Below are 461373 nucleotides of genomic sequence, written 5' to 3'. Positions count from 1 at the left end.
ACTTCGAGGTCCACCGCCTGGAGCAACGCGAAGGCAGACCTTCGATCGTCGCCGTCAAGAAGGGCACCGGCGGCGGCAGGTCGCTGATGCTCAACGGCCACCTCGACACCGTCGGCCTCGCGAGCTACGACGGCGACCCGCTCAAGCCGGAAGTCAACGACGGCAAGATGTACGGCCGCGGCACGTTCGACATGAAGGGCGGCATCGCGGCGATGATGGTCGCCGCCGCCAGAGCCACCGAACGCCCGCTCAAAGGCGATGTCATCGTCGCGTGCGTGGCCGACGAAGAACATGGCAGCACAGGCACCGAAGAGGTCCTGACCAGGTTCACCGCCGACGCCGCCATCGTCACCGAACCCAGCCACCTCGAAGTCACCTTGGCGCACAAAGGTTTCGTGTGGTTCGAACTCGACGTCGAAGGCAAGGCCGCCCACGGTTCACGACCGGAGCTCGGCGTCGACGCCATCGCGAAGGCCGGCCACTTCCTGGTGGCACTGGACCAACTGAGCCCGAAGACCGAACATCCGATGCTCGGCAGGGGCACCATCCACGCGTCGCTGATCAGCGGCGGCGAGGAAGCCTCCACCTACCCGTCGAGCTGCAGGATCACGATCGAACGCCGCACAGTGCCCGGCGAAACCCCTGACCTGGTCGAAGCTGAACTGACCGAGATCCTCGACCTCCTCACCGACACCGTCCCGGACTTCACGGCGACGCTCACCAGAACCCTTGCCAGGGAACCATTCGAGGCCGATCAGAACGCCGACATCGTCCGCACGCTCATCGCCAACTTGGGTGTACCGCCGATCATCCGCGCGGAACCGTTCTGGACCGACTGCGCCCTGCTCGACCAGGCCGGCATCCCCTGTCTGCTGTTCGGCGTCGACGGCGCCGGAGCCCACGCCGCCACCGAGTACGTCGACCTGGCCTCGCTCGACCGCCTCACCGAGATCCTCACGAACACGATCACCGAGTTCTGCCGCTAGATTCGGGACAATGCCACGCAAGGAACGTCCGCTCGACGCGGGCGACTCAGCGGTGCTCACGTTCGCGCGCGAGCTCAGATCGTTGCGGGAGAAGGCGGGCAGGCCCACCTACCGCGAGCTGAGCTCCGTCACGCACTACTCGGAGGCGGCGCTGTCGCAGGCCGCCGCCGGGCGCAAGCTGCCGACGCTGCAAGTCACGCTCGCCTACGTGCGCGCGTGCGGCGGCTCGGAGGAGGAGTGGGAACGCCGCTGGTACGACACGGCCGCCGACGAACCGCAGCCAGAACCCGACGCGGCGTCGCCGTACGTGGGCCTCGCCGCGTTCCAGCAGGACGACGCCGATCGGTTCTTCGGCCGCGCGAAGCTGATCACCCAGCTCGAGAACCTGGTCGAGAAGCACCGCGTCGTCCTCGTCGTCGGGGCTTCGGGTGCCGGCAAGTCGTCGCTGCTCAGGGCTGGCCTCCTGGCACGGCTCGGTGACCGCGCGGTCCTTCTCAAACCCCTCGACGAAGTCCCGGACGCCACCGACGCGGTGCTCGTCGTCGACCAGTTCGAGGAGATCTTCACGCTCTGCCAGGACCGCGAGGCCCGGAGGCGGTTCGTGGAAAGGATCACCGCGCACAAAGTGGTGCTGGGCGTGCGAGCGGACTTCTACGGCCACTGCACGGACTTCCCCGCCCTGGTCAACGCCATGGGCACCGCACAGCTCACCGTCGGCCCCATGACCACCGACGAGCTGAGAGCCGCCATCATCCAGCCCGCGCGTACAACCGGACACGCCGTCGAGACCGCGCTGGTGTCCGAACTCGTCGCGCACTGCGCCGAGCACGCGGGCGCGCTGCCGTTGCTCTCGCACGCCCTGCTGGAGACCTGGCACCGGCGCAAGGGCAACACCCTGACGCTGCAAGGCTTCCGCGCCGCCGGAGGGTTCGAGGGCGCGCTGACCCGCACGGCCGAGTCCGTCTACGCCAACCTGACCCACCAACAACAAGAGGTCGTGCGCGAGCTGTTCATCCGGCTCACCGCGGTCGGCGACAACACCGAGGACACCAAACGCCGCATCCACCGCACCGAGATCGACGAACCGGAAGCCGCACTCGTCCTCGAAGCCCTGACCACGCACCGGCTCGTCACGGTCGACCAGGACCGGATCGAGATCACCCACGAGGCGTTGATCCGCTGCTGGCCGCGGCTGAAGGAGTGGCTGGCGGCCGACCGCGACGGCCTGCGCGCCCACCGCGACCTGGTCGAGTCCGCCGCCGTCTGGGAGTCGCTCGACCGCGACGCCGGCTCACTCCTGCGCGGCGCCCGGCTCGCGTCGTTCCGCTCGTGGCTCACCGACCCGCCGCACCCGCTGAGCACCCGCGAACGCGCTTTCCTGACCGCGAGCCTCACCGCGGAGTCCGCCGAGCTCGCGTCGAATCGCCGGAGCCGCCGAAGACTCCAGGTGTTCGTCGCTCTGCTCGGCGTGCTCCTCCTCGCGACCACCGCGGTCAGCATCGCCGCACTTCGGGCCAGTTCCGAGGCGACCAACCAGCGCAACACCGCCCTCTCGCAGAAGGTCGCCCAGGACGTCAAACGCCTCCGCGCCACCGACCCCGCGATGGCCGCCCAACTCGCGCTCGCCGCCTACAAACTCTCGCCCACAACAGACGCCCGTAGCGCGCTCCTCAGCTCGTTCACGCCCTCCTACGCGACACGCCTGGCCCACCACCACGACCACGTCAACGCCGTCGCGTACTCACCGCAACGCAAGCTGCTCGCCACCTCCGGCAAGGACCGGCGCGTCCAACTGGTCGACGTCTCCGACCCGCACCACCCGCGCGAGACGTTCACCCTCACCACCCACACCGACAACATCACGCACGTCGCGTTCAACCCTGACGGCACGATGCTCGCCACGGCCGGATGGGACCGCACGGCCCGTCTCTGGGACACCACCAGCGGCCACGCCATCGCGGTGATCAACCACGCCGACCAGGTCAACGCCGTGGCGTTCAGCGGCAAGATCCTCGCCACCGCGAGCACCGACAAGACCGTGCGGCTGTGGGACCTCACCAACCCACGTGAACCACGCCGCATCGCCGAGTTCGCCCACTCCGACAAGGTCATCTCGATCGCGTTCAGCCCGACCGAACCGCTGCTCGTCGCCGGTGCGTGGGACGGCAACACCCGCGTGTGGCACCTCGACGGCACCTACCGCGACCTGCCCGGCAAAGGCCCTGTGCACGCCGTCGCGTTCAGCCCGGACGGCCGCAAGATCGCCGCGAGCAGCGACAAAGCAATCCAGCTCTGGCCCACCGGCGGCGGCGAACCGCGGATCCTGGCCGGCCACACCGACGTCGTGCGCGGCCTGGCGTTCAGCCCGGACGGCCGCCTGGCCAGCACCAGCGTCGACCGCACCGTCCGCGTCTGGGACCAGGGCGACCCGCTCGTGCTGTCCGGCCACACCGCCGCGGTCGTCGGCGCGGCGTTCGTCGGCACCGCCCTGGCCACCGCGAGCGACGACAACACGGCAAGGCTCTGGGAGCTGCCCGGCGACCTCGTCCAGGCCCACAGCGACTCGGTGTACTCAGTGGCGACCAACGGCGCGTTGACGGCAACGGGCAGCTACGACCGCACGGTCAAACTCTGGCAGGACGGCCGCCTGAAAGCCGTCCTCACCGGCCCTCAGGACGCCGTGAACACCGTCCGGTTCTCGCCGGACGGCAAGACGCTGTTCGCCGCCGGCGCCGACCACCGCGTCCACCGCTGGACGATCGACGGGACACCTATCCCGGCTCTCGAAGGCCACACCGACGCGGTCAACACCCTGGCCGTCAGCCCCGACGGCACGCTCCTCGCGACCGGCAGCACCGACCGCACCATCGTCGTGTGGGACGCGCGGACCGGCACGTCGCTGGCCACCCTCCACGGCCACGCCGACTCGGTCGAGTCACTCGCCTTCAGCCCCGACAGCCGCCTCCTCGCCAGCGGATCGAGCGACTTCAGCGTCCGGATCTGGGACGTCGCGAGCCGCAGCGTCGTCACGCACCTCTCGAACCAGGGCCACGCGGTGAAGTCGGTGGCGTTCAGCCCGGACGGCACGAACCTCGCCGCCGGAGGCACCGACTTCACCGTCCGCGTCTGGCACCTCCCCACCGGCACCCCCACCGAGCTCACCGGCCACACCGACACCGTGCACGCGGTCGCGTTCTCCCCCGACGGCAGAACGCTCGCGAGCGCGAGTGCCGACCACGACGTGCGGCTGTGGCGCCTCGACGGCCCGCTCGCCACCCTGTCCGGCCACACCGAACGGGTCTACGCGCTGGCGTTCTCCCCCGACGGAACGCTGCTCAGCGCGGGCGGCGACCGCACGGTCCGGCGGTGGGAGACCGATGCCGCACACGCCACCCACCGCGTGTGCGCCACGGCCTCCCCGCCGCTGACGGTCCAGGACTGGGACCGCCACCTCCCCGACGTCGGCTTCACCCCCGTGTGCCCCTAGGACGACCTGGGCAGACCCACCTCTTCGCATCTCATGCCGACCTGTCTAGCCGCCGGGGATTGGTCACGTTCGAGGTCAGCGCGTTGAACAACAAATCTTGAACATCGGTAGGGTCACGCCGGGTGAAGAGCTGTCAGGTCTACGCCAGGCGCGGCGACCTCTTCGTCGTCCCCCAGGCCAGGACGGCGGACGGCTTCTGGATCTCGTGGCCGCCGTTCGCCAAGGTCCCGCAGGACTCACCCGACGTCGGTGCGCTCGTTCTCGCCGCACTGGACGCGACCGCGCACGACGTCCCGACGCCGAACTTCCGCACCGAGCCGATGCCGATCACGCCGGTGCTCGCCCTCGCGGGGGTGAAGTCGTGGGCGACCTTCGTCAAGGGCGCCGAACTCGTCGCGGTCGATCTCGACGACGGCCGGCTGTCGCTCTCGCCGATGGTGAACGGGGGCAGCCGCGAGGGGTTCAGCTACCCCGCCGCCGAACGGGTCGTGCGCACCACGGAGGTCGACGCCGACACGATCGGGCAGCTGCTCAAGGACCTGTGGACAGCTTCCGCTTGAAGTCCGGGCACTCCACCAACGGCTCGTGCGTGCACGTCGAGGCGTGGTCGAGGCTGTCGCGCATGCGCACCAACCGCGCGATGTCCTCGTTCAGCACGGCGACCTTCTCCGCCATCTTCGCGCGCAACGCGGTGTCGCCCGGCGTCGCGACCAGGAACCCGCTGATCTCCGCGATCGAGAAGCCGGCCCGCCGCGCGCAGTTGATCAGCTCCAGCCGTTCCAGCACCTCGGGGTCGTAGGTGCGGCGCAGGCCGTTGCGGCCGCTCGGCGTGAGCAGCCCCTTCTTCTCGTAGAACCGCAGAGCTGAGGGCGCGAGGCCCGTTTTCTCAGCGACTTCGGCGATGTCCAGCACGCCGACCAGGCTAATCACGATCTTGACAATCCTCGAACAAATCCCGAACCCCGCCCGGTTGCGGGTCCGGCAACGTACCGCCCCGAACGTTTCCTTGAGAGGGGTAGAGCATGAAACTGAGACGGGTGGTCTTAGGTCTGTCGATCGCCGCCACGCTGCTGGCGAGCGGCGTCCCGGCGTCGGCGGCCCTACCGGCACGTCTCTCCGTATCGGGCGCGAACGTCGTCGACCCGAACGGAAACCCGATCGTGCTGCGGGGGTACAACTGGGGCCATTGGGGGACGCTCCAGCCGCAGGACCCCGGCGCCCACGTGGCGGCGGGCGCCAACTCGGTGCGGATCCCGTTGCGCTGGTGGGGTGAGTGGAAGGACGACGTCGACAGCCGCGACGAGAACCCGGACAACGCCAGCCACATCAAGCAAGGGCATCTCGACGAGCTCACGCGCACCATCGAGCAGGCGAGCGCGGCGGGCTTGTGGATCACGCTGTTCGTCGACTCGGACTACGGCCAGGGCGCGGGCGGCAGGCCCGACAACTTCTGGACCAACCCCGTGATGAAGCAGCAGTTCAAAGAGGTCTGGCAGTTCCTCGTCAAGAAGTACAAGACCATGCCCTACATGGGCGCGTTCGAGATCCTGCCCGAGCCGAAGCCGGTCGGGCAGAGCGACGCCAAGGTGAGGCAGTTCTACGACGAGATGACCCTGGCGATCCGCGAGATCGACCGCCGCACGCCGGTCGTGGTGGGGCCCAACAACAACTACGCCTGCAGCAGTCTCGAGGGCGCCTACACCACGATCGACACGAAGGTCATCTACACCTGCAACTACTTCATCTTCGAGAACCCGCTGAACCGGATCGGCACGATCACCAAGTTCCGCCAGGACCACAACGTGCCGGTGTGGATCAACCAGGTCGGCATCGAGGGCTGCAACGACGACACGGAAGCCTTGGGGAAGGCTGACCAGGTTCTCGACGCCTTCAAGAAGAACAGCATCGGCTGGGCGTGGTGGACCTACCGGCTCAACGGCACCAACCCGTGCACGCACGGCATCTACTACCTCGACCCGAGCGCGCCGGGCGGCTGGAAGCTCAAGAAGAACTGGCGGAACTTGGTGAACGGCTACCTCGCCGCATGACCGGTTCCTCCACGTAACGCCAGCTGAGCGCCGCCGCCACGACCGTGAGCACCGCCGCGATCGGTCCGGCGGCGGCGCCCAGCTCCGGGCGCAGCCACAGCGTCAGCGGGTAGTTCCACAGGTAGGCGCCGTAGGAGAGCACGCCCAGCGCCACCAGCGGACGCACCGGTGTCGCCACCTGCTCCCACTTCGACCAGACCAGCAGCAGCACCGCCGTGCAGCCCGCGATCGCAGGGCCCGCGACCAGGTAGGTCAACGGATGTCCGCGCAACGGGACCACCGACAGCACGGCCAGACCCGTCAACGCGACCGGCACAGTCCACCGAGGCGCGCTCGTCAGCTTCAGCCTGGTCGCCGCACCGATCACGAAGCACACGAACCACGACGTCGGCAGCGCGTAGGCGTTGTCGGCGTTCGGCCACAACCAGATCAACGTCGCCGTGCACGCCGCGAGCGCCGCCAGTGCGGTGACGGCCAGCGCCGCACCCGTCCTGCCACGCACCCACGCGAAGGCCAGCAAAGCGGGCCACAGCAGGTAGAACTGCTCCTCGGTGGCGAGCGTCCAGCTGTGGAACGCCGCCGGGCTGACTCCGCCGATCGGCAGGTTGCCCGTGAACGTCACCAGCACGAGCGCCGTCCTGAGCAGCTTGTCCCGCTCCCCCAACGGGTCGAACACGAGCGTGACCACGGCGAAGATCACCGTCAACGCCAGCAACGCGGGCAACAACCGTCGTACCCGGCGCAGGTAGAACCGCTTGAAGTCGACCCGTCCCCTGGCCTGCAGCTCCCGGCTCAGCACACCGGTGATCAGGTAGCCGCTCAACGTGAAGAACACGACCACGCCGACCACACCGGCGCCGGGAAACACGTCGGGGAACGCGTGGCGCAGCATCACCAGCAGAATGGCGATGCCGCGCAGCACGTCCAGTCCGGCGATGCGCTTCACCGCATCGCTCCCCGCACCAGCTTGTCGAGAAGGTCCGAATAGGACAGTCCCACCGTCGCGAACATCTTGGGCACCTGCGACTCCGCGGTCATGCCCGGCATGGTGTTGACCTCGTTGAGCACCAGGCCATCGGCAGTCAGGAAGAAGTCGACCCGCGCCAGCCCACGACACCCCAGGGCTTCGTAGACCCGCAGTGCCGCGTCTTCGAGACCCTTCAGCTCCGTGTCGTCCAACGGCGCCGGGATGACGAACTTCGCGCTGCCGTCGTACTTCACGGTCGTGTCGAACAAGCCCGGCACCTGGATCTCCAGCGGCGGTCCGGTCCGGCGGCCCTCGTCCGGGTCGTCGAGCACCGCGATGTCGATCTCCCGGCCGGTCAGCACCTCCTCGACCAGCACCCGGTCGTCGAGCTCCAACGCCTGCCGGACAGCGGGTTCGAGATCCTCCTCGCGTTCGACGAGCTGCACGCCGAAGCTCGACCCCGCCGCCACCGGCTTCACCACGACGGGGCCGGTGAAGTCCACAGTGGACGCGTCGGTGACCAGCCGCGCCCGAGCGGTGCGCACTCCGACCGCTTCCGCGACCAGCTTGGTGGCCCACTTGTCCATCGCCAACGCACCGGCCCGCAACGGCGAACCCACATAGGGCACACCGGCGAGCTCGCACAGTCCGGCCAACGTGCCGTCCTCGCCCAGCGGCCCGTGGACCAGCGGCAACACGACGTCGCAGCTCGCGATCACGTCCAGAGCGGCCGCGAGACTGCCGGCCGCCAGCGTGTCGAGCACCTGGCCGTCCGTCCCGTGCCACCGGCCGTCACGCCCGATCGTGAGCGACACGGCCTCGTACTTCGCCGGGTCGAGCGCGGACCGCACCGACGCCGCCGACGCGACCGACACGTCGTGCTCGCAGTTCTGCCCGCCACCGATCACGGCGACCCTGATGGTCCTCAACGCACAATCCTCCGCACCCTCGCCCCAATGCCGGTCACAGCGCCCCGAACGCCCCTCAACCCACTGCCCTCCGCACCCTCGCCCCAATGCCGGTCACGATCTCGTGCGGGATGGTTCCCGCCCAGGCAGCCCAGTCCCCCACCGTCGGCTCGCCCTCGTCCCCCGGTCCGAACACCACAGCCTCGTCACCCGGCGTCACCGGGTCGTCCCCCACGTCGACCACGGCCTGGTCCATCGAGATCACCCCGACGACCGGCCTGCGACGTCCGTTCAAGAACACCTCCGCGCGGCCGGAAGCCGCGCGCGGCACCCCGTCCGCGTACCCGACCGGCAGCAGCGCCAACGTGGTCGCGCGCTCAGTCACGTGCGAATGGCCGTACCCCACACCAGTTCCCGCGTCGACCCGGCGAACCTGGACCACCGGCGCGGTGAACCGCAACGCGGAACGCAGCCGGGTGGTGCCGGACGGGTCGATCCCCACCAGACCGGCGCCGATCCGGATCATGTCCAGATGGCTGCCGGGGTCCGTCAGCGCCGCGCTCGTCGCGGCCAAATGCCTCACCGCCGGCCGCAGTCCGGCCTGGCGAGCCATTTCCACGCCCTGGACGAGCGCCCGCCGGCCCGGACCGTTGGCACCCGGTGTGTCCGCACACGGCAGATGTCCCATCACTCCGACGACCGAGACCTTCCCGGCCAGTTCCGCACGCCGGGCCGCGGACATCAGCGCCAGCCACGTGGCCGGCGCGGCGCCGTCGCGGGCCATGCCGGTGTCCAGCTGCAGGTGCACGCGAACCGGAACGGCGGCCTGTTCGATCACCGCGAGGTGGTGCAGGCTCGGCACGGTCAGGTCGATCCCGTACCGCGCCGCCGCGTGCACGTCGACGTCGACCGGGTTGAGCCAGCTGAGGATCGGAACGTCCACACCGGACTCCCGCGCCGCGACCGCCTCGGCCAGCGACGTGACACCGACCCACGTCGCACCCGACGCGACGGCCGTGCGCGCGACGTCTCCGAGGCCGTGCCCGAACCCGTCCGCCTTGACCACGGCCATGACCTCGCCGCGAGCCAGCTCCACGAACCGCCGGGTGTTGGCGGCGACCGCACTGGGATCGACCGACAGCCGCGGCTCGGCCGAGGCGTGGCGGATGCTCGTCACGAGCGCGCCCACGCAGGCACCTCCACCGGTCCGTAGAGGGCGTGGTCGGCGCCGGTCATCAGGGCCCAGTACCGGTCGCCGTACGACCAGTGCCACCACTCGGTCGGGTAGTTCACCAGTCCGGCGCCGCTCAGCGCGTCAGCCAGGATCGTCCGGTTGCGCCGCGCCTCCTCGTCGACCTCGGCGCTGAAGAAGCACGCGCCGCCGCTCTGCTCGGGCGTCGCGTCGATCTTCGTGCCCATCCACAGCTCGTCGCCCCAGTCGTCGACCAGCGTGAGGTCCACCGCCGCCCCCGCGACGTGCGGCGCGACGGCCAGCGGCGCCACGAACCGGCTCGAGAGGCGGTTCAGCTCGACCTCGTCGGCCGACGGGTGGAGCTCGCGCAGCTCGTCGGTGTACCGCTCGATGATCGCGTTCTGGTCGGCGATGCTGCGGTGCCCCTCGACCACCCGCAGGTCCACACCGGACGGAAGCGCGTTGCGCGCGTCGACGAGCCTGAGCGCCAGCCCTTGCCTGACCAGCACGTCAGGCGCGAATATCAGTGGTACCAACGGATCTTCGTTGTCGAGCACGCGCACGGCGCGCACGACCGGATCAGCCAGCAGGATGGTCATGAGGCCAACCTAGGAACGCGCCGCGTTCCCGGACTCCTCCTGAAGGTCACCCCCGCACGCCGAACGGCCGGTTCGAGAGCGCGAACATCAGCCGTTCGGCCGAGGGCTTGACTTGAACCGCGCTTCAAGTCGCACGCTGGCCGGCATGAAGATCCACCACCTGAACTGCGGTTCCGTGCGCCAGATCGACCCCACCTACGAAGGTCTGCCGTCCGCCGCGGCCGTGAACCACTGCCTGCTGATCGAGACCGCCCGAAGTGGACTCGTGCTGGTCGAAACAGGACTCGGCCTCGACGACGTCCGCCACCCGTCCGACACTCTCGGCGCGGCCTGGGTCGACATGGCCCAGCCAGTGCTGGACGAGTCCGAAACCGCTCTGCGCCAGGTGGAACGGCTCGGCTATTCGGTTTCCGACGTGCGGCACGTCCTCGTCACGCACCTCGACGTCGACCACTGCGGCGGCCTGCCGGATTTCCCTCACGCCACGGTCCACGTACTGGATGCGGAACTGAGGGCCGCGGTGGCTGAGGCGCCGAGCTTCCGCTACCGCCCAGCGCATTGGGCGCACGGTCCACAGTGGCGCACCTACGAGTCCACAGGAGAGGCGTGGTTCGGCTTCGAGGCGATCCAGCCCGTCGGTCTCCCCGAGGAGTTCAAGCTCGTCCCGATGGGTGGCCACACCGCCGGCCACACAGGCGTCGCGGTGCACGACGGCACCCGTTGGCTCCTGCACTGCGGTGACGCCTACTACTACCACCGCGAACTGGACGCCGACCCCGAACCGCACCCGGTGCTCGACATCGTGCAGACCCGTTCCGAGGTCGACCACGGCGAACGCGTCAACACCCAGGCCCGGTTGCGGATCCTCGCCCAGCAGCACACCGGCGAGGTCACCCTCTTCAGCGCACACGACCCGTGGGAATTCGGCAGACTGGCGTCGTGACCTTCTTGAGGAAGTGCTGACGTGCACGCCGCCGGCCTGGTGCTGCACCCGCAACGCGACTCCGCCGACGCCGTCGCCGCCGTGCTCGGCTGGGCGACCAACCGCGGTGTCGAGATCCTCGGCATCAAAGACGAGATCCAGCGACTCCGCTGCGAGGCCACCCCGGTCTCCGCGGAGGAGCTGGGCCGCCGCGCCGACCTGCTCGTGAGCCTCGGCGGCGACGGCACGATGCTGCGCGCCATGCGCATGGCCGACGGCGAGCACGCCCCGGTGCTGGGCGTCAACCTGGGCAAACTCGGCTTCCTCGCGGAGGTCGACGTGCCGGACCTGCCCGCGGCCCTGAGCGCGATCGACGCCCACGACTTCACCGTCGAACCCCGGCTGGCGGTGGACGCGGAGTTCAGTGGCGGCAAGGTGACTGCGTTCAACGACATCGCCGTGGTCCGCGTGCCGGGCGACGGCAGCGCCCGCGTCGCCGTCCGCGTGGCCGGTCAGCCGTTCGTCAGCTACGCGGCGGACGCGGTCATCGTCGCGACCCCGACCGGCTCGACGGCCTACAGCTTCAGCGCCGGTGGCCCGATCACCAGCCCGTCGGTGGAGGCTTTGCTGGTCACGCCCGCCGCACCGCACTCCGCGTACAGCCGCGGCGTGGTGCTGTCGGTGCACGACGAGGTGGAGCTCGACCTGCTGCCGTCGAGCGGCAGGCTCGCGGTCGAGGTCGACGGCATCGTGGCGGGCTACGTCCAGCCGGGCGAGCGGGTGTCGTTGCGCGCCAGGCCCGGCGCCGCGCGGGTGGTGCGGCTCGGGATGACGACGTTCTACCAGCGGGCCCGCCGCAAGCTGCAGCTCACGGACTCGGCGGAGCTGACGTGATCCTTCGCGAGTGGACCGTCGACGACGCGGCCTGGTACGCCGAGGCCACCAAGGACGCCGAAGTCCAGCGCTACACCGCCGATCCGCCCACGCTCACCGCCGACCAGGTCGCTCAGGCGATCGAAGCCCGGCGGGACCACCCGTCCGCCACGTCGTTCTGCATCGAGGACGCCGGTGAGCGCTGCGGCAACGTGGCGGTCGACGTCGAGGACGGCATCGGTCACGTGTCCTATCTGGTCGCGGCGCCCGCGCGCGGGAAAGGGTTGGCCACCAAGGCACTCACGTCGTTCGTGGCGTGGATCTTCGCTCACCACGACGTCACCGAGCTGAGGTTGTGGGCGCACCGCGACAACATCGGTTCGCGCAAGGTCGCCGAGCGCGCCGGGTTCGTCCGCGATCCCGCACGCGACGCGGACCGGGAGATCAAGGGATCGATCTGGCCAACTGTCGCTTATCGGCACTCTGGCTGAAGAGGACATCTCGACCTAGGCTGCACCGGCGCTCGGCGAGCGCCGGGCTGAATGGGGGCACCGAGAATGTCTGAGTTGAACAGACGCAGCATGTTCGCGTTGGGGGCGGGCATCGCGGCGATGGGTGCGGCGGGCACCGGGGTCGCGTCCGCCGGCACCGACCACGAAGCGGACCTGCCTGGCTTCAAGCACAACTACGCCCAGGTCAACGGGGTGCGCCTGCACTACGTTTCCGGTGGGCGCGGCGAGCCTCTGGTGCTGCTGCCGGGCTGGCCGCAGACGTGGTGGGAGTACCACAAGATCATGCCCGCGCTGGCCACGAAGTTCCGCGTGATCGTGGTGGACCTGCGCGGCATGGGCGGGTCGTCGAAACCTTTGGCCGGCTACGACAAGAAGACGATGGCGGCCGACGTCCACGAGCTCGTGCGCAAGCTCGGGTACTCGAGCGTCAACATCGCCGGGCACGACATCGGCAGCCAGGTCGCGTTCAGCTTCGCGGCCAACTTCCCTTCCGCCACCCGCAAGGTGGCGCTGATGGACGTGCTGCACCCCGACGAGGGCTACTACCAGATCCCGCTGCTGCCGCCGCCCGGCGGTTTCAGCCTGTGGTGGTTCGCGTTCAACCAGGTGCAGACGCTGCCGGAACAGTTGCTCACCGGGCGGTTCCGCTACCTGCTCGACTACCTCTTCTCGAACACCGCGGCCAACCCGGCCGCGATCGACGAGCGCTCGCGCCAGATCTACGCGCGGGCCTACAACTCGCCGGACGCGATCAGGGCGGGCAACGGCTGGTACCAGTCGTTCCACCAGGACATCGCCGACGGCAAGACCTACGCGAAGCTGACGCCGCCGGTGCTGGGGCTCGCGTCCATGTTCTCGTACCAGGACATGGTGGCGGCGCTGCCGAAGGTCGCGGTCGACGGCAAGGCCGTCATGGTCGAGGGTTCCGGGCACTGGCTCTCGGAGGAACAGCCTGACGCCGTCGCTCGTGAGCTCGCGCAGTTCTTCGGCTAGGAGAGGCCGGATCGCGCGTCGCGGTGGCGGCGCGCGATCAGCCGAACGGCGGGCGGTTGCGGAAGCACTCCACGTGCAGGGTGCTGCCGCGGAGCACGCCAGTCTCGATCGACGCGGGAAAGTCGCTTTCATCCTCGTAGAGCAGATGGCCGAAGTAGAACGTGCACGCCGCGCTCGCCTCGCGTTCAAGAGCCCGGAACCTCTTGCCCTGCACCGACCAGCCGCGGTTGAGCGGGCGGTGCTGGGGAAAGATGTTCGGCCCGAACTCACCTCCCGAGAGGTGCGGGATCAGATGTCCCCGATCGGTGGGAGTGCCATCGGGTGATGGCGGCAGCGGAAACCCGCGTTGGTAGGAGACGTCTCGCGAGGCGATGTCGTGAGGTGTGACCGCCCACGCGGCCACGGTGCGTTCCGCCCGGCTGCTGTCGGCCCCGGCGGTGTCGTAGAGGTAGGTGGCCGTCTGCATCGTGAACTCCACCAGGCAGGAGTCTGCCCACTCGCGCCGGTAGTGGTCGGCCGCCGCGTCCAGGAGGGCCTGGCCGACCAGATCGGGTGTCAGCGGTCTTGGGAGGTCGTGCACCAAATCCGCGTAGGCGAGCGACAGCGTCGTCACCGTTCTGTTCTACCCCGCGGCGGCGCGTGCCGGTGATCACCTGCATCATCTGCGCATGCGCAGCTCACTGTTCAACCACCAGGAACGGTCCGTCGAGCCCGGCAGTTTCCAGCTGCAGAACGACCGCATGCTGAAGGTGGACCTCACCGGCAGCGGCGGGCACTTCTTCGCCAAGCAGGGGTCGATGGTCGCCTACCAGGGCGATGTCGACTTCGCCTACGAGGGCGCCGGCGGCATCGGCAAGCTGTTCAAGAAGGCCTTCACCGGCGAAGGCATGTCGCTGATGAAGGTGTCGGGCAGCGGCGACGTGTTCCTCGCCCAGGACGCCGACGAGATCTTCGTGCTCTACCTCGAGGACGAGGGCGTCACCGTCAACGGCAAGAACGTGCTCGCCTTCGACAGCACGCTCAAGTGGGACATCAACCGCACCGAAGGCGCGTCGATGCTCAGCGGCGGCCTGTTCAACACCACGTTCACGGGTACGGGTGCGCTGGCCGTCACGGCTTACGGGACGCCGGTCGTGCTGAACGTCGACGTGCCGACGTTCGTCGACATGCAGTCCGCCGTGCTGTGGTCCACCTCCTTGAAGTCCTCGATCCGCAAGACGGCCAAGCTCGGTGCCGTCATCGGGCGTGGTTCCGGTGAGGCGTACCAGCTCGCGCTGACGGGTCAGGGCATCGTCGTCGTGCAGGCGTCGGAAGGGCACCCGATCCCGACTGCCCAGTGACGCCTGGGGATCGTCTCAGCGCGCGGTCGCACACCGCCTCGCGTCGTGGTGCGCGGCCATCCGCACCGGGGCGTTGACCACGCCGAAGCCGCGGTAGTCCCCGATCCGTTGCACCACCTCGAAGAACACCCGAGCACCGGCCAGCTCGGTGTAGAAGTGCAGGAACTCTCCGTGCTCGTCGCGGTCGTAGAGCACGGAGAGTTCGCGCAACGCCCTGATCCGTTCGGCGGGCAGGCCGGTGCGAGCGGCGAGGTCGTCGTAGTAGTTGGCGGGGATCTCCAGCACCCGCGCGCCCAACGACCGCAACGCCTGCGCACTGGCCACCGCGTCCGTGCACGAGAAGGCGATGTGCTGCGGTTCCCGCACGGCGGGCGCCCACTCGCCGCGGCGCACCAGGGCGGAGTCCAGCGACAACCGGATGCCTCCGCTGACACCTCGGCCGCGCACCAGGCCGTGCGGTGCCGCGAACTCCGTCGTGGCACCCGGTTCGAGGCCGAGCACCGACCGGTAGAAGAGGGTGGCCTCGTCGAAGTTGTCGAACGGCTGGGTCAGGGAGACGTGGTCGATGCCGGTGAGGCCGGCCGACGGCGCCGCCTCGCCGGTCGGGGTGAAGTCGGTGATCCAGTCGTCGCCGGAGCAGAAGAAGATCTGGGTTCCGTCCGGTGCGGCGATCGCGGTCAGCGGTGCCTCACCCGGACCGGCTGTGCGCGACAACGCGGGAGCGAGCAGGCTCTGCGCACGCAGCCCGGCCGCAGCGGGGTCCGACACCGTGATGCCGAACGCGCCGATGGTGCCGGGTTCGCCCGACCCGTTCACCAGCACCCGCGCCTCGCCCTGGGTCCACAGCTCCACCGGCTTCGACCGGTGCACGCCCGCCCTCGTGAACCCCAGCGAGGCCAGGCCGGACTCGCCGACCATTTCGGCGAACGCGTAGCCCGTCGGGGCGGGCGCGGCCGGAACGTCCAGCAGTCCCAAGGAGTCCTTCAACGCCAGCAGTGACCGCATCGCGTCCACCGCGGCCCGCTGCGGGTCGGACTGGCGGAAGACGTCGTTGAACACCTCCAGCGACAGCGGTCCGGAGTAGCCGGCGGCGAGGACGTGACCGGTGAACGCGGTCAGGTCGAAGTCGCCCTGGCCGGGGAAGAGCCGGTGGTGGCGGCTCCACTGCAGCACGTCCATCGGCAACGTCGGCGCGTCCGCCAGCTGCAGGAAGAAGATCTTCTCGCCGGGGATCGCGCGGATCGCCCGCGGATCGTCCCCTTTGGACAGGATGTGGAAGCTGTCGAGGCACACGCCGAGCGACGGGTGCGCGGCGCGGCGCACGATCCGCCACGCGTGCTCGTACCCGTTGACGTATCGACCCCAGGCCAGGGCCTCGTAGGCGATCCGCAGGCCGCGTTCGGCCGCCCGCGAGGCGAGCAGGTGCAGCTGCTCGGCCGCGAGATCGTCGTCGTCGATGGCGTCGGGTGACACCGAGGAGCACACGAGGATCGTGTCGACGCCCAGGTCGGCCATGACGTCGAACTTGCGTTCGGCGCGGCGCAGGTTGGCGGCGAGCACGTCCGGCGGCACGGCCTCGAAGTCGCGGAACGGCTGGTAGAGGTCGATGCTCAGGCCGAGGTCGGCGCACCGCTTGCGGATCTCGGCGGGTCCGGGACGTGCGGCGAGCAGGTCGTTCTCGAACAGCTCGACGCCGTCGAAGCCCGCGTTCGCCGCCGCGGTGAGCTTGTCCTCGAGCGTGCCGGACAGGCAGACGGTGGCGATGCCGGTGCGCGGGTCAGGCCGCATGGGCGGGTTCCCCTTCCATCTCCTCGAAGTGGGCGAGCATCCGCGCCGCGTCGGGCTGGACGCCGGTGAACAGCCGCATGGACTCGGCGGCCTGCAGGACGACCATGCCGCCGCCGTGCAGCACGCGGCAGCCCCGCGCCCGTGCCGCGGCCAGCAGCGCCGTTTCCAGGGGCCGGTAGACGATGTCGGCGACCCAGAGATCCTCACGCAGCAACGACTCGTCGATCGGCAGCCCCGGATGCGCGGCCATGCCGGTGGGGGTCGCGTGGACCAGACCGTCGGCCGTGCGGACGGCGCTCGGCTCGCACGTTCCAGCCCGCTCCGCACCGAACCGGCGCCGCAAAGCCTCCACCAGCGCTGCGGCGCGGGCCGGGTCGACGTCGTGGACACCGAGCCGCGCGGTGCCGAGCGACAGCAGTGCGTGACCCACGGCCGCGCCCGCGCCACCCGCACCCAGCAGGACGACCTCCTCCATCGCGACGTCCGGCAGGCCGCGGCTCAGGCTGTGGGCGAACCCGGTCGCGTCGGTGTTGTGCCCGATCGCCTTGCCGTTCCTCAGGACCACGGTGTTGACGGCGCCCAGCGCGGCCGCCTCGGGGTCGAGCTCGTCCAGGTGCGGCAGGATCGCCTGCTTGGCGGGATGGGTGATGTTCAGGCCGTCGAACCCCGCGGTCCGCGCCGCCGCCAGCACCTCACCCGGTGGCAGGCGGAGAACGTCGAGGTCGAGCAGGCGGTAGACGTAGCGCAGCCCGAGCCGGTCCGCCTCGCGTTCGTGCAGCGCCGGGCTCAGCGACGGACCGATGCCGGATCCGACGAGCCCGATCAGGTAGCTGGACACTCGGCCTCCGTAATGTACGAACTAGTGAGTTCACCGTAGCGCACGCACCCGGCCGCAGGAAGTACTCCACTAGAGTTGACTGGTCAGCCGTTGATCGAAGGGGTACCTGGTGGCCGCACCGTCGTCGTCCGAGGCCGAGCGCCAGCGGGACAAGGACCGCACCCGCGCGGACATCCTGGACGTGGCCACCCGGGAGTTCGCCGACAAGGGCTACACCGGCGCGCGCGTGGACGAGATCGCCGAGCGCACCAGCACCACGAAGCGGATGATCTACTACTACTTCGGCGGCAAGGAGCAGCTCTACATCGCCGTGCTGGAACGCGCCTACTCCGCGATCCGCGCGCTGGAGGCCTCGGTCGACGTCGAGCACCTCGACCCCGAGGTCGCGATCCGCAGGCTCGCCGAGGTCACCTTCGACCACCACGAGGCGAACCCGGACTTCATCCGGCTGGTCAGCATCGAGAACATCCACCACGCCAAGCACATCGCGCGCTCCGAGATCCTGGCCGGCCTCGCGAACCCCGCGCTCGACGGACTCACCCGCGCGCTCGACCGCGGCCGCGAGTCCGGACGCTTCCGCGCTGACGTGGACGCACTCGACATCCACCAGGTGATCAGCTCGTTCTGCGTGTTCAGGCTCGCGAACCGGCACACGTTCGCCGCGATCTTCGGACGGGACATGCTCGACCCGGCGCGACGCGAACACCACCGGCGCATGCTGAGCGACCTGGTGATCGACTACTTGACGAGCTAGAAACCAACCCTTGACACGACGGGGTCGCGTGTCCGAGCGTTAATTAACTAACTAGAACGTACATCGGAGTACGCCGTGACCACATCGATGGCCCGCAAGACCGCGCTGGCGGCCTGGATCGGCAGCGCCCTGGAGTACTACGACTTCTTCATCTACGGCACGGCCGCGGCACTGGTGTTCAACAAGGTCTTCTTCCCCGCGACCTCACCCGCGACCGGAACCCTGCTCGCGCTCGCCACGTTCGGCGTGGGCTACCTCGCCCGCCCGGTCGGCGCCTTCGTGCTCGGGCACGTCGGCGACCGCTTCGGACGCAAGAAAGTCCTGGTGTTCACGCTGTTGCTGATGGGCGTGACGACGTTCGCCGTGGGCTGCCTGCCGACCTACGCCTCGGTCGGTGTCCTCGCGCCGGTGCTGCTCGTCGTTCTCCGCCTGCTGCAAGGACTTTCCGCGTCGGGCGAGCAGGCAGGCGCGAACTCGATGTCGCTGGAACACGCGCCGGAAGATCGGCGCGGCTACTTCACCAGCTTCACCCTGAGCGGCACCCAGGCAGGGCAGATCCTGGCGACCGCGATCTTCCTGCCCGTCGCCGCACTCCCCCAGGACGACCTGCTGTCGTGGGGCTGGCGGGTGCCGTTCTGGTGCAGCGCGCTCGTGGTCGTCGTCGGTCTCGTCATCCGGCGCAAGATCGACGAGACGGCCGAGTTCAAGCGCACGAAGGTGGCCAAGCTCCCGGTCGCCGTGCTGTTCCGCTCCCACTGGCGGGACGTCCTGCGGGTCGTCGTCGCGGCCACCATCGCGTCGGTCAGCACCATCTTCACCGTCTACGCGCTGAGCTACGCGGTCAACACCATCGGCCTGCCGCGCACGTCGATGCTGTGGGTGGGTGTGCTCGCGAACGTGGTCGCGCTCGCCGCGATCCCGTTGCTGGCAGGGCTTTCCGACCGGATCGGTCGCAAGCCCGTGTTCATCGCCGGCTGCGTCGGGTGCGCGATCCTGATCTTCCCGTACCTGTGGTCGATCTCGATCGGCTCGCTCCCGCTGGTGTTCGTGTTCGGCATCCTGATGTTCGGGGTCGTCTACTCCGGGATCAACGGGATCTGGCCGTCGCTGTACGGCGAGATGTTCAGCACGGAGGTCCGGTTGTCCGGCATGGCGATCGGCACCCAGTTCGGGTTCGCGATCGCGGGCCTCGCGCCCAGCGTGGTGTCCGCGATCGGCTCCGGCCGGGACGGCTGGGTGGGCGTCGCGATCTTCACCGCCGCGGTGTGCGCGCTGAGCGCGGCGGCGATCGCGACCGGGCGCGAGACGTTCCGGCGCCCGACCGCGGAACTCGGGCTTCCAGCAAGGGAAACGCGGGTTCCCGCCACGGTTCAGGCCTGACGCCTCGGGATGAACGCCGCGACCACGCACGCGAGCAGCGCGGTCGCGGCACCCAGGGCCATGATGAGCTTGAAGCTGAACGGGATCGTCGCCTGCGTGAGCACGACACCCGCCACCGCGCTGGAGGTCGACGTGCCGATCGCGCGCATCAACGTGTTGAGGCTGTTGGCCGCAGCGGTTTCCGACGTCGGCACGGACGACATGATCAGAGCCGGCATCGCGCCATAGGCCAGGCCGATGCCCGCGCCGATCACCGCCGACACCACGACCAGGTGCCACACCGCGGTCATCAGGAAAATGCCCGCGCCATAACCCAAAGCGACGACGACCGTGCCCAGCATCAGCGTGACGCGAGGTCCGCGCGCCGTCGTGATCCGCGCGGACACCGGCGCCGTCGCCATCATCACCAGCCCGGACGGCACCAGCACGAGGCCCGTCACGAGCAACGACTGCCCGAGGCCGTGGCCGGTCGACGCCGGCAGCTGCAGGATCTGCGGCAGCACCAACGACTGCGCGAACATCGAGAACGCGAACACCGCTGAGGCGATGTTGGTCAGCAGCACCTGACGACGGGCCGTGGTGCGCAGGTCGACGAGCGGCTCGCGCGACCGCAGCTCCCACCAGCCCCACACCGCGAGCACCACCGCCGCCCCGCCGAACAGACCCGTGGTCGTCCCGGCACTCCACGTCGACGCCTTGGACACGCCGAGCAGCAGACACACCAATGCGACGGAAAGCCCGACGGCGCCGAGGAAGTCGAACCGGCCACCGCTGCGAACAGGCGACTCGGGCACCACGACCAGCACCGCGACGAGGACGATCACACCTGCCGCCGCCGACGTCCAGAACAGGTTGTGCCAGTCGCTCTGCTCGGCCAGGAACGCCGCCGCGGGCAGACCCAGCGCGCCGCCGACGCCCAGCGAAGCGCTCATCAGCGCCGTTGCCGAGGCGAGGCGTTCGACCGGCAGTTCGTCGCGCATGATGCTGATGCCGAGCGGGATCACGCCGACCGCCAGCCCCTGGATCACGCGGCCGACGATCATCGGCACCAGCGAGTAGCTGAGCGCGGCGACCACCGAGCCGCCGATCAGCATCATCAGGCTGACGAGCAGCATGCGGCGCTTGCCGTACATGTCGCCGAGCCTGCCCACGACGGGTGTCGCGACCGCGCTGGCCAGCAGCGTCGAGGTGATCACCCACGTCGTGTCGCCCGGTGACGAGCCCAGGAGCTGCGGAAATCTCGGCAGGAGCGGGATCACCAGCGTCTGCATCAGCGACACGACGATGCCGCCCATCGCGAGCACGGCCACGACCACGTTCGGGCGCGTCGCCGGACGCGTCTCTTCTAGGAGCACGTGCCCCAGTCTAAGTCAGTCAGTTGACTTAAATGAACCCTGTCGGCATGGTGGAAAAGGAGACACCCACCACCACGAAGGAAGTCTTCGATGTCCGAAGTAGACGATCTGCCGCGTTTCCCCTTCGAGTCGGACGCGGCTCTCGAACCCCCTGCCGAGTGGGCTGAGCTGCGGTCGAAATGCCCAGTGGCACACGTGAAACTCGCGAGCGGAGACCAGGCCGCGCTGCTCACCAGGCACGCGGACGTGAAGCAGATCCTGTCCGACCCGCGCTTCACCAGGCCGACTCCGCACGACGACGCCGCCCGCATCGCCGACAGCGAGGACGGCGGCATCTTCAACAGCGAGATGGCCGAGGTGATCCCGCAGTCCGGCGAGGCGCACCTGACGTGGCGGCGCGGCATCGGCAAGTGGTTCACGGCCAAGCGGATGAACGCGCTGCGGCCGGGGATCGCCGCGATGGCCGAGCAGCTGATCGACGAGATGGTGCTCAAGGGCGCGCCCGCGGATCTCAAGGCGTCCCTCGGTTTTCCGCTGCCCGTCTGGGTCATCTGCGACATGCTCGGCGTGCCGGACCACGACCGCGACCAGTTCTCGCACTGGTCGGACACGATGCTCAGCATGACCCGCTTCAGCGAGGCCGAGATGAAGGCGGCCGAGCAGGAGTTCGGCCGGTACATGGCGGGACACGTCGCGGCCAAGCGGGAGAACCCGGGCGAGGACCTGCTCAGCGCGCTGGTCACCGACCCGGAGCCGATGTCCGACCGGACGCTGATCGCCACCGGCATCGGGTTGCTGATCGCGGGCCACGAGACGACCGCGAACATGATCACGAAGATGGTCGCGATGCTGCTGGAGGACCGCAGCCGCTGGGAAGCACTCCTGGCCGACCCGTCGCTGGTGCGCACCGCAGTGGAGGAAGCGCTCCGGCTGGACGCCAACGCGGGTGTCGGCATGGCGCGCTATCTGACCGAGGACGTGGAGATCGGCGGCACGCTCCTGCCGCGCGGCACCACCGCGATGTGCAGCATGGCGGCGGCGAACCGGGACGAGGAGACGTTCGAGAACGCGTCCTCGATGGACCTGCGTCGCAGCCCCAACCAGCACCTCGCTTTCGGCGCCGGAGCCCACGCCTGCCTGGGTCAGCCACTCGCCAGGACCGAGCTCCAGGTGGTGCTCGAAGTGCTGTTGAGCAAGCTCCCGTCGCTGGACCTGGCGGTTCCGGTGCAAGATCTACGCCGGGTCGAGGGGCTCGTCGTGGGCGGGCTCGTGGAACTACCGGTGCGATGGTGAGCTGAATGAACAAGGTCGACGACAACCCGTCACGGGCGGAGCGGGCGCACGCCACCCGTGAGCTGATTCTCACCGCGGCCGAGCGCCTGTTCGCCGAGCACGGGGTGTTGGCCGTCTCGAACCGGCAGGTCAGCGAGGCCGCCGGGCAGGGCAACAACACGGCCGTCGGCTACCACTTCGGCACCAAGGCTGACCTCGTGCGCGCCATCGCCCGCAAGCACCTGGCGCAGATCGAGGAGATCCGCCAGCGCCTGGTCGCGGCCGTCGAGGATCCCGGAGACGTCCGGTCCTGGCTCTCGTGCCTGGTCCGGCCGGTCACCGAACACCTCGCGAACGCCACCAGCCCTACCTGGTTCGCCCGCTTCGGGGCCCAGGTCATGACCGACCCGACGCTGCGCTCAATCATCGTCGAGGAGACGCAGTCGTCGCCGTCGCTCGTGCGGATCCTCGCGGGTATGAACGCGTGCCTGCCCGACCTCCCCGACGAGGTGCGCGCCGAACGGCACGACATGGCACGGCAGCTGCTCGTGCACATGATCGCCGAACGCGAGCGCGCCCTCGCCGACCACACCCCGACTCCCCGCGCCAGCTGGCACGACGCCGCGACCGGCCTCGTCGACGCTCTCGTCGGCCTCTGGCTGGCGCCGGTCACCTCTGAGAAGGACTCTCGAACGTGAAGATCACCGTTGACCAGGACAAGTGCTGCGGCGCCGGAACGTGCGTGCTGCTCGCCCCTGACGTGTTCGACCAGCGCGACGAGGACGGCATCGTCGTGCTGCTGGACGAAGCGCCGTCCGAGGAACTGCACTCGCTGGTTCGCGAGGCCGCGAGTGTGTGTCCGGCCTCCGCCATCGAGGTCAGCGAATGACCGTGATCGTCGGCGCGTCCGCTGCCGGGCTTGCCTGTGCCGAGGCGTTGCGCCGCAAGGGTTACACCGGTCCGTTGACCCTTGTCGGTGCTGAGTCGCATCTGCCGTACGACCGGCCGCCACTGTCCAAACAGGTCCTGTCCGGCGACTGGGAGCCCGCGAGGGCTCGGCTCCGGTCGGCAGAGGCGTTGTCCGCGCTGGACGCCACGCTCGTGCTCGGCGATCCGGCCGTGCACCTCGACGTGCCGGAGCGGGCCGTGCACACCGCGTCCGGACGGATCTTGAAGGCCGACAACATCGTGCTGGCGACGGGTCTTCGCCCGCTCACCCTGGCCGGTCAGCCCACACTGCGCACTGTCGACGACGCGCTGACGTTGCGGAAGCGCTTGCTGGGTTGTACGAACGCGGTCGTGGTCGGTGACGGCGTGCTCGGTGCGGAAATCGCGGCCACGGCTCGTCGGATGGGCGTGGCGGTGACTCTGGCGGGTCCGCAGTCCGCACCGATGGCTCTGCAACTCGGGCCGCGCGTGGCTTCGGAACTCGCCTCGCTGCACGCGGCGCAGGGCGTCTCGTTGCGGCTCGGCGCGGCGGTGACCGAGGTGTCCGAGGACGGTGTGCTGCTGGAGACCGGCGAGGTGCTGCCCGCGGACGTGGTCGTGGTGGCGTTCGGCTCCGCGCCGGCCACGGACTGGTTGCAGGACAGCGGACTCACGCTCGGCAACGGCATCGTGTGCGACTCGCGGCTGCGGGCCGCCGAGGGCATCTACGCGTGCGGCGACGTGGCCCGCTGGCACCACGAGACGCTGGGACGCATGGTGCGCCTGGAGAACCGCACCAACGCGACCGAGCAGGGCATCGCCGTCGCCGCGAACATCCTGGGCGCGGACGAGGCGTTCCTGCCGGTTCCGTACTTCTGGACCGACCAGTTCTCGGCGAAGATCCACGTCCACGGGTTCGTCTCGCCGGACGCGACCGTGGTGGAGGGCAGCGCGTCCGAGGGACGATTCGTCGTTCGCTACCACCGCGACGGCGCCGTCACCGGCGTGCTCGGCTGGAACATGCCCAAGCAGGCGCGTCAGCACCGCGCCGAGATCAGTCTTCGTTGTCCCGCAGGCGTCGCAGCATCAACGCCAGGTGCAGCCTGAACCGTCCGGACGCCGAGTCGAGCTCGAACCCGAGCATCGACTCGGCCCTGGCGAGCCGCACCGTCAGCGTGCTGTGGTGCCGGTGCAACGCGGCCGCGGCCTGGCGCACGGAGCCGGTCGCGCACAACGCCTCCAGCGCGGTGATCAGGTCGGCATCGGCCTTGTCCAGCGCCTTCACATCGGGCAGCGCGGCGATGTCCGACGTGTCGAGCTGCTCGGCGAGCAGCGCCAGGCTGCCCAGTTTCTCCCACCGCACAACGGGTTCACCGTCCGATGTGTACCGCAGTGCGGTACGCGCAGCCTGCCACGACCTGGCCGCGTCGATCGCGGGTAGCAACGGCCCCACGCCCATCCGTCCGGCTGTTTCCGGAACATCGGTGGCGAGCACCGCGCGCACGTTCCCCAGCTGCACGGACCGTCCCGCGACCTCGCCGGTGGCCGCCAGGACCCGCATCGGCGCCGTGGCAGCGATGCCGAGCAGATGAAGCGCCCGGGAACGTTCCGCGGTGCCAACGCGTTCGGAGAGCACCAGCTCGATCAGCGCCGGATCGCCCAGCTCGGGCAACGGCACGCTGGAGTGGTCCAGCAACACGGCCGCGGCGATCGCGAACCGTTCCAGCAGCATGTCGTCGAGCGGCGCGGGCTTCCCGTCGCGCGCCACCCACACCTCGACCCCGCCCTCGAGCGCCCGCACGACGGCCTTCGCGGGTACCGGTCCAGCCGTGACGGCACCACCGGCGTCGGCCCGCAACGCCAGCCCCTGCCCCGGCGCGTGCAGCCCGACCGGGCATCCGGCGAGCTCGGACGTGCTGCGCACCAGAGCGTCGAGGCCCGCGCGCTCGGTGATCAGGCGATCGAAGAACCCGATCACCCGCACCGCGTTCTCGGCGTCGGCGTCCAGCCCGGACAACCTCAGCAGCAGGCCTCTCATCCCGTCACCATAGCCCTGGAAACGGACCCGCCACCTGGCGTGCCCGGTGCCCTGATCGCCCGCCACGTGTCGGCTGCCGAGCCGGCCACCCCGAGCCGAGGATCTGAGTTCATGAGCTACGCCATCGACCCCGAACTCCTCCCCTGGCTCGACATGCTGCCGGGAGTGACACTGCTGGACTACGACGCCCTAGTGGCCGCGCGCGCTCAGCGGTCCCAGCTGAGCGAACTCATGCCCGCCTACGAGCCGACGAACCCGATCGAGGTGCGCGACACCTCGGTACCCGGTCCGTCCGACGCCCCCGACGTGCCGGTGCGCATCTACGCCCCCGCCGGACTCACGAACACCGTGCCGGGCCTGGTCTACATCCACGGCGGCGGATTCGTCCTCGGCGACCTGGACATGTTCCACCCGCACGTGCTGCGGCTGGTCGACGAGCTCGGCGTGGTGGTCGTGTCGGTGGACTACCGGCTCGCGCCCGAGCACCCGTTCCCGGCTCCGGTCGAGGACTGCTACGCCGTCCTGAAGTGGGTGGCGGCCAAGGCGGACGAGCTCGGCATCGACCCCGCGCGCATCGGTGTCGGCGGCGAGAGCGCGGGTGGCGGGCTCACCGCGGGCACGGTCCTGCTGGCGCGCGACCGTCAGGGGCCGGAGATCTGCTTCCAGTACCTCGGCATCCCCGAGCTCGACGACCGCCTCGACACGGACTCGATGCGGGACTACGTCGACACCCCGCTGTGGAACCGCCCCAACGCGATCTACAGCTGGGCCAGCTACCTCGGCGCCGAACCGGCCGGCGACGTCTCGCCGTACGCGGCACCTGCCCGCGCCACGGACCTCTCCGGCCTGCCGCCCGCGTTCGTGACGACGTGCCAGTACGACCCGCTGAGGGACGAGGGCATCGAGTACGCCCGCCGGCTCGCACACGCGGGCGTGCCGACCGAGCTCCGCCTCTACCCCGCCACGTTCCACGGTTCCGCGTTCGTCGAGAGCGCTGCCATCACGCGCAGGATGTTCGCCGACGAGGTGGACGCGTTGCGGCGCGGGTTGCGGATCACCGGCTGACAACCCGCCGCGTCGAATCGTCGAACACCTCTGTCCGTACGGTTTCGGGACCGTTACAGTCGAGTTCTGGGAGCGCTCCCAGAACTCGACTTCGGTGCGGAACGTACTGCGCGCCCAGGCGTCCCGCACCGATCCCACGACCGGCGAAGCGCCGGCCGGCACCGCGTCCCCGGTACAGCGGCGTGCCGGGGACGCGCTCTCACGGCCGCTCCATACGATGACCGGCATGACGGAGATCGACCGGCAGCGACGACCTGGCCCGCGCATCGAGGAGGTCGCGCGACTGGCCGGGGTGTCCAAGTCGACGGTCTCCCGGGTGATCAACGGCGAGCAGTACGTGAGCGCGAAGGCCCGCTCCGCCGTGCAGGACGTGATCGCGCGCCTGCGGTACAGCCCGAACCACGCCGCGCGCTCGCTGGCGGGCAGCAGGGCCAACGCCATCGCGCTCGTCGTCTCCGAACACGGCAGCCACGTGCTCGGCGACCCGTTCCTCGCCGGAGTGCTGCGCGGGGTGCACGCGGAGCTCACCGGGCGGCACATGCAGCTGTTGCTGATGCTCAGCCGCCCGGAGGATCACGACGACCTCGTCAGCTACCTCTCGGGCGGGCACGTCGAGGGTGCGCTGCTGATCAGCCTGCACGGGGACGACCCGTTGCCGGCCAGGCTGCACGAAGCCGGGCTGCCCGTGGTCGTGGGCGGGCGGCCGCTGAGCAACGCGACAGTCCCGTTCGTCGACTCGGACAACTTCACCGGTGGCCTGGACGCCGCACGCCACCTGGTGTCGTTGGGGCGCAACAAGATCGCCACCATCGCCGGGCCGAAGGACATGGCGGCCGGACTCGACCGGCTGGGCGGCTGGCGGCGAGGTCTCGGCGAGGCGAAGCTGGCCGCGAACCTCGTGGCGGAGGCCGACTTCACGCCGGAGAGCGGCGCCCGCGCGATGACCGAGCTGCTCGACCGCGCGCCCGACCTCGACGGCGTCTTCGTGGCCGCGGACATCATCGCTCTCGGCGCCCTGCAGGTGCTGCACGCCCGCGGCAGGCGGGTGCCGCAGGACGTGGCGGTCGTCGGGTTCGACGACTCGCTGCTCGCCTCGACGGCCACTCCCCCGCTCACGACGGTCCGGCAGGACGTCGAACAGCTCGGTCGCACGATGACCTGGCGGCTGCTGGGCGAGCTCGCGGGCGAGGACGGCCTGCCGCCGTCGTTGCTGCTGCCGACTTCCTTGGTGCGCAGGGCAAGCGCCTAGCCGTACCAGCGCTGTGCGTGCCGGATGAAGTACGCACTGTTAACCCGCACGTCACGCGTCCGGGAACGCTCCCAGTTTGTCCCAACTGTGACCTGACCCCAGAACGACGAGGTCACACCACTCGCGCACCCCGAAACCGCCTGCTCCCGCCCGGAGTGTGGCTTGACACACATTCGAAGCCAGGGCGACACTCCACCGCATCTGGGAGCGCTCCCAGACCCCGCCCGCCGAGACCGAGGGAGTTCTCCCGTGCGCCACCGCAGTTGGGTCAGCGTGCTTCTCCTGTTGACCGCCGCCACCGCCTGTTCGTCCGGTGGAGCGGCGCAGGACGGCAAGACCGAGCTGACCATCGCGACGTTCAACGAGTTCGGGTACGAGGACCTGCTCAAGGAGTACGAGGCAGCGCACCCGGACGTGAAGCTCACCCAGCGCAAGACGGGGCAGGCCGAGCCGCACCACAAGAACCTCTTCACGAAGATGGCCGCGGGCTCCGGGCTCGCCGACATCGAGGCGATCGAGGAGGGCTACCTCAGCCAGGTCATGTCGAAGTCGAGCCAGTTCAACGATCTCAAGGAGATCGGGCCGCAGGTCGACGGCCGGTGGCTGCCGTGGAAGTACGACGCGGTGGTCAAGGACGGCAAGATCATCGGCTACGGCACGGACATCGGCCCGCTCGCCATGTGCTACCGCAAGGACCTCTTCGACAAGGCAGGCCTGCCGTCGGACCCCGAGGGCGTGAAGGCGTTGTTCGCCACCTGGGACAGCTACTTCGCCACCGGTGACCAGTTCATCGCGAAGTCCGGCGGGGTCGCGTGGTTCGACAGTGCCGCCCAAGTCTTCAACGCCATGCACAACCAGCACGAGGTCGGCTACTTCGACAAGTCCGACAAGCTCGTCGTCGAGACCAACCCGGCGATCAAGAGCGACTGGACGGCCGTCACCGGCGCTGTCGCGAAGGGACAGTCGGCGAAGCTGGCCGCGTGGAGCAAGGAGTGGGAGGCCGGGTTCAAGACCGACGCCTTCGCCACGAAGACCTGCCCGTCCTGGATGCTCGGCGTGATCGAGAAGCAGGCAGGCCCGGAGAACAAGGGCAAGTGGGCGGTCGCCGACGCGTTCCCGAACGGTGGCGGCAACTGGGGTGGTTCCTACCTGACCGTGCCGAAGCAGGGCAAGAACGCCAAGAAGGCCGCGGAGGTCGCCGCCTGGCTGACCGCGCCGGAGCAGCAGATCAAGGCGTTCAAGGCGAAGGGCACGTTCCCGAGCCAGGTCGCCGCGCTCACCGACCCGGCCCTGCTGGACTCGACGAACGCGTACTTCGGTGACATCAAGGCCGGCGCGCTGTTCGCCGAACGGGCCAAGAAGGTCGCGCGGGCGCAGTACAAGGGCCCGACCGACGGGCAGATCCAGGACACCGTGTTCAGCCCGGCGCTGCTGTCGGTCGAGCAGGGCAAGAACACCGACGAGGCCTGGAAGACCGCGATCGCGGAGACGCAGAAGGTAGCCAAGTGACGGCCGTGCTCACCCGGCCGGACCGCGGGCGGGTGGAGGAGGACCCCCGCCCGCGGTACCGTCTGTCCTCTCTGGACACGAAGGTCTCTCCGTACCTGTTCGTCGCGCCGTTCTTCGTGCTCTTCGCCGCGGTCGGGCTGTTCCCGTTGCTGTACACCGCGTACGTGTCGCTGTTCGACTGGGAGCTGGGCGCGGACGAGCGCACGTTCATCGGCCTGGACAACTACTCGACGTTGTTCACCGACGGCCAGTTCTGGAACGCGTTGTTCAACACCTTCAGCATCTTCCTGCTCTCGAGCGTCCCGCAGGTGATCGTCGCGGTGCTGCTCGCCGCGTTGCTCGCCGCGAACCTGCGGGGGCGCACGGCGTGGCGGATGGGTGTGCTGCTGCCCTACGTCGCCTCGCTGGTGGCGTTGGCGATCATCTTCGGCTCCCTGTTCGGGCCGCAGTACGGGCTCGTCAACGACGTGCTGACGACCATCGGCCTGCCTCGGATCGACTGGCAGGCCAACACGTTCGGCAGCCACGTCGCCATCGCCTCGATGGTGAACTGGCGGTGGACCGGCTACAACGCGTTGATCGTGCTGGCCGCGATGCTGGCGATCCCGCGCGAGGTGACCGAGGCCGCCGTGGTCGACGGCGCCGGACCGGTCCGGCGGTTCTTCAGCATCACGCTGCCGATGCTCAAGCCCACGATCGTGTTCGTGATCGTCACGTCGACGATCGGCGGGTTGCAGATCTTCACCGAGCCGAAGCTGTTCGAGCCGGCCGGCGGCAGCGGTGGCGGCGCGGAGCACCAGTACCAGACGGTCGTGCTCTACCTGTACCAGTCGGCGTTCCAGCACTTCGACCTCGGCTACGCGTCCGCGATCGCGTGGACGCTGTTCATGATCATCATCGCGGTCGCGGGGCTGAACTTCTGGCTCACGAGGAGGGCCGTGCGATGAGACGTCCGTCCTTTGTGGTCTACGGAGTGCTGGCCGCGTTCATCCTCGGCTCGGCTTTCCCGCTGTACTACTCGTACCTGGTCGCCAGCCGGGGCAACGAGCTGCTGACCGGAGACTTCACGCTGGTTCCCGGCGGGAACTTCCTCTCCAACGCGGCGCGCGTGTTCGACACGATCCCGTTCTGGAAGGCGCTGGGCAACAGCGTGCTCGTGTCCGGCACCGTGACGCTGTCGGTCGTGCTGCTGTCCGCACTGGCCGGGTTCGCGTTCGCCAAGCTGCGGTTCCGGGGCAGCGGCGTGCTGTTCCTGTTCGTGGTGGCGACACTCGCCGTGCCGACCCAGCTCGGGATCATCCCGCTGTACATGGCGATGGCCGAGTTCGGCTGGGCCGGCGAGCTCGAGGCCGTGATCGTGCCGAACCTCGTCACCGCCTTCGGAGTGTTCTGGATGCGGCAGTACCTGGTCGACGCCATCCCCGACGAGCTGGTCGAGGCGGCGCGCATGGACGGCTGCAGCCTCTGGCGGACGTTCTGGCACGTCGCACTGCCGGCCGCCCGCCCAGCCGCCGCGATGCTCGGCGTGTTCACGTTCATGCAGTCCTGGAACGACTTCCTGTGGCCGCTGATCGTGCTGAACGCCGACAACCCGACGATCCAGGTCGCACTGGAGAAGCTGCAGAGCGGCTACTACGTCGACTACTCGCTCGTGCTCGCCGGAACGACTCTCGCGACGATTCCGGTTCTCCTCGTCTTTCTCGTGCTCGGACGGCAGATCGTCGCGGGCGTCATGCAGGGTGCGGTCAAGGGGTGAAAATGGAGAACATTGTTTTCCCGCAGGGTTTTCTGTGGGGTGCGGCCACGGCCGCGTTCCAGGTGGAGGGTGCGACCGGCGTGGACGGCCGCACCGACTCCATCTGGGACGCGTTCTGCCGCGTGCCCGGCAAGGTGGTCGGCGGCGACACCGGCGAACCCGGCGCCGACCACTACCGGCGCTTCGAGCAGGACGTCGCGCTGATGAAGGAGCTCGGGCTCAAGGCGTACCGGTTCTCGATCGCCTGGCCGCGCGTGCGGCCGGACGGCGGCAAGGTGAACCAGGCGGGTCTCGACTTCTACCGCCGGCTCGTGGACACGTTGCTGGCGCATGACATCGTGCCCTGGCCGACGCTCTACCACTGGGACCTGCCGCAGAAGCTCGAGGAGGCGGGTGGCTGGACCGAACGCGACACCGCGTTCCGGTTCGCCGACTACGCCACCGCCACCGTCGAGGCCCTCGGCGACCGGGTCGGCACCTGGACGACGTTGAACGAGCCGTGGTGCTCGGCGTTCCTCGGGTACGCGGCGGGCATTCACGCGCCGGGACGCACCGAGCCGGCCGCTGCCGCCGCCGCGGTGCACCACCTGCTGCTCGCACACGGTCTCGCCAACGATGTCATCCGCTCCGCCGCGCCGGACGCCAAGGTCGGCATCACGCTCAACATGTACCCGATCATCCCGGTCGACCCCGGCAACCCGGCCGACCTGGACGTCGCGCGCAGGCTCGACGGCCTGCAGCAGCGGATCTTCCTGGACCCGTTGCTGCGCGGTGAGTACCCCGCCGACATCCTCGCCGACCTGGAGCCGTTCGGGTTCGGCGAGCACATCGTCGAGGGCGACCTCGGGGTCATCTCGGCGCCGATGGACATGCTGGGCGTCAACTACTACACCGAGCACTACGTCAGCTCCTCCCCCAACGGCAGCGAAGCCGCACCGTCGCCGTGGATCGGTGTCCAGCACGCGTCGTTCCCGCGACGTGACGCCCCGCGCACCGACATGGACTGGGAGGTCAGGCCGGACGGGCTCACCGCGGTGCTGCTGCGGCTGCACCACGACTACCCGCGGATTCCGCTCTACATCACGGAGAACGGCGCCGCGTTCCGCGACGACTTCTCCGGCAGCGGTGCGATCGACGACGTGGACCGCACCGGCTACATCGCCTCCCACCTGCGCGCCGCGCACACGGCGATCAGGGCGGGAGTCGATCTGCGCGGTTACTTCTGCTGGTCGCTGCTGGACAACTTCGAGTGGGCGGAGGGGTACGCGAAGCGGTTCGGCATCGTCCACGTGGACTACGCCACGCAGATCCGCACTCCCAAGATGAGTGCGAGGTGGTTCAGCAGGGTGGCGCGTGACAACGCGCTGGTCGCCGTCTCATGACGGACGGCAGGAGCCGGCACCCCGGCCCCCGCATCGAGGAGGTCGCGCGGGTGGCCGGGGTGTCGAAGTCCACCGTCTCCAGGGTGATCAACGGCGAGAAGTACGTCAGCGAACGATCGCGCCAGGCGGTGCACCGCGCGATCGCGTTGCTCGGGTACAGCCCGAACCACGCCGCCCGCACCCTCGCGGGCAGCAAGGCCAACGCGATCGCGCTCGTGATCTCCGAGCAGGGCAGCAGGGTGCTCGCCGACCCGTTCTTCGCCGGAGTCCTGCGCGGGGTGCACGCCGAGCTCGCCGGGCAGCACGTCCAGCTCCTGCTGATGATGAACCAGCCGGCGGACGGCCAGGACCAGGTCGCCTACCTCACCGGCGGCCACGTCGACGGCGCGCTCGTGGTGAGCCTGCACGGCGAGGACCCGTTGCCCCGCACGCTGCACGAGACGGGGCTGCCCATCGTGGTGGGCGGCCGTCCGCTCGCGGGCGGCGCCGTCCCGTTCGTCGACTCGGACAACTTCACCGGCGCGCTGGAGGCGGTGCGCCTGCTGGTCTCGCTCGACCGGCGCAAGATCGCCACGATCGCCGGCCCGCGGGACATGGCCGTCGGCATGGACCGGCTCAGCGGCTGGCGATGTGGGCTCGCGGAGCACGGCAGGTCCGTGGATCTGGTGGTGCACAGCGACTTCACCCCGGAGTCCGGCGCCGGGGCGATGGAGGAGCTGTTGCGCAGGGCACCCGATCTCGACGCCGTGTTCGTGGCGGCGGACATCATGGCGTTGGGAGCCCTGCGCGTTCTGCAGGCACGCGGTTACCGGATCCCTCACGACGTGGCGGTCGTCGGGTTCGACGACTCGGTGCTCGCGTCGACCGCCGTGCCTCCGCTCACCACCGTGCGGCAGGACCTGGAGCAGTTCGGCCGCACGCTGACGTGGCGGCTGCTCGCCGAGCTCGCGGGTGAGGAGAAGCTGCCGGCGTCCGTGCTGCTGCCGACATCGTTGGTGCGCCGGGTGAGTGCTTGACCGTCAAGGTCGTTGCACGAACACGCGCACGTCCCGTTCCTTCAGCTCGACCGGCCCGCCCGCCGCGATCTCCGTGCCGTCCAGCAGGTCGGTGAGCGCGACCGGGGCCTCGGCCTCGGCACGGCTCCCGCTCCAATTGTGCACCACGTGGACGCGGCGTCCGTCCGGTGCCGTGCCGGTCGACGCGGTGACGGTGGCGGGCAGGTTCCGCCACCCCGACGTCGGCGCGGGTACCAGCCACGCGGCAAGTGCGGCGGCGAGGTCGCGGCCCGGCACCGTGCCGACGCAGGTGACGCGGCCGAGCCCGTGGCGCCGGGTGGTGACCGCGGGCCAGCGGCCGAAATGGTGGTGGTCGTACTCCGCGAGCACGTCCGCGTCGACAACGGTGTACCCCTCGGCCCACCTGGTGGCGACGGCGTTGTCCGGCAGGACGAGCGGACTGTCTTCCGGTACGCGCACCCGCAGGTCCTGGGAGAGGTTGCTGAACTCGTCGTAGTGGACGCCCGCCGCTTCGACGAGCCGTGCGGGCGCTCGTTCCGGACGCACCCTCGCCTCCTGGTCGGCGTACGCGGTGCGGGGCCCGATGACCAGGTGACCGCCCGCGTGCGCGTACTCCGCGAGCCAGTCGGCCGTCGCGTCGTCGACGAGGTAGAACGCGGGCACGATCAGCACCCCGATCTCGTTCAGGTCGCGGAGCTTGCGGGCGTGCACGACGCGCACCTGCAGCCCGGCCTCGAAGGCACCGCGGTAGAAGGCGTCGAAGATCCGCTGGTACGCACCGGCGTCCGGTTGACCGTCCGAAGTGGACAACGGCGGGTACTTCTCCATGTACCACTTGCTCGGCGCCGAGTAGACCATCGCGACGTCGGCGTCCGGCACGATCCCGGCGACCGCGGCACCCGCCTCGGCGAACTCCGCGCCCAGCCGGGAGAGTTCGGCGTACGCGCGACCCGGCTGTCCGCTGTGCGGCAGCACGCCACCCCAGTAGGTCTCCGCGCCGAAGTGCAGCGTGTGCCAGTGCCAGTACTCGACCATCCGGGCGCCGCGCGCGACCAGCGCCCACGCCGCCTGCCGCCACTGGCCGTCGTACGCGGGGCGGTTGTCCCACGGCGCTCCGATGTTTCCCGCGTTGGTCTCGGTGACCAGGAACGGTTCCTGGCGCGAGGAGTAGATCCGGTCGGCACCGCGGTGGAACGCCCACACGCCCCTGGTCTTCCAGCCCTGCTCCAGGTCGTCCGGATCGGGCAGGGTGAGCGCGTCCTGCATGTCGTAGTACGGGTTGCCCGCGGTGACGTCGACGTGGTCGGTCAGCTCGTCGTCGTCCAGCGCGACGTGCGGGTAGTGCAGGCAGGTCGTGACGAACTGCTCCGGCCGCGCGTACTCGCGGACGATGTTCGCCTGCCACGCCACGAACTCGGTCGTCTGCCTCGCCTGGAACGCCCGCCACGCGACGTCGTACTGCGGCTGCGCGTTGCCCTCCGGCGTCCACAGGTCCGCCCACGTCGACAGCCGGTGCGACCAGTACACCAGCCCCCACGCGCGGTTGAGGTTCTCGACGTCGCCGTACGTGGCGCGCAAGTGGTCGACGAATCGCTGGAACACGCCGTGGTTGTGCATCAGGTGCACGCCCGGCTCGTTGTCGACCTGGAAGCCGATCACCGAGCGGTGGCCAGCGTACCGGTCGACGATCTTGCGCGTGACCCGCTCGGCGTGGAAGCGGAAGGCGGGGTGGGTGAAGTCGACCTCCTGGCGCGCGCCCCACCCGACCGGGCGGCCATCCGCCCGCACAGCCGCGATCTCCGGGTACTGCCGCGCGAGCCACGGCGGCACCGCGTACGTCGGTGTGCCCAAAACGACCGAGATCCCGCGTGCGTGCGCGCCGTCGAGCACCGGCTGGAGCCAGTCGAGGTCGAACCGGCCGTTCTCCGGCTCCCACGTCGACCACACCGACTCGCCGACCCGGATCACGGTGAAACCCGCCTCCGCCATCAGGTCCAGGTCGGTGGTTTCGCTGTGCTCACCAAGGTCATCGGATGTCTGCCCGGCGCCGCAACGTGATCCGCGCTGTTCGAGTCGAATCGACTGTCGAATGTGGACGTCAGCTCACGGCCGACCGCTGCGGGACCGTCGCGGCGTCGGCCGGGGTCTCCCTGGTGACGTACTGCGGCACCGGCGCGCCGTCGTCGCCGGTGTCGCGCACCAGGCCGTAGCGGATCCCCTTGCCGCTTATGTCCTTGGTGACGTCGTCCCACGTCTTCGGGGTGGCGGTGATGTTGTAGTCCGCGCCGCGCTCGTTGTTGTAGAGCGTGACCTCGCCGTCGAGGTAGAAGAACTCGTTCTGCCACATCTGCTGCGCTCCCTGCGGCAGCACGACGTAGCCGGCCGCCGGGCCGCTCGAACCCGGCACCGGCTGCCCCATCCACGTGTAGTTCGCGGGCGCGCCTTCGTGCGAGTCGTCCATGCGGTGGCCGCCGCCGGACGCGACGTGGAACAGCTTGCCCTTCAGGCCGACCCACGTCGGCATGACCATCCCACCCGGACGGTTGAACCAGGCGATCTCATACCGCACCATGACGTAGCCCTGGCCGCGCAGCACCACGTGGTTGCCGCGGCGCATCATCACGTAGTCGCCGCCGATCCAGCCCTTCTGCGGGGTGTCGTACTGCCCGCCGGCCGCCTTGACCCCGCTGGCCGGGCGCACCGGCAGTTTCCCCGGCGGAGTGGACCTGTCGGGAGCGGCGTCCGCGACGTCGACCACGCTGCCGTACTTCGGCCCCACCGGCACGGCAACCGTGGAAGTCGTCTTGGGCGGCGTTGTTGTCGTGGTGGTCGCGGACGACGGGGTTTCCGTCGTCGGTGCGACGGTCGTGGTGGTCGTGGTGGGCGTGAACTCCGCGGTCTGTGCGGCCGGTTGCGGTGGGGCGTCCGGGATCGAGGCGTACACGACCGTGCCCGCCGTGACGGCGGCGACGGCGGCGAGAGCGGCGGCGACCGGTTTGGAGAGCAGGCCCTTCCACCACCGGGCCACACCGGAACCGCCGAGCAACTCGGGCAGCAGCGCTACCGGCACCGGCACCAACGCGAGGCCGGCGAGCAGCCGTTCCGCGGGCACCTGGTCCTGCCACACGACCTCGCAGCGCGCGCACGACCTCGTGTGCTGAGCGATCCTCTTGCGCCACAACGCGGACGGCTCGCCGCGCCACGGACCCACCACGGTGGCGAGATCAGGACAACGCGGCTCCATCCGCAACACGCGCACCACTGCCCGCGCCGCCGAGAGAGTCGCCTTGGCCCGTTGGACGCGCACGGCGGCGTGCTGGGTCGTGATGCCCATCGCCGCTGCCAGCTCTGCCCTGGTCAGCTCGCCGGACGCCTCCAGCCACCACAACGAGAGCAGCTCGCGGTCGTCCGCGTCGACCCACCGGGTGGCCTCCGCGACCTCGCGCCGCTGACCCGACAGCTCGAGCCGCAGCAACGTCAGGTCGACGAAGTCGGCGCCGGGATCCGCGACGTCCACGTCCAGGGCGTCGGCGACCCGGACCGTCTGGCGGCCGCGGTCGCGCACCTGCCGCATCGTGATCGCCACGACCCACGACCGGAAGCTCTCGGGGTCACGCAGCGAGACGAGCCCGTGCACGACCCGCAGCATCGTCTCCTGCACGACGTCGTCCACGTCGCCGTGCCCGGCCAGCGCCCGTCCGACGACGTTGTAGACGAGCGGCAGGTAACCGGCGACCAGCTCGTCCAACGCCCGCTGGTCACCCGCCTGCGCCGCTCGCACCGTCGCGGCACCTGGTTGTCCGTCGTTCAACGCGGTTCACTCCTCGCCCGTCATCCTGCCTCTGCACAGGAGACGGGGTTCCGTCGGGCCGATAACAGAAATCGCCCGCGCGTCGTCGAATTCGACGACGTTCGATCACCTGCTCCGAACGCCGTCTTGCCCCGCCGAGGACGACCCCTGATTCTGGGAGCGCTCCCAGTTCATGAGCTCAAAGGAGAGCGGATGAAGCGGCGGCACAAGGTTTTCGGCGCGCTGCTCGCGGCGGTGACAGCCACGAGCACGATCGTCGCCATCGCCACGGCGGCCGGCACCGGCAGCGGGTACCTGCACACCAGCGGGAACAAGATCGTGGACAGCACCGGGGCGACGGTCCGGCTGACCGGCCTCAACTGGTTCGGCATGGAGACCGACAACAAGACCTTCCACGGCCTGTGGGCCAGTCGCACGTGGCGCCAGCAGCTCGACCAGATGGCGCTGCTGGGCTACAACACCCTGCGCGTCCCGTACTCCAACGACGCTCTCAAACCCGACGCCAGAGCCACCGGGATCAACGACTACACGAACCCGGACCTCGTGGGCCTGTCGCCGTTGCAGATCCTCGACAAGGTGATCGGTTACGCGGGCCAGAAGGGGATGCGCGTCATCCTCGACCGGCACCGGCCGACGAGCGCCGGCCAGACCGCACTCTGGTACACGGCGGGTGTCCCGGAGAGCACCTGGATCAACGACTGGAAGATGCTCGCCCAGCGCTACGCGGGCAACACCACGGTCATCGGCGCCGACCTGCACAACGAGCCGCACGCGGAGGGCACCAACCCGGCCGCGACCGGGTCCTGCTGGGGCTGCGGCGACACCGCCCGCGACTGGCGGCTGGCCGCCGAGCGCGCGGGCAACGCGATCCTCGGCGTGCAACCGAACTGGCTGATCTTCGTCGAGGGCGTGAGCTGCCCGAGCGGCGGGCTGTCGAACGTCTGGGACGGCGACCCGTCCAACGACGAGGACTGCGGCTGGTGGGGCGGGAACCTGTCGAAGGCGGGCCAGTTCCCGGTGCGGCTGTCCGTGCCGGGGCGGCTGGTGTACTCACCGCACGAGTACGCCACCTCGGTCTACAACCAGCCGTGGTTCAGCGCGCCCGACTACCCGGCGAACATGCCGGGGATCTGGGACAAGTACTGGGGTTACCTCTCCAAGCAGAACATCGCGCCGCTGATGATGGGCGAGTTCGGCACCACGCTCGCCAACCCCGTCGACAAGGTGTGGCTGGAGAAGCTCATGGCCTACACCGGAACCGGGGTCAACGGCATCTCGTTCACCTACTGGTCCTGGAACCCCAACTCCGGTGACACGGGCGGCATCGTCGGCGACGACTGGACCACGGTCAACCAGGCGAAGCAGAACATCCTGCAGCCCTACCTCATCCCGCCCGCGGGCGGTGGTCCCGGCCCGACCACGACCACCACCGGTTCGAACGCGTGCAGGTCGGCCTGGAAGCTGGACAACTCCTGGCAGGGCGGCTTCCAGGGCTCGCTCACGGTCACCAACACCGGTTCGAGCGCTGCCAACCCGTGGACCGTCTCGTTCGTCCTGCCCAGCGGGGTCACCCTCTCCAACGGCTGGAACGGGACGTTCAGCCAGACCGGCACCACGGTGTCCGTGACGGCGCCGCCGCACAGCCCGTCGCTGGGAGCTGGAACGGCGGTGTCGCTCGGCTTCACCGCCAACGGCTCCGCGAGCACCCCCTCGGCGGTCGCGCTCAACCAGGCGGTCTGCGCCACCTGACAGCCTCGGCCGCGGTGCTGTGCGGGCACCGCGGCCGGGGTGTTCGGTCACTCGTGGTTGAGCGCCCCTGACCGGAACACCGCCAGCTCGGACTCCGCGAACCCGGCGGCCCGCACCACGTGGGCCAGCTCCGCCTCGACCCCCGGCAGGCCGGCGACTCTCGGGTCGAGCTCGACCCGTCCGACGTCGCCGAGGTCACGCACCCGCAGGTCCCTGCTGGCCAGGCCCGCTGCGGCGAGCCACGCCCGCACTGCCACCTCGGCGCGTTCGACCCTGGCCAGACGGGCGGGGGTGATCGTCAGCCCGTACCGCACTCGGCTCGCCAGGCAGGGCTGCGCCGGTTTGTCCCAGGTGGACAGTCCCCAGTGGAGGCTCACGGCGCGCACGTCGGACTTGGTCATCTTCAAGTCCCGCAACGGGGTGTGCACGCCGATCTCGTCGCCTGCCCGGATGCCCGGCCGGAACGGATCCCGCGCGTCGTCCGCGTTCGTCCCGGTGGCGACCGCCGTCAGACCGTTGTCGCGCGCGACTTCCCTGATCGCGTCCAGCACCGTCGACTTGCAGAAGTAGCACCGGTCGCGGCCGTTGGCGGCGTAACCGGGGTTGTCCAGTTCGCGGGTTCCGGGCACGAGGTGGCGCACCTTCAGGCTTCTCGCGAACTCCGCCGCGTCCGCCAGTTCTTTCGCCGCGAGACTCGCCGAGCCGGCGGTGACCGCGAGAACCTCGTCCGGCCCGGTGGCGCGGACGGCGGCGGCCAGGACCAGTGCCGAGTCCGCGCCGCCGGAGAACGCGACCGCGAGCGGCCCGATCTCGGCGAGCCGGGCGACGAGGCGTTCGGCGGTCATGGTTGCTCCCCCGCCATCTTCAGCACGGTGCGCAACGGCAACCCCGTCTGTCTGGCCACTTCCGCAGCGTCGTCGAACTCCGGCTTGCCGTGGTGCGGGCCGTGTTTGCGCCGCACCTCCATGCCGTGGACGTGCACTGTGTCGGTGACGCGTGTTATCGCCGAGCGACGGACGGTGCTCCGCCGCACGCCCAGGGTCCCGGTCTCGGCGAACATGATCTTCTCGAGCGCGTCGGCGGTCTCGGGTGTCGCGAGTGTGTGCAGGACGTGCGCGGGCCTGCCCTTCTTCATCACGGCCGAGGTGACCCAGCTGTCGAGGGCACCCCGGTCGAGCAGCAGGCTCACGACGTAACCGAGGACCTCGCCGGTGACGTCGTCGAGGTTCGTCTCCAGCACCACCAGGTCTCTCCCTTCCTCCGTCACCTCACCGAGCCGCACGACGGCGACGTTGGGCCTGTCCCGCAGAACCCTGGTGCCCGCGCCGTACCCGGTGGCCTCCAGCCGCATCGTCGGCGGCGGGTCGAAGTTCGCGTCCAGCGCGCGGAGCAACGCGGCGGCCGTCGGCGTAACGGTCTCGCCTTTCAGCGTGGTGCCGGTGACCCGCGCGCCCGCCAGCAACCTCGCGGTCGCCGGTGCCGGGCAGGGCAGGACGCCGTGGGCGGTGTCGACCGTGCCGGTCCCGAGCGGCAACGGTTCACAGTGGACGGTGCGAACCCCGAGCGCGTGCACCGCCGCCGCCACCCCGACGACGTCGACGAGGGTGTCGTGACCGCCGAGCTCGTGCAGGTGCACCTCGGCGGGTTCCTCGCCGTGCAGCCGGCCTTCGACCTCGGCGATCGCTTTCAGTGCCCTGACCGCGACGTCCGCGACTGCCCGGTCGTGAACCCGGCTCGCCATCGCGATCAGCTCGCCCGCCTTGCGACTGGTCGCGTCGTCGGACACCTCGACCTCGGCCTTGCTGCTGTTCAGACCGTGGGTGAGGTGCCGCGTGACGGTGAGCTCCCAGCCGGTGAGCCCGGTGTCGGCGACCGCCGCGCGAACGACGTCCAGCGGCGCGCCGGCGTCGACGAGCGCGGCCAGCAGCATGTCGCCCGCCAGCCCGGTGAACGGCGAGATGACGAGGACCCGGCTCACGTCCGGCTCCGGTTCGCGACCTGAGCCAGCCGGAACGCCGCCATCGCCGCGCCGAAGCCGGAGTCGATGTTCACCACCGTGATCCCGGCCGCGCACGAGGCGTGCATCGCCAGCAACGCGGTGACGCCCTCCAGTCCCGCCCCGTACCCGGTGGAGGTCGGCACGGCCACGAGCGGGCACGCGACCAGACCGCCGATCGCACTCGCCAGCGCTCCTTCCATGCCCGCGACCACGATGACGGTGTCCGCCGCCCGCAGCCGGTCCTGCTCGGCGAGGAGGCGGTGGAGCCCGGCCACGCCCACGTCGGTGACGGTGGTGACGCGGAGCCCGATCGCGGAGGCGATGGCGGCGGCTTCCGCGGCCACGGGGAGGTCCGCGGTGCCGGCGGCGGCGACCACGACGCTGAATTTCGTGGGTGGGGCGGGGCGCCAGACGAGCAAGTGGGCAGCGGGGTCGTAGGTGCCAGGTGCGGCGACATCGGTGGCGGGTGAGAGGAGCGCGGGGTCGTAGCTGCCAGGCGCAGGCATGCGGACGTCGGTGGCAGCGTCGCCGACGGGTGAAGGGAGCGCGGAGCCGTTGGTGCCAGGCGCAGGCATGCGGATATCGGTGGCAGCGGTGGTGGCGGCGTCTCCCACGCCGGGAAGAAGCGCAGGGTCGTAGGTGCCGCGTGCGGGCATGCGGCTGTCGGTGGCGGCGTCGGCCACGCGGGGACGAGGCCCTGGCGCCACCGGCACCTCGCCGACACATCCGCTGGCAACCGGCACCTCGCAGGTTCCCGCGCCAACCGCGGCCAGCACCTCGGCCGCCACGTCCTCGCACACGCGGGTCGCGAGCACCGGGCCGTCGTTGTGCCGCAACAAGGTCGCCGCGATCGACGCGATCTGGTCGGCGGTCTTGCCGGTGCCGTAGATGACCTCGGGCAGTCCCTGGCGCGCCTCGCGGCTCACGTCGACCCTGGCGAAACCCAGGTCCACTGCTCCCGGCCCGATCACGCCGTGACCCGCCACGCCACCACCCACCGCGAACCCGGTCATGCCGCCCCTCCCCAGGCACCCACCGCGGCCAGCTCACGCCCGATCTCCACCAGAAGCTCCGGCGCCTGCCCGATCGCCGCGCCGAGTCCGCCCGCGCGCTCCAGCAGTGACCACGTCGCCACGGCCCCAACCTCGCGCAACTGTGCGGCGGACAGCCTGATGTCGCCCGCCACCACCGCGATCGGCACGCCCAGGCGCCGGGCCAGCGCGGCCACGCCGACCGGGGCCTTGCCGCGCAGGCTCTGCTCGTCGAACCTGCCCTCGCCGACGACCACGAGCGAAGCCGAGCGGAGCGCGTTCTCGACGCCGATCTCGCTCAGCACGAACTCGGCGCCGGAGACCCGCTCGGCGCCGAGGACCGCGAGGGCGGCGAAGCCCGTGCCGCCTGCCGCGCCCGCGCCGGGGGCAGCGCTCAGGTCGCGGCCCAGCGCGCGGGCCACCACCGAGGCGAACTGGCGCAGGCCGCGCTCCAACACCTCGACGTCGCGCGGCGAGGCGCCCTTCTGCGGGGCGAACACCTCTGCGGCGCCATCAGGGCCGGTGAGCGGGTTGTCCACATCGGACACAAGGGTCACGTGAGCCATGCGCAGGCGGAAGTCCAGGGAGGAGAGGTCCACGAAAGCCGCGCTGGTCAGGGCGGCGCCGCCCGGACCGATCGGGGTGCCGCGGAAGTCGGTGACGCGCGCGCCCAGGGCGCTGAGCATGCCCGCCCCGCCGTCGGTCGTGGCGCTGCCGCCCACGGCCAGCACGATGTCGAGGCAGCCGTGGTCCAGCGCCGCGAGGATCAGCTCGCCGGTGCCTCGGGTGTCGGTGAGCAGTGGCGTCCGCAGGTCCGGCAGCAGGTCGAGGCCGCTGGCCTGGGCCATCTCGATCACGGCACGGGTGCCGCGCACCGCGAAGGACGCCCGCACCGGACGTCCAGTCGGTCCGGTCACCTCCACCGGCACAGAGCGGTACCCCGTCAACGCGGCGAGGGTGCCCTCGCCGCCGTCGGCCACCGGCATCGCCACCGCGTCACCACCCGCGGCGGTGACACCGGCGACGACGGACGAGCACGCCTCGGCCGCGGTCAGGCAGCCGCGGAACTTGTCCAGGCAGACGAGGATCATCGGACCGCCCCCGCGAGGTACGGAATCGTCTGCGGGCCTTCGGGCAGCACGCACAGCCGGGCGTCGGGCCCGGCCGCCGCCAGTGCCTCGGCGACCGCGAGAGAGACGTCGGTCGTCTGCGTGAGGTGCGCGGTGGCCAGGTCCGCGTCGCTCAGGTACGAGGTGTGCATGACCACCCGGCAGGAAGCCTGGATGCGCGCCTGGATCTGCACCTGCCACTGGTCCGGCACGGTGTCCGAGCGCGCGGAGATCTCGGCGAACAGGGCCGCGGGCGAGGAAGCGGAGGCGAGCACCTCGCGGTACGAGCCGTGGTCCGGGAAACCGTCGCGGCACTCGGCCGCGCACACGATCGTGCCGCCCGGCCTGACCACCTCGAAAGCCGCCGACATGCCCTTCACCGCCTGGTAGAGGTTCTGGTCCAGCGGATAACCGGAGTTGGTCGTCACCACCACGTCGAACAGCCGAGGCACCGGCCGCATCGCTACCGAACGGGCCGTGTCCACCGCGGACGCGTGCATCGCGAGCAGGTCGCCACCGAACGCGGCCACGACCTCCTTGTCCTGATTGAGGACCACGTCGAACCCGAACGTCACGCCGGTGCCGGCCGCGATGGCGCGCACGTCGTCGTGCACCGGGTTGCCCTCAACCACTCCCCACGTCGCCCGCGGGTGCCCGATCCGCTGCGCGTCGTGCAGCACCAGCACGGTTTCCAGCGCGGCCAGGCCCGGCGCGACGAGCTTCGGGCCGCCGGAGAACCCCGCGAAGAAGTGCGGTTCCACGAATCCGGTGGTGATCCGCACGTCCGCGTCGACCCACTCGCTGTTGAGCCACACCGGAACGCCGGCGCCGAACGTACCCACCCAGGTCAACGAGGCGCGGTCACGGGCGTCGTGGTTCACGATCCGCACCGAGTCCACCACCGAGTCGCCGAACATCGCGCGCAGCTCGGCCTCGGTGTTGCCGCGGTGCGTGCCGGTCGCGACCAGCACCACGACGTCCGAGAGGTCCACGATCCCGTCGAGCTCCTCCAGGATCGCCGGGATCATCAGGTGCCGAGGCTGCGGACGGGTGATGTCGCAGGCGGAGATCGCCACGGTCTGGCCGCGGCGCACCCGGTCGCGCAACGGCGGACCGGCGACCGGAGAACGCAGGGCGGCACGCAGGATCTCGCGCGGCGACGACGAAGCCTCGTGGTGCCGCGGCGTCACGACCGTCGTCACCGCGGGGTCGAAGCGCAGATCCAGACCTGTCTCACCGTAGGCGAGGCGAACCGTCTCCATCAGCCCGCCGCCAACCGGTACGCGCGCTCGGCCGTACCGCCGAAGACGAGCTCCCGCTCTGCCGCCGACAGACCGAGGACCAGCTGCTCCGCCGTGCGCAGAACCTCCGAGTACGGCGCGGCGAGCAGGCACACGGGCCAGTCCGTGCCGACCATCAGCCGATCAGGACCGAACGCCTCCAGCGCGACGTCCACGTACGGCTGCAGGTCGCCGACCGTCCACTCCGGACCAGCCTCAGTGACCAGGCCGGACAGCTTGGCCACGACGTTCGGTTCCGCTGCCAGCGCGGCGAGATGAGTCGCCCACGGCTCGATCCGCCGACCGGCGACGTCCGGTTTGGACAGATGGTCCAGCACGAACACCATGTCCGGCACCGCGCGCACCGCCACGAGCGCCGCCGGCAGCTGGTGCGGCCGGGTGAGCAGGTCGTAGGCGAGCCCGGCGTCGCGCACCGCGCGCAGCCCGGCCAGCACGTCGGGGCGCATCAGCCAGTCCGGGTCGGGCTCCGGCTCGACCAGGTGCCGCACACCCACCAGCCGGTCGCCTCCCGGCCCCGACCGCAGCCGGTCCAGCTGCTCGGCGACGTCGGGCGCGGTGAGGTCGACCCACCCCACGACTCCGGCGACGAGGTCGGACTTGCCTGCCAGCGCGAGGAAGTCCGCCGTCTCCTCGACGGAGTTCAGCACCTGCACGAGCACGGTCGCGTCCACTCCGGACGGTCCGGTCACCGCGCTCAGATCCGCGAGGCCGAAGGAGCGGCGGATCACGTCAAGCCCGTCGAGCCACTCCTGCGGCCGGGCGTCCAGGTCCCACAGGTGGTGGTGGGCATCGATCCGGCGCACGTCAGGCCTGCCCGATCCGCTGGCGCTGCGAGCCCAGGCGGTCGACGGCGACCTCGACCACGTCGCCCGCGCGCAGGTAGCCGAAGTCGTTGACGCCGAGCGCCACCCCGGCCGGAGTGCCCGTGTTCACCACGTCGCCGGGCTCCAGGACCATGAACTGGCTGAGGTACCAGATCACGTGGTGCACGCCGAACAGCATGTTCTTGGTGTTGCCGTCCTGGCGCGGCTCACCGTTCACGCTCAGCTTCAGGCCGAGCGCCTGGGGATCACCCACCTCGTCGGCGGTGACCAGCCACGGGCCCAACGGGTTGAACGTCTCGCACGACTTGCCCTTGGTCCACTGACCACCGCGCTCGATCTGGAACTCGCGCTCGCTGACGTCGTTCGAGATCGCGTAGCCCGCGATCACCCCCGCCGCGTCGGCAGGGCTCTCCAGGTACCGCGCCGTCGCGCCCAGCACGACGGCCAGCTCGACCTCGTAGTCGGTCTTCACACTCCGCCGCGGCACCAGCACGGTGTCGTTCGGGCCGACGATCGTGTTGGTGTTCTTCATGAACACCACGGGCTCGCTCGGCGGCTCTGCGGACGTCTCCGCCGCGTGGTCGGAGTAGTTGAGCCCGATGCACACCAGCGCACCGGGACGCGCGACCGGCGCGCCGATCCGCACCCCGGTGACGTCCAGCTCCGGCAGACCGGTCAGAGCGTCGCGCACTCGTGCCACCCCGCCGCCCGCCAGGAAGTCACCGTCGATCTCCCGGGTCACCGGCCGCAGGTCGCGGGCCTGTCCGGAGTCGTCCAGCACGGCGGGAATCTCAGCGCCGGGATCGCCCACACGCAGCAGTCGCATCGCAGTTCCTCAAGGTCGAAGTGGTCACGGGGTCGGCACGTCGAGGCCGAGCAGTCCTTCAGAGCGCAGGTCCGCCCACAGGTCAGCGGGAGGAGGCGAGGCGAGCGCGGCGACGTTCGCGTGGATCTCGCTCTCGGCACGGGCCCCGATCAGCGCACCGGTCACCGCCGGGTGCCCGAAGGGGAACCACAGCGCGACAGCCGGCAACGTCGTGCCGTGCCGGGCGCAGACGGCGGCGATCCGCCGGGCGCGATCGACCACGGCAGCCGGAGCGGTCGCGTAGTCGTAGGTGGCGTCAGCCGGTACGTCCTGGCGGGCCAGCAGACCGGAGTTGAACAACCCGGCGGCCAGCACGTCCACCCCGCGCTCGGCGCACAACGGCAGAAGTTCCGCCAGGGCGGGCTGTTCCAGCAACGTGTAGCGGCCGGCCAGCAGCACGACGTCCACATCGGACTCCCGCACGAACCGGGCGAGCATCTGCCACTGGTTCATACCGGCCCCGATCGCGCCGATCACGCCCTGCTCGCGCAGCTCCACCAGCGCCGGGATCGCCTCTCCCGCAGCCTGTTCCCAGTGGTCGTCGGGGTCGTGCACGTAGACCACGTCGACCCGGTCGAGCCCGAGGCGTTCGAGCGACGACTCCAGGCTCCGCCGCACGCCGTCCGCGCTGAAGTCCCACTCCCGCCGCAGGGTCGCCGGCACGGCGAAGCCCTCGGGGTCGAGTCCCGTCGCGTCCGGATCGGGCACCAGCAGGCGGCCGACCTTGGTGGACAACACGAACTCGTCGCGCGGACGATCCCGCAACGCCTCGCCGAGCCGCCGTTCGGCCAGGCCCAACCCGTAGTGCGGGGCGGTGTCGAAGATCCGGACACCGCTCTCCCACGCCGCGTCCACCACCGCACGGGCCTCGCGGTCGGTCACCTCGGTGTACAGGCTGCCCAGCGGGGAGGTGCCCAGTCCCAGCCGGCCCGCGGTGTCAGCCACGGGGACGCAGCCTCAGCGCGTCCATGCCGCCGTCGACGGCGAGCACGGTTCCGGTGGTGGAGCCCGACAACGGGCTCGCGAGGTACGCGATCGCGTTGGCGATCTCCTCGGCGCTGACCAGCCGGCCGTGCGGCTGCCTCGCCTCCAGCGCCGCCAGTTCGGCCGCCGGATCCGATGCCGAGTCGAGCAGCCTGCGCACCCACGGCGTGTCCGCGGTGCCGGGCGCGACCGCGTTCACCCTGATGCCCTCACGGATGTGGTCGGCGGCGAGCGCGCGCGTCAACGCGTGCACCGCACCCTTGCTCGCCGAGTACACCGCCCGCTGTGGCAGACCCGCCGTGCCCGCGATCGAGCCGGTGTTCACGATGGCTGCGGCCCCGGACGAACGCAGGTGCGGCAGCGCGGCACGAGCGACCCTGGCCATCCCGATCACGTTGACGTCGAACACTTTCCGCCACTCGTCGTCGGTCGCTGCGGCCACGTCGCCCTGGGCGCCGACACCCGCGTTGTTCACGACGACGTCGAGACCGCCGAAGTGCTCGACCACCGCTGCCACGGCGTCGCGAACGCTCTGGTCGTCCGTGACATCCGCCTTCACGAACAACATGCCCTCCGGCAGCCCGTCCGCCGCCAGGTCGAGCACCGCGACCCGCGCGCCGCGGCCGGCCAGCACCTCGGCCGTGCTCCGCCCGATGCCGGATCCACCACCGGTGACCAGCGCCACCAGCCCGTCGAAATCACCCACTGCCAACAACTCCGTTCAAGGTTCGATGATCATCTGGACAGGCGGCCGGGGTCGCCGGCATCGCTGCGCCGCACCAGCCAGGCCTCGGTGATGTGGGCGAACATGGCCTCGGAGGCGCCCACCGGGTCGTGTGCCGCGATCCGCTCGTAGATGCGGCGGTGCCCCTGGTTCGAGGCCGCGCACAAGTCGCGGTCGGTCCGGCCCGTGTACCGGGCGGTGTGGCCGACCTGGGTCTCCAGCGCTCGCACCACGCCTCGCGCGATGCGGTTGCCGGACGCCCTCATGATCGTGTCGTGGAAGGCGTGGTCCTGCTGGCGGTACCTCTCGGGGTCGCCCACCAGCTGGTCCATGAGCTCCACGAGCGCGCCCAGCGCCGCGACGGTCTCCTCGCCGGCCGTGCGCGCGGCCATCTCCGCCATGTCCGACTCGAGCATCCGGCGCGTGACCACCAGGTCGTCGAGGACGCCCAGCGTCTCGTCGTCGGCGATGACGGCCCCGAGGACCACGTCGTCGAGCATGTTCCAGCTCGACGACGGCGTGACCTGCGTGCCCGCGCCCTGGCGCACCTGCACCAAGCCTTTCTCCTGCAGCACTTTCACCGCCTCGCGGATCACCGTCCTGCTCACCGAGAACGTCTCGCACAGCACCGGTTCGGGCGGCAGCGACGTCCCGGACGGGTGATCGCCGCGCACGATCCGTTCCACGAGCTCGGTCGTGACCGCCGTGGCCAGGTTCGCCGGCCTGCGCGCCCAGGCCGGCGCGAGCAGAGTTGGCCGGCGACTTGTCTCCGTCATGGCGTCGAGCGTAGCCAACGAAGGGCGTTGACGTAATACGTCATACGAATTACGTTCAGCACACTTCGTCGGGCCCTACGACGCCCGGCCACCATCTCGAGAAGTGAGCAGAGATGAACAAGCGGACACTGTGGTCTGCCGCCCTGGTGGTAGGGCTGGCTGTCACGGCATCAGCGTGCGGAAGCGCCGCGGGACCGGGCTCGTCCTCCGGAGGCTCCGGCGACAAGCTGGTCGTCTGGGACTGGAAGTCGGGCGACGCGAAGGCCGCGAACTACCTGGCCAAGGCCAAGGCCGACTTCGCGAAGAAGCACCCCGGCGTGAACATCGAGTTCGTCGCCCAGCCGTACGACCAGTTCTACACACTGCTCGGCACGGCCATCCAGTCCGGCAAGGGCCCCGACGTCATCATGTTCAACGGTGGCGGCAAGATCCGCGACCGCTCCGACGCGCTCGCCCCGCTGGACGAGTACGTCGGAGAGGACAAGCAGCGCCTGGCGGGCTGGGAGGCGTTCAGCAAGGAGGGCAAGGTCTACGCCGAGCCCGTGACCCTGCAGGGCCACCCGATCTACTACAACAAGGACCTGTACCAGAAGGCCGGCCTCAACCCCGACTCCCCGCCGAAGACCTGGGACGAGTTCACCAAGAACTGCGGTGTCGTCACCGAGAAGACCGGCGCGAAGTGCTTCGCGCTGGGCAACAAGGAGGGCATCGGCATCCAGTTCTGGTTGTCCGCCATGGGTTCCGCGATCCTGACGCCGCAGGAGTACGACGACTGGATCAACGGCAAGCGCGACTGGAACTCCGCGAACGTCAAGAAGATCTTCGAGCTGTGGAAGCAGGCCGGTGACACCGGGCTCAACAGCGACGGCGCCAACTCGACCGCGATGTTCAACGACGCGTTCGGGATCTTCAACTCCGCCAAGGCCGCCAACGTCATCGGCCTGATGTCCGACGTCGGCCACTGGAAGGACTTCTCCGAGTTCCTCACGCCGGAGAAGGTCGGCGTCATGCCGGCACCGGTCGTGAACTCCGCGGCGAAGCCGAGCCTGCCGTACGACGGCGGCATCGGGTACGCCGTCGCCAAGTGGACGAAGGACCCGAAGCTCGCCGCGGACCTGGTGCGCTCGCTGACGTCGACGGACGCCCTCAAGTCGTTCTACGAGGACGGCGGCGCCATCGTCTCCGACACCACGGTCGACGTCTCGAAGGGCGGCCCCTCGGTCAAGACCATCCAGACCGAGGTCAAGTCCGGCAAGCCCGCCCTGCACGTCGCGCTGCCGTCCAAGACGGTCGACCTGATGGGCCGGCTGTCCCAGGAACTGCTCAGCGGCTCGACCACCGTGGACGACGTGGTCACGCAGCTCGCCGCATCGGACAAGAACGGCTGATCGACGTGGCCGCACCCTCTCCGTCTCTCGCGGGCTCGGCCACGGCCGGGCCCGCCAGGGCGGCGGCGACCCTCTCCCGGCGTGACCGCGCCGGGCGACGGGCCGAGCGCCTCGCGCCGCTGGTCCTGCTCGCCCCCGCCCTGCTGATCATCGTCGGGCTGCGGCTGTGGCCGCTCGTGCTCGGCGTCAACTTCTCCTTCACCGGCGACGGCGACCGCAACGGCATGGCGGTCGGCTTCGAGAACTACACGACGCTGTTCGCCGATCCCCTGTTCCAGACGGCGTTGCGCAACGTCGGCCTGCTCGTGCTGCTGTTGCCGGTCGCGGTGGCGATCCCGGGCCTGCTCGCCACGTTCATCTTCCTGAAGGTGCCGGGGCACAAGCTCTACCGGGGCGTCTACTTCTTCCCCGCCGTGCTCTCCCCCGTGATCGTCGGCGCGATCTTCAACCTGCTGCTGGCGTTCGACGGTCCGCTCAACAAGGTTCTCGGCGGGCTCGGCCTCGGTCCGGTGGACTGGCTCGGCGACCCCGGCGTGGCGATCTTCGCGGTCGTCGGGGTGCACGTCTGGGCCACGTTCGGCATGGCACTGGTCGTGTTCCTGGCCGGGTTCGCGACGCTGGACTCCTCGTTGCTCGACGCCGCGAAGGTCGACGGCGCGTCGTTCGCGCAGACCGTCCGGCACGTGATCGTCCCGAGTCTCTCGCGCACGATCCAGTTCGTCTTCGTCACCACCATGATCGGCATGCTGACGTCGATGTTCGGCCTGGTCTACGTGATGACGACCGGCGGTCCGGCGGGCTCGACCTACCTGCCGGAGTACTACATCTGGATCCAGCAGGGCCAGCTGAACCAGCCGGCGCTCGCGTCCGCGGCCTCGACCGTGCTGTTCCTGATCATGCTCGTCGTGGGACTCGCCCAGATCGGCATCCTGCGCCGCGCCGCGGGCAAGGAGGACTGATGTCATCAGGCACCCGGCTGACGAGGTGGGTCGTCGCCGTCCCGATGGCCGCGCTCGCGCTGGCCACGATCTACCCGCTGGTGTTCACCGCGAACGTGGCGATGAAGACCCGCCGCGAGTACGTGCTCGACCGGTTCTCCCTGGCCGACTCGTTCAGCTTCGACAACATCGTCAAGGCGTGGACGAGCGTCGGGATGTCCCGCTACTTCTTCAACTCGGTGATCGTGGTGGCGTGCTCGGTGGCGCTGCTGCTGTTGCTCGGGTCGATGGCGGGCTTCGCGTTGGCACGACTGACCTTCCGCGGGTCGTCCGCGCTCTTCCTGGGCATCCTCGCCGCGTTGTTCGTGCCGTTCCAGGTGATCATGGTGCCGCTGGCGCGGATCATGGCGGACGTCGGCCTGATGGACACCTACCCCGGTCTGATCCTCGCGTACGTGGCCCAGTTCCTGCCGTTCACGATCTTCCTGCTGACGAGCTACTACTCGACCGTGCCGCCGGACATCGTCGACGCCGCGCGCATCGACGGGAACACGGTGTACGGGGTCTACTGGCGGATCATGATCCCGATCGGTGCTCCTGCACTGCTGTCGGTCGGTGTGCTGAACGCGTTGTTCTGCTGGAACGACGTGCTCATCTCGTTGCTGATGATGCCCTCCGCCGAACACCGCACGCTGATGGTCGGCGTGACGTCGTTGCGCGGCCAGTACTCCGACGACATCCCGACGTTCGCGTCCGGCGTGCTGATCGCCGCGATCCCCGTCCTGGTCGTCTACCTCTTCCTGCAACGCCAGATCGCCGACGGTGTCACCGCCGGGTCCACGAAGGGCTGACATGCGCATCACTGGTCTGCGGACCCTCACCACCGTCCACGACTGGGGCCGCCCGGTGGGAGATGCCAACGGCGTCTACTCCGACGGCCGCGTCCGGGTTCCGATAGTCGTCGTCGAGACCGACACCGGCATCACCGGCGTCGGTCTCGGACCGCACGTGGAGATCGAGAGCGTCTTCAGCGCCATCGAGGGCGAGGACCCGCGCTCGGTCACCGCCCTCTACGACCGGATGCTGCGCCGGACGTTCAAGGCGGGCCACCAGGGTTCGGTGTTCGGCACCATCGGCGCCCTCGACACCGCGCTCTGGGACATCAAGGCGCAGGCGGCGGGAGAGCCGTTGTGGCGGTTGCTCGGCGGCCGCGACCGCCGCGTCCCCGCCTACGCCTCGGCGCTCGACATCGCTCTGGACGACGACGAGTTCGTTGCGGCGTACCAGGAGTACGCCGATCTCGGGCTGCGCGCGGCGAAGGTCAAGGGCGGTCTCGACGTCGAGCAGGACCGGTACCGCCTGACGCTGGTCCGCGACGTGCTGGCCAAGGCCGGCCGCGGTGTCCGGCCGAGCCTGATGCTCGACGTCAACGAGACCTGGACGCGCAAGCAGGCCGTGCGGCACGTCGGCGAGATCGAACGGACCCTCGACCTGACGTGGATCGAGGAACCGGTCCGCCGCTGGGACGTGGAGGGCCACGCCGCGGTGGGCCGTGGCATCCGCGCCTCGGTCGCCACCGGCGAGAACCTCACCGGACTGGAACAACACCGCGCTCTCATCGCGGCGGGCGCCGTCGACGTCGTGCAGACGGCGGGAGTCTGGGGCATCACGCACTTCCTGCGGGTGGCCACTCTCGCGCACGCCCACGACCTACCCGTCAGCCCCATCGGCACCACGCCGGTCGGACTGCTGCACGCCGCCACGTCGTTGCCCAACCACCTGGTGAGCGAACTGCAGGACCTGCGGCCACCGCTGGGCGTCTCGGTCGACTACCACATCGAGGACGGCGCCTATGTGCTCGGTGACAAGCCAGGTCTGGGGCTGTGCGTCGACGAGAAGGCGATCGCCGCGGCCGGCGACCTGATCCCGGAACCGACGTACGGCGGCTCGCACATCCGGCCCGAGAACGCCGGGCGTCGCCTGCACTCGGTCGAGACCGGCACAGCTCTTCGCGTCTAGGAGGCCACAATGGACAGTCCACAACGGCGCTACGGCATGATGATCCGGCTGCGCCCGGAGAAGCGCGAGGAGTACCTGCGGCTGCACTCCGCGGTCTGGCCCGGCGTCGAGAAGGCGATGTACGACGCCAACATCCGCAACTTCACCATCTTCCTGCACGACGACCTGCTGATCGGCTACTACGAGTACGTCGGCGAGGACCACGACGCCGACCAGGCCCGCATCGCCGCCGACCCCGAGACGCAGCGCTGGTGGGCTCTCACCGATCCCTGCCAGGAGTCGCTGGTAGAACGCGAGGGCGGCAACTGGTGGTCGCCCCTGCAGGAGGTCTGGCACCAGGCCGAGCCGGCCTGATCCGCACGCGAAAAGGCGCGGCACCCACACGGGTGCCGCGCCCTTTCGTTGTCAGCTCACCCTGATGATCTGCCACTGCTGGCTGTTCGCGCCCGTGTCCGTGACCTGGACGACCGCGGTACCCGCGCTCGTCGACGACCCGGACGGGGCCAGCACCTTGCCGCTGTTGACGTTCTTCAGCTTGGTGTAGCCGCCACCGGCGTCCACCAGCTGCCAGCGCTGGTTGTTGCCGTTGTTGTCGGCCCACTGCACGACCGGCGCGTTCTCGGCGGTGGAGAACCCGTTGACGTCGATCAGCTTGCCGCTCTTCTGGCTGGAGATCTCGAACGCGCCGCCCGTCACGGCCTCGAACTTCCAGTTCTGGTTGTCCGCGCCGCCGTAGCCCCACTGGATGATGCTCGCGCCGTCCGTGGTGGACGCGCCGTTGACGTCGACGGCCAGCCCGCTGTTCCGGTTGATGATCTTGTAGAAGGCGCCCTGTGCTGGGAAGGCCACGCTGGCGAAGGCGTCCACCGCGCAGACGGTGCCGGTGGCGGCCGCGTTCTTCGTGCCCTTGCACACGACCTTGATCGTGTGCGACCCGAGAGGCAGGTCCGTCTTGCTGAACAGCACGACCTGCTTCGTCACCGAGGACGCGTAGGCGTCGATGTCGGACTGCACAAGCGTGTTGTCGATGTAGACGTCGACCTTGCCCATGTTGGGCTGCGTCATGCTGACGTACTGGATGCCGGTGCCGGAGAAGGTGTACTGGGCGGAGTTGTTCGCCTGGGCCGTGTAGCTCTCCGAGCCCTGGTAGTCCTGGGCGTCGGTCCAGTTGTTCCAGGTGCCCGTGTAGGTCACCTGGGAGTCCTTGTCGTCGACGTAGGACGACGTCTGCGGCCTGCGGACGAGCGACGCCGACTCCGCGGACCGGTTGCCCTGGCCGTCCAGGACGTAGAGCTTGTAGTCGCCCGCCGCCGCCGGGATCGCGATGGAGGTGGCGGTGCCGCTCGCACTGGTCATCGTGGCACCGGCGGTGAAGCTCGTCGTGCCCGAAGGTGCCAGCCAGATCGTCTTCGACGCGTCACCGGGGGTCCTGATCGGAATCGACGACCCGCTGGTGGTGCTGAAGGTGCTCGCGGGCAGGATCCGGTCCGGAGTGGACGCGCCGTTGCCGGGCAGGATGTCCCGGTACGCCGCTTCGAGACCGGAGTTCGCCGTGATCTGGTACGCCGCCGCGGGCCACACGTTGTCCGAGTAGACCTGCACGTCCTGGATGGTGCTGTTCGGGACGTTCTTGTCGGCGATCTTGTTGAGGGTGCCGTACGTGTTCGTGATGTTCACGTCGTGCTGGCGTCCCCAGGTGCCCGAGTTGATCGAGTACGCCACGAACGGCGACACGTTCAGCACGTTGTCCGAGTAGTTGATGAACGCCGAGCCCTCGTCCGGGTGCAGGCCGTACTTGTGCCCGCCCGGCACGCCCTGCAGGTAGTTGTTGCTGATCGTCGTCGTGGGCTGGGCGCCCAGCGTGTAGATGGGCGCCGAGTCGCCGAGGCTCAGCATCGTGTCGACGATCTGGTTGTAGCTGACGTTGTTGTTCTTCGCGGTGGCGGTCGGCGAACCCGGCACGATGGAACCCGAGGAACCGTCGAAGTTCCACCAGCCCCAGCCGAGCGTGACGCCGTTCCACGGCGCCTTCTCGATCAGGTTGTGCTGCACGGTCAGCGTGTCGGTGAAGTACGCCGAGATCGCGCTGCTGCCGTTGAAGAGCACCGCGCTGTCGTAGAGGTAGTTGTTCTTGATCTCGATGTTCTTGACGGGACCCTCGACCGCCGTCGGGTACTTCTCCTTGTTGGTGCTCGTGTAGTCACCCATGTAGATGTGCTGCGGGTGGCCCACGTCGATGGCCGAGCCGCCGATGTCGTTGGTGACGTTGCCGGTCAGCTTCGTGTCCGACACGTCGTTCGGCAGGCTGATGCCGTCCGAACCTGTGTGCTGCACCTTGTTGCGTTCCAGCACGATGTTGTCGGCGTTCTCGATCTGCACGGCACCCGGCGGCAGCACGACGTTGCGGTAGAAGTACTCGTGGAAGTTCTTCTTCCCGTAGGCGAGGTCGCCGCCGTTGCCCTGCTGCGACTGCTTGAACGCCGAACCGGCCACGTCGAACAGGTTCCAGTCCGAGTGCTGGATCGTGAGTCCGCTGAAGGTCAGGTTGCGGACGTGGTTCGACGTCGACGTACCGGCGACCTTGAGCAACGTGGAGACGTTGTTCGGTGCCCAGACCGACGCGGTGGCCATGTTCTCGGTGTCGGACTTGTAGTAGTAGAGCTGCTGGTTGGTGCGGTCGAAGAAGAACTCGCCCGGCGTGTCCAGGAACTCGTAGGCGTTCATGACCTTGTGGCTGCCGTCGACCTGGAAGTTGCCGTTGAACGCACCCGCCGCGATGGCCGCACCGGGCTGCTGGAGCAGCGCGACCCGGTTGCCGCCGTCCGTGGTGACCTGCCGGACGCCCACGACCGCCGTGGTCCAGGTCGTCGCGGTCTCGATCTCCAGGTCGCTCTGGTTCTGCGCGATGGCGGGCAGATCGGACTGGCTGTACTTCACGCCGTCGCACTGCGTACCGGACTCCCACGCCCAGTCGGCCTGGCCCGCGGTGATGGTGTAGGTGCCGTAGCAGCCCGCGGAGTTGATCGTCTTCGACGCCATGACCGCGCGCTTGTCGTTGACGTAGAGCGCGCGCAGCTTGTTGGCGCGGGTGAGCGGGGCCTTCCAGATGTTGCCGCTCTGCTGCGTCCACCCGGTCACCTGGACGCCGCCGTTGAGAACCGGGGTCTCACCGGGGTACGCGGAGTAGAGCACCCGGTTCCCGTTCGTGCCCGAGTCGCTCGGCGTGAAGTCGATCGTGCTCGTCACCGGGTAGTTCCCGCCGCGCAGGTACACCTGGATGTCGCCGGTCATGTTCGAGTTGACCGTGCGGACGACGTCTCGCGCGCGTTGGACGGTCTTGAAAGGTGCCGAGATCGTCCCGGCGTTGGTGTCGTTGCCTGAGGGCGACACGTAGTAGGTCGCCTGGACGGCGGCGGCGGCCGATTGCGTGGAACCGGCGAGGAAAAGAGCGAACAGTCCTAAGGCGAGCACCGCGGACAGGGCTCGCCTGACACTAAAGAACGAAGCCACACTGGTTCCCTTCGCGAATCACCGTTGATCAGCAGTCGTCACCGCAGGCGCCATCGCCGGGCGCACTCCGTGGAATCTGAGGCGTCCGGTCCGACGGACTGCGTGAACTGAGCAGGAAACATATGACGTCTCACGTATGACGTCAACGGTTGACCGCGCGGTAACAAATCCGGGGGGCCGTCGTGCGATCGGCCTCGCACTGTGACGCACGCCACTGCTCGGTGAGAACCTGATCGTCGATCTCCACGTCTTCCCGTGTGTGAGAGCGATCCGGGGTGAGCCGGCCGACCTGGACGAGGAACAACTCGTCCGCCGCGTCGCACGGGGTGACCGCCGCGCGTTCGAGGAGCTGTACCGCCGCACCTCGCCGTGGCTGACCGTCCGGCTGCGCAGGCGGTGCTCGGACGACCAGGTCGTCGCCGAGGTGCTGCAGGAGACCTACCTCGCGGTGTGGCGGGCGGCGGACGCGTTCGCCGGGGCGGCCGTCGGCGGCAGCGCGGTCGGCTGGCTGTGGTCCATCGCCGCCCGCCGCCTGGTCGACGCGTTCCGCAGGCGCGCGCACCACGCCCAGCCACCCGCCGCCTTGTCCGAGCAGAGCGTCCGCGCCGCCGAGGACGAGGTGCTCGACGTGGTGGTCGGGGACGAGGTGGGTGACGCGTTGCGCCTGCTCGCTCCCGAGCTGCGGCAGGTGTTGCAGGCGATGGTGCTCGACGGGTTGTCGGTGCGGGAGACGTCGGTGCTGCTCGGGGTGCCGGAGGGCACCGTCAAGACCCGTGCGAGGCGGGCTCGGATCGCGATGCGGGAGGCCCTGTCATGACTATCCGGAGTCAGAGGTCGATGAAGGGAACCTTCATCGACGTGGCCGGGACTGTGCGGGAGGCCCTGTCATGACCACCCATCACCCGGACGATTTGCTGCTGCAGCGTTACGCGCGAGGCGACGACATCGAGGCTGACGCACTGTGGGCCGTCGAGTCGCACCTCGAGACCTGCGCCCCGTGCCGCGGCCGCCTCGCCCCAGACCCGATCGCCGCCCAGGCGTGGACCGACCTGAAGCCACTGCTCGACCGCACCCCGCAGATGCCGCCCGCGCGGTCGTGGCTGCGGCGCGTCAGCCACTGGGTTTCCCCCGTGGCCGGGCCGTGGCTCGCGATGATCGTCCTCGTCACCGCCACCGCCGTGGCGCTGGACCAGCTCGGCGCGGTGGCACGCGGGCAGATCTCGTTGGTGCTGCTGGTCGCGCCGGTGCTGCCGGTGGTCGGGGTCGCCGTTTCCTGGGGCCGCGCAATGGATCCGGCATACGAGCTCACCGCTGCTACCCCACGTGCGGGGCTGCCGCTGGTGTTCCGCCGCACCGCCGCCGTACTGGCCGTGGTCGTACCGGCGCTGCTGGTGGCGAGCGCGCTGACCGGAGCGTCGCTGACGGGCTGGCTCCTGCCGTGCCTCGCGTTCACCACGGCCACGCTCGCACTCGGCGGGCTGGTCGGCGTCCCCCGTGCCGCGCTCACGCTGATCGCCGCGTGGGCCGCCGGGATCGTCGTGCCGACGATCGCGCTCAGCCGCACGTCCGTCGCATTCCACGAAGCCGCCACTCCGGTGTGGGCGGGTGTGCTGGCACTGGGGCTGATCGTGATCAGCCTGCACCGGCTCGCCTTCACGCGGCTGAACCGATGACCGAACTTTTCAACGCAGCCAAGGAGATCAGCATGCGCGCGGTGGGAGCCGAGGAGGTCACGCCGACCTCGTTCCCCTGGGAGATCGAGGCCGACGGCCTGAGGGTGCGGGTGGGCGGAAGGCGTGGCCGCGACGCGGTGAACGGGCTGACGCTAAGGCTGGGCAGAGGGGTGCACGGGCTGCTCGGCCCGAACGGCGCCGGCAAGACCACGTTGATCAGGACGCTGGCCACGGTGCAGAAGCCGAGCGCGGGCTCGTTGTCGTTGCTCGGCACCTCGCCACAGAAAACGGGACTGCGGGCGTTGCGCCGGAAGCTGGGTTACCTGCCGCAGAACTTCGGTTTCTACAAGCGGTTCACCGTGCGCGAGTTCGTCGAGTACCTGGCGTGGCTCAAGGAGATGCCGCCGGAGTCCGTTCCGGACGCGGTGCAGCGCGCCATTGAGCGCGTGGGTCTGGCCGATCGCGCCGACGACAGGCTGAAGACGTTGTCCGGCGGCATGATCCGCCGCGTGGGCATCGCGCAGGCCATCGTCAACGACCCGGAGATCCTGCTGCTGGACGAACCGACGGTGGGCCTCGATCCCGCGCAACGGCTGCGGTTCCGCGAGCTCGTGGCCGAACTGGGACAGCAGGCGTGCGTGCTGATCTCCACGCACCTCGTCGAGGACGTCGCGGCGGCGTGCACCGACGTGGTGCTCGTCGCGGAGGGATCCCTGGTGTTCCAGGGAACTCCCGCGGATCTCGAAGCAGCGGGAACAACGGACCACGTCGGTGACAGCCCGATCGAGCGCGGCTACACGGCCCTGCTCAACAAGCGCGGGGGTGGCTGGTGACGGGGTTGCGCATCGAGCTGCGGCGGTCGTCCGCGCTCTGGGCCGGGCTGCTCGTGATCGCGGCAGGCACGGCCATGCTGATGGTGCTCACGGGCGACGGCTCCAGGTGGGCGGGCAACTCGACGTCGGCGGTGCTGGAGCTGCGCAAGCCGCTCACGTACGTGTGGGCGCTCGTGGTCGGTCTGGCTGTCCTGCAAGGAATGCGGGACAGCAGGGCCGGGGTGGGCGAGCTGTTCGCCACCACGTCCCGCCGTGGCTGGGTCCGGCTGGGCGCGCTGGCGGCGGCGGTCGGGGGTGCGACGGCGGTGGGCACCCTGCTGCTGTGCGCGGGCGTGGTCGTGCGGGTCGCGATCGGCGGCGGGTTCGTGTCGGCCGGGTTCGTCCCGCTCGCGCTCACCGTGGTGCTGGCGTTCGGGGCCGGCGCCGTGCTGGGGCTCGCCGTGGGACGCCTGCTGCCGCACCCGTTGGTCGCACCGGTGGCGTTGGTGGCGACGTTCACGCTGGCGACGATCGCCTACCAGGCGCAGGACGTGTGGTCTCCGGACGGCCGCATACCCCCGATGGCGTTGCTGGTGCCCGCGTTCGACCCGCCGCCCTCGGACCTGGTGACCACCTCCACGTCGGTCGACCTCGGCCAGATCGTGTGGTTCGCCGGGCTCGCGATCACGGCACTGCTGCTGTTCGTGGCACGGTCGCTCCCCGGACGTCTGGGAGCCCTGGTTCCCGCCGGGCTCGCGATGGCGCTGGCCGTCTCGATCCTGCCGGCCAAGCTCTCCGACGTGCTGGTGACCGACTCGATCGGCGGCGCGATGGTGTGCGACGGCCCGGTGTGCGTGAGCCGGGTGCACGAGCCGAGCCTGGCCGTGGCGGCCGACGTCGGCAGGGACGTGCTGACGAAGCTGTCGGTGCTGCCCAGCCCTCCGACCAAGATCCGGGAGGACACCTCGGCGATGGCCCACTTCGCCACGGCACCGCCCAGCGGCGACGTCATCCGGCTGGACTCGCAGCAGAGCCCGTCCGCGCTCTCGCTGGCACCGGAGCAGCTGCGGCGGGAGATGCTCGCCGGAGCGGGCGTTTCCTCGTGCACCGGGCCGAACACCGTCAACAGCTTCGAGACCAGGGTGCGTCACCTGACCGCCGCCTACTTCACCGGCGAACTGGCCCCGCTCGCTTCCGCACCGGACCTGTGGGGCTACCCGCAGCCGCGTGCGGCTCTCGAGGAGGACTGGCGGCTGTTCCGCGCGCAGCCCGCCCCGGAACAGCTGAACCGGGTCGTGAAGGCGAGGGAGATGTTGCTGGCGTGCCAGGACTCCGAACGGGTTCGCGACGTCCTGGTGGCGCCATGAGGCCCGTCGCGTTGTACGCGCGGTCCCGCGGTGTGCCCGCCGCCCTCGCGATGCTGCCGGTAGTAGTTCTTCTCGCCTGGTCGGTGATGCACTCGCCGTGGACCGCGTTGAGCGCCTCGCTGACGTCGCTGGCGGCGGTGCTGGTGATCACCGTCGGACTCGCCGGCCAGGACCCGGAGCTCGACCGGTCGACCGCGCTGCCGTGGCCCGCCTGGCGGTTCTGGCACCTCGTGCTCGCGGGTGTGCTGGCGGCGATCCCGGTGCTGCTGGTGCAGGAGCTCGGCACGCGGAGCTTCGGCTTCGAGTTCGTCGTGCGCGACACGGCGGGCATGGTCGGGCTGGCGGGACTCGCGGCGGCGGTGATCGGGGCGAGGTTCGCTCCCGTGGCGCCGTTGGTGTGGTGGGCCGTCAGCGCGATGATGCCGCCCGGCGACTCGGTGCCGGCCCGGATGATCGCGTGGCCCACGCAGCCTCCCGACGACGCGGCGGCGATGTGGACGGCAGGGGTGCTGTTCCTCAGCGGCGTCACCGCCTACGTGGTGCGCGGCGGGCGCCGGTAGTCCCCTGACAACAGCAGAACAACCGCCGTACAACAGCGCGGCGGTACCTCTTCGGTCAACGCAGACCACAACCGAGGAGGACCTCGTGAAAGCCAAGCTGGTGAAGGTGCTGATCGGGTTGCTCGCGATCGGGACGCTCGTCGTGCCGGCCGCGAGCGCCACGCCGTACTACCGCGACGTCTACGTGCGCGACAACGCGGGCGACGTGGGCAACGAGCCCAGCACCGGCAGCATCTACTTCAGCCCGGACATCAAGGTGTGCTGGACTCCGGTGCCCTGCGCCGTGTCGCAGAACCCCAGAGTCGGCTTGACGAACTACGTGTTCGTCACGCTGCGCCGCAAGCTCGGCGCCCAGGGCAACGTGGACGGCTACCTGAACCTGTACCACAGCAACATCGGCGGCGGGACCTCGTGGCCCGGTGGCTGGACGTACATCGGCAACGCGGGCACGAGCGTTCCGGTGGGCGGCACCACGGTCATGATCACCTGGCCCGGCTGGAACGTACCCGGTCCCGGTCACTTCTGCCTGCTCGCGCGATGGCTGTCCCCCGCCGACCCGATGACGTTCGCGGAAGGCGTCAACACGCAGCTCAACGCCCAGCGGAACAACAACATCGCGTGGCGCAACGTCGACTCCGTGCGGGTGTTCCCGCGCCGCCCGATCAGCGTGCCCTACACCATCGGCAACCCGAACCCCTTCGACGACAGGCAGAGCCTGATCCTCGAGCAGCCCGAACGGCAGTTCGCGGGCACGGTGACGATCGACCTCGGTCGTGAGCTCGCGGAACGGTGGCGGGCGGCCGGGCAGAAGGGTGTCGGCCTCAAGCAGGTCGGCGAGACGCAGTTCCAGATCGTCGAGCCGAAGTTCGCCCGCCTCGACGGGCTGGCGCTCAAGGCGGAGGAACGCGTCGAGATCGGGCTGACGTTCGAGACCGACGTCGAAGCACCGCCGGCGGTGCTGCAGGTGCACCAGGTCGACGCGCAGGGCGGGGACCTCGGCGGCGCGGAGTACCGGATCAACGAGAAGGAGTGAGTATCAGCTTCGGCGGGTCCGTCTCCGCCAAGCGGAGACGGACCCGCCGAAGGGGTGGTCAATGAAGACGATCATGGTTTTGTTACTGCTGTTGCTGGGAATCGTGCCCGCGCACGGAGCACCGGACTGCAACCCTCCGGACTGCCCGGTCGTCGTGGACGCCCTCGACGGGCCGGTGCACGAGAGCGTCGGCAACTACGCCGCGGTGGTGAAGCTGCGCAACGGTGCGGCGAAGCAGGACGTCCAGGTGTCGTACAAGTTCGTCGACGGCACGGCGAAACAGGGTGAGGACTACCGGGCGCAGAGCGGAGCGGTCGTGATCAAGGCGGGCCAGGACCACGCCGCGATTCCGTACACCGTGCTGCGGATCGGCAAGGAGCAGAAGCAGTTCACCCTGCACCTCACCGAGGTGAAGCCCGGCCAGATCGGCAAGCGCGTGGCGGTGTTCACGATCGCCGGCAGGAGCTGAACAGCGCGAGGGCCGCGGCCCAGTGCCGCGCCGCCTCGGTCCACCGTCCGCACCGGCCCTCCAGGTCGGCGAAGGTGCGGTGGACCGAGGCCTCCTCGAACTCGTCCGGTGCCTGGGCGCGTGCCAGGAGCCCGGCCGTGAGGTGGTCGCGGGCGGCTGTGAGGTCGCCGCCCGCGAGCTCGGCCTCACCGAGGTGGTGCAACGCCGACGCCTCCCGATGCCGATCTCCCAGCGCGCGGCACACCGCGAGCGCGCCGGCGAGATGTTCCCTCGCCGCCAACGAATCTCCGAGCGCGAGCTGCGTGACACCGAGGTGGCTCAACGCGTCCGCCTCGAACCGGTCGTCGCCGATCTCCCGGCTGATGCGCAGTGCGTCGCCGAAGAACTCCAGCGCCGGGACGCGGTCGGCCAGCTGGTGGAAGGCGTTGCCCAGCGACATCAGCGTCGCCGCCTCCAGCCGCCGGTTTCCCTTGGCGCGGAACGTGTCCAGCGCCGCGAACAGCGGTGAGGCCGCCAGGTCCGGCCGCCCCATCCGCACGTAGGTGTAGCCGAGGTTGCGGCGCGCCAGTGCCACACCCTCCTCGTCCCCCGCGGCCCGGTGCACGTGCATCGCAGCCTGGTAGGACTCCAGGGCCAGGTCGAACTCGCGCAGCTCGGAGTGCGCGTTGCCGATGTTGTTGTGCAACCGCGCCTCCCCGCGCAGATCCCCAGCCTCCCGCACGAGCGTGAGCGCTCGTCGTTGCACCACCATGGCTTCGGAGATGCGCGAGGTCATCTGCAACGCGATGCCGAGGCCGCGCAACATCTCGGCCTCGGCGCGCCGGTCGCCGAGCGCACGGGCGGCCTCGACCGCGTGCTCGCACTGCTCGACGCGGGCAGCCCAGTTGCCGCGCGCCTCGAAGTAGCTCGTCAACAGGTAGGCCAGCTGCCAGGTCGCCTGGTGCAGGCCGGAGCTCGCCGCCAGCCGGATCACGTGCAGCAGGTTGTCGCGCTCGGCGTCCAGGTGGGTCAGCACCTCGGCGCGGTTCGCCGCGAACGGCAGGTCGTCGCTGAACGGGCGGGTCACCAGGTCGTGCCGGGGGTTGAGCACGTTGTTGGCCGCGTGGGCGATCGTGAGGTACCGGTCGAGCAGGCGCTCCACCCCGTCGCCGAGGTCGCCGCTCTGCCTCGCGAACAACCGGATCAGGTCGTGCAACGCGTACCGGCCGGCGCCCACCTCGCTGACGAGGTGCGACGCGACGAGCTCGTCGAAGCCCGGCCCGAGCGCGTCGGCGAGGTCGGCGGGGAAGCTCGCGCCGGGATGCTCGCCGAGCACGCGGAACAGGCGTGCCGCCGGTGCGCTCAACGTGCGGTGCGCGCTGGCGAACACGGTGCGGACCGTGCGGTCGTCCCCGTCCACCGCCAGCACGTCCAACGGGTCGTTGCGGGTCAGCTCTCGTACGAGGTCGGCGACCCGCCTGCCCGGCCGCACCGCGAGCCGCGCGGCCGCGATGCGCAGCGCGAGCGGCAACCGTCCACAGTGGAGGACCAGCGCCGAGGCCGCGCCGACCTCCGCCCGCACTCGCGGCGCGCCGAGGATGTCCGCCAGCAGGTCGTGCGCCTCCGGCTCGCTCAGAAGCCCGAGACGCACGGTCCGGACGGCGTGGTGCGTGCCGAGCGCCGAGAGCGTGTCGCGACTCGTGATCAGCAGCAGGTTCCCCTGGTCGCCGGGCACGAGCGGCAGCACGTCCCGCGCGCGGCGGACGTCGTCGAGCACGATCAGCACCCGCTTGCCGTGCAGCAACGTGCGGTACAGCGGGGCCGGATCGGCGGGGATCCGGTCCGCCGGGACGCCGAGGCCGTGCAGCACCTCGGCCAGCGCCTGGTCCGGGGTGAGCCGGCGCAGGTCGAGGAAGATCTGCCCGTCCGGGAAGCGGTCGGCGACGCGATGCGCCCACTCGACGGCGAACGTGGTCTTGCCGACCCCGGCGACACCGGACACCACGACGATCGACGGGAGGTCGGCGAGAGCGGAGAACTCGGCGGCACGGCCGGTGAAGTGACCGGCGCGGGCGGGCAGCTGGGCCGGTCTCGCGGCGGGTTTCGGGCTGTGCAGTGCGGGATCACGACGGAGGATCGCGGTGTGCAGGGTGACGAGCTCAGGGCCGGGGTCCGCGCCGAGCTCGTCGGCGAGCCGGGTTCTCAGCCGCCGGAACAGTTCCAGGGCCTCGGCCTGCCGCCCGTCGAGGTGCAACGCCCGCATCAGCAGGCCGACGAGCCGTTCCCTGGTCGGGTGGCTCGCCACCAGCCGCTCCAGCTCGCCGATCGCGTCCTCGCGATCGAGCCGCTCGGCCCAGTGCCCCTCCAGCGCGGCGATCCGCTGCTCCCGCAACCGATCGATCTCCGCGCGCCCCCACCCGAACAGCTCGGTGCCCGTCAGCGGCTCACCCCGCCACAGACCGAGGTCCTTGGTCCGCGCGAACCGCTCGGCGTCGACCGCCGCGTCCAGCTGGTAGCCACCCGGCTTGGTCACGAGCGCGCCGGGCATGCCGCACTCGGCGAGCGCCTGCCGCACCCGCGCGACATAGCTGTGCAACGACCGCACAGCGGTGCGCGGCGGATCGTCGCCCCACAACACGTCCACGAGCAGGTCGACCGGAACCGGCGTGCCCACCCGCAGCGCGAGCACCGCCACGACGCCGCGTTGCCGGGCGCCGATCAGCTCGGCCCGGCCGAACGGGCCGCACACCTCCACCGGCCCCAGGATCCGGACCTCGCCACGTGGTCCCCCCACGATTCGTACGTTAGCTCCCAATTTCCGTTGCGGCAGCGGCGATCCGGACGAACCACGCAGTTGCCGGTTCGTGGACGCGTCCGATGACATCGGCCGGATCCCGCAGCGGACGTTCCGCCGAACGGACCTTGTCGGTGGCGACGCGATCACCCTACGGTCATCTGGGAGCGCTCCCAGACATTCCCGTCGACGAGGACGGAGAACCTCAAGACATGAGATCGCGACCCCCACGACTGCTCGCCGCCGCCCTGCTCGCGGCGACCGCTTTCACGGCGGTGGGCACCGCAGAGGCTGCGGACTACGAGCGCGTGCTCAACGGAAAGTTCGACAGCGGTTCCGCCGATCCGTGGTGGAGCAGCGCCGGCGTGACCAACCGCGTGACCGGCGGTGAGCTGTGCGCGGCGGTCACCGGCGGCACCACCAACCCCTGGGACGCGCTGATCGGCCAGAACGGCGTCCCCTTCGAGAGCGGGCAGTCCTACACGTTCTCGTTCGACGCCCACGCCGCCTCCGCGCAGTCCGTCACTGCGGCCGCGGGTGAGAGCGTCAGCCCGTACCGCGGGATCGCGAGCAAGCAGTTCGCGCTCACCACGACCACGCAGCGCTTCACGTTCACCTTCACGTCCACTTTGGACTTCCCAGACGCGGGCAACGGCCAGGTCGCGTTCCAGCTCGGCGGCCAGGCGGCCGACAACACGATCTGCGTGGACAACGTGTCACTGGTCGGCGGCGTCAAACCACCTGGCGGCGTGAATCCCAACCCCACCAAGAAGGTCCAGGTCGACCAGGTCGCGTACGTGCCGGGCCTGCCCAAGCGCGCCACGCTCGTCTCCACCGCCACGACGCCCCAGACGTGGACTCTGAAGAACTCCGCGGGCACAACCGTTTCTTCTGGCCAGACCACGCCGAAGGGCGCGGACGCCACGTCCGGCGACTCGGTGCACCTGATCGACTTCTCGTCGTTCGACACGGCGGGCACCGGGTACACGCTGTCCGTCGGCGCGGACAGCAGCTTCCCGTTCGACATCTCCGCCGACCCGGTCAAGAAGCTGCGCTACGACTCGCTGGCGTTCTTCTACCACCAGCGCAGCGGCACGCCGATCGACGCGCAGTACGTCGGCACGACCTATGCGCGCCCGGCCGGTCACGTCAACGTCGCGCCCAACCAGGGCGACAACAACGTGCCGTGCCGCGCGGACCTCGCGTGCGGCTACACGCTCGACGTGCGCGGCGGCTGGTACGACGCGGGCGACCACGGCAAGTACGTCGTCAACGGCGGCATCGCGGCCTGGCAGCTGCTGAACTCCTACGAGCGGGCCTCGCGCATCGGTGACGCTTCCGCGTACCGCGACGGCTCGATGGCCATCCCGGAGAAGGCCAACGGCGTGCCGGACCTGCTCGACGAGGCGCGCTGGGAGGTCGACTTCCTGCTCAAGATGCAGGCACCGGACGGGATGGCGCACCACAAGATGCACGACGCGGCCTGGACCGCGCTGCCCACCCGTCCGGAACTGGACGACCAGCCGCGTCGACTGTCCGCGACGAGCACCGCGGCGACGCTGAACCTGGCCGCGGTGGCCGCGCAGGCTGCCCGTCTGTGGCGAAGCATCGATCCGGCGTACTCCGCGAAACTCCTTGCGGCGGCGCGAAAGGCGTACACGGCGGCCAAGGCGAACCCGGCCAAGCTCGCCGACCCCAACGACAACGTCGGCGGCGGCGCGTACGACGACAAGACCGTGAGCGACGAGTTCTACTGGGCCGCCTCGGAGCTGTACGCGACCACTGGCGACAGCGCGTACCGCACCGACGTGACGGGCTCCCAGCACTACAAGGCGGCCAGTCTGAGCCGGGCCGGTTTCCACTGGGGCGGAACGGCTCCGCTGGGCGACATCACGCTCGCCCTGGCACCGAACGGACTGCCCGCCGCGGACCTCACGGCGATCAAGGCCAAGTTCGCCACGGTCGCGGACCAGCACCTGACGGCCATGGCGCAGATGGGCTACGCGACCCCGTACGACAACAGCACCGACGGCTACGTCTGGGGATCGAACTCCGGCGTGCTGAACAACGCCCAGGTGCTCGCGCTGGCCCACGACTTCACCGGCGCGGCGAAGTACCGCGACGGTGTTTTCGAGGCGCTGCACTACCTCCTCGGCCGCAACCCGCTGAGCACCTCGTACGTGGCGGGCTACGGCGACCAGGCCGTGCAGAACGTGCACCACCGGTTCTGGGCCAAGCAGAACGACCCGACGCTGCCGATCGCGCCGCCCGGGTCGATCTCCGGCGGCCCGAACAGCGCGCTGCAGGACCCGGTCGTCCAGCGGCTGCTCGTCGGCTGCCCGCAGCAGAAGTGCTGGGTGGACGACATCGGCGCGTACTCGGTGAACGAGGTGGCGGTCAACTGGAACTCCGCGCTCGCCTGGGTGTCGGGCTGGGCGGCGGAGAAGGCCGGCGGCAAGCCCACCCCGGGGTCGGACTGCCAGGTTCGGTACGACGCGAGCAAGTGGCAGGACGGTCTGTCGGCCCAGCTGTCGCTCACCAACACCGGCACGACCGCGTGGACGGCGTGGAAGCTCGCGTTCTCGTTCCCCGGCAACCAGAAGGTCACCGCGGGCTGGTCGGCGAACTGGAGCCAGGCGGGCCGTGACGTGACCGCGACGAACATGTCGTGGAACGGCCAGGTGGACCCCGGCAAGTCCGTCCACATCGGATTCAACGCCTCCGGCGGCGGCGCTGACCCGAACGCCTTCACCGTCAACGGCAAGGCCTGCAAGCTCGCCTGACCGGTGCCGCCGGGGGACGGCGGGCTCCCCCGTCCCCCGGCGGTTTCATTCCGAGGTGAACCCACCCCGGACCGTGAAGGTGCCCGACCGCACGACGTACGCGTCGGCACGGGCGTCCCGCTTGCCCACCGCGTGGTTGTACTGGCCCGCGAAGGCGTGCACGCCTTCCGGCACGGTGCGGCCCGGCTTGAGCTCCCACCGGTAGACGACCGCGCCGTCGACCTCCTGCACGGTGACCGTGAAGTCGTCGCCGGCCATGGTCTGCCACTGGCCGGTGGTCCGCACCTCGCCCGTCTGGACGACGCGCAGTTCCACGCTGAGCGAGGAGAGCGGCACGGTGGTCTTGAGCTCCAGCCTGCTCTGCGCCCAGTTGGGGTGGGTCTGCAGATCGATGAGCCCGACCGACGACAGCGGACCGTCTGACACCGGTTTGCCGGTGAGCGGGGCGGGATCCGTGGCGGGCGGCGGACTGCTGGTGGACGACCGCTCCGGTTGCGTCTGGCCCTGTGCGGGAGGCTCGACGGGGGCGGTGGTGGTGGAGGCGGACGGTGTGGAGGTCGCGCTCGGCGGTCCGGCCGTCGGGATCGTCCCGGGGTCCGGGGGTGGTGCGGTGTGCACGATCGCGGCCACGGCGAGGCCGGCGGTGGCCAGGGCGCCGGAGACGGCCAGACCGGCGAACGTCGCTCGGGTCCAGGACCTCGCGATGCCGGACCTCTGAACAGACGCCGCTCTGGTGCTCACAACACCAGTACCCGCGGCCATCTCCATGCCGCGGTGCACCCGTGCCAGCATCCGGTCGCGATCCGGCCGGTACGCCTCGGCCGCCCCGCGCAGCCGCCTGCTGATCTCGTCGTTCACCGAATCCCCCTCCCCGCCACGACGTTCCCGGCCTCGCTCGTGCCGAGAACCCGTTCCAGCTCCGCCATCCCCTTGGAGGTCTGGCTCTTCACCGCGCCCACCGAGATGCCCAGCGCGAGCGCGGTGTCCTTTTCGGACAGGTCGAACGCGTGCCGCAGGATCACGCAGGCCCGCTTGCGGAACGGCAACCGGTCCAGCGCCGCCCGCACGTCCACCACGGCGGCGGTGTCCGGCCCGTGTGTCTGCTGTGGACGCTGCGAGAGGAACTGCGCGATCCGCCGGCGCTCACGTGTTGCGCCGCGGATTCGTTCCCGCGCGAGGTTCGCCACGACGCCGCGGGCGTACGCGAGCGGGTGCTCCGCCGCGCGCAGCCTGTCCCAGCGCTGCCACAACGCGACCAGGGCGTCCGCCGCGAGGTCGTCGGCGGCGTCCGCCTCCCCGGTCAGCAACCAGGCGAAGCGGGCCAGTTCGGCGTGGTGGCGCTCGAAGAAGTCGTGGAACTCCGCCGATCTGTGGTCGACGAGCATGTCTGTCGGTTGCCCTCTCCCTGCTCTGTGGCTTTCGGTGGACCGGGCGGCCGCGGCCCGGGGCATGGGCCGCGGCCGCCCGGTGATCAGGACGGTTCGCCGATCAGCACGCCGCGACCGTTCGAACCGGCGTAGACGCGGCCGTACACGTCCGGGTCGCCGGTGACGGTGCCGCCGATGAAGCCGCCGAACTGGTGCTGGTCGTCGTTGACCCGCGTCCACGCCGTGCCGCCGTCGGTGGACCGGAAGACGCCGGAGACGCCGTTCACCGTGCCGATGAGGTACAGCGCCTGGTAACGGGCACCGGGAGCGGCCTTGCCGAAGCCGATGCCGTCGGCGCGCTGCACACCGGTGAGCTTCGTGAAGCTCGCGCCGCCGTCGGTGGAGTGCCGGAGCCCGTCGTGGGACGTGAGCCACAGGTCTCCCGCGACGCCGGGAATCGCACGGACACGTCCGTCGGTGAGTCCCTTGGCACGTGCGGTGAACGTCCTACCGCCGTCGGTGCTGGCGAACAAGGTTCCCCGGCTCAGCGCATAGAACGTTCCGGCGGCACCACGGTCGGCCACCACCGCGGTGCCGGACGGCAGACCGGAGGACGCCTTCCAGGTCTTGCCCTGGTCGGTGGAGACGTGCGGCAGCTGCCCGGCGGCCGTCCACACGATCGTGCCGCCGTCGGCAGAGACCACCGCGATGCCGCCGCTCGCCCCGCTCACCGGCGTGCCGGCGAAGGGCTTCCAGCTGACACCACCGTCGGACGAGTAGGCGCCGGGCGCTTCGCCGTTGTGGCCGACGCGCACCACCACGTTCGGCTTGAGCTGGGCGAAGTCGATCCAGCTGGTGCTGGAGATCCGCGGGCCGGACATCGCGTCCGACGGCAGCGCGTTCACGTCCTCGTGGCGGAAGCCGCCGACGTCACCCATGGCGCTGAGCAGCTTGCCACCGGGCGGCACCACCAGCTCGGAGATCGCGGTCTCCTCCAGTCCCTTGACCGGGATCGACCAGTGCGTGGCAGCGCCCTTGTCCGCGGCCGTCACGTCCTTGCTCGCCCACAGACCCGAACCGGTGCCGTAGATGACGTGACCGGAGTCGAAGGGGTCGATCGCCATCGCGCCCATCCAGTGGCCGATTCCCTTGCCCACGTAAGGAGAACCGGACGCGTCCCGCACCGACGTGGCCCCGAGCGCCTTCCAGCTGCCGCCGCCGTCGGTGGAGCGGAACAGCTCGTCCGACGGCCACCAGCGGTCCAGCGTCGTGACCATGACCGTGCCGGGGCGCTGCGGGTCCACCGCGAGACCCGCGAAGCCGAAACCGTTGCCCGGCATCGGGGAGATGTCCTTCCACGCCCCGCTGGAAGGCGTGTACTTCCACACCGAACCGGCCTTCACGCCGTTCGGGCCGGGCACGTCCGTGTAGGTCAGGTACAGCGAACCGTCACCGGACATCGCGCCGTGGTGCGGCAACTGGCCCGTGGGCTGACCCGACACCGCCTGCCAGGTGCTGCCGCCGTCGGTGGAGCGGTACAGCGACGCGGACCTGTCGGCTACACCGACGTAGATCGTCCTGTTGGGTCCGAAGGTCACGAACGACAGGCCGACACCGCTGCTCGCACCGTCCTTGACGGGGAAGCTCGAGACCTGGCTCCACGTCACGCCGTAGTCGGTGCTGCGCCACAGCCCGTTCTTGCGGGTGCCCAGGTACAACGTCCTGTGGTCGGTGGGGTCGATCACGAGCTTCTCGCCCATGGACCGGCCGTCCTCGTTGCTGCCGAGCTTGAACGGCAGGTCGGTGCGCTGGAACGTCCTGCCCTGGTCGGTCGAGCGCAGGAGCGAGCCGTTGCCCGCCCACTCGTTGGTGTAGGTGCCGGCCGCGAGGTACACGCGGTCCGGGTCGACGGGGTCGGTCGCGATGCTCTCGATGCCCAGCAGGTTCCAGTCCCAGGTCCAGTCGGTCAGCGGAGTCCACTGACTCCCCTTGGCGTCCCAGCGATACGCGCCGCCCATGTCGGTACGCGCGTACAACACGTCCTTGCGGCTGGTGTTGAACACGAACCCGGTGACGAAGCCTCCGCCGCCGATCTGCGCGTTGCGCCAGGAGTACTTGCCGGACGCGGTGGGCACCGAGGGTGTGGACGGTGCCGCGGACGTGGTCGGCGAGGGCCTCGTCGCGGCGGCCACGACCGGGGCGGACGGCACCGCCGGCCTGTCCTCCTTGGCGATCTTCCACTGCTGGTCGGCGCCGCCGCGGTCGTCGGTCTGGACGACGCCCTGGCCGTCGGCGCCGTCACCGGCGCACAGGACCTTGCCGTTGCTGCGCGAGACGATCTTCACCGCGCCGTCGCCGACGTCCGCGAGCTTCCACTGCTGGTGCTCGGCTCCGGTGTCGGACTGCTGTTCGACGTTGGTCTGCGCGGCCGACGCCCTGGGCACGCCGAGAACCTTCTTGCTGTTGTTGTTGACCAGCTGGTAGTAGCCGCCGTCGACCGGCTTCAGCCGCCACTGCTGGCTCGCGGCGTCGGCGACGGGCTTCTCCTGCTGGATCCGGACGCCGTCCGCGCTGTCGGCTCCCGCCACGTCCAGGGCGTTGCCGCTGCGCACCGAGACGAACCGGTAGTAGGCGGCGGCGTCGACCGCCACCGGCTCCGAGTCGTTCAACACCACCCCGAGGCAGGAGCCGACGAGGGCCGACGTGCCCACAGCAGCGGCGATCACCGTCCCGCGCCTGCGCCCCCGCGGCACCACGCCACCGCGCCGGCCCGCGGTGGACTCGGTCTTGCTCATAGCAGCACTCCTCAGGTCTGTCCTGCGATCTGCCCCCTGGTTGCCGCCGCCGCCGGAAAGGTTGCCGCCGCCGCGCAGAATATTTCCAGACCCTGTGAGCGCTAACAGGGATTACCTGGCGTTATCCAGCTGTCACTTGACGCCTTAATTGTTAGCGATAACACTCGCCACCTACGGCACTGTTGCCGGTCGGTGACATCGAGGAGAACCAATGAGGCTTGTCCAGATCGCGGCCGCCACCGCGCTCGCCGTCACCCTCTCCGCGTGTGGTTCCGCGGAGAAGACGGTCGACCAGCAGACCGGGTCGAGCGAGGGCGCACTGGTCGGCGTGACCATGCCCACCCGCTCGTCCGAGCGTTGGATCCACGACGGCGACAACATCAAGAAGGCCCTCGAGGGCAAGGGCTACAAGGTCGACCTCCAGTACGCGGAGAACGACATCCCCACCCAGGCCAACCAGATCGAGAACCAGATCACCAAGGGCGCCAAGCTGCTGATCGTGGCGTCGATCGACGGCACCGCGATCACCTCGCAGCTGCAGCAGGCCGCCGACGCCAAGATCCCGGTCATCGCCTACGACCGGCTCATCCGCAAGAGCCCGAACGTCGACTACTACGCCACGTTCGACAACTTCAAGGTCGGTGTGGAGCAGGCGAACTCGCTGCTCGCCGGGCTGAAGACCAAGGGCGACGGCCCGTTCAACGTCGAGCTCTTCGCGGGCTCGCCGGACGACAACAACGCGACGTTCTTCTTCAACGGCGCGATGTCCGTGCTCCAGCCGCTGATCGACCAGGGCAAGCTCGTGGTGAAGTCCGGCCAGAAGGACTTCAAGACCGTCGCGATCCTGCGCTGGGACCCGGCGACCGCGCAGAAGCGGATGGAGGACCTGCTCACCTCGACCTACGGCGGCGCCAAGGTCGACGGCGTGCTCTCCCCGTACGACGGCCTGTCGATCGGCATCCTGTCGGCGCTCAAGAGCAGCGGCTACGGCACGCCCGCCCAGGCCTACCCGATCGTGACCGGCCAGGACGCCGAGGTCGCGTCGGTGAAGTCGATCATCGCCGGTGAGCAGTACTCCACGATCCACAAGGACACCCGCCAGCTCGCCGACGTCACGGTGAAGATGGCCGACGCGGTGCTCAAGGGCGGCAAGCCCGAGGTCAACAACACCAAGGACTACGACAACGGCGTCAAGGTCGTGCCGTCGTTCCTGCTGCAGCCGGTGCCCGTCGACAAGGCGAACTACCAGAAGGAACTGATCGACTCCGGCTACTACACCGCCGACCAGCTCAGGTAACGAACAATGTCCGACGACATCCTGGTGATGCGCGACATCACCAAGAGGTTCGCGGGTGTCACCGCGCTGCACGAGGTCTCGCTGACCGTGCGGCGCGGTGAGATCCACGCGATCTGCGGCGAGAACGGCGCGGGCAAGTCCACGCTGATGAAGGTGCTGTCCGGCGTGCGCCCGCACGGCACGTACGAGGGCGAGATCCTCTTCGAGGGCGAGCCGTGCGCGTTCCACGGGGTGCGCGACAGCGAGCGCCGCGGCATCGTGATCATCCACCAGGAGCTCGCGCTGTGCGGGCAGCTCTCCGTCGCGGAGAACCTGTTCCTGGGCAACGAAAGAGCGCGGCGCGGGTTCATCGACTGGAACCGCACCAACCACGAGGCACAGGCGTTGCTGGACCGCGTGGGGCTCCGGGAGAACCCCACGACCCCGGTCAACGACCTGGGCGTCGGCAAGCAGCAGCTCGTCGAGATCGCCAAGGCACTGTCCAAAGAGGTCAGCCTGCTGATCCTCGACGAGCCGACGGCCGCGTTGAACGACGACGACTCGCAGCACCTGCTCGACCTGCTCGACGGGCTGCGCGACGAGGGCATCACCTCGGTGATCATCTCCCACAAGCTGGGCGAGGTCACCAGGATCGCCGACACCGTCACCGTGCTGCGGGACGGCAGGACGATCGAGACGTTGCCCGCTGCTGGTCTCAGTGAGGAACGGATCATCGCCGGCATGGTCGGCCGCGATCTCGAACACCGTTTCCCGCCGCGCACACCGGACATCGGCGACGAGATCCTGCGCATCGAGGAGTGGACGGTGCACAGCCCCGCCCAGCCGGACCGCAAGGTCGTCGACAACGCCACGCTGTCGCTCAAGCGCGGGGAGATCGTCGGTCTCGCCGGGCTGATGGGCGCGGGCCGCACCGAACTCGCGATGAGCGTGTTCGGCCGTTCGTACGGCACGAGCGTCTCCGGCCGGGTGCTCAAGAACGGCGTCGTGATCAACACCCGAACCGTGCAGGACGCGATCCGCCACGGGCTCGCGTACGTCAGCGAGGACCGCAAGCGGTACGGCCTCAACCTGATCGAGGGCGTGCAGCGCAACGTCTCCGCGGCCTCGCTGGGCAAGCTAGCGAAGCGCGGCTGGGTGAACGAGAACGAGGAGTACTCGGTCGCGGAACGGTTCCGGCGCTCGATGGGCATCCGGACGCCTGCCGTCTCGACACAGGTCGGCACGTTGTCCGGCGGCAACCAGCAGAAGGTCGTGCTGGCCAAGTGGATGTTCACCGATCCGGACGTGCTGATCCTCGACGAGCCCACCCGCGGCATCGACGTCGGCGCGAAGTACGAGATCTACTCGATCATCAACGACCTGGCCGCGCAGGGCAGGGCCGTGCTGGTGATCTCGTCGGAGCTCCCGGAGCTGCTGGGGCTCTGCGACCGGATCTACGCGTTGTCCGAGGGGCGGATCACCGGCGAGGTGGACCGCGACGAGGCGACGCAGGAACGACTTATGCAGTACATGACGCGAGGACAGAGCTGATGACCACGAAGACCGCGCCCGCACCGGCCGCCGCACCGCCGGAAGCACCCCGCCGGATCTCGATCAACCTGCGGCAGTCCGGCATCTACGTCGCGTTCGCACTCATCGTCGTGCTCTTCGCGTTCCTCACCGACGGCGCTCTGCTGCAGCCGCAGAACATCTCCAACATCATCGTCCAGAACTCGTACGTGCTGATCCTGGCGATCGGCATGATCCTGGTGATCATCGGCGGCCACATCGACCTGAGCGTCGGCTCGACCGTGGCGCTCACCGGTGCGATCTGCGCGGTGCTGACCGTCCAATGGGGACTGCCGTGGCCGGTCGCGGTGCTGCTGACCCTGTTGTCGGGCGCGCTCATCGGCGCGGCACAGGGGTACTGGATCGCGTACTTCGGCATCCCGGCGTTCATCGTGACGCTGGCGGGCATGCTGGTGTTCCGCGCGCTGACCCTGACCACGCTGGGCAACCAGGGCATCGGGCCGTTCCCGGACGAGATCCGGTCGCTGTCCAACGGCTTCACCGGCGGATATCTCGGCAACATCGGCCTCGGCCCGCTCGGCGGCGCCGACCTGGTCAGCCTGCTCGCCGGTCTCGCGTTCGTCGCCGGGTTCGCGCTCTCGCAGTGGCGCAAGCGCGCGGCCCGGCTCGGCTACGGCCAGACCGTCGACCCGATGCCGGTGTTCGTGCTGAAGATCGCCGGTGTGGCCGTCGTCGTTATGGCGGTCGTCGTGCAGCTCGCCCGCTTCCGCAACCTGCCGTGGGTGCTCGTGCTGCTCGCGGCGCTGGCGCTCGGCTACTCGTTGATGGCCAACAACTCCGTGTTCGGCCGGCACATCTACTCGATCGGCGGCAACCTGCAGGCCGCCACGCTGTCCGGCGTGAAGGTCAAGGCCGTCACGTTCTGGGTGTTCGTCAACATGGGCGCGCTGGCCGCGCTCGCCGGCGTGATCTTCGCCGGACGGCTCAACCAGGCCGGTCCCACCGCGGGCACGGCGTTCGAGCTCGACGCCATCGCGGCGGCGTTCATCGGCGGTGCCGCGGTCCAGGGTGGTGTCGGCAAGGTCGTCGGCGCCATCACCGGCGGCCTGATCATGGGCGTGATCAACAACGGCATGTCGTTGATCGGCGCTCCCAGTGAGCGCGTGATGCTCGTGAAGGGTCTCGTCCTGCTCGCGGCGGTCGCCTACGACGTCTGGACCAAGCGCCGCGCCTGAGAGTTCCGCTAAGCACAATCCGGAAGGCAGACAACAACGATGTTGTTATCCCTGCGCCATTTCGGCGTTGTCGTGGCCGTGACGGCCGCGTTGGTCCCCGTCCCCCAGGCCAACGCGGCCGAGTCACCCGTGCGCGTCGCGGCGAACGCGGTGTCCGTGCCGAACATCGACGACGTCCGCGGCAACCTGACCTTGCCCACCACCGGCCTCGACAACACGACGATCACGTGGACCTCGTCCAACGGCAAGGTGATCACCCCGACCGGTGAGGTGAGCCGTCCGCCGACGGGCAGCAAGCCCGCGAAGGTCGTGCTGACGGCGAAGGTGAGCAACGGCAGGCAGAGCACGTCCCGCGCGCTCACCGCGACCGTTGCCCCGCTGCCGGCCAAGGAACCGTTGGCGGGCTACGGCTTCTTCTACTTCACCGGCGAGGGCAGCCCCAACGGCGAGCAGATCTACGCCGCCGCCAGCAACGGTAACAACCCGTTGAACTTCACCGAGCTCAACAACGGCCAACCGATCCTGAAGTCGAGCCTCGGTGAGCTCGGCGTGCGCGACCCGTTCATCCTGCGCTCCCCCGAGGGCGACAAGTTCTACCTGCTGGCCACGGATCTGAAGATCAACGGCGGCAACGGCTGGGACGCGGCGCAGCGCACCGGCAGCCGGTCGATCATGATCTGGGAGTCGACGGACCTGCGGAGCTGGTCGCGGCAGCGCAGTGTCCAGGTGTCACCGCCGACCGCGGGCAACACGTGGGCTCCGGAAGCGCACTGGGACGCCAAGCGCGGCACGTACGTCGTCTACTGGGCCTCGAAGCTGTACGCGGAGAACGACCCGAACCACACCGGCAACACCTACAACCGCATGATGTACGCGACCACGCGTGACTTCGTGACGTTCAGCCCGGCGAAGGTGTGGATCGACCCCGGCTACTCCGTGATCGACTCGACCGTCATCGAGCACAACGGCACCTTCTACCGGTACACCAAGGACGAGCGGAACAACACGTCGACCACGCCGTGCAGCAAGTTCATCACAGCGGAGAAGTCGACCGATCTGCTGAACCCGAAGTACGACTTCGTGGCGGAGTGCATCGGCAAGGCGACCTCGACCAGTCCCGGACTAAGCGCCGGTGAGGGCCCGACGGGCTTCAAGTCCAACACCGAGAACAAGTGGTACCTGTTCATCGACGAGTTCGGCGGCCGCGGCTACGTGCCGTTCGAGACCACCGACCTCGCGTCCGGCAAGTGGACCATGAGCACGGGTTACCGCCTGCCCACCTCGCCGCGCCACGGCACGGTTCTCTCGGTGACGCAGGCCGAACTGACCCGCCTCACCGCTCCCCCGGCACCGGTCAAGGCGGACAGCAAGGGCCTCGTCGCGCACTGGCCGCTCAACGGTTCCGCGAACGACGCGACCGGTCACGGCTACGACGGCGCTGTGGCGGGCAACGCGACGTGGTCCGAGGGTTCCCTGCAGCTCAAGGGCGGGCACGTCCAGCTGCCCAACAACATGCTGACCGGCGCCTCCGCGGCCACGATCTCCGCGGACGTGCTGGTCGACCCGGCCCAGCAGACGCCGTACTTCCTCTACGGTTTCGGCAACACCGGGACGAACGGCGTCGGCAACGGCTACCTGTTCGCCACCGGCGACACCTACCGCGGCGCGATCGCCACCGGCAACTGGACGACCGAGCAGGGCGTGAACTCCGGCCGTGCCTTGCCGCGCGGTGTCTGGAAGAACGTGACGCTGACCGTCGGCAACGGCGTGGAGGTGCTCTACCTCGACGGTGTGGAGGTGGCCCGCAACACCGGCGTCACCATCAAACCGTCGGACATCGGCGGCGGTATCACCGCGGCCAACTACCTCGGCCGCTCGGTCTACGCGGCGGACCGGACGTTCCTGGGCAGGATGAAGGACGTCCGCCTCTACAACCGCGCGCTCTCCGGCAACGAGGTAGCGGCGCTGCCGTTCAACGGCACCCTGATCCGATCGGTCGCGCACAGCTCGCTCAAGGCCCCCGCGGTCATCGAGCCCGGCAGTGTCGTGCTGCCCGTGGCACCGGGCACCGACCTGCGGCGCGTCAAGCTCGACTTCGGCCTCGCACCCGGCGCCTCCATCACGCCGAACGGCACGGCGGACCTCCGCAAGCCGCGCAAGTTCGTCGTGAGATCGGGCAGCGAGAGTCGCGAGTGGACGGTCGAGGCCCACGAGCTGCGCAGCCCCGTGCTGCCGGGTCTCAACGCCGACCCGAACATCGTGGCGTTCGGCGACACCTACTACATGTACGCGACCACGGACGGGTTCGACGGCTGGAGCGGCACGAAGTTCTCCGCCTGGTCGTCCAAGAACCTCGTCGACTGGAAGAACGAGGGCGTCATCCTCGACCTCGGCCCGGACGTCAGCTGGGCGGACAGCCGGGCGTGGGCACCGACGATCACCGAGCGGAACGGCAAGTACTACTTCTACTTCTGCGCCGACGCCAAGATCGGCGTCGCGGTGAGCAACTCCCCCACCGGCCCGTTCGTGGATTCCGGCAAGCCGCTGATCGCCCGCAACCCCAGCGGTGGCGGACAGGCGATCGACCCGGCGGTGTTCGTCGACCGCTCGGGGCAGCCGTACCTGTACTGGGGCAACGGTGAGGCGTACGTCGTGCCGTTGAACGCCGACATGATCTCCTACGACGCAGCCAAGATCACGCGCATCAACGGCCTCGCGGACTTCCGCGAGGGTCTGTTCATGGTCGAGCGGCAGGGCACCTACTACCTGAGCTGGTCGGTCGACGACACCCGCAGCGAGGACTACCGGGTGGCCTACGCGACGGCCCCCAGCCCGACCGGGCCGTTCACCAACCGCGGCCTGATCCTGAGCAAGGACGCGAAGCTCGGCGTCAAGGGCACCGGCCACAGCTCGATGCTCCAGGTGCCCGGCACCGACGACTGGTACCTCGCCTACCACCGCTTCGCCATCCCCGGCGGGGACGGCACGCACCGCGAGACCACGATCGACAAGCTGAAGTTCACCCGCGACGGCACGATCGCACCGGTCGTACCGACGTTGGAAAGCGTTGCCCCGCAGAGGATCCGGCCGAAGCACTGCCGGTTCGAGTTCAACTAGGAGTTCGATGTCCCAGCGTGTACCCGAGCTCGGCCGTGAGCTCTTCGGCCGGCTCGGTGACACGGACGTGCACCGGTACGTCCTGGCGTGGCCCGGTGGGATCACCGTGCGGATCCTCGACCTCGGCGGCGTGATCCAGTCGCTGGAGGCACCGGACCGCAACGGCGTCCGCGCCAACGTGGTGCTCGGCTTCTCCTCGCTCGACGAGTACGTCGCGAACAACCGGCCCGGCGCCGCCAGGGTGTTCCTCGGCGCGGTGATCGGCCGGTACGCCAACCGCATCGCGGACGGCACCTTCGCCCTGGACGGCGTCGTGCACCGGCTGCCTCGCAACAACGGCCCGAACACCCTGCACGGCGGCCCCGCCGGGTTCGACACGCGCGTGTGGTCCGCGACCGAACTGCACGAGCCCGACAGCATCGGGCTGCGGCTGGAGCTGGTGAGCCCAGCTGGTGACGGCGGCTTCCCCGGCACGGTGACCGCCCAGGTCACCTACCGTCTCGACACCCACAACCGGCTGAGCATCACCTACCACGCGACCACGGACGCGCCGACCGTGCTCAACCTGACCAACCACACCTACTGGAACCTGGCCGGCGAGGGCAGCGGTGACGTCCTGCGTCACTCGCTCATGATCAACGCGAGCCGGTACTGCCGCGTCAACTCCGCCCTGATCCCGCTGGGCGATCCGGTGCCGGTCGACTCGACACCGTTCGACTTCCGCCTGCCGACCACGATCGGCGCACGCATCAACCACCCTCACGCCCAGCTGCGGATCGCGGGCGGCTACGACCACAACTGGGTGCTGGACGAGGCGGGCCCGTTCGCCGCGCAGGCCTGCGACGCGACGTCCGGGCGGTTGCTGACCATGCACACCACCGAGCCCGGCCTGCAGTTCTACTCCGGCAACTTCCTCACCGAGGACCTGGTCGGCACCGGCGGACGCCCGTACCACCGGGGTGCGGGCTTCGCGCTGGAGGCACAGCACTTCCCGAACTCGCCGAACCGCCCCGACTTCCCCAGCACCGTGCTGCGGCCGGGCCAGGTCTACCACCAGGAGACGGTCTACCGTCTGTCCACAACGGACTGACCTGGCTTTAACATGTGAAAGGCGCTGCGACACAAGGATTCTCGTCGATTCGAAAGTTAATTCGACTCGGCGTGAACCTCCCGGTGGGCTGTCTCGTTCAAGGTGGTTGATCGAGCTTCGCTCACGAAAGGGGCCCTGTCGTGACAGCCGTGTTCCAGGAATCCGCCCTGCGCGATCTCCCTCCCGCCGATCGCGCGCTGTTCCAGTCGTTCGGCGCCGGACCGACCAGGACTCCCCCGTTCCACCACGTCCACCACGCGTTCGAGGCGCAGGCCGCCCGACGTCCGCGCGGGATCGCCGTCGAGCACCTCGGCCGGTCGCTGACCTACGCGGAGCTCGACGCCAGGGCTGATCTGCTGGCGGAACTGCTCACGCGACAAGGCGTGCGCCCCGGTGATCACGTGGGACTGTTCCTCACCCGGTCCGTCTCCATGGTCGTGGGCATCCTCGCGGTGCTCAAGGCAGGAGCCGCCTACGTGCCGCAGGACGTGCGCATCACGCCGACGGCACACCTGCGGCACATCGTGCGCATCGCGAGCATCGACGTGGTGCTCACGACGACGGCGGACGCGGCGGCACTGCCGGACCACCTCGCCACGATCATCACGATCGACACCCTGCCCGACGCCGGACCGGTTCGCCGTACCATCGTCACCGAGCCGGAACCGGACATCGCGGTCGTCATCTTCACCTCCGGCACGACCGGACGGCCCAACGGCGTGCGCGTCTCCCACACCAACCTGTGCAACGTCCTGCTCACCGCACCCGGACACCTCGGCATCACCGCGGGAACCAGGGTGTCGCAGCTGCTCAACATCGCCTTCGACATGGCGGTGTGGGAGATTCTCGGCACCCTCGCGAACGGCGGCACGCTGGTGATCCGCGGCGACTCGCTCGACCAGGCGGCAAGCACGGTGGACGTCGTCATCGCCACGCCCAGCGTCCTCGCCTCCCTCGATCCCGATACGTGCCAACGGGTGCACACCGTCGCGGTCGCCGGTGAACGCTGCCCTCAAGCCCTGGCCGACAGGTGGTCGCGGCACGCCACCTTCCACAACGCCTGCGGTCCCACCGAAGTCACCATCGTCAACACGGTCCAGCGCTACGACCCGAACCTCGGGCTGCTCACCATCGGCAGGCCGGTGCCGAACACGACGGTGTACGTGCTGGACGAGAACCTCCGGCCGTGCCGCATCGGCGAGGTGGGCGAGATGTGGGCCGGCGGGAACTGCGTGACCGAGGGCTACCTGGGCGACGACGAGCTGACCGCGCAACGGTACCTGCCCGATCCGTTCCTGGGCGGCAACCACGTGATGTTCCGGACCCGCGACCTCGGCAGCTGGACGGGCGACGGCCAGCTGCGGCACCACGGCCGCACCGACGACCAGGTGAAGGTGCGCGGGTTTCGGGTCGAGCTCGACGCCGTGACGTCGGCCCTGGAAAGAGCCACGGACTGCGGACACGCGACGACCCTGGTGCACAACGGGAAGCTCGTCGGGTTCATCAGCCCGGCCACCGCGACACCCGAGCAGGCGAGGCGCGCGGTCGAGCAGCGGCTGCCGTACTACTGCGTGCCCACGTTGATCGTTCCCGTCGACACGCTGCCGACCACGGAGCGCGGCAAGGTCGACCGCCGCGCGCTGGTGTCGCGTTTGGACGGTCCTCAGCAGGAAACCGTGGCATGACGATCGACACCGCCGAGCTCGCTGACCGGTCGCTGCGCACGCTCCTGCGCCGTCGCCCGTTCACCCACCACAACCGGCTGGCCGCGGCCGTCGTGCTCGCGAACCTCGTCGCAGCCCTGGCTCTCGACTGGCAGGCAAGCACGCTGGTGGTCGTCAACCTCACCCTGGCCGCTCTGATCCGCCAGCAGCTCGTGATCAACCTGCTGTTCCGGCTCGCCACCAGCGCTCCGACGCACTGGCCGTTGCGGGTCCGGTGGACGCTGGGCAAGGTCTACCACTTCGGCGGGCTGCACGTCGGCGCCGCGATCAGCGCCACCGCGTGGTTCTCGGTGGTCGCCGTGACCACGCCGGGACCGCTGACCTGGACGATCCTCGCCCTGCTCGGCGCGATGATCGTGCTCGCGCTGCCGCGTCTCCGTGCTCGCCACCACGACCTGTTCGAGCGCTCGCACCGGTTCGGCGGCTGGACGGTGCTGGCGCTGTTCGCGGTGCAGTCGGCGGTGACGGACCCGGTGCTGCTCTGGCCGCTCGCCCTCGTGGCGGTCAGCGTCGCACTGCCGTGGCTGCGGTTGCGGCGGGTGCCGGTGCAGATCGTCAGCCCGTCGCCGCACGTGGCGCTCGTGTCGTTCGACCACGGCGTCACGCCGTTCGCCGGGTCGTCCACCGCGGTGAGCCGGAACCCGTTGCTGGAGTGGCATTCCTTCGCCAACGTCCCCGCGCCGGGACGCAGCGGGTTCCGGCTCACCATCTCCCGCGCGGGCGACTGGACGGCGAGGCTCATCGCCGACCAGCCGAGCCACGTGTGGGTCAAGGGCATCCCGACCGCGGGCGTCGGCAACATCGACAAGCTGTTCACCAGGGTGGTGTGGGTCGCGACCGGCAGCGGCATCGGCCCGTGCCTGCCGCATCTGCTCGCGCGGACCGCCCCTGCCGTGCTGGTGTGGTCGACCCGGGACCCGCGCCGCACCTACGGCGACGCGCTGGTCGACGAGATCCTGCACGTGCAGCCCGACGCCGTCGTGTGGGACACCACCACGTCCGGCAAACCCGACCTGGTCGCCCTCGCGTACGACGCCTGCCGTCGTTTCGACGCGGAAGCGGTCATCTGCATCTCCAACAAGCCGACCACCTGGCAGATCGTCGAAGAGCTTGAATGCAGGGGAATTCCAGCCTACGGCGCGATCTGGGACTCGTGAGGAGACCACTGTGGACTACCAGAACCTCGTGCTCGACGACCACGACGGCGTGCTGACGGTGACCGTGAACCGGCCGCGGGCCCGCAACGCGCTGTCCCAGGCCACACTCACAGAACTGCGCCACCTCCTGACGAACCTCTCCGCGCGAGCGGTGCTGCTCACCGGGTCGGAGGGGCCCGCGTTCATCGCGGGGGCCGACATTCGCGAGATGGCCGCCATGACGCCGGAGGAGGGTGAGGCGTTCGGCGCGCTGGGTCAGGAGGTGACCCGGTTGCTCGAGGAACTGCCCGTCCCCGTCATCGCCTGCGTGGACGGGTACGCGCTCGGCGGCGGCTGTGAGATGGCGCTGGCGTGCGACTTCGTCTACGCCACCGGCAAAGCGGTGTTCGGGCAGCCGGAGGTGCTGCTGGGGCTCATCCCCGGTTTCGGCGGCTGCGTCCGGCTGTTCCGGCGCGTCGGTGTGGCACGGGCCCGCGAGATGATCTACTCGGGCCGCCGGGTGGATGCCGGGGAGGCGCACCGCATCGGGCTGGTGAACCGGGTGTTCGACACGCGCGAGGAGATGGTCGCGGCCGCCCGGCTCATGCTCGCCGACATCGCCGCCAACTCGCCCGCCGCGGTGGCCGCGTGCAAGTCGGTGATCAACTCGGTGCAGGGCCTGCCCGTCGGCACCGGTCTTCAGGTCGAGCTCGACGCGTTCCGGAACGCGTTCACCACCGCCGACATGCGCGAGGGCACCACGGCGTTCCTGGCCAAGCGCACCCCGGTGTTCCGCCCGTGAAGCGAGGTCTGCTGCTGCGCGCCCTGCACGACGGTCACGCCGCCGCGCTCTGGCGCTACGCCGTCCACCTCACCGGCGACGAACAACTCGCGGAAGACGTGGTCCAGGAAGCACTTCTGCGTGCCTGGCGGCATCCGGACATCCTGGAGCAGGGCACCTCGGCGTCGAAGGCGTGGCTCTACGCCGTGGCGCGCAACTTCGCCATCGACGAACGCCGCAGCGCCAGAGCCCGGTGGGAGATCGAGTTCGCCCGGCTGCCGGAACCCGCGCGGACCGACCGCACCGACCGGATCCTCGACGCCCGGCTCATCGCGGACGCGCTGTCCCAGCTCAAACCCGAGCACCGCGTGGTGATCGCGCGGGCCTACTACTGCGGCGAGACGATCGCCGAGCTCGCCGCAGCGCTGGACGTGCCGCAGGGCACCGTGAAGTCGCGGCTGCACTACGGGCTGCGCGCGCTTCGGCTCGCGTTGCAGGAGAACGGGATCACCGGGCCGTGACGGATCCGTTCCGCGAGTGGGACGTCGCGTACCTGATGGGTTCGCTGTCGCCGGAGGACCGGCGGGCCTACGAACGTCACCTGGAGGTCTGTCCGCCGTGCGAACACGCGGTCCGCCAGCTCGCGGGCATGACGGGAATCCTGTCGCGCGTGCCGAAGGACTGGGCGCTCGGCACCCTGCCGGACGTGCCATCTCCGCGCGTGCGCGTCCTGGTCGTGGCCGTCGTCGTGCTGACCGGGGTGGTGGTGCTACTGCTGCTCACGCACTGCACGTGGTGACACGCCCAGCTCGCGGCGGCAGACCTTGTTGAACGCCTGCAGGTCCGGGATGCCGACGGTGGCGGCGACGGCCGTGACCGACAGGGTCGAGGCGGTGAGCAGGTGACGAGCCCGGTCCATCCGGCGGCGTCGCAGGTAGGCGACCACCGTGGTGCCGGTGCGAGCGCGGAACAACCGCGTGAGGTGGTTGTGGGACACCCCGGCCACCTTCGCGATCTCCGCGACGGACAACGGCGTGGCCAGGTGCGCCTCTATGTGCGCCGCGGCCACGGTGAACGGATCCGCTGTGGCACCGGCCGGGGGCGCGTCGGTCAGCTGCCACAGCACGGTCCACAGCTGTGCCGCTGCTCGTGCCGGTGCCGCGGCGAGCGCACCGCGCATCAGCCGGGTGATCAGCGTCCTGTTCGGACTGACGTCCTGCATCACCGGCACCTGGTGCGGTTCCCCGCTGAGCTTCAGGTGCGCGTAGAGGTGTTCGGACCTGCCGCGGTACCGGAAGAGCACCTCGGTGTCCGGCGGGACCAGGCTGGCGTGACCCGGCGCGATGCGGTGCTCGGTGCCTTCGATTTCGAGCGTGCCCTCGTACCCGTAGAGGTGCAGCTGCCACAGGTCCGGCAACCGGAAGACGTCGTCCAGCCTCGTGACGCCGTGCACACCGACACCGACGGCCGCCACCACCGGCGCCTCGCCCAACGGCAGCTCGACCTGACGCACGGTGAAAAACTACCAGTAGTGGGTGATTTCAGCCCATGCCGCACAACGATCACGGCTTTACGTTCAGGTGCATGCGAACCAGCACTCTGCTCAGTTCGGTGCAGCTGGCCAGTTTCGTCGCACACGGGTATCTGCGCCTGGACGCGGTCGTACCCGACGAGATGAACCGGGAAGCACTCGAACTGCTCCCCCTGGGAATCCCCGGCGTGCCGTACGGAACTCCGGTCGCCGACGCCTACCCCGAGGGGTCCTTCCCCCGGCGGCTCGTCGAGCTGCCCGAGGTCGCCGGCGCACTGCGCGGCCTCGTCGGGCCGGATCCCGAGATCGACCACCACGCGGTGCACATCCGGGAACCCCGCGAAGGCCATGCCCAGCACCTGCACGGGGACGCGATCATCGACGTGCGGCCGGACGCGTTCGACGTCCAGCTGATGTACTACCCGCAGGAGGTCACCCCGGACATGGGCGGCACGCTGGTCGTGCCGGGCAGCCACCTGCGCCGCACCAACGAGACCGACACCGGCCGCTACCAGAACCTGAGCGGCCAGACCCGCCTGGTCTGCCCGGCGGGCACGGTCCTGTTGCTGCACCACGGCATCTGGCACGGCGGCCGGCGCAACGACAGCGACCGCCACCGGTACATGTTCAAGATCCGCTTCAACCCGACCGTCCCGCAGGTGCGGTTGTGGGACACCGCGGACCTGGACTCTTCCGACGTCACGACCGAACTGAGCCGGTCCTTCCCCTGGTACGAGTGGGCCACCGGCCGTCTGGAGATCCACAACCGGGTGCGGCTCTGGCGTGCCCTGACCGGCGACGACTCGTTCGACGTCGAGCACTGGGTCACCCGCGTCACCAACCGTCCAGGGCAGAGGAGCCACGCGTGAGCCTCCGGCAACAAGTTCTGGTGCTGTACCTGGCCAGCTCCGCGCTCGACTCCCCCGTCGTCGGCTGGTCCCGCTACGACGGCACCGGCGAGTCCCAGCCCACCACGGGTGACTCGGACTCCCCGCCCTACCCGGACGGGGTCGCCGCGCTGCGCGACGGTTGGCGCCTCATCCAGGCCGCCCAGCTGCTTCCTCCCCATCCGGGGGACGAGTACGGCACCTCCTTCCTAAAGCACGAGTTCTTCTTCGAGCAGCTCAGCTGATCTCGAAGCGGGACACCGCGACCGAGCCGCCGAGCGCCTGCGTGGCGTGGTTGAAGATGCCGAACCGGTAGCCCATGAAGAACTGCCACTCGTTCTTCAACGTGAAGCCGGTGCCGAGCGGGGTGAAGCTCACTCCGTCGGTGCTGTAGGAGAACCGGGCCTGCCTGCCGCTGCCAGGACGGATGTCGGCGTTGGCGCGCAACCAGATCCGGTTGCCGCTGAGGTTCGACGACGCTACTTCCGTGCCGGTGCCGGTGGTGTTCCAGTTGCCGTCCATGGTGAGTCCGTTGACCATGACGACCCGGTTGCGGCCGTTGTCGCGTTTGATCCCGATCCAGGCCGACGAGTCGCGCAGCATCGCGAGACCGCTGCGGTCACCGTCCCGCATCGAGCTCACGTCGAGCGCGACGGTGGCCGTGGAGGACGGGCCCTGGATTCGGTGCGTCAGGGTGTTGCGGGCGTTGTACAGGTCGTTGGTGACGGTCGCGGTGGAGAGCCGCAACCCGTTGTTGACGCTGTACTTCGTCGTGTCCGGGTTGTGGTTCCACTCCCACTGCGGGCCGAGCTTGGTGCCGTCGAAGGTGTCCACGCCGGTCATGGGTTTGACCTGGCGCGGCGGGGCGGGCAGGTTCGGCGCCGGGTAGTTCACGCCCCAGCCGCCGTTGACGGTCGTGACGCGCGGCCAGCCGTCCGAGGTCCACGTGATCGGGGCGAGCACCGGTACGCGGCCGCCGGGATAGGCGTCGACGAAGGCCATGTAGTACCAGTCGCCGTTCTGCGTCTGCACCATCCCGCCCTGGTGCGGCACTCCGCCGCCCTGGATCGGGCCGGGCATGTTCAGCAGCACCTGCTGCACGGTGTACGGGCCGAACGGGCTCGACGACCTGAGCACGTACTGGCCGTTCGCCGGCCTGGTCAGCCAGATGTAGTAGTAGCCGCCGCGCTTGTAGAACCTCGCCCCCTCCAGGGTGCCGATGTTCTGCGGTGTCTGGAACACCTGCTGCGACCGCACCTCGGACCTGCCGTCCGCCGACAGCTGCGCGACGCTGATCTGGGTGTTGCCGTACGCGACGTACATCGTGTCGTTGTCGTCGATCAGCATGCCCGCGTCGTAGTAGCACTTGTTGATGGTGGACAGCTTCGACCACTGACCGTCCACCGCGGTGGCGGTGTAGAGGTGCGTCTGGGCGAAGTCGACGCAACCGCCCCAGTAGTAGGTTTTGTTGCTCTTGCGGTAGTTCAGGAACGAGGCCCAGATGCCGCGCACGTAGCCACGGCCGCCGTTGAGGTCGTACTTGGCGCCGAAGTCCAGGCGTGGCACGGAATGCCCGGCGTACTCCCAGTTCACCAGGTCGTACGAGCGCAGGACGGGTGCGCCCGGCGAGTAGTGCATGGTGGACGCCGAGTAGTAGTACGCGTTGTCCACGCGGATGATGTCGCCGTCCGCGAAGTCCTGCCACACCACCGGGTTCGTGACCGGTGCCGCCCCTGCCGCCGTGCTCGCCCCCAGGAGGACGAGCACGGCCAACATCGCGAGGATCCTCATCGTCAGCAGGCCGAGTTGGTCTGGGTGAGCAGGCCGAGCCGCCAGGGCAGCTTGTTGTAGTCGCCACCCGAGTTGGGGTTCATGCCCTGGTAGAGGAAGCGGAGCTGGCAGGGGTTGATCTCCATGGTCTGGTCGACGCCGGTGCGGATCATCTCGCCGTGGCTGAAGTCGCGCGACCACGCACCACCCGGGAACGTCACGTTGTTGCTCCTGGCGAACGGGTTCGACTCCTCCGCAGCGAGCGCGGTCCACGGGCCGGTGATCGCCGGGGCGGTCCAGGTGCGGAACCACCGCCGGCCGTCGGATCCGATGGCCTCGTGCACCAGCAGCCACTGGTTCTTGCCGGCGACCTTGTAGACGTTGGACGCCTCGAACAACCTGTTGCGGTTCGAGTCCTGCATCGCGATCACGGTGTTGGTGAAGCCGTTGGGGAACTGGCCCGTCGTCGTCTCGGACCGGTACAGGTGGCCGTTGTCGTCGGACGAGAACAGGTAGCACTTCGCGGTGTCGCACACCATCCAGAAGTCGACCCAGTAGCCGTTGCCGATGTTGTCGCGGATGATCTGCGGCATCCCGTTGGCGTAGAAGTTCTTCGGCGCGGACCAGGACGACGGGTTGGAGATGTCCGTCGTCGTGGAGTACGACGCGTTCGATCCCGTTTGGTACACCAGGTACCAGAGGCGTTGGGGCGCGAAGTAGAACACGTGCGGCGCTGCCTTGTAACCGCCCCCGACGGGGGTGCGGTCCAGGTAGTAGTGCGGTGCCGCGGCTGCCTGCGACCAGTCGGTGAAGCTCGTGTACATGATGTTGTAGCCGGTGGTGAACACCGAGGCGAACACGTGGTACTTGCCGTTGTAGTAGACGACGCTGGGGTCCTTGACCGAGTAGACGGTCGGGTGCGCGCTGTCCGGCTTCGGGCTGATCAACGTGCCGCTGGAGGACCAGCGGAAGCTCGACGGCAGGTTTCCGGCCGGGGTCCCCGTGGTGGTCGTGGTGGTGGTCGTGGTCGTCGGGCCGACATCGCCGGTGCACAGAGTGCCGTTGAGGGTGAACGACGTGGGGTTCGGGTTCGTACCGCTGGACGAACCGTTGAAACCGAACTCGACCTTGCCCCCGGTGGGGATGGCCGCGTTGTAGGAGACGTTGCGCGCGGTCACCTGGGCACCCGACTGGCTCACCTGGGAGTTCCACGCCTGCGTCACCTGCTGGCCGGCGCCGAAGCTCCACGTCAGGGTCCAGCCGTCGACCGCGTCACCGAGGTTGGTGATCGCCACGTTCGCGGTGAACCCACCGTCCCATTGCGACGGTGCGGAGTAGGTCACCGAGCACCCCGGTGCGGCCGCGGCGGGAGGCACCGTCACGGCGGCGAGTGCGGACACCGCGGCCAGGGGCACCGCGGCGAGGGCCGTGAGCCGGGCCCCGCGGGAGTGGAACAACCGTGCGAAGAACATGATCACCCTTCGTCGTCGGAGGGAGCGGGGGCCGCCGGAGCCACGGCCCGGAACCAGACCGCGGCCATCTTGCGGTAGCCGGAAGCGTTGGGGTGGATGCCGTCGGGCAGGTCGGACACGGGCACGGCCGGGTACATGTCCACCACGTGCACCCGTTTGCCCGCCGCCGCTTTCGCCCTCAGCAACGGGATGATCGCGGCGTTGTAGTTGCGGACGGTGCCGTCGGCGAACCGGATCGGAATGATCGTCGCGACGAACACCTCCGCGCCCGGCGCCTGCGCGGTGATCTTGTCCACCAACGCGGAGAGCCGTCGCGGCGCCCCGGCCGGGTCGCTGCCGTACATGTCGTTGGTGCCGATGTGCAGCAGGATCGTGCGCGGGTTGTAGGTGCGCAGCCAGCCGACGACCTTCGCGTCGACCTGCGCGATCGTCCAGCCGGGGTGGCCCTCGTGGTCGCGGTCCGGCATGACACCGGGACCGTCCGCCAGCGAGCCGACGAAGTCGACGTCGCGCCCGGCGGCCCGCAGCTTCGCACCGAGGTCGAGGCGATAGCCGCCGATCGAACCGCCCTGGGTGATCGAGTCGCCGAGCGGCATCACGCGCGCCGGATCCACAGTGGAGGGTTGCAGGGACTGTTCGGCGACGGCGGGCGGTGCCACCAGCAGGACGGCGATCACGGCTCCGCACAGCGCTTTGAGCGGGCTTGACATGAATTCAACGTAACGAGACCGTCACACCCGGTCAAAGCTAAAGTTGTGAGCGCTCACCTTTAGCTGAAAGCGTTCGACAGCATCGAAGAATCATTCGACAGGGCGGCACAGTGTTAGCGTGCACTAGAGGCGTGGCGGGGCCACCGACCCGCCCTCGCGCACCGGCATCGACACCCGGCGGATCGACGGCGCCCGACCACCGCGCCCACGTCGTTCGACCATCTCCACCAGCGCCGTCACCGCCTGGGCGCCGAGCTCGTAGTGCGGCAGCGCGACCGTGGTCAGCCGGGGACGCAGCCACGAGGCGAGCGGGTGGTCGCCGAAACCGATCACCGAGACGTCGTCCGGCACCGAGAACCCCGCCTCGCCGAGTGCCTGGTACGCCCCGAACGCCAGCCGGTCGCTGAAGCACACCAACGCCTTCGGCCGGTGGTGACGCAGCAGCGCGGTGGTGGCGGCGAACCCGTGCTCCGGCGTCCACAAAGGACACCGGTGCGCGCTCACCACCTCGACGCCCTCCTCCAGGAACACCTCGCGCAGGCCGAGCAGGCGCTCGGCGGCCGCGATGCTGCCGGGCGGCACGTCGTGCACACCGGGCCCCGCGCCGATCAGGTGCACGCCCCGATCATGTCCCGCGCCGACCAGCATCGCGGCCGCCGAGCGGCCAGCCTGCACCTCGTCGGGCAGCAGGGACGGGACCGCACACCGCGTCAGGGGCACGGCGTTGAGCAGCACCGCCGGCCCGTCGTGCAGGCCGTCCGGCACGGCGACCACGCTCGTGTTCACGGCGGCGAACACGACGCCGTCGACCCGCTGGTCCTGCATCGCGTCGACCAGCGCCCGTTCGACCACCGGATCGCCGCCGGACTCCCCCACGAACACCATGAACCCGTGCCGGTGCGCGGCGTCCACCGCGCCCTTCACCATCTCGCCGGCCAAGCCCGACGACGCGACGGTGTCGGACACGAACCCGAGCGTCTGCGAACGCCCGGCGCGGATCGCGGCCCGCCGATAGCCCAGCTGCTGCGCGGTCGAGCGCACCCTGCGCTCCGCGGCCTCCGAGATGCGCAGCTCGCGCGCACGCCCGGTCAGCACCAGCGATGCCGTCGTGACCGACACCCCGCTCGCGGCCGCGACGTCGGCCAGTGTCACGCGCGTTCGTCCCACGGCAGATCCGCCTCCCGCGTCGTTACGGGTGTCCCTCGTCGTCGTACCGGCTGGCGGAGTCCCGGCGGAAGGACTCGCCCGCCCCCTACCGCGTCAGGCGATCGGGATCCCCCGCCTCGCCGCGGCGCACCAGCCACGCCTCCGTGATGTGTGTGAACATGGCGTCCGCCGCACCGGCCGCGTCCCCGGCCGCGATGCGCTCGTAGATGCGGCGGTGCCCCTTGTTCGACGCCACGCACAGGTCGCGCCCGGTCTTGCCGAGGTACCCGGCGGAGGCGACGACCTGGTTCTCCAGCGACCGCACGACGCCGCGGGCGATGCGGTTCCCGGACGCCTGCATGATCGTGTCGTGGAAGAGGCGGTCCTGCTCCACGTAGGCGAGGGTGTCGTCGACGAGCTCGTCCATCCGGTCCACCAGCGCGAGCAGCCTCGCCACCGCGTCCTCGCCGGCCGTGCGGGCGGCGACCTGCGCCATGTCCGACTCCAGCAACCGCCTGGTCACCACGACGTCGTCGAGGATCGCGAGGCTCTCGTCCTCGGCGATCGTGGCGGCGAGCACCAGCTCGTCGAGCATGTTCCACTGCGTGCGCGGGGTGACCGTGGTGCCCGATCCCTGCCGGACCAGGATCAGCCCCTTCTCCTGCAGCACCTTCACGGACTCGCGGATCACCGTCCGGCTCACCGAGAAGGTCTCGCACAGCACCGGTTCCGGGGGCAGCGTCACCCCGGCGGCGTAGTCGCCGCGCACGATCCGCTGCACCAGCTCGGTGGTGACCGCCACGGCCAGGCTGGGAGGTCTCCTCGTCCACTCCGGGGTCACGGGCGTGTCCAGCTCCGGACGTGTTGCCGACATGGTGCCTCCGTTGCAGCGCTGCACGGTTCGCAGGTTGGCCCAGTATACGTAACACCATTGACGTCACACGTCATACGAGTTACGTTCCGACGAGGCTTGCTCAAGCCCTCCATCACCTCCGCTCGACGTCCACTCAGGACCTGAGGAGGTCCCTTGTCCAGTTTCGCGTTCTCTTTGGCGCGCAAGAACTCTCTCGTCGCGACCGCGGTCGTGGTCGCCGCACTCGTCACGGCTCCCGACGCCTCCGCGGCCACCACGACCCTGTACGCCTCCCCGAACGGCGCCGGCACCGCCTGCTCGGCCGCCGCCCCCTGCGCGCTTCCCGCCGCACAAACCGCGGTGCGGGCGCTCAACGGCACGATGTCCGGTGACATCGTCGTGGAGCTGGCCGACGGCGTGTACCGGCTCTCCCAGCCGTTGCGCTTCACCGGCGCCGACTCCGGCAACCACGGCTACCGCGTGCTGTGGCAGGCCGCGGCCGGTGCGAAACCGGCCATCAGCGGCGCCAGGGCGGTCACCGGCTGGTCGGTCGCCGACTCCGGCAAGAACATCTGGCGCGCGAACGTCGGCACCGGCGTCGAAAGCCGTCAGCTCTACGTCGACGGCGCGATCGCCACCCGTGCACGCACCCAGGTCAACCGGAGCGACTTCACGTTCACCGACACGGGAATGCGTTTCTCGAACAGTTCCTTGAACTACCTGAACAACCTGGCGAACCAGAACCGCGTCGAGGTCGAGAGCGTCAACTCGTTCACCGACCGCTACTCACCGGTGCAGAGCATCGCCGGGAACTTCCTGACGATGCAGCAACCCGCCTGGAACAACAACACCTTCGGCTACGACACGCTCAACAACCCGTTCCGCGCGGGTCCGCTCTACCTCGCGAACGCCTACGAGTTCCTCGACTCGCCCGGTGAGTGGTACGTGAACCCGTCGACCGGCGTGCTGTACTACATCCCGCGCGCCGGGCAGAACATGAGCGACGTCAGCGTCGAACTCCCCGTGCTGCAGTCACTTGTCGGCGTCGGGGGCACCTACGACGCGCCCGCGCGCAACATCACGTTCGGCGGGATCACCTTCACCGGCACGTCGTGGCTCGGCCCCAGCAGCAACCAGGGTTTCGCGGACCAGCAGACCGGCGCCTACATCGCGGGCAACTGGAACTGGCCCGCGGACCGGCTGAACTCGTGCAAGAGCGGCTGCAAGCTGTTCGAGGCGGTGCGGCCGCACTGGTCCCAGATGCCTGCCGCCGTTCAGGTCTCGGCGGCTTCGGGCATCACCTTCACCGACTCGAAGTTCCTCAACCTCGGGCAGACCGCGATCGGCATCGGCAACGACGCCAACGCGCACGCCGGCGGTGTCGGGCTGGGCGCGTCCGGCATCACGGTCACCCGGTCGGAGATCGCCCGCAGCTCAGCCGGCGGCATCGTGGTCGGCGGCGTGCGCGCCGACGCCCACCACCCGAGCGACCAGCGCATGGTCAACCGCGACATCACGGTGAGCTACAACAGGATCCACGACCTCGGCGTCGAGTACCGCGGCATCGTGTCGGTGCTCAACACCTACGTCACGAACGCGACTGTGGCGCACAACGAGGTCTACAACCTGCCGTACTCCGCCATTTCCCTCGGCTACGGCTGGGGTTCCAACGACGCGGGCGGCAGCAACCACTACGCGGGCCGCGGCCTGTACGACTACCAGCCGCGGTATTCGACGCCCACGACGGCGTCCGGCAACAAGCTGCTCAACAACTACGTGCACGACGTGATGCAACAAATGACCGACGGCGGTTGCATCTACACGTTGGGCTGGAACCCGAACGCGGAGATCAGCGGCAACTACTGCCTGCGCACCAACGGTTTCTTCGGGCTCTACTTCGACGAGGGCTCGAAGTACTACCGCGCCACCGGAAACGTCTTCTCCGCCACCGGAACGTGGGCCACCGCGAACTACGGCGGCGGCGAGAACATGGGCAACTGGACCGTCACCGGCAACTGGTCGACCAACGGCAGCAGCAACGTCATCAACGGCGACCGGGGCAACGTCGTGAACAACAACACCGTCGTCTCCGGCGGGAACTGGCCAGCCGGAGCCCAGGCGGTGATGGCGAACGCCGGACCGGGCGGCAGCGCTCCCGGCGGCCGCGAGAACGTCACGATCGTCGGCGGCTCCGGTCGTTGCGTCGACGTCGCCAACACGAACAACAACACCCAGGCACGGCTGTGGGACTGCGGTACGAGCCGTCGTTGGAACTACACCTCCAGCAAGCAGATCACCTTGCAGGGCAAGTGCCTCGACGCGTCGGGGCAGGGCACGAGCAACGGCACCGCGGCGATCCTCTGGGACTGCCACGGTGGCCTGAACCAGCAGTGGAACGTCAACACCGACGGCAGCATCACGGGCGCGCAGTCCGGACTGTGCCTCGACGCCAGCGGCAACGGGACCGCGAACGGCACGCTGATCCAGCTCTGGTCCTGTCACGGCGGGACGAACCAGCAGTGGGCTCTGCGGAGCTGAACGCGCGGCGGTTCCCCCGTCCCTGGCCGGGGCGGGGGAACCGTTTCCCTGCGGTGGAGATGGTCAGGAGCAGGCGGTGCCGTTCAGCGTCGCCGCCGAGAACGGCGGTGTGGAGCCGTTGTAGTTGGCGTTGAAGCCGATGGTCGTCGTGCCGCCCGCCGGGATCGAGCCGTTGTAGGACGCGTTGGTCACCCGGACCACGTCCCCGGTGTCGGTCCAGGTGCCGTTCCAGCCGTTCGTGACGGTCACGCCGGGCGCGGAGAACGTGAACGTCCAGCCGTTGATCGCGGAGCCGCGGTTCTCGATCACGATCTCCGCGTTGTACCCGCCCTGCCACTGGCTGATCAGCCGCTGGCTCGCCCGGCACCCGCTGCCGGGGTTGTTGCTCGTCGTGGTCGTGGTCGTTGTGGTGGTGGGACCGGGACCTGCCGCCATCGCCAGCTCGTAGGCGCGCTGCGGCACGAACTGACCGGCCGGCCCGATGCACCCATCCGACTCGCCGGGCAGCTTGACCCACAGGAAGGCGGCGATCTTCGAGTCACCCGTGTTCACCGTGCTGGGCGTGCCGATCGCCCGTCCCGGCGGGTCGCACCACTCGCTGCCCGCCGGCCCGTTGCCGTTGCGGCTGGTGTCCACCACGGCCTGCAGGCGACCGTCGCCGACGGAGCTCAGCACCGCCTTGGCGAAGTTCACCTCGTCGGAGGTCGAGCGGTAGTTCGACACGTTGGTCGAGATGCCGTCGGCGCTGTTCGAGATGTCCGCGCCCCGCAGGCGGTTCGCGGCCTCGGCCGGGGCGAGCCACGCCGAGTGCCCGATGTCGAAGTAGACCTTGGCCTGGCCGGACCCGGACTTGAGCTTCTTGCCCGCGTAGGCGATCGACGCCTTGGTCTGGTTCTGCTGGTCCGCGTTCTGGCAGTTGGTCATCAACGGCAGCACGTCCGGTTCGAGCACGATCGTCGCCGGACGGCCCGCCAGGCCCGCGGCTACCTCGTCCACCCACGCCCGGTACGCCTGGTGCGACGGTGCCCCGCCCCCGCTGGCACCACCGCAGTCGCGGTTGGGGATGTTGTAGACCACCAGGATCGGGACCTTGCCCGCCGACGCGGCCGCGCCGACGAACGAGCTGACCTCGGAGCGGACGGCCGAGGTGTTGGTGGTCGTGTACCACCGCGCCTGCGGCACCGAGGCGATCCGGTCGCGGATCACCGATGCCCGCGAGTCACCGGGGTTCGCGGCCACCCATCTCGCGCTGGAGCTCGACGGGTCGACGTAGAAGGCCGACTCCGCGGCGCTGACGGTCGTGGCGCTCAGCGCCGCGACGACGGCCCCTGCGACGAGCACGCCGGCGGCCGCGCAGGCACCGGTGCGGGCAGGATCGATTGCTCTCATTCAGGTCCTCACAGCGTCGTTGCTGGTCATGAGAGCGCTCCCACCAGCAGCACCACGGAATCGCCACCGGAGAAGCGCGGTTGATCGTGCGCCAATGTAGTCACGAAAACGCAGCTCGGTCAACGCTAAAAAGTGTTAGCGCTAACTTTAGCAACGTCGATCCGTCGAATGATGAAAACGGTTTGTTCGACACATTCGATGTGCAGACTGGGAGCGCTCCCTGTTCTTTGTAGGCCGTTCAGCTCAAAACCGCGCACGCCTTCTTGTGAGCGTGAACACGAAGCTGCGACACTCGGCCGCGGCGCACTCCCCACCTCGTGGGGAAAGGTCCTGCCCGTCACGCCCGGCATTCCCGGGCGAGTTTCGAAAGTTGTGGAAAATGAAACTGACATCGAGGTCAGTGTCACTCGTCCCGATCGTTTCGACAGTCGCCACCGTGGCACTCGGCGCGAGTTTGCTGCTCGCCGCCAACGCCAACGCGGCCACCACTCTCGGCGCCGCCGCAGCGCAGTCCGGCCGTTACTTCGGCACCGCCGTCGCGGCGGGCAAACTCGGCGACCAGACCTACGTGAACATCCTGAACGCGGAGTTCAACATGGTCACCGCCGAGAACGAGATGAAGTGGGACGCCACCGAACCCAACCGCGGCCAGTTCACCTACTCGAACGGTGACCGCATCCTGAACCAGGCCATCGGCAACGGAAAACGGGTGCGCGGCCACGCGTTGCTGTGGCACCAGCAGCAACCCGGCTGGGCCCAGGGCCTCGGCGGCTCGGACCTGCGGCAGGCCGCTCTCAACCACGTCACCCAGGTCGCCACCCACTACAAGGGCAAGATCTACGCCTGGGACGTCGTCAACGAGGCGTTCGCGGACGGCGGCAGCGGTGGACGGCGCGACTCCAACCTGCAGCGCACCGGCAACGACTGGATCGAGGCGGCGTTCCGCGCGGCCCGTGCGGCCGATCCCGCCGCGAAGCTCTGCTACAACGACTACAACACCGACGGCATCAACGCGAAGTCCACCGGCATCTACAACATGGTGCGCGACTTCAAGTCCCGCGGTGTGCCGATCGACTGCGTCGGGCTCCAGTCGCACCTGTCCAACAACGCGCCGTCGGACTACCAGGCGAACATCCAGCGCTTCGCCGACCTCGGTGTCGACGTGCAGATCACCGAGCTCGACATCTCCGGCAGCAACCAGGCCAACGCCTACGGTGCCGTGACGAGGGCGTGCATGGCCGTCCCGCGCTGCACCGGCATCACCACGTGGGGAATCCGCGACACCGACTCGTGGCGCACCGGAGAGAACCCGTTGCTGTTCACCGGTTCCGGTGCCAAGAAGCCTGCCTACACGGCTGTGCTGGACGCGCTGAACGCCGGTGGCCCCGGCCCGACGACGACCACGACCACCACCACGACGACGACCAACAACCCCGGGCCCGGTGGCTGCACCGCATCGGTGTCGCTGAACGAGTGGAACGGCGGGTTCGTCGCGAACATCAAGGTCACCGCCGGGTCGTCCGCGCTGACCGGCTGGCGGGTCGCGACCACCCTGTCGAACGGCACCGTCACCAACGCGTGGAGTGCGGGCCGCAGCGGCAACAGCGGAGCGATCACGTGGTCCAACGTGGACTACAACGGCTCGGTGCCGGCCGGCGGTTCCACCGAGTTCGGCTTCCAGGGCACCGGGAGCGCCTCCGGGCTCACCCCGACCTGCTCCGCGAGCTGACCTGCGACCGCGGGACGGCTCTTGCGCGGAGCCGTCCCGTCCCTGGGGAGACGACCATGGCCAAGAGACAGCTCTGGACTCGAATCGCACTGGCAGCAGTCCTGATCCTCGCGGTGACCGCACCGGCGCGGGCGGACAACCCGATCGTGCAACACATCTACACCGCCGACCCGGCACCGCTCGTCCACAACGGACGGGTCTACCTCTACACCGGGCACGACGAGGACGGCTCGACCTGGTTCACCATGAAGGAGTGGCGGGTCTGGTCGTCGTCCGACATGGTGAACTGGACCGACCACGGCTCGCCGATGAGCCTCGCGACGTTCAGCTGGGCCAAGCAGGACGCGTGGGCAGGGCAAGCCGTCGAACGCAACGGCAAGTTCTACTGGTACGTCCCGGTCGTCACAAAAGCCACCGGACGTCCGGCCATCGGTGTCGGTGTCTCCGACAGCCCCACCGGCCCGTTCCGCGACGCCCTCGGCCGTCCTCTGGTGGAGAACGGCGAGATCGACCCGACCGTGATGATCGACAGCACCGGTCAGGCCTACCTGTACTGGGGCAACCCGAACCTGTCGTACGTCCGCCTCAACACCGACATGACCTCGTACTCCGGTGGCATCACCCGCATTCCGCTGACCACGGCCGGGTTCGGCACCCGCACCGGTGATCCGAACAGGCCGACGCTGTACGAGGAAGGACCCTGGGTCTACCAGCGCAACGGCCTGTACTACAACGTCTTCGCGGCCAAGTGCTGCTCGGAGTTCATCGCCTACTCGACAGCGCCCGGCCCCACCGGGCCGTGGACCTACCGCGGCACCGTGATGCCCACCCAGGGCAGCAGTTTCACCAACCACCCCGGCATCGTCGACTTCAAGGGCGGCTCGTACTTCTTCTACCACAACGGCGCGCTGCCCGGCGGTGGTGGCTTCACGCGGTCAGTCGCCGTCGAGAAGTTCAGCTACCGGTCCGACGGCACGATTCCCCAGCTCACCATGTCGACCTCCGGACCACCTGCGGCCGACACGCTAAACCCCTATGTGCGTCAGGAAGCCGAGACCATCGCGTGGGGCAGCGGCATCGAGACCGAGGCGTCCAGCGAAGGCGGGATGAACGTCGGCTTCATCAACAACGGCGACTACATCAAGGTCAAGAACGTCGCTTTCGGTTCCGGTGCAACGACGTTCACGACTCGCGTCGCCTCGACCGTCGCCGGGAGTTCTGTCGAGGTGCGCGCGGACAGCGTCTCCGGTCCGCTCGCCGGCCGTTGCACCGTGCCCAACACCGGTGGCTGGCAGACCTGGACCACCGTGTCGTGCGCGGTGAACGGGCCGACCGGCACCCGCGATCTCTACCTGAGGTTCAACGGTGGCAACGGTTATCTGCTCAACATCAACTGGTGGCAGTTCGGAGGTGCCGGGTCATGAACATCCGCTGCGGCCGGGACGGGTTCACCGTCGTCGCCTTCATCGCGGGCGTGTTGCTGCTGATCGCGGCCGTCGCGCTGGCGTTCGTACCGCAACCGGCGCAGGCCGCGTCACTGACGCGCGTCACGAACTTCGGCACCAACCCCACGAACCTCAACATGTACGTCTACGTGCCCGACCGGGTCGCGGCCCGTCCGGCGATGCTCGTGATGGTGCACTACTGCACCGGCTCGGCGGGCGCCGTCCACAACGGCAACGGACGCGACTACGTCACCGCCGCGGACCGCCACGGGTACGTGATCGTCTACCCGGAGGCGACCAGGGACGGGCACTGCTTCGACGTGTCCACCGCGAACGCGTTGCGGCGCAACGGAGGCAGCGACTCGACCGGCATCATGTCGATGGTCTCCTACGCGCGCCAACGCTACAACGTGGACCCGGCGCGCATCGTCGTCGCGGGCTTCTCGTCCGGCGCGATGATGACCAACGTGCTGGCCGCCGAGTACCCGGACGTGTTCAGCGCGGGGTCGGCGTTCTCCGGTGTGCCCGCCGGCTGCTTCGCGACGACCAACGGCTCGTTGTGGAACAGCCAGTGCTCCGGCGGGAACCTGCTGAAGTCGCCGCAGCAGTGGGGAGATCAGGCGAGAGCCATGTACCCGGGCTACACCGGCCGCTACCCGCGGATGCAGCTGTGGCACGGCACGACCGACACCACGCTGGCGTATCCGAACTTCGGTGAGGAGCTCGACCAGTGGACGAACCTGCACGCGGTCAGCAGGACCCCGTCGTCCACCGACCAGCCGAAGCCGAACTGGACCCGCACGCGGTACGGCACGGGCGTCGAGGGGATCAGCATCCAAGGCGTCGGGCATGACCTGCCGATGTCCGGGATGCTCGCCTACTCGATCGCTTTCCTCGGCCTGGACAGCAATCCGCCCACGACCACGACAACAACGCCGCCGCCTTCTGACAGTTGCAAGGTCTCCGCGTCGGTCAACGCGTGGAACACCGGCCTGACCGAGACGATCACCATCACCTCGACCACCGCCGTGAACGGCTGGCAGCTGCGGTTCACGCTGCCCGGCGGGCAGACGATCACCAGCGGCTGGAGCGCGACCTACTCCCCCGGCTCCGGCCAGGTGACCGCGCGCAACGCCGACTACAACGCGCAAATACCGCCGAACGGCTCGGTGTCGATCGGCTTCCAGGCAACGCACACCGGTGACAGCGCACCAGCCGGCGAGTTCACGCTCAACGACGTGCGCTGCGCCGTGAGCTGACGACCGAAGGGACAACGATGTTCCAGCAACGGATCGCGATCGCACTGGCCGCGGCCAGTGCCGTGGTCTTCCTGGGCGCGGCGGGAATCGCGCTCGGCGGCCCCGCCGCCGCCGCGGGAACAGCGGGGTGCGGCAAGGCACCCGCGCTGACGAGCGGCCAGCACACGATCAGCAGCGGCGGCCAGAACCGTTCGTACATCCTGCGGCTGCCCCCGAACTACGACAGCAACCGCCAGTACCGGCTGTTCGTCGGCCTGCACTGGCGCGGCGGCACCGCGAACGACGTCGACTCCGGCGGCTCCGACGGCTACAACTGGTCCTACTACGGCCTGCGGCGGCTGTCGGACCAGGCGAACAACGGCACGATCTTCGTGGCACCGCAGGGAAACGGCAACGGCTGGGCCAACCCCGGCGGGCAGGACCTCACGTTCATCGACGACCTGGTCCGCTTGCTGGACAACGGGTTGTGCGTCGACACGACCCAGCGCTTCGCCGGTGGCTTCAGCTACGGCGGCGGCATGTCGTACTCGATCGCCTGCTCGCGGGCCGGTGTGTTCCGCGCGGTCGTCGTCTACTCCGGCGCGGAGCTCAGCGGGTGCAACGGCGGCAACCAGCCCATCGCGTACCTGGGCATCCACGGTGTCAGCGACAACGTGCTCGGCATCGGCCTTGGCCGCGGGCTGCGCGACAGGTTCGTGCGCAACAACGGGTGCACAGCCCAGAACGCGCCGGAACCGCGGGCAGGCAGCCGGACGCACATCGTCACCAGCTACAGCGGTTGCCGGGCGGGTTACCCGGTCGTGTGGGCGGCGTTCGACGGCGGCCACACCCCAGGTCCGATCGACTCGGGTGGCGACGGCTGGCGGACCTGGACGTCCGGCGAGGCGTGGAAGTTCATCACCGGACTCGGGGGCGGCGGCGGTCCCACGAGCACGACGACCACTACAACCACAACTCCTCCTGGTGCGGCCGACTGCAAGGTCGGCGACGCGATCAACGCGTGGAACACCGGCCTGACGTCGACCCTCACCATCACGAACACCGGCACGGCACCGATCAACGGCTGGTCGCTGGTCTTCACCTTGCCCGGCGGGCAGGCCATCACGTCCGGCTGGAGCGCCACCTACTCCCCCGCGTCCGGGCAGGTGACCGCTCGGAACGTCTCCTACAACGCCGACATCGCGCCCGGTGCGTCGATCAGCGTCGGCTTCCAGGCCTCCCACACCGGTGACAGCTCGGCACCGGCCTCGTTCGCCCTCAACGGAAAGACGTGCTCATGAGGACACAGTTGTGGGCACTGATCGCCGCGCTGATCCTGTGCGGCAGCGGTGTGGCGGTGGCTGATCAGGGAGCGCTCGCGGCCTCTCCCGGTTGCGGCAAGAACCCCACGCTGCGCAACGGCAACCAGACGATCCAGAGCGGCGGCAAGAACCGGTCGTTCATCCTGAGCATCCCCGACAACTACAGCAACACCCGCCAGTACCGGCTGATCTTCGGCTTCCACTGGTGGGGCGGCACCGCGGACCAGGTCGCGGGCGGCGGCAGCGACGGCGACGTCTACGCCCATTACGGCCTGCGGCGGCTCGCGAACAACTCGGCGATCTTCGTCGCGCCGCAGGGCATCGGCAACGGCTGGGCCAACTCGGGCGGCGAGGACGTCCGGTTCGTCGACGACATGATGAGCCGGATCGAGAACGACCTCTGCGTCGACACCGGACAGCGCTTCTCCCTCGGCTTCAGCTACGGCGGCGCGATGAGCATCTCGCTCGCCTGCGCCCGCCCGACGATGTTCCGCGCCATCGCCGCGATCGCGTCCCCCGGCGAGATCAGCGGATGCGCCGGCGGCACGACACCCGTCGCCTACATGGGCATCCACGGCATCAACGACAACATCGGCTCCGGCCGCGGCCAACGCGACCGCTGGGTCCGCAACAACGGCTGCACCCCGCAGAACGCCCCTGAACCCCGTGCGGGCAGCCAGACGCACATCACCACGACGTACTCGGGCTGCCGCTACCCGGTGGTCTGGGCACCGTTCGACGGCGGCCATCAACAGGGACCTGTCGACGGGTGCGGCGGCTGCGAGAGCGGTGCGCGCAGCTGGGTGAAGACCGAGGTGTGGAAGTTCTTCACCGGCGACACTCCCACCCCCAGCGCGTTCCGGTTGCGCGGTGAGGCTTCCGGCCGTTGTCTCGACGTCACCGGCGCGGGCACGGCCAACGGCACCCAGATGATCACCTGGGACTGCCACTCCGGCTCCAACCAGCAGTTCACCCAGAACGGACAGGCGCTGCAGGTCTCCGGCAAGTGCCTGGACGGATCCGGCACGCAGGCGCGGCTCTGGGACTGCACGGGCGGCGACAACCAGAAGTGGAACCTGGGCACGACCATCACCCACGTCCAAACCGGACTCTGCCTGACCGCCGGTGCGAACAACGGCGCGGCCGCCACCCTGTCGACCTGTCAGACCTCGGCGAACCAGCGCTGGGCGAAGGCCTGACGCACCACTAGGGCCGGAGCGCGTTCGCGAGCACCGCGATCGCGTCCGGCCCGGTCCGGCAGCACCCGCCGACGAGCCGTGCGCCGCGGTCGACCCACTCCCGCGCCCGCTCGGCGAACCCGGTGCCGTCGCCGCTCCACGCGCGGTTGCCCGCGTCCCACGTCTCGCCGCTGTTCGGGTAGACCACGACCGGCAGCCCGGTCACCCGGCTCGCCACCTCGACCGCGGCCGACACGTCCTCGGGCGCACAGCAGTTCACGCCCACCGCGATCACCTCGCGGATCCCCTTCACGGCGGCGAACGCCTCGTCGAGCGGCTGGCCGGCGCAGGTCCGGTCGCCCCTGATGCTGTAGGAGAGCCAGGTCGGCACACCGCTGCCGCGCACCACCTCCAGCACGGCCTCGGCCTCGTCGACGTCCGGAATGGTCTCCACGGCGAGCACGTCCGGCCCCGCCGCGCACAGGGCTTCGACGCGCGGCCGGTGGAACTCCACCAGCTGCGGCACCGAGAGTCCGTAGCGCCCGCGGTACTCCGACCCGTCCGCGAGCATCGCCCCGTACGGCCCGACCGACGCCGCGACCCAGCGCTGTCCGTCCACATCGGACGCGGCCGAGCGGGCCAGCGCCACGCTCGTCTGCAGCAGGCGGACCGTCTCGGAGGCGCTGACGCCGCGGCGGGCGAACCCCTCGAAGCTCACCTGGTAGCTCGCGGTGATGGCGACCTCGGCGCCCGCGCGGTAGTAGGCGAGGTGCGCGGCACGCACGGCGTCCGGGTCGGTGAGCAGCAGCCGGGCCGGCCACAGTTCATCAGAGAGGTCGTGCCCGGCGAGTTCCAGTGCCGTCGACATCCCGCCGTCGAGCACGATCACGTCGCGAGCCAAGGAGTCCGCCAGCGTCACACCTCGATTCTAAGGCGAGGGGTGTGTGACCGCTCTCCGCCGAGACGCGTCACACACCCCTCGAGGACGGTCGCCGGAAACGTCATTCGTGCGGGCCGCATTACCGCACGAAGCGACCGCCCAGCCTTGCTCAGCCGGACGCGCGGTGCGCCGGCTCCGGCGTGCTCGCGCGCCGGGAGAGCTTGGGGGGCAACAGCATCAGCGGCGGCGGTTGCTTGCCGTCGAGCTTCGCCACCAGGAGGTCCACCGCGTGCCGGCCGAGCTCTTCCGCCGGCAGCCGCACGGAGGTGAGCGGCGGCGACATCTGCTCGGCCAGCTCGTCCGGGCAGATCGCCACCACGGCGACGTCACCGGGCACCTGCCGCCCGGCTGCCCGCAGGCACGCGGTGACCCGGCCGAGCACCGCCTCGTTGTGCACGACCAGCGCTGTCATCGACGGGTGTGCGCGGATCAGCGCCTTCACCGCCCTGAGCACCGAGTCGTGGTCGTCCTCGACGGACAGCGCCGTCGAGGTCACGCCGCGGCGCATCGCCGCCGCGCTGAAGCCGTTCATCGTCCGGTGGGCGAAACCCGTGTTGCGGCGGTAGATCGCGCTCGGCGCGCCGAGGAAGCCGATGGAGCGGTGTCCCAGGTCGGCGAGGTGGTCGACGCACCTCGCTCCCGCCGCCTCGAAGTCGAGGTCCACGCAGGTGAGGCCGCGCGCCGCCGCCGGATGTCCGATGAGGACGGACGGGGTGGACAGCTGCCGCAGCAACGGCACCCTGTCGTCGTCCATCTCCACGTCCATCACCAGGAAACCGTCCACCTGGGCGGTGTTCGCCGCCCTGAGCAGCCCGGCCGCGCCGTCGTCCGCCGTCATCAGCAGCAGGTCCATGTCGTAGCGGCGCGCGGTCGTGACCGCCGCGGTGACGAACCGCATCACCGCGGGCAGGTGCACCCCCGCCCGCAGCGGCAGGACCAGCCCGATCACGTTCGCCCTGCTGGTCGCGAGAGACCGGACCGACGAGTGCGGCTGGTAGCCCAGCGCCCTGATGCTCTCGCGCACCCTCGACTTCGTGTCCGCGGAGATCGACCGCTTGCCCGTGAGTACGTAGGAGACAGTGCTCGGGGCGACGCCCGCGTGCCGCGCGACGTCCGCGATGGTGACCACACCGACCTCCGTTCACACGTTCACTCGTGCCCGAGCGTCCCGCCACAATAGGGATCACTCTTCGGTGACAGCAAGACGCATGTTCGCGTTAACACTTCGCGAACCAGGTGGTCCAGACGAATCACTCAGTATTTAATGTTGCCCTTGTGGGCACGCTCACAAACATCTGCGCAGGTTCGTGACTTCGACAACGTTGGCGTCGATCCAGTCGCGGTCGACCCGTGCGCAGGTGCCGGGCGTGACGGGTCTCTCCTCGACACCGTTGACCAGCATTCGCGCGCCTGCCGCCCAGGACGGGATGCGCACGCGCAGGTCGATCCGGCCGGAACCGGTGATCGTGAGTCTCGTCCCCGGAACAGCGTCCTGGCGCACCACGAGACCGCGTCCGGCCCAGGTGAGCACGGACGGGACGAACAGGTTGACGTACAACGTGCTCCCGGTGCGGGTGTAGACGCTGTCACCGAGCCCGGCACCGGCCTCCAGCACAGCACCGTGGCAGCAGCTGAACTCCTCGACGCGCTCCGGACGGTGGTGCAGGGCGTACTCGTAGAAGTCGAAGTAACGAGTCCGGCCTCGGTCGGCGCGGAAGACCCGCACGGGCCGCCGCAGCAGGTCGTGGGTGTCGCACCAGTCGGCGGAGGCGCGGGCCACGTCAGGAGCGAAGTACCGCGAGGTGGTGAGGTGCGCCGGGTCGCCGGTGAGCCGGTGGAGGTCCGCGAGCACCTCGTTCATCCCGCCGGACCGGGTGGCGACCGCGTCCCGGCGCTGGGCGCGGGACAGCCTGCCGAGCCGCCAGCCCAGCCATGCCGCCATCCTGTTGAGCACGGTCAGCGCCTGCGCGTTGCCCACGAGGACATGCGCGTCGAACAACCCCGCCATGATCTTGTGCAATGCGCGGTACGGCTCACCGGCCGGTTGACGCGCCTCGGCCTCACCCAGGACGCCTTCCGGGAACGCCGACAGGTACCCCGTGCTGTACCCGGCGAACCTGGCCCTGTCCTGGCACAGCGCCAGTTGCTGGACCAGGTAGTTCACCCGGAGCGAGCACGCAGGGTCGCCGGTGGCCGCGAACGCCCGCGCCCACGCGGAGAGCACCTGCCCGACGAAGTGACCGCGCAGCGCGGAGCCGGGCGCCTCGCACCCTCCACAAGGGACGACCTCCGACGGCAGGCCGGCGTTGCGGCGGAACGAGTGCAGCAGGCGGTCGGGGTCGAGCGACCTCAGGTAGGCGTGCGTGCGGGCGGCGTAGTCCTGCCACGGTCCCGGCAACAGCGACACCGCGCCGATCCGCGGGCGGAGTGAGGTGTCCGGCAAGGTGCACCACCTTTCACGGGAGGAGGGGCTCCCGCGCGGGCGAAAACCGCGCGGGAGCCGATTCAGGTGGTCTCAGAGCGCCGGGTAGGCGTTGCGCATGAGCTCCTGGAACTGCGCGGAGAACCACTTGCCGGACAACGGCGCGTCCCCGAGCGCACCGGACATGCTGTTGCCGTTGCGGACGTTCCCGGGGTACGTCGGGTCGCACATCCGGTCGAAGCCCTTGCCCTCGTTGTTCGGGATCTCCTTGCTCGCGCCGTCGGACTCGCCCGGCGGCTTCATCCACACGTACGCGTCGACGCCCGCCGCGGGAGCCGCCTTCGGCCGTTCACCGAGCCCCGCCCCTGACTGGTTGCACCAGTTGCCGAGGTGGATGCGCCGGTCCAGCCTGCCGCCGTTGACGTAAGTGTCCACAGTGGTCTTGGCGCCGGGGCCGGACGGACGCGCGCTGCCACCCCAGCCGTTACGGCTGGTGTCGATCAGCATGCCGACGTTCGCGTCGAAACCGGCCTGCACGGCCCGCTGCCGGAACGCCTGCGCGTAGGACAGCTCGTCGACGTAACGGTTCCAGTCCACCCACTTCGACTGACGCACGGAGGTGCCGTTCACCGAGTCGTCGATCGTGAAGTACGGCTCCTTCAACGCGCCGTAGTTCGCGGTGTTGGCGATGAAGCCGACCACGTTCGCCTTGGTGCTGCCGGACGCGTTGGCCGCCTGGAACAGCAGCTCGGCCGTCGCGCCGAAGTTGTCGTCCCAGCCGATCCAGCCGTGGTGACCGATGTCCAGGTAGTTGTAGACGTTGGACACCGCGCCGAGCTTCGCGAGCGCGTAGCCGACACCGGTGACGTAGTTGCCGTTGGCCTTCATCACGTCGCACTGCGGGACGGCGGTCGGGCGCGGCGTCACGTTGGTGACCAGGTTCGGCAGGGAGTCGATCTCCACCGTGGTCACGATCCGCAGGTCCTTGTACGCGGGCTTGGCGAAGATCGCCGCGATCGGGTCGACGTACTCCGCCTTGTAGCGGTCGATCTCGGTCGCCTTGAGCTCACCGTTCGACGCGAGCGCCGAGCAGTCGCGTCCGGGCAGGTTGTAGATCACGAACTGGATCACGAGCGGTGAACCCGCCGCCTGGCGCACCGCCTCGGTCAGATGTCCTTCGATGCCACGGGAGTCCGCGGTGCCGTTGATCGCCGCGATGCGGTCGATCCACACGCCGGTGGGCTGGTTCGCGACCCTGCTGCCACCGGGTTCGGCCGCCGCCTTGGCCGACCAGTCCGGGTTGACGTACATCTTCGCGCCCGCGTACGGGTTGTCGACGCGCGTGCCGGGGTTCGGAGGGTTACCGGTCGTGGTGGTGGTGGTGGTCGTCGTGGTGGTGCTCGTCGGCGGTTGCTGGCCGGTGCACAGCGTGCCGTTCAACGTGAACGACGACGGGTTCGCGTCGCCGCTGCCCGCGTTGCTGCCGTTGAAGCCGATGTCGACGGACGCCCCGGTCGCGAGCGATCCGTTCCACGACATGTTCGTCGCGGTCACGTTCGCGCCCGACTGCGTCCAGTTCGCGCTCCACCCCTGCGCGACGCGCTGGCTGCCGGGGAACGTGAACTTGAGCGTCCAGCCCGAGATGGCGTCACCCAGGTTGGTGATCTTCACCGCCGCGCCGAACCCGCCGCCGCCCCAGGGGTTGGCCGTGTAGTCGACGCGGCAGCCCGGTGCGGCACCCGCGGGCGCGTTCATCGCCACCCCGAGCGTCGCCACGACGGTGGCGACCACGACTCCCGCCGCGGCCCACCGCCTCTGTCCGTTGAGCCTCATTGCTCCGGATCTCCTGTCTGTCAATGATGTTTGATCTCAACGAGTGAGCACGCGGTGGGCGTGCACTCGAGTCGTTTCAGCCCCAGGTGCTCCATTCCGGTCGAACCGGTGAGCGCGAACCCGTCGCCGAACACGAGGTCCGGATCGCCCCGGACCTCGCCCCGGGCCAGCGCTTCCCGCCAGGCCTGCTCCAGACCCGGCCTCAGCACCAGCAGGCCCAGCCGTTCGTAGGGCGGTTTGACGCAGGTGCCCCACTCCGCGACGAACGGCCCGTAGACCTCGGAGCGCACCGGACCGGCGAACGCGGCGAAGTCCTCGTTCTTGCGCACGTCGGTGCACTCACCGGTGAGCTGGTTCAGCCAGGCGGCGATCCCGTCGACGCCTCTGGCAGGGTCCGGGGCCGGTTCGGCGCGCGCGACGACGATGGCGAGCGCGACCGAACCGGCCACGAAGAGGGCGAGGAGGGCCCTCATCACGGGATGGCGCAAGAAACACCGTTGAGCGCGAAGGACACCGGGTCCGTCACCGCGCCGGACGTCGCCACGTTGAACCCGAACTCCACCGTGCCGCCGGCGGAGATGTCGGCGTTCCAGGACGCGCCCTTGGCCGTCGCCTTCCCGCTCGCCACGGTGATCGTGGACGACCATGCCGACGAAACCGTTTGCCCGCTGGGGAAGTCCCAGACGAGCTGCCACGCGCGCACGGCCTCGACACTCGCGATCTTCACGTTGGCCGTGAAGCCGCCGTTCCAGGTGCTCGGCTTGGTGTAGGTCACCGTGCAGGCCCCGGCTCCGGCACCGGTGCGCACCGCGACCGCCGCCGACGACGTCGAGACGTTGCCCGCCGTGTCGACCGCGACCACGCGGAAGCTGTAGTCGGTGTTGGCCGTCAGTCCTCGCACCGTGGCCGAGTTCGTGGTGGACGTGGCCACCACCTGGTCACCGCGCAGCACGCGGTACTCCGACACGCCGAAGTTGTCCGACGAGGCCGTCCAGTCGAGCCGCACGGAGCTGCCGGTGATCGACGACGCGACCGGCGTGCCCGGAGCGGTCGGCGGCTGGGTGTCCGGCACACCACCGCCGAACACCACGTCCGAACAGCTGTAGAAGGCCTCCGGGCTGTCCGAGCGCTGCCACAGCGAGTAGATGATGTGGCGCCCGGACTTGTTGGGCAGCTTGGCCTGCCAGCTGTACTCGCCGTTGCCGAGGGGCGGGTTGGTGATCTTGTCGAACGGCACGGACTCGAGGTCCGACCACTTCAGCGGTTTCGTGACGTCGAAACCGTCCTTGGTGACGTACTGCTCCCACGTGCCGGGGTGCGGTGCCCAGGCGTTGTACCGCAACGTGACCGTGGCGTTCGCGGTCAGCTGCGTGACCGGCCAGTCGCCGCGGGCCTGGTTGTAGGCGTCGTACTTCGTGGTGGGGCCGCACAGATGGCCGTCGGGGATGATCTCGCGGTGCCGTCCGGCGGCGTTGCTGATCAGGTTGCCGTACCAGTCCCACAACGGTTGCTTGCCGCCCTGCGCGACCGCGGCGACGCACGCCGGGTTGGTGGGCTGCAGATCGCCGCCACCGCTGCCGGCGCGGCCGTCCTGGTAGCAGAGGTAGGTGCGGCTGCCCGGCCAGACCATCGAACCGTGCGCGAGCGCGGTTCCGCCCGACTGCACGAGAACAGCGCCGGTGGTGACAGCGACGAGCAAGAGCGCGATGCGTTTCCTCAACTCGAATCTCCTCACCCGTAGATCTCGGCGTGCAGGGAGAAGGCCGTGGCGATCTCCGCCTGGGCCCAGAAGCGGTGGTAGGTGAACGTCGGCGCCGGTCCACCGTCCAGATAGGACTGGACCTTGGGCCACTGCGGGTCGTTGCGGAACATCGACCGCATGGACAGGAACGTCGAGCCCTGCCCGATCTGGTCGCCGTTCGGCATCTTCCCGGTCCACCCCGACGGCACGTACGGGCCTTCAGCCGTCGTGGCGTTGTAGGCGTCGTCGAACCGGTTGTAGTCCGTCCGCGTCTCCGGCGTCGCGATGCCGACGCTGTCCTGGTGGGCCAGCAGGCCGGTCAGCAGCGCCTCACCCGTGGTCTTCGCCGAGGCGTTGCCGGAGCGAGCCGCGTAGTTCAGCAGCACCTTGGCGAACGACGCGGCGACACCGACGTCCTGGTTGCGGTTGAGCACGCGCACCCGCAGGTTGGCGTTGGCTCCGGGGTTGGTGGCGTTCCACGTGTCCGGCGCGCCCGACCACTCCAGGTCCGCGGGGATCTGGAAGTTCGTGCCGGTGGTGGTGTTCGCGATCGCCCACGGCACCCACTTGTCGAGCAGCTTCTTGGCCCGCGCGTCCCCGGTCAGCCGGTACAGCGCCGCCGTCCGCTCGATCCCCCACACCTGGAAGCCGAACCACCTGTTCGACGGCGGGTCGCGCCACACCGGGTGGGCGTCGTAGTACATGCCGTAGAACGTCGGCGTGCCCGCGGGAGGCGAGGCGTACTGGCCCTCCCAGCTGTTCGTGACACCACCGGCCAGGCCGCCGTCCGCGGACTGCAGCCACTGCAGCATCTCCAGCTGCCGGTCGAGGCTCTTGGACCAGTCCTGCTGTCCGGTGGCGGACAACGGCTTCAAGGCGGCCACGTTCGACAACGCGTACGCCGCCAACGGGTTCTGGTAACCCTGGTGCGAGGCTCCGTCACCGATGCGCCACGCCCAGCCCGCGGACGTGTCGTACGCGCCGCCCCAGGCGTAGTACCAGGACATCAGGTAGTGCGCGCTGCTCTTGCCCGTGCCGCCGGGACACGACGACGGGCTCGTGCAGCTGCCGATGCGCTTGAAGTACTTGTCGAACATGGCGTACCGCAGGTAGTCGCCCATCTTCGCGGCCTTGGCGACCTCGGGTGCGATCTGCGCTCCCTTGCCCTGTGCGGTCGCCCAGTTCTGCGCGAGCAGTGCCACCTGCACCGCGCGGGCGTCCGCGTCCGGCGCGTTAGTGTACTTCCACTGCTTGGCGTAGGAGGCGTCCTTGGTGAACAGGTCCAGGTAACCGTTGGGGCCACCGTGTTTGAAGGTGTCGCAGGACGGCTGCGGGATGGTCTCCCACACCGACTCCGACGAGCCGCGCTGGTAGGTGTTGATGTACGCCGGTGCCGTGGTGCCGTCGCCGCAGCGGCCGAAGCCGTAGGTGTTGTCGACGTCGAGCAGCCAGTGCATGCCGTAGACGTCCGAGTTGCCGTACGCGGACTTCAGCTCGCCCGCGATCGGGTCCTGGCCGACCGGGGTCGCGCTGTCGAGCACCGCCGGATACCGGTCCATCCGCGGGTGCTCCGGCGCGTAGGTCGCCGGCTTCGAGGCGTTGTACGAGTCGTTGGTCGGCTGGTCGGCCTTCGCCGGGATGATGAACTTCTCCATCGACGCCCAGGCCGACTTGAACGGTGCCCAGTCACCGGTGACGCGGCCGTAGCTCGCTTCCAGCCACAGGTAGTAGCTGAACGCCTCTGACGTCGTCTGGTGGCCGTGGTCCGGCGCTTCCACCATCAACGTCTCGATCGAGTGGTACGGCACCAGCAGGTCGCCGAACTTGCGGAAGTAGCCGCTGGCCGGGTCCTTGATCTTGTTGTACTGATCGAGGAACGCCTTGTTGAAGTCCGAAGTGGACGGATCGATCTCCTTGACCGTCACGCTCGCCGGGCTGTGCCCCGTCGCCGACGCGGTGAAGGTGGCCGTCGCGAGCGTGCCGCCGTTGTTCGCCGACGTCACCGTCACGGTCTGCTTGGCCGTGCTGGTGAACGTGAGCGTGGCCGGAGCCGCCGTCAGGTCCGCGCTGCCGCTGCGGGCGATCGTGACGGTGACCGGCTGGCTCGGCGCCGTGGCCAGGGAGACGTCGAACGTGCCCGTCTGCCCCTGCTTGACCGAGAGCGTGCTGGGCGTGGCCAGCACGGCCGGGCCTGCCAGCACCTTGACCGCGGCGGGTGCCGAGGTCGTGGTGGCGCCGAGGTTGTCGGTCGCCCGCGCGGTGATGCTGTGATCACCTGCGGGCGCACTCGTCCACGTGCCCGTGTACGGCGCGCTGGTGTCCGTCGCGATCAGCTGGTCGCCCGCGTAGAAGTCGACCTTCGCGACCGTGCCGTCGGAGTCCGAAGCCGTTGCCGCCAGCGGGATCTGCGCGGGCAGGGTGTAGGTGCTGCCACTCGTCGGAGCGGTCAGCGTCGTGGCCGGCGCCTTGTTGGGGCCGGTGCACGCGACGCCGTTCACCGCGAAGTCCGTCGGGGGCCGATTCGCAGACCCCTTGCTGCCGTTGAAGCCGACCTGCGCGGTGCCACCCGACGGGAGCGTGCGCGCCCAGTCCGGGTTGGTCACGCTCACAACCGCGCCGCTCTGGGTGAAGGTTCCGTTCCAGCCCTGGGTGACGCGTTGCCCGTCCGGGAACGTCCAGGTCAGCTTCCAGCCGTCCAGCGCGTCGCCGTCGTTGCGGATCGACACGGCCGCGCCGAATCCGGTGTTCCACTCGTTGGTGATCGAATAGGTGACGGTGCAGGCGACCGCGGCGGGCGCCGCAACTGCCGGCACCCCTCCGATCACCATCACCGCCGCAACCGCCACTGCCGTTGTTCGTCGAGTCATGCCGCCGCCCTCTCGACAACTGGGAGCGCTCCCAGAGTTCACGGCACTGTAACGTGGGCCACATCGGCCAAGTCGACGCCGGCGCAATCGACGCTCCACCGGAGAGTTGTTCGCGGTAGCCCTTTCGACGCAAGAGTCGTTCGTCTGCCGGTTCCTCTTGCTGCTCTCTTCGAGTGGAATTCTGGGAGCGGTCCCAGATCGAGGGTGGGGGCGCACCCGCCACAAGTGACGCCCCCGGTCTCGTCAGCCGCGACCCGCGCCGGCTCCGGCCGTGACCACGCTCTTCACGCTGCTCGCGCCGTCCAGCGGGTACGAGTAGGGCAGGCTCTTCACCGAACCGCCCTGGTCACCCGTTCCCGAGTTGACGAAGTGGTTGTTGCGCGCGAGGAGCGCGCCACCGGGCGAGCTGCCCTCGCCGCGGTGGAACGGGTCCTTCGTGTTCTCGAAGTAGTTGCCCTCGACCAGAACACCGGCCTCGACAGTCGATGCGACGCCGTAGTCCGTCACGCCGCCGTAATAGTTGTTGTAGACGTGCACCGGGTTGCCGAACCGCACCCGCGGGTGCCGCTGCTGCGTGCCGGCGAACCAGTTGTGGTGGTAGGTGACCCGCAGTTTGCCCCGGTCCTCCGAGCCGTTGCCGTCGCTGTGCCCGAGCAGCATCGTCTTGTTGTGACTGGTGAACTTGTTCCAGGACACCGTGACGTAGTCGGACGCTCGCTTGATGTCGACGGCACCGTCGTAGCCGTGGGTGAAGCTGTTGTGATCGATCCACACGCGGGTGGAGTACTGCACGTTGATCGCGTCGTCGCCCCAGTCGCGGAAGCTGAGGTTGCGCACGATCACGTTGGACGCGTTGGTGATGTTCAGGCCCTGACCGGTGATCGTCGCACCGGAGCCGACACCCTCGACGGTCTTGTTCGAGGCGACCTTCGTCATGCTCGGCAGCGAGATCGTGCCGGACACCCGCACCACCGACGCGCCGGACTTCTGCACGGCCGCGGCGAACGCGGCTGCCGTGGTGACGGTGACCGGAGCGGCGGCGCCGCCGCCGGTCGTACCACCGCCCTGGGTGGCCCAGCCGACCAGCCCGAACGGCGCGGCGCCGGCTTGCGGAACGGTGAGCGCACTGAAGAAGAGTGCTGCGACACAAACAATCTTTGCGTGTTTTGGAATCATTCCACGCTCCCATGAGTGCGCGGCGGTAGATCCCACACAACCACGCAGCAGAATTTCCGTCAACCAATTCGAAAGCGTTCGACTCGAACCATCGAAAATGGTTGACAGAAAACATCACCGCCCTACCATCGAAATACCGCCGCGCATCCCCTGCAAGCGGAGCGCACATGAAGAAACTGGCAACAACGGTGTTGGCAGCGGCATTCGCCGCACTTCTGGCACCTCAGGCACAGGCAGCGGGCAGCACCTTTCCGACCCCGACCGGACCCAAGCCGGTCGGCGCCACCATCAAGGTTCCCGCAGGCACCTACGACGGTGGCCTGAAGCGGTTCTACGGCACCGGCAACCTCGGTTCCGGCGGCCAGAACGAGAACCAGGACCCGATCTTCCAGCTGGCCGACGGCGCGACGCTCAAGAACGTCGTGCTCGGCGCCCCGGCGGCGGACGGCGTCCACTGCCTCGGCACCTGCACGCTCACCAACGTGTGGTGGGAGGACGTCGGCGAGGACGCGGCTACGTTCAAGGGCACGTCGCCGGCGCAGACCATGACCATCAACGGTGGTGGCGCGCGAAAGGCAGCGGACAAGGTCTTCCAGCACAACGGGCCGGGCACGATGATCATCCGCAACTTCCAGGTGGACGACTTCGGCAAGCTCTACCGGTCCTGCGGCAACTGCGGGACGCAGCACAAGCGGAACGTCGTACTGGAGAACGTCACCGCGTTCTCCCCCGGCAAGGCGCTGGTGGGCATCAACACCAACTACGGCGACACCGCGCGGTTCTCGAAGATCACGATCGTCGGCGACACCAAGAAGAAGATCGCGATCTGCGACAAGTACCAGGGCGTCACGAGCGGTGAGCCGAAGAAAATCGGCACAGGCCCGGACAGCACCCACTGCCTCTACAAGTCGTCCGACATCGCCTACCGCTAGTTTTCCACGATGAAGGGAACCTTCATCCACCTCACGTGGATGAAGGTTCCCTTCATCTTTCACCAGGCTTCGAGGGTGTGGGATTCGATGTGGTCGAAATTCCAGTCGTCACCGATTCCGGGTGTCGTGGGCAGTGTGACGACGCCGTTCTCGTCGAGCGGATCGGCAATGGAGTTCCGATGCGGCGGTGTGCGGTCGAAGTCGACGTGCGGGTGCAGCAAGCCGCGTTCGTACCACCGCCCCGCGTCGGTCGCCCCGAGCACGGTGAGGCTGCCGGATCCGTTGCCGTGGATCTCGCAGTCCATGTTGAACGACTCGGCGAGGTGCACGGCCTTGAGCACCGGTGTGATGCCGCCACTGCCCGCCGGACCCGCGCGCAGGACGTCGCACGCTCCCGCGGTGATCCACTCGGCGCGGGTCAGGTGCTTGCCCCACGCCACCTCCGGCCCGATCACCGGGATCGCCAGCTGGTCGGCGAGCCACCGGTAGGAGCTGATCGACGCCTCCTCCATCGGCTCCTCGAACCAGTAGAAGTCCAGCTCCTCCAACACCTTGCCGAGCCGGAGCGCCTCCGTGCGCGAGTACCAGTGGCTGGCGTCGAGCATCAGCGCGATCTCCGGGCCCACCGCCTCCCGGACCGACTGGCACGCCGCGATGTCGCGGGCGATGCTCGGCGCACCGGGCACCGGCGGCATCCAGGTGTGCAGCTTGATCGCCCGATACCCCACCGACACCAGGTGTTTCGCGAAGTCCGCGTAGTCGCCCGGGGTCGCGAGACCGTCGGTGTCGCCGCACATCGTGCTGGCGTAGGCGGGAATCCGGTCGCGGGCACCACCGGCGAGCTTCCACGCGGGCAGCTCCACCTTGCGTGCCACCAGATCCCACAGCGCCATGTCGACGAACCCGAGCGCGCGGTCGGTGAACCCGCCGTGCGATCCCCGTTGCCGTCGCGCGAGCAGACGCCACAACCGCTCGCGGTCCCACGGATCCTGCCCCAGCAGCACCGGCCGCACGTGCCCGTCGAGCACGGCGGGGCGCAGCTGGTCCGGTTGCACCTGGCAGTAGCCCGTCACGCCGTCGGTGTCGACGACCTCCAGCAACGCCTCGGTCACCTCGTGCTCCGGTGCCGGATGCCGGTGCCCCTCCGCGTCGACGGACGTGGCCGCGGTGGTCCTGAACGTCCGCACCACCACCCGTTCGATCACTTCCGCTTCTCCCATTCCTGCTGGGCGGTCGTGAGCTTCGCCGCGAGCTGGTCGAGGAACTCCTGCGCGGGCAGCTGGCCGAGCAGCACCTTCTGGTACAACGGCTCGGTGTCGGTCTTGGTGATCGACGAGTACTCGGGCAGGTAGACCGGCGCGGGCACGAGCACGGTCGCGGGGTCCTCCAGCACGCCGAGTGCCATCTTCACCGCCGGGTTCTGCTGGATCCACCCGGCGCCTCGCACGTCGGTGTTGGCCGGGATCTGGCCGACCTTCTCGTTCCAGTAGCCGTTGCTCTCCGCCGAGGTCAGGAACTCGACGAACTTCCACGCCGCGTCGGTGTGCTTGCCACCCTTGAACACCGCGAAGCCGTCGGTCGGGTTCGGCACCACGGTCCGCTTGCCGGACGGGCCCTTCGGCAACGGCATCGCGCTGACCTTGTCCGGCCCGAGCGCCTTCATCACGTCGCCGGTCGAGCCGAGGTTGTGGTGCATCATCGCCACCGTGCCGCCGGTGAACTGCGCGACCATCTGCGTGTAGTTGTTGTTGACGTCGGCTTCGGGCGTGGCCTTCTTGTACAGCTCGGCGACCTTGCGCACGAGCTCGGCGTTGCGCGGGTCGGACACGGTGCTCTTGCCGCCGTCGTAGAACTTCTCGACACCGGAGTAGGAATAGGCCTCGGACAGCAGCTGGAAGATCGACCCGGCGCCGCCGCGGAGCGTGAAGCCGTACTGGTTGTCCGCCGGCTTGGTCAGCCGGGCGGCGGCTTTCACCAGATCGTCCCAGGTGGACGGTTCCGCGATGCCGTTCTCCCTGAACCTGTCCGACCGGTACCAGATGACGTCGAGGTTGCCCGACGCCGGCACGGCGTAGAGCTTGCCGTCCGGCGAGGTCTGGCGCACGGTCTCGAGCAGCCCTGGCAGCAGCTTCCCCTTGAGCGGGCCGCTGTCCAGCCGGTCGTCGGCCGGTTCGAGCGCGTCCTGCCCGACGAGGTGGGCGAGGTAGGAGGTCGTGACGCCACCGACGTCCGGGGTCGACCCACCGGCGATGGCGGTGTCGTACTTCTGCTGCACCGACGAGCTCGGGATGCCGACGTACTCGATCTTGACACCGGGGTTCACCGCCTCGAACCGCTTGATCAGCTCCTGGTAGATCGGTGTGCGGCCGGGGCCGCCGTTGTTGTCCCAGAACGTGATCGTCGTCGGACCGTCCTGCCCCGCGGAGCAGGCGCTCAGCACGAGCGCCAGAGCGACCAGCAGTCTGTTCATGTCTCCCTCATCCCTTGACGGCGCCCGCGCTCAGTCCCTGCACGAGGAACCGCTGCACCACGGCGAAAACCAGCACGACCGGCACCGCGGCGACGACTCCGCCCGCCGCGAGCGCCCCGAAGTCGGTGTTGAACTCCCCCAGCGCGTAGCTCAGCCCGACCGGGAGGGTGAACTTGTCCTGCTTGCTCGCGAACATCAGCGCGAAGAGGAAGTTGTTCCAGGCCCCGATGAACGCGAACGACCCCACGGCCACCAGCGCGGGCCGCAACTGGGGCAACGTCACCGCGAAGAACGCCCGCAGCCGGGTGCAGCCGTCGACCATCGCGGCCTCTTCGAGCTCGACTGGCACGTTGCGCACGAACCCGCTCATCAGGATCAGCGCGAGCGGCAGCTGGAAGGCGGTGTCCGCGATGACCAGGCCGGTGAGGCTGTTCAGCAGCCCGGCGTTCTTGAAGATCACGAACAACGGGATCAGCAGCATCGCGCCGGGGATGAACTGCGTGCACAGCAACGCCAGCAGGAACACCCGCTGGCCGCGGAACTTGAAGCGCGCCAGCGCGTAGCCGCCCATCAGCGCGAACACCGTGACGACGACGAGCGTGCCGAGCGCGATGATCAGGCTGTTCTGGAAGAACAACCCGAAGCCGATGCCGTTCCACACGGTGTCGAAGTGCTCGAACGTGATCGGCCACGGCACGAGCGCGGTCTCCCCCGCCGGCCGCAACGCGAAGACGAGCATCCAGTAGAACGGGATGAGCGTGAACAACAGGTAGAGCGCCAACGGCAGGTGCAGTCGGAAGAACCGCGATGGATCACGGTGTTTCCTTCGGCGCAGCGGCGCTGGTGGTGGCATCACAGGGGTTTCCGGGCGGGTGAGCGTCTGGGTCATGCCCGGCTCCCGAACTTGGACAGCCTCAGATAGAGGATCGAGAAGAACAGCAGGATCGCGAAGCCGGCCATCGTGAGCGCCGAGCCGTAGCCGAAGTCGTGCGAGTCGACGGCCTTGCGCGCCACGTAGAGCGGCAGCGTGGTGGTCTGGTTCGCCGGTCCGCCACCCGTGAGCGTGTAGATCAGGTCGACGTTGTTGAACTCCCACACCGCGCGCAGCAACGTCGACAGCACGATCGCGTCGCGCAGGTGGGGCAGCGTGACGCTCACGAACCGGCGCCACCGGCCCGCGCCGTCGACGGACGCGGCCTCGTACAGGTCGTTCGGGATGGTCTGCAGGTCGGCGAGCAGCAGGATCGCGAAGAACGGAACTCCGCGCCACAGCTCGGTGACGACGGTCGCCGGGAACACCGTCGCCGGGTCGCCCAGCACCGACGTGCCGGGATCACCGATGCCCCACTGCGCGAGCTGCTGGAAGACACCCGTGGACGGGTTGTAGAGCAGGATCCAGATGCCCGTGGTGAGCACGCCGGACACCGCCCACGGCGAGAACACCAGCGACCGTGCCACCGCACGACCGACGAACGTCTCGTTCACGATCAACGCCAGGCAGAGTCCCAGCACCAGCTGCAGGCCGACCTCGACGACCACCCACTTGGCGCTGAACGCGAGGCTCTGCCAGAACAGCTCGTCCTCGAACAGCATGCGCCGGAAGTTCTCGAGGCCGACGAACCCGTTCTTCCACGGCTGGGTGATGGTGTGCTGTCGCAGGCTGAACCAGCCGACGCTGGTGATCGGGTAGACCAGGAAGACCGCCATCAGCACCAGCGTCGGGGCGATCAGGGCGTAGGGCGCCCACGTGCGGGTCCTCACGCGGGGTTCCACCCGCTCAGGTAGGTGTCCTTCGTGTACTGCCTCGCCTGCTCGTCGGCGAGCTGCGGCCGGTCGGTGCCCCTGCCCGCGCCGGGTCCGGTGTTGCGGTACTCCGCGAACCTGGCTTCCCTCCAGGGGAACCCGGACATGTCGGTCCACGGCACCGACTTGATCGCGGCGGGCAGCTCGGTGTCGCGGATGACGACCTGCGCGATCGCGTCCAGGTCACCGCCGGGATGCCATGGCCTGCCGAGGAAGTACGTGCCCGCGGGCGCGTCGCTGCGGATCCGCGAGTGCACGATCAGGAAGCCGTAGGGGTTCGCGCGCCGGGTGCTCGCCGCGGTCACGTAGCCGTTCGGATCGCCGCCGCGGTTCAACGCAGTGATGGTGGCGCGGTCGAACACGGCTGTCGCACGGCCGAAGACGAAGTCGACGTCGCCGGTGATCGCGCAGTCGCGGTAGTACTGACGGGCTCGCGTGGTCACGTTCGGGCTGTCGGCGTACAGCGTGTCCTGGTGGCCTGCGAAGTGCACGCGGTCGAAGAACATCCGGTCGCCGGTGGCCTTCACCGCGACGGCCTGGGTGTTCGTGATCTCCGGGTGCTTGCTGCGGTCGAACGAGTTGCGGAACGTGAGGTCGCGGGCCTTGAAGTCGTCCGCGGCGATGGTCACGGTGGCACTGCCGGACGTGCCGTAAGTGGTGCCGTCGGGTTTCTTGGTGCCGTTGGCGTTGTCGTAGTCGATCACGACGTCCTGCGCGCGTCCGGTGGCGCCGCGCAGGGTGAGCCCCTTCTTGCTCGCCGGGATCTTGATCACCTCGCGGTAGACGCCCTTCGGCAAGGTGATCACGCCACCGGCGGGTGCCGCGTCGATCGCGGACTGCACGGTCGCGAACCCCTGGCCCACGACGAGGTGACGGCCCGCCGGTTGCGCACCCGCCCGCAGGTGACGGATCCGGTGTGCGGGTTCCAGGCCGCGGTTCAGCGTCGGCGTCCAGCCCGCGTCGGTGCCGAGCCGCTTCGCCGGGTTCGCGGCGTTGTAGGCGTCGACCAGACTCACCGGCCTGCCGTCGACCAGGTTGCCGGTGTCCGTGATCGCCGTGCCGCCCCAGTTGTAGACGATCTTCTCGGGGACGATGCCGCGGATGAAGTTGTTCTGCGCGTGGATCTGGGACTTCACGCCGACGCCCCAGCTGTACACCTGCGCACCCTCGTAGAGGTTGTCGTAGACGTGCACCTGTCCGAACCGGACTCGTGGAGCACGTTCGGCGACGTTGCGGAACACGTTGTGGTGCACCGACACCCGCAGCTTGCCTGGGTCGGTCGTGGAGGAGTTCGACGAGCCGATCAGCATGGTCTTGCCGTGCTCAGTGAAGGCGTTGCGCGACACCGTGACGAGGTCGGCGGCCGAGGTGATGTCGAGCTGGCCGTCGTGCACCTGGTAGGGCCGTCCGAAGTAGAGCGGCTGGGTGCTGTCGACGTTCGGTTCGTCGGTGAACGTGTTGTGGTCGACCCACACGTGCTCGGATTTCTGCACCGAGATCGAGTCGTAGAGCGAGTTCCAGTTTCCGGGAGACGCATTCGGGCTGTTGTCGGTCGGATCCCACTGCGGGAAGCAGTCGTGGGTGTCGCGGAAGGTCAAATTGCGCACGATCACGTTGTGCGCGCCGTGAATTCGCAGGCTCCCGCCGGTGATTCCGGCACCGGGGCCGGCGCCGATGATCGTCGTGTCGCTGGGGACGTTCAGCGCGACGGCGGCCTCCTGCCGCTTCGCCGACGTGGCCCGCGCGTTCTCCAGCGGTCCCTCGGGTTCACGCTGCCAGCCCCAGACCGCCGGGTCGTAGGCGGCGAGGTAGCCCGCCAGGGTGTAGCCATCGGTCGCGTAGTCCTCGCAGTGCGCCGTGTTCGCGTCGATCACGCCGCTGACCTTGATGATCCGCGGCGCCGGAGAGGCCAGTGCCGCGACGAGTTCGGCTCGCGTGCGCACCACGTGCACCCGGCCCGCCGCACCGCCGGTCGTGCCTGGCCCGCTGGATGCCCACCCGTCTCCGGGTGGCAGCACCTCACGAGCCGGGTCGTGGCCGGCGTGCGCGGACACCGTTCCCGTTAAAGCGCACGCCAAAGCGAGCGTGCCGACGAAAAGACGCATGACGGAATACCCTTCGGAAAGGATTCACATTCTTGAACACCGTCCACGATCGTGAACCGAGTATTGCGAATGCGTCAGCCACACGTCAATCAAATGAATTCGTTCGACAATTCGCCGCGCTCTTCGACCATTCTTCGAGTCGAAAGCCGTCGAATTGGTTCACTCGGCTGAACAGGCCTCGCCGTTGAGCGAGAACGAGCCCGGCACGGAGTTCCCGCCGCGCACGGAGCCGTTGAAGCCGATCGACACCGAGCCGCCTGCCGGGATCTGCGCGTTGTAGTTCGCGTTGGCGGCGTTGACGGATCCGCCGGACTGGCTGTGCACCGCGTTCCACATGCCGTCGATCCGCTGCCCGTCCGCGAAGCTCCAGCGCAGGGTCCAGCCGTTGATCGTCCTGCCGCTGGTGTTCCGCAGGGTCACGCTCGCCTGGAAGCCTCCCGGCCACTGGTTGGTGATGCGGTAGGCGACCGCGCAGATCCGTGCGGCAGGCCGCGGCACCGTGGTCGTCGGAGGCACCGGACGCGGCGGCACGGTCGTCGTGGGGCCGGGCTGAGGTGGCTGGCCGGGCGCCGGAGGTTGCCCTGGCGCGGGCTGACCCGGTGCCGGAGGTTGGCCGGGCGCCGGCGGCTGCCCCTGCGCAGGAGGCTGCCCTGCCAGGGGTGGGTTCGCCGTCCGCGTGGAGCCGGGTGGAACGAGGTCCAGGCCGTCGCAGGGCGGCCCCCACAGTCCCCTGTCGGCAGCGGCGGCCTCGGACTCGGCGGCCAGGAGCGGGCCGCCGTCAACGCCCTGGGCGCGCAGGTAACCGCGCTCCACCGCCAGCAACGCGTAGTCCTTGCCGCCCTCGAGCTCCAGGCCCACGTCGCCGCCGGGAAGGATGGTCACCTTGACGGTGCTGGCGAGCAGCGTCGTCCTGGCGAACTCCAGCGAGCTCGCGGCCCAGCACTCGGCGGGCTCGGCGAGCCGGGAGACGCGCACCGTGGTGCCGTCGGCCAGTTCGACCGTCCTGGGGTCGAACACGTCCCGCACGAACTGCGGCGTGGACGACCCCTCCTGGTTGACCAGCGAGGGCGGTTTGAACGGCCCTCTGGTGGTCGGCGCCGGTACCGACGGCTCGCCGGAGCACGCTCCGGCTCCGGTTGCGAGGACCAAGAACACGACCAACCGCTTACGCGCCACCACTACCCCTATTGTCGTTTAATCATCAACAACACTAGGGGTATGTCGGCGCGGCTCAATCGACCGTTCGGAGTGGACGTTCTGAGCGAAACGGGTGCCGGAACAGCTTGGTACACACCAATTCCGGCACCGCTCGCCTCAGTGCAGGCCCAGCGCCAGCCGGTGGTAGGCCTGGTTCCAGCGCAGCCGGTCGAGGAACGACGCGGGCGTCGTCTCGGCGTCGATCAGCACCAGCTCCGTGGCCACCATCTGCGCGAAGTCCCGCAACGTCTCCGCGCCGACCGCCTGGGTCATCACCGTGTGGTGGGGACCGCCCGCCGTCAGCCAGCACTCCGCCGACGTCGAGAGCGACGGCGCGGGCTGCCACACCGCCCGCGCGACCGGCAGCTCCGGCAGCGGCTCGTCCGGCGGCACGACCGTGACCTCGTTGGCCACCAAGCGGAACCGGTCGCCCATGTCCGCGAGACCGATCACCACGGCGGGACCGGTGGCCGCGTCGAACACCAGTCGAACGGGGTCCTCCCGGTCGCCGATGCCGAGCGGGTGGATCTCGCACGACGGCTGCTCGGAGGCGATCGTCGGGCAGACCTCCAGCATGTGCGCGCCGAGGATCTTCGGCTCGCCCGGTCCGAAGTGGTAGGTGTAGTCCTCCATGAACGACGTGCCACGACCGGTGCCCGTGCCCATCGCCTTCACGGCGGCGAGCAACGTCGAGGTCTTCCAGTCGCCCTCCCCGCCGAAGCCGTAGCCGTCCGCCATGAGCCGCTGCACCGCGAGACCCGGCAGCTGCCGCAGGCCACCGAGGTCCTGGAAGTTCGTGGTGAACGCGCCGAACCCGCCGTCGTCCAGAAAGGACCGCAACCCGATCTCGATGCGGGCGGCGTAGCGCAACGAGTCGTGCCGCTCTCCCCCGCGCGCCAGCTCCGGCGCGAGGCGGTAGGCCTCGGCGTAGTCCGTCACGAGCAGATCGATGTCCGCGTCGGGCACAGCGTCCACGACGGCGACGAGATCGTTGACGCCGTAGGTGTTCACGCTGACGCCGAACCGCAGCTCGGCCTCGACCTTGTCCCCCTCGGTCACCGCGACGTCGCGCATGTTGTCGCCGAACCGGGCCAGCTTGAGCGACCGCAGGTGCGCCGTGCCCGCCGCGGCACGGGCCCAGCCGTCGATCCGCTCGGCCACCAGCGGATCGCTCGCGTGCCCGGCCACCGTCTTGCGGGCCACCCCGATCCTGGTCTGCACGTAGGCGAACTCGCGGTCGCCGTGCGCGGCCTGGTTGAGGTTCATGAAGTCCATGTCGATGGTGGACCACGGCAACGCCTCGTTGAGCTGCGTGTGCAGGTGCAGCAACGGCTTGCGCAGCAGGTCCAGCCCGGTGATCCACATCTTCGCCGGCGAGAACGTGTGCATCCACGCGATCACGCCGACGCACGACGGGTCGTTGTTCGCTTCCTGCATGATCGCGCGGATCGCGGCGGAGTCGGTGAGCACCGGCTTCCACACGATCTCCGCGCTGATCCGGCCGGTGTCGCTGAGCATCCGCTGGATCTGCTGGGACTGCGCGGCGACCTGGTCGAGCGTCTCGGGGCCGTAGAGGTGCTGGCTGCCGGTGAGGAACCAGATCTGGGGCTTGTCCGGCATGTGCTCTCCTTCTGGGCTCACTGGCCGTAGACGTTCTGGTAGCGCTCGTAAAGCCGGTCGACGTCGTGCTGGTCGATGGCGGAGGCCTTGCCGAGCTGGAGTGCGAAGTGGACGGTGCGGGCGACGTCCTCGAGCATCACGGCGGACTTCACCGCGGCCTTGGCGGACGGACCGACCGTGAACGGGCCGTGGTTGCGCATCAGGACGGCTTTCGACCTGCTGCTCTTCAGCGTCTCCACGATGCCCTGGCCGATCGAGTCGTCACCGATCAACGCGAACGGCCCGACCGGGATCTCCCCGCCGAACTCGTCCGCGATCATCGTCAGCACGCACGGGATCGGTTCACCGCGCGCCGCCCACGCTGTGGCGTAAGGAGAATGCGTGTGCACAACACCGTTCACCTCAGGCATGTGCCGGTACACGTAGGCATGAGCGGCCGTGTCCGACGACGGCGCGTACTCACCTTCGACGAGGTTGCCGTGCAGGTCGGTCACCACCATCGCCTCGGGCCCGAGCTCGTCGTACGACACCCCGGACGGCTTGATGACCATCAGCTCGTGGCCGGGCACCCGCGCGGAGACGTTGCCCGCGGTCCAGATGACCAGCTCGTACTTCGTCAGCTCGCGGTGCAGCTCGGCGACCGTGCGGCGCAGCTCTGCCGTGGCGGACATCAGCTCTTCCCCTCCAGCGCGGCGCGGCGGTACCCGCGCAGGCGGTGCATGACATCGTTGGCACCGCGACCGAAGTAGTCGTGCAGTTCCAGGTAGTCGACGAACAACCGCTCGTACGCCTCGACGTTCTCGGCGATGGGCGTGAAGACGTTGCGGCGCACCGAACCCATCGCCTGTGCCGCCTTGCGGATGTCCTCGAACGCGCCCGCGGCCACCGCGGCGTGCATCGCGGAACCCAGCGCGGGTCCTTGCTGCGACCCGATCACCGACAGCGGCAGGTTCACGACGTCCGCGTAGATCTGCATCAGCAGCTCGTTCTTCACCAGGCCGCCGGCGATCACCAGCTCGGTCACCGGCACGCCCGCGTCGGTGAAGGTGTCGATGATGACCCTCGTGCCGAAAGCCGTGGCCTCCAGCAGAGCGCGGTACACGTCCTCTGCCTTCGTGGCGAGCGTCTGGCCGACCACGACCCCCGACAGCTCGTGGTCGACCAGGACGGACCTGTTGCCGCTGTGCCAGTCCAGCGCGATGAGCCCGTGCTCGCCTACTCGTTGTGTGGCCGCAAGTTCGGTGAGCAGCTCGTGAACCGTGACGCCCTTTTGTTCCGCTTGCTCGTGGTACGCGGGCGGCACCTGGTTGTTGACGAACCACGCGAAGATGTCGCCGACACCGCTCTGCCCGGCCTCGTACCCCCACAGCCCCGGCACGATGCCGCCGTCGACGACGCCGCACATGCCCGGCACCTCGCGCAGCACGGACCCGCTCATCACGTGGCAGGTCGAGGTGCCCATGATCGCGACCATCTGACCTGGCTCGACGGCCTGCGCGGCCGGTGCGGTGACGTGGGCGTCGACGTTGCCCACCGCGACCGCGATGCCCTCCTGGAGTCCTGTCCACTCAGCGGCTTCGGGGGTCAGCGTGCCCGCCTTGTCGCCCAGTGCGGACAACGGGTGGTCGAGCTTGTCGTTGACGAAGTTCTCGAACCCGGGGTTGAGCTCGGCGAGGAAGTTGTCGCTCGGATACTGCCCGTCCTGGTGGATGCCCTTGTACCCGGCCGTGCAGGCGTTGCGCGTGTAGGTGCCGGTGAGCTGCCAGATGATCCAGTCCGCGGCCTCGACCCAGTGGTCCATCGCTTCGTAGACCTCGGGCGCTTCCTCCAGCACCTGCAGCCCCTTGGCGAACTCCCACTCCGAGGAGATGAGCCCGCCGTAGCGCGCGATCCACGACTCCTTGCGGCGATGCGCGAGCTCGTTGATCCGGTCGGCCTGCGGCTGGGCGGCGTGGTGGCGCCAGAGCTTCACGTAGGCGTGCGGGTTGTCCGCGAACTCGGGCAGATCGCACAACGGCGTGCCGTCCGCGGTGACCGGAACCATGGTGCAGGCGGTGAAGTCCGTGCCGATCCCGATGACCTGGGAGGGCGAGATCCCGGCCGCCTCGACTGCCTGCGGGACGGCGGCCCGCAGGACGTCGAGGTAGTCGGCCGGGACCTGCAGCGCCCACTCCGGCCGCAGCGGCACGCCGGTACTGGGCAGAACCTGGTCCACCACACCGTGGCGGTACTCGTGCACAGCGGTGCCCAACTCCGCACCATCGCGCACGCGCACGACCACGGCGCGGCCGGACAGCGTGCCGAAGTCGACACCCACCACACACGCGTCGCGGTCGATCGTCATGTCAGTCACGAGCTGAGTGTTATCGCTAACATTGTGGGAGTCAAGATGTGCCCAATACATCGTGATTCCTCAGTTAGCGCAAGGGACATCACTGAACGTGAACGAACGTGAACGCACGACAAATCACCCGCGCCGGGGTGTGGCGCGGGCAGCGTTTGCGAGCCTGCGACGTTTCGCTGGCGCCCAGGGGTGGCGCGGGGCTGGACTGTCGCGTGAGATCACCGGCGGGTCAGGGGCGGCACCCCTCACGCAGGCGGGGCCGGACCGTCGCGCGACAGCACCGGCAGGTCAGGCCCCACCCCTCACGCGGGCGAAGCCGGACTGTCACGCCGACACCACCGCCAGGTCAGGCCGCGCCGCTCACGCGGGCGGCGCCACGCTGTCCCGCGACACCAGCATCGGCGCCACCGTCCGCCGCGGCCGAGCACTCTCCCCGTCGCTGACCTGCTCCAGCAGCAACCCGAGCGTCTCCCGCGCCACCGCCCCGAAATCCGGCCGCACGGTGGTGAGCGGCGGGATGAAGTACGCCGCCTCGGGCACGTCGTCGAACCCCACGACGCTCACGTCGTGCGGCACCCGCCGGCCGCGCTCGCTCAGCGCCCGCAACAAGCCGAGGGCGAGGTGGTCGTTGGAGCAGAACACGGCCGTCACCTCGGGCATCCGGGAGAGCATCTGCCCCGCCCGGTACCCGGAGGCCGCGCTCCAGTCCGCCGTCACCACCGGCGGCACCTCGGCACCGACAGCCTCCAGCGCCTTGCGCCAGCCTTCGACTCGGCCCGCCGCGTCGAACCAGTCGGCGGGGCCGGACACGTGCCACACCGTCTGGTGGCCCGCCTCAAGCAGGTGCGAGGTGGCGTCGAACGCGCCCGCCGCCTGATCGACTGTCACGAGAGGCGTGGGCCGCGAAGGGTCGCCGTCCACCGTCACCAGCGGCACTCCGGCGGGCACGTCCGCCAGTGCGTCGGCGGCCGACGAGTTCGGCGCTATCACCACGATGCCCGCTACGCGCTGGTCGCGGTGGCGTTCGACCGCCGCGGCGATCGACTCGCGGTCTAGTTCCTTCACCCGGCCTACGCTGACCGCGAAGCCGGCCTCGCCCGCCGCCTCCTCGAAGGCGGACAGCAGGGAGGCCGGGCCGTAGAGCGTCGAGTTCTGCGCCACCACGCCGATCAGCTGCGTCCTGCCGGTGACCAGTGCGCGCGCCGCCCGGTTCGGCCGGTAGCCCAGTTCCTTGATGGCGGCCCGCACGCGCAGGCGGGTCTGCTCGCGGACGTTCGGGTGGTCGTTGAGCACGCGCGAGACCGTCTGGTGGGACACCCCGGCGAGTCGGGCGACATCGGTCATCGCGGGGTCACGCGTGGTCTTCTGGTCCACGAACGGTCTCCGATCCTTGGTCTAGACCGATGATGTTAGCGATAACACCCTTCGGCCTTGGTACTGCGAGCCCATTGTGACCGCTATTTGAGCCGGAACGTCGCACGTCGGCGCGCGTCGCGGTCATTTCCCGGTTCACCGGTCACCAGTCTGCCCCGGTCGTGGATGAGATAGGAATTTGCTCCAACATTCAACGAAATCGCCCCACCATCGGCCAGCCCGGGCACCCGGCGGAACGAAGCCGCACGTCCGAAGGCATCCGAGTCCTCGAACGGGTCGATCCGCACTTCGCCGTCCACCCGCACGTACCGGTCCGGAAAGTTCACCGACTGCAACGAAACCGTGCCGGAACCGAGAAATCCCGGTACGAACCGGAACTGCGAGTCCGCCAGTTCCCGCACGTTGCCGTCGACCCGCAACCGGTACTCGTAATGCCGCACGAACAGCCCATCCGTCGTGGACAGCCGCACAACAGGTCCACCACGACCGACCGGAACGCCGAACGAAGGCGTCCCGTCGTCGTTCCAACCAAGCCGTTGCACGCGCGTGTGCCGGTTCGGGTCGAACAGCGGGTCGCCGTTGATGTCCCGGTAGTCCCGCGCGTGGTAGACCAGCACGTCCTGGTCTCCGACCGTCGTGAACGAGTTGTGCCCCGGCCCGTACTGCGAGGTCGGCACACAGGTGGAGAACACCGGCTGCGGCGACTTGGTCCACGACCGCGCGTCGAGCAGGTTCGCGTTCTCATCGGCGGTGAGCAGGCCCATGCAGTAGCGGGCGTCGGTCGCGCTGGCGGAGAACGTCACGAACACCCGGCCGTTGCGGATCAGCACCGCCGGCCCCTCGTTCACCCGGAACCCCTGCACCTCCCACGCCAACGTCGGCGTCGCGATCCGCACCGGCGCGGTCTTCAACGCCAGCGGGGACGCCATCTCGGCGATGTAGAGGTTGGTGCCGGACCCGACCGCCGGATCGTTCTGCGCCCACAGGAAGTACCGCTTCCCGCGATGCGCGAACGTCGTCGCGTCCAGGGTGAACGTGTCCAGGTGCGTGACGATCTGCCCGCGCAGCACCCAGCCGCTCTCCCGCGGATCCGCCGCCGAGGACTCCAAGACATAGGTGCGGATGCGGAACGGCTCGTCCTTGTCCCCCGCGGCGAAGTAGACGTACCACTTGCCGTCGATCCGGTGCAGCTCCGGCGCCCAGATGTAGCCACCCATGCGCCCCGACGCGGGACGACGCCAGATCGTCCGTTCCCTCGCCGCCGACAGACCGTCCAGAGTGGACGCTCCGCGAACCACGATCCGGTCGTACTCCGGCACCGAACCGGTCAGGTAGTACATGCCGTCGGTCGGCGGCGTGATGAACGGGTCGGCGCGCTGCTCGACCAGCGGGCTGCGGGTCGGCAGGTCGGCGACGGGTTCGGCGGCGGACACAGCGGACGAAGCGGTGAACGTGCCGACGGCGAGGGCACCACCGGCGCCCAGCAGCAGGGATCTGCGGTCGATCACTTGCGGCTCCTGTCCTTGACGCGGAAGACCGTGACGGAGTTCGGCGGGAACGTGTGACTGAACGACTTGCGCACGCTCATCTGCGTCGTGCGCGGTTTGATCGGCTGGGCGAACTCGGTGTTCACGTCGTCCGGACGCCCCTGCAGCACGGTGACCCGAGCGGTCGACGCCACCGGCATGCCCAGGTCGATCGACGTGCGGGCGGCGTTGTCCTGGGCGTTGACGACCTTGACGATCAGCTCACCGGTCGCGAGATCACGAGTCACGACCTGACGGAACGGCTCGGCGACCTGATCGGTGAACTCGCCCCACTTCTGACCGTCGAGGAACAGCGCCACGTGCCGTCCGCGCACCTCGACCCGCACGTCGTACACCCGGCCGGTCTCGATCCGAGTGCCGTTGGTGAGCACGGTGTTCTTGGCACCACCGGAGGCCTTCTCCACGGCGGACTGCGTGTTGTTCCAGCCGCCGAGGTTCCACCAGTAGTAGTTGCCGGTGTCCTGCACGCCGAACGCGACCAGGAAACCCTCGCGCCCGGACTGTTTGGTGGCCTTCACCTGCAGTGTGTAGTCGCTCCAGTCCCGCGAACCAGCCGTGACGAGCGTGTCCTCGGCGGCCGCGTCGGACTGGACGTAGGCGCCGTTCACCACGTTCCACGCACCACGACCTGACTTCGCCCACTTCGCGTCGGTGCCGGAGAAGTCGTCGCTGAACAACGTCTGCCCTGCGGCGGAAGTGACGCTCACGTCGTCGTAGGAAGCAGCGGTCGCCCAGGTGGAGAGGCCGATCGCGCCGGTGATGGGCGTGGACGACGTCGCGGAGGCGGTGCTCGGCACGACCTGGTCACCGACGTTGTTCATGAACAGCTTCTGGACCTCGTAGCTCGCCGAGCCCCACGACGCGTGGTTGTTGAACCAGATCATGTCCGGCTTCCACTGCACGTAGTCCTCATTGGACAGCAGCGGCGCGTACGAGGCGAGCTTCACGACGTCGGCGTTGCGTTCCAGGCCGGTCATGTACGCGGCTTCACTCAAAGCGTTGAAGTACTTGTTGTCCAGCGAGGCGTACTCGCCGAGAAACACCTTCGGGCCGTTGCGGTCGTAGGAGTCGTAACGGTTGTTGTTCTCCAGGAACCACGACGGGCTGTTGTAGTAGTGCTCGTCGACCATCTTCACGCCGGCCTGCTTGTTGAGCTGCCACAACCGGTCGAACGTGCCACCGGTGTCGTCGGGACCGGAGTTGCTGATCACCGTGATGTCCGGGTACCTGGCGTTGATCGCCTTGCGGAACTCGGTGAACCGGGCGAAGAACTCGTCCGGCAGGTTCTCCTCGTTGCCGACGGAGAGGTGCGTGAGCTTGAACGGCTTGGGGTGCCCCATCTCCGCGCGCTTGCGTCCCCACACCGAGTCGGCGGGCCCGTTGGCGAACTCGATCAGGTCGAGCGTGTCCTGGACGTGCCGCTGCAGCAACGCCGGGTCGTTCGTGGCGCGGTTCTGGCCGCAGCCGGTGACCAGCGCGGGAACGACGGGCAGCGGCATCGCGCCGACGTCCTCGGCGAACTGGAAGTACTCGTAGTAGCCGAGCCCGTAGGACTGGTTGTAGCCCCAGAAGTTCCAGTTCGTGGCGCGCTGCTCGACCGGGCCGATCGTGTCCTTCCACTGGTACGAACGGCGGCGCTCGTACCCCGGCGCGTCGTAGCCGTAGTGGCTGCCGGTGTTGACCAGGCAGCCGCCGGGGAACCGCACGAAACCGGGCTTCAGCGCGGCGATCTTCTCGGCGAGGTCGCGGCGCAACCCGTGACCCTTGAACGTGTCGCGGGGCATCAGCGACACCATGTCGAGGCTCAGCGTCCCGCTACCGGCGGCGGTGACCAGCAACCGGCCGGTGGTCGTCGACTTCCGAGCGCGGATCGTGCCGGCGTACCGGGCCCAGCCACCACGAACCTCGACCTTCACCTGGTCGCCGAGCGGTGTTCCGGCGGGATCGGTGATCGCGGCGGTGAGCTGCGCCGGCTGGTCCGTGCGCGCCCAGACGGAGAAGTCGTAGCGCTGGCCCTCCTGCACGGCGATGCCCGAGTTGTAGCCGGAGTTGATGACACCGGCGGGCAGTCCGAGCTTCAGGTAACGGCGGTTGCGCTCGTTCATCCGGCCGCTGTCGTCGGCCACGTCCACGGCGCCGCTCTGCGGTGCCCACGAGGTGAAGCTCGTGTAGGAGGCGTTGTCCGCCTTGTCGTACTCGAACGAGCGGTTCTGCACCAGTTCGGCGTACAGGCCGCCGTCGGCCGCCCGGTTGATGTCCTCGAAGAACACCCCGTACATGGTGTCGTCGATCGAAGCGCCCTTCTTCGTGGCGTCGACCTTGATCGTGTAGTCGGTCTCCGCGGCCGCTCCGGAACCAGGAACAGCGACCAGCAGACTCGACGCGAGCGCGGCGCACAGCAGCACGTGCTTGCGGGACACGGGAGTACCTCCCCAGCTCCTAAGTGAGCGTTAACATAGGGCTGCGAACTCGTTACAAGCAAGGGCTTGACGCAGCAGTTGTGAACGCTCACTCTTGCCACCTGACACACCGCGGACACGCGGTCGAGCTCCGCGACACCGTCGTCACACCGGAGGAATCCCAGTGCTGAAGAAGATCACGACAGTCGCCAGCGTGGTCCTGCTGAGCGCGCTCACAGCGTGCGGTTCGGGAAGCGGTGGCGGCACCGGCTCGTCCAGCGACACCATCACGATGGGCTTCGCCCAGGTGGGCGCCGAGAGCGGCTGGCGCACCGCGAACACCAAGTCGGTCCAGGAGGAGGCCAAGGCCGCCGGGATCGACCTGAAGTTCTCCGACGCGCAGCAGAAGCAGGAGAACCAGATCAAGGCGATCCGGTCCTACATCCAGCAGAAGGTCCAGGTGATCGCGTTCAGCCCGGTCGTCGAGACCGGCTGGGACACCGTCCTGCTGGAGGCCAAGCGCGCCAACATCCCGGTGATCCTCACCGACCGCGCGATCGACTCGGACGACACGTCGCTGTACAAGACGTTCCTCGGCTCGGACTTCGTCGAGGAGGGCCGCAAGGCCGGTGACTGGATGGTCGCCAACGCCACCGGCCCGACGAACGTCGTCGAGCTGCAGGGCACCACCGGCGCGGCACCCGCGATCGACCGCAAGAAGGGCTTCGAGGAGAAGATCGCCGCGAAGCCGGACATCAAGATCGTCGCCTCGCAGACCGGTGACTTCACCCGCTCCGGCGGCAAGCAGGTCATGGAGGCGTTCCTGAAGTCCCAGCCGAAGATCGACGTGGTGTACGCGCACAACGACGACATGGGCCTGGGCGCGATCGAGGCGATCAAGGCCGCCGGCAAGGTGCCCGGCAAGGACATCAAGATCATCACCGTCGACGCGGTGAAGGACGGCATGACGGCGCTCGCGAACGGCGAGATCAACTACATCGTCGAGTGCAACCCGTTGCTGGGCAAGCAGTTGATGGAGCTCGCCAAGAAGGTCGTCAAGGGCGAGGAGGTGCCGGCGCGGGTCGTCACCGTGGAGGGCACGTTCACGCAGGAGCAGGCCAAGGCCGCACTGCCCACCCGCCAGTACTGACCCACCAAGACTGCGGGGCCCGTCATCTCGCCCAAGTGGTGACGGGTCCCGCACCCCACAGACCCGCGGGGCCCGTCACCGACTGCGCATCCGGTGACGGGTCCCGCGGCCCCGGCTACGAAGGCTGCCGCCATGACCGAGTCACCGCCGCCCGTCGTCGAGATGCGAGGCATCAGCCTCGCGTTTCCCGGCGTGAAGGCGTTGCAGGACGTCGACTTCCGGCTGTTCCCCGGCGAAGTGCACGCTCTGATGGGCGAGAACGGCGCCGGTAAGTCCACGCTGATCAAGACGCTGACCGGAGTGCACCGCCCCGACGGCGGGCAGGTCGTGCTGGCCGGCGCCGACGTCGCGTTCGGCTCCCCCGGCGAGGCTCAGCACGCCGGCATCAGCACGGTGTACCAGGAGGTCAACCTCTGCGCGAACCTCACGGTCGCGGAGAACATCCTGCTGGGCCGCGAACCTCGCCGGTTCGGCGGCATCGACTTCCCGGCCATGCGCAAGCGAGCGGCCGAGATCCTCGCGCGCATCGGTGTGCACATCGACCCCGCCTCGAGCCTCGCGGCGCATCCGATCGCGGTGCAGCAGCTGGTCGCGATCGCCCGTGCCATCGCGATCGACTGCCGGGTGCTCGTGCTCGACGAACCGACGTCCAGTTTGGACGCCGGGGAGGTCGCGGAGCTGTTCCGGATCATGCGGGTGCTGCGCGACGAGGGCGTGGCGATCCTGTTCGTGTCGCACTTCCTCGACCAGGTCTACGAGATCGCCGACCGGATGACGGTGCTGCGCAACGGAACTCTCGTCGGCGAGCACCTCACGAAGGACCTCGACCGGCGCGGCCTCATCGCGGCGATGATCGGCCGCGAGCTCGGTGCGCTGGAAGCGATCGAGGACGCCAGCGAACGTCGCAGCGTGTCCGGCCCGGTGCTGGTGCGTGCGGAGGGTTTGGGTCGGCGTGGCGCCATCGCGCCGTTCGACCTCGACATCAGCGCGGGCGAGGTGGTCGGCTTGGCCGGGCTCCTCGGCTCCGGCCGCACGGAACTGGCGCGGCTGCTGTTCGGCGCGGACAAGGCGACCGAGGGCCGGCTGCTCGTGGACAGCGCACCGCTGCACCTGCGCGGGCCTCGTTCCGCGATCGCGGCCGGGATCGCGTTCTGCTCGGAGGACCGCAAGGGCGAGGGACTGGTCGCGGACCTCAGCATCCGCGACAACCTCGTGCTCGCGATGCAGGCCGCCCGCGGGTGGAGCCGTCCGGTGCCGCGCAAGGTCAAGGACCAGCTCGTCGAGAAGTACCTGACGGCGCTGGACATCCGGCCCGCGAACCCGGACGCGCTGGTGCGCACGTTGTCCGGCGGCAACCAGCAGAAGGTGCTGCTGGCGCGCTGGCTCGTCACCGAACCGCGGCTGCTGATCCTGGACGAGCCGACGCGCGGCATCGACATCGGCGCGAAGGCCCAGATCCAGCAGCTCGTCACCTCGCTGGCCGCCGAAGGCACCGCGGTGCTGTTCATCTCGGCGGAGATGGAGGAGGTCGTGCGCATCGCCGACCGGATCGTGGTGTTGCGCGACCGGCACAAGATCGCCGAACTGCCCGGCGGCTCCAGCATCGACGAGGTCGTCGAGCTGATCGCGGGCGAGCACCTGTCCGAGGAGGTGGCGTCGTGAAGAACCGCTTGCTGTGGCCACTTCTCGCGCTGGTCGCGTTGCTGTTGCTCAACCTCGTCGTCACGCCGTCGTTCTTCTCGTTGCGCATCCAGGACGGCCACCTCTACGGCGGCTTGGTCGACGTCCTCAAGAACGGCGCGCCGACCCTGCTCATCGCGCTCGGCATGACGCTCGTCATCGCCACCCGCGGCATCGACCTGTCCGTCGGGGCGGTCGCGGCCATCGCGGGCGCGGTCACGTGCGTCCACATCGGAACGTCCGGCGACGCGGGCACGGCGTTCGCGGGCATGGCGATCGCGCTCGTGTTCTGCGCGCTTCTGGGGCTGTGGAACGGTTTCCTGGTGGCAGGTCTGGGCATTCAGCCCATCATCGCCACCCTGGTGCTGATGACCGCGGGCCGCGGCATCGCCATGCTGGTCACCGAGGGCCAGATCATCACCGTCAACAACGACCCGTACCGCGAGGTCGGCGCCGGGTTCCTCGTCCTGCCGATCTCGATCCTGATCAGCCTGGCGATTCTCGGCCTGGTCGCACTCGTCACCAGGAAGACCGCTCTGGGCATGCTGATCGAGGCCGTCGGTGTGAACCCGGAGGCCTCGCGGCTCGCCGGCGTCCGTTCGCGGACGATCATCTGGACCGTCTACGTGTTCGCCGCGGTGTGCGCGGGCATCGCGGGCCTGATGATCAGCTCCAACGTCAGCGCGGCCGACGCCAACAACGCCGGCCTGTGGATCGAGATGGACGCGATCCTGGCCGTCGTCATCGGCGGAACGTCGTTGGCGGGCGGGCGGTACTCGCTCACCGGCACGCTGCTCGGCGCGCTGATCATCCAGACGCTCACCACGACCGTCTACACGATCGGCGTGGCACCCGAGGTCACGCTGGTGTTCAAGGCCGTCGTCGTCATCACCGTCTGCCTCGTCCAGGCGCCCAAGGCACGCGCGGCGCTCAGCTTCCGGAAGGTGGCCACGACATGACCACTCTCACCACGAGGGTGCCGTCCCGGTTCCTGCCGGTGCTCGCGACCGCGGTGCTGTTCGTGCTCACGTTCGGCGCGGGCTCGGTCGCCTACGACGGTTTCGCGTCCGGGCAGGTGGTCGCGAACCTGTTCATCGACAACGCGTTCCTGATCGTGCTCGCCGCCGGCATGACGTTCGTGATCCTCAGCGGCGGCATCGACCTGTCCGTCGGCTCGGTCGTCGCACTGTCCACCATGGTCACCGCGGTCGGCCTGCGCGCGGGCTGGCCGGTGCCGCTGGTCGTGCTGGCGGTGCTGCTGATCGGCTCGACCCTGGGTCTGCTGATGGGCCTGGTGATCCACAAGTTCGACATCCAGCCGTTCATCGTGACGCTCGCGGGCATGTTCCTCGCCCGCGGCCTGTGCTTCCTGATCAGCGTGGAGTCGGTGTCCATCAAGGACCCCACGTTCCGCGACATCGCCACCGCGGTCATCGAGCTGCCCGGCGGCGTCACGCTCACCTACAACGTCGTGATCGCGCTGCTGGTGGTCGGCGCCGCGCTGTACGTGCTGCACCGCACCCGGTTCGGCCGCACGGTCTACGCGGTCGGCGGCAACGAGTCGTCCGCGTTGCTGATGGGACTGCCGACCGCACGGGCCAAGGTCGGCGTCTACGTCATCAGCGGCTTCTGCTCGGCGCTGGCCGGCCTGCTGTTCAGCCTCTACATGCTGTCCGGCTACGGCCTGCACGCCGTCGGCATGGAGCTCGACGCCATCGCGGCCGTCGTCATCGGCGGAACCTTGCTGGCGGGCGGCGTCGGCTACGTGCTCGGCGGGCTGGTGGGTGTGCTGGTGCTGGGCACGATCCAGACCCTGATCTCGTTCCAGGGCACGCTCAGCTCGTGGTGGACGAAAATCGTGATCGGCGCACTGCTGCTGGTGTTCATCGCGGTGCAGCGGACTATGGTGCGCCGGTGAGACGCTTCCGGCCCCTTGCACTCGTCGTGGCCGCGGTGCTGCTGGCGGTCGTCGGCCTCGTCCAGTGGCGCGACCAGCCGGGCATCGCGGGCACGCCCGTGGCCGCGACCGGGGCGAGCACTCCCCCGCCGGTCAGCCTGGGCGAGGCCACGTCGGTGCCGACCACCACGTCGTCGATCCCCGCGACCACCACGACCACGCCGGCGACCACGAAGCCGCCGGCCGCCACCTCGCTCGCCGGGAAGATCAAACCCGGCGAGCCCCACCGCGGGGTCGCGACGTTCTACGACTCCGACGGCAGCGGCGCGTGCTCGTACGACCGCAGCCCGGACCCGCTGACCGCCGCGATGAACTGGTCGGACTACGAGGACTCCGCCGCCTGCGGTGCCTACGTGCTGGTGCAGGCAGGCGGCAAGTCGCTGACGGTGCGCATCACCAACCTGTGCCCGGCGCCGTGCCGGGTCGGGCAGCTGGACCTCAGCGCGGAGGCGTTCGCCCAGCTGGCGCCGCCGGTCCAGGGCGAGATCCCGATCACCTGGACGCTGGTGAGTCCCGCGTTGTCGAAGACCATCTCGATCCGCTACAAGTCCGGCTCCAGCCAGTACTGGTGCGGGATCCAGGTCATCGACCACCGCAACCCCGTGGCACGGCTCGAGGTCCAGGGGCGGCAGCTCAAGCGCGCCGACTACAACTACTTCCTCTCCGAGGACGGCGCGGGCTGCGGCAAGCCGATCACGATCACCGACATCTACGGCGAACGCCTGGAAGTGCCCGCGCTGCAGGTCAAGGCCGATGTCGTCCAGCCGACGACCCTGCAGTTCGCCCAGCGCTGAGGAATGGCCGCGGCGCGCTGGACGTTGATCGTGCACATGGCAGACGAGAGCGTGGAGCTCAGCCCCACCGAGTGGGTGCAGAACCAGACGAAGAAGATCCTGGAGACCGGGACCACCGAGGGCATCAAGGTCCTCGGCAAGCCGATCGTGCTGCTGACCGTGCGCGGCGCCAAGAGCGGCAAGCTGCGCTACACCCCCGTGATGCGCGTCGAGCACGACGGCAGCTACGCGGTGGTGGCGTCCAAGGGCGGCGCGCCCGAGCACCCCACCTGGTACCACAACATCAAGGCGCATCCGGAGATCGTGCTGCAGGACGCGACGGTGACGAAGGACTACGTGGCCCGCGAGGTCGACGGCGACGAACGCTCCCAGTGGTGGGAACGCGCCGTCGCCGCCTACCCGTCCTACGCCGAGTACCAGACGAAGACCGACCGGCAGATCCCCGTCTTCGTGCTCGACCCGGTCAGCTGATCCTGATCGGCGCGGCCACGCTCGGCGTACCGGCGTTGTCCAGCGCGAACAGCAGGTAGTTGCCAGGAGGGGCGATCCCGGCGTCGGACGGGATCGCTGCCCGGTACGACGTCGGCGAGGCCGTCGTCGCGGACAACGGGACGCGACGCTGGTCGTTGTCGACCGAGTGCGTCACGGCGCTGAGCCGCATCAACGCGAACCCCTTCACCGCCCGGTCGGTACCGATGGTGATCGTGGAGCCATATCCCGCAGTCGACGGCGCCGAGGTGATCGCCGGACGGGCCTTGCGCGTGCCGTCCGGGTTCAGCAGGTAGGGCGGCACGAGGATCTGCCCGTCCGGGTGGTTGGTGGCGCACTTGCCGCACAGCCCGCCGCCGCCGGAGAACACCGTGCCGTCTGGCAGCAGGTTCGCCACGCTGTGGTAGTTGCGGGGCGCCGCCATCGGGGCGAGTTTGGTGAACCGGCCGGTCGCCGGGTTCCACAGTTCCGGCTCCAGCACCGAGTTCTGGTCGCTGAAGAGCACCGCGCGGGTCTGCCCGCCGACCACCACGACCGTGCCGTCCGGCAGCACGACGCTGTTCTGGAGTGCGCGCGCCGCGGCCATGTCCGCGACTCTGCGGACGGTGGGCGTGTTTCCGGTGATGTCCACTGTGTACGCGGCTGCACTCGCATCGGAGTCGTCGTACGCCGGCGCGCCGCCGACCGTGAGGATCTTGCCGATGTCGTACATGACGGCGTTGCCGTTCATCGCGTCGTTGCCGCGGGTGCCCGCGTCGGTGACCTTGCCCCGACCCGCGGTGTCGATCCAGTGCATCGTCGCGCTGGGACCCGCGTGGAACACCCTGCCGCCGCTGCCCGCGAAGAGCCACGCGTGGTTGTCCGCGCGGTAGACACCGGCCGGGTCCGCGGTGAAGAACGGGTTCGGCCGCACGTCCGGCAGCGCCGCCAGCGGTTGTCCTTCGGCGAGAACACTTCGCCGGACTTGTTGCCGCGCCCGCCCGACCACGAACCGCCGACGGTGAACACCTCGCCGGTCGAGAGCGTCGTCTGGCCCTGATAACCCCGGCTGATGGTCATGTCCGGCGCGCCGCTCCACGTGTCCGTGCGCGGGTCGTACAGGCTGGCCTTCTTCGCGTTGCTGCCACCGGTGACCAGGATGCGGCCGTCAGCGAGCATCGACGTGCCGGGGCAGAACATGTCGTGCCCGGTGTTCTCGACCTTGCGTCCGGTGACCTGGCCGGTGGTCAGGTCCATGATCGCGGTCTGGGTGTAGCCGTTGGCGCCGCCGAAACCTGTTGCCGCGTAAGCAGACCACGTGAGCAGCCGGTTTCCGGGCAGCACCGCCGAGGCAGCAGGCACGATCGGGAAGCCCAGCGTCGGCCCCCACTTCCCGACGACGCTCGGATCGCCCTGCGACGGTGGCCGCGGTCCGGGGTCGCCGAGCAGGTCGATCTCCGCCGCGCTCGCCCACGGTCCGCGCCCGCCCGCCTCTGACAACGCCGTAAGCCTTATGTAGCGCGCTGTGCTCGCCTCGAACGAGATCGTCTTGGCCGCGACGTCGTCGGCGAGCGTGCCCGTCACGACCGGTTCGCCCCAGTTCCCGTCCAGGCTCAGGCGGATCTCGTACCGGCCGATCCGCCCGTTCCCGCGATCGGCCCGGGGCGTGTACACCAGCCCGGACACGCGCTGGGCGGTTCCCATGTCGATGGTCAGCCACTGCGGCAACGACGTGGCGGTGCGCCACCGGCTGTGCCAGATGGTCGCGGGGTTGCCGTCCAGCACGTTCGCCGTCTCACCGCCCGAGTCCTCGCTGCTCGACGAGGCGACCCAGCCGTTCCTGGGCAGCTTCTCCGCCGCGGGGATCATCGCGGCGGCGGCGATCTCCTGGTGGTGATGGGATTCCTCCGGGTGCTCGCCCGAGAGGTGGGGTGAGATCGCCGCGACCACGGCCAGAACCAGTGCGAGGTGGGTCGGTCTTACCAGTGTTCTTCGCTTCATTCCCTGCTTTTCTTGCTCATCACCAGGCGATCGGTAGCCCGGAGAGGTAGGCGCCGAGCTTCCCGGCGATCAGCCGGTGGTCTCGCGCGGAGAAGTGCCAGTCGCAGCCGAGCCGGTCGAGCGCCGGATCGCTGTAGTTCCAGTAGCGGACGCGGTCCTTGCGCTCCTGCACGATCTGGCGAACCGCGTCGGCGAACGTCCCGGAGGCGTCGGGTGTGCTCACGACGATCGTGGTGCTCCACCCGTACCGGGTGCGGAGCTTGTCGAGGAATCCGTGGTACGCGGACTTGTACGCGCTGACCAGGCTGTTCTGGTCCGGCCACTGCTCGCCGGGATGCAACGCCGTGGAGAAGTCGTTGGTGCCCAAGCCGACCACGACGACCTGCGGCCTCCACGTGCCGGGGTTCTGCCACACGTCGCCGTCGACGTTCAGCAGCGCGCGGTCGTAGTAGGTGCGGTAGCTGGTGCCGGGTTCGCCGCCGTTGTAGTTGCGGACCATGCCGCGGCCGGAGAAGGCGTTGACCTGGTAGTCGGCGTTCAGCGCGCGGGCAGTGAGGGCGCCGAAGCTGACGTCGGTGTTGGTGTTGCGGGCGACGCCGCCGTTCGCGGAGCAGTCGCGGGTGGTGGAGAGGTTGCCGTAGCCCGCGGTCAGGGAGTCGCCGATGAGCTCGATCTGCCTGGGGCGTGCGGAGGGCCGCGCGAGGATCGCCCCGCCGTTCGCGGCGACGAACCCGCCGAACTTCCCCGCCGCCCAAGGGCTTTCGGTCCGCTTGATGAGCCGGACGCGGTGCTCTTTGTTGCTCAGGTTGCCGGCCCAGTAAGTGGTCTTGCCCGGCATCACCAGCGTGGCGACCGTCGTGCCGTCGATCTGCACGTCGTAGTCGTTCGCCGAGTCGTCGAGCACGATCCCGACCCCGGTGCCGCGGAACCTGCCTTCGAAGTACACGCCGGGCCAGGTGAACTGGCCGGACGCGGTGACCCTGCCCGCGGTGTGCGCCTGGGCGAGCGGGTTCGCCGCCAGTCCCACTCCGCTGGTCGTGACCAACACCGTCAACGCGGCGACGAGCGCCGACTTGAACCGCTTCACCGTTACCTCCGCAGGACGTCGGTTGGAGCGTCCACTGTGGACGATTGATGGATCGCTCCGGGAACTGTTCCGAGACCAGACCAAGGCAGTGGTTGAATGTTCCACTACCTTAGTCTGATCTTGGCCGCGCTCAATCAGCCGTTCGGACCGATCAGGTCGTGCCGGTGACCGTGCTGCCGGACTTGGTGACGTAGTAGGTCACCTTGGCCCCGCTCCAGTAGTGGAACGTCAGGATCACCCGTGCGTTGTCCCGCACGGCCGCGAAAAACTCGGGCTTCAGCCTGGTACGGCCGTCGGTGTAGTTCGGCGTGAACGTGTAGTCGAACTCCTTGAAGGAAGTCCAGTCCTGCGGGCCGGCGTTGCTGCCGTCGTCGTACTTCGCCTCCATCGTGGCGAGCTGGTCGCCGCGGAACGCCGTGGGGACGTCGAACGACGCCGTGGTCCCGGTGGCGGCGGACAGGATCGGTGTGTCGTAAGTGATGACGTAGAGCTTCCACGGCACGCCCTGGGAGAAGCGGGCTGTCAGCACCGCGTTCGTGCCGTAGGCCCGCGAACCGCTCAGCCTGGTCAGCGCCGCCGCGGTCAGGGTGAGCTGGTCGCCCGAGATCGTGTAGTCGTTGCCGCGCACGAGTTTCGTCGTGCCGTGGTAGAGGTCGGTGAACGAGGTGCCGTTGAGGTTGAGCGCGATCGTCCTGGCCGTGATGGCGCTGGATCGGGCGCTGAACACCTGGTCGGTGTAGGCGGTGCCGGACCTGGTCGTCCAGCTGGACTTCAGCTGCGCGTAGAGCTCCGGTTCGCTCCACTGGAACGAGGTGCGGCCGAGGTGCTGGCCGTTGTCCCACAACATGGTGGTGACCTTCTTGGCGCGGGCCTGGTAGCCGAAGTACTCGAAGAACTTCAGCTTCTCGCCCTGCTCGATCGTGCCGGTGTGCCGGTCGAAGCCGAGCAGGCCGTACTCACCGATGATCACCGGGATGCCCCGCGCGACGAAGCTGGTGGACACGCGGTCGAACGTGTCGGTGACGTCCTTCTGCGCTGTGGCGTCGAACCTGGTGCCGCCCGCGATGTTCACGCTGAACGGCCAATAGCCGTAGTAGTGCACGGTGGCGATCAGGTTCGGGTCGTTGAAGCCGCGGATCTGCTCCACCAGCGGGTCGACGTACGTCTGCTCGGACGAGGTGTGCAGGGTCGGCAGGACCAGCAGCCGCGTGGCGTTGTTGCCTCCCGAGCGGCGCACGACGTCGCGGAACGCCGCGTTCAGCTCGCTGTTGAGCGCGATCTCCTGCGGTTTGCCGGTGCTGCCGGTGAACTGCGGCTCGTTCCAGCTCTCGAACGTGAGCTTCTGCCCGAACTCCGCGAAGGCGCTCGTCAGCTGCGTCCAGACCTTGGTGAACCGGCTCAGCACCTGGTCGTGCTCGGTCGGCATCTTCCAGATCCACTGCCACGAGTCGTGGTGCAGGTTGATCATCACGTACAGGTCGCGCGCCAACGCCCAGCGCACGACCTCCTTGACGCGACCGAGGTACGCGGCCTCGACCGTGCCGTCGGGGGCCATGTGCGCGCTCCACGTGACGGGCAGGCGGATGCTCCGGAACCCTTGCGCCTTCACGTTGTCCAGCAACGCTTCCGTGATGCGCGGGTTGCCCCACGACGTCTCGTCGCTACCGGTCGAGTCGAGCGTGTTGCCGACGTTCCACCCCGGCTGCATCGCCGCGGTGGCCTCCATCGCGGTCAGCTGCCTCCCGGCGTGCACGCAGGTGACGCCGTTGAGCGAGAACGACAACGGCGCCGTGTTGGCGGCCGACCAGGTGCCGCTGAAGCCGAACGTCACGGTCCCGCTCGCCGCGAGCCTGGCGTTGTAGCCGGCGTCCGCGGCGGTGACCCCGCTGCCGGACTCGGTGAGCCTGGCGTTCCAGGCGTGACCCGCCTGTTGCCCCGTCGGCCACTCCCAGCCCAGTTGCCAGCCGTCGAGCGCCGTGCCAAGGTTCGTCACGGCGACGTTCGCGACGAACCCGCCGTCCCACTGCCCCGTCACCGAGTACTCGACGCGGCACCCGGCCTCCGCCGCCTCGGCCGTGGTCACGGGGATGGTCATCGCGACCAACGCACCTAGAAGTGTTGCTGCAGTTCGTAATCCGAACATGAACCCCTCACAATCGTCAGTGATCGTTACGAGCCCTGCTGGTAGTCGAACCAGTCGAAGTGGACGGTGCCCGTCGCGGCGTACACGCCGATGACCCGCCCGGTGAAGCCACCGGCCACCTCCGTCGAGAGGTACCGGCCGTCGAGCGCGGCGAGCACGGTGACCGTGCCGTCCGGTTCCTCGACGCTGAACGAGATGGTGTCCGGTCCGGAACGCGCGTCCCGCAGCTCTCGCGCCTCCTCGACGCGCACACTCAGCACCAGCGGTCCCGCCGCCGGCCGTGCCGCCACGATCGTCCTTAGTGGACCGACACGGGCGATCACCCGCACCTCGCCGGAGCCGGCCTCGATCTCGTAGTGGTGTTCCTCGTCGAACCTCACCGCGAGCCCGCCGCTCCCCGCCGCCGGGTCGATCAGCGTGCGGGCCGTGCACGACAGGTGCTGCTGACGCCGGCCGACGAACACGACCGCCGGGTCGTCCATCGTGGAGCCGCGGGCGTGCAGCGTGAGCCAGCCGGCCCGGTCCTTCGTGGTGCAGTGCTGCTCGGAGCGGTCGCGCGGGGAGATCCAGCACGGCCGCAGGTCGCTGTCCTCGAAGTCGTCGTGGTCGGAGAACTCCGAGGCCGGCGCGGAGACCAGGTCGCCCACCACCGGCCACCCGTCGACCCAGCTGACTGGCGCCAGGAACGTCTCCCGCCCCAGCACGTGCCACCCCGGTGTACCGCCACCGGGCCGCACCCCCAGGAACACCATCCACCACGAACCATCGGGTCCCTGCACCAGATCCGCGTGCCCGGTGTTCTGGACGGGCTCGTCCGTGCTGCGGTGCGACAGGATCGGGTTGGCCGGACAGGGTTCGAACGGTCCCTGAGGCGACGGGCCGCGCGCGATCGAGACGCCGTGGCCCCGTTCGGTACCGCCTTCCGCGATCATCAGGTACCAGTGGTCGCCGATCCGGTACAGGTGCGGCGCCTCCGGGGCTTTGGCACCGGGCGTGCCGGACCAGAGCCGTCGCGGCTCACCGAAGGTCTCGCCCGAAGTCGGATCAACGCGGTACTGCGACACCCCGGCGACCGTGCACCAGCAGTTGCCCTCGTCGTCCCAGGCGAGGTCCGGGTCGATGCCGCCCACAGCGGGCAGTGGGATCGGGTCGGACCACGGGCCGGCCGGGTCGGTGGCGGTGAAGATCATGTTGCCGCCGCCGTGACTCACGCTGGTGACGATCAGCCAGAACCGGCCGTCGTGGTGGCGCAGGGTCGGTGCGTAGATCCCAGCCGACGACGGCGTTTCCGCGGTCAGGAGCAACTGGCTCGGCCGGGTCAGCGCGTTGCCGATCTGCGTCCAGTTCACGAGATCACGGCTGTGGAAGACCGGGATGCCGGGGAAGTACTCGAAACTGGAGCACACCAGGTAGTAGTCCTCCCCCACCCGGCACACGCTGGGGTCGGGGTGCATTCCCGGGATCACGGGGTTCGTCACCGGTCAGCTCCTCTGAACAGGACGGCGGAGGGTGCGGAGGGCAGCGTCAGCACGAGCCCGGACGAGTCGGAGAACCATTTCGCCGCAGTCGAAGCCGGGTAGAGAAGCTCCACATCGGACAGACCCGGCACCGTCACGGTGTCCTCCCCGCCGCGCCGCCAGACGAGGAGGTAGGTCGACAGCCTGAGGGCCAGCCACGGGTCGTCCCACTTGGGCAGACCGAGCGGCCACGACGGCACCGCGTGCGGCAGATCAGAGCGAATCTCCTTGTACACGGCCAATGCCTCGTGCACGAGTTCGCGCTGCGCAAGGCCGAGGTCCGCGAGCTTGCCGGACAGGTGGACGCGTCCGAGCAGCGCGCTCGCCATGGTGAACGCGACCTCGTCGAGCGAGTCCTCCGGTTGCGGATAGGCCCAGACCGCACCCTGCTCGGGCGTGACGGCGGTGGGCGCGGAGGCCGCGATCGGCGCGTAGCGGGCCAGGTCCTGCTGGTCGCTGGTGGACTGCAGCTGCATCCGCGACAGCAACGCGTGATCCAGCCGCATGCCGCCGGACGCGCAGTTCTCCAGGACGAGGTGCGGGTGGCGGTCCAGCACGGCATCGAGCCAGTCGAGGTGAGCCCGGTTGTGGCCGAGCAGACCGTCGGCGGGGCTCTCGCCGGGACGAGCGCTGGTGCCGGAGCCGGGGTTGATGTTGTGGTCGAGCTTCAGGTAGCCGACACCCCAGCCGACCAGGCGGTCCACCACCTCGTCGAGGTGGGCGCGCGCGGCGGGGTGACGCAGGTCGAGGTGGTGGCGGCCGCAGTCGGTGACCCGCACGCCGTCACGGCGGAAGAACGCCTCGTCCGGCAGCGACGCGGCCACCGGGCTGCGCACGCCGACGACCTCCGGCTCCAGCCACAGGCCGGGAACCAGGCCGCGGTCCCGGATCCGCGCCAGCACCTCGCCCAGGCCACCGGGGAAACGAGACTTGGACGGCTGCCAGGCACCGACGGTGTCCCACCAGTTCTCGTCCTTCTCGGCGTACCAGCCGGCGTCGATGACGAAGTACTCCGCACCGGCGTCGGCCGCAGCATCGATCAACGGAAGCAGCTTGGCCGTGCTCGGATCGCCCATCAGGCAGTTCATGTAGTCGTTGAAGATGACCGGCAAGCGTTCGTGATCCGGATGCGGGCGGCGGGTCTCCCGGCGGTAGCGGGTCAGCGCGGCGAACGCACCGTCCGGCCCGTCCTCGCTGAACGCCAGCGCTACGGGCACCGTGCGGAACTCCTCGCCGGGCGCCAGCAGCCGGCTCCAGCCGTGGTCGTGGTCCTCCGGTCCGGACAGCGCGACGTAGGCCGCGCCGTCCTGCACGCCGCATTCCCAACGCCAGCCGCCGCCGTTGTGCTCGATCTGCCACACCCACGTACGGCCGGTCTTGCGCTCCGTGAGCCCGCCCATCGGCAGGTGGCCGCAACTGGACCACACACCTCGTCCGGCGACGATGAACGCGCTCTTGGCACGCTCGACCAGGGGCTCGCTCCGCCACCGGCACTCCGCGAGCCAGTCGTTCTCCGCCCACAGCACCTCTGCGTCGTCCGGTGACGCCAGATCCTTCGCCACCAAGGAAGTGACCGACTCCAGGCGCACCGGCGAGGTGCCCTCGTTGCGCACCAGGACTTCCGCGCGCACGACACCGTCGAAGGACTGTTGCAGCACCTCCACGGCCAAGCCGGACTCTTCGTCGAACGGCTGCTGCCCCAGCCGCGCCCCGATCGCTGTGCCGACGAGCCGGTTGCTCGACCAGGTGCGGCCGTGCTCGGCGGTCGTGATCTCCACCGTCATCACGGCCGTCCTTCCCGCAGCACCACGCATCCGCCCGCCGGAACCTCCTCGACCGGCCCGCCCGTCAGCAGGTCGTGGACTGAGCTCGCCAACGACACCGGCTCAGCGCGGTGGTTGAGTACGAAGTGCCAGCGGCAGTCCTCGCCTTCGCGCGTGACCACTTCGACGTTCGGCGGAAGGCCCGCGAGCACAGGACCGACGCCGACGGAGTCCAGCAGTTCGGCGACCAGTGCCGCGTGATCCACTCCGTCGAGCCGCGTGGACAGGTACCAAGCGGTGCCTGCACCGCAACGGTTTCTGGTCAGCGCCGGGGAACCGGTCGGGTAGGCGGCGATCGTCTCGGCACCCTCGACCCGCAGCGACTCGCTCCACGCCGTGCCGTGCGACCCGTCGGAGAGCGCGATCCTCTCGCCGCGTGCCAGCGGCCGGTGCTCCTCGACCCTGATGCCGAGCGCCTCCCGCAGCGGTGCGGCGGGAAAACCGCCGAGCCTGGCGTGCAGGTGCTCGTCGACGACTCCGCTGAAGTGCTGCACGAGCAGGGTGCCGCCGTTGACGACGTACCGCCGCAGGTTCTCGGCACCCTTGTCGGACAACAGGTACAGCGCCGGCGCGACGACGAGCCGGTAGCGGCTCAGGTCGGCTTCCGGGTGGGCGAAGTCGGTGACGACACCCGCGTCCCAGAACGCCCGGTGCGCCCGGCGCAACGCCGGGTGGTAGGCGAGCTCGGACGAGGGCAGGCCGTCGGAGTTCAACGCCCACCACGCGTCGGAGTCGTGCAGCACCGCCACGTGCGCCGTGACCGTCGAGCCGGCCACCTCCGCCAGCCGCGCCACCGCCGCGCCGGTCTCCTTCACCTCGCGGAACACGCGGCTGTCCGGTCCGGCGTGCGGCACCATCGCCGAGTGCCACTGCTCGGCACCCGCTTTCGACTGGCGCCATTGGAAGAACAGCGCTCCTTCCGACCCGCGCGCGATGTGGGCGAGCGAGTGGCGCAGGATCTCGCCGGGCTGCTTGGCCAGGACGCGGTCGCCGTTGTAGACGGTGCTGGTGCCCTGTTCCATCAGCAGCCACGGTTTGCCGCCCGCGAACGAACGGGCGCGGTCCGCGGCGAAGGCGGCGTCCGCGGCGGCGTCGAGGCCCGGCGCGTCCGGGTAGTGGTCGATCGCCACGACGTCGACCTCACGGCCCAGCGCCCACAGGTCGATGTTCTGGTAGCCGGGCAGCATCAGGTTGGTCGTCACCGGACGATCGCTGTGGGTGCGGATCGCGTCCCGTTGCTCCCGGTACGCCGCGATCACCTCGTCGGAGAAGAACCGGCTGAAGTCCAGTGTCTGGCCGGGGTTGCGGTGCCATTGGGTGGCGCGTGGCGGCAGGATCTGCTCCCAGTCGCCGTACCGCTGGCTCCAGAACGCCGTGCCCCACGCCTCGTTGAGCGCGTCAAGCGAGCCGTACCGCGCACGCAGCCAACCGCGGAAAGCCGCGGCGGTGTGGTCGCACCAGCACAACGTCGCGTACTCGTTGTGCACGTGCCACATCGCCACCGCCGGGTGGTCGCCGTAGCGTTGCGCGAGTGCTCCGGCAATCCGCCGGGCCGCCGCGCGATAGGCAGGAGCCGTGAGGCAGTAGGTGTCGCGGCTGCCGTGGGACAGCCGGACGCCCTCCGGCGTCACCGGCATCGCGTCCGGGTGCGCCAGCGTGAACCACGGCGGGGGCGAGGCGGTCGGCGTGGCCAGGTCGACCGCGATGCCGTTGGCGTGCAACCGTTCCAGGTGCGCATCGAGCCACTCGAAGTCGTAGCGGCCCTCCTCCGGTTCCAGCAACGCCCAGGAGAACACCCCGACCGTCGCCAGGTTGACCCCGGCCTCGCGCATCAGCTCGTCGTCCTCCTTCCAGACCCGCTCGTCCCACTGCTCGGGGTTGTAGTCGCCACCGAACGCGAGCCCTCGCGTGATCACCGCGCCTCCCGCACGGGCAACTCGGTCCCGTCGCGCAGGAACAGCGGGATTCGGTCGATCGGCGCCGCGACGACGATCGTCTGTCCTCCGCAGTGCTCCTCACCGGTCCACGCGTCGGTCCACCGGGCTCCGCACGGCAGGTGCACGGCGCGTTCGCGGACCCCCGCCTCGGTGATCGGAGCCACCAGCAGGTCGGGGCCGAGCAGGAACTCGTCCTCCACCTGCCATGCCACCGGGTCGCCGGGGAACTCCAGGAACAACGGTCGCATCGGCGGCACACCGGTCTCGCTCGTGATCCGCATCTGCTCCATCACATAGGGGCGCAGGCGTTCCCGCAGCCGCAGATGCGCGGCGAGGATCTCGTAGGCCTGCTCGCCGTACGACCAGACCTCGTTGGCCAGGCCGGTCATCCCGGGCTCCAGCACCTGCTCGGCGCCGCGGAAGCCGTGCAGCCGGAACAACGGGCAGAACGTGCCGTACTGGAACCAGCGCACGAGCACCTCGCGGTACGCCGGATCATCAGGGTCGCCGCCGTGGAAGCCCCCGATGTCCGTGGTCCACCAGGGGATTCCGGACATCATCACGTTCAGGCCCGCCTTGATCTGGGTGCGCAGCGAGGCGAAGTCCGTGCCGATGTCACCAGACCACAACGCGGCGCCGTACCGCTGCGCACCAGCCCACGACGACCGGTTCAGCGAGATGATCTCGGTCTCCCCCTCGGCCTTCAGTCCGTCGTGGACAGTGCGGGCGTTCTCACGCGGGTAGAGGTTGCCGACCTCCAGCCCGGGACCGGCGTGGTAGCGCAGGTTCTGCTGGTGGCCTGGCTTGAGCTCGGGTTCGCCGGCGTCCAGCCAGAAGACCTTGATGCCGAACTTCCGGTAGCCGTCGTGAATCCGTTCCCACACGTACTCGCGCGCCTCCGGGTTGGTGGCGTCGTAGAACGCGACCTGCGCGGAGTAGGCGCCGAGCCCCTTGTCCGGCCAGTCCGCGTGCGCCATCGGCCCGGCCTCGGTGCCGATGAACAACCCCTGGTCCAGCATCGGCGCGTGGTTCTCGCTGGCTGGGCTGACGGACGGCCACACCGAGACCATGAGCTGGACGCCCATCTCGTCCAGCTCGCGCACCATCGCCGCCGGATCCGGCCACTCCTGCGGGTCGAACTTCCACTCGCCGAGATGCGTCCAGTGGAAGAAGTCGCAGACGATCACGGACAACGGCAGCCCACGCCTCTTGTACTCGCGCGCGACCTCCAACAGCTCGTCCTGGGTGCGGTAGCGCAGCTTGCACTGCCAGAACCCGGCAGCCCACTCCGGCAGCTCCGGCGCGTGCCCGGTCGCGTCCGCGTACGCACTGAGCACCTCGGCCGGCTCGCCGGCGGTGATCCAGTAGTCGATCTGGCGCGCGCTGTCCGACACCCAGCGCGTGCCGGTCTCGGCGAGCTCCACCCTGCCGATCGCGGGTGAGTTCCACAGCAGGCCGTAGCCGCGGTCCGACACCAGCAACGGGATGGTGACCTCGCCGTTGCGCTGCACCAGGTCGATCACGGCGCCCTTCTGGTTCAGCATCCCGTGGGTGTGCTGGCCGAGGCCGTAGAGCCGTTCGCCTTGGTAGGCCTGGAAACGCTGCTCCAGCCGGTGGTGGCCGTTGCCGGTCGGGGTGGCGAGCCTCGGGCCCGGCCACCAGAAGTGGGCGGGCTGCTCGGCGAGCAGTTCGGTGCCGTCTTCGGTGTTGAGGAACGTCAGCGAACCCGCGGACGCGCGAAGCCCCGGGGTGAGCTTTCCTTCGGTGTGCGCGTCGATCCGGACCGTGATGCGGCCGTTGACGAGCGTCGCGTGGTGCTCGGCGATCTTGATCTGCGCGTCGCCGCCGTCCGGTGGCGTGGCTTGCAGTGCTCCGGGGAGATCGTCGAGCAGCGGCCCGCCCGGTGTCGCCCTGACCCGGACGGCGTGCGGGCCCCAGGCCTCGACGCGCAGGGTCTCGCCCTTGGCGCGCCATTCGAGGGCGGTGCCGAGGTCGCGGAAGTGGTGGGGCATGCGGAACTCCTCGCGGATGTGAAGTGCGGGAAGGTCGAGTGGACTCGGGGCTGGCGGGGCCTGTGCGGGGTACGGCGGTCGACGCAGGTGTGGTGCGGGGTAGGGCGGTCAAGCCAGGCGCGGTGCAGGCCCCGTGCTGTCGCGCACCGTGAGCACGGGATCGAGCAGCTCCAGCTCGTCGCCGGGCCTGCCCCCACCGTTCACGACCCCGAGCCTGCGCATGATCTGGTCCACGGCGACCCGCCCGAGCTCCTGCGCCGACCCGGTCACCGCGGTGAGCTTGGGCGCGAACTGCTCAGCCAGCTGGTCCTGGCACAGGGCGATCACCGACGCGTCCTCGGGCACCGTGCGCCCGCTGGTGCGCAACAACGTCAGCAGCGGCCCGATCGCGCTCTCGTTCTGCACCACGAAACCCGTGGTGCCGGGCCGGTCGGCGAGGATGCGGGCGAGCGTCCCCGCGGTGCTCTCGTACGTGCCCTCGCAGGTGCGGTGCAGGAACCGCAGGCCGCGCCGCGAGGCACGGTCGCGGAGTCCGGCGAGCGTGCGTTCGGCGTAGCCCGCGTGCCGGTGGTAGACCCCGGAGCCGTAGCCGATGAACGCGATCTCGCGATGCCCGAGATCGGCGAGGTGGTCCGCGCACAACGCTCCAGCGGCGGCGAAGTCGTGGTCCACACAGGACAGGCCGCGGACGTCGCGCGGCAGGCCGATGAGCGCGGCCTGGGTGCCCTGGGCCTGCAGCACCGGGATGCGCTCGTCGTCCAGTTCGACGTCCATCAGGATCACGCCGTCGGCCAGGCCGCTGCCCGCGATCCGGCGCACCCCGTCCGGCCCCTCGTCGTTGGTGACCAGCAGGACGTCGTAGCCGTGCTGCCGGGCCGCCGTGGTCACCGCGATCGCTATCTCCATCATCACCGGGACGTAGACGTCGGTGCGCAGCGGCACCATCAGCGCCACGATGTGCGAACGGCGCGCCGCCAGCGATCGTGCTCCGGCGTGCGGGTGGTAGCCGAGCTCGCGCACGGCGTCGCGCACCCGGTCGCGGGTCTCGGCGGAGATCGTCCGCTTGCCGCTCAGCACGTAGCTCACCGTGCTGGACGAGACGCCCGCGTGCCTGGCCACGTCGGCAATGGTCACCATGAGTTCTCAGCCCTTGATCGCACCGGTCAGAACGCCCGTGCGGAAGTGCTTCTGCACGAACGGATAAACGACGAGCAGCGGAACGAGCGTCAGGACCACCACGGCCATCTGCAACGACAGCGGCGCCGTCTGCGAGAACTGGTCGCCGAAGCCGCCGTTGACCGAGCCCGGCATGCCGTTGCCGCGGTTGACGTAGGTGAAGAGCACGTACTGCAACGGCCACTTCTCGCTGTCGGTCGGCATGTACAACATGACGTTGAAGAACGAGTTCCAGTAGCCGACGCCGTAGAACAACGCCATCACCGCGGTCACCGCGCGCGACGTCGGCAGCACGATGGACCAGAGGATCCGCCAGTCCCCCGCCCCGTCGATCCGCGCGGCCTCGATCAGGTCGGCCGAGGTGCTCGAGTAGAACGCGCGCAGGATCAGGATGTTGAACACCGACACCGCGCTCGGCAGGATCAGCGCCCACCACTGCCCGTACCCGCCGAGCCCGGTCACGACCAGGAAGGTCGGGATCAGCCCGCCGTTGACGAACATGGTGATGATCAGCAACGTCAGGATGAAGCGGTGGCCCAAGGATCCCGACCGCGACAGGCCGTAGGCGCACATCACCGACACGGCCATCGACACCGCCGTGCCGACCGCGGTGATGCCCAGGCTCACCAGCAACGCGCTGCGAACCGTCGAGTCCGCGAGCATCACCCGATAGGCCTCGAACGTGATGCCGTCCGGCCAGATCACCAGGCCACCCGCGCGGTTCACGGCGCCCTGGGTCGAGAGGCTGGTGACGACGATGATCCACAGCGGGACCAGCATGACCAGCAGGACGCCGGTCAGGGTGATGCCCTTGCCGGCCTCGCCGAGCACGGTCGGCGGTTCCTCCCAGGCCGGGCGGTCGTTCTTGCGCCGCACCGCTTGGGGCGCAACAGGTTTTGGGGCAACGCGGGGAATTGTGAGTGTCATCGCCGGTACAACCCGTCCTCACCGAAGGCGTGCGCCAGCTTGTTCGCGCCCCAGATCAGCAGCAGCGAGATGACGCTCTTGAACAGGCCCGCCGCCGCGCCGTAGCTGTAGTCGTTGGTGGCGATGCCGAAGTAGAACGAGAACGTGTCCAGCACGTCCGCCGTGTCGTGACCGACCGCGTACCTCTGGATGAGGAACTGCTCGAAGCCGACGGTCAACGCGTTTCCCAGGCGCAGCACCAGCATCAGCACGATGACCCCGCGCAGACCGGGCAGCGTGATGTGCCACAGCCGCCGCCACCGCCCCGCGCCGTCCGCCGCCGCGGCCTCGTAGAGATCGGTGTTGATGGCCGCCAGCGCGGCCAGGAACACGATGATCCCCCAGCCCGCTTCCTTCCAGATCACCTGCGAGGTCACCAGAAGCGCGAACGTGTCCGGGTTGGTCATGATGTCCCACGTGCCGATGTCGTGGCTGCGCAGGAACTGGTTCACCACGCCCGCGCCGCCGAGCATCTGCTGGAAGATCGTGATGGCCAGCACCCACGAGAAGAAGTGCGGCAGGTACACCACGGCCTGGATGAAGTTGCGGATCCTCGACGACAACACCGAGTTCAGCAGCAACGCCAGCGCGATCGGCACCGGGAAGAACAGCACCAGCTGCACGAAGCTCAGGTAGAGCGTGTTGTTCAGCGCCCGCCAGAACAGCGGGTCACCCAGCAGCCGTTCGAACTGGTAGAAGCCCGCCCACGTGCTGTTCCACACCCCGGACAGCGGGTCGTACTCCTGGAACGCCGTCACGAGCCCGAACAACGGCAGGTAGTTGAACGCCAGCAGCAGGACGACGACGGGCAGCGTCATCAGGATCAGCGAGCGGTCCCGCCGCACCCTGACCCGCAGGCTCAGCCTCGTGGTCACTGTCCGGTGCCGTACTTCTGCAGGACGTTGTCGTTCGTCCACTGGATCAGCCGGTCACCACCACCGCTGGTCTTCCACGCCGCCACGGCGTCCTTCACGTCCTGAATGGACTTCTTGCCGTGGTAGCAGTCCTTGACCGTGTCGTTCAGGCCCTGCGCGGCCTCCGCCGTGGCCTGGGCCTGCGGCATGCTGATGTTCATGCCCCAGAAGACCGGCTTCGCGAGAGCCTTCGCGTTGGCGGCCTGCCAGGCGGCGTAGTCCTTGGTGACGTTCTGCGCGGTCTGGTTGCTGATCACCTGAGCAGGACCGGCGAGGAACGGGTAGGTCTGCGCCTGGACCTCCTTCTTGCCCGCGTCGGTGGGCGTCGGCACGCCGCCGTCCATCGTGAAGTGGGTGCCCTCGACGCCGAAGTTGACCATCGTGTACTCGGCCGACCCGAATGGCGCGGCGAGGTAGTCGGCGACGGCCAGCAGCTCCTCGATCTGCTCCGGCTTCAGGTTCGCGTTGAGGTAGCTCAACATGCCGGTGGCCGAGCCCATGTCGACGCGGGGCGCGCTCTTGCCGTCGGCGGCGAAGAAGTCGAACGCGGCGCGCCGGTAGCCGGGGTTCGCGGCCACGCCGTTCTGGTGGTCAGCGAGGTTCCACGCTCCGGGCCCGCCACCGGAGACCAGCACCTTGCCGCCGTAGAACCGGGTCGGCCCGGCGGCGTTGTCGCCCGCCAGCGCGTCGGGATGGATGTAGCCGGCGACCGCGAGCTTGCGGTGCCAGTCGACGGCGTCGAGGAACTCCTGCGTCTCGAACAGGTGGACCAGCTTTCCGTTGTCCACCTTCCACTTCAGCGGCGCGCCGAACGCGGTGTACATGTAGGTGTAGAGGTCGTCGAACGCCCAGACGCCCGCCTTGGCGTCGGTCAGCTCCTTCCCGAGCGCCGTCAGGTCGTCGGCGGACTTCACCTGACCGGCGGTGATTCCCTTCGCCTCCAAGAGGTCGCGGCGGTAGAAGGTGCACCCCGCGATCGCGAAGCCGGACGCGAACGACGGAATCGCGTACAGCTTGTCGCCCCACGCACCGCACCTCCAGGCGGCCGTCGGGATCGCCGCGAGGTTCGGGTACTTCTTGACCTTGTCCCCTGCCAGGTACGGCGTCAGGTCTGCCAGCTGGTTCCCGACCAGGCCGCCGGTGTTGAAGTTGGGGTTCCACCAGCTCGGCAGGTTGATCCAGTCCGGCAGCTTCTTCGCCGCGGTCATCGTCGGGATGATCGTGTTGTAGTTGTTGCCGTCCGCCGGTTTCATCTCCAGCTGGACGCCCAGCGCCTTGTTCATCGCCTGGTAGAACGAGTTACCGGCCGGCGGGATGGTGCCCCACAACGGGGTGACGGCCGAGTACCTGCCGCCCTTGCCCGGCACACCGGACGTGGTGGCGACCCGGTTGGCCGGGTAGCTGAGGAAGCCGGGGTCCGTCAGCACGTCCGGGCCACCGGCCACGGACGGGATGTCCGGTTTGATCGCCGTGTTCGGCAGGTAGGCCGGCAGTGCGGCCCTCAGCCCTGCCTCGGAGTTCACCCCCGCCCGCTGCGCGCCGCCGCTGCCACACGCCGACAGCAGCGGGCCCAGTGCGACCAGGCTCGCGGCGGAGGCTGTGGCGCTCAGGAAGTTCCTGCGGTTCAACTCGATGCCCATGGCGAACCGATCCTTCGTCGTCGAAGTGTCGAAGCGCTTAAACAGTTGCAGCGGAGGTTAGTGACGTAGCTCGCACGAAACAAGAGCGTTGACACCAGAAACCCAGGTGTGCCACCGTCGAAACGCTTCGCCGCTAGTTGCGACCTGAGGGGTTACCACGTGGTTTCCGAGTCCGTGCCGGTCGTCGATCGGCTGCCTTTCCGCGACCCCGCCCTGTCGACGCGCAAGCGCATCGACGACCTGCTCGGGCGGCTCACGCTCGACGAGCGGATCGCGATGCTGCACCAGTACTCGCCGGCTGTGCCGCGACTCGGGCTCGCCGCGTTCCGCACCGGCTCGGAGGCGTTGCACGGGGTCGCCTGGCTGGGTGTCGCCACGGTGTTCCCGCAGGCGGTCGGCCTGGGCGCGACGTGGGACGAGGACCTGGTGCGCGCGGTCGCCGAGGCCACCTCGGTCGAACTGCGGGCGTTCCACCACCACCGGCCGCCCGCGATCGGCACCGGCACGAACAGCCTCCAGGCCTGGGCGCCGGTGCTGAACCTGCTGCGCGACCCGCGCTGGGGGCGCAACGAGGAGGGCTACTCCGAGGACCCGCTGCACACCGCGCGGCTCGGAGTCGCGTTCTGCCGCGGCCTCGCGGGCGAGCACCCCAGGTTCCTGCGCACCGCGCCCGTGCTCAAGCACTTCCTGGCCTACAACAACGAGGACGACCGCTGCGTCACCTCGTCCGGCGTGCGCCCCAGGGTGCTGCAGGAGTACGACCTCGCGGCGTTCCGGCCCGTCATCGCCTCCGGTGCCGCGACCGGTGCCATGGCCGGCTACAACCTCGTCAACGGCCGCCCGTGCCACGTCAGCCCGCTGATCAACGACGAGCTGCGCCGGTGGACCGGCCAGGAGCTGTTCGTGGTGAGCGACGCGGAGGCGCCGTCGAACCTCGTCGACCCTGAGCACTACTTCGACGACCACGCCGAGTCGCACGCCGCCGCGCTCAAGGCGGGCATCGACAGCTTCACCGACCACGGCGAGGACAGCGCCACCCCGGTCGGCAGGCTGCGCGAGGCACTCGACCGCGGCCTGATCGACGAGAACGACGTGAACCGCGCGGTGCGGCGGCAGCTCGAGATCCGCTTCCGCCTCGGCGAGTTCGACCCCGGCCTCGACCCCTACGCGACGATCGGCCCCGACGTCATCGACTGCGCCGAGCACCGCGCGCTCGCCCTGCGTTCAGCAACCGAGTCAGTGGTTTTGTTGCGCAACAACGGGTTGCTGCCTCTCAACGCATCCCGCACGCCGCGCATCGCCGTGATCGGCCCGCTCGCCGACACGGTGTGCGAGGACTGGTACAGCGGCACGTTGCCGTACCAGGTCACCGTCGCCGACGGGCTCGCGGCGGTGCTCGGTAGCCACAACGGCGAGGTGGTCGTCGCCGACGGCGCGGACCGAGTGGCGCTGCGGTCGCGCACCAGCGGCGAGCTGTTGTGCAAGACCGTGTTCGACGTCCTCGACTGGGGCGACGGCGTGCTGACGCTGCGCTCCGCGGAGAACGGCCGCTATCTGAGCCTCAAGCGCGACGACGGCTCGCTGGCCGCGGACCAGGTGCAGATCAAGAGCTGGGACGTCACCGAGACGTTCCGGTTGGTGCCGCTGGAAGAGTCCGTGTTGGTCCAAAGTGTCCTGACGGGCCGGTACGCCGTGGTCGACCCGGTCGACGGCAAGGTGAGCGTCACCGCGGAGACTTCGGAGACGGCCGAGCGCTGGGAACGCGAGGTGCTGCGCGACGGTGTGGCCGAGGCACTGGCCGCCGCGGTGTCCGCGGACGTCGCGGTCGTCGTGCTCGGCAACCAACCGCTGATCCACGGCCGCGAGACCGAGGACCGCAAGGGCATCGCGCTGCCGGCCGCCCAGGAGTCGTTGCTGCGCGAGGTCGCCGGTGTGCGGGCGGACACCGTGCTGGTCGTGATGAGCAGCTACCCCTACGCGCTCGACTGGGCGGACGCGCACCTGCCCGCCGTGGTGTGGACGTCCCACGGCGGACAGGAGACGGGACGGGCCGTGGCCGCCGTCCTGCTCGGCGAGGCGGAACCGGCCGGACGACTGCCGCAGACCTGGTACCGCGGCGACGACGACCTGCCGCACCCGCTCGACTACGACATCATCAAGGCTGGCTGGACCTACCAGTACCACCGGGCCGCGCCGCTCTACCCGTTCGGGCACGGCCTGTCCTACACCGATTTCTCCTGCACCGACCTGAAACTGTCGACCGAGACCACTACCGGCAACAGCGCGGTCGACGTCTCGGTGACGCTGACGAACACCGGCACCCGCACGGGCAGCGAGGTGGTTCAGCTCTACGTTCGCGCACTCGACACACGCTACGAGGCGCCAAAGTTGCGGCTCGCCGACTTCCGCAAAGTCGCGCTGGCACCGGGTGAGTGCACGTTGCTGTCGTTCCGGCTGTCCACCGACCGGCTCGCCCACTGGGACGTCGCGACCGGCGCCTTCACCACCGATCCCTGCAGCTACGAGGTGCTCGTCGCCCGGTCCGCCGGGAACGTCGCGCTCACCGCGCCGCTGACGGTCGTGGGCCCGGCTCCCGCACCTCGCGCGGGCGTCGATCGCCGGGTGCTCGCTGTCGACTTCGACGACTACGAGAACGTGGATCTCGTCGACGCCACCCGGACGACCGGCGACGCGGTCACCCCCGCTCGCGCTGAACCGGCCACGCTGTGGTTCCGCTCGGTCGACCTGTCCGGCGCGGTCCGCGTCGAGGCCGAGATCGCCTGGGACGGCGGCGATCCGGGCGAACGGCTGGAGTTCTGGAGTTCCGCGGGGTTGCTGGCGGACATCCCGGTGCCGGTCACCGGTGGCCGCTACCAGTGGGCCACCGCGTCGGCGGCGCTGGCCGAACCTCTCGCCGGAGTCCACGACGTGCGGGTGACGTTGCGCGGTTCGTTCCGGCTGGCCGCGTTCCGCTTCTCGGCGAAGGAGTCCTGATGCCGTTGACGGACAGCGGACTCGACGAGTTGATCACCTACCGGCCACAGCTGAAGGCACCGGCGGACTTCGACGCGTTCTGGGAACGAACCCTCGCGGTGGCCCGCTCTCGCGGCGGTGCGGTGAAAGCCGAGCGGATCACCACGCCGTTGCGCACCGTCGAGGTGGACGACGTCCGCTTCCCCGGCTGGAACGGCGAACCGGTCGCCGCCTGGCTGCTGCGACCGCGCGGTGCCGAAGGCCCGTTGCCGGTCGTCGTCACCTTCATCGGCTACACCGGCGGCCGCGGCCTGCCCACCGACCACCTGCTGTTCCCCGCCTCCGGGTACGCGCAGCTCGTCGTCGACAGCCGCGGTCAGGGTCACGACACCCCGGACGTGGACGCGGGCGGCGGTTCCCAGTGGGCCAAGGGGTTCATGACCCGCGGCATCGACTCGCCGGAGAACTACTACTACCGGCGCCTGATCACCGACTGCGTCCGCGCCGTCGACGCGGTCGGTGACCTGGCGGGCCTCGACCCGTACCGGGTGATCGTCACGGGCGGCAGCCAGGGCGGCGGGCTCGCGCTCGCCGTCGCCGGGCTGACCTCCGTCGCGGCAGTGATGCCGGACGTGCCGTTCCTGTGCCACTTCCGGCGGGCGGCGGAGACGAGCGGCGAGGGCCCGTACCAGGAGCTCGCCGAGTACCTGCGCTGGCACAGCAGGCATCGCGTCGACCCCGCCTTCGCCACCCTGTCCTATTTCGACGGTGTCCACTTCGCGCAACGGGCCACGGCTCCCGCCTTGTTCAGCGTCGGGCTGATGGACCCGATCTGCCCACCGTCCACTGTGTACGCCGCGTTCAACCACTACGCGGGCGAGGACCGGACCATGACCGTCTGGCCGTTCGGCGACCACGGTGGCGGTCATGGCTCCAACCCGGTCGCTCAGCTGGAGTGGTTGTGCGACAGGGGCCTCACGCCCGGCTGATGAACTCGCGCACCGCCGACCGCGGGTCGCCGGAACGGACCAGCGCCTCACCGACGAGCACGACGTCCGCACCCCACCCGCGGTACTCGGCGACGTCCTCGGGACCCGCGACCCCGGACTCCGCCACCTTGACGGCGCCGTCCGGCAGGTGCGGCGCCAGCTTGCGGAAGACCGCGCGGTCGACGTCGAGCGTGGTCAGGTCACGCGCGTTGACGCCGATCACCTCGGCTCCGATGCCGGCCGCCCGTCCGAGCTCGTCCTCGGTGTGCACCTCGACCAGCGGGGTGAGCCCGAGCTCGAGGGCGAGGCCGTGCAGTTCGGCGAGCTGGTCACCCGGCAGCGAGACGACCATCAGCAACGCGAGGTCCGCGCCCCACGCCCGCGCCTCCCACAGCTGGTACGGCGTGACGATGAAGTCCTTGCGCAGCACCGGAACGCTCACCTCGGCCCGCACGGCGGCGAGATCGGCGAGCGAGCCGCCGAACCGCCGCCGCTCGGTGAGGACGCTGATCGCCGCGGCGCCCCCGGCCGCGTAGTCCGCGGCCAGGGCCGCCGGGTCGGCGATGACGGCGAGGTCGCCCTTGCTCGGGCTCTTGCGCTTCACCTCGGCGATGATCGACACCTCCGTGGTGCGGAACCCAGGCAGCGGGTCCAGCGCGGGCGGCGCGTCCGCGACCCTGGCCTTGAGCTCGGCGAGCGGGGTCGCCGCCTCGCGTTCCGCCAGGTCCTCGCGAACGCCCGCCAGGATTCCGTCCAACACCGTCACGGCCACACCCTTCGTCGACTGGTCCCCGGAAGGATCTCAGCCGAACGAAACCGAGTAGCTGTTGGTGTTGAAGTTGAGGCCGCCACTCGACGAGGTGATCTCGTACCCGAACTGGACGGCGCCCACCGAGACGTCGCCGAACCAGCCGCGGCCGCGGATCCAGTTCAGCACCGCCTTCACGTCGACCGTGCCGGAGCCGGTGTTGGACGTGCGGACGAACGAGAACACCTCGTTGCTGCCGTTGGAGCCGCGGTAGACGTTCCAGCTGTGCCCGCCCACCGACACCGAGGCCTGCCAGGAGCCGATCGGGCCCACGGCGCCGACCTTGTTCATCCACAGCATGATCTCGTAGGCGTCGTTGTTGCACCAGATGTCGTAGGCGGTCGTGTACGCACCCGAGTTGGAGTACGACACGTCGAAGCTGCTCGACAGGCTGCCGAGCGAGCTGAGGCTGCGGTTCACCATTCGTTCCGAGTGCGGGTAGGCCTTGATCCCGCCGGTGTTGGGGTGGTCGGCCCAGACACCCCAGTTGCTGAAGGAGTTGGCCCAGACCGTCTGGGGGCCATAACCGTTGCCCCAGATGTTGTTGCGGACCGTGTAGCCGCCGTTCGACCAGCTTCCCCACCGGTCGGAGGAGCTCCAGGTGGCAGCCACCGCCGTGCCGGCGCCGAGCGAAAGAGTCAGGATCGCGACAATCAACGCACGCATGAGCTTCATGCAACTTCCCTTTCGTGCATCGCTGAACGAAAAGCGGTTGACGTGAAATCGAAGCGCTTCGACTGTGTAACCGAATGTGACACGGCGGTGACGTGAACGTCAAGGGCTCGCGCGCACTACGATGATCGCCACCAGCTGCGGCGACCCGAGGGGCGGGCATGATCACCATCAAAGAGGTCGCCCGCCACGCCGGGGTCTCCATGAGCACGGTGTCCTACGTGCTCAGCGGCAAGCGCAGCATCTCGGAGGAGACCAAGCGCCGCGTCGAGGAGAGCATCGTCGCGCTCGGCTACCACCCGAACGCCGGAGCGCGCGCACTCGCGTCGAACCGGTCGCAGGTGCTCGGCCTGGTCGTGCCGCTGCGGTCGGACCACAACCTGCCGGTGATCATGCAGTTCGTCGCGTCGATCGTGGCGTCCGCCCGCGAGCACGACTACGACGTGCTGCTGCTGACCAAGGAGTCCGGCCCCGGCGAGGCGCACCGGGTCGTCGCGCGGTCCATGGCGGACGCGATCGTCGTGATGGACGTGGAGAGCGCGGACCCGCGCATCCCGGAACTGCGCACCGTCGACGCGCCGGTGGTCCTGCTCGGCATGCCGGACGACCACCAGGGGCTGAGCTGCGTCGACCTCGACTTCACCACCGCGGGCAGGCAGCTCGCCGGGCACCTGGCCGATCTCGGGCACCGGTCGATCGCGTTGATCGGCTCCCACCCGTCGGTGTACGAGCGGGGCACCAGCTACGCCGCGCGACTGCTGGCAGGGTTCACCAGCGAGATGGCCAAACGGGACCTGCCCGCGTCGGTGCACTCGTGCGCGCCCGGCTACGACGCCGTCGCGGCGTGCCTGGACGAGGTGCTGCACCCGGATCGCGGCACCACGGGCCTGGTCGTGCACAACGAGGCGATCCTCGGCCAGCTGCTGCTCGAGCTGCGGCGGCGGTCGCTGGACGTGCCGGGCGACGTCTCCGTGATCGCGCTGTGCCCCGACGACCTCGCGGAGAGCCTGCCGGTGCCGCTCACGTCGATCGCCGTTCCGGCGGCCGAGCTGGGCTCGATCGCGGTCGAGATGGTGATGAGCCGGCTCGCTCGCGATCACGCCCCCGAGGTGCGTCTGCTCCAGCCGCGGCTCACCGATCGCGGTAGCACGCGCGCCCGCTGAAATCGTTTTTTCCTGGGTCTTCGACGGTATTCGAATCGAATGCCGTCGAATGAGAACGTGACGCGAATTAATGCGAAAGTTCTTCCGCGTCCGGCACTCGCGTCGTAACCTGCCGAACGAGATGATCCGTTTGGGGGAACAATGAGACCGCCATTGCGCGCACTGCGCACAAGACCCGTCAGATCGCTGGTGGTCGTCGCCGTTCTGGTGACGAGCGCCGGGGCCGCGTGCGGAGGCGACGAGAAGCAGGCGTCGTCACCGGCACCCTCCGAGCCGCCCTCCGTTCCGACGATCATCGAGCCACCGCTCAAGGACGCGCTGAGGGTGACTGTCCAGCGCGTCGACGACGTGCGCACCGTGCGGCTCTCCGACGGTGAAGAGGTGAAGATCAAGGGGCTCGCCGCGCCCGACGACTGCTGGGCGGCCGCGGCCACCGCGTTCGCCAAGACGATGCTGCTCGACAAGCCGGTGGAGTCCACGGGAACGGGATCGCTGCGGCTCGCGGACGGCACCGACTACGCCCTGCTGGCCGTCGAGCTCGGCATGGTGCGCGGCGATGCGGGCGACGACCGGCTGCTGGTGGAGGCGGAGAAGACCGCGTCGGACAAGCGGCTCGGCAGGTGGGGGCCGCCCTGCGTGCAGCCGACCACCGCCGCACCCGTCACTCCGAGGCCGACGACAACCACGCCTCCCGCGCCGCAGCCGGTGACCGGATGTTCGGTGCAGTACCGCGTCACGAACATGTGGCCCGGCGGGTTCCGCACCGACGTGACCCTCCGCAACACCGGCACCACCGACGTCACCGGCTGGACGCTGAAGTGGGCGTTCGCGAACGGCGAGACCGTGACGGAGATGTGGAACGCGACGTCGAACCAGTCCGGAAAGGACGTTTCCGCGACCGCCATGCCGTACAACCAGGCGATTCCCAAGGGCGAGTCGACGCTGCTGGGGTTCACCGCGGCGAGCGGCCGCACCGGCTATCCCCCGCGTTCGTTCAGCCTCAACGGTTTCGCCTGCACGCTCGCCTGACGGGCGAGGTCAGCCGACGATCCGCCACTGCTGGTTGACGCTGTTGCTGTCGCTCCACTGGCCGAGGTTCGCGGCGGTGGAGGTCCGGCCCATGCCGTCCAGGTACAGGCCGGTGGCGCGGTTCCTGACGCGCACGTCGTTGCCCTTGCTCTTGCCGGTCACGACGGTCCACTGCTGGCTCGTCGCCGTGCCACCTGAACCCTGCCCCGCGTCGGCGCCGTTGGCGGTGCGGCCACTGCCGTCGAGGTAGAGGCCGGTGACCGAGTTCCTGAACCGCACGAAGGAGCCGGCGTTCTCGACGACCCACCGCCGGCTGGCACTCGTGCCGCCGGTGCCCTGTCCTGCCGACGAGCCGGAGGGACGTCCCAGGCCGTCGACGTACCAACCCGTGCCGACGTTGCGGATCTCGACGGTCGTGGAGCCCGCGTCGCCGATGCCCCAGGCGTACCGCAACCGTTGCAGGCCGGACGGGTTCGTCAGCGTCAGCGCGGTCCCGCTCCTGGTGGTCATGCTGTACCAGTCGCCGTCGCGCAGGCCGGGCCAGTACACGCTGCCCATCCCGAGGGCGCGCAGCTTGGAGCTCACCCCTCGGACGTAGTCGGCCATGTACGACCCGCTCGGGATGCTGTAGTCGATCGCGTCGAAGGACACGCCGTTCTTCGACCCCGGTCCCATCGGGCCGCCCCACTCGGTGGCGATCGTGCGCGCGGCGAAACCGCCGATGTAGCTCGCGATGTGGTCCGCCCACTCGGTTTCACTCTCGAAGCCGGCGAAGAACGAGTAGTCGTGCACCGCCAGCAGCGTGCCGTTCAGCCTGCTGTCGTTGCCCACGGCCGGAACGTTCTGAGCCAGGCCGGCGCCGTCGAGCACCACCCTTCCGCGCGGGACCCCTGGATACCTCCCGAGCCAGCCGGAGTACATGTTGTTGAGGTCTGTCGTGCTGTAACCGTGCGGCTCGTTGATGACCTCGAAGTAGGCGTTCGGGTGGCCGCCGTACGCGCCGATCACCTTGTCCCACATCTGGTTGAACGCCGCCGTGCTCTGCGGCCTGCCGCCCGTGTGCGCCCAGTACGCGAAGATCACGTCACCCTTGGCCAACGCGGTGTCGATCGCGCCGGTGTAGGTGCTCCAGTAGGTCGCGACGGTCGGTTCGTTGATCGGGATGCGCACGGTGTTGGCGCCGGTGAGCGAGAACATCCCACCGACGACGCGGTCCGCGACGGCGGCGGCCGAGGAGTAGGTGTCCGAGGCGCTGAGCCCGGACGGGTAGAGCACGCCGTTGACGAAGTTGTCCCGCGGGTCCGCCCAGTTGACACCTCGGAACCGGGTGGTGGAGGCCTGCGCCGGAACGACGCCCGCCGCGACCAGCAACACCGACAGCACGATGGTAAGCGCTTTCCGACAAGCCCTCATAGCTGCATGAGAGCAGCCGGACCAGGCGTCGTCAATGCGTTCGACGTCCATTCGACGCGAGAAAACCCAGGCACACCAAAGGCGCCGCATTGTGTGCTACAACGGTGAACCGGACTCACCCCCGACGGCCTTGACCGTCCACTGAGGACTGGTCGCGCGCCAGGCGCAAGGAGACGACGTTGTCCGACCGCCCAGAAGGTCCATCCGTCCGCCGGCGCACGATCCTCGGCAGCGGGCTCGCGGCGTTCGCCGCCCCCGCGCTGACCGGAACCCCGGCCCAGGCCGAAGCCGAGGCATGGGCCGATCCGCCCAACGGCTTCCCCGAGTGGAACAACAACATCGGCTACTTCGCGGTCAACGCGCAGCCCGGCCACGCCACGTTCATGCCCTACGCCGATCTGCCGCAGGCACTCGCGGGCGACCGGACCGCCTCGCCGTTCCGGCTCGACCTGACCGGCACGTGGAAGTTCAAGCACGTCGGCAAACCGGCGGACCGCGACCTGAACTTCTGGCGCACCGACTACGACGACAGCCGCTGGGCCGGTCTCCCGGTGCCGTCCAACTGGCAGCTGCACGGGTACGACAACCCGATCTACCTCAATATCACGTACCCCTGGTGGGGTGCCAACGGGCAGAACGAGAACACGCAGCCGCCGTTCGCGCCGTCGCGGGTCAACCCGGTCGGCCAGTACCGCCGGACGTTCACGCTGCCGCCGTCGTGGCAGGGCCGCCGGGTCCACCTCCACTTCGAGGGCGTGAAGTCCGGCTTCTACCTGTGGGTCAACGGCACCAAGGTCGGCTACCGCGAGGGTTCCTACACGCCGGCGGAGTTCGACATCACCGACCACGTCCGCGCGGGGTCGAACCTGGTCGCGGCCGAGGTCTTCAAGTACCCGGACGGCGAATGGCTGGAGGACCAGGACATGATCCGGCTGTCCGGGATCTTCCGGCCGGTCTTCCTCTGCTCCCTGCCCTCGAACCACCTGCGCGACTTCACGCTGACCACCCCGTTGCGGGACAACTACACCAACGCCGACCTCGGCGTCGCGGTGGTCCTGCGCAACAGCGGCACCCAGCAGCCCGGCACGTTCACCGTGGAAACCCAGCTGTACGACCAGAACCGGCAACCGGTGTGGCCGGAACCGTTGCGGATACCGGTGAACTCTCCCAGCCAGGAAACCACCGCGCGCGGCTCCAAGGCCGTGCCAGGACCACGGCTCTGGTCCGCCGAGCACCCGAACCTCTACACCGCCGTGCTGACGTTGCGCGACCCCGCGGGCGCGGTGACCCAGACGGTGTCGGCCAGGGTCGGCTTCCGCGAGTTCGCGCTCAAGGACGGGCTCATGCGGATCAACGGCAAGCCGGTGTCGTTGCGCGGCACCAACCGGCACGAGATGCACCCGGACCGCGGCACCGCGCTGACCCGCGAGGACATGGTGCAGGACATCAAGGTGATGAAGCAGCTCAACATCAACTCGGTCCGCACCTCGCACTACCCCAACAACACCCTCTGGTACGAGCTCGCCGACGAGTACGGCCTGTACGTCGTCGACGAGGCCAACCTGGAGACCCACGGCATCCGCGACAACTACCCGGACTCGAAGGCGGACTGGACCTCGGCCGTGCTCGACCGGGCGGCCCAGATGGTGCTGCGGGACAAGAACCACCCGTCGGTGATCATGTGGTCGCTCGGCAACGAGGCGGGCGGTGGCAGCAACTTCGTCGCGATGCGCGACTGGATCCGCGCGGCCGACCCGACCAGGATCATCCAGTACGAAGGCGACAACCGCCCGCAGGTGAGCGACATCCGCTCGGCGATGTACGAAAGCCCGGCCGGAGTGGCGAACCGGGCGCGCGACACCAACGACCGCCGCCCGTACGTGATGATCGAGTACTCCCACAGCATGGGCAACTCCACCGGCAACTTCAAGGAGTACTGGGACGTCATCAGGGCCAACCCGATTCTGCAGGGCGGCTGGATCTGGGACTTCGTGGACCAGGCGCTGACCTGGAAGACCTCGTCGGGTGTGACGTACCTGGCCTACGGCGGCGACTGGGGCGACAACCCGAACGACGGCGCGTTCTGCGGTGACGGCATCGTCACGCCGGACCGGCGGATCAGCGGCAAGGCGGTCGAGGTCAAGCAGGTCTACCAGGCGATCAACGCGGCCAACGCCGGTGCCGCGGGAGCCGTGCGCATCACCAACGAGCACCTGTTCACCAACGTCAACGAGTTCGCGGGCACCTGGGCTCTGCTCGCCGACGGCGCGGTGGTCCAAAGTGGAGAGTTGACCGCGGCCCAGCTCGACGTTCCACCGCTGTCGTCCAAGACCGTGCAGATCCCGGTCCAGCGCCCGGCCGACCCGGCTCCCGGCGAGGAGCACTTCCTGCAGCTGTCGTTCCGGCTGCGCACCGCGAAGCCCTGGGCCGAGGCCGGTTTCGAGGTGGCCAAACAGCAGCTGCCCGTCGACCTCGGCAGCCCGGCGGTCGTGCCGGTACCGGTGACGTCCGTGCCGGTGGTGACCGCGACCGAGACCGGCGACCGGATCACCGTCACCGGCCAGGACTTCACCGTCACCATCGCGAAGGCGTCCGGCCTGATCACCTCGTTCGACGCGATGGGCCTGCGGCTGCTGAACTCCGGCGCGGTGCCGAACTTCTGGCGGGCGCCGACGGACAACGACATCGGCAACGGCCACCCGAGCCGCAACGGCACGTGGCGCAACGCCGGCGCGAACCGGACGGTGAGCCGCGTCGTGCTCGACCGCCCGTCGGACCGCGCCGCGCGGATCACCGTGAGCGGCACCCTGCCGACCAGCACCGCGTCGACCTACACGACGACGTACACGGTCTACGGCAACGGCGAGATCAAGGTCGACAACACCCTGCACCCCGGATCGTCGAGCCTGCCGTACATCCCCGAGGTCGGCACGATGCTGTTCGTGCCGGGCGAGCTGTCCCGGCTGCGCTACTACGGCCGCGGCCCGCACGAGAACCAGTGGGACCGCAAGACCGGCTCGGACGTCGGCGTGCACTCCTCGACCGTCGCGGAGCAGTGGACCGGGTACCTCCGGCCGCAGGAGAACGGCAACAAGACCGACGTCCGGTGGGTCGCGCTCGTCAACGGCAGCGGCCGCGGCCTGCTCGCGTGCGCCGAACCGCTGCTGGAAGTGAACGCGTCCTACTTCACGCCCGAGGACCTCTCGAAGGGCGTCCGACACGACTATCAGCTGACGCGACGGCAGGACGTGGTGCTGCGGCTCAACCTCCGGCAGACCGGCGTCGGCGGCAACGACAGCTGGGGCGCGCACCCCCTCGACGCGTACAAGCTCTTCCCCAACCGGGACTACACCTACACCTACCGGTTGAAGCCGCTTCCGGACCTCGGCCAGGCACTGGCGTTGTCCCGCAAACCGGTCGGCAGCGGCGGTGGCGGCGGTGGTCCGGTGCAGCCCGGCGTCGACTACCGGCTCGTCGCCCAGCACAGCTCGAAGCTCGTCGACATCACCGGAGCCTCCACCTCGGCCGGAGCCGCCGCGATCCAGTGGTCCGCCACCGGTGGGCAGAACCAGGTGTTCGACTTCCTCGACTCTGGCGGCGGCTACTACCGGATCCGGGCGCGGCACAGCGGTCTCGTGTTGCAGCCCGCGAGCTCGGCCAGCGGCGCGGACGTCGTGCAGCAGCCCGACACCAACGCGGCGAGTCAACAGTGGCAGGTGGTCGACCAAGGTCTCGGCGTGGTCGGTCTGGTCAACCGGCAGAGCGGCCTCGCGATGGACGTGTGGCAGGCCTCGACCGCCGACGGCGCGCACATAGCGCAGTGGGCGCCGGGGTCCGGGCTCAACCAGCGGTTCGGGCTGCAACGCCTCTGACACGCCACCGGCATGCACGGACGGTGACGCGCCGAACACGTCGCCGTCCGAAGAGGACCCTCCGTGACCGATCTGTGCCGAGCCCGTGACCGGTCCTTTGTGGAGTTTCGACGGCATTCGAGTCGAACATCCGTCGAATAGGGATGCCTGATCAACTTTGCTCCGAACGGAACAGTTGCCGCCTCGCCGTCGCGACGTAGGGTGACGCGGTCACGCGGTCCCAACGGCGGATTTCGGGGAATCTCCAAGGGAATCGTCGCCGCGTGTGACGAGACGCGCACGAGGGGAAGTCGTCGGAGTGAACATCGAAACGGCGTTGAAGGAAGCAATGACCATCACCGGCGCGGTGGGAGCCGCGCTCGTGGACTACGACAGCGGGATGTCGCTCGGTGCGCTGGGCGGTGGCGACTGGCTCAACCTGGAGGTGGCCGCCGCGGGCAACACCGAGGTCGTGCGATCGAAGCAGCGGGTCATCTCGGCGCTCAAGCTGAACGACGAGATCGAGGACATCCTGATCACCCTGCAGCGCCAGTACCACCTGATCCGGCTGCTGGCGCCGACCAAGCGCGGCGGCTCGCGCCTGTTCCTGTACCTCGTGCTGGACCGGGACCGGGCCAACCTCGCGCTGGCACGGCACAGCCTCAGAGCCATCGAAGCCGATCTCGCGGTATGACGGCGATGCCCGGCGCACTGCCCACGCGCAAACGCGGGTCCACCACGGCGTCGATGCCGGCCGGACCTCCCGCCGGCGCCGACGCGGCGATGATGACCAAGGCACTGATGGAGGTCCACGCCGGCATCGACTCGATCGCGATCAACGGGGTGCTGGTCGCGACACGGGACGGCCTGGTGCTGTGCGGCGTGACTCGCGGCGTCGAGAACGACGGCGTCGCCGCGATGGCCGCTGCGGCCGCGGGCCTGGCACACCAGTTCACCTCGCAGGCGGGGATCGGCGGTCCACGAGCCGTGTTCTTCGAAGGCGAGACCGGCCAGGTCGGCGTGTTCGAGGTCGACTTCGCCACGTTGCTCGTGGTGTTCGGTTCACGCAACACCACCATGGGCATGTTCAACGTCGTCGCCAAGCAGGCGTTGGCACTTCTGCAGCAGGCGGTCGCCGGCCTGCGTTGACCACTCGTGGCGGGCGCCGTTCCTCTCCCCCCTCTGCGGAGCCCGCCACGAGTCCCATCACGGACCTCGATACGTGAAGCTGTCGAAGTCCGCGCCACCGCCGGACGAGCCCGTCGCGTACAGTCCGATGTGGACTCCCGTGAACCCACCCGCCGACTGCGTGCTGAGCACCCGTCCGTCGAACGGTTCACCCAGCGGCTGCCACACCTCGGCTCCTGACGCGACCAGCGCCTGATGTTCCTGACCGGTCGCCTCGAAGCCGAGCCGGACGACTCCTTCCTCCAACCGGGTTCGTGCCAGCGCCTCTTCGCGTCCGCCCACGCGGAGCACGAGAGTCACCTCACGACCCGCACCGAGCATCAACCGGACGTGGTGGTCGTTGTTCTGCAGCAGCACCAACCCGGCCGAGTCGCCGGGAGCCGGATCGAACTCGAGCACGCACGACGCGTGGAAGTCCTGGTGCTGCTGACGCCGCACCACGAGGCTGGGCGTGACCAGGTCCGTGATCGACTCCGGGCGCACGCGGAGCCGCAGGTGGCCGGGCCGTTCCGTCAACGACCAGAACTTCTCCTCGGGTGTGCGCAGGAACATCCACGAGGGATCCAGGTCCGGTGCGTCGAAGTCGTCGGTCTGCCTTTGCCGGGGCCACAGGTGCACCCGCAGGTCGGGCACGTCGTACCGCTCCTCGACCCGTCCGGTGCCGGGGCTGAACACCGGGCCGCCGTCCTCCCACGCGACCGGGACCAGGAACGTCTCGCGGCCGAGGTTGTCGTGGTAGCCGCCGTACGGCCGGGTCGCGAGCAGCACGGCGTACCACTGACCGCGTTGCGTGCGCACGAGATCCGCGTGCCCGGTCGCCGCGATCGGGTGGCCGCGGCCGAGGTGGCGGTGGGTCAGCAGGGGGTTGAGCTTCGACCCGCGGTACGGGCCGGTGACCTCGTCCGCCGTCGCCACGACGACCGAGTGCTCGAAGTCCGTCCCGCCCTCGGCGCACAGCAACACGTACCGTCCATCCACTTTGTACAGATGCGGCGCTTCCAGCCAGACCGCGTCGTGCATGGCGCCACGCCAGAGGACGTGCTCGTCACCGATCAGCTTCAGGCCGGCTGGATCGAACTCCCGCAGCCAGATCTCGGTCTCGCCAGGAGGACGCACCAGCCGCGTCGCGGTCCACCACGCCCGTCCGTCGTCGTCGAAGAACAGCGACGGATCGAAGCCGTCCGCGTCCGGCAGCCAGGACGGTTCGGACCACGGACCCGCCGGATCGGTCGCTGTGACGACGAAGTTGCCGGTCTCCCGCGTGCCGTCGACCAGCGTGCAGACCACGTAGAACACACCGTCGTGGTGTCGGATCGTCGGCGCGTAGAGGCCTCCGGACGCGCGCACGCCCTGCAACGGCAGCTGACACGGCCGGTCCAGCACGTGCCCGAGCAGCCGCCAGTGCACCAGGTCGCGGCTGTGGTAGACCGGCAGACCGGGGAAGTACTCGAAGGTCGAGGTCACGAGGTAGTAGTCCGATCCTGCCCGGCACACCGAGGGATCGGGGTGCGAGCCGGGCAGGATCGGGTTCACGAACTGTGCCAAGTGGACGCTCCAGCTACGGGTTGATCCTGGTGTAGGCCGGTTTCGGCCGCAGGTTCGCGTCGAACAGGCAGGCGGCGCCCTCGCCGGGGAACGTGCCCGGCACCCACGAGTGGCGATCCGTGTAGCCCCACGTCGTGAACTCCACGCACCGCGAGACGGCGTGGCAGGCGTCCCAGATCTGCTTGTAGTAGTTCGCCTGCTGGTTCAGCTTGTTCGAGTCCGCTGGCAGCTGGATGCGCACGTCCGCCTCGGTGATCGCGACGTCGACACCGAGCGCCGCGAACCGCTCGATGTTCTGCCGGAAGCTCGACGGGAACCCGTACTGCGTCGCGAGATGCGTCTGAATCCCGACGCCGTCGATCGGAACTCCCTGTTGCTTCAGGGAACGCACCAGGTTGTACACAGCGTTGCTCTTGGCGTTGATGCCTTCGGTGTTGTAGTCGTTGATGTAGAGCTTGGCCGACGGGTCGGCGGCGCGGGCCCAGCGGAACGAGTCGGCGACGAACCCGTCGCCCATCCGCTGCTGGAAGATCGACTGCCGGCGCGAGCCGTCCTCGTTGAAGATCTCGTTGACGACGTCCCACGCGCGGATCCTGCCGCGGTACCGACCCATCTCGGTGTTGATGTGCTGCTGCGTGACGCTGCGCAGCTCGGCGGAACCGAGGTTGTTCAGCCAGCCGGGATACTGGCTGTGCCACACCAGCGTGTGCCCGCGCACGGTCTTGCCGTTCTGCTGGGCGTAGTTGACGATCTGGTCCGCTCCGGACCAGTTGAACTGGCCGCGGTTCGGTTCGACGACCGCCCACTTCATCTCGTTCTCGGGGGTGACGCTGTCGAACTCGCGCGTGAGCACCGAGCGGTAGTCCGCCTGGCTGCCCAAGGGCCCTGCGGCCACCGCGCTGCCGACGTACCTGTTCGTGATGTCCTTCAAAGGTCCCGCGGCCGACGCGGGCACCGCCTGGCTCGACACCATCACGGCCGCCGCCGCCGTGATCGTGAGAACCCGTGGTAAGCGCAACATCATTGTCGCTCCTGGGGTTTGGTTACAACGAGGTCAGCCCTTCACCGAACCGGTGAGGCCGCCGACCATCCGGCGTTCGGCGAGCACGAAGAACGCCAGGGCCGGGATCATGGACAACGCGGTGAAGGCGAGCACCTTCGCGGTGTCCTGGGTGTGTTCGGACTGGAACATGGCCACGCCCAGCGGAAGCGTGAAGTTGGTGGAGTCGTTGAACACGAGCAGCGGCAACAGGTAGAAGTTCCAGCTGCTGACGAACGCGAGTACCGACACGGTGACCAGCGCCGGACGGGACAGCGGCAGCAGGATCCGCCAGAAGAACCCGAGCTTGGCCGCGCCGTCGAGCAACGCGGCGTCTTCCAGCTCCGCCGGGATCGCGTGCATGAACGGCCGCAGGATCACGATCGTGACCGGCAGCGAGAACGCGGCCTCGGGAATCGCGACGCCCAGCGGGTTCTCCAACAGCCCGAGCAGCCGCAGCCACAGGTACAACGGCAGCGCCGCCACGCCGAGCGGGAACAGCAGGCCGAGCGTGAACAGCGTGTAGAACGCCTCCCTGCCGCGGAAGGCGTAGCGGGACAACGCGAACGCGGCCATCGAGCCCAGCGCGACCGCCAGTACCGTCGCGATCACCGCGATCAGCGCGCTGTTGCCGAGCAGCCGCCAGAACACCGGCGACGTCAGCACGTCGCGGTAGTTGTCCCACACCCACGGGCTGGGCAGCCCCGCCGGCGACGAGTTGATCTGCGGTGTCGTCCGGAACCCACCCAGCAGCACGAAGAGCAGCGGCACGACCGTCACACCGACGACCGCGATCGCCGCGAGGTACCCGGCAGCGTTGCGACGCATCAGCCCACCGCCCTGGTCAGCGCGCCTTCGGTGTCACGGCGCAACGCGAACCGCTGGTACAGCAACGCGAAGGTGAAGCAGATGAGGAACAGGATCACCGCGACCGCGCTGCCGAACCCGAACTCGTAGCGCTTGAAGCCGTGGTCGGTCAGGTACGACACCATCGTCGCGGACGCGTTGGCCGGACCGCCCAGTGTCATGATCCAGACCAGGTCGAACAGCTGCAGCGACCCGATCACCGACAGGAAGATCCACACCCGGATCGTCGGTCCCAGCAACGGGAGGACGACGTGCCGGGTGACCTGCCAGCCCGACGCGCCGTCCAGTGCGGCGGCCTCCCGCAGCTCGGCCGGGACACCCTGGAGCCCCGCGAGCAGCAGGATCACACCGAACCCGATGTACTTCCAGGTGATCACGACGAAGAGCGTGTAGAGCACGATCTTCGGGTCCGCGAGCCACTGCCGCACCAGCCAGCCGAGGCCGGCACCGCGCAGCAGTTCGTCGACGAACCCGCCCGGCTGCAGGATCAGCAGCCAGATCACCGCCGTCACCGCCTCGGACAGCACGTACGGCGCGAACACCACCATCCGCAGGAACGTGCGGCCGCGCAGCCGCCGGTTGAGCAGCAGCGCGAGGCCGATGCTCAGCGGAAGCTGCACGACGATCGAGAGCACCACGATGATCAGGTTGTGCCCGATGGCGCTCTGGAACACCTCGCCGGAGAACGCGTCGACGTAGTTGTCCAGTCCGACGAAGTCCGTGAGCGGGCCGAAGCCGTTCCACGAGTAGAGGCTGTAGAACGCGGCGACGCAGATCGGCACCAGCACGAACGCCGTGAACAACACCAGGCCCGGTGCGAGCAGCAGGGCGAGTTCGAGGCGGGTGCGCGTGCGGGACCGCTTCCGGGTGCCCCCGGCCGCTGGCGCGTGCGGCACGGGGGCGGTCGGTGGCCGCGTGGTGATCGCGGCACTCATCACTTGTTCCCGGCGGCTGCCTTGGTCACCGACGCCACGATGGTGTCCGGGCCGCCCTGTCCGGCGAAGAAGTTCGCGATCGCGTCGTTGAGCGCCTGGCCGACGTTGGTCGGCATCGCGATGTCGAAGTAGAACTGCAGGTGCTTCGCCTTGCCCACGTGCTCCGAGATCGTCTTGTGGGTCTCGGTCTTCAGCGACGGGACGGCGGCCGGGATCACCGGCAGCCCGGATCCGGTGGCGGCGAGCTTCTTCTGCACGTCCTCGCCGACGAGGTGGCCGAGGAACTCCGCGCACGCCTTGGCGGCACGCGAGGTGCAGGAGAAACCGTCACCGCCGCCGAGGACCGCGGTCGGCTCGCCCTGCCCGCCCGGCACCGACGGGAACGGGAACCAGCCGATCTTCGAGTCCAGGTCCTTGTCCTCGGTCAGCGACTGCATGACGTCCGGGTTCCAGTCGCCCTGCAACTCCATCGCCGCCTTGCCGTTCGCGAGCATGCCGGCCGAGCTGCCCGCGCCCTGCTGGGCGGGTGTGCCGACGAAGCCGTCCTGGAACGGTTTGGTGTCGATGAACGCCTTGAGGTTCTCCCCCGCCTTGAGGAAGCACGGATCGGCGAGCTCGGTCTTCTCCACGGCCTTCTTCAACGCGTCCACACTGCACTGACGGATCGCGAAGTAGTTGTAGTAGAAGGCGTCCGGCCAGCGGTCCTTGCCACCGACCGCGATCGGTACCAGGCCCTTCTCCTTGAGCTTGGCCACGGCGGCGTTCAGCTCGTCCAATGTGGACGGCGGGGTCACGCCGGCCTGCGCGAACAGGTCCTTGCGGTACCAGAACCCGACGGCGTGCATCTGGTACGGCACGCCGTACTGCTTGCCGCCGACCTGCCAGCCCTTGGCGTACTCGCCGAGCGAGCCGATCCAGCTCGACGAGGCCTGCGTGATGTCGGCGATCTTGCCGGAGCTGAGCTGCGACGCCAGTCCTCCGCCGCCCCACTGCTGGAAGATGTCGGGCGGGGTGCTGCCCTGCAACGCGAGCGGCACCTTGGTCTGGAACTGCTCGTTCTGGATCGGCTCGATCGTGAACGAGACGTCCGGGTGGGTCTTGTGGAAGTCGTCGGCGATTCCCTGCCAGATCGACTTCATCGGTTCGGTGGTCCGGTTGTGCCACCAGGTGAGGGTGACCGGGCCGTTCGCGGAGGCATCGCCGCCGGAGCCGCTGCACGCGGCCAGCAGGAGCGTCGCCGCGGCGGCTAAGGCGACAGAGATCTTTTGCCCAGAACGCATGATGACAGAACGCATTGGGTCCACTCCTGACGACGTCGGCCGAGTTGGACGGGGCGTGACGATGCGCGACGGGTAGTGAGAATGTCCGGTCGATGTCGCTGTGTCAATCGTTGTCGATAACGTTTTACACGGCTAGCCTGAGCCGGTGCCCCCACGCTCCCGTGTCACCATCCGTGACGTCGCCGCTCAGGCCGGCGTCTCGGTCGCCACCGTGTCCAAGGTCCTCAACCAGCGCTACGGCGTCTCCGCCGACACGTTCGCGCGGGTGACCGCCGTGATCAAGGAGCTGGGCTACGAGGCGAGCCTGGTCGCGCAGAGCCTGCGCAACCACCGCACGAACGTGATCGGGATCCTGGTCGCCGACATCGAGCCGTTCAGCACCGAACTGCTCAAGGGCGCGGCGGACGCGATCCGCGGCACCGGTTTCGAGCTGGTCGTGTACTCGGCGGGCGGTCGCGTCGGTGATCCGCAGGGCTGGGAGCAGCGCTATCTGACGCGGCTCAGCGGAACCCTCGTCGACGGCGCCGTGCTCGTCACGCCCGCGGTCGACCTGGAGGAGCTGCCGGGGACGCCCGTCGTGGCGGTCGACCCGCACACCGGGCGCTCCGCACTGCCCACAGTGGACTCCGACAACCTGCACGGCGGACAGCTCGCGACCGAGCACCTGCTCGCGCTGGGCCACCGCCGGATCGCCCTGCTCACCGGGCGCGACGACCTGAAGTCGGCCCAGCAGAGGGAAACCGGCTACCGGCGCGCGCTGGTGGCCGCGGGTGTACCGGTGGACGAGGACCTGATCCGGCGCGGCGACTACGACCACGACGTGGCGGCGGCCTCCGCACGTGAGCTGTTGGGCGGGCCTGACCGCCCGACCGCGGTGTTCGCCGCCAACGACATCACCGCCATCGCGACGATCGAGACCGCCGCCGAGCTCGGCCTGCGCGTGCCGGAGGACCTGTCCGTGGTCGGGTTCGACAACATCCCCGAGTCCGCGCTGTGCACGCCACCACTGACCACTGTGGAGCAACCGATCCGCGAGATGGGCCACCGCGCGATCACGTTGCTGGTGCGGCTCATCAACGGCGAGACCCCGGAAGACACGCACATCACGCTCGGCACGGACCTGATCGTCCGGCACTCGACCCGCGCGTTGCACTCCTGACCCGGTTGGAGATCCCGTGACCACCGAAGCCACACCAGGCGAGCTCTGGCGCGACCCGCGCGTCGCACCTGCCGACCGCGTCCGCGACCTCATGGCGCGGATGACCACGAGGGAGAAGGTCGCGCAGCTGTACGGGGTCTGGGTCGGCATCGACTCGGCCGGTGAAGTGGCGCCGCACCAGCACGATCTCATCGTGACGCCACCGGACCTCGGCGCGCTGACCGAGCACGGCATCGGCCAGCTCACCCGCGTCTTCGGCACCCGCCCGATCGCACCGGAGGTGGGCGCGCACAGCCTCGCCCGCACGCAGCGGCAGATCATCGCGGCCGGCCGGTTCGGGATTCCCGCGATGGTGCACGAGGAATGCCTCACCGGCCTGGCCGCGTGGCAGGCGACCGCGTACCCGTCCCCGCTGTCCTGGGGCGCGAGCTTCGAGCCGGATCTGGTGCGCCGCATGGCCTCGCGGATCGGGCGGTCGATGCGCGGTCTCGGCGTGCACCAGGGTCTCGCGCCGGTGCTGGACGTCGCGCGGGACCTGCGCTGGGGCCGCGTGGAGGAGACCATCGGCGAGGACCCGCACCTCGTCGGCGCGATCGGCGCGGCCTACGTCGCGGGCCTGGAGTCCGCGGGAGTGGTGGCGACGCTCAAGCACTTCGCCGGCTACTCGGCCTCGCGCGCGGGCCGCAACCTGGCGCCGGTGTCCATCGGGCCGCGCGAGCTCGCGGACGTGGTGCTGCCGCCGTTCGAGATGGCGTTGCGGGCGGGCGCGCGGTCGGTCATGAACTCCTACGCCAACAACGACGGCATGCCCGTCGCAGCTGATCCGCGGATGCTGACGGACCTGCTGCGCGACACGTACGGCTTCACCGGCACCGTGGTGGCCGACTACTTCGCGGTGCCGTTCCTGCACCGGCTGCACGGCGTCGCGATCGGCCGTGAGGACGCCGCCGCGCAGGCGCTCGCGGCGGGCATCGACGTCGAACTGCCCACTGTGGACTGTTACGGCGACCCGCTGCTGGCCGGTCTCGACGCCGGGACGATCAGCACGGACCTCGTCGACCGCGCGCTGGAACGCGTGCTGCGGCAGAAGTGCGAGCTCGGCCTGCTCGACCCGGACTTCACCCCCGAACCCGCCGCGGACACCGACCTCGACGACGCGGAGTCGCGCGCGCTCGCCCGCGAGCTGGCCGAGCGCTCGATCGTGTTGCTGTGCAACGACGGCGTGCTGCCGTTGGCCTCCAGGCGCCGCGTCGCGGTCGTCGGACCGAGGGCGAACGACCCCGGCGCGATGCTGGGCTGCTACTCGTTCCCGTTGCACGTCGGCGTGCACCACCCGGACGTGCCGATGGGCATCGACGTGCCCACGGTGCTGGACGCGCTGCGGGCCGAGCACGAGGTGGTGTTCGCCCTGGGCTGCCCGGTGCTCGGCGGCACCGACGAGGAGATCGCGGACGCCGTCGCGGCAGCCCGTCAGGCCGAGGTCTGCGTCGCCGTGCTCGGCGACCAGGCGGGCCTCTTCGGCGGCGGCACGTCCGGTGAGGGCTGTGACTCCGTCGACCTCAGGCTGCCGGGGCGCCAGGAGGAACTGCTCGAGGCGTTGCTCGGCACGGGTGTGCCGGTCGCGGTGGTGCTGTTGTCCGGCAGGCCGTACGAGCTGCACCGGCAGATCGACCGGCTCTCCGCCGTCGTCTGCGGCTTCTACCCCGGCGAGGAGGGCGCGGCCGCGCTCGCGGGTGTCCTCAGTGGACGCGTGAACCCGTCCGGCAGGCTTCCGGTGAGCTTCCCCGGTCCCGGTTCGAGCCAGCCGTCGACGTACCTCACCGCGGCACTCGGCGCCCGCACCGAGGTCAGCACCGTCGACCCGACCCCGCTGTTCCCGTTCGGCCACGGCCTGTCCTACGCCCCGGCGACCTGGCTGACCGTCGGCGTCGAGGCGCGGGAGTGGCCGGTCGACGGCACCTGCCGGGTCGTCACCGTGCTGCGCAACGACCTGGAGATCGCCACGACCGAGGTCGTCCAGATCTACCTGCACGACCCGGTGGCGGAGGTCGCCCGTCCGGTACGGCAGCTGATCGGCGCGGTGAAGGTCGACCTCGCGCCCGGAGAGACCCGTACCGTCACCGCAGCGCTGCACGCGGACCTGACCTCCTACACCGGACGCGCCGGCCGTCTGGTCGAGCCCGGTGACGTCGAACTGCACGTCGGCCCGTCGAGTGCGAACATCCACACCGTGCTGCGGTTGATGATGACCGGAGCCCGGCGCGAGGTCGGCTTCGACCGCGTGATGAGCCCGGTGTTCACCTCCACCCGGTAACGTCCATAGGGGACGGATCTTTCTGGTGGAGGAGGACTCGGTGCTGGAGATCAGCGGACTGACGTGGGCGGTCACGATCGGGGTGATCGTGGCACTGCTGGCGGTCGACCTCGTGCTCGCGGCCTGGCGCCCGCACCGGATCGGGTTCCGCGAGGCCAGCCTGTGGTCGGTCTTCTACATTCTCGTGGCCATCGGGTTCGGCGTGTGGTTCGCGAGCGCGCACGGCGGCGGGTTCGGCGCGGAGTACTTCGCCGGTTACATCGTCGAGAAGAGCCTGTCGGTCGACAACCTGTTCGTCTTCGTGATCATCATGACGACGTTCCTGGTGCCCGAGGAGCACCAGCACAAGGTCCTGACGTTCGGCATCGTGCTGGCGCTGATCATGCGCGGCATCTTCATCGCGGTCGGCGCGACGCTGCTGTCGTTGTTCTCGTTCATGTTCCTGCTGTTCGGGCTGCTGCTGATCTTCACGGCCGTGCAGCTGTTCCGGCACCGCGACGAGGATCCGGACGTCGAGAACAACGTCGTCGTGAAGACCGCGCGCAAGCTCCTGCCCGTCACGGACGACTACGTGGGCGGCAAGATCTTCACGCGCCTCGACGGCAAGCGCATGGCCGCTCCCCTGTTCGTCGTGCTGGTGGCGATCGGCGGCGTCGACCTGCTGTTCGCGCTGGATTCCATCCCGGCGGTGTTCGGCGTGACCGAGGAGCCGTACATCGTGTTCACCGCCAACGCGTTCGCGCTGCTCGGGTTGCGCGCGTTGTTCTTCCTCGTCAAGGGTCTGCTCGACCGTTTGGTGTACCTGTCGGCGGGTCTCGCGGTGATCCTGGCGTTCATCGGCGTGAAGCTGATCCTGCACTGGGCGCACGTCGACATCTCCGCGTCCGTGCCCGAGGTGCCGACCCCGCTGAGCCTCGGCGTGATCATCGCGATCCTGGTGGTCGTGACGGTGGCGAGCCTGATCAAGACGCGCAACGACCCGTCGGCCAAGGCGCACCCCGGCTCGTTGCGCGGACATCAGGAAACCCCCGAGTCGGAGTGACGGCTGTGGGATCCTGATCTCATGAGTGCTGGCACGTACGGAGACGCCGCCTACCGCTTCCTCGTTCCCGATGCGCCGCACCACAAGCGCACCGACTCGGACCAGTTCCCCGCGCTCGACTCCACCCGTGCCGCGACGCTGAACGTGTTCCGCGCCCGGCCGGGTGTGCAGCAGCCGAGCCTGGTCTCGTCGTGGGCGGGGAGGATCGAGAGCCTGCTGCTCTCGTTCCCCTCCTACGGCGTGCACGACGCGGCGCTGACGGCGGGCTACCGCTCGGTGATCGACGCGATGCGGCCGGGGACGCGGTTCGTGGTCGTGCATCACGAGAGCGACCGCCAGACGGTCTCGGAGTGGTTCGCGGGGCACCCGGCGGGGAACGTGGCGTACGTGCCGATGCCCGACTACGTGGACTTCACGGACTGGGCGGAGGACGGCTACCTGGCGCTGGTCGACGGCGACGAGAACCAGACGTACCTGCTGGAGCCGTGGTCGTTCCCGCGCGCCGGCGACTCGCTGATCGCGGACAACGTCGAGGAGTACACGTCGCTGCGGGCGAGCCAGGCGCCGCTGGTGTTCCAGGGCGGCAACTGCCTGATCGGCGACGACTTCTGGTTGCTCGGCACCGACTACTTCCTCGACACGCTGGAGCTGATCCGCACCGGCGAGCTGCCGGTCAGCGTGCCGCCGGGTCGTTCCGAGGCCGAGTTCGTGTACGAACTGTTCAGCCGGCACGTCGACAGCGGGCGGGAGCTCCAGCTCGTCGGCACCCGGCGCCCGTTGGGGCTCAAGAAGTACTACGCGACGGTGGAGGCCGGGGAGTTCCTGCTCGACCTGCCCGGTGGTGGCACCGGCGACCTGCAGCCGATCTTCCACATCGACATGTTCGTGACGCTGGCCGGCCCGGGTGCCGACGGCCGGTTCCGCGTGCTGGTGGGCAGTCCGGACCTCGCCGACGCCGTGCTGGGCACCAAGTCCCCGTTCTCGCTGCAGACCGCGTACGACGAGATCGCCGCCGAGTTCACGGCGCGCGGGTTCGACGTCGTGCGGAACCCGCTCGTGCACCGGCCGCAGATCACGCAGCAGCTGACGTTCGCCGCGTTGCGGGACTTCGCCTCGACTCCCGACGGCGCCGAACTGCGTGAGGTGGTCAGCTCGTTCGCGGCTTCGGGTGCGGTGGACTCGACCACGATCAACGTCCGGTCGTGGCACCACATCACCTGGAACAACTGCCTGGTGGAGAACAGTTCCACGGGCCGGACCGTGTACCTGCCGACGTTCGGGCACGGACCGGAAGCCGACCTGGCTGTGATCGACTCCGCGATGGAGGAGCTGTGGACCGGGCTCGGGTTCACCGTGGTCCGGCTGGCCGACTTCAACGCCTTCGCCAGCCGGCTGGGTGTCGTGCACTGCATCAAGAAGTACCTGGGGCGGGGCGAGTGATCGACCATCTCATTTACGCCGCACCGGATCTGGACGAGGCGGTCGCGGCTGTCTCGCGGCGGTTCGGCGTGCGGGCGGCCGGTGGTGGACAGCATCTCGGTCTGGGCACGCACAACCGGTTGCTGGCGCTCGGTTCCAGCACCTACCTGGAGATCATCGCTCCAGATCCGGGCCAGCCGGAGCCGGAGCTGCCGCGACCGTTCGGAGTGGACGGTGTGACCGAACCTCGCCTGGTCGGCTGGGCCATCACGTGCGACGACATCGCCCTGGCGCGGGAGGAGGCCGTCGCCCGCGGCTTCGATCCCGGGCCGGTGATCGACGGGCAACGTCGCACGGCTTCGGGTGACGTGCTGCGGTGGCGGCTCACCAGCAACGCGCACGTCGGCGGCGTCGTGCCGTTCCTGATCAGCTGGGGCTCGACGCCGTCTCCGGCGCTCTCCGCGCCTCCAGGTTTGACGTTGGAGTCGCTGCACGTCGAACACCCCGAACCCGCCCTGATCACCGGCCGTTTGAAGGCACTCGGAGCCGATGTCGAAGTGTTGCCCGGCTCCGCACCCGCCCTCGTGGCACGGATCTCCGGACAGATCCTCCGATAAGTAACACTTGAATACTTAGTAACACGTGTGCATGATCTGAGCCATGGATCTGCACGTGGTCGAGCCTGCCCGCGATCGCCGGGTGCGCCGCACCCGCGCGGCCGTGCTGCAGGCGGCGTTCGAGCTGGTCAGTGACCGTGGCACGACGGCGGTGACGTTGTCGGAGATCGCCGAGGCCGCGGACGTCAGCCGCCGGGTCGTCTACCAGCACTTCGGCGACCTCGACTCGGTGCTGCTGGAGTCCGGTCTCGACCTCGCCCGCCGCGAGCTGCTCCCCTGTCTCGCGGATCTCCGGCAACCGGTGGACCCGCGCGCCGAGACCCTGACCCTGGCCCGGCACTTCGCCGAGCACCAGGTGTTCTACCGCGCGCTGCTGACCGGGTCGTGCGCCTACGCGCTGGACCGCGGGCTGATCTCCCTGATGCTGCCCGTCAACCGGCAGGGCGTCGAGCACGTGTTCGGCGACCGGCTCTCGAAGCAGGCCGCCGACGACCTGGCGGCCTTCATCACGGGCGGCGCCGGGTCGTTCGTGACGGCCTGGGTGATCGGCGGCGCGCACGACCCGGAGGCGTTCACCGACCGGTTGATCGCCGTGATCTCCGTCCTGATGGAGTCCCTGTGATCAGCCACCTGATCGAGCGCAAGCTGAAGCTCTCGCCGCCGCTGACCCGCAACGTCGTGGTGCAGAAGGACCTGCGGGTCCCGATGCCGGACGGAGTGGAGCTGCTGGCGGACCGATGGATGCCGCGTTCCGGTGGCGACGGGTTGCCGACCGCGTTGATCCGCTCCCCTTACGGCCGACGGATGTTCGGCCAGATCCTGGCGCGGCCGTTGGCGGAGCGCGGTTATCAGGTGCTGATCCAGAGCGTGCGCGGCGGGTTCGGTTCCGGCGGGGTGTTCGACCCGATGCGCCAGGAACGCTCGGACGGACTCGCGACGCTCGACTGGCTCGTCCGGCAGCCGTGGTCGGACGCCATCGTGCTGTACGGGCTGAGCTACCTGGGTCACGTGCAGTGGGCCGTCGCCGACCAGCTGCCGCCGCAGGTCAAGGCGATGATCCCGGTGGTGACCGAATCCGCGCTGACGCTCGAGTTCCTGCGCCCGGACGGCATGTCGCTCGAGACGCCGTTCGGGTGGGGTGTGCTCGTCGGCACCCAGGAACGTCCGCTGTCGATGCTGCGCCAGGCGTTCCAGGAGAAGAAGACCGCGCGGGCGCTTCGGACGCTTCCGTTGCGGGACGGGGACGTCGCCGCGTTCGGCGAGCGTTCGGACTACATCCAGGACATCCTCGCCCACGACGCGGACTCCGCCCGGTGGGACGGGTTCGACCACAGCGCACGGGTCGCCGACGTGACCGTGCCGGTCAGCTCGATCGGCGGCTGGTACGACATCTTCCTGCCCGGCCAGCTGCGCGACTTCGAGGCGCTGCAAGCGAAAGGGCGGCCCGCGCGGCTCACCGTCGGGCCGTGGACGCACGCCGAGTTCAACTCCACGCCGATCGACGAGGCTGTGTCGTTCGGACTCGCCCACGCCCGTGGTGTGCAGCCGTCGGATCGCGCGCCGGTTCGGTTGTACGTGATGGGCGAGAACGCCTGGCGCGACTTCTCATCGTGGCCGCCTCCCGGCTACTCGCCGCGGCGCTTCCTGCTCGGCTCTGGGGGCAAGTTGACGATGGAGCCGGTCGGGTCCTCGGCGGTCGGTGGCGCGTTGACAACGGAGGCTGCCGGGCCCTCGGCGGCCGGTGACGCACCGGCTCCGGAGGCGTCTGCTCCTTCGGCGGACACCTATCGCTACGACCCGGCCGATCCCACGCCGGCGGCCGGTGGCGTGCGTCTGGTCTCCGACACCGGCCGCGTCGACAACACCGTGCTGGAAGCTCGCGCGGACGTGCTCACCTACACCACACCCGTTCTCTCCCAGGACGTCGAGGTGGTCGGCGAGGTCAGCGCCGAGATCTGGTTCTCGTCGAGCCTGCCGCACGCCGACGTGTTCGTGCGGCTGTGCGACGTCGACGCCGAGGGACGCTCGTGGAACGTGTGCGACGGGCTGGTGAGCCTGACGAACGCGGTCGAACCGCAGCGCGCCGACGTCCGGTTGTGGCCGACGGCGTACCGGTTCCGGCGCGGTCATCGCATCCGCGTTCAGGTGTCCAGCGGTGCTTTCCCGCGTTACGCCCGCAACCCCGGCACCGGCGAGTCACGGGCCACGGCCACGACGTTGCTGGCCGCGGACCAGACCATCCACATCGGACAGTCCGCGATCATCCTCCCGGTCGCGGGTGGAGCAGACTCCACCTGAGAACGGCAGCTGGCCGTATCGATCACTCCTCTGTGAACGGTCAGGCTGATCGGCATGCACAAACTGAAGACCGCACTCGTGGCAGGAGCGTTGTGTGCCACGGTGCTGCCCGGCACCGCGCACGCCATCGTGAACGGCCACGACGCACCGCGTTACGAGTTCATGGCCTCGATCCCGGAAACCGTGCCGCAGCTGGGCAACGCCAAGGGAGTGTGCGGGGCGTCGTTGATCGACCCGCGGTGGCTCGTGACGGCCGCGCACTGCGTCGACCCCGATGGCACGGGCGCGGTGCCGGACGGGATCGTGCGCATCGGCAGTGACCGCAGAACGTCCGGCGGAACAGTGCGCACGATCGACCGCGTCGTAAGGCATCCCGGCTACCAGCTGGGCCGGCCGAACCAGCACGACATCGCGCTGGTCCGGCTCGACCGGCCGGTGCGCGAGCGCCCGATCCGCATTGCCGCGCGGGCAGGCGAACCGGGCACGCCGACCCGGCTGCTCGGCTTCGGCACCACGTTCGACACGACCGACATCACCAAGGCCGTGTTCCCGGAACGGTTGCAGCAGCTGGAAACCCGCCGTGGCGCGGAGTCCGAGTGCTCACCCGGCTACGCGTCCGCGGACCGGCTGTGCACGATCAGCCGCACGCCTGGTGCGATGGCGTGCGTCGGCGACTCGGGAGGGCCGCAGATCCAGCGCGGAAAGCACGGCCGGTGGGAACTGATCGGCACCACGTCCGGTCCCGGTGACACCGACAAGCTCTGCGCCAACGGGCCTGGCCTCTACACGAACGTGCCGACGCACGCGGACTGGATCCGCGCGACGATCCGTCAGTCGGGAACCGCGAACGCGGCTTCCAGAGGCGGCAACGCGGCACGGGCATCGGCGCCCGCGAACCACATCCCGACCACGAACGCGGACATCGCTTCGAGGTAGCGGGCCCGGTTCAGCCCGCCGGCGCGGACGGGCTCGGCCTTCAGGTCGCGGACCAGCTCCTCGACCTGTGCCAGCGCGTCCGCGTCGTCACCGCACAACGGAACGGCCAGCCGCCGGCCCTCGAACACCCGCTCGCTCGCCTGCCACACCTCAGCCGCGCACAGGTTGAACGCCTTCACCACCCGCGCGCCCGACTTCGCCACGCGCTCGGCGACGGCGTCCTCGCCCAGCACCATGCTGCCGTCGTCGGGCTCGAAGGCGTTGGTGCAGTCGATCACCGTCCGTGCCTCGAAGTCCGCTTGCCCCAACACATCTGTCAGCGCTGACACCGGCACCGCCAGCAGCGTGACGTCACCGAACTCCACCGTCTCGCGGACCCCGCCGCGCTTGCCGTACCTGATCTCGTGGCCTGCTGCCGCCCAGCCGTTGCCCAGTGCCCGTGCCATCTGCCCGGCACCGATGATTCCGATTCGCATGCCTTCGACGGTACGAAGTTCGAAAGGCACCTGCGGGTGCGCAACGGCGCTGGCAGGCTGGACGGCATGACGATCGAACAGGTTGACTTCGGCCCCTACGGCGACTACGAGGCCGACTGCCCGGCGAGGCTCGCGGTCGACCTGTTCAGCAACTCGTGGCTGATGGTGATCGTCTACACGCTGCGGGACGGCCCGATGCGGCCCGGCGACCTACGTCTCGCGATCGGCCAAATCAGCCAGAAGATGCTCACGCAGACGTTGCGCCGCAGGGAATCCATGGCGCTCGTGGAACGCCGCCGGTACGCCGAGGCACCACCGCGCGTCGAGTACTCGCTGACCGCCGCCGGGCGCGATCTGCTGGTGCCGATCTTCGCTCTGGGCGCGTGGGCGGACGAGCACGGCGACACGGTTCGTGCCGCGATGTTCGGCGAAAGCTGATCTTGTTTGGCCCCTCGCTCGCCTGATCACCTCGTGGCTAATGTCGTGGCGCGGCCGCAATCCGCCATCGACAAAACGAGGTGAGAACACCGTGCGTGCTATTTCGACGTTCGTGTTGACGGCTGCCGCGATAGTGGCCACCGCGCTGCCGGCATCAGCATCGGTCGACGCCGCGATGACGATTCAGCCGCAGGGACGACTGGAGGCACGTGGCGCCGCGGTGACCGTGCCGATGCGGGTGATGTGCCAGGACGGCGCCACCGGGTCGTTGTGGGTGCAGGTCGCCCAGAACGTGCGCGGTGATCTCGCGATCGGCGAGAAATACACGCCGAGCGTTCCGTGCACCGGCCAGTTCCACAAGGTCGACGTGACCGTTGTTTCGCGCACCAAGGCATTCCGGCAGGGCGTCGCATTCACGTCCGCGTCGTTGAACGTCTACCTGCCGCCGGACAATTCGAGCGTTGTGGAAGAGGATCGGGAAATGGTGCTGGTTCGCTAGCGCCTGACCGCACTTGAGGCACGGACCACGAGCTCCGGCTGGAACTTCACGTGCCGGTGCTCGTGGTCCGGTTCGTTCTCGGCCAGCAGCAGGCTCGCTGCGGTGCGACCGAGCTGGTCGCGCGGCTGGCGAACCGACGTGAGCGGAACCGCGGCGGCCGCGGCGAACTCGATGTCGTCGTAGCCCACCACGGCCAGGTCGTCCGGAACCTTCAACCCCTGCTGCGTCATCGACTGCAGCAGGCCGAGCGCGAGCAGGTCGTTGGCGCAGAACGCCGCCGTGGGCCGCCGTGACGACGGCAGCCCGACGAGCCGCTCCCCCGCGCCCCGGCCTTCCGCCACCTGCAAACCCCTGGTCTCCAACAGTGTCAACGAATCCGCTGGCAGACCGGCGTTTGCTAGCGCTCGCAACGCGCCTTCGTACCGATCGCGCACCTGTTGGATCGACAGCGGGCCGCCGACCATCGCGATGCGGGTGTGGCCGTTCTCGATCAGGTGGGTCACCGCGAGCTCGCCGCCGAGCACGTCGTCGACCGCGACCGAGCAGTGCGTGCCGTCCGTCGACTCGCGGTCCACCAGCACGACCGGTGTGCCGCGTTCGGCGATGTGCGCGCTCTCGCCGTCGACCGGGGTGACCAGGATGCCCTCGACGCGCTGCTCGTGCAGCAGCTCCAGGTACTCGCGCTCACGGCCGGCGTCCGACGCGCTGTTGCACAGGAACAGCGCGAGCCCCGCCTCCCGCGCCGCGTCCTCCACGCCGCGGGCCACGTCGGTGAAGAACGGGTTCGCGGCGTCGAGCACGACGTAAGCGATCACCCGGCTGCGACCCGCGCGCAGCTGGCGCGCGGACTCGTTGCGCACGAAGCCCAGTTCCTCGATCGCGGCCAGGACGCGTTGCCGCGTTGCCGGAGCGACGACGTCCGGCCGGTTGAGCACGTTCGAGACGGTCGCGTTCGACACGCCGGCGTGCTGCGCGACGTCGCGGATGCCCACTGACGGCTTCACCGGCGGCTCCTGTCGTTGAAACGTGACAACGAATCGTACCCCGTGTCCCTTGACACGGGGCCGCAACACACCCAGAGTGCACGTTACTCAGGTGTTAAAACGTTTCAACATCGAGGAGACGGAAGTGGACCGACCTCCCGTCGTGGCACTGGACGAGGTGAGCAAGTCCTTCGGCGCCGTCCGCGCGTTGTCCGGGGTGTCGCTGCGGCTGCTGCCCGGCGAGGCCCACGCGCTGCTCGGGGAGAACGGGGCGGGCAAGTCGACCCTGATCAAGACGCTCGCCGGCGTGCACCGCCCGGACGCCGGGCAGATCCTCGTCGACGGTGCCCCGCAACGGTTCTCCGGTCCCGCCGACGCGCTGGCCGCGGGCATCGCGATCATCTACCAGGAACCGACGCTGTTCGGTGACCTGTCGGTGGCCGAGAACGTCTTCATGGGCCGCCAGCCGCTCGGGTTCGGCCGCCGCATCGACGTCGCACAGATGCACGCCCGCACCTCGGAGCTGTTCTCCCGCCTGGGAGTCCGGCTCGACCCGGCCCGCCCGGCGCGCGGACTGTCCATTGCGGACCAGCAGCTCGTGGAGATCGCCAAGGCGCTGTCGTTCGACGCCCGCGTGATCGTGATGGACGAGCCGACCGCCGCGTTGTCGGCGCACGAGGTCCAACGCCTTTTCGGTGTGGTGCAAGCGTTGCGCGCGCAGGACGCGGCCGTGCTGTTCGTGTCGCACCGGCTGAACGAGGTGTTCGAGCTGTGCCAACGGGCGACGGTCCTGCGCGATGGCGAGTTCGTGTGGTCCGGCGAGCTCACCAACGAGACCCCGGACTCCTTGGTGCGGCGGATGGTCGGCCGCGAGCTGTCGCAGCTCTTCCCCAAGGAGGACACGACGGCCGGCGAGGTGCTGCTGTCGGTGCGACGGCTGACCCGCGAAGGCGTGTTCACCGACGTGTCGTTCGACGTCAGGGCGGGTGAGATCGTCGCGCTGTCCGGCCTGGTCGGCGCGGGCCGCAGCGAGGTCGCGCGGGCGGTGTTCGGCATCGACAGGCCCGACGGCGGAACCGTGCACGTGCAAGCCAGGAAGCTGAAGCCCGGCTCCCCCACCGCCGCGATGGCCGCGGGGATCGGGTTCGTGCCGGAGGACCGGCGGCAGCAGGGGCTGGTGATGGACGCGTCCATCGAACGCAACACCGCACTTGCGTCACTGGGTCGTCTGTCGACGTTCGGCTTGCTGCGACGCAGAAGTGAACGCGCACTTGCCCAGGACTGGGCGGTGAAGCTGCGGCTGAAGTTCGCGCGGCTGAGCGACCCGGTCGGCGTGCTCTCCGGCGGCAACCAGCAGAAGGTCGTGCTCGCGAAGTGGCTGGCGCGCAAGCCGTCCGTGCTCATCGTCGACGAGCCGACGCGCGGCATCGACGTCGGCACGAAGGCCGAGGTGCACCGGCTGTTGTCGGAGCTGGCCGGGCAGGGCGTGGCGGTGTTGATGATCTCGTCGGAGCTGCCCGAGGTGCTCGGGATGGCGGATCGGGTGCTGGTCATGCACGAGGGGCGGTTGGTGGAGGAGCTGTCGCGGGCCGAGGCGACGGAGGAACGGGTGGCGATGGCCGCGGCGGGACAGATCTCGACACCGAACCGCGAGCGGGCTGGTGGTTCTCGATGACCACCCAACTCGACACCGCCGTCGCCCCTCCCGCCCAGCGCACCACAGCCCGCCGCCTCTCCACCCGAGTCGGCCGAGTCCGCGAGCTCGGCATCCTCGTGGCCCTCGCCCTCGTAGTCATCCCCACCGCGATCGCAAACCCGCGGTTCATCCAGCCCCAAAGCCTCCGCGACCTCCTCCTCAACGCCTCGATCGTCGCCCTCCTCGCGGTCGGCCAAACCCTGGTGGTCATCACCCGCAACGTCGACCTGTCCGTCGGCTCGGTCCTGGGCCTCGCCGCATTCCTGACCGCACAACAGTTCGCCGACCACCCCGGCACACCCCTGCTGGCAGGCATCGGGTTCGGCATGCTGATAGGCCTCGCCTGCGGCCTGCTCAACGGTCTTCTGGTCGCGCTCGGCAACGTCCCCAGCCTCGTCGTCACCCTCGGCACGCTCTACGTGTTCCGCGGCATCGACTACGCCCTCGCCCAGGGCAGGCAGGTCAACGCCGCGAACCTCCCCGACGCTCTCCTGAACCTGGGCAGCAGCCGCGTCCTGGGAATACCGGTGCTCGTGCTCGTCACCACTGCAATAGTCGCGGTAGCCGCCGTCTACCTGCGTTCCTACCGCTCCGGCCGCGAGCTGTACGCGATCGGTTCCAACCCGGAAGCCGCCACCCTCGCCGGTATCCCGAAAGCAAGACGCACGCTCACCACGTTCGTCCTGTCAGGACTGATCGCGGGGCTGGCCGGCGCGCTGTGGGTCGCCCGCTACGGCACGGTCGACGCGGCAGCGGGCACCGGGCTGGAACTCCAGGTCGTCGCGGCGGTCGTCGTCGGTGGCGTCGCGATCTTCGGCGGCTCCGGAACCGTGGCGGGTGCCGCGCTCGGCGCACTTCTGCTGGGCACGATCACCAGTTGCCTGGTGGTGCTGCAGATTCCCGCGTTCTGGCAGCAGGCGATCGCGGGCGCTCTCCTGCTCAGCGCCATCACCGTCGACCGCCTCCTGGCACTCCGGCTGGCGAAAGCCCTGCGTCGATCGGAAGGAACCAGCCATGCGTAACCTCCTGCGGTGGGAGACCGCACTGGTGTTCCTGCTGGTCGTGGTAGCGCTAACAGGTCAGGTCAGCACAAAAGGCTCGTTCCTGGACGGCGGCAACCTCTTCTACCTCGGCCTCGACATCGGCGAGATCGCGTTGATCGCCCTCCCGCTCACGCTGGTGATCGTCGCGGGTGAGATCGACCTGTCCGTCGCCTCGGTGCTCGGCCTGTCGAGCGCGCTGATCGGCTGGCTCTGGAACGCGGGCTGGTCCTTGGAAACCATCCTGCCCACGGTGATCGTCGTCGGCGCTGTCTGCGGAGCTTTCAACGGACTGCTCGTCACCCGGCTCGGACTGCCGAGCCTCGCGGTCACCATCGGCACGCTCGCCCTCTACCGCGGCCTCGCGCTGGTGGTGCTGGGCGACACCGCGGTCGCCGACTTCCCGGCGAGCTACACGTCGTTCGGCACGACCCCGTTGCCCGGTACCGACATCCCGTACCCGATCGTGCTCGCGGCGATCCTCGCGATCCTGTTCGGCATCGCGCTGCACGCCAGCTCGTTCGGCAGGTCCGTCTACGCCATCGGTGCCAACGAGGAAGGCGCGCGGTTCTCCGGCATCCGGGTCAAGCGGATCAAGCTGACCCTGTTCGTGCTCGCCGGAGCGGTGGCCGCGATCGCCGGCATCGTCTACACGTTCCGCTTCTCCAGCGCCCGCGCGGACAACGGCGTCGGCCTGGAGCTCGCCGTCGTCGCCGCTGTGCTGCTCGGCGGCGTGTCCATCTTCGGTGGCAAGGGCACGCTCTTCGGCGTGCTCGCGGGCGTGCTGCTGCTGGGCGGCCTGCGCAACCTGCTGATCCTGCAGGACACCTCCACCGAGGTCCTCACCATCGTCACCGGCCTCCTGCTGCTGGTGAGCGTTCTCGCCCCGTCCATCACCCGAACCCTCCGAAAGGCAACGACGTGAACACACGGCTAGTGCTCGCCCTGGTGATGTCCGGGGCCGTCGCGCTCACCGCCTGCGGTGGCACCACGAAGGACAGTTCGAGCCAGCAGACCGGCGGCGCAACGAACGCCGCCAAGGCCGACCCGAACGCGCCCCTCAAAGAAGGTCTGAAGATCACGTTCCTGCCCAAGCAGGTCAACAACCCGTACTTCACCGTGGCGCAGAAGGGTGCCGAGCAGGCAGGCACGGCGATCAAGGCCGAGGTGAAGCCGACCGGTCCGTCCGACGCGGCGGCCTCCTCCCAGGTCACCTACATCAACACCGCCGCGCAGCAGAAGCAGAACGCGCTGGTGATCTCCGCGAACGACGCCAACGCCGTCGCCCCCGCGCTGAAGTCCGCGCGTTCGCAGGGCCTGAAGGTCGTCACGTTCGACTCCGACGCCGCACCGGACGCCCGCGACGTCTTCATCAACCAGGCCACGTCCAACGAGATCGCCGCGGGCCAGGTCAAACTGATCTCCGAGGCGATCGGCGGCACCGGCGAGATCGCGATCCTGTCCGCGACCCCCAACGCCACCAACCAGAACGCGTGGATCGAGGTCATGAAGACCGAGCTCGCGAAGCCCGAGTACGCCGGCCTCAAGCTCGTGGAAACCGCGTACGGCAACGACGACGACCAGACGTCGTTCCAGAAGACCCAGGGTCTGCTCCAGGCGCACCCGAACCTCAAGGGCATCATCTCGCCCACCACGGTCGGCGTCGCGGCGGCCGCGCGCTACCTCAGCTCGTCCGAGTACAAGGGCAAGGTTCAGCTCACCGGACTGGGCACGCCGAACCAGATGCGCAAGTTCGTGCAGGACGGCACGGTGAAGTCGTTCGCGCTGTGGGACCCGAGCAAGCTCGGCTACCTCGCCGTGTACACCGCTGCGGCTCTGGCGTCCGGGCAGATCACCGGCGCGGAGGGCGAGAAGTTCAAGGCCGGTGACCTCGGCGACTACACGATCGGCGCGAAGGGCGAGGTCGTGCTCGGGCCGCCGACCGTGTTCACCAAGGACAACATCGACAAGTTCGACTTCTGACGTGCGCGTCTGCTTCACCTTGCGGGTCCGCCCGGATCGTCTCGACGACTACCGGGCGCGACACCGCGAGGTGTGGCCGGAGATGCGGGCTGCCCTCAGCGAGGCGGGCTGGCGCAACTACAGCCTCTTCCTCGACGGGGACGGCCTGCTGGTCGGCTACCTCGAATGCGACGACTTCGACACCGCCCTGGCCGAGATGGCCCGCACCGAGGTGAACGCGCGCTGGCAGCACGAGATGGCGGAGTTCTTCGTCGGTGACGGCAACGCCGACGAACGGATGCGGCCGCTGGACGAGGTCTTCCACCTCGACTGAAAGCTTTGGGGAGAACAATGAGCGTGAAAGACGCGTTGCGCGAGCAGCGGATCGAGACGCCGTCGTGGGCGTACGCGAACTCGGGCACCCGGTTCAAGGTGTTCGCGCAACAGGGGGTGCCGCGCACGCCGTACGAGAAGATCGACGACGCGGCGGTCGTGCATCGGCTGACCGGGGTCGCGCCGACGGTCGCGTTGCACATCCCGTGGGACAGGGTCGAGGACTACGGCAAGCTCGCATCCTATGCACGCGATCGCGGGGTCGCGTTGGGAGCCATCAACTCCAACGTCTTCCAGGACGACGACTACAAGCTCGGCAGCGTGTGCCACCCCGATCCGGCGGTGCGGCGCAAGGCGATCGGGCACCTGCTCGAGTGCGTCGACATCATGGACGCCACGGGCTCGCGCGACCTCAAGCTGTGGTTCGCGGACGGCCTGAACTACCCCGGCCAGGACAACCTCCGCGCCCGCCAGGACCGGCTCGCCGAAGCACTCCAAGAGGTCTACGACCGGCTCGGTGACCAACGGATGTTGTTGGAGTACAAGCTCTTCGAGCCCGCGTTCTACACGACGGACGTGCCGGACTGGGGCACGGCGTACGCGCATTGCCTGCAACTGGGCGAGAAAGCGCAGGTGGTGATCGACACCGGGCACCACGCGCCGGGCACGAACATCGAGTTCATCGTGTCGTTCCTCTTGCGGGCGAACAAGCTCGGCGCGTTCGACTTCAACTCGCGCTTCTACGCCGACGACGACCTGATGGTGGGCGCGGCGGACCCGTTCCAGCTGTTCCGGATCATGCACGAGATCGTCTTGGCCGACGCTTTGACACCGGCAGCGGGCATCGCGTTCATGCTCGACCAGTGCCACAACCTGGAGCCGAAGATCCCCGCGATCATCCGGTCTGTGCTCAACGTCCAGGAGGCCACGGCCAAGGCGCTCCTGGTCGATCACGAGGCGCTGAACAACGCACAGCAGGCCGGTGACGTGCTCGGGGCGAACGCTGCGTTGATGGACGCCTACAACACCGATGTCCGTCCACTGCTGAAAGAACTGCGAGAAGAAATGGGACTGGATCCGGATCCCATGGCCGCCTACGCGCGGTCCGGGTACGCGGAGCAGATCGTCCGTGAACGAGTCGGTGGCGAGGCCGCCGGGTGGGGTGCGTGATGAGTCAGGTCGAAGCGCTGCTGGGCCGTTCGAACCGGTTGGGGGCCGACCCGCGCAACACCAACTACGCGGGCGGCAACACCTCGGCCAAGGGCTCGGAGACCGACCCGGTGACCGGACAGCCCGTGGAGCTGTTGTGGGTCAAGGGATCCGGCGGTGACCTCGGCACGCTCACCGAGTCGGGGCTCGCGGTGCTGCGGCTCGACCGGCTGCACGCCTTGAGAGACGTCTATCCAGGTGTCGAGCGCGAGGACGAGATGGTCGCCGCGTTCGACTTCTGCCTGCACGGCAAGGGCGGCGCGGCGCCGTCGATCGACACGGCCATGCACGGCCTGGTGGACGCGCAGCACGTCGACCACCTGCATCCGGACGCGGGCATCGCGTTCGCCACGGCGGCCGACGGCGAGGCGTTGGTCAAGGCGTGCTTCGGCGAACGGGTCGTGTGGGTGCCGTGGCGGAGGCCAGGTTTCCAGCTGGGGCTGGACATCGCGGCGGTCAAACGTGACAACCCGCAGGCCATCGGCGTGATCCTCGGCGGCCACGGCATCACGGCCTGGGGCGCGACCAGCGAGGAGTGCGAGGCCAACTCTCTCGACATCATCACCACCGCCCAGCGCTACCTCGACGACCACGGCCGTCCGGATCCGTTCGGACCGGTGATCCACGAACCTCTGCCGGAACAAGAACGCCGACTGAGGGCTGCCGAACTCGCGCCGGTGATCCGCGGCCTGGCCTCCACGGACTCGCCCCAGGTCGGTCACTTCACCGACAGCGAGGTGGTGCTGGACTTCCTGTCGCGCTCAAGGCATCCCGAACTGGCCGCGCTCGGAACGTCGTGCCCCGACCACTTCCTGCGCACCAAGGTCCGTCCGCTGGTGGTCGACCTGCCCCCGACCGCACCACTCGACAGCGTCATCGACCGGCTGGAGCACCTGCACGACGCCTACCGCGAGGACTACAAGTCCTACTACGAGCGGCACGCTCAGGAAGACAGCCCGCCGATGCGCGGCGCCGACCCGGCCGTCGTGCTCGTGCCGGGCGTCGGCATGTTCAGCTTCGGCCGCACCAAGCAGACCGCACGCGTGGCCGGTGAGTTCTACGTGAACGCCATCAACGTCATGCGCGGCGCCGAGTCGGTCTCCCGGTACGCGCCGATCGAGGAACGCGAGAAGTTCCGCATCGAGTACTGGGCGCTCGAAGAGGCCAAGCTCCAGCGGATGCCGAAGCCGAAACCGCTCGCCACCCGCGTCGCTCTGGTCACCGGCGCCGGTTCGGGCATCGGCCGGGCCATCGCCCAACGACTCGCAGCGGAAGGCGCATGTGTAGTTGTCGCCGACCGCAACGGTGACGCGGCTGTCGAAGTCGCCGAGAGCATCGGAACCGCCGATGTCGCAGTCGCGGTGACCGTCGACGTCACCGACGCAGAGGACATCGCGGAAGCGTTCCGGGCGGCGTCACGCGCGTTCGGCGGCGTGGACCTGGTGGTGAACAACGCCGGTCTGTCGATCTCCAAGCCGCTCGCCGACACCACCGAGGCCGACTGGGACCTCCAGCACGACGTGATGGCCAAGGGTTCGTTCCTGGTGTCGCAGCAGGCCGCGAAGGTCATGCGCGCCCAGGCGATGGGCGGCGACATCGTCTACATCTCCAGCAAGAACGCGGTGTTCGCCGGACCGAACAACGTGGCGTACGGCGCCGCGAAGGCCGATCAGGCGCACCAGGTCCGGTTGCTGGCGGCGGAGCTCGGCGAGGACGGCATCCGCGTCAACGGCGTCAACCCGGACGGTGTGGTGCGCGGCTCCGGCATCTTCGCGGGCGGCTGGGGTGCCCAACGTGCGGCGGTCTACGGCGTGCCGGAGGAGAAGCTCGGCGAGTTCTACGCCCAGCGCACCCTGCTCAAGCGCGAGGTGCTGCCCGAGCACGTGGCGGCAGCGGTGTTCGCACTGACAGCAGGCGATCTCTCGCTCACGACGGGCCTGCACGTGCCGGTCGACGCCGGTGTCGCAGCGGCGTTCCTGCGATGACTGCAGTCGCGGCCGTCGACCTCGGCGCGTCCAGCGGCCGGGTGGTGCGAGGGGTCATCACCGACGGCGCCGTGCGCATCGAGGAGGTGCACCGGTTCGCCAACGGGCCGGTGCACCACGGCGACAGACTCCACTGGGACGTGCCCGGCCTGTACCGCGAGGTGCTCACCGGGCTGAAGAAGGCTGGCGAGATCGACAGCATCGGCATCGACAGCTGGGCCGTCGACTACGGCCTGCTCGACGCCCGCGGCCGGCTGCTGGACAACCCCGTGCACTACCGCGACTCCCGCACCGACGGCATCAAGCCGCCCGACGGGCTGTACGAGGTCAACGGCCTGCAGTTCCAGCCGTTCAACACGATGTTCCAGCTGATGGCGGAACCGCTGCTGCCCCAGGCGTCCCAGCTGCTGCTGATCCCCGACCTGCTCTCCTACTGGCTGACCGGCGAACGCGGCGCCGAGTACACCAACGCCACCACGACCGGCCTGATCGACGTCCGAACAGGACAGTGGTCGCCCGACCTGACCCGAAACCTGCCCGCGGACCTCCTGCCGAAGCTGCGCCACCCCGGCGACTCGGCAGGCAGCTACCACGGCGTCCCGGTCACGGCGGTCGGGTCGCACGACACCGCGTCCGCCGTCGTCGCCGTGCCCGCCGAGAACGAGCGGTTCGCCTACATCTCTTGCGGCACCTGGTCGTTGGTGGGCGTGGAGCTCTCCGACCCCGTGCTCACCCCCGAAAGCCAAGCCGCCAACTTCACCAACGAGGGCGGCGTCGACGGCACGATCCGCTACCTCCGCAACGTGATGGGACTGTGGCTGCTGCAGGAATGTCTGCGCAAGTGGGACACCGCGCTGGATCCGTTGCTGCGAGAAGCCGCGCACGTCAGAGGCCGGCTGTTCGACCCCAACGACCCGGTGTTCCTCCCACCAGGGGACATGCCCACCCGGATTCAGCAGTGGTGCGGCACGCCGATGACCAGAGCCGAGATCGTCCGGTCCATCTTGGACAGTCTCGCCCTCGCGCACGCGGACGCCGTCGAGGACGCACAGCGGTTGTCCGGGCAAGAAGTCGACACCGTGCACATCGTCGGCGGCGGCTCGCACAACGAGCTGTTGTGCCAGCTCACCGCCGACGCGTGCGGTCTCCCAGTGGTCGCGGGACCCGCCGAAGCCACCGCGCTGGGGAACGTCCTGGTGCAGGCGCGTGCCGTGGGGGCGGTCCACGGCACGCTCGCCGACCTCAGGAAGCTGGTTCGGCAGTCGCAGCCGCTGCGGCGCTACCTCCCCCGTTGAACCTCCACCGCCCGTGCGGCACGTTCACCACGGCGAACCCGTTCGCGTGCGGCACGTGCACCTCGGCGGTGGAGCCCACCGGCACCTCGACCGTCAGCTTCAGCACGCCGTCGACCTTGGCCCACGCCACGACGATCCGGCCTCGCACGCTCTCGAACTCCAGCCGAGCCCACGACACGCGATCAACCGCGTTCGGCCACACCTTGAACGTCCGGTAGCCGGCATCGCCCGGCACGAGTCCGGCGACGTGCTCGTACAACCACTGCGCGACAGTGCCTTTGAAGTAGTGGTTGCGTGAACGTGTGCCGGTGTCCCACATCTCCCACATGGTGTCGGCGCCGTTGGAGAACCAGTGGCCCCAGCTCGGGTAGGAGCGCTCGACCGCCATCGCGGTGGCGACGTCGGCGTGTCCGTTGTCGCTCAACGCTTTCAGTAGCACGCTCGCACCGAGGCAGCCGACGTTGACGTGGTTGCCGTTCGCGCGCACCTCGGTGGCGAGCCGGTCCGCGACGGCCTGGATCGACCCCGCGGGCACCATGCCGAACGCGAGCGGCAGCGCGTTGGACGTCTGCCGGTAGTCGGGATCGCGCGCCGTCCGGTAGTAGCCCGCGCCGAGGAACGCCTGGTTGAACGCTGACAACAGCCCTGAAGCGACCTCGCGATAACGCGGGACGGGCTTGCCGATCACGTCACCGAGCTCGGCAGCGTGCAGCAACGACCGATACAGGTAGGCGGTCGCGCTGAGCCTGGTGTCCTCGGGCGGAATGCCACCGGAACCGGGCGGCAGAAAGTCGCCGAGCGCGGTGACCGCGAGCCCGTCGCGCAGCCGGGCGATCTCCCAGTCCAGGTACCGGGTGAGCACCGGCCAGTGCTGCGCGGCGAGCCGTTCGTCGCCGTAGATCCGGTACATCTCCCGCAGCACGAACGGATAGACCGTCGTCCACTCCGGTGCGGGCGCGAGCTCGCGGTAGCCCCAGCCACCGCTCGGCACGATCACCGGCAGCTGACCGGCGGTGTCCTGGCTGTCCGCGAGGTCGCCGAGCCACTTGGTGAAGAACTTCGCCATCCCGAACTCGGCGAGCATCGACGGCGCTCCGACCTGCGCGTCACCGGTCCAGCCGTTCTTCTCGTACGTCGGGGTGTCGGTCGGGATGCCGTGCAGGTTGTTCGCGACGGTCCGGCGCATCGCCGCGTCGTACTGCTCGAACAGCGGCTCCGAGCACCGGAACGTGCTGACCGCGGGCACGTCCGAATGCACGACCCGGCCGACGAGCTTCGGAGCGGCGGTCAACCCGGTCACCTCGACGTACCGGAAACCCTTGTAGGAAAACTTCGGCTCCCAGGTTTCCTGCTGACCACCGCAGACGTACTCGTCGAGCTGGATCCGGTTGCCGGTGACGTGACCGTTCTCCATGTGCACGCTGCCGTCGGCGTTCAGCGTCTCGCCGTGCTTGAGCCGCACGACGGTGCCCGCCGGCGCCTGCACGGTGAGCTGCGTCCAGCCGGACATCGTGCGGCCCATGTCGGCGACGAACACGCCCGGCTTCAGCATGCGCACCGTCGGCGTGACCGACTCGACCACGCGGATCGGTTCGTGCTCCTGTGCTTTCAGCGTTCCCTTCGGCGCGGGCCGGACCGGCGACGACTGCCACTTCGAGTCGTCGAAACCGGGCTTGGTCCAGTCGCGCGGGGCAAGGCGGGCGTCGTAGGTTTCGCCGGTGTACAGCGAGTTCGACAACGTCGGACCGTCGGTGAGGCGCCACGACTCGTCGGACGCGATCGTCGTGCGAGTGCCGTCCGGGTGGTCGATCTCCAGCTGGGCCAGCAGTTTCGGTTCGTCGTGCCACGGCGGCCGCTCCCAGCGCCACACGTTCGGCGACTTCATCCCGAAGAAACCGCGGCCCAGCGTCACGCCGATCGCGTTGCGGCCACTCCGAACCAGACTTGTCACGTCGTGCGTCGCGTACAGAACCGTGTTGTCGTAGTCGGTGAAGCCGGGATCGAGCACGCGGTCACCGACGCGGCTGCCGTTGATCGACGTCTCGTGGTAGGCCAGGCCGCTGACGTACAACCGGGCCCGCGACACCGGCTTGCTGAGCGTGAACTCCTTGCGCAACAACGGTGCGGGCTGCTCGACGACCGTCACGTTCGAACCCCACGGACCCTGCCCGTACGGGTCGAGCACGGTCGCGGCGGCCCACGCGGAGTCGTCGAAGTCCGGTGTCTGCCAGCCGGACTGCTCGGTGTCGGCCACCTTCCAGCCAGGCCCTGTCACCAGCTCGCGCTGACCGTCGGGCAGATCGACGAGCAGGCGCAGCAGGAATCCCGCCGGTCCGGGCGACCGGTTCGTCGCTCGCGCGGCCAGCACGATCCGCCTGCTCACGAAACGAGTGACGTCGGCGCGTTGCCCGACCTTCCACACGTCGGTCTGCTCTGGCACGTGCAGCGCCTGAGATCCGTTGACGTACAAGGTGAAGTCGTCGTCCGCGGTCGCGACCAGCCGCGCCCGCACCGCGTCGGCGGGAAGCTCCAGCGTGGTGCGGAACCAGCGGCTCTCCGGCGGGGTGGTGGCCGACCAGATCCACGAGGCACCGGTGAACCCGATGGACGTGTCGGGCGCCCCGATCCAGCGCGCCTGCCACGAAGTCCCCAGCAGCGCCGTCTCCCACCAGCTGGAGGTGCTCCACCCCGACACGCGGTTCGCGCCGTCCCACACCCGCACCCGCCAGTGGTAACGCGTGCGCGGGCGCAACGCCTTGCCCGCGAACGGAACCCCGGTGGTGCGGTCCGACGCGACCCGGCCGGACTGCCACACGTCCGCACGTCCCGGCGCGGTGCCGACCTCGACCTGGTAGGCCGTCTGCCGCGCACCCGTCCCGTCCGCCGCGAGCACCCAGCCGAGCCGTGGTGCCGCGACGTCGGTGCCCAGCAGCGTTTCCGCGTACTCGACGGTCGTGCGCACCACCCGGAGACCACCAGCCCCGCTCACCGGACCAGACTCCGCCCGCGCCACTCCCACCGGCAATGCGGTCGCGGACAGCCCGACCGCCGATGTCCTGAGGAACTCCCGTCTGCGCACGTCGTCTCCACCTTCGTCGCTGGATGAAACGTTTCAATCACGGTAGCGACGGCCAGGGTGTTACGAGCGGCAGGCAGTGTCAAGGCAGGGGCGAGCAGGCTGTCCGCAATCGGTCATCACGGTTGAATCGTTTAAATGTCAACCCGTGGTGCAGGTGCTTCCGTTCAGGGTGAACGCAGCCGGGTCGGCTCCGCTGGGCGAGCCGTTGAACCCGATGTTCGTGGACGCGTTCGGCGCGAGCGTGCGGTTCCAGGCCAGATTGGTGGCCGTGACGCTGCCGCCGGACTGCGCGAACGTCGCACCCCAGCCCGGCAACGTGACGCGCTGACCGTCGGCGTAGCTGAAGGCCAGCGTCCACCCGTCGACCGCACTCGTGCCGGTGTTCTTGATCGTCACGCTCGCGGTGAAACCGTTGCCACCGCCCCAGTTCTGCGCCGCGTACCCGACCTCGCACGTGGCAGAGCCGGCGGCTGTCGTCGCCGTCACGATGCCGGAGAACGCCGAGACGTTCCCCGCGGCGTCCCTCGCCCGCACCTGGTACCGGTAGGTGGTCGACGGGGTCAGCCCGCTGTCCGCGTAAGTCGTCGACGCCGACGAAGCCACCTGCGCGAACGAACCACTGCCCGTCGCGCGGAACACGTCGTAGCCGGTCACGCCGACGTTGTCCGTCGACGCCACCCAGTTCAACGTCAGACCACGCGAGGTCACACCCGAAGCGGCCGGAGTGCCGGGCACCGACGGCGGCTGGGAGTCGCCGCCACCACCGAAGATCGTGGCTTCCTTCGAGGTCTGCCGGACTCCGTTGGCACCGTTGAGGAACCGCTCACCCCACGGCGTGAGGCTCGCCGGGTTGAAGTTGGTCGTCATGTCGAGGTAGCCGACGTCGCCGCTGTTACCGCTCCACGACCAGCCGAGGTAACCGAGGCCGCGGCTCTGCGCCTGAGCCATGATCGTGTCCTCGTCCGGGTCGCCGTCGCTGTGGTTGTGCCCGAACTCCCCCACCACCAACGGCAGAGCCTTGAACGCGTCGAGGTAGGCGTTCACCTTGGCCGCCGTGTTGTAGACGCCGTACATGTGGACGGAGAACACGGTGTTGCGCAACGGGTCGGCGTTGAGCACCGACGCCGCGTTGTCCCGCATGACGTTGCCCCAGTCCTGGCCCCACATCGGCGCGTCGGCCATGATCAGGTGCTGCAAACCGGCACCGCGCAGCCTGCCGATCGCGCCGCTCGTCGCGCTCGCCCACGTGGCGCTGACCGACGCGTTGTTGCCGAACGGCTCGTTGCCCAGGTTGATGACGACGTAGTTCTCCTGGCCCTTCAACGCGTTCGCCACACCGATCCAGTAGGTCGCCGCCTGGTCGAGAGTCGCCGCGCCGGCCTGCTCGCCGTAGCCGGTGGTGTCGTGGACCTCCAGCACGCAGATCATCCGGTTCTGCTTGCACAGCGAGATCACGTTCGCGACCTCCGACGCGGGCGTCGGCCCCCACCGCTGACCGCTGCCGAGCACCACGCGAACGGTGTTGGTGCCGAAGGGCTTCATGTCCGCGAACGCCCTGTTCTGGCCTGGGTACCAGACATAGGCGTGGTTCACCCCGCGCATCACGAACGGGGTGCCGTTGCCCTCGACGATCTTCGTGCCCTCGACGTGCAGGCCCGTGGCACCGCCGAGTGTCGCGACGACGGCCGGGAACCAGCGGCCTTCGATCTTCTGGATCCCGGTGGTGCTGTTGGGATGCACGCCGTCGGTGGTGTCCGCCGAGGTGCTGAAACCGGTCCACTGGTCGACCACGGTGACCGGTGAGGCCGCCGTGCTGTTCGTCCGCGCCCAGCCAGGAATCGCGGCGTTCAGGTCGATCACACGCTGCGCGCACGCCGAGCAGTTGGACGGGTTCATCGGGATGATCTGGGCGACGACGAGCTTGATCGCCGGGTTGCTCGCGCGCATCTGGCCGAGCATCGCGGTGTAGGCGTTGAGGATCGTGGCCGCCGGGACGTTGCTCCAGACGTCGTTGGTGCCCAGGTGCATCAGCACGACGTCCGGGCGGGCGGACGACAGCCAGCCGGGAAGCTGGTTGTCCCGCACGATGTTCGTCGCCAGGATGCCGCCGTGGCCCTCGTTCTCGCCGTCGTACGCGAACCCGCAGCCCGGTGCGGGCAACGAGCCTACGAAGTCGACGTCGGTACGTCCGGTGTCCTGCAGGTGTCTCCAGAGCAGTGCCCGCCAGCAGCCGGGTGAGCCGGTGATCGAGTCGCCGAGGGCCATGATCCGCGCGGGTGCCGCGGCGTTCGCGGCCGGCGTCAGAAACGCGGCCAGCAGCAACGCGGCCATCACCGCACGGAGAGTTCGCCAGGTCATGCACGCCATTCTGGGAGCGCTCCCGGAATAGCGGAAACCGCCGAGTGGCCCTATTGCGCCGCGCGAATCCGCCCTGCGGTTCTCGAATTCGACGACATTGTCGAACAATCGACGAGCACCATTCGAAAATCGTTGACGCCCACGCCGCGCCGCCCCAAGATTGCGAAAATGTTAGCGCTCACAGGAGCCCGCGCCGGCCTGCTCGCACTGGCCGTCGCCTGCGGCACCGTCACCGCGGTCGGCGAGTCCCCTGCCCTCGCCGCACCCGTCACCCGCAACCAGATCGCCGTTCCCGCCGCCCCGATGGGCTGGGCCTCGTGGAACACCTTCTTCGAGAACATCGACCACAACGTCATCAAATCCCAGGCCGACGCGTTGGTGTCGAAAGGACTCGCCTCCGCCGGCTACGAGTACGTCAACATCGACTCCGGGTGGTGGAAGGGAACCCGGGACGCGGCGGGGAACATCACCGTCGACCAGGCGCAGTGGCCCGGTGGCATGAAGGCGATCGCCGACTACATCCACAGCAAGGGCCTCAAAGCCGGCATCTACACCGACGCGGGCCGCAACGGCTGCGGTTACTACTTCCCCACTCCCGGACCACCGCACGCGGGCACCGGCAGCGAGGGCCATTACGAGCAGGACATGCTGCAGTTCTCGAAGTGGGGCTTCGACTACGTCAAAGTCGACTGGTGCGGCGCCGACGTCGAGAAGCTCGACGCTCCCAGCACCTACCAGGCGCTCAGCGACGCCGTGACGAAGGCCAGTGCCGCGACCGGCCGCGACCTGGTGCTGTCGATCTGCGAGTGGGGCAAGAACGACCCGTGGAACTGGGCGCCGGGCATGGCCCCGTTGTGGCGCACCGGAACGGACATCATCTTCGCGCACGAGACCCCGTCGATCGACATGGTCTACGAGAACTTCGACAAGAACCAGCGGCCGACCGCGCAGCACACCGGGTACTACAACGACCCGGACATGATGATGATCGGCATGCCGGGCCTGTCCCCCAAGGCCAGCCGCGTGCACATGAGTCTGTGGGCGGTCGGCGGGTCGCCGATGCTCCTCGGCAACGATCTGACCAAAATGGACGATGCCACGATCTCGGTGCTGACCAACCGCGAGGTCGTCGCGGTGGGCCAGGATCCGCGCGGACTGCCCGCGGTCGAGGTCGCGGAGGACGTCCGTGGTCAGCAGGTCTACGCGAAGGTGTTGTCCGGCAACGGACACCGGGCCGTCGCACTGCTCAACCGCACGTCGTCGAGCGCGACCATGACTCTGCGGCTCGCCGATCTGGGCCTGTCCGGTCGCATGGCCGCTGTCCGCAACCTCTGGACCGGCGCCACCTCCTCGATCACCACCGGCAGTCACAGCGTCACCGTCCCGGCGGGCGACGTGGTGATGCTGTCCGTGACCGGAGCCGAGACAACCGCGCTCCCTGTCGAGAACTCGCGCGTCACCGCGAGCGCGGGCGGCCTGGCGGTCGCGACGATCGAGTACGCCAACGGTGAGCGGGTCGCCCGCAAGGCCACCCTGCAGGTCAACGGCGGCCAGGTCCCCACCGCCGTCGCGCTGCCGCCGACCGGCTCAGCGCAGACCAAAGGCACGGTGTCCGTGATCGTGTCGCTGGCCAAGGGCCCCAACTCGTTCGCGCTCACCGGCGACGCGACCGTCGTGGAGGTGCGGGAACTCCCCGGCACCAAAGGCACCGAGGTGATCGGCACGCAGTCCGGGCGTTGCGTGGACATCAACCGCAACACGATCACCAACGGCACGCAGGCCCAGCTGTGGGACTGCAACGGCGGTGTGGCCCAGACGTTCACCCACAACGCCCGCAAGGAGCTCGTGGTGTACGGCGACAAGTGCCTCGACGCGTGGGACCACGGCACCACGAACGGCACGAAGGTCGCGATCTACGACTGCACCGGCGGCACGAACCAGCAGTGGAACCTCAACGCCGACGGCACCATCACCGGCGTGCAGTCGGGGCTGTGCCTCGACGCCCACAACGCGGCCACAGCCAACGGAACCTTGCTCGTCCTGTGGTCCTGCAACGGCAACGACAACCAGAAGTGGACCCGCAACTGATGCCCGGAACCCTGCTCCTGATCCCCGCGCTGCTGGCGGCACTGGCAACACCCGCCCAGCCCGCCACGGGTGGCAGCTTCGAGGTGCTGACCTACAACGTGGCCGGCCTGCCGGAAGGCCTCTCGTCGGGCCACCCCGCGGTGAACACGCCGTTGATCAGCCCGCGACTGGCCCCCTACGCCGTCGTCAACGTCCAGGAGGACTTCAACTACCACGCGGCTCTCTACGCGGGCGACAACCACGCCCACCGCACCCCCACGAGCGGCGGGATCCCGTTCGGCAGCGGCCTGAACACGTTGTCCCACCTGCCTTACAGCGACCTCGAACGCACGAAGTGGTCGTCCTGCAACGGCACGGACTGCCTCACGCCCAAGGGCTTCACGTACAAGCGGGTCGCACTGGCCGACGGGGTGTTCGTCGACCTTTACAACCTGCACCCCAACGCCGGCACCGAACCGGCCGACCTCGCCGCGCGCCGGGCGAACATCACCCAGCTGTCCCGGTTCATCGCGGCGAACTCGGCCGGCAACGCGGTCATCGTCATGGGAGACACCAACACCCGGTACACCCGCGCGGACGACAACATCCGCGAACTGGTCACCACCAACGGACTCACCGACGCGTGGGTGCAGCTGGAACGCGGCGGCCAGGCACCGGCGGCGGGCAGCCCGGCGCTGGTGTGCGACCCGACGCCCACCGACACCTGCGAGGTCGTCGACAAGATCCTCTACCGGGGCAACCGGCAGATCACCCTCACCGCCAGCGACTACCGCAACGACCACACGGCTTTCGTGGACGCGCAAGGCAAACCGCTGTCCGACCACTTCCCGATCGCGGCCAGGTTCGACTGGACGGCCGACCCCGGCATCCGGCTCAGCGCCGAGCACGGCGGCCCGCACGGCACCCCGTTCACCGACCTCGCCGCCGTCGACCAGGGGGCCGTACGCGCGCTGACCTTGCGCGGGGGCAACAGGGTGGACCAGGTCGCGTTCACGGTCGGCAACACCACCTTCAGCCACGGCGGCAACGGCGGTACCGCGTCAACCCTCACGCTCGCGCCGGGCGAGCACCTCGTGTCCGTGAAGTTGAGCCAGGGCAAGCACAACGGCCACACCCGCGTCTTCTCGGCGACGTTCACCACGGACCAGGGGCGCACGCTCTCGGCGGGCAAGGAAACCGGTGACACGCTCACCCTCACCGCGCCCGCCGGATGGCGCATCGCCGGGTTCACCGGCCGCTCAGGCGACGAGGTCGACCGGCTCGGTGCGATCTTCGCGCCCAAGTGACCGGACGCCGATCAGCACCACCCACACGCTCCACACCAGGTAGCCGACGAAGTTGATCTGGTCGGCGCCCGGCACGTCGAACGGCGTCAGCACGCCCGCCGCGATCATCACCGCGGCGGGCAGGCCGAGCCACGGGGCGATCCGCAGCGCCCGGACGATCGCCACCGTCCACGCCGCTGTCAGCAGGTAGCCGAGGGTCTCGCCGATCACGACGCCCAGCACGAGGTTGAGCGTGTCGAACGTGGCCCGGTCGGTCAGGTGCGGCACCACCAGCGGCCATCGAAGCAGGCCGACGACCTGCACCACCGCGGCCGCGACCCCGAGCCACGCGGTGCGTCTGTGCAGCAGCAGCGCGAGCGGGGCGAGCAGGGCCGCGCTGAACGCCAGCAGCGCGAACTCGGCGCCGATCACGCCCGCGTTCGCCTGGAAACGGGTCATCGCGTCCAGCTCCTGAAGGATGGCCGGGTAGTCGAAGGAGGCACCGAGCAGCGCAAATGATGCGTTCGCGGCGACAACAGCCGTGAACGCAAGGGCAGCGATCGATCTCTGTACAGTGTTCAGCATTCCCAAAGTCTGTACGCTGTACAGAGATCGAGTCAAGGGGTTGAAGTGAAACCTGGTCCCAAGCGGTCGCTGTCCGAGGACGCGATCGTCGGCGCCGCGCTGAAGCTGCTGGGCGAACGCGGCGGCGACGCGATGTCCATGCGCAGCATCGCGAGCGAGGTCGGGGTCGCCCCGAACGCGCTCTACACCTACTTCCCGGACAAGGCCGCGGTGCTGCGGGCCGTGGTCGACCGCCTGATCGGCGAGCAGAGCCTCGACGTGTTCACCGATCGGGGCGTCCCGTGGCGGCGACGCGTCCACGAGGTGGCACTCGGCCTGCGCACGCGACTGCTCGACCACCCCGGGGCCACGCGGCTGCTCCTCGGCGCCCCGATGGACGGACCTCGCGCGCTCGCGTTCGGCGAACGGCTGCTCGACCTGCTGACCGAGGCCGGACTGTCCGAAGAGGACGCCGCACGCGCGTCCTACACGTTGATCGTGTACCTGCTGGGGTCGATCGCGCTGGAGGCCGCCGAGCTCGATCCCACCCAGCCCGCGCCACCCGAGGCAGAACGGGTCGCGGAGCGGCGCAAGGGTTTCGACGCGGTGCCGGCGGAGGCGTTTCCGCGCACGGCGGCGACGGCGAGCGTGATGGCCGCCTACATCTCGACCGATCAGTACCTGTGGGGGCTGGACCGGGTGCTCGACGGCCTCACTGGACGTAGAGGCCGTTCTTGATGTCGTCGACCACGGCCTGCCAGAACGAGTAGGGGTCCGCGAGCGTGGCAGCGTCGATGGCGCGCAGCAGTGCGTACACCTGGTCACCCGCGCTGACGTTGGTGCCGTACCGCACCCTGGACAACGGTTTCGCGCCGTCGACCGCGGCGAGGCTCTCCGCGAACGCGCGCACCGAGGCGTTGAGCGGGTCGATCTCGTCCGACCACGGTGGCGCGGTGAACACGGTGCCGTCCGCGCGGTGCACCACGACCGGGATCTCGTCGAGGTTCCACATGCCGATGACGACGTAGTCGGGATCGTCCGCCCACACCGTGATCGTGCCGGCGGCGCGGAACGACACGGCGTCCGTGTCGGGCAGGCCCGTGCTGGTCAGTGCCGCTCGGGCCGCCGCGTTGTCGATCACGGCGACCTGCTGGGCGGTGTAGAGGGTCATCGCGGTCCTGGGCGCTTTCTCGTGAAGAGGTCGTCGACGGCTTCCGACAGGCTCTGGCGGGAGGAGTCCTGCGCCGATCGGGGCTGCCAGGGCCAGGAGTACTGGATCTGGGAGCCGGGCGGCAGGTACTCGTCCAGCATGTCCTGACACCGGTTGCCGGTGGGGCACGGGGAGAACTCGACGTAGAGCCTGACGTCGCGCAGTTCCGTGCGGAGGTCGACCTGGTCCGGGCTGATGCCCTGACGGTCGGCGATCTCCTGGCGCATCTTCTTCAGGATGTCGCCCTCGGCGTGCTTCGTGGAGTCCGCCCTGCCGTCGACCTCATAGGTGTTCCCCTGGCTGTCCCTGAAGGTGGCCCCGCCGTAGAGGTTGTCGCGGTTACCATCGCGGAGCCTGGCCGCCTGCGCAAGCTGACTCTCCGGGGTGTCGCCGTAGCCGACCTGCTCGTAGTGCGAGGGCATCGGGCCGTCGGGGTTGCGTCGAGGTTTGCGCGAGGGTTTCGGCACGTCGGGGTCGCGTTGCCGGGGTGGACGGCGCCGCTTCCCGCCCGGCCTGCCCTTCGGCACGTCGGCGGCGATCTTCTCCTGGCCGTCGGCCACGTCCTTGGCCGGCGTCGGACGTCCGGAGCCGTCGCCCGGTTTGCCTTTCGAGCTGTCGCCGTCGGGTGGCTTGCCGGGACCGTCGCCGCCGCCCCGCTTGTGCAGGACCAGTCGCGCGAGGAGCAGCAGCAGTGCCAGCAGTCTGCGCACGGCCGGCCTACCCGAGGAGCTTCTGGAGGTTGGTCAGGCTGGTGATCAGCCCGGTGGTGTAGACGAGGATCCGGCCGGCCCACTTCACCACGGCCGCGACGATCTGCGACGCGATCACCGGAATCGTCACCACGAAGATCGCCTCCACCGCCCAGACGATCACCCTGGCCACGAGGTCCGCGATCAGGTCGCGGACGATCTCGCGGGTCATCTCGACCAGGCCGCCCGCGCCCTCGGTGGCCGATCCCATCGCCGCCGACACCGCCGCGAGACCACCCAGGGCGCTCACGTTGTGCGTCATGAGCTCCCGGTAGGCGTCCGCCGCGACGCCGTGCCAGTCGGGCAGTTCGTTGTCCACCGCTGCTTTCAGCTCGTTCGACATCGCGGCCAGCTCGGTGGCCATCCTGTTCCACGTGGCCGCGTGCGAGGCGACCACGTCCGGCTTGCCGGTCAGCTCGTCGAGGACCTGCCGCAGCGGCTCGAAGTACTCCATGGCCCAGCCGAGCCCGTTGGCCAGCAACGCGCTGATCGGATCCATCACCGACGCGGCGACCTCGACGCCCAGGGCCGCGCCGGCGAGCGCGTCGTCGACCCAGCCCTCGGTCTTGATCGCGTCGACCAGGCCCTCGATGCTGTCCGCGAGACCGGATCCGGTCCACACCTCGCGGGACGACACGACCGGGGCGATCAGCGACTGGTCGGTCATTGCCCCTGCCCTCCTGCCGCGGTGATCGAACGGGCGTTGGTCTCGTCCACGTCGCCGTACTCGTCGGCGGTGAGACCCAGTTCCTCGGCCACCAGGACGAGGTTCTCCTCGACGTCCGCGATCAGCTCGTCCTGCCGGGTGTGCCGGCCCTCCATCACCGCGGAGATCCACCCGCACAGCAGCCCGTACGCCTGGTCGTCCTGGGCGATGTGCGCGCTGGCGGCCTTCACCGCGTCGAACCGCGCCCTGATCTTCTCCACGGTGCGCGCGTGGGCCCGGATCTGCTCGAGGTCGACGATGTACCCGTCGTCCATGGTCACCTCTCTCGTAAGTAGGAGGTGTTGCCGTAGTCCTCGTCGTCGTCGACGTGCGATGCGGGACCTGCCGCGGCGGGGCCGCCACGCAGGTGCCGTCCGACGCTTTCCGCGATCGCCCGACCTGCGGCGGACTCCGCGCCCACCGTGTCGGCGATGATCTCCTGGGACCGGTCGGCGAGCTTCGTCCTCGCGTCGCCCAGCGTGGCCAGGATCGTCTGGGCGACGACGGACGGCGCGACGCGCTGGATCCGGTCCGTCAGCTTCAGGTCGACCAGCGCGCCGGTGGAGTCGACCGTGACCTCGGCCAGGCCGGTCGCGTCGTTCGCCGTGACCCGCACGGCCTGCAAACGCTCGCTCATCGCCTGCGTGTCGGCGGCCAGCTTGTCGATGCGGCCCTTCCACGCGGCCAGGTGCTCGCGCGCACCGTCCGGGTCGAGAATGCGCTCGTCCATGCCGCCTCCCCTGCAAGAGCATTCGCGGTGGCGCAACTCTTGATCAGGGACCGTACCCGGATGATCGCGGAAATTGTTGGCTATTCAGAAATTCGAACGCACGCGGAATCTGCCAATAGTCCACAGTGGACTGTTCGCGGTCAGAGCTCGATCGACTCGATGGCGGCGGCGGCCAGCGGCATCGCCGTCTCGCGGTACCGCAGGGCGAGGCTCTGGAACAGCTGCTCGGCCTCGATGGCGGGCCAGTCGTCCGCGAGCAGCTCGGCCGGCAGGTGCGGGTCCTGCCGAACGAGCTCGAGCCAGTCCGAGTGCAGGACCAGCTGACGAGCCAGGTCGTCCGGCAACGACTCCTGTGGTACGCCGCCGCCCCACCGACCCACGAAGTCCTGATAACGGGCCGCGATGACGGCCGTGTCGAACGCGCGGGCGGCGAGATCCGCGGCATCGGTCGGCTTCGCGTGCTGGGCGGTGAAGACGGTGACGTTCTCGGTCAGGCCGAGACCGTCGATCATCTCGACGACGTCCCTGGTGCCTGAAGCGATCCACAAGCCGTTCTGCACGGGACCGAAGCCCGCCCACTGCAGCTGGGACCGCAGGTCGTGGCGGTCGCCGCGGCGGCCTTCCGGCAGCGAGAAGCCGACCAGGGTCCAGGTGCCGTCCCACGTCCGGTTGACCGCGCCGGTATGCCAGATCCGCTGCTCGCCGTCCTTGAGCACGCCGGTCGCCCGCGCGGTCAGTCCGAAGTAGACCTTGCGGCCGTTGCGGTGCTTGGTCAGCAGGCCGCGTGAGGTCATCCGGGTCAGCGTCGAACGCACGGCCTCCTCGGAGACGTTCACGCGTGCGAACACGTCGATCACGCTGCCCGAGTAGACCGCGATGTCGCGGTCGAGCACGTAAAGGCCCAGGAAGTTCAGCATCAAGGACTGCGGCGTCACAGGTGTCACGATACATGTTGGGCAGCATCTAGACGAGCGTCACGAATGTGCCGTACTTTGGGTCGCGCACCCCAACGGAGAGGACTCGTCGAGATGGACCTGTCGGGAAAGGTCGCGATCGTCACCGGCGCCGGCCGCGGGCTGGGTCGGGCGTACGCGGAAGCCTTGGCGCGCAACGGGGCCAGCGTCGTCGTCAACGACGTGGACGAGGCCGCGGAAGAGGTCGCCAAGAGCATCGGCGGGGCCGCCGTCGTGGCGCCGGTCGGGTCGAGCGAGACCGCGCAACGGCTGGTCGACACCGCCGTGGCCGAGTTCGGGCGGCTGGACGTGCTGGTCACGAACGCGGGCATCCTGCGCGACCGCGTGCTGTGGAAGATGAGCGACGACGACTTCGACGCCGTGCTCAACGTGCACCTGCGCGGCACGTTCACGTGTGCCCGCGCGGCCGCTGTGCGGATGCGGGAGCAGGGCGAGGGCGGCCGGATCGTGCTGATCTCGTCGCCCGCCGGGCAGCGCGGCAACTTCGGGCAGACCAACTACGCCGCCGCCAAGGCCGGGATCGCCGCGATGGCACGGACGTGGGCGCTCGAACTGGCTCGTTCAGGCATCGACGTCAACGCGGTCGTGCCCGTCGCCGCCACCGAGATGACCAGGACGATTCCGGCGTTCGCACCGCTGATCGAAGAATCCGAACGGACCGGCACGCCGCTGCCCGCGTGGGTGCGGCGCGACGAGGGACTCGGGACGGTCGAGGACGTCGCCGAGCTGATCGTCTACCTCGCGTCGGACGCGGCGAAAGGTGTTACGGGACAGGCGATCGGCATCGGCGGCGACCGACTCGCGCTGTGGGCGCACCCGGCGGAGAAACAGGTCCTTTTCGCGGACGGCGGCTGGACGGCGGCCGCGATCACCCAACGGTGGAACGAGTTCGAACCCGAGTCCTACGGCATCCCGGCTCCGGTGGCACCGTGAACATTCCCAAAATGAATGTGGACGATCTGGTTGCCATCGACGTCCACACGCACGCGGAGATCTCCGCCGACGGCCACAGCTCGCTCAGCCCCGCGCTGATCGAGGCGTCCGCGAAGTACTTCAAGGCCAAGCACCGCCAGCCCACGATCGCTGAAACAGCCGAGATCTACCGCGAACGCAAGATGGCCGCGGTGATATTCACGGTCGACGCGGAGCACGCCACCGGCCACCCCCGGATCGCCAACGAGGAGATCGCCGCCGCCTGCGCCGAGCACGCCGACGTGCTGATCCCGTTCGCGAGCGTCGACCCGTGGAAAGGCCGTGCCGGAGTACGAGAAGCACGCAGGCTCGTCGAGGAACACGGCGTGCGCGGGTTCAAGTTCCACCCCAGCCTCCAGGACTTCTCCCCGGACGACCGGATGGCGTACCCGCTCTACGAGGTGATCGAGGAGCTCGGCGTCCCCGCGTTGTTCCACAGTGGACAGACCGGGATCGGTGCCGGAGTGCCCGGAGGCGGCGGAATCCGGCTCAAGCACTCCAACCCGATGCTGGTCGACGACGTCGCGGTCGACTTCCCACACCTCAAGATCATCCTCGCGCACCCCTCGTTCCCCTGGCAGGACGAGGCTCTCGCCGTCGCGACGCACAAGCCGTTCGTCTACATCGACCTGTCCGGCTGGTCGCCCAAGTACTTCCCGCCGCAGCTCGTGCGGTACGCGAACACCCTGTTGCAGGACAAGGTGCTGTTCGGCTCGGACCACCCGGTGATCACCCCGGACCGCTGGCTCGCCGACTTCGCGAAGCTCGACATCGCCGACGAGGTCCGGCCCAAGATCCTCAAGCACAACGCCGCCCGTCTGCTCGGACTCGTCAAGGAGGACTCGTGACCACCGCAGTCAAAGGACTCGAAGAGCTCAAGGCCCTGAACGGAAAGGACTTGGGCTACACCGACTGGCTGCAGGTCGACCAGAGCCGCGTCGACAGGTTCGCCGACGCCACCGACGACCACCAGTGGATCCACACCGACCCCGAGCGAGCGGCCGACGGTCCGTTCGGCGGCACGATCGCGCACGGCTACCTGACCTTGGCGCTGCTCATCCCGTTGATGAGCCAGCTGCTGGAGGTCTCGGGCGTGCGGATGAGCATCAACTACGGCCTGGAGAAGGTGCGCTTCCCCGCACCCGTGCCGGTCGGCGCCAAGATCCGCCTTCAGGGCCAGGTCGCCGACGTGGCCGAGGTCGCGGGCGACGGCGTGCAGATCACCATCGACTTCACGGTCGAGATCGAGGGTTCCGCCAAGCCCGCGTGCGTCGCGCGCGGCGTCTACCGCCACTACACATGAGGTGAAGTCATGGCGACAACAACGCAGTTACGCCGTGCCGTCGCGTCGAGCTTCCTCGGCAGCGTGATCGAGTACTACGACTTCCTGCTCTACGCCACCGCTTCGGCGGTGGTGTTCAACAAGGTCTTCTTCTCCTCGCTCGACCCGCTGGTCGGCACGATCGCGAGCTTCGGCACGTTCGCCACCGGCTACCTCGCCCGCCCGCTCGGCGGTGTCCTCTTCGGACACTACGGAGACCTGCTGGGGCGCAAGAAGATGCTCGTGCTCACCATGAGCCTGATGGGTGTGGCGAGCTTCCTGATCGGCCTGCTGCCCACCTACGCCCAGGTAGGCTGGCTCGCTCCGGCCGGGCTGATCCTGCTGCGCGTCGTGCAGGGCATCTCCGTCGGCGGCGAGTGGGGCGGCGCGGTGCTGATGTCCGCGGAGCACGCCACGTCACGTCGCGGCCTGTGGGCCAGTTTCACCAACGCGGGCGCGCCGTGCGGCATGGTGCTGTCGACGGCAGCGCTCACCGGTACCGCCGCGCTGGTCGGCGAGCGGGCGTTCCTCGACTGGGGCTGGCGGGTGCCGTTCCTGCTCAGCCTGGTGCTGCTGGCCATCGGCATGTTCGTGCGCATGAAGGTCCAGGAGACGCCGGTGTTCGAGGCGGAGAAGAAGCGCACGTCCGCGCCGCTGCTGGACGTCCTGCGCAACCACCCGCGCACTCTGCTGCTGGGCATCGGCGTCGGCCTCTCCGCGTTCGTCGCCCAGTCGACGCTCACGACGTTCATTCTCGCGTACGGCGTCCAGGCCGGTAGCAGCAGGCAGACCATCCTCAACGCCCTCACGCTCTCGTCCGCCCTCGCGGTGATCGGCATCATCGGCTGGTCGGCGGCGTCGGACCGGTTCGGCCGCCGGCCCGTCGTCCTCGGCGGCGCCGTGCTCATGGCCGCGTTCGGGTTCGCACTGTTCCCCTTGGTGGACAACGGTTACGTCGTCCTTGCGCTGGTGCTCGGCCAGGCCGTGCTGCACCCGATGATGTACGGCCCGCTCGCCGCGCTCTACAGCGAGCTGTTCACCACCGGCAGCCGCTACACCGGTGCCTCGCTCGGCTACCAGCTCGCAGGCCTCGGCGCCGGGCTCGCCCCGCTGCTCTTCGCCCAGGTGCAGCGCAGTGCCGGCACGGGCGCCATCCCGTTCATCCTCGCCGGGTTCTGCGTGCTCACCATCGTCTGCACGGCCGCGTTGCGCGAGACCAGCCACACCAGCCTGACAGGAGACCTGAATGCGGAACGCGGGACTGGGCAGCTGGCCACACCGCCGCGCGCGCATGGCGCCGAAGCGTAGGGCGTTCACCTTCGAGGACACCACCGTCACGTACGGAGAACTGGCCGCACGCACGACGAAACTGGCGCGGCGGCTGGAAGAGCTCGGCGTCCGGCACGGCGACCGGGTCGCCTACCTCGGCCCCAACCACCCGTCGTTCGCCGAGACCCTGTTCGCCACCCACCAGCTCGGCGCCGTCTTCGTACCGCTGAACTTCCGGCTCTCCCCCGCCGAGATCAACTACCAGCTGGCCGACTGCGGCGCGCGCGTGCTGATCCACGCGCCGTCGCACCACGCCGAACACCCGCGAGCGATCTCGCTCGACGACTACGAAACCTGGCTCGCGGGCGGCTCGCAGGAGCCGCTCGACGAGCCCGTCTCGATCGACGAACCCGCCCTCGTCCTCTACACCTCCGGCACCACCGGCCGTCCCAAGGGCGCCATCCTCAGCCACGCCAACCTGTTGTGGAACACGTTCAACCTGATGATCGGCACGGACATCGGCGCAGAGGACGTCGTGTACGTCGTCGCTCCGCTCTTCCACGTCGCCGCGCTCACCCAGACGCTGCTGCCCTCGTTCGTCAAAGGCGGGCACAGCGTGATCAGCTCGCACTGGAGCCCCGAGGACTGTGCTGCGGCGATTGAAGAACACCGCGTGACGTGGATGTTCGGCGTGTCCACGATGTACGCCGACCTGGCCGCGTCACCGCAGTGGCTCACCGCCGACCTGTCCTCGTTGCGCATGCTGATGTGCGGCGGGGCGGCGGTGCCGGATTCCGTGATCCGCGCCTACCAGGACCGCGGGCTGGTGTTCTGCCAGGGCTACGGCCTCACCGAGACCGCACCCGGCGCGACGTTCCTCGAACCGGGCGACAGCCTGCGCAGGGCGGGCTCCGCCGGCACCCCCGTGTTCTTCGGCGACATCCGCCTGTCCGAGATCGGCGAGATCGAGGTGCAGGGCCCGAACGTCACCCCCGGCTACTGGAACGACCCGGTGGCGACCGCGGCCGCGTTCACCGAGGACGGGTGGTTCCGCACCGGCGACATCGGGCGCATCGACGACGGGTACCTCTACGTCGTCGACAGGGTCAAGGACATGTTCATCTCCGGCGGCGAGAACGTGTACCCGGCCGAGGTCGAGAACGCGCTCACCGACCACCCGGACATCGCCGAGGCCGCGGTCGTCGGCGTGCCGGACGCCCGCTGGGGTGAGGTCGGCCGCGCCTTCGTCCGACCTCACACCGGCGCCGTCGTCGACCCGGTCGCGCTGCGGGAGTTCCTGGTGCCCCGCCTCGCGAAGTACAAGATCCCGGTGCACGTCGAGGTCGTCGCCGAGCTGCCGCGCACGGGTTCGGGGAAGGTGCTCAAGCCCGCGCTGCGACGGCTTCCTCTGCCGTGACGCTCGATCCGAGCGGTTCGACCCTGGCCGGCACGTGCTTGTGCCACGGCGTGCCGGCCCACTCGTCGCGGTCCTCGGCGGCGGTGAGCTCGTTGGGAGCGACGCCCGTGCGTTCCTCCACCGTGAGCCCGAGGCCGTTGGGCAGTGAGATGTGGCCGGAGCGCATGGTGTCCGTGACGTCAACGGACACCTCCGCGCTGCCCCGCCGGGTGGTGAGCCTGACCTGGTCGCCTGTCGTGACGCCCAGCCGTTCGGCGTCGGCGAGGCTCATGCGCAGGCGGCCGTCCACGTCACGGCGGCGCCAGCTGGGGTCGCGCATGATCGTGTTGGCGGTGAAGGCTCGTCGTTCTCCTGCGGACAGGACGAACGGCCAGTCCGGGTCCTGCGATTCGATCGGCCTGTCGCCCAACGTGGCCACGGCGGCGAGCAGGTCCGGTACCGCGAGGTTGATCCGGCCGGGCAGGCGGTTCCAGGACTCGTCGTACTCGTCGTCCGTGATGTGCACGCCGTGCTTGCCGTCGACGATCGCCTCGAAGAGCCGCTCCCCCGCTGCGAGGCCGGTCCCGTAGCCCGCTTTCTCGACACCGGCGGGGTTCTTGCGGGCGCATTCGTGGGCGGCCATCCACAGCACGGCGGCTGCTGAGGCGTCGTGCGGCAGCGTCGGGCCGAGCGTGCGGTACAGCAGGACGGACGCGAGCCGTCGCTTCGCCGGATCCGCGAGCACACCGAGGAAGGCCTGCGCGAACTCGGCGCGTCCTCGAGCCGCGGCCTCGCGCAGTGGGGCGTAGTCGTCCTCGGTGAGGGCGCCGGACGCCTCGACGAGCCGGGCGTGGATCTCCGGTTCGGGCAGGACGCCTTCCGGTGCGGCGACGACGGGGTGGCGCAGGTGGAAGAGGTTGCGCGGGAAGTCGAAGTTGAAGAACGTGGCCTCGAACTTCTCGAACTGGGTCGGCGCGGGCAGCACGTAGTCGGCCAGGCGCGCGGTCTCGGTCATCGCGACGTCGATGACGACCACGAGCTCCAGCGCCTCCAACGCTTCCCGCATCCGGGCCGAGTCGGCCAGCGAGTGCGCGGGGTTCGCGCTCTCGACCAGCATCGCGCGGTAGCGGGCCGGGTGGTCGGTGAGGATCTCCTCGGCGATCACGTTGCACGGCACGAGGCCGCTGATGATCCGCGCGCCGGCGACCGGGCTGCGCGGGCCCTCGACGCCCGCGTACCCGCGGTCGCGGCCGATCGGCACCAGGCTGGAAGGCACGTACTGGGCGCCTCGCTTGCCGAAGTTGCCGGTGAGCAGCCAGACCAGCTTCTCGACGTAGCTCACGAGCGTGGAGTCGCGGTTCATCTGGACGCCGAGGTCCTCGAACACGGCGACCGAGTCCGCGGCGGCGATCCGGGCGGCGACCGCGCGCACCAGCGTCTCCTCGACGTCGGCGGCGGCGCAGTAGTCGGCGACCGGTACGTCACGCAGGACGGCGGTGACGGCGTCGAGGCCGTCCGCGTGCTCGGCGAGCCAGTCCGCGGCGATCAGGTTCTCCTGCACGAGCACGGCGGCGAGCGCGGTCAGCAGGTAGAGGTCGGTGCCGGGCCGGACCTGGAGGTGGAAGTCGGCCAGCTCGGCGGTTTCGGTCCGCACGGGGTCGATCACGATCATCGACCTGGCCGGGTCCTTGCCGATGTCCTTGAGCACCGAACGTGCGCGCGGGAAACCGTGGGACTGGTACGGGTTCTTGCCGACGAACAGCGCGACCTCGCAGTGCTCGAAGTCGCCGCGGGTGATGTGGCCGAGCATGCGGGCGTTGACCCAGAACTCGCCGGTCTTCTCCTGGGCGAGCGCGGACGAGCGGTAGCGGGCGCCGAACGCGGCAAGCGTGGCGGGCGAGTACGAACCGCCGAGGTGGTTGCCCTGGCCGCCGCCACCGTAGTAGAAGATCGTCTCGCCGCCGAAGGTGTCGCGGACCTCGCCCAGGCGCGCCGCGATCTCGGTGATCGCGGTGTCCCAGTCGATCTCCTCGAACGTGCCGTCCTGGCGCCGTCGCAGCGGGTGCGTGAGGCGGCCGGTGTTGCCGTTCTGGTGCAGGTCGAGGCGCAGCGCCTTGTTGCAGGTGTAGCCGGCCGACGCGGGGTGCTGCTTGTCGCCGCGGATCTTCTCGAACGACCGTCCGTCCTCACCGACGAGGATCTCGATCCCGCAGTTGCACTCGCAGAGGATGCACGCGCTGGGTTGCCACATCGGCCAGGCTCCTAGTCTCGTTGCCGGAGAAGGGGCGCGATCTCGACGAGCACGTCGTCGAGCGGGCCCAGGTCGCGGTGCGCGCGGCAGAGGATGATCGCTCCCTCGATCACGGAGACGATCACCGTCGCCAGCCGCTGCGCGCGTTGTAGCTCGAAACCGTTGGCGGACAAGGCCTCGGTGAGACTCGTCTGCCACTGGGTGAAGATCTCGCGCACGACCTCGCCCGCGTCGGGGACGATGTCGCGGCTGTCCATGGCCATCGCGGCGACCGGGCAGCCCGCGCGGTAGTCGGTCTTGGTCAGTGCCCGCTTCCAGAAGGCGACGAGGCGTTCGACCATCAGCTGGACGTCACCGTCGGCCGCCGACTCGCTCACCATGGCCGCGATGTAGTCCCCGGCCTGGCGCACCGCGCCCATGACCATCTCGTTCCGGCCGCCCGGGAAGTGGTGGTAGACGGAGCCGCGCGGCGCCCCGCTGTGGGCCAGCACCGCGTCGACCGTGACGCCCGCCGCGCCCCGTTCGCGCAGCAGCAGCACGGCGCTGTCCAGCATCCGCTGCTTCGTCGTCCGCCTGCTCCGGTCGCTCATCACTCAGGACTATGGCAGAAACCATAGTCGGCGGCCAGACCAATGCCCGATGTTCCTGTGAGCGGTCCAAAACAGCCGAATGGGCTAACACATGAGTCCCCGCGCACTACATCCCTGGTGAGGGCCGTGCGGACGGCCCGTTCCTCTCCTCACTCACCGGGAGGCTCAAGATGACCATTGACACCGACATCGCCACGTTGCGCGCGGGGTTCACGGGAACCGTCAGCGCACCGGGTGACGACGACTACGACGACGCGAGAGCGTTGTGGAACGGCCTGATCGACCGCCGGCCGCGCCTCATCGCTCGCTGCGAGTCGGTGGGAGACGTCGCGGCGGCCGTCCGGCTCGGGGTCGACAGCGGCCTCGAGCTCGCGATCAGGGGCGGCGGGCACAGCTTCAGCGGCGCGTCCTGCGTCGACGACGGCTTGATGATCGACCTCAGCAGGATGAACTCGGTCGTCGTCGACCCGGTAGCGCGGACGGCCGTGTGCGGACCTGGCGCTTCGCTGGCCGACCTCGACGGCGCCACGCAGCAGCACGGACTCGCGGTGCCCGGCGGGACGATCAGCCACACCGGCATCGCGGGCCTGACGCTCGGCGGCGGCTTCGGCTGGCTGACCAACGGGCACGGGCTCACGATCGACAACCTCACCGGCGCGGACGTGATACTCGCCGACGGACGCCTGGTGCGCGCCTCGGCCGAGGAGAACCCTGACCTGTTCTGGGCGATTCGCGGCGGTGGCGGCAACTTCGGCGTCGTGACGTCGTTCGAGTACCGGCTGCACGAGGTCGGGCCGATGGTGAACCTCGGGATGTTCTTCTGGGACCTCGACCACGGCGGCGACATGCTGCGGCTGGTGCGGGAGATCGCGCCGACGCTGCCCCGCTCGGCGGGCGCGATGATCGCCGGCCTCAACGCGCCGCCCGCGCCGTTCGTGGCGCCGAAGCACCACTTCAAGCCCGGCTACGCGTTCATCATCGCGGGCTTCGGCAGCCCGGAGGAGCACGCCCGGCTGGTCGCGCCGCTGCGGGACGCGGGACCGCTGTTCGAGTTCGTGACGCCCATGCCGTACGTGGGGTTGCAGTCCATGTTGGACGACAGCGCGCCTTGGGGCATCAACGCCTACGAGAAGGCGTTGAACCTCGACGAGCTCACCGACGACGTCATCTCGGTGATCACCGAGATGATTCCGCTGAAGAACTCGCCGATGTCGATCATGCCGATGTTCCGCCTGGACGGCGCGTACTGCGAACCCGGCGAGGACGACACGGCGTTCAGCGCGCGTCGCACCCCGATGTACGTCGCCAACTTCGCCGCGGTGGCTCCGACTCCCGACCTGCTGGAGCTGGACCGGGCATGGTCTCGCGGGTTCTACGAGGCGTTGCTCCCGCATGCGGGCGACGCCGGCGTCTACGTGAACTTCATGGCCGAATACGAGGAGGACCGCGTGCGTGCCGCGTACGGGCAGGCCAAGTACCAGCGGCTGGCCCGGATCAAGGCGGCGTACGACCCCGCCAACGTCTTCCACCGCAACATGAACATCAAACCGGAGGCGTGATCACCGCGGGCCGTGGCAAGCTGCCCGCATGGTCGACGTCGACGCGGCTCTGGCGAGGCGGCTCGTCGACGCGCAGTTCCCGCAGTGGGCGGGCTTGCCGTTGCATCCGCACGCCCCGGCGGGCTCCGACCACGTGATCTACCGGCTGGGCGAGGAGCTGTCGGTGCGGCTGCCTCGCCACGCCGGTGCGATCGGCCAGGCCCGGAAGGAAGCTGTGTGGCTGGCCCGGCTGGCTCCGCACCTGCCTCTCGCCGTGCCCGAACTGGTCGCGGTGGGAGAACCCGGCTTCGGCTATCCGTGGCCGTGGGCGGTGTCGCGCTGGTTGGACGGCGAGGTGGCGACCGTCGACGCGCTGTCCGGTTCGCACGAGGCCGCCCGTGCACTGGCGGAGTTCCTGACCGCGTTGCACGGGTTCGACGCCGAGCCGACCGCGGATCTCGCCGGCCTGCCGCTGTCCACCCGGGACGCGGCGACGCGAAAGGCCATCGCGCAGGTCGGCGACGTGTTCGACAGCGCGGCGATGATCGAGCTGTGGGACGCGGCTCTCGCCATGCCCGACGGTCCACCGGTCTGGCGCCACGGCGACTTCCACACCGGCAACCTGCTCACGACCGATGGCCGTCTCAGTGCTGTCCTCGACTTCGGCGAGCTCGGCGTCGGCGACCCGGCTCTCGACCTGATCATCGCCTTCACCCTCCTGTCGGCCGAGACGCGGGCCACCTTCCGCGCCGCGCTCGACGTGGACGATCGCATGTGGACTCGCGGTCGCGGCTGGGCCCTCGCCACCGGACTGAACGCCTACACCTACTACGCCGCAGTCGATCCCCGCGTCGCGGCGCAGACCACCCGTCAGATCAATCACGCTCTAATTGGCTGGTGACCGACTGAACCGGTCTGCAAGATGACCGGCGTGCAGTCACGTGTAGAGATCCGCGAGGCGGTCGAGGACGACTGGCCCCAGATCTGGCCGATCATCCAGAACATCGTCACCGAACAGCAGACCATCCCCTACGACCCTGACCTGAGCGAGGACAGCGCCAGGCGGATGTGGCTGCTGGCCGAGCCGGCGCGAGTGGTCGTGGCCACCGACGGCGACCGGGTGCTCGGCACCGCGAACATGTACGCCAACCGGGGCGGCCCCGGCAACCACGTCGCGTCCGGCACGCTGATGGTCGCCGAAGACGCTCGGGGCATGGGCGTGGGACGAGCCCTGACCACCGACCTCGTCGACTGGGCTCGCGGGAGCGGGTTCGCGGCCGTCCAGTTCAACGCCGTCGTCGACACGAACGCGGCTGCCGTCCACCTCTACGAGAGCCTCGGCTTCGTCACCCTCGGCATCGCTCCCGGGGCGTTCCGTCACCCCGTCCAGGGCCCTGTCGGCCTGCGCATCATGTGGCTCGACCTGTAGGAACACTTTCACTACAGATTGTTGCGTAAGCCCCTTCCGGACTTCCGCTACACGTTGTAGCTTTACCGGCCATGTACCTGACGCAGGGCCTGCACCGGGCCGCGCAGCAGACGCCGGACGCGGAGATGACCGCGTGCTCCGGGCGCCGGCGGACGTGCGCGGAGGTCCGGGACCGGGTGGCACGGCTGGCCGGTGGCCTGCGCTCGCTGGGGGTGAGCGCGGGCGACCGGGTCGCGATGCTGGCGTTGAACTCCGACCGCTACCACGAGTACCTGCTCGCGGTGCCGTGGGCGGACGCGGTGCTCAACCCCGTCAACACCCGGTGGAGCCCGTCCGAGATCGTCTACTCGTTGCGCGACTCGGTGACGACGGTGCTGCTGGTGGACGACGCGTTCGTGCCGATGCTGCCGGTGCTGCTGGAGTTGTATCCCGAACTGAGGACCGTCGTGCACGCCGGGGACGGGCCGGTGCCGGACGACGCGATCGGGTACGAGGAGTTGATCGCCGGGTCGCCTGCTGTTCCGGACGCGCGACGGGGTGGCGACGCGTTGGCCGGGTTGTTCTACACCGGTGGCACGACGGGTTACCCCAAGGGAGTCATGCTCTCCCACGCGAACCTGGCCACGTCGTCGCTCGGCCTGGTCGCAAGTGGACAGGCGTTCCGGCCCGGCGCGCGGCTGCTGCACACCGCGCCGATGTTCCACCTCGCCGACCTCGCGACGTGGGGTGCGGTGCTCGCACTGGGTGGCAGCCACGTGTTCCTGCCGGGGTTCGACCCGGTGACGGTGCTCGCGACGATCGAACGGGAACGGATCACGGACTGCCTGCTCGTACCGGTCATGATCCAGCAGCTGGCCGATTCGGGTGCGGTGTACGACCTGTCGAGTCTGCGCAACGTCCTTTATGGAGCTTCACCGATTCCGCGGACCGTGCTCGAACGCGCGATGCGGGCGTTCCCCAACGCGGACTTCGTGCAGGCGTACGGCATGACCGAGCTCGCGCCGGTCGTGACCGTGCTGAGCCCGTCCGACCACCGCGACCCGGCCCTGTTGCGCTCGGCGGGACGGGCCGCGGCGCACACCGAGCTCCGCATCGCCGGCGACGTGCCGCCCGGCACGGTGGGAGAGATCCAGGTGCGCGGCGGCCACGTGATGCTCGGGTACTGGGACAAGCCCGCCGAGACGGCCGCCGTGCTGCACGACAGGTGGATGCACACCGGCGACGCGGGCTACCTGGACGAGAGCGGCTACCTGTTCATCGTCGACCGGCTCAAGGACATGATCGTGTCCGGCGGCGAGAACGTGTACTCGTCCGAGGTGGAGAACGCGATCGCGCTCCATCCCGCCGTGGCGTCCTGTGCGGTGATCGGCGTGCCGGACGACGAGTGGGGCGAGCGCGTCCACGCCGTGGTCGTCCTGCAAGACGGGGTTTCGCTGGGCCACGACGAGCTCCGGGCGCATGTGAAAACGCTCATCGCGGGCTACAAAGCGCCGCGCAGCACCGATTTCGTCGAGTCGTTGCCGGTGTCGGGCACCGGCAAGGTCCTCAAGCGCGATCTCCGCGCGGCGCACTGGGAAGGGCAGACCCGCCAGGTCAACTGATTCAGTCGAAGGAGCCCCCATGCTCAGAACCACCCGTTCCGCCATGATCGTGCTGGCAGGGCTGGCCGTCACCATCGGCGCTCTGGAGAGCATCCCGTTCCCCGCTTTGCCGCTCCTGCAACGAGAACTCGGCCTCGACCCCGCCCAGGCAGGCCTGCTGTCCACCACCCTGATCATCACGTCCGCGATCACCATGCCGATCGTCGCGAAGATCGCCGACGACCGCGGTGGCCGCCGAACCCTGCTGGTGCTCACGTGGTGCATCGTCGCCGGAGCCGTGCTGTCCGCGTTCGCGACGACGTTCCCGGTGATCCTGCTGGGCCAGCTCCTCCAGGGACTCGGCGGCGGCATCCTGCCGGTCTCGTTCGTGGTGGCACGCGAGCTCTTCACGGACTCGACCCCGGTGGCGGTCGGCTGGCTCACCGGCCTGTTCACCGTCGGCACCGGCCTGGGCGTGCTCGCCTCGGGTCCGCTGGCAGACGCGTTCTCCCGCCAGTGGATGTTCCTGTTGCCCGCGTTGATCGTCGCGGCGGTGGCGTTGGTCGCGCCGCTCGTCCTGCCCAGCCGCACCCGCACCCGGACCGGGCCGCCGGACTGGATGGGCGGTGCGCTGCTGGCGTTGACACTCGCGGTGCTGATGCTCGCTTTGTATGCGGCCGCGCTGGTCCTGCTCGCGCTGGCCCTCGTGCTCGGCGCCGGGTGGGTGCTGGTCGAACGACGGTCCGCGCACCCGATGGTCGACTTGCACGTCCTGAGGACACGCGGGGTGTGGACCGCGAGCGTCATGGCCGGCGCGCTGGGGGCCAGTTACTCGGCGACGTACTTCCTCGTCCCCCAACTGCTTTCCACACCGCGGTTCGGCGCGACTCCCAGCGACATCAGCCTGTACCTGCTCCCCACCGTGGTCGTGGCGATCGTGGTCGGCCCGTTGTCCGGCCTGCTCGTGCGCCGGGCCGGTGCCCGCACGGTCGTGGTGACCGGCCTGGCCCTGACCGCTACCGGCACGTTGTTCCTGGCGGTGTGGCACTCCGCGCCGTGGCAGATCGTCGTGGGCATGCTGGTGACGCTCGGCCTCGGCGTGGGCACCGCGTCGACCGCCACCTACACCAGCGTGATCGCCTCGGTGCAGGAGTCGAACACAGGCGTCGCCTCAGCCACCTGCGGCATCGCGCGCGCGATCGGTGCGGCACTGGGAGTCCAGGTAGCGGCGGCTCTGCTCACCTCGTCGCCGTCCGATGCGACGTTCCGGCTCGGTTTCCTGCTCGCCGCGGCCGTCGTCCTGCTGCCACTCGCCCTCGTGCGCGGTGTTCCCGGGGACCGGTCCCTTCGCGTGGTCCCCACCATGGCGGAATGAACGTCCTTCGGAGGGTCGCGGTCGCCGCCGCGTGCTGCGCATCTGTCGCCTGCGGCACCGCTCCCACCCAGCCCCCGCCCACGTCGACGTCGAGCGGGCCGGACCAGACCGTCGTCAGCTGGGTGGCGGGGTACTGCGTCGCGCTCAAGGACATGGTCGTGGAGGTGTACAAGCTGCCCAAGGAGTCCGACATCGCGACGGAGGCAGACCTGCCGAAGGCCGACGCCGCCCTGCAGTCACTGCAGGCCAAGCTGCAGACCGCGGTGTCCGGGCTCGAGAAACTCCCCCAGCTGTCGCCTCCCGCCCAGGACGCAGACGCCATCGTCGCGGACCGGCTCGCCACCTACCGCAAGCTGCTGGGACAGGTCACCGAGTACCGCGCGGTGATGCCGCACAAGGGAGTCCGCTACGCCCAGTCTGCGCTCGTCGTGGTCGGCGTCGACCTGGCCGCCTACAAGCCGCCCCACTGGGCTCACGACGTTCCTGGACTTGGAGAGGTGATGAAGGCCAACGAGGACTGCAAGCTGGTCGTGTGACCGTCGTGGCGTCCGGTTCAGCCCTGTTTGCGCGACCGGGTGCGCGGTGTGGCGACGGCCGGGGTGCGGAGGTCTTCGAGGAGTTCCATCTGGCCGGTGATGACGCCGGTGAGGATGAGCCTGGCGACGGCGAGCAGTTCGGCGACGTGCGGGCTGGTCAGCGAGTAGAAGACGTTCGAGCCTTCCTTGCGGGTGGTGACGAGTCCGGCGCGGCGCAGCACGGCGAGCTGCTGGGAGAGGTTGGCGGCTTCGATGCCCACCTCGGGGAGCATCTCGGCGACGGAGTGTTCGCGTTCGCTGAGCAGTTCGAGCACTCGGATGCGTGCGGGGTGGCCGAGGTTTTTGAAGAACTCCGCCTTGACCTGGTAGAGGGGCCTGCTCATCGGTGCCCCTTTCCCGTCGACCGTCGTCATGGTGCTGATCCTCCCTGGTGGATCCCTGTTGTTGCGACTCGGGATGCGTTTCAACGGGGTTCAGCAGTTGCTAATCTAACCAAGTTAGCAACCCTGGTCACCTCGCGCGGGCTGTGGGAGGGCGGACATGACAGAGCCGAAGACGGCGGATGTGATGTGCCGCAGGGTCGTCACCGCCGCGCCCGACGCCACGTTCAAGGAGCTCGTCGGGACGATGATCGTCCACGAGGTGAGCATGATCCCCGTGGTGGACTCAGCCGGCAGGCCTGTCGGGATGGTGACCGAGGAGGACCTGGCGACCAAGCTGGAGTTCCACGGCGGTGCGGCGAATCCGCCGATGCTCGGCGGTGCGCACACGCGGGCGCGGTGGCACAAGTCGTCCGCGACCGTCGCCGCGGAGCTGATGACGCCGTCGGTCTCGGTCGCGGAGAACGCTGATCTGCGGGCCGCGCTTCGTCTTCTCGCGGGTGTGCGAGTGGGCGGGCTCTGCGTGGTGAACGGTGCGGGCACTCTGGTCGGCGTGCTCGGCAGGCTTGACGCGCTGCGGCTGTTCCTGCGCGGGGACAACGCGATCAGGGCCGATCTGGAGCGGCAGCTGCGTCCTGTCTCGACGAACGAGCATCGGGTGACGGTGCGGGTGGTCGACGGGGCGGTGACGCTCGACGGCGGGTTGTGCCTGCGCAGTGCGACTCAGCGAGCGGAGTGGATCGCGCGTGCGGTTCCTGGCGTTATCGCGGTGCGCAACAACCTCGGCTTCGACGTCGACGACCTGATGATCACCGGCCTGTGAGCCGGCTCGAAGGCCCGGCGTGAGCGACTGGCCGGTATCAGCCGCCGTACCGGCGCGGTCATCGTGCGGCTCCTCGGTGCAGTGCGTCGGTGGCGAAGTCGGCGACCTGACGGGTGAGGGTGTCGTCGGCGCGCCGGGGCAGTTGTTCGCCAGGTGGCGTGGCGGCGGACAGGGCGACGGCGCAGGCGTGCTGCACGTCCGGGGTCAGCCGCGCGTGCGGGTGCCGGGTGAGCGCGTGCAGCAGGCCGGGCAGGGCCAGCATCGGATCGCGGGCGGGGTCCGGCACGATCACGGCCGGCGCGGCGTGCCGGGGCCAGGCGAAGCGTCCGCCTCCGCCGACGAGGTTGATCACCGCGTCGGCGTCGGCGGCGATGCGGCGCAACGGGAACGCGAGCGCGTCGGCCGGGTTCCAGGTCGTGATGTCCCGGATGCCCGCGGTCAGCAGGACCGGGTTGAGCAGGGGCATGGTGCCGGCGCCCGCGATCACGACCCTGCTGGTCTCCGGTGTGCGGCCCGCGCGGGCCAGTGAGGTGAGCAGCGCCGCGGTCAGCGCGATGGCGGTGGTGTCCAAGTCGGTGAGCACCGGGATGCGCGTGACGAGGTCGCGTGCTTTCTGCTGACGTTCGGGCGTGGCGCGCACGAGCAGCACCGCGCTGGTGAGAGCGGGGAGGGTGTGCAGCCCGTAGTCCGAGGCGATCACTCGGGTCGGCAGCCCGGCCTGTTCCTCGACGAGTTCGGCGTAGCGGCGCAACACGGTGGTGGTGGCGCCGATTCCGCCCACCACGGCGACAGTCGCGCGTTCCGCGGTCACAGGCCGAGTCCCGAGCTCTCCAGCAGGGCCGGGTCGATCCACGTGGTGGTGTCGATGCCGTGCCGGGCGGCCAGGTCGAGCAGGTCGCGGATCCGGGCGCCGTGCAGGTGGACCTCGTAGTCGTGGCCCGCGTCCTTGGCCTGGTTCAGCGTCTTCCCGGCCTCGGCGACCCTGCGTCGCAGCTCTGCTTCGAACTCGCTCATCGTCTTCGACATCTCCCTCGTCTGCAGACTCCATAATCTGCGGACTTAAACAATTATGCAACTGTTTGGGTGCCTGGTCACAGGTCGTTGCCGGCGTAGGACAGGTTGAAGCTCTTGTTGGCCAACGGGAAGTCGGGAACGATCGTGTCGGCCAGCGCGACCGGCAACGCGGGCCAGTTGAAGAAGCTGGGGTCCACGATCTTCACCCTGCTCAGCTTCCCGTTGCCGTCGAGCTCCACGCGATGCACGATCGTGCCGCGCCAGCCCTCGACAATCCCGACCCCGGAACCACCACCTCCGACGTCAGCCTGCCCGGTCGCGGAGGTCCGGCCGCCGAGCATGTCGGTGAGGCTGGTGATCATGGCGATCGACGTCGCCATCTCCTCCGCGCGCACCAGGAAGCGGGACAACACGTCGCCGTCGGTGCGGGAGTGCGCGGTGCGGGGGAACTCCGCGGCCAGGAACGGGTGGTCGTGCCGGGCGTCGACGCGCAGGCCGCTGGCACGGGCGACGACACCGAGCGCGCCGAGATCGGCGGCCTGGTCGCGGCCGAGTGGGGCGGTGCCGGTGAACCTGTCCGCCACCACGGTGTTCGACAGGGCCAGCTCGACGATCTCCGCGACGTCGGCATCGATGGTGGCCAGCTCCCGCGGGTCGGGCAGTGCGGTGATCATGGCGCCACCGGGGTGGATGGCGCCGCGCAGCAGCCGGTGCCCGGTGACGGTGTCGTTGAGGCGCAGCAAGCGTTCACGGACGCGCTGGGAGTGAGCGTTGAGCACGCCGTAGGCGACGTCGTTGCACAGGGCGCCGATGTCGGTGATGTGGTTGTAGAGGCGTTCGAGCTCCAGCAGGATCGCGCGGATGCGTTGCGCGTCCTCGGGTACCGGCCATCGGTGGGCGTCCTCGATCGCGAGGCAGTAGGCGAGGGTGTGACCGACGCTCGTGTCGCCGCTGACCCGTTCCGCCAGCTCGATCCCCTGGTCGGGAGTGCGCCCGTGGAAGAGCTTCTCGAGTCCTCTGTGGACGAACCAGAGGCGGGCCTTGAGGTTGAGGATGGTCTCGCCGACCACGGAGAACCGGAAGTGACCAGGACCAATCATGCCGGCGTGCACCGGGCCGACCGGGATCTCGTACACGCCGGGGCCCTCGACCGTGCGGAACGGGTACGGACCGTCGACGCTGCCGAACTCGGGTGGGTCGCCCGCGTCCGTGAGCATGGGGTACCAGCCCTGGGGCCAGTGGAAGTGACGGACCAGCCGCCGTGGCAGCGGGTGGCCGGTGGGGACGATGCCGAACAGGTCGTGCATCTCGCGTTCGAACCGTCCCGCGGCGAACGACAACCCGGCCAGGCTCGGCACCTCCGGCGCCGCTGGGTCGAGCAGGACGTGCAGTTCGACCCTGCGGTCCGGGGCGGCGGCGGTGAACAGGTACACCGCGCGCAACCGGTCGCCGTCGTCGTGACCGGCGACCAGCGCGAGCCGGAAACCACGCTCCAGCAGGGAGGCCGCCTTGTCGGGCAGTTCGGCCGGAGTGAGAGCTCTCGTGATCATCGCGTCACCGCCAGAGGCTGGATGGCCAGGTCGAGCAGGGCAGGCAGTGGTCCTGCGGCGACGCCGAGCACGGCGCACGCGACCAGCCCACCTGCCAGGGCGATCGGGATCGGCGACACCGCTGTGGCGTCCGAAGTGGACGGTGGACCGAGCAGCATCCGGCTGGTACGGGTGATCAGGGCGGCGGCGATGACGAGCACCAGCAGCAACGCGAACGAGGTGAGCCAGCCCAGCCCCGCGGTGAAACCGGCGCGGACGATGCCGAGCTCGCTGGCGAACAAGCTGAACGGCGGCAGGCCGATCAGCGCGAGCACACCGAACCCGAACGTCGTGGCGAGCACGGGGTGGCGGGCGACCAGGCCACGGACACCGTCGATCTGGCTGGTGCCGGTGACCTGCAGGACGCGGCCCGCGCCGAGGAACAGCACCGCCTTCGCCAACCCGTGGCCGAGGACGTGCAGCAGTGCCGCGCTCAGCGCGAGAGGGCTGCCGATGGCGGCCGCGAACGCGACCAGGCCGAGGTGTTCGATGCTGGAATAGGCCAGCATCCGCTTGTAGTCGCGCTGCCCGATCAGCAACGACGCGGCCAGCGAGAGCGAGGCCAGCGCCATCACCGTGAGCAGGACGCGGGCGAACCCGGTACCGAGCGCGGCGTCGCTGATCACCTTCACCCGCAGGATCGCGTAGAACGCCACCGACAGCAGCACTCCGGACATCAGCGCCGACACAGGAGCCGGAGCCTGGGAGTGCGCGTCCGGCAGCCACGCGTGCAGCGGCGCAAGACCGGCCTTCGTGCCGAAACCCAGCACCAGCAACACGATCGCGATCCGGGTGACACCGGGATCGAGTTCTGACGCGTGCGCGGTGAGAGTGACGAGATCCAGACCCGCCGAGCCGGGAGCGTGGGCGGCGGCGAAGTTGAGCACGATGGCGCCCAGCAGCGCGAGGGCGATCCCGGCGGAGCAGATCACCACGTACTTCCACGCCGCTTCCACCGAAGCACGGGTGCGGCGCTGCCCTACCAGGAAAGCGGTGACGATCGTGGTGGCCTCGACCGCCACCCACACCACGCCGAGGTTCGCGGCCAGCACCGCCAGCGCCATGGTGGCCAGAAACAGCTGCACCAGCACGCTGTGCCGAGCGGCGGTGCGGGCTGTCGCCCTGCCCGCCTCGATCTCGCCGCGGAAGTACGCCGGTGTCGCAGCGGTCGCGATCAGCCCGACCGCGCCGATCACCAGCACCATGAACGCCGACAACGCGTCCACGCGCAACAGTCCGGCCACCCCGACCACCGGCCCGGATCGGCTCACCTGCACCGCCAGCGCGATCCCGGCCGCCAGCACGACACCCGCGGACACGGCACTGACCCAGGTGGTGGCGCGGCGCCAGCCGAAAGCGAGGTGGACGACCGCGCCGAGCACGGGCACCCCTACGGGAACGAGCAGCATCATCAGTCGCGCAACTCCCGCAGTTCGTCGAGATCGGTGTCGCCGAAGGTCTCCCGCATCCGAGTGGTCAGCACCTGCAGCACCAGCACCGCGAGCAACACGTCGAGCGACACCCCCAGCTCCACCACCAGCCCGACGCCCGTGGTGGTGAGAAAGCCGACCGCGGTGATCCCGTTGTCCATCAACAGGAACCCGACCAGCTGCGACAACGCGCGCCGCCGCGTGACCAGCACGAAGAACCCGATCAGCACCACAGTCACGCCGACCGGGATCGCCTGGGTCGCCGCCGACGGTGCCAGCTCCACCAGCGGCTGGGACACCGCGTACGCCAGCAACGTCAACGCGGCAGCGGCCAGCAGGGACGCGGACACGTTCACGAGAGGCCTGGTCTCTCGCCGCGTCTCCCCCGCGCCCGCCAGCGCCCTGCGCAACAGGTACGGCAGTACGCCCGCGCGTAGTACCAGCACTCCGGCGGCCACGGCCCACAGTTCGGCGGAGTTCTCCTGTGCCGCAAGCACTCCGACCAGAACCGCGAGCGCGGCACCCTGCACCGCGAACACCCGGATGATCACCGCGAGCTCGCGGCGCCACAACACCAGCACGGCGGTCAGCAGGAGGGCACCGCAGGCGAGGTACAACAGATGCACGGTTCCCCTTTCAGGCCAGGAAGAACGAGGCGGCGACGGCCAGCAGCGCGAGCAGGAACGACCCCGCCAGCAACTCGGGCACCCGGAACAGCCGCAGCTTGGCCACGAACACCTCGGCGGCCGCGAGCAACCCGCCCAGCACACCGACCTTCACCACCAGGGCCAGCACACCGATCAGCACCGCCGGCGGCGTGGCCGTGGTGGCGATTCCCCACGGTGCGAACAAGTTCGCGAGCAACCCGAGGAACACCGACAGCCGCATGGCCGCGGCCAGTTCCACCAGCGCCAGATCAGGACCCGCGTACTCCAGCACCATCGCCTCGTGGACCATCGTCAGCTCAAGGTGCGTCGACGGGTTGTCCACCGGGATCCGCCCCGTCTCCGCCACGATCACCACGACCAGCGCGACCGCCGCCAGCAGGCTCGCCGGCGAGATCACCCGCGCCGGATCGTGCAACGTCGACGACACGATCGCGCCCAGGTTGGTCGACCCCACCCGCACCGACAACGCGAAGATCGCCACCAGCAACGTCGGTTCGACCAGCGCCAGGATCGTCATCTCCCGGCTGGCGCCCATACCACCGAACGCCGTCCCGGTGTCCAGCCCCGCCAACGCGAGCGCCACCGCGCCCAACGCCAGCAACGCCACCACCGCGAACAGATCCGCCACCGGGTCCACAGCGGACTCCGTGGTGACGAACGGCACCACGACCGCGACCACCAGCGTCGTGGCCACCAACACCAGCGGCGCGAACCGGAACACGTCGCTCGTGCCCCGCGGCTCGATCCGCTCCTTGCGCGACAACTTGCGCAGATCACGCCACGGCTGCAGGATCCCGGCACCGGCTCGTCCCTCCAGCCGGGCCCGCACCTGCCGCATCAACCCGACCAGCAGAGGCGACCCGGCCACGATCAGCACCGGCTGCACCACCCCGCCGACAATCCCGAGCGCACTCACCTGGTCACCGCCAACAGGATCAGCACGCCACACACCGCGTAGAAGCCGTAGCCGAGGTAGCGGTGCACACTGCCCGGCGCCAGCCCGCGCCCCGCCCGGCCCCACGCCGTGATCAGGGCGAGCACCGGTCGGTAGAGGCGCTTCTCGATCCGATCAGGAACCTTTCGGCGGTATTCCACGGCCTGCACGAGATAGCGCGACTCCTGGTGGTGCGACACGTCCACGTCCAGCTCCGGCTGCACCACGTCGTCGAACACCCGCTGCAACGGCTCGGCGAACGACGTCGCCGTGTACTCCATGCGCGCCGACATCGGTCCCCCACCGCAGTCCCACAACCGCGCCTCCCGACGCGCCCGCCGTCCCGCGAAAGCCCCTGCCACCACGACGAAGCCGGCAACGAGCGCCAGCGTGAGCAGCAACGGCGACAACGCCCCAGTCGCCCGGCTCAGCCGCAACGTCACGTCACCGGACACCGCGGCGCCACCGGCCGCGGCCTGGACCGCGGGCAGAATCGCGCCCGGCCAGAGCGCGAGCACCACGCACACCGCCGCCGCGACGGTCATCCCGACGAGCATGGTGAACGGGCTCTCATGCGCGCCCGCCGCGGCAGCGCTGCGGGGTTTGGCCAGGAATCCCACCCCGAACGCCTTCACGAACGTGGCCACCGCCAGCCCCGCGGTCAACGCCACCGCCGCCACCGCCACGGGCATCGCGATCGCCGCCGCCACCCCGCCCGCGGGCAGTCCGTGGATCAACGCCTGCAACAACAACCACTCCGACACGAACGCGGTCCCCGGCGGCAACGCCGAGGCCGCCAGCGCCCCCAGCCCGAACGCCGCCGTGGTCACCGGCATCACCGGCCGCAACCCACCCAGCGCGTCGAGATCACGACTTCCCGTCGCGTGCAGCACCGAACCCGCCGCGAGGAACAACAACGTCTTGAACGCCGCGTGCCCGACCACGTGCAGCAGCGCCGCGGTCAACGCCAGCGCGGCCAGAGCCTGATCACCGGACGACGCGAAGAGGCCGGCCGCGCCGACGCCGACCAGCACCAGCCCCATGTTCTCCGTGGTCGACTGCCCCAGCAGCCGCTTCAGGTCCGAGCTCATCGCGGCCTGCAGAATCCCGTACACCGCCGACACCGCGCCCAGCGCGAGCACCAGCAGCCACCACCACACCGCGCCACCACCGAGCAGGTCGACGCCGACCCGCACCACCCCGTACACCCCGAGGTTCACCATCGCCGCCGACATCAAGGCCGACACGTGGCTGGGCGCCTCCGGGTGCGCGCGCGGCAGCCACGCGTGCAACGGCACGATGCCCGCCTTGGACGCGAAACCGGCCAGTGTCAACGTGAAGACGATCCCCGCCGCCGACGGCGACAAGTTCCGCCCCGCCTCACGCAATGCCGTGAACGAGTCGTCCGGGGCGTGCGCCACGAACACCATCAGTCCAATCAGGACAGACACGAACCCCAGGTGCGTCATCACCGCGTACCACCGGCCCGCCGAGGCGACCTGCGGGCCGCGCCGATGCTCGGCGACCACCAGCACCAGCGACGCCAGCGCCATCAGCTCCCAGCACACCAGCAACGTGCCCGCACTCGCCGCCGCCGGCACCAGCACCATCGCCACCACGAACACCGGCAACGCCACCTGCACACCACGTGCGCGCAGATCCGGAGTGTCCATGTAGGACATGGCATAAATCCCTGCCGCTGCCGCGACACCGCCGGTCACCGCGACGAACAACCCACCCAGCGGATCCAGCGTCAGCGAGACCCCCGACAACGGCAACACCCCAGGCAGCACAACGGAAAACGAGCCACCGCCCGTCGCCGCGGCGCCGGCGACAACCGCGGCCGCACCCGTCAGCGCCGTCCCCGCACCGACCACCGCCGCACGTGGGCGGATCACAACGGCGACCAGCGCCGTCACCAGTCCGATGGCCACCGCCGCGGCCATCCCGGTCGCAACGAGGTTCATCGGCCGGTCAGCTTCCGCAGTCCCTCGACGATCGCCTCCGGCCGCGGCGGACAACCCGGAATCTCCAGGTCGACCGGCACGACGTCCCGAACGGCACCGGCCACCCCGTAGGCGCCCGCGAACACTCCGCAGTCGCGTGCGCAGTCCCCCACCGCCACCACGAGCTTCGGCGACGGCACCGCGTCGAACGTCCGCCGCAACGGCTCGGCCATGTTCCGCGTCACGACCCCGGTCACCAGCAACGCGTCGGCGTGCCGCGGCGAGGCCACCAGCCGCGCCCCGTACCGCTCACCGTCGTGGACCGGCCCGAACGCCGACGCGATCTCGACCTCGCACCCGTTGCACGACCCCGCGTCGACGTGCCGGATCTGCACCGACCCGCCCAGCACCGCCGCCCGCTCCAGCCTCTCCGGCGACGGCGGGGCGGGCTCGGCCACTCGCCCGGTCCGGCGGATCTTGCGCCACAAGCTCAGCACGCTCTCGCTCCCGCGATGGAGTCGGTCAACACGGAGAAGTCCGGTGCGGTTCACCCGGTGCGCGGCACCGGCGGACTCGTCGCGCGGAGGTCCTCGAGCAGCTCGATCTGCCCGGACAGCACCCCCGACAGGATCAGGCGAGCGGCGACCAGCAGTTCGGCCACGTGCGGACTGGTCAGCGAGTAGTGCACCGCCGCGCCTTCCTTGCGGGTGGTGACCAGGCCTGCCCGGCGCAGCACCGCGAGCTGCTGGGACAGGTTCGCGGGCTCGACACCCACCTGCGGCACCATCTCCGCGACCGCGTGCTCGCGCAGGCTCAGCAGCTCCAGCACCCTGATCCGCGCCGGATGCCCGAGAGTTTTGAAGAACTCCGCCTTGAGCTGGTACAGCGGCTTGCTCACCCGCGCACCCCTTCCCGCCCGCGCCTCGCCGGCACCTGGTCGCAGGCTTCAGCACTTGCTAACCTTAGCAAGTCCGAAACCGCACAGCCCGACAGGACCTCACCCGTGCCCGGAACTCCCACTCCACTGCGAGTTCTCGTCGCCGACGGATCGTCGTTCTTCCGCGACACACTCCGGCAAGTCCTGCAAGGCGCAGCCGACATCGACGTGGTCGCCGTCGCGGGCACAGCCGACGACGCGATCCGCCTGGCCGAACAGCACCAGCCCGAGGTCGCCGTCGTGGACGTGCACCTGTCCGGCGACGGCCTGCACGCCATCCGCCGAATCCACCAGAAGGTCCCCGCGGTCAAGCTCGTCGCGCTGTGGGGGCTCATCGACGGACCGTCCGAGACCGAACTCCGCGACCTCGGCGTCGTCGAGTACGTCATCAAAGGCGTGCCCAACCGCAAGATCCTGGCGGCCATCCGCCGAGCAGCCGAGGAAGGCACCACCCAGTGACCCTGCGCGGAACCCGACCCAACCCGTTCCAGTGGCTCTGGTACGCGCTGGGCGGCCGACTCCCCCAACGCTGCAACCCCTGGGTCCTGCACGACGTCACCTGCCGCACCTGGGCGGTGCGGCACTTCATCCGCGCCTTCGTCCAGATGTCGCCGATCCTGCTGCTGCTCCTGCTGCCCGGACCACTCCTGATCAGGATCCTGTCGATCCTGCTCGGCATGTTCGTCGGCTACTTCTACTCGATGACCTACATGTGGCACACCACCGAGCAACGCCTGGTGAAGCAAGGCTTCGAACGAGGTCTCGGAGCACAGACCCGCCGTGCGAAACACGCCGAAGCCGACGCGCTCGCCAAGGCCGCCTACGAACGGCGGTACCGCAGCGAGAGCCGCCCAGGTGATTCCTAGAAAGCGCTGAGCAGGCCCCGCAGGTCGTCACGAGCGGTCGAATGCGTTGAGGCGTCTGGAAGTTCGTGCTGGAACCACGCACCCGAGTCCACGTGTCGCACGAGAAACGCCGCGCCCGCAGGCTCCGCGGTCCACCTGCCGTTGTCCGGCACATGTGCCCATTTGTCCTCGCTGAGCAGCATGAGCCCGAAGGCGTCCAACAAGTGCGTGCGCTCCAGGACGCGTTGGGTATCGCCACGCCACGGGACCGGTCGCGGATCTGGCACCCACCGCTCCAGCGTGCGGACTCCGGTGTCCGACCACACGCCGCCGCGCTTGGCGAAAGCCTGGTCCGCCCAGGCGTCGGCGCGGGACATCACCGACGTGATGGCGTTCAGCGACGCCTGCCAGTCGAAGTCGGCCGTGCGGCGAGTGCCGTCGGAAATGGAGACATAGCCGGACTCGAGGTCGGTCGTGAGCATGCGGAAGGCACCGTCCGCTTCGACGATCAGCTTCGCATGAGGCCAGACGAGCACATCGAGGGCGGGGTCGGCCACGATGCGACTGTTGACGGCCAGCACCTCGGCCGCGACGGCTTCCGGGAGCGCCGTGCAGAGCATGCCCGCGACCAGGTGGCCCCTGCGTCGCGGGTGCGGCAGCGCGAAACACCACTCGATCAGCTCGGCGACGGGGTCGGCTCCCTCGCCGACGGCGAAACGGCCTTCGATGAACGGGGTGGGATGCGAGCGCAGCATTCCGGGGCTGTCCAGGCGCAGCTGCTCGAGCCGCGCGTCGCCGAGTCCGCACAAGGGCAGCGCGGCGGCGATGGGCTGCACGACCGGGCGGAGATCCCACTCGCCGTGGCCGTTGATCCACATCGCGGGCCCCTGCGCGGTCGCCGACACCACGGTCTCCAGGGTCCAGTCCTGGTTCGGCCAGCAGTGAGCGATCGTGGCCAGCAGCCGGTCGGTCGCCTCGGACAGCGGAAGGTCGCTGACCACCACGACCTCGACCGCCTCCTGGTCGCTCTCGGAGAGGTCCCACAACTCCGCGGGCACGGTGCTCATGCGCTCAGACAACCATGTACGTCACGACCGCGCCTGTTCCGGGAAATGTTCCGGAACAAGCCTTTTTCCACGTCAAAAGAGGTCCATGTTGGACGCGCTCAAGTGTCCCTTTTAGACTTCATTGTGAAGGCGGCCAGTTGAGACGGCCGAATTGCGTTCGAACACCTGGACAGCCGTCGAATTCGCCATTATGGCTCGTCTCAAATGGGCGCCTGAACCACAGGATTAAGGAACACTCCGTGGTCGGCCGTTGACCGAACGTGTGGGTATTTCGTAGCTTCAAGGTCAACCGGAAACCCTCGATTACTTGCGAAAACAGCGCACCACAGTCGTCTGGACCGATCAAGTCGGATAGCCGGCAGAGGTTCGGTGCGCCGCGATTACTACGTACTCGTGCAGTGTCCGGTTGCGGCGTCGACCTGATTGTCTGGCGAAGGTAGGAGTTGCTCGCGAGCGATCGCGTACCGAAGGACGGCTTTGATGCAGCATCAGGGCTTTGAGTACGGCGACCACGAGCCGCCGTCCCCGTGGCGGGCTTATCAGGCCGGCGCCATTGCCACCGAGATGGTGCCGATCAGTCGGCTGCGGGTCGGCGGTTCGCCGAGAACGAGTGGCGTTAGCGACGGATATGTCCGAGTCCTGGCGAGAACGAACGTCCGCATGCCGCCGATCATCGTGCATCGCGCCACGATGACTGTCGTCGATGGCGTGCATCGGGTTCAGGCCGCGGCGTTGAGCAATCGCGAGCACATCGAGGTGCAGTTCTTCGACGGTGACGAGGACGACGCTTTCGTTCTCGCCGTCGAGGCGAATACCGCCAACGGACTGCCGTTGTCGGTCGCGGATCGCAAGGCCGCCGCGGAAAGGATCATCGCCACGCACCCGGCGCGGTCGGATCGGTGGATCGCGCTGGTCAGCGGGCTGGCGGCGAGCACGGTGGGCGAGATTCGGAAGTGTTCGAGTGTCGAGACCGATCAGTCGAACACCCGAATCGGCCGGGACGGCAGGCGGCGTCCGCTCGACAGTTCGGACGGACGCAGGCTGGCCGGCGAGCTGATGCGCGCCGATCCCGACCGGTCACTCCGCGACATCGCCAGGGCGGCGGGTATCGCGCCTTCCACCGTACTGGATGTGCGCAACCGGATCAGCAGTGGCGAAGATCCCGTTCCTGTCAGGAAAGACGCGTCCAGGCGGCAGACCGTCAAACCAGAGCTCGATCTCGATCCCGTCGCGATCATGCGGACGCTGGTCAAGGATCCGTCGCTGCGACTCAGCGAGGCCGGGCGGGCGCTGTTGCGTTGGCTGGACGCGTATTCCGCGACAGGGCGCGTGGCACCGCCGGTGACGGACATTCCGGCGCACTGCGTCGGCTCGATCGCCGCACTGGCGCGGCACAACGCGCGGTTCTGGGCCGCTTTCGCCGATCAGGTCAGCGACCAGGTCGAGGAAGGCCGCCGGGATGGGTCTTGACCAGAGCATGTCAACGTTGTCACGGAATGGACGGGTGCCCATGATGCTGAGTTCGTTGCAGGCCAAGATCCTGGAAGGCGTCGCAGCCGGGTTTTCCAGCGGCCGGTTGTCCCGAGAGCTTTACCTCAGCCCGAAAACCGTCGACTACCACGTCCGCGTCATGTCCGACAAGCTGCAGGCACCGAACCGGACCGCGCTGGTTTCCCGGGCTTTCGTGCTCGAGATTCTGCGCGCCGATTCGTGGCCGCCCCGGGTCGCGTGCGACACCGTGGATTGAGTCACGCTTCGATGTCCACGCCCATCTCCTCGGCGATTCGGGCGGCTTCGGCCAGCAACGTCTCGACGATCTGGGACTCCGGGACCGTGCGGATCACCTCGCCCTTCACGAAGATCTGGCCCTTGCCGTTGCCGGACGCCACCCCGAGGTCGGCTTCCCTCGCCTCGCCGGGGCCGTTCACCACGCAGCCCATCACCGCCACGCGCAACGGCACCGGGAAGCCCTCCAGCGCGGCGGTGACCTGCTCGGCCAGCGTGTGCACGTCCACCTGAGCGCGGCCGCACGACGGGCACGACACGATGTCGAGCCCCCGCGGCCGCAGCCCCAGGGACTCCAGGATCTGGTTGCCCACCTTGACTTCCTCGACCGGCGGCGCGGACAGCGACACCCGGATCGTGTCGCCGATCCCCTCCGCCAGCAGCGCGCCGAACGCGACGGACGACTTGATCGTGCCCTGGAAGCGCGGGCCTGCTTCAGTGACGCCCAGGTGCAGCGGGTAGTCGCAGCGCGCGGCGAGCTTGCGGTAGGCCTCGATCATCACGACCGGGTCGTGGTGCTTCACCGAGATCTTCAAGTCGGTGTAGCCGTGCTCCTCGAACAGCGAGCACTCCCACAAAGCCGACTCCACCAACGCTTCCGGGGTGACGCCGCCGTGTTTGTCCAGCAGGCGCTTGTCCAGCGAGCCCGCGTTGACGCCGATCCGGATCGGCACCCCGGCATCTCCTGCCGCACGGGCGATCGCGCCGACCTGGTCGTCGAACTGACGGATGTTGCCGGGGTTCACCCGTACCGCCGCGCACCCGGCGTCGATCGCCGCGAACACGTACTTCGGCTGGAAGTGGATGTCGGCGATCACCGGGATGCCCGATTTTCGCGCGATGATGGGCAGCGCGGCCGCGTCGTCCGCCGACGGCACGGCGACCCGCACGATCTCGCAGCCGGCCGCGGTGAGCTCGGCGATCTGCTGCAGGGTCGCGTCGACGTCCGCGGTCGGCGTGGTGGTCATCGACTGCACCGACACGGGCGCGTCCCCGCCGACCGGCACCGAGCCCACCATGATCCGCCGGGTGGTGCGCCGGGTGGCCACGGTGAGCGGAACCGCGGGCATGCCCAGGTTGATGGCTGTCATCGTTCGTCTCCTGACAGGACGGACCACGGATCGTCGACCGGCGTGAGCAGCTCCAGCACCGAGCCGGTGATGTCCTGCGCGGTCAGCCCGCAGGCGGCGAGCACCTCGGCCCGCGAACCGTGCTGCAGGAACCGGCGCGGAATGCCGAACTCGCGCAATGGTGTGCTGACGTCGTTGTCCCGCAACGTCTGCGCGATCGCCGAACCGACACCGCCCGCGCGGCTGTTGTCCTCGACCGTGATCGCGAGCCGGTGGCGGCGGGCGAGGTCGGCGAGCGCGGGGTTGACCGGGGTGACCCAGCGCGGATCCACCACGGTGACGCCGACGCCTTGGGCCAGCAGACCTTCCGCGACCGTCAACGCGAGGCCGGCCAGCGCGCCGACCGCGACGATCAGGACGTCCATCGAGCCGGAGCGTTGCAGCACGTCGAGCCCGTTGAACGTGGCGGTGGCCGGAATGTCCTCACCGGCGGGGCCTTTGGGGAACCGCAGCAGGGTCGGACCTTCCTGCCACGCCACCGCTTCCTCCAGCAACGAGGCCAGCTGGGCACCATCGCGGGGCGCGGCGATGCGCAGACCCGGCACGACCTGCAGCACCGAGAGGTCCCACATGCCGTTGTGCGACGGCCCGTCGTCGCCGGTCACCCCGGACCGGTCGAGCACGAACGTCACCGGACGACGATGCAGCGCGACGTCCATCAGCAACTGGTCCAGCGCGCGGTTGACGAACGTCGAATAGATCGCCACCACCGGGTGCACACCGCCCATCGACAACCCGGCGGCCATCGTCACAGCGTGCTGCTCGGCGATGCCCACGTCGATCACCCGCGAGGGAAACCGTTGCTGCAACGCCAGAAGCCCGGTCGGCTCGGCCATCGCGGCCGTGATGGCCACGAGGTCGTCGCGCCGAGAAGCCAGTTCGACGAGCTTCTCGCTGAAGACCGACGTGAACGACCGCGGCGAGGACTTCAACGCCTTGCCGGTGTGCGGATCCATCGGTTTGACGGCGTGCCCGAGGTCGAGCGCGTTGGTCTCGGTGTGCAGGTATCCCCTGCCTTTGGCGGTGATCACGTGCACCACCACCGGCCCACCCAGCGCGGCCGCCTCACGCAACGCGTCCTGGACGGCGGCGATGTCGTGACCGTCGACCGGCCCGAGATAGCCGAGCCCGAGCTGCCCGAACACACCGGGCCCGTGCCCCGCCCGCAACGAGGCGAGGTGCGACGCCAGCCCACCGACAGTTGGCGCGTAGGAACGTTCGTTGTCGTTGAGCACGATGACTAGCGACCGCTCCGGCCCACCCGCGATGTTGTTCAACGCCTCCCAGGCCATCCCACCGGTCATGGCACCATCGCCGATGACCGCGACTACGGCCCCGTCACGCCGCCCGAGGTGAGCGTCCGCGCGCGCCAGACCGTCCGCATAGGACAGTGCGGTGGACGCGTGCGAGTTCTCCACCAGGTCGTGCTCGGACTCCTCGCGGCACGGATAGCCGGACACGCCACCGGGCTTCCGCAGCCGGGAGAAACCGGCCCGGCGCCCCGTGAGGATCTTGTGCACGTACGACTGATGTCCGGTGTCCCACAACAACCTGTCGCGCGGGGACTCGAAGACGGTGTGCAGCGCGAGGGTCAGCTCCACCACACCCAGGTTGGGCCCGAGGTGTCCTCCGGCGGCCGACACCCGCTCGATCAGGAACGCGCGAATCTCGCTCGCGAGATCGCGCAGCTCCCCTGGGCTCAGCTCGCGCAGCCGTGCCGGGGAATCCACGGTGTCCAGCAACGTCACGGCGCGTCCACCCCTCCCATGAGTCGTGCGGGCGGCGAGAACACGATGTCCTCGGTCGCCACCCGGTGCACCGCCGTGTCCGCGTAGCCCAGCTCGGCGAGCAGGTCGAGCAGCTGGTCCACGAGGATCTGCGGCGCGCTCGCCCCCGCGCTCACCCCGACCGACTTCACGCCGTCCAACCAGGCGCGGTCGAAGTGGGTCACGTCCGGCACCAGCTCGGCCCGGCCGCCGTGCCGGCGCGCCACCTCGACCATCCGGATCGAGTTGCTGGAGTTCGTCGACCCGACCACCAGCACCAGGTCGCAGCGGTCGACGACGGCACGAACGCCGTCCTGGCGGTTCTGGCTGGCGTAGCAGATGTCGTCGGTGCCGGGCCCGCGCAAGTCCGTGAACCTGCGCTGCAGCACCGAGATGATGTCCCTGGTCTCGTCCACGGAGAGCGTCGTCTGGGTCAGGTAAGCAACCGGTGCGTCAGCAGGAAGATCGAGCGCCTCGGCGTCCTCGACCGTCTCGACGATGATCGTCTGGTCGGGAGCGTGGCCGAAGGTGCCCTCGACCTCCTCGTGGTTCGCGTGGCCGACGAGCAGCAACGTCCTGCCGTCGCGGGCGAACCGGCGGGCCTCCTGGTGCACCTTGGCCACCAGCGGGCAGGTCGCGTCGATCACGTCCAACGAGCGCGCGTCCGCGTTCCGGCGCACCTGCGGGGAGACGCCGTGCGCGGAGAACACGCACACCGCGCCCTCCGGCACCTCGTCCTCGGAGTCGACGAACCGCACACCCCGTTGCTGGAACTCGCGCACCACGTGGTGGTTGTGCACGATCTCCTTGCGGACGTAGACGGGCGCGCCGTGCCGTTCCAGGGCGAGATCGATGATGGCTATCGCCCGGCGCACCCCGGCACAAAATCCCTGCGGCTCGGCCAGCAGGACCTGCTTACCGCCACTCATTTCTGCAGAATAGCCCGGTACGCGCATTGTCCAGTCTCCGTTTGGGGTTTTTCCCAAAGTCGAACCCGGGCTCGCACTGTCGTTGACACGAACACCGCCGTCACTCCACGATGGAATGCGATCGCTATTCGCGAGAAATCCGGTCGGCAACCGAGCCCTGGAGAAGTGACCGTGGCAAATCTTTCAAGTTCACCTCTGGCAGCGCTGGACCCCCAGGACGAGGTGCGGGTAGTCGGCCAGTACTACGACGCGAAAACGGCCAAGCTCGTCCGCAAGTACGGGCCGGGCCCCCGGATTCACTACCACGTCGGCTACTACCCCAGCTCGGAAACGCCGCTGCACGCCGCTGACGCGACGCCGGAATCCATTCGCAGCAGCATTCGCGTGCACCAGGAAGGCCTGCTGCAGTACGGCGCCAAGATCTGGGGCGCCGAACACCGGCTCTCGGGCAAGGTGCTGGACGTCGGCTGCGGTCTCGGCGGCGGTTCGCTCTTCTGGGCGCAGGAATACGGCGCCGACGTCACGGCGATCACCAACGCCCCGGAACACCCGCAGTTCATCAACGGGTTCGCGCGGGAATGCGGCGTCGACGGAAAGGTCCGCACGCTGGTCTGCGACGCCAACCACCTCACCGTGGACGACGGCCCGTACGACGCGGCCGTGGCCATCGAGAGCAGCGGGTACTTCAACCGCCCGCAGTGGTTCGAGCGCCTGTCGCACGTCATTCGCCCTGGTGGCAGCGTGTGCATCGAAGAGGTGTTCACCACCCGGCCCGGCGGCGCCGACGTGTGGGCGGAGTACTTCTACTGCAAGCCGGTCTCGGTCGGCGACTACGCGAAAGCCGCGAAAGCCGCCGGTTTCGAACTGGTCGACGAGGTCGACGCGACGGCGGAGACCGCGCCGTTCTGGGACGAGAGCGCAGCCTGGACGAGGGCCGTTCTGGACAGCGACAACGGCCTCTCCGCGGTCGAGCGCAGGAACATGCGGATCTCCCTGCTGGCGAACGAGGCTCAGGGCGCGGAATGGCGCGCGGGCGGTTTGAGCTTGAGTTTCCTGCGCTTCGAGAAGAAGTGACTGTCACGACGATGCGGAGTTCTTCATGACGATCGACCAGACCCCCGCCCATCACGCCGAAGTCCGCAACGTGTACGACGGGTTCGGCCGGGTCTACCGTTCCGTGTGGGGACCGAACATCCACTACGGCTACTGGGAGAACGACGCCGACGACAGCTCCGTCGAGGTCGCCACGGACCGCCTGACCGACCTGATGATCTCCGGTCTGGCCACCCAGCCCGGCCAGCGGGTCCTCGACATCGGCTGCGGCATCGGCCATCCCGCGCGGCGGCTCGTCCGCACCAGCGACGTGCGCGTGGTGGGCATCAGCATCAGCCATCTGCAGGTGGAGCAGGCGAACTCCGACGCCGTTGCCGCCGGGCTCGGCGACAAGGCCACGTTCCAGTTCGCGGACGCCATGGACCTGCCGTTCCCCGACGGCTCGTTCGACGCGGCCTGGGCCTTCGAGTCGATGTGGCACATGCCCGACCGCGGCCAGGTGCTCTCCGAGGCCGCCCGCGTGCTGCGCCCCGGCGGCCGGCTGGTCGTCGCCGACGTCGTCCAGCGCGACCCGATCACCCCCGAGGGCCAGGCGGTCATCGACCACGTCAAGGCCAACTACGGCGTGACGACCCTGGGCACGATCGACGAGTACGCGAAGAACCTGGCTGCCAGCGGTTTCGTGGACGTGGAGATCGTGGACATCACCGACAACGTGATCCGCACGCTCCTGCTGATGGCCGACGCCTTCGAGACGGTCCGCGACAAGCTCGCCGACCTGGTCGGCACCGAGCAGGCCGACTCGCTCATCAAGGGCGTGCGCGCCTTCGGTTCCATCCCGGAGAGCGGCTACATCTACGTGACCGCGACCCGCGCCTGACCACACGCGAAAGGGCCCCGACCAGATCCGGTCGGGGCCCTTTCCGGTGCGCTCACTGCCGGACGCGCAGCTCCGTCAACGCCCGCAGCGGGAACACCGGCTTGTGCCGCGGCGACTGCCCCGGTGCCAAGGTCAGACCCGGCATCCTCGTGGCGATGGCCTGCACCGCGACCTCCAGCTCCGCGCGGGCGAACGAGGCACCTAGGCAGAAGTGGATGCCGTGACCGAACGCCAGGTGCGAGGACGAGCCGCTGCCCGGGTTGAACGCGGCCGGGCAGGCGTGCACGCGGGTGTCCCTGCCTGCGGTTCCGTAAAGCAGGAGCAGCCGGCTGCCCTCGGCCAGGTGCACGTCGCCGACCACCACGTCACGCGTCGCGGTCCGGTACATGCCCGCCAGCGGAGCGTCGAAGCGCAGCCCCTCCTCGACGAGGTCACGGGTGTCGATCGTCCCGTCGGAGACCTGAGCCCAGCCGCCGGGTGACTTCAGCTGCTGGTACATGATCGTGCCGAGCGCCTCGGCGCAGGTCATGTGACCGGCGAAGATCAGCGTGGGGATCTGGACGGCGACCTCGTCGGCGGTGAGCGTGTTGCCCGCCTTGCCGTCGTGCAGCAGCTCGCTGATCAGGTCGTCCTGCGGGTTCGCCAGCCGGTCCCGCGCGAGCTCACGGGCGAAGGCACCGAACTCGACCAGCCCCCTGGCCCACTCCCGCATCAGCTCGGGGTCGGTGTCGTGCTGCAGCATCATCAGCTCGATGCGCTGCTCGGACCACAGGCGGCAGCGGTCGAGGTGGGAGTCCGGGACGCCGAGGCGCGCACACATCACTTCCAGGGCGTACGGCACGCAGAACGCCTCGATGAAGTCGAACTCCTGCTCCGCCGCCACGCGCTCGACCAGGTCCGTGGCGATCTTGCGCATGGTCGGTTCGAACGCCCTGACCTTGGCCGGGGTGAACCCGATGTTGAGCACCTCGCGGACCCTGGCGTGCGCGGGCGGGTCGAGCGAGCCGACGCCCAGACCGCCGTCGCCGCGCCAGGTCTTGAACATCTTGGCCACGTCGTCGGGCAGCTTCGCCTTGGGACGGGGGTTGTGGTCGCGCGCCGAGTAGCTCTTGTCGTCCTTGAGCACGGCGAGCAGTTCCTCGCGCCGGCTGACGCACCACGCGTCGAGCAAAGGCGCGTAGAACACCGGTTCGTCGTCTCCGATGCCGGCCAGGAATGAGTACGGGTCGTCGCGATGTTCGCCGTACGGGTCGAACGGCCTGCCTTCACGCAATTTCCCGGAATCGGCTGATACAGCCATTTCGCCTCTCAAGCTTTGAGTGCACCGTCGCCAGGGGCGGGTCGCGTCGAGCAGCCACCACTCCACACATTAGTCGGATTCGGGCTGCACCCCACGGGTCTTTGGGGTTTTTCCCAAAGTCGAAGCTGTTCACGCGGTGTCGTTGACACGAACGCGAGAGGTCGTTCAGGATGATTGTCGGAACCACCGCTGAAATTCCCGAACTCTACTCGGGCGGTTTTTCGCGCTCAATTCCAGGAGAATCCGATGAGCACACTCGACACCCTGCTGTCGCCGGGGACGGTGCGGTCCGCGGTGTTGCCCGTCGTGCGGCAGCAGGTCTCCGCGCTGGAGCCGACGCTGGCCAGGATCAGCTCGTACCACCTCGGTTTCATCGACGAGCACGGTGAACCCAGCGGCGCCGCGAACGGCAAGCTGACCCGCTCCGCCCTCATGATGGCGGCGGCCGCGGGAGTGGGCCTGCGCCCGCAGGACGTCGTGTCCCAGGCGGCGGCGCTGGAGTTGCTGCACAACTCCACGCTGATCCACGACGACATCATCGACGGCGACGACCTGCGTCGTGGCCGCCGTGCCGCGTGGACGGTGTTCGGCACCGGTCTCGCCATCCTGGCCGGGGACGCGTTGCAGGGCCTCAGCCTCCAGCTGGTCGTCGACGACCCCGGTCCAGGCCGTGCGGAGATCTCCTGCGCGTTCGCGGAAGCCACCCGCCTGGTCCTCTCCGGTCAGGCACGCGAGTTCACGGTCCGGCTGGACGCGGACGCCGGAATCCGCGACTACGAACGGATCGTCGAGGAGAAGACCTCCGCACTGCTGGAGTGCGCTCTGGTGACCCCGGCGCTGCGAGCGGGCAGGCCGGAGCACGTGCTCGCCGCCCTGCGCGGCGCGGGCAGGCATCTGGGGCTCGCTTTCCAGATCCTCAACGACGTCGAGGACATCTGGGGTGACCCTGCGGTGACGGGCAAGCCCGTGCGCAGCGACATCCAGCGGCGCAACCCGTCCTGCCCGGTGATGGCGGGGCTGACCGCCGGCGGCCCGGCGAGCGAGCGGTTGCGCGAGCTGTGGCAGGCCGACGACACGACGGTGGCGCATCTGCAGAAGATCGCCGACCTGGTCGAGGAGTCCGGCGGCAGGCGCACGGCGGAACAGTTGTCCCGCAGTCATTTCGACTCGGCGTTGGCCCATCTCGGACGAGCCGAGCTGATCCCGGCGGCGTCGAACGAGCTCGCCGCCGTCTTCGACCGCATCGTCCATCGGAGCGCCTGATCATGAGTACCCCGGTGCAACTGCCTTTCGAGCAGGCGAACGTGGTGCAGCTCGCGCCAGGGCTGCGCGACCTGCAGTCCCAGGGCGCGGTCCACCGGGTGCGCACCCCGGACGGCAAGGACGCGTGGCTGGTCACCGGTCACGCCGAGGTGCGGCAGCTGCTCGACGACAAGCGCTTGAGCCGCAACAACCCCGACCCGGCGGCGCAGGACAGCGGGTCGGCGCTGCTCGCGAGCCTGCTCGGGAGTTTCGCCACCGACCACGCCCGGATGCGCGCGTTGCTGGAACCGCACTTCTCCCCCGAACGGATGGCGGAGCTGCGGCCGTACGTGGAGAAGCAGACCGCGGAGCTGCTGGACGAGTTGGCCGCCCGGCGACCACCTGTGGATCTGCGCGAGGCGGTGGCGTTGTCGTTGCCGATCCAGGTGATGTGCGAGTGGCTCGGTGTGCCGCAGGAGGACAAGGACCGCTTCGGCGGCTGGACCCAGGACGCCGCGAACCTCGGCGACCCGGTCCGCTCGAAGCAGGGCCTCGGCGGGTTGTTCGGCTACTGCAAGCAGCTCGTCGCCGACAAGCGGCAGCACCCCGGCGACGACGCGATCTCCAGGATCTGCGCGACCGAGGGCATCACCGACGACGAAGTTCTCGGCCTCACGGCGTTGTTGCTGTTCGGTGGCTACGAGACCACGGTCGCGCGGATCGGCACGAGTGTCCTGTTGCTACTGTCCAATGAGGAGCAGTGGCAGGCGTTGGTGGCCGAACCGTCGCTCATCCCCGGTGCGGTGGAAGAAACCCTGCGGAGGTCGATGCCGAACCCTCACAACGGCGGCATGCCCCGTTACGCGGTGACGGACTTCGAGATCGACGGCGTCACCATCCACACCGGCGACTTCGTGCTGCTGAACATCATCGCGGCGAACCACGACGAGGCAGCCTTCGCGGGCGCCGGCCAGGTCGACGTCACGCGCGACACCGCGGCCAGCCTCGTCTTCGGGCACGGCGCCCACCACTGCGTCGGCGCGGCGCTGGCACGGATGCAGCTGCAGGTGGTGCTCACCCAGCTCGTCACACGATTTCCGACTCTGCGCCTGGCTGTCGGCGTGGAGGAGTTGACGCTGCGCCAAGACACGCTGATCGGTGGGTTGGTCCGACTTCCGGTGACCTGGTGATTGGAACCTGATGCTGCACAAGATATCCGCGGGCGTAGTCACGAGGAGCCCGGACTCGGTCCGCTCGTACCTGTTGCTGATGCGACTCGACAGGCCGACGGGCTACGTGCTCTACCTGCTACCCGGCCTGTGGGCCGTCGTCTTCGCCTCGGGAAACCGGCCGAACCTGCTGTCGGTGGCGGCCGTTGCCGTCGCGGCGGTGCTGATCCGCGGGTTCGCGTGCGCGAGCAACGACGTGACCGACAAGGAGATCGACATCCGCGTCGCCAGGACCGTGTCGCGGCCGGTCGCGGCGGGGACGATCAGCGTCCGGAACGGGATTCTCTGGGCCGCCGCACAGGCTCTGGTCGCGCTGCTGGTGCTCGCGGTGGCGAACGTCGAGACGGCACTGGTCGCGCTGGCCACGTACCCGTTGATCGTCGCGTACCCGTTCATGAAGCGGTTCTTCATCTGGCCTTCGGCGTTCCTCGGCCTGGTGATGAGCACCTACGTGTTCGTCGGCTGGACAGCGGCGACCGGGAACACCGACTACCCGCCGGCGGTGTACGGCCTGTACGTCGCGGGCGTCTTCTGGACGATGGTCCACGACGCGATCTACTCCCACCAGGACAAGGAGTACGACCGCAAGATCGGGGTCAAGTCCTCCGCCCTGCTGTTCGGCAACGCGACCAAGCTGTGGCTGTCGTTCTTCGTCGTGCTCAGCGTCACGGGCGTGCTGTGGGCCGGGTCGCTGACACCGATCGGCTGGGCGTTCTACGTGATCGTCGTGGTGGCCGCGGCCTACCTGTTCTACCTGCTGTTCCGGGTGGACCTGGACGACCCGAAGGCGTGCTGGGACGCCTTCGTCGCCAACACCTACTACGGCTGGATCGTCCTCGCGGCCGTGATCGCCGGGCAGTTCACATGAGCGGCTCGATGTGGCGCGGAAGCGACGTCGACCTCGACGCCTACCTGACCCGCGTGGGCTACGAAGGCGATGTCGCTCCGGACCTCTCCACGTTGCGGCGCCTGCACATCGCCCACGTTGACGCGATCCCGTTCGACAACCTCGACGCGCTGATCGGGCGCACGGAGGTGCCGCTCGACCTGGACCACCTCCAGGACAAGATCGTGCGAGGCGGTCGCGGCGGCTGGTGCCTGGAGCAGGTCGTGCTGATGGCGGCCGTGCTGGACCGCATCGGGTTCACGTTCACCGCGTTCGCCGGTCGGACGCGGATTCGCACCGGGAGCAAGTTCGGGCCCGCGCTGCACGTGGCCCTGCTGGTCGACGTGGACGGCGAGAAGTGGCTCCACGACGTGAGTTTCGGCGCCCACGGGCTGCACGAGCCTCTTCGTTTCGCGGAGAACTCACTTCTGGAGGACGACTTCTCGTTCGACCTCGTGCGTGAAGAGACCGGTGAGCACGTGCTGCGGTTCATCAGGCCGGAGGAACCGGCGGAGCTCTACGGCTTCACCACGGACGTGCGCTACCCGTCGGACTTCGAGCTCCTCAACCACTTCTGCCTCACGCACCCGCGCTCGCCGTTCAACCACCGGATGATCCTCCAGCGCACGCAGCCCAAGGTGCGGCACCTGCTGGTGGGCACCGCGCTCACCGAGATCCGTCCGGGAGAACCGGCGACGGTCCGCGAACTCGACGAGGCCGAGGCCCTCGCCGCTTCCGAGGAGATCTTCGGGATCACCCTGAAGCCAGACGACGTCCAGGCTCTCCGGAAAACCTTGGCGGGCCCATGACGCGAACTCTGCTGGTCGACAACTACGACTCGTACACCTTCAACCTGTACCAGCTGATCGCCGAGATCAACGGCGTGGCGCCGACCGTCGTGGTCAACGACGACCCGGCGCTGATCGACCTGCGGCTGGAGGACTTCGACAACATCGTCATCTCCCCCGGTCCCGGCGCGCCGCAGAACTCGCGCGACATCGGCCTGGTCGGCGACCTGTTGCGCCGCACCACGTTGCCGGTGCTGGGAGTCTGCCTCGGCCACCAGATCATCGGGCATCTGGCGGGCGGCACCGTGACCGCCGCGCCCGAGCCGCGGCACGGGCACCTGGCCAAGATCTCCCACGACGGGGACCCGTTGTTCGCCGGGGTTCCGCGTGAGTTCGTGGCGGTGCGCTACCACTCGCTGTGCGTCGAGGAGCCGTTGCCGTCGGAGCTCGTGCCGATCGCGTGGGCGGACGACGGCGTGCTGATGGCGTTGCGGCACAGGGATCTCCCGCAGTGGGGCGTGCAGTTCCACCCCGAGTCGGTCGCGTCCGGCTACGGTCGCGAGATCCTGCGCAACTTCGCCGACATGACCCGCCAAGGATCTCTGGAGCTCATCAGCACCGTCGTGCCGACCGCCGCCGATGCCGAGTCGATCTTCCTGGAGCTGTTCGACGACGCCCCGCACTGCTTCTGGCTCGACAGCAGCCGGGTCGAGGAAGGGCTGTCCCGGTTCTCGTTCCTGGGCGACACTTCCGGGCCGTTGAGCGAGGTCGTCACGTACCGGGTGGGCAGCGGTGCCGTGGAGGTGCGCGACTCCCGCGGGGTGCGCGAGGTTCCCGGCAGCGTGTTCGACTTCCTGGAGCAGCGGCTGCGCGAGCGGCGGGTGCCGGAGACCGCTCTCCCGTTCACGCTGACCGGTGGGTACGTCGGCTACTTCGGGTACGAGCTCAAGGCGGAGTGCGGTGGCACGGCCGGGCACCACGCCTCAACGCCGGACGCGGCCTGGATGTTCGCCGACCGGATCGTCGCGGTGGACCACCAGGAGGGGCTGACCTACCTGGTCGCGGTGCACGACCCGGAGACCCGGCGCGACGCGCAGGAGTGGGTGGACCGGACCGCCGCCCGGCTCACCGGACTGCGCCCGGCGGAGGACGTCGTGTCGGAGCAGTGCGCACCGCCTGACGCCGAGGAGTTCCTGGTTCGCGACCGGGATCGGTACCTGGCGGACATCGCCGAGTGCCAGCGGCAGCTGCGGCTGGGCGAGAGCTACGAGATCTGCCTGACGAACAAGCTGCACCTGCCGTTCCACGACGACGACACCGCGTTCTACCGTCGGCTGCGGCGCTCGAACCCGGCTCCGTACGCGGCGTTCCTGCGGTTGGACGACGTCACGGTGTTCTGCTCGTCGCCGGAACGGTTCCTGCGCATCGAGCTCGATCGCACGGTCACCAGCAAGCCGATCAAGGGCACCGCACCGCGGGACGCCGACCCGGTGCGCGACGCCGAGATCGCCGCCACCCTGGCGTCGAGCGCCAAGACGCAGGCTGAGAACCTGATGATCGTGGACCTGCTGCGCAACGACCTGGGCCGGGTGTGCGAGGTCGGCAGCATCGACGTCGACCCGTACCTCGCCGTCGAGAGCTACCAGACCGTGCACCAGCTCGTGTCCACTGTGCACGGACGGCTCCGCGACGAGGTCAGCGCGATGGACTGCGTCCGGCAGTGCTTCCCCGGCGGATCGATGACCGGGGCGCCGAAGCTGCGCACGATGGAGATCATCGACGGCCTGGAGACCGAGGCGCGGGGCGTGTACTCCGGCACCCTCGGCTATTTCGGCCTCTCCGGCGGTGCGGACCTGAACATCGTGATCCGCACTGCTGTTCGCGTCGGTGACCGGTTGAGCATCGGCGCGGGCGGGGCGATCGTGCTCGACTCCGACGCGCAGGAGGAGTACGAGGAGATGCTGCTCAAGGCCGCGGCGTCGTTGCGGGCGTGGCGGGCGCCGGCGGTGTCGGACGTGGGTCTGCGATGAGTGCTCGTCAGTGGTGGGACGGCGGGTGGTCGCCGGCCGACGACTCCGGGACGGTCAGGGTCATCGACTCGTGGCTGGTGGACGAGGGGCGGGTGCGGGGGTTCGACCTGCACGCCGAGCGTTTCGCCCAGGCTTGCTCGCGGTTCGCCGGCTCCTCGCACTCCCGGTTCTCCGCCCCCACCACCGACGCGTTCCTGCTCGCGGTCGCAGAATCCTTGCCCGCGCACGGCCGGTGGTTCCCGCGGGTCGAGCTCGTCGAGGCCGGATCCGCGCTGCGGCTGCGGTTCTGGCTGCGTCCCGCTCCCCCGCGCACCACGACCGTGCGGTTGTGGAACTCCGGTCCCGACCGCCGAAGCCTGCCCGCGGTGAAGGGCGCCGACCTCGACCACCTGAACGCCCTGCGCGCCCAAGCGGTCGCCGTGGGAGCCGACGAGGCGCTGTTGCTCACGCCGGAAGGACACGTGCTCGAAGGGTCGACGACGAGCATCCTCTGGTGGCGCGGTGACACGCTGTGCGGCCCACCGCCAGGGCCTGCCCTGCTCTCCGGGATCACCCGTGCCCTGCTCGGGCCGGTCGTTCCGGAGTCCGCCACCCCGGCCGAGCTCGCCGACGTTCCGGTGTGGACGGTGAACGCCCTGCACGGCATCCGGCCGGTCACCGAGGGGCTGGGCCGGTTCCGGGACACGGATCTGACGAAGGCCGAGCACTGGCAGTCGCGTCTGGAAGAGAGGTTCACCGATGTCCGCTGACTACGAGCGCGACCTGCTGGTCCAGCTGACGCAGCGCTGGGGCAAGCGGGTGGCGGTCAAGAAGGACGAGCTCGACCTGGACGGGCACTTCGACGCAAGCCTGCCGGACTTCCCCGAGCACCTCGTGCCGGTGCTGGCCCTGCCGGGGTCCGAGAAGCTCGACCAGGACGCCCGCGCGCGCATCCTGTCGGCGGCGTGGATCGCCTACAACGCCAAGACCGCCGCTATCGAGGACGAGATCATCCTGCCGGCGTGCCGGTTGATGCTCCAGGAACGGATTCCGGTCCGCCGGGACGACGTCGCCGTCGACGCGCTGCACCAGACGATCATCGACGAGCACTACCACATTCTCATGTGCCACAACGCTGTCGGCGTCACGCGGCGGCGCAGGGACATGGCGGACGTGCGGTTCGCGCCGGACGTCTGGTCGGTCGTGCAGGGACGGGAGGCGGCCCGCGCGGGGCTGTCCGGGTTCGACCGCGACATCGTCGACATCGCGTTCTCGCTGGCCGCCGAGACGACGATCAGCGGGTTCCTCTCGACGTTGTCCACGGCCCAGGACATCCAGCCGATGAACCGGATCACCACCGATCTGCACCGGCGCGACGAGAGCGGGCACGCGGTGGTGTTCCGCGAGCTGTGCGGGTCGCTCTACCGCAGTCTCGACAGCGGGCAGCAGCAGATGTTCCGCGAAGCGCTCATCGAGGGGCTGCGGTCGTTCCGGTCGGCCGACTTCGAGCCGTGGGTGGCCGTTGCGGCGCAAGGCGGATTCGAGATCGGCACCGACCAGCTGCGCGAGTGGGCGGCCTCGCGACCCGTGCCGAAGCGCGACACCGGGCCGTTGCAGCTGCTGCTCGACGATCTGGGCATCAGCCACGACCTCGTCCGGACATGAGCGACGTCGGCACGGTCCCCGACTGGCGGACGCTCGTCGCCCACCAGCAGCCGGAGTGGCCCGACCAGGCCCGGCTCCGGGCGGTGGTGGACGAGCTGGCGGCCTCTCCCCCGGTCGTCACACCCTGGGAGTGCGACGCGCTCACCTCCCGCCTCGCCAAGGTCGCCGACGGCCGGGCGTTCCTGGTGCAGGGCGGCGACTGCGCGGAACGTCTCGACAACGTCTCGGCGCGGGCGATCAGGAGCAAACTGCGCCTGCTGCAACAGATGTCCGTGATCCTCTCGTCCGGCTCCGCGCTCCCGGTGGTGACCCTGGGCCGGATCGCCGGTCAGTACGCCAAGCCCCGCTCCTCGCCTACCGAGACCGTCGACGGGCGCACGCTGCCGGTGTACCGGGGCGACGCGGTGAACGGCACCGGCTTCACTTCTTCTGAAAGGCTGCCCGACCCGGTCCGGTTGCGTCGCGTGTACGACGCTTCTCAGTACACAGTGGACGTTGTGCGGGCGAGCGGCGCCGAGGTGTTCACGAGCCACGAAGGCCTGCTGCTCTCGTACGAGGAAGCGTTGACGCGGCGGCGTTCCGGCAGGCGATACGCGGGCAGCGGCCACCTGTTGTGGATCGGCGACCGCACCAGGCAGCTCGACGGTGCGCACGTCGCGTACTTCGCGTCGATCGAGAACCCCGTCGCGGTGAAGCTGGGCCCGTCCACCACGTCCGAGGACGCGCTGGCGTTGGTCGACCGTCTCGACCCCGACCGCAAGCCGGGTCGGCTGACGTTCGTCGTGCGCATGGGGGCCGAGCGGGTGCGGGACCTGCTGCCGGAGCTGGTGGAGAAGGTCGCCGCGTCGGGATCGCCGGTGGTGTGGATGTGCGATCCCATGCACGGCAACACTTTCGTCGCGCCCAGTGGACACAAGACGCGGCGCTTCGACGACGTCCTGGCCGAGGTCACGGGATTCATCGAGGTGCACAGGGCTCTCGGCACCCACCCCGGCGGCCTGCACGTCGAGGTGACCGGCGAAGACGTGACCGAGTGCGTCGGCAGCGGAGTCGGCCTCGATGACCTGCATCGCAACTACGAGTCGGCCTGCGACCCGCGCCTCAACGCGGCTCAGTCACTCGAACTGGCCTTCCTGGTCGCCGACATGCTCAGGTGAACAACGATGAAGGGCACTGTCCCCTGCCAGAGGGAGGGCAGGGGACAGAGCGCTCGTGGGCCGGATCAGCCGATCACGGCCTCGCAGTTGCTGAACCCCGGGCCGCCGGAGCAGGTGTCGGAGCCGCTGCCACCGTCGACGCTGTTGTTGTGCGCGCCACCTTCGAGGATGTCGTCACCCTGGTCGCCGCGCAGGGTGTCGTTGTTGTTCGAGCCGCGCAGCTTGTCGTTGCCCTCGCCGCCGCGCATGTCGTCGTTGCCGTCGCTGCCCCACATGTAGTCGTTGCCCTGCTGGCCGTCCATCACGTCGTTCTTGAGGCCGCCGTAGAGCTCGTCGTCACCACCGCCGCCGACCATGAAGTTGCCCGCGGTGTTGTCCTCGATGTAGCGGTGGCCGCCGAAGAGCAGGTCGTTGCCCTGGTTGCCGTACACGCGGTCGTAGTCGCTGCCGCCCTCGACGACGTCGTTGCCGTTCTGGCCGGCGAGCAGGTCGTCGCCGGTGCCACCGAGGATGTACATCGGCACCCACACGCTGTGCACGCGGGCGTCGACGACGTCGTTGCCGCCTGCCGTGTAGACGCTGATCGAGCCGATGCCGACGTTGGCGCACCGGACGACGGTGCTGTCGTGGCCCGGTGCGAAGCCGCAGCCCGCGCCCGGCGTCAGGTTCACGACGTCGTCGACCCAGTAGTAGCCGCCGTCGAGCGTGATCTCGACGTTGTTCTTGGCGCCGCCCGAGGCGACGTAGGCGAGCTGGTTGCCCGACACCGAGACGGTCGCGTCCGGTGCGGCCTGGGCGACACCGGCGCCCGCCAGTGCGACCGCGGCGGCGATCGTGGTGGCGGCGCCGATTCTTTGCCCTGCGTTCATCGTTCCTCCTGTGTGGATCCCCTGCTTGCGGAGGAAGGATTTCGGCCCGCGTCCCCGGTTCGTCCCCGATTTCTTGTCAGATAGCCTCTCGCGATGCGGTTCCGGATCCTTGGCCCTCTGGAGGTCGAGCTCGCCGACGGCACGATCCGGACAGGGCGCTCCCGCAACGAACGCGTGCTCGCCGCGTTGCTCCTCGACGCGAACCGGCTGGTCACCATCGAGCGGCTGATCGACTTCTGCTGGGACTCGGCTCCTCCCCGCACGGCCAGGAAGCTGGTGCAGAACGCGGTGTCCGTGCTGCGGGACCACGTCGACGTCGTCGCCAGGCCCTCCGGATATCTGGTGCGGGTGGCCGAGGACGAGCTGGATCTGACGCTGTTCACGCAGGCGACCACGCGGGCGAAGCAGGCGCGGCCCGTGGACGCGGCCGCGGAACTTCGGGCGGCACTGGGGTTGTGGCGCGGTCCGACGTTGATGGGCATGCCGGGCCAGGCGTTCGAGGCGTGTGCCGCGGCGCTGGAGGACACGAGGCTGAGCGCGCTCGAGGAGTGCCTCGCGCACGAGATCGAGCTGGGCCGGCACCACGAGGTCGTGGGCGAGCTGTCGGCACTCGTCACCGCGCATCCGTTGCGGGAACGCCTGGTGGGCCTGCTGATGCTCGCGCTGCACCGCTGCGGCAGGCGGGCCGACGCGCTGGCCGCGTTCCGTCAGGCGCGCGCGGTGCTGGCGGACGAGCTCGGCATCGACCCCGGCGACGAGCTGAGCAAGCTGCACGAGGCCGTCCTGCGCGGCGAGGCGAAACCCGCTGAGCCGAAGCACACCCCGGCTCAGCTGCCCGGCGACGTCGCCGAGTTCACCGGTCGTGCCGAGTACCTCGACGAGTTGGATTCATTGGCGAACAACAAGGTTGTGGCTCTCGCCGGACCGGGTGGCGTGGGCAAGACGGCGCTCGCCGTGCACTGGGCCCACCGCGTTCGCGGACGGTTCGCCGACGGCCAGCTCTACGTCAACCTGCGCGGATACGCCCCGACGGCACCGATGTCGGCGGACGCGGCACTGGGCGGATTCCTCCGTGCGCTGGGTGTCCCGGCCAACCAGGTGCCGGCCGACCGCGACGAGGCCGCTGCCCTCTACCGTTCGTTGTTGGCTGACAAGCACATGCTCGTCGTGCTCGACAACGCCCGCGATGTCGGTCAGGTGCGGCCGCTGCTGCCCGGTGGCCCCGGCTGTCTGGTGCTGGTCACGAGCCGCGACCGGCTGGGCGGGCTGATCGCCCGTGACGGTGCCCGGCTGCTCGCGGTCGAGGTGTTGCGGGAGCCCGAGGCCGTCGCGCTGCTGACCCAGATCGTCACCGAGACCGCGGACATGTCCGAGCTGGCCCGGCTGTGCGCCTACCTCCCGCTGGCGTTGCGGATCGCGGCCGCCAACCTGGTCTGCCACCCGCAGCTCACCGTCGCCGCACACGTCGCGCAGTTGTCCGGGGCGAACCGCCTGGGCGAACTGGTCGTGGAGGGCGACGAGGACGGCGCCGTCCGCGCGACGTTCGACCTCTCCTACGCCGCCCAGCCGGAGGACGTGCGGCGGATGTTCCGGCTGCTCGGCCTGGTGCCCGGTCCGAGCTTCACCGCGGCCACCGCCGCCGCGCTCGCGGACGTCACCGAGGACGCGGCGCAGTCGTTGCTCAGCACTCTGGTAAGCGCTTACCTGGTGGAGGATCACGCGGGTCGCTACGCGTTCCACGACCTGCTCCGCCTGTACGCCGGCGAACGCGTCCAGCTGGAGGAGAGTCCCGAGGAACGCACCGCGGCGATGACGCGCCTGCTCGACTTCTACCTCGTGGCGTCCACGGCAGCGGCTGATCAGCTGAACCCCAACCGGTTGCGGCTCCCCTTGCCTGCGGTGAACTGCCCGGCCCCGAAGTTCGACGACCGCGCGCACGCCCTGTCCTGGCTGGATCAGGAGTGGCCCAACCTCAAGGCCGCGGTCGCGCACACCGCCGCGCACGGGCCACACGCGCACGCCTGGCTTCTCGCCGATCGCGTCTACCACTACTGCACCCTGCAGATGCCGGGCCAGGACTGGGTCGAGGTGGCCGGTGACGCGCTGGCCGCGGCACAGGCGGAAGGCGACCTGACCGCGCAAACGTCCGCACGCTACGGATTGGGCCTGGCCCACGAGTTCCAGAGCAGGTACGAGCTCGCGCTCGAGCACCTCACCCAGGGACTCGAACTCGCCAGGAGCGGCGGCTGGAGCGACTGCGAGCCGATGATCACCGGTCAGCTCGGCGCCTCGTACCGGCGCCTGGGCATGCACGAGGACGCGGCCCGCCAGTTCGGCGCGGCGGTCGACCTGGCGCGCCGGACCGGCAGGCACGTGGACGAGGCCGCCAACCTCGGCAATCTCGCGAACCTGTACACCGACATGGGCGAACTGGAGAAAGCCGCCGACCACGGCGCCCGCTCGGTGGCGATCTACCAGGAGCACCATCCCGGCATCGGCGAGGCGATCAGCCGCGTCAACCTCGGCGAGATCCTGCGGGCGCTCGGCAGGCTCGACGAGGCGTTCGAGCACCTCGACGCGGGCCTGCGCGGGCTGTCCGAGCACGGCCCCCGCTACGAGGCGGGCGCCAGGCGGATGATGGCCGGCTGGTACTGCGACGCCGGACGGCACGAAGAAGCCTTGCGGGAAGCCGAACGTGCCGTGGTGCTCGGACGCGAGATCGGCTTCCACCGCATCGAAGCCTCGGCGTCGGGCGTCGTGGGCACCGTGCACCAGGAACGCGGGGAGCACCGGCTCGCTCTCGAACACCACGAACGGGCGTGGCGGATGGCGAGCGAGAACCAGGACCGCTTTCCCGAACTGAGCTCACTGATCGGCATGGCACTCGCCCACTGCGCGCTCGGCGACCCGGAGCGCGCTCTCCCGCTGGCCGAGGAGGCCGCCAAGTCCGCGGACGTGCTCGGCTACCGCGTCATCGTCGGCAACGCGCACGTAGCACTGGCCACGATCAACCTCGCGCTCGGCGACCACGAGCGAGGCTTGGACCACGCTGAGATGGCGGTCGCCGTGCACCGCGCGACCGGCCACCGGCTGGGCGAGGAACGGGCTCAGCGCCTGGTCAGCTCTTCTCGGCGCGGCGCCGCTTGTCCCTCGCGTAGATGACCGCCTGTTTGCCGTCGCCGGACCGGCGGCGGTCCAGCTCGAACAGGGTCGTCGCGTTCAGCAGGTCGCTGAGCTTCGAGTAGCCGTAGTTGCGGGAGTCGAAGTCCGACCGCTGCTTGATGAGGATGTGCCCGACCGCTGCCAACGACGCCCACCCCTCGTCGTCCGAGGCCGCGTCGATCGCGTTGCGCAGCAGGTTGACCAGCGTCTTGTCGGCCTTGAGCTGCGCGGCGCCGTCCAGCGCGGGCGGCTCCTCCGGGTAGGTGAGGTTCTCGATGTAGATGAACTTGTCGCACGCCGCGACGAACGGCTTGGGCGTCTTGCGCTCGCCGAACCCGTAGACCGTGAGGCCCGACTCGCGCAGCCGTGCCGCGAGCCGGGTGAAGTCGCTGTCGCTGGAGACGATGCAGAACCCGTCGAAGCGGTCCGAGTACAGCAGGTCCATCGCGTCGATCACCATCGCCGCGTCGGTGGCGTTCTTGCCCTTGGTGTACGCGAACTGCTGGATGGGCTGGATCGACTGGGCCAGCAACTGCTCCTTCCACCCGCGCAGGCTCGTCCCCGTCCAGTCCCCGTACGCGCGCTTGACGTGCGCGGTGCCGTACTTGGCGACCTCGGCCAGCAGGCCCTCGACGACGGACGCCTGGGCGTTGTCCGCGTCGATGAGCACCGCGAGCCGGGCAGCGTTCTCACTGGCCATGGGCTAGAAGGCATCCTCGGTGAAGTCGCTCGGCATGTCGTCGTCGAAGTTACCGTGCGACCGCCTGGTGCGCTGCTGACCCGCCGCGACGATCTCGTCGAGGTTCTGGCCCTCCTTGATCGCCGTGTACGCCCGCTTGAGCGACGGCATGCTGGTCTGCATCGCGCGTTGCACCTCGGGATCGTTGACAGCCCTGCCGGAGGTGATGTCCTGCCAGGACATCGCGCCGGAGTCGACCTTGCGCTGCAGGTCCTTCAACGCGTTCGGCGCGTCCTTCGACCGAGCGAACTTCTCGATCTCGGCGATGTCCGAAGGGGACAGATCGGCGCCGCGGGTCTGCACGGCGGACATCTCGCGGGCGACCTGCTCCAGCCGCGAGCCCTTGGCGTCGAGCTCCTGTTGCCACGCCTGCAACTGCTGGCGTGCGCTGTCGTACGGGAACGTCATTCCCCACCTCCCGAGGACGTGCTCGGCTCGGCCCAGCGCTCTTCCTTCGACGCGTCGATGTACTTGCTGCGTGCCTTGTACCCGCTCTTGGCCATGCCCCACGCGCCACTGCCCACAGCGGACACGCCGTCGCCCAGCTTCTCCTTGCCGTCCTGCCACGTGTCGACCACGTCGAAGAAGTCGTTGACGTCCCGCACGTCGGGGATCTTGGACAACGCGGTGCCCATGATCTTGATGCCCTTGATCATGCTCTGGACGCCCTCGATCAGCGTCTGCATGGACTGGATGAGCTTGCGCACCTGGTCGACGATGTTGACCACGTCGTAGACCATCCACACGGCACGACCCCAGCCGACGACCGGGATCCACGCGGTCATCGCGGCCTTCATCAGCTTGTCGCAGATCTTGTCGAGCAGCGTCAGCGCGAGCTTCGCGGCCGACCGGCACGAGCTCGCCATGTTCTTGAACCGGTCGCCGATGAACTTCGCGACCTGCGAGTCCCACTCGATCGCGGTCGTCCACGTGCGGCGCATGCGGTTCTCGAAGCTCTGCGCGGCGCCGCCGTCCCAGCTCGGCGCGAGCTCCTCGATGCCGTTGTTGACGTTGTGCCGCACGTTGTCCAGCGCCTTGGCGACCCGGTCCCACGCGGCGGCGTTCGCGTCGATCTTCTCGAAGTCGCCCGCCAGCGGCATCACCAGGTCGCGCACCAGGTCATCACCGGTGACCTGCTGGTAGATCCAGTTGACGCCCTGGATCTTCCACCCCGCGGCCTCGATCAGCTCCTTGACGGTCTGCCTGCCGGGCCGGTCGTCGGGCGCGGCGCGCAGCGAGACATTCGGATCTTCGATGTCCTGGTAGCCGTTGCAGACCCCGCCGCTCATTCGCCCACCCCCAGGAAGCGCTCCAGCCACGACGGGGGCGCAGCCTTGCCGCCCGCGGTGTCGATCAGGCAGACCCCGACCTCGTCCGCCTTCTCGTAGGCGACGGCCGACTTGACCAGCGACTCGGCGTCCTGGCTCATCTTCTTGTTCGCGGCGTCGAGCGTCTCGCCGTAAAGCTCCGCGACCCCGGTGACGACGGGGTCGAGCAGCGACAACAGCCCGGTGAACCCGGACGTGTCCCCGCCCTTGACGATGGCGTGCTCCCGAATCGTCAGGAAGTGCTCGGCCTGACGTTCGAGCAACCCGCTGTAGCCGCGCAGCTCATCTGGCACGACGTGGAACTTCTCTCCCATGATGATCAGACGGTTGACCGCATTGTGCGGTTCAGTCGCATTTGGACCAATAGACAACCTGAATCACGTTCGCCGGAAGCTGCCGGTGCGAGTGGCTTAAGGTGCGGCCGTGAACCTGAGGCCGGAGTTGATGCCCCCACCCGTGGACCGGCAGCGGCTCGCTGAACTGAGTGCCGAGGTGGAGCGGATCGCCGAGTTGGTGTCCTCCGACCCGGAAGCCGCGGACGAGGCGATCAAAGCCTTCAACGCGACGACGGGTCACGAGTACACGGCGTTCTCCTTCGCCACGTACCACGGGAGCACGAGCCTGGAGGAGTTCGCGACGGAGGCCGCCCGGCCGGCTCGCCCGGTGGTCGACGGCATCACCAGGGACGAGCTCGCCGAGATCGTGCGGCGGGTGCTGGAGGGCTCGCCCGAGAGCGACTACTACGTGCGACTCCTGGAAGCGAACGTGCCTCGGGCCGGACACCTCCTCTTCCACCCGCCGGAGCACCTCTGCGACGCGTCAGCGGACCAGATCGTCGACGAGGCGCTGAAATACCGGCCGTTCGCGCTGTGAGCCAGTAGGTTCACCCGATGAGCGCACGTTTCCAGGAGCTCGACTGGCGCCAGACCCCGCTGGGCGAGCTCACCCTGCGCCGGCGGCGTGATCCCCGCAGCGGTGAGGACGTCCACGAGATCAAGCTCAACGACGAGTTCCTGATGTCGAGCCTGTTCACCGTCGCCGAGGTCGAGCTGGCTCGCCTCGCACTCGCGGACATGCCACGCGAACCGTTGCAGGTGGTCGTGGGCGGCCTCGGGCTCGGCTACACGGCGCACACCGTGCTGGAGCACGAGCACGTCGCCGAACTGGTGGTCGTCGACGCCCTCAACGAGGTGATCGAGTGGCACCAGCAGGGCCTCATCCCCGCAGGACGACAGCTGGCGGCCGACCCGCGGTGCCGGTTGGTCCACGGTGACTTCTTCGCCATGCTGCGCTCGGGCGACGGCTTCGATCCGGCGCAACCCGGCCGGAAGTTCGACGCCATCATCGTCGACATCGACCACTCACCACGACACCTGCTGCACCCGAGCAACGCGGACCTCTACCAACCGGAAGGTCTGCGGCGCCTTGCCGGGTTGTTGCGTCCTGGCGGGACGTTCGCACTGTGGTCGAACGACCCGCCGGACGACGAGTTCACCGCGGACCTCGCCAACGTCTTCCCGACCACGAGGGCCGAGATCGTCAGCTTCCCCAACCCGTTGCAGGACAGGGACTCCACCAACACCGTCTACCTCGCGACGCGAAGCTAGTCGTCGGTTGCCAGCAGGTCCTGCAGCTCGCGGATCGCCTCGCCGAGGTGGACGGCGAACTTGTGCATCTCGTCCGCGACCGGGCGGGGCGTGCTCAGGTAGAGGTTGAAGCGGTCGGGCAGCAGCACGTACGCGACGCCGATGCACTTCGCGCTGGTCGAGCCGAAGCCGAAGTACTGGATGTGCTCCGACGGCGCCGAGCTGGTGCTCAGGTAGTCGTCGCGCATGACCGTCCAGCCCGGGGTGTCGTACAACCCCAGCGGTTCGGTGCCGCCGCGGCGCTTCTGGATCAGCTGCAGCTCCCACAGGTGCTGTTCGGGAGCCGAACCGACCTGGCATTCCTTGGCACGCCGGACATGTGCGTCCGCCGCTGCCCGGAACGCGGCCCTGCGCGTGGCACGAGAAGTCGCGGGGTCCTCCACTGTGGACACGAACGTGACGGCTTCCGGGGTCACCACCCGCATCGCCTCGGTGCGGCCGTTCTGGAACTGCCGGGTGCCGATCGACTCGTAGGTGGCGCCCTGCAAGCCCTTCGACCGCTGGTGCGCGAGCTGGTACGCCATCTGCACGAACGCGTCCGGCGAGATCCGCAGCTCCTTCGCGCGCTGCTTGCCGAAGTCCTCGAACGACAGCGTCACGGTCGCGGTGTCCGCTCCGTACTGAGCGAACGAGGCTCGAGCCGCCTCAGTGTCGTCACGCAACGCATCGGAAAGCACGAACTCGATCGGCGACGTCACCGGCAAGCCCTGCGACGAAGCACCGGAGACCCGCAGGTGTTCCTCGGTCGGCGTGCCGAGCATGGCGTCGGTGAACGCGAGGATCGTGGTCCCGTCCAGTTCGCAGTGCTCGACGTTGATGCCCGCGCGGCCGTCGGCGAACACGATGAACGTCACCGCCTTGTCGAACCACCGGTTCGCGCTGTCGCCGTGCAGCAGCTGGTCGCAGGCCGCCAGCGTGTCCGCGGGCGCGAAGTCCTCCAGCGCCACGCAGAACAACGCGGTCTCGGTCGTCTCCAGCGCGTCGGCGTTGTCGACCAGCAGCGCGTCACGGCTGCGCGCCCACTCCGCCCGCGCCTTCGTGGTGAGATGCCCGGCGGAGAACTCCGCGCGATCCGCCTTCATGATCGCCTGCAGCCCGCCGGCCAGATCGGCCAGGTCGTGCGGCACGCCGTCCTGACCGAACACGTCCATCCGGAACGCGTTGCCGCGGAAGAAGACCACGACGTGCCGCGCGTCCGACGGGAACACGGTGCGCGCGGTGTCCTGCTGGACGTGCGGAATCCGGGTGGCGGAGAACAGGAACTTGTTCTGCACCATGGACTGCGGCTCACCCCGCAGCACGACGGGAGGAACGGCCTCGGCGTCCAGCCGCACCTTGTACGCGACCGCGGCGGAGATCAGCGCGGCCGCCCGTTGCTCCTGCGACTCGGCGACGTCCTGGAAGAGGAAGAAGAAGTTCGCGTTCAGCGCGATCCGGTCGCGGCGGCCGAGGTAGCGGGTCGGCCAGAAGAGGTCGAGCCAGCTGCGCACGTCGTCACGCCCGTTGAACGCCTCCAGCGCGGCGTGCAGGGAACGTGCCGGGCTGTCCGGTGCGAGGAACTCCTCGACCGCTGCCTCGGTGGTCGCGAGCTCCTCGGCGGTCAGCAGCGGCGAGCACCACTCCAGGAACCGGCCGCAGCTCTCTTCCAGCGTGGGCAAGGGCACCCGCGGCAGCTGGTCCTCGTAGCTGAACGTCTTGCCGTCGCTCACAATCACCTCAAGGTTCAGTCGAGTTTCGAAACGAAGAGCTGAGCGTAGAACCACCCGTCGGTCTCCAGGCCGGATGGATCGACTCCCACGCCGGACAGCGTGTCGAGCACCCGCGACTGCTCCTCCGGCGAGATGAACCGCCGCTGCCGGAACAGCCCGTCGTGCCGCACCGTGACGTAGCCGAGTCGAGCGAGACTCGCCTCGATCTCGTCGAACGGGAACATCCTCAGCACGAAATGCGCCATCCAGGGCGCGCCACCGGCCGTCACGACCCTGGTCAGCGTGTTCGCACCGACGTAGCCCAGGCTGCCGGTCGAGATGACCAGGTCGACGTCCGCCAGCTGCCGTGCCACCTCAGGTGTGGGATCGGACCGTTCCAGATCCGCGCGCACCGCGTCGTCCAGGAACCCGGCCTCCGTCGCGTACGCCAAAGCGGGCGCGGAGATGTCGAGACCGACGAACCGTCCGGGAATCGCCTTTCCCCGCTCCCGCACGAGTTCCTGGTCGGCCGCGAGCACGTCGGCGCGGTCGAGCTCGTCGATGCCGCAGTACCGGTCGTACAGGTCGTCCATAGTCAGATCGCACCGCAGCAGGGCCGCGTTGATGCCGTAGGAGCTGCCGATGTCGAGCACCGTCGGGGTGTCGATCCCCCGCACCGCGCGGTAGTCCTCGATCAGCGCGGCGAAGTGCGGCCTGGCCAGCTGCGGGATCTGGTACTCCAGCGAGCGCAACGAGGAGAAGTAGGCACGCGGGTCGGGCTGGGTGTAGATGTGGTCGAGCTCGACTTTGCCGGTCGCGTCGAATCGCACGGGGTCCCCCTCAGGCCAGTCGCTCGTCCACCCGCACGCCATCTCCTTCTGCGGCAAGGTGTTCCGGTAGAACGCGGCCGAACAGCTGGCGCGTCCTGGCCACGCTGCCCACGACGCCGGGCCGCAGGCTGTAGGCGAAGATCGCCGTGTGCCGCTGCCGTTCCCCGCGCACGGTGCTGACCTGGTGCAACGAGTAACGTCCCTTGAACAGCTGGAGATCACCGACGCGCAGCGTGAGCCGGCGGATCAGGTGCTCGCCCTGCCCGGCCAGCACGTCCCGCACGTCGCCGAAGTTCTCCTCGTCCGCCGACCGGATGTTCGGGCAGTACTGGAACTCGCCGCCGTCGTCGGGGAGCTGGGTCAGCATGCTGACGGTGAACTCGTTGGTGTCGAAGTGCCACGGGTGCGCGCGCCCCGGCGGGATCACGTTGAGCACCAGGCCGGACAACGGATCCGCCAGCTCGTGCAGCCGCGGCAGTTCGAAACAGCCGGCGATGAATCGCTGGAACACCTCGCTGGTGTAGAGCTGGTGGATGATCGCGCCGGGCGGGACGTGGTCGCGGGCCACGAACGCGTTGCCGCGCTCCATCGTGGTGCGGCCGGGGTGGTCCGGCGGAAGCGGTGTGTCGACGGCGATGTTGTACGCGTTGACGGTCTCGACGTCGTAGTAGGCCTGCGGCGCGATCTCGGCGCATTCTCTGCGCAGATCCTCGTGCAGGGCGGGCCGGATGAAATCAGGCAGGACGCTGCAGCCGACGGTGTGCAGGTCGTGGTGGGTGCGCTCGACGACTTCCCGCCACGCCGCGCTGTCCGGTTCGGTCAGCGGGTAGTCCGCGGTGTTCACGACCTGGTCCAGCAAGCCCGATTCCATCCGGCCAGTGTCACCACGTCGATCACCGCCGCGCAGGCCCTTGTGAGAATCTCCACGACAGGCATTCGGCGGTAGCGTTCAGGCCTGATCGGTGAAGGAGATCGGCTTGCCGGTGGCGCGGGCGTGGGCGATCTCCCTGCTCACTGACTCGCCGACGTACCCGCCGGGGTTGACGACGAGAACCCGGTCGGCCAGGTCGATCTTGCGCAGGTGGACGGCGTCCAGCACGGCCTTCTGCTCGTCGGTGATCTCTCCGCCTTCGCACGGCGCGACGACGATGACACCCGCCAGCGTCAGATCGCGGTTCGCCGCACGCATCTCGTCGGCGAATCGGGCGGAACCGCAGAGGCAGACGATCTCAGGTCGGTCGGGCACGACTCAGGCTAGCCGCCTCTGCGACGCTGAGCCGAATGTCCCTGACGAAGGGCTCCCGTCCGTCGGATGCTGGAAGGACCGACGAACCAGGAGTGGTGATGAAGATCGACGAACTGATCGCCAGCGTCAAGGACTCCGTGGAAGCCAAGAGGGTCTACGCGGAGCCGTACGAGAAGAACGGCGTCACCGTCATCGCCGCCGCCTCCATCTCCGGCGGCACCGGCGGCGGTTCCGGCCGGGACGAGAAGGGTCAGGAAGGCGAGGGCGGCGGGTTCGGGGTCGCCGCGAAGCCGACAGGTGCGTACGTGATCAAGGGTGACGACGTCCGATGGGTGCCGGCCGTGGACGTGAACCGGCTGATCGCGACCATCGGCGCTGTCGTCATCGCGGCGATCTTCGTGGCCCGGTTCAAACGCGGACGCGGATGACGGTCTTGCCCTTCCTCCTCTCCACCGGGTTGAGGGCGGGAACGGCCTCGTCGAGCTTGACGACGGTGCCGATGTGCGTGCGCAGGCGGCCGTCCCGCACCCGGTCGACGATCTCCGTCAGCTGACTCGGGACGGACTCGACGACGAAGTCGACCGCGCGTCCGTCGGCGGGGCGGGCCTCGACCGGCCCGACCACCGACACCAGCGTCCCGCCCGGCCGGACGACGGCCGCCGAACGCCGTTGGACATCGCCTCCGATGACGTCGAAGACCAGGTCGACCCCGCCGACGTCGTCGAGGTCGTCGGAGGCGAGGTCCAGGAACTCGTGGGCGCCGAAGTCGAGCGCTGCCTGGCGGTCCGCCGCCCGTCCGGTGCCGATGACGTGGGCACCGAACTCCCGCGCGAGCTGCGTGACCACCGATCCGACCGCACCGGCGGCGCCGTGGGCGAGGACGGTCTGGCCCGCCTGCAGACGGCCGTGCTGGAACAGGCCCTGCCACGCGGTCAGGCCGGAGATCGGCAGGCTCGCCGCCACGGTGAAGTCGACGTCTCCCGGCAGCGGCGCGAGGTTGCGCGCCTCGACGGCCGCGTACTCGGCCAGGGTTCCGTCGCGGTGCCAGTCCGTGATGCCGAAGACCCGTTGCCCCAGCGAGAGTCCCGTCGTGCCGTAGCCGAGAGCGTTCACCACGCCGGCGAACTCGTGGCCGATGATCGCGTGGGTTTTCTCGTGGCCGTTGCGATCGACCCAGGTCGACGGCCATTCCCACTCGGCTGGCACGAAGCCCGACGCGTGAACCTCGACGACCACGTCGTTGATCGCCGGCGTCGGCTCAGGACGCTCGACCAGCGTGATCCCTGCTGCTTCCGCGGCCTGGTCCACCGCGACGATCGCCTTCACGAGCGGACCTTGATGATCGTCTTGCCCTTGACCCGTTCGGCCGGGTTGAAGGCGGCGACGGCGTCGTCGAGAGTCGCGACGGTGCCGATGAGCGTGCGCAGCCGCCCTTCCCGCACGCGCTGGGCGATCTCGCTCAGCTGGGCGCGGTCGGCCTCCACGACGAAGTCGATCGCCAGGGCTTCGGCGGGCCTGGCCTCCGGTGGGCCGGCGATGGTCACCAGCGTTCCGCCGGGCCGGACCAGCGCCGCGGACCGCTTCTGGATCTCGCCGCCGAAGATGTCGAACACGAGGTCGACGGAACCGACGTCGGCCAGCGAGTCGTCCTCGAGGTCGACGAACTCGTGCGCGCCGATGTCCAGCGCGGCCTCGCGGTCGGCGGCCCGTCCGGTGCCGATGACGTACGCGCCGGCTTCGCGAGCCAGTTGCGTCACCATCGAGCCGACTCCCCCGGCGGCGCCGTGCACCAGGACGCTCTGGCCCGTCTGGAGGCGGCCGTGCACGAACAGTCCCTGCCACGCGGTCAGGCCCGAGATCGGCAGGCTGGCACCGACCGTGAAGTCGAGGTCACCGGGCAGCGGCGCGAGGTTGCGCGCCTCCACGGCCACGTACTCCGCCAACGTGCCGTCGCGGGTCCAGTCCGTCAGGCCGAACACCCGCTGGCCCACCGACAGGCCTCTCGTGCCGTAGCCGAGCGCGGAGACCACCCCGGCCAGTTCGTGCCCGGGAATCGACGGCGTCCGATCACGGCCGAGCCGGTCGGTCCAGTTCGTGTCCCACTCCAGCTCCCCCGGCGTGAACCCGGAGGCATGCACCTCGACCAGGACGTCGTTTCCCGCCGCCACGGGCTGGGGTCGTTCCGCCAGTGTCATTCCGGCCGTTCCCGCGGCCTGATCCGATACGACGATCGCTTTCATCCTGCACCTCTCCTGTCGTTGCTCAACGTGCGCACCAGCGCGTCCAGCGCACCCGACCAGGCGCTGGCGGACGGTGCGGCGAACCCGATCGCCATGCCGTCGCGGTCCGATGTGGACGCTGGATGCCGGAAGAAGTCGAGTGGCTCGACCGTCAGCTGTTCGCGGGCCGCACGGCGCACGAGTTCGGCACCGGTGCGGCCGGGTTGGTCGACGACGACGTGCAGTCCGGCGGACATCCCGGTCACCCGCGCGTGCTGGGCGATCATGCCGACGAGCTGCTCACGACGGCGGCGGTACTGCGCACGCATCGTGCGGATGTGCCGGTCGTACGCGCCCGACTCGACGAAGTCGGTCATCGCCAGCTGGTTGACGAACCCGACGGTCTCCTCCGCCCACCCCTTCTCCGCGACGATCGCGCCGACGAGGTGGTCCGGCACGACGAGCCAGCCCAGCCGCAACCCCGGCGCCAGTGACTTGCTCGCGGTGCCCAGGTAGATCACGTGGTCGTGGTCCAGTCCCTGCAACGCGCCGACGGGCGACCGGTCGTAGCGGAACTCGCCGTCGTAGTCGTCCTCGATGATCAGCGTGCCGCGCCGCCGGGCCCAGTCCACGACCGCGGCCCGCCGGTCGGAATGCAGCGCCACGCCCAAGGGGAACTGGTGCGACGGCGTGAGCAGCACCGCTCCCGGCGCCACTTCGTCCAATGTGGACACATCGGCGCCGTCCGCGTCCACCGGGATCGGGACGACGTCGAGTCCTGCCTTCAGCAACGCCTCGCGCTGGGTCTGCAGGCCGAACTCCTCAACCGCGACCGTCGTGACCCCTGCCTTCAGCAGCACCGCAGCCACGAGCCGCAAGCCTTCCGCGGCCCCGCCGCACACCACGACGTTGCCTGCCCTCGCACGCAATCCCCTGGCACGGGCCAGGTATCGGGCGATCACCTCGCGCAGTTCGCTGCGGCCGTGCGGATTGGTGTACCCGAAGGCCTCGAACGGCGCCGTGCTCACCGTCCGCTTCACCGCCCGAATCCATTCCTCACGCGGAAACGACGACAGGTCCGGCCTTCCGGGTCGCAGGTCGTGCACCAGCTGCGGCCGTGCCCTCGGCGGCCGCGGCGGTTCCCGTCCCGGCGCCGGCTCCGCAGCACGCCGTGCCACCTCCGTGCCGGAACCGTGCTGACCCATCAGCCAGCCCTCGTTGATCAGTTCCGAGTAGGCGCGGACGACTGTGTTGCGACCCAGCCCGAGATCGTTCGCCAGCACTCGGCTCGAGGGCAGCCGCGTCCCCGGCGCCAGCCTCCCCGTGCGGATCGCCTCCCGGAAGGCGTCCATCAGTCCTGCTCGCGCGTTGCGCCCGAGCCGGCCCACGTGGAGGTCCAGGGTGTTCACGAGCAGGGATGCAGCGGCGAGGTGGCGACGAGGTCCTTGCGCCGGCCGCTCGCGAGTCCGTCCACGCTCAGCGCGAAACTGTCCACCGGCGCGATGGCCAGCACGAAGGCGGCGGCAGCGGCGGCGAACACGGAGTAGCTGAGCGGCGCCTCCGGGCCCAGGAAGAGCCCCATAGACAGCCCGAACCCGAGCAGCAGCGCTGTGGAGGCCAACGCCGACCAGCGCACGAGGACACCGGCCAGCAAGGTCAAGCCCAGCACCGACTCCGCGACGGTCGCCACCCACGCGGCAGCGCTTTGGAGCCCGTCCGGCACATAGGGCGAGAGGGAGTGCGCATAGGCGGTGTAGGCGGCGAAATCTCCCCACCCGACCTGCCCGGTGCCCAACGGACCCCACCAGCCCAACCGATCCGCCACGGCCGAGAGGAACCCTGCGGCCAGCGCGAGGCGGACGAACACCGTCGCGACCGACCACGCACGCTCCCGCTGAGCGGCCAGCACACCCATCAGAACTCCCTCGTAGACGCCTTGATGGCTCCGAAACTAGCCCTGTTTCGACTCGGAACCTGGGTCCACTTGGCGTCCGGAAACGGGTACCAGTCGGTCGAGCTCGTCGAGTTCGACCGTCGTCAGTGGAATGTCCACAGCGGACACGTTGTCGCGCAGGTGCTGGACGCTCAACGTGCCGGGCGTCGGGATCATCGCGGGCGAACGCTTCAGGAGCCACGCGAGAGCGAGCTGCGCGGGTGCGACACCATGCCGTCGCGCCATCTCCGCCAGCGGTCCTGCCTGGTCGGCCAGGGCTCCGGTGGCCAGCGGAAGCCACGGTATGAAGCCGATGTTCGCCTGTTCCGCGTGGTCGAGCAGCGCGTCCGCAGCCCGGTTGACGAGGTTGTACTCGGCCTGGACCGTGGCGATGTCCGCGCACTTCCGCGCTTCCTCCAGCTCGGCCACCGACACCTCAGCCAGCCCGATGTGCCCGATCTTGCCTTCCCGCTGCAGGTCGGTGAGCACCCCGAGCTGGTCGGCGACCGGCGCGTCCGGACTGAACCCGTGCAGCTGGAACAGCGGGATCCGGCTGAGTTTCAGGTACCACAGCCGCGTCTCGATCTGCTTGCGCAGGAACGAAGGCCGGAGCGGGCCGCCTTTCACCATCAGCAGCAGGTCGTCCGGATACGGGTACAACGCCTGCGCGATCAGCTCTTCGTAGTCGAACGGGCCGGACGACTCGGCGACGTCGATCAAGTTCACGCCGAGATCGACCGCTTCTCGCAGCACCCTCGCGGCTTCCGCAGCGCTCTGCGGGTGACTCCAGGTGCCGGACGGGCTCATCTGAGCGGTGCCGAGCCCGAGCCGGGTGATCGGCAGGCCTCCGATCGTGAAGGTGCCACATCGGTCAGGCAGGTTCATCGGTCCCGTCCAGGTCGTATCGGCGCAACCGGAACACGTCGAGTCGCGTGCGGTAGTACTTCTCGGTCTGCCCGACCCAGTCCATGCCCATGCGCCGTGCGGCCGCCGCGGCACGCTGGTTGGCCGGGCGGGCGACGGCGAACACCTCGTCGACACCGGCGTCGAAGGCGTAGTGGGCGAGCGCGTCGCCGGCCTCACCGGCGTACCCGTTGCCCCACTTTCCCCGCGCGACCTGGATGCCGATCTCGAAGTCGACGTCGTCGGGAGGCAACGGCAGCAAGGAGACCGCGCCGACGACGTCGCCGGTGGTTCGGTCCGTGACCTTCCAACGGCCGAGCGGTGGTTCGACGGTTTCTGCGACCCAACTGGAGACCAACCGCCGCATGGCATCCACGTCCGGAACGCGGTCCATGGCCGGTGCCAGCCATTTCGCGACCTCGCCGTCACCGAAGATGCCCAGCGCCGCGTCCACATCGGACAGCGTCCACGGCGCGAGGTGCAGGCGCGCGGTCCGGATCAGTGCTCCGTCGACGTCGACCTGGTGCTCGCCGCGGGTCATCGTGCGCGCGGTGCGCGGTCGGGCACCGTCGCACGACCGGGGAAGCGCTCGTCGACGAGGTCCTTGTACTCCGGGTGGTCGGCGATGTAGTCCGCCACGAAGGCGCAGTAGTTGGTGAGCTTCAGATCCTGCGCCCGCAGGTCGTCCAGCGCGTGCTTCGTGAGCCTGGTCGCGATCCCGCGGCCGCGGTACTCGGGGTCGACGATCGTGTGGCTGAACGTCACCCGGTCACCGTGCTTCGGCACGTGGTACACGATCATGCCGACCACCCGGCCGTCGACCACGGCGTCGTACGACCCGCTGTCGCCGTTCTTCTGCACATCCATCTCGACACTCCCGCAATAACTGGACCTTATGGTCCATCTTGCACCTTGGCCACCGTCGCTCGCAACACGGGGACGACCTCGGCCTCGAACCACGGATTCCTGGTGTGCCAGCGGAAGTTCAACGGCGACGGGTGCACGAGCGGGATAACCGACGGCAGGTACTCGGCGTAAGCGCGCACGGTCTCGGTGAGACTCGGCTTGATCCGATCACCCAGGTAGTACTTCTGGGCGTACGAGCCCACCAGGATCGTGAGCCGCAGATCTCCCAGCTCGGCAAGGATCCGCTCGTGCCACCGGCCCGCGAAGTCCTTGCGCGGCGGCAGGTCTCCCGACTTGCCCTTGCCGGGGTAGTAGAAGTCCATCGGCAGGATCGCGAACAGGCCGGGATCGTAGAACTGCTCGTCGGTGACGCCCAGCCAGCCGCGCAGCTTCACGCCACTGACGTCGTTCCACGGCACACCGCTCTCCTGGGCTTTCCGGCCGGGAGCCTGGCCGATGAGTGCGATCCGAGCACCGGGCGCTGCGGCGTAGACCGGCTGATAGCCGAGGTCACGCGCCCACGCGTTGGATTCGTGCGCGACGATCTCCGCCCGGATCCGGTCGAGCATGACCACCTCCATGGATTGGACCTTTTAGTTCAGTTACGATGCGCTTCGTGAGTCCGTTGAAGCTGTCCTCGGCCATCATCACAGCAGACCACGACCTTGCGTCCAGCCGCCTGACGAAGGTCTCCATCAGCGCGCTCGTGCTGCGAGAGTTCGAGATCGTGCTCGCCACAACCGGGGACACCCGGCCGGCGGAACGTCTCGAACTGCGCGTCAACCCGATCATGTTGAGCGTGTTGCCCGACGTCCTCCACCTCTCCGGCCGCGGCGACGGTGCGCACACCCTGACGCTGACCTTCTCCGACGAGGCATCGGCCTCGATGTCCTGGAGCACGACGTTCGAGGTGCCGCGCGCCGACTCCGGATGGCGCCTGACCGTCCCGTTCAGCCACTCGCCGACCCCCACGGAGTGACCAAGCCATGTCGACACCCGCAGCACTGATCACCGGTGGTACCAGCGGCATCGGAAAGGCCGCCGCGGAGGCCCTGCACGGCCGCGGTTACTGGGTCGCGGTCACCGGGCAACGAGAGGAAAGCGTTGCGCGGGCTCGCAAAGAACTTCCCGAGGACATCCTGGTGTTGCGTGCCGACGCGCGTTCGCTCGCCGACACGGACCGGGTGATGTCCGAAGTCCGAGACCGGTTCGGAACCCTCACCACGCTGTTGCTGAACGCCGGCATCAGCCGCCCGGGAACGCTCGCCACCTACGACGAGGCCGCCTTCGACGACGTCTTCACCGTCAACACCAAGGGAGCGTTCTTCACACTGGTCAAAGCGCTGCCGCTGCTGTCGGACGGCGCCTCGGTCATCGTCACCACGGGCATCGGGGTGACCCGCGGCCTCACCGGCAACAGCCTCACCGCCGGGTCGCGCGGCGCACTGCTGACCATGATCCCGACCCTGGCGCTGGAGCTCGCCCCGCGCCGGATCCGGGTCAACGCCATCAGCCCGGGCTTCACCGACACCCCGATGGTGCGGTCGACGTCCGGCCTGGGACCCGACCAGATCGACGCACTGGCGGCGATGAACCCGTTCGGCCGCCTCGGACGGCCGGAGGACATCGCCGAGACCGTCGCGTTCCTGGCCTCCGACGGAGCCGCGTACATCACCGGACAGGAGATCGTGGTGGCCGGCGGCGCCGGATTGGCCGTCTGAGCTCACCCAGGATGACGGAGTTCCCATAGGTAGCCCCACAAGTACGACGTCGCATAGGACCGGTAAGGCCGCCACAGTTCACTGCGCTGCTCGACAGCCATCGGCGTGATCGTCCTGTCCAGCCCGTCGAGTTCTGTCACCGCCGCACGCACGGCGAGGTCGCCGGCCGGGAAGACGTCCGGCCGGCGCAGGTGCTGCATCAGGAACCTTTGCGCCGTCGAGGGACCGACACCCGGCACGGCCACGAGCTGCGCCTGGATCTCGGAGTCCGACATCGCCCCGAGCCTGTCCAGGAACCCGTCATCGGCCAGTTCGGCGAGCCCGCGGATCGCTCTGGCCTTGAGGCGGGACAAGCCAAGATCACGCATCGCCTGTTCACCGGTCGCGATGACGAGCTCGGTCGTGATGGCGCCACCCAGTCGCGCGACGAGCCGGTGGTGGATCGCGGTGGCCGCCGCCCTGCTGAGCTGTCGCGAGATGATCGCGAAAGAGAACCACTCGAGCGGAGTGCCGATCTGCACGGGAAAGTGCGTCTCGTACGCGTCGATCGGCCCTGTCGCCCGCACCCACGGCGCGAGCGAGTCGTCGAGCGACCCCAAGTGCTCGGCGGCCGCGCGTTGTTCCTTCGTCGCGTGCTTCCCGGTGCGAGTCGTCGTCACCGCGCAAGTGTGTCCTATAGTGGACTATATGGTCCACTCTGGCGCCACGCTCCGGCTGGCATTCCTGTCCGCGGTGGTGTCCCTGACCGCCGCGTTCGCCGCGTCGGCCGCACCGATTCCCCTGTTCAACACCTACCGCGCCGAGGACGGGTTCACCAACTTCGACATCTCGCTGGCCGTCGTGTCGTACGGCGTGCCCACGCTCGTGGCGCTCCTGGTGATGGGACGGCTGTCCAGCCATCTGGGCCGACGACGTACCTCGCTCGCCAGCCTCGGCCTGCTCGCGCTGGGGTGTCTGCTGTTGCTGAACGTGCACGACGTCGGCACGCTGCTCGCCGGCCGCGCCCTGATGGGCCTCGGCGCCGGGCTGGCCGGCAGCAACGTGACGGCCTACGTCGTCGACGCCGCACCGTCCAAGCCCGCCTGGCTGGCCTCCGTCGCCTCCAGCCAGACACCGATGATCGGCCTCGCGATCGGCGCCATCGCCTCGGGCGCGCTGGTCCAGTTCGGACCGTGGCCGCGTCAGCTGATCTACCTGGCGGCCGTCGGCTTCCTCCTGCTGTCCGCCGCGCTCATCGCCCTCAGCCCGGAAACCGTGCCTCCCACGCCGGGAGCGTGGCGATCACTGCGCCCCAGCGTCACCGTGCCCGCCCGAGTCCGGCGTCTGCTTCCCGTCGCGACGGCGGTGTTCCTGTCCACCTGGGCGACCGGCGCGTTCTACCAGGCCTTCGTCCCCGCGTTGGCGGAAGAGCAACTCCACACCCGCAGCCCGCTCGTCCTCGGGCTCGTGTTCGCCGCCTACATGGCGCCCAGCGCGCTGGGCGCTCCCCTCGGCGGCCGGTTCACGCCGGCCACGGCCCAACGTCTCGGCATGGTCGCCTTTCTCGCCGGCATGATCGGCATCATCACCGCGATCGCCACGAGCACGCTCGCGTCGTTCATCGCCGCTACCGTCGTCGCCGGTGCCAGCCAAGGCATCGCCATCAGCGCCTCGACCCGATGCCTGCTGCACGAGAGCACTCCGGCGGAGCGGGCTCCGATCTTCAGCGTCATCTACCTCATCTGCTACAGCGCGGCCGCTTTCCCCAGCCTCGTCGCCGGCAGGCTGTCCACCACCTTCTCGCTCCCGCAGATCGCGCTCGGGTACGGCGGACTCGCCCTCGCAGCCACCGTGTTCACGCTCATCGCCGCACGCAACCCGCGGGCCAGGTTCGACCGCCTGCTCGCGACCCAGGAGTCGTTGCTGACCAACCTGCACTCGCTGCGCGACCTCGTCCACTGGCGCGACGAGGTGGTACTCCTGGCACAGCGAGGCGACAACGGAACCTGCCCACTCGGCGAACTGGCCGACCTGCTCGCCAACGGCGACGAAGCCGGCCGGTCGACGGCGCGCGCGATCTTCACGGCGTGGGAGTCACTCCTGGCGGGCGGCCTCACCCGAGTCCGGGACAGCGGCGAACTGGCACCGGACGCCGACCCGCAGCGGCTCGCGACCGGCCTGATGGCCGCGCTGCAGGGCGGTCTGCTGCTCACCCGCACGACCCGCGACGTGCGGCAGCTGGAGGTGGCCCTGGACCAGGCCCTCGGCTACGTCCGCGCCGTCACGCGGTGAGGAACGACCGCACGTGGTCGAGCGCCATGTCGAGCGCGACCTCCATGGGCCTGATGTCGTGCGCGGTCTCCGCCAGCAGATACCCGCCCTGCAGAGCCGCCATCAGCCCCGTGGCGAGCTTCTCCGGGTCGGCGTCCGCCCGGAGCGCCCCGCTGTCCCGCATCCGCTGCAACCCGGCGGCGAGCAGCCCTTCCCACTCCACAAAGGACTGGGCGAGCACGGTGCGCGCCTGGTCGTCCTGATCCGCGAGCTCACTGGCCATCGAGCCGAGCGCACAGCCGTACGCACCGTTCTGCAACGCGTTCCGCTGCACCAGCGCGTCACGCCACCGAACGAGGCCGCGGAACGACTTCAACCGCTGGAGGTAGCCGCGTTCCCGTTCCAGGATCTGCGCGGCTCTCGAGGCGACGACGGCGCGGACCAGTTCTTCCTTGTCCGGGAAGTGGTTGTAGAGCTGGGACTTGCTGGTGCTGCTCGCGGCACGGACGTCGTCGAGCGTCGTCGCGTTGACACCCTTCACGTACATCAGCTCGGCGGCGGCCTCGACGATGCGCGCACGGGTGGCGGCCCCGCGTGGGGTCAGCGTCCGTCCCGCCTGCACGTTCTCCGGCCTGCTCACAGCGTTCAGGCTACCTTGATCTCGACCGCGGCATGGACTGGATGGTCCTGACCGCGGATCCGCGCCGGCCGCGGAAACGTCAGCTCGGTTCGAGTCGCGGACGGTCGTAGAGCGAGGGCTGCCCGTCCGCCGCGATGTCGACGCCGAGAAAACTGCCGGGGTTGATGACGTTGTCGGCCAGGAACCGCAGCACCGTCCCGTCGGGGTCGGGCACGTCCAGGTTGGCGCCGTACTTGCCACGATCGGCGACTCCGGAGTGGGCGAATCCCAGCCCGTCGCATCGCGCGGCCAGCTCCCGCAGCAGGGTGATCGAGTCGACTTCGAGGGCGAACACGTCGAACCCGCCGAGATCCGGCCGGCCGGCGCAGAACCTGCGATCCCGCAAAGCGATGGCGAACGCGCCGTCGGGGTCCGTCAACTGCACCCCGCGCACAACGCCCTGCTCGCTGAACTCGGCGGCGATCTCCAGTCCGAGCAACGCCTGATACCAGACCAGGCTCGCGCCCAGGTCGCTCACCGGCAGCTTGACGTGGCGGATGCGTCTGATTCCCAGCCCCACGATGAAGTCCTCCCCTGTCACGCCTGCACAGTCGCGGGCTGAACCACCGAGCCGTCACGCATCACGATCCGCCGGTGCGAGCGAACCGCGACCTCCTCGTCGTGGGTGACCACCACCACCGCAGCGCCATCATGAGCCAGCTCGTGCATCAGCGCCAGCAGCCGCTGCGAGTTCTCCGTGTCGAGGTTGCCGGTCGGTTCGTCGGCCAGGATCAGCGCGGGCCGGGTGACCAGCGCTCGCGCGATCGCGACCCGTTGCTGCTCGCCTCCCGATAGCCGGGCGGGCTGGTGGTCGAACCGGTGCAGCAGCCCCACCCGGTCGAGCGCGTCCATCGCGAGGCGGCGACGTTGCGACGCCCGCAGCCCGCGGTAACGCAGGGCCGCCTCGACGTTGCCGAGCGCGTCGAGGTGTCCGAGCAGGTGGAACTGCTGGAACACGAAACCGAGCATCCGGGCGCGCAGGGCCGTTCGCTCCGAGTCCGACAAGCCGCCGGCCGCCTGCCCGAGCACGCGCACCTCTCCCGCCGTGGGGGTGTCCAGCAGCCCGAGCAGGCCCAGCAGGGTGGTCTTGCCCGAGCCCGACGGTCCGGTGAGCGCGACCAGCTCACCGGAGTGCACGGCGATCGTCACGTCGTGCACGGCGGTGACGGGGACTTCCCCGAGGTAGATCTTGGTGAGGTTCTCGGTGGCGAGGACCGGGGTCATCCGCCACCGCCGAGCACGACCGTCTCCGTGCCGTCGAGTCCTTTTCGGACGGAGACGTAGGCGCCGCTCTGCGTGCCCAGCTCGACCGGAACCTGCCGCGTCGACCCGTTGGCGTCCGGCACGCGCACCACCGGTTTTCCCTGTCCGTCCTGCACCACGGCGCCCACCGGGATCGTGAGGGCGTCGGTCTCCTCGGACACCACCACGAGCGCGCTGAGCTGCGTGCCGTCGACCACGTCCAGCGGAGCGTCGAGGGCGATGATCGCCTTGTAGACCGGGGAGGACGACCCGTTGCCGCCCTGGTTTCCAGACGATCCGTCGCCACCTGACTGGTTGCCGGAGTTGGTGCCGGAGCCGGTCGACGTCGGGGTCGAGTCGATCTCCGCGATCGTTCCGGTCGCCTTCGCCCTGCTCGACGTCACCTGGATCTCGACCTTCTGGCCCTTGGCCGCCCGCAGCCGCTGGCCGGGATCCAGGTCGACGGTCACGGCCGCGGCGGGTTCGGTCAGCGCGGCGATCTGCTTCCCGGCGGTGAGCTGGTCGCCCACCGCGACGTCGACCTTGCCGACCCTGGCGGGCCAGGGCGCCGGCAGGACCTCGTCCGCGGTGATCGTCCCGGTCTGCTTCAGCCCCAACGCTTTCTGCCAGCTCTTGACCGCTCGTTCGGTGGCGGTGGTGAACGTCTCGTCCACCGTCCCCGGATCGTGGCCCGCCGCCTTCAAGAACGACTCCAGCTGCTTGACGTCGATCCCGGTGACGCTCTTGTCGAGGTTCCTCCAGAACGGGAACGCGCCGGTCAGCGCGACGACCGGCTTGCCGGCCAGGCGATAGACCACCGCGCCGGGTTTGACGACCTGCCCTGTCACGAGGCCGAGCTCCGTGACGACTCCGGAGCCGGCGGCGCGCAGGGTCGCGGTGTCGCGGTAGCGGGCGACACCCCGGACGGTGAAGGTGTCGCGCAGCGTCTGCCGTTGCACTTTCGCGGTGGCCAGCGGAGGTTCGGACGACGGCTGCCGGTCTGGACGTGCCGCGAACGCGTACCACGAACCACCAGCGGCTCCGCCGACGACGAGCACGACCACCACGGCGACGATCAGCGTCCGTCGGGATCGCTTGCGCTCCCTGCCGAGCAACGCGTCGATGTCAGGTGTCTCGCTCTCGGGAGCGGGCGTCGGCATGAGTGGTCCCCCTGTTCGGTCAGCACTGTGAGCCCTCCGTGGACAGCGACGGCGTGTCGTGCACGGGCAGTTCGCCGGGTCGCGTGCCGGACAACAACTGGGAGAGGACGAACTCCGTGCCGTCGGCCGGATCGGTGCCCTTGGCCGGTTCCTGACCCGGCGCCGCCACGAAGACGCGCACGCTCCCCTCGGACTCCATCTCGGCGCCGACCACCCTCCCCGGTGGCGCGCTCTCCGACGGTGTCAGCACCTCGGCGTGCTGCCCGGCCGGAGGAACGACGATCCACCGCACCTTCAGCCCACGATCCGCGAGCCGCCGCGCGGCCTGATCCGTTGGCGCGTCACCGATTCCGCTGCAGTGCAACGACTCCCCGTCGGCGAAGGCGCTGGCGCTGATGGTGTAGCGCTGGTCGCCGCCGTTCACCCCGAGGAACAGCACGACCTGGCTGTTCTCGTTCAGCTGCAGCACGATGCGGCTGCGGCCCTGCGGGTGCTGGTTGGCGGAATGGTTCTTGTCCACCGCGGGCGCGCCGTTGAGCAGCAACGCACCGAGCCAGCGTCCGGACACCGATGGAGAAACCGGCACCCGGCGAACCTGGCTGTCGACCCCGGCCTTGGCCAGTTCCCGTTCCATCGCCGTCGCCGTCGCTTCCGGATCCCGCAGGTCCACGACGACGCGGCCGTCCTGCTTGCTGACGGCCAAAGCAGGCGCGGGGCCGGACAGGTTCGTGACGACGAGAACCGCCCCGGCGACCAGACTCGCCGCCGCGGCGGCGATGCCCAGTCGCAGAGCCGGAAGCCGCCGGGGTGTCCGCTGCTGTCGCGCCGTGATCGCGCCGACGAGCTCGTCGCGCAGCCGCGTCTCGAACGCGGTCGGCTCGCTCATCCGCCCACCTCCAGAAGTTCCTCGAGTCGCGCCAGCCCTCTGGCCACGCGCACCCGTGCGGCCCCCTCACTGCACCCCAGCCGGGACGCGACCTCGTCGTAGGGCAGGTCGTGCGCGACCCTGAGCAGCACCGCGTCGGCGAGTTTCGGCGACATGCTGCTCAACGCCTGCTTGACCGCCGTCACCAACGGCGTCACGTCCACCAGTTCCTCGATGCGTTCCAGCGACTGGTCGTCCATCTCCAGCCGCGGCAGCCCCAGTCGTTCCCGTGCCCGTGTCTCCACCCTCTGTCTGCGCAGCGCGCGGCTCAGTTCGCGGCGGCCGATACCGAGGAGCCATGCGCGAGTAGGTGCCCCTGTGTCCCGGTACTTCCGCCGGTTGATGAACGCCGCGGCAAACGTCTCGGCGGTCAGGTCGGCCGCCATCTCGGCACACAACGTGCGCCGGTAGAAGAACCCGAGCAGTACCCGGACGTGCCGGTCGTAGAAGACCCCGAACGCCTCGGCGTCCTCGCCTGCGGCGGCGAGCAGCTGCGCGTCCGATCTGGGGTCCTCGTTCGTCACCGGCACCGTCTCCCCCTCGTGTGTCCTCACCAGGAAAAGACACGAGCCGACGTCCGTGTTACATACGCCCGAACTCGACCCGATCCGACGAATCGCGGTGTTAGCCTCTCCCGGCGCGAGTAGGTGCCCCGCTGCTGCAGAGGGGGCAGGGGTGGGGAGCGACAACGGGGAGGCTGGCAGACAGCCGATCAGGGTGCACATCGCGTGCAGCGACGAGGCACTCCGCGAAGTCGTCAGGTTCACGGCGGAACGGCGCGGCTGGGTGCTGGCCACGACCGCCGACCGAGCTGTCGTGGTGACGGACCACGGTGACCGCACCGGCCGCAACGTCGTCGTGGTGGTGGATCCTGGCAAGCCCGCGCACGCGTCTCGCGTGCTGCGGCGCATCGCTTCCGGCGACATCGGCGGCGCGCTGAGCTCCGATCGCCTGGTGAGTGATCTGCCGGTGGTGGTGAGGGCGGCCGGCACCGAGGTGGTCGCGTTCTCGGCGACGCTGTCGGCGTACGCCGAGAAGTGCCCGGCGCTGACCGAACGCCAGGAGCGGGTGCTGCGCCTGATCGCGTTCGGCCTGTCCTACACCGTGATCGCACAACGGTTGCGAGTGTCGCTCGCGACGGTCAAACGCGAGGTGTCGAGCCTGTTCGAGCTGTTCGAGTGCACGAACCAGTCGCAGCTCGTCGCCGTCGCGATCGACGCGGGGTTCCTGCAGTCCTGATCAGCCGAGGCGAAGCACCCGCATGGGGTCCAGCCGGGACGCGGTCACGGCCGGGTAGACGGCGGCGGTCATCGTGATCGCCACGGCGACCCCGAGCGCGGCCACCACCAGCAGGGGATCCACCGCGACCGGCCATCCCCTGCCGCTCACGACCACGCCGACCCCGGCGACCGCCGCCGCGACGCCGACGAGTCCCCCGATCACGCCGATCAGCCACGCCTCGCCGAGGAACTGCAACGCCACGTGGAATCTCCGGTGCCCGAGCGCCCGGCGCACGCCGATCTCCGCACTGCGCTCAAGGACGGACATGGTCAGCACGTTCGCGATGCCGAGCCCTCCGACCAGCAACGCCAGCCCGCCCATGCCCGCGACGACCCACTGCAGCGTCTGGTCGATCTTCATCCCCGCGGCGAGCAACTCCGCCGGCACGCGCACCTCTGGCGGAGGGCCGTCCCCGTAGGTGACCGCGACGTCCAGCAACGGCACCGTTTTCTCGGTGGTTCCCGGCTCGACCTCCAGCAGCAACTGGCTCGGCTTGCTGTCGGCGCCGAAGAGGGTCACCGACGTCGACACGGGAATCAGCACGCTGGTGTTCAGCTCGCTGGCGAGCGTGGTCGGTCGAATCGCTCCCACCACACCGAAAACCTCTGCTCCCAGCCGGATCGTCTGCGGCTGGGAGGCGTCGTACCCGATCGTGGCGGCCACCTCTGCACCGATGACCGCCACTCGCGCCCCGCGTTCCTCGTCCACCGGGAGCAGGAAACGCCCTTGTGCCAGTTGCAGATCCGCCACGTCGACCAGCGCGGAGCTCGTGGACTGCACGCCGTAGGCCGCCGTCGCCTGCGTGCCGGCGCCCAACTCGTTGGCACCGACCAGAACTCCCGGCACCCGGCTCAGCGGCGCGGCGGAGAGCACGGTCCGCACGTTCCTCGCGCGTTCCGCCGCTTCGAGGGGCAACGTGGTGCTGCTGCCGGGAGCCCCCTCGGCCGCCGCCACGACGACGAGATCGCTGCCCACCGACCGCAACGTCTCCTGCACCTCGGCGGAAGCGCTCTGCGAGTAGGTGATCGCCCCGACGATCGCCGCGACTCCCAGCGCGGGACCGAGCATCGCCAGCAGGGTTCTGCCCTTCCTGGCGGTCAACGCACGAGCTGACAGATATGCCGTGTCCCGCAAGGAACCCATGTCCGCTGCCTCACTTGGTCGGTTCGGGTCGTCCCTCGATCGCCCCGCCCTGGGTCTTCTCGACGCACTGGTTGAAGTCCGTGTTGTAGGCGGACTGCTTGTCCGCGGGCAGGTTCTCCTCCGGCGGCGGCGGAAGCAGCACGCCGCGCGAGTCCGTCTTGGGATCCGCGACCTGCCAGCCCCGGTCGCGCAGACAGCGCACCAACGCGAGCGTGCGCTCGTTCTGCTTGGCCGCGTCGGGCTTCCCGTCCTCCTTCGGCCTGGCTTTGTCCAAACCGGACTCGCGCTGGCACCGTTGCACGTCCGCCTCGAACTTCGGGTCCTTGGGCAGCCCGGTCGCCTGCGCGCCTCCCAGCTGCTCCGGATTCCACCCGGCCGACTTCATGCACTCGGTGTACTTCGCGCCGGCATCCTTTGCCTGGCCGCCAGTTCCGTTGCCGGTCGTGGTGCCCGTGGACGCGCTCGGACCGGAACCGCAGCCGGAGATGATCAGCGCGGCCAGCACGATCCCCGGCAACCGCCTCGTGGACATCGAAACTCCTCCCTCGTGGCTTCCATCACCGAGGAAACGCCACGAGCGGAGGTCGACTGTTACATCGGTTTCCGCTGGTTCATCCGATGACACCAGAAGCTCAGCCCGTGCACCCGCGCGGCCATGGTGGTTGAGCCCGCCCGCGATGGACGGTGTTCCGTGAGATCGACGTGAGTTCTCAAGTCTCCCGACTGCACCTCAGGAGACTGCTTTCCCTTCCACCAGGGGGATTCATCCATGCTGAAGAGCAAGCTGGCTCGCGTGGCCGCCGCCGCGGCGCTCAGCCTGACCGCCGCGGTCGGCTTGTCCGTCGCGACGGCACCGGCTGCCAGCGCCTCGGGCTGCGGCACGACCGACCACTACCACTGGTACGACGCACACGGCCACTACCACCTGAACGTGTACGTGGACGACCACTACATCTCCCCGTACTGGTACCACCACTGGCAGGACGTGGCGATCGCGTACGACTACCTCAGCGGCCCGTGCCACTGATCGGAGTTCGATGACCGCGGGGGCGGTCGTCGTCGCCGGTATCCCCTCAGACACCCGGCGACGGGATGGCCGGGCAGGTGTCGCGCCTGCCCGGCCGTCTTGTTCCTGACGGTCTAGGCGTACGGAAGAGACACGACCGGGCCGGTCGTCGGCAGATCGGAACCGCCGAGTGGTTCGACGGTGACCGCGAGTTTCTCGGCTCCCTCGACGAAGTCCATCACCACCGGCTGGCCGTCGGTGAGCACATCAGCCGGGTGCGGTCCGACGCCGTCCACCACCCACAACTGGTACGAGCGGTCCGGCGGCAGCGGCGGGAGATCCGCGGCCAGGAACAGGACCTTGTTCTGGGCGGCCGAGAAGACCGCGATGCCGCTGCCCCCGTTCGACGCCTTCCTGCTCACGGTTTTCGCGTCCGGCGCGGAGATCAGTGAGTTGAGCTGCTCGTACCGCGCGGCAACCTGTTGCAGCGCCTCGACTTCGCCCGACAGCCGCATGTTGTGCTGGACTCCCGCCACCACGACGCCCAGCACGCTCGCCGCGGCCACCAGCACCGCGGCCCGCCGGATCCAGGGTCGCCGGGGCCGCAGTTCCGTGACAGGGCGCGGGGAATCTGGCCGGTCCTGGCGGGTGGTCGCGGCCGCGGCGAGAACCCGGTCGCGGAGATGAGGCGGTGGCGTGAGCTCGACGAGCATGCTCAGCCTGGCCGCGGTTTCGCGCATCTCCACGGCCTCGGTGAGGCAGGTCTCGCATTCCCGCAGGTGTTCCTCGAACGCCGTGCGCTCGCCGTCATCGGTCGCGTTGAGCGCCCAGGCACCCGTCATCAGGTGCTGATCTGCAGTGGTCATGCCGTCACCCCCATGCAGTCGCGCAGCCGGATCAGTCCGTCGCGCATCCGGGTCTTCACCGTGCCGAGCGCGATGCCGAGCAGGCTCGCGACCTCCGGATAGGTGTAGCCCTGGTAGTAGGCGAGTCCGATGGACTCGCGTTGCAGCGGGGTGAGGGTGCTCAGGCACCGGCGCACCTGCCGTTGTTCGAACCGCGTGTCGGCCGACTCGCTGACTTCGTCGAACGGCCTGGCGACTTCCCGTTGTGCCGCCTGCACCTCGCGGTCCGCGGTGGTCTGCGCCGACCGAACCCGGTCGACCGCACGGCGATGCGTGATCGTCATGATCCACGTGGTCGGGCTGCCCAGGGAGGGGTCGTAGCGGCTGGCCTTGCGCCACACTTCGAGCATGACCTCCTGGAACACCTCCTCCGACTGCGCCTCGTCGCGCAGCACCCGGCGCACCAACCCGAAAACTCTGGCGGCCATGAGGTCGTAGAGCCTCGCGAACGCGGCTTCGTCGCTGCGTGCCACCTGGCCGAGCAGATCAGGCGTCACCTGTTCCGTGAGTGCTTCCACCGACCGCGGCGCACGCGGTCGCACGAGCTCCGGCATCGCGCTCCTTTCCCGGATCCTGCCGGACATTCGCAGCCGCCCCTGAAACGGTTCGATCGTCAATCGATGCACGCGATCGGAGGTGAGTGCTCAGCCCACCGAGGTGAACACCATCGAGTGCCACCCGGTCGCGCCGTCGGGAATCGGGGCGGCGCGCTCGTTGGTCTGCGTGTAGCCGTTGCGGTCCGTCGCGCGGCACTCCAGGGTGTGGTTGCCCGGCTGCAGATCCAGCTCGATCCGCCACATCCGCCACGTGTCGACGTTGACCTCGCGGCTGAGGGTGGCGGGCTGCCAAGGTCCGCCGTCCACCCGGACTTCCACCTTGTCGACGCCGAGGTGCTGCGCCCACGCCACGCCCGCCGCGACGAACCGGCCCGCCGGCGCGCGCTCGAACGACTTCGGCCGGTCGATCCGCGACATCACCTTGACCGGGGCCTTCTTCGCCCAGCCTCGCTGCGCCCAGTACGGGTCGAACGCGTCGAACGTCGTGAGTTCGGCGTCCACCAACCACTTCGTGGCGGAGACGTAGCCGTACAGCCCGGGAACGACCATGCGAACAGGGAAACCGCGCTCCAGCGGCAGCGGCTCGCCGTTCATGCCGATCGCCAGCAACGCGTTCGAGCCCGGCGCCATGATCTTCTCGACCGGGGTGCCGCAGGTCCAACCGTCCACGCTGCGCGTCGCGAGCTGGTCGGCGCCCGGCCTCACCCCGGCCTCCCGCAACAGGTCCGGCAGCGAGACACCGATGAAGTTCGACGTCGAGATGTACGGGCCGCCCACCTCGTTGGACACGCACACGAGCGTGATCGTCTTCTCCAGCAACGGGCGCCGCAGCAGATCGTCGTAGGTCAGCACCATCTCGCGGTCCACCATGCCGTGCAGCCGCAACCGCCAGTCCTCCGCGCGCAGCCGGGGGATGCTGAGCGCGGTGTCGACCCGGTAGAACTTCTCGTTCGGCGTCAGGAACGACGGCGTTCCCTCGCGCGAGAAGTCCGCGTCGAACGGAATCTCCGGCGCCGTCTCGCGCGGCCGCAACGTGATTCCCCGCCGGGAGGCCTCGACGTCCACGCGACCGGCGAGCAGCTGTCCGCCCACTGCCGCGACACCCGCGCCCACGGCGATCGCCACCGTGGACAGCAGGAACTTCCGCCTGCCCGGTGCCGCGGCGGGTGCCTGGGCCCACAACCAGCGGAAGGCGGCGACACCGACGACCAGGCTCGCCAGCGGGGCGATCACCGACCACGCGGTCGTCGTCGGCCTGGCGAGCACGGCGGCGATGCCGACCAGGCCGAGCACCGCGGCCAAAGCCGTGCCGGGCCAGGGACTTCGGCGTGACAGCAGACCCGCCACCACACCCAGCAGCGCCAGTACGACGGCCATGCCGCCGAGCAGCACCAGCTTGTCGTTCTCGCCGAACGTGCGGACCGCGAAGTCCTTGAGCGGGCTGGGAGTCAGGTCGATCGCCGTGTTGCCCACCGCCAGGAACGGCGACGCCAGCGGACTCACCAACCCCGCGACGAGATGCCCTGCCGCCAACGCGGCCGCCACCGACACCAGACCCACGAGGATGGAACGAATCGCTTTCACACAAAGGATTCGGCGCCGGCGGTTCACCGGATTGGTTCATCTCCGACACGATCCCGTCGGCCTGACCATCCACAACGGACGGTCAGGCCGACACACGCGAAACCTCCGGGAACCGCGTGCGGAACGCGGTTCCCGGAGGCGCGGTACAACTACCCCGGGAGATGTCAGGCGGGGAGCAGCACCGAGTCGATCAGGTACACGGTCGCGTTGGCCGTGTGCACGCCACCGCAGATCACGTTGGCGTCGTTGACCTTCAGCGCGTCCTTCGAGCCGGACACCTTCACCGTGCCGGTCTGCACGGTCGTCTGGTCACCCACGATCTTGTCGGGCGAGATCTGACCAGGAACGACGTGGTAGGTCAGGATCTTGGTCAGCAGCGCGTCGTCCGTCTTGAGCTTCTCGATCGTCGCGGCGTCGATCTTGGCGAACGCGGAGTCCACCGGCGCGAAGACGGTGAACTCGGCACCGTTGAGCGTCGAGACCAGGTTCACCTTCGGGTTCAGCTTGCCCGACACGGCGCTGACCAGCGTCTTGAGCAGCGGGTTGTTGCTCGCGGCCACGGCGACCGGGTCGGCGGCCATGCCGCTCACGGAACCGGAGCCGGACGGAACCTGCTTCGCGTAGTCGGCACAGCCGGGACCGACCAGGTCACGGGTCGGGTCGGCCATCGCCGCGGATGACGTGGTCGTGGTCGTGGGCGCGGCGCTGGAGCTGCCGCCGCTGGCCATGTCTCCCGAGCCGCATGCCGCGCCGAAGAGGGCGAGCGAGGCGGCGCCGACGGCCAGGACGGTGTTGCGGATCTTGTTCATGACGAGACATCTCCAAGGGTGTTCGGCCTGTTGATGCCGGTGATTCGCCGCCCGTCGGCGAACGGATGGGTCTGGTTATCGACCTGTTACCAACGAATCCGCGAATCACGCGTGACCAGCACAAACCGTCCCGCGGAGATCTCCGTCCACAGTCGACGATCCACTTCGCCCCCGCGGTCGTGAGACGATCAACAGCCGTGAAGGTGACTGCTCTCGTCACGGCGTACCACCCCGACGAACGGCTCGCGGCCGTCGTCGAGTCCGCCCTGCTGACCTGCTCCGGCGTGATCGTCTCGGACAACACCCCGGCTGCCTCGTCGTCGGCCGCCGAGAAGCTCGACGACCCGGGAGTCACCGTGCTGCGCGAGGGCAGCAACCGCGGGCTGGCCGCGGCGTTGAACGCGGCGGTCGACGTGCTGCCCGCGGACACGGACGTCGTGCTGTTGCTGGACCAGGACTCCGTGCTGCCACCGGATCTGGTCCCCCGGCTGGCCCGTCATCTCACCGGGTCGATCGGTGTAGTCGCGCCGAACCCGTGGGACGCGAAGCACGGCGGGTCGTACGAGAAGGCCGCGCAGGACGACCGCGGGCTCATCGACCGGTACGGCGTGATGACGTCCGGCATGCTGGTGCGACGTGAATGCCTGAGCGCGGTCGGGCGGTTTCGCGAGGACTTCTTCGTCGACTGGGTGGACTTCGACTTCTGCCTGCGGGTGCGCGATCGCGGGTTTCGCGTCGTGCAGGACACCGGGGCGCTGCTGCCGCACTCGTTGGGCGATCGGCGCGAGCACCGGATCGGGCCGTGGCGGACGCACATGCTGCACTACCCGGCTTGGCGGCACTACTGGGTGGCGCGCAACAGCACCGTCTTGGCACGGGAGCGGCGGTCGAAGGACTGGCGGTGGTCGTTGGGCGCCGTGCGGTATCTCGTGCGGTGGGCGTTCAAGACCGCGGTGTTCGAGCGGGCTCACGTCACGGCGGTGCTGGCCGGGTTCTGGGACGGGTTGGTCGGCCGTGCGCGGGTGAAGTACCTGCCGGACGGGGCGCGGTACTAGGCGAAGGTCGTGTCGGGGACGGACAGCGCCCAGTCGTTCATCGCGTCGAGGACGTGGCGCAGGCTCGAACCGAGAGGCGTCAGTTCGTAGACGACGCGCGGCGGGATCTCGGCGTAGACGGTGCGGGTGACGATGCCGTGCCGCTCGAAGCGCCGCAGCCTGTGCGTGAGCGTGTGGGCCGAGATGCCGGGGAGCGCGTCGCGGAGTTCGGTGAAGCGCATCGGGCCGCGCAGCAGCTCACGGACGATCAGAGTCGCCCAGGGGCCGTCGAGCAGGATCAAGAAGCGTGCCACACCACATGTAGGGAGATTCTCAGTCATGGGAGCCCTTTAGTGCAGTTGACGTAACTGATGCAGTTTATGCACTAATGCTCTCATGACCTACGTGATCCACGGCGCTACAGGCGCCCAAGGTGCTCCGCTCATCAGTTCGCTGGCCGCGGCCGGAGCGTCGGCGGTGGCCGCTGTGCGCAAGCCCGAGGCCTATGTCGGTGAGGCGGTGAGCGCGGACTTCGAGTCGGAGGAGTCGCTGATCCAGGCGTACCGGGGTGCGGAGGGCGTGTTCGTGCATCTGCCGATGGGGCCGCCTCAGGTCGTTGCGTCCTACGCGCGCACGGTCGTGGACGCGGTGAGGAAGGCGCAGCCCGCACGGGTGGTGGTGTCGACCAGCGGGCAGGTCGTTGAGGCGTCGGAGGACAGCCCGATCGCGATCCTGGCCCGCGGGCTGAGGGAGAGCGGCGTGTCCACCGCGGTGATCGAGCCTCGTCTCTACCTGGAGAACCTGCTGCAGCCCGCGATCTTGGAGGCGGTGCGGACCGAGGGCGTGCTGCGGTATCCGTTGCGGCCGGAGTTCGCGGCCTCCTGGAGCTCGCACCTGGACGTCGCCGATGCCGCGTTGCGGTTGCTGGAGGACGTGTCCGTGACGGGCACGGTCGGCGTCGGGCAGCTGCCGGCGATCACCGGAGGCGACCTGGCGGCGGGGTTCGCCTCGCATCTGGGGCGTGAGGTGCGGTTCGAGGCCGTCACGCCGGAGGACTTCGGGGCGGCGCTCATCCCCTTGTTCGGTGAGGAAGCCGCGGCCGTGGTCACCGGTTTCTACACGGCGCTCGGCACCGTCGCGGACTATCGGATCGCGGAGGAGACCAGTGCGCAGAAGTACTTCGGTCTCGCCCCGCGCACCGTCACGCAGTGGCTGCACGACGTCCTGGAAGGAAAGTGACATGAAGGAAACCCTGACGTCGGCCGCGCGTGCGGTGATCGCGCTGCTCTTCTTCTGCCACGGCCTGCAGGGCTTCGGCTTCCTGGGCGGCGTCGACGGTGCCGGTGGCGCGCCCGAGTTCGGAGCCTGGCCGTTCTGGTACGCCGCTGTGCTCGAGCTCGTCGGCTCGGTCCTGCTCTTCCTGGGCCTGTTCACCAGGGAGGTCGCGGTGGTGCTGTCCGGCGCCATGGCCTACGCGTACTTCGTGGTCCACCAGCCCATCGGACTGCTCCCGCTGCAGAACCAGGGCGAGGCGGCCGCGCTCTACTCGTGGATCTTCCTGCTGATCGCGGCCGTGGGACCGGGCCGCTACGCGCTGGACACGTTCCGCCGACGTGCCGAAACCGAGGCCGTCGCGGCCTGATCAACCGGCCTTGGGCGTGACGTCGCGCAGCAGGCCGATCGCACTGAGGCTGCGGACTCGTTGCAACACAACGGAATCAACGGCTCGCAGGCCGCTCTCCTGGCCCGCGATGCGCTCCGCCATGAGCGTCTGGACGTCCCGGATCAGGTCGTCGACCTCCTCGGTCGCGACCACCAGGCGCTCATCGGCGGGGCCTCCCCTGACGATGCTGCGGGCGCTCGCCAAGCTCAGACCCACGGAGAACAACCGGCCCAGCAGGCCGGACAGCATGGTGTCGACGAGCGGGTCGGCCGGGTCGGGGTCGAGCACGCCCAGACGCCTCGCGATGGCCTGGCCCGCCGAACGGGCCTGGTCGTCCATCATCCGCAGATCGTGCTCCGGCGGGCGGTGCACGTGCCGGAAGTGGGTCGAGATCATCCCGACCAGGCGGCCGGACGGGGTGACCAGCGGCGTCGACTGCACCGAGCGGAAGCCCGAGGCGGCGGCGATGTCGCGGTGCGGGGCGAAGGCGGGATCGGTCGCCACGTCCGCGATGACGACCTGCGCGTGCTCCGCGGCGGCCCGGCCGCAGGCGGAGTTGTCGTCCCGCACCTCCGCGAAGTGGTCGATGAAGCGGGAACGGAACCCCGAGTGCGTCACGATCCGCAGCGCACCGGTGCCCGGATCCAGCAGCTGGACGTTGCCGAAATCGGCTCCCATCAGCGACAACGCGCTGTCGAGCACCCTCGTCAGCACCAGGTTCAACGGTGGCGCGCCGTCGAGTGGGCGGGGTGGCTCCGCGAGGGTCTGGTAGGCCTCCAGGGTGTCGTCCAGCACCCCGTCCAGGTTCTGGCTCTGGCCTGTCGGCATCGGTACCACCCGTTTCGCTGCTCCGACGTCAGTGTTTCACCGGCGGGCGAGACGTGGAAGCCTGATCTGATGGCGCGAAGGCCGTTGCCCCCGGTGGCGACCGTGGTCGGCTTCATCGACTGCATCAACCGCGGCGACCTCGAAGGGCTCGCCGAGCTGATGCACCCCGAGCACCGGCTGCTGGTGGCCGACGTTCCGCCGGTCGTGGGCAGGGAGGCCAACGTCGAGGCCTGGCGCGGGTACTTCGGGGCGTTTCCCCAGTACGTCATCCATCCGCGGTCGTTCGCGACGGACGGGAACCGGGTCACGGTGCTCGGCGCCACCACCGGGTCTCACCTGGGCCTGCCGGACGACGCCGAGCTCGCGCTCGGCGTCGTCTGGATCGGTGAGGTGCGGGACGGGCTGCTGACGTTGTGGCAGGTCGACGACGAGTGACGGGCTCAGCCGGGCGTCAGCGGTTCGTCGAGTACGAGTGCGCGCCCGTGCCCGCGAGCTTGCCGCCGTCGACGATCAGGTACTCGTCGCGGATCGGCGTGCCGGCGAAGAACGACTCGAGGATCTCGCGCGTGCCCGCCGCGTACCTGGCCTGCGCGGACAGCGAGCTGCCGGAGATGTGCGGGGTCATGCCGTGGTGCGGCATGGTGCGCCACGGGTGGTCGGCCGGGGCGGGCTGCGGGAACCACACGTCGCCCGCGTAGCCCGCCAGCTGGCCGCTCTGCAGTGCCCGCACCACGGCGTCGCGGTCGGCGATTCGGGCTCGGGCCGTGTTGATCAGGTAGGCGCCGCGCTTCATGGTCGCGATGAGCTCGTCGTCGAACAGGCCCTCGGTCTCGGGGTGCAGCGGCGCGTTGATCGTCACGACGTCGCAGTGCGGCACCATGTCGGCGGCCGACGCGTGGAACGTCAGGTTCAGCTCCTGCTCCACGTCCGCTGGCAGGCGGTGGCGGTCGGTGTAGTGCAGGTGCGTGTCGAACGGCGCGAGCCGCCGCAGCACCGCCAGACCGATGCGACCGGCGGCGACCGTGCCGACGTGCATGCCCTCGACGTCGTAGGAGCGGGCCACGGCGTCGGCGATGTTCCAGCCGCCGTCGAGCACGATCTGGTGCGACGGGAGGTAGTTGCGCACCAGGCCGAGGATCATCATCACGACGTGCTCGGCGACGCTGATGCTGTTGCAGTACGTCACTTCCGCGACCGTGACGCCGTGCTCGATGGCCGCGTCCAGGTCGACGTGGTCGGAGCCTATGCCCGCGGTCAGGGCCAGCTTGAGCCTCGGGGCGCGGGACAGCCGTTCCTTGGTGAGGTAGGCGGGCCAGAACGGTTGGGAGATCACGACATCCGCGTCGGCGAGGTGCTGGTCGAACTCGGAACCGTCGCGGTCCTTGTCCGCGGTGACCACGAGCTCGTGGCCCTGCGACTCCAGGAACGCGCGCAGGCCCAGCTCACCGGACACGCTGCCGAGCAGGTGCCCCGGCGTGAAGTCGACGGCGGATGGCGTGGGCAGGGTCTGACCACCCGGATAGCCGTCCAGGTGCGGCAGATCGTCGCGGGCGTACGTCTTCGGGTAGCCGCCCACCGGGTCGTCGTACAGGACGCACAGGACCTTCGCCATTGCAGGTCTCCCTCGTCGGAAGTCGTTGTGCCACAGACCTTCCTCCGGGGATCACGGCAGTGTCCAAATGAACGTTCCTATCGCTTGACAGCCGTCGACTATCAAGCGGGATAGGTGTGCGTCTCGGTCGCTTTCACCGCCGCCCACAACGAGTCACCCGGTCGCAGACGAAGGTCCGCCAGCGTCGCCGTGGTGATGTCCGCCAGTACGGAAGGCGCGCCGTCGAGCCGGACACGGGTGGTGTGCGCGTGTTGCTCGATGGCCGCGACCGTCACCTGCCACGTGTTGCGCGGGCTGCCCTCGGGCTTCGAAGGATGCAGACTTACCGCGCTGGGAGGGAAAGCGACGTGCACGGAACCGGACGCAGGCGACGCGATGGTGACCGTGCCACCGTCCGCAAGGTCCACTGTGGACCCGCCGGCGACTCCGCGATACAGGTTCAGGCCTACGAGGTTGGCCACGTAGTCGGTGCGCGGCTGCCTCGCGACCTCGGACGGCGTGCCCTGCTGGACCGCACGGCCGTTCTCCAGGATCACCAGGCGGTCCGCGAGCACCATCGCGTCCAACGGGTCGTGCGTGACCAGCAGTGTGTGGCCGCCGAACTCCGCGAGGTGCCTGCCCAGTTCGGAACGGACCTGCAGCCGGGTGCTGGCGTCCAATGCGGCCAGCGGTTCGTCGAGCAGCAGCAGGCTCGGACCGGTGACCAGAGCACGGGCGAGCGCGACGCGTTGAGCCTGACCTCCGGACAACGCGCGGGGCTTGCGCTGGGCGTACTCCCCCAGCCCGACCCGATCCAGCCACCTCGACGCCTCGGCCCTGGCCTCCGCGCGCCGGACACCACGCGCCCGCAGTCCGAACGCGACGTTCTCCAGCGCCGTCATGTGCGCGAACAGCAGGTAGTCCTGGAACACCACACCGATCGGGCGTTGTTCGGAGTGCACGAACGTCTCCGCACTGTCCCATGTGGACTCACCGAGCGAGATGCGGCCCGAGGTCAACGGCGACAACCCCGCCAGCGCACGCAACGTGGTCGACTTGCCGGCGCCGTTCGGGCCGAGCAGCGCGACCACCTCGCCGGGCGCGATCACCAGGTCCAGGGATAGGTCGAAGTTTCCGCGCGTGACGCGGAGTTCGGCAGTGAGCGTCATGTCGGCCCACTGATCCACCGGTCACGCAGACCGGCCAGCACTCCGACGGACACCAGCAGCAGCACGATGCTCAGCACGATCGCGGCGTCCGGATCCGTTTCCAGGGCGAGGTAGACGGCGAGCGGCATCGTCGTCGTCTCGCCGGGGAAGTTGCCCGCGAACGTGATCGTCGCCCCGAACTCGCCCAATGCCCGTGCCCAGCACAACACTCCCCCGGCCACGACACCGGGAAGCACCGACGGCAACGTCACGCGGCGAAAAGTCAGCCACCGCGACGCCCCCAACGTGGCGGCGGCCTCCTCGAACCGCGGATCGGCCGCCCGCAGAGCACCTTCCACCGAGATCACGAGGAACGGCATCGCCACGAACGCTTCCGCGACAACGACTCCGGCCGTGGTGAACGGCAGCGAGATCCCGAACCACGAGTCCAGGTACTCCCCGACCAGCCCGCGCCGGCCGAGCACCAACAGCAACGCGACACCACCGACAACAGGCGGCAACACCAACGGCACCGTCACCAACGCACGGAGGAAACCCCGTCCGGGCAAGCCGGAACGCGCCAGCAGCCACGCCAGCGGAATGCCGAAGACCAGGCACAGCACGGTGGCCAGCGAGGCGCAGATCAACGACAGCTTCAACGCCTCGCCGACCTCAGCGCTGAACAACTGGCCGGACAGCGTGCCCCACGGTGCCTTGATCAGCAGCCCGGCCAACGGCACCAGCAGGAACGCCAGACCGAGGAAAGCAGGCAGGGCCAGGACGACCGGAAGCCGTCCTCGACGACGCCTCACGGGCTGACGAAGCCTGCCGCGCTGAGCACCGCCTTGCCCTTGGCGGACAGCACGAACTCGACGAACGCCTTGGCAGCGGCCGCGTTCGGCGCCTTGGCGACCGGCGCGATCGGGTAGTCGTTGACCGCCTGGTCGGCCTCGGCGAAGTCGATGCCCTCGACCTTGTCCCCCGCGGCCTTCACGTCGGTCTTGTAGACCAGTGCGCCGTCGACCTCACCGAGCGAGACCTTGGTCAGCACCGCCTTGACGTCCTGCTCCAGCGTGTCCGGCGCGGGCTTCACCTTGGCGACCTCGAAGACCTTCTTCGCCGCCGCGCCGCACGGCACCTGCTCGGCACACAGAGCGATCTTCTTGTCGGCGAAGGCGAAGTCCGGCAGCCCGGAGATCTTGCCGGGGTTGCCCTTCGGCACCACGATCGCGAGCTTGTTCTTCACGAACGTCGTGGGCGTGTCCGTGATCGTCTTGGTGTCGGTGACCTGCTTCATGTTCGCCGGCGCGGCCGACGCGAACACGTCGGCGGGCGCACCCTGGTTGAGCTGCTGGGCGAGCGCGGAGCTGCCGGCGAAGTTGAACTTGACCTTGGCGCCGGGGTTCGCGGCCTCGAAGTCCTTGCCCAGCTGGGTGAACGTCTCGGTCAGCGACGCAGCGGCGAACACCGTGATGTCACCGGTGACCTTGGGCGTGCCCGAACCAGACGCCGGCGTGGTGGAGGTCTGACCGGAACCACAGCCCGCGAGCGCCACTGCGGCCGCGACGGCGACGGCGATTCTGGACATGGGCTCAGGCCTCCGGGATCTCGACGACGACGTTGGTGGACTTGATGGACGCGACCGCGACACTGCCGATCTCGAGCCCGAGCTCGTCGGCGGCCTCGCGGCTCATCAGCGACACGATGCGGAACGGCCCCGCCTGCATCTCGACCTGCGCCATCACGCCGTCCTTGAGGACTCGGGTGACGATCCCCCGCATCCGGTTGCGCGCGGACGCGGCCACGGTGACACCCGGCTCGGACGACTCGGTCATCGTCTGCACGAACGACGCGAGCTCCTTGCCGTCGATCGCCTTGCGCCCGTTGTCGAGCACCGTCGACGCCAGACGCCCGTTCTCGATCCACCGCCGCACGGTGTCGTCGCTGACACCCAGCAGCGCGGCAGCCTCACTGATCCGCAAATTCGGCACGGTTGACATAGTAAGTGCCGCTTTTGCGGATGCAAGCCCGGTGTGCGTTTGCGGATCGAATCGTAATCCAGATCCGCGGGTACGGCCCGATCGTGCGTTGTGTTCCGCAGGTTCGGGGTCGTACCGTGGAGGACGTGGACCTCTCGTTCGCACGCGTACCGACGCCACGCACCCCGGTCCCCGACGACCAGGTCCTGGTCACCGGGGACATCAGCGACGAATGGACGTTCTCCACCGCGCACCTCGACGCCCACGCGCGGGAGCCCGTCAACGTCTCGTACCGCACCACCCGTGTGCGCGAGGTCCACTGCGTGCAGGGCGTGCCGCTGCACGAGGTGCTCACGAAGGTCACGCTGCGCCTCGACCGGGGCAGCAAGATGGACAGGCTCAGCTTCGTCGTGGTCGCGACCTCGCAGGACGGCTTCCGCGCGGTGCTGTCGTGGGCCGAGGTCGACCCCGAGTTCGGTTCCTGCTCAGCCCTGCTCGCCACCCGCTACAACGGGCGCAGGCTCACCCGGCCCACCCTGGTGACCCCGCACGACGGCCGCTCCAGCCGGTACGTGCGCGACCTCGCCTGCATCGAGATCACCAGGGTCGGCGCCAGGTCCGCGGTCAGCCCCGGCTGAGCCCCGCGCGGCCCGCGTACCGGGCTGGTTGTACTTCGCCGTGCGGTCCGACCGCGACAGCGACCGGTCTTGATCCGGCCGCAGTTGACAATCACCCGCGTGCGCGCCGCCGAAGTACTGGTGACCGCGGCGGCGATATCTCCCCAGATGTGAGCCCTGAATCGAATCAGCACTTCCACTTCGATCATGGCACACCACGGAATGTGCGAAACCCGTAACTGTGTGCCGCAGTTGATCGATGATGAAGGGAACGGCCGTCGAGCAGGGGGAGCCTCGAGTTGCACAAGCGCCGGATCGTGGCCGGGGTCGCGCTCGCCGCGGCCGCGGTGTCGTTGGTCGTGTTCCTCGTGGTGCAGGGACTGGAGCGCGCGGACAAGGTCGGCAGTGTCGTCAGCGCGCTCGTCGCCGTGACCAGCCTCTGGTTCCTGCTGCCGAAGCCGGGCGGCGCGGATCCGATGAAGCTGCTCGAAGCCCTGCAACTGGATCCGTTGCGACGTGGCGATCCGCGCAGGATCGGTGAGTACTCGTTGCTCGGCCGTCTCGGGCCGGGCGCGATGGGCGTCGTGTTCCTCGGCGCGGACCGGCAGGAGGGCCGGCTCGCGGTCGTCAAGGTGCTGGGCGCCGATCTCGCGGGCAACCCGGTGAGCCGGGAGAGGTTCCGGCGCGAGAAGCGGTCCGTCGACGCCGTGGGGCAGGACGACGGCTTCCCGACGCTGCTCTCCTCCGACGCCGACGCGGAACAGCCGTGGTTCGCCACCGAGTACCTGCCCAGCCTTCCGTTGCAGGAGTTGGTGTCCAGGAACAACCCGTGGCGCCCGGCGGCGGTGGCGTGGCTGGCGGGCGCGATCGCGGCGAAGCTGCGGCTGATCCACGCCAAGGGGTTGGTGCACCGGGATCTGAAGCCCGCCAACGTGCTGCTGGGCGTCGAGGACGTCTGGATCATCGACCTCGGCATCGCGAAGAACCGCGAGGACGTCGACATCACCCGGCACGGGACGGTCGGCACGGTCGCGTTCATGTCGCCGGAGCAGGCTCGCGGGACCGACGAGGTCACGGCGGCGAGCGACGTGTTCTCGCTGGGCGCGCTGCTGGTGTACGCGGCGACGGGCACACCGCCGTTCGGCAACGACCTGGAGTCGACGACGCGCCGGATCCTCACCGGCGAACCGGATCTGAGCGGGCTCGCGGGGTGGGACAGCACGCTCACCGCGCTGATCCGGCGGTGCCTCGCCAAGGATCCGGCGGAGCGCCCGTCGTTGCAGGAGGTCATCGACGCGTGTGCGCCTTTCGCCGGTGCCGCACCGGAATGGGTGCGCGAACGGGCGGCGGGACGCAGTGAGGCGTTGAAGGCAGCGCAAGGTCCGGCTGCGGTTCCACTGTGGCGTCAGGCCAGGGCTCGGTGGACGGCGCTCGCGGCGGTCGTCGCGGTGCTGCTGGTGTTCGTGCTCGTCCCGGTCTTCCCAGGAGCACCAGGGAGCGCCGCGGCTTTGCCCACGTGCACGACGACGCCGGACACGACCCTGTACGTCGGCGCGTCCGCGGACAAGAGCGAGCTGTTCAAGGAGATCGCCGCCGACTACGGCACGCGGTCGGCCGACGGGCACTGCGCCCGGATCGAGATCACCGAGCTGAACTCCGGTGCCGCCGCGAACACGCTGGCACGCGGGTGGACCGCGTCGGACGGGCCGCGTCCGGACGTGTGGTCGCCGGCGTCCAGCGAGTGGCTCGACATCGCCCGCGACCGCGCTACGGGCAACACGAGCGCCATGGCGGCGTTGCCCGAGAAGACGCGCGGGCCGGTCGTCACGACCCCGGTGGTGATCGCGATGCCGCAACCCATGGCGGAGGCGCTCGGCTGGCCCGGCACGAAGGAGGTCAGCTGGCGGACGCTCGCCGACCTCGCGACGGACGCGCAGGGCTGGGGCCGCTACCAGAAGCCCTGGGGACCGTTCCGGCTCGGCAAGACCAACCCGAACTACTCGACCTCGGGCCTCAACGCGACCATCGGCGCCTTCCACGCGTTCCGCGCCAACACCGACTCCACCGGGCCGCTCAAGGACAGCGACGTCGACGACCCGGCCGCGCGCGGGTTCGTGCGGGACATCGAGCAGTCGATCGTCCACTACGGAGAGACGAGCCTGCACTTCATGCGCAACCTCCGCACCGCGGAACGCAAAGGACAGGTGCTCTCCTACATCTCGGCGCTGACCGTGGACGAGAGCTCGATGCTCGCCTACAACGCCGGCTACCCGAGCGGCGCACTGTCCACTGAGGACCCGCGTGAGGCCGAGCCCGCCACCAAGCTCGTCGCGATGTACCCGAAGGAAGGCACGATCTTCCACGACCACCCGTTCATCGAGCTCACCTGGCCGGACATGACGAAGGCGAAGCGGGAGGTCAGCGACGACTTCCTGCGCCACCTGCGGTCCGCGCCGGTGCAGAAGCGGTTCGGGCAGCTGGGTTTCCGCGATCCCTCGCACGCGTCGGGCGAGCTCGCCACCGACTCCAACGGCGTCGACCCCGCGTTCAAGGTGAAGGAGATGCCGACGCCGTCCGCGCGCACGCTGGACAAGGTGCTGACCGCGTGGAGTGCCGTGCGCAAGCCCGCGAACGTGCTGTTCGTCGTCGACACCTCCGGCTCGATGAAGTCCGGCGTGACCGTCAACGAACCCGAGAAGCAGAGCTGCGAGCAGGAACTGATGAAGCGGGACCCCGCGACGCAGTACTGCCCGTCCAAGATCGAGCTGATCAAGAAGTACCGCGGCGAGATCGTCAACGGCTTCACCGACTCCGACCGGCTCGGCCTGTGGAACTTCTCCACCGCGGGCTCCGCGGGAACGGGCCAGGGTTGCCGCGGCGACTACTGCGAGCTGCTGCCGATCAGCCCGCTGAACGAGGTCAGGCGCCAGGAGATCGCGGACAGGATCAGGGCGCTGCCGTCGGAGGGCGGCACCGGGTTGTTCGACACCGTCGACCAGGCCGTCACGACCATGCGGCAGAACCTCGACCGCAAGGCGATCAACGCCGTCGTGCTGCTCACCGACGGCCGCAACGACAAGAGCACCGGCCTGAACCTCGACCAGCTGCTCGACCGCATCAAGGTCACCGCGGACGCGGAGCCGGTCCGGGTGTTCACGATCGCCTACGGGTTCGCGTCCGACGAGGACGCGCGCGGGCGCGAGGAGCTGAAGAAGATCGCCGACGCGACGGCCGCCGGTGCGTACGAGGCCAAGGACCCCAGCACGATCGCGGACGACCTGGTCGCGGCGATCACGTCGAACTTCTGATGCCCGCGTTTGCGTCCTGGCCCTCCTGCGGCCAGAGTTCGTGGTCATGAACGAGGTTCTGCTGCAGAGGATCGACTCGACCTTCGACCACTACGACGCCAACGGCAACGGCGTCATCGAGCTCGCGGACCTCTACGCGCTCGCCAACCGGCTGCTGCGGGCGTTCGGCGAGCCCGCGGGCTCGGAGCGCGGCCGGGAGCTGATCGAGACCAGCGACAGGTTCTGGGAGACGCTGCTCGAGCACTGCGACGCCGACCGCGACGGCCGGATCACCTTGGAGGAGTACCGGGCGGCGATGGCGGCGACGTTCGTCGACGTCGACGAGTTCGACGACCTGTTCCTGGAGGTCTCGGAGTCGTTGCTGGCGCTCGCCGACACGAACGGCGACGGGCGGGTCGAGGCGGCCGAGTTCCAGGTGCTGCTGCAGGCCCGCGGACTGTCCGAGGCGGAGTGCAGGACCGCGTTCGCGCACGTGGACACCGACGGCGACGGCTCGATCAGCCTGCAGGAGTACGTGGACGCCGTGCACGACTACTACACGAACCCGGCCGAGGGCACGCCCGGGAGCTGGCTGTACCCGAGGTCGATGCAGCTGACGTAGTCGTTTCGACCTCACCATCGTGATTGCTTCCGCCGTTGAACCTCATCAGGGTGGAATGCTGGCCCGATGGTCAACGAACTGCTCGAACGGTTCCTCGCGGTCGACACGACGGCGATCTGCGACGCCGACCGGACCACTCGGGTGATGGACAGCGGAATCCAGGCCCGGTCGGCGGCGAAGCGGATCTTCGGGCCGGCGTTCACGGTGCGCTGCCGGGAGGACTTCCTGGCGGTGCTGCGGGCGGTCGAGACGGCCGAGCCGGGCGCGGTGATCGTGGTCGACGGCGGTGGACGGGAGACCGCGCTCGGTGGCGAGATGTTCGCGCGTGGGGCGTTGGTGCGGTCGTTGGGCGGTGTCGTCGTCGACGGTGGCTACCGCGACATGGCGTACGTGTCGACGTCGGAGTTGCCCGTCTACAGCCGGTTCGTGACGCCACGGGCGGGCACGGCCGTTCAGCTCGGCGAGCTGCAGGTGCCGGTGACGTGCGGCGGGGTCGTGGTGAATCCGGGCGACCTGGTGCTGGCCGACGACGAAGGGCTCGTGGTCCTCGACCCGCGCAGCGCCGAGGGGGTCCTCGACGCGGCGCTGGCCGTGAAGAACTCCGAGCACCGGGTGATCGACCTGCTGGACGCGGGCAAGACGCTGAGCGACGCGTTCAACGTCGCTCAGCACGTCGAGGCGCTCCATCGCGGCGAGCAGTCGGCGTTGCGCGCCCGCGAATGACCCGCACCCGGTGGCCCAGGTTCAGCAGACCGAAGCCGGCCAGGATCACCCCCAGCGCCACGACTCCGTACTCGATCGGGAACTCCCCGGTGGTGAACGCCGGGTCGGCGCCGCCGCGCAGTGAGTCGAGCAGCAGGTAGAGGGTCTGGAACGTGAAGGCCCACAGGTACGCGATGCCGTAGGCGACCGAGGCGGCGAGACGGCTGCGCAGGAAGTAGCCGAGCGGGAACGCGGCCAGAACGGTGATGATCGCGATCATGTCGTGTTCCTCCTCAGTCCGTGACGGCCGGAAGACGACGCTTGCCGGAGAACATGAGCACGACGGTGACCACGGTCAGCACCACGCTGAAACCGACCAGCGCCTTGATCGCCATGGGCACGTCGACGAAGAAGGCGGGCAGCCCCGTGAGCGTGTTCACGATGATCGCGCCGGCCGCGACGCGCAGGGCCACCTGGTTGCCACGCCACGCGAGGACGACGGCGACCAGGCCGATCACGCCCAGGACGCTGCCGAGGACGAGGACGGCCATCGGCGGTCCGGCCTCGCCTTCCGGCGCGGGAGTCAGAAAGCTCGGGATGTTGGTGAGCGAGTAGAGGCCGGCGATGACCAGGCCTGCCTTCTGCTTGGCGGTCGGCGATGTCGTGGACATCGGTGCTCCTTCGGTGGTCGTGGTGCGGACACGTCCACGATCGGTCGTGCGACCATCCCGTCCCCAGAGCATGCGCTCCCGGCGAGTTCCCGGAAAGTGCGCCCGACTCGGGAAGAACCTCCCGGGCCGGCGGGGCCCGCAAACGTCATCATGGTCCGGTGGAAACGATCCGCGTGCTCATCGCCGACGACCATCCTGTGGTCCGTCAGGGACTGCGGGCATTGCTGGGCACCCTCGACGAGTTCGAGGTGGTCGGTGAGGCCGCCGACGGAGACAGCGCGGTGCGCGAGGCGATGCTGCTGCGTCCCGATGTCGTGCTGATGGACGTGCGGATGCCGGGCAGCGACGGTGTCGGTGCCACGCGTCGTGTCCGCGCGAGCGTGCCGGACGCCGCGGTGCTGATCCTCACGATGTACGACGACGACGCCACGGTGTTCACCGCCATGCAGGCCGGCGCGCGCGGCTATCTCCTCAAGGGCGCGGGACAGGGCGAGATCGCCGCCGCCATCCGGGCGGTCGTCGCGGGACAGGCGATCTTCGGTCCGGGCATCGCCGCGCGGGTGCTCGACCACTTCGCCGCCGCGCCCGTGCCGGCGCCCGCCGACCCGTTCCCCGAGCTCACCCCGAGGGAGCATGAAGTCCTCGTGCTGCTCGCCGGGGGACTGCGCAACGCGGACATCGCCCGATCGCTGCACCTGTCCCCCAAGACCGTGAGCAACAACCTGACCGCGATCTTCGGCAAGCTCCAGGTGTCCGACCGCACGCAGGCCGTGATCCGCGCCCGCGAACGCGGACTCGGAGGGTGACCCGTGCAGGCCCTTCCTCTCGGGCTGGCGGTGGCGTCGGTCGCGACCGCGGTGAGCGGCGCCGGGCTGCTGCTGCGGCGGCGAGCCCACGTGTCGGCCACGCTGATGGTGTTCACCGGTACCGGAGGTGTGGCGGCCGCGGTGCTGCTGGCCACCGGTCGTGATCGGCTCGGCGAGATCGTCGTCGCGGTCGTGGCCGCGGTGCTCGCGCCGCTGGCATTGGTGACCTATCCGGCGGCGGGGTGGCGGCATCCCGCCGACTTCGCCGCGCTGGCGGCCCTCCTCTGCGGTGGCGTGATCACCACCGCGTACCGCACCGCGGACGTTGCCGCGCTGACAGCGCTGTTGCAGGCGTGCGTCGTGCTCGCGCACACGTGGTGGCGGATCGAGGTGGCCACCGAGCGCCGCCGAGCCCTGGTGTGGATGGCCCTGTCCCTCACCGTCACCACGCTGACCTTCGGCTTCGTGCTGTTCGCGGCGGAGGGCTTCTCCGACCCGGTGCTGCCCGCGCTCGCGGTGGCGGTGTTCGCTCTCGTGGGTCCGGCGATGTACGTCGGAGCGACGCTCCCGGACCTGGTCGACGTGCGCGGTCTGGTGGTGCGCTCCGTCGTCGGCGTGGTCGGCCTGGTCACGGTGATGTCCGTGTTCGTGCTCGGGCTGGCCCTGCTGCACGCCATCGGCTTCCCCGAGCCCAACGCCGGTGCGCTCGCGCTGGTCGCGGCGCTCTCCGCACTCGCGCTGCAGCCCACCCGCACGGTCCTGCGCGGGGTGATCGACCACCTGCTGTTCGGCGAACGTCCCGATCCTCTCGGCGCCGCGTCCCGAGTCGCCGGCACCATCGGCGAGGACCCGGTGCTCGCGCTCCGGGCGATCCGCGAAGCGCTGGTGCTGCCGTACGCGGCTCTGGTCGTCGACGACGAGCGGGTGGCCTCGTCGGGGACCGAGACGACCCACTCCCGCACTCTCGACCTCGACGGCGCCGGGCAGCTCGTCGTGGGGTTGCGGCCGGGCGATCTGGCCTTCTCCGAACCCGACGAGCACGTGCTCCGGCTGACGGTTCCCCTGCTGGCACAGGCGTTGCGGGCACGGGCACTCGCCGCGGACCTGATCGAGTCGCGTGGCCAGACGATCACCGCGGTGGAGGAGGAACGCCGCAGGCTCCGGCGCGACCTCCACGACGGCCTCGGTCCGCGGCTGACCGGTGTGGCGTTCACGTCCGACGCCGCCAGCAACCTGGTGCACTCCGATCCGGCCGCGGCGGTGGAGCTGATCGCCCAGCTGCGGTCGGACACGGTCCAGGCGATCGACGAGATCCGCAGGATGGTCTACGCGATGCGCCCGCCGGCCCTCGACGAGCTCGGCCTCGTCCCCGCGTTGCGCCAGCGGGCGACGGGCTTGCGCGACCGCACGGGTGCCGCGGTGACAGTGGACATCCGCGCTCCCGACGACCTTCCCGCTCTGCCGGCCGCCGTCGAGGTCGCGGCGTACCGGATCGTCGTCGAGGCGCTGACCAACATCGCCCGCCACAGCACCAGCCCGTCGGCGACGGTCCGGCTGGTGGCCGGCGAGGGCAGGCTCGACGTCGAGATCGCCGACCTCGGGCGTGGTGAGCCCTGGCGTCCCGGTGTCGGTCTGGCCTCGATGCGGGAACGCGCCGAGGAGCTGGGGGGCACGCTGGTCGCCGGGCCGGGGCCTGACGGTGGCAGGGTGACCGCCCGGTTGCCGCTCCCGTGACGCCTCACTTCGGTTGCACGGCCTCGAAAATCTGCTCGGCGAACGTGCGGGCCTCACCACGGCACGTCTCGCTGCGCGGGTCGCTCGGCTGCTTCCCGGAGTTGTAGCCGGTGAGCAGGTAGGCGTTCTCGTCGAGCAGTTCGAGGCGGCAGGAGGGGCCGTTGCTCGGGTCCGCCCAGCGAGCTTCGGAGGCGATGGACACACTCGGGTCCTTCTCCATGCCCTGCGGAGCGCTGAAGAAACCCGACCTCGCCCGTTCGGCACCGGACTGGTCCCGCACGTTGTCGTAGAGCTCGACCTGGATGAAGATCGCCCGGCCGTCGTTGTTCCCCGCGCTGTACCTGCAGTTCAGCGAGAGCCGGTCGGAACCGCGCTGCGGCTGTGACTCGACCGGCGGTGGCAGGGACGGCACCTTCCGCTGGATGGCCGCGCAGTCCGGGAAGGCGTCGAAGGCGTACTTGACCGGGCCCGGCGCCGGCGTGGTCGTCGGTGTGGGAACCGGCACGTACGTCGTCGTGGGGACCGGTTTCACGGTGCACGCGGCCAGCAACGTGATCATCACCAGGAGCAGTGGCCTCATCCCGTCACCGCCTGCGGCCAGCCCTGGGCGAGTTTGGGATCGCTCATCAGGCTCATGATGTCGCGCACCTTGCTGAGCGCCTCCACGAACCGGTTGGCGATGTCCACCAGGTTGTGCAGCGCGTCGCCGACGAGCGTGCCGATCGCGGTGGCCAGGGCGTCCACGGCGAACGGGATCTCGACGACGGTCGCCGCCTCGAGGGCAGCGCCGACCATGGCTCCGATGAAGTCGGTGGCCAGTTTGGACAGACGGACCATGTAGTCCACGTTGTACTTGGCGATGTCCATGAGCCACTTGCTGACCTGGTCCGCCTTGAGGCCGATGGCGGCGATCGCGTCGTTCTGCGGCGGGATCTTGTCCTGGTACGCGGCGCCGGCGTCGCCCTTCCAGTACTGCGCCAGGTGGTTCTTCTGGTGGGTCAGGCGGTTCACCGGCGCCTGCACGTCCTCCAGCCACTTGAAGGACTGCACGATCAGCGACACCACCGGGATGTGGTGCTCGACCGCGGTCCTGATCAGCTGGAAGACCTTCTCCATGTTGGCGCGGAGGTTGTTCATCGCGCGGTTGACGTACGGCAGGGCGGGACCGAGGACGAACCGCCACTCGAAGATGTGGTCCACCGTGGCGTTGTACCGATCGGCGCACTGGACGGCCTTGTTCTCCAGGTCGTCGTAACACCGGTCCAGTCGGGCCTTCACGAAGTCGGCGCCGGGCATCGCGGGCAAGCTGAGCTCCTAGACGTGGAAGGTCTTGTCGAGGTCGACCTCGACGAGACTCTCGGTGCGTTCGTACTCGTCGGCGATCTTGCGCAGTGTTTCGTCGATCTGACCGAACTCGGTGACCGCGCTCTGCAGCATCCGCTCCACGAACGCGCGGAACTCCTCGTACTGCCCGGCCTCGAGGTCGGCGTTCACGACGCCGATACCCAGAGTCGCGGGGTCGCCGACGAAGAACGCGAGAGGCGACAGGTAGGCGTCGCGCACGGCGTTCACGATCGGCTGCGTCTCGTCCGCGCGCTGCTGCCAGATCTTGGCCTCGTCGCGCAGTTTCTGCGTGACGACCTGGAAGTTGTCACTCATCCTCGTCCACCTCCCGCAGGACGTTGAAGTCCTCGAAGTACTCGTCGTCGGTCTCGCTGACGTCGTCGGTCTCCTCGAACCGCGGCCGGTCGTCGAGGTCGAGACCGAGGCCGGCGCGGACGAACAGCTGCAACGCGTCCTCGGACAGCACCGCGTCGGACGGGTTGTCGAGAGCCCGGGGATCGCCGTGGATGGCGATCGGACCTCCGTCGCCCACACGCATCACGAGATAGCCGAGCGGGCTGCGGACCTCGCTGAACGTCGCCGGCCGCGGCCGCGCGTCGCGGATCGCCTCGTACTGCTCGCCGATCGCGTCGAGCTGCGCGTCGGTCGCGGCCAGCCACTGCTCCAGCGACAGTTCCGCGGCGTCCACATAGGTGCTGTTCGGTGGCGGCGGCGCGGCCGGCTGCGGCGGGCGGTGCGTGAGCTCCACGCCGAGCGCACGTTGCACCGCGGCCACGTAGGTGTTGTAGAGCGCGGCCGGAAACGCTTGCGGCGGAACGTGTTCGTACCACCTGGGCCGGATTCTGACGTTCGTGACCATCCGCGACCTGTTCACCGTGACGACGACGAACCCGCTGCGATCGCGCGCGTCGTACGTCTCAGCTGGTTGCTGTTGCTCGAAACGAGCCCGAACCCTCGGATCGTCCGGAATGTTGAGCTCGGCCAGCTCAATGGACTCCAACGGCACCATATCCCCCGATACTCTTGCCTTCGGAGGAACATAGCGGTGTGCCGGGACCACCGCAGCGCAATCGGATCATCGGCCTCGGCGGGGTGACGGGATCACCAGGATGAGCGACAGCACCACCGTGAGACCCAGCAGGATCGCGTTCAGCCACTGGTCGCGCGGTTCGTACATGTGCAGCATCGTCATGTGGTAGTAGAAGTGCAGCACGTTGAACACGAGCAGAGCGGCGCCGGTCATCTGGACGACGAGGGCGTTGCGGGCCTTCGCCAGCGCGATGAAGCTCAGCACGGTGATGCCGAGGTAGAACGCGCCGACGTCCTTGATGAAGTGCTCGTTGAACGGGCCGAGCTGCGGCAGCCACCGCAGTCCGAGCCCGGGGAAGTCGTCGTAGAAGGACTGCGTGGCGAAGTAGGCGAAGACGCCGACGTACGCGCCCGTGACTCCCAGGAACGCCAGGCTGATCCGGTCCAGCAGCAGTTTCATGCCCTGTGGACGAGAGGGCGCCTCGGAACGTGACATCACGGGTACTCGGGCCATTCCACCTGAGGACCTGCCTGACTGAGCAGGGCTTGCGCGTCGTCGACCGGCGGGTAGATCCACTTCGAGTTGATCGTCGTCTTGAGGTCCTTGGCGTCGGACCCGCTCAGCTCGACCTCGCGGTCCCAGCCCGAGGTCGCGACCGCACCGGCGGGGCCGAGCGACAGGCACGTCACGTACGACGGCGGCTGGAACTCCACGAGCTGTTCCTGGAGGAGGTCCGCGGCGACGTTGTGCCCGGCGAGCTTGCCCTGCGGCAACGCGTGCTGACAGCTCTGCATCACCACGCGCCCTTCCCTGGGCGAGACTGGCGCCGCCGTGTCCCCCGCCGCGTACACGTCCGGCAGGCCGCGCACCCGCAGGTACTCGTCGACGTCGAGCCGGCCGAGCTTGTCCTTCTGCCCCGGGACGAACGACGTGAGCGGGCTCGCGGTCATGCCCGCGGTCCACACGACGGTCGCCGTCGGGATCGTGGTGCCGTCGGAGAGGATGACGCCGGAGCGGTTGACCTCCTGGAGGCTCACGCCCAGCTTCACCTCGACCGAGAGCTCGGCCAGCGCCTTCTCGATCTGGGGCCGGGGACCCGCGCCGAGTTCCGGGCCGACCTCGTCGAGCCGTTCGACGAGGACCACCCGGACCTCTTCCGCCGGCGCCAGTGCCCGCAGCCTGCCGACGAGCTCGGTCGCGAGCTCCAGCCCCGTGAAACCCGCGCCGACCACGACGGCGGTGAACCGGCCGGGCTGGTCGGGCAGTCGGTGCAGGTGTGACTCGAGGGCGGCCGCGCCGGCCATGGTGTCGATGTCGAAGAGGAGCTCGGCGCCGGGCAGCGAGGGCTTGACCACCTGGCTGCCCGAGGCCAGCACCAGCCGGTCGTAGGAGTGCTGAGCCGTGGTGCCGTCGCGGTGGATCGCGCTGACGGTGCGGGACTCCGTGTCGATCCCGGTGACCGTGGCCGCGATCCGGCGCACCCCGATCGGGCCGAGGACGCGGTCGAGCGGCACGCGCATCCGGTCGGGATCCGCCTCGTAGAGCCGCGGCCGGATGACCATGTCGTCACCGGCGCTGATGAGAGTCACGCGCAAGTCCTCTTCGGACGCACCCAGTTCCTCGCGCAGCTTGACGGCACTCGCGGCGCTCCAGACACCGGCGAAACCACCGCCAACAATCAGGACATTGGACATCCAGATTCCTCCTCCACCGGACCCGTTCCCCAGCAGTCGAAAGGTAGGGAACCTGGATATTCGACGTCAAGGTTCCCGACGGGTGAATCGGTGCGGAACCTTGACATCGGTCATCCTGGATACCTAACGTCCGATATCATGCGGATGAACCAGGGCGTCGAGTGGGCGGTGCACGTACTGCTGTCACTCGCCTGGGTGGACGACGGCGAACCGGTCTCCACGGCCGCACTGGCGGCCAGCTACGACCTCCCCCACGCGTACCTGAACAAGCAGCTGCAGGCACTGGTCAAGGCAGGCCTGCTGGAGTCGCTTCCCGGCGCCCGCGGCGGTTTCCGACTGGCCCGCCCCGCCGCCAAGATCACGCTGATGGACGTCGTGACCGCGATCGACGGCCCCGAGCCGGCGTTCCACTGCACCGAGATCCGCAAGCAGGGCATGGGCGCGGCCGCCCCGAAGAGCTCGTTCCGGCACCCGTGCGCGGTGACGACGGCGATGCGCCGCGCCGAGCTGGCCTGGCGCCAGTCCCTCGCCGCGCAGACGATCGCCGACGTGAAGGCCGAGGCCGAGGCGCACGCTCCGGCGATCGCGGGAGTCACGCGCCGCGCTTACGGCCGCGACTGAACAGTGCTGCGACGCTTGAGGTAGTACCGCGCGACCGCGACCGTCGCCGCGAGGAACACGACCTGCATCAGCGTGCGCGGCACCAACTGGTCGTCCCACGACACCGGACCGCTCAAAGCCTTCTGCACGTTCGCCGGGAACATCGCGACCAGCATCGCGGTGAGCCCCAGCGCAGACCACCCGGCGGTCCGCGACCACAGCAACGCCGCCGCGCCGAGCAGTTCCAGCACACCGGTCACCGTGACCAGCAGCCCCGGCGCCGGCAGGACCGGCGGCACCATCGCGATCAGCTCCTCGCGCAACCCGACGAAGTGCGCTCCCCCGGTCAGCGTGAACATGACCGCGAGCCCGCCCCGCAGCGCGACCGGCCAACTCAATCTCGCCACTCCGAGCTTGCCCACCACCAGCAGCAACGACGTAACAACCACCAACGCGATGAGCGGAGCCATTCTCCGCACCCCCTTCTGCCGCAACTTGTCACCGACAAGATTGCGCGTGGCACGACATCTTGTCAACGGTAAGATGGGCGTCGTGCCTCCCTACCACCACGGCGACCTGCGCCGCGCCGTCCTCGCCGCCGCCGTGGACGCGATCACCGAGCACGGCCCCGCGAACGTCAGCCTCCGCGACCTCGCCCGCCGCGTCGGCGTCTCGCACGCGGGCCCCGTCCACCACTTCAAGGACAAGGCGGGTCTGCTCACGGCGTTGGCCGCCGAGGGCTTCGCACTCCTGGCCGACGCCCTCAACGCCACCCGCGCGGAGACCGACTCGTTCGTCGAACTGGGCGTGACCTACGTGCGCTTCGCCGTGCGGCACCGCGCGCATTTCGAGGTGATGTTCCGTCCCGACCTGCTGCACACCGACGACCCCGTCCTGGCCGAGGCACGCGACCGGGCGGGCGCGGAACTGGCGGGCGGGGTCGAGGACCTCGGCGAGGAGAAGACCGGCGACCAGCGGACCGCGGGCGTGGCGGCGTGGTCGATCGTGCACGGGTTCGCCACGTTGTGGAACACCGGGAACCTGGGCGCGAGCGACGACCCCGAGGAACTGGGACACCGGGTGGCGGCGATGCTGTTCGGCGACTGAGCGGGTGGCCTATCCGGTACGCGAGCAGGGCCGGAAACCTCCCTGGCGCGGTGCGGGCAGGCAACGGGCGGCGGCGATCGCGTGGCGCCGCAGGAGGTCGTGCACCCGGTAGCGGTCGCGGGTGTCCCTGGCGACGAGGGACGCGTGCTCCAGCCGCCGCAGCACGGCTCTGGCCTCGTGCTGAGGCAGGCCGAGGAGCACAGCGGCACCGAGCAGGCTGATGTCCGGGCCCGGCGCGAGGCTCAGCACCGTGAACGCCCTGGTCTCGGCCGCGGTCAGGTGGCGGTACGACCACGACAGCACGTCCGGCAGGCTCGCCGCCGGGTCCTCGCTGTCCAGCGCCGCGAGCCCGCGTTCGCGCAGGTCCGCGGCGAAGCTCGCGAGCGAGGCGTCCGGCCGGTCCCGGGCCAGTCCGGAGAGAACGCTCAGCGCCAGTGGAAACCCGCCGCACAGCTCGATCAGCGCGTCGACCGCGGCGGGTTCCGCCGCGACCCGGCCACCGAGGCGACTCACCAGCAGCGCGCGGGCGTCGGCGGCGGGCAACGGCTCGAGCAGCACCTGACGGGCGTTGTGCGCGGTGACCAAGCCGGGCAAGCGGTTGCGGCTCGTCACCACGACGGTGCACGTGCCGCCGGGCAACAACGGGACGACCTGTGCGGCATCGACGGCGTTGTCCAGCACCACGATCATGCGTCTGCCCGCGGACATGCTCCGGAACATCGCGGACCGCGCGTGGAGGTCGGCCGGAATGCGCCCGGCGCCCAGCCCGTCGAGGAACCCGTGCAGCGCCACGGCCGGGCTCATCGGGCGACCCGACGAGCTGAACCCGTGCAGGTCGACGAACAGCTGGCCGTCCGGGAACAGGTCCGCGTGCGCCCAGTGCAGCGCCAGCCACGTCTTCCCGATGCCACCCGCACCGGCGACCGCGGTGATGCCCGGCGTGAGCTCGATCCGCCGTCCGACGAACGGCGCGGGCGCGGCGGGCAGCTGCCGCGGCACGGTGCCCACCCTGCCCGCGATCAGGCCGGGCGCGCCGACGAGGATCTGCTCGTGCAGCTGCCGCAGCTCGTGGCCGGGATCGAGACCGAGCTCCTCGACCAGTGACCGCCGGGTCCGGTGGAAGATCCGCAGCGCTTCCACCTGCCGGCCGGACCGGTACAGGGCGAGCATCAGCTGCCGCGTCAACCGCTCGTCGAACGGGCTGCGCGAGAGGCGGCCGGACAGGTCCGCCACCAGCTCGCCGCCTTGACCGACGCGCAACCGGGCGTCGTCCAGATCGCGTTCCGCGGCAAGGCGTTCCTGCCGCAGTCTGTCCCGTTCGGCCTCCGCCCAGCGTCCGGTCAGGCCGGTCAGCGGCTCACCCTGCCAGAGCGCCAGCGCCTCGGTCAGCATCGGCACCGAGTCACCCGCACGAGCGCGCAGCTCGCGAAACCGGAACAGGTCCACAAAGGACTCTTCCGCCACCAGCACGTACCCACCGGAACGACGACCGATCTCCACGGCACCGCCGAACGCCCGTCGCAACCGGGAGAGGTACGTCAGCAGCGTCGCCCTGGCCCGCCACGGCGGGTGCTCACCCCACACCCGCTCGGTCAGCGCCTCCACCGACACCACCCGGTTGACGTCCACCGCCAGCGCCGCCCACACACATCGTTGTCTCGCAGGCCCCAGATCGACGGCACGACCGTCGATCCGAGCCGTGATCTCCCCCAGAAGACACAGCTCCACCCCCATGCCCCACCCCCAGTACTCGTACATATCGCCCTGACCAGTCGATTTCAGGAAAACACCGAGGATTCACACGAACGGCGGCCGACCATGGCGGCGTGAACGGACATCAACTGGGGGTACCGAACACATGAAACGCAAGCTGATCATCGCGACCGTCGCCCTGCTGGGGTTCACGGTCGTCCAACCGGCGGTCGCGGATGTGAAACCGCTGTCCGGATCCGGGTTCTTCGACATCGTCGCGAGGCAGAGCAACAACACCCTGGACGTCTGGCGCAACGTCAACGGGCTGCGCCAGCCGACGTTCCCCGCCGGGCCGAGGCAGATCGGGCAGGGCTGGGACAACCCGTACCGGGTGAAGTTCGCGGACCTCGACGGCGACACCTACGACGAGCTCGTCTCGGTCGACTACCCGTCCGGACGGGTGCGGGCGTTCCGCAACGTCAACGGCGCGTTCCCCGGCGGCGGTGTCGTCATCGGGACCGGCTGGGGACGACCACACCGCCACCTACTTCGCCGACATCGACGGCGACGGCCGCGACGAGATCATCTCGCTGCGGATGAGGGGCGAGAACGCGGGTGAGATCTGGGCCTGGCACAACAACAAGGGCATCGCCACCGACACCTACAACACCGGTCCCGTCCCCATCGGCCGCGGCTGGGACACCATGCTGCCGTTCAACATCTACTTCGCCGACCTCACCGGCGACGGCAGGGACGAGATCATCTCGCTGCGGCTCGACGGCGAGATCTGGGCCTGGCGCAACGTCAACGGCGCCTACACCGCGGGCTACACCGTGATCGGCCGCGGCTGGACCGAGGAGTACGGCTGGCAGGTCAAGTTCGGCGACGTCGACAACGACGGGCGCGCCGAGCTGATCTCCACGCTGAACGGCGCGGTGCGGGCCTGGCGCAACACCAAGGGCCTCACGCCGGACAGCTACGCCGGATCGCCCGTCACGATCGCGACGGGCTTCAACGGTGCCGACACGTACTTCGCCGAGATCGTCCCGTGACGAGAAGGAGCACGAGCATGAAGCGCTTCATCGCCGCCGCCGTGGCGGTCGTCGCCACGATCACGGTGACCACACCCGCGTCCGCCTCGGGATCGGGTTTCTTCGACATCGTCTACCTCGACCGCAACGCCGAGGGCACCGTGAGCGCCTGGCGCAACGTCAACGGCCTCGGCTCGCCCACGTTCCCCGGCGGGCCGCGCGAGATCGGCAGGGGCTGGCCCGGCGACGAGCTCAAGTTCGGTGACCTCGACGGCGACACGTACGACGACATGATCTCGCTCAACGAGCGGACCGGCGTCGTGCGGGCTTTCCGCAACGTCAACGGCACGTTCCCCGGCAGCGGCGTCGTGGTCGGCACCGGCTGGACCGGCGACACCTACCGCTCGACGTTCTTCGCCGACATCGACGGGGACGGCCGCGACGAGATCATCTCGTTCCGGCGCGGCCACACCGGCGAGGTGTGGGCCTGGCGCAACACCAACGGCCTCACCGGAAACACCTACAGCGCCGGCTACCAGGTCATCGGCACCGGCTGGAGCTTCCCGGACCGCAGCTACTTCGCGGACATCAACGGCGACGGCAAGGACGAGATCATCTCGGTCGAGTCCACCGGCGAGGTCTGGGCGCACCGCAACGTCAACGGCCTCAACGGGTTCCCGTACACCGCCGGGCGCCAGGTGATCGGCACCGGGTGGAACCGGCACTGGGGCAACCCGTGGGCGCTGAAGTTCGCCGACATCAACAACGACAGGAGGGCCGAGATCATCTCGATCGACTCGATCGTGGACGGCAGCGGGGTGTGGGCCTACCGGAACGTCAACGGGCTCAACGGGTTCCCGTACACCGAGCCGGGCAGGAAGATCGCCACCGGGTTCGACGACTTCCGGACGTTCTTCGGCGAGATCTTCGCCTGACGCACAGACCGGCGACCGGAGGGCCTGCTGGTCCTCCGGTCGTTGGTTGCGACGTTTGAACCAACGCCAGGTTGCTCCATTAGGGCGAACATCACCCAGGTGAACCTCACCGCTTCGTGGACATCTTTCTAGGTAAGACCGAAAGAGGTGCACGATGAACAAGACAATCGCCGGTGTCGGCATCGCCGCGTTGCTGACCGCCGCCGCACTGCCGTTGCTGGCCGGAACCGCGTCCGCGAACCCTTCGGACAAGCCGTGCGACACCTCGGATCTCGTCGTCTCGGTGACGAAGGACCCGACGTCGGCCGCCGGGCAGCAGGCGTACGTCATCCACTACGTCGCCGCCGGGCCGCACACGAACTGCAGCCTGGTCGGGGCGCCGACCGCCGTCACGTTCACCAAGGGCAGCGGGCACAGCCAGGCGGACGGCAGCACCATCCAAGTAGTGCTCGACGACCCGTACAGCGTGCCGGCGCCGGTGAACGTGCAGCCGGGCAAGCCCGCCGAGTCGCGGATCCTGATGGCCTCGCAGGCGCCGGTCACGTTCCAGCCGAGCGTGGTCAACCTGAACCTGCCGGTCGCGGGTGGCGGGTACACGGTGACGGTGGGATGGCCCGAGGGCATGCCGCTGCGGGGCGACCACGTCGAACTCACGAACGTATCGCCCGCGTAAGCGCTTTCCCGCTAACGTCATCGGCTGGACGTTGGGGGGAACGCCGTGGAGAAGACGTTCGAGGTCGAGCGCAAGGGCATCGACTGGATCACCGACGAAGAGCGGCACGGCACGCCGCGCCGCCTCTTCTGGCCCTGGTTCGCCGCGAACGCCAGCTTCTTCACGGTGGCGTACGGGGTGTTCGTCGTCGGGCTCGGGCTGAGTCCGTGGCAGGGCGCGCTGGCCGTCGTGATCGGGCTGGGCGTGTCGTATCCCGTGGTCGGAATCGTCGCGCTGGCGGGGATGCGGGGTGGCGCGCCCACGATGACGTTGAGCCGCGCGGCTTTCGGCGTGTACGGCAACAGGTTGCCGACGTTGTTCGTCTACCTGTCGCTGGTGGGCTGGGAGACGATCAGCGTCTCGATCGGGGCGTTCGCGACGCGCACGATCCTGGTCCGCGTCGACCCGTCGCTCGACGGCGCGGTCGCGGTGAGCTTCGTGCTGATCATCGCCGTGGTGATCACGGTGGGCATCTACGGCTACAACCTGATCCTGCGGGTGCAGAAGTACATCACCATCGCGGTGATGGTCACGACTCTGGTCTACTTCGGACTGATCGTGCCCACGTTGGACTTCTCCCGCCCGGCGTCGAGCGGCGGGCTGGCCGCTTTCGCCGCCGGGGTGAGTCTCGTGATCGCCAACGGCATCGGCTGGACGTCCGGTGGCGGCGACTACAGCCGTTATCTGCCAAGGACTTCGTCGCCGCGTGCGGTGGCCGGCTGGACCGCGGTGGGTGCCGGTAGCGCGCCGTTGCTGTTGATGCTGTTCGGTGTGCTGCTGACGGCGGGCAATCCCTCGTTGGCCGCAGCGGCCGCTCAGGATCCGGTCGGGGCGTTCGCGGCGGCACTGCCGACGTGGTTCCTGATCCCGTTCCTGGTCGCGACCATCCTCAGCGTCGTCGCGGGCGCGGTGTTCAACCTCTACAGCAGCGGGCTGAACCTGCAGGCGCTCGGCGTGCGGCTGCCGCGGTGGCAGGCGGTGGCGATCGACGGCGTGATCATGATCGTCGGTGGTGTCTACCTGGTGTTCATCACGCCGAACTTCTTCGCGCCGCTGCAGTCGTTCCTGATCCTGATCGGCGTGGTGACAGCGGCCTGGGCGAGCATCTTCGTCGTCGACCTGTGGCTGCACCGGCGTGACGGCTACCTGCCTGACGCGCTGTACGACCCTGCCGGGGCCTACGGGCGTTTCAACGTGCCCGGCGTCGTGTCGCTCGTAGTGGCGGTCGCGGTCGGGTGGGGCATGGCCGCGAACGTCGGTGTGGTGGTGGCGTTCTTCGTCGGCGGGCTGCTCTACGGGGTGCTGAGCTTCCGCAGGGCGATGTAGTCCGCGATCGCCTGCTGGCCCGCGATGTTGGCGTGCACACCGTCACCCGTGTCGTAGGCGGGCAGGATGCTGTTGGGCTTCACCGGATCCGCGAGCACCTGGTCGAAGTCGGTCAGGCCGGTGCACGTGGCGCTGCAGTCGCTGCCGTGCTTCACGAACGCGGCGACGGCGTGGCGGTCCCTGTTGTTCTGGTCGGTGTAGCCGGGCCGGGGCGTGATCGGGGTGACGTGCACGGCGATGCCCGCGTCGCGCAGTCGCTGGAAGACCTTGCGGTAGCTGGAAATGATGTCTGCCGCTGTGCAGCCGTTCGCCAGATCGTTCGTGCCGTAGTAGTAGATCACCGCCTTGACGCCGTGCAGTGCCAGTACATCTCGTTGCAGGCGTGCTGCCGCGTCGAGGCCCGAGACCGCTGGTGGGCTGTTGGGGCAGACCGCGCTGGTCGTGCCGCTGATACCGGCGTTGGCGACGGCCAGCGGGATCTTCTCCGCGACGAGCCTGCGGGCGAGGACATCGCTCCAACGCCTGTTGTCCGTGCTGCCCACACCGTCGACGACCGAGCTGCCGAACGGGACGATCGTGCCGGTGAGCGCGGGGTTGTCGACGTCGACCGCGCTCACGACGAGCGTCGACTGGGTCTTCAGCGTGTACGCCGTCGTGGCGGTGTCGGCGGTGTGGTCGCCGGAGCCCGGCGGCGTGAGGTAGTTGTCGCGGAACGCCGAGTTGTGCTGGCCGGGCACGATCTCTCCGGCCGCGAACAGGCTGACCGCGAGGTCGTCGCCCGGTTTCACGGCGAGGGTCGTGGCGTCGCTCCAGGTTTCGCCACCGGCCGGGATCGTCACGCCGCGGCGGCCGCCGAACGTGACCTCTCGCGTGATCCCGACGGTGGCGTGGTCGATGGTCAGCGGCCGGGTTCCGAACGTGTTCTGCAGGCGGATGCGAACCGCGTTGCCGCCCTGGCTGAGGTGCGTGATCATCCGGATCGACTGGTTGCGCAGAGGCGTGGTGGCCAGGCGTTCCTGCGACTGCGCCCAGGCCGTGAACCAGGCGCGGTCCGCGCGTTGAGCCGCGGCTGTGCCCGTCGTGAGCAGAGTGAGAACGATCAGAGGGATCAGCTTCTTCATCGTTCCCGCTCCTTTTACAACGTTGGAAGCGCTCTCACGTCCATCTAGGCACAGCTTTCGGGCGGCGTCCAGTGGGAGTCGGCTACTCGGCGTCGATGCGGCGCAGAACGTCCGCGACGCGTTCGGCGCCCAGCCGATACCCGGACTTCGCGTGCAACGCCCAGGCTTCCTCCGCGTGCCCCCGAGCAGCGGAACGCCGGTGCTGCGCGAGATCCACCTCGGCGAGCACCCGCAGACTCTCCCCCTCGATCAGCCGATGCCCGGTCCCGCGGCTGATCTCCAGCGCCTCCAAGACCGAAGACCGCGCGGCATCGTACGAAGAGTGCCGAAGGTGCAGCAGTGCCAACGAGATCAGGGCATCACACCGGCCCCGCTGGTGCGAGGTCGCAACGGCGAGGTCCAGGGCCGTGTGCAGCTCCACACGCGCCTCCTCGTCGTACCCGAGCAGGAGGTGGGTGCTGCCGAGCACGTGCCACGCGCTGATCTGCGTGCGCCGCATGCCGAGGCGGGTGGCGATCTCCAGCGCCTCACGTGCGGTGTCCAGTGCCAGGTCGTAGCGCTCCAGGTCGCGGTAGGCACCGGAGAGGTTCGCGAGGTTGCCCGCTTCCTCGGCCGGCTCGGCGAACTCCCGGCACAGCGCGAGGCCTGCCTGGTAGTGCTCGATCGCGCGGTCCAGGCGGCCGAGGGCCTGACACGAGCGGCCCGCGTGGGTTTCGCCCAGCAGCACGCCGAAGCGGACGCCGTCGCGCCGGGCCGCGGTGATCGTCTCGGTGTGCAGCTCGTAGGCGCGGGCGAGGTCGCCGAGCTCCCAGTACGCGTCGCCGAGGACCAGCGAACCTTCGGTGGGGCGACCGTCCCGCTGCCACAGTTCGCGGGCCCGCTGGTAGTAGCCGGCGCAGTCGCGCGGCCGTCCCATCGAGATCGACGTGCGGCCCAGCGCGCACAGCACCACGCGGTAGAACTCGTTGTGGCCCAACGATTCCGCGGCAACAAGCGCATCACCCAGGAACGTCAGCGACTGCTCGTAGTCGCAACCGCACCAGTGCGCGTCGCCGATGATCCGCAACGCGTGCGCTTCCGCGAGCAGGTCACCGCTGCGCCGGGCCGCCTCCAGCACGACGGTGCCGGTGTCCAGCCACACCGCGTGCATGCGATGACGTTCGAACTGCGGGTGCAGCGCGATCAGCAGCTGCACCGCGAGCCGGGTGTGGCCCGCCCTGGCGGCGGCGTGCGTGGTGGCCACGAGGTTCTCGGTCTCGACGTCGATCCATGTGTTCGCGATGGTGTCGTCGATGAACGTCGTGTGCCGGTAGTCCTCGGCCAGCACGTGCCGGTACGTGCGCGGATCGACGCGTTCGCCGGCGTTGAGCAGGGTCAGCGCGAAGTGGCCCCACAACCGCTCGGTCGCGGCCGGGCGTTCGGCGTCGGCGAGGTGGGCGGCGTGCAGGCGCAGCAGGTCGTGGAACGTGTACCGGCCGGGCAGGTGCTCGTCGACGAGATGTGCCGCGATCAGCACGTCGAGGCACCGGCCCGTCTCGGCCTCGTCGAGCGACGTCAGCGCGGCGATCGCGTCCGCCGTCAGATCGAGGCCCGGCATGAGGCCCATCAGCCGGAACACCCGCTGCGAGCCGGGGTCCAAAGCCGCGTAGGACAGGTCGAACGCGGCCCCCACCGCCGTGTCGGGATCACCCGGCACGGCGAGCGAGGCAAGGCCACCGGAGCGCAGCGCGGACACGTAGCTCGCGATCGACCGGCCACCGAGCAGATGCGCGGCGGCGATGCGCAACGCCAGCGGCAGACCCGCGCACAGTTCGACGAGGTCGTCGACCGGTTCCGCCAGCACCCGCTCCTCGCCCAGCACCCGTGCGAGCAGCGTGCGTGCCGCGTCGCGACCGAGCACGTCCAGGTGAACGCGTCGCGCGCCGTCCCGGGCCACCAGGCCGTCGAGCCGATATCTGCTGGTCACGAGCACGAGGCAGCCGGACGAACCGGGCAGCAGCGGACGCACCTGGCGGGCGTCCACCGCGTCGTCCAGCACCACCAGGACGCGCCGGTCCGCCAGCAACGTCCGGTAGGTGGCCGCGGCGGTCTCGACGTCGGCGGGCACCTCGGCCCGATCCACGCCGAGGCCTGTCAGCAGGTGGGACAGCGCCTCCAGGGCGGTCAACGGGGTGCCGCCACCGTGACCGCGCAGGTTCAGGAACAGCTGCCCGTCCGGGAACCGCGACCGGACGCGATGAGCCCAGTGGACGGCCAACGTGGTCTTGCCGATGCCCGCCATCCCCGCGATCGCGGACACCACGACCGCGTTCGGCTCGCGGGCGAGCAGCGAGTCCATCGCGCGCAGCACGTCGTCACGGCCGGTGAAGCCCTCGACGGCGGCCGGGAGCTGCGCGGCCACGACGTGGTCAGGCGCGGAGGTCCGCGGCACCGGCTGCCGGGACGCCGCGGCGAGCAGACCCGCGCGCTCCTCCTCGCCCAGGCGTAACGCGCCGGCCAGGCGGGACACCGTCTCGCGGTGGGGATAGCGGCGGACCCCGCGTTCCAGCGTGCCGATCGCCTGCGCGCTGATTCCGGCCTGCTCGGCGAGCGCCTCCTGGGTCAGCGCCGCGGCCAGCCGGTGGTGGCGCAGCAGTGCGCCGAAGGACCCGTCCACACAGCCTCCCCTACACCGAACTGTATCGGTGGGCTGTGCGGGTTGTCGCTGTTGCCACCGCCGTTCGGGCTAAAGAATCTGCGTCAGGTCAAGTGGCCGGTCGGCTCCGCGGGGAGAGGGGGATCCGGCCACTTCCGGAAGGCCGGTTGCCGCGACGGGGGCGGCAACCGGCCTTCACACCCCCCGGCGGGTGCGCGGGCCGATGCGACGGCCGTTGCCCAGGTCGAAGAAGTGCAGTTGCTCCAGCGACAGGTGCACGCCGACGTGGTCGCCGTGCACCGGCCGCACGTCCGGACGCACCCGCAACGTCAGTTCGCCGGTTCTCAGCTCGTGCGACCCACACGGTTCGACACCCCAGGCGCCGACGTCGACCGACACCAGCGTTTCGTGGCCGTGGTGTTCCAGATGACGCACCTGACCTGTGAGAACCCCTGCCGAGCCGGGGGCCGCCGCGCGCAGGCCTTCGGTCCGGACGCCGACCGCGATGTCCTCACCGTCGTAGTGGGCCACCGCTCGCGCGCGCATGTCGGGCAACGGGAGGTCGATCACCTGGCCACCGACGTGCAACGACACGTGGCTGTCGACGACGACCTGGACACCTGCCTTGAACAGGCTCATCCGCGGGCTACCTAGGAACGCCGCCACGTGCATGGTCGCGGGATGGCGGTAGACCTCGTCCGGCCGGCCGGAGTCCTCCAGGACGCCGTCGCGCATCACCGCGATCCGGTCGGCCATGGTCTGGGCCTCGATCTGGTCGTGCGTCACGTACAGCACGGTCAGACCCAACGAACGAGCCATCCCCGCGATCTCGGCGCGCAGACCAGCCCGCAACACGGCGTCCAGATTGGACAGAGGTTCGTCCATCAGCAGCACGCGCGGGCCGCGCACGATCGCACGCGCCATGGCCGCGCGCTGGCGCTGGCCACCGGACAACTCGGCGGGCCGGCGACCGAGCAGATCACCGATGCCGAACGCCGAAGCAACAGACGCGATCCGTTCAGCGCGCTCCTCACGTGGACAACCGCTGACATCCAGCGGAAACCCGATGTTGTCCGCCACGGTCAGGTGCGGGTACAGCGCGAAGTCCTGGAACACCATGGAGACACCACGCGACCGAGCAGGGACGTCGTCGGCGGGGACTCCGTCGAGCACCACCTGGCCGCTGGTCGGCCGCTGCAGGCCCGCGACCATGCGCAGAATGCTCGACTTGCCGCACCCGGACGGGCCCAGGAGCACCAGGAACTCGCCGTCGGCCACGGTGAGGCTGACGTCCCGCACCGCCACCGCGCCACCGGGGTAGCGCAGGCTCACGTCCCGCAGCGCGACGGCGGTCATTTCGTCGAGCCCGCCAGCACGCCCTGCACGAAGTACTTCTGGAACACCAGGAACACCGCCAGCGGCACGATCATCGACAGGAACGCGCCGGTCGCGAGCATGTCGATGTTGGTGCCGAACTGCCGCAGCTGAGCCCGCAGCGCCACCGTGATCGGGGCCGAGTCCTGGTCCGCGAAGACCAGGGCGACCAGCAGGTCGTTCCAGACCCAGAGGAACTGGAAGATCGTCAGCGAGGCGATCGCGGGCTTGGCGACCGGGAGCACCACGCGTTTGAAGATCACCCACTCGGTGGCGCCGTCCATCCGCGCGGCCTCGATCAGGTCGCGCGGGATGCCGGCGAAGAAGTTGCGCAGCAGGAAGATGGCGAACGGCAGGCCGAACGCGACGTGGAAGAGCACCACGCCGGTGATCGTGCCGAACAGGCCCAACGCGCCGAACAGCTTCGCCACCGGGATCAGCGCGACCTGGATCGGCATCACCAGCAGCCCGACCACGACCACGGTCAGCGCCTCGCGGCCCGGGAACTCGATCCACGACAACGCGTACGACGCGAGCGACGCCATCACGACGACCAGAACCGTTGCGGGGACGGCGATGTAGAAGGTGTTGAGGAACGACTGCCACACCGCCTGGTTCGCCACGAGGTCGGCGTAGTTGTCCAGCGTCAGCTCGGCCGGCTTGGTGAAGATGGTCCACCAGCCGCTCGACGTGTTGGCCGACTCGTCGCGCAACGACGCGACCATCAGGCCGAACACCGGAACCAGCCAGAACACCGCCACCAGCGCGAGCAGCACCTGCACGAAGCCGTCGCCGAGCCTGCCGGCCACCCGCGACACCACGCCACGCCGAGGCGCGCCCGACACGGGTACCTCGATGCGGACCTCTTCTGCCACCAGGGTCACGACCGCTCCCGTCGGAATCTGCGGATGTTGAACAGCATCGCCGGAGCCACCAGCACGAAGAGGATCACGGCCAGCGCGCTGCCCGCGCCCTGGTCGCCGCCCGTGCCGAACGACACCTGCCACATCTGCAGGGCCAGCACGTTCGCCTCTTCCTGCACCGAGCCGGGGGCGATGACGAACACGAGCTCGAAGATCTTCAGGACGTTGATCACCAGCGTGACGAACACGACCAGCAGCACCGGGGAGAGCAGCGGGATCGTGACGCGGCGGAACACCTGCCACTCCGTCGCGCCGTCGACTCTCGCGGCTTCGAGGGCGTCACGCGGAATCGCCGAGAGCCCGGCCGCGATGAACGTGATCGCGAACCCCGTCATGATCCAGATCCACGACGAGATGATCACCGGCGTGATCAGCGACGGGCCCAGCCACGTCATCCCGCGGAACGGCAGCGAGAAGTTCGACGACGGCAGGTGGACCACGGCGTCGCCTTCAGCCAGGTCGGGGAACGTGAACCTGCCGTCGTCGCCGGTGGTCGTGCGCGCCACGACCTGCCCGTCGCGCACCGCTTCCACCGCCACACCGGGAAGTCCGCGCTCGGTCGGGTCGACCTTGCCCGCTTTGCCGCCGACCGACACGTCCAGCCACACCACACCGCGCAGCTCTCCCGAGCCCGAAGCGGGTGTAGACGCCGGAAGTGCCTGTGGCGGCACCTGCTGCGGGCTGAAACCCACCAGCGGCAACATGACCGTGTCGCCGGCTTGCACCGGAGCGTCGCCCACGAAACCCGCATCCGTTGCGGTGTAACCGGTTCGCGGCCGTGCGCCGGGGTACTGCGACGACGGGCTGAACATGTCGTGCACGCCGACCAGAACCGCGTTCACCACGCCCTGGTTCGGTGCTTCCTCGTAGACGAGCCGGAAGATGATGCCCGACGCGAACAACGAGATCGCCATCGGCATGAACAGCACCAGCCGGAACGCGGTCGCCCACCGGATCCGTTCGGTGAGCACCGCCAGGATCAACCCGATGCCGGTGACGGCCGCCGGAGCGACCACCACCCAGATCACGTTGTTGCGGAAGGCGATCAGCGTCCGCGGGTCGGTGAACGTGTCGACGTAGTTGCGCAGGCCGACGAACTCGTCACCGGACGCGTCGAAGAAGCTGCGGATCAGCGAGAACACCAGCGGGTACAGCACCAGCGCCGCGAGCACGACGAGTGCGGGGAGCAGGAACGGGATCGCCTGCCGGGGCGAGCGCCCCGGCGCGGCGTCCACGTTCGTCGTCAGCCTCATTTGCCGAAAGCCTTGGCCGCGTTGACTTCCAGGCGAGCCATGATGCCGTCGACGTCCTTCGGGTTGGCGAGGAAGTCCTGCAGGTCCTTCCACTCCCCCGCGCCCTTCGTGCCGCCGAACGCGGCCGGCGCCAGGTCGGACATGTCGAACCGAACGTTGTCGCCCGCGTCGACGATCCGCTTCGCCAGGTCCCGCGTGACGTCGTCCGGGTACGACTTGACGTCCTTGTTGGGCGACAGGAAGCCGCCCTGCCCGGCCCAGATCTCACCGGACTCCGGCGAGGCCAGGAACTTCATCAGCTCGGTCGTCGCCCTGTCGTCCTTGAACTGCACGGCCATGTCCCCACCGGCGACGACGGCGTCCTTGCTGCCCGCGACCGACGGGAACGGGAAGAACTTGGCGTCCTGCCCGACCTTCGCCTTCGTGTTGGTGGTGATCACGCTCGCCACGAAGTCCGCTTCGAACACCATCGCGGCGTTCGGTGTGTCGCCGAAGACGTTGATCACGGACTTCGGGAACTCGGTCTGCAGCGCGCCACCGGCGATCAGCGTCGGGTCGCCCCAGAGCTTCGCCAGTTCCTCCAACGCTTTCCGCACGGAAGGATCGGTCCACGGGATCTCGTGCTTGGACAGCTTGTCGTAGTTGTCCGGGCCCGCGGTGCGCAGGTAGACGTTCTCGAACCAGTCGGTGAGCGTCCAGCCGTCCGCACCGCCGACCGCCACCGCCGCGAGACCCGTCTCGGCGATCGCCTTGCTGGTCTTGACGAGGTCGTCCCACGTCGCCGGCGGAGTCGCGCCGACCTGCCCGAACGCCTTCTCGCTGTACCAGAACGCGGACTTGTTGGCGGTCTTGAAGGTGAAGCCGTAGAGCTTGCCGTCGACGCTCGCGAACTGCTTCCACACGGCCGCGTTGTGCTCGGTGACGGCCTTGTCGACCTCGGCGCCGACCGGCTTCAGCGCACCGGCCTTGGCGAACTGGGCGACCAGGCCCGGTTGGGCGATCAACGCGACGTTCGGCGGTGTGCCACCGGAGACTCTGGTCTGCAGCACGGTCGGGAGCTCGTCGCCGGCCGGTGTGTACTTGACGTCGGCGCCGGTCTTCGACTTGAAGGCCTCCAGCACCTTCTCGAAGTTCTTCTGCTCGTCACCGGTCCACGGGCCGACGATCTCGACCGTCTGTCCCTTCAGGTCCGAGCTGGTCCCCGCGGCACCTCCCGAGCACGCACTGACTCCTGCGACTGCGGTGAACGCGAGCAGTGCGATCAACTGCTTCCTCATCGAAGTCCTACTTCCAGATCGAGGACCCGGTGGCCGGGTCGAAGAAGTGCAGCCGGGAGGTGTCCACCCAGGCGGCGACGGGTTGTCCTTCGTAGATGCGGGTGCGCGGGCTGAACCGTCCGACGAGGACGGTTCCCTTGCCGCCGGTCTTCGGCAGATCGTCGGTACCGGCGTCCTGCGCGAGCTCACGGGTGTCGTCGGTGACGACGGGCGGGACGTCGACCGGGAAGTGCACGAGGACGTCCGAGCCCATCGCCTCGACCAGGTCGGCGACGGAGTGCAGGATCTGGCCTTCGCGAGCGTCCGCGAGGGCCGTGTCCTCCATGTCCTCGGGCCGGATGCCGACCACGACATCGCGGCCGACGTACTGCTTCAAGGCAGGCCGTTGCCGCAGCACCGATTCCGGCAGCAACAGGGCATCGGAGTTGAGCGAGACCCAGAAACGGCCGTCGTTCTCGTCGAGCCGCGCGGACACCAGGTTCATGCCCGGCGAGCCGATGAACCCGGCGACGAACAGGTTCACCGGCCGGTCGTAGAGCTCCTGCGGCGGCCCGACCTGTTGCAGCACGCCGCGCCTCATCACCGCGACGCGATCGCCCAGGGTCATGGCCTCGGTCTGGTCGTGCGTCACGTACACGGTCGTCACGCCGATCTCGCGCTGGATCCGGGCGATCTGGGCCCGCATCTGCACGCGCAGCTTGGCGTCCAGATTGGACAGCGGCTCGTCCATCAGGAACGCCTGGGGCGCCCGCACGATCGCCCTGCCCATCGCGACGCGCTGCCGTTGGCCACCGGAGAGGTTGCGGGGCTTGCGGTCGAGGTGCTCGGTCAGTTCGAGCACGTCGGCGACCTCGCGGACCCGGTGGTCGATCTCCTTCTTGTTCAGCTTGCGCAACGTGAGACCGAACGCGATGTTGTCGTACACGTTCAGGTGCGGGTAGAGCGCGTACGACTGGAACACCATCGCCACGTCGCGGTCACGGGACGGCACCTCGTTGACGACCTGCTCGCCGATGCGGATGGTGCCCTCGGTGATCTGCTCCAGTCCGGCGATCATCCGCAGCGCCGTGGTCTTGCCGCAGCCGGACGGGCCGACGAGCACCAGGAACTCCCCGTCGCGGATCTCCAGGTTCAGGTCGGTGACGGCGCGCGTGCCGTCGCCGTACGCCTTGCCCAGACCCGTCAGAACGACTTCTGCCACGTGAACTCCCTGGTTCGGTGTGACTGCAGACCGTAGGGCCGCCATCCCTAAGGAAGATTTAAGGACGAAACACGATCTCGATAAGCTCGAAACACCCATACCAATCGGCGGGTTCGCTGCTTACGCTGCGTGTATGTCGAAGGTGCTGGTGGTCGAGGACGACCCGGTGGTCCAGGCGGCGCTCGTGCACGCGCTGACCGACCTCGGGCACGTCGTGCAGGCCGTCGGCACCGCCGTGGCCGCGTTGCGCGAGGCCGGAACGAACGAGCTCGACCTGGTGATACTCGATCTGGGACTGCCGGATCTGGACGGGGTCGCTGCCCTGCGGATGCTGCGCGGGGTGTCGAACGTGCCGGTCATCGTGGCCACGGCTCGTGGCGCCGAGAGCTCGGTCGTGAGCACGTTGAACGCCGGTGCGGACGACTACATCGTGAAGCCGTTCTCGTCCGAGCACCTGGCCGCGCGGATCAACGCGCTGCTGCGGCGAACGGGTGGTTCTGCTGTCGCGTCGTCCGAGGTCGTGGTTCTCGGTGAGCTTTCGGTCGATCTCGCCCAGCGCGTGGCCACGCTCGGTGACAGCGTGCTCGCGTTGAGCAGGCGTGAGTTCGACCTGCTCGCGTATCTCGCGCAACGGCCGGGGCGGGTGATCTCGCGGCGGGAGCTCATCCAGGCCGTGTGGGGGCATCCGTACGTCGGCGATGACAAGACGATCGACGTGCACGCGTCGTGGTTGCGGCGCAAGCTCGGCGAAACCGCGGCTTGTCCTCGTTATCTGCACACGATCCGGGGCGTGGGGTTCAAGCTGGCGGCGCCGGAATGAGATCGGTCATCACCCGTGCGCTGCTGCTCGCGGCCGGGTTGGTGACGGTGGCTTTCCTTGCCACTGCTGGGTTCTTGGTGTTCACGCAGGCTGCTTCCGAGGCGTCGTCGGCTGATCAGCGCGATGTCGCCGTGGTGGCCGCTGTGCTCGCGGTTTCCGCCGACGCCGACGACATCAGGGGAACGATCGCGCGCACCGCTGCCGGAGCTGAGGGACGGCTGTCGGTCGTTCTGGCGGACGGCACCCGGCTCGGAGCCGGTGGCGGGTCACCGGTCGCTTCTGTCGACGGGGCTGTGGTGTCGGTCGTGCCCGCTGCTGTGCCGTTTCCCTTCGGCACGCTGTCCTTGGTGCTCGGCGTGGCGGTGGTCGCGTTGGGAGTGGCGGTGTGGTTGGGCCATCGGCCTTTCACGTCGGTGTTGAACGCCTTGCGAGTGCTGGCTTCCTCGGCCGGACGACGAGTGCGGTTGACGGGCCCGCAGGAGCTCGAAGCACTGGCCGGGTCGATCAACGCGGCCACCGAGCGGACTTCCTCGTTGCTGGCCAAGGAACGCGAGATGATCGCGGACGTCTCGCACCGGCTGCGCACTCCGTTGGCGGCCTTGAGGCTGGACGCCGACGCGGTGGGCTCCGGTCCGGTGGCCGACCGGATTCGCAGTGCCGTCAGCACCTTGGGGCACGACGTCGACCGGATCATCCAGGCGTTGCAACCGGAGGAGGGTTCCTCGGCCAGCACGTGCGACGTCGCGTCGGTGGTCGAGGCACGCATGGCGTTCTGGTCCGCGCACGCCGCCAACCAGGGGCGGATGCTGGAGGTCGACGTCGGCGAACCCGCCTGGGTGCCGCTGGCGCCCGACGCACTGGGCGCGGTGGTGGACGCGTTGCTGGAGAACGTCTTCCGGCACACTCCGGTCGCCGCTCCGGTCGGGGTGTCGGTGGTGCGGCACGCCGGGTGGGTGACGTTGGTGGTCGAGGACGGCGGGACGGGCGTGGCGGATCCGTCGTCGGCGTTGCACCGCGGCAGCAGTGGCGGCGGGTCGACCGGGCTCGGCCTGGACATCGCCCGTGCCGCCGCGGAGGCCACCGGCGGCACGATCCACCTGGAACGCGGCCGGCTCGGCGGCGCACGGGTGCGGCTGCGGTTCGGCGAGGCGAACAGCCACCACTCCCCCGCGAGTCCCCGAGCGTGGAGGTTGTGGCGCGGCCATCCGTGATGTCGAGAAGGCGTTTCCAGCTTCGACGTGTCTTGTGCAAGTGGAAGCGGACATTGGAGGAACGCCATGACACGCCCACCCATCGTCGACTTCTCGACCTGGGAAGCCGCACGGGATGAGCTGCTGGTCCGGGAGAAGGCGCACACGCACGAAGGAGATGCCATCGCCGCGGCTCGCAGGCGGTTGCCGATGGTCGAGATCGACGGCAAAGCCCTGGTCACGGGTGCCGGCGGACCGGTGCCGTTCCTCGACCTGTTCGAGGGACGCGACGAGCTCGTCGTCTACCAGCACATGTGGTGGGACGGGGCGCCGCACCAGGGCCAGTGCGAGGGCTGCACGTGGGTGCCCTGGCACCTGTCCGACGCCTCCTACCTGCACGCACGCGGGGTGTCGTTCGCGATCCTGACCGTGGGCGCGTGGGACGAGGTGGCGCCGTTCGTGGAGTTCATGGGCTACCGGCAGCCCTGGTACTCGGTGCAGGACGTGCCCGCGCCGATCGGTGGCGACATGGGGTACCTCTCGTGCTTCCTGCGTGACGGCGAGCGGGTGTTCCTGACCTACCGGTCGACCGGGCGCGGAACCGAGCGGGTCAACGGGTCGCTGGGGCTGCTCGACATGACGCCGTACGGCCGTGGCGAGAAGTGGGAGTCGATGCCCGACGGCTGGCCGGAGGGACGTGACCCCGGCTGGTTCTGGCGCACGGACGTCAACGGCAACCCGACCTGGGGACCGACCGGCAGGCCCGCCGCGCAGTGGACCCGGCCCGGCGTGACTCCCGAGACAACCCTCGGCCGCGACGGCCACTGCCACTGAGCCCGAGCCCGCGCCCGTCAACTTCTCCGATCAGCAGTTGTCGATCACCTGTTGATGAATACTCGGCTCCACTCCAGACGGAAGGGGACGCCATGGAGCTGGGGATGGGCGCGGGCTTCGCCGTTGCGCCACAGACGATTGAGGACTACGTGAAGAACGTGGTCGACAAGGCCATCACGGACATGACCACCACGGCCACAGAGTTGCAAGCGATGACCCACGCGTCGATGGACACCTTGGTGGGCCAGGCACACATGCCCGGCAGCACGAGGTTCACGACGACGTCCAAAGAGATGCTGGGCGAGTTCTTCGCGCTGCACCAGCAGATCACCGCCGGGCAGCAGGACATGCTCAACAAGATCGTCGGGTTCCGGGACAAGCTGATGCAGACGAAGGACACCTATCTCCGGGCGGAAGACGAGGTGCTGCACTCGTTCCGGCGCATCGAGGGCCTGTTCGGAGGCGGACATGGCACCGCCTGACCGGAAACCGGACCTCGACGCGCCGGAGAAGTACAACCTCGACCTCGACTTCCACCACAGCCCCGAGATCTCCGTGTGGGCCGACTGGCTGCTGCATCCGGAGCAGCACGACTACTGGCGCATCTACGTCTACCCCTCCGGCGACAAGGAGGAGTTCCCGCGCCGCAGCAAGCAGTGGGAGCAGGAGAACCCGGTCACCACGGAGTCGGTGATCCAGGGCCTCTACGTCGAGCAGTTCTTCGACCCGGCCCAGGGCCTCTCCGGTCAGAAACTGGGCGACGCCACGATCATGCACCTCACCGGGCAGGGACTGATCAACGCGTCCTGGCGGGTCGAGGACTGGAGCGACCGGCTGGCCGGTGGTTTCGAGGACGTGCGCAAGTACTGGGACAACAGCACGGCGTGCACCAACGCGGGCGACTTCCTGGGCGCGATCAACACCTACGCGAAGAAGCACGCCGAGATCACCGCGCAGATGGCGGTGGTGCTGCTCCGGTACGCGAGCACGATCAAGGCCTCGCGGCAGCGCCTCGACGAGGCGATGAAGCAACTCGTCGACGCCTTCCACACCAAGCACTACGCGAGTGACACCCCCACCGGCAAGATCCTCGCCGCCGCGATCAGCGTCATCGCCGCCACGGCACTGACCGCCGTGACCGCGGGAGGCTCGTCGGTCGTCGCCCCCGCCGTGGCCGCCGGGATGGCGACGTTGGTCGACAAGGTGGCCGGCGCGGCGCTGGAGGAGGACGTGAAGCAGGAGATCACCGAGATCAAGGGCCAGAGCTGGCGGAGCATCGTCGACAGCTACTTCTTCGCCCAGGCGGAGATCCTGAAGAGGGCGGGCGACGAGGTCGGCGCGCTGAAGAGCGAGATCACGAAGCTCAAGGCGGAGCTCGCGCGGCTCGCACCGATTCCCGAGCTCAAGGTCGGTCCCTGCTGAGCAACCGGGCGCACCGGATCAGGCCGAGGTGCGAGTAGGCCTGAGGGTGGTTGCCCAGCGATCGTTCGGCGACCGGGTCGTACTCCTCCGGCAGCAGTCCCGTCGGCCCGGCCAGCCGGACGAAGCTCTCGAACAGCTCCTCGGCGTCGGCACGCCTGCCCACCCGCAGGTAGGCCTCGATCAGCCAGGCCGTGCAGAGGTGGAAGCCGCCCTCGTCGCCGGGCAGGCCGTCGTCGCGCAAGTACCGGTAGACGGTCGGGCCGCTGCGCAGGGTCTCCTCGACCGCGACGACGGTGGCGTGGAAGCGCTCGTCGGACGGGTCGAGGAGGCCCGAAAGACCCACGTGCAGGGACGCGGCGTCGAGGTCGGTGCCGTCGTAGGCCGCGGTGAAGGCGCGGACGTCCGGGTTCCAGCCGTGGTCGAGCACGTCGGCGGCGATCTTGTCGCGCAGCACGAGCCAGTCCGCGTGCTGAGGACGGCCGAACCGGGTCGCGAGCGTGATCGCGCGGTCGAGGGTCTGCCAGCACATCACCCGCGAGTACACGCGGTGGCGCGGCACGTGGCGTTCCTCCCAGATGCCGTGGTCCGGCTCGTCCCAGCGGCGGGAGACGGCCTCGACCATCGCGGTCACGATCTCCCAGCACCGATCGGACAACGAGCCCACGGCCAGAGCGAGGTCGTGCACGAGGTCGGTGATCGGGCCGAACACGTCGAGCTGCACCTGGGAGTCGGCGAGGTTGCCGACGCGGACGGGTCCGGACCCCGCGTAGCCGGGCAGGTTGTCGATCACCTGCTCCGGACCGAGAGCGGTACCGCGGACCGTGTAGAGCGGGGTGAGGTGTTCGGGACCCGGCACGGTGGCGAGCACACCGCAGAACCAGTCCAGGAACGCCGAGGCCTCCGTCAGAGATCCCAGCGACACCAGTGCTTGCACGGTCAAGGCCGCGTCGCGCAGCCAGCAGTAGCGGTAGTCCCAGTTGCGGACGCCGCCGATCTGCTCTGGCAGCGACGTCGTGGCGGCGGCGAGCACCGCGCCGGTGTCGCGGTGACACAATGCGCGCAACGTAAGTGCGGATCTCAGCACGAGATCGGTGCACACCGCCGGCAGTCGCAGCGACGCTGACCAATCGGGCCAATCCGTGTCCACTTCGGACGGTTCGGGACCGAGCCCGAGCTCCAGCACGAAAGGCGGCGTGACCACGGCGGTCGCGGTGCCGTCGCCGATCTGCCAGTCCACACCGGGCGAACGCAGCACGATCGGCGTTCCCGCGACGCGCAGCCCGTCGTCGATCTTCTCCAGGACCACGTGCGCACGGCCGAAATCGGGACGTGGCGCGAACTCCACGAGCGCGGGAACGCGGCCTTCGACCGTCCGCACCAGACTTGAGGCCAAATGGTCGGTCACCCGCAAACCCGTCCAACGGGTTTGCACGGTCATCGTGCCCGGTGCATACCGTTGGCCCAACGGCAGCTGGTCCTTCTGGGGCCTCACCGAGAAATGCCCGGAACCGCCGAGCAGCGCGGCGAACAACGCGGGAGAGTCCGGCGAGGGGTGGCACAACCACGTCACGTCCGCGTCGGGCGTGACCAGGGCGAGGGCACGGCGGTCGGAGAGCAGGCTGTGCCGCTCGATGGGCACCGCCACGCGCACCGGGGTCAGGAAGTCCGTCACGACACGCAACGTAAGTGAGCGATAGGGCCATCCGACCCGACTTGGTCAAGACTTAGACCGGTCCTAAACCTCTTTTATTACATCAGGTTCGGATGCGTGGATTGTTCGTGTTGAGTCATCTCGATAGGGTCCGCGTATCAGTGGTGGGCATGACGTAAGGCGGCATCTTTGATCGGGCAGCGTGGGCGACCGCCGTCGGACGCCGACCTGATAGATGCCGTGCGCGACGGCAAGGTCGAGGCTTACGGAAAGCTCTACGAGCGTCACGTCAGAGCCGCCAGCCTGCTCGCGATGCAGCTGTCGACCTCGTCCTCCGACGCGGACGACCTGGTGTCGGACGCGTTCGCCAAGGTGCTCGCCGCGTTGCGCACCGGCGGCGGTCCGGGTGCGGCGTTCCGGCCGTACCTGCTGACGGCCGTACGGCACGCGGCATATGACAGAACCCGCAAGGAGAAACGGCTCGAACTGGCCGGCAACGTCGAGGAAGTCCCCGGCGCCACGCGGGCGACGAGCGTGCCGTTCCGCGACAAGGCCGTCGAGGACCTGGACCAGGCGCTGGCGGCGTCGGCGTTCGCGTCGCTGCCCGAGCGCTGGCAGACGGTCCTGTGGCACACCGCGATCGAAGGCCAGTCGCCCGGCGAGATCGCGCCGCTGCTGGGACTCACCGCGAACGGCGTCTCCGCGATGGCGTTCCGCGCCCGCGAAGGCCTGCGCAAGGCGTTCCTGCAGGCCCACGTGGCCCAGGAACCGGCGGAACGGTGCCGCGCGACGGTGACGAAGCTCGGCGCGTGGACGCGAGGCGGGCTCAAGGGCCGCGAGGCCGTGCAGCTCGACTCGCACATGGACGACTGCGCCGAATGCCGCAAGCTCGCGAGCGAACTGGCCGACGTGAACGGCGCGCTGCGCGGTCTCGTCGCGCCGATCGTGCTCGGCACCGGCACCGCGGGCTACCTGGCGGCCGCGACGGCCAAGGGCGCGGCGATCTCGCTCAGCACGACCTCCTGGCTCGGCGTGGCCGCGTCCGCCGCCGCGGTCGTGGTCGTCGCGGGCTCCGGGGTCATGACGTCGGACAACGGTTCGACCACCGCCCCCGGCGCCGCCCCGGTGATCACCACGGCCCCCGCGACCGGGCAGGCACCGGTCGGGTCGTCCGGCACCACGCCGACGTCCGGCGTGGCCCCCAGCGGCACCACCGCCGGTTCCGGAGTACCGGCGACCGACCAGGGCGGGACCAACCCGACCAACGGACCCGCGCCCACGACCAGCCAGGCCGCGGGCGGTGCCGCGAAGCTGTCCGGTAGCGCCGCACCGAACAACATCGCCATGACCACCGAGGGCCCGCCCGACGACATGACGATCGCCATCACCAACACCGGCACCGCGCCGACCCAGGTGCCGACGCTGACGCTGAACCTGCCGGACAAGATCAAGACGGTCGGCCCGGGCAAGGTGCCGGAGGGGTCCGTCGGCTGCCCGGCGGGCAAGGGCACCGTCACGTGCACCGGCGGCCAGACGCTGGCGCCGGGTCAGACCATCACGTTCAAGGCCCGGTTGCAGGCAGGGCCGAAGGCGGGCGACGGGACGATCACGGGCACCGCGGGCACGGTGACGGTGACGATCCCGGTCACGATCACGTCGTCCAAGAACTGAGCGTCCACTTCGGACAGCGAGATTCCACGCCACACCGCACCATGAGCGGGTGGAGGAGCTCACCGCGGCTCTCGTCGAGCTGGAGGCACCGTTCCGCACGCTCGTGGACGACTCCGAGTGGGCGCACGCGAGCGTGGAAGGCCTCGTGCTCGACATCGGCACGTGGTGGGCCGCCGACGCTTCTATGCGGGTGGCGCCGCACGTAGCGTTCAGCGTGGCCTTCAGCGAGGCGTTGCGGCTGCAGGGCGCGGTGTACGTGGAGGGCTACATCTGGGACGACGGCCCGGTCGCGGCCGCGTGGTGCGGACTCGGCTCGCGGGTCGTCTACGGGCCGCGGGCGGAGGCGTACCTGGGTGTCCCGTTGTCGCCGCACTTCTGCCGACGGATCCAGCAGCGCAACGGAACCGCCGCCGTGCTGATGAGCAAGCACCCCAACCTGCTCCCGCTGCTCCGGGACGGCCTCCCCCGCGGCGCCCTCCGACCAGGAGGCACACAAGGCCCACGTGCCGTCGATGAAGGGAACCTTCCTCCACCTCAGCTGTAGGAAGGTTCCCTTCATCGACGTGGCGTCACTCCGTGCCGAGCGCCGCGAACCTCTCGTCCGCCTCTTTCGCGTGTCTGGCTGCCTCAGCCGGATCCGCCACCGCCCGCGCCAGGTTCTTGTGCGCATTCGCGGCCTCGCGCCGGTCGTCGATCCGTTCCGCCAGCTCCAACGCCTCGCGCAACGGAACCAGCGCCTCCCCGGGACGTCCGGCCTCGGTCAGCACCTCGCCCAGGTAATTCAGCACCACGGTCTCGGTCGTCACGTCACCGATCGCCCGCACCGCGCCCAAAGCCGACCTCAACGCGTCCAAAGCCTCGTCGTGCCGACCCATGGCGTGCAGGATCATGCCCAACGCGCTCTGGGTGTCAGCCTCGTCCCGACGGCTGCCCATCTCGCGCATGAGCACCAACGCGCCGTTGCACGCCTCCAACGCCTCATCGAAGCGGCCGAGTGCGCGGTAGATGTTGCTGACGTTGCTCATCGCCTGCGACTCCAGGTGCCGGTCACCCAGCTCGCGCGCCACCGTGATCGCCTGTTCCAGCAGGTCAGCGGCCTCGGCGTGACGTTCCAGCGTCCGGTAGACCAGCGACAGGTTGTTCAGCGTGCCCGCCACACCCTGCAGGTCGCCCTGCTCGCGCAGCAACTCGATCGCGCGCTCGTTGTGGTGGATGGCCTCGGAGTACCGCCCGGTCTGCCAGAACACCATCGCGTACTGCTTGGTGGTGATCGCGGTCGCGAAGGCGTTGTCCTTCGCGGCTTCCAGCGCCAGCTCGTTGATCGTCTCCCAGTCACGTGTGTGGCCGCGCACCATGCAGAAGAACGTCATCGCGCGCGCGAGCTGCCAAGTGTGTGTGCGCCAGTCACCGTCCAACGACAGCGCAACGGCGGCCACGAGCGTCTGGCGTTCGGTCTCCAGCCACTCCACCGCGTGGTCGTAGTCGCGCAGCACGAGCCGTGACTCGGGCCGGTAGGTGATGTCGACCTCGAACTTGCGAGCGGCGGGCGACATCAGCCGCGTCGCCTGGTTCGCGGTGTCCAGGAAGTGGTCCAGCAGCCTGGTCAGCGGCTCACGCCGACCATCCACCTTGGACTGCGCGTACTGCCGCAACAGGTCGTGCATCCGGTACCGGCCGAGCGTCGTGGCTTCGAGCAGGTGGACGTCGACGAGGTCCTCGAGCATGCCGTCGCACTCCAGCACGTCGAGATCGCCGAGCGCCGCGGCCTGGTGGACGTCGAAGTCCGTGCCGTGGTGCAGGCCCAGCAACGCGAACAGCCGCTGGTGGCTTTCCGGCAGCTGGCCGAACGACAACGCGAAGACAGCGTCCAGTTCGGATAATCGTCCCTCGCGCAGCCGCGTCGCGAGGTGGGCGGTGGTCCAGGTCGGCCGTGACCGCAACCGGCCCGCCGCGAGTCGCACGGCCAGTGGCAACCTGCCGCACAGTTCGACGACTTCGCGGGCCGCCTCGTCCGTGCCGCGCTCGTCGCCGACGATCGTGGCGAACAGTTGCAGCGCCTCGTTCTCGGACAGCACGTCCAGCGTGAGCGTCGAGGTGCCTTCCAGCTCGACCAGCCGCGCACGGGAGGTGACCAGCACCAACGAGCCCGGCATGCCCGGCAGCAACGGGCGCACCTGATCGGCGCTGGCCGCGTTGTCGAGCACCACCAGGAGCTTCCTGCGGGACAGCTCCAGCCGCCACAACGCGGCCCGCTCGTCCAGGCCGACCGGGATCTCCTCCAGGCCGAGCGCGCGCAGCAGCACGTCGAGCGCATCCGTTGGCAGCACTGGCTGACGGCCCGCGGTGTGCGCGTGCAGGTCGATGAACAGCTGCCCGTCCGGGTACTCCAGCCGGTGCGCGAGGTGGATGGCGAGCGTCGTCTTGCCTACGCCCGGCATGCCGTCGATCGCAGAGATCACCACGGCCGACCGTCCGGTGACGGCCCTGGTCAGCCGTTCCATCTCGGCGGCGCGCCCGGTGAAGTCCGCGACGTCGCGCGGCAACGTGTTCAACGCCGGCCTCGGCTCGTCGCCCCTGAGCAGACGGCCGTGCAGTTCGCGCAGGTCAGAGCCAGGATCCGTACCCAGCTCGTCGGCCAGCAGGACGCGGAGGTCCTCGAACGCCTGCAACGCCTCGGCCGGTCGACCCGCCCGTTGCAACGCGTGCATGAGCTGCAACCAGAGCTGTTCCCGGAGCGGGAACTGCTTGGTCAGCCTGCGCAGCTCCGCGATCAGCCGCTCACCCTGGCCGAGCTCGATCGCGAGCCGCGCGTGCTGCTCGGCGACCGTCAGCCGCCGCTCCTGCAACAACGTCAGCTCGGCCACCAGCCGCGCGCCGACCGTGAGGCCGTCGAGCGCCGGGCCCCGCCACAACGCGAGCGCCTGCTCGTACTGCCGCACGGCCTCGCGGTGATCGCCTTGCCGCAGCGCCTCGTCGCCCGCGCCGCACAGCTGCTCGAAGACGCGGACGTCGACCTCGTCCGCGGGCACCTTCAGCCGATAGCCGCCGGGAACCGTGACGAGGTCGTCGACCACGAGCTTGCGCAACGCCGCGACGTAGGTGCGGATGTTCGACTCAGGCGCGGCGGGCGGAGATTCCCACACCGCTTCACTCAAGTGTTCAAAGCTGACCGTCTCGTTGACGTGCAGGGCCAACGCCGCGAGCAGCGCCCGTTGCCGGGGCCCGCCGAGCCGCAGTTCCACGCCCTCACGCCAGATCTGCAGTGGCCCAAGAAGCCGATACCGCACCGATCCTCCCTCGGTGCGGCATCGTGCCAGAACTTCCGGCCTCTGTGCGGGATTTGTGCGGACGATCTTGGAAACTTCTCCTTCACCGCCGCGAAGAGGGAGAAGTGCCATGCGCTGGTCGGGCCAAGCAGCCTAGGACAGTTCGGAGATGCGAAAGAACCCTCCTGCCGTGCCGGGTGCGGCGCTGGTGAGGTGAAGCCGCACGCTCGTCGTCGCGACCGGGTCGAACGTGATCGTGCTGGGCGCACCCGACTCCCCCGCCCAGGTCACGCGCAACCCGGTCACCGGCGTGTACTTGGCGCCGTCCCAGTAGCGGACGTCGATCGCTTTCGGCAGCGCGTAGGTGCCACCGGTGACGAACCTGGCCGTCAGCTTGCCGATCGTGCGTTGCTGGAAGTTCAAGGCCACCCAGTCCGTGGCGTGCGACAGGCTTGTCGCCGTGAGCTGCGGGGTCTGGGCCTTCGTGTAGAAGTTCGACCACGCCGTCGCCGGGTCGCCGTCGACCAGGTGCTGCGGCAACGTGGTGGCGGCCCCCGAGTACGAGGCGTCCGCGGCCGGACGTGGTGTGGCGGCACCGAGTTTCGCCGTCACCCGCGCGCCGTGCGTGACGATCGCGAGAACCTTGCCCTGGTAGGCGCTGCGCACCGGGGAGGTGAAGTTCTCCCTGTCCTCCTGGCGCCCGTTGTCAGTGCCGACGATCCGGCCGTCCGTCTCGAAGGTGATCTGGTTGTCGCACGGCACGACGACGCCGTTCGCGTCCACCACCGTCGCCGTGACGTAGTCGAGCTCCTTGCCAGGAACGGTTTTCAGCTCGACGCGGGCCGGCGCACCCGCCGTGCGCACGGTATCGGTCGCGACCTGCGCGCCCGCCTTGCGTGCCACCGCCGTGAGCGTCCCCCGTTCGAACGGGACAGTCCACTCCAGACGGAGGTGTCCGGTTCCGCCGTTCGGACTCGTGTAGCTGCCACCGGAGTACGTCCTGTCGTCACCGGTCGGCCCGTTCGTCTCCAGGTAGCTCTTGCCGTAGGTGGTCTTCTTGGCCTGGAACGACTTCGTGCCCAGCGAACGACCGTTGAGGAACAGCTCGACCTCGGGCGCGTTGCTGTAGGCCCACACCACGACCTGCTCGCCGGGTTCGTGGTCGGTCCAGTTCATCGGCAGCAGATGCACCATCGGCGTGGTGCTCCACTGCGACTGGTAGAGGTAGAACTGGTCCTTCTCGAACCCGGCCGTGTCGACCGCGCCGAACAGCGACGACCGCACCGGGAAGACACCGTGGTAGGGCGTGGGTTCGCCGATGTAGTCCTGCCCGGCCCACACGAACTCGCCCGCGAGGAACTTGCGGTCGCGGTCCTTCTTCAGCGCGTGCTCCCCGCTGGACGCCCAGCCGACGATGTTGTTGTCGTAGGAGGAGCTGCCCATCCGGCCGGGCGTGTAGTCCTGGCCGGTGTTCTTCTGCCGCGGGTCGAGGTAGACGCCGCGCGACGACGTGCTCGACGACGACTCCGACTCGAGGAAGAACGTGTTGGGGTACTTGGCGTGCAACGCGTCGATGGATTTGGCGCTGTTGTAGTTCAGCCCCACGCCGTCGAGCATCTTGAGGATCTGGTCCTGAGCGGAACCGTCCTTGGGCACGCTGGTGTAGCTGTGCGAGCCGATCACCACCGGACGCGTGCGGTCGACGGACTTGATGTCGTCGATGAGCCGGCGCGCGATCGGCACCCCGACCTCGACGCTCGTGCCGTCCGGGATCTCGTTGCCGATCGACCACATGATCACCGACGGCGAGTTCTTGGCCGCGTGCACCATCTCCTTGATGTCCTTGGAGCTGTGCTCGTCGAAGAAGCGGCCGTAGTCGTACTTCTTCTTGGGCGTCCGCCAGGTGTCGAACGCCTCGATCATCAGCAACAGGCCGAGCTCGTCGCACAGCCTGACGAACTCCGGCGCGGGCGGGTTGTGCGAGGTGCGGATCGTGTTGACGCCCATGCGCTTCATCGTCGTCAGCTGCTGCCGGATGCCGTCCTCGCTCACCGCCGCACCGAGCGCGCCGAGCGTGTGGTGCAGGTTGACGCCCTCCAGCTTCATGCCCTTGCCGTTCAACGAGAAGCCCTCGGACGGGCTGAACTCGAACCAGCGGATGCCGAACGGGGTGCGCACGGTGTCCTTGCCGACCTTGGTGACCAGCGTGTAGAGGTACGGCTTGGCGGTGGACCAGAGGACGGGCTTGGTGATCCGCAGAGTGCCCTTGGCGACTGACTTGCCGTCGGCGTCGAGCACCTCGTGGGTCACCGTTCCGGCGCCTTGCACGTCGGTCTTGACGTCGATGTCCGCGTACCCCTTGGGGTAGGTCGTCTTGAGGTTGGGCGTCGTGACGAAGACGCCGTGCCGTGCGACGTGCACCGGTTCGGTGACCTGCAGGTGGACGTTGCGGTAGATGCCGCTGCCCGCGTACCAGCGGCTGCTCGGCGCCTGGTGCACGACCTTCACGGCGACGACGTTCGGCTTGCCGTCCGTGTGCACCACGTCCGTCATGTCGACGTTGAAGCCCGTGTAGCCGTACGGGTGCGTGGCCGCGAGCTTGCCGTTCACGTACACGCGCGAGTCCATGTAGACGCCGTCGAACTCCAGCGAGATCCGCTTGCCCTTGGTGGTGGCGGGCAGGGTGAACGTCTTGCGGTACCAGCCGGTGCCCGCCCGGTAGTAGCCCTCACCGGGAGCCGCGCCCGGATCCGGGTCGAACTCGATGCTCCAGTCGTGCGGCAGGTCGAGCCTGCGCCACGCCGAGTCGTCGAAGTCCGGCTGGTGCGCATTCGCCGGATCCGCGAGCACGAACCGCCAGTCCTGCGTGAACGACGTGCTGCGCGGGGCCGCGGCGGCACTGCCCACCGGGACGACCAGGCCGAGCACGATCACCAGAACGAAGAGCAGACGCCGCCAAGACATCGGACCTCACCCCTACGCTGGAGTACAGTGCTGTGCTTTCTAGCGGCTCGCGGTGATATGGTATAGACCAAAAAGTTACATTAACCCGATGTCTGAATCAGTTCTCGTCTTCGCAGGCGCCGACGACGAGTTCGACACGAACGAGCTGATCACCGCGACCGGACTCCCCGTTCTTTAGGATGAGCAGATGACCGAAACGGCGAAACGACGCCCCGGACCTCGCATCGAAGAGGTCGCGAGGGTCGCCGGGGTCTCGAAGTCGACCGTCTCGCGCGTGATCAACGACGAGCAGTACGTCAGCGCGAAGGCCCGCGAGGCCGTCCACGCCGCCATCGCCGAGCTGGGTTACGCGCCCAACCAGGCCGCGCGGGCGCTGGCCGGCAACCGGGCCAACGCCATCGCGCTCGTCGTCTCCGAGCCGTCCGGGCGCGTGCTGTCCGACCCGTTCTTCGCGAGCGTGCTCCGGGGCATCCACTCCGAGCTCGCCGGCCGCCACATGCAGCTGTTGCTGATGATGAGCCAGCCGTCCGACACCGGCGACCTGGTGGCGTACCTGAGCAGCGGGCACGTCGACGGCGCGTTGCTGGTGAGCCTGCACGGCGAGGATCCGCTGGTGCCGATGCTGCACGAGATGGGCCTGCCGGTCGTGTCCGGCGGACGGCCGCTCGGCGCGGGCGCCACCTCCGTCCCGTTCGTGGACGCCGACAACTTCACCGGCGGGCTCGAAGCCGCGCGGCACCTGGTCTCGCTGGGACGCAAGCGGATCGCCACGGTCGCGGGGCCGAAGGACATGGCCGTGGGCGCCGACAGGCTGAGCGGGTTCAAGCGCGGGCTCAGCGAAGCCAAGATCACGAGCAACCTGGTCGTCCACGCCGACTTCACGCCCGAGAGCGGCGCCGAGGGCATGGAACGGTTGCTGCGCAAGGATCCCGGCCTCGACGCGGTGTTCGTCGCGGCGGACATCATGGCGTTGGGCGCGTTGCAGGTGCTGCACGCGCACGGCAAGAAGGTCCCCGACGACGTGGCCGTGATCGGGTTCGACGACTCGGTGTTCGCGTCGAGCGCGTCGCCACCGCTCACCACGATCCGGCAGGACGTCGAGGAGCTGGGCCGCACCATGACGTGGCGCCTCCTGGCCGAGCTCAACGGCGAGGACGGGCTGCCGCCGTCGCTGCTGCTGCCGACCACTCTGATCAAGCGGGCCAGCGCCTGACCAGGTCGACGAACTCGTCGACGTGCGTCTTGTGGGTGCGGTGGCTGAGGATGCAGACCCGCAGCGTGTACTCGCCGCCGAGAGAGTGGCGAGTGAAGCACCGGTCGTGAAGATGCCGCCGGTGGTCTCCACGGCCTGGCCCGCGGCCTCGGCGAACTGCCGCAGCAGGTCAGCGAGCTCGCCAGGGTTTCAGGTGGTGGCGGGGGGCAGGAGTGCCGTGCCTGTCGCTGAGGCGGGCGCGGCCTCCAGCCCCTCGATGAACTCCTCGACGAAGGCGGTTACGGTCTTCGTCCACTCGGCCCTGGTTTCGCGGTCCGGCTGCAACATGAGCTCACGGTGCGGATTTCCACTACGCCCGCCACGGCGTGTCCAGCGCCATGCCGCCTCCTGTGGGGTGAAGGTGTTGCGCCCTTTGGCTCAACCTAGCGTGAAAGCGCTCTCTCGGAAGGGGTGCGTCTCAGCTCGTGCCGACGGAAAGGGTTACATCGGTGATCATCGACGTTGCGTCACTCTTTGCGTCCGTTTCCACCCGATCGGCCCAACCTTGCCGCACTCTCGGTAACACCTGACGTGGTCGCTCGATGGTCCTGCCGTACGAACCCACCCTGAGGGAGCGCGACAGTGATCGAGAACTCGGCCGCCGGACTGGTGATGGTTCCCGGCGAGGTGACGGTGACCGTCACCGGCGAGCAGCACCACCAGGACGCACTGGCCCGCTACGCCGTGCCGGACGGGGTGACGCGGCACGTGGCCGTGCACCTGACGTGGTGCATGATCACCTCCGGCAAGTACCGCGGTCAGCGCGGGATCGAGGTGCGGCTCGACGGGTACCGCGTCGGCGAGCTGACTTTCCTGATGTCGCAACGGTACGCGCCGGTGCTGATGTACGTGGAGTCCGGCGGCGGGGCGACCGGGTGCGCGGCGTTGGTGCAGCGCGGCACGAACGGATTGCTGCAGGTCTTGCTGCGGATGCCGCGCGAGGTTCCGCAGGGCGCGGTGGTGCCGGTCGCGGGCTCTCGGTCGTGGGTGAAGCCGGTGGCGATCGGCGCGGCCAGCCTGTTCGCGTTCTTCATCACGATCGGTGTCATCGGGGCCGCGATCGGCGGTTCCCCCAAGGACAAAGCGGCCGCGTTGACGACGACGTCCTCGCCCACCGCCACGACCACGACTGTCGCAACGCCGTCCATCGCGTCGTCGACCACGACCACCACCACGACGACAACGACTACTACGACGACGACCACTCCCCCGGCGGCCCCTGCGCCGAAACCCCAGCCGCAGCCTCAACCTCAGCCGCAGCCCGCCCCGGTGCCGCCACCCGCTCCGGCGCCGAAGTGCGACCCCAACTACAGCGGGTGCGTACCGATCGCGTCCGATGTGGACTGTGCGGGCGGCAGCGGGGACGGGCCCGCGTACGTGGCAGGCCCGATCCGCGTGGTCGGCACTGACATCTACCGGTTGGACAGCGACAAGGACGGCATCGCCTGCGAGTGATCAGCGCTGGACGAAGACGCTCTTCGCCTGGAACGTGATGTCCGGCTGGCCGGTCTTCCCGTCGATCGGGTACGGCCGGCCGGTGCAGTTCGTGCTGGCGAACAACGACGCGGTCAGCGCGCTGTTGTTGTAGGCGGAGCGAATCCTGTTGCCCCACCCGTGTTCCTCGAGGTCGACGCACGCAGACGACCCGAGCGGCGAGACGTTGAACCGGGCACCTTCGTAGTTCACCTTGTCCCAGGCGCAGAACGCGTCGGTGAACGTGCAGTCCGGCGCCGCCGCCTGAGCCGCGGGTGTGACGGCCAGACCTGCCAGCGCGCACAGCAGAACAGCGATCTTCTTCATGAATCCTCCCCAGTTTCCCCTTGTCTGGCACCATTCCCGGCACACTCGGCCGCGTCAAGGCCTTGCCGTACCGGAACTCGGCAGAATGGGTGACGTGGAATTTCCTGAAGAGGTGCTGCGCGCGGTCGGCGCCGGCGCGGTCTGGTCGAGCGACCACGAAGGACTGTCCGGCGACGTGTGGAAGGCCGGCTCCAGTTACGTGAAGCGCGCGGGCGTGGACGAGCGGGAGAGGTTGCTGTGGCTGGGCGAGCACTTCGAGATGCCGTCGATCAAGGCGTTCGCGGACGGCTGGCTGGTGCTGGCCAACGTCGGCGCGCCGTCACTGGCCTCAGCCGACCCTCTGGTCGCGGCGACCGTCATGGGCACGACGCTGCGTTCGTTGCACGCATTGCCCATCGACTCGTGCCCGTTCGACGCGCGCGTGGCCGTCGTACTGGAGAAAGCGCGACGCAACGTCGAAGCAGGGCTCGTGGACCCGGACGACTTCGACGACGACAACCTCGGCGCCACACCGTCCGAACTGCTGGAGCGCTTGGTGGCGACCGCGCCACCGGACGAGGATCTCGTGGTGGCGCACGGGGATTTCTGCCCGCCGAACGTGCTGCACCGCCCGGACGGCTCGACCGTGCTGATCGACGTGTCCCGGCTCGGCGTGTCCGACCGGCACCGCGACCTCGCGCTGGCACACCGGGAGTTGGGCGAGGAGGCCGCAGCCGCGTTCGACCGCGCCTACGGCCTCACCCCCCGCCCGGAAAGGCTTGCCTGGTACCGGTTGCTGGACGAGTTCTTCTAACGCTCGTACGGGATCTTCTCGCCCGCCTCGACGTCGAACGGCAGGTGGTTGCCCGCGGGAGGCAGCGGGCAGGTGGCGAAGTCGGTGAACGCGCACGGCAGGTTCGTCGCCCGGTTGAAGTCCAGCACGACCTTGCCGTCGACCGGCGTCGCTGCGAGCGAGCGGTTCGCCGCGTACGTCGTCACGCCGCTGGTGGCGTCGGTGAAGAGGATGCTCAGGCCACCGTTGCGTCCGTTGAACGCCGTCAGCGTGTGCTCGGCGCCGTTGTGTGTGAACCGCACACGCCCCGGTGCCTCGTACACGTGGCTAAGACCCTCAACGACAGCACCGACAGTCGTGGGAACGGGCGCGTCGAACGGCTCGTAGACGCCTTCGAGCACCCACGCCTCTTGCGGCTCGTACGAAGGCACGCCGTGGAAGTTCCGCAGCACCTCGGCCTTGGGGTCGTGGACGCGGATCAGATAACCGCCGCGGCGCGCGATCTCGATCTCCACGTCACCGGCCTCGACGCGATGACCGGCACCGCTCTGCACGAGCTCGAACCGCTGCGGTTCGCCCCCGTTGCGCCAGTACGCCGCGTCGTCGTCTTGCCACCACTCGCCCGGTAGGCCGTCATAGGTGCGTGGGGTGGCCTCCAGCCAGTCGAGCGAGACGAGCGCGAGCCACCCGTACGGGTCCGCAAGGCTCTTCTCCCGGTCGGTTTTCCAGGTCTGCCAGTCCTCCGCGAAGCTCATGCTCATGCCAACGGGAGGTCCGGGGAGTTGCTTCCCCGTCCCACGGAATGGGAAACGAGGGCCTGACCGAGCTCGGTGCGGGCGTACACGACGCTGCGGCCATGGCGTTGCGAGGCCAGCAGACCCGCGTCGCGCAACGCCCTGAGGTGCTGGTTCACCGCCGATGTCGTGACGCCGGTGCGCCGCGCGATGTCGGTGGACGACCGCGGTTCGCCCAGCCCCGCGAGCAGATCCGCCCGCACCTGGCCGAGCACACCGGCCAGCGCGGCAGGCCCCTGTGTTCTGCCGGTCTCCCACAGCGTTCCGGCCCCGCGCGCCGCGTAGATCAGCAACGGCGGCGCGCTCTGGTCGACGGGCACCGCGGTGCGCGGCGTGAACAGGCTCGGCACCATCGTGAGCCCCTGTCCCCCGGCCTCCACCCGCCACGGGGCGACGCCGTCGATCCGCACCCGCACGACGGGGCTGACGAAGGTGATCCGGCTGGAGATGCCGGAGAACATCGCCGCCAGCCCGTGCTGCACCATCTCCCGGCCCCGGTGGGCGATGTCCGCCTCGAGGATCGTGCGCATGCGGTCCCACTGATCGGCCAGCGCGACCTGCCAGTACCGCTCCAGCGCCGCGTGCACCCGCGGCCGGTCGCGCAGCACGGCGGGCACCTCCCCGAGCACCGCGCGGTAGTCGCGCAGCATCGTGCGGGTGGGGATCTCGCGCAGCGCCGCGAACTCGTCCTCGATGCGGGTGAACGGGGTCTGCGGGCGGGGGCTCAGGAAGTCCGGCGTCCAGCGGCGGTCGTTGGACAGCGCGAGCAGCACCTCGGTGTCGACATCGCGGATCCGGCGTGCGAACGGCAGGTGCAACGGGTAGCGGGCCGGGTCCTTCAGCACGCGCAGACTGAGTGTGAGCTCGCTCAGCGGGGAGACCGCGAACCGCACGTCCACCAGGTCGGACTCGCCGAGCACGAACTCGATCATGTAGCACAACGCTACATCAGTTACACGGTCCGAGCACCCGCGGACAAGCTCTGGCGCCATGTGGACCGACATGCGGCTGGCGTTGCGAATCGCTCACCAGGCAGCGCAGATGGCGAGGCTGGCGTTCACCTCGGACACCCCGCACACGCGGTACAAGGACGACGGCAGCGTGGTCACCTCGACCGATCTGGCCGTCGAGGACCTCGTGCGCCGGCGTCTGGCGGAGGCGGTGCCCAACGACGGTGTGGCCGGTGAGGAACGCCCTGAGCGGAAGGGAACTTCGGGCCGCCGGTGGCTGATCGACCCGATCAGCGGCACCGCCGACTTCGTGCGCCGGCAGCCGACGTACTCGGTGGACCTGGCGATGGAGGACTCGAAAGGCCCGGCGCTGGCGGTGTCCGCGTTGCCGTCGCTGGGGATCACAATGGCGGCCGGGCGCGGAATCGGGTGCCGGGTGTTCACCGGAGATCACGAGGAGATCGCTCGGGTGTCCACTCGCGACAGCCTGGAGGACGCCAGGGTTTTCGTGCACGGCAAGGAGAAGCTCATGACGAGGTGTGTCGTCGTGACCGGCGGGGTGTCGGTGCTGCGCCTGGTGACCGGTGACGTGGACGCGGTGATCGCGCCGCGGGCGGGCCTCGACGAGTTCGACCTCGCGTGCCTGCCGGTGCTCGTGGAGGAGGCAGGCGGCCGTGTGACGACCACCGATCGTTTCGTGCTGGCGAGCAACCTCGTCCTGCACGAGGCGTTCCTCGCCGAGCTGTCGAGACCCACCTGGGAGTCGAACCCAGTGTCAACGCTTTTGCAGAGCGTTCCACGGCCGTCGTGACGTGGGTCGTATCGCGCGTCCTGGTGTCGAACCAGGCACCTCGGGCTTATGAGACCCAAGTGATCACCGGATCACACGCGATGGGGTGACCGACCGGACTCGCACCGGCTTCGACCAGGATCACAACCTGGCGCCTCGACTGCTTCGGCTTCGGTCACAGCTGCCCGTCGAGGACTCGAACCTCGATCTCCGCGTCCAGAGCGCGGCGTCCGTGCCAATTGGACCAACGGGCAACAAAAAAGCCGCCTCGTCGCATCGGCGACGGGACGGCTCCCCGGGACATGAGGGTCAGCTCATGCCGAGGAGCACCAGTCGTGCTGATGACACATGTGCTGGATCACGGCTGGCTCCTTCCTCCGGTTCGTTGAGATCCACTCTGACGGATGACGCGCACGTGCCGCAACGCATTTAACGGCGTTGCAAAAGTTTGCAGGATGACGTGACGTTCTCAAGTAATCCTCATGCCGACTTGCGGAAAACTTTTGCAACGTCTTTCCTGGACCGCTGACACACCCCATCGGAAGGCAAGGACCATGTCCCAGGACTGGTGGCGGCACGCCGTCATCTACCAGGTCTACGTGCGCAGCTTCGCCGACTCGGACGGCGACGGCATCGGTGACCTGCCCGGCATCCGCTCGCGCCTGCCCTACCTCCGCGACCTGGGCGTCGACGCGGTGTGGATCACGCCGTTCTACGCGTCGCCGATGGCGGACGGCGGCTACGACGTGGCGGACTACCGCGCCGTGGACCCGTTGTTCGGCGGGCTCGACGACGTGCGCGCGCTGGTGGCCGACGCGCACGAGCTCGGTATCCGGGTGATCGTCGACATCGTGCCGAACCACAGCTCCGACCAGCACGTGTGGTTCCAGGAGGCGCTGGCCGGGAGTGGCCGTGAGCGCTACATGTTCCGCGAGGGCGTGGGCGATCAGCCGCCGAACGACTGGGAGTCGGTGTTCGGCGGGCCGGCGTGGACGCGGGTGGCCGACGGGTCCTGGTACCTGCACCTGTTCGCGCCGGAGCAGCCGGACCTGAACTGGGAGCTGCCCGAGGTGCGCGCGGAGTTCCGCGAGGTGCTGCGGTTCTGGCTGGACCTCGGCGTCGACGGGTTCCGGGTGGACGTGGCCCACGGGATGATCAAGGCGCCCGGGCTGCCGGACATCGGGCACGCGGACCAGCTGAAGCTGCTGGGCACGGAGGCGTTGCCGTTCTTCGACCAGGACGGTGTGCACGAGATCCACCGCGAGTGGCGTTCCGTGGTGGATTCCTACCCCGGCGAGCGCGTGCTCGTGGCCGAGGCGTGGACGCCTTCCGCCGAACGCACCGCGCTGTACCTGCGCGACGACGAGATGCACCAGGCGTTCAACTTCCACTACCTGACCGCGGAGTGGACGTTCGAGGCGCTGCGCGAGGTGATCGACTCGTCGTTGGCGGCCGTGGCTCCTGTTGGCGCGCCTACTACCTGGGTGTTGTCCAACCACGACGTGCAACGGCACGTGACGCGGTACGGCGGCGGCGAGACCGGTGTGCGCCGGGCGCGCGCTGCTCTGGCGTTGATGCTGGCGCTGCCCGGCTCCGTGTACCTGTACCAGGGCGAGGAGCTCGGGCTGCCCGAGGTGCTCGATCTGCCCGACGACGTGCTGCAGGACCCGATGTGGGAACGCTCCGGGCACACCGAACGCGGTCGTGACGGCTGCCGAGTGCCGTTGCCGTGGGCATCTTCCGGGTCCTCGCTCGGGTTCGGTTCCGGTGGCTCGTGGCTGCCGCAGCCCGCCGACTGGGCGAAGCTCAGCGTGGAGGCGCAGGTCGGCGACCAGGACTCGATGCTGTCGTTCTACCGCAACGCTTTGCGCGTCCGCCGCGAGCACCCGGCGCTGGGTGCGGGTGACGGCGTGGACTGGGTGGACGGGCCCGAGGGCGTGCTGTGGTTCCAGCGCGACGATTTCGCGTGCGCGGTGAACCTGTCCGGTGAGGTCGTCACGCTGCCGGATCCGGGGTCGGTGCTGCTCGCGTCGTCGTACTACGGCGTCCGCGACGGACAGTTGCTCCTTCCGCCGGACACCGCGCTGTGGTGGCAGCTCTGACCAGCGTTTTTGCTTGATCGTCAAAACTGTCAGACCCCTTGGGTAACGTTCGTCCACATCGGCTTCGGACCAATCTCAAGGGGTCTTCCAGTGCAGGAGCTCGTCGACGAGGACAGATGGGTGATGCCCGCCGCGTGGCTGCGGCAGGCGTACCCCCGGCGCGATGTCGCTCCGGTGCCGGAGTTCGTGGTCGATCCTGTTCTGGCGCAAGCGTTTCGCGATCGGATGGCGGAGCAGGGCGAGCTGATCGCCGAGGTCCTCGACCATCCCGACTCGCCAGAGGATCTCGTGCGCGCGCTGCGGGACCAGCTCGACGGCCGGCCTGATCCGCTGGGCGCGGCGGTGCTGGCGAAGATCGTCGAGGTCCCGCACGCACAGGTGCATTGGTGGATCGAGGAGTTCGGCCTGCCGTTCGCCGCGGCAGCGGTCGTGCACCACGCGTACGTGTGGGCTGTCAACGAGCGGGACTGGCAGACGCGGGAGTGGTCCGGCCACCACCTGAAGCGGTCCCACCCGCGCTGGCTCGGCGACGACACCTTCGAGGGTCACGCGCTGAAGCGGGTCAGGGCGGCGCTGGCGGCGACCGACAAGGCGACGTACGACGCGGCGCTGGCCGAATTGGAGAAGGTCGGCACCACCGCGTTCGGGCAGACGGCCAGGGCCTTCCTCGCACCGACGCGGCACGACTGGTTCGAGGAGGCGAACCCGGTCGAGGGTGCGCCGGACTGGATGGTGCACACCGCCGCGAGCACGCCCGACCAGCTGTTGCGCCTGCGGTACGGCCGCCTGATCTGGTTGCCGGAAGGCCTGTACACCGCGCTGAGCGTCCTGGGTCCCGCGCTCGCGCCGGTGCTCGACGCGGAGCTGAGAACGAGACCCGACGGCGACGCGGACGCCCGCAGGACGGCCCTGGAGGTCCTGGCGGCGCTGCCGACCGACGAGGCGTTCCTCATCCTGCTGAACCGCAAGCAGGAGAGGTACTTCCGGCCCGCGCTGCACGCCGCGATGGCCGCGTTCCCTCATCGAGCGGCCCGGCTCCTGGCACCGCGCGCGGCCGACGACCCGGACGTCCGCCACCTGCTGCGCGTGCACTCGGTGCTGCACCCCGAACTGGTTCTACCGCCCGCGCTGGGCGCTCCAACGCTGCCGGACGCACCTGTGTCGGCCTTGCCGCGTGTGCTGGCCGACCCGCCGTGGCTGCGCCGCCGCCCGCAGCCGAAACCCGTGGTGCTCAAGGATGTTCCGGTGCCCGCCGCCCACCTCGCGTGGCTGCCCGGCGAGCGCGAGGAGTGGCTGCAGGTCCGGAGTTGGTGGACCAAGCACCCCCAGGACTGGGAGCAGATCGCCCACGCGATCGAGCACCGCCTGCCGCGCTACCACGACCACAAGCTCTTCCAGGCAGGCCCGGAGGAGCTCGCCCGGCCGTTGCTGGCCGACTGGGTGCCGATCAGCACCGGGGGCGGTGAGTCCTGGGGCCGCGCCATCATCGCGAGGTTCGAGCTGGCGGCCCTCCCCGTGATGCGACGTGTGGCGGCGGCCAACCCCGCGACGGCCGGCGTGATCCTTCTCCCGTACGCCACCCCCGAAGTCGCCGAGACGATGGCGGACTGGCTGGCACGCCTCAAATCCGCCCGCACGATCGCCCTCGCCTGGCTGGCCCGGCACCGCGAGACCGCCGCCCGTCTCCTGCTCCCCGTCGCGCTGGGCGCGGCCGGTCCACGTCGCCGCAACGCCGAGGTCGCGCTGCGCCATCTCCACTTGGAGACGGGTGTCGACGTCATCGCGGTGGCCGCGTCGGTGTCCGCCGAAGCGGGCTCGGCCGTCCGCACGTTGATCGAGGTCGACCCGCTGGACGTCCTCCCGGCCAAGCTGCCCTCGGTCGCCTGGGCCGACCCGAGTCTGCTTCCCCAGGTGCTGCTGGCCGATCGCACCAGCGCGTTGTCCGCGGAAGCAGCCACCAACCTCCTGATGACGGCCGCACTGTCCAAACCGGACGCCGTCTACCCCGGCCTGCCGCTCGCCGTCGAAGCCTGCGACCGCGAGTCGCTGGCGGAGTTCGCCTGGGGAGTCTTCGGCCGCTGGACCGACCTGGACGCGCCTTCCAAGGACAGCTGGGCCCTGCACGCCCTCGGCTGGTTCGGCAACGACGACACGGCCCGCCGCCTGGCTCCCGTGATCCGCTCCTGGCCTGGCGAAAGCTCCCACGCCAAAGCCGTGACGGGCCTCGACGTGCTGGCCCAGATCGGCACCGAGGTCGCGCTGGTGCAGCTGAACCGCATCGCGGAACGGGTGAAGTTCAAGGGCCTCAAGACCAAGGCCCAGGAGAAGATCGCCGACATCGCGCTGTCCCTGGGCCTGTCACGCGACCAGCTGTCCGACCGCCTGGTCCCCCGTCTCGGCCTCGACGACGCCGCCACCCTAGTGATCGACTACGGCCCGCGGCAGTTCACCGTCGGCTTCGACGAACACCTCAAGCCGTACGTCCTGGACGCGGACGGCAAGCGCCGCACCGACCTCCCGAAGCCAGGTGCCCGCGACGACCAGCAGCTCGCCAAGGCGGAACACAAACGCTTCTCGACGTTGAAGAAGGACGTCCGCACGGTCGCGTCCGACCAGATCCACCGCCTCGAACGCGCCCTGGTCGCCCAGCGCACCTGGACCGCCGAGGAGTTCCACGCGGTCCTGGCCGCGCACCCGTTGCTGTGGCACCTGGTCCGCCGCCTGGTCTGGATCACCGACGAAGGTGTCTCGTTCCGCCTGGCCGAGGATCGCACCCTGGCCAACGTCGAGGATGACGAGATCGTTCTCCCGGAAGGCGCGACCGTCAGAGTGGCGCACCCGGTTGATCTCCAGGATCCGCTCGTCCGCGGTGGTGCCGGCGTCTTGGCGGCGTGGGGCGAGGTGTTCGCGGACTACGAGATCCTGCCGCCGTTCCCTCAACTCGGCCGCCCCACCCACGCCTTCGCATCCGGCGAACCCCAGGTCCCGCAGCTGCGGAAGTACGTCGGCCGAGCGGTCCCGGTGGGCAGGATCCTGGGCCTCACCAACCGGGGCTGGGTCCGCGGCGAACCCCAGGACAACGGCGTCGAGATGTGGATCACCCGCCCCCTCCCCTCCGGCGGCGCCCTGGTCGCCGCCCTGGATCCCGGCATCACCATCGGCGCCGTCGACCTCGATCCCGAGGCCGAGCTCAGCGCCCTCTGGTTCTCGGCAAGCGGCGAAGGCACCTGGAGCCCGCCGGAGGACGGTGGTCCGGACACCTTCGACATCGACCCGGTCACCGCGTCGGAGCTCCTGTCCGAACTGGCCTCCCTGCACGCGTGACCAGCAGTGCGACCCGATCGAACCGAAACTCTTTGGGGACATGACATGCGCAGGTGGGAGCTCGTCGACGGCGGCTCGGCGAAGTTCTGGGAGATCGAGCGGAACGGCGCCTCGGTGACCGTCCGGTTCGGACGCATCGGAACGGCCGGCCAGACCCAGACGAAGGAGCTGGCGTCGGAGACGGCGGCGGAAGCACACGTCGCGAAACTGGTGGCGGAGAAGGAAAAGAAGGGCTACCGGAGCGCGGGCGAGAAGCCCGCGGTCGTTCTCTCGAGCGAGGACACGTGGGAGATGCCGCCGGCGTGGTTGCGTCACGCGCTGCGGCGGCGGGACGTCGAACCGTTGCCGAAGCCGTTCACTCCGGACCTCGCTCTCGCACAGGAGGTGAGCGACTGGGTGGCGGCCAACGGCGAAGAGATCGCCGCGGTCATGACGCATCAGCTGTCGGAGCAACCACTGGTGCGCGTCCTGCAAGAGCACCTCGACGGACGGACGAGCCCCGAGGGCGCGGCACTGCTCGCCCGCGTGGCCCAGCTGCGCAAGGCGTCGGTGCACTGGTGGATCGCGGAGTACGGTCTGCCGTTCGCGGCGGCGGCAGCGGCGCATCACACGGCCGTCTTCGTCGGCGGCCACGTCAACTCGCGCACGGGCCGAACCTTCGACGCCTACCTGAAGCGCTTCGGGGATCACACGGTGCAGCTGCACAGCCACGACAGCGACAACCTGGGGCAGCTTCGCGCGGCCCTGGCAGCCGCCGACGACGCCACCTACGACGCGGCGGTCGCGGAGCTGGAGAAGGTCGGCGCGACGGACGCGGGGCGGCGGGCGCGGGCGTTCCTCGCGCCGACACGGCACGACTGGTTCGAAGAGGCGAACGAGCTGCCACCGCCGTACTACGGCCCCAACTGGCTAGCGCTGTGCGCGGTGAGCACGGTGGACCAGCTCGGGCGGGTGCAGGGGCTCGACCTGACGTCGACGCCGACCACGATGCACACAGCGCTGTACACACTGGGGCCCGCGATCGCGCCGTTCATCGCCCTGCAGATGGACCAGCAACAGCTCGGCGCGGACGAGCGCAAGTTCGCGTTGAAGGTGCTCGCCGCCCTGCCGACCGACGAGGCGTTCACGCTCCTGCTCGACCGGCTCGACGAAAAGTACGTGCGGCCGGCGCTGCTGTCCGCGATGAAGGCCTTCCCGCTGCGCGCGGTCCGGCTCCTGACCGAACGCGCCGGTTCCGACGCGGACTGCCTGCAGCTGCTCCGAGCACACCTGATGTCGCACGAGGGCCTGGACGTTCCGGCTGCCACCACGGCACTGCTGGCCGAGGTCGAGTCGCGAAGGGTGCCGGACGCACCGGCTTCGGCGTTGCCCCGAGTGCTGACCGGTGCACCGTGGACAGATCGCCGACCACAGCCGAAACCGTTGGTGCTGAAGGATGTTCCGGTTCCTCCAGCGCAGATCGCGTGGCTGCCGGGCGAGCGCGAGGAGTGGCTGGCGAAAGGCGCCGACTGGAACACGGGTTCCTACTGGGAGAGTCTGGCCGAGGCGATCAGGACCGGCCGGAACGGCGAGAACGACTTCCGAATGTTCCTGTCCGGTCCTGAGGATCTCGCCCGCCCGCTGCTCGCCGTCTGGGTGCCCGCCGACAACTGGGGTGGCGAGAGCTGGGGCAGGGCCATCGCCGCGAAGTACGAGCTGGACGCCCATCCCGCCGTCCTCCGTCTCGCGGCGAGCAACCCGCACGCGACCGGTGTGGTGCTGCTCCCGTATGCCAGCACCGAGGTCGCCGGGCTGATGGCGAACTGGTTGGTGCGCCTCAAGACCGCGCGGAAGTTCGCCGTCACCTGGCTGGCCCGCCACCGCGAGGAAGCCGCCCGCCACCTGCTGCCCGCAGCACTGGGAGCTGCAGGCCCAGAACGCCTCTACGCCGAAGCCGCGCTCCGCCACCTCCAGCTGACGGTCGGCATCGACGTCGTCGCGGTAGCCGCGTTCGTCAGCGCCGACGCCGCCGAGGCCGTCCGCACGGCGATCGACGCGGACCCGGTCGACCTCCTGCCCGCCAAGCTGCCGGTGATCGGCGAGTGGGCCGACACCCGGCTGCTCCCCCAGGTGCTGCTGGCCGACCGCACGTCCGCCCTGTCGGCAGAGGCGGCGACAAACCTCCTGATGACAGCAGCACTGTCCAAATCGGACACTCCCTACGCGGGTCTGCCGCTAGCCGTCGAAGCCTGCGACCGCGAGTCGCTGGCGGAGTTCGCCTGGGCGGTCTTCCGCACCTGGCTGGACGACGAGGCCCCGCCCAAGGAGGGCTGGGCGCTGCAAGCCCTGGGCTGGTTCGGCAACGACGAGACAGTCCTCCGGCTGGCACCGATGATCCGCGCGTGGCCGGGCGAGAACGCGCACGCGAAAGCCGTGACAGGCCTCGACGTCCTGGCGCAGATCGGCACCGAAACAGCGCTGGCGCAGCTGAACGGCATCGCGGAGAAGGTGAAGTTCAAGGCGCTCAAAGCCCGCGCGCAGGACAAGGTGGCCGACATCGCCGCCACCCTGGGCCTGACCCGCGACCAGCTGTCCGACCGACTCGTTCCCGGCCTGGGCCTGGACGAGGCCGCCACCCTGGTGATCGACTACGGCCCGCGCCAGTTCACCGTCGGCTTCGACGAGCACCTCAAGCCCTACGTCCTCGACCCGGACGGCAAGCACCGCAAGGACCTCCCGAAGCCCAGCGCGAAAGACGACCAGGACAAAGCTCCGCTGGAACACAAGCGCTTCACGACGTTGAAGAAGGAAGTCCGCACGATCGCGGCCGACCAGATCCAGCGTCTCGAACAAGCCATGATCACCCAGCGCACCTGGACCGCCACCGAGTTCCACACAGTGCTGGCCGCCCATCCGTTGCTGTGGCACCTGGTCCGCCGCCTGGTCTGGCTAACCGACGAGAGCCTTTCGTTCCGCCTGGCAGAAGACCGCACCCTCGCCGACGCGAACGACGAGGAGTTCACCCTCCCCGAGAACGCGACAGTCCGCGTAGCCCACCCAGTGGAGCTCCAAGCCACGCTGACAGCGTGGGGCGAGGTGTTCGCCGACTACGAGATCCTGCAACCGTTCCCGCAACTAGGCCGCACGACCCACGCTTTCTCGCCCGACGAACCCCTGATCCCACAGCTGGCCAAGTACCTGAACGTCCCCGCGCCAGTGGGCAGAATCCTCGGCCTCACAAAACGAGGCTGGCTCCGCGGCACCCCCCAAGACGCGGGCGTAGAAGAATGGATCACCCGCCCGCTACCCGCCGGCGGCGCCCTGGTCGCCTGCCTGGACCCAGGCATCGCCATCGGCTCGATCGACGTCTTCCCGGACGTCAAGTTCACCGACCTGTGGTTCTCACCCTCCGGCAAGGGCCACTGGACGCCCCCGCGCGAGGGCAGCCCCGACACCTTCGAGATCGACGCGGTCACGGCCTCGGAGCTCCTAGCCGACCTGGAGTCCCTGCACTCGTGAGCTGACCTGCTTGTTCTGGTGATCGACGAAAAGTGTCAGACCGGCTTAGTACGGTCCCCGCATCAACTCGGATCGGACCCCAGGGGGTACGGCAGTGCGCAGGTGGGAGCTCGTCTCGGGCGGCTCGGCGAAGTTCTGGGAAATCAAGCAGGACGGCACGTCGGTGACCGTCCGCTTCGGACGGCTGGGCACCTCAGGCCAGACCCAGACGAAGGAGCTCGCATCCGCGGAGGCGGCCGAGGCGCACATCGCGAAACTGGTGGCGGAAAAGGAGAAGAAGGGCTACGCCGCAGCCGACTCAGCACCAGCCGCGGCGTCTCCAAGCACCGCCCAGGCCACCACCACAGCCTCTCCCGCCACCGCCACGACTCTCACCGCGGTCTCTCCCATCACCGCCGCCACTCCCACCATCACAGCTCCCACCACTACGGCCTCTCCTGCCACCGCCGTGTCCTCCCCCAACACCGCGCCTCCCACCGCCATCGCGGCTCCGACCACCACGACCTCTCCCACCACTGCCGCATCCCCCACTACCGCAGTTCCCGCCACGACGGCCTCTCCCGCCACCGCCGTCCCCTCCGCCACCACCTCAGTTCCCACCACAGCGGCCGCATCCTCGACTACCGCAACTCCCACCACCACCACGACCTCTCCCGCCACCGCCGCGTCCTTCGAGCCGGCCTCCACCCCAGACCCCCATCAACCGACCCCCGAACCCGCGCCCGCCATCGACGAAGACACCTGGTCCATGCCCAAGTCCTGGATGCGCGAAGTGGTGCGCCAACGCGGATTCGATCCAGCACCAATGTTCTCGCTGGACCACGACATGGCCGCCACCGCGAGACAAAGGCAGGTCAAGCAGGTCGCCACCCTCGACCGCGTCCTGGCCGCACAGGACTCCGACGCCGAGCTCGTCCAGGCCGTGCGGGACCACCTGGCCGGACAGCCGAATCCCGAAGGGGCGGCGGCGATCTCCATCATCACCGAACGCGACGTGGCGTCGGTGCACCACTGGATCGCCGACCACGGGCTGGCGTTCGCGGTCGAGGCGACGATCCACAGCATCGGGATCTACTCCGGCCCGGTGTGGCGTCCGCAGCTGAGTGAGTTCAGCGACTCGCACGTGTACCGCTACGACGGCTCGGTGCAGGTGAGCAACGGCAGCCGGGAAGCCCAGATGCTCACGCAGCTGCGGTACGCGATGGCAGTCGCGGACGACAAAACGCGCGACGAAGCCGAAGCGGTGCTGGGCCGGATGAGTCACCCGGACGTCGAGGTGATCCGCGCCTACCTGGCGACGTGGCGGGCCGACTGGTTCGACGAGGCGTGCGCGCAGCCGAACTCGTCGACGAAGTGGTGGATGGTTCCCTGCAGCGCGAGCAACTACGACGAGTTCGCGAGCTCCCCGGCGCCGCTGACCAACGGGGCGTATCTCCTGAACACCGCGGTGTACGTGCTAGGCCCGGCCATCGCGCCGTTGCTCGCGCTGGAGCTCGACAAGTCGTACCAGCGCGCGGACAGCCGCAAGCAGGTGCTCAAGGTGCTGGCCGGGCTGCCGACGGACGAGGCGTTCACGATCCTGCTCGACCGGCTCGACACCAAGTACGTCCGCCCGGCGCTGCTGTCGGCGGTGGCGGCGTACCCGGCCCGTGCCGCCCGGCTGCTCGCGGAACGGGCGGAGGGCGACGACGATCTGCGGCAGCTGCTGAGCGTGCACCTGACGGCACACCCGCATCTCGAGGTGCCGGAAGGCTTCACCGCGACCGACGAAACGAAGGTGCCGGAAGCCCCGGCGGAAGCGTTGCCGTCGGTGCTCACCTCGCCGCCGTGGCTACACCGCCGCCCGCCGGTGAAGCCCGTGGTGGTGCAGGACGTTCCGGTGCCCGCGCCGTCGGCGGTCTGGGAGCCGGGCGAGCGCGACGCGTGGCTGAAGGGCGCGTACTGGGGCGACCACCACGACTGGCGTGACCTGCTCAAGGACTACCTCAAGAACAAGAACAGCTGGAGCGCCAACGACCTCTTCCTGATGGCGCCCGAGGACGAGGTCCGGCACCTGCTGGCGGACTGGCGGCCTCGCCTGGGCTGGAGCTCCGAGCGGTCGGGCAAGCGCATCGCCGCACGGTTCGGTTTCGACGCCTTACCGCCGTTGCTGTACATCGCCGAGTCGAACGTCGGTGCTGCGTCGATCCTGCTGCCGTTCGCGAGTCCTGAGGTCGCCACGCTGATGGCGGACTGGCTGGTGCGCCTCAAGCAGACCCGGCGCGTCGCGCTCGGCTGGCTCGCCCGGCATCGCGAGACGGCCGCCCGCTTCCTGCTGCCCGCCGCGTTGGGGGCTCCGGGTGTCGCACGCCGCAACGCGGAGGCCGCGATCCGCCAGCTCCACGGCATGGGCGTGGACATCGCCGCTCCCACCGCGGAAGCCGAAGCAGGCAAAGAGGCGTTGCTGTCGATCGACCCGGTCGACGTGCTGCCGGCCAAGCTGCCGGTGATCGGCGAGTGGGCCGACACCAGGCTGTTGCCCCAGGTGCTGCTGAGCGACCGCAAGCAGGCCCTGTCACCGGAAGCCGCGAAGAACCTGCTGATGACCGCCGCGTTGTCGAAGCAGGGCGACGTCTACGCGGGTCTGCCGATCGCCCGCGAAGCACTCGACCGCGACTCGCTGGCGGAGTTCGCCTGGGCGGTCTTCCAACGCTGGCAGGAGGCCGGGGCGCCGTCGAAGGAGGGCTGGGGCCTCAGCGCGCTCGGCTGGTTCGGCGACGACTCGACGGTGCGCGCGTTGTCGCCGCTGATCCGCAACTGGCCTGGCGAAAGCCAGCACGCCAAGGCGGTGACGGGTCTCGACGTGCTCGCCGACATCGGCACCGAGGTCGCCCTGTCCCACCTGAACAGCATCGCCGAGAAGGTGAAGTTCAAGGGCCTCAAGTCGAGGGCACAGGAGAAGGTCGGCCAGATCGCCGCCGAGCTGGACCTGTCCCGCGACCAGCTGGCCGACCGCCTGGTCCCCCGTCTCGGCCTCGACGACGAGGGCTCGCTGGTGATCGACTACGGCCCGCGCCAGTTCACCGTGGGCTTCGACGAGCAGCTCAAGCCGTACGTGCTCGACCCTGATGGCAAGCGGCGCAAGGACCTTCCGAAACCGGGCGCGAAGGACGACCAGGACCGCGCGCCGTTGGAGCACAAGCGCTACACGGCGTTGAAGAAGGACGTCCGGACCGTCGCCGCCGACCAGATCCACCGCCTCGAACGGGCCATGGTCGACCAGCGCACGTGGACCGCCGGGGAGTTCCGCACGGTCCTGGCCGCGCATCCGTTGCTGTGGCACATCGTTCGCCGCCTGGTCTGGGTCACCGGCGACGGCCTTTCGTTCCGCCTGGCAGAAGACCGCACGCTCGCCGACGCGGGCGACGACGAGTTCACGCTCGCGGAGAACGCCACCGTCCGCGTCGCGCACCCGGTCGATCTCCAGGACACCCTCGAAGCCTGGGGCGAGATCTTCGCCGACTACGAGATCCTGCAGCCGTTCCCGCAGCTCGGCCGGCCACTGCACCTGCTGCCGCCGGGCGAGAACTTCCTGACAGGGCTGGAGAAGTACACCGACGAGCCCTACGCGATCGGCAAGCTCCTCAGCCTCACCAAGAGGGGCTGGGTCCGCGGCGAACCGCAGGACGCCGGCGTGGAGTGCTGGATGACCAGGCCCGTTCCCGGCGGTGGTGCGCTCGTCGCCTCGCTCGACCCCGGCATCGCGGTGGGCGCCATCGACTTCTTCCCGGAGATCAGCTTCACCGAGCTCTGGTACTCCCCCATGAACCACGGCTACTGGTCGTCGCGGAAGAACTCCTCGCCCACCGTGGAGATCGACCCGATCACGGCGTCCGAAATCCTGTCCGAACTGGAGTCGCTGCGCTCGTAGCGTCAAAAATTGTCAGACCCCATCAGTAACGTCCTTCACAGACATCGACTCCGGTTTCCGACCCAAAGGGGTGCAGGCAGTGCGCAGGTGGGAGCTCGTCTCGGGCAGCTCGGCGAAGTTCTGGGAGATCGAGCAGGACGGCACCGCGGTGACCGTCCGCTTCGGACGGCTGAACACGGCAGGCCAGACCCAGACCAAGGAGCTCGCCTCCGCGGAGGCGGCCGAGGCGCACGTCGCGAAACTGGTGGCGGAGAAGGAGAAGAAGGGCTACGCCGAAGTCGGCTCGGTCCCGACGACCGGCGCGGCCGGCGCCCAGCAACCCGCCGCCACTCCCACCACGGGCCAGTCCGCACCCACCACCAGCTCATCCGCTCCCGCCACCGGACCTTCCACCGAGATCTCCCCGGCCTCCCCCACCACCGATGCCTCCACCCCAGACGCCCTCTCCATCGACGAGGACGCCTGGGTCATGCCCAAGGCCTGGCTGCGCGACGTGGTGCGGCAGCGCGGTTTCCACCCGGCGCCGGAGTTCACCCTCGACACCGCCAAAGCAGCGGAAGCCCGCCGCAAGGCCACCGAACACGCCGACCTCGTCGAGCGCGCCCTGTCCTCGCAGGCTTCCGCCGACGACCTCGTCGAAGCGACCCGCGAACACCTCGCCGGACAGCCGAATCCGGCCGGTGCGGCGGCGATCGCCACCATCACGTCGTCAGGACTCGCGGCGGTGCACGCCTGGATCGCCGACCACGGTCTGGCGTTCGCGGCCGCGGCGACGGTGGAGTTCATGGGGATCACGTTCCAGCAGGAGTGGCACGAGCGCGGCCGGCACAGGACCGAGACCCGCCTGTTCCGCTGGCACGGCTACCACCAGATCAGCCGCACCGAGCCGGAAGGCCACATGCTGATCTCGGCGAGGTACGCGCTCGCGCTGGCGGGCGACGAGGAGCGCGAGGCCGCGGAAGCCGCGCTGGAGCAGGTGGCCACCACGGCGCAGGCGCGGGAGCTGCGAGCGTTCCTGGTGCCGTCGCGGGCGGACTGGTTCGACCAGGTGGCCGGTCAGTCGCACTACCTCAGCTGGTGGCTCGTTCCGTGCAGCGCCAGCAGCCTCGCCGACTACGACAAGGCAGGCCGGTCGCTGCCCAGCTGGGCTTTCGTGCTCTACACGGCGGTCTACGTGCTGGGCCCTGCCATCGCGCCGCTGCTCGCGGAGGAGCTCGACGGCGAGTACCAGGTCGCGGACACCCGCAAGCTGGCGCTGAAGGTCCTCGCGGGCCTGCCGACCGACGAGGCGTTCACGATGCTGCTCGACCGCATCGACACCAAGTACGTGCATCCGGCGCTGCTGTCCGCCATGGCCGCGTTCCCGAAGCGTGCGGCAAGGCTGCTGTCGCAACGGGTGTCGGACGGCACCGTGCGGCAGTTGCTGAGCGCGCACCTGCTGTCGAACCCGTCGCTCACGGTGCCCGCCGACGTTGCCGCGGTGCTCGCCGAGTCCGAGGTGCGGACGCTGCCGGAAGCCTCGGCAGACCAGTTGCCGACCCTGCTGGTCTCGCCGCCGTGGCACAACCGCAAGCCACAGGCAAAACCCGTGGTGCTGAACGACCTTCCGGTTCCGGACGCGTCCGTCGTGTGGGAGACGGGCGAACGCGAGCAGTGGCTGAAGAAGGGCGACGACTGGATCTCCAGTCACCAGGACTGGCGCAAGCTGCTCGCGGAGTTCCGCAAGGGCACGGTCGGCTACTACGACAACGACCTCTTCCTGCTCGCGCCCGAGGCCGAGGTGCGGCCGCTGCTGGCCGAGTGGAAGCCGAACTACAGCTACGGCGTCGAGGAGTGGGGCCGGCGGCTCGCGGCCCGCTTCGGCGTCGACGCCGTGCCCGCGCTGATCCGGCTCGCTCAGGGAAGCCCCGGTTCCGGCGGCGTGATCCTGCTGCCGTTCGCCACCTCCGAGGTGGCCGCGCAGATGGCCGACTGGTTCGCACGGACCAAGCAGCCCCGCCGCTGGGGCATCGAGTGGCTGGGCCGCCATCGCGAGCAGGCCGCCCGGCTTCTCATCCCGGCCGCGGCGGGCAAGGCGGGCGTCCCCCGTCGCAGCGCCGAGGCCGCGCTCCGCTACCTGCACGGCATCGGCGTCGACGTGGCGGCCGTCGCCGAGGCCGCGGGGGCGAAGGCGGCGATCGATGTCGTGCTGTCCGTCGACCCGATCGACGTCCTGCCGGCCAAGCTGCCGAACCTCGGCGACTGGGCCGACACCCGCCTGCTCCCCCAAGTTCTGCTCAGCGACCGCAAGCACGCCCTGTCGCCGGAAGCAGCGAAGAACCTCCTGATGACCGCCGCGCTGTCGAAGCCGGGCGAGCTCTACGCGGGTCTGCCGATCGCCCGCGAGGCACTCGACCGCGACTCGCTCGCGAAGTTCGCGTGGGCCGCGTTCGACCAGTGGCAGAAGGCCGCTGGCCCGTCGAAGGAGGGCTGGGTGCTGAACGCGCTCGGCTGGTTCGGCGACGACTCCACGGTTCGCGCGTTGTCCCCGCTGATCCGCAACTGGCCGGGCGAGAGCCAGCACACCAGGGCCGTCGCGGGTCTCGACGTGCTAGCCGACATCGGCACCGAGGTGGCGCTGTCGCACCTGAACAGCATCGCCGAGAAGGTGTCCTTCAAGGGCCTCAAGACCAAGGCGCAGGAGAAGGTCGCCCAGATCGCGGCCGAGCTGGGCCTGTCGCGCGACCAGCTGTCCGACCGTCTCGTGCCGCGCCTGGGCCTCGACGACGCGGCGACCCTGGTGATCGACTACGGCCCGCGCCAGTTCACCGTCGGCTTCGACGAGCACCTCAAGCCCTTCGTGCTCGACCCGGACGGCAAGCGCCGCAAGGACCTCCCGAAGCCCGGCGCCAAAGACGACGAGGACAAGGCACCGCTGGAGCACAAGCGGTTCACGGCGCTGAAGAAGGACGTCCGCACCATCGCGTCCGACCAGATCCAGCGGCTCGAACGCGCGATGGTCAACCAGCGCACGTGGACCGCCGAGGAGTTCGACACGGTGCTGGCCGCGCACCCGTTGCTGTGGCATCTGGTCCGCCGCCTGGTCTGGATCACCGACGAGGGGGTTTCGTTCCGCCTCGCCGAAGACCGCACGCTGGCCAACGCAGAGGACGACGAGTTCACGCTCCCGGAGAACGCGACGGTCCGCGTGGCGCACCCCGTCGATCTGCAGGGTTCGCCCGCGTGGGGCGAGGTGTTCGCGGACTACGAGATCCTGCAGCCGTTCCCCCAGCTAGGCCGCCCGGTCCACCTGATCACCTCCCAGGACGACGTCCTCGCCACCCTCAAGAAGCACTGCGACGTACCGCTGCCGATCGGCAAGATCCTCGGCCTCACCAAGAAGGGCTGGGTCCGCGGCGAACCCCAGGACGCGGGCGTCGAGTGCTGGATCACCAGGCCCATCCCCAGCGGCGGCGCTCTCGTCGCCTCGCTGGACCCCGGCATCGCCGTGGGCGCGGTCGACGTGTTCCCCGAGGTCAGTTTCACCGAAATGTGGTTCTCGCCCAACGGCGACGGTGACTGGTCCGCCCCGAAGGACGCGCCGAGCACCTTCGACGCCGACCCGATCACCATCTCCGAGATCGTGTCCGAACTGGAGTCGTTGCGCGCGTGATCCGCCCAGGGCGTCAGTTCTTTAAGCCGACCCAAAAAGCCCTGGGTACTGTCCGCGGAAATCAACTCCGGTAACTGATCAGAGGGGTACGACAGTGCGCAGGTGGGAACTCGTCACGAGCGGCTCGGCGAAGTTCTGGGAGATCGGCCAGGACGGCGCCGAGGTGACCGTCCGGTTCGGACGGCTCGGCACAGCCGGCCAGACCCAGACCAAGGAACTCGCATCGGTCGAGGCGGCGCAGGCGCACGTCGCGAAGGTGGTGGCGGAGAAGGAGAAGAAGGGCTACCGCGAATCCGCAACGGCAACGCCCGCATCCGCCACCGCCTCGCTCGCCAACCAGCCCACCATCGCCTCGCCTGCCAACCAGCCCACTGTCGCCTCTCCCACCGCCACCTCCCCAAGCTCCCCCACCGAACCCGCCACCCTCGACGAGGACACCTGGGTCATGCCCAGACCCTGGTTACGCGACGTCGTGCGGCAGCGCGGTTACACCCCGGCACCGGAGTTCACCCTCGACCCCACCCAGGCAGCCCAAGCGCGACAGCACCTGGCCGACCAGTCCGAAGCGATCGAACGCGCGTTGTCCGCCAAGAACGCGAAGCCGGACCTGGTCGCCGCAGCCCGCGAACACCTGGCCGGACAGCCGAACCCTGTTGGCGCAGCGGCGATCGCGGCCATCACGACCTACAGCCCGTCGATGATCCACGCCTGGATCGAAGACCACGGACTCGTTTTCGCCGTCACCGCGACCGTCGAGCTGATGGGGCTGGCCTACCTCGATCAGTGGGACGAGCGGCGCGGCAGGTGGACGGGCATCGTTCTGCAGCACCGGCGCGACCGCTACGACTCGGAGCCCGACAAGCCGGACGCGCAGATGCTCACCGCTGCCCGGTACGCGCTCGCCTCGGCACAAGACGAGGAGCGCCAGGAAGTCGAGGCCGCGCTGGACGCACTGCGCGCGACGGCCATGGTGAAGGAAGCGCGGTCGTACCTGGTGCCGGCGCGGGCCGACTGGTTCACGCAGGCGTGCAAGCAGCAGTGGACGCAGAGCCGCTCGTGGATGCTGCCGTGCAGCGCGAGCGACATCAAGGCTTACGAGAAGCAGGACCAGCCGCTGACCGGCTCGGCCGCTGTCATGTATACGGCGGCGTACGTGCTGGGCCCGGCCATCGCGCCATTGCTCGCGGAGGAGCTCGACGAGGGCTACGGGACATCGGATCGCCGCAAGCAGGCGTACAAGGTTCTCGCGGCACTGCCGACGGATGAGGCGTTCACCATCCTGCTCGACCGGCTGGACAGGAAGTACGCGCGTCCGGCGCTGCAGGCCGCGATGGCCGCGTTCCCGACGAGGGCCGTGCGGCTGATGACGGAACGCATCCAGGGCAGCGACGAGGTCCGGCAGCTGCTCACCGCGCATCTGCTGGCGAACCCGTCGCTCACCGCGTCCGCCGAGGTGACGGCGATGGTCGCCGAGTCCGAGGCGAAGACGCTGCCGGAAGCGTCGGCCGACCAGCTGCCGCCGTTGCTGGCCTCGCCGCCGTGGCACCACCGCAAGCCGCAGGCAAAACCCGTGGTGCTGAACGACGTTCCAGCACCGCAGGCGTCCCTCCAGTGGCTGCCGGGCGAGGAAGAGGAATGGCTGAAGGCGTTCAGCTACGACTGGTACCTGAAGAGCCACAACTGGAAGAAGCTGCTCGAGCAGTACCAGGCGGGCACCCTCGGCTACAACGACAACGACCTGTTCCTCATCGCCCCGGCGGACGAGGTGCGGCACCTGCTCGCGGACTGGCAGCCGAACTGGACCTCCGACGCCGAGGACTGGGGCCGCAAGATCGCCGCCAAGTTCGGCATCGACGCCGTGCCCGCGCTCGTGCGGCTCGCCCAGGCCTCCCCCGCGACGAACGGGCTGTTGCTGCTGCCGTTCGCCACCGTCGAGGTGGCAGGTGTGATGGCCGGCTGGTTCGCGAGGAGCAAGCAGGCGAAGCGGTGGGCCGTCGAGTGGCTGGATCGCCACCGCGACCTGGCCGTTCGCCTGCTCATCCCCGCGGCGACGGGGAAGGCGGGTACCGCTCGCAGCAATGCCGAAGTGACCCTGCGCCATCTGCGCGGCATGGGTGTGGACGTGCCGGCCGTCGCCGAGGACTGCGGTGCGCGGGCGGCGATCGACGTCGTGCTGTCGGTGGATCCGGTCGACGTGCTGCCCGCCAGACTGCCGGTGATCGGCGACTGGGCCGACCCCCGGCTGCTCCCCCAAGTCCTCCTCGAAGGCCGCGAGCACGCCCTGTCCGCGCAGGCGACGCGCGACCTGCTGATGATGGCCGCGCTGTCCAAGCCGGACGACGTCTACGCCGGGCTGCCAATCGTCAGACAGAAGTTTGATCCGATCTCGCTGGCCGAGTTCGCCTGGGCGGTCTTCCAGGCCTGGGACCAGGCGGGCGCGCCGTCGAAGGAGAACTGGGCGCTGAGCGCGCTCGGCTGGTTCGGCGACGACTCGACGGTGCGCGCGTTGTCCCCGCTGATCCGCGACTGGCCGGGCGAGGGACTGCACGCCAGAGCCGTCGCGGGTCTCGACGTCCTCGCCGAGATCGGCACCGAGATCGCCCTGTCCCACCTCAACACCATCGCGGAGAAGGTGTCGTTCAAGGGCCTCAAGACCAAGGCCCAGGAGAAGGTCACCCAGATCGCCACCGCGCTCGGCCTCTCGCGCGACCAGCTGTCCGACCGGCTCGTGCCGCGGCTGGGCCTCGACGACGCCGCGACCCTGGTGATCGACTACGGCTCGCGCCAGTTCACGGTCGGCTTCGACGAGCAGCTCAAGCCGTTCGTTATCGACCCGGACGGCAAGCGCCGCAAGGATCTCCCCAAGCCGGGCGCGAAGGACGACGAGGACCTGGCGCCGAGGGAGCACAAGCGGTTCACGACGTTGAAGAAGGATGTCCGCACCATCGCGTCCGACCAGATCAAACGCCTCGAACGCGCCATGGTCGACCAGCGCACCTGGGCCATCGACGAGTTCCTGACGGTGCTCGTGCCGCACCCGTTGCTCTGGCACCTGGTCCGCCGCCTGGTCTGGATCACCGACGAGAACGTCGCCTTCCGCCTGGCGGAGGACCGGACCCCGGCGGGCGTCGAGGACGACGAGCTCACGTTCGCCGAGGGCACCACGGTTCGGGTCGCGCACGCCGCAGAGCTCGGCGACAGCCTCGAGACCTGGAGCGAGACGCTCGCCGACTACGAGATCCTGCAGCCGTTCCCCCAGCTGGGCCGGCCGGTTCACCAGTTGGGATCCGGCGAGGACCTGCTCGGGCGGCTCAAGAAGTACTGCGACACCCCGTACCCGTTCGGCAAGATCCTCGGCCTCACCAAGAGGAGCTGGGTTCGCGGCACGCCTCAGGACGCCGGCGTCGAGTGCTGGATGACCCGCCCGGTGCCGGACGGCGGTGCGCTCGTCGTCAGGCTCGACCCCGGTATCGCGGTGGGCGTCGTCGACGAGTTCCCCGAGATCTCCCTCACCGACGTGTGGTTCTCGCCCAGCGGCAAAGGCGAGTGGTCCGCGCCGAAGGACGCCCCCACCACGATCGCGCTCGACCCGGTCACCATCTCCGAACTGCTCTCCGAACTGGAGTCCCTCCACTCATGACCAGCACCCAGACGATGCAGCGCCCGCCCGCCGAGGTCCGTTTCGCGGACGAGCTCGCACGCCTGCGCGACGGCGACACCGCGCCGAGGCCGCCCGGCTGGGCGCTCAGTCTCGAAGCCGCCCGCACCTTCGTGGTGGGCAACGAGAAGCAGAAGATCACCAAGAAGTTCGTCGGCGATCCGTCTCTTGTGGACAGAGCGCTGGTCACGCTGGCGACCAGCCGCGGCCTGATGCTCGTCGGCGAGCCGGGTACCGCGAAGTCGTTGCTGTCCGAACTGATCGCAGCCGCGGTGTGCGGCGAGTCGACGCTGACCATCCAGGGCGGCGCCGCGACCACCGAGGACCAGATCAAGTACTCGTGGAACTACGCGCTGCTGGTGGCGGAGGGGCCGTCGCCGCGCTCGCTCGTGCCCGCGCCGATGCTCAAGGGAATGGCCGAGGGCAAGATCGTGCGGTTCGAGGAGATCACCCGCTGTCCGCTCGAGGTGCAGGACTGCATGCTTTCGATGCTGTCGGACCGGGTGATGGCGATCGGAGAGCTCGACGGGCCGGACGGCATGGTGTTCGCACAGGACGGGTTCAACGTCATCGCGACGGCGAACACGCGCGACCGAGGCGTCAACGAGATGAGCGCGGCGCTCAAGCGGCGGTTCAACTTCGAGACGGTGTTCCCGATCGCGGACTTCGACACCGAGCTCGCGCTGGTCGAGCAGGAAGCGGCGAAGCTACTGGAACGCTCCGGCGTGCAGCTCGCGCCGAAGCGGGACGTGCTGGAGGTGCTCGTCAAGACGTTCCGCGACCTGCGAGAGGGCAACGACCGGCTCACGACCGTCATGAGCACGGCCGAGGCGGTGTCGGTGGCGCACGCGGTCGGGCTGCGCGGCTGGTTCCTGCGCGGTGAGGCGGGGACGGCGGCGGACGTCGTCGAGTGCCTGGCGGGCACGGCGGCCAAGGACAACGCGGAGGACCTCGCGCGGCTGCGCAGGTACCTGGAGCAGCACGCGCCGCGCCGCAAGGGCAAGCAGTGGCAGGAGCTGCACCAGGCCCGGCACCTGCTGCCCGGCTGATGGGGGCCGTGTTCGTCGGCGTCCGGCACCACAGTCCCGCCTGTGCCCGGCTGGTCGCCGCCACCATCGAGGAACATCAGCCGGCGTACGTGCTGATCGAGGGTCCTGCCGACTTCAACGAGCGCATCGACGAGCTGCTGCTGGGCCACGAGCTGCCGGTCGCGCTGTTCAGCTACTCCGCAGAGCACGCGTCGTGGTCGCCGTTCTGCGACTACTCGCCGGAGTGGGTGGCGATCACCGAGGCACGCCGCCACCACGCCGAGGTCAGGTTCATCGACCTGCCCGCGTGGCACAAGGCGTTCCACGACGTCACGAACCGGTACGCGGACGCAGAGTTGCGTTACGCGGAGGTCGTCGAGCGGCTGTGCAAGGAGTTCGCGGTCGACAACGTCGACGCGCTCTGGGACCACCTCTTCGAGTCCGAGGAGGAGCCGAAGGGCATGGCCGAGTACTTCGACCTGCTGCGCGGCACGGCGACGGCGGACGAGGGTGACTCGGCGCGCGAGGAGTACATGGCGCGCTGGGTGCGGGCGGCAGTGAAGGACGCGGGCGACAGGCCCGTCGTCGTGATCACCGGTGGCTTCCACACGGCAGCGCTCAAGGCGAAGCTCGACGGAGAGGCTGAGTGGCCTGAGGTGCCGGAACGCGAACTTGGCGCCAGCTATCTCGTGCCGTACTCGCACTCACGGCTCGACGCGTTCACCGGCTACCAGTCGGGCATGCCGTCGCCGGGCTACTACCAGCAGGTCTGGGAGAACGGCGCGCAGAAAGCCGCGGACTGGCTCATCGAGTCGGTGGCGACGCGGTTGCGCCGCAAGCAGCAACCGGTGTCCACAGCGGACCTGATCGCGGCGCACACCCAGGCCGGAGCTCTCGCCCGGTTGCGCGGACACGAGAACCTCGCTCGCACCGACGTGCTCGACGGCCTGACCAGCGCGCTGATCTCCGAAGACCTCACGCAGCCGCCGCCGTGGACGCGGCGTGGCACGTTGCAGCCCGGCGCGCACCCCGCGCTGGTCGAGATGATCGGGGCGCTGCGGGGCGACAAGGTCGGGCGCCTGCACCCGGACACCCCGGCACCGCCGCTGGTCAACGCCGTGCAGGAGCTGCTCCGCGCGCACGGTCTCGACCAGGAGGGCAAGGTCGCGCTCGACCTCACGGACGCGAACGCGTTGGAGCGCAGCAGAATCCTGCACCGGCTCCGGGTGCTGGGGATTCCCGGCTTCGAGCGCACGAGCGGGCCGCGGCAGGGCGCGGCACCGCAGCTGGACGAGCAGTGGACGCTCAAGCCCGTCGAGGAGCGGCTGGCGGCGTTGATCGAGGCCGCCGAGAACGGTGCCACGCTTCCGGAAGCGGCCGGGGTGGCGCTCGAACGGCGCTCCCGGCACGCGCAGCTGGACCAGCTCGCGGGCATCCTGTTCGACGCGGTGCTGTGCGGGATCACGGCGTTGTCCGGCAGGGTCAAGGAAACGCTCAACGAAGGCGTCAAAGAGACCGGCGATCTCGGCGCGCTCGGTCACGTGCTGGGTGGCGTGCTCGGGCTGTGGCGGCACGACAGGTTGTTCGGCACGGCGAAGGATCCGTTGCTGGGCGCGGTGATCGACACCGGCACGGCCAGGGTGCTGTGGCTGATCGAGGGCCTGCACGGCGGACCGGCTCCGGCCGACGAGAACCGGTTGCGGGCGATGGCGGCGACCAGGGACGCGGTGCTGCACGCGAAAGCCGCGCTGTCGCTGGACATCGCGGACGTCACGGGCGTGGCGACCCGCGTGAGCAACGACGTGCAGGCGCCACCGGACCTGCGCGGCGCGGCGCTCGGCCTGGCGTGGACGCTCGGTGCGCAGCCGGACGTGCGGAAGGCCCGCGGCATCAAGGAGCTCGGCGACTGGCTCGCAGGCTTGTTCGCGGTGGCCCGCGAAGAGGTGCTGGCGAGCCCCGAGCTGGTCGGCGTGCTGGACGAGCTGGTCAGCGCGATGACCGAGGAGGAGTTCCTGGTGGCGCTGCCCGCGTTGCGGCTCGCCTTCAGCTACTTCCCGCCCAGGGAAAGGGAGACGATCGCGGCGACGGTGCTGTCCCACCGCGGCGTCCAGGGCGACGCGCGGACAGTCACTCGTCTCGCTTCCGACCCGATGGTGATCGCGGAGGCGATGGCCGTGGAGAAGCGCGTCGACGCGCTGCTGGTGAAGGGCGGTCTCGCGTGACCGACATGGAACGGTGGCGGCTCATCCTCGGCGAGCCCGCGCAGCGCTGCGCCGGCGGCCTGCAGGGCGACGCGGCCGGACGGGACGCCGCGCTCGACTGGCTCTACGGGCGCGATCCCGACCTGGCCGAACGCGGCGTGCGCAAGGGCGGCAGCGAGGACTCCGTGCTGCAGACCGTCGACTGGCTCGACCAGGTGCACCGGCTCTTCCCCAGGGAGACGATCGAACGCCTGGAACGCGACGCCGTCGAACGCTACGAGATCACCGACGTGGTCACGGATCCCGACGTGCTGCAACGCATCGAGCCGAACCCGGCGTTGCTGCGCGCGGTGCTGCGGACCAAGCACCTGATGAACCCGGCAGTGCTCGCGATGGCGCGCAAGATCGTCGAGGCGGTCGTCAAGCAGCTGATGGAGAAGCTCAAGACCGAGGTGCGGCAGGCGTTCAGCGGCACGAGGTCGCGCAGGCCGAGCATCCACCGCAACTCGCGCAACTTCGACTTCCGCGCCACGATCAGGGCGAACCTCCAGCGCTACCAGCCCGACGAGCGCAAGCTCTCGATCGAGCACGCGAAGTTCTTCTCGCGCACCAAGAAGCACGTCGAGCAGTGGCAGGTGATCCTGCTGGTCGACCAGTCCGGGTCGATGACGAGCTCGGTGATCCACTCGGCGGTCACCGCGGCCTGCCTGTGGGGCCTGCCGGGCCTCAAGACGCACCTCATCGCCTTCGACACCAACGTCGTCGACCTGACGTCCGACGTCACCGACCCGGTCGAGCTGCTGATGAAGGTGCAGCTCGGCGGCGGCACCGACATCGCCAAGGCCACCGCGTACGGGGCGAGCCTCGTCGACAGCCCGCGCCGCGCGATCGTGGCGCTGATCAGCGACTTCTACGAGGGCGGCAACGAGGCGCACCTCGTCCGCACGGTGAAGAACCTGTGCGAGCAGGGCACCCAGGTCCTGTGCCTGGCCGCGCTGGACGAGGAGGCGAACCCGGACTACGACCGCGCGCTGGGCCAGCGCCTCGCCAACGTCGGCGCCCACGTCGGCGCGATGACCCCAGGCCAGCTAGCGGAATTCGTTGCGGAGAAACTCAGGTGACCAGACCCGACCTGCTGGCCCTCACCCCGGACGCGCTCGCGGCGCTCGCCAACCGCGGCCTGGTGAAGCGCGCAGTCAAGGAGCTCGACGCGGGTGCCGTTCCCGCGCTCGACACCGACCCCACCGGCACCGTCCAGGGCAAGTTCCCGGACGGCACCACCACGACACTGCCGCCGAACACCGCCCTCGACGCGGCCCAGTGCAGCTGCGGTGCGGCGGGCGTGTGCCGTCACCGCATCGCGGTAGTCCTCGCCTACCAACGAACGCAGGAATCGGCCGCACCGGCCGAGCTGTGGTCTCCAGGCACGTTCACCGACGACGACCTGACGGCGTTGATGGGCGAACGAACACTGCGCCGCGCCCGCCGCGTGCTCCAGGCCGGCTACCGCGCCAAGCTGCGCCGTCCGACCGCCGAGGACCAGACGGCGCAGGCCGAGCTGCCGACCTGCACGGTGACGTTCCTCGTGCCCGGCGACCTGTCGTACGTCCACACCGACGCGGTCAACCGCGACGAGGCGACGGCGCTGGCCGTGTGGGCGTTCCGCGAGGCCGACTCGCAGGACACCGACACGGTCGACGTCGGCGGATCTCCCACCACCGCAACGGATCTGACAGCGGTGACGGACCTTCTCGACCAGCTGCTCCTCGACGGCGCCACCAACGCGAGCGAGGTCCTGGACGTCGCGTGGCAACGCCTGCACCGCGATCTGACGGCGCAGCGCCTGCACTGGCCGGCCGCGGTGATCACCGACCTGCTCGCACAACTGGCCGCATACCGTCGGCGCAGCGCGGACTACGAGTCGCAGCAGTTCGCCGCGCTGCTCACCGAGCTGCACGCCCGCACCACCGCGACGGGCCCGCGCGCGGAGATCCTCGGCTTCGACGAGCCCGCCGAGACACCGCTGCGCCGAGTCAGGCTCACCGCACTGGGGGCACGTCTGCGCACCGAAACCACCGCGGACGTCTACTTCGCGTCCGGCGACGTCGTGCTGGTGCAACGCGACACCGCCCTGCGCACGGTCCAGAAACTGGCGGCGTCGAACGTCGTCTCGGAGTCGGCGACCCGCAGCGCGAGCCGTGTCGTGACGCTGAAGACCAGCAGGGTCGCCAAAACCTCGCTGACGCCGGTCGGCACGTCGTGGGACCACCTGCCGCAGGCGCTGGTGATCGACGACTACGCCGCGGCCGCCGCGCACCTGGCCGAGCTGCCGCCGCGCCAGGTGCGGGCGAGGGTGGAGGCCGAGCTGGTGCGGGCCGTGAGGGTCACGGAGGTGGGCGACATCGCCTACGACCCAGCAGCCCAACGTGTCACGGCAACGCTTCTCCACAACGGCGGCCAATGCCTTCTCGAGGCCACCCACCGAGCCACAGCCCCGCACTCACTCGATGCACTGGCGATGGCGTTGCGCGCCAACCCGACCACGATCACCGGCACCGTCCGAAGGCACCGCGGCACCCTGGTGATAGACCCGATCGCCGTCCACACCACCAACGGCGTGGTGGTGCTCGACCTGGCCACGGACACGACACCGCAACCATTACCCCCAGGCGACACGACCACAGACCCGTTGACCGCGGTGGTCGACAACGCGCTGCTGGTGTTAGCCGATGCGGCGCACCGAGGCCTGGACAACATCACGGACAGCCTCCTGACCCGCACGCGCCAGGTCGGCGCTGACCTGCACCGCGCGGGCCTGCGCACGGCGGCGGCCCGTGTCACTGCGTTCGCCGACGGCCCGGCCACGAGCAGTTGGCTCAGCGCGCACCTGCGGCTGCTGGTCACCGCCGATGCCCGCTGACACCGAAGCCGTCGGGTCGATGCGGTGCGACAGCACGTAGTCCGCGGCAGCCTCGCTGACCCGGCCGAGCCGTTCCAACACGAAACCACGGAGGTGAGCTGCCCGACCCGCACCCCAACCGCCCAGTGACACGCCGCGCGCGTAGGCGTCCAGTGCGTCGTCGAGCCGGCCGCACGCCACCAAGGCATCGCCGCGCAACGCCCACGTGCGGTCGTCGCCGGGACTGAGCTCGACCAGCTCGTCGGTGTACTCGACCGCGCGCTGGCCGAGTCCGATCGCCAGGTGGCTCCGCACGAGGAAGCAGTACAGCGCGTACGCCTCGTCGGCCCACGCCAGCCGGTCGATCTCGGAGGAGTCCGGCGCGACGGACGTCAGGCACTCCAACGCGCGGCCGAGCAGCCTGTGTGTCTCGGCGATGTCGCGCCGCACGAACGGAACCGCCGCGATCGCCCGGTGCAGCCGGGCCCGCTGGAGCGCCCCGGCGAACCCCTTGAGCGGCAGCTCCGACGACGCCTTGACCGCCAGCGCGACGGCCGCCTGCATCGACGTGGAGTCGGCACCGCGGGCGGCGTTGCGGAACACCACGAACAACGCCAGCTCCCGCCGTGCCTCGGCGGGCAGGCCGGAACGTGCCCCGCGCAGCGCGAGAGTCTCCACCACGGACGCCGGAACGTGGCAGCGCAGCACCGCGAGCTGCTCGAGCGCGAGGTCCGGCGAGAGCACGTGCCGGCGGGCGTCGATGACGGACAGCCCGATCGCCGAGGCCGCGCGCTGCGGATATCCCAGGCGCAGCAACAGATCGCAGGCGACGCGGCGTTCGGCCGTGCGCAACGAGCCGGAAGCGCGCTCGTGCACCCGCCACCACAGCTCGGAGGCGAGGTCGACGGGGAACGTCGTCATGTCCGCGCCCACGCCGTCGAGCCGGCCCCAGCTCGCTGAGGTCAGCAGCCGCAGCTGGGCGGACGGCGGCGGCTCGAACCGAGGCACCCCAGCGGAAGCACCGCCGACGAACGCCAAAGCCATCGCGTAGGTGATCCGAGCGTGCAACGGCGACTCGGCGACGGGAGCGGCCAGGCCCGCGTAGACACCGCAGGCGACGGGAACCTGGGCGGTGAGCAGCGCCCGCAGCCGGGTGGCCAGCGCGCGGGGGCTCGGGTCGGTGCGGTACCGCGGCAGCGCGGTCATGCAGGCCTCCCAGGTTCAGTTGAGCAGTTCCCAGCCGCGACGGGTCAGGCGGTGGCGGACCGACCTGCCGTTGCGGTGGGTGGACACGAACCCCGCGGTGCGCAGGGCCGTCGCGTGCTGTGACGCGGTGGGCAGGCTGATGCCCACGTGCTTGGCGAGCTCGGTGGTCGTGCGCTCAGACGTCAACGCCCGCAGCACCAACGTCCTGGTGCGCCCCAGAGCCAGTTCCAGCGAAGCCCCGCTCGGCTGCGGTGCCGCGACGGGGTAGAACAGCAGCGGCTGCGGCTCGGCGAACATCGACACTGCGGGCCGGGTCAGGCCGTGCAGCACCGGCACGATCAGCATTCCGGTGCCGCGCAACGAGATCTCGGTGTCCCAGCCCAGTTCGACGTGCAGCGCGGGCGAGGTCCACGAGATCGACGGGTGCAGGTTGCCGAGCAGGTTCCCCAGCCCGCGCGACACCGCCTGCGACGAGCGCAGCCGCACCTCGGCGTCGAACGCCTGGCGCGTCTCGGGCCAGTTGGTGCCGAGGAGATCCCGGAAGCCCGCGTTCAACGCGGAACGCAGGTCCTGGCGCGAGGTCGGGGTGCCGGCCGCGAACGACCTCAGCCACGGCGACGTCGTGCCCAGCATGCTCGCGATCTGGTCGCGCACCCTCGTCGGTGGCGTGTCGAGCACCTGGCGCACGGCCTCGTCGAAGTCGGGGCGCGCGGAGTTGAAGAAGTCCGGGATGAAGCGGCCCGGTCTGACCAGTTCGGCGAGCGGACGGATCTGCGGCAGCAGCAGGCGGTCCCAGGTGCCGCTGTGCACGGTGAACACCAACTCGTACATCGGCAGTGGCGCCGGCGCGAAGCGGGTGCGCGCGAGATCTTCCAGCTCGAAGAGAATCGTCAACCCGCGACCCTTCGGCGCGGATTCCGACAACACGATCGGCATTTGGCTCCCCCCGGAGTGCAACCACTTCCGAAGGTACGCAGATCTCGTTGTCCGGTGTCAGCGCTGTTCCACTTTACAACGATCAGTTGACAACATCAGACGAGCGGACCGGGCTGCTCGGTGAGCTTCAACAGCAGGTCACGGGTGTGTTCCCGGTCTTCTGACGTCTCCTGGTCGCGCCACAGAAGATCCGCCAGCGTCACACCATCGAGTGCACGGGAAATCAGGTCCGCCCGTTGTGGATGAAGCCCGTCGGAATCGGTTTGCTGCCGCCAGCGGGTCGCGGCGACGTCCATCCGCTGCTGCAGTTCCGGGACGCCGAGCAAGGCCGTTACGACAGACGGGTGAGACCACAGATCGTCCGGCGTGAACGTCGCCCGGATGTGCGCGCGGGTCCACCGGCCCGGCGTGTCCTCGGGTTCGAGCAGGCTCTCCACGATCGTGTCGTAGCGGTCGAACCACTCGTCGATCAGGCCCGCGAGCAACGCCTGCTTGGTGCGGAAGTGGTGCAGCAGCCCGCCCTTCGACACGCCCGCCTCCTTCGCCACCGCGTCGAGGCTCACTCCCGGCCCATGCGCGATCAACGCGCGCGCGGCTGCCTCGATCACTTCACGGCGAGTGCGGGGCGCGTTGCGCTGTTCTCCGGGCACGGGATCAACCTATCCGTTTGCTTAGCCGACCGTCTGGACGGTAGCTTAGTTTACAGACCAGATGGTCGGCTAAGGGGGATCTCATGCGGAAGTGGGCAGCTCTGAGCGTGCTCGCGCTCGCGTTGTTGCTGATCGCCGTCGACGGCACGGTGCTGGCGCTCGCCATCCCGGCGCTCCAGCACGAACTCGCGCCGTCCGCGGCGGAAGTGCTGTGGATCGGCGACATCTACTCGTTCGTGCTCGGCGGCCTGCTCGTCACGATGGGCACGCTGGGCGACCGGATCGGCCGCAAGAGACTGCTGCTGACCGGTGCTTTCGGCTTCGGCCTCGCGTCACTGCTGGCCGCCTTCGCACCGTCGGCGGGCTGGCTGATCGTGGCCCGCGCACTGCTCGGCGTGGCAGGCGCGACGATCATGCCGTCGACGTTGTCGATCATCCGGAACCTGTTCACCGACCCCGCCGAACGCACGCGGGCGGTGGCGGTGTGGGCGGCGATGGCCACGGCCGGTGCCGCGCTGGGCCCGCTGGTCGGCGGCGTGCTGCTGGAGCACTTCTGGTGGGGCTCGGTCTTCATCATCAACCTGCCGGTGATGGCGCTGCTGCTGATCTTCGGCGCGTGGTGGCTGCCGGAGAGCCGCGACCCCTCGCCTGGCCCGTTCGACCTGGTGTCGGCCCTGCTGTCCGCCGTGGGCGTGGTGCCGCTGGTGTACGCGATCAAGGAGGTCGCGCTGGTCGGCCTTTCGTGGACCGCGCTGGCCGCGGGGCTCGTCGGCGCGGCCGGGCTGTGGCTGTTCGTGCGGCGGCAGCAGTCCTCGAAGCACCCGATGTTCGACGTGGCGTTGTTCCGCAAGCCGGCGTTCAGCGGTGCCGTCGGCGCGACGATGATCGCTGTGTTCGCGTTGACCGGGCTGGTGTTCTTCCTGTCGCAGTACTTCCAGAACGTGCTGGGCTACTCGCCGCTCGAGGCCGGCCTGCGCGAACTGCCGCTCGGCGTCGCGGGCATGCTCGTGATCGCGTTGATCGGCCCGGCCGTGCGGTGGCTCGGCCTGGGCCGGGCGATCGCGCTCGGACTCCTGGTCAGCGCTGCCGGGCTCGCGATCGTCGGGTTCTCGGCAGAATACGGCGCGATCGCGGTGGCGCTGGTGGTCGTCGGCGCGGGCGTGGGCCTGGCGCTGACCCTGACGACGGACGCCGTCGTGTCAGCCGTGCCCGCGGACAAGGCCGGCGCGGCGTCAGCGGTGTCGGAAACCGCCTACGAACTGGGTGCGGCGCTGGGCATCGCGGTGCTCGGCACCGTGCTGTCGGCGTGGGCGGCGACGGGCACGTTCACCGAGGCGATGCAGGGCACGGCGCTGGTGGCGGCGGGCCTGCTCGCGGTGGCGTCGCTGGTGGCCTACCGGCTCATTCCGAGCGCTCGGGCACGGCAGGCCGTCCCTGCGGACGCGTCCTGACCGTGGTTCAGCCCGAGTTCCGGGAGGCCTCGGCGAGACGCTCGTGCAGACGCTCCCTCACCTGGTCCGGGGTGTAGGCGGCGCGGCGGCGCTGGTTGCGGGCCACGACCACGCCGCTCGCCGCGACACCCGCGAATGCGGCCAGACCGATCACCTTCCACAGCTTCATGTGCCTAGGCTACGGGTCATGGCGACAACTCTGGACCGAGCCGTGGAAATGACCCGCACCGGTGACGTGTGGGTGTTCCGCGGCCGCAGCCCGGCGGACCGGGCCATCCAGGCCATGACGAACAGCCCGGTCAACCACGTGGGCATGGCCATCGTCATCGACGACCTGCCGCCGTTGATGTGGCACGCCGAGCTCGGCAAGTCGCTCAAGGACACGTGGAGCGGCACGCACCAGCGCGGGGCGCAGCTGCACGACCTGCGCGACGCGGTGGTGACGTGGCACGACAAGTACGGGCAGCGGGCGTGGCTGCGGCAGCTCGACCACGCCGTGACGCGCGAGATGGAGGACGCCGCGCTCAAGACGGTGGCGCGGCTCGACGGCACGCCGTTCCCGTCCACCGCGAAGCTCGCCTCGCGGTGGTTGCGCGGGCGGGTTCCGTTGCGGCCCAAGGACAACGCATCGTTGGAGAGCGCGTTCTGCGCGGAGATCGTGGCCGTGACGTACGCGGAGATGGGACTGCTGCCCAAGCGTCGGCCCAACTGGTACGACCCCGGCAAGTTCTGGAGCGGCGACGACCTGGAGCTGCTGGACGGCGCGAAGCTCGGCCCGGAGATCGAGATCGTCGTCATGTGAGCGCCGCGCCGACCAGCACGAGGCGCAGCGTGCGTTCGGTGGCGTCGGTGAGCAGTTCGGCGGCTCTGGCGATCGCGGTGTCCAGTTCGACCGGTGCGGCGATGATGCTGGTGTAGGCGTCGATGCCGATGTCGTGGTTGACGCGGGCGTCAGTGCCGATGGTGCCGGCGAGGGCTATCACCGGCTTGCCGTGCTTCTTCGCCCTGCGCGCCACCTCGGCGGGCACCTTGCCGTACGGGGTCTGGCCGTCGATGGCGCCTTCCGCGGTGATGACGAGGTCGGCGAACGGCAATCGTGCGTCCAGGTCGGAGTGGTCGAGGATCACGTCGAATCGCGGGACGAGGGTGGCGCCGAGGGCGTGCAGGCCCGCGCCGAGGCCTCCGGACGCGCCGCCGCCGGGAATGGTCCTGACGTCGCCGAGCAGGCCGGCCCAGGTGTCCAGGGCTGCCGAGAGCTGCTCGACCTGGCCGGGTGTCGCGCCTTTCTGCGGACCGAAGATCCTCGCGACGCCGCGTTCGCCGCACAGCACGTTGTGCGGGTTGCACGCCACGGTGATCTCGGCCTTGTCCAGTCTCGGGTCCACTCCGGACAGATCGAGCACGCGCGCGCCGAGCAGTGCCGCTCCCCCGCGGCCGATCTCTTCGCCGTTCGCGTCCCGGATGCTCGCGCCCAGTGCCTGCAACGCCCCCGCGCCTCCGTCGGACGTACCGGAGTCCCCGCAGCCGACGAGGATCCGGTCGGCGCCGAGGTCGAGCGCGGCCGTGATCAGCTCACCGACGCCGTACGTCGTGGTGCTCGCCGGGTCGCGATGGGTCTTCGGGACGAGGGAGAGCCCCGCCGCCGCGGCCATCTCGACGACGGCCGTGCGCGGTCCGGGGCCGCCGAGCAACGCGAAGTGCGACGGCACGGGTGCGCCGATCGGCCCGGTCACGAGCACCGGGACCACCGTGCCGCCGGTGGCTTCGGCGAGCGCACGGGCCGAGCCTTCGCCGCCGTCGACGAGCGGGACCTTGTCGACCACGGCACCGGGAACGACGCGGTGGATTCCCGCGGCGATGGCGTCGGCGACCGCGCAGGCGTCGAGTGACTCCTTGAAACCGCTGGGAGCGACCAGGAAACGCATCGGTGACCTCATTTCAGTGGGAGGCCGAGGAGCGGCCAGAGCAGGGTGGCGCTGCCCAGCACGAGCAGGCCGGTGACCGGGGCGAGGACCGCGGACAGCTTGAGCAGGTCCTTCGGTTCGTAGGCATCGGCGAAGAGCGCGACGGGCTTCGCGGACGACGTGAGCGTGTGGCAGAAACCGGCCGCCGCGGTCGAGGCGAGGGCCAGGGCGGCGGGGTTCATCCCGGCGGTGATGGCCAGCGGGATGACGATCGGGATGAGAACGGACGAGCGGGCCGAGCGCGACTGGATGACGAGGTGGGCGCACAGGCTCACGACGACGACCGTGATCAGCAGGCGGTCCGTGGTGACGAGGCCGGCCATCAGGTGGGCGGCGCCGGACTCGATGAGCGCGGTGCCGAGCATCGTCGTGGCGGCCATGAACACCAGCAACGACCACGGGATGTCCGCGAAGGCCTTCTTCGTCGTGGTGGTGCCGAGGCGCGGGGCGGTGATCACGAGCGCTCCGGCGAGAGCGACGACCTCGGGGCGGACGTGGTGCCAGGGTTCGCTGAGCCAGGCCGCCGAGACGGTGAGGACGACGACCAGCGCGGTCCACTCGGGCCTGGCGAGCGCCGAAAACTGTCGGTGCTGTCTGGGAGAATTAGAACAGGGGACCCCCTGGAGGGGACCCTCGCTCCGCGCTGCCCGATCCGCGTGCGTCGTGAAGAGCGCTACCCGGTCCGCCCGCGTCGTGAAGAGCCACAGCACGATCTCGGCCGTCACGTGCGCGCTCACCACCGCGAGCGGCACACCGAGCAGCAGCCACCACCCGAACCCGATCCCCTGCCCCGTGGCGGTCTCCAGCAACGAGGTCGTGATCAGGTGCGCGCCCGCACCGACCAGCGACGCCACCGCGGTCAGCAGGATCACCGACGGGAACAGCACGCCGAAAGCACGCGAGACGCGGGAGTTCATCGTGGACCGCAACGACTCGTAGACCGGCAGCGACAGCGCCGCCCGGCCTGATGTCGACGGCACGAAGAACGCGGTGATCAGCAAAGCCAGCGCCGTCAGATGGGCGAGGCCGCGCACGGTCCGCGCACGGGACATCAGCCAGGAAGCCAGCCGCACCGGCAGACCCGACGCCGTCACGCCCGCCGCGAGCACGAAGGCCGCGATGAGCAGCCACGTCGTCGAGTTGCCCAAAGCCGCCAAAGACGAAGCGGGCAGCACGCCGGACAGCACCAGGGCCGCCACGGCCGCCAGCGCGACGTACGTGTCGTCCAGCGGCGTGCACACCCAGAGCAGCACCGCCGCTCCGAAGACCACCAACGTCAGAATCACGAGAACCAGCCTGCGCACCAATGCTGATCCGCACGTGATGCCCCGATGAAAGCGCCTTCATCTACACGAGCCGGTACCCCATCCCGCGCACGGTCTCCACCCGAGCGGCACCGATCTTCCGGCGCAGCGAACGGACGTAGACGTCGACGACGTTGGACCCGGGGTCGAAGTCGTAGCCCCACACGTGGGACAGGATCTGCTCGCGCACCAGCACCTGTCCGGGGTGCCGCAGGAACAGCTCCAGCAACGCGAACTCGCGCGCGGTGAGGTCGACCGGGCCGGACGGCAGCAGCGCCTGACGGGTGCGGAGGTCCAGCGACAGCGAGCCGGACGTCAGCACCGTCGCCTCGGGCGCGCCGGGCGGGCGCAGCCGCAACCGGACGCGGGCCAGCAGTTCCTCGAAGCGGAACGGCTTGGTCATGTAGTCGTCCGCGCCACCCGACAGGCCCGCCACGGTGTCGTGCACGGAGTCGCGGGCGGTCAGGATGATCACGGGGGTCGCGATCCCCTGCGAGCGCATCGACCGCAGCACCGAGAACCCGTCGACATCGGGCAGCCCCAGGTCCAGCACCACCAGGTCGAAGGCCGCGGCCCACGACAGGGCGTCCGCACCGGACGACACCACCGACGTCGTGAAACCGTTGGCGCGCAGTCCCTTCTCGACGAAGGACGCGATGCGCTCCTCGTCCTCGACGATCAGGATCCGGCCGGTCACCTCGGCACCTCCACCACGAAAGTCGCTCCTTCACCGGGAACCGAGCGAACGACGACAGCACCGCCGTGAGCCTCGGCGATGGCCTTCACGATCGGCAGGCCCAGGCCGGTCGAGCGGGAGAAGAGCAACGACTCGTCCCGCACGCCGGGCCCGGAGTCGGCCACCCAGAAGGAGACCCGAGAGTCCACAGAGGACCCGAACCGGATCGTGGCACCAGGAGAGGTGTGCTTGACCGCGTTCGAGGCGAGCTGCACCACGGCCTGGGTCACGCGTTGCGGATCGAGCACCGCCTCGCCCTCCGCGATCGACTCCAGCACCCAGCGGCGGTCGCCCAGCGCGCGCAGCTTCGCGTCGATGTCGCTGGTCAGCTCCGGCAGGCTGGTCGGAACGGGCCGCAGGAAGTCCGGGCGTTCGGCCTTCACCAGCAGCAGGAGGTCCTCGACGAGACGGGCCATGCGGTCGAGCTCGTCGGTGCAGAGCCGCACCACGGAAGCGCGTTCGGCCGGCGAGTCGCCCATCAGCTCCAGGTGGCCGCGGACGATCGTGATCGGGGTGCGCAGCTCGTGCGAGGCGTCGTCGAGGAACTGCCGCTGCAGCCGGAACGAGCGCTCCAGCCGGTCGAGCATCGAGTTGAACTGACGGGCCAGCGCGGCGACGTCGTCGTTGCCGGACACCGGGATGCGGCGGGTCAGGTCGTCCTCGGTGATCTCGGCGGCGGCCTGCCGGACCATCCGCACGGGCGCGAGGATCACGCCCGCCACGAACCACGCGATCAGCGCGGCGATCAGCAGGCCCGCCAGCGACACCAGCACGAGCACGCGCACCGTCGAGTGCACCGGAGCCTGCACGCCGTCCTCGAAGTAGCCGGTCACGAACCACATCTCGGAGCCGCCGACCGCGTGCACCTTCGCCCACCGGAACGGCCCGGCGGGCGTCGCCGTCACCCCCGTGGGAACGCCGGACGACGTGATCGCGGCCAGCACCGCGCGGTCGTTCTCCAGCGCGTACGTCACCTCCGACCGCTGCACCAGCACCTTGCCGGTCGGCGGCACGGCGAGATGGGCCTCGTACTCGTCCGGGTACTGCAACCGCAGGTGCGCCTCCGCCACGGACCGCACGTCGCCGGCGTGGGTCTCGGCGTAGGCGCTGAACTCCGTCGTCTCCTGCTCCAGGGCGCGGTTCACCCGGTCGTCCACGTCGACGTCGAGGAACCGCCAGACCACGACCACGACGGTCGCGAGGACGAGCGTCATCAGGCCGAGGAGCCAGCACATGATCTTCACGCGTGCGGGCACGTCAGTCGTCCTCGTCGTCGTCTTCGACCGGCGGTGGTGGCGGCAGCACCGAACCCGGAGCGGACGTGGTGGGAGCGGGCGGGACCGAGCGTCCTATCTGGACTTCCGGCGTCCGCACCTCCGGTGGCACCGGCCGCACCACGGTCAGCACGAGCAGCACGGCCGCAACCGCGCACGCCACGCTGAGCACGGCCACGAGGACCGTGCCGGTGCGGGCGGACGGCAGCATGCGGCCGAGCCTGCCGGTCGAGCCCGCGTCCTGCATGAGACCAAGATGAAGATCTCTTCATCAGTCCGCAAATCGACACCCGACGACCGGCCCCTTGACCGGAAACCCGACCGGCAACACCATGAGAGCGGTCTCACACTGGGAGCTGACAACGATGTCACGACTGCTCGCGATCGTGCTCGCCCTGCTGTTGCCCGCTGTTCCCGCCACCGCGGCCCCGTCGTCCTGGACGGTCACAGGACCCGGTCAGATCACCGCTCAAGTAGCACTGACCAGCGGAAAACTGACGCTGGCCGTCCGCAGGCAGGGCAGAACAGTCCTGCACCCGTCTTCCGTCGGCCTCACCACGACGACGGCCGACCTCACCGAGAACCTCACGTTCACCGGCCGCTCTGACCGCGTTGTCATCGAGAACTACGAGATGCAGACCGGCAAACGGCTGCGGCGCGCCACCCGGATGACCGAGACCAGGCTCGGCTTCCGGGCTCCCGCCGGCACGTTCGACCTGGTCGTGCGCGCCGCACCGGACGGCGCCGCCTACCGCTACGTGCTCCCGAACCCCGCCACCGTCACCTCGGAGGCGTCCAGCTTCACCGTCGACGCCGCCGCGAAGGCCTGGCTGCTCCCGTACAACGCCTGGTACGAGGCCAACCGCGTGCGCACGACGGCGGGCGCGGCGACCGGCGACTTCGGTTACCCGTCGCTCTTCCGGACGGGCGACGACTTCGCGCTGCTCACCGAGTCCGATGTGGACGGCCGTTACTCCGGCAGCAGGTTGCGCCGCAGCGGCAACGGGTTCCAGGTCGTGCTCGCCGACGGACAGGTCGAGTCGACGGGGACCACGCCGTGGCGCACGGCGATCGTGGGCGACCTGGCGACCGTCAGCACGTCGACGCTGGTGGACGACCTGGCGACCCCGGCGCTGTTCACCGACCGGAGCTGGATCAGGCCGGGCAAGGTCGCGTGGTCGTGGCTGAGCGAGCACTCCAGCCCGAGCGACTTCGCGCGGCAGAAGCAGTACGTGGACTTCGCCGCCCGCAACGGCTGGGAGTACGCGCTGGTCGACGAGGGCTGGAGCGCGCAGTGGGTGCCGGAGCTGATCCGCTACGCCCGCGCGCAGGGCGTCGAGATCCTGCTGTGGCTGCGCTGGAGCGACCTCGACACACCGCAGGAACGCGACACAGTGCTGCCCAGGATCAAGCAGTGGGGCGCGAAGGGCGTGAAGCTCGACTTCATGGAGTCCGACTCGCAGGACCGCTATCGCTGGTACGACGCGGTTCTGCGGAAGACGGCCGACCTTCAACTCATGGTCAACTTCCACGGTTCCACCATCCCGCACGGCCTCGCCCGCACCTGGCCGCACGTGCTGTCCATGGAAGCGGTGCGCGGCGCCGAGAACATGCCGCCCGCCGCGAACAACCCGGTGCAGTTCTTCACCCGCAACGTCGCGGGCTCGATGGACTACACCCCGGTGTCGCTGGAAGTCGGCACGAAGGAGGCCTCGATCGCGCACGAGGTCGCGCTGCCGGTCGTGTACGAGTCGGGCTGGACGCACTTCGCGGACAAACCCGAGGCGTACGAACGGCATCCGCAGGCGTTGCGCTACCTGGACCAGCTCCCGACCGTCTGGGACGAGACGCGGCTGCTCGACGGCGACCCTGACACGCACGCCGTCGTCGCACGCCGCAACGGCGACCGGTGGTTCGTCGGCGGCATCGCCACCGCGGAACGCACTCTCCACGCACAGCTGGGATTCCTCGGCGCCGGGCAGTGGCTCGTCGAGACCGTCCGCGATCCCGCCGACCGCGGCGACGTGGTGCGCGGCCGCCAGGTGCTGCGCTCCACCGACGCCCTCACCGTCCCCGTGCGACGCAACGGCGGGTTCGCGGCGGTCATCTGCCGCAACCGGCCCGGCCTGCAGACGTGCGACTAGCCGATCCGCCAGGTTCCTCGGACGACGCTGACCGTCACCCCTGCCTCCGCCGACGCCCCCGCGGGCTCGACTCTCGAGGTCGGCGGGACGTTCACCAACGGGTCGCAGGAGATCCGCGAGGTCGAGCTGAAGGCGGTCGCACCACAGGGCTGGACCGTGTCCGGAGCCGTTGTCCGGCGGGAGAAGCTCGCGCCCGGCGCGTCCGTCAGCGGGCGATGGCAGCTGCGGGTGGGCTCCCAGGTCGGCACGGTCGAAGTGCCCGTCGTCGCGACCTTCTCCGGGGTGCACGTCGAGCAGGTGGTGAAAGCGTTCGTGCCGCCGCCCGTGCCCGCCGACGGCGCTCAGGTGAGCGGTTTGCCGTTCATGAGCGAGACCAACGGGTGGGGTCCGGTCGAACGCGACCGCTCCAACGGCGAGAACTCCGGCGGCGACGGTGGTCCGCTCACGATCGGTGGTACCGCGTACGCCAACGGACTCGGCGTGCACGCGCCGTCCGAGATCGACGTGTACCTCGGCCGCGGTTGCGAGCGGTTCAGCGCGAAGATCGGCCTCGACGACGAGACCAGGGAGCCGGGCTCGGTGGCGTTCCAGGTCTTCGGCGACGGAAAACCGTTGTACGACAGCGGAGTTCTGCGCGGGAAGGGCGCCGCGGTCCCGATCGACGTCGACGTCACGGGGGTGCGGATGTTGAGTCTGCGCGTCACCGACGGCGGCGATGGCCGCAACTTCGACCACGCCGACTGGGCGGAGGCGGTGCTGGCGTGCTGATCAGCCGCAGGACGTTCCGCTCGCTGCGGTGCCTCGAGGTGCGATCATGAGGACGTGCCGGAACTTCTGGGGGCGGCGTCATTTCCGTCCGGCGACCTGCTGCTGATCGACTTCGGGCTGCTCAGGATCTGGTCGGGCGACCGGCCACCGCTGCTGGAGGAGGGCACCGCGCCGGACCACGTCGTCGAGCGGGCGAACGCCGCCGCGGACTTCGAGATCGTCGGTCCGCAGGCCGTGGAGGCCGCCGCGGCGCTGGATCTGGCCGTGGTCAAGGGCCGGTACGCGTTCGACGTGAGCCCGAACGGCGAGCCCGTGGTCTCGGCACTCGGGCGGACCGGGCTCGACGCCTCGGTCCGGCAGGTGCCGCGCATGTCGCACCTGGCCCGCGTGCGGGCGCTGCTCGACGACCGGCCGGGTGGCGCCGAGGTGCCGTTCCACGGTGCCTGGGCGGTCGCGGTGCGCGGGTTGCCGGCGGGTGCGCTGCGCGTGCTGGGCGAGCGGATGGACCCGGCCGGCCCGGATCGGGGCAACTGGCGTTCGGTGTGGGTGGAGTGCGCGGACGGTGTCGTGGCCTCCTCGATCGACTGCGGGTACGTCCTGGTCGACGAGGCACGGCTGCTGTTCGCCGACGCGGCGGCGCTCGGCGGCTGGCGCAGCGACGACCCGGTCGACGGACTGTTCGACCTGGCGTTCTGGGGCGGTGACGTCGAGGAGGTGACCGCGCGGGTCTCGGTGCCACCGTCCGTTGTGGACGACGAGCGCCGCTGGGCCGATCTCTCCTGGGACGAGGTGCGGGCGCTGCACGGAGAACTCGAGGCGTTGCGGGCCGAGGGGTGGAAGTTCGCGTTCGACTTCCGCCCGCACGACGACCACTTCCAGGTGCTGCGCCAGATGCGGTCGACCGCGACCGAGTCCGGCACGATCGAGGTCGGTGGCACGCCGATGACCGGCTGGTTCACCTCCTGGGGTGACGGGATGTTCCCGGTCCACCGCGACCTCGCCGCGGACGGCACGCTGCTGCGGGTGCGGGTCGAGCTCGGCGCGCCGGAGATCGTCGCGCGGCAGCGGAGGTTCGAGCGGCTGTGGTTCGGCGACCTGGCGAAGTCGGCGATCGCGTCGGCACGGGTGGCGCGCGACGGCGAACCCGTGCGGTGGCTGTACCGGGAGGACCCCGACCACGAGCAGGACAGCGGCTGGCGGGTGTTCGCGGGCGACGAGACGCAGGAGTACCTGGACGACGGGCGGAACGCGGTGGCGGTGCCGCTGCGGGAGCTGATCGGCGCGGACCGCGAGCTGGAGCCGCTGTTCGACCAGCCTGGCGGTGCGGCGTTCGAACGGGCGGAGGCCGGGTTCGTGCGGGTGACGGGAATCAGGTGACGGGCACGATGCGCGCGTCGACCAGCGCGCCGTCCACCACGTCCAGCAGGCCGATCGTGCCCTGCGGCTGACGACGCCGGTCCGTCGGCGAGCCGGGGTTGAACACGCGGAAGCCGTTCTCCGCCTCGTCCCACGGGATGTGCGAATGTCCGAACACGACGAGCCGGGCCGTGGGAAAGCGGCGGCGCATCCTTGCCAGGCGGCCGGTCTTCTGGCCGCTGTCGTGGATCATCGCGACCGGCAGCCCCTCGATGTCGAGCTCCACGGTCTCCGGCGCACCCCACGCCACCACGTCGGGCCCGTCGTTGTTGCCGCACACCGCCACGACGCGGGCGTACTGCGCCAGCTCGTCCAGCACCGGGGCGACGCACACGTCGCCGCCGTGCAGGATCAGGTCGGCGGACCTCAGGTGCGCGGCAACCGCGGGTGGGCACCGCTTCCAGAATCGCGGCGCGTGCGTGTCGGACAGCACGACGACTCTCACGGCTGCCGACCGTACCCCTAAACGCCTGCGGCGCAACGGAACCCGATGTGGTGGTGCCCGGCGAACGGATCGCGCGAGTAGCCGTCGCGGTCGGTGGCGCTCAACGTCGGCTCGTCGTGCGCACCGCCACGGGTGATCCGCAAGTCACGAGACGAACGGTCCTCACGCCCGTCATCCGCCCGATACGGCAGCGGCCGATCCAACGAGCTCGTCCACGAGTAGAGGTTCCCGAGCAGGTCGTACACGCCTTCAGGTGAAGCACCGGCCGGATGCGCACCAACCGGGCTGGTCTCCCCGTACGACTCGGCGTACTGCGCACGCGTGTGGTCCAGCGCGGCACTCCCCCACGGGAACGGCCGCCCCTCGACACCCCGCACCGCCGCCTCCCACTCGGCCTCGGTCGGCAGCCGCGCGCCACGGGCCTCGCAGTACTGCACCGCGCCCCACCAGTAGACCTCGTTCACGGGGTGGTCGCCGAAGCCCTGCTCGACCACGAAACGCCCGTCGCGGCGCACCACACGTGAGTCGTCGTCGGTGTCGTCGGTCGTGAACACCTCGCGCCCGGTCGCGTCCCGGACGGCATCGCGCTCGATCGGGTTCAACGGCCCGTCCCACCGCCGCGGATCGCCACCGCGCACGTTGACCAGCGACGACAGCGACGCGTTCGCCCACGCGACGAACTGGTCGGTCGTCACCGGATACGCGTCCAGGCGGAAGGCCTTCAGCAAAACCCGGTCGCTCCCCAACGGATAGGAGCCGGCCGGGATCACCACCATGCCGTCGACCACCGGAGCAGGCACCGGGGTCGCGGACAACGTGGTCGGCAACGGCGAAGAAGGCGCGACAGCAGCTGAGCAGCCGGTCAGCACCAGAGCGGTCAACCAGGCAAGTGGCTTCATGGTGTCGAACCATATCTGTATCGATAGAAATATCGGAAGCGTCTAGCGATAGGTATCTCCATACCTATATGGTCCGGCACCATGAAGTCACGAGAGGTCGAAGCCGACCTGCTGGACGCGGCACTGACCACCGCCCACTCCGGGCTGGTCACCGCGTTCGGGCACGTGTCTGCCCTGATCGGCGACCGGGTGCTGATCACGCCGCCTCGCCCGCTGGGGTCGCTCACGCTCACCGACCGGGCCGTCACGCTCGACCGCACAGCGACCCAACTCCCGGAGGGCACCCCGAAAGAGGCGTGGATCCACCTCGCCATCTACCGGACACGCCCCGACGTGCGGGCCGTCTGTCGCGCCCAGCCCGAGACGGCGACGGCGCTGGCGAGTGCGAACGTGCCGATCCGGCCGCTGCACGGGCAGGGCGCCTTCCTCGGGCCCGAGGTACCGGTGTTCGACGACCCGCGCCTCGTCCGCGACGAACAGCGCGCCACCGAACTCGCCGACGCGCTCGGTCCGGCCCCCGCTCTCCTCCTGCGGGGCAACGGCGCCGTCACCGTCGGCGCCGACGTCGGGCAGGCCGTGGCACGGATGTGGCTTCTCGAGGCTTCGGCCCGGATCAACGCGCAGGCCGCCGCCGCCGGGCGTCCGCGCGCGCTGTCCACGAACGAACAGGCGGCCTGGCTCGCCGCCGAGACAGAACTGCTGAGCCGCCTCTGGTCACACCTGCGAGCTGACCGAAAGGGACAGTCATGATCACGTTGCACGACATCGCGTACGTGCGCTCCGGTACGGCGGATGTCAGCACAGCAACCAAATTCGCCGTCGACGTCGTCGGCATGGAGTTGGTCGGGCAGGAGGACGGCGTCACGTACCTCCGCGCGGACAAGCGCCACCACTGCCTCGCCTTCGAGGAGGGTGAGGCGGGCGTGCTGGCCTCCGCGTTCAGCCTCAAAGGGCCCGACGAGCTCGAAGCGGCCGAGAACGAACTCACAAAAGCAGGCGTGAAAGTCGCACGCGGCACCCCGAAACAGGCCCGGTCACGCCGCGTCGAGGACTTCATCGCGTTCGACGACCCGTTCGGCAACCGCGTCGAGCTCGTGCACGGCCAGGTGCAGCTCGCCAGGCCGGTCCACTTCGGACGCCCGGCCGGCATCACCGAGTTCGGCCACATCTGCTTCGACGCCCCCGACGTCAAGCAGGCCTACGACTTCTGGTCAGCGCACTTCAACGTCAAGGTGTCCGACTGGATCGGCGACTGGGCGTGCCTGATGCGCTTCGACCCGGTGCACCACAAACTGGCTGTGTTCCGCGGCAGTGAACCGGGGTTGTGCCACATCAACTTCCAGGTCGACTCGCTCGACGACGTGATGCGCAACTGGCGGTTCCTGCAGGCGAAGGGCGTGGAGATCGAGATGGGGCCGGGCAGGCACCCGCAGTCCACCGCCATCTTCGTCTACTTCAAGGGGCCCGAGGGCCTCACCTACGAGTACTCCTACGGCGTTCGCGAGCTCGACGACGACTGGGTGCCCAGGGTGTTCGACCCGGCCGAGCCCGACGCGATCGACATGTGGCACGGGCCGATCCAGCGCGTGCAGACCCAGCCCCAGCTCCGCCGTCCCCTCACCGCCTGAAGGAACCCGTCATGCGTTTGCTGATCATCGTGTTGTGCGGTCTCGCCCTCGCTTTCGACGGCTACGACCTCGTCGTCTACGGCACCACCATCAAGGCCCTGCGTGAGGAGTGGGGCATCAGCGCCGCGCAGGCGGGCACCATCGGCAGTGCCGCGCTGCTCGGCATGCTCGTCGGCGCACTGCTGGTCGGCATCCTGACGGACCGGTGGGGCCGCCGGAAGACGTTCCTCTTCAGCGTCGCCTGGTTCTCGGTGCTGATGGCGGCCGCCGCGGCGGCTCCGAACCCGGACACGTTCCTGGTGCTGCGGTTCCTCGCGGGCATCGGCCTCGGTGGCCTGATGCCGACCGCCGCCACCCTGACTATCGAGTACGCGGCCGAGAAGCACCGCGCCTTCACCTACGCCGCGATGCAGTCCGGGTACGCGATCGGCGGCATCCTGACCGCGACGCTGGCGATCCCGCTGCTGCCCACGGCGGGCTGGCGGGTGATGTACCTGATCGGTGCCGCGCCGCTGATCCTCGTTCTCCCCCTTGCGTTCCGCTACCTGCCGGAGTCGCTCGAATACCTCGTGTCCCGCGGCCGCCACGACGAGGCGAAAGCGCTCGCCGCACGGATCGGCGTCCCGGTTCCCACTGCCCAGGAGCAGGCCGGCAGCGGTGTGCGAACCCTGATCCAGAAGCCCTATCTGCGTCGCACGATCCTGTTCTGGGTCGCGTCGTTCTGCGGCCTGCTGCTGGTGTACGGCCTGAACACCTGGCTGCCCGAGATCATGCGGTCCGCAGGGTACCCGCTGGGGTCCGCGCTGAGCTTCCTGCTGGTGTTCAACCTCGGCTCGGTGTTCGGCGCGCTGCTCGGTGGTCGTCTGTCCGACAAGCACGGCGCGAAGCCGGTCATCCTCGGCTCGTTCGCGCTGGCCGCCATCTGCGCCGCCGCGCTGAGCACGAACCCCGGCCAGTTCGCGATCTACGTCCTGGTGGCCCTCTCCGGCTACGGGACGATCGGCACGATGCACCTGATCAACGCCCACGTGACCAGGTCTTATCCGGCCAGCGTGCGAGCGACGGGCATCGGCTGGGCGCTCGGTGTCGGACGGCTCGGCGCGATCCTCGGCCCGACGGTCGGCGGTCTGATCATCGACTCGAGCCTCGGCGCTGTCTGGAACTTCTACCTCTTCGCCGTGGTGGCGGTCTTGGGGGCGCTAGCGGTCGCCGCCTTCCCCGGTGCTCGTGCGACTCGGCCTGTCGAGAACACCATCTCCCCCAACCCGATCCAGGGAGCCGCCTGATGAAAACCCTCACCTGGACCGTGGAGCGAGCCGCCGAGGAGCTGTTGCGCCGCGAGGACCACCGCATCGACGGCGAACCCCTCAGCGACACCTGGCCCGAGCTCGACCTGGAAACCGCCTACGCGATCCAGGACGAGACTCTCCGCCTCCGCCTGGCGCGCGGCGAAACCCTCATCGGCGTCAAGCTCGGCCTCACCTCACGCGCCAAGCAGCAGCGGATGAACGTCGACTCACCACTGGTCGCCTGGCTCACGGACGCGATGGTGCTGCCGATGGGCGTCCCCGTGCCCACGACGACACTGATCCACCCGCGCGTCGAGCCCGAGATCGCTTTCGTGATGGGCAAACGACTATCCGGACCCGGTGTCACCGCCGCCACCGCGATCTGCGCGGTCGAGAAGGTGTTCGCCGGGCTGGAGATCATCGACAGCCGGTACCGCGACTTCCGCTTCACACTTCCGGACGTGGTGGCGGACAACGCTTCCTCGGGCGCGTTCGTGACCGGCGGCATCGGCCGCGATCCGCACGACCTCGACCTCGCGCTGGAGGGCTGTGTCCTCAGCTCGGGCGGTTCCGTCGTGTACACCGCGACCGGCGCCGCCGTGCAGGGCCACCCGGCCGAAGCACTAGCGTTGGCCGCGAACACGTTGGCACGCCGGGGAAAGCGCATCGAGGCGGGCTGGATCGTGCTCACCGGCGGCGTGACGGACGCGGTGCCGCTAACGTCGGAGGCGCCCGTGTCCGTCGAGTTCGCCCACCTCGGCCGCCTGACCGTGGGGAGCTGAACCATGCCGATCGTGCGCATCGAAGTGGCTCAGGGCCGTGACGCGGAGACCCTCCGAAAAGGACTGCTGGCGGTTCACGAGGCGGTCCGCGACAGCTTCGGCGTCCGGGACGAGCAGGTCCGGGTGCTGCTGACCGAAGTGCCGCCCCAGCACTGGAGTGCGGGCGGAACGACCTTGGCCGAACGGGAGCAGGGGAAATGAACATCAAGCACGTGATCGGGGGCGCCGAGGTCGACTCGGCCGACGGCGCCACGTTCGACGACATCGACCCGTACACGCAGGAGGCCTACGCGACCGTCGCACTCGGCGGCGCAAGGGAAGCCGACGAGGCGGTGAAGGCCGCGCGCAAGGCGTTCGACGAGGGCCCGTGGCCGCGGATGTCGTTCGACGAACGCGGAAAGCTCATCCACAAGCTCGCGGATCTGATGGACGAGCACACCGAGGAACTGGCGCTCGCCGACACCCGCGACATGGGCAAACCGGTCACCGCCGCGAAGACCAAGGACGTGCCGCGCTCGGCGCTCAACTTCCGCTTCTTCGCCGACCACGCGAGGCTTTCCGAGTCGCAGCACCTGCCGAACGCAGGCGGTTTCCACACCTACGTGCAGCACGCGCCCGCCGGTGTCGTCGCCGCGATCGCGCCGTGGAACTACCCGCTGATGCTGGAGACGTGGAAGGTCGCGCCCGCGCTGGCGTGGGGCAACACGGTGGTGCTCAAGCCCGCCGAGGACACCCCGCACTCCGCCTGCCTGCTGGCGAAACTGGCTCTGGAAGCAGGGATTCCGGAGGGCGTCTTCAACGTCGTGCACGGCTTCGGACCCGCCAGTGCCGGTGAGGCGCTCACGGTCAACCCGGCCGTCGACCGCATCACGTTCACCGGCGAATCGGGCACCGGCAAGGCGATCGCGCGCGCTGCCGCGGCCAACCTGACGCCGGTCAGCTTCGAACTGGGTGGCAAGGGCTGCAACCTGATCTTCGACGACGCCGACCTGGACAGCGCGGTGTCGTGGGCGCTCGAGGCCGCGTTCGGCAACGCCGGCCAGGTGTGCCTCGCCGGCTCGCGGCTCTACGTCCAGCAGGGCGTCTACGACGAGTTCGTGGAGCGTTTCGCCCAAGCAGCCGCAGCCCTGCGACTCGGCGACCCGAAGGACCCGGCTACGAAGATCGGGCCGTTGGCGAGCCAGGAGCACTACCGCAAGGTCACGAGCTACCTCGACGCCGAGGCCACCGGGCACGCCAAGGTGCTCGGCGGTGGCGGCGCGCCCGGCTGGTTCGTGCGGCCCACGATCGTGATCGACCCGCCCGCACACGCTCCCGTCCTGAAGGAAGAGGTCTTCGGGCCTGTGGTGACCCTCACCCCGTTCACCACCGAGGACGAGGCGGTCAAGCTCGCCAACGACACCCCGTACGGACTTTCAGCGATGCTGTTCACCGAGAACCTGCACCGCGCCCACCGCGTCGCCGGTCAGCTGAACAGCGGCAACGTGTGGGTGAACTGCTTCTTCGTGCGCGACCTGCGGGCACCGTTCGGCGGGTTCGGCGACTCCGGCGTCGGCCGCGAGGGCGGCGCGTACAGCAAGGAGTTCTTCACGGAGGCAAGGACGATCACCATGCGGATCTCCGCATGAAAACGTTAATATCGATACATGTCTCTTCCTCATGTCCTCCTGGGTGTCCTCGAAGCGCGGCCGATGAGCGGGTACGAGCTCACGCAACTCTTCGGCGCCTCGACGCGGTGGGTCTGGTCCGCTCCGCAGAGCCAGATCTACCCGGCGCTCAAGAAGATGGAGGACAACGGCCTCATCAAGGGCGAGGAGCAGACGCGCGGCACGCGGATGACCCGCACGGTCTACGCGATCACCGACGAGGGCCTGCGCGAGTTGAAGGAGTGGGTCGTCACGCCGTTGCCGATCCCGCCCTCCCGCGACGCGCTGGAGGTGCAGGCGCTGTACTTCGACCTGGTGCCGGCCGAGTCGGCCAAGCGGGTGCTGAAGGAGTTCATCAGCGAGCAGGAGGAAGCGCTGGAACACGCCGAGGCGCACCAGGCCCGGCTGCTCGCCAAGGACACCGAACTGTTGCGGGAACGCATGACCAAGCGGCCTGTCGACCAGCACGACCGGATGGCCCGGTTGAAGGCGCACGTGTTCGCCGGGCACGCGGCGGTGGCCCGGACGCGCATCGCCTGGGCGCAGGAGGGTCTGCGACTTCTCGACGAGTGACCGGAGGTGCCGGTGTCCTCACCTGAGATCGTCAAAGCAGCTGAGGCACTGGCGGAAGCCTCGCGCACGGCCGTCGGGTGCCCGCCGGTGCGGTATCTGCTGCCGATCGGTGACGTCAACGCGGCCTACGCCGTGCAGCGGTACAACGTCGCCGAGGCCGTGGGTGCGGGACGGCGGATCGCCGGCCGCAAGATCGGCCTCACGAATCCCGCTGTGCAGCAACAACTAGGCGTCGACCAGCCGGACTTCGGCGCGTTGTTCGCCGACACCGAGATCCCGAACGAGGGCTTCTCCGACACGTCACGGCTGATCCGGCCGCGCGTCGAGGCCGAGGTCGCGCTGATCATGGCCGAGGACCTGCCGTCGCAGGGGTACGGGCCGGAAGACGTGCGCCGCGCGGTCAAATTCGTGCTGCCGTCGCTGGAGATCGTCGACAGCCGGGTGTCCAACTGGGACATCGGCATCGTGGACACGGTGGCGGACAACGCCTCCGCCAGCCAGTTCGTGCTCGGCACACCGGTCGAGCTGCGCGATCTCGATCTGCCGTCAGTGCAGATGTCCCTGAGCCGCAACGGCGAGGTGGTCTCGACCGGTACCGGCGCGCACTGCCTCGGCGATCCGCTGATCGCCGCCGCGTGGCTCGCGAACACGCTGTCGTCGTTCGGGGATCCGTTGCGGGCAGGAGACATCGTGCTCACGGGCCGGTCGTGGACGTCGCGGCCGGTGACGCCTTCGAGGCCACCATCTCCGGCATCGGCCACGTGCGCGTGCATTTCATCGGAGGTCAGGCATGACGACGAAGGTGGCAGTGATCGGGTCCGGCAACATCGGCACCGATCTGATGATCAAGGTGCTGCGACTCTCCGAGGAGCTGGAGATCGTCGCGATGGCCGGCATCGACCCCGAGTCGGACGGCCTGGCGCGGGCGCGGCGGCTCAAGGTCGCCACCACCGCCGAGGGTGTCGACGGACTCGTCGCGCTGGACGAGTTCGCTGACGTGTCACTGGTTTTCGACGCCACGTCCGCCGGCGCGCACCAGCGCCACGACCAGGTGCTGGGCGCGTTGGGACGCACGCTCGTCGACCTCACCCCGGCAGCCATCGGCCCGTTCGTGGTGCCCGCGGTGAACCTCGACAAGGCCATGGGCGCGCGCAACGTCAACATGGTGACCTGCGGCGGCCAGGCCACCGTGCCGATCGTCGCCGCGGTCTCCTCGGTGACTCCGGTGCACTACGCCGAGATCGTGGCGTCGATCGCGTCGCGCTCGGCCGGTCCGGGCACCCGCGCGAACATCGACGAGTTCACCGAAACCACCGCCAGTGCTTTGGAACAGGTCGGTGGCGCGGCGCGGGGCAAGGCGATCATCGTGCTCAACCCCGCCGACCCACCCATGATCATGCGGGACACGGTGTACTGCCTGGTGTCGGACTGCGACACCGACGCGGTGTCCCACGCCGTGCAGCAGATGGTCGCCGATGTGCACCAGTACGTGCCCGGCTACCGGCTCAAGCAGCAGGTGCAGTTCACGCGCGTGAAGCCGGACGACCCGATGTACGCGCTGGGTTCCGTGCTGGTCTCGGTCTTCCTGGAAGTGGAAGGCGCCGCGCACTACCTGCCCGCCTACGCGGGCAACCTCGACATCATGACCTCGGCCGCACTGCGGACCGCGGAGCGCATCGCCACGGGAGTGTTGGCATGACGGCAATCCGGCTCACCGATGTCACCCTTCGGGACGGCATGCACGCCGTCCGGCATCGCTACACCCTCGACCAGGTTCGCGCGATCGCGACGCTGCTCGACTCGGCGGGTGTGCACGCCATCGAGATCGCGCACGGCGACGGCCTCTCGGGGTCCAGCGTCAACTACGGGATCGGCCGCCACACCGACTGGGAGTGGATCTCCGCGGTGTGCTCGGTGGTCGAACGCTCAGTCCCGACAACGTTGTTGCTGCCCCGAATCGGCACCGTGCGCGACCTGAAGCAGGCGCACGCGTTGGGCGTCCGGTCGGTGCGCATCGCCACGCATTGCACCGAGGCGGACGTGGCGGCGCAGCACATCGAGGCAGCCCGTGCGCTGGGCATGGACCCCTCGGGGTTCCTGATGATGTCGCATCTGGCCACTCCTTCCGAGCTGGCGAAGCAGGCCGCGTTGATGGAGTCCTATGGCGCGCACTGCGTCTACGTCACGGACTCGGGCGGCCGGCTGACGATGGACGGGGTGCGCGAACGGGTCGGCGCATATCGCGACGTCCTGTCCGGGAGCACCGAGATCGGCGTGCACGCGCACCACAACCTGGGGCTCGGCGTCGCGAACTCCGTGGTGGCGGTGGAAAGTGGCGCCACGCGGGTGGATGCTTCCCTGGCCGGACAAGGCGCGGGTGCGGGCAACTGCCCGTTGGAGGCGTTCGTCGCGGTCGCCGACATCACCGGCTGGGAGCACGGCTGCGACCTGTTCGCGTTGATGGACGCGGCGGACGACGTCGTGCGCCCGTTGCAGGACAGGCCGGTCCGGATCGACCGCGAGACCCTGACCCTGGGTTACGCGGGCGCGTACTCGAGTTTCCTGCGGCACGCCGAGAAGGCCGCGCAGGAGTACGGCCTGGACACGCGGACCATCCTGGTCGAGGTCGGGCGGCGGAGGTTGATCGGCGGCCAGGAGGACCTGATCGCCGACATCGCGCTGGACCTCGTGAAGTGAGCCGGGTGTGGCCGCTCCGGCCACACCCGCACCACCACTACAGGGGACCGCAGTCGTTCTCGTACGGCAGGTTCGCGCGCTGGTCGCCCTTGAAGTAGATGGCGCTGGCCAGGTAGCGGCCACCGTCCATCAGGCTGACCATGATCCAGACGTTGTTGTAGATGCCGTGGTCGTACACGGCCTGACCGCGGGTCCAGCAGATGCCGATGGTGGTCTCACCCGCGGGGATCACGTGGTGCACCGGGCACGACAACGCCTCGCAGGTGCGGACTTCGGCGTCGGCCCACGTCGTCACCAGCGGGTACGGCGGCCTGGGCGCATCAGCCTGTGCCACACCGGTTCCCGCGACGAGTGCGAGCGCGGACAGCAACATCCCCAGTACGAGTCTCAAAGCACTTCCTCCCAGTGGTTTGTCGATCATGGGCAGGAAACGCACCTCACACATTCGGGGTTGCACGATCCAATAACGAGACGCACTCGTGCCGTAAACTGACGGCCCATGAGGGCGTTACCCGCGGCGCTGGCCGCCGTCGTGATCACCGGCTCATCCCCTGCCGTAGCAGCGGTTTCTCCGGACTACCCGCTCATCCTGGACGTCGACGTGACAGCCGTCTGCGGTCAACCGTCAACAGGCCGGGTCACGGTTTTCAATCCCGCCAACAGGAACGTCGAATGGCGCGTCCGGCAGAACGGTGTCGTGATCACCGGCACCGGCCCGGACTTCACGCTTCCCGGCACCGGCGAGTTCCTGGTCGACGCGCGTGAACCCGGCCGCGCGTACGGAAAGGTGTGGCACGACGAGGTTTCCGACGGCTGCGACCCGGTCCGCGTCGTCTCGGTGGGCGACTCGGTGGTGTGGAACCAGGGTGTGGACCAGCACCAGAAGTTCCCGCGGCTGACGGCGAAGCTGCTCGGCGACGCGACCGGGCGCGGGTTCGTCCACCGCGACCACTCGATCTCGGGTGCCGTGCTCGACGCACCTGACCTGCCGTGTCCCGCCTCGTCCGTCCAGGATCCCGACGGCGACGGCGAGATGGAGCTCGGCGAGGTCACCACCCAGCAGCCGGACGTGTTCTGCCAGCTGGAGAAAGCCGCCGAACAACCCACCGACCTGGTCATCATCAACGGCTGCATCAACGACATGGACCCGTTGCTCGGCATCCCGCTGGGCATCACGCCGGGCACCGAAGACGTGCCCACGGCGGTGAAACGCGAGTGCGGTGGTGTCGGTGCGGCACCGACGAACCCCGCTCGCGATGTTCCGTACTTCAGCGGCGCCAAGATCGGTTACGGCGGCCGCGGCATGCGCGAGGCGATCGAGAAAGCGCATTCCCTGCCCGGCCGGCCGAAGGTGCTGGTGGTCGACTTCTACTACGCGCTGAGCAGGGCGAGCTTCGTGCCGCGCTGGTTCTGCACGGATCGCGGCTTCAGCGCGGCCAACGAACAGCTGTGCCTGCAGAACATCAGCCAGGCGCCGCACCGGTTCGAGCAGTTCACCCGCGAGTCGGCCGAGGCTTATCGCATGGCCGTCGCCGAGGCCAACGCGGCGTCGGCGGACGGACCGTACGCGATCACCGGCGACGGCCTGTTCACGCTGGAGAACGCGGCGTTCGCGAGCGACCGCAAGGTCTGGCAGTTGCCGCACGAAGATGAGCAGTTCTCGTTGCGGCAGGAGGCATGCCCGCGCTACAGCGCCACGGCGGTGCAGTGCCTGACGGCGGCGATCGCACACCCCGACACCGCCGGATCACGCCAGTACGCGGAGAACTTCCTGCGCAACCAGCAACTGCGGCAGTGGTTCGGCCTGGACGCCGACCTGACACCGCTGGAGGTCTCGCGCAACGGCGACACGGTCACGTTGAAGGCGCCCGCGGGCCAGAACTTCCGCTGGTACTTCGGTGACGGGACCTCGGCCGCGGGAGGCCAGAAAGTCACCCACAGGTACGCCACAGCCGGGCCGCACCTGCCCCGCGTGGTCGTGGACGGCAGGCTGCACGAGGCGCGAGGCCCCGCCTGACTCGCCATCGCGCGGGGATCATTCCCACGACGCGAAGATCCCTGCCTGCGATCGGCTAGCTGACGACGAGCGCCGTGGCGTTGTCCGTACCGCCCGCGTACAACGCCGCCCGCACCAACCGCTCAGCCGACACGTGCCCGGCCATGATCGCCTCGATCCCCTGATGCCCCAACGGCCCGTACACCCCGTCCGACACCAGCACGAGCCGCGAACCCCGCGTCCCCGCCCGCCCGATGTTCGCGGCCGTGGCGTGCCGGACCGTGTTCGTCACGACGTGCTCCAGCCGCGGCTCCGGCTTCACCCCGCGCTCGCGGAAGTACTCGGCCACCGTGTGGTCGGTCGTGAGCTGCACGAGTTCCTCGCCATCGGACGCGTACGCGCGAGCGTCCCCCGCCCACGCCACGTCGAAGCCCCCGTCCGGCCGGGCCACGGCGACGACGATCACGGCGTCCCCGCTGTGCACCTGCAGAGCGTCGTGGGCGGCGAGGATCGCGGCGACCGGGTCGGTCAGCAGGGCGGCGGCCTGTGCGGCGGCGTGCGCGGCCTCGACGGCGGCGGGCGAGTCGCCCACCCCGTCGGCGACCACGAAGGTGCGGCGGCCGTTGGTGGCGTACGCGTCGGCGTTGTGCGTGCGCGGGCCGCGGTCCGAGGCGTAGGTGACTGTCAGCGCGGTACCCAGTGGCATGGTGCGATCGATCAGCATGGCGACCTCCCTGACTCCACTAAGCCCGCTGTGCCTAGGAGTCTGCTGTCAGCACCCTGAGAAAAGCTCTAGAATTTCGCCGCCCGACGAAACCGGTCCGCTGCCCGGAGCAGTGCGGCCGACAGTTCGGGCGGGGAGACGACCTCGAACTCGACGGTGATGCTCGCGAGCATGAACACCACGTCGTCCATCGTCTCGCCTCCGACCCGAATGTGGCACGAGGTTTCGTCCACAGCCAAAACCTCGCCGTAGCTGTGCCACTCCGTCGCCTCCGAAGCGGGCACGCTCAGTCGCACGACGCCCTGCACCGGCCACCGATCGGCCACCCGAGCCGCCACGAACGCCCCCGCGTCGCCGCCCGGAATCTCACGGGGTGTGAACCGGGCACCGAACGGGGTCCGCACGCTCATCCGATCGAGCCGAAATGTGCGCCAGTCGTCTCGAAACACGTCCCAGGCGACCAAATACCAGCGCCGTCCCCACGTCACGAGCCGCACGGGCTCCACCTCGCGCAGCGACTCCGCACCCGAGTGCCCGACGTAGGCGAACCGCAGCCGTTGCCGGTCGCGGCAGGCCGTGCCGACCAACGTCAACAGCGCGGAGTCGACAGAAGGCGCCGACCCGGTGTGCGGCACGGTCGCGATCTCCAGCGCCGCCACCCGGTGCTGCAACGCGGACGGCAGCACCTGCTCGACCTTCAGCAACGCCCGCACGGCCGTCTCACCAATGTTCGCGATGCCGCCCGCAGTCCGCAACGAGACCGCCACGGCCACCGCCTCGTCGTCGTCGAGCAGCAACGGTGGCAGCCGTGCGCCCGAACCGAGCCGGTAGCCGCCGCCGGACGTGCCCATCGAGGCGTGCACCGGGTAGTCGAGGTCGCGCAGCTTGTCGACGTCGCGGCGAACCGTGCGGGTGGTCACGCCCAACCGCTCGGCCAACTCCGCGCCGGACCACTCACGGCGCGCCTGCAGCAGACCGAGCAACTTCAGCAAACGGGCAGACGACACTGTAGGACCATATCTGTCCTACAGCGCCCATAGCGTCGTGAGCATGAAGCCGTTCGAGATCACCATCCCCCAGGCCGACATCGACGACCTGCACCGCCGCCTCGACCAGACCCGCTGGCCGTCCGAGCCGGAAGGCGCGTCGTGGGCCCAGGGCACGCCACTCCCCTACCTCCAGGACCTCGCCCGGCGGTGGCGGGACTTCGACTGGCGCGAGCAGGAACGGCGGCTCAACAAGATCCCGCAGTTCGTCACCGAGATCGACGGCGCGCAGCTGCACTTCATCCACGTGAAAAGCCCCAACCCGCAAGCGGAACCGCTCCTGCTCACGCACGGCTGGCCGTCCACGGGCTTCGCGTTCGAGGCGATGATCGAACCGCTCAGCCGCGACTTCCACCTCGTCATCCCGACGGTGCCGGGCTTCGGGTTCTCCGGGCCGACGCACACGCTCGGCTGGACCATCCCGCGCGTGGCCAGGATGTTCGCCGAGCTGATGAAGTCGTTGGGATACAAGCACTACTTCGCGCACGGCTACGACTACGGCGCCAAGCTCACCCGCGAGCTGGGCATGCTGGACGAGGTCAAAGCCGTCCACGTCAACCAGATCTTCTCCGCCGGCGTCACCCAGGAAACGGCCGACTTCTCCGTGGAGGCGGAGCAGAAGTCGGTCGAGAAGGCGTACAAGTACGAGTTCGAGCAGTTCGGGTACGTGGCGATGCAGAGCACCCGGCCGCAGTCGGTCGCCTACGCGCTCACCGACTCGCCGGTCGCGCAGCTGGAGTGGATCGCCTGGGCGTTCCACGTGTGGAGCGACCCCGCGATCGGGGTACCCGTGGACGCGCTGCTGACCGACGTGTCGATCTTCTGGTTCACCCGGACCGCCGGTTCGTCGGCGCGCTACTACCAGGAGGGGGACGAGACGTGGGGCGAGCTGGAGCCGGAGTCGCCGACGCCGACGTCGGTCGCGGTGTTCCCTCACGACGTGGGAGTGCCCATCCGGCGGATGGCCGAGCGCAACCACACCATCGTGCGGTGGACCGAGATGGAACGCGGCGGACATTTCGCCTCCGCCGAGGTTCCTGAGCTGATGGTCCGCGAGTTGCGGGAGACATTTCTGTCGCAGAGGTAACGTGATCACGTGCGGTTCACGGTCTTCGGCGGAGTCTCAGCGAGGGTGCACGGCCGCGTGACCGAGTTCGGTCCGACACGGCTCGGTGCCCTGCTCGGGGTGCTGCTCGTCGACGCCGGTCAGGTGGTCGGCGCCGACGAGCTGGTCGAACGCGTCTTGGGCAACGCCCCGCCCGCCAGTGCCCGCGCGATGATGCGGACGTGGCTGACCAGGCTGAGGCAGACGCTGCCCGGCCTGGTCGAGCGCGAGGCGGGCGGGTACGTGATCCGCGTCGACCCGCTGGAGATCGACCTGCACCTGTTCCGGCACCTGGTGCGCACCGGCCGGACCGCGGAAGCCCTGACGCTGGCGGACGAGGAGCTGCTGTCCACACTGGACACGCCGTGGGCGACCCAGGCGCGGCAGGACTTCGCGGGCGAACTGCTCGCGGCACGGCTCGACCACGTGGACGCGCGGCTGGCCGACGGCGAGCACTCCGCGGTGGTACCGGAGCTGCAGTCCCTTGCCGCGCAACGACCTCTGGACGAACGGGTCGCCGCCCAGCTGATCGAGGCGTTGCACGGCAGCGGCCGCACGTCCGACGCCCTGAAGCAGTTCGACCTCCTGAAGACCAGGCTGGCGGACGAGCTGGGCGCGGAACCGTCGCGGCAGCTCACCACGCTGCACCGGCGGCTGCAGACCGCTTCGGCGCCACGGCAGCTGCCCGCCGCGCCCAAACCGTTCACGGGCAGGGCGGTGGAACTGGCCGAGCTGGACCACGCACCGAACGGCGTCGTCGTGATCACCGGCACCGGCGGCGTGGGCAAGACCTCGCTCGCCGTGCACTGGGCGCACCGGGCGGCGGAACGGTTCCCGGACGGCCAGCTCTACGTGAACCTGCACGGGTTCGGGCCGTCGGGCGCGGCGCTGAGCCCCGGCGACGCGCTGTTGCGGTTCCTGTCGGCGTTGGACGTGCCGCGGGCGAAGGTGCCGCACGACCTGGCGGGTCAGTCGGCGTTGCTGCGGGACACGCTCGCCGGCAAGAAAGTCCTGATGCTGCTGGACAACGCGACCGACGCCGACCAGATCGAGCCGCTGCTGCCCCGCACGCCCAACACCCACGTCGTGGTGACGAGCCGGACCGCGCTCAGGCCCTCGCACCGGGCGCAGTCGCTGTCGCTGGGCCTGCTGCCGCCCGACGACGCGCGTGAGCTGCTGGCGTCGCGCATCGGCCACGACCGCGCCGAGGCCGAGCCGGAGGCGCTCGACACGGTGGTCCGCCGCTGCGCCCGCCTGCCGCTGGCCCTCGCGGTCGCCGGGGCACGGGCGGCGACGCAGCCGGAGTTCCCGCTGGCGACGCTGGCGGACGAGCTGGCCGACCTCGACGCGTTCGCCGACGACGATGACGTCACCGCGGACCTGCGGTCGGTGTTCTCCCACTCCTGCAAGGCGCTCAGCCCGGCGGCGCTGCGGCTGTTCCGGCTGCTCGGGCTCATGCCGGGCTCGGACATCAGCCTCGCGGGCGCGGCGTCGCTGGCCGGTCTGGAACTGCCGGAAACCGAGTCGCTGCTGGCGGAACTGGCGCGCGCGAACCTGCTGGACTCGCCGGAACCGGGCCGGTTCACGTGCCACGACCTGCTGCGCGACTACGCGGCCGAGCTGGCGCGGCACGACGAGGGCGAGGAGGCCCTGCACCGGTTGCTCGACCACCTCGCGCTGACCGGCGTCGAGGCAGGCGTCCTGTTCACCCCCAGCCGCCATCCCCCGGCCGTTCCCGCACCGGCTCCCGGTGTGCTGATCACGCCGATGGGCTCGCGCGACGAGGCGTTCGCGTGGCTGATGGCCGAACATCCGACGTTGATGGCGGCGCTGCCCCTCGGCACGCCGGCGCAGACGTGGCTGATGGGCTGGTCGCTCGCGGACGTGCTGGACCGGCAGGGGCGTTACCAGGATCTGCTGACGTCGCAACAACTCGCGCTCGCCGCGGCGGAACAGCTCGGCGACGCGAGCGAGGTCGGCCGCACGCTGATCAACGTCGGTCGCGCGCTCGGCAGGTTCGGGCGGCTCGACGAGTCCAGGGCCGTGCTGGAGCGGGCGTTGGCCGTGTACGAGGCCAACGGCGACGTGGCCGGGCAGGCGGGGGTGCTGCTCAACATCGCGATGCTGTGCCCGGACTCGAAGATCCACGAGGCACTGGAGTTCACGCGGCGCGGGCTCGCGTTGTACGAGGAGTGCGGCGACGAGTACGGGCAGGCCAACGCGCTGACCGGACTCGCCTGGGGCTACGGCAAGATCGGTGAGTACGCCGAGGCCGTCTCCTACGCCGAGCGCGTCATGCCGTTGTGGCGCGCGATGGGTCACGTGATCGGGCAGGCCGAGACGTGGGACAACCTCGGCACCGGCTACCTCGGCCTGGGCGACCACGACCGTGCCGCGCACGCGTTCACCCAGTCGTCCGAGCACTTCCGGCTCGGCGGCGACCTCCCGCTGGAAGCCGCCGCCTACGAGCAGCTCGGCGACACCCGCGCTGCCGCGGGTGACGCCGAGTCCGCTCGCCTCGCCTGGCAGAAGTCGCTCGACCTCCGCGCCGGAGCCGGGCTTCCGGTCGAGTCGGTTCAGGCGAAACTAGAGCCCGAACGCCAGTAGCACGTGCCCGTTCGGGTTCACGTAGTCCGAGAAGTAGCCGGACTGCACGTAGACCATGCCGTTGGAGACGACCGCGCCCGTGCCCGGCCCGGCGAGGTTGCCGCCGCGCCCGGTCAGGCCGTTGACACCGCGAACGTCCTGGACGGTGTCGTAGGTCCACAGGATCTTGCCGGTCTTGGCGTTGTACGCGCGGAACTTGCCGTCCTGCGCGCCCAGCCACACCACACCGGGCGTGCTGGACACCGGAACACCGTGCGCGGGCGCACAACCCGGCTGCCCGGCCACGCCACCCGTGGTGCACCCGTCCGCCGGAGCCGGCGTCTCCCACAGCACACTGCCGGTCGCGGGATCGACCGCGAACAGCTTGCCCGGACTGGCGACGTAAGTGGCGATGTAGAGCCGCTTGCCGTCGTAGCTCGCACCCCACTGGATGCCGCCGATACCACCGCTGGGCCACGGCGTGCCGAGCTGCCGCCGCCACACGACCTGACCGGTCTTCGCGTCGAACACGTGGTAGACACCGGACTTCTGCCCGACGCCGACGAGCTGCCGGCCGTCGACCTCGAACAGGTTCGGGGTCGAGCCGATGTCGTAGTCGAGGTTGGTGTTGTCCTTGAGCCCCGGGCAGTAGCCCTCGGGATCGGGTTCGTTGCAGGCCCAGCGCCAGGTGTCGGCGTCGGTGACCTGGTTGGTCCACTTGACGTTCCCGGTCCGGGTGTCGAGCGCCAGCAACGAGTCGAACTCGCCGCCCTTGCCCGTGTAGTTCTGCCCGGTGCCGACGTAGAGCGTGTTCGTGCGGCGGTCGATCACCGGCGAGCTCCACACCCCGGCACCCGACGGCTCGAACCGCTTGGCGCCGTTGGGCCACGTGCCGACCTCTTGTGGTTCCGGCACGGTGTAATGCCGCCAGACCAGCGCACCGGTGTCGACGTCGTAGGCGTCGATGTGGCCGCGGAACGTGCAACACGCGTAGTCGCGCGGCAACACGTTCTCGCTGCTCGACGTTCCGACGTAGATCCGTCCGTTGTGGACGATCGGCGAGCTGGTCGTCATCGACGCGATGGTGGTGTCCATCTGCGTCTGCCAGCGCAGTCGCCCGGTCCGCTGGTCGAGCGCGAACAGCCTCCCCGTGCTGTCGCCGAAGAACACCCTGCCGCCGGACACGGTCGGCCCGTCCGAGTTGTAGACGGGCCTGGTGGCTCCGGGGAGCGTGAACTCCCACCTGGCCTGTCCGGTTCGCGCGTCGCGGGCGTGGAACTTTCCGTCCGGGCTGCCGAAGTAGATCGTGTCGCCCACGACGGCCGGCTGGCTGCGGACGTGGTTGACGTCGCCCTTGGGATACGCGAACGCCCACTTGAGCTTGAGCTTGCCCGCGTTGTTCTGGTTGATGCGCCACTCGGACGCGTTGTGCCTCGACCCGGTGAGGTCCTTCTGCCATCCGGCCCAGTCGCTGTTGGTGTGGGCGATGGCCGGGTTGGCGGTCAGCACTACTAGCGCCGCAGTGAGCAGCGCGGTTGTTCTGAACATGGAATTTCCCCCTTCCACCACCACCTTGGCAGTGGTGGAAGGGGGACCGCGACCACTTAAAGTTGTTTCCAGGCTTAGCCGATCGGTTGATGCGTGACGACGCCGACGCCCTCGTAGCCCCGGCTGACGATCGGGTTCTGCCTGCCGGTGAGGTACTGCTGGAAGAACGCCGGGATGTACGTCGTGGCGACCTTCCGCTGCTGCTCAGGAGTCAGCGCGGTCGCGGGGCAGGTGCTGTCGTTGTCGTAGGACCATTCGGTGTTGAAGTAGTTGTGGTTGGCGTACTTCGGGGTCACCGCGTGGATGGGGACGACGTTGCGGCCCTTCGCGTTGTCGATGTACGTGCCTCCGTTGACCGCGCCGTCGCAGCTGCCGGTCATGACCGCGAACGGGATCTTCGTGATCCGGTAGTCGAGGTTCTCCGGGGCTTCCGGGTCGGGCGCGTAGTAGTCGGCGGGTGCCAACGGCAGGACAGCCCTGATCCGAACGCCTTGCGGTAGCTCGGTCACGTGCTTGTCCGAGGCCTGGTAGACCGCGCCGCGCCCACCGCGCGAGTGGCCGAGCGTGCCGACGTTCGCGAGGTCGACGTGCCCGCGAAACCCTGGCAGCTTCCCAGCGAGCGGGCCTTTGCCGTCGTTGAGGTCCCGCCACATCTCCAGGTGCTTGCTCATCACCGCGGCACGTGCCACGTCGGCGATCTCGCCCATCTCACCGGCGTTGACGCCGTTCACGCTCACCGACACGACCACGAAACCCTGCCGCGCCAGCTCTTCTCCCAGGTAGTCGTACCCGCGGTAGCTCGGGAACGCGTCCCCGGCCGGACACGGCCAGGTCCACTGGTCGTCCGCGCAGGGCTTCCAATAGCCGTGCGCGAGCAGCACCAGCGGCCGCTTGCCGACGAGCGTGCGCGGGGCGTGCATGACCGCGGTGAGTTCGAGGTCCGCGACGGGACCACCCGGTTCGCGGTGAAAGCCGGGCACCTGGAAGGCCCGCTCACCGAGCGAGTACTCGACCTTTCTGACGCCGTGGTCAGGAGCGGCGGTGGCGGGCACGGCCAGTGCCATCGAGCAGGCGACGGCCACTGCGAGTTTTCCGATTGCCATGCCGGTGATCCAATCGACCACTTTTGGGGAAGTTGTGAGGATCGTGTCACCGTTCTGGCACGGAGATCTGGCCCGCGAACCCGCCGAACCGCTCCGCCAACGGCCCCTCGCCGCGGCTCAGCGACCGCCACAGCTCCACGTGCCGGTCCAGCGTCGTCCGATCACTCACCAGCACGACCACGGTTCCCCGCTCCGCCAACGACCGCGCGACCTCGTCGAACCCGCGGAACTGGAACAGCAGAGGCCGGGTGCCGACGAGCGTGCGCGGCGAGTGGACCACCGCGTGCAGGCCGTCGACCGTGTACTGCATCGTCATGGTGGCGGGCCGGTAGTGGCGCACCGAGGTGGCGGACGCTGTGCTCGGCGCGGTCAGCACCATCGCGCACGCGACGGCCACGAAGAGTCTCGCGAGCCCCATGGACACGATCTCATCGGTCGTATGTGGCGCGGAGGTCCGGACTTCGTCACGGTTTTGCCACAGGTGGCGTGACTGCTAGCGGTGTGGCTCGGAACGTTGCCGGGGGAATGTGCGGTCAGACGGGTGCATCGTGGTGCCGCCCCCGCTTCCTCATCCTGGTTGGCTGTGGGAGTGGGGGCGGCACCACGAGGTGCCCTGCTGAGCGTGCATTACCTCGCCAACGTTCCGAGACGCGCCGCTAGCCCGCGAACAGGTGCCCGAGCCGGTAGTCGATGATCCGCGTCGCCTGTTCGGTGTCGTAGGCCTCGACCAGTATCGCGCTGAGCAGACCGGCGGTCATGGTCGCGAGCGCGTCGGCCTCCAGCTGGGCGTCGAGGTGCGCCGGAACGCCTCCGCGCTGCTGGGCTTGGCCGAGCTGGTCGGCGATCAGGCGTACGAGGTGGGGCAGCATGGCCTGCTGGTCCGGGGCCTGGCTCCCGCGGGTGACGTCGACGGCGAAGTAGGCGATCTGCACCGCGCACAGCATGCGGCTGCGTTCGTCGGCCGGCAGCACGGCGAGCACGCACGCGCGGATGACGGCGCGTTCGTCGCCTGTCCGCAACGCCTCGGCGATGTCCCGTCCCGCCCGCTCGGCGCCCAGTTCGGTGATGCGGCGCCAGGCGTACCGCAGCATCTCTTCCTTGGTGGGGAAGTAGTACTGCACCTGGAACATCGAGATGCCGGCCTCCGCGGCGACCGCCCGCAGCGTCACCGCCTGCAGTCCCTGCGCCGCCGCGAGCCGGAAGATCGCCTCCGCGATCTCACGCCTTCTCTCGTCGTGGTCAACGCGTTTCGGCACGTGATCACTGTGCCACACCGGACGTTCTTGGCAGGACAGGCCGGCGGCTATAACATTGCATCTGCATTGGAAAGACGGATGGGGGTCCAGATGCTCGGAAAGTTCGTGGATCAGAAGGCACAGGAGAGGTACTTCGCCACGTACGACACGATCCTGCGAAAGTGGCCGGTTCCGGCCGAGGAGCTGGACGTCGAGACGCGGTTCGGGCCGACCCACGTCCGGCGCAGCGGCACCGGGCAGGGCACGCCGCTCGTGTTGCTGCACGGCGTCATGGGCACGTCGTTGTCCTGGTACTCCTTCGTCGCCGAGCTGGCCGAGCGGCACACGGTGTACGCGGTGGACACGATCGGCGAACCGGGTCGCTCGGTCCAGACGCGTCCCGTGCAGAGCGGCCAGGACCAGGCGGACTGGCTCGCCGACGTGCTCGCCGGCCTCGGCCACGAGAAGTACCACCTCGTCGGGATCTCCCGCGGCGCCTGGCTGGCGCTGGACCTGGCCGTGCGTCGCGGCGACCGGATCGCGAGTGTGATCGCCATCGAACCGGGAGGCTTCGGGACCATCGGGCTGCGGTTCGTCCTCTGGAGCTTCGGCCAGATGTTCCGCTGGCTGCTGCCGGCGCCGATCCTGCGCCGGATCATGTCCGGAGATCCCTACGCGCGCCGCACCCTGGCCCCGCTGGTGATCCGCGGGCTCAAGTACAAAGCGCACTTCCCGCCGCAGTACGTGTTCACCGACGACGAACTGCGCGCGATCGACGTGCCCGTCCACTTCGTGCTCGCCGAACGCAACGGCGTGTTCGACGCGCGCGAGCTCGCTGCCCGCGTCGAGGCGCTCAATCCCCGCCTCCACGCGGAGATCTGGCCGAAGACCACCCACGCGCTGCCGCTGGAGGAACCGGAACTGACGATCTCCCGGATCCTCACCCTCGTCGAGGACGACAGGGCGGACCTGCCGGAATGAACACTCGTCAGGGTTTCGCCACAGCGGCCTCGATCCCGTCCAGCAACACGCCGAGGCCGCTGCGGAAGTTCTCCAGCGCGTCGTTCTCCAAGTAGGGCAACGAAGGATCGACGGGCTCTCGATCGTTCTCGAGGACGTGCAGCATCGGGAACTTCTTCGCCAGGTCGGGTTCGAGCTCCACGAGGACGGCCGACCGCGCATACCACCACTCCTCGTCCGCCTCACCCGTCGCACCACCAGCGGCGCGCGCCTCGGCGATGGTCTGGGCGGCGCCGCGCACGAAGTAGTTGATCGCGCCGACGATGCCGCGCAACCGGCGGCCGGGCAGCCCGGTCGACACCAGGATCGCGGCCAGGGCCTCGATCACGGCGAACTCGTGCGGACCCAGCACCGGCCGGGCCTGCGACACCTGCAGCACCCACGGGTGGCGGCCGTAGAACTCCCACATGTCGTGCGCCCAGGCGGTCACGGCGGGCCGCCAGCCGTCGTCCAGGACGTACACCGTCGGCAGCGAGGCCATCGCGCGGTCGTACATGAGGTCGACCAGCTCGTTCTTGCCCGGGACGTACGTGTAGAGCGCCATCGCGGTCCGCCCGAGGCGCTCCCCCACCGCGCGCATCGAGAACGCCATGCCCTGCTCGTCGGCGACCGCGATGCCCGCGTCCACGATCAGGTCCACGCTGAGTCCGGGTTTCGGGCCCGGGCGGTTCTCGACAGCGGATCCGCGCCAGAGCAGCTCGATGGACCGGCGTGGATCGCCCTGACCTGCGTAGACGACCACGGTTGCGACTCCTTACGACGTAAAGTAACCTCGAACGCCGCTTACTTTACTGCATAAAGAATCAACCGGGGGAAACTTGATCGCCGACAGCCATGACGTGATCCAGGTGCGCGGGGCCAGGGAGAACAACCTCGCCGACGTGTCGCTCGACGTCCCGAAGCGCCGCCTCACCGTGTTCACGGGCGTGTCCGGTTCCGGCAAGTCCTCGCTGGTGTTCGGCACGATCGCGGCCGAGTCCCAGCGCATGATCAACGAGACCTACACCGCGTTCCTGCAGTCGTTCATGCCCTCGATCGGGCGCCCGGACGTGGACGCGCTGCACAACCTGAGCGCGGCGATCATCGTCGATCAGGAGCGGATGGGCGCGAACTCCCGCTCGACCGTCGGCACGGCGACCGACGCGCACACCATGCTCCGGATCGTGTTCAGCCGCCTGGGCGAGCCGCACGTGGGGACGTCCGGCGCGTTCAGCTTCAACCTGCCCGAGGGCATGTGCCCGACCTGTGAGGGCCTGGGCAAGGTCACCACGATCGACGTGGACGCGATCGTCGACAGGACCAAATCTCTCGACGACGGCGCGATCGACGCCCCGAACTACGGCGTCGGCACCTGGTACTGGAAGGTGCTCGCCCACTCCGGCCTCTACCCGGCGGACCAGCCGATCAACACGTTCACCGAGCAGCAGCTGAACGACTTCCTCTACAAACCGACGACGAAACTCGACATCGGCGGTACCAACGTCACCTACGACGGCCTGATCCCGAAGCTGCAGCGCACGATCCTCAGCAAGGACCGCGAGTCGATGCAGCCGCACGTCAAGGCGTTCGTCGACCGAGCCGTCACCTTCGCGACCTGCTCGGCGTGTCGCGGCGCGCGACTCAACGAGGCCGCGCTCAGCTCCAAGATCCGCGGTGTCACCATCGCCGACTGCTGCGCGATGCAGATCAGCGACCTCGCGCAGTTCGTGCACAGCATCGACGACCCGTCCGTCGCACCACTGCTCGCGACCCTCCGCAACACCCTCGACTCGCTGGTCGAGATCGGCCTCGGCTACCTGTCGCTCGACCGCGAGTCCGCGACGCTGTCAGGCGGCGAGTCGCAGCGCGTGAAGATGGTGCGGCACCTGGGATCCTCGCTCACCGACATCACCTACGTGTTCGACGAACCGACCGTCGGCCTGCACCCGCACGACATCCAGCGCATGAACAGCCTGCTGATCAGGCTGCGCGACAAGGGGAACACCGTGCTGGTCGTCGAGCACAAGCCGGAGACCATCGCGATCGCGGACCACGTCGTCGACCTCGGCCCCGGCGCGGGCGTGCACGGCGGCCACCTCTGCTACTCCGGTGACGTCGCCGGACTGCGCACCTCGGGCACGCTGACCGGACGCCACCTCGACCACCGCGCCAAGCTGCGGCCGGAGTTCCGCTCTCCCAAAGGTTTCCTCACGATCAGCAGCGCGCGAACGAACAACCTCAAGGACGTGAGCGTCGACCTCCCGCTCGGCGTGCTGACCGTCGTGACCGGCGTGGCGGGCTCCGGCAAGTCGTCGCTGATCCACGGCTCGTTGCGCAGGCGCCCGGACGTCGTGACGGTCGACCAGTCGCCGATCCGCGGGTCGCGGCGGTCCAACCCCGCCACCTACACCGGCCTGCTCGACTCGGTCAGGACCGCGTTCGCCAAGGCCAACGGCGTGAAGGCGGCTCTGTTCAGCGCGAACTCCGAGGGCGCATGCGAGAACTGCAAGGGCATCGGGCTCGTCTACACCGACCTGGCGATGATGGCCGGCGTCGCGACCGTCTGCGAGAAGTGCGAGGGCAAGCGGTTCACGCCCGACGTGCTGCGCTACACGTTGCGGGGCAAGAACATCAGCGAGGTGCTCGGCATGTCCGTCGCCGAGGCGCTGACGTTCTTCCCGTCCGGTCAGGCACATGCCGTGCTTCGTCGGCTGAACGACGTCGGCCTGTCGTACCTGTCGCTCGGCCAGCCGCTGACCACGCTGTCCGGCGGCGAGCGGCAACGGCTCAAGCTCGCCATCCACATGGCGGAGAAGGCCTCGACGTACGTGCTGGACGAGCCCACGTCCGGCCTGCACCTCGCCGACGTCGACCAGTTGCTCGGCCTGCTCGACCAGCTGATCGACGCCGGCAACACCGTGATCGTCATCGAGCACCACCTCGCCGTGATGGCGCACGCCGACTGGATCGTCGACCTGGGTCCCGGCGCCGGGCACGACGGCGGCCAGGTCGTGTTCACCGGAACGCCCGGCGAGCTCGTGTCGACCTCGGACACCCTCACCGCCCAACACCTGAAGGAGTACCTCGCATGAGCCTGCTGACGGTGTCCGACGTCGTCCCGCTGACCCCGCGCATGGTTCGGATGACGTTCACCGGCGACGGTCTTACCGACGTGGGGTCGTGGCCTGATCAGCAGCTGAAGCTGTTGTTCCCCAAGCCGAACGGGTCCGCGTTCGTGTCGGACTCGGAGGACGTCAGCATCTGGTACCAGGCCTACCTCGCCCTGCCCGAAGCCGAGCGACCGTGGATGCGCAGCTTCACCGTGCGCTCGTTGGTCGACGGCGTGCTGACCGTGGACTTCGTGCTGCACGGCGACGACGGCCCCGCGTCAGCGTGGGCAGCCGTCGCAAAACCAGGCGACGTCATCGGCCGGTTCGGGCCGTCTCCCGACTACGCCCGGCCACTCGGCGACGCGGACCTGCTGGTGTTCGCGGGCGACGAGACGGCGTTGCCCGCGATCGCCTCACTGCTGGAACTGCTGAGTCCAGAGCAGCGCTTCCTCGCGTTCGTCGAGATCGCGGATCCCGCTGAGGAGCAGGACATCCCCGGCGTGCAGTGGGTGCACCGCAGCGCCGGGGATGATCTGGTGTCGGTGGTGACGGCGCAGGACGTGCCCGCGTCGACCTGGGTGTGGCTGGGCGGCGAGGCCTCCGCGGTGCGCGCACTGCGGAGGCACTTCGTCGCGCGAGGCGTGTCCAAAAAGGACATCGAGTTCGCCGGTTACTGGCGGCGCGCCCTCACCCAGGACGACGCCCCGACCTCCGACGACCTCGCCGAAGCCCAGGAACGACTCGCCGCGCTCAGCGAGTGACGACCAGGACCGCGCTGTTGGCCGGCACGTCGACCGTGGTCGTCGTGCCGGTCACCTTCACGTTCTTGGGCCGTGGCGTGAACTTGGCGTTCTTCCCGACCTTCGAGCCCGCGATGGTGATCTCCTTGGAGTCCAGCGCGGGCGCGGTCAGCACGTAGACGCTGGCGTTGCGCGCCTTGGCGGGCAACGTGATCGTCGTGGTCACCGCGGCAGCGCTCTTGTTGTTGACGAACGCGTTGTTGCCGATCCCCCACGCCGTGACCGCGTCGGCCCCGGTGACCGAAGCCGCGTGATAGGCACCCGGCCCGGCCAGCTTCCACAGCAGCTCACCGTAGTAGACCGCCTGCACGCCAACGGGGTTGAGCCCGTCGTAGCGGATCGGCGAGTAGTGCAGCGGGAACTGCGTCGACGTGCCGCCGTGGAAGTTGATGCCGGAACCCTGCCGCGCCGCGACACCGGACATGTAGTCGAGCGACCACAACGCCGCCGCCTGCACGTTGCTGACGCCGTCCGCGCCGCCGTGGAAGTAGTTGTTCGCCTCGGTGACGCGCCACTGCGGGATTCCGTTGGCGGACCAGGCCTTCTCCATCGCGGCCGAGATGTTCGGGAGGCGGCCGGAGGAGTTGGACGCCAGCATCTTCGTGATGTCGGCCTCGGTGTTCTTCGCGATGTAGACGTGCGTGGACAGGATGTTCACGCCCCGGTCCTTCTGCGTGCGGGCGAAGTCCTCCGCCCACGAGCTGCTGTTCGCCTGGCCGGGCCCGTCGAACTTCGCTCCGGGCACCTTCGCGCGGATCGCGTCGGCGAACTTCGAGAACAGCGCCTCGTACTCCGGCCACGTCTTCACGTAGACGTTGGGCTCGTTGCCGATCTCGAACGCCACCAGGTCCTTGCCGAGGATCCGCGACGCCACCGCCGCCTCGTCCGCGGCGGCTTCCGGCGTGTTCGTCTTGAGGTTGATGCCGTAGACGACCTTCCACCCGGTCGCCTTGGCGAAGATCGCCAGCTCCTGGATGTCCGACGGCGTCACCTCGGTCGCCTTGCCGCCGGTGCCGTCCGGCTTCCAGGTGGTCATGTCCACGAGGTTGCCGCCGATGCGCAGCAGGCTCGGCCCGAGCAGCCGGAAGAGCCGGACCAGGTCGGCGTTGCGGGCGTTGAACATCCGCGCGCCGACCCGGTCCTTCTCGTAGCTGAAGCCGGCGAAGTCCCTTCCGACGCTGCTCTTGCTGGTGGGATCGACCCGCACGCTCACGCTCGGTGCCGCGTGCGCCGGGATGCCGGTGAGGAGGATCAACAGGGCCGCGACGACCGCCGTTGCTCGACGCATGGGAGTCCCTTCGTCTGGGCGGCGGCGACCCTCACCTTAGATCGGATGTTTCCGGAATTCGAGCACCGAGTGGTCACCCGGTACTTCCGTTACTCCAGCGAGCACCAAACCGTGCGGTTCTGCGAGCTTGACAAGCTCTTCGACGCTCCGCTCGCGTCCGCCGAAGTGCACGAGCATGATCAGATCCATCTCGGTCGCGGCCCCCACACCTCGGATGCCTTCGATGACAACGAGTCGCGCGCGGTCCGGCATCGCCTCGGCGCACCGCCCCAGGATGCGTCCGGCCTGCTCGTCGTCCCAGTCGTGCAGGATGTCGAACAACAGGTAGGCGTCACCGTCCGCCGGCAACGGGTCGAAGAAGCTCCCCGCCGTCGCCCGCGCACGATCTCCGAACCGGGCGAGGTTCTCCCGCGCCGGGCCCACTGACAGATCGACGACGTGCCCGCGCATCGACCGATGAGCCTCCAGCACGGCCGCGAGCAGGTCACCGGGCCCGCCACCGACGTCGACGATCGACCCGAACCGCGCCCAGTCCACCGCTTCGACGAACTTCGGCACCCGCTGCCGGATCCGCCAGGTCATCTGCCGGTCGAACGCCTCGCGCAGGCGCGGCTGCTCGTCCAGGTCGGTCCAGAAGTCCTGCCCGTAGCGCAGCGGGTAAGCGGGCTCGCCGGTCCTGATGCTGTGCGCGAGGTCCACGAAAGCCAGGTCGGCGCGCCCGGCAGCCGTGTCCTGGTGGAGGAGGTTGTGCAGGCCGGTGCCCGCGTCCGCGCAGAGGTGCGCGCCGAAGCCGGTGGTGCGGTAGCCGTCGCCGGCGCGTTCGACGACGCCGAGGGTCGTCAGGTGGCCGAGCAGCAGTTCCAGGGCACCAGGATTGACGTCGAGCTCGGCGGCGAGCGTGTCAACAGGTGCGTCGCTCTTCAGGCGGTCCGGCAGCCCCAGGGTCACCGCGACCCGCAGCGCCATCGGCGTCACGAGGCCGGCCATCTCCCGGAGCGTCTTCACGTCGTCGTCGTTTCCCACGTAGATCGACCCTGCCAGCGCGTGCAACCTGATTTTCCGCCGCTCAGGCGCTTACCGTAGGGACATGAAGACCAACTGGGCCGGCAACGTCACGTTCACCGCCGCCCAGGCCGTCACGCCGACCACGGCCGACGACCTGCGCGCGCTCGTCCGCGGCTCGAACGCGGTGCACGTCGTCGGCTCCGGGCACTCGTTCAGCCCGATCGCGGACACCACGGGCACCCTGGTCTCGCTGGCCGCGATGCCCGACGTCTTCGAGACCGACCGCAACCTCGTCCGGGTGAACGCGGGCGCCACCCTGGCCCAGCTCGCCCCGAAGCTCGAATCCGCGGGCCTGGCCCTGCACACCCTGCCGTCGCTCCCCCACATCACCATCGCGGGCGCGGTCGCCACCGCCACGCACGGCTCCGGCGCACGATCGCTGGCGGGCGCGGTCCGGTCCATAGACGTCATGCGCGGCGACGGCTCGGTCGTCGAACTGACCTCCGCGGGCGCCCCGGTGTCGCTGGGCGGCCTGGGCGTGATCACGGCAGTGACGCTGGAAACCGTGCCGTCGTTCGAAGTCGCGCAGACCGTCTACGAGGACGTCGCCTGGACCACGCTGCTCATCCAGCTGGAACAGATCTTCGACGGCGCCTACAGCGTCAGCGCGTTCGTCGACTGGCAGGGCGGCGCGACCCTCTGGGTGAAGCACCGCGTCGGCGACACCCAGTACACCTTCCCCGGCCACCCCGCCGACGGCCCGCGCCACCCGGTCACCGGCCAGCCCGCCTCGCACTGCACCGTCCAGGGCGGCGTCCCCGGCCCGTGGCACGAACGACTACCCCACTTCAAGGCCGAGTTCACCCCGTCCGTGGGCCAGGAACTGCAGACCGAGTACTTCGTCCCGCGCACCCGCGCCGTCACGGCCCTGCGCGCCCTGGCGGAGATGTCCACGGTGATCTCGCCGCTGGTCCAGGCCTGCGAGATCCGCACGATCCACGCCGAACCCCAGTGGCTCAGCCCGGCGGTCGACCGCGACAGCCTCGCCATCCACTTCACCTGGGTCCCGAACACCCCTGCCGTGCTGGCCCTGCTCCCCCGCCTGGAGGAGGCGATCGCGCCACGCCCGCACTGGGGCAAGCTCTTCACCGTGCCGCCGACGCTGCTGGCCGCCCGCTACCCGCAGTGGGACTCGTTCAAGTCGCTGCTCACCGAACACGACCCGAAAGGCGTGTTCCGCAACGACTTCCTCACCCGCTACTTCGGTTCCACGGCCTCCAGCTGACGCCACAACAGGTCGGCTTCCGGCCCGCGCAGCCTGCTCAGCAGTCGCCGGGCCTCACTCCGGTACCGGTTCGCCTCGTCGTGGCTGCCCTCACGCCGATACGCCGTCCACAACCCGATCAGCACACGTACCTCCCCCGCCCTGTCGCCCAAGCGCCGGTACGCGTCCTGTGCGTCCGAGAACGCGTCCTGAGCGGCTCCTTCGTCACCCGCCTCGAGCAGGAGGTTGCCGAGCTTCTCCTTCAGCCGCGCCTCGACGACGGGGACATCGGGCTCGACTGACTGGAGGGTGGCGATCGCCTCGTTCAGGCCGAACGCGTCACGCTTCATCCGAGTCAGCTCGACGACGATGTCGGCCTTGTCCTCCCGAGCCACCGGCAGCGCGAGCGCGCGTCGCAGGTAGTCCTCCGCCCCGTGGTGGCGCCCAGCCGTGCTCTCCAGGAACGCGAGCTGACGCAACGCGGTGACCTGGTCGTCGAGCGACAACGTGTTCCACTCGACCGCATCGACCAGCTGACGGCCCGCCGCCTCGAGGTCACCGCGGTCCACCAACAACGACCCGAGCTCGAAAGCGATCTGGGCCTCCAACGTCAGGTCACCGGAGCTGAAGTCCCGTGCGTGGACCAGGTGCTGCTGTGCCACGTCGTCGTTCCCGGACCGCAGCTCGATGCGGGCGAGCTCCCGGTGCACCAGCGCCTGCTCCCGCGAGTTGCCCGGAGCGTTCAGCGCCTCCTCGAAGTGTTCGACCGCCACGGGCAGCTTCCCCTGGTCGCGGTAGAGCTCACCGAGCAACCGGTGCGCGCGTTGCGCCTCGAACGAGCCCGGCTCCACGCTGTTCAGCACGGCCTTCAGCTCCATCTCGGCCACACCTGGCAGGCCGCGCTCCTTCGCCAGCTCTCCCCGCAGCAGCCTCGACACGATCGGCCTCGGCGCCGACTCCACGGCCCGGACCGCCAGGATGTAGGCACCGGTCAGGTCACCCTGCGCCCTCAGAGCCCGGCTCGCCGAGACGAGCACGTGCTCCCAGTGCGGTCCCGCGTCCTCGGCGGGCAGCGCGGTCACCACCTCGATCGCGATCGCAAGCCCTCGGCTGGGGGTGAGCGACAGCGCGGTGGACAGCTGCCGGGGCACCTCGTCCGCGACCACCATCACGAGGCGGTCCTGCTCGAGGATCTCCTGGATGCCCGCCGACGAATGCGCCGGCGGGTCGACGATCACGAAGCACCGCACCGAGGACAGCTCTGCCAACCGACCCCGCACCGCCCGCACGCCGAAGTCCAGCAGCTCGTTGGTGAGGTCGACGGCGCGTTCCGACGTGCCGTGGACCAGCACGTCGTAGCGGAACCCCTGCCCCGGCTCGCGACGCCCGCGTTCCCGAGCCGCGGACACATAGGTGTCGCGGTTGCTCACCAACACGTCGGCGTCCGCGAGCCGATGTGCGAGCAACGCGGCGATGTTGTCCATGTAGTACGAGACCGTGTCGGGGCTGCCACTGCGTTCGTCGAGGACCGCGATCTCCTCGCCGAAGCTCCAATAAGGCAGGTACGGCACCGTGGTGCGTTCGACGAGGCCCAGTTCCGGCTGGTCGTCGTTCTGGTCCTTCGGCATCCAGCTCGCGTACAGAGGCGCGAACTCGGTTGCCATCGTGGTCCGCCACGACCGGGCCCGCTCGTACTCCTCCTTGCTGTCGAACCGCGACACGACCGGCAGGTACAGCAGGCCGTCGCGGTCGTAGGGCAGTCGATCCCGGGCGAGCGCCGCCCGTTGCGCCACCTCCAGCGTCCCGGCGAGGTTCTGCCGGTTCGGTGCCACGCACAGCACCAGCACGTCCGGCAGCTGTGCGGTGCAGATCCCGCCGATGTCCGTGATGCCGGTGCGGCTGTCGATCAGCACGTAGTCGAACTGCTCGGCCCACTCCGCGCGAATCTTCTCGAAACGCCAGCCGAGGTCGTGATCGGCGAACAACTCCGGCCACGACAACGCCTGGGCGCGGTCGGGGTAGGAGGAGTCCATCGCGCCCGCCGCCAGCAGTGACAGCCGCTCGACGTCCGGCACGAACACCGGCTCCACGACGTCCGTCCAGTCGGCGTCCCCGGAGATCACCTCGACCAGCCCGCCGTCGTGCAACGTCGAGACGTACGGCTTGAAGTACTCGTGCAGGCCGGGTGCGTCGAGGTCGAAGTCCACGCACAGCACGCTGTTGCCCCACCGCGCGAGCTGCACCGCGACGTTGGCCAGGCAGAAGGACCGGCCGACGCCGCCCTTGTACGAGTAGAAGGTCACGATCACGGCAACCTCACAGCCTCGGCAACGGGCCGGGCGGCAGCGTCCGGGGATCGAGCGCCGGCCGCACCACCTTCCACGTCGGGTCCCACGGCGGCGCGTCCTCGATGCGTTCCGCCACCTCTCCCGCCAGCTGCTGCACGGCGGTGTAGAAGTACTCGTAGTCGCGTGAACGGCTGTAGGTCTCGTACGGCAGCGGCTTGTTCCACGGCGTGAAGTCGCGCTGCAGAGCGGCTTGCGCTTCCGGCGGGTAGTGCTGCCCGTCGGCGTACCGGACGGGCAGCACCAAGCCCTGCGGGTGATCAAGAGTGGAGTAGCCCAGAGACCGGTGGCGTTCGAGCATGCTCTCCCACTCGGCGAGACACCACTCCGAGCGGAAGTACGGCGGCGACAGCACGGCGACCATCACCTTCGACCGCAGCAGCGCCACCTCGAGGTTCTCCGGCCACGAGACCCCGGTCTTCTGGTTCCAGTCCACGAAGATCCGGGGTTCGGCGGCCATCTCGTTGCCGAGCCACTCGCGCAACGCCCGGTAGAAGTGGTCCCGCACCCACACGTCACCACCACCGCGGCGCGTGTAGCTCAGGAAGACGTCGTACTCGTAGCCCACGCCCTCACATCGGGATCATCGATCGGGCTATTACGACGCCTCACCCTTCTGGCGCAACGCCTCCAGCTCGTCGTCGGAGAACCCGTAGGTCGTCACCACGGTCATCTTGGGACACGTGACCAGCAGCCCCGGTCCCCACTCCTCGATCACGTACCCGCTCTGGTTCGCGGACTCGAAGAACGGCTTGCCGGTGACACCCAGATCGACGGCGGACGGCCAGAACAGCGTGCGGCGAACGCGGCCGGGGTGGTACTCGTGCGCGAACTTCAGCTGGTGCAGGAACGTGATCCAGCCTTCGGTGATGTCGTCGTAGTACTCGTCCCACTCGGGCAACGTGCCCTTGGGCGCACGGGTCAGCACCACGCGCGTGCCTTCGGGGACAGGGGTCAGCGAGAAGACGTCGTGTCCGTGGATGGAGAGCGTCCGTTCGCCGGTCTCCTCGGCGTCCTGGAAGAACGTGCCGTCGATCTCCTGCTCCAGCCCGTCGTACTCCCAGCCGTGCCAGTGCAGGATCTTCTGCTTGTCGCGGAACGACTGCCACACCTCGTCGACAGGTGCCGCCACGGTGATCTCGATCCGCACACCGTCATCGCTCATCGGAAACTCCCGGGTGGCCCAACGCGACCACCCGGTACGGGCGGCCTGACTCGGTGTCGTACTTCAACGCGATCTGCCGCACCGCTTCGGCGAGGTCGCTGGTGAACTCGTGGACGGCACCGGGCGCGCCGAAGCGGACCGTCGTCTCCACGGTGAAGGTGAGCAAGCGCTTTCCCGCGTCCGCCGCGGCACCCGACATCCGCTCGACGTGACGAGCCGTGTCCTCGGCCACCGACACCAGGTGCGTCGCGGCGAACTGATCTTGCACGTCGGCGGCGATCTCGCGGCCGGGCCGGGCGCGCAGCACGCGTTCGACGCAGCCGCGCCGTTGCCTCTCCTCGACGAGCTCGACGAGTCCTGCCTGTTCCAGCGCCCGCACGTGGTAGTTGACCCGTTGCCGCGGCAGGTCGAGAGCCGCCGCGAGCTGGGTCGCCGACGCGGGCGACTTCAGCAGCTCCAGCAACGATCTGCGCAATGGGGACAGCTCCACGCCTAGCACAGTCTCATTTGACAAATTCATTTGTCAATACCGGAACTCGACCGGAAACAGTTAGGTTCGTTGACGGTTGCAACAAACCACCCCCACCCTGTGTCCCGTGAGAACCCCCCTGCTGGTGGCAGCGTTGGCAGCAGCAGCGATCGTTCCTGTGTGGACGGTCGCGGCCCAGGCTGACGTAGTGCCCGGAACCGCTTATCAGGTGACGAACGTCGGCAGCGGAAAGTGCGTGGAGTCGCTGGGATCGGCGAACGGCGCACAACTCCGCCAACAGTCCTGCTCTGGTCAAACCTGGAAGTTCACCCCCACCTCCGACGGTTACTTCACGGTCGGCGAGGGTTCGGTGTGGGACGTCTCGAACGTGTCCGCGGCGGACAACGCGCTGATCCACATGTGGCAGAACTTCAGTGCCAACAACCAACAGTGGCGTCCCGAACAGGTCGGTACGGACACGTACCGGTTCGTGAGCCGTCACAGCGGCAAGTGTCTCGACGTGCCCGGCGCTTCGACGGGTGACGTCCAGTTGGTGCAGTACACCTGCAACGGCACCAACGCCCAGTCCTTCAAGCTCTCCACCGGCAACACCCCGCCCGACCCCGGCACGCCGGACTTCGGGCCGAACGTGCTGATCTTCGACCCGTCGATGCCCGCCAGCACCATCCAGGCGCGGCTCAACGACGTCTTCCGGCAGCAGGAAGAGGGTCAGTACGACGCGCGCCGGTTCGCGATCTTCTTCAAGCCCGGCAACTACAACGTCGACGTGAACATCGGCTTCTTCACCCAGGTGCTCGGCCTCGGGCTGAACCCGGACCAGGTCAACATCAACGGCCAGGTGCACGTCGAGGCCGACTGGTTCGAGGGCAACGCGACGCACAACTTCTGGCGTGGCGCCGAGAACCTCGCGATCAGGCCGCCGGGCGGCACCAACACGTGGGCGGTCTCGCAGGCCTCCGCGATGCGCCGCACGCACGTCTACGGCAACATGCAGCTCGACGACAACGGCTGGTCCAGCGGTGGTTTCCTCGCGGACTCCGTGGTGACGGGCCAGGTCCGTTCGGGTTCGCAGCAGCAGTGGCTCAGCCGCAACACCGAGTGGGGCTCGTGGACCGGTGAGAACTGGAACATGGTCTTCGTCGGCGCGCGCAACGCCCCGGCCAACACGTTCCCCGAGCCGCCGTACACGACCGTCGCGCAGACCCCTGTCGTGCGTGAGAAGCCGTTCCTGAACATCGACTCGAGCGGCAAGTACAGCGTGTTCGTCCCGTCGCTGCGCACCAACACCAGCGGCACCACGTGGGCCAGTGGCAACCAGCAGGGCCAGAACATCCCGCTGTCGGACTTCTTCATCGCCAAGCCGGGCACGTCCGCGGCCACGATGAACCAGCAGCTCGCGGCAGGCAAGCACCTGCTGCTCACGCCGGGCATCCACCAGGTCAGCGAGCCGATCCGGGTCACGCGGCCGGACACGGTGGTGTTCGGTCTCGGTCTCGCGACCGTCATGCCCACCAACGGGAACATGGCGCTCGACGTGGCCGATGTGGACGGTGTGAAGATCGCCGGCCTGCTGCTGGACGCGGCTCCGACGAACTCGCCGCTTCTCATGCAGATGGGCGCGCCGGGCAGCAACGCGAACCACTCGGCGAACCCGTCGTCGGTGCACGACCTGTACGTGCGCATCGGCGGTTCGGCCATCGGGCGGGCCACGACCTCGTTGGTGGTCAACAGTCACAACGTGATCGGCGACCACCTCTGGCTGTGGCGCGGTGACCACTCCATCGGTGTCGGATGGGACGTGAACCGGGCCGATACCGGGTTGATCGTCAACGGCAACAACGTGACGATGTACGGCCTCTTCGTGGAGCACTACCAGAAGTACCAGACCATCTGGAACGGCCAGGGTGGGCGGACGTACTTCTACCAGAACGAGATGCCGTACGAGGCGCCCAACCAGGCGGCGTGGATGAACGGGTCCACGCGCGGCTACGCGGCGTACAAGGTGGCCAACAACGTCACCACGCACGAGGCGTGGGGCCTGGGCAGCTACATCTTCGCCAACGCCAACCCGAGCGTGGTGGCGGACCGGGCGTTCGAGGTGCCGAACACGCCGGGCGTCAAGTTCCACAGCATGGTGACGATCTCGTTGGGCGGCAAGGGAACCATCGAGCGGATCATCAACAACTCGGGCAACCGGGTGACGGCCGGGTCTACCGAGGCCTACCTGGCCAACTACCCGTAACGTTCCGCTGAGTGGTTTTCAACTACGCATCCCCGTGCTCCGGTCCGCATAGACTGGAGCATGGGGATGTTCACTGAGCAGTTGCAGCGCATCGAGACCTTGAACTCCGTCTACAACGCGCTGACCACCGTGTTCGACGAACCGGACGAGCCGCCGACCGGCCCGCTCGCCGGGGTCGCGCTCTCGGTCAAGGCCAACATCGACGTCGCGGGCGCGGCCACCACGCACGGCATGAAGTCGCTGGTGGGCAACCTGAAGACCGCGGACGCGCCGATCGTGGCACGGCTGCGGGCCGCCGGGGCGACGCCGATCGCGCACGCGAACATGCCGACGCTCAACGCGCGCGGCATGCACACGTACAGCGAACTGGCCGGGCACACCATCAACCCGTGGGACGCCACGAAGTCGCCAGGCGGCAGCTCGGGCGGTGACGCGGTCGCGGTGGCGACGGGCATGGTGCGCATCGGGATCGGCAACGACAGCGGCGGCTCGCTGCGGCTGCCGGCGTTCCTGAACGGCGTGTGCGCGCTCAAGCCGAGCTACGGCCGCTATCCGCAGGGCGCGATCATCGGTCAGCCCGACCCGTCGTACCCGACCCAGATCATGACCGTCGAGGGCCCGTTCGCCCGCACGGTCGCCGATCTGCGGCTGGTGCACGAGCTGATGTGCGGCGCGGATCCGTCCGACCCGCGCACGGTGCCGGTGCCCGCTTCGGGCGCACCGGTCGCGAGAATCGCCGGTTTCGTGCCCGGTGACCCGGTGGTCGAACAGGCGGCCGCGCGGCTGGCCGACGCTGGTTACGAGGTCGAGCCCGTCGAACCGCCGAGGGTCGACGAGACGTCGGCGCTGTCCATGCGGATGATCGCCACCCCGATCGCGCTCGGCTACGAGCAGTTCGCCGCGTTCGCCGGCGAGGAGATCATGGTCTACATGGACCACCTGCTGAAGGTGCGTCCCGGTCTGGACCTCGCAGAGTTCCTGGCGCTCACGGGTACCCGGCTGGGCATCCAGCGCGACTGGGCGCGGCTGCTCGACCGCTACCCCGTGCTGCTCGGGCCGGTCAGCACCATCCCGTCGTACGTACCGGACCAGGACCGGCGCAGCCCCGAGGACCTCGACGCGTACTTCGAGGCGACGAAGCTGTGCGAGGCGACGTCGTTCGCCGGGCTGCCGTCGGTCGCGGTGCCGACGGGGTTGCGGGACGGGCTGCCGACGGGCGTCCAGGTGATCTCCCGGATGTACCGGGAGGACCTGGCCCTGGACGCCGCCGCCGTGCTGGAAACCCCGCTCAGCCCAGTCGTCTCGGCCGGTTGATCTTCATCTCGTCCATGTCGGTGACTTTGGCGCGCAACCCCTTGAAGTCGACGCCCAGCGCGTCGAGGGCGGTGGTCGCGCGCCTCAGTCCCGCCTCGTCGGGCTTGTCCTTCGCGGTCAGGATCACGCGGTAGCTGAAGAAGTCGAGCTTGTCGTCGAACGTCAGCGCGCCAGACTCGGTGAAGCCGCCGTCGGTCAGGAAGTCGAAGCCCTTCAGGCGTTCCCGGAGGCTCGCGCGCTGGTCGTCGGTGAGATCGGCGAAGCGTCCGCGGACGAGTACTCGGTAGGTGTGTTCAGCCACGAGAAAACATCGTGGCTGAACACCCGCCGCCCTGGCGAACGATTTCTGCGGTGCGGAAGAATCATGGTCCATGGACGCAAAAGAGCTGGTCACGCGCATCCGCAAGGAGCTGCACCCCGGTGAGCACGACAACCTCGTGGTCAAACTCATCGAAACCGGACAGGCTCCGCGCGCCGTGATCGCCACGTTCGCGGCCGAGGAGAACCACATCGTGTCGTCGGACTGGCGAACGTTCCTCGCGCTCGCGTCGAAGGCCGGGGAACCGAACGCGCGGGCGTTCTTCACGCTGCTGGCGGGCGGCGAGGAGCTCGTGCTGCCGATGCTGGAACCGCTCGCCAAGGCCGCCGGCATGTCCTCGAAGGACTTCCAGAACTACGAGCCCTACCCCGGCTGCCAGGCCTACCCCGCGTACCAGGCGTGGATGGCGATGAACGGCGAGCCGGCCGACGTGATCCTCGCGATCCTGGCGAACTTCACCGCGTGGGGCGGCTACTGCGCCCGCATGGCGAAGGGTCTGCGCGAGCACTACGGGTTCGACGACGAGGCGTGCGCGTTCGTCGACTTCTTCGCCCAGCCCGCCCCGCAGCTGGAAGAACGCGCGATCGCCGCCATCCAGGCCGCTCTCGACTCCGGCTGGCAGCCGAAGCACGCCTGGCGCTACGGCCGCCTGCTGCAGGCCTACGAACTGGAGTTCTGGTCCACGCTGGCCTGACGGGGGTGCGGGGGCGGCGGGTGCCGCCCCCGCCACCGCTATCGAGGCAGATAGGCCCTGTGCTGCTTCGAGAACTCGTAGTTGTTGAACTTGTCCCAGTTGATCGACCACGTCATGAGGCCGCGCAGGTTCGGGTAGACGCCCTTCGGCTTGTAGCTGCCGCAGTTCGACCCCTTGGTGAGGCAGTCCAGCGCGGTGTGGACGTCGGCGACGGACGTGAACCCGTTGCCCGCGTACATCGCGGCGGGCAGGCCGATGGCGACCTGGTCCTGCCGGAGTCCGGTGAAGAACTTCGTCGTGTCACCGCGCACCGGGAAGCCCGCGAGCACCATGTCGGTCATCGCGATGTGGAAGTCCGCGCCGCCCATGTTGTGGTACTGGTTGTCCAGGCCCATCACGGGTCCGGAGTTGTAGTCCTGCACGTGCAGCAACGTCAGGTCGTTGCGCATCGCCTCGATCACCGGCAGGTACGCGCCCGTGCGCGAGTCGCCGCCGCCCGCACCACCGTAGAACTGGTAACCGACCTGCACGAAGAACGTCTCCGGCGCCATCGTGAGCACGAAGTTGGCTCCGTAGCGGGACTTCAGCGACCGCAGAGCCGAGATCAGGTTCACGATCACCGGCGTGGTCGGGTTCTTGAAGTCGACGTCACCGGAGTTGAGCGACAGCGAGTGGCCCTCGAAGTCGACGTCGAGCCCGTTCAGGCCGTACTTGTCGATGATCGCGCCAACGGACCGCACGAACGCGTCACGCGCCGCCGTGGTCTCCAGCCGCACTTGACCGTTCTGGCCGCCGATGGAGATCAGCACCTTCTTGCCCTTGGCCTGCTGGGCACGGATGCCCGCGATGAACTCGGCCTCGGACTCGACGTTCGGGCACTCGGCGACCGGGCACTGCGCGAACCGCAGCTCACCGGACGTCGCGCTGGTGGGCTCGGCGAACGACAGGTTGATGACGTCCCACTCGTCCGGCACGTCCTTCATCCGGATGTAGCCGGAGCCGTTGGCGAAGCTGGCGTGCAGGTAGCCGACGAGCACCTTGCGCGGCAACGACCCCGTGGGAGGCTGGCCCGTTGTCGTGGTGGTCGTCGTGGTCGTCGTAGTGGTGGTGGTCGATGACGTCGTGGTCGGCTGCGTGCCGCCACCCGTGCACGCGGCGCCGTTGATCGTGCAGTTGGCCGGGTCGGCGGTGCCGCCGGCGTTGAAGCCGAACGACACGCTGGCGCCGGGCGCCACCGAGCCGTTGTACTCGCGGTTGACGAACGCGTAGTGGTTGCCGCTCTTGGTGAGCAGCGAGTCCCAGTAGGCGCCGACGGACGTGGACGCCGGGTAGTCGAACTCGACCTTCCAGGAGCTGATGGCCGCGCTGGTCTCGTTCTTGATCGTCACCGTGGCGGTGTACCCGGTGTCCCAGGACTGCTTGGAGAACGTCGCCGTGACTCCGGCGGCGCTGGCAGGGGCGAGGCTCACGATCACGGTGCCGAGCACCAGTGCGGCCACCGCGCTTATTCGAGCGAAAAGCTGCATGGGCTTCCATCCCTCACGCGTTGGCGGCCGGCAGAGGGTCACCCAGGATTGGACTAGACCATCAACACCTGAGTCAAGGTTCTACGCTGTCCAGTCTTGAATGTTCCCCTGCCCTGAATGGGCTGTGGGGATTCTCGGCTCAGGCTGCCTGCTCGTCCGGCGGACGAGCAGGTCTTGTGCCGTCGTCACCGACCGGGTTCAAACCTGCCCGGACCAGCATCACCGCTGCGGAGTTCTTGTCCCTGGGGGACACGGCTCCGCACGACGTGCAGGTGTAGGTGCGTTCGGACAGCGGCAGCGCGTGCTTGGTTCTCGCACCGCAGGCAGCGCAGTCCATAGTGGTGTGTTTCGGGTCAACGAGCCGCAGATCGCGGCCGTGTTTGCGGGCCATGGCGATCAGTTCGCGCTTGGTGGCACCGATCGCGGCGTCCGCCGCTTTGCGAGCCATCGTGGATTTGGCCAGGAACTTCGGCCGGAAATCCTCCACCGCCAGCACGTCATGGTCACGCACAACCCGCTTGGCCCACTTGCGGCCCGTGTCCTGCCGCTGCCGGGCGACCTTCTTCTGGATCTTCGCCGCCTGTCGCCTGGCGTGCCGGTACCCCCGCGAACCAAGCTGACCCTTGGCCGGGCGGCGACGGGCCATCATCCGCTGATACCGCGCCAAGCCCTTCGCCGCGTTCCCGCCGTGCTCAGGGTGCGGCAGGTCGTGCGCGTCGCTGGTGGTGGTGGCCAGTTCCCTCACACCCCAGTCCACACCGATCACCCGGCCGGTCCTGGGCAGGGTTTGGACTTGTGTGCGGACGACGAAAGAGCAGTACCAATGGCCGAGGCTGTCGCGGTACACGCGCACCGACGACGGCACGGAGGGCAACTCCCGCGACCACACAGGCCTCACCGCAATCCCACCCGCCAGGCACAGCACACCGTCACGCAACCGGAACCCACGCCGGGTGTAGTTCAGTGTCGGCTCGGCCAGCGACCGCTTCTTGAACCGCGGCATCCCAGCACGCCGCCCCTGCGGCACCCGCTCCCGCACATCCTTGAGCGCCCTGGCACGCGACACACCGAAATCCCGGACAACCTGCTGCTGCGCCACCGACGAACCCGCCCGCAACCACTCCTGGTCGGCCCGCCAGCTTGTCAGGAGCTTGTCCAACTGCGCCGGACCGCAGGTGCGCGGGTCGCCGAGATTCTCACGGTTGTGCCGGTGGGTCTCACGCGACTGCGCAACGCACTGGTTCCACACCCACCGGCAGCGATCCCACTCCACCAGCAACACACGACAGGCAGACGACGACAAGCGCAGCCGGTAGGTATACCGGGTCACACTCGCCGAACCCGCCACACAGACGATCTTACCGAACAGATGTTCGGCACTGTCGGGTGGTCGCGGACAGCGCGCCACCAGCCAGTAGCGTTACGGCGGGTTGCGCGCTCGAACAGCCCCGGCCCTGTCGGACCGCTCCAGCCGGAGCCTGAATCCCTCCCGGGCTTGAAAGCCAGGGCATCATTCGGAGGACGTTGTGACCCACGCTCGTGCCGCCGACGGAACCAGGCTCTTCTATTCGGTTGAAGGCTCAGGCCCTCCCCTGCTGCTGATCGCGGGCCAGTCGAACTCGTCCCGCTGGTGGTCACAGGTCCGCGCGGACTTCGCAGCGCGGTTCACGACGATCGTCACCGACCACCGCGGAACCGGTTCCAGCGACAAGCCCGAAACCCCTTACAGCACGCGACTCTTCGCCTCGGACTGCATCGCGATCCTCGACGACGCGGGCATCGACAGGGCCCACGTCTACGGCACGTCGATGGGCGGCCGGATCGCGCAGTGGATCGCCGCGTCCCACGGCTCGAGGGTCGACCGGCTCGTGCTCGGCTGCACCTCACCGGGCGGGCCGCACGGGATCGAACGCAGTGCCGAGGTGCGCAAGTCGCTGGCGCAGATCGACCCGATGAAGGCGCGCCGGGCGTTGGAAGACCTGATGTACACGCCTGCCTACCAAGGCCCGTACAACACGCTCGGCGACCCGGCCATGCCGCCGTACGCGAAGAAGCTGCACCTGTTCGCGAGCGCCGAGCACGACGCGTGGGACGTGCTGCCGTCGATCACCGCGCCGACGCTCGTGGTGCACGGGACCGAGGACATCTTCAACCCCACGGCCAACGCTCCCCTCATCACCGAACGGATTCCCGGCGCGCGCATGCACCTGATCGAGGGAGCCCGGCACGGGTATTTCGAGGAGTTCAAGGACGAGGCCACGCCACTCGTGGTGAACTTCCTGCAGGGCTGAAACTGGGGGATCCATGCGCAAGATGCCGCTCGTCCTGGCCGTGCTGTGCCTGTTCGCGTTCCTGCCCGCCACGGCGGCGGCCGCTGACCTGCCAGGAGGCAAGGCGAACTTCGTCGTGACGCTCGGCTCGTTCAAGGCGGGCCAGGACAACTGGGTGCGACTCGGCGACTACCAGTTCGCGGGCGGACGCGTGACCGCGCGGACCTACCTGTGGCGACAGGGCAAACCCGCTTTCCGCGTGGGCACCGGAACCAAGCCCGACCGCTCGTGCTCGACCCCCACGGCGGCACCGGGTCAGTCCCTGGTGCGCGAGTGCGAGGTGCAGACCACGGACGGTTTCACCTCCGACCCCACCGAGCGCAGGACCGGTGACTACCGGATCGAGAACGGCCTGCTCAAGATCACCTGGACCGATGTCGGCCAGGCGTGGTCGGAGCAGTGGGCCCTCACCCCGAGTCCCGACGGCAAGCTCGTCCGCCTCGACCTCAGGTTCAACACTCTCGCCACGGCCGGGTACGCGTACGGCAGCAACACCCCGCTGACCACCCGGCGCCAGATGGCGAGCGTCCAGGCGTTCCCCGGCACGCTCCAGCTCGACCTCCGGGGCTGGGAGAGGAACGCCCCGAGGGAGCTCGACGCTGATCCCTACGAGATCGGGAAGTTCAAGACGTGCGCCACCACGTCGTGGTGCCTCACCTACCTCCTCCCCGCGGCCAAGAGCGCCTGCCGGGAAGGCTGTGTGAAGGGCAACACCGACCTGTCGATCCAGAACTACGTCGTGCGGGTCTCCAACAACGACCGCCGCGATACTCACTGGCAGTGGTGCAGCTGTCTGACGAAGGACGAGAACGGCAACGAGCAGACGTGCTACACGCGCAACTCGCACGTCCGGCCGATGCTGCAGATCCTCGACGACGACGCGCAGTTCCGCGGCTGGGTCGGCGTCGAGGCGTCGTTCAACCCCGTCGTCAAACCGGGTGTGAACCCCCGCGACAGCGACATGCTCTGGACGTTCCGCGTCACGGACTTCCGGTGACCCACCGCAGGCCGCGCATCAACGCGTGGCCCGCGAACCGCACCCCGGTGGCCTCGGCGATCGGCAGGTACGGCAGCCGCAACGGAATCCGCGCCCACACGGGCAAGCTCGCCACCGCCGTCGCCGACAGGATCGCGTACGGCCCCTTCGCGAGCAGCGGCAAAGGCGCCTTGAGCAGCAGGAACCGTGCGGCTTCCCGAGCCTCGCGGGTGCCTTTGAGCTCGTTGCGGTAGGCACCCAGCCGCGCGTCGAGCTCGGCCTTGGTGCGCGGTGGATCCGGGATGCCCATCGCGTCCGCGATCACGGCCATGTCGGCGACGTACCCGTCGTAGTCGTCGAGCGGCTTCTCGCCGTAGCGCTGGTGGCACGTCAGGAAGCTGTCGACCTCGGCCACGTGCACCCAGGTCAGCAGGTGCGGGTCGTCGGCGCGGTACTCCCGGCCGTCCGGCGCCGTGCCGTGGATGAAGGTGTGCACGCGCGCAAGCCGTTCGACGGCTTCGTGTGCGTCCTTCTCGGTGCCGTAGGTGGTGACGCCGACGAACAAACTCGTGCGCTGCAACCGTCCCCACGGGTCGGTGCGGTAGTCGGAGTGCTGCGCGACCGCCGCCATCGCGAGCGGGTGCAACGACTGCAGCAGCAACGCCCGCAGCCCGCCGATGAACATGGCGTGATCAGCGTGCACGTGCCGGATCGGCCGGTCTTCCGCGAACATGCGCGGACCGGGCGCGTCGTGGATGCGCCGCGCGTGCTTCTCCCGCTCCGGACCCGCGACCTTCTCGAACAGGCCGTCGCTCAGCTGTCGCCGCAGTGCCTCCAGCATGCCCCCATCATGCGCGTCACTTGCTGAGACCGGGAAGACGAATCCACTGGTCCGGCTCAGTGAACGCCTTGCTGTTCTTCGGCCGCAGACCCGCGTAGGCGCAGCAGTAGGCGACGGCCTTGTGGGCGTAGAGGTACGCCAGGAGAACTTCCCGAGTGCCGTCCCGATCGTCCGCGCCTCCGCCGGGATGCAGGTCCCAGCCGATGGTCCGACCGTCGCGGTGGACGTTGCCCTGGTTGCCGCTCTTGGGGTTGGCGTACATGCCGTAGGCGACGGTGCCCTCGGACAACGGCATCATCACCTCAGGTGTCTGCACGGCGAAGTACCAGGGCTGGAACAGGACGCAGCCGCCCGGCACGTCCGTGACGCTCAGAGTGCGCTCGGTGTCCTCACCGAACGGCGCCGGCCACCAGTCCCCCGTCGGCACCTCGGGCGGAACCTCCGCAGTGGGCACCACCTCGGCGCTCAACCTCCGCGTGGCCTCCGCGGCGTCGATGCCCGCGACGCACGCGAGGCTGTACCCGTCGTAGTACGGGAACTCCTTCAACGCGAGGACCAGCCGCCCAGCCTCCCGAACCGCCGTCTCCTCCTCGTCGGTCAGCACCTCGCCGGACGGGACGACGTGCCGGGTGGCGCGGCTCAGCCGGGCGGGCGACCAGCCGGACATCATGGGGCGCAACGGATCCGCGCCCGCGGCCAGGAGTGCCTGCGCGATCTCGGGCTTGCCCTCGTACACGGCCCGCCACAACGCGCTCCGGCCACCGTTCAGGTGATCGACGTCGTCAACCCGCGCGGCGATCTCCGCCACGACCTCCGCCGTGCCGAACTCGACCGCCGAGTGCAGCGGCGTCGCCCACCACGGGCCGGTTTCCGGGTCCGCGCCCGCGTCGAGCCTGCGCCGCACGGCGTCCACGCTCTGCCAGCCGGTGTGCGGAAATCCCCGCCAGCCTTCGTTCTCTTCCCCCATGATCAGCACCCTACTGAGAACGGCACCCCTGCCGGAGCAAGGGTGCCGCACGAACCTCAGCCGATCGCGATCTGGTCCAGGTCAGGCGACCCGGCCTTGTCGTTGCCGAACTTGATGGTGTTCGCACCGGCGTTCAACGTCACCGGAAGCTCCGTGACGTACGGGGTGTTGTTGCCGAGCCCGTCGAGCTTGACCTCGACCGGCGCGCCCCCGTTCACCGTCACGAAGTACGAGCGCGGCCCGTTGACCGTGAAGGTGATGAACATCTTGTACGTCCCGGCGGCGGGCACGACCACGTTCGGGAAGGTCACGGAAGCTTCAGGGGCGCCACCGATGTTGCGCACCTTCTCGCCACCCGAACACGGCCCGCAACTCGTCAAACCGGTGCTGCCGAACACGTTCGCCGAGTCCTCCGCCTCCCGCACGAACACGCGGTCTGCGGGCCGGGTCCTCACCGGCACCGTGCCCGACACCTTGCGGTCCGAGCTGAGCAGCTGGAACGACGCGTTCACCGGGATGCTGACCGAACCGACGTCCTGACCGGCGGCGGACACCGCGGTCCACGAACCTTCCAGGATCCCGCCGAGCCGCATCGAAGTCCGCGTCGCCGGTGCACCGGTCAGCGTCCAACCGGCAGGCAGCACAGGTGCGATCGACACGTTGTCGATCTGGTCGTCGGCGTCGAGGCGCAACCGTGCGGTGATCTTCACCGACTGCTGGCCCGGCGCAACCCATTGCACGCCATGGGGTTCGACCGTCAACGTCGTCTTCGGCGTGTAGTTCGACGGCGGCAGGCCACCGACCGAGATCCGGTCCAGCCCCAGAGCCTTCCCGGTGCTGAACACCCGAATCGTGTTGCGTCCGGCGTTCAACGGCACCGCGAGAGACGTCGGATCAGGCACATCACCGCGATCCGCAGGCACCGCGACGGAAACCGGCGAAGCACCGTTGACCGACACCGAGACCGACGACGCCGAAGCGGACGTCAGGTCGAGCTGCAGGCTGTAAGTACCAGCAGTGGCAACGGAAACATCGCGGTAGGTCACCGCGTTGCGCTCACCACCACCGAGTCCGGTCACCTGACGGGTGCCAGAACAGGCCTCGCAGAACTCGCTGCGCGCCGAACCTGACCGCGACGCGTCCTCGGCCTCCAGCGCCGAGTCCCGCACCGACCGCGGATAGCTGTGACCGACCCGGATCTCGTCGATCTTCAGCTCCTTGAAGTACACAGGAGCCTGCGGACCACCCCACGTGTTCAGCACGGTCAACCGCAGCCATCGCGCCTCGACCGAACCGATGTCGATGAACTGAGTGCCACGCGCGGAAGGCAAGGCACCAGTGCGGACGTGCCGCCAGTTACGACCGTCATCGGACGCGGTGAGCTGGTAGTCCTTGATCCGCGAGGAGTCCTCGGGACGGCCGAACGACACGCGGGCGTGCGTCGGCGACGACTCGCGCTGGTTGATCGCCAGGAACGAGGCTTCCTTGCGACGCCCCAGGTCCAGCGAGATCGAGACCGGCTGAGCGGCGGCCGCGTCCCAGTACTTCTCGTAGCTGCCGTCGGTCAGGTTGGCAGCGGGGAAGCCATCCTTCGAGGACGTCGCGTACGCCTTGACGTCGGAGTAGAACCCTTGCTGGCCACGGGTTTCCACGGAGAAGACGGTGTCGTACTCGTCCCACTTGGTGATGCCCTCGATCGTCAGGTGCCCGCCGGACTGCGAGAACCGCATGCGCTCGCCCGTACGAAGATCGGTCACGCGGGAAACCCGATACCCGTTGTCCCGCAACCGAACGAAGTCCGCGCGAGGCTTGGTCACCACGTGCACGTACTGCTTGCCCGTCGACGGGTTGATGGTGATCACGCCGTGCGCGCCGTCGTTCCAGAACCCGGGCTGCATACCGCCGTACATGTACCCGGCGCCCTCGACCCCCTGGATCGACTCCTTGATCGGCGGCACCCAGGTGGACATGAAGTTGTTGTACGCCTCCTGCTGTGCCGGCATCTTGCCGTTCACCATCGGCGTCTCGGCCATCAGCGACTTGATCGACGCGCCCGCGTTGGTGATGTAGCGGCCGACGTTCAGGCGCGTGTTGACGACGGAGTCACCGCCGCTGTACCACCAATCGCCGGTGTCCGGGAGCTTGTAGCAGGCCTCGGAAAGGCGCGGCATCGGCGTGAACGTCGCGGCCGGGTAGTCGTAGGACGGGAACATGCCGGTCTTCTGCTCGTTCGAGACCGTGTCCATGATCGGCGTGTCCTCGTTGTTGTTGCTCAACAACCAGGTGGGCTGCAACTGGCGGATCTGCTCGTAGAGCTTGTTGCGCTCCCAGTACTCGTTGTCGTTGTCGATCCAGAAGCCCGCGAGGTCGTTGTAGTTCTTCATGACCTCGAAGAAGAGGTCGTAGCTGTACTTGCCGAAGCCCTCGCGCGTGGTGAGATCGACCTGCTCGCCCTTGTAGGCGGAGTACGCGGCCGAGTCGAGCATCTCCACGCCCTGCTCGGCGTGCCACTGCGGGTCGTCGGTCATGTAGAGGATCACCTTGACCCCCTTGGCCTTGCCCGCCTTGACGAGCTCGCCGAGCAGGTCGCGTTCGGTCGCGCAGCTGCCGGGGATCTTGGACGGCCACGGGCGCGCGTAGCCGAGTCGCGAGTGGAACGTCGCCAGCACGACGTAGGACGCGCCGAGCTTGCGCGCCTCGTCGATCCAGTAGTCGGGGGTCCACCCTCCGCCGGTGACGTCACGCTCCCACTCGGCGCAGTTGAGGTGCTTCGGGGCGGTGAACATGCCCCAGTGCAGGAAGAGGCCGGCGGTGGACTTGCGCAGCCACTCCTGTCTCGGGTGTTGCACTTCGGCCTGCGCCGGTACCGACGCGGCCACGTGGATGAGGCCAGCGAGCAGCGCGGCCACCAGGGCCGCACACAATCGTCGTAGTGCCATGACCATCGCTTTTCTCGTCGGGGCGGCGGCGAGAGGTCCGATGATTACACCCTGAACTACGCAGTTCAAGCCTTCCTCAGGCCTAAGTCCTCGGAGCTGTCACGACACCTGGACGGCCGGACCGGGTTTCAGCGTGCCGTCGCGCACCGACCACCTGGTCAGCGAGACGCCGGTCGGGCAGCAGTTGGCGTCGCTCGGCCGGTACCAGAGCTCCTTCACCGTGATGCCGCCACGGGAGAACTGCGGTTCGCTCAGCAACGGCACGTGCGGCGCGTCGTCACGCATCGTCGTCGTGGAGATCTCGCCGACGAGCTCGAGCGCGCCGTCGCGGGATCGCACCACCACGAGCCCGAACGCGAGCTGGGCCGCCGCGGTGCGACCGCCGGTCTCGCACCCGAGGTTCACCGCGGCCTCGTCGCGGCCGTCCCCGTCGACGTCGCCGTACCAGACGGGTTTGGCGGTGTTGACGAACACGATGATCTCGCCCCAGATCGCGGAGGTCGCGTCCGCTTCGCCGTTGCGCAGCGCCACCGGGTTCGCCACGTCGCAGAAGTCCGCGGTCAGCGTCGCCTGCTGCCAGTCCACGTCGCGCAGGTCGTCCGGTGCGCTGCCCAGAGCGGACTTCGCCCCTTCGGACGGCGCTGTCGTCAGCACGACCGAGCCGCCCGGCTGTGGTGCCCCGGTGATCTTCGGGCCGACGGTGGGACCTCCACATGCCGTCAGCAGCAACAAAAGCGGGAGAACACGTCTCACGAGGAGGCCCCCTTCACGCACATGGCGGGTCGTAAGGGATGTCCGGAAGGTACTGCCGCCACTCGGTTTCCGGAATGGCCGGCGAGTCCGCGCAGAGCTTTTCCAGCAGCCGCGGCACGTCGATGCTCCAGATGGTCGTGCGGGTGCCGTCGGCGCCGCCGAGCAACGCGCCGTCGGGGCTGAACGCGATGGCCGCCGCGTCGTACAGCGAGCCAGAGCGCAGCAGTGACACCTCGACGAGCCGCGCCGGATCGGTGACGTCCCAGAGCACCACCTCTCCCCCGTCCGCCGCGCTCGCGATCATCCGGCCGTCGGGGTGCAGCGCGAGGGCGTGCACGCGGCCGACGTGCCTGCTGACCGTCGCGACACGGGTGCCGTCGACTCGCCAGACGGTGATCAGGCCGCTCTTCGACCCGGTCACGACGTGGTCGCCGCCCGGCCCGTACAGCACCGACTCCACGGGGTCGTCCCTGGTCTCGATCACCCGGACCTCACGCGGCCGCGCCGGGTCCGCGATGTCCCACAGCTGCACGTACTCGCCCTGGTCGCCGCGTGTCACGACGTGACGGCTGTCCGGGCTGAACGCGACCTTGTCGTGCGCCGAACCGAGCGTGCGGGGCAGCCTCGTCACGTGGACCGCCTCGTCACCCCGGCGCTCCCACAGCGTGACGCCGTCGTCGTCCGCGGCGGCGATCAGCCTTCCGTCGGGGCTGAACCGCACCTGGTAGGCGAGGTCGTCCTGGCGCACCGAAGGAGTGGCGTCGCTGAACGGGTCCATCAGCACGATCGGCATCCCGACCGCGAGCCTCGTGCCGTCGGGGCTGAACGAGACCGGCTGGGCACTGATCTTGTAGGTGCGCACCGTGCGCAGCTTCCGGGGATCGGCGGGATCGCTCAGGTCGTACAGGGTCGTCGGCCTGCCGGTCGCGAGCAACCGGTTCACCCCGAACCCGAGCTCGTTGCCGCCCTGGGGAAGCACCGTCACCGCGGTCGACCTGGACGCGGCCAGCACGTTCCACAGCCGCACCACGGGCTGCTGCCCGGAACCGTCGAACGACGCCGAGGCGAGCACGCTCGAGTCCGGCCGGAACGCCAGCGCCGTGACCCACGCGACGTGGCCGGGCAACTGCGCGGCGGCACGGGGCTGCAGCACGTCGCGGATGTCCCACAACGCGATCCCGCCGACGGCGTCGCCGATCGCGAGCATCGTGCCGTCACCGGAGAACGCCAGTGACCGCGCGGCCAGCGCGGACCCGGCGAGCACGCTGTAGAGCTCGCCTCCCGCCGCGTTCCACAGCTGCACCGTCTGGTCGCCGGTGGTGACCGCGAGCGTCGATCCGTTGGGAGAGAACCGCATCGCGGTGACCGCCTCGCCGCGCGCGGTCAGCGTGCCGCGCCGGGCAGGAGTGCCGGAGATGTCCCAGAGCTGGATCTCGCCCCCGGTGAGGTGCACCGCGAGCGTGGCCCCGTCCGCGCTGACCGCCACGTCACCGAGGGTCTCGTTGGGGCCCGCGATCACCGCGATCTCTTTGGGCGCCAATGGTTCCGCCAGGTCGAGTAGGATCGTGCGGGCGTGCGCGCCGGTGGCCGCGAGCACCGGTTTGCCCGGCACGAACGCGAGGGCACCGAGGCTCTCCGGCACCGAATGCCGCCGGCTCGGGTCGGTGGAGTCGAGCACGACCAGCGAGGTCGCGGTGCCGATGACGACGTGCTTGCCGTCGGGGTGGAACAGCACGTCGGATACCCCGGAGCCGAGCGGGATCCGCGCCCGTTCCGAAATGCCGTCGTACAGCACGAGGTCGTTCTTCACCCCGGCCGCGAGCACGTCTCCGTGCGGGGCGAACGCGATCGCATTGGTGATGCCACCGGTCCTGACCACCCGAGGGATCGACGGGCTTGCCACGAGCGCCCCGCGCACCTCGGCGGTCGGCGCCATCCGGTACGCCTGCACGAGCAGCTGACGTGCGATGTCCGGCCGGGTGTCGCGGATCGTGGCGGCCTGCGCGACGAGCTGACGTGCGGTGGCGACGAGCGTTTGCTGCTGCGCCCGGTTGCTCTGCTGCTCCGAACGGACCGCGAGGATCACGGCGGCGACCAGCAGCACGGCCAGCACGGAGATCGTGGCGGTGACGGTGCGCCTGGTGCGCCGCCGTTCCCGGACGTGATGGCCGATCAGCTCGGACTTCTCGATGCCGTCGAGCGGTGCCACGACGTCCGCCAGCACCGACTCCCAGCCGGGATCTCGCGGGTCCTGGCGCACCTGGCGCAGGTCGACGCAGCGCGGTTCGGGGATGTCGTGCAACGCCTCGGGCAACGCCGTCGTGCGCCCCTTGTCCAGAACGCCGTTGTGCCACACCGCTTCGCCGTCGGTGAGCAGCACGAACAGGGTGCGGCGGTCGCGGTTCTCCAGCCACCACGCCACTTCCTTCGCCACCCAATGGGATTGAGCGGAAGCGGGCGAGGCGAGCAGCAGGAAGTGCTCTGCGTTGCCCAGACCGTCCAGAATCGCCTGCGTGAGGTCGCTTTCCGCCGCCAGCACGGAGTTGTCGAGGAACACGCGTCGCACCCGCGGCCGGTACCAGGGCTTCGCGAACTTCTCGATGCCCTCCTGCAGCAACGGGCCCAGTGCGTGGTCCGTCGCGTGGCTGTACGAGATGAACGCCGCGAACGTGGCGTCGCTCGGCATCCCCAAGCCTCTCCGCTGTGCGGGTGAACAACCTTGAATCGTCGCGGAAGTGTCTTCCGTTAGGGCATCGGCGTGATAACACGTTTGGTGGCACACGATCACCGACGCGAGAGCGGAGCACGAACCGGATGGACGAGAAGCACCTGCCCGGCTTCTACCACGACGCGGAGGCGGTGTCCCGGCGCGGACAGCGCAGGACGCTGCTGTTCAGCCGGGTGCGGCTGCTCGGCGCGGTGGTCGCGGCGGTGGGCGGTGCGTTCAAGTGGAAGATCGGCGGGACCGACGTCGACCTCTGGGCGTGGGTCGCGTTGCTCGGGTTCCTCATCGCGCTGTTCGGCGAGCTGCTGCTGTGGGTGATGCATCCGGAGGTGAAGTGGAACGCAGGCCGCACCGTGGCCGAACGGGTGAAGTCGCTGGCCTGGCGTTACGCCGTCGCCGCCTCGCCTTTCCCCGCCACGCTCACCGATCCGCGCAAGGAGCTCGACCTCGCGATCGCCGACGCGGTGAAGGAGTACCGCAAGGAGGTCATGCTCACCGCGATCAACGACGAGGGCAACCAGGCGCTGGCCGCTCTGCGCTCCCGGCCGTTCGCCGAACGCCGTGCCGCCTACCGCGACGACCGCGTGCTGCGGCAGCTGAACTGGTACCGCGACCGGGCCGCGTTGAACGAGACGCGCGCGAACCTGTTCCGCGTGCTGCTGATCCTCGGCGAGCTCGTCGCGATCGTGTTCGCGTTCCTGCGCATCAACGGCGCGTGGGACGTCGACATGTCCGGGGTGATGGCCGCGGCGGTCGCGGGTGGCGCGGCGTGGATCGGGCTGCGGCAGTACGAGAACCTGCGCGTCACGTACGCGGCGGCGGCCGGTGAGCTCTCCGACATCTACCAGCGGCTGCCCTACGCCGAGGAGGCCGACTGGTCCATCACCGTCGCGGACACGGAGGCCGTGATCAGCAAGGAGCACCTGGCCTGGCTCGCGTCCAGGCCAAGTGCCACCTGATCTCAGCCGAGGGCGTCGACGATCTTCTTGACCATCTCCTTCTCGGCCGCCGCGACGTCGCCGTCCGCACCGGCCACCGAACGGACCATCTCCGTCACGGCACCGCGGAACACCGGGACCTCGCGCGCGTCGTGCGCGTTGATGATCTCGACGGAGTCCTTGAGGGCGGCGAGCACGCCGGTCTCCACATCGGACGCCGACCCCTTGGGCAGCGTGGCCGGCGCGGCGGCGATCACGGCGCGCAGGTCGTCCGGCAGCAGGGACATGGCCCTGATCCCGGCGTAGCTCTCCTCGTCGACCGAGCCGGGGTCCGCCGTGGACACCAGCACCATGGCACCGAAAACGGCCGTGCGGAGGGTCTGCCCCTCCGCCTCCGTGTACGCAGTCATGGGCGCAAGCCTATGCAACGATCAGTGGCTATGAGTGCGGGTCAGGTGCTCGGCGCCAACATCAGGGCGATCCGGGAGCAACGCGGGTGGTCGCTGTCGGAGCTCGCGCGGCGGTCGTCCATCGCGAAGGGCACGCTGTCCCAGCTGGAGAGCGGCACGGGCAACCCGACGATCGAGACAGTGTTCAGTTTGTCGAACGCTCTGGACGTGCCGGTGTCGTCGCTGGTGACCGAGCGGACGCCGCCGGACGTCGTGCTGGTGCGGGCCCGCGACGTCGAGGTGCTCAGCAGCAACGCCGTCGACCTGCGGCTGATGCGGCGGATGGACATCGGCGACACCGTGCTGGAGATCTACGACCAGCGCGTCCGTCCAGGGGCTCAGCAGACCACCGAAGGCCATCCCGGACGCGAACACGTGCTGGTCACGAGCGGTCGCCTGCGCGTGGGACCCTCGGATGGGCCCTACGAGCTCGGGCCGGGCGACTACGTGTGCTTCCCCGGTTCCGTGCCGCACCTGTACGAGACCGTCGAAGGTGAGGTCAGCTCGGTACTGGTGCTGGAGTACCCGAAGCACTAACGTTCATTCTATTGAACGGAGGTGGCGATGCACCCGGACGTCGTGGTCGTGGGCGCGGGCATCATCGGGGCCGCGTGCGCCCAGGCTCTCGCCGCGCGCGGACTCGACGTCGTCGTCCTCGACCGTTCCGGTCCGGCGTCGGGCACCAGCGCCGCCGGTGAGGGAAACGTCCTAGTCAGCGACAAGGAGCCGGGCCCGGAGCTGGAGCTCGCGGTGGCGAGCCGCGCGTTGTGGCCGTCGCTCGCCGATGGTTGTGAATGGGAGGAAAAGGGCGGGCTGGTGGTCGCCACGACCCCAGACGCTCGTGACCCTCTTCTCGCCTTCGCGGCCAAGCAACGAGCCGCGGGCATCGACGCGTGCGAGCTCACCGCTTCGGAGGCTTTGGCGCACGAGCCACACCTCAACCCGTCGATCACGGCGGCCGTTCACTACCTCCAGGACGCGCAGCTCAACCCCGTGAAGGCCACGCGCGCCCTGTTGCGCGGCATCAAGGTCGTCGACGCCGAGGTGTCCGCAACGGACGGCCGAAGCGTGTCGACCTCCGAGGGCGTGATCAGCTGCGGCGCCGTCGTCAACGCCACCGGCCCGTGGGCAAGGCACTTCGGCGTCAACGTGCTCCCCCGGCGCGGAGTCGTGCTCGTGACCACCCCGATCCCGGGCACGATCCGGCACAAGGTCTACGACGCGGACTACGTGGGCGCGGTGGCGAGCGGCGACGCCGACCTGCAAACCTCCGGCGTGGTCGAGTCGACGGCGGCCGGCACGGTGCTGATCGGCTCCAGCCGCCAGCGCAAGGGCTTCGACGACACGATCGAGAGCAAGGTGCTGAAAGCGTTGGCACTCCGGGCAATCACCCTCTTCCCGATGCTGGCCCAGGTGCCGGTCATGCGCGCCTACGGCGGCTTCCGCCCGTACGCCCCCGACCACCTGCCGATCATCGGTCCCGACCCCCGCACGCCCGGTCTCTGGCACGCCACGGGCCACGAGGGCGCGGGCGTAGGCCTGGCCCCCGCGACCGGCCGCCTGCTCGCCGAGCTGATGACCGGTGCCTCCCCGCACGTCGATCCCCACCCGTTCCGCGTCGACCGGCAGGGGGTCATGGTGTGAAGGTGACCTTCAACGGCCTGCAGCGCGAGGTCGCGCACGTGGCGGAACTGTTGCCAGGACGGTTCTTCTGCGGCATCGGCGTCTGCTTCGGCTGCGTCGCGGAGATCAACGGCGTGCCCGAGGTGCGCGCGTGCCGCCACCAGCTGCGCGACGGCGACGAGATCAGGACCCAGCCATGAGAATCGTGGTCGTAGGGGCAGGACCGGCAGGCATGGCCGCCGCACGAACGGCTGCCGACGCGGGCGCGGACGTGACGATGGTCGACTCGGAGCCGGACGCGGGAGGCCAGTACCTCCGCGGACGGGCCAAGTTCAGCCACCCCGGGGTCACGCACCTGAGGAACACCGAAGCCTGGATGGTGGAAGGGAACTCGCTTCATCTGAGGGCCACCGAGGCGCGACCGGCCCAGACCTCCCGTCCCGGCCCTCCGGCCACCGGCGCCGCCCTTCGCCCCGGCAGCCCTCGCCTCCTCGCCTTCGACTCGCTGATCATCGCCACCGGCGCCTACGACCGCCCTCTCCCCTTCCCCGGCTGGGACGGCCCCGGCGTCATCACCGCGGGCGCCGCCCAAGCCCTCGCCAAGCAGGGCGTCACCCTCGCCGAACGCGTCATCGTCGCAGGCACCGGCCCGTTCCTCCTCCCCGTGGCCGCAGCCCTCCACGACCTAGGCGCCACCCTCGTCGGCGTCTACGAAGCCAACTCCCCACTCGCCTGGGCGCGGGAGACCAAAGCCGTCCTCGCCAACCGCCACAAGATCGCCGAACTCGCCCGGTACCGCAAAGTCCTGACACACCTGGAAACCCGCACCGCCGTCATCGCCAAGCACGGCAGCCGCGTCACCGTCGCGAAGCTCGACCGCCACTGGAACCCGGTCAGCCACCGCGCCGAACACGCCGACCTCGTGTGCATCGGCTACGGCTTCCTCCCGCGCACTGACCTCGTCCCGAACGCCAAGCGCACCAACGACTTCCTCGACGTCGACGAACGCCAGCGAACGTCCGTCGAGAACGTCTACGCCGCCGGCGAGGTCACCGGAATCGGCGGCGCGGACCTGTCCGAAGCCGAAGGCGTCGTCGCCGGAGCCACTGCCGCGCACCAGGAACCGCCCGCCGAAGCCGTGGAAGCCGTCCGCAGGGGCCGCCTGTTCGCCGAAGCACTGGCCCGCACCCACGCCGTCCAGCCGGGCTGGCGGACGTGGCTCGACGCGGACACCACGGTGTGCCGCTGCGAGAAGGTCACCCTCGAAGACCTCGCCGACGCCCACAGCATGCGCGAGCTCAAGCTCACCAGCCGGGTCGCGATGGGCCGCTGCCAGGGCCGGATCTGCGCGCGCAACGCGTCCGAGCTCACCGGCATCCCGTTCGACGGCCAGCGCCGCGTGATCGCGGTCCCGATCCCCCTTGGCGAACTCGCCGATCTCCCGGAGGAACAGCAATGAGTGAACGTCTCGACGGCGTCATCGTCGCCACCGCTCTCCCCTACGCCCCAGACCCCACAGCCCCTGCCGGACTCCGCCCCGACCTGGACAAGTTCGCCGAGCACTGCCAGTGGGTCGTCGAGAACGGCTGCCGCGGCGTCGGCCCGAACGGCTCGCTGGGCGAGTACTCCTCCCTCACCGACGCCGAACGCCGCGAAGTCGCCCAAACCGCCATCGCGGCCGTCAAGAACAAGGGCATCGCGGTCATCGGCGTGCACGGCGTAGGCGCCCACCAGGCCCGCCACTGGGCCGAGCTGGCAGCCGAGGACGGTGCCGACGGCGTGCTCTGCCTGCCCCCGACGATGTACCGGGCGAACCGCCGCGAGGTCGTGCACCACTTCGAAGAGGTCGCCAAGGCCGGCCTGCCGATCATGGTCTACAACAACCCGATCGACACCAAGGTCGACCTGACGCCGGACCTGATCGCGGAGCTGGGCCAGATCGAGCACGTCGTCGCGGTGAAGGAGTTCTCCGGCGACGTCCGCCGCGTCCTGGAGATCAAGGCCGCCGCCCCGCACCTCACCGTCGTGGCCGGCGCCGACGACGTGGTGCTGGAGAGCCTGCTGATGGGCGCGACGGGCTGGTTCGCGGGCTACCCCAACGTGTTCCCGGCCGAGTGCACCGAGCTGTTCGACCTGGCACAGCAGGGCAAGCTCACCGAAGCAAAAACCCTCTACGAACGGCTTGTGCCCGCCTTCCGCTGGGACTCGCGCACCGAGTTCGTCCAGGCCATCAAGCACTCCATGGACTTCGTGGGCCGCTACGGCGGTCCGTGCCGACCCCCGCGCGGGCCCCTGACCGAAGAACAGCGCGCCCAGGTCGACGCCGACATGAAGCTGGCAACGTCATGAGGTTCGCCAAGTACTACAGCGCGGTCGACTCCCACACCGAGGGCATGCCGACCCGCGTGATCACCGGCGGCGTCGGCGTCATCCCCGGCGAGACCATGGCCGACAAGCGCCTGAACTTCATCAAGAACCACGACCACATCCGCAGGTTCCTGGTCAACGAACCACGCGGGCACGCGGCGATGAGCGGCGCGATCCTGCAGCCGCCGACCCGCCCGGACGCCGACTGGGGTGTGCTCTACATCGAGGTGTCCGGCTGTCTGCCGATGTGCGGCCACGGCACCATCGGCGTGGCGACCGTGCTGGTCGAGACCGGCATGGTCGAGGTGACCGAGCCCGTCACGACGGTTCGCCTCGACACCCCGGCCGGCCTCGTGCTCGCCGACTACGACACGCGCACGAAGCTGGTGACGATCCGCAACGTCCCGGCCTACGCCCACGAGCTGGACGCGGTGGTCGACGTGCCGGGACTCGGCGAGGTGCGCTACGACATGGCGTACGGTGGCAACTTCTACGCCATCCTGCCGCTCGACCAGCTCGGCATCCCGTTCGACAGAGCGGAGAAGGACCGGATCCTGAAAGCCGGTCTATCCATTATGGACCAAATCAACGCGACGAACCGCCCGGTGCACCCTGTGGACGCGGCGATCGGCGGCTGCAAGCACGTGCAGTTCACCGCGCCGGGCGAACAAGGCGCCCACTCCCGCAACGCGATGGCGATCCACCCCGGCTGGTTCGACCGTTCCCCGTGCGGCACAGGCACTTGCGCGCGCATGGCGCAGTTGCACGCACGCGGCGAGCTCGGAATCGGTGCAGACTTCGTGAACGAGTCGTTCATCGGCACGAGGTTCATCGGCCGTCTGCTGGAGGAAGTCCAGCTCGGCGACCGCACCGCGGTACTGCCCACTGTGGCCGGTCGCGCGTGGATCACCGGGATGGGCCAGTACCTCCTCGACGCCACCGATCCGTTCCCGGAAGGCTTCTCGCTCTAGTCGTTACGCTCTGTCCTGTGACCACCCCCAGTCTGGAAGCGCTGTTGCGCATCGGACCGTTCCACTCGGCGCTGCGCGCGGCCATCCGCAGGCGTGGCCTCACCCTCGAGCGGCTGCGGTTACGGCTGGCGCAGCAGGACGTGGCGGTGGCGTTGTCGACGTTGAGCGACTGGCAGCAGGGCCGCGTCCGCCCGATCTCGCCGAAGTCGCTGCGCGCGGTGTCGGTGCTGGAGCAGCTGCTGGAGGTGCCGAACCGTTCACTGATCACGTTGCTGGAGCAGTCCGGCCCGAACGGCTGGCCGGACGTCGTCCCCGGCATGATGCCCGGCTTCAACACCAACGACCTGGAGGTCATCTCCCGCCACGACAGGGTCTTCGTCGACGCCGAAAGGCACGCGTCGCGCATCCACGTGAGCATGGTCGCCCGCGCGCGCCAGGACGGCGTCGACCGCTTCTACGCGCACTACTTCGGCGACGACTCGGTGCGGGCCTCGGACGTCGTGCAGGAACCGGTGCGCAACTGCCGCGTCGGCCGGTCGGCGCGCAACGAGACCGAGCACGTGACGGTCGACGAGCTGCTGTTCGACCGGCCGTTGAAGGCGGGTGAGACGTGGGTGTTCGAGTTCGTCGTCCACGACCCGACCCAGCTCGACAGCTTCGAGTACGCGCAGGGCGTGCGGTGCTTCCTCGCGCAGAGCCTGATCGAGGTGCACTTCGACCCGGCCGCGCTGCCCTCGGACCCGCACCTCTACCTGCAGGACTGGGAGGAGTCGGAGCCGCACCGGACGGCGGATCTCGCGCTGGACCACACGAACTCCGTGCACCACTTCGAGACGAACGTGTCCGTGAACTGGATCGGCATCCGCTGGAGCTGGGACTAGGCGTACTGGGCAGTGCGCCGGCACTGCGGGAACAAAACGGGAACGAACCCTCGTTTGCGGGCCTTCGCGAGCAGCCAGGCGCGCGCGGCCATCTTGCCGTCGGGCAGGTCGTCCGCCTTGCGCCAGGCCAGGACGAGCACGTCGTGCACCACGTCCTCGGCCTTCGTGCCGTGCACCCTGGTCGCGTAGGCCAGCAGCGCCGCGCCGTGCGTCTCCCACAGCGAGCTGATCAGAGCTTCGTCGCGCAGAGTGGCCATGACGACAAAAGGTAAAGCTTGTTACCTGTTGAGGGAACCTCATGAGCGATGAGTGAGCGTTCGACTGCGGTGAGCGGATGAGCGGTAGCAGCGGTAGGTTCTGTGCCGCCTGCGCCTCGGCCTTCGTGAGGAGACTTCCTTGCTCACCACCGACTTCGTGCCCGGAGCACCGAACTGGATCGATCTGGGCAGCCCGGATCCCGTTGCCGCCGCCGAGTTCTACGGCCGCGTGCTCGGCTGGACCCACGTGCCGCTGGGTCCAGAGGCGGGCGGCTACGGCTTCTTCGCTCACGAAGGCCGAACGGTCGCCGCGATCGGACCGCTGTCCGAGCCCGGTGCCTCGTCCGCGTGGACCGTCTACTTCGCTTCTCCTGACGCAGATTCCACGTGCCGGTCCGTTGCCGCCGCCGGTGGCAAGGTGCGACTGGAGCCGTTCGACGTCTTCACGAGCGGGCGGATGGCGCAGCTGACCGATCCCGCCGGCGCCGAGTTCGCGGTGTGGCAGGCGGGCGATCTCCGAGGTGTCGACGCGGTGTCGACGGTCGGGTCGCTGACGTGGGTCGAACTGCACTCGCCCGATGACGCGAACTTCTACAACACCGTGCTGTCGTGGGAGATCGTCACGATTCCCGGTGCTCCGGGCTCGTTCTTCCGGCCCGCGGGCACCGGTGAGGGCGCGATGTTCGGCGCGGTCGTACCGGACAGCGAGCCTTACTGGTTGCCCTACTTCGAGGTCGCCGATCCGGACGCGGCCGCTGCGGAGGCTGACGTAGTGGTCGAGCCCTATTCGTTGGAGGGGATCGGCCGGATCGCGGTGCTCGTTGATCCGTTCGGAGCCCGCTTCGGCGTGATGAGTTCCGTTACCGCCTAAAGGCTCCCAAAATGACGGACCGGCGGTTAGCGTGCGCTGGTGCAGTTGCCGTGGAGAGCCGCGCCCAGGGCAGCGCTGTCGAGCCCGCTCACGCTGCTGGTGAGCATCGCGACGACGTTGCTGCTGGGCTTCGTGGTGGCCGCGGCCGTGCTGCACTCCTCCTCCGCGGGCAGCGCGGCTCTCGCGTACCAGCAGGATCGGATGTGCCCGCACGCCGTGCACCCGTCGCTGGTGAGCGAAGGGGGCGTGCCGCTCGACTCGGCTGTCGCGATGGCGTCGAAGAGCCCGGTGGGAGCGGTCTACACGCGGATCTCGCGGCCTGACTTCAACGGGCTCGCGACGTGGGGTCGGTTCGGCTACCGCCCGGACGCGTTGTCGCACCTGACCGTTCTCGAAGGCGGCGGGACCGGGCTGTGGGTGCCGAAGACGATCGCCTCGGCCACGCACGTGAAGATCGGTGATCAGCTCACCGGGTCACCGCTGAAGGTCTCCGCGATCTACGCCGACCTCGCGCATCCGGTGTCCGGGTGGTGGTGCTCGGAGTCCAAGACCGTGGTGCCGAACCCGATGGGCGGTGACGGTGCGAGCACGTCGGTGATCTGGGTGCCGCAAGCCTCGGACCTCGCCCTGCTGCCGCCGGGCTTCTCCGCCAAGGCCTCGGTGTCGCTGCGCTACCCCGTCGAGCCGCTCTCGACGCTGGCTGACGCGGAGGCGTTGCGGGACAAGGGGAACGCGTTCCTGACCTCGCTGAACCTGCCGTTGACGCGGGTCGACGGCCTGTCGTCGGCGATCGCGGCGGCACGGACCTCCGAGCGGAACGTGTCGTCCGCGCTGCTGCCGCTGGTGATCATCAGCGTGCTGGTGGGGCTCGCGGGTGTGGGAACCGTGACTGTGCAATGGGCTCAACGCCGGCATTCCGAACTGCGGCTGTTGTGGGTGCGCGGGGCGAGTCCACTTTCGTTGGGGTTCCGCGGTGTTCTGGAACTCGGTTTGCCGTTGGTGGTCGGTGGGGTGCTCGGGCTCCTGGCTGCTCGATTACTACTGCCCTTGTACGGGCCTGGCGTGGTGCTGGCCGCTGGAACGCTCTGGGTGGCTGCGGGGTTCGTGCTCGCGGTTGTGCTGGCCTCCTTGCTGGTGACCGTGCTGGTGGCGTCGTGGCGAGTGCACAGGACGTTTCAGCGCCGCGCTCGATCGTGGCGGCTTTCTGTCGTGCCGTGGGAGCTGGTCGTCGGCGGGTTGGCCGTGCTGGCGTGGGTTCGGTTGTCCCACAACGGGTTGGGTCCCGCGTTGAAGTCCGGCGAGCTGCCGAAGATCGACGTGGCCGCGTTGACGTTCCCGCTGCTCGTGGTGCTGACGGCGGCTTTGCTGGCGGTGCGGGTGTTGCGGTGGTCGCTGGTGTGGTCGCATCGCGTGCAGTGGTGGCAGGTTCCGGCCGCCCAGCTGGCTTTGCGCCGACTCGCGGCTGCGGTCGGCCCGGTGACCGGCGTGCTGCTGGTGGGTGTGCTGGCGGTCGGCACCATCGCCGTCGGCAGTGCGGTGGCCGGTGCGCAGCAGTCCGCGCTGGACTCGAAGTCCGGCGTGTACGTCGGCGCCAACAGCACGGTGCAGGTGCCGCAGGACATCGCTCTCGGACGCGTTGCGCTGCCGTCTTCGTTGCAGGGCAACACAACTCTCGTCGGGGTGAGCACGGGCGCGTTGATCGTGGACCCCGCGACATTCACCGACGCGGCTGTCGTCGACGATGCTCCGGAGGTGCGCTCGCTGTTGTCGGGCCTGCGCCGGACCGGCGAGGTCGCTCCGGCGTTGCGCATCGGGCGTTCGGCGAACCAGGAGATCCAGATCGCGGGCCTGCCGCTGCTCAAACCGGTGGCGTCGCTGCCTTCCTTCCCCAAGCTGGGCACGCGCGGCTACGTGCTGGCGCGCGAGTCCGTGCCCGCCGTCGAGCAGGTGGGCTCGTGGCACCTGTGGTCGTCGCTGCCGCTCACCACGTTGACTTCTTCGTTGCAGGAAGCGGGAATCAGCTACACGAACGTCGCCGACCGCGCGAAGGTCCTCGACGGCCTGCCGTTCCTGACCGTGGAGTGGACCTTCGGTTTCGTCGCCGCGATCGGCGTGGTGCTGGCCGTGGTCGCCGCGGTGGCTTTGTTGCTGGCCATCGAGGTGCGCCGCCGTCAGAACGCCGTCTCGGGCGCGTTGTCGACCCGCATGGGCATGCGCCCGTCTGTGCTGTGGTCCAGTCATCTGCTCGAAGTGGGCGCTTTGGCGTTGCTGGCCGTGGCGATCGGCGCGGTGGCGTCGTTCGTGAGCACGGGGTTCGCCGTGCCGCGGCTGGATCCCGCGCCGTGGCTGAACCCGTCGCCGATGCTGCCGGATCTGGTGCCGTTGCTGGGTTCGATGGTGTTGTGCGGCGCTCTGGTGGTCGTGGTGGCGGCTTGGCTTGCGTTGCGCGGTGTGCGCACCGCGCGGATGGGAGAGCTGCTCAGGTGATCCGTGCTTGTGGCGTCGGGGTGTCCTACGGCTCGGTGCGGGCCGTGACGGACATGTCGCTGACGATCGCACCCGGCCTCACCGTGCTGTCCGGTCCGTCCGGCTCAGGTAAGTCGACACTGCTGCGCGTGCTGTCCCTGGTCGAACGTCCGTCGGTGGGTGAGGTCTTCGTGCGCGACAGGCCGACCTCGTTGCTGTCGTGGGCGGAACTGAGGTCGTTGCGGCGCAAGGAGATCGCGGTCGTCTTCCAGAACCCGTCCGACAACCTGATCTCGCACCTGACCGTAGGTGAGAACCTGCGCGCGGCCGGGGCGTCGGACCTGTCGTTGCTCGCGCGGCTCGGGTTGGACGGATCCGCTACCTGGCGCATCGGGGCTCTGTCCGGCGGCCAGCAACAACGACTGGCCTTCGGGTGTGCGTTGGCGCGCGGGGCTTCCGTAGTGGTGGCCGACGAGCCGACTTCGCAGCTGGACGTCCGGTCCGCCGATCTCGTGCTGGAGACGTTGGCTTCCCTGCCCGTGCCCGCGGTGGTGGCGTCGCACGATCCGCGGCTGGTGTCGTTGGCGGACCTGTGCATTCCGCTGGTGGCGTCGTGATCCGGGCGTCCGGGGTGCACCGGGCGTTCGGCGGGGTGTCCGTGCTGCGCGGGGTCGACCTGGCCGTGTCCGCGGGCGAGCTGGTGACGTTGAGCGGGCCTTCCGGGTCGGGCAAGACCGCGTTGCTGTCGTTGTTGTGCGGGTTCGACTTCCCGGATCGCGGGTCAGTGCTGCCGGGGCTCGCCGCGTGGACTCAGTGCGCTGTGCTGCCGCAGTCGCTCGGGCTGGCCTCGGAGCTGACGCTGGAGGAGAACGTCGCTCTGCCGTTGAGGTTGGCCGGGCGTGCGGTCGACGGGGTCTCAAGGTTGCTGGCAGAGCTGGGAATCGGCTCTTTAGGGGCTCGGTATCCGTCGCAGGTTTCGTTCGGGCAGCAGCAGAGAGCGGCGTTGGCGCGGGCCGTGGTGGCTCGGCCTGCCGCGCTGCTGGCGGACGAACCCACCGCGCACCTGGACTCGGAAAGTGCGGTGGCTGCTGTGGGTGTGCTGCGCAGGGTCGCTGACGAAGGTGCCGCCGTGTTGATCGCTACGCACCACGACGCTGTGCATGCGGTTGCCGATCGGGTGCTGGTGCTGGCCGACGGGCAAGTTCAGGGCTGACCGGCTGGGCACAGCTCATCGCCTCGTTGGGCGCGATCTCGCCGTACGTGCGCTGCAGGTGCTCCTCGCCCCACACCCGGACGCTCTCCACGACGGGCAGAACCGTTGTGCCGTAAGGCGTCAGCCGGTAGATGACGGGTGCGGGCACCGGTCCGGTGACCACGCGCTCGACGAGCCCGTCGGCCTCGAGCTCGCGCAGCTGCTCCGCCAGCACCTTGGGCGTGATCGGCGCACCCCTTCGCCGCAGCCCGGCGAAGTGGGACTCGCCGTGCGCGAGCCAGTACACGAGCGTCAGCTTCCACTTCCCGCCGATCGCCGCGAACGCCGCCGCCATCGGGCAGCCCGGCAACGGGTTCGGACGGTTACCTGCAGGTGCCTTCTTGTTCATGGTCGCGGCTCCGTCGGAGAGTCGAATCATGAAGATTCTTACCGCACTTGCCGCGTTCGTGGCGCTGACCGGCTCGGCGTCGGCCTCGGTCGCCGACGGTCAGGGCGACTTCGACTGGGAACTCGGGACCTGGCAGACGGACGTAAGGGTGCTCGCAGATCCGTTGTCGGAGACCCCGGACGAATGGCTGACCTTCTCGGGAACGTCCGTCGTCCGCCCGTTGCTGGACAAGCGAGCCAACGTGGTCGAACTGAAGGTCGCCGGTCCGGCGGGGAAGATCGAGGGACTCAACATGCGCCTGTACGAACCGCAGGCGAAGCGCTGGAGCCTGACCTTCGTCAACATCCGCGACGGCCTGCTCACCCCGTCGGTGTACGGAGGGTTCCGCGACGGCGTGGGCGAGTTCTACGGCGACGACCAGCTCGGCGGACGCCCGATCAAGGTGCGCTTCCTGATCAACCGGGTCGGCCCCTACCAGGCGAGGTTCGAGCAGGCGTTCTCCCAGGACGGCGGTGCGTCCTGGGAGACCAACTGGATCGCGGTCGACCGGCGCCGCTGATTCCTCAGACCGACGGCGGCCGGTCCTCGTACGGCGTGGAGAGCACCACCGTCGTCCGCGTCGACACGTTCGCCGACTCGCGGATCTTCTGCAGCAGCTCCTCCAGCGCCGTCGGCGACGCGACCCGCACGCGCAGGACGTACGAGGCGTCGCCCGCCACCGAGTAGCAGGCCTCGATCTCCGAGAGGTGCTCGAGGCGCTTCGGGTAGTCGTCGGGCTCGGCGGGGTTGATCGGGAAGAGCGAGATGAACGCGGACATGGGCAGGCCGATCTCGGCGCCGTCCAGCCGGGCCGCGTAGCCCTTCACGATGCCGCGCTGCTCCAGCCGCTTCACGCGCTGGTGGACAGCGGAGACGGACAAGCCCACCCGCTCGGCCAGGTCGGTGAAGCTGCACCGGCCGTCCGAGGCGAGTTCCTTCAGGATCGCTCTGTCGATCTGCTCGAGGGTCAAAGCACCACCAGCTCGTGAGGTCGGTTGTTGAAGGACTCGACGCCGTCGGCGGTGGCCACGACGATGTCCTCGATGCGCGCGCCCCAGCGGCCGGGCAGGTAGATGCCGGGCTCGACGCTGAACGCCATGCCTGCTTCGAGCGGCAGGGAGTTGCCGCTCACGATGTAGGGCTCCTCGTGGACGTCCAGCCCGATGCCGTGACCGGTGCGGTGCACGAAGAACTCGCCGAAGCCCGCGTCGGCGATGACCGTGCGCGCGACGGCGTCGATCTCCTCGCACGTGACGCCGGGCTTGACCGCCTCGACGGCGGCCTTCTGCGCGGCCTGCAGAACCGCGTAGGTGTCCCACACGTCGTCGTACGTCGGCTCGCCCATCACGTACGTGCGGGTCGAGTCGGAGTTGTAGCCCTCGGCGACCGGGCCGCCGATGTCGATGACGACGACCTCACCAGCCTGGACGACGCGGTCGGAGTCGCGGTGGTGCGGCGAGGCGCCGTTGGGGCCGGAGCCGACGATCACGAAGTCGGCGACGGTGTGGCCTTCCTCGACGATCGCCTGTGCGATGTCCTTGGCGACCTCGCGCTCGGTGCGGCCGACGCGCAGGAACTCGCCCATGCGCGCGTGCACCCGGTCGATCGCCTGGCCGGCCTTGCGCAGGGCGTCGATCTCGGACGCGTCCTTGCGCATGCGCAGCTCGCGGATGATCGGCCCGGCGAGGCTCTGAGCGCCGCCGATCGCGTGGCCGAGCTTGATGGTGTGCAGGGCGGGCATCATGTCCGCCACCGCCGTCCTGTCACCCTTGATCGCGGCCTTGACCAGCGCGTACGGGTCCTCGCCGTCGACCCACGTGACGACCTCGACCCCCAGCTCGTCGGTCGGGATCGCCGCGTAACCGGGCTGCTCCAGCTTCGGCACGACCAGCGTCGGAGTGCCGCCCACGGGCAGTGCGAGGCAGGTCAGGCGCTCGAAGGAGTCGCCACCGGCACCGATCAGGTACCGCAGGTCCGAACCGGGCGAGATGAGGAGGGCGTCGACGCCCGCCTGCTCGGCGGCTGCGGAAGCGCGGTCAAGCCGCGCACGGAGCGCGGACACGTCGATGGGCCCGGTGATCGTTGCCATGGTCGAAAGCCTAGTGCGTCGACCGCGATGCTTGCCGGGCGCATTCGGCACTCAGCAGGCAACTCACGGCACCGGCCGCGCGCCCGACAAGCGTCAGCGGCCGACGCACTAGTAGCTTGTCCACCTGTGAGCTCTCCCCTGGTGCTGCTCGACTCCGCGAGCCTCTACTTCCGGTCGTACTACGCGCTGCCGGACTCGATGACCGCGCCCGACGGCACGCCGGTGAACGCCGTGCGCGGGTTCGTCGACACGATCGCCCGCGTCATCACCGACCGCGGTGCCGGGCGCCTGGTCGCGTGCCTCGACGCCGACTGGCGGCCCGAGTTCCGGGTGAAGCTGCTGCCCTCCTACAAGGCGCAGCGCGTCGCCGAGGACGCGACGGACGGCTCCGAGGAGGTGCCGGACACCCTCACGCCGCAGATCCCGATCATCCTCGACGTCCTCGACGCGGCCGGCATCTGCACCGGCGAGGCGGCGGGCTACGAGGCGGACGACGTCATCGGCGCGTTGGCCCACCACGAGCAGGCCGATGCCGTCGAGGTCGTGACGGGTGACCGCGACATGTTCCAGGTCGTGCGCCACGAGCCGACGCCGGTGAAGGTGCTCTACGTCGGGCGCGGCTGGAACAAGGTCGAGATCCTCGGCCCCGAGGAGCTGGCCGCCAAGTACTCGCTGCCGGTCGAGAACGCCGGGTCCGCCTACGCCGACATGGCCGTGCTGCGCGGCGACCCCTCCGACGGCCTGCCGGGCGTCGCGGGCATCGGTGAGAAGACGGCGGCGAAGCTCATCACCGAGTTCGGCTCGCTCGACGCGGTGCTCAAGGCCGTCAACGACCCGATGGACCGCAAGCTCACCACCAAGGCCCGCAACTCCCTCATCGCCGCCGAGGAGTACCTGGCCGCCGCGCCCACGGTCGTCCGCACCGCGCTCGACGCCCCGGTGATCAAGGACCGCGACGACGAGGTGCCGCGCGTGCCCGCCGACCCCGAGCGGCTGCGCGAGCTCACGCAGCGCTGGGGCCTGGGCAGCTCGGTGCCGCGCCTGGTCAACGCGATGGAGCGGCGCGCCTAGAAGAAGGTTCCGCAGAACGGCTTCTGGGGCACGGCGAACAACGCGTCGGCCTCGCCGAACCGCGCGCCCACGATGCGTTTGGTGGCCGCGAGCTGCGAGAACGTCGTGTCGCCGAAGTAGACCGCGCCGAGCAGGTCGACCGTGATGGTGATGTCCGCCTGCGCGTTCACCCGCTCGACGCCCTGGGACGACACCCGGTAACGGCCGTCGTTGGCGGGCAGCAGCCGGTCCTGCACCTCGATGACCACGGGATCGGCAACGCCGTACGTGCGGGCCTGGAGCATGCGTTCGACGTCGACCAGCCGCAGCCAGATCTCGTCGTTCACGTCCTCGGTGTAGACGACCCGCGGGTCGTCGAACAGCAACGACACCGGCTCGTCGAGGGCGAGGTCGCGCTCGATCTTGTCGACGAGGTCGAGCCGCGAGGCGTAGATCCACAGGTCGCGCCACGCGTCGTCGTTCGCCCACACCATGTCCTCGATGGACATCTTGTGCTTGAAGTCCTTCACCTCGGACACCTTGTAGACCATGAATCCGTCGTCGCCGTCCGGTCCACTGTGGACGACGGCTACCGAGTTCTCCGCATCCGTTTTCCTGTCCCGGTTCCGCGCCCACCAGCCGACCCACCGGCCGATCTGGCCCGGCCGCGTCAGCCCGACCGCCGCGTGCAGCTCGGGCAACAGCTTGTCGGCGGTGTCGGCGTCGATCATCCGCACCCGCCCGGTCATCTCCCCCGCGACCACCGCGCGCTTGGCGTCGATCTCGACCGTCCGCCACCGCCCGGCCAGCCCGTAGCCGAACCGGCCGTAGATGCGGCCCTCGGACGCACGCAACGTGGCCACCGGATCGGGCAGCTGCTCAAGTTGCGCGCGCATCAACGAAGTCAGCACGCCACGGCGCGTGTAATCCGCGCGCACACCCACACGTGAGATAGCGGAGTGCGGCACAACGGCGCCGCCAGGCACCACAAGAGAGGAGCCGAACGACAGCGTGGTCCCGATCATCTCGTCACCGTCGAACGCCGCGAGCACCCGACCGGGCTCGTACGACAGCTGAGCGATCTGCCACTGCTCGTCGTTCGGGGGCGGCCAGTGCATCGCGCGGCGGAACACCGCCAGGTGGGCGCGGAACTGCGCTTCGTCGCTGAGAACGCGGATCTCGGTCACGACCGCGATCGTGACTCAGCACGACCGCGAACGCACCTCAGTTTCCGTACGCCCGCTTCCACTGCGCACGCCGCCCGCGGATCACCTCGACGAGGTGCTCCGCCTCCGGCTCGGCGATCGGGATCTTGACCTCCCCGAAGTCGCTGCCGACCGCGAACTCCCGCAACGTCTGGGTGGGCCTCCAGTCGCTGAGCAGGCTGAACGACTCGCCGAGCTGGGAGTCGGCGCCGCCGTCCGCCCGCACCACGTACTGCGCGTTCGCCAGGTCGGTGACGTGCCGGTGCTGCTTGAAGATCGCGAAGTAGGCCCGCCCCGGCCAGTGGCGCTGCCACGACTCGCGAATGCGCTCGACGACCTCGGCGACGCGCACCATCGCGGTGTCCTCGTCCACCTCTTCCAGCCCTGAGCCTGGGACGTCGGACGGCTCCCACCGCAGCTCGAGGGTGAACCGGTGCGCGGTGCCGTCCTCCGCGACCCTCAGCACGATCCCGTTGTCCGGCACGAACCAGCGGAACGGCTCCGGCGCACGCCGCGCGAGCTGAGCCTCACCGTCGCCGAGATCGATGTCCGGCAAGGACTGCCGAGCACCCCACACGCCGCGCGTGCCCCAGCTGAAGTGCCAGTCGGGATCGCCGTACCGGATCCTGCGCATCTGCTCGATGATGTCGATCATGAACACGTCGGCCCAGTCCGCGTCGACCTCGAACGAGTCACGCCGGAAGGTCTGCCTGAGCCGCGTGGACGAGGGCTCCCAGCGCAGGTCGCGCGTGAACGCCTCCTCGGTGCCGTCGTCGCCGACCCGCACCACGGCCAGCGGGCACCTGGGCTCCGGCTCCTCGGCCGGGAAAACGAAGTAGCGCAAAAGAAAACCTTCCCCCCAGAAGCGTCTGGGGAGAAGGTTACCTCGAAGCGTCCTGGCAGGTCAGCCGGTCGGCTGGCCCACCTCGTACTCGCCGTCCTCGGTCTTGACGACGATCTTGACCTTCTTGTCCTTGCCGCCGACCTGGACCTTGCACTCGAACGAGGTGTTGGGCTTGACCTCGTTCTCACCGCTGCAGGTCGCGCTGCCGACGTCGGAGATCTTGTACTCGTCCTTCAGGATCTGGACGATGCCCGTCTGCACGGCCGTGTTGTCGAAGATCTTCTTCTTGAAGAAGGCCGGCGACACGAAGCCGGCGAACAGCACGCCACCGACGAGCAGCACGACGACGACCGCGGCGACCCAGATGGCCGCGCTGGACTTCTTCTGCGGCACCGGGGCGCCGTAACCCGGCTGCTGCCCGTACGGGTTGGGCTGGCCGGGGTACTGCTGCGTCTGCTGGCCGTACGGGTCGCCCTGCGCGGGCATGCCGTACGGGTTCGACGGAGGCTGCTGGGGCACGCCGTACTGCTGGGTCTGCTGCTGCGACGGGTCGAAACCGGGGTACGGCTGCTGCTGGCCCGGCTGGGGCTGCGGCGGGCCGTACGGGTTCTGTCCCGGGTTCTGGGCCGGGAAGCCGCCGGACGGTGTGCCGGGAGGGAAACCGCCACCGTAGGGCTGCTGCGGCTGTTGCGGCTGGCCCCAGGGGTTCTGCGGATCGTTCCCTCCGGACGGTCCGTACGGGCTGCTCATCTGTCGACCTCCGTGTGTACGACGTTGCGGCGCGATCCAACCACACCGTTGACGTCAGTCTTTACTCCGACTCGCAAAACCTTCGTCAGGCGCCAGTGGTACGGCCTGGATCGTCGGCGAGGTAATACACGCTCAGCAGGGCACCTCGTGGCCCCGCCCCCACGTCCACAGCCAACCAGGATGAGAACGTGGGGGCGGCGCCACGATGCACCCGTCTGACCGCGCATTACCCCGGCGACGATCCAGGCCGCACCACTGTGTCACATCATCGCCACAACTCCGCGCCTCAGCGCGTCGACGGCCTTGGCCGCCGCGGCCCCGACGGGATCCTGCCGGCCGACCACCTCGCGGATCTGGTCCAGAAGGTCGATCACCTGACGGCACCAACGGACGAAGTCGCCTGCTCCGAGCTCGTTCCCACCCGCCTCGGCCGCGCTCAGCACCTTCTCCAGCGACTCGCCGCGCGCCCAGCGGAACACCGGCCACGCGAACCCCGGATCAGGCTGCCGGGTGATGCGCTCCAGCTTGTGCCGGCGCTCGTCGTCCTCGATCTCCGCCCACAACCGCACCGTCGTGAGCATCGCGTCCGACACCGGCCCCTGCGGCAGCCGCGCCTCGACCGGACCGTCCCGGCGCGCCTCGTAGACCAGCGACGACACGACGGCGGCGAGCTCCTCCGGCTTCAGCCCCTTCCACACGCCGTTGCGCAGGCACTCGGCGGCGAGCAGGTCCGACTCGCTGTACAGCCTGGTCAGCCGCTTGCCGTCCTGCGTCACCTCGTCGGCCTCGCTCAGGTAGCCGCGCTCGCGCAGCAACGCCCGGATGCGGTCGAACTGACGTGCCAGCGAGTGCGTGGTCGCGGCGACCTTGCGCTCCAGCTGCTCGGTCTCAGCCAGCAGCCGGTGGTACCGCTCACCCCACCGCGCGTGGTCTTCGCGCTGGTCACAGCCGTGGCACGGGTGCGCGCGCAACGCCCGGCGCAACGTCGCGAGCTCGGGGTCGTCGTCCGCCGTGGTCTTCTTGCGCCCGCGCGACGGCACCGTGATGCCGGTGTTGCGGATCGACGACGCGAGGTCGCGCCGCGACTTGGGCGAGCGCACGTCCACCTGCCGGGGCAGCCGGATGTGGCCGAGCACCTCGACCGGCGCCGGGAAGTCCGCACTCGTGAGGCGACCCGACCAGCGGTCCTCGGTGACGACCAGCGGCCGCGCCTCGCCGAGCGGCTCGATGCCCGGATCGATGACGACCGCGAGTCCTGAGCGCCGTCCGGACGGCACCGCGATCACGTCGCCCTTGCGCAGCGTCTCCAGCGACTTGGCCGTCTCGATGCGCCGCGCGTTCGTGTTCTGCTTCGCGAGCTGCTTCTCCCGGTCCGCGACCCTGCGGCGCAACGACGCGTACTCCGCGAAGTCGCCGAGGTGGCACGTCATCGACTCCGCGTAGCCCGCGAGCGCCTCCTTGTTGCGCTCGATCCGGCGCGCCAGCCCGACCACCGACCGGTCCGCCTGGAACTGCGCGAACGACTGCTCCAGGATCTCGCGCGCGGCACTCGCGCCCAGCTGGTGCACGAGGTTGACGGCCATGTTGTAGCCGGGCCGGAAGCTCGACCGCAGCGGGTACGTGCGCGTGGAAGCGAGCCCACCGACCGCCTTGGGGTCGATCCCGGGCTGCCAGACGACCACCGCGTGCCCCTCGACGTCGATGCCACGACGCCCCGCACGCCCGGTGAGCTGCGTGTACTCGCCCGGCGTGAGGTCGACGTGCGCCTCGCCGTTGTACTTCACGAGCTTCTCGAGCACGACCGTCCGCGCGGGCATGTTGATGCCCAGCGCCAGCGTCTCGGTCGCGAACACGACCTTGACCAGCCCGCGGACGAACAGCTCCTCGACCGTCTCCTTGAACGCGGGCAGCAGCCCGGCGTGGTGCGACGCGATGCCCCGCTCCAACGCCTCCCGCCACTCCCAGAACCCCAGCACCGTCAGATCGGCCTCGGGCAGCTCGCGCGTCTTCTCGTCGATGATCCGGCGAACCTGCTCGGTCTCCTCCGGCGTGTTCAGCCGCAGCCCCGCCCGCGCGGTCTGCGCCACCGCCGCGTCACACCCGGCGCGGGAGAACACGAACACGATCGCGGGCAGCAGGTTCGCGTTGTCCAGCCGCTGGATCATGTCGATGCGCGACGGCGGCTTGAACCCGGAGTTGCGGTTCGGCCGTCCGGTGTTGCCGCGGTTCCGGTTGCGGTTGAACGGCACGTGGTACCGCGCCAGCTCCTCGGTCTTGCGCAACACCTGGACGTTGATCCGCGCGTGCGTCTCGTCGCCCTCGAACAGGTCGAACATCTGGTTGCCGACCATCATGTGCTGCCACAACGGCACGGGCCGGTGCTCGTCCACCACGACGCTCGTGTCGCCGCGCACCGCGACCAGCCACTCGCCGAACTCCTCGGCGTTGCTGACCGTCGCCGACAACCCCACCACCTGCACGTGCTCGGGCAGGTGCAGGATGACCTCTTCCCACACGGGCCCGCGGAACCTGTCCGCCAGGTAGTGCACCTCGTCCATGACCACGTACGCGAGTCCGTCCAGAGTGGACGAACCCGAGTACAGCATGTTCCGCAGCACCTCGGTCGTCATCACCACGACCGGCGCCCCGCCGTTGACGCTCGTGTCACCCGTCAGCAACCCGATGCTCTCCGCCCCGTACCGCGCGGTGAGGTCGGCGAACTTCTGGTTGGACAGCGCCTTGATCGGCGTGGTGTAGAAGCACTTGCGACCTTCGGAGAGGGCCAGGTGCACGGCGAACTCGCCCACCACCGTCTTGCCGGCACCGGTGGGCGCACAGACGAGCACTCCGTGACCGTCCTCCAAAGCCTCACAGGCCTGGCGCTGGAACGGGTCCAGCTCGAACGAGATGACGGAGCCGAAGTCGGTCAGCTTGGGCCGCTGGGCGTTGCGCCTGGAGTGGGCGTAGGCCTCGGCCGGGGACCGCGAAGCACTTGACACCCCACCAGGCTTTCACATCACACCGACAATCGCCGCCGACATTGATTAACATCAGTCAACACTGAAGCCATAGAGTCCGCCGACGACCAGCTGCGACGGGACCGGGGCGAGCTTGGAGGCCCTCCAAGTTCGCGGGCCAATTCACTCAATGGCGTCTTCTTTTTCTCGTTATCTCGTCGTGATCTTGCGGTATTGTCGAACACGTGAACGACATCCGCCTCCTTCCCTCCGACGAGCTCTTGCAGAGCCTCGCCGATGATGTGAAGGAAATGCGGGTGCGCGAAACCTCAGCCATGCGAAAAGCCGCAGAGTTGGAACGGCGCGGGGCAGCGGGCGAGCTCGGCTACAAAACTCTGGCGCACGTTCTGCGAGACGCCGTTCGCTGGGACCTCCACATCGCCAGGCAATGGGTGGCGAATGCAGGTCTGTTGAGCAGTGAGATCACGCCGACCGGCAACGAAATCGCCCGGAACTTCCGCTGACCGCCGAGGCCGCAGCCGAGGGCGCGTTGTCGATCGCCCATGTAGCGCTAGTCGCCGAGTTCATGAAGAAACTGCCCGCCGAACACGAGACCACAATGGTGGACTACGCGAGGCAGTTCGAGCCCGCCACGGTCCGCAAACTGGGCGACAAGCTCGTCTACACCCTCTACCAGAACGATCCGGAGCCCAGCGATCCCGCCGAGCCGGAGCGCCCGGTCAACCAGCACGCCAAACGCTGGCGCAGGGACGGCATGCTGGAGATCAGGGCGCTGCTGGACGCGGTCACCGGCGCGAAGTACGAGGCGCTGATCGACCCGCTGGCCAAACCCCGCCCCGCCACCACCAGCACCAGCTCAGACCCGACCACGACCGAGCACGGCTCAAGCCCGCTCACCGTCGAGCACGGCCCAGGCCTGCTCGCTGTCGAGAACCGCGCAGACCCACGCCCTCGCTCCGAACGCGAAGGCGATGCCCTGGCCGAGCTGGTCGACCTGATGCTGCGCGCCGACCAGCTCCCCGAACACGGCGGCGAACCGGTCACCCTGACGCTGACGATGAGCTACGACGACCTAGCCGCGAAGACGGGCGACGCTCTGCTCGACAACGGCGAGCGCATCCCGGCCAGCCAGGTCCGCCAGCTCGCGTGCAACGCCGGAGTCATCCCCCTGGTGCTGGGCGGCCGGTCCCAGCCGACGAACATCGGCCGCAAAACCCGCACCTTCCCAGCCGGAATCCGCCGAATCCTCGTCGCGAGACCTGACTTGGCTCAAATTAGTGCGCACCGCGGTCGTGGATGCGGGTGAGGGCATCGCGGAGGTCGTCGGGTAGCGGGTCGACGGCGGTGAGGGTGTGCTCGCCGGCCTGGATGTTGATGGTGCGGTAGCGGCGGGTGGTGCGCACGAACTTCTTGATAGACCAGCCGGTGGTCTGGTCGATCCACCTGCTGACGGCCAGGGCGGCGAACACGACCGTCAGGTGCGCGTCGATCGACTCGCGCTTGTGGTGGTAGATCGGCCGCGCACGTAGGTCGTGTTCAGACATTCGGAACGACTTCTCGATGTGGAACAGTCGGTGGTAGGCGTCGATCACGAACTCGGCGGTGACGTCCGAGAGGTTGGCGACGTAGCCTTTGAGGCCGGCAAGGGCGCGTGCCTTGGCTTCCAGGGTCCGGTTGACACTCTTGGTGGCGCCGGTGAGCTGGATGAACCGGTTGCGTTTGACCGCGGTCTGGTCGGCGACGGCCTGCTCGGCCTTGGCGACCTGTTCGTCGATGCGGTGCAGGGTGAGCCGAGCCCGGTCCGCCCGGTACTGGTAGTAATCGGAACACCTCGTCACCACCAGCGGCCACCTCGAACCCCAACAGCTGGTAGGCGTGGCCGAGCGCGTCCCACAGGTACCCCATCCGCGACGACGTGATCGCAAGCGGCCCACCACAAGCACCACTGCCGGCCTGCAACGCCGCGAAGTCCGGGCCAAAGTCGAGCTCGGGCTGCCCCACAGCCAGACGCTGCCTCGCCACCGCCTTGAGCGCCTCCAACGCCGCATCGTCATGCGCCGAGCCGATGTGCTCGATGTCCCGCGACCCGCGACGCGAGGAGTGCACGATCTGCACCGCCCTGGCCCCCCGACGCCGTCTTCACCGTGCGCACATACGCCACGAGAGACAGCCTAGAACCGGCCGCTCAGTGCGCAGATTTTCGCCGTTCACACGACGAAACCGCAGCTCAACAGCCAGCACCCTACCCAAGATCATCGATCTTGAGCCAAAGTCACGTAAGGTGACGGAATGGTCATGCGGGTGGCGGTTCCCGTGCTGCCGTGCCGAGATGTGCAGGCAGCGCGGTCGTACTTCACGGACGTGCTCGGATTCGACACCATATTCACCTGGGAGACCCCACCTAGCTACGCGGCCGTGATCCGCGACACCGCCGAGTTCCACCTGTACGCCGAAAGCAGCGTCGGCCCGACCAGGGTGACGGTTGTCGTCGACGACGTCGATTCCTGCCACGACGAGCTGCGCGCCCGCGGCGCCGACATCGTCGAGCCACTGGCTGACCGGCCCTACGGGATGCGCGACTTCAACGTACGGACACCCGATGGGCACTTGTTGATCTTTAGCCAGCCGCTTACCGAGTCCGGGTGACCATCAGCGGACCAGCCGGAAGAACGACCGGACCTCGTCGACGAACAACGCCGGCTGCTCGAACGCCGCGAAGTGGCCGCCCTTGCCGGGCTCGTTCCAGTACCGGATGTTCGGGAACCGGCGCTCCGCCCACCGCCGAGACGGGCGCTGCAGCTCCTCGGGGAAGACCGAACAGCCGGTGGGTACGGTCACCGGCGCGCCGGCCGACCCGGAGATCCATTCGTTGACCTGCCGGAGGCTTTCCCAGTACAGCCGGGCGGATGAGGCACCGGTGCCGGGCAGCCAGTAGAGCATCAGGTTGTCGAGCAGCTCATCCCGGGTAATAACCCGATGCAGGTCGCCACCGGAGTCGGTCCACGACCAGAACTTCTCGACGATCCAGGCGCAGAGGGCGGCCGGCGAGTCGACCAGCCCGTAGCCGACCGTCTGCGGCCGGGTCGACTGCTGCGCCGAGTATCCGGAGCCCCATTCGTCCGCCTCCCGCAGTGTCGCGAGCGCCGCCCGCTCGGCACCGGTGAGGTCGTCCAACGTGGCCGGATCGGGCGGTGCGAGCGGCGGCATGAGATGGATGCCGGCGACCCGATCGGGTTGCCGTTGACCGATGCTCGTGGCGATGCTGGTGCCCCAGTCGCTGCCCTGGGCGCCGAACCGCCGGTAGCCGAGCCGGGCCATCAGCTCGCACCACGCGTCGGATATCCGCTCGATCCCCCCCGGCGCGGCCGGCTTGTCGCTGAAGCCGTAACCGGGAAGCGATGGGCAGACCCCTAGAACCGGCCGCTTAGTGCGCGGATTTTCGCCGTTCACACGACGAAACCGCAGCTCAACAGCCAGCACCCTACCCAAGATCAGCGATCTTGAGCCAAGTCAGGATCGGCCGCAAAACCCGCACCTTCCCAGCCGGAATCCGCCGAATCCTCGTCGCGAGAGACCGAGGCTGTGCCTTCCCGGGCTGCACCAGACCACCCCGGCACTGCGATGCCCACCACATCCACTACTGAGCCAACGGCGGCGACACCTCCGTCGACAACGCCGTCCTGCTCTGCCGCCACCACCACACGCTGATCCACCAAAGCGAGTGGGAAGTAAAACTCGTCCACGGCATACCGACGTTCTATCCACCGCCATGGCTGGACCCAGAACGAAAACCCAGACGCAA

Annotated in this window: 410 protein-coding genes, 2 tRNA genes and 6 pseudogenes (1 of these 418 only partly in view); 207 read left to right on the top strand and 211 right to left on the bottom strand. The window is 69.2% G+C overall.

Annotated features, from left to right (window positions below):
- The 3 genes from AB0M24_RS13310 to AB0M24_RS13300 all read left to right on the top strand — a co-directional run.
- Positions 1-986 carry the 3' portion of an ArgE/DapE family deacylase gene (locus AB0M24_RS13310; protein WP_363765511.1) on the top strand. The gene continues 124 nt to the left of window position 1, outside the view, so only the last 986 of its 1110 coding nucleotides appear in the window; the start codon falls outside the window, past its left edge; it ends in the stop codon at positions 984-986.
- 10 nt (positions 987-996) lie between these two features.
- The gene (locus tag AB0M24_RS13305; RefSeq protein ID WP_363765507.1) at positions 997-4473 is read left to right on the top strand and encodes a helix-turn-helix domain-containing protein; all 3477 of its coding nucleotides are present in this window, start codon (positions 997-999) and stop codon (positions 4471-4473) included.
- A gap of 122 nt (positions 4474-4595) precedes the next feature.
- Positions 4596-5033, top strand: a complete 438-nt coding sequence (locus AB0M24_RS13300; protein WP_363765505.1) for a hypothetical protein — start codon at positions 4596-4598, stop codon at positions 5031-5033.
- Here the strand turns inward: AB0M24_RS13300 and AB0M24_RS13295 are convergent.
- Entirely contained in the window at positions 5005-5403 is a 399-nt protein-coding gene (locus AB0M24_RS13295) for a MerR family transcriptional regulator (protein ID WP_363765502.1), read from the bottom strand. The genes AB0M24_RS13300 and AB0M24_RS13295 overlap by 29 nt on opposite strands.
- 92 nt (positions 5404-5495) lie before the next feature.
- On the opposite strand from AB0M24_RS13295, the gene AB0M24_RS13290 reads away from it, so the two are divergent.
- Entirely contained in the window at positions 5496-6521 is a 1026-nt protein-coding gene (locus AB0M24_RS13290; RefSeq protein WP_363765499.1) for a cellulase family glycosylhydrolase, read from the top strand.
- On the opposite strand, the gene AB0M24_RS13285 is transcribed toward AB0M24_RS13290, so the two are convergent.
- Genes AB0M24_RS13285 through AB0M24_RS13270 form a run of 4 tightly spaced genes read right to left on the bottom strand, consistent with a single transcriptional unit; the run spans position 6475 to position 10187 of the window.
- Complete coding sequence (locus AB0M24_RS13285) at positions 6475-7467, bottom strand: acyltransferase (RefSeq protein ID WP_363765496.1); 993 nt, start codon at positions 7465-7467, stop codon at positions 6475-6477. The two genes, AB0M24_RS13290 and AB0M24_RS13285, sit on opposite strands and share 47 nt — an antisense overlap.
- Positions 7464-8417 carry a D-alanine--D-alanine ligase family protein gene (locus AB0M24_RS13280; RefSeq protein ID WP_363765493.1) on the bottom strand — a complete coding sequence of 318 codons (954 nt, stop codon included), beginning with the start codon at positions 8415-8417 and terminating at the stop codon, positions 7464-7466. The genes AB0M24_RS13285 and AB0M24_RS13280 overlap by 4 nt, the downstream gene beginning before the upstream one ends.
- Before the next feature lie 55 nt (positions 8418-8472).
- Complete coding sequence (gene alr, locus AB0M24_RS13275; protein WP_363765490.1) at positions 8473-9585, bottom strand: alanine racemase; 1113 nt, start codon at positions 9583-9585, stop codon at positions 8473-8475.
- Positions 9570-10187: a M15 family metallopeptidase gene (locus tag AB0M24_RS13270; protein ID WP_363765487.1), complete on the bottom strand. Its 618-nt coding sequence runs from the start codon at positions 10185-10187 to the stop codon at positions 9570-9572. Before AB0M24_RS13270 ends, alr begins: the two co-directional genes overlap by 16 nt.
- Before the next feature lie 145 nt (positions 10188-10332).
- On the opposite strand from AB0M24_RS13270, the gene AB0M24_RS13265 reads away from it, so the two are divergent.
- The 4 genes from AB0M24_RS13265 (at position 10333) to AB0M24_RS13250 (ending at position 13487) form a co-directional block, all read left to right on the top strand.
- Positions 10333-11130 (top strand): MBL fold metallo-hydrolase, encoded by a 798-nt coding sequence (locus AB0M24_RS13265; RefSeq protein ID WP_363765484.1) that lies wholly within the window; start codon positions 10333-10335, stop codon positions 11128-11130.
- 21 nt (positions 11131-11151) lie between these two features.
- Complete coding sequence (locus tag AB0M24_RS13260) at positions 11152-12003, top strand: NAD(+)/NADH kinase (RefSeq protein ID WP_363765481.1); 852 nt, start codon at positions 11152-11154, stop codon at positions 12001-12003.
- On the top strand, positions 12000-12473 hold the full coding sequence (locus tag AB0M24_RS13255) for a GNAT family N-acetyltransferase (protein ID WP_363765477.1): 474 nt from the start codon (positions 12000-12002) through the stop codon (positions 12471-12473). The genes AB0M24_RS13260 and AB0M24_RS13255 overlap by 4 nt, the downstream gene beginning before the upstream one ends.
- 66 nt (positions 12474-12539) lie before the next feature.
- A complete protein-coding gene (locus AB0M24_RS13250) occupies positions 12540-13487 on the top strand; it encodes an alpha/beta hydrolase (RefSeq protein WP_363765474.1) in 948 nt (315 codons plus the stop codon).
- A 37-nt stretch (positions 13488-13524) separates the two neighbouring features.
- On the opposite strand, the gene AB0M24_RS13245 is transcribed toward AB0M24_RS13250, so the two are convergent.
- On the bottom strand, positions 13525-14100 hold the full coding sequence (locus AB0M24_RS13245; protein WP_363765471.1) for a hypothetical protein: 576 nt from the start codon (positions 14098-14100) through the stop codon (positions 13525-13527).
- Positions 14101-14155: 55 nt separating this feature from the next.
- Here AB0M24_RS13245 and AB0M24_RS13240 point away from each other — a divergent pair, with 55 nt between their 5' ends.
- The gene (locus tag AB0M24_RS13240) at positions 14156-14827 is read left to right on the top strand and encodes an AIM24 family protein (protein ID WP_363765468.1); all 672 of its coding nucleotides are present in this window, start codon (positions 14156-14158) and stop codon (positions 14825-14827) included.
- Between the two features lie 15 nt (positions 14828-14842).
- On the opposite strand, the gene AB0M24_RS13235 is transcribed toward AB0M24_RS13240, so the two are convergent.
- Both AB0M24_RS13235 and AB0M24_RS13230 read right to left on the bottom strand, forming a co-directional pair.
- Entirely contained in the window at positions 14843-16615 is a 1773-nt protein-coding gene (locus AB0M24_RS13235) for a TIM barrel protein (protein ID WP_363765465.1), read from the bottom strand.
- Complete coding sequence (locus AB0M24_RS13230) at positions 16605-17453, bottom strand: shikimate dehydrogenase (protein WP_363765462.1); 849 nt, start codon at positions 17451-17453, stop codon at positions 16605-16607. The genes AB0M24_RS13235 and AB0M24_RS13230 overlap by 11 nt, the downstream gene beginning before the upstream one ends.
- 109 nt (positions 17454-17562) lie before the next feature.
- Between AB0M24_RS13230 and AB0M24_RS13225 the strand changes: the two genes are divergently transcribed.
- A complete protein-coding gene (locus tag AB0M24_RS13225; protein WP_363765459.1) occupies positions 17563-18207 on the top strand; it encodes a TetR/AcrR family transcriptional regulator in 645 nt (214 codons plus the stop codon).
- 75 nt (positions 18208-18282) lie between these two features.
- Positions 18283-19587, top strand: coding sequence for an MFS transporter (locus tag AB0M24_RS13220; protein ID WP_363765456.1), 1305 nt, complete (start codon positions 18283-18285; stop codon positions 19585-19587).
- Here the strand turns inward: AB0M24_RS13220 and AB0M24_RS13215 are convergent.
- Positions 19578-20882: an MFS transporter gene (locus AB0M24_RS13215; protein ID WP_363765750.1), complete on the bottom strand. Its 1305-nt coding sequence runs from the start codon at positions 20880-20882 to the stop codon at positions 19578-19580. The two genes, AB0M24_RS13220 and AB0M24_RS13215, sit on opposite strands and share 10 nt — an antisense overlap.
- Positions 20883-21032: 150 nt before the next feature.
- Here AB0M24_RS13215 and AB0M24_RS13210 point away from each other — a divergent pair, with 150 nt between their 5' ends.
- From AB0M24_RS13210 to AB0M24_RS13195, 4 genes are read left to right on the top strand one after another with little or no spacing between them, the layout of a single operon-like run.
- Complete coding sequence (locus AB0M24_RS13210; protein WP_363765453.1) at positions 21033-22235, top strand: cytochrome P450; 1203 nt, start codon at positions 21033-21035, stop codon at positions 22233-22235.
- 5 nt (positions 22236-22240) lie between these two features.
- Positions 22241-22912, top strand: coding sequence for a TetR family transcriptional regulator (locus AB0M24_RS13205; RefSeq protein WP_363765450.1), 672 nt, complete (start codon positions 22241-22243; stop codon positions 22910-22912).
- A complete protein-coding gene (locus tag AB0M24_RS13200) occupies positions 22909-23103 on the top strand; it encodes a ferredoxin (RefSeq protein ID WP_363765447.1) in 195 nt (64 codons plus the stop codon). The genes AB0M24_RS13205 and AB0M24_RS13200 overlap by 4 nt, the downstream gene beginning before the upstream one ends.
- Positions 23100-24248, top strand: a complete 1149-nt coding sequence (locus AB0M24_RS13195) for an FAD-dependent oxidoreductase (RefSeq protein ID WP_363765444.1) — start codon at positions 23100-23102, stop codon at positions 24246-24248. The genes AB0M24_RS13200 and AB0M24_RS13195 overlap by 4 nt, the downstream gene beginning before the upstream one ends.
- Here AB0M24_RS13195 and AB0M24_RS13190 read toward each other — a convergent pair.
- Positions 24196-25179, bottom strand: coding sequence for a helix-turn-helix domain-containing protein (locus AB0M24_RS13190; protein WP_363765441.1), 984 nt, complete (start codon positions 25177-25179; stop codon positions 24196-24198). The two genes, AB0M24_RS13195 and AB0M24_RS13190, sit on opposite strands and share 53 nt — an antisense overlap.
- Before the next feature lie 111 nt (positions 25180-25290).
- On the opposite strand from AB0M24_RS13190, the gene AB0M24_RS13185 reads away from it, so the two are divergent.
- From AB0M24_RS13185 to AB0M24_RS13155, 7 genes are all read left to right on the top strand, one after another.
- Positions 25291-26244 carry an alpha/beta hydrolase gene (locus AB0M24_RS13185; RefSeq protein ID WP_363765438.1) on the top strand — a complete coding sequence of 318 codons (954 nt, stop codon included), beginning with the start codon at positions 25291-25293 and terminating at the stop codon, positions 26242-26244.
- A 217-nt stretch (positions 26245-26461) separates the two neighbouring features.
- A complete protein-coding gene (locus tag AB0M24_RS13180; protein WP_363765435.1) occupies positions 26462-27493 on the top strand; it encodes a LacI family DNA-binding transcriptional regulator in 1032 nt (343 codons plus the stop codon).
- A 282-nt stretch (positions 27494-27775) separates the two neighbouring features.
- Positions 27776-29002: an ABC transporter substrate-binding protein gene (locus AB0M24_RS13175; RefSeq protein WP_363765747.1), complete on the top strand. Its 1227-nt coding sequence runs from the start codon at positions 27776-27778 to the stop codon at positions 29000-29002.
- A complete protein-coding gene (locus tag AB0M24_RS13170; RefSeq protein WP_363765432.1) occupies positions 28999-29949 on the top strand; it encodes a sugar ABC transporter permease in 951 nt (316 codons plus the stop codon). The genes AB0M24_RS13175 and AB0M24_RS13170 overlap by 4 nt, the downstream gene beginning before the upstream one ends.
- Positions 29946-30758 carry a carbohydrate ABC transporter permease gene (locus tag AB0M24_RS13165; RefSeq protein ID WP_363765430.1) on the top strand — a complete coding sequence of 271 codons (813 nt, stop codon included), beginning with the start codon at positions 29946-29948 and terminating at the stop codon, positions 30756-30758. Before AB0M24_RS13170 ends, AB0M24_RS13165 begins: the two co-directional genes overlap by 4 nt.
- Positions 30759-30760: 2 nt before the next feature.
- On the top strand, positions 30761-32140 hold the full coding sequence (locus AB0M24_RS13160) for a GH1 family beta-glucosidase (RefSeq protein WP_363765427.1): 1380 nt from the start codon (positions 30761-30763) through the stop codon (positions 32138-32140).
- Positions 32137-33156: a LacI family DNA-binding transcriptional regulator gene (locus AB0M24_RS13155; protein ID WP_363765424.1), complete on the top strand. Its 1020-nt coding sequence runs from the start codon at positions 32137-32139 to the stop codon at positions 33154-33156. The genes AB0M24_RS13160 and AB0M24_RS13155 overlap by 4 nt, the downstream gene beginning before the upstream one ends.
- 3 nt (positions 33157-33159) lie before the next feature.
- Here AB0M24_RS13155 and AB0M24_RS13150 read toward each other — a convergent pair whose 3' ends face one another.
- A complete protein-coding gene (locus AB0M24_RS13150) occupies positions 33160-35154 on the bottom strand; it encodes a beta-galactosidase (protein WP_363765744.1) in 1995 nt (664 codons plus the stop codon).
- Between the two features lie 100 nt (positions 35155-35254).
- Entirely contained in the window at positions 35255-36967 is a 1713-nt protein-coding gene (locus AB0M24_RS13145; protein WP_363765421.1) for a sigma-70 family RNA polymerase sigma factor, read from the bottom strand.
- Between the two features lie 192 nt (positions 36968-37159).
- On the opposite strand from AB0M24_RS13145, the gene AB0M24_RS13140 reads away from it, so the two are divergent.
- Entirely contained in the window at positions 37160-38716 is a 1557-nt protein-coding gene (locus AB0M24_RS13140; RefSeq protein ID WP_363765418.1) for a cellulase family glycosylhydrolase, read from the top strand.
- A 47-nt stretch (positions 38717-38763) separates the two neighbouring features.
- On the opposite strand, the gene larE is transcribed toward AB0M24_RS13140, so the two are convergent.
- From larE to AB0M24_RS13090, 10 genes are read right to left on the bottom strand one after another with little or no spacing between them, the layout of a single operon-like run.
- The gene (gene larE, locus AB0M24_RS13135; protein ID WP_363765415.1) at positions 38764-39561 is read right to left on the bottom strand and encodes an ATP-dependent sacrificial sulfur transferase LarE; all 798 of its coding nucleotides are present in this window, start codon (positions 39559-39561) and stop codon (positions 38764-38766) included.
- Positions 39558-40694: a nickel pincer cofactor biosynthesis protein LarC gene (larC, locus tag AB0M24_RS13130; protein WP_363765412.1), complete on the bottom strand. Its 1137-nt coding sequence runs from the start codon at positions 40692-40694 to the stop codon at positions 39558-39560. Before larC ends, larE begins: the two co-directional genes overlap by 4 nt.
- Positions 40691-41728 carry a nickel pincer cofactor biosynthesis protein LarB gene (gene larB / locus AB0M24_RS13125; RefSeq protein ID WP_363765409.1) on the bottom strand — a complete coding sequence of 346 codons (1038 nt, stop codon included), beginning with the start codon at positions 41726-41728 and terminating at the stop codon, positions 40691-40693. Before larB ends, larC begins: the two co-directional genes overlap by 4 nt.
- The gene (locus AB0M24_RS13120; protein WP_363765406.1) at positions 41725-42837 is read right to left on the bottom strand and encodes a glycerate kinase; all 1113 of its coding nucleotides are present in this window, start codon (positions 42835-42837) and stop codon (positions 41725-41727) included. Before AB0M24_RS13120 ends, larB begins: the two co-directional genes overlap by 4 nt.
- Positions 42834-44117, bottom strand: a complete 1284-nt coding sequence (larA, locus tag AB0M24_RS13115) for a nickel-dependent lactate racemase (protein WP_363765403.1) — start codon at positions 44115-44117, stop codon at positions 42834-42836. The genes AB0M24_RS13120 and larA overlap by 4 nt, the downstream gene beginning before the upstream one ends.
- Positions 44117-44959 carry an amidohydrolase family protein gene (locus AB0M24_RS13110; protein WP_363765400.1) on the bottom strand — a complete coding sequence of 281 codons (843 nt, stop codon included), beginning with the start codon at positions 44957-44959 and terminating at the stop codon, positions 44117-44119. The genes larA and AB0M24_RS13110 overlap by 1 nt, the downstream gene beginning before the upstream one ends.
- Before the next feature lies 1 nt (position 44960).
- Entirely contained in the window at positions 44961-45806 is an 846-nt protein-coding gene (locus tag AB0M24_RS13105) for a fumarylacetoacetate hydrolase family protein (protein WP_363765397.1), read from the bottom strand.
- A gap of 24 nt (positions 45807-45830) precedes the next feature.
- A complete protein-coding gene (locus AB0M24_RS13100; RefSeq protein ID WP_363765394.1) occupies positions 45831-46790 on the bottom strand; it encodes an aldo/keto reductase in 960 nt (319 codons plus the stop codon).
- Positions 46783-47535 (bottom strand): SDR family oxidoreductase, encoded by a 753-nt coding sequence (locus tag AB0M24_RS13095; RefSeq protein ID WP_363765391.1) that lies wholly within the window; start codon positions 47533-47535, stop codon positions 46783-46785. The genes AB0M24_RS13100 and AB0M24_RS13095 overlap by 8 nt, the downstream gene beginning before the upstream one ends.
- A gap of 29 nt (positions 47536-47564) precedes the next feature.
- On the bottom strand, positions 47565-48329 hold the full coding sequence (locus AB0M24_RS13090; protein WP_363765388.1) for a FadR/GntR family transcriptional regulator: 765 nt from the start codon (positions 48327-48329) through the stop codon (positions 47565-47567).
- Positions 48330-48442: 113 nt separating this feature from the next.
- On the opposite strand from AB0M24_RS13090, the gene AB0M24_RS13085 reads away from it, so the two are divergent.
- The 5 genes from AB0M24_RS13085 to AB0M24_RS13065 are packed head-to-tail and all read left to right on the top strand — an operon-like array spanning position 48443 to position 53028.
- On the top strand, positions 48443-49717 hold the full coding sequence (locus tag AB0M24_RS13085; protein ID WP_363765385.1) for an extracellular solute-binding protein: 1275 nt from the start codon (positions 48443-48445) through the stop codon (positions 49715-49717).
- A gap of 5 nt (positions 49718-49722) precedes the next feature.
- Positions 49723-50676, top strand: a complete 954-nt coding sequence (locus AB0M24_RS13080) for a sugar ABC transporter permease (protein WP_363765382.1) — start codon at positions 49723-49725, stop codon at positions 50674-50676.
- Positions 50676-51506 (top strand): carbohydrate ABC transporter permease, encoded by an 831-nt coding sequence (locus AB0M24_RS13075; protein ID WP_363765379.1) that lies wholly within the window; start codon positions 50676-50678, stop codon positions 51504-51506. The genes AB0M24_RS13080 and AB0M24_RS13075 overlap by 1 nt, the downstream gene beginning before the upstream one ends.
- Before the next feature lies 1 nt (position 51507).
- Entirely contained in the window at positions 51508-52674 is a 1167-nt protein-coding gene (locus AB0M24_RS13070; protein ID WP_363765376.1) for a mandelate racemase/muconate lactonizing enzyme family protein, read from the top strand.
- Positions 52675-52683: 9 nt separating this feature from the next.
- Entirely contained in the window at positions 52684-53028 is a 345-nt protein-coding gene (locus AB0M24_RS13065; protein ID WP_363765373.1) for an L-rhamnose mutarotase, read from the top strand.
- 51 nt (positions 53029-53079) lie between these two features.
- Here the strand turns inward: AB0M24_RS13065 and AB0M24_RS13060 are convergent, their stop codons facing one another.
- Positions 53080-56184 carry an RICIN domain-containing protein gene (locus tag AB0M24_RS13060; protein ID WP_363765370.1) on the bottom strand — a complete coding sequence of 1035 codons (3105 nt, stop codon included), beginning with the start codon at positions 56182-56184 and terminating at the stop codon, positions 53080-53082.
- Positions 56185-56452: 268 nt separating this feature from the next.
- On the opposite strand from AB0M24_RS13060, the gene AB0M24_RS13055 reads away from it, so the two are divergent.
- The 7 genes from AB0M24_RS13055 (at position 56453) to AB0M24_RS13025 (ending at position 62098) form a co-directional block, all read left to right on the top strand.
- A complete protein-coding gene (locus tag AB0M24_RS13055; RefSeq protein ID WP_363765742.1) occupies positions 56453-57001 on the top strand; it encodes an RNA polymerase sigma factor in 549 nt (182 codons plus the stop codon).
- Between the two features lie 70 nt (positions 57002-57071).
- Positions 57072-57857 carry a zf-HC2 domain-containing protein gene (locus tag AB0M24_RS13050; protein WP_363765367.1) on the top strand — a complete coding sequence of 262 codons (786 nt, stop codon included), beginning with the start codon at positions 57072-57074 and terminating at the stop codon, positions 57855-57857.
- A 32-nt stretch (positions 57858-57889) separates the two neighbouring features.
- On the top strand, positions 57890-58690 hold the full coding sequence (locus AB0M24_RS13045; protein WP_363765364.1) for an ABC transporter ATP-binding protein: 801 nt from the start codon (positions 57890-57892) through the stop codon (positions 58688-58690).
- Positions 58687-60036 (top strand): hypothetical protein, encoded by a 1350-nt coding sequence (locus AB0M24_RS13040; protein ID WP_363765361.1) that lies wholly within the window; start codon positions 58687-58689, stop codon positions 60034-60036. Before AB0M24_RS13045 ends, AB0M24_RS13040 begins: the two co-directional genes overlap by 4 nt.
- Positions 60033-60596, top strand: coding sequence for a hypothetical protein (locus tag AB0M24_RS13035; protein WP_363765358.1), 564 nt, complete (start codon positions 60033-60035; stop codon positions 60594-60596). The genes AB0M24_RS13040 and AB0M24_RS13035 overlap by 4 nt, the downstream gene beginning before the upstream one ends.
- 85 nt (positions 60597-60681) lie before the next feature.
- Complete coding sequence (locus AB0M24_RS13030) at positions 60682-61629, top strand: hypothetical protein (protein ID WP_363765355.1); 948 nt, start codon at positions 60682-60684, stop codon at positions 61627-61629.
- A gap of 73 nt (positions 61630-61702) precedes the next feature.
- The gene (locus AB0M24_RS13025; RefSeq protein ID WP_363765352.1) at positions 61703-62098 is read left to right on the top strand and encodes a Calx-beta domain-containing protein; all 396 of its coding nucleotides are present in this window, start codon (positions 61703-61705) and stop codon (positions 62096-62098) included.
- On the opposite strand, the gene AB0M24_RS13020 is transcribed toward AB0M24_RS13025, so the two are convergent.
- On the bottom strand, positions 62076-64871 hold the full coding sequence (locus tag AB0M24_RS13020; protein ID WP_363765349.1) for a BTAD domain-containing putative transcriptional regulator: 2796 nt from the start codon (positions 64869-64871) through the stop codon (positions 62076-62078). The two genes, AB0M24_RS13025 and AB0M24_RS13020, sit on opposite strands and share 23 nt — an antisense overlap.
- 212 nt (positions 64872-65083) lie before the next feature.
- Between AB0M24_RS13020 and AB0M24_RS13015 the strand changes: the two genes are divergently transcribed.
- Positions 65084-67654 carry a glycoside hydrolase family 9 protein gene (locus tag AB0M24_RS13015; RefSeq protein WP_363765346.1) on the top strand — a complete coding sequence of 857 codons (2571 nt, stop codon included), beginning with the start codon at positions 65084-65086 and terminating at the stop codon, positions 67652-67654.
- A gap of 45 nt (positions 67655-67699) precedes the next feature.
- Here the strand turns inward: AB0M24_RS13015 and AB0M24_RS13010 are convergent, their stop codons facing one another.
- The 3 genes from AB0M24_RS13010 to AB0M24_RS13000 form a co-directional block, all read right to left on the bottom strand.
- Positions 67700-68512: a hypothetical protein gene (locus AB0M24_RS13010; protein WP_363765343.1), complete on the bottom strand. Its 813-nt coding sequence runs from the start codon at positions 68510-68512 to the stop codon at positions 67700-67702.
- Positions 68509-69039: a SigE family RNA polymerase sigma factor gene (locus AB0M24_RS13005; protein ID WP_363765340.1), complete on the bottom strand. Its 531-nt coding sequence runs from the start codon at positions 69037-69039 to the stop codon at positions 68509-68511. Before AB0M24_RS13005 ends, AB0M24_RS13010 begins: the two co-directional genes overlap by 4 nt.
- Positions 69040-69125: 86 nt before the next feature.
- Positions 69126-71816 (bottom strand): RICIN domain-containing protein, encoded by a 2691-nt coding sequence (locus AB0M24_RS13000; RefSeq protein ID WP_363765337.1) that lies wholly within the window; start codon positions 71814-71816, stop codon positions 69126-69128.
- 211 nt (positions 71817-72027) lie between these two features.
- Between AB0M24_RS13000 and chvE the strand changes: the two genes are divergently transcribed.
- The 10 genes from chvE (at position 72028) to AB0M24_RS12950 (ending at position 84504) form a co-directional block, all read left to right on the top strand.
- Positions 72028-73113, top strand: a complete 1086-nt coding sequence (gene chvE, locus AB0M24_RS12995) for a multiple monosaccharide ABC transporter substrate-binding protein (protein ID WP_363765334.1) — start codon at positions 72028-72030, stop codon at positions 73111-73113.
- Positions 73114-73119: 6 nt separating this feature from the next.
- On the top strand, positions 73120-74643 hold the full coding sequence (mmsA, locus tag AB0M24_RS12990) for a multiple monosaccharide ABC transporter ATP-binding protein (RefSeq protein WP_363765331.1): 1524 nt from the start codon (positions 73120-73122) through the stop codon (positions 74641-74643).
- Positions 74643-75857, top strand: coding sequence for a multiple monosaccharide ABC transporter permease (gene mmsB / locus AB0M24_RS12985; protein ID WP_363765328.1), 1215 nt, complete (start codon positions 74643-74645; stop codon positions 75855-75857). Before mmsA ends, mmsB begins: the two co-directional genes overlap by 1 nt.
- A 39-nt stretch (positions 75858-75896) precedes the next feature.
- Positions 75897-78974 carry a family 43 glycosylhydrolase gene (locus AB0M24_RS12980; protein ID WP_363765325.1) on the top strand — a complete coding sequence of 1026 codons (3078 nt, stop codon included), beginning with the start codon at positions 75897-75899 and terminating at the stop codon, positions 78972-78974.
- 7 nt (positions 78975-78981) lie between these two features.
- Positions 78982-80064, top strand: coding sequence for an aldose epimerase family protein (locus AB0M24_RS12975; RefSeq protein WP_363765322.1), 1083 nt, complete (start codon positions 78982-78984; stop codon positions 80062-80064).
- Between the two features lie 140 nt (positions 80065-80204).
- Positions 80205-81749 (top strand): amino acid adenylation domain-containing protein, encoded by a 1545-nt coding sequence (locus AB0M24_RS12970; RefSeq protein ID WP_363765319.1) that lies wholly within the window; start codon positions 80205-80207, stop codon positions 81747-81749.
- Complete coding sequence (locus tag AB0M24_RS12965; RefSeq protein ID WP_363765316.1) at positions 81746-82945, top strand: hypothetical protein; 1200 nt, start codon at positions 81746-81748, stop codon at positions 82943-82945. Before AB0M24_RS12970 ends, AB0M24_RS12965 begins: the two co-directional genes overlap by 4 nt.
- Positions 82946-82955: 10 nt before the next feature.
- Positions 82956-83726, top strand: coding sequence for an enoyl-CoA hydratase-related protein (locus tag AB0M24_RS12960; RefSeq protein ID WP_363765313.1), 771 nt, complete (start codon positions 82956-82958; stop codon positions 83724-83726).
- The gene (locus tag AB0M24_RS12955) at positions 83723-84226 is read left to right on the top strand and encodes a sigma-70 family RNA polymerase sigma factor (protein ID WP_363765311.1); all 504 of its coding nucleotides are present in this window, start codon (positions 83723-83725) and stop codon (positions 84224-84226) included. The genes AB0M24_RS12960 and AB0M24_RS12955 overlap by 4 nt, the downstream gene beginning before the upstream one ends.
- Positions 84223-84504 carry a zf-HC2 domain-containing protein gene (locus tag AB0M24_RS12950; protein ID WP_363765308.1) on the top strand — a complete coding sequence of 94 codons (282 nt, stop codon included), beginning with the start codon at positions 84223-84225 and terminating at the stop codon, positions 84502-84504. The genes AB0M24_RS12955 and AB0M24_RS12950 overlap by 4 nt, the downstream gene beginning before the upstream one ends.
- On the opposite strand, the gene AB0M24_RS12945 is transcribed toward AB0M24_RS12950, so the two are convergent.
- Positions 84475-85218 carry an AraC family transcriptional regulator gene (locus AB0M24_RS12945; RefSeq protein WP_363765305.1) on the bottom strand — a complete coding sequence of 248 codons (744 nt, stop codon included), beginning with the start codon at positions 85216-85218 and terminating at the stop codon, positions 84475-84477. The two genes, AB0M24_RS12950 and AB0M24_RS12945, sit on opposite strands and share 30 nt — an antisense overlap.
- A gap of 71 nt (positions 85219-85289) precedes the next feature.
- Here AB0M24_RS12945 and AB0M24_RS12940 point away from each other — a divergent pair, with 71 nt between their 5' ends.
- A complete protein-coding gene (locus AB0M24_RS12940) occupies positions 85290-86105 on the top strand; it encodes a phytanoyl-CoA dioxygenase family protein (RefSeq protein WP_363765303.1) in 816 nt (271 codons plus the stop codon).
- On the top strand, positions 86102-86368 hold the full coding sequence (locus AB0M24_RS12935; RefSeq protein WP_363765300.1) for a hypothetical protein: 267 nt from the start codon (positions 86102-86104) through the stop codon (positions 86366-86368). The genes AB0M24_RS12940 and AB0M24_RS12935 overlap by 4 nt, the downstream gene beginning before the upstream one ends.
- Here the strand turns inward: AB0M24_RS12935 and AB0M24_RS12930 are convergent.
- From AB0M24_RS12930 to AB0M24_RS12910, 5 genes are all read right to left on the bottom strand, one after another.
- Positions 86361-87914, bottom strand: coding sequence for a glycoside hydrolase 43 family protein (locus AB0M24_RS12930; protein ID WP_363765297.1), 1554 nt, complete (start codon positions 87912-87914; stop codon positions 86361-86363). The genes AB0M24_RS12935 and AB0M24_RS12930 overlap by 8 nt on opposite strands.
- A gap of 2 nt (positions 87915-87916) precedes the next feature.
- The gene (locus AB0M24_RS12925; RefSeq protein ID WP_363765295.1) at positions 87917-89365 is read right to left on the bottom strand and encodes a non-reducing end alpha-L-arabinofuranosidase family hydrolase; all 1449 of its coding nucleotides are present in this window, start codon (positions 89363-89365) and stop codon (positions 87917-87919) included.
- Between the two features lie 2 nt (positions 89366-89367).
- Complete coding sequence (locus AB0M24_RS12920) at positions 89368-90075, bottom strand: SGNH/GDSL hydrolase family protein (protein ID WP_363765292.1); 708 nt, start codon at positions 90073-90075, stop codon at positions 89368-89370.
- Between the two features lie 123 nt (positions 90076-90198).
- Entirely contained in the window at positions 90199-91242 is a 1044-nt protein-coding gene (locus AB0M24_RS12915) for a LacI family DNA-binding transcriptional regulator (RefSeq protein ID WP_363765289.1), read from the bottom strand.
- 85 nt (positions 91243-91327) lie between these two features.
- The gene (locus tag AB0M24_RS12910; RefSeq protein ID WP_363765286.1) at positions 91328-92095 is read right to left on the bottom strand and encodes an FCD domain-containing protein; all 768 of its coding nucleotides are present in this window, start codon (positions 92093-92095) and stop codon (positions 91328-91330) included.
- A gap of 153 nt (positions 92096-92248) precedes the next feature.
- Between AB0M24_RS12910 and AB0M24_RS12905 the strand changes: the two genes are divergently transcribed.
- A complete protein-coding gene (locus AB0M24_RS12905) occupies positions 92249-94612 on the top strand; it encodes an RICIN domain-containing protein (protein WP_363765283.1) in 2364 nt (787 codons plus the stop codon).
- 63 nt (positions 94613-94675) lie between these two features.
- Here the strand turns inward: AB0M24_RS12905 and AB0M24_RS12900 are convergent, their stop codons facing one another.
- Positions 94676-96001, bottom strand: a complete 1326-nt coding sequence (locus AB0M24_RS12900) for a glycoside hydrolase family 6 protein (RefSeq protein WP_363765280.1) — start codon at positions 95999-96001, stop codon at positions 94676-94678.
- A gap of 379 nt (positions 96002-96380) precedes the next feature.
- Here AB0M24_RS12900 and AB0M24_RS12895 point away from each other — a divergent pair, with 379 nt between their 5' ends.
- The 5 genes from AB0M24_RS12895 to AB0M24_RS12875 are packed head-to-tail and all read left to right on the top strand — an operon-like array spanning position 96381 to position 102934.
- Positions 96381-97730, top strand: coding sequence for an endo-1,4-beta-xylanase (locus tag AB0M24_RS12895; protein ID WP_363765277.1), 1350 nt, complete (start codon positions 96381-96383; stop codon positions 97728-97730).
- 56 nt (positions 97731-97786) lie between these two features.
- Positions 97787-99154, top strand: coding sequence for a glycoside hydrolase family 43 protein (locus AB0M24_RS12890; protein ID WP_363765274.1), 1368 nt, complete (start codon positions 97787-97789; stop codon positions 99152-99154).
- Entirely contained in the window at positions 99151-100434 is a 1284-nt protein-coding gene (locus tag AB0M24_RS12885; RefSeq protein WP_363765271.1) for a PHB depolymerase family esterase, read from the top strand. Before AB0M24_RS12890 ends, AB0M24_RS12885 begins: the two co-directional genes overlap by 4 nt.
- Before the next feature lie 17 nt (positions 100435-100451).
- A complete protein-coding gene (locus AB0M24_RS12880; protein ID WP_363765268.1) occupies positions 100452-101714 on the top strand; it encodes a cellulose binding domain-containing protein in 1263 nt (420 codons plus the stop codon).
- Positions 101711-102934, top strand: coding sequence for a ricin-type beta-trefoil lectin domain protein (locus AB0M24_RS12875; RefSeq protein WP_363765265.1), 1224 nt, complete (start codon positions 101711-101713; stop codon positions 102932-102934). Before AB0M24_RS12880 ends, AB0M24_RS12875 begins: the two co-directional genes overlap by 4 nt.
- A 7-nt stretch (positions 102935-102941) precedes the next feature.
- Here the strand turns inward: AB0M24_RS12875 and mmuM are convergent, their stop codons facing one another.
- The 8 genes from mmuM to AB0M24_RS12835 form a co-directional block, all read right to left on the bottom strand.
- Positions 102942-103832, bottom strand: a complete 891-nt coding sequence (gene mmuM, locus AB0M24_RS12870; RefSeq protein WP_363765262.1) for a homocysteine S-methyltransferase — start codon at positions 103830-103832, stop codon at positions 102942-102944.
- Between the two features lie 130 nt (positions 103833-103962).
- Positions 103963-104982 (bottom strand): LacI family DNA-binding transcriptional regulator, encoded by a 1020-nt coding sequence (locus tag AB0M24_RS12865; protein WP_363765260.1) that lies wholly within the window; start codon positions 104980-104982, stop codon positions 103963-103965.
- Between the two features lie 156 nt (positions 104983-105138).
- The gene (locus tag AB0M24_RS12860; RefSeq protein ID WP_363765257.1) at positions 105139-106296 is read right to left on the bottom strand and encodes a beta-L-arabinofuranosidase domain-containing protein; all 1158 of its coding nucleotides are present in this window, start codon (positions 106294-106296) and stop codon (positions 105139-105141) included.
- A 72-nt stretch (positions 106297-106368) separates the two neighbouring features.
- Positions 106369-108108, bottom strand: a complete 1740-nt coding sequence (locus AB0M24_RS12855) for a glycoside hydrolase family 6 protein (RefSeq protein ID WP_363765254.1) — start codon at positions 108106-108108, stop codon at positions 106369-106371.
- Positions 108109-108128: 20 nt separating this feature from the next.
- Positions 108129-108581: a hypothetical protein gene (locus AB0M24_RS12850; RefSeq protein ID WP_363765251.1), complete on the bottom strand. Its 453-nt coding sequence runs from the start codon at positions 108579-108581 to the stop codon at positions 108129-108131.
- Complete coding sequence (locus AB0M24_RS12845; protein WP_363765248.1) at positions 108581-109828, bottom strand: lytic polysaccharide monooxygenase; 1248 nt, start codon at positions 109826-109828, stop codon at positions 108581-108583. Before AB0M24_RS12845 ends, AB0M24_RS12850 begins: the two co-directional genes overlap by 1 nt.
- A gap of 11 nt (positions 109829-109839) precedes the next feature.
- A complete protein-coding gene (locus AB0M24_RS12840) occupies positions 109840-112716 on the bottom strand; it encodes a glycoside hydrolase family 48 protein (protein WP_363765245.1) in 2877 nt (958 codons plus the stop codon).
- Positions 112717-112959: 243 nt separating this feature from the next.
- Positions 112960-113892, bottom strand: coding sequence for a polysaccharide lyase family 1 protein (locus AB0M24_RS12835; RefSeq protein ID WP_363765242.1), 933 nt, complete (start codon positions 113890-113892; stop codon positions 112960-112962).
- A gap of 176 nt (positions 113893-114068) precedes the next feature.
- On the opposite strand from AB0M24_RS12835, the gene AB0M24_RS12830 reads away from it, so the two are divergent.
- Positions 114069-114824, top strand: a complete 756-nt coding sequence (locus AB0M24_RS12830; protein WP_363765739.1) for a pectate lyase — start codon at positions 114069-114071, stop codon at positions 114822-114824.
- A 59-nt stretch (positions 114825-114883) separates the two neighbouring features.
- Here AB0M24_RS12830 and AB0M24_RS12825 read toward each other — a convergent pair whose 3' ends face one another.
- The 12 genes from AB0M24_RS12825 to AB0M24_RS12770 form a co-directional block, all read right to left on the bottom strand.
- Positions 114884-116029, bottom strand: coding sequence for an enolase C-terminal domain-like protein (locus tag AB0M24_RS12825; RefSeq protein WP_363765239.1), 1146 nt, complete (start codon positions 116027-116029; stop codon positions 114884-114886).
- Positions 116026-117294: a sugar ABC transporter substrate-binding protein gene (locus AB0M24_RS12820; protein ID WP_363765236.1), complete on the bottom strand. Its 1269-nt coding sequence runs from the start codon at positions 117292-117294 to the stop codon at positions 116026-116028. The genes AB0M24_RS12825 and AB0M24_RS12820 overlap by 4 nt, the downstream gene beginning before the upstream one ends.
- Positions 117295-117301: 7 nt before the next feature.
- A complete protein-coding gene (locus tag AB0M24_RS12815; RefSeq protein WP_363765233.1) occupies positions 117302-118183 on the bottom strand; it encodes a carbohydrate ABC transporter permease in 882 nt (293 codons plus the stop codon).
- A complete protein-coding gene (locus AB0M24_RS12810; protein WP_363765230.1) occupies positions 118180-119055 on the bottom strand; it encodes a sugar ABC transporter permease in 876 nt (291 codons plus the stop codon). Before AB0M24_RS12810 ends, AB0M24_RS12815 begins: the two co-directional genes overlap by 4 nt.
- Entirely contained in the window at positions 119052-121202 is a 2151-nt protein-coding gene (locus tag AB0M24_RS12805; protein ID WP_363765227.1) for a pectinesterase family protein, read from the bottom strand. The genes AB0M24_RS12810 and AB0M24_RS12805 overlap by 4 nt, the downstream gene beginning before the upstream one ends.
- A 159-nt stretch (positions 121203-121361) precedes the next feature.
- The gene (locus tag AB0M24_RS12800; RefSeq protein ID WP_363765224.1) at positions 121362-122357 is read right to left on the bottom strand and encodes a cellulose-binding domain-containing protein; all 996 of its coding nucleotides are present in this window, start codon (positions 122355-122357) and stop codon (positions 121362-121364) included.
- Between the two features lie 159 nt (positions 122358-122516).
- Positions 122517-124019 carry an L-arabinose isomerase gene (gene araA / locus AB0M24_RS12795; protein WP_363765221.1) on the bottom strand — a complete coding sequence of 501 codons (1503 nt, stop codon included), beginning with the start codon at positions 124017-124019 and terminating at the stop codon, positions 122517-122519.
- A 17-nt stretch (positions 124020-124036) separates the two neighbouring features.
- Positions 124037-124690, bottom strand: a complete 654-nt coding sequence (locus AB0M24_RS12790) for an L-ribulose-5-phosphate 4-epimerase (protein WP_363765218.1) — start codon at positions 124688-124690, stop codon at positions 124037-124039.
- Positions 124690-126363, bottom strand: a complete 1674-nt coding sequence (gene araB / locus AB0M24_RS12785) for a ribulokinase (RefSeq protein ID WP_363765736.1) — start codon at positions 126361-126363, stop codon at positions 124690-124692. Before araB ends, AB0M24_RS12790 begins: the two co-directional genes overlap by 1 nt.
- A gap of 360 nt (positions 126364-126723) precedes the next feature.
- Positions 126724-127737, bottom strand: coding sequence for a LacI family DNA-binding transcriptional regulator (locus AB0M24_RS12780; RefSeq protein WP_363765215.1), 1014 nt, complete (start codon positions 127735-127737; stop codon positions 126724-126726).
- A gap of 83 nt (positions 127738-127820) precedes the next feature.
- Positions 127821-129245, bottom strand: coding sequence for a family 43 glycosylhydrolase (locus tag AB0M24_RS12775; protein ID WP_363765212.1), 1425 nt, complete (start codon positions 129243-129245; stop codon positions 127821-127823).
- The gene (locus tag AB0M24_RS12770; protein ID WP_363765209.1) at positions 129242-131704 is read right to left on the bottom strand and encodes an alpha-L-arabinofuranosidase C-terminal domain-containing protein; all 2463 of its coding nucleotides are present in this window, start codon (positions 131702-131704) and stop codon (positions 129242-129244) included. The genes AB0M24_RS12775 and AB0M24_RS12770 overlap by 4 nt, the downstream gene beginning before the upstream one ends.
- A gap of 163 nt (positions 131705-131867) precedes the next feature.
- On the opposite strand from AB0M24_RS12770, the gene AB0M24_RS12765 reads away from it, so the two are divergent.
- From AB0M24_RS12765 to AB0M24_RS12740, 6 genes are all read left to right on the top strand, one after another.
- On the top strand, positions 131868-132833 hold the full coding sequence (locus AB0M24_RS12765) for an ABC transporter substrate-binding protein (protein WP_363765206.1): 966 nt from the start codon (positions 131868-131870) through the stop codon (positions 132831-132833).
- Between the two features lie 132 nt (positions 132834-132965).
- On the top strand, positions 132966-134495 hold the full coding sequence (locus AB0M24_RS12760) for a sugar ABC transporter ATP-binding protein (protein WP_363765203.1): 1530 nt from the start codon (positions 132966-132968) through the stop codon (positions 134493-134495).
- The gene (locus tag AB0M24_RS12755; protein ID WP_363765200.1) at positions 134492-135472 is read left to right on the top strand and encodes an ABC transporter permease; all 981 of its coding nucleotides are present in this window, start codon (positions 134492-134494) and stop codon (positions 135470-135472) included. Before AB0M24_RS12760 ends, AB0M24_RS12755 begins: the two co-directional genes overlap by 4 nt.
- The gene (gene yjfF / locus AB0M24_RS12750; protein ID WP_363765197.1) at positions 135469-136431 is read left to right on the top strand and encodes a galactofuranose ABC transporter, permease protein YjfF; all 963 of its coding nucleotides are present in this window, start codon (positions 135469-135471) and stop codon (positions 136429-136431) included. The genes AB0M24_RS12755 and yjfF overlap by 4 nt, the downstream gene beginning before the upstream one ends.
- On the top strand, positions 136428-137264 hold the full coding sequence (locus tag AB0M24_RS12745; RefSeq protein ID WP_363765194.1) for an expansin EXLX1 family cellulose-binding protein: 837 nt from the start codon (positions 136428-136430) through the stop codon (positions 137262-137264). Before yjfF ends, AB0M24_RS12745 begins: the two co-directional genes overlap by 4 nt.
- Positions 137265-137300: 36 nt before the next feature.
- A complete protein-coding gene (locus AB0M24_RS12740) occupies positions 137301-137735 on the top strand; it encodes a nitroreductase family deazaflavin-dependent oxidoreductase (protein ID WP_363765191.1) in 435 nt (144 codons plus the stop codon).
- Here the strand turns inward: AB0M24_RS12740 and AB0M24_RS12735 are convergent.
- The 12 genes from AB0M24_RS12735 to AB0M24_RS12680 all read right to left on the bottom strand — a co-directional run bounded on the left by AB0M24_RS12735 (position 137728) and on the right by AB0M24_RS12680 (position 154948).
- Positions 137728-138549, bottom strand: coding sequence for a galactose oxidase-like domain-containing protein (locus AB0M24_RS12735; RefSeq protein WP_363765188.1), 822 nt, complete (start codon positions 138547-138549; stop codon positions 137728-137730). The two genes, AB0M24_RS12740 and AB0M24_RS12735, sit on opposite strands and share 8 nt — an antisense overlap.
- The gene (locus AB0M24_RS12730; protein ID WP_363765185.1) at positions 138480-139733 is read right to left on the bottom strand and encodes a discoidin domain-containing protein; all 1254 of its coding nucleotides are present in this window, start codon (positions 139731-139733) and stop codon (positions 138480-138482) included. The genes AB0M24_RS12735 and AB0M24_RS12730 overlap by 70 nt, the downstream gene beginning before the upstream one ends.
- Before the next feature lie 19 nt (positions 139734-139752).
- Positions 139753-140820, bottom strand: a complete 1068-nt coding sequence (locus tag AB0M24_RS12725; protein ID WP_363765182.1) for an SGNH/GDSL hydrolase family protein — start codon at positions 140818-140820, stop codon at positions 139753-139755.
- A 151-nt stretch (positions 140821-140971) separates the two neighbouring features.
- Positions 140972-142915: a cellulase family glycosylhydrolase gene (locus AB0M24_RS12720; RefSeq protein WP_363765179.1), complete on the bottom strand. Its 1944-nt coding sequence runs from the start codon at positions 142913-142915 to the stop codon at positions 140972-140974.
- A 74-nt stretch (positions 142916-142989) separates the two neighbouring features.
- On the bottom strand, positions 142990-144441 hold the full coding sequence (locus AB0M24_RS12715; protein ID WP_363765176.1) for a glycoside hydrolase family 43 protein: 1452 nt from the start codon (positions 144439-144441) through the stop codon (positions 142990-142992).
- Positions 144438-146264 carry a glycoside hydrolase family 36 protein gene (locus AB0M24_RS12710; protein ID WP_363765173.1) on the bottom strand — a complete coding sequence of 609 codons (1827 nt, stop codon included), beginning with the start codon at positions 146262-146264 and terminating at the stop codon, positions 144438-144440. The genes AB0M24_RS12715 and AB0M24_RS12710 overlap by 4 nt, the downstream gene beginning before the upstream one ends.
- Entirely contained in the window at positions 146264-148219 is a 1956-nt protein-coding gene (locus tag AB0M24_RS12705) for a beta-galactosidase (protein WP_363765170.1), read from the bottom strand. The genes AB0M24_RS12710 and AB0M24_RS12705 overlap by 1 nt, the downstream gene beginning before the upstream one ends.
- Complete coding sequence (locus AB0M24_RS12700; protein WP_363765167.1) at positions 148216-150252, bottom strand: glycoside hydrolase family 31 protein; 2037 nt, start codon at positions 150250-150252, stop codon at positions 148216-148218. The genes AB0M24_RS12705 and AB0M24_RS12700 overlap by 4 nt, the downstream gene beginning before the upstream one ends.
- A gap of 108 nt (positions 150253-150360) precedes the next feature.
- Positions 150361-151389, bottom strand: a complete 1029-nt coding sequence (locus tag AB0M24_RS12695) for a LacI family DNA-binding transcriptional regulator (protein ID WP_363765164.1) — start codon at positions 151387-151389, stop codon at positions 150361-150363.
- A gap of 6 nt (positions 151390-151395) precedes the next feature.
- Positions 151396-152304: a carbohydrate ABC transporter permease gene (locus AB0M24_RS12690; RefSeq protein ID WP_363765161.1), complete on the bottom strand. Its 909-nt coding sequence runs from the start codon at positions 152302-152304 to the stop codon at positions 151396-151398.
- A 47-nt stretch (positions 152305-152351) separates the two neighbouring features.
- Positions 152352-153269, bottom strand: a complete 918-nt coding sequence (locus AB0M24_RS12685; protein ID WP_363765158.1) for an ABC transporter permease subunit — start codon at positions 153267-153269, stop codon at positions 152352-152354.
- Positions 153266-154948, bottom strand: coding sequence for a hypothetical protein (locus AB0M24_RS12680; RefSeq protein ID WP_363765155.1), 1683 nt, complete (start codon positions 154946-154948; stop codon positions 153266-153268). Before AB0M24_RS12680 ends, AB0M24_RS12685 begins: the two co-directional genes overlap by 4 nt.
- Positions 154949-155107: 159 nt before the next feature.
- Between AB0M24_RS12680 and AB0M24_RS12675 the strand changes: the two genes are divergently transcribed.
- Together AB0M24_RS12675 and AB0M24_RS12670 are read left to right on the top strand one after the other, a co-directional pair.
- Positions 155108-157942 carry a glycoside hydrolase family 3 C-terminal domain-containing protein gene (locus AB0M24_RS12675; protein ID WP_363765152.1) on the top strand — a complete coding sequence of 945 codons (2835 nt, stop codon included), beginning with the start codon at positions 155108-155110 and terminating at the stop codon, positions 157940-157942.
- Positions 157942-158910 carry an acetylxylan esterase gene (locus tag AB0M24_RS12670; RefSeq protein ID WP_363765149.1) on the top strand — a complete coding sequence of 323 codons (969 nt, stop codon included), beginning with the start codon at positions 157942-157944 and terminating at the stop codon, positions 158908-158910. The genes AB0M24_RS12675 and AB0M24_RS12670 overlap by 1 nt, the downstream gene beginning before the upstream one ends.
- Here AB0M24_RS12670 and trpC read toward each other — a convergent pair.
- Complete coding sequence (gene trpC / locus AB0M24_RS12665; protein WP_363765146.1) at positions 158897-159676, bottom strand: indole-3-glycerol phosphate synthase TrpC; 780 nt, start codon at positions 159674-159676, stop codon at positions 158897-158899. The two genes, AB0M24_RS12670 and trpC, sit on opposite strands and share 14 nt — an antisense overlap.
- A 36-nt stretch (positions 159677-159712) precedes the next feature.
- Complete coding sequence (locus AB0M24_RS12660) at positions 159713-160393, bottom strand: hypothetical protein (RefSeq protein ID WP_363765143.1); 681 nt, start codon at positions 160391-160393, stop codon at positions 159713-159715.
- A 158-nt stretch (positions 160394-160551) separates the two neighbouring features.
- Between AB0M24_RS12660 and AB0M24_RS12655 the strand changes: the two genes are divergently transcribed.
- Complete coding sequence (locus AB0M24_RS12655) at positions 160552-161553, top strand: LacI family DNA-binding transcriptional regulator (RefSeq protein ID WP_363765140.1); 1002 nt, start codon at positions 160552-160554, stop codon at positions 161551-161553.
- A gap of 141 nt (positions 161554-161694) precedes the next feature.
- Complete coding sequence (locus tag AB0M24_RS12650) at positions 161695-162582, top strand: cellulose-binding domain-containing protein (RefSeq protein ID WP_363765137.1); 888 nt, start codon at positions 161695-161697, stop codon at positions 162580-162582.
- Positions 162583-162591: 9 nt separating this feature from the next.
- Here the strand turns inward: AB0M24_RS12650 and AB0M24_RS12645 are convergent, their stop codons facing one another.
- Positions 162592-163956, bottom strand: a complete 1365-nt coding sequence (locus tag AB0M24_RS12645) for an RICIN domain-containing protein (protein WP_363765134.1) — start codon at positions 163954-163956, stop codon at positions 162592-162594.
- 218 nt (positions 163957-164174) lie between these two features.
- Here AB0M24_RS12645 and AB0M24_RS12640 point away from each other — a divergent pair, with 218 nt between their 5' ends.
- The 3 genes from AB0M24_RS12640 to AB0M24_RS12630 all read left to right on the top strand — a co-directional run bounded on the left by AB0M24_RS12640 (position 164175) and on the right by AB0M24_RS12630 (position 168995).
- Positions 164175-167867, top strand: a complete 3693-nt coding sequence (locus tag AB0M24_RS12640; RefSeq protein WP_363765131.1) for a glycoside hydrolase family 2 TIM barrel-domain containing protein — start codon at positions 164175-164177, stop codon at positions 167865-167867.
- A gap of 298 nt (positions 167868-168165) precedes the next feature.
- Positions 168166-168540: a hypothetical protein gene (locus AB0M24_RS12635; protein ID WP_363765129.1), complete on the top strand. Its 375-nt coding sequence runs from the start codon at positions 168166-168168 to the stop codon at positions 168538-168540.
- Entirely contained in the window at positions 168537-168995 is a 459-nt protein-coding gene (locus AB0M24_RS12630; protein ID WP_363765126.1) for a roadblock/LC7 domain-containing protein, read from the top strand. Before AB0M24_RS12635 ends, AB0M24_RS12630 begins: the two co-directional genes overlap by 4 nt.
- A 57-nt stretch (positions 168996-169052) precedes the next feature.
- On the opposite strand, the gene AB0M24_RS12625 is transcribed toward AB0M24_RS12630, so the two are convergent.
- Genes AB0M24_RS12625 through AB0M24_RS12605 form a run of 5 tightly spaced genes read right to left on the bottom strand, consistent with a single transcriptional unit; the run spans position 169053 to position 174715 of the window.
- On the bottom strand, positions 169053-170579 hold the full coding sequence (locus AB0M24_RS12625; protein ID WP_363765123.1) for a glycoside hydrolase family 43 protein: 1527 nt from the start codon (positions 170577-170579) through the stop codon (positions 169053-169055).
- Positions 170580-170592: 13 nt separating this feature from the next.
- A complete protein-coding gene (locus tag AB0M24_RS12620; RefSeq protein ID WP_363765120.1) occupies positions 170593-171603 on the bottom strand; it encodes an endo-1,4-beta-xylanase in 1011 nt (336 codons plus the stop codon).
- A gap of 30 nt (positions 171604-171633) precedes the next feature.
- On the bottom strand, positions 171634-172446 hold the full coding sequence (locus AB0M24_RS12615; RefSeq protein WP_363765117.1) for a carbohydrate ABC transporter permease: 813 nt from the start codon (positions 172444-172446) through the stop codon (positions 171634-171636).
- Entirely contained in the window at positions 172446-173420 is a 975-nt protein-coding gene (locus AB0M24_RS12610) for a sugar ABC transporter permease (RefSeq protein ID WP_363765114.1), read from the bottom strand. The genes AB0M24_RS12615 and AB0M24_RS12610 overlap by 1 nt, the downstream gene beginning before the upstream one ends.
- Positions 173420-174715 (bottom strand): extracellular solute-binding protein, encoded by a 1296-nt coding sequence (locus AB0M24_RS12605; protein WP_363765111.1) that lies wholly within the window; start codon positions 174713-174715, stop codon positions 173420-173422. The genes AB0M24_RS12610 and AB0M24_RS12605 overlap by 1 nt, the downstream gene beginning before the upstream one ends.
- A 130-nt stretch (positions 174716-174845) precedes the next feature.
- On the opposite strand from AB0M24_RS12605, the gene AB0M24_RS12600 reads away from it, so the two are divergent.
- From AB0M24_RS12600 to AB0M24_RS12565, 8 genes are read left to right on the top strand one after another with little or no spacing between them, the layout of a single operon-like run.
- Positions 174846-175859: a LacI family DNA-binding transcriptional regulator gene (locus AB0M24_RS12600; RefSeq protein WP_363765108.1), complete on the top strand. Its 1014-nt coding sequence runs from the start codon at positions 174846-174848 to the stop codon at positions 175857-175859.
- Positions 175860-175875: 16 nt separating this feature from the next.
- Positions 175876-178173 (top strand): glycoside hydrolase family 3 N-terminal domain-containing protein, encoded by a 2298-nt coding sequence (locus tag AB0M24_RS12595; RefSeq protein WP_363765104.1) that lies wholly within the window; start codon positions 175876-175878, stop codon positions 178171-178173.
- 40 nt (positions 178174-178213) lie between these two features.
- Positions 178214-179215 (top strand): TerC family protein, encoded by a 1002-nt coding sequence (locus tag AB0M24_RS12590; RefSeq protein ID WP_363765733.1) that lies wholly within the window; start codon positions 178214-178216, stop codon positions 179213-179215.
- A 21-nt stretch (positions 179216-179236) separates the two neighbouring features.
- Positions 179237-180655, top strand: a complete 1419-nt coding sequence (locus AB0M24_RS12585; RefSeq protein ID WP_363765102.1) for a hypothetical protein — start codon at positions 179237-179239, stop codon at positions 180653-180655.
- Positions 180652-181251: a VOC family protein gene (locus tag AB0M24_RS12580; protein ID WP_363765099.1), complete on the top strand. Its 600-nt coding sequence runs from the start codon at positions 180652-180654 to the stop codon at positions 181249-181251. The genes AB0M24_RS12585 and AB0M24_RS12580 overlap by 4 nt, the downstream gene beginning before the upstream one ends.
- A gap of 43 nt (positions 181252-181294) precedes the next feature.
- Complete coding sequence (locus AB0M24_RS12575) at positions 181295-181873, top strand: TetR/AcrR family transcriptional regulator (protein ID WP_363765096.1); 579 nt, start codon at positions 181295-181297, stop codon at positions 181871-181873.
- A complete protein-coding gene (locus AB0M24_RS12570) occupies positions 181870-183549 on the top strand; it encodes a CocE/NonD family hydrolase (protein ID WP_363765093.1) in 1680 nt (559 codons plus the stop codon). Before AB0M24_RS12575 ends, AB0M24_RS12570 begins: the two co-directional genes overlap by 4 nt.
- A 54-nt stretch (positions 183550-183603) precedes the next feature.
- Positions 183604-184485, top strand: a complete 882-nt coding sequence (locus tag AB0M24_RS12565; protein ID WP_363765090.1) for a serine protease — start codon at positions 183604-183606, stop codon at positions 184483-184485.
- Here the strand turns inward: AB0M24_RS12565 and AB0M24_RS12560 are convergent.
- On the bottom strand, positions 184380-184961 hold the full coding sequence (locus tag AB0M24_RS12560) for an NAD(P)-binding domain-containing protein (protein ID WP_363765087.1): 582 nt from the start codon (positions 184959-184961) through the stop codon (positions 184380-184382). The genes AB0M24_RS12565 and AB0M24_RS12560 overlap by 106 nt on opposite strands.
- 66 nt (positions 184962-185027) lie before the next feature.
- On the opposite strand from AB0M24_RS12560, the gene AB0M24_RS12555 reads away from it, so the two are divergent.
- Together AB0M24_RS12555 and AB0M24_RS12550 are read left to right on the top strand one after the other, a co-directional pair.
- The gene (locus AB0M24_RS12555; protein ID WP_363765085.1) at positions 185028-185399 is read left to right on the top strand and encodes a helix-turn-helix domain-containing protein; all 372 of its coding nucleotides are present in this window, start codon (positions 185028-185030) and stop codon (positions 185397-185399) included.
- A gap of 91 nt (positions 185400-185490) precedes the next feature.
- Entirely contained in the window at positions 185491-185898 is a 408-nt protein-coding gene (locus AB0M24_RS12550) for a hypothetical protein (protein ID WP_363765082.1), read from the top strand.
- On the opposite strand, the gene AB0M24_RS12545 is transcribed toward AB0M24_RS12550, so the two are convergent.
- Positions 185895-186902: a LacI family DNA-binding transcriptional regulator gene (locus AB0M24_RS12545; protein WP_363765079.1), complete on the bottom strand. Its 1008-nt coding sequence runs from the start codon at positions 186900-186902 to the stop codon at positions 185895-185897. The two genes, AB0M24_RS12550 and AB0M24_RS12545, sit on opposite strands and share 4 nt — an antisense overlap.
- 124 nt (positions 186903-187026) lie before the next feature.
- Here AB0M24_RS12545 and AB0M24_RS12540 point away from each other — a divergent pair, with 124 nt between their 5' ends.
- The 8 genes from AB0M24_RS12540 to AB0M24_RS12505 are packed head-to-tail and all read left to right on the top strand — an operon-like array spanning position 187027 to position 196401.
- On the top strand, positions 187027-188556 hold the full coding sequence (locus tag AB0M24_RS12540; RefSeq protein ID WP_363765077.1) for a sugar ABC transporter ATP-binding protein: 1530 nt from the start codon (positions 187027-187029) through the stop codon (positions 188554-188556).
- A complete protein-coding gene (locus AB0M24_RS12535) occupies positions 188553-189599 on the top strand; it encodes an ABC transporter permease (RefSeq protein ID WP_363765074.1) in 1047 nt (348 codons plus the stop codon). Before AB0M24_RS12540 ends, AB0M24_RS12535 begins: the two co-directional genes overlap by 4 nt.
- The gene (locus AB0M24_RS12530) at positions 189592-190542 is read left to right on the top strand and encodes an ABC transporter permease (protein ID WP_363765072.1); all 951 of its coding nucleotides are present in this window, start codon (positions 189592-189594) and stop codon (positions 190540-190542) included. Before AB0M24_RS12535 ends, AB0M24_RS12530 begins: the two co-directional genes overlap by 8 nt.
- A 26-nt stretch (positions 190543-190568) precedes the next feature.
- Positions 190569-191600: a rhamnose ABC transporter substrate-binding protein gene (gene rhaS, locus AB0M24_RS12525; RefSeq protein WP_363765730.1), complete on the top strand. Its 1032-nt coding sequence runs from the start codon at positions 190569-190571 to the stop codon at positions 191598-191600.
- Position 191601: 1 nt separating this feature from the next.
- On the top strand, positions 191602-191913 hold the full coding sequence (locus AB0M24_RS12520) for an L-rhamnose mutarotase (RefSeq protein ID WP_363765069.1): 312 nt from the start codon (positions 191602-191604) through the stop codon (positions 191911-191913).
- Between the two features lie 17 nt (positions 191914-191930).
- Positions 191931-193082, top strand: coding sequence for an L-rhamnose isomerase (rhaI, locus tag AB0M24_RS12515; RefSeq protein ID WP_363765066.1), 1152 nt, complete (start codon positions 191931-191933; stop codon positions 193080-193082).
- Positions 193082-195106 carry a bifunctional aldolase/short-chain dehydrogenase gene (locus AB0M24_RS12510; protein WP_363765063.1) on the top strand — a complete coding sequence of 675 codons (2025 nt, stop codon included), beginning with the start codon at positions 193082-193084 and terminating at the stop codon, positions 195104-195106. The genes rhaI and AB0M24_RS12510 overlap by 1 nt, the downstream gene beginning before the upstream one ends.
- On the top strand, positions 195103-196401 hold the full coding sequence (locus tag AB0M24_RS12505) for a rhamnulokinase family protein (protein ID WP_363765059.1): 1299 nt from the start codon (positions 195103-195105) through the stop codon (positions 196399-196401). The genes AB0M24_RS12510 and AB0M24_RS12505 overlap by 4 nt, the downstream gene beginning before the upstream one ends.
- Here the strand turns inward: AB0M24_RS12505 and AB0M24_RS12500 are convergent.
- Both AB0M24_RS12500 and AB0M24_RS12495 read right to left on the bottom strand, forming a co-directional pair.
- Positions 196349-199480, bottom strand: a complete 3132-nt coding sequence (locus AB0M24_RS12500; protein WP_363765056.1) for a family 78 glycoside hydrolase catalytic domain — start codon at positions 199478-199480, stop codon at positions 196349-196351. The two genes, AB0M24_RS12505 and AB0M24_RS12500, sit on opposite strands and share 53 nt — an antisense overlap.
- Before the next feature lie 138 nt (positions 199481-199618).
- Positions 199619-201838 (bottom strand): cellulase family glycosylhydrolase, encoded by a 2220-nt coding sequence (locus tag AB0M24_RS12495; RefSeq protein ID WP_363765053.1) that lies wholly within the window; start codon positions 201836-201838, stop codon positions 199619-199621.
- Between the two features lie 168 nt (positions 201839-202006).
- On the opposite strand from AB0M24_RS12495, the gene AB0M24_RS12490 reads away from it, so the two are divergent.
- Together AB0M24_RS12490 and AB0M24_RS12485 are read left to right on the top strand one after the other, a co-directional pair.
- Positions 202007-203926 (top strand): ricin-type beta-trefoil lectin domain protein, encoded by a 1920-nt coding sequence (locus AB0M24_RS12490; protein ID WP_363765050.1) that lies wholly within the window; start codon positions 202007-202009, stop codon positions 203924-203926.
- Positions 203911-205212 carry a jacalin-like lectin gene (locus AB0M24_RS12485; RefSeq protein WP_363765047.1) on the top strand — a complete coding sequence of 434 codons (1302 nt, stop codon included), beginning with the start codon at positions 203911-203913 and terminating at the stop codon, positions 205210-205212. Before AB0M24_RS12490 ends, AB0M24_RS12485 begins: the two co-directional genes overlap by 16 nt.
- On the opposite strand, the gene AB0M24_RS12480 is transcribed toward AB0M24_RS12485, so the two are convergent.
- Positions 205165-205776, bottom strand: a complete 612-nt coding sequence (locus tag AB0M24_RS12480) for a DUF4386 domain-containing protein (protein WP_363765044.1) — start codon at positions 205774-205776, stop codon at positions 205165-205167. The two genes, AB0M24_RS12485 and AB0M24_RS12480, sit on opposite strands and share 48 nt — an antisense overlap.
- 45 nt (positions 205777-205821) lie before the next feature.
- On the opposite strand from AB0M24_RS12480, the gene AB0M24_RS12475 reads away from it, so the two are divergent.
- A complete protein-coding gene (locus AB0M24_RS12475) occupies positions 205822-206493 on the top strand; it encodes a TetR/AcrR family transcriptional regulator (protein ID WP_363765041.1) in 672 nt (223 codons plus the stop codon).
- Here AB0M24_RS12475 and AB0M24_RS12470 read toward each other — a convergent pair.
- The 6 genes from AB0M24_RS12470 to AB0M24_RS12445 all read right to left on the bottom strand — a co-directional run bounded on the left by AB0M24_RS12470 (position 206468) and on the right by AB0M24_RS12445 (position 210085).
- Positions 206468-206926: an SUKH-4 family immunity protein gene (locus AB0M24_RS12470; RefSeq protein ID WP_363765038.1), complete on the bottom strand. Its 459-nt coding sequence runs from the start codon at positions 206924-206926 to the stop codon at positions 206468-206470. The two genes, AB0M24_RS12475 and AB0M24_RS12470, sit on opposite strands and share 26 nt — an antisense overlap.
- On the bottom strand, positions 206923-207675 hold the full coding sequence (locus tag AB0M24_RS12465) for a nucleic acid/nucleotide deaminase domain-containing protein (protein ID WP_363765035.1): 753 nt from the start codon (positions 207673-207675) through the stop codon (positions 206923-206925). Before AB0M24_RS12465 ends, AB0M24_RS12470 begins: the two co-directional genes overlap by 4 nt.
- 7 nt (positions 207676-207682) lie before the next feature.
- Positions 207683-208381, bottom strand: a complete 699-nt coding sequence (locus AB0M24_RS12460; protein ID WP_363765032.1) for a hypothetical protein — start codon at positions 208379-208381, stop codon at positions 207683-207685.
- Positions 208378-208695: a type VII secretion target gene (locus AB0M24_RS12455; protein ID WP_363765029.1), complete on the bottom strand. Its 318-nt coding sequence runs from the start codon at positions 208693-208695 to the stop codon at positions 208378-208380. Before AB0M24_RS12455 ends, AB0M24_RS12460 begins: the two co-directional genes overlap by 4 nt.
- A gap of 2 nt (positions 208696-208697) precedes the next feature.
- The gene (locus AB0M24_RS12450) at positions 208698-209150 is read right to left on the bottom strand and encodes a YbaB/EbfC family nucleoid-associated protein (protein WP_363765025.1); all 453 of its coding nucleotides are present in this window, start codon (positions 209148-209150) and stop codon (positions 208698-208700) included.
- A 140-nt stretch (positions 209151-209290) separates the two neighbouring features.
- Positions 209291-210085 (bottom strand): PaaX family transcriptional regulator C-terminal domain-containing protein, encoded by a 795-nt coding sequence (locus AB0M24_RS12445; protein ID WP_363765022.1) that lies wholly within the window; start codon positions 210083-210085, stop codon positions 209291-209293.
- Positions 210086-210178: 93 nt separating this feature from the next.
- Here AB0M24_RS12445 and AB0M24_RS12440 point away from each other — a divergent pair, with 93 nt between their 5' ends.
- From AB0M24_RS12440 to AB0M24_RS12420, 5 genes are read left to right on the top strand one after another with little or no spacing between them, the layout of a single operon-like run.
- Positions 210179-211057 carry an SDR family oxidoreductase gene (locus AB0M24_RS12440; protein WP_363765019.1) on the top strand — a complete coding sequence of 293 codons (879 nt, stop codon included), beginning with the start codon at positions 210179-210181 and terminating at the stop codon, positions 211055-211057.
- 11 nt (positions 211058-211068) lie between these two features.
- Positions 211069-211944, top strand: coding sequence for an amidohydrolase family protein (locus tag AB0M24_RS12435; protein WP_363765016.1), 876 nt, complete (start codon positions 211069-211071; stop codon positions 211942-211944).
- Positions 211941-212399: a MaoC family dehydratase gene (locus AB0M24_RS12430; RefSeq protein WP_363765013.1), complete on the top strand. Its 459-nt coding sequence runs from the start codon at positions 211941-211943 to the stop codon at positions 212397-212399. The genes AB0M24_RS12435 and AB0M24_RS12430 overlap by 4 nt, the downstream gene beginning before the upstream one ends.
- A 9-nt stretch (positions 212400-212408) precedes the next feature.
- Complete coding sequence (locus AB0M24_RS12425) at positions 212409-213725, top strand: MFS transporter (protein ID WP_363765010.1); 1317 nt, start codon at positions 212409-212411, stop codon at positions 213723-213725.
- The gene (locus AB0M24_RS12420; protein WP_363765007.1) at positions 213664-215103 is read left to right on the top strand and encodes a long-chain fatty acid--CoA ligase; all 1440 of its coding nucleotides are present in this window, start codon (positions 213664-213666) and stop codon (positions 215101-215103) included. Before AB0M24_RS12425 ends, AB0M24_RS12420 begins: the two co-directional genes overlap by 62 nt.
- On the opposite strand, the gene AB0M24_RS12415 is transcribed toward AB0M24_RS12420, so the two are convergent.
- Both AB0M24_RS12415 and AB0M24_RS12410 read right to left on the bottom strand, forming a co-directional pair.
- Entirely contained in the window at positions 215069-217333 is a 2265-nt protein-coding gene (locus tag AB0M24_RS12415) for a molybdopterin-dependent oxidoreductase (protein ID WP_363765004.1), read from the bottom strand. The two genes, AB0M24_RS12420 and AB0M24_RS12415, sit on opposite strands and share 35 nt — an antisense overlap.
- Before the next feature lie 11 nt (positions 217334-217344).
- Entirely contained in the window at positions 217345-217923 is a 579-nt protein-coding gene (locus AB0M24_RS12410) for a TetR/AcrR family transcriptional regulator (RefSeq protein WP_363765001.1), read from the bottom strand.
- 170 nt (positions 217924-218093) lie between these two features.
- On the opposite strand from AB0M24_RS12410, the gene AB0M24_RS12405 reads away from it, so the two are divergent.
- The 6 genes from AB0M24_RS12405 to AB0M24_RS12380 all read left to right on the top strand — a co-directional run bounded on the left by AB0M24_RS12405 (position 218094) and on the right by AB0M24_RS12380 (position 224381).
- The gene (locus tag AB0M24_RS12405; RefSeq protein WP_363764998.1) at positions 218094-219482 is read left to right on the top strand and encodes an FAD-binding oxidoreductase; all 1389 of its coding nucleotides are present in this window, start codon (positions 218094-218096) and stop codon (positions 219480-219482) included.
- Positions 219483-219510: 28 nt separating this feature from the next.
- Positions 219511-220362, top strand: a complete 852-nt coding sequence (locus tag AB0M24_RS12400) for an aminoglycoside phosphotransferase family protein (RefSeq protein ID WP_363764995.1) — start codon at positions 219511-219513, stop codon at positions 220360-220362.
- A 30-nt stretch (positions 220363-220392) separates the two neighbouring features.
- Positions 220393-220890 (top strand): GNAT family N-acetyltransferase, encoded by a 498-nt coding sequence (locus AB0M24_RS12395; RefSeq protein WP_363764992.1) that lies wholly within the window; start codon positions 220393-220395, stop codon positions 220888-220890.
- Between the two features lie 71 nt (positions 220891-220961).
- Positions 220962-222491, top strand: coding sequence for a long-chain fatty acid--CoA ligase (locus tag AB0M24_RS12390; RefSeq protein ID WP_363764989.1), 1530 nt, complete (start codon positions 220962-220964; stop codon positions 222489-222491).
- A 19-nt stretch (positions 222492-222510) separates the two neighbouring features.
- Entirely contained in the window at positions 222511-223845 is a 1335-nt protein-coding gene (locus AB0M24_RS12385; RefSeq protein ID WP_363764986.1) for an MFS transporter, read from the top strand.
- On the top strand, positions 223842-224381 hold the full coding sequence (locus AB0M24_RS12380) for a hypothetical protein (protein WP_363764983.1): 540 nt from the start codon (positions 223842-223844) through the stop codon (positions 224379-224381). The genes AB0M24_RS12385 and AB0M24_RS12380 overlap by 4 nt, the downstream gene beginning before the upstream one ends.
- A gap of 17 nt (positions 224382-224398) precedes the next feature.
- On the opposite strand, the gene AB0M24_RS12375 is transcribed toward AB0M24_RS12380, so the two are convergent.
- Positions 224399-224764, bottom strand: a complete 366-nt coding sequence (locus tag AB0M24_RS12375) for a metalloregulator ArsR/SmtB family transcription factor (protein WP_363764980.1) — start codon at positions 224762-224764, stop codon at positions 224399-224401.
- 157 nt (positions 224765-224921) lie between these two features.
- Here AB0M24_RS12375 and AB0M24_RS12370 point away from each other — a divergent pair, with 157 nt between their 5' ends.
- Positions 224922-225584 (top strand): CBS domain-containing protein, encoded by a 663-nt coding sequence (locus tag AB0M24_RS12370; protein WP_363764977.1) that lies wholly within the window; start codon positions 224922-224924, stop codon positions 225582-225584.
- A 58-nt stretch (positions 225585-225642) separates the two neighbouring features.
- On the opposite strand, the gene AB0M24_RS12365 is transcribed toward AB0M24_RS12370, so the two are convergent.
- The 9 genes from AB0M24_RS12365 to AB0M24_RS12325 form a co-directional block, all read right to left on the bottom strand.
- Positions 225643-226395: a hypothetical protein gene (locus AB0M24_RS12365; RefSeq protein WP_363764974.1), complete on the bottom strand. Its 753-nt coding sequence runs from the start codon at positions 226393-226395 to the stop codon at positions 225643-225645.
- Complete coding sequence (locus AB0M24_RS12360; RefSeq protein WP_363764971.1) at positions 226392-226610, bottom strand: hypothetical protein; 219 nt, start codon at positions 226608-226610, stop codon at positions 226392-226394. The genes AB0M24_RS12365 and AB0M24_RS12360 overlap by 4 nt, the downstream gene beginning before the upstream one ends.
- A 65-nt stretch (positions 226611-226675) precedes the next feature.
- Positions 226676-228148 carry an NADH-quinone oxidoreductase subunit C gene (locus AB0M24_RS12355; protein ID WP_363764968.1) on the bottom strand — a complete coding sequence of 491 codons (1473 nt, stop codon included), beginning with the start codon at positions 228146-228148 and terminating at the stop codon, positions 226676-226678.
- Positions 228145-229599 (bottom strand): proton-conducting transporter membrane subunit, encoded by a 1455-nt coding sequence (locus tag AB0M24_RS12350; protein WP_363764965.1) that lies wholly within the window; start codon positions 229597-229599, stop codon positions 228145-228147. The genes AB0M24_RS12355 and AB0M24_RS12350 overlap by 4 nt, the downstream gene beginning before the upstream one ends.
- Positions 229599-230243: a hypothetical protein gene (locus AB0M24_RS12345; protein ID WP_363764962.1), complete on the bottom strand. Its 645-nt coding sequence runs from the start codon at positions 230241-230243 to the stop codon at positions 229599-229601. Before AB0M24_RS12345 ends, AB0M24_RS12350 begins: the two co-directional genes overlap by 1 nt.
- Positions 230244-230253: 10 nt before the next feature.
- Positions 230254-231201: an NADH-quinone oxidoreductase subunit H gene (locus AB0M24_RS12340; protein ID WP_363764959.1), complete on the bottom strand. Its 948-nt coding sequence runs from the start codon at positions 231199-231201 to the stop codon at positions 230254-230256.
- Positions 231198-233186: a proton-conducting transporter membrane subunit gene (locus tag AB0M24_RS12335; protein WP_363764956.1), complete on the bottom strand. Its 1989-nt coding sequence runs from the start codon at positions 233184-233186 to the stop codon at positions 231198-231200. The genes AB0M24_RS12340 and AB0M24_RS12335 overlap by 4 nt, the downstream gene beginning before the upstream one ends.
- A complete protein-coding gene (locus AB0M24_RS12330; RefSeq protein ID WP_363764953.1) occupies positions 233183-233662 on the bottom strand; it encodes an NADH-quinone oxidoreductase subunit B family protein in 480 nt (159 codons plus the stop codon). Before AB0M24_RS12330 ends, AB0M24_RS12335 begins: the two co-directional genes overlap by 4 nt.
- Positions 233663-233712: 50 nt before the next feature.
- Positions 233713-234063, bottom strand: coding sequence for a metalloregulator ArsR/SmtB family transcription factor (locus AB0M24_RS12325; protein WP_363764950.1), 351 nt, complete (start codon positions 234061-234063; stop codon positions 233713-233715).
- A 105-nt stretch (positions 234064-234168) separates the two neighbouring features.
- Between AB0M24_RS12325 and AB0M24_RS12320 the strand changes: the two genes are divergently transcribed.
- Positions 234169-234561 (top strand): response regulator transcription factor, encoded by a 393-nt coding sequence (locus AB0M24_RS12320; protein ID WP_363764948.1) that lies wholly within the window; start codon positions 234169-234171, stop codon positions 234559-234561.
- On the top strand, positions 234558-234968 hold the full coding sequence (locus tag AB0M24_RS12315) for a DUF5313 family protein (RefSeq protein ID WP_363764945.1): 411 nt from the start codon (positions 234558-234560) through the stop codon (positions 234966-234968). Before AB0M24_RS12320 ends, AB0M24_RS12315 begins: the two co-directional genes overlap by 4 nt.
- Here AB0M24_RS12315 and AB0M24_RS12310 read toward each other — a convergent pair.
- Positions 234965-236014, bottom strand: a complete 1050-nt coding sequence (locus AB0M24_RS12310; protein ID WP_363764942.1) for a hypothetical protein — start codon at positions 236012-236014, stop codon at positions 234965-234967. The genes AB0M24_RS12315 and AB0M24_RS12310 overlap by 4 nt on opposite strands.
- 660 nt (positions 236015-236674) lie before the next feature.
- Between AB0M24_RS12310 and AB0M24_RS12305 the strand changes: the two genes are divergently transcribed.
- Positions 236675-237484 carry a streptomycin biosynthesis protein gene (locus AB0M24_RS12305; RefSeq protein ID WP_363764939.1) on the top strand — a complete coding sequence of 270 codons (810 nt, stop codon included), beginning with the start codon at positions 236675-236677 and terminating at the stop codon, positions 237482-237484.
- A 40-nt stretch (positions 237485-237524) separates the two neighbouring features.
- A complete protein-coding gene (locus tag AB0M24_RS12300) occupies positions 237525-237761 on the top strand; it encodes a LuxR C-terminal-related transcriptional regulator (protein WP_363765727.1) in 237 nt (78 codons plus the stop codon).
- A 1-nt stretch (position 237762) separates the two neighbouring features.
- On the opposite strand, the gene ispG is transcribed toward AB0M24_RS12300, so the two are convergent.
- Genes ispG through ispH form a run of 3 tightly spaced genes read right to left on the bottom strand, consistent with a single transcriptional unit; the run spans position 237763 to position 241624 of the window.
- On the bottom strand, positions 237763-238890 hold the full coding sequence (gene ispG / locus AB0M24_RS12295; RefSeq protein WP_363764937.1) for a flavodoxin-dependent (E)-4-hydroxy-3-methylbut-2-enyl-diphosphate synthase: 1128 nt from the start codon (positions 238888-238890) through the stop codon (positions 237763-237765).
- A complete protein-coding gene (locus tag AB0M24_RS12290) occupies positions 238887-240677 on the bottom strand; it encodes a 1-deoxy-D-xylulose-5-phosphate synthase (protein WP_363764934.1) in 1791 nt (596 codons plus the stop codon). The genes ispG and AB0M24_RS12290 overlap by 4 nt, the downstream gene beginning before the upstream one ends.
- The gene (ispH, locus tag AB0M24_RS12285) at positions 240674-241624 is read right to left on the bottom strand and encodes a 4-hydroxy-3-methylbut-2-enyl diphosphate reductase (protein WP_363764931.1); all 951 of its coding nucleotides are present in this window, start codon (positions 241622-241624) and stop codon (positions 240674-240676) included. Before ispH ends, AB0M24_RS12290 begins: the two co-directional genes overlap by 4 nt.
- 171 nt (positions 241625-241795) lie before the next feature.
- Between ispH and AB0M24_RS12280 the strand changes: the two genes are divergently transcribed.
- Positions 241796-242698 (top strand): methyltransferase domain-containing protein, encoded by a 903-nt coding sequence (locus AB0M24_RS12280; protein ID WP_363764929.1) that lies wholly within the window; start codon positions 241796-241798, stop codon positions 242696-242698.
- Positions 242699-242723: 25 nt separating this feature from the next.
- On the top strand, positions 242724-243557 hold the full coding sequence (locus tag AB0M24_RS12275) for a methyltransferase domain-containing protein (protein ID WP_363764926.1): 834 nt from the start codon (positions 242724-242726) through the stop codon (positions 243555-243557).
- A 52-nt stretch (positions 243558-243609) separates the two neighbouring features.
- Here AB0M24_RS12275 and AB0M24_RS12270 read toward each other — a convergent pair whose 3' ends face one another.
- On the bottom strand, positions 243610-244857 hold the full coding sequence (locus AB0M24_RS12270) for a cytochrome P450 (RefSeq protein ID WP_363764923.1): 1248 nt from the start codon (positions 244855-244857) through the stop codon (positions 243610-243612).
- 246 nt (positions 244858-245103) lie between these two features.
- On the opposite strand from AB0M24_RS12270, the gene AB0M24_RS12265 reads away from it, so the two are divergent.
- Genes AB0M24_RS12265 through AB0M24_RS12230 form a run of 8 tightly spaced genes read left to right on the top strand, consistent with a single transcriptional unit; the run spans position 245104 to position 253833 of the window.
- Positions 245104-246120: a polyprenyl synthetase family protein gene (locus AB0M24_RS12265; RefSeq protein ID WP_363764920.1), complete on the top strand. Its 1017-nt coding sequence runs from the start codon at positions 245104-245106 to the stop codon at positions 246118-246120.
- Positions 246121-246122: 2 nt separating this feature from the next.
- Positions 246123-247289 carry a cytochrome P450 gene (locus AB0M24_RS12260; protein ID WP_363764917.1) on the top strand — a complete coding sequence of 389 codons (1167 nt, stop codon included), beginning with the start codon at positions 246123-246125 and terminating at the stop codon, positions 247287-247289.
- A gap of 10 nt (positions 247290-247299) precedes the next feature.
- On the top strand, positions 247300-248196 hold the full coding sequence (locus AB0M24_RS12255) for a 4-hydroxybenzoate octaprenyltransferase (protein WP_363764914.1): 897 nt from the start codon (positions 247300-247302) through the stop codon (positions 248194-248196).
- Entirely contained in the window at positions 248193-249023 is an 831-nt protein-coding gene (locus tag AB0M24_RS12250) for an arylamine N-acetyltransferase (protein WP_363764911.1), read from the top strand. Before AB0M24_RS12255 ends, AB0M24_RS12250 begins: the two co-directional genes overlap by 4 nt.
- Positions 249020-251032, top strand: coding sequence for an aminodeoxychorismate synthase component I (gene pabB / locus AB0M24_RS12245; protein WP_363764908.1), 2013 nt, complete (start codon positions 249020-249022; stop codon positions 251030-251032). The genes AB0M24_RS12250 and pabB overlap by 4 nt, the downstream gene beginning before the upstream one ends.
- Positions 251029-251781 (top strand): aminotransferase class IV, encoded by a 753-nt coding sequence (locus tag AB0M24_RS12240; RefSeq protein WP_363764906.1) that lies wholly within the window; start codon positions 251029-251031, stop codon positions 251779-251781. Before pabB ends, AB0M24_RS12240 begins: the two co-directional genes overlap by 4 nt.
- The gene (locus tag AB0M24_RS12235) at positions 251771-252676 is read left to right on the top strand and encodes a diiron oxygenase (protein ID WP_363764903.1); all 906 of its coding nucleotides are present in this window, start codon (positions 251771-251773) and stop codon (positions 252674-252676) included. The genes AB0M24_RS12240 and AB0M24_RS12235 overlap by 11 nt, the downstream gene beginning before the upstream one ends.
- The gene (locus AB0M24_RS12230) at positions 252673-253833 is read left to right on the top strand and encodes a 3-deoxy-7-phosphoheptulonate synthase class II (protein ID WP_363764900.1); all 1161 of its coding nucleotides are present in this window, start codon (positions 252673-252675) and stop codon (positions 253831-253833) included. The genes AB0M24_RS12235 and AB0M24_RS12230 overlap by 4 nt, the downstream gene beginning before the upstream one ends.
- 65 nt (positions 253834-253898) lie before the next feature.
- Here the strand turns inward: AB0M24_RS12230 and AB0M24_RS12225 are convergent, their stop codons facing one another.
- Positions 253899-254702, bottom strand: coding sequence for a calcium-binding protein (locus AB0M24_RS12225; RefSeq protein WP_363764897.1), 804 nt, complete (start codon positions 254700-254702; stop codon positions 253899-253901).
- 93 nt (positions 254703-254795) lie between these two features.
- Here AB0M24_RS12225 and AB0M24_RS12220 point away from each other — a divergent pair, with 93 nt between their 5' ends.
- A complete protein-coding gene (locus AB0M24_RS12220) occupies positions 254796-257864 on the top strand; it encodes a BTAD domain-containing putative transcriptional regulator (protein ID WP_363764894.1) in 3069 nt (1022 codons plus the stop codon).
- Here the strand turns inward: AB0M24_RS12220 and AB0M24_RS12215 are convergent.
- Genes AB0M24_RS12215 through AB0M24_RS12200 form a run of 4 tightly spaced genes read right to left on the bottom strand, consistent with a single transcriptional unit; the run spans position 257821 to position 260245 of the window.
- Positions 257821-258564 carry an NYN domain-containing protein gene (locus AB0M24_RS12215; protein ID WP_363764891.1) on the bottom strand — a complete coding sequence of 248 codons (744 nt, stop codon included), beginning with the start codon at positions 258562-258564 and terminating at the stop codon, positions 257821-257823. The two genes, AB0M24_RS12220 and AB0M24_RS12215, sit on opposite strands and share 44 nt — an antisense overlap.
- 3 nt (positions 258565-258567) lie before the next feature.
- Positions 258568-259011 carry a hypothetical protein gene (locus tag AB0M24_RS12210; protein WP_363764889.1) on the bottom strand — a complete coding sequence of 148 codons (444 nt, stop codon included), beginning with the start codon at positions 259009-259011 and terminating at the stop codon, positions 258568-258570.
- A complete protein-coding gene (locus AB0M24_RS12205) occupies positions 259008-259892 on the bottom strand; it encodes a hypothetical protein (RefSeq protein WP_363764886.1) in 885 nt (294 codons plus the stop codon). The genes AB0M24_RS12210 and AB0M24_RS12205 overlap by 4 nt, the downstream gene beginning before the upstream one ends.
- Positions 259889-260245, bottom strand: a complete 357-nt coding sequence (locus tag AB0M24_RS12200) for a hypothetical protein (RefSeq protein WP_363764883.1) — start codon at positions 260243-260245, stop codon at positions 259889-259891. The genes AB0M24_RS12205 and AB0M24_RS12200 overlap by 4 nt, the downstream gene beginning before the upstream one ends.
- A 109-nt stretch (positions 260246-260354) precedes the next feature.
- Here AB0M24_RS12200 and AB0M24_RS12195 point away from each other — a divergent pair, with 109 nt between their 5' ends.
- Positions 260355-260804, top strand: a complete 450-nt coding sequence (locus AB0M24_RS12195) for a hypothetical protein (RefSeq protein WP_363764881.1) — start codon at positions 260355-260357, stop codon at positions 260802-260804.
- A gap of 17 nt (positions 260805-260821) precedes the next feature.
- Positions 260822-261538 carry a spermidine synthase gene (locus AB0M24_RS12190; RefSeq protein ID WP_363764878.1) on the top strand — a complete coding sequence of 239 codons (717 nt, stop codon included), beginning with the start codon at positions 260822-260824 and terminating at the stop codon, positions 261536-261538.
- On the opposite strand, the gene AB0M24_RS12185 is transcribed toward AB0M24_RS12190, so the two are convergent.
- The 4 genes from AB0M24_RS12185 to AB0M24_RS12170 form a co-directional block, all read right to left on the bottom strand.
- On the bottom strand, positions 261535-263286 hold the full coding sequence (locus tag AB0M24_RS12185) for a choline/carnitine O-acyltransferase (protein WP_363764875.1): 1752 nt from the start codon (positions 263284-263286) through the stop codon (positions 261535-261537). The genes AB0M24_RS12190 and AB0M24_RS12185 overlap by 4 nt on opposite strands.
- 14 nt (positions 263287-263300) lie before the next feature.
- Complete coding sequence (locus AB0M24_RS12180; RefSeq protein ID WP_363764872.1) at positions 263301-264095, bottom strand: class I SAM-dependent methyltransferase; 795 nt, start codon at positions 264093-264095, stop codon at positions 263301-263303.
- 10 nt (positions 264096-264105) lie between these two features.
- On the bottom strand, positions 264106-264966 hold the full coding sequence (locus AB0M24_RS12175; RefSeq protein ID WP_363764869.1) for an arpA protein: 861 nt from the start codon (positions 264964-264966) through the stop codon (positions 264106-264108).
- Positions 264967-265044: 78 nt separating this feature from the next.
- A complete protein-coding gene (locus AB0M24_RS12170; RefSeq protein WP_363764866.1) occupies positions 265045-265341 on the bottom strand; it encodes a hypothetical protein in 297 nt (98 codons plus the stop codon).
- 98 nt (positions 265342-265439) lie between these two features.
- On the opposite strand from AB0M24_RS12170, the gene AB0M24_RS12165 reads away from it, so the two are divergent.
- Entirely contained in the window at positions 265440-265769 is a 330-nt protein-coding gene (locus tag AB0M24_RS12165; protein WP_363764863.1) for a spore germination protein GerW family protein, read from the top strand.
- On the opposite strand, the gene AB0M24_RS12160 is transcribed toward AB0M24_RS12165, so the two are convergent.
- Genes AB0M24_RS12160 through AB0M24_RS12125 form a run of 8 tightly spaced genes read right to left on the bottom strand, consistent with a single transcriptional unit; the run spans position 265750 to position 271883 of the window.
- Positions 265750-266667 (bottom strand): NADP-dependent oxidoreductase, encoded by a 918-nt coding sequence (locus AB0M24_RS12160; RefSeq protein WP_363764860.1) that lies wholly within the window; start codon positions 266665-266667, stop codon positions 265750-265752. The two genes, AB0M24_RS12165 and AB0M24_RS12160, sit on opposite strands and share 20 nt — an antisense overlap.
- Positions 266664-267581, bottom strand: a complete 918-nt coding sequence (locus AB0M24_RS12155; RefSeq protein ID WP_363764857.1) for an NADP-dependent oxidoreductase — start codon at positions 267579-267581, stop codon at positions 266664-266666. The genes AB0M24_RS12160 and AB0M24_RS12155 overlap by 4 nt, the downstream gene beginning before the upstream one ends.
- On the bottom strand, positions 267578-268969 hold the full coding sequence (locus AB0M24_RS12150) for a PLP-dependent aminotransferase family protein (protein WP_363764854.1): 1392 nt from the start codon (positions 268967-268969) through the stop codon (positions 267578-267580). The genes AB0M24_RS12155 and AB0M24_RS12150 overlap by 4 nt, the downstream gene beginning before the upstream one ends.
- On the bottom strand, positions 268966-269475 hold the full coding sequence (locus AB0M24_RS12145; RefSeq protein WP_363764851.1) for a hypothetical protein: 510 nt from the start codon (positions 269473-269475) through the stop codon (positions 268966-268968). Before AB0M24_RS12145 ends, AB0M24_RS12150 begins: the two co-directional genes overlap by 4 nt.
- Positions 269476-269511: 36 nt before the next feature.
- Positions 269512-270378 (bottom strand): aldo/keto reductase, encoded by an 867-nt coding sequence (locus AB0M24_RS12140; RefSeq protein WP_363764848.1) that lies wholly within the window; start codon positions 270376-270378, stop codon positions 269512-269514.
- The gene (locus AB0M24_RS12135; RefSeq protein ID WP_363764845.1) at positions 270365-270937 is read right to left on the bottom strand and encodes a GNAT family N-acetyltransferase; all 573 of its coding nucleotides are present in this window, start codon (positions 270935-270937) and stop codon (positions 270365-270367) included. The genes AB0M24_RS12140 and AB0M24_RS12135 overlap by 14 nt, the downstream gene beginning before the upstream one ends.
- The gene (locus tag AB0M24_RS12130; RefSeq protein WP_363764842.1) at positions 270934-271263 is read right to left on the bottom strand and encodes a GNAT family N-acetyltransferase; all 330 of its coding nucleotides are present in this window, start codon (positions 271261-271263) and stop codon (positions 270934-270936) included. Before AB0M24_RS12130 ends, AB0M24_RS12135 begins: the two co-directional genes overlap by 4 nt.
- Before the next feature lie 26 nt (positions 271264-271289).
- On the bottom strand, positions 271290-271883 hold the full coding sequence (locus AB0M24_RS12125) for a uracil-DNA glycosylase family protein (RefSeq protein WP_363764839.1): 594 nt from the start codon (positions 271881-271883) through the stop codon (positions 271290-271292).
- 35 nt (positions 271884-271918) lie between these two features.
- Between AB0M24_RS12125 and AB0M24_RS12120 the strand changes: the two genes are divergently transcribed.
- On the top strand, positions 271919-272281 hold the full coding sequence (locus AB0M24_RS12120) for a hypothetical protein (protein WP_363764835.1): 363 nt from the start codon (positions 271919-271921) through the stop codon (positions 272279-272281).
- Between the two features lie 7 nt (positions 272282-272288).
- Positions 272289-273023, top strand: coding sequence for an SDR family oxidoreductase (locus AB0M24_RS12115; RefSeq protein WP_363764832.1), 735 nt, complete (start codon positions 272289-272291; stop codon positions 273021-273023).
- A gap of 2 nt (positions 273024-273025) precedes the next feature.
- Here AB0M24_RS12115 and AB0M24_RS12110 read toward each other — a convergent pair whose 3' ends face one another.
- Complete coding sequence (locus AB0M24_RS12110; RefSeq protein ID WP_363764829.1) at positions 273026-273682, bottom strand: hypothetical protein; 657 nt, start codon at positions 273680-273682, stop codon at positions 273026-273028.
- 28 nt (positions 273683-273710) lie between these two features.
- On the opposite strand from AB0M24_RS12110, the gene AB0M24_RS12105 reads away from it, so the two are divergent.
- Complete coding sequence (locus tag AB0M24_RS12105; protein WP_363764826.1) at positions 273711-275294, top strand: MFS transporter; 1584 nt, start codon at positions 273711-273713, stop codon at positions 275292-275294.
- Here the strand turns inward: AB0M24_RS12105 and AB0M24_RS12100 are convergent.
- From AB0M24_RS12100 to AB0M24_RS12075, 6 genes are all read right to left on the bottom strand, one after another.
- Positions 275284-275913, bottom strand: a complete 630-nt coding sequence (locus tag AB0M24_RS12100) for a TetR family transcriptional regulator (protein ID WP_363764823.1) — start codon at positions 275911-275913, stop codon at positions 275284-275286. The genes AB0M24_RS12105 and AB0M24_RS12100 overlap by 11 nt on opposite strands.
- Before the next feature lie 79 nt (positions 275914-275992).
- Positions 275993-276493, bottom strand: coding sequence for a VOC family protein (locus AB0M24_RS12095; protein WP_363764820.1), 501 nt, complete (start codon positions 276491-276493; stop codon positions 275993-275995).
- Positions 276490-277176, bottom strand: coding sequence for an ABC transporter ATP-binding protein (locus AB0M24_RS12090; protein WP_363764817.1), 687 nt, complete (start codon positions 277174-277176; stop codon positions 276490-276492). The genes AB0M24_RS12095 and AB0M24_RS12090 overlap by 4 nt, the downstream gene beginning before the upstream one ends.
- Positions 277173-278354, bottom strand: coding sequence for an efflux RND transporter periplasmic adaptor subunit (locus AB0M24_RS12085; RefSeq protein ID WP_363764814.1), 1182 nt, complete (start codon positions 278352-278354; stop codon positions 277173-277175). Before AB0M24_RS12085 ends, AB0M24_RS12090 begins: the two co-directional genes overlap by 4 nt.
- A gap of 19 nt (positions 278355-278373) precedes the next feature.
- Positions 278374-279240: a hypothetical protein gene (locus AB0M24_RS12080; RefSeq protein ID WP_363764811.1), complete on the bottom strand. Its 867-nt coding sequence runs from the start codon at positions 279238-279240 to the stop codon at positions 278374-278376.
- Positions 279237-279833 (bottom strand): RNA polymerase sigma factor, encoded by a 597-nt coding sequence (locus tag AB0M24_RS12075; protein ID WP_363764808.1) that lies wholly within the window; start codon positions 279831-279833, stop codon positions 279237-279239. Before AB0M24_RS12075 ends, AB0M24_RS12080 begins: the two co-directional genes overlap by 4 nt.
- Before the next feature lie 121 nt (positions 279834-279954).
- Here AB0M24_RS12075 and AB0M24_RS12070 point away from each other — a divergent pair, with 121 nt between their 5' ends.
- Positions 279955-280518, top strand: coding sequence for a LuxR C-terminal-related transcriptional regulator (locus AB0M24_RS12070; protein WP_363764805.1), 564 nt, complete (start codon positions 279955-279957; stop codon positions 280516-280518).
- On the opposite strand, the gene AB0M24_RS12065 is transcribed toward AB0M24_RS12070, so the two are convergent.
- Complete coding sequence (locus AB0M24_RS12065) at positions 280519-281703, bottom strand: ABC transporter permease (RefSeq protein WP_363764801.1); 1185 nt, start codon at positions 281701-281703, stop codon at positions 280519-280521.
- A gap of 10 nt (positions 281704-281713) precedes the next feature.
- A complete protein-coding gene (locus AB0M24_RS12060) occupies positions 281714-282235 on the bottom strand; it encodes a hypothetical protein (RefSeq protein WP_363764798.1) in 522 nt (173 codons plus the stop codon).
- 237 nt (positions 282236-282472) lie between these two features.
- Between AB0M24_RS12060 and AB0M24_RS12055 the strand changes: the two genes are divergently transcribed.
- Positions 282473-282730, top strand: a complete 258-nt coding sequence (locus AB0M24_RS12055; protein WP_363764795.1) for a hypothetical protein — start codon at positions 282473-282475, stop codon at positions 282728-282730.
- Between the two features lie 113 nt (positions 282731-282843).
- Here the strand turns inward: AB0M24_RS12055 and AB0M24_RS12050 are convergent, their stop codons facing one another.
- The 4 genes from AB0M24_RS12050 to AB0M24_RS12035 form a co-directional block, all read right to left on the bottom strand.
- The gene (locus tag AB0M24_RS12050) at positions 282844-283575 is read right to left on the bottom strand and encodes an anti-sigma factor (RefSeq protein ID WP_363764792.1); all 732 of its coding nucleotides are present in this window, start codon (positions 283573-283575) and stop codon (positions 282844-282846) included.
- The gene (gene sigK / locus AB0M24_RS12045; RefSeq protein ID WP_363764789.1) at positions 283572-284168 is read right to left on the bottom strand and encodes an ECF RNA polymerase sigma factor SigK; all 597 of its coding nucleotides are present in this window, start codon (positions 284166-284168) and stop codon (positions 283572-283574) included. Before sigK ends, AB0M24_RS12050 begins: the two co-directional genes overlap by 4 nt.
- 90 nt (positions 284169-284258) lie before the next feature.
- Positions 284259-285755 (bottom strand): molybdopterin-dependent oxidoreductase, encoded by a 1497-nt coding sequence (locus AB0M24_RS12040; protein WP_363764786.1) that lies wholly within the window; start codon positions 285753-285755, stop codon positions 284259-284261.
- Between the two features lie 164 nt (positions 285756-285919).
- Positions 285920-286564, bottom strand: coding sequence for a fasciclin domain-containing protein (locus AB0M24_RS12035; protein ID WP_363764783.1), 645 nt, complete (start codon positions 286562-286564; stop codon positions 285920-285922).
- Between the two features lie 197 nt (positions 286565-286761).
- Between AB0M24_RS12035 and AB0M24_RS12030 the strand changes: the two genes are divergently transcribed.
- The gene (locus tag AB0M24_RS12030; protein WP_363764780.1) at positions 286762-287619 is read left to right on the top strand and encodes a glycosyltransferase; all 858 of its coding nucleotides are present in this window, start codon (positions 286762-286764) and stop codon (positions 287617-287619) included.
- On the opposite strand, the gene AB0M24_RS12025 is transcribed toward AB0M24_RS12030, so the two are convergent.
- Positions 287616-287939 carry a helix-turn-helix domain-containing protein gene (locus AB0M24_RS12025; RefSeq protein ID WP_363764777.1) on the bottom strand — a complete coding sequence of 108 codons (324 nt, stop codon included), beginning with the start codon at positions 287937-287939 and terminating at the stop codon, positions 287616-287618. The two genes, AB0M24_RS12030 and AB0M24_RS12025, sit on opposite strands and share 4 nt — an antisense overlap.
- Positions 287940-287994: 55 nt before the next feature.
- On the opposite strand from AB0M24_RS12025, the gene AB0M24_RS12020 reads away from it, so the two are divergent.
- Together AB0M24_RS12020 and AB0M24_RS12015 are read left to right on the top strand one after the other, a co-directional pair.
- Positions 287995-288837, top strand: coding sequence for an NAD(P)H-binding protein (locus tag AB0M24_RS12020; protein WP_363764774.1), 843 nt, complete (start codon positions 287995-287997; stop codon positions 288835-288837).
- Between the two features lies 1 nt (position 288838).
- Positions 288839-289240 (top strand): DoxX family protein, encoded by a 402-nt coding sequence (locus tag AB0M24_RS12015; RefSeq protein ID WP_363764771.1) that lies wholly within the window; start codon positions 288839-288841, stop codon positions 289238-289240.
- On the opposite strand, the gene AB0M24_RS12010 is transcribed toward AB0M24_RS12015, so the two are convergent.
- Positions 289241-290089, bottom strand: a complete 849-nt coding sequence (locus AB0M24_RS12010) for a GAF domain-containing protein (RefSeq protein ID WP_363764768.1) — start codon at positions 290087-290089, stop codon at positions 289241-289243.
- A gap of 69 nt (positions 290090-290158) precedes the next feature.
- On the opposite strand from AB0M24_RS12010, the gene AB0M24_RS12005 reads away from it, so the two are divergent.
- Entirely contained in the window at positions 290159-290524 is a 366-nt protein-coding gene (locus AB0M24_RS12005) for a nuclear transport factor 2 family protein (RefSeq protein ID WP_363764765.1), read from the top strand.
- 16 nt (positions 290525-290540) lie between these two features.
- Here the strand turns inward: AB0M24_RS12005 and AB0M24_RS12000 are convergent, their stop codons facing one another.
- From AB0M24_RS12000 to AB0M24_RS11980, 5 genes are all read right to left on the bottom strand, one after another.
- Entirely contained in the window at positions 290541-291701 is a 1161-nt protein-coding gene (locus AB0M24_RS12000) for an NAD-dependent formate dehydrogenase (RefSeq protein ID WP_363764762.1), read from the bottom strand.
- Between the two features lie 101 nt (positions 291702-291802).
- Entirely contained in the window at positions 291803-292849 is a 1047-nt protein-coding gene (locus tag AB0M24_RS11995; protein ID WP_363764759.1) for an ABC transporter ATP-binding protein, read from the bottom strand.
- Positions 292846-293640, bottom strand: coding sequence for a molybdate ABC transporter permease subunit (modB, locus tag AB0M24_RS11990; RefSeq protein WP_363764756.1), 795 nt, complete (start codon positions 293638-293640; stop codon positions 292846-292848). Before modB ends, AB0M24_RS11995 begins: the two co-directional genes overlap by 4 nt.
- Complete coding sequence (gene modA, locus AB0M24_RS11985) at positions 293637-294416, bottom strand: molybdate ABC transporter substrate-binding protein (protein ID WP_363764754.1); 780 nt, start codon at positions 294414-294416, stop codon at positions 293637-293639. Before modA ends, modB begins: the two co-directional genes overlap by 4 nt.
- 4 nt (positions 294417-294420) lie before the next feature.
- Complete coding sequence (locus AB0M24_RS11980; RefSeq protein WP_363764751.1) at positions 294421-294819, bottom strand: helix-turn-helix transcriptional regulator; 399 nt, start codon at positions 294817-294819, stop codon at positions 294421-294423.
- 134 nt (positions 294820-294953) lie between these two features.
- Between AB0M24_RS11980 and AB0M24_RS11975 the strand changes: the two genes are divergently transcribed.
- The 4 genes from AB0M24_RS11975 (at position 294954) to AB0M24_RS11960 (ending at position 300056) form a co-directional block, all read left to right on the top strand.
- Complete coding sequence (locus tag AB0M24_RS11975) at positions 294954-295445, top strand: molybdopterin-binding protein (RefSeq protein WP_363764748.1); 492 nt, start codon at positions 294954-294956, stop codon at positions 295443-295445.
- Between the two features lie 278 nt (positions 295446-295723).
- On the top strand, positions 295724-298732 hold the full coding sequence (locus AB0M24_RS11970; protein WP_363764745.1) for a protein kinase: 3009 nt from the start codon (positions 295724-295726) through the stop codon (positions 298730-298732).
- A 46-nt stretch (positions 298733-298778) separates the two neighbouring features.
- Positions 298779-299333 carry an EF-hand domain-containing protein gene (locus AB0M24_RS11965; protein ID WP_363764742.1) on the top strand — a complete coding sequence of 185 codons (555 nt, stop codon included), beginning with the start codon at positions 298779-298781 and terminating at the stop codon, positions 299331-299333.
- 66 nt (positions 299334-299399) lie between these two features.
- A complete protein-coding gene (locus tag AB0M24_RS11960; protein WP_363764739.1) occupies positions 299400-300056 on the top strand; it encodes an RraA family protein in 657 nt (218 codons plus the stop codon).
- Here the strand turns inward: AB0M24_RS11960 and AB0M24_RS11955 are convergent.
- Positions 299989-300315: a hypothetical protein gene (locus AB0M24_RS11955; protein WP_363764736.1), complete on the bottom strand. Its 327-nt coding sequence runs from the start codon at positions 300313-300315 to the stop codon at positions 299989-299991. The two genes, AB0M24_RS11960 and AB0M24_RS11955, sit on opposite strands and share 68 nt — an antisense overlap.
- A 13-nt stretch (positions 300316-300328) precedes the next feature.
- Entirely contained in the window at positions 300329-300706 is a 378-nt protein-coding gene (locus AB0M24_RS11950) for a hypothetical protein (protein ID WP_363764733.1), read from the bottom strand.
- Positions 300707-300864: 158 nt separating this feature from the next.
- Between AB0M24_RS11950 and AB0M24_RS11945 the strand changes: the two genes are divergently transcribed.
- Together AB0M24_RS11945 and AB0M24_RS11940 are read left to right on the top strand one after the other, a co-directional pair.
- Positions 300865-301512: a response regulator transcription factor gene (locus AB0M24_RS11945; protein ID WP_363764730.1), complete on the top strand. Its 648-nt coding sequence runs from the start codon at positions 300865-300867 to the stop codon at positions 301510-301512.
- Between the two features lie 3 nt (positions 301513-301515).
- Positions 301516-303246 (top strand): sensor histidine kinase, encoded by a 1731-nt coding sequence (locus tag AB0M24_RS11940; RefSeq protein WP_363764727.1) that lies wholly within the window; start codon positions 301516-301518, stop codon positions 303244-303246.
- 4 nt (positions 303247-303250) lie between these two features.
- On the opposite strand, the gene AB0M24_RS11935 is transcribed toward AB0M24_RS11940, so the two are convergent.
- The 6 genes from AB0M24_RS11935 to AB0M24_RS11910 all read right to left on the bottom strand — a co-directional run bounded on the left by AB0M24_RS11935 (position 303251) and on the right by AB0M24_RS11910 (position 307314).
- Complete coding sequence (locus tag AB0M24_RS11935) at positions 303251-303826, bottom strand: hypothetical protein (protein WP_363764725.1); 576 nt, start codon at positions 303824-303826, stop codon at positions 303251-303253.
- Positions 303823-304551: a hypothetical protein gene (locus AB0M24_RS11930; protein ID WP_363764722.1), complete on the bottom strand. Its 729-nt coding sequence runs from the start codon at positions 304549-304551 to the stop codon at positions 303823-303825. The genes AB0M24_RS11935 and AB0M24_RS11930 overlap by 4 nt, the downstream gene beginning before the upstream one ends.
- A gap of 9 nt (positions 304552-304560) precedes the next feature.
- Complete coding sequence (locus AB0M24_RS11925) at positions 304561-304905, bottom strand: hypothetical protein (protein WP_363764719.1); 345 nt, start codon at positions 304903-304905, stop codon at positions 304561-304563.
- Entirely contained in the window at positions 304898-305599 is a 702-nt protein-coding gene (locus AB0M24_RS11920) for a hypothetical protein (protein ID WP_363764716.1), read from the bottom strand. Before AB0M24_RS11920 ends, AB0M24_RS11925 begins: the two co-directional genes overlap by 8 nt.
- A gap of 66 nt (positions 305600-305665) precedes the next feature.
- Entirely contained in the window at positions 305666-306079 is a 414-nt protein-coding gene (locus AB0M24_RS11915; protein WP_363764713.1) for a hypothetical protein, read from the bottom strand.
- Positions 306080-306114: 35 nt separating this feature from the next.
- A complete protein-coding gene (locus AB0M24_RS11910) occupies positions 306115-307314 on the bottom strand; it encodes an FAD-dependent oxidoreductase (protein WP_363764710.1) in 1200 nt (399 codons plus the stop codon).
- A 138-nt stretch (positions 307315-307452) separates the two neighbouring features.
- On the opposite strand from AB0M24_RS11910, the gene AB0M24_RS11905 reads away from it, so the two are divergent.
- Positions 307453-307935 carry an Rrf2 family transcriptional regulator gene (locus AB0M24_RS11905; RefSeq protein WP_363764708.1) on the top strand — a complete coding sequence of 161 codons (483 nt, stop codon included), beginning with the start codon at positions 307453-307455 and terminating at the stop codon, positions 307933-307935.
- Here AB0M24_RS11905 and AB0M24_RS11900 read toward each other — a convergent pair.
- Positions 307920-308384, bottom strand: coding sequence for a hypothetical protein (locus tag AB0M24_RS11900; protein ID WP_363764705.1), 465 nt, complete (start codon positions 308382-308384; stop codon positions 307920-307922). The two genes, AB0M24_RS11905 and AB0M24_RS11900, sit on opposite strands and share 16 nt — an antisense overlap.
- An 82-nt stretch (positions 308385-308466) precedes the next feature.
- On the opposite strand from AB0M24_RS11900, the gene AB0M24_RS11895 reads away from it, so the two are divergent.
- Complete coding sequence (locus AB0M24_RS11895; RefSeq protein ID WP_363764702.1) at positions 308467-309021, top strand: TetR/AcrR family transcriptional regulator; 555 nt, start codon at positions 308467-308469, stop codon at positions 309019-309021.
- Between the two features lie 9 nt (positions 309022-309030).
- Here the strand turns inward: AB0M24_RS11895 and AB0M24_RS11890 are convergent, their stop codons facing one another.
- Positions 309031-310755, bottom strand: a complete 1725-nt coding sequence (locus AB0M24_RS11890) for an AfsR/SARP family transcriptional regulator (RefSeq protein ID WP_363764699.1) — start codon at positions 310753-310755, stop codon at positions 309031-309033.
- 124 nt (positions 310756-310879) lie between these two features.
- Here AB0M24_RS11890 and AB0M24_RS11885 point away from each other — a divergent pair, with 124 nt between their 5' ends.
- The 5 genes from AB0M24_RS11885 (at position 310880) to AB0M24_RS11865 (ending at position 314717) form a co-directional block, all read left to right on the top strand.
- A complete protein-coding gene (locus tag AB0M24_RS11885; protein ID WP_363764696.1) occupies positions 310880-311332 on the top strand; it encodes a hypothetical protein in 453 nt (150 codons plus the stop codon).
- Positions 311217-311765: a VCBS repeat-containing protein gene (locus AB0M24_RS11880; RefSeq protein WP_363764693.1), complete on the top strand. Its 549-nt coding sequence runs from the start codon at positions 311217-311219 to the stop codon at positions 311763-311765. The genes AB0M24_RS11885 and AB0M24_RS11880 overlap by 116 nt, the downstream gene beginning before the upstream one ends.
- A gap of 17 nt (positions 311766-311782) precedes the next feature.
- Positions 311783-312679 (top strand): VCBS repeat-containing protein, encoded by an 897-nt coding sequence (locus AB0M24_RS11875; protein ID WP_363764690.1) that lies wholly within the window; start codon positions 311783-311785, stop codon positions 312677-312679.
- A gap of 154 nt (positions 312680-312833) precedes the next feature.
- Positions 312834-313352 carry a DUF4232 domain-containing protein gene (locus AB0M24_RS11870; RefSeq protein WP_363764687.1) on the top strand — a complete coding sequence of 173 codons (519 nt, stop codon included), beginning with the start codon at positions 312834-312836 and terminating at the stop codon, positions 313350-313352.
- A gap of 45 nt (positions 313353-313397) precedes the next feature.
- Entirely contained in the window at positions 313398-314717 is a 1320-nt protein-coding gene (locus AB0M24_RS11865; protein ID WP_363764684.1) for a cytosine permease, read from the top strand.
- Here the strand turns inward: AB0M24_RS11865 and AB0M24_RS11860 are convergent.
- From AB0M24_RS11860 to ugpC, 7 genes are all read right to left on the bottom strand, one after another.
- Complete coding sequence (locus AB0M24_RS11860; protein WP_363764681.1) at positions 314684-315838, bottom strand: GDSL-type esterase/lipase family protein; 1155 nt, start codon at positions 315836-315838, stop codon at positions 314684-314686. The genes AB0M24_RS11865 and AB0M24_RS11860 overlap by 34 nt on opposite strands.
- Before the next feature lie 82 nt (positions 315839-315920).
- Positions 315921-318494 (bottom strand): tetratricopeptide repeat protein, encoded by a 2574-nt coding sequence (locus AB0M24_RS11855; protein ID WP_363764678.1) that lies wholly within the window; start codon positions 318492-318494, stop codon positions 315921-315923.
- 174 nt (positions 318495-318668) lie between these two features.
- Entirely contained in the window at positions 318669-319829 is a 1161-nt protein-coding gene (locus AB0M24_RS11850) for an ABC transporter ATP-binding protein (RefSeq protein WP_363764675.1), read from the bottom strand.
- On the bottom strand, positions 319826-320731 hold the full coding sequence (locus tag AB0M24_RS11845) for a carbohydrate ABC transporter permease (RefSeq protein WP_363764672.1): 906 nt from the start codon (positions 320729-320731) through the stop codon (positions 319826-319828). The genes AB0M24_RS11850 and AB0M24_RS11845 overlap by 4 nt, the downstream gene beginning before the upstream one ends.
- Positions 320728-322023, bottom strand: coding sequence for an ABC transporter permease subunit (locus AB0M24_RS11840; protein ID WP_363764669.1), 1296 nt, complete (start codon positions 322021-322023; stop codon positions 320728-320730). The genes AB0M24_RS11845 and AB0M24_RS11840 overlap by 4 nt, the downstream gene beginning before the upstream one ends.
- Positions 322020-323300, bottom strand: coding sequence for an ABC transporter substrate-binding protein (locus AB0M24_RS11835; protein ID WP_363764666.1), 1281 nt, complete (start codon positions 323298-323300; stop codon positions 322020-322022). Before AB0M24_RS11835 ends, AB0M24_RS11840 begins: the two co-directional genes overlap by 4 nt.
- 7 nt (positions 323301-323307) lie before the next feature.
- A complete protein-coding gene (gene ugpC, locus AB0M24_RS11830; RefSeq protein ID WP_363764663.1) occupies positions 323308-324501 on the bottom strand; it encodes a sn-glycerol-3-phosphate ABC transporter ATP-binding protein UgpC in 1194 nt (397 codons plus the stop codon).
- A gap of 133 nt (positions 324502-324634) precedes the next feature.
- Here ugpC and AB0M24_RS11825 point away from each other — a divergent pair, with 133 nt between their 5' ends.
- From AB0M24_RS11825 to AB0M24_RS11805, 5 genes are all read left to right on the top strand, one after another.
- Complete coding sequence (locus AB0M24_RS11825; RefSeq protein ID WP_363764660.1) at positions 324635-325321, top strand: response regulator transcription factor; 687 nt, start codon at positions 324635-324637, stop codon at positions 325319-325321.
- Positions 325318-326532: a HAMP domain-containing sensor histidine kinase gene (locus AB0M24_RS11820; protein WP_363764657.1), complete on the top strand. Its 1215-nt coding sequence runs from the start codon at positions 325318-325320 to the stop codon at positions 326530-326532. Before AB0M24_RS11825 ends, AB0M24_RS11820 begins: the two co-directional genes overlap by 4 nt.
- A gap of 66 nt (positions 326533-326598) precedes the next feature.
- Positions 326599-327345 carry a DUF899 family protein gene (locus AB0M24_RS11815; RefSeq protein WP_363764654.1) on the top strand — a complete coding sequence of 249 codons (747 nt, stop codon included), beginning with the start codon at positions 326599-326601 and terminating at the stop codon, positions 327343-327345.
- Positions 327346-327437: 92 nt separating this feature from the next.
- Positions 327438-327827 (top strand): hypothetical protein, encoded by a 390-nt coding sequence (locus tag AB0M24_RS11810; RefSeq protein WP_363764651.1) that lies wholly within the window; start codon positions 327438-327440, stop codon positions 327825-327827.
- On the top strand, positions 327814-328767 hold the full coding sequence (locus AB0M24_RS11805; RefSeq protein WP_363764648.1) for a hypothetical protein: 954 nt from the start codon (positions 327814-327816) through the stop codon (positions 328765-328767). Before AB0M24_RS11810 ends, AB0M24_RS11805 begins: the two co-directional genes overlap by 14 nt.
- Here AB0M24_RS11805 and AB0M24_RS11800 read toward each other — a convergent pair.
- A pseudogene (locus tag AB0M24_RS11800) lies at positions 328748-330409 on the bottom strand (trehalase-like domain-containing protein); the annotation flags it as partial. The gene AB0M24_RS11805 and the pseudogene AB0M24_RS11800 overlap by 20 nt on opposite strands.
- A gap of 249 nt (positions 330410-330658) precedes the next feature.
- On the opposite strand from AB0M24_RS11800, the gene AB0M24_RS11795 reads away from it, so the two are divergent.
- Positions 330659-332089, top strand: a complete 1431-nt coding sequence (locus AB0M24_RS11795) for a sigma-70 family RNA polymerase sigma factor (RefSeq protein ID WP_363764645.1) — start codon at positions 330659-330661, stop codon at positions 332087-332089.
- A gap of 49 nt (positions 332090-332138) precedes the next feature.
- Positions 332139-332633 (top strand): hypothetical protein, encoded by a 495-nt coding sequence (locus tag AB0M24_RS11790; protein ID WP_363764642.1) that lies wholly within the window; start codon positions 332139-332141, stop codon positions 332631-332633.
- Between the two features lie 25 nt (positions 332634-332658).
- Here the strand turns inward: AB0M24_RS11790 and AB0M24_RS11785 are convergent, their stop codons facing one another.
- Together AB0M24_RS11785 and AB0M24_RS11780 are read right to left on the bottom strand one after the other, a co-directional pair.
- Positions 332659-335376, bottom strand: a complete 2718-nt coding sequence (locus AB0M24_RS11785) for a BTAD domain-containing putative transcriptional regulator (RefSeq protein ID WP_363764639.1) — start codon at positions 335374-335376, stop codon at positions 332659-332661.
- A gap of 132 nt (positions 335377-335508) precedes the next feature.
- Complete coding sequence (locus tag AB0M24_RS11780; RefSeq protein ID WP_363764636.1) at positions 335509-338319, bottom strand: glycoside hydrolase family 2 TIM barrel-domain containing protein; 2811 nt, start codon at positions 338317-338319, stop codon at positions 335509-335511.
- 187 nt (positions 338320-338506) lie between these two features.
- Between AB0M24_RS11780 and AB0M24_RS11775 the strand changes: the two genes are divergently transcribed.
- On the top strand, positions 338507-339532 hold the full coding sequence (locus AB0M24_RS11775) for a LacI family DNA-binding transcriptional regulator (RefSeq protein ID WP_363764633.1): 1026 nt from the start codon (positions 338507-338509) through the stop codon (positions 339530-339532).
- A gap of 189 nt (positions 339533-339721) precedes the next feature.
- Here AB0M24_RS11775 and AB0M24_RS11770 read toward each other — a convergent pair whose 3' ends face one another.
- On the bottom strand, positions 339722-339859 hold the full coding sequence (locus AB0M24_RS11770; RefSeq protein WP_363764630.1) for a hypothetical protein: 138 nt from the start codon (positions 339857-339859) through the stop codon (positions 339722-339724).
- A 294-nt stretch (positions 339860-340153) separates the two neighbouring features.
- Here AB0M24_RS11770 and AB0M24_RS11765 point away from each other — a divergent pair, with 294 nt between their 5' ends.
- A complete protein-coding gene (locus AB0M24_RS11765) occupies positions 340154-341026 on the top strand; it encodes a hypothetical protein (protein WP_363764627.1) in 873 nt (290 codons plus the stop codon).
- Here AB0M24_RS11765 and AB0M24_RS11760 read toward each other — a convergent pair whose 3' ends face one another.
- The gene (locus AB0M24_RS11760; protein ID WP_363764624.1) at positions 341027-341371 is read right to left on the bottom strand and encodes a peptidase inhibitor family I36 protein; all 345 of its coding nucleotides are present in this window, start codon (positions 341369-341371) and stop codon (positions 341027-341029) included.
- A gap of 94 nt (positions 341372-341465) precedes the next feature.
- Here AB0M24_RS11760 and AB0M24_RS11755 point away from each other — a divergent pair, with 94 nt between their 5' ends.
- Complete coding sequence (locus AB0M24_RS11755) at positions 341466-342164, top strand: aminoglycoside 3'-phosphotransferase (RefSeq protein ID WP_363764621.1); 699 nt, start codon at positions 341466-341468, stop codon at positions 342162-342164.
- On the opposite strand, the gene AB0M24_RS11750 is transcribed toward AB0M24_RS11755, so the two are convergent.
- Together AB0M24_RS11750 and AB0M24_RS11745 are read right to left on the bottom strand one after the other, a co-directional pair.
- Positions 342161-342904 (bottom strand): DUF1684 domain-containing protein, encoded by a 744-nt coding sequence (locus AB0M24_RS11750; protein ID WP_363764618.1) that lies wholly within the window; start codon positions 342902-342904, stop codon positions 342161-342163. The genes AB0M24_RS11755 and AB0M24_RS11750 overlap by 4 nt on opposite strands.
- A complete protein-coding gene (locus AB0M24_RS11745) occupies positions 342901-343869 on the bottom strand; it encodes a DUF5937 family protein (protein WP_363764615.1) in 969 nt (322 codons plus the stop codon). Before AB0M24_RS11745 ends, AB0M24_RS11750 begins: the two co-directional genes overlap by 4 nt.
- Positions 343870-343927: 58 nt before the next feature.
- On the opposite strand from AB0M24_RS11745, the gene AB0M24_RS11740 reads away from it, so the two are divergent.
- Positions 343928-344698 (top strand): inositol monophosphatase family protein, encoded by a 771-nt coding sequence (locus tag AB0M24_RS11740; protein ID WP_363764612.1) that lies wholly within the window; start codon positions 343928-343930, stop codon positions 344696-344698.
- Between the two features lie 81 nt (positions 344699-344779).
- Here the strand turns inward: AB0M24_RS11740 and AB0M24_RS11735 are convergent.
- Positions 344780-344856 (bottom strand) — tRNA-His (locus AB0M24_RS11735).
- A 2-nt stretch (positions 344857-344858) separates the two neighbouring features.
- A tRNA-Gln gene (locus AB0M24_RS11730) sits at positions 344859-344931 on the bottom strand.
- Between the two features lie 300 nt (positions 344932-345231).
- On the opposite strand from AB0M24_RS11730, the gene AB0M24_RS11725 reads away from it, so the two are divergent.
- The 4 genes and pseudogenes from AB0M24_RS11725 to AB0M24_RS11710 all read left to right on the top strand — a co-directional run.
- Complete coding sequence (locus AB0M24_RS11725; protein ID WP_363764609.1) at positions 345232-346779, top strand: glycoside hydrolase family 13 protein; 1548 nt, start codon at positions 345232-345234, stop codon at positions 346777-346779.
- A gap of 90 nt (positions 346780-346869) precedes the next feature.
- Positions 346870-350103, top strand: coding sequence for a DUF4132 domain-containing protein (locus AB0M24_RS11720; RefSeq protein ID WP_363764606.1), 3234 nt, complete (start codon positions 346870-346872; stop codon positions 350101-350103).
- A 45-nt stretch (positions 350104-350148) separates the two neighbouring features.
- A complete protein-coding gene (locus AB0M24_RS11715; protein WP_363764603.1) occupies positions 350149-353601 on the top strand; it encodes a DUF4132 domain-containing protein in 3453 nt (1150 codons plus the stop codon).
- 94 nt (positions 353602-353695) lie between these two features.
- Positions 353696-353842, top strand: a pseudogene (locus AB0M24_RS11710) (WGR domain-containing protein); the annotation flags it as partial.
- A 41-nt stretch (positions 353843-353883) separates the two neighbouring features.
- On the opposite strand, the gene AB0M24_RS11705 reads toward AB0M24_RS11710, so the two are convergent.
- The gene (locus AB0M24_RS11705; RefSeq protein ID WP_363765756.1) at positions 353884-354261 is read right to left on the bottom strand and encodes a hypothetical protein; all 378 of its coding nucleotides are present in this window, start codon (positions 354259-354261) and stop codon (positions 353884-353886) included.
- A gap of 145 nt (positions 354262-354406) precedes the next feature.
- Between AB0M24_RS11705 and AB0M24_RS11700 the strand changes: the two genes are divergently transcribed.
- The 7 genes from AB0M24_RS11700 to AB0M24_RS11670 all read left to right on the top strand — a co-directional run bounded on the left by AB0M24_RS11700 (position 354407) and on the right by AB0M24_RS11670 (position 370970).
- Positions 354407-357511, top strand: coding sequence for a DUF4132 domain-containing protein (locus AB0M24_RS11700; RefSeq protein WP_363765724.1), 3105 nt, complete (start codon positions 354407-354409; stop codon positions 357509-357511).
- Between the two features lie 79 nt (positions 357512-357590).
- Positions 357591-361163, top strand: coding sequence for a DUF4132 domain-containing protein (locus AB0M24_RS11695; protein WP_363764600.1), 3573 nt, complete (start codon positions 357591-357593; stop codon positions 361161-361163).
- Between the two features lie 94 nt (positions 361164-361257).
- Positions 361258-364803 carry a DUF4132 domain-containing protein gene (locus AB0M24_RS11690; protein WP_363764597.1) on the top strand — a complete coding sequence of 1182 codons (3546 nt, stop codon included), beginning with the start codon at positions 361258-361260 and terminating at the stop codon, positions 364801-364803.
- On the top strand, positions 364800-365870 hold the full coding sequence (locus AB0M24_RS11685) for an AAA family ATPase (protein WP_363764594.1): 1071 nt from the start codon (positions 364800-364802) through the stop codon (positions 365868-365870). The genes AB0M24_RS11690 and AB0M24_RS11685 overlap by 4 nt, the downstream gene beginning before the upstream one ends.
- Positions 365828-368071 (top strand): DUF5682 family protein, encoded by a 2244-nt coding sequence (locus AB0M24_RS11680; RefSeq protein WP_363764591.1) that lies wholly within the window; start codon positions 365828-365830, stop codon positions 368069-368071. Before AB0M24_RS11685 ends, AB0M24_RS11680 begins: the two co-directional genes overlap by 43 nt.
- A gap of 5 nt (positions 368072-368076) precedes the next feature.
- On the top strand, positions 368077-369171 hold the full coding sequence (locus AB0M24_RS11675) for a VWA domain-containing protein (RefSeq protein WP_363765721.1): 1095 nt from the start codon (positions 368077-368079) through the stop codon (positions 369169-369171).
- The gene (locus AB0M24_RS11670; protein WP_363764588.1) at positions 369168-370970 is read left to right on the top strand and encodes an SWIM zinc finger family protein; all 1803 of its coding nucleotides are present in this window, start codon (positions 369168-369170) and stop codon (positions 370968-370970) included. Before AB0M24_RS11675 ends, AB0M24_RS11670 begins: the two co-directional genes overlap by 4 nt.
- A 141-nt stretch (positions 370971-371111) precedes the next feature.
- Here AB0M24_RS11670 and AB0M24_RS11665 read toward each other — a convergent pair.
- The 3 genes and pseudogenes from AB0M24_RS11665 to AB0M24_RS11655 all read right to left on the bottom strand — a co-directional run.
- Positions 371112-371513: pseudogene (locus AB0M24_RS11665) on the bottom strand (BTAD domain-containing putative transcriptional regulator); the annotation flags it as partial.
- Between the two features lie 657 nt (positions 371514-372170).
- Complete coding sequence (locus AB0M24_RS11660) at positions 372171-373091, bottom strand: ArsR family transcriptional regulator (RefSeq protein WP_363764585.1); 921 nt, start codon at positions 373089-373091, stop codon at positions 372171-372173.
- Positions 373092-373186: 95 nt separating this feature from the next.
- Positions 373187-373741, bottom strand: a complete 555-nt coding sequence (locus AB0M24_RS11655) for a TetR/AcrR family transcriptional regulator (protein WP_363764581.1) — start codon at positions 373739-373741, stop codon at positions 373187-373189.
- Positions 373742-373824: 83 nt separating this feature from the next.
- Here AB0M24_RS11655 and AB0M24_RS11650 point away from each other — a divergent pair, with 83 nt between their 5' ends.
- A complete protein-coding gene (locus AB0M24_RS11650; protein WP_363764578.1) occupies positions 373825-375192 on the top strand; it encodes an MFS transporter in 1368 nt (455 codons plus the stop codon).
- Between the two features lie 7 nt (positions 375193-375199).
- Here the strand turns inward: AB0M24_RS11650 and AB0M24_RS11645 are convergent, their stop codons facing one another.
- On the bottom strand, positions 375200-375361 hold the full coding sequence (locus AB0M24_RS11645) for a hypothetical protein (RefSeq protein WP_363764576.1): 162 nt from the start codon (positions 375359-375361) through the stop codon (positions 375200-375202).
- Positions 375362-375379: 18 nt separating this feature from the next.
- On the opposite strand from AB0M24_RS11645, the gene AB0M24_RS11640 reads away from it, so the two are divergent.
- Complete coding sequence (locus AB0M24_RS11640) at positions 375380-375994, top strand: hypothetical protein (RefSeq protein WP_363764572.1); 615 nt, start codon at positions 375380-375382, stop codon at positions 375992-375994.
- Here AB0M24_RS11640 and AB0M24_RS11635 read toward each other — a convergent pair.
- From AB0M24_RS11635 to AB0M24_RS11615, 5 genes are all read right to left on the bottom strand, one after another.
- On the bottom strand, positions 375987-377117 hold the full coding sequence (locus AB0M24_RS11635; RefSeq protein WP_363764569.1) for a glycerate kinase: 1131 nt from the start codon (positions 377115-377117) through the stop codon (positions 375987-375989). The two genes, AB0M24_RS11640 and AB0M24_RS11635, sit on opposite strands and share 8 nt — an antisense overlap.
- 8 nt (positions 377118-377125) lie before the next feature.
- Positions 377126-378442 (bottom strand): SLC13 family permease, encoded by a 1317-nt coding sequence (locus AB0M24_RS11630; protein ID WP_363764566.1) that lies wholly within the window; start codon positions 378440-378442, stop codon positions 377126-377128.
- 61 nt (positions 378443-378503) lie between these two features.
- Positions 378504-379157, bottom strand: a complete 654-nt coding sequence (locus tag AB0M24_RS11625) for a response regulator transcription factor (RefSeq protein WP_363764563.1) — start codon at positions 379155-379157, stop codon at positions 378504-378506.
- Complete coding sequence (locus AB0M24_RS11620) at positions 379154-380452, bottom strand: HAMP domain-containing sensor histidine kinase (RefSeq protein WP_363764560.1); 1299 nt, start codon at positions 380450-380452, stop codon at positions 379154-379156. The genes AB0M24_RS11625 and AB0M24_RS11620 overlap by 4 nt, the downstream gene beginning before the upstream one ends.
- A gap of 1 nt (position 380453) precedes the next feature.
- The gene (locus AB0M24_RS11615) at positions 380454-380717 is read right to left on the bottom strand and encodes a hypothetical protein (protein ID WP_363764557.1); all 264 of its coding nucleotides are present in this window, start codon (positions 380715-380717) and stop codon (positions 380454-380456) included.
- A 118-nt stretch (positions 380718-380835) separates the two neighbouring features.
- Between AB0M24_RS11615 and AB0M24_RS11610 the strand changes: the two genes are divergently transcribed.
- The 3 genes from AB0M24_RS11610 to AB0M24_RS11600 are packed head-to-tail and all read left to right on the top strand — an operon-like array spanning position 380836 to position 384759.
- Positions 380836-382614, top strand: coding sequence for a glycoside hydrolase family 97 catalytic domain-containing protein (locus AB0M24_RS11610; protein ID WP_363764554.1), 1779 nt, complete (start codon positions 380836-380838; stop codon positions 382612-382614).
- 3 nt (positions 382615-382617) lie between these two features.
- On the top strand, positions 382618-383382 hold the full coding sequence (locus tag AB0M24_RS11605; protein WP_363765718.1) for an NPCBM/NEW2 domain-containing protein: 765 nt from the start codon (positions 382618-382620) through the stop codon (positions 383380-383382).
- Between the two features lie 54 nt (positions 383383-383436).
- Complete coding sequence (locus AB0M24_RS11600; protein ID WP_363764551.1) at positions 383437-384759, top strand: DUF2185 domain-containing protein; 1323 nt, start codon at positions 383437-383439, stop codon at positions 384757-384759.
- Here the strand turns inward: AB0M24_RS11600 and AB0M24_RS11595 are convergent.
- Together AB0M24_RS11595 and AB0M24_RS11590 are read right to left on the bottom strand one after the other, a co-directional pair.
- Positions 384752-385243, bottom strand: coding sequence for a metallophosphoesterase family protein (locus AB0M24_RS11595; protein ID WP_363764548.1), 492 nt, complete (start codon positions 385241-385243; stop codon positions 384752-384754). The two genes, AB0M24_RS11600 and AB0M24_RS11595, sit on opposite strands and share 8 nt — an antisense overlap.
- A 17-nt stretch (positions 385244-385260) precedes the next feature.
- Positions 385261-386142, bottom strand: a complete 882-nt coding sequence (locus tag AB0M24_RS11590; protein ID WP_363764545.1) for an SUMF1/EgtB/PvdO family nonheme iron enzyme — start codon at positions 386140-386142, stop codon at positions 385261-385263.
- 81 nt (positions 386143-386223) lie between these two features.
- On the opposite strand from AB0M24_RS11590, the gene AB0M24_RS11585 reads away from it, so the two are divergent.
- From AB0M24_RS11585 to dmpG, 10 genes and pseudogenes are all read left to right on the top strand, one after another.
- A complete protein-coding gene (locus tag AB0M24_RS11585) occupies positions 386224-386892 on the top strand; it encodes a class II aldolase/adducin family protein (RefSeq protein WP_363764541.1) in 669 nt (222 codons plus the stop codon).
- Positions 386889-387770 carry a VOC family protein gene (locus AB0M24_RS11580; RefSeq protein WP_363764538.1) on the top strand — a complete coding sequence of 294 codons (882 nt, stop codon included), beginning with the start codon at positions 386889-386891 and terminating at the stop codon, positions 387768-387770. The genes AB0M24_RS11585 and AB0M24_RS11580 overlap by 4 nt, the downstream gene beginning before the upstream one ends.
- 11 nt (positions 387771-387781) lie before the next feature.
- A complete protein-coding gene (locus tag AB0M24_RS11575; protein ID WP_363764535.1) occupies positions 387782-389056 on the top strand; it encodes an aromatic acid/H+ symport family MFS transporter in 1275 nt (424 codons plus the stop codon).
- Positions 389056-389841: a 4-oxalocrotonate decarboxylase gene (locus tag AB0M24_RS11570; RefSeq protein WP_363764532.1), complete on the top strand. Its 786-nt coding sequence runs from the start codon at positions 389056-389058 to the stop codon at positions 389839-389841. The genes AB0M24_RS11575 and AB0M24_RS11570 overlap by 1 nt, the downstream gene beginning before the upstream one ends.
- A 3-nt stretch (positions 389842-389844) precedes the next feature.
- Positions 389845-390042, top strand: coding sequence for a tautomerase family protein (locus tag AB0M24_RS11565; protein ID WP_363764529.1), 198 nt, complete (start codon positions 389845-389847; stop codon positions 390040-390042).
- Positions 390039-391469 carry an aldehyde dehydrogenase gene (locus tag AB0M24_RS11560; protein ID WP_363764526.1) on the top strand — a complete coding sequence of 477 codons (1431 nt, stop codon included), beginning with the start codon at positions 390039-390041 and terminating at the stop codon, positions 391467-391469. Before AB0M24_RS11565 ends, AB0M24_RS11560 begins: the two co-directional genes overlap by 4 nt.
- Before the next feature lie 18 nt (positions 391470-391487).
- Entirely contained in the window at positions 391488-392060 is a 573-nt protein-coding gene (locus AB0M24_RS11555; RefSeq protein ID WP_363764523.1) for a PadR family transcriptional regulator, read from the top strand.
- A gap of 345 nt (positions 392061-392405) precedes the next feature.
- Positions 392406-392702 (top strand): annotated as a pseudogene (locus tag AB0M24_RS11550) (2-keto-4-pentenoate hydratase); the annotation flags it as partial.
- Between the two features lie 148 nt (positions 392703-392850).
- Positions 392851-393759, top strand: a complete 909-nt coding sequence (locus AB0M24_RS11545) for an acetaldehyde dehydrogenase (acetylating) (RefSeq protein ID WP_363764520.1) — start codon at positions 392851-392853, stop codon at positions 393757-393759.
- On the top strand, positions 393756-394757 hold the full coding sequence (gene dmpG, locus AB0M24_RS11540) for a 4-hydroxy-2-oxovalerate aldolase (RefSeq protein WP_363764517.1): 1002 nt from the start codon (positions 393756-393758) through the stop codon (positions 394755-394757). The genes AB0M24_RS11545 and dmpG overlap by 4 nt, the downstream gene beginning before the upstream one ends.
- 37 nt (positions 394758-394794) lie before the next feature.
- Here the strand turns inward: dmpG and AB0M24_RS11535 are convergent, their stop codons facing one another.
- Positions 394795-395148: a hypothetical protein gene (locus tag AB0M24_RS11535; protein ID WP_363764514.1), complete on the bottom strand. Its 354-nt coding sequence runs from the start codon at positions 395146-395148 to the stop codon at positions 394795-394797.
- 108 nt (positions 395149-395256) lie between these two features.
- Between AB0M24_RS11535 and AB0M24_RS11530 the strand changes: the two genes are divergently transcribed.
- Entirely contained in the window at positions 395257-396774 is a 1518-nt protein-coding gene (locus AB0M24_RS11530; protein ID WP_363764511.1) for a hypothetical protein, read from the top strand.
- Positions 396775-396829: 55 nt separating this feature from the next.
- Here AB0M24_RS11530 and AB0M24_RS11525 read toward each other — a convergent pair whose 3' ends face one another.
- Together AB0M24_RS11525 and AB0M24_RS11520 are read right to left on the bottom strand one after the other, a co-directional pair.
- A complete protein-coding gene (locus AB0M24_RS11525) occupies positions 396830-397477 on the bottom strand; it encodes a serine/threonine protein phosphatase (RefSeq protein ID WP_363764508.1) in 648 nt (215 codons plus the stop codon).
- A 68-nt stretch (positions 397478-397545) separates the two neighbouring features.
- Positions 397546-398484, bottom strand: coding sequence for a WYL domain-containing protein (locus tag AB0M24_RS11520; protein ID WP_363764505.1), 939 nt, complete (start codon positions 398482-398484; stop codon positions 397546-397548).
- Positions 398485-398527: 43 nt separating this feature from the next.
- Between AB0M24_RS11520 and AB0M24_RS11515 the strand changes: the two genes are divergently transcribed.
- On the top strand, positions 398528-399610 hold the full coding sequence (locus AB0M24_RS11515; protein ID WP_363764502.1) for an epoxide hydrolase family protein: 1083 nt from the start codon (positions 398528-398530) through the stop codon (positions 399608-399610).
- Positions 399611-399619: 9 nt separating this feature from the next.
- Positions 399620-402235: a BTAD domain-containing putative transcriptional regulator gene (locus tag AB0M24_RS11510; RefSeq protein ID WP_363764499.1), complete on the top strand. Its 2616-nt coding sequence runs from the start codon at positions 399620-399622 to the stop codon at positions 402233-402235.
- Here AB0M24_RS11510 and AB0M24_RS11505 read toward each other — a convergent pair.
- The 4 genes from AB0M24_RS11505 to AB0M24_RS11490 all read right to left on the bottom strand — a co-directional run bounded on the left by AB0M24_RS11505 (position 402215) and on the right by AB0M24_RS11490 (position 406121).
- On the bottom strand, positions 402215-403762 hold the full coding sequence (locus tag AB0M24_RS11505; RefSeq protein ID WP_363764497.1) for a PQQ-binding-like beta-propeller repeat protein: 1548 nt from the start codon (positions 403760-403762) through the stop codon (positions 402215-402217). The two genes, AB0M24_RS11510 and AB0M24_RS11505, sit on opposite strands and share 21 nt — an antisense overlap.
- 74 nt (positions 403763-403836) lie before the next feature.
- Positions 403837-404865 carry a hypothetical protein gene (locus tag AB0M24_RS11500; RefSeq protein ID WP_363764494.1) on the bottom strand — a complete coding sequence of 343 codons (1029 nt, stop codon included), beginning with the start codon at positions 404863-404865 and terminating at the stop codon, positions 403837-403839.
- A gap of 46 nt (positions 404866-404911) precedes the next feature.
- Positions 404912-405283 (bottom strand): hypothetical protein, encoded by a 372-nt coding sequence (locus AB0M24_RS11495; protein ID WP_363764491.1) that lies wholly within the window; start codon positions 405281-405283, stop codon positions 404912-404914.
- A 238-nt stretch (positions 405284-405521) separates the two neighbouring features.
- Positions 405522-406121 carry a TetR/AcrR family transcriptional regulator gene (locus AB0M24_RS11490; protein WP_363764488.1) on the bottom strand — a complete coding sequence of 200 codons (600 nt, stop codon included), beginning with the start codon at positions 406119-406121 and terminating at the stop codon, positions 405522-405524.
- Positions 406122-406211: 90 nt separating this feature from the next.
- On the opposite strand from AB0M24_RS11490, the gene AB0M24_RS11485 reads away from it, so the two are divergent.
- Complete coding sequence (locus tag AB0M24_RS11485) at positions 406212-407081, top strand: alpha/beta hydrolase (RefSeq protein WP_363764485.1); 870 nt, start codon at positions 406212-406214, stop codon at positions 407079-407081.
- A 7-nt stretch (positions 407082-407088) separates the two neighbouring features.
- Here the strand turns inward: AB0M24_RS11485 and AB0M24_RS11480 are convergent, their stop codons facing one another.
- Positions 407089-407862, bottom strand: coding sequence for a TetR/AcrR family transcriptional regulator C-terminal domain-containing protein (locus AB0M24_RS11480; RefSeq protein WP_363764482.1), 774 nt, complete (start codon positions 407860-407862; stop codon positions 407089-407091).
- Between the two features lie 76 nt (positions 407863-407938).
- Here AB0M24_RS11480 and AB0M24_RS11475 point away from each other — a divergent pair, with 76 nt between their 5' ends.
- Positions 407939-410191: an excinuclease ABC subunit UvrA gene (locus AB0M24_RS11475; protein ID WP_363764479.1), complete on the top strand. Its 2253-nt coding sequence runs from the start codon at positions 407939-407941 to the stop codon at positions 410189-410191.
- Positions 410188-410970: a siderophore-interacting protein gene (locus AB0M24_RS11470; RefSeq protein ID WP_363764476.1), complete on the top strand. Its 783-nt coding sequence runs from the start codon at positions 410188-410190 to the stop codon at positions 410968-410970. Before AB0M24_RS11475 ends, AB0M24_RS11470 begins: the two co-directional genes overlap by 4 nt.
- Here AB0M24_RS11470 and AB0M24_RS11465 read toward each other — a convergent pair.
- Together AB0M24_RS11465 and AB0M24_RS11460 are read right to left on the bottom strand one after the other, a co-directional pair.
- A complete protein-coding gene (locus AB0M24_RS11465) occupies positions 410960-412297 on the bottom strand; it encodes a glycosyl hydrolase family protein (protein WP_363764473.1) in 1338 nt (445 codons plus the stop codon). The genes AB0M24_RS11470 and AB0M24_RS11465 overlap by 11 nt on opposite strands.
- Before the next feature lie 36 nt (positions 412298-412333).
- Positions 412334-413320 (bottom strand): methyltransferase, encoded by a 987-nt coding sequence (locus AB0M24_RS11460; RefSeq protein ID WP_363764470.1) that lies wholly within the window; start codon positions 413318-413320, stop codon positions 412334-412336.
- Positions 413321-413384: 64 nt separating this feature from the next.
- Here AB0M24_RS11460 and AB0M24_RS11455 point away from each other — a divergent pair, with 64 nt between their 5' ends.
- On the top strand, positions 413385-414587 hold the full coding sequence (locus AB0M24_RS11455; RefSeq protein WP_363764467.1) for an FAD-binding protein: 1203 nt from the start codon (positions 413385-413387) through the stop codon (positions 414585-414587).
- Here the strand turns inward: AB0M24_RS11455 and AB0M24_RS11450 are convergent.
- Genes AB0M24_RS11450 through AB0M24_RS11435 form a run of 4 tightly spaced genes read right to left on the bottom strand, consistent with a single transcriptional unit; the run spans position 414560 to position 418566 of the window.
- Entirely contained in the window at positions 414560-416869 is a 2310-nt protein-coding gene (locus AB0M24_RS11450; protein ID WP_363764464.1) for a hypothetical protein, read from the bottom strand. The two genes, AB0M24_RS11455 and AB0M24_RS11450, sit on opposite strands and share 28 nt — an antisense overlap.
- Before the next feature lie 13 nt (positions 416870-416882).
- A complete protein-coding gene (locus AB0M24_RS11445; protein WP_363764461.1) occupies positions 416883-417479 on the bottom strand; it encodes a toll/interleukin-1 receptor domain-containing protein in 597 nt (198 codons plus the stop codon).
- A 30-nt stretch (positions 417480-417509) separates the two neighbouring features.
- Positions 417510-418076, bottom strand: coding sequence for a hypothetical protein (locus AB0M24_RS11440; protein WP_363764459.1), 567 nt, complete (start codon positions 418074-418076; stop codon positions 417510-417512).
- Positions 418066-418566 (bottom strand): helix-turn-helix domain-containing protein, encoded by a 501-nt coding sequence (locus tag AB0M24_RS11435; protein ID WP_363764456.1) that lies wholly within the window; start codon positions 418564-418566, stop codon positions 418066-418068. The genes AB0M24_RS11440 and AB0M24_RS11435 overlap by 11 nt, the downstream gene beginning before the upstream one ends.
- A gap of 106 nt (positions 418567-418672) precedes the next feature.
- Here AB0M24_RS11435 and AB0M24_RS11430 point away from each other — a divergent pair, with 106 nt between their 5' ends.
- On the top strand, positions 418673-420808 hold the full coding sequence (locus AB0M24_RS11430; RefSeq protein WP_363764453.1) for an RICIN domain-containing protein: 2136 nt from the start codon (positions 418673-418675) through the stop codon (positions 420806-420808).
- Positions 420809-420868: 60 nt separating this feature from the next.
- Positions 420869-422122: an amidase family protein gene (locus tag AB0M24_RS11425; protein WP_363764450.1), complete on the top strand. Its 1254-nt coding sequence runs from the start codon at positions 420869-420871 to the stop codon at positions 422120-422122.
- Here the strand turns inward: AB0M24_RS11425 and AB0M24_RS11420 are convergent.
- Complete coding sequence (locus AB0M24_RS11420; protein ID WP_363764448.1) at positions 422097-422423, bottom strand: DUF6204 family protein; 327 nt, start codon at positions 422421-422423, stop codon at positions 422097-422099. The two genes, AB0M24_RS11425 and AB0M24_RS11420, sit on opposite strands and share 26 nt — an antisense overlap.
- A 70-nt stretch (positions 422424-422493) precedes the next feature.
- Between AB0M24_RS11420 and AB0M24_RS11415 the strand changes: the two genes are divergently transcribed.
- On the top strand, positions 422494-423135 hold the full coding sequence (locus tag AB0M24_RS11415) for a transcriptional regulator (RefSeq protein ID WP_363764445.1): 642 nt from the start codon (positions 422494-422496) through the stop codon (positions 423133-423135).
- A 38-nt stretch (positions 423136-423173) separates the two neighbouring features.
- Here the strand turns inward: AB0M24_RS11415 and AB0M24_RS11410 are convergent, their stop codons facing one another.
- Positions 423174-424661 (bottom strand): cellulose binding domain-containing protein, encoded by a 1488-nt coding sequence (locus tag AB0M24_RS11410; protein WP_363764442.1) that lies wholly within the window; start codon positions 424659-424661, stop codon positions 423174-423176.
- 139 nt (positions 424662-424800) lie between these two features.
- Positions 424801-425991 carry a transposase gene (locus tag AB0M24_RS11405; protein WP_363764439.1) on the bottom strand — a complete coding sequence of 397 codons (1191 nt, stop codon included), beginning with the start codon at positions 425989-425991 and terminating at the stop codon, positions 424801-424803.
- 196 nt (positions 425992-426187) lie between these two features.
- On the opposite strand from AB0M24_RS11405, the gene AB0M24_RS11400 reads away from it, so the two are divergent.
- Together AB0M24_RS11400 and AB0M24_RS11395 are read left to right on the top strand one after the other, a co-directional pair.
- Positions 426188-426952, top strand: a complete 765-nt coding sequence (locus AB0M24_RS11400; protein ID WP_363764436.1) for an alpha/beta fold hydrolase — start codon at positions 426188-426190, stop codon at positions 426950-426952.
- Between the two features lie 13 nt (positions 426953-426965).
- The gene (locus AB0M24_RS11395) at positions 426966-427988 is read left to right on the top strand and encodes a hypothetical protein (protein ID WP_363764433.1); all 1023 of its coding nucleotides are present in this window, start codon (positions 426966-426968) and stop codon (positions 427986-427988) included.
- Here AB0M24_RS11395 and AB0M24_RS11390 read toward each other — a convergent pair.
- The 5 genes from AB0M24_RS11390 to AB0M24_RS11370 form a co-directional block, all read right to left on the bottom strand.
- Positions 427972-428808 carry an oxygenase MpaB family protein gene (locus tag AB0M24_RS11390; protein ID WP_363764430.1) on the bottom strand — a complete coding sequence of 279 codons (837 nt, stop codon included), beginning with the start codon at positions 428806-428808 and terminating at the stop codon, positions 427972-427974. The genes AB0M24_RS11395 and AB0M24_RS11390 overlap by 17 nt on opposite strands.
- Positions 428809-428824: 16 nt before the next feature.
- Positions 428825-429775 (bottom strand): ankyrin repeat domain-containing protein, encoded by a 951-nt coding sequence (locus AB0M24_RS11385; protein ID WP_363764427.1) that lies wholly within the window; start codon positions 429773-429775, stop codon positions 428825-428827.
- Between the two features lie 56 nt (positions 429776-429831).
- A complete protein-coding gene (locus tag AB0M24_RS11380) occupies positions 429832-432714 on the bottom strand; it encodes a CBM35 domain-containing protein (protein WP_363764424.1) in 2883 nt (960 codons plus the stop codon).
- Positions 432715-432813: 99 nt separating this feature from the next.
- Positions 432814-433467, bottom strand: a complete 654-nt coding sequence (locus tag AB0M24_RS11375; RefSeq protein WP_363764421.1) for a hypothetical protein — start codon at positions 433465-433467, stop codon at positions 432814-432816.
- Positions 433468-433480: 13 nt separating this feature from the next.
- Positions 433481-436153, bottom strand: a complete 2673-nt coding sequence (locus AB0M24_RS11370) for a hypothetical protein (protein WP_363764418.1) — start codon at positions 436151-436153, stop codon at positions 433481-433483.
- A 128-nt stretch (positions 436154-436281) separates the two neighbouring features.
- Between AB0M24_RS11370 and AB0M24_RS11365 the strand changes: the two genes are divergently transcribed.
- A complete protein-coding gene (locus AB0M24_RS11365) occupies positions 436282-437151 on the top strand; it encodes a DUF4231 domain-containing protein (protein WP_363764415.1) in 870 nt (289 codons plus the stop codon).
- Between the two features lie 2 nt (positions 437152-437153).
- Here the strand turns inward: AB0M24_RS11365 and AB0M24_RS11360 are convergent, their stop codons facing one another.
- Positions 437154-437540, bottom strand: a complete 387-nt coding sequence (locus AB0M24_RS11360; RefSeq protein ID WP_363764413.1) for a hypothetical protein — start codon at positions 437538-437540, stop codon at positions 437154-437156.
- Positions 437541-437570: 30 nt separating this feature from the next.
- Between AB0M24_RS11360 and AB0M24_RS11355 the strand changes: the two genes are divergently transcribed.
- The 7 genes and pseudogenes from AB0M24_RS11355 to AB0M24_RS11325 all read left to right on the top strand — a co-directional run bounded on the left by AB0M24_RS11355 (position 437571) and on the right by AB0M24_RS11325 (position 443421).
- Positions 437571-438116: an XRE family transcriptional regulator gene (locus AB0M24_RS11355; protein WP_363764410.1), complete on the top strand. Its 546-nt coding sequence runs from the start codon at positions 437571-437573 to the stop codon at positions 438114-438116.
- Positions 438117-438143: 27 nt separating this feature from the next.
- A complete protein-coding gene (locus AB0M24_RS11350; protein ID WP_363764408.1) occupies positions 438144-439223 on the top strand; it encodes an FAD-binding oxidoreductase in 1080 nt (359 codons plus the stop codon).
- Between the two features lie 65 nt (positions 439224-439288).
- Positions 439289-439402 (top strand): annotated as a pseudogene (locus AB0M24_RS11345) (2Fe-2S iron-sulfur cluster-binding protein); the annotation flags it as partial.
- Positions 439399-440661, top strand: a complete 1263-nt coding sequence (locus tag AB0M24_RS11340) for an FAD/NAD(P)-binding oxidoreductase (protein ID WP_363764405.1) — start codon at positions 439399-439401, stop codon at positions 440659-440661. The pseudogene AB0M24_RS11345 and the gene AB0M24_RS11340, both read left to right, overlap by 4 nt.
- Entirely contained in the window at positions 440658-441551 is an 894-nt protein-coding gene (locus AB0M24_RS11335; RefSeq protein ID WP_363764401.1) for a dihydrodipicolinate synthase family protein, read from the top strand. The genes AB0M24_RS11340 and AB0M24_RS11335 overlap by 4 nt, the downstream gene beginning before the upstream one ends.
- The gene (locus AB0M24_RS11330) at positions 441548-442540 is read left to right on the top strand and encodes a proline racemase family protein (RefSeq protein ID WP_363764398.1); all 993 of its coding nucleotides are present in this window, start codon (positions 441548-441550) and stop codon (positions 442538-442540) included. Before AB0M24_RS11335 ends, AB0M24_RS11330 begins: the two co-directional genes overlap by 4 nt.
- 17 nt (positions 442541-442557) lie before the next feature.
- Positions 442558-443421: a hypothetical protein gene (locus AB0M24_RS11325; RefSeq protein ID WP_363764394.1), complete on the top strand. Its 864-nt coding sequence runs from the start codon at positions 442558-442560 to the stop codon at positions 443419-443421.
- Here the strand turns inward: AB0M24_RS11325 and AB0M24_RS11320 are convergent.
- Positions 443418-443678: a sigma factor gene (locus tag AB0M24_RS11320; protein WP_363764391.1), complete on the bottom strand. Its 261-nt coding sequence runs from the start codon at positions 443676-443678 to the stop codon at positions 443418-443420. The two genes, AB0M24_RS11325 and AB0M24_RS11320, sit on opposite strands and share 4 nt — an antisense overlap.
- Positions 443679-443817: 139 nt before the next feature.
- Here AB0M24_RS11320 and AB0M24_RS11315 point away from each other — a divergent pair, with 139 nt between their 5' ends.
- The 4 genes from AB0M24_RS11315 to AB0M24_RS11300 are packed head-to-tail and all read left to right on the top strand — an operon-like array spanning position 443818 to position 448228.
- On the top strand, positions 443818-444549 hold the full coding sequence (locus AB0M24_RS11315) for a VOC family protein (protein WP_363764388.1): 732 nt from the start codon (positions 443818-443820) through the stop codon (positions 444547-444549).
- Between the two features lie 39 nt (positions 444550-444588).
- Complete coding sequence (locus AB0M24_RS11310; protein ID WP_363764385.1) at positions 444589-447036, top strand: ABC transporter permease; 2448 nt, start codon at positions 444589-444591, stop codon at positions 447034-447036.
- Complete coding sequence (locus tag AB0M24_RS11305) at positions 447033-447632, top strand: ATP-binding cassette domain-containing protein (protein WP_363764381.1); 600 nt, start codon at positions 447033-447035, stop codon at positions 447630-447632. The genes AB0M24_RS11310 and AB0M24_RS11305 overlap by 4 nt, the downstream gene beginning before the upstream one ends.
- A complete protein-coding gene (locus tag AB0M24_RS11300; protein ID WP_363765715.1) occupies positions 447632-448228 on the top strand; it encodes an ATP-binding cassette domain-containing protein in 597 nt (198 codons plus the stop codon). Before AB0M24_RS11305 ends, AB0M24_RS11300 begins: the two co-directional genes overlap by 1 nt.
- On the opposite strand, the gene AB0M24_RS11295 is transcribed toward AB0M24_RS11300, so the two are convergent.
- The gene (locus tag AB0M24_RS11295) at positions 448155-448646 is read right to left on the bottom strand and encodes a helix-turn-helix domain-containing protein (RefSeq protein ID WP_363764378.1); all 492 of its coding nucleotides are present in this window, start codon (positions 448644-448646) and stop codon (positions 448155-448157) included. The genes AB0M24_RS11300 and AB0M24_RS11295 overlap by 74 nt on opposite strands.
- Here AB0M24_RS11295 and AB0M24_RS11290 point away from each other — a divergent pair.
- Complete coding sequence (locus AB0M24_RS11290) at positions 448645-449175, top strand: hypothetical protein (protein ID WP_363764375.1); 531 nt, start codon at positions 448645-448647, stop codon at positions 449173-449175. The genes AB0M24_RS11295 and AB0M24_RS11290 overlap by 2 nt on opposite strands.
- Before the next feature lie 4 nt (positions 449176-449179).
- On the opposite strand, the gene AB0M24_RS11285 is transcribed toward AB0M24_RS11290, so the two are convergent.
- Together AB0M24_RS11285 and AB0M24_RS11280 are read right to left on the bottom strand one after the other, a co-directional pair.
- Entirely contained in the window at positions 449180-449626 is a 447-nt protein-coding gene (locus AB0M24_RS11285) for an Lrp/AsnC family transcriptional regulator (RefSeq protein WP_045313945.1), read from the bottom strand.
- A complete protein-coding gene (locus AB0M24_RS11280) occupies positions 449623-450744 on the bottom strand; it encodes a Xaa-Pro peptidase family protein (protein WP_363764371.1) in 1122 nt (373 codons plus the stop codon). Before AB0M24_RS11280 ends, AB0M24_RS11285 begins: the two co-directional genes overlap by 4 nt.
- Positions 450745-450870: 126 nt before the next feature.
- Here AB0M24_RS11280 and AB0M24_RS11275 point away from each other — a divergent pair, with 126 nt between their 5' ends.
- Complete coding sequence (locus AB0M24_RS11275; protein WP_363764368.1) at positions 450871-451815, top strand: 5'-3' exonuclease; 945 nt, start codon at positions 450871-450873, stop codon at positions 451813-451815.
- Here AB0M24_RS11275 and AB0M24_RS11270 read toward each other — a convergent pair.
- From AB0M24_RS11270 to AB0M24_RS11255, 4 genes are all read right to left on the bottom strand, one after another.
- Positions 451812-452981, bottom strand: a complete 1170-nt coding sequence (locus AB0M24_RS11270) for a GNAT family N-acetyltransferase (protein WP_363764365.1) — start codon at positions 452979-452981, stop codon at positions 451812-451814. The genes AB0M24_RS11275 and AB0M24_RS11270 overlap by 4 nt on opposite strands.
- A 37-nt stretch (positions 452982-453018) precedes the next feature.
- A complete protein-coding gene (locus tag AB0M24_RS11265) occupies positions 453019-453843 on the bottom strand; it encodes a hypothetical protein (RefSeq protein ID WP_363764362.1) in 825 nt (274 codons plus the stop codon).
- Between the two features lie 60 nt (positions 453844-453903).
- Positions 453904-454593 (bottom strand): DUF4333 domain-containing protein, encoded by a 690-nt coding sequence (locus tag AB0M24_RS11260; protein WP_363764359.1) that lies wholly within the window; start codon positions 454591-454593, stop codon positions 453904-453906.
- Between the two features lie 260 nt (positions 454594-454853).
- A complete protein-coding gene (locus AB0M24_RS11255; RefSeq protein WP_363764356.1) occupies positions 454854-457592 on the bottom strand; it encodes a DEAD/DEAH box helicase in 2739 nt (912 codons plus the stop codon).
- Positions 457593-457795: 203 nt separating this feature from the next.
- Here AB0M24_RS11255 and AB0M24_RS11250 point away from each other — a divergent pair, with 203 nt between their 5' ends.
- Both AB0M24_RS11250 and AB0M24_RS11245 read left to right on the top strand, forming a co-directional pair.
- Positions 457796-458074 carry a hypothetical protein gene (locus AB0M24_RS11250; protein WP_363764353.1) on the top strand — a complete coding sequence of 93 codons (279 nt, stop codon included), beginning with the start codon at positions 457796-457798 and terminating at the stop codon, positions 458072-458074.
- On the top strand, positions 458071-458877 hold the full coding sequence (locus tag AB0M24_RS11245) for a DUF222 domain-containing protein (RefSeq protein ID WP_363765712.1): 807 nt from the start codon (positions 458071-458073) through the stop codon (positions 458875-458877). Before AB0M24_RS11250 ends, AB0M24_RS11245 begins: the two co-directional genes overlap by 4 nt.
- On the opposite strand, the pseudogene AB0M24_RS11240 reads toward AB0M24_RS11245, so the two are convergent.
- A pseudogene (locus AB0M24_RS11240) lies at positions 458846-459686 on the bottom strand (hypothetical protein). The gene AB0M24_RS11245 and the pseudogene AB0M24_RS11240 overlap by 32 nt on opposite strands.
- 174 nt (positions 459687-459860) lie before the next feature.
- Between AB0M24_RS11240 and AB0M24_RS11235 the strand changes: the two are divergent.
- Positions 459861-460217, top strand: a complete 357-nt coding sequence (locus AB0M24_RS11235) for a VOC family protein (RefSeq protein WP_363764350.1) — start codon at positions 459861-459863, stop codon at positions 460215-460217.
- A 3-nt stretch (positions 460218-460220) separates the two neighbouring features.
- Here AB0M24_RS11235 and AB0M24_RS11230 read toward each other — a convergent pair whose 3' ends face one another.
- Both AB0M24_RS11230 and AB0M24_RS11225 read right to left on the bottom strand, forming a co-directional pair.
- Positions 460221-461021, bottom strand: coding sequence for an alpha/beta hydrolase (locus AB0M24_RS11230; protein ID WP_363765709.1), 801 nt, complete (start codon positions 461019-461021; stop codon positions 460221-460223).
- Between the two features lie 41 nt (positions 461022-461062).
- On the bottom strand, positions 461063-461373 hold a 311-nt coding region (locus AB0M24_RS11225; RefSeq protein WP_363764347.1), incomplete at its 5' end, for a hypothetical protein.

Origin of the sequence: Lentzea sp. NPDC051838, assembly GCF_040681245.1 — a bacterium.
In the GTDB taxonomy this organism is placed as follows: Bacteria; Actinomycetota; Actinomycetes; order Mycobacteriales; family Pseudonocardiaceae; genus Lentzea.
The sequence above is the reverse complement of the archived record's forward strand: the minus strand, read 5'-3'. Positions and strand labels throughout refer to the sequence as shown.

Bases quoted from the DNA above. Each gene is read 5' to 3' on its own strand.
- AB0M24_RS13305 (WP_363765507.1), top strand. From the start codon at position 997: ATGCCACGCAAGGAACGTCCGCTCGACGCGGGCGACTCAGCGGTGCTC.
- AB0M24_RS13290 (WP_363765499.1), top strand. From the start codon at position 5,496: ATGAAACTGAGACGGGTGGTCTTAGGTCTGTCGATCGCCGCCACGCTG.
- AB0M24_RS13270 (WP_363765487.1), bottom strand. From the start codon at position 10,187: ATGACCATCCTGCTGGCTGATCCGGTCGTGCGCGCCGTGCGCGTGCTC.
- AB0M24_RS13265 (WP_363765484.1), top strand. From the start codon at position 10,333: ATGAAGATCCACCACCTGAACTGCGGTTCCGTGCGCCAGATCGACCCC.
- AB0M24_RS13250 (WP_363765474.1), top strand. From the start codon at position 12,540: ATGTCTGAGTTGAACAGACGCAGCATGTTCGCGTTGGGGGCGGGCATC.
- AB0M24_RS13240 (WP_363765468.1), top strand. From the start codon at position 14,156: ATGCGCAGCTCACTGTTCAACCACCAGGAACGGTCCGTCGAGCCCGGC.
- AB0M24_RS13235 (WP_363765465.1), bottom strand. From the start codon at position 16,615: ATGCGGCCTGACCCGCGCACCGGCATCGCCACCGTCTGCCTGTCCGGC.
- AB0M24_RS13215 (WP_363765750.1), bottom strand. From the start codon at position 20,882: ATGGGCGGCATCGTCGTGTCGCTGATGCAGACGCTGGTGATCCCGCTC.
- AB0M24_RS13210 (WP_363765453.1), top strand. From the start codon at position 21,033: ATGTCCGAAGTAGACGATCTGCCGCGTTTCCCCTTCGAGTCGGACGCG.
- AB0M24_RS13205 (WP_363765450.1), top strand. From the start codon at position 22,241: ATGAACAAGGTCGACGACAACCCGTCACGGGCGGAGCGGGCGCACGCC.
- AB0M24_RS13195 (WP_363765444.1), top strand. From the start codon at position 23,100: ATGACCGTGATCGTCGGCGCGTCCGCTGCCGGGCTTGCCTGTGCCGAG.
- AB0M24_RS13190 (WP_363765441.1), bottom strand. From the start codon at position 25,179: ATGAGAGGCCTGCTGCTGAGGTTGTCCGGGCTGGACGCCGACGCCGAG.
- AB0M24_RS13185 (WP_363765438.1), top strand. From the start codon at position 25,291: ATGAGCTACGCCATCGACCCCGAACTCCTCCCCTGGCTCGACATGCTG.
- AB0M24_RS13180 (WP_363765435.1), top strand. From the start codon at position 26,462: ATGACCGGCATGACGGAGATCGACCGGCAGCGACGACCTGGCCCGCGC.
- AB0M24_RS13165 (WP_363765430.1), top strand. From the start codon at position 29,946: ATGAGACGTCCGTCCTTTGTGGTCTACGGAGTGCTGGCCGCGTTCATC.
- AB0M24_RS13160 (WP_363765427.1), top strand. From the start codon at position 30,761: ATGGAGAACATTGTTTTCCCGCAGGGTTTTCTGTGGGGTGCGGCCACG.
- AB0M24_RS13155 (WP_363765424.1), top strand. From the start codon at position 32,137: ATGACGGACGGCAGGAGCCGGCACCCCGGCCCCCGCATCGAGGAGGTC.
- AB0M24_RS13140 (WP_363765418.1), top strand. From the start codon at position 37,160: ATGAAGCGGCGGCACAAGGTTTTCGGCGCGCTGCTCGCGGCGGTGACA.
- larE (WP_363765415.1), bottom strand. From the start codon at position 39,561: ATGACCGCCGAACGCCTCGTCGCCCGGCTCGCCGAGATCGGGCCGCTC.
- larB (WP_363765409.1), bottom strand. From the start codon at position 41,728: ATGACCGGGTTCGCGGTGGGTGGTGGCGTGGCGGGTCACGGCGTGATC.
- AB0M24_RS13120 (WP_363765406.1), bottom strand. From the start codon at position 42,837: ATGATCCTCGTCTGCCTGGACAAGTTCCGCGGCTGCCTGACCGCGGCC.
- larA (WP_363765403.1), bottom strand. From the start codon at position 44,117: ATGGAGACGGTTCGCCTCGCCTACGGTGAGACAGGTCTGGATCTGCGC.
- AB0M24_RS13105 (WP_363765397.1), bottom strand. From the start codon at position 45,806: ATGCGACTGCTGCGTGTGGGCGATCCCGGCGCTGAGATTCCCGCCGTG.
- AB0M24_RS13090 (WP_363765388.1), bottom strand. From the start codon at position 48,329: ATGACGGAGACAAGTCGCCGGCCAACTCTGCTCGCGCCGGCCTGGGCG.
- AB0M24_RS13085 (WP_363765385.1), top strand. From the start codon at position 48,443: ATGAACAAGCGGACACTGTGGTCTGCCGCCCTGGTGGTAGGGCTGGCT.
- AB0M24_RS13075 (WP_363765379.1), top strand. From the start codon at position 50,676: ATGTCATCAGGCACCCGGCTGACGAGGTGGGTCGTCGCCGTCCCGATG.
- AB0M24_RS13070 (WP_363765376.1), top strand. From the start codon at position 51,508: ATGCGCATCACTGGTCTGCGGACCCTCACCACCGTCCACGACTGGGGC.
- AB0M24_RS13065 (WP_363765373.1), top strand. From the start codon at position 52,684: ATGGACAGTCCACAACGGCGCTACGGCATGATGATCCGGCTGCGCCCG.
- AB0M24_RS13050 (WP_363765367.1), top strand. From the start codon at position 57,072: ATGACCACCCATCACCCGGACGATTTGCTGCTGCAGCGTTACGCGCGA.
- AB0M24_RS13045 (WP_363765364.1), top strand. From the start codon at position 57,890: ATGCGCGCGGTGGGAGCCGAGGAGGTCACGCCGACCTCGTTCCCCTGG.
- AB0M24_RS13035 (WP_363765358.1), top strand. From the start codon at position 60,033: ATGAGGCCCGTCGCGTTGTACGCGCGGTCCCGCGGTGTGCCCGCCGCC.
- AB0M24_RS13025 (WP_363765352.1), top strand. From the start codon at position 61,703: ATGGTTTTGTTACTGCTGTTGCTGGGAATCGTGCCCGCGCACGGAGCA.
- AB0M24_RS13015 (WP_363765346.1), top strand. From the start codon at position 65,084: ATGAGATCGCGACCCCCACGACTGCTCGCCGCCGCCCTGCTCGCGGCG.
- AB0M24_RS13005 (WP_363765340.1), bottom strand. From the start codon at position 69,039: ATGCTCGTCGACCACAGATCGGCGGAGTTCCACGACTTCTTCGAGCGC.
- AB0M24_RS13000 (WP_363765337.1), bottom strand. From the start codon at position 71,816: ATGAGCAAGACCGAGTCCACCGCGGGCCGGCGCGGTGGCGTGGTGCCG.
- chvE (WP_363765334.1), top strand. From the start codon at position 72,028: ATGAGGCTTGTCCAGATCGCGGCCGCCACCGCGCTCGCCGTCACCCTC.
- mmsA (WP_363765331.1), top strand. From the start codon at position 73,120: ATGTCCGACGACATCCTGGTGATGCGCGACATCACCAAGAGGTTCGCG.
- mmsB (WP_363765328.1), top strand. From the start codon at position 74,643: ATGACCACGAAGACCGCGCCCGCACCGGCCGCCGCACCGCCGGAAGCA.
- AB0M24_RS12980 (WP_363765325.1), top strand. From the start codon at position 75,897: ATGTTGTTATCCCTGCGCCATTTCGGCGTTGTCGTGGCCGTGACGGCC.
- AB0M24_RS12975 (WP_363765322.1), top strand. From the start codon at position 78,982: ATGTCCCAGCGTGTACCCGAGCTCGGCCGTGAGCTCTTCGGCCGGCTC.
- AB0M24_RS12965 (WP_363765316.1), top strand. From the start codon at position 81,746: ATGACGATCGACACCGCCGAGCTCGCTGACCGGTCGCTGCGCACGCTC.
- AB0M24_RS12940 (WP_363765303.1), top strand. From the start codon at position 85,290: ATGCGAACCAGCACTCTGCTCAGTTCGGTGCAGCTGGCCAGTTTCGTC.
- AB0M24_RS12930 (WP_363765297.1), bottom strand. From the start codon at position 87,914: ATGAGGATCCTCGCGATGTTGGCCGTGCTCGTCCTCCTGGGGGCGAGC.
- AB0M24_RS12925 (WP_363765295.1), bottom strand. From the start codon at position 89,365: ATGTTCTTCGCACGGTTGTTCCACTCCCGCGGGGCCCGGCTCACGGCC.
- AB0M24_RS12920 (WP_363765292.1), bottom strand. From the start codon at position 90,075: ATGTCAAGCCCGCTCAAAGCGCTGTGCGGAGCCGTGATCGCCGTCCTG.
- AB0M24_RS12910 (WP_363765286.1), bottom strand. From the start codon at position 92,095: ATGTCGGCAACACGTCCGGAGCTGGACACGCCCGTGACCCCGGAGTGG.
- AB0M24_RS12900 (WP_363765280.1), bottom strand. From the start codon at position 96,001: ATGAGAGCAATCGATCCTGCCCGCACCGGTGCCTGCGCGGCCGCCGGC.
- AB0M24_RS12895 (WP_363765277.1), top strand. From the start codon at position 96,381: ATGAAACTGACATCGAGGTCAGTGTCACTCGTCCCGATCGTTTCGACA.
- AB0M24_RS12890 (WP_363765274.1), top strand. From the start codon at position 97,787: ATGGCCAAGAGACAGCTCTGGACTCGAATCGCACTGGCAGCAGTCCTG.
- AB0M24_RS12885 (WP_363765271.1), top strand. From the start codon at position 99,151: ATGAACATCCGCTGCGGCCGGGACGGGTTCACCGTCGTCGCCTTCATC.
- AB0M24_RS12880 (WP_363765268.1), top strand. From the start codon at position 100,452: ATGTTCCAGCAACGGATCGCGATCGCACTGGCCGCGGCCAGTGCCGTG.
- AB0M24_RS12875 (WP_363765265.1), top strand. From the start codon at position 101,711: ATGAGGACACAGTTGTGGGCACTGATCGCCGCGCTGATCCTGTGCGGC.
- AB0M24_RS12855 (WP_363765254.1), bottom strand. From the start codon at position 108,108: ATGAGGCTCAACGGACAGAGGCGGTGGGCCGCGGCGGGAGTCGTGGTC.
- AB0M24_RS12850 (WP_363765251.1), bottom strand. From the start codon at position 108,581: ATGAGGGCCCTCCTCGCCCTCTTCGTGGCCGGTTCGGTCGCGCTCGCC.
- AB0M24_RS12840 (WP_363765245.1), bottom strand. From the start codon at position 112,716: ATGACTCGACGAACAACGGCAGTGGCGGTTGCGGCGGTGATGGTGATC.
- AB0M24_RS12835 (WP_363765242.1), bottom strand. From the start codon at position 113,892: ATGATTCCAAAACACGCAAAGATTGTTTGTGTCGCAGCACTCTTCTTC.
- AB0M24_RS12820 (WP_363765236.1), bottom strand. From the start codon at position 117,294: ATGAACAGACTGCTGGTCGCTCTGGCGCTCGTGCTGAGCGCCTGCTCC.
- AB0M24_RS12815 (WP_363765233.1), bottom strand. From the start codon at position 118,183: ATGACCCAGACGCTCACCCGCCCGGAAACCCCTGTGATGCCACCACCA.
- AB0M24_RS12805 (WP_363765227.1), bottom strand. From the start codon at position 121,202: ATGCGTCTTTTCGTCGGCACGCTCGCTTTGGCGTGCGCTTTAACGGGA.
- araA (WP_363765221.1), bottom strand. From the start codon at position 124,019: ATGCCGGACAAGCCCCAGATCTGGTTCCTCACCGGCAGCCAGCACCTC.
- AB0M24_RS12790 (WP_363765218.1), bottom strand. From the start codon at position 124,690: ATGTCCGCCACGGCAGAGCTGCGCCGCACGGTCGCCGAGCTGCACCGC.
- araB (WP_363765736.1), bottom strand. From the start codon at position 126,363: ATGACGATCGACCGCGACGCGTGTGTGGTGGGTGTCGACTTCGGCACG.
- AB0M24_RS12760 (WP_363765203.1), top strand. From the start codon at position 132,966: ATGACCGAGTCACCGCCGCCCGTCGTCGAGATGCGAGGCATCAGCCTC.
- yjfF (WP_363765197.1), top strand. From the start codon at position 135,469: ATGACCACTCTCACCACGAGGGTGCCGTCCCGGTTCCTGCCGGTGCTC.
- AB0M24_RS12740 (WP_363765191.1), top strand. From the start codon at position 137,301: ATGGCAGACGAGAGCGTGGAGCTCAGCCCCACCGAGTGGGTGCAGAAC.
- AB0M24_RS12735 (WP_363765188.1), bottom strand. From the start codon at position 138,549: ATGCACTGGATCGACACCGCGGGTCGGGGCAAGGTCACCGACGCGGGC.
- AB0M24_RS12730 (WP_363765185.1), bottom strand. From the start codon at position 139,733: ATGAAGCGAAGAACACTGGTAAGACCGACCCACCTCGCACTGGTTCTG.
- AB0M24_RS12720 (WP_363765179.1), bottom strand. From the start codon at position 142,915: ATGACCATCCCCGTGACCACGGCCGAGGCGGCGGAGGCCGGGTGCCGC.
- AB0M24_RS12710 (WP_363765173.1), bottom strand. From the start codon at position 146,264: ATGACGGTGGAGATCACGACCGCCGAGCACGGCCGCACCTGGTCGAGC.
- AB0M24_RS12700 (WP_363765167.1), bottom strand. From the start codon at position 150,252: ATGCCCCACCACTTCCGCGACCTCGGCACCGCCCTCGAATGGCGCGCC.
- AB0M24_RS12695 (WP_363765164.1), bottom strand. From the start codon at position 151,389: ATGGTGACCATTGCCGACGTGGCCAGGCACGCGGGCGTCTCGTCCAGC.
- AB0M24_RS12680 (WP_363765155.1), bottom strand. From the start codon at position 154,948: ATGGGCATCGAGTTGAACCGCAGGAACTTCCTGAGCGCCACAGCCTCC.
- AB0M24_RS12670 (WP_363765149.1), top strand. From the start codon at position 157,942: ATGCCGTTGACGGACAGCGGACTCGACGAGTTGATCACCTACCGGCCA.
- AB0M24_RS12660 (WP_363765143.1), bottom strand. From the start codon at position 160,393: ATGAAGCTCATGCGTGCGTTGATTGTCGCGATCCTGACTCTTTCGCTC.
- AB0M24_RS12655 (WP_363765140.1), top strand. From the start codon at position 160,552: ATGATCACCATCAAAGAGGTCGCCCGCCACGCCGGGGTCTCCATGAGC.
- AB0M24_RS12650 (WP_363765137.1), top strand. From the start codon at position 161,695: ATGAGACCGCCATTGCGCGCACTGCGCACAAGACCCGTCAGATCGCTG.
- AB0M24_RS12630 (WP_363765126.1), top strand. From the start codon at position 168,537: ATGACGGCGATGCCCGGCGCACTGCCCACGCGCAAACGCGGGTCCACC.
- AB0M24_RS12620 (WP_363765120.1), bottom strand. From the start codon at position 171,603: ATGATGTTGCGCTTACCACGGGTTCTCACGATCACGGCGGCGGCGGCC.
- AB0M24_RS12615 (WP_363765117.1), bottom strand. From the start codon at position 172,446: ATGCGTCGCAACGCTGCCGGGTACCTCGCGGCGATCGCGGTCGTCGGT.
- AB0M24_RS12610 (WP_363765114.1), bottom strand. From the start codon at position 173,420: ATGAGTGCCGCGATCACCACGCGGCCACCGACCGCCCCCGTGCCGCAC.
- AB0M24_RS12605 (WP_363765111.1), bottom strand. From the start codon at position 174,715: ATGCGTTCTGTCATCATGCGTTCTGGGCAAAAGATCTCTGTCGCCTTA.
- AB0M24_RS12585 (WP_363765102.1), top strand. From the start codon at position 179,237: ATGAGTGCTGGCACGTACGGAGACGCCGCCTACCGCTTCCTCGTTCCC.
- AB0M24_RS12575 (WP_363765096.1), top strand. From the start codon at position 181,295: ATGGATCTGCACGTGGTCGAGCCTGCCCGCGATCGCCGGGTGCGCCGC.
- AB0M24_RS12565 (WP_363765090.1), top strand. From the start codon at position 183,604: ATGCACAAACTGAAGACCGCACTCGTGGCAGGAGCGTTGTGTGCCACG.
- AB0M24_RS12560 (WP_363765087.1), bottom strand. From the start codon at position 184,961: ATGCGAATCGGAATCATCGGTGCCGGGCAGATGGCACGGGCACTGGGC.
- AB0M24_RS12555 (WP_363765085.1), top strand. From the start codon at position 185,028: ATGACGATCGAACAGGTTGACTTCGGCCCCTACGGCGACTACGAGGCC.
- AB0M24_RS12535 (WP_363765074.1), top strand. From the start codon at position 188,553: ATGACCACCCAACTCGACACCGCCGTCGCCCCTCCCGCCCAGCGCACC.
- AB0M24_RS12530 (WP_363765072.1), top strand. From the start codon at position 189,592: ATGCGTAACCTCCTGCGGTGGGAGACCGCACTGGTGTTCCTGCTGGTC.
- rhaS (WP_363765730.1), top strand. From the start codon at position 190,569: ATGTCCGGGGCCGTCGCGCTCACCGCCTGCGGTGGCACCACGAAGGAC.
- rhaI (WP_363765066.1), top strand. From the start codon at position 191,931: ATGAGCGTGAAAGACGCGTTGCGCGAGCAGCGGATCGAGACGCCGTCG.
- AB0M24_RS12510 (WP_363765063.1), top strand. From the start codon at position 193,082: ATGAGTCAGGTCGAAGCGCTGCTGGGCCGTTCGAACCGGTTGGGGGCC.
- AB0M24_RS12505 (WP_363765059.1), top strand. From the start codon at position 195,103: ATGACTGCAGTCGCGGCCGTCGACCTCGGCGCGTCCAGCGGCCGGGTG.
- AB0M24_RS12495 (WP_363765053.1), bottom strand. From the start codon at position 201,838: ATGACCTGGCGAACTCTCCGTGCGGTGATGGCCGCGTTGCTGCTGGCC.
- AB0M24_RS12490 (WP_363765050.1), top strand. From the start codon at position 202,007: ATGTTAGCGCTCACAGGAGCCCGCGCCGGCCTGCTCGCACTGGCCGTC.
- AB0M24_RS12480 (WP_363765044.1), bottom strand. From the start codon at position 205,776: ATGCTGAACACTGTACAGAGATCGATCGCTGCCCTTGCGTTCACGGCT.
- AB0M24_RS12470 (WP_363765038.1), bottom strand. From the start codon at position 206,926: ATGACCCTCTACACCGCCCAGCAGGTCGCCGTGATCGACAACGCGGCG.
- AB0M24_RS12460 (WP_363765032.1), bottom strand. From the start codon at position 208,381: ATGACCGACCAGTCGCTGATCGCCCCGGTCGTGTCGTCCCGCGAGGTG.
- AB0M24_RS12455 (WP_363765029.1), bottom strand. From the start codon at position 208,695: ATGGACGACGGGTACATCGTCGACCTCGAGCAGATCCGGGCCCACGCG.
- AB0M24_RS12450 (WP_363765025.1), bottom strand. From the start codon at position 209,150: ATGGACGAGCGCATTCTCGACCCGGACGGTGCGCGCGAGCACCTGGCC.
- AB0M24_RS12440 (WP_363765019.1), top strand. From the start codon at position 210,179: ATGGACCTGTCGGGAAAGGTCGCGATCGTCACCGGCGCCGGCCGCGGG.
- AB0M24_RS12435 (WP_363765016.1), top strand. From the start codon at position 211,069: ATGAATGTGGACGATCTGGTTGCCATCGACGTCCACACGCACGCGGAG.
- AB0M24_RS12425 (WP_363765010.1), top strand. From the start codon at position 212,409: ATGGCGACAACAACGCAGTTACGCCGTGCCGTCGCGTCGAGCTTCCTC.
- AB0M24_RS12420 (WP_363765007.1), top strand. From the start codon at position 213,664: ATGCGGAACGCGGGACTGGGCAGCTGGCCACACCGCCGCGCGCGCATG.
- AB0M24_RS12415 (WP_363765004.1), bottom strand. From the start codon at position 217,333: ATGTGGCAACCCAGCGCGTGCATCCTCTGCGAGTGCAACTGCGGGATC.
- AB0M24_RS12410 (WP_363765001.1), bottom strand. From the start codon at position 217,923: ATGAGCGACCGGAGCAGGCGGACGACGAAGCAGCGGATGCTGGACAGC.
- AB0M24_RS12405 (WP_363764998.1), top strand. From the start codon at position 218,094: ATGACCATTGACACCGACATCGCCACGTTGCGCGCGGGGTTCACGGGA.
- AB0M24_RS12400 (WP_363764995.1), top strand. From the start codon at position 219,511: ATGGTCGACGTCGACGCGGCTCTGGCGAGGCGGCTCGTCGACGCGCAG.
- AB0M24_RS12390 (WP_363764989.1), top strand. From the start codon at position 220,962: ATGTACCTGACGCAGGGCCTGCACCGGGCCGCGCAGCAGACGCCGGAC.
- AB0M24_RS12385 (WP_363764986.1), top strand. From the start codon at position 222,511: ATGCTCAGAACCACCCGTTCCGCCATGATCGTGCTGGCAGGGCTGGCC.
- AB0M24_RS12380 (WP_363764983.1), top strand. From the start codon at position 223,842: ATGAACGTCCTTCGGAGGGTCGCGGTCGCCGCCGCGTGCTGCGCATCT.
- AB0M24_RS12375 (WP_363764980.1), bottom strand. From the start codon at position 224,764: ATGAGCAGGCCCCTCTACCAGGTCAAGGCGGAGTTCTTCAAAAACCTC.
- AB0M24_RS12370 (WP_363764977.1), top strand. From the start codon at position 224,922: ATGACAGAGCCGAAGACGGCGGATGTGATGTGCCGCAGGGTCGTCACC.
- AB0M24_RS12360 (WP_363764971.1), bottom strand. From the start codon at position 226,610: ATGTCGAAGACGATGAGCGAGTTCGAAGCAGAGCTGCGACGCAGGGTC.
- AB0M24_RS12355 (WP_363764968.1), bottom strand. From the start codon at position 228,148: ATGATCACGAGAGCTCTCACTCCGGCCGAACTGCCCGACAAGGCGGCC.
- AB0M24_RS12350 (WP_363764965.1), bottom strand. From the start codon at position 229,599: ATGATGCTGCTCGTTCCCGTAGGGGTGCCCGTGCTCGGCGCGGTCGTC.
- AB0M24_RS12335 (WP_363764956.1), bottom strand. From the start codon at position 233,186: ATGAACCTCGTTGCGACCGGGATGGCCGCGGCGGTGGCCATCGGACTG.
- AB0M24_RS12310 (WP_363764942.1), bottom strand. From the start codon at position 236,014: ATGAGCACCGTGCCCGCGGAGTTGTGGGACCTCTCCGAGAGCGACCAG.
- AB0M24_RS12305 (WP_363764939.1), top strand. From the start codon at position 236,675: ATGCCGCCGATCATCGTGCATCGCGCCACGATGACTGTCGTCGATGGC.
- AB0M24_RS12300 (WP_363765727.1), top strand. From the start codon at position 237,525: ATGATGCTGAGTTCGTTGCAGGCCAAGATCCTGGAAGGCGTCGCAGCC.
- ispG (WP_363764937.1), bottom strand. From the start codon at position 238,890: ATGACAGCCATCAACCTGGGCATGCCCGCGGTTCCGCTCACCGTGGCC.
- ispH (WP_363764931.1), bottom strand. From the start codon at position 241,624: ATGAGTGGCGGTAAGCAGGTCCTGCTGGCCGAGCCGCAGGGATTTTGT.
- AB0M24_RS12275 (WP_363764926.1), top strand. From the start codon at position 242,724: ATGACGATCGACCAGACCCCCGCCCATCACGCCGAAGTCCGCAACGTG.
- AB0M24_RS12270 (WP_363764923.1), bottom strand. From the start codon at position 244,857: ATGGCTGTATCAGCCGATTCCGGGAAATTGCGTGAAGGCAGGCCGTTC.
- AB0M24_RS12265 (WP_363764920.1), top strand. From the start codon at position 245,104: ATGAGCACACTCGACACCCTGCTGTCGCCGGGGACGGTGCGGTCCGCG.
- AB0M24_RS12260 (WP_363764917.1), top strand. From the start codon at position 246,123: ATGAGTACCCCGGTGCAACTGCCTTTCGAGCAGGCGAACGTGGTGCAG.
- AB0M24_RS12255 (WP_363764914.1), top strand. From the start codon at position 247,300: ATGCTGCACAAGATATCCGCGGGCGTAGTCACGAGGAGCCCGGACTCG.
- AB0M24_RS12250 (WP_363764911.1), top strand. From the start codon at position 248,193: ATGAGCGGCTCGATGTGGCGCGGAAGCGACGTCGACCTCGACGCCTAC.
- pabB (WP_363764908.1), top strand. From the start codon at position 249,020: ATGACGCGAACTCTGCTGGTCGACAACTACGACTCGTACACCTTCAAC.
- AB0M24_RS12240 (WP_363764906.1), top strand. From the start codon at position 251,029: ATGAGTGCTCGTCAGTGGTGGGACGGCGGGTGGTCGCCGGCCGACGAC.
- AB0M24_RS12235 (WP_363764903.1), top strand. From the start codon at position 251,771: ATGTCCGCTGACTACGAGCGCGACCTGCTGGTCCAGCTGACGCAGCGC.
- AB0M24_RS12230 (WP_363764900.1), top strand. From the start codon at position 252,673: ATGAGCGACGTCGGCACGGTCCCCGACTGGCGGACGCTCGTCGCCCAC.
- AB0M24_RS12225 (WP_363764897.1), bottom strand. From the start codon at position 254,702: ATGAACGCAGGGCAAAGAATCGGCGCCGCCACCACGATCGCCGCCGCG.
- AB0M24_RS12220 (WP_363764894.1), top strand. From the start codon at position 254,796: ATGCGGTTCCGGATCCTTGGCCCTCTGGAGGTCGAGCTCGCCGACGGC.
- AB0M24_RS12215 (WP_363764891.1), bottom strand. From the start codon at position 258,564: ATGGCCAGTGAGAACGCTGCCCGGCTCGCGGTGCTCATCGACGCGGAC.
- AB0M24_RS12210 (WP_363764889.1), bottom strand. From the start codon at position 259,011: ATGACGTTCCCGTACGACAGCGCACGCCAGCAGTTGCAGGCGTGGCAA.
- AB0M24_RS12205 (WP_363764886.1), bottom strand. From the start codon at position 259,892: ATGAGCGGCGGGGTCTGCAACGGCTACCAGGACATCGAAGATCCGAAT.
- AB0M24_RS12200 (WP_363764883.1), bottom strand. From the start codon at position 260,245: ATGGGAGAGAAGTTCCACGTCGTGCCAGATGAGCTGCGCGGCTACAGC.
- AB0M24_RS12190 (WP_363764878.1), top strand. From the start codon at position 260,822: ATGAGCGCACGTTTCCAGGAGCTCGACTGGCGCCAGACCCCGCTGGGC.
- AB0M24_RS12175 (WP_363764869.1), bottom strand. From the start codon at position 264,966: ATGGAATCGGGCTTGCTGGACCAGGTCGTGAACACCGCGGACTACCCG.
- AB0M24_RS12165 (WP_363764863.1), top strand. From the start codon at position 265,440: ATGAAGATCGACGAACTGATCGCCAGCGTCAAGGACTCCGTGGAAGCC.
- AB0M24_RS12155 (WP_363764857.1), bottom strand. From the start codon at position 267,581: ATGAAAGCGATCGTCGTATCGGATCAGGCCGCGGGAACGGCCGGAATG.
- AB0M24_RS12145 (WP_363764851.1), bottom strand. From the start codon at position 269,475: ATGGGTGTGCTGGCCGCTCAGCGGGAGCGTGCGTGGTCGGTCGCGACG.
- AB0M24_RS12140 (WP_363764848.1), bottom strand. From the start codon at position 270,378: ATGAACCTGCCTGACCGATGTGGCACCTTCACGATCGGAGGCCTGCCG.
- AB0M24_RS12135 (WP_363764845.1), bottom strand. From the start codon at position 270,937: ATGACCCGCGGCGAGCACCAGGTCGACGTCGACGGAGCACTGATCCGG.
- AB0M24_RS12130 (WP_363764842.1), bottom strand. From the start codon at position 271,263: ATGGATGTGCAGAAGAACGGCGACAGCGGGTCGTACGACGCCGTGGTC.
- AB0M24_RS12125 (WP_363764839.1), bottom strand. From the start codon at position 271,883: ATGGAGGTGGTCATGCTCGACCGGATCCGGGCGGAGATCGTCGCGCAC.
- AB0M24_RS12115 (WP_363764832.1), top strand. From the start codon at position 272,289: ATGTCGACACCCGCAGCACTGATCACCGGTGGTACCAGCGGCATCGGA.
- AB0M24_RS12105 (WP_363764826.1), top strand. From the start codon at position 273,711: ATGGTCCACTCTGGCGCCACGCTCCGGCTGGCATTCCTGTCCGCGGTG.
- AB0M24_RS12090 (WP_363764817.1), bottom strand. From the start codon at position 277,176: ATGACCCCGGTCCTCGCCACCGAGAACCTCACCAAGATCTACCTCGGG.
- AB0M24_RS12085 (WP_363764814.1), bottom strand. From the start codon at position 278,354: ATGCCGACGCCCGCTCCCGAGAGCGAGACACCTGACATCGACGCGTTG.
- AB0M24_RS12080 (WP_363764811.1), bottom strand. From the start codon at position 279,240: ATGAGCGAGCCGACCGCGTTCGAGACGCGGCTGCGCGACGAGCTCGTC.
- AB0M24_RS12065 (WP_363764801.1), bottom strand. From the start codon at position 281,703: ATGGGTTCCTTGCGGGACACGGCATATCTGTCAGCTCGTGCGTTGACC.
- AB0M24_RS12060 (WP_363764798.1), bottom strand. From the start codon at position 282,235: ATGTCCACGAGGCGGTTGCCGGGGATCGTGCTGGCCGCGCTGATCATC.
- AB0M24_RS12055 (WP_363764795.1), top strand. From the start codon at position 282,473: ATGCTGAAGAGCAAGCTGGCTCGCGTGGCCGCCGCCGCGGCGCTCAGC.
- AB0M24_RS12050 (WP_363764792.1), bottom strand. From the start codon at position 283,575: ATGACCACTGCAGATCAGCACCTGATGACGGGTGCCTGGGCGCTCAAC.
- sigK (WP_363764789.1), bottom strand. From the start codon at position 284,168: ATGCCGGAGCTCGTGCGACCGCGTGCGCCGCGGTCGGTGGAAGCACTC.
- AB0M24_RS12035 (WP_363764783.1), bottom strand. From the start codon at position 286,564: ATGAACAAGATCCGCAACACCGTCCTGGCCGTCGGCGCCGCCTCGCTC.
- AB0M24_RS12025 (WP_363764777.1), bottom strand. From the start codon at position 287,939: ATGACTGAGAATCTCCCTACATGTGGTGTGGCACGCTTCTTGATCCTG.
- AB0M24_RS12020 (WP_363764774.1), top strand. From the start codon at position 287,995: ATGACCTACGTGATCCACGGCGCTACAGGCGCCCAAGGTGCTCCGCTC.
- AB0M24_RS12015 (WP_363764771.1), top strand. From the start codon at position 288,839: ATGAAGGAAACCCTGACGTCGGCCGCGCGTGCGGTGATCGCGCTGCTC.
- AB0M24_RS12010 (WP_363764768.1), bottom strand. From the start codon at position 290,089: ATGCCGACAGGCCAGAGCCAGAACCTGGACGGGGTGCTGGACGACACC.
- AB0M24_RS12005 (WP_363764765.1), top strand. From the start codon at position 290,159: ATGGCGCGAAGGCCGTTGCCCCCGGTGGCGACCGTGGTCGGCTTCATC.
- AB0M24_RS12000 (WP_363764762.1), bottom strand. From the start codon at position 291,701: ATGGCGAAGGTCCTGTGCGTCCTGTACGACGACCCGGTGGGCGGCTAC.
- AB0M24_RS11995 (WP_363764759.1), bottom strand. From the start codon at position 292,849: ATGACGCTCACTGCCGAACTCCGCGTCACGCGCGGAAACTTCGACCTA.
- modA (WP_363764754.1), bottom strand. From the start codon at position 294,416: ATGTCCAGAATCGCCGTCGCCGTCGCGGCCGCAGTGGCGCTCGCGGGC.
- AB0M24_RS11965 (WP_363764742.1), top strand. From the start codon at position 298,779: ATGAACGAGGTTCTGCTGCAGAGGATCGACTCGACCTTCGACCACTAC.
- AB0M24_RS11960 (WP_363764739.1), top strand. From the start codon at position 299,400: ATGGTCAACGAACTGCTCGAACGGTTCCTCGCGGTCGACACGACGGCG.
- AB0M24_RS11955 (WP_363764736.1), bottom strand. From the start codon at position 300,315: ATGATCGCGATCATCACCGTTCTGGCCGCGTTCCCGCTCGGCTACTTC.
- AB0M24_RS11950 (WP_363764733.1), bottom strand. From the start codon at position 300,706: ATGTCCACGACATCGCCGACCGCCAAGCAGAAGGCAGGCCTGGTCATC.
- AB0M24_RS11935 (WP_363764725.1), bottom strand. From the start codon at position 303,826: ATGAGGCCACTGCTCCTGGTGATGATCACGTTGCTGGCCGCGTGCACC.
- AB0M24_RS11925 (WP_363764719.1), bottom strand. From the start codon at position 304,905: ATGAGTGACAACTTCCAGGTCGTCACGCAGAAACTGCGCGACGAGGCC.
- AB0M24_RS11920 (WP_363764716.1), bottom strand. From the start codon at position 305,599: ATGGTGCCGTTGGAGTCCATTGAGCTGGCCGAGCTCAACATTCCGGAC.
- AB0M24_RS11915 (WP_363764713.1), bottom strand. From the start codon at position 306,079: ATGAAACTGCTGCTGGACCGGATCAGCCTGGCGTTCCTGGGAGTCACG.
- AB0M24_RS11910 (WP_363764710.1), bottom strand. From the start codon at position 307,314: ATGTCCAATGTCCTGATTGTTGGCGGTGGTTTCGCCGGTGTCTGGAGC.
- AB0M24_RS11905 (WP_363764708.1), top strand. From the start codon at position 307,453: ATGCGGATGAACCAGGGCGTCGAGTGGGCGGTGCACGTACTGCTGTCA.
- AB0M24_RS11900 (WP_363764705.1), bottom strand. From the start codon at position 308,384: ATGGCTCCGCTCATCGCGTTGGTGGTTGTTACGTCGTTGCTGCTGGTG.
- AB0M24_RS11890 (WP_363764699.1), bottom strand. From the start codon at position 310,755: ATGGGGGTGGAGCTGTGTCTTCTGGGGGAGATCACGGCTCGGATCGAC.
- AB0M24_RS11885 (WP_363764696.1), top strand. From the start codon at position 310,880: ATGAAACGCAAGCTGATCATCGCGACCGTCGCCCTGCTGGGGTTCACG.
- AB0M24_RS11875 (WP_363764690.1), top strand. From the start codon at position 311,783: ATGAAGCGCTTCATCGCCGCCGCCGTGGCGGTCGTCGCCACGATCACG.
- AB0M24_RS11870 (WP_363764687.1), top strand. From the start codon at position 312,834: ATGAACAAGACAATCGCCGGTGTCGGCATCGCCGCGTTGCTGACCGCC.
- AB0M24_RS11860 (WP_363764681.1), bottom strand. From the start codon at position 315,838: ATGAAGAAGCTGATCCCTCTGATCGTTCTCACTCTGCTCACGACGGGC.
- AB0M24_RS11850 (WP_363764675.1), bottom strand. From the start codon at position 319,829: ATGACCGCCGTCGCGCTGCGGGACGTGAGCCTGCGCTACCCCGGTGGC.
- AB0M24_RS11840 (WP_363764669.1), bottom strand. From the start codon at position 322,023: ATGAGGCTGACGACGAACGTGGACGCCGCGCCGGGGCGCTCGCCCCGG.
- AB0M24_RS11835 (WP_363764666.1), bottom strand. From the start codon at position 323,300: ATGAGGAAGCAGTTGATCGCACTGCTCGCGTTCACCGCAGTCGCAGGA.
- AB0M24_RS11825 (WP_363764660.1), top strand. From the start codon at position 324,635: ATGTCGAAGGTGCTGGTGGTCGAGGACGACCCGGTGGTCCAGGCGGCG.
- AB0M24_RS11820 (WP_363764657.1), top strand. From the start codon at position 325,318: ATGAGATCGGTCATCACCCGTGCGCTGCTGCTCGCGGCCGGGTTGGTG.
- AB0M24_RS11815 (WP_363764654.1), top strand. From the start codon at position 326,599: ATGACACGCCCACCCATCGTCGACTTCTCGACCTGGGAAGCCGCACGG.
- AB0M24_RS11810 (WP_363764651.1), top strand. From the start codon at position 327,438: ATGGAGCTGGGGATGGGCGCGGGCTTCGCCGTTGCGCCACAGACGATT.
- AB0M24_RS11805 (WP_363764648.1), top strand. From the start codon at position 327,814: ATGGCACCGCCTGACCGGAAACCGGACCTCGACGCGCCGGAGAAGTAC.
- AB0M24_RS11780 (WP_363764636.1), bottom strand. From the start codon at position 338,319: ATGTCTTGGCGGCGTCTGCTCTTCGTTCTGGTGATCGTGCTCGGCCTG.
- AB0M24_RS11775 (WP_363764633.1), top strand. From the start codon at position 338,507: ATGACCGAAACGGCGAAACGACGCCCCGGACCTCGCATCGAAGAGGTC.
- AB0M24_RS11770 (WP_363764630.1), bottom strand. From the start codon at position 339,859: ATGTTGCAGCCGGACCGCGAAACCAGGGCCGAGTGGACGAAGACCGTA.
- AB0M24_RS11760 (WP_363764624.1), bottom strand. From the start codon at position 341,371: ATGAAGAAGATCGCTGTTCTGCTGTGCGCGCTGGCAGGTCTGGCCGTC.
- AB0M24_RS11750 (WP_363764618.1), bottom strand. From the start codon at position 342,904: ATGAGCATGAGCTTCGCGGAGGACTGGCAGACCTGGAAAACCGACCGG.
- AB0M24_RS11745 (WP_363764615.1), bottom strand. From the start codon at position 343,869: ATGATCGAGTTCGTGCTCGGCGAGTCCGACCTGGTGGACGTGCGGTTC.
- AB0M24_RS11740 (WP_363764612.1), top strand. From the start codon at position 343,928: ATGTGGACCGACATGCGGCTGGCGTTGCGAATCGCTCACCAGGCAGCG.
- AB0M24_RS11725 (WP_363764609.1), top strand. From the start codon at position 345,232: ATGTCCCAGGACTGGTGGCGGCACGCCGTCATCTACCAGGTCTACGTG.
- AB0M24_RS11715 (WP_363764603.1), top strand. From the start codon at position 350,149: ATGCGCAGGTGGGAGCTCGTCGACGGCGGCTCGGCGAAGTTCTGGGAG.
- AB0M24_RS11700 (WP_363765724.1), top strand. From the start codon at position 354,407: ATGTTCTCGCTGGACCACGACATGGCCGCCACCGCGAGACAAAGGCAG.
- AB0M24_RS11685 (WP_363764594.1), top strand. From the start codon at position 364,800: ATGACCAGCACCCAGACGATGCAGCGCCCGCCCGCCGAGGTCCGTTTC.
- AB0M24_RS11675 (WP_363765721.1), top strand. From the start codon at position 368,077: ATGGAACGGTGGCGGCTCATCCTCGGCGAGCCCGCGCAGCGCTGCGCC.
- AB0M24_RS11660 (WP_363764585.1), bottom strand. From the start codon at position 373,091: ATGCCGATCGTGTTGTCGGAATCCGCGCCGAAGGGTCGCGGGTTGACG.
- AB0M24_RS11650 (WP_363764578.1), top strand. From the start codon at position 373,825: ATGCGGAAGTGGGCAGCTCTGAGCGTGCTCGCGCTCGCGTTGTTGCTG.
- AB0M24_RS11645 (WP_363764576.1), bottom strand. From the start codon at position 375,361: ATGAAGCTGTGGAAGGTGATCGGTCTGGCCGCATTCGCGGGTGTCGCG.
- AB0M24_RS11640 (WP_363764572.1), top strand. From the start codon at position 375,380: ATGGCGACAACTCTGGACCGAGCCGTGGAAATGACCCGCACCGGTGAC.
- AB0M24_RS11635 (WP_363764569.1), bottom strand. From the start codon at position 377,117: ATGCGTTTCCTGGTCGCTCCCAGCGGTTTCAAGGAGTCACTCGACGCC.
- AB0M24_RS11615 (WP_363764557.1), bottom strand. From the start codon at position 380,717: ATGCAGGACGCGGGCTCGACCGGCAGGCTCGGCCGCATGCTGCCGTCC.
- AB0M24_RS11610 (WP_363764554.1), top strand. From the start codon at position 380,836: ATGTCACGACTGCTCGCGATCGTGCTCGCCCTGCTGTTGCCCGCTGTT.
- AB0M24_RS11590 (WP_363764545.1), bottom strand. From the start codon at position 386,142: ATGAAGCCACTTGCCTGGTTGACCGCTCTGGTGCTGACCGGCTGCTCA.
- AB0M24_RS11585 (WP_363764541.1), top strand. From the start codon at position 386,224: ATGAAGTCACGAGAGGTCGAAGCCGACCTGCTGGACGCGGCACTGACC.
- AB0M24_RS11580 (WP_363764538.1), top strand. From the start codon at position 386,889: ATGATCACGTTGCACGACATCGCGTACGTGCGCTCCGGTACGGCGGAT.
- AB0M24_RS11575 (WP_363764535.1), top strand. From the start codon at position 387,782: ATGCGTTTGCTGATCATCGTGTTGTGCGGTCTCGCCCTCGCTTTCGAC.
- AB0M24_RS11570 (WP_363764532.1), top strand. From the start codon at position 389,056: ATGAAAACCCTCACCTGGACCGTGGAGCGAGCCGCCGAGGAGCTGTTG.
- AB0M24_RS11565 (WP_363764529.1), top strand. From the start codon at position 389,845: ATGCCGATCGTGCGCATCGAAGTGGCTCAGGGCCGTGACGCGGAGACC.
- AB0M24_RS11560 (WP_363764526.1), top strand. From the start codon at position 390,039: ATGAACATCAAGCACGTGATCGGGGGCGCCGAGGTCGACTCGGCCGAC.
- AB0M24_RS11555 (WP_363764523.1), top strand. From the start codon at position 391,488: ATGTCTCTTCCTCATGTCCTCCTGGGTGTCCTCGAAGCGCGGCCGATG.
- AB0M24_RS11545 (WP_363764520.1), top strand. From the start codon at position 392,851: ATGACGACGAAGGTGGCAGTGATCGGGTCCGGCAACATCGGCACCGAT.
- dmpG (WP_363764517.1), top strand. From the start codon at position 393,756: ATGACGGCAATCCGGCTCACCGATGTCACCCTTCGGGACGGCATGCAC.
- AB0M24_RS11530 (WP_363764511.1), top strand. From the start codon at position 395,257: ATGAGGGCGTTACCCGCGGCGCTGGCCGCCGTCGTGATCACCGGCTCA.
- AB0M24_RS11525 (WP_363764508.1), bottom strand. From the start codon at position 397,477: ATGCTGATCGATCGCACCATGCCACTGGGTACCGCGCTGACAGTCACC.
- AB0M24_RS11515 (WP_363764502.1), top strand. From the start codon at position 398,528: ATGAAGCCGTTCGAGATCACCATCCCCCAGGCCGACATCGACGACCTG.
- AB0M24_RS11505 (WP_363764497.1), bottom strand. From the start codon at position 403,762: ATGTTCAGAACAACCGCGCTGCTCACTGCGGCGCTAGTAGTGCTGACC.
- AB0M24_RS11500 (WP_363764494.1), bottom strand. From the start codon at position 404,865: ATGGCAATCGGAAAACTCGCAGTGGCCGTCGCCTGCTCGATGGCACTG.
- AB0M24_RS11495 (WP_363764491.1), bottom strand. From the start codon at position 405,283: ATGGGGCTCGCGAGACTCTTCGTGGCCGTCGCGTGCGCGATGGTGCTG.
- AB0M24_RS11485 (WP_363764485.1), top strand. From the start codon at position 406,212: ATGCTCGGAAAGTTCGTGGATCAGAAGGCACAGGAGAGGTACTTCGCC.
- AB0M24_RS11470 (WP_363764476.1), top strand. From the start codon at position 410,188: ATGAGCCTGCTGACGGTGTCCGACGTCGTCCCGCTGACCCCGCGCATG.
- AB0M24_RS11465 (WP_363764473.1), bottom strand. From the start codon at position 412,297: ATGCGTCGAGCAACGGCGGTCGTCGCGGCCCTGTTGATCCTCCTCACC.
- AB0M24_RS11455 (WP_363764467.1), top strand. From the start codon at position 413,385: ATGAAGACCAACTGGGCCGGCAACGTCACGTTCACCGCCGCCCAGGCC.
- AB0M24_RS11440 (WP_363764459.1), bottom strand. From the start codon at position 418,076: ATGAGCGATGACGGTGTGCGGATCGAGATCACCGTGGCGGCACCTGTC.
- AB0M24_RS11425 (WP_363764450.1), top strand. From the start codon at position 420,869: ATGGGGATGTTCACTGAGCAGTTGCAGCGCATCGAGACCTTGAACTCC.
- AB0M24_RS11415 (WP_363764445.1), top strand. From the start codon at position 422,494: ATGGACGCAAAAGAGCTGGTCACGCGCATCCGCAAGGAGCTGCACCCC.
- AB0M24_RS11410 (WP_363764442.1), bottom strand. From the start codon at position 424,661: ATGCAGCTTTTCGCTCGAATAAGCGCGGTGGCCGCACTGGTGCTCGGC.
- AB0M24_RS11395 (WP_363764433.1), top strand. From the start codon at position 426,966: ATGCGCAAGATGCCGCTCGTCCTGGCCGTGCTGTGCCTGTTCGCGTTC.
- AB0M24_RS11390 (WP_363764430.1), bottom strand. From the start codon at position 428,808: ATGCTGGAGGCACTGCGGCGACAGCTGAGCGACGGCCTGTTCGAGAAG.
- AB0M24_RS11385 (WP_363764427.1), bottom strand. From the start codon at position 429,775: ATGGGGGAAGAGAACGAAGGCTGGCGGGGATTTCCGCACACCGGCTGG.
- AB0M24_RS11380 (WP_363764424.1), bottom strand. From the start codon at position 432,714: ATGGCACTACGACGATTGTGTGCGGCCCTGGTGGCCGCGCTGCTCGCT.
- AB0M24_RS11370 (WP_363764418.1), bottom strand. From the start codon at position 436,153: ATGCCGAGCGACGCCACGTTCGCGGCGTTCATCTCGTACAGCCACGCG.
- AB0M24_RS11365 (WP_363764415.1), top strand. From the start codon at position 436,282: ATGGACGAGAAGCACCTGCCCGGCTTCTACCACGACGCGGAGGCGGTG.
- AB0M24_RS11360 (WP_363764413.1), bottom strand. From the start codon at position 437,540: ATGACTGCGTACACGGAGGCGGAGGGGCAGACCCTCCGCACGGCCGTT.
- AB0M24_RS11355 (WP_363764410.1), top strand. From the start codon at position 437,571: ATGAGTGCGGGTCAGGTGCTCGGCGCCAACATCAGGGCGATCCGGGAG.
- AB0M24_RS11350 (WP_363764408.1), top strand. From the start codon at position 438,144: ATGCACCCGGACGTCGTGGTCGTGGGCGCGGGCATCATCGGGGCCGCG.
- AB0M24_RS11340 (WP_363764405.1), top strand. From the start codon at position 439,399: ATGAGAATCGTGGTCGTAGGGGCAGGACCGGCAGGCATGGCCGCCGCA.
- AB0M24_RS11335 (WP_363764401.1), top strand. From the start codon at position 440,658: ATGAGTGAACGTCTCGACGGCGTCATCGTCGCCACCGCTCTCCCCTAC.
- AB0M24_RS11330 (WP_363764398.1), top strand. From the start codon at position 441,548: ATGAGGTTCGCCAAGTACTACAGCGCGGTCGACTCCCACACCGAGGGC.
- AB0M24_RS11320 (WP_363764391.1), bottom strand. From the start codon at position 443,678: ATGGCCACTCTGCGCGACGAAGCTCTGATCAGCTCGCTGTGGGAGACG.
- AB0M24_RS11290 (WP_363764375.1), top strand. From the start codon at position 448,645: ATGAAGATTCTTACCGCACTTGCCGCGTTCGTGGCGCTGACCGGCTCG.
- AB0M24_RS11295 (WP_363764378.1), bottom strand. From the start codon at position 448,646: ATGATTCGACTCTCCGACGGAGCCGCGACCATGAACAAGAAGGCACCT.
- AB0M24_RS11280 (WP_363764371.1), bottom strand. From the start codon at position 450,744: ATGGCAACGATCACCGGGCCCATCGACGTGTCCGCGCTCCGTGCGCGG.
- AB0M24_RS11260 (WP_363764359.1), bottom strand. From the start codon at position 454,593: ATGAGCAGCCCGTACGGACCGTCCGGAGGGAACGATCCGCAGAACCCC.
- AB0M24_RS11235 (WP_363764350.1), top strand. From the start codon at position 459,861: ATGGTCATGCGGGTGGCGGTTCCCGTGCTGCCGTGCCGAGATGTGCAG.